359 protein-coding genes, 6 tRNA genes, 3 rRNA genes, 1 pseudogene and 1 riboswitch (1 of these 370 running past the window's edge) are annotated in these 461,373 nt (G+C 71.6%); of the genes and pseudogenes, 233 read left to right on the top strand and 136 right to left on the bottom strand.

Going from position 1 to position 461,373, the window contains the following annotated elements:
• The 8 genes from gltX to OG776_RS14705 all read left to right on the top strand — a co-directional run.
• A protein-coding gene (gltX, locus tag OG776_RS14740) for a glutamate--tRNA ligase (protein WP_329321027.1) crosses the window boundary here: on the top strand, positions 1 to 543 show its end. 930 nt of this gene lie to the left of the window's left edge; the window shows 543 of its 1,473 coding nt (coding positions 931-1,473); its start codon lies off the left edge, out of view; the stop codon is at positions 541 to 543.
• A gap of 225 nt (positions 544 to 768) precedes the next feature.
• Positions 769 to 2,973: a FlgD immunoglobulin-like domain containing protein gene (locus tag OG776_RS14735; protein ID WP_148010635.1), complete on the top strand. Its 2,205-nt coding sequence runs from the start codon at positions 769 to 771 to the stop codon at positions 2,971 to 2,973.
• 36 nt (positions 2,974 to 3,009) lie between these two features.
• Positions 3,010 to 3,741, top strand: a complete 732-nt coding sequence (locus OG776_RS14730) for an HAD family hydrolase (RefSeq protein ID WP_148010636.1) — start codon at positions 3,010 to 3,012, stop codon at positions 3,739 to 3,741.
• A 90-nt stretch (positions 3,742 to 3,831) separates the two neighbouring features.
• A tRNA-Gln gene (locus OG776_RS14725) sits at positions 3,832 to 3,903 on the top strand.
• A gap of 41 nt (positions 3,904 to 3,944) precedes the next feature.
• Positions 3,945 to 4,017 (top strand) — tRNA-Glu (locus OG776_RS14720).
• A gap of 62 nt (positions 4,018 to 4,079) precedes the next feature.
• A tRNA-Glu gene (locus OG776_RS14715) sits at positions 4,080 to 4,152 on the top strand.
• A 33-nt stretch (positions 4,153 to 4,185) separates the two neighbouring features.
• Positions 4,186 to 4,257 (top strand) — tRNA-Gln (locus OG776_RS14710).
• A 23-nt stretch (positions 4,258 to 4,280) separates the two neighbouring features.
• Positions 4,281 to 4,353, top strand: a tRNA-Glu gene (locus OG776_RS14705).
• 117 nt (positions 4,354 to 4,470) lie between these two features.
• Here the strand turns inward: OG776_RS14705 and OG776_RS14700 are convergent.
• Positions 4,471 to 5,115, bottom strand: a complete 645-nt coding sequence (locus tag OG776_RS14700; protein WP_148010637.1) for a MerR family transcriptional regulator — start codon at positions 5,113 to 5,115, stop codon at positions 4,471 to 4,473.
• A gap of 81 nt (positions 5,116 to 5,196) precedes the next feature.
• Here OG776_RS14700 and OG776_RS14695 point away from each other — a divergent pair, with 81 nt between their 5' ends.
• Complete coding sequence (locus OG776_RS14695) at positions 5,197 to 5,814, top strand: DUF4188 domain-containing protein (RefSeq protein WP_148010638.1); 618 nt, start codon at positions 5,197 to 5,199, stop codon at positions 5,812 to 5,814.
• A gap of 161 nt (positions 5,815 to 5,975) precedes the next feature.
• Here OG776_RS14695 and ndgR read toward each other — a convergent pair whose 3' ends face one another.
• A complete protein-coding gene (gene ndgR, locus OG776_RS14690) occupies positions 5,976 to 6,692 on the bottom strand; it encodes an IclR family transcriptional regulator NdgR (protein ID WP_148010639.1) in 717 nt (238 codons plus the stop codon).
• A 190-nt stretch (positions 6,693 to 6,882) separates the two neighbouring features.
• On the opposite strand from ndgR, the gene leuC reads away from it, so the two are divergent.
• From leuC to OG776_RS14670, 4 genes are all read left to right on the top strand, one after another.
• Positions 6,883 to 8,310, top strand: coding sequence for a 3-isopropylmalate dehydratase large subunit (leuC, locus tag OG776_RS14685; RefSeq protein ID WP_148010640.1), 1,428 nt, complete (start codon positions 6,883 to 6,885; stop codon positions 8,308 to 8,310).
• 3 nt (positions 8,311 to 8,313) lie between these two features.
• Entirely contained in the window at positions 8,314 to 8,907 is a 594-nt protein-coding gene (gene leuD / locus OG776_RS14680) for a 3-isopropylmalate dehydratase small subunit (protein ID WP_148010641.1), read from the top strand.
• A gap of 289 nt (positions 8,908 to 9,196) precedes the next feature.
• Positions 9,197 to 9,427, top strand: a complete 231-nt coding sequence (locus OG776_RS14675; protein ID WP_148010642.1) for a hypothetical protein — start codon at positions 9,197 to 9,199, stop codon at positions 9,425 to 9,427.
• Between the two features lie 138 nt (positions 9,428 to 9,565).
• On the top strand, positions 9,566 to 10,201 hold the full coding sequence (locus OG776_RS14670) for an HU family DNA-binding protein (RefSeq protein ID WP_148010643.1): 636 nt from the start codon (positions 9,566 to 9,568) through the stop codon (positions 10,199 to 10,201).
• A 92-nt stretch (positions 10,202 to 10,293) separates the two neighbouring features.
• Here OG776_RS14670 and OG776_RS14665 read toward each other — a convergent pair whose 3' ends face one another.
• Together OG776_RS14665 and cofC are read right to left on the bottom strand one after the other, a co-directional pair.
• Positions 10,294 to 10,497 (bottom strand): hypothetical protein, encoded by a 204-nt coding sequence (locus OG776_RS14665; RefSeq protein ID WP_148010644.1) that lies wholly within the window; start codon positions 10,495 to 10,497, stop codon positions 10,294 to 10,296.
• A gap of 921 nt (positions 10,498 to 11,418) precedes the next feature.
• Positions 11,419 to 12,066, bottom strand: a complete 648-nt coding sequence (gene cofC, locus OG776_RS14660) for a 2-phospho-L-lactate guanylyltransferase (protein ID WP_148010645.1) — start codon at positions 12,064 to 12,066, stop codon at positions 11,419 to 11,421.
• A 145-nt stretch (positions 12,067 to 12,211) separates the two neighbouring features.
• On the opposite strand from cofC, the gene OG776_RS14655 reads away from it, so the two are divergent.
• The 3 genes from OG776_RS14655 (at position 12,212) to OG776_RS14645 (ending at position 15,370) form a co-directional block, all read left to right on the top strand.
• A complete protein-coding gene (locus tag OG776_RS14655) occupies positions 12,212 to 13,048 on the top strand; it encodes a lysophospholipid acyltransferase family protein (RefSeq protein ID WP_148010646.1) in 837 nt (278 codons plus the stop codon).
• Positions 13,045 to 14,055 carry an NAD(P)H-dependent glycerol-3-phosphate dehydrogenase gene (locus OG776_RS14650; RefSeq protein ID WP_148010647.1) on the top strand — a complete coding sequence of 337 codons (1,011 nt, stop codon included), beginning with the start codon at positions 13,045 to 13,047 and terminating at the stop codon, positions 14,053 to 14,055. The genes OG776_RS14655 and OG776_RS14650 overlap by 4 nt, the downstream gene beginning before the upstream one ends.
• 157 nt (positions 14,056 to 14,212) lie before the next feature.
• Positions 14,213 to 15,370, top strand: coding sequence for a D-alanine--D-alanine ligase family protein (locus tag OG776_RS14645; RefSeq protein WP_148010648.1), 1,158 nt, complete (start codon positions 14,213 to 14,215; stop codon positions 15,368 to 15,370).
• 142 nt (positions 15,371 to 15,512) lie between these two features.
• Here the strand turns inward: OG776_RS14645 and OG776_RS14640 are convergent, their stop codons facing one another.
• Positions 15,513 to 16,007 carry a DUF3515 domain-containing protein gene (locus OG776_RS14640; RefSeq protein ID WP_148010649.1) on the bottom strand — a complete coding sequence of 165 codons (495 nt, stop codon included), beginning with the start codon at positions 16,005 to 16,007 and terminating at the stop codon, positions 15,513 to 15,515.
• Positions 16,008 to 16,027: 20 nt separating this feature from the next.
• Positions 16,028 to 16,261 carry an Lrp/AsnC family transcriptional regulator gene (locus OG776_RS14635; protein ID WP_003997603.1) on the bottom strand — a complete coding sequence of 78 codons (234 nt, stop codon included), beginning with the start codon at positions 16,259 to 16,261 and terminating at the stop codon, positions 16,028 to 16,030.
• Between the two features lie 206 nt (positions 16,262 to 16,467).
• Here OG776_RS14635 and OG776_RS14630 point away from each other — a divergent pair, with 206 nt between their 5' ends.
• The gene (locus OG776_RS14630; protein ID WP_148010650.1) at positions 16,468 to 17,433 is read left to right on the top strand and encodes a thiamine-phosphate kinase; all 966 of its coding nucleotides are present in this window, start codon (positions 16,468 to 16,470) and stop codon (positions 17,431 to 17,433) included.
• Positions 17,434 to 17,580: 147 nt separating this feature from the next.
• Here the strand turns inward: OG776_RS14630 and rpmB are convergent, their stop codons facing one another.
• The gene (gene rpmB, locus OG776_RS14625; protein WP_003993230.1) at positions 17,581 to 17,766 is read right to left on the bottom strand and encodes a 50S ribosomal protein L28; all 186 of its coding nucleotides are present in this window, start codon (positions 17,764 to 17,766) and stop codon (positions 17,581 to 17,583) included.
• Between the two features lie 261 nt (positions 17,767 to 18,027).
• Here rpmB and OG776_RS14620 point away from each other — a divergent pair, with 261 nt between their 5' ends.
• Complete coding sequence (locus OG776_RS14620) at positions 18,028 to 19,815, top strand: DAK2 domain-containing protein (RefSeq protein WP_329321016.1); 1,788 nt, start codon at positions 18,028 to 18,030, stop codon at positions 19,813 to 19,815.
• A gap of 157 nt (positions 19,816 to 19,972) precedes the next feature.
• On the opposite strand, the gene OG776_RS14615 is transcribed toward OG776_RS14620, so the two are convergent.
• Positions 19,973 to 22,972: a tetratricopeptide repeat protein gene (locus OG776_RS14615; RefSeq protein WP_329321014.1), complete on the bottom strand. Its 3,000-nt coding sequence runs from the start codon at positions 22,970 to 22,972 to the stop codon at positions 19,973 to 19,975.
• The gene (locus tag OG776_RS14610) at positions 22,969 to 24,807 is read right to left on the bottom strand and encodes an HSP90 family protein (RefSeq protein ID WP_148010652.1); all 1,839 of its coding nucleotides are present in this window, start codon (positions 24,805 to 24,807) and stop codon (positions 22,969 to 22,971) included. Before OG776_RS14610 ends, OG776_RS14615 begins: the two co-directional genes overlap by 4 nt.
• A 166-nt stretch (positions 24,808 to 24,973) precedes the next feature.
• Between OG776_RS14610 and recG the strand changes: the two genes are divergently transcribed.
• The 8 genes from recG to mutM all read left to right on the top strand — a co-directional run bounded on the left by recG (position 24,974) and on the right by mutM (position 32,479).
• On the top strand, positions 24,974 to 27,196 hold the full coding sequence (gene recG, locus OG776_RS14605; protein ID WP_148010653.1) for an ATP-dependent DNA helicase RecG: 2,223 nt from the start codon (positions 24,974 to 24,976) through the stop codon (positions 27,194 to 27,196).
• 94 nt (positions 27,197 to 27,290) lie between these two features.
• A complete protein-coding gene (gene rsmD / locus OG776_RS14600) occupies positions 27,291 to 27,917 on the top strand; it encodes a 16S rRNA (guanine(966)-N(2))-methyltransferase RsmD (protein WP_261994680.1) in 627 nt (208 codons plus the stop codon).
• A gap of 26 nt (positions 27,918 to 27,943) precedes the next feature.
• Complete coding sequence (gene coaD / locus OG776_RS14595; protein WP_187285742.1) at positions 27,944 to 28,423, top strand: pantetheine-phosphate adenylyltransferase; 480 nt, start codon at positions 27,944 to 27,946, stop codon at positions 28,421 to 28,423.
• 99 nt (positions 28,424 to 28,522) lie between these two features.
• Positions 28,523 to 29,599, top strand: a complete 1,077-nt coding sequence (locus OG776_RS14590) for an ATP synthase F0 subunit B (protein WP_148010656.1) — start codon at positions 28,523 to 28,525, stop codon at positions 29,597 to 29,599.
• Between the two features lie 133 nt (positions 29,600 to 29,732).
• The gene (locus OG776_RS14585) at positions 29,733 to 30,380 is read left to right on the top strand and encodes a YceD family protein (protein ID WP_148010657.1); all 648 of its coding nucleotides are present in this window, start codon (positions 29,733 to 29,735) and stop codon (positions 30,378 to 30,380) included.
• A gap of 2 nt (positions 30,381 to 30,382) precedes the next feature.
• Positions 30,383 to 30,556, top strand: coding sequence for a 50S ribosomal protein L32 (gene rpmF, locus OG776_RS14580; RefSeq protein WP_006139588.1), 174 nt, complete (start codon positions 30,383 to 30,385; stop codon positions 30,554 to 30,556).
• 18 nt (positions 30,557 to 30,574) lie between these two features.
• On the top strand, positions 30,575 to 31,432 hold the full coding sequence (gene rnc, locus OG776_RS14575) for a ribonuclease III (RefSeq protein WP_148010658.1): 858 nt from the start codon (positions 30,575 to 30,577) through the stop codon (positions 31,430 to 31,432).
• Positions 31,433 to 31,618: 186 nt separating this feature from the next.
• Complete coding sequence (mutM, locus tag OG776_RS14570) at positions 31,619 to 32,479, top strand: bifunctional DNA-formamidopyrimidine glycosylase/DNA-(apurinic or apyrimidinic site) lyase (protein WP_148010659.1); 861 nt, start codon at positions 31,619 to 31,621, stop codon at positions 32,477 to 32,479.
• 138 nt (positions 32,480 to 32,617) lie between these two features.
• Here the strand turns inward: mutM and OG776_RS14565 are convergent, their stop codons facing one another.
• Positions 32,618 to 33,025: a winged helix-turn-helix transcriptional regulator gene (locus tag OG776_RS14565; RefSeq protein WP_148010660.1), complete on the bottom strand. Its 408-nt coding sequence runs from the start codon at positions 33,023 to 33,025 to the stop codon at positions 32,618 to 32,620.
• Positions 33,026 to 33,383: 358 nt separating this feature from the next.
• Between OG776_RS14565 and OG776_RS14560 the strand changes: the two genes are divergently transcribed.
• Positions 33,384 to 33,572, top strand: coding sequence for a hypothetical protein (locus OG776_RS14560; protein ID WP_329321008.1), 189 nt, complete (start codon positions 33,384 to 33,386; stop codon positions 33,570 to 33,572).
• A 193-nt stretch (positions 33,573 to 33,765) separates the two neighbouring features.
• Here OG776_RS14560 and OG776_RS14555 read toward each other — a convergent pair whose 3' ends face one another.
• Positions 33,766 to 34,740, bottom strand: coding sequence for a CAP domain-containing protein (locus tag OG776_RS14555; protein ID WP_329321006.1), 975 nt, complete (start codon positions 34,738 to 34,740; stop codon positions 33,766 to 33,768).
• Positions 34,741 to 34,882: 142 nt separating this feature from the next.
• Here OG776_RS14555 and OG776_RS14550 point away from each other — a divergent pair, with 142 nt between their 5' ends.
• The 4 genes from OG776_RS14550 to OG776_RS14535 all read left to right on the top strand — a co-directional run bounded on the left by OG776_RS14550 (position 34,883) and on the right by OG776_RS14535 (position 41,300).
• Positions 34,883 to 35,164: an acylphosphatase gene (locus tag OG776_RS14550; protein ID WP_148010663.1), complete on the top strand. Its 282-nt coding sequence runs from the start codon at positions 34,883 to 34,885 to the stop codon at positions 35,162 to 35,164.
• 380 nt (positions 35,165 to 35,544) lie between these two features.
• Positions 35,545 to 35,748: a hypothetical protein gene (locus tag OG776_RS14545; RefSeq protein WP_107021972.1), complete on the top strand. Its 204-nt coding sequence runs from the start codon at positions 35,545 to 35,547 to the stop codon at positions 35,746 to 35,748.
• A gap of 207 nt (positions 35,749 to 35,955) precedes the next feature.
• Positions 35,956 to 39,585, top strand: coding sequence for a chromosome segregation protein SMC (gene smc / locus OG776_RS14540; RefSeq protein ID WP_329321003.1), 3,630 nt, complete (start codon positions 35,956 to 35,958; stop codon positions 39,583 to 39,585).
• A 296-nt stretch (positions 39,586 to 39,881) separates the two neighbouring features.
• Positions 39,882 to 41,300, top strand: a complete 1,419-nt coding sequence (locus OG776_RS14535) for a sugar porter family MFS transporter (protein ID WP_148010665.1) — start codon at positions 39,882 to 39,884, stop codon at positions 41,298 to 41,300.
• An 84-nt stretch (positions 41,301 to 41,384) separates the two neighbouring features.
• Here the strand turns inward: OG776_RS14535 and OG776_RS14530 are convergent, their stop codons facing one another.
• Positions 41,385 to 42,365 (bottom strand): LLM class flavin-dependent oxidoreductase, encoded by a 981-nt coding sequence (locus OG776_RS14530; protein WP_148010666.1) that lies wholly within the window; start codon positions 42,363 to 42,365, stop codon positions 41,385 to 41,387.
• 313 nt (positions 42,366 to 42,678) lie between these two features.
• On the opposite strand from OG776_RS14530, the gene ftsY reads away from it, so the two are divergent.
• On the top strand, positions 42,679 to 43,890 hold the full coding sequence (gene ftsY, locus OG776_RS14525; RefSeq protein WP_148010667.1) for a signal recognition particle-docking protein FtsY: 1,212 nt from the start codon (positions 42,679 to 42,681) through the stop codon (positions 43,888 to 43,890).
• 112 nt (positions 43,891 to 44,002) lie between these two features.
• Here ftsY and OG776_RS14520 read toward each other — a convergent pair whose 3' ends face one another.
• The gene (locus OG776_RS14520; protein WP_148010668.1) at positions 44,003 to 44,665 is read right to left on the bottom strand and encodes a bifunctional DNA primase/polymerase; all 663 of its coding nucleotides are present in this window, start codon (positions 44,663 to 44,665) and stop codon (positions 44,003 to 44,005) included.
• A gap of 477 nt (positions 44,666 to 45,142) precedes the next feature.
• Between OG776_RS14520 and nsdA the strand changes: the two genes are divergently transcribed.
• From nsdA to ftsH, 6 genes are all read left to right on the top strand, one after another.
• Positions 45,143 to 46,618 carry a transcriptional repressor NsdA gene (nsdA, locus tag OG776_RS14515; RefSeq protein ID WP_148010669.1) on the top strand — a complete coding sequence of 492 codons (1,476 nt, stop codon included), beginning with the start codon at positions 45,143 to 45,145 and terminating at the stop codon, positions 46,616 to 46,618.
• 337 nt (positions 46,619 to 46,955) lie between these two features.
• Positions 46,956 to 48,293 carry an ammonium transporter gene (locus OG776_RS14510; RefSeq protein ID WP_148010670.1) on the top strand — a complete coding sequence of 446 codons (1,338 nt, stop codon included), beginning with the start codon at positions 46,956 to 46,958 and terminating at the stop codon, positions 48,291 to 48,293.
• Positions 48,290 to 48,628 (top strand): P-II family nitrogen regulator, encoded by a 339-nt coding sequence (locus OG776_RS14505; protein WP_007493361.1) that lies wholly within the window; start codon positions 48,290 to 48,292, stop codon positions 48,626 to 48,628. Before OG776_RS14510 ends, OG776_RS14505 begins: the two co-directional genes overlap by 4 nt.
• Positions 48,629 to 48,655: 27 nt before the next feature.
• Positions 48,656 to 51,148: a [protein-PII] uridylyltransferase gene (locus OG776_RS14500; protein ID WP_148010671.1), complete on the top strand. Its 2,493-nt coding sequence runs from the start codon at positions 48,656 to 48,658 to the stop codon at positions 51,146 to 51,148.
• A gap of 117 nt (positions 51,149 to 51,265) precedes the next feature.
• Positions 51,266 to 52,819, top strand: coding sequence for a signal recognition particle protein (gene ffh / locus OG776_RS14495; RefSeq protein ID WP_148010672.1), 1,554 nt, complete (start codon positions 51,266 to 51,268; stop codon positions 52,817 to 52,819).
• A gap of 141 nt (positions 52,820 to 52,960) precedes the next feature.
• A complete protein-coding gene (gene ftsH / locus OG776_RS14490; protein WP_329320997.1) occupies positions 52,961 to 54,895 on the top strand; it encodes an ATP-dependent zinc metalloprotease FtsH in 1,935 nt (644 codons plus the stop codon).
• A gap of 101 nt (positions 54,896 to 54,996) precedes the next feature.
• On the opposite strand, the gene OG776_RS14485 is transcribed toward ftsH, so the two are convergent.
• Positions 54,997 to 55,851 (bottom strand): SAM-dependent methyltransferase, encoded by an 855-nt coding sequence (locus OG776_RS14485; protein ID WP_148010674.1) that lies wholly within the window; start codon positions 55,849 to 55,851, stop codon positions 54,997 to 54,999.
• A gap of 199 nt (positions 55,852 to 56,050) precedes the next feature.
• On the opposite strand from OG776_RS14485, the gene proS reads away from it, so the two are divergent.
• From proS to OG776_RS14395, 18 genes are all read left to right on the top strand, one after another.
• Positions 56,051 to 57,466, top strand: coding sequence for a proline--tRNA ligase (gene proS / locus OG776_RS14480; protein ID WP_329320994.1), 1,416 nt, complete (start codon positions 56,051 to 56,053; stop codon positions 57,464 to 57,466).
• Between the two features lie 251 nt (positions 57,467 to 57,717).
• Positions 57,718 to 58,314 carry a hypothetical protein gene (locus OG776_RS14475; protein WP_148010676.1) on the top strand — a complete coding sequence of 199 codons (597 nt, stop codon included), beginning with the start codon at positions 57,718 to 57,720 and terminating at the stop codon, positions 58,312 to 58,314.
• A 283-nt stretch (positions 58,315 to 58,597) separates the two neighbouring features.
• Positions 58,598 to 59,017, top strand: coding sequence for a 30S ribosomal protein S16 (rpsP, locus tag OG776_RS14470; RefSeq protein WP_148010677.1), 420 nt, complete (start codon positions 58,598 to 58,600; stop codon positions 59,015 to 59,017).
• A gap of 2 nt (positions 59,018 to 59,019) precedes the next feature.
• A complete protein-coding gene (locus OG776_RS14465) occupies positions 59,020 to 59,259 on the top strand; it encodes an RNA-binding protein (RefSeq protein WP_005479813.1) in 240 nt (79 codons plus the stop codon).
• A 106-nt stretch (positions 59,260 to 59,365) separates the two neighbouring features.
• Positions 59,366 to 59,944 carry a ribosome maturation factor RimM gene (rimM, locus tag OG776_RS14460; RefSeq protein ID WP_148010678.1) on the top strand — a complete coding sequence of 193 codons (579 nt, stop codon included), beginning with the start codon at positions 59,366 to 59,368 and terminating at the stop codon, positions 59,942 to 59,944.
• Entirely contained in the window at positions 59,944 to 60,765 is an 822-nt protein-coding gene (gene trmD, locus OG776_RS14455) for a tRNA (guanosine(37)-N1)-methyltransferase TrmD (RefSeq protein ID WP_148010679.1), read from the top strand. Before rimM ends, trmD begins: the two co-directional genes overlap by 1 nt.
• 132 nt (positions 60,766 to 60,897) lie before the next feature.
• Positions 60,898 to 61,248: a 50S ribosomal protein L19 gene (gene rplS / locus OG776_RS14450; protein ID WP_148010680.1), complete on the top strand. Its 351-nt coding sequence runs from the start codon at positions 60,898 to 60,900 to the stop codon at positions 61,246 to 61,248.
• 45 nt (positions 61,249 to 61,293) lie between these two features.
• Positions 61,294 to 62,010, top strand: a complete 717-nt coding sequence (gene lepB, locus OG776_RS14445) for a signal peptidase I (RefSeq protein ID WP_148010681.1) — start codon at positions 61,294 to 61,296, stop codon at positions 62,008 to 62,010.
• The gene (lepB, locus tag OG776_RS14440; RefSeq protein ID WP_148010682.1) at positions 62,003 to 63,085 is read left to right on the top strand and encodes a signal peptidase I; all 1,083 of its coding nucleotides are present in this window, start codon (positions 62,003 to 62,005) and stop codon (positions 63,083 to 63,085) included. The genes lepB (OG776_RS14445) and lepB (OG776_RS14440) overlap by 8 nt, the downstream gene beginning before the upstream one ends.
• Complete coding sequence (gene lepB / locus OG776_RS14435) at positions 62,970 to 63,914, top strand: signal peptidase I (RefSeq protein ID WP_148010683.1); 945 nt, start codon at positions 62,970 to 62,972, stop codon at positions 63,912 to 63,914. Before lepB (OG776_RS14440) ends, lepB (OG776_RS14435) begins: the two co-directional genes overlap by 116 nt.
• A gap of 81 nt (positions 63,915 to 63,995) precedes the next feature.
• The gene (lepB, locus tag OG776_RS14430) at positions 63,996 to 64,742 is read left to right on the top strand and encodes a signal peptidase I (RefSeq protein ID WP_148010684.1); all 747 of its coding nucleotides are present in this window, start codon (positions 63,996 to 63,998) and stop codon (positions 64,740 to 64,742) included.
• A 163-nt stretch (positions 64,743 to 64,905) separates the two neighbouring features.
• Positions 64,906 to 65,382: an NUDIX hydrolase gene (locus OG776_RS14425; RefSeq protein WP_148011068.1), complete on the top strand. Its 477-nt coding sequence runs from the start codon at positions 64,906 to 64,908 to the stop codon at positions 65,380 to 65,382.
• Positions 65,383 to 65,437: 55 nt separating this feature from the next.
• On the top strand, positions 65,438 to 65,746 hold the full coding sequence (locus tag OG776_RS14420) for a DUF2469 domain-containing protein (protein ID WP_003965949.1): 309 nt from the start codon (positions 65,438 to 65,440) through the stop codon (positions 65,744 to 65,746).
• Positions 65,747 to 65,909: 163 nt separating this feature from the next.
• A complete protein-coding gene (locus OG776_RS14415) occupies positions 65,910 to 66,281 on the top strand; it encodes a YraN family protein (RefSeq protein ID WP_148010685.1) in 372 nt (123 codons plus the stop codon).
• Positions 66,281 to 67,897, top strand: a complete 1,617-nt coding sequence (locus tag OG776_RS14410; protein WP_148010686.1) for a YifB family Mg chelatase-like AAA ATPase — start codon at positions 66,281 to 66,283, stop codon at positions 67,895 to 67,897. Before OG776_RS14415 ends, OG776_RS14410 begins: the two co-directional genes overlap by 1 nt.
• Positions 67,898 to 67,980: 83 nt before the next feature.
• Complete coding sequence (gene dprA, locus OG776_RS14405) at positions 67,981 to 69,123, top strand: DNA-processing protein DprA (RefSeq protein ID WP_148010687.1); 1,143 nt, start codon at positions 67,981 to 67,983, stop codon at positions 69,121 to 69,123.
• Between the two features lie 271 nt (positions 69,124 to 69,394).
• The gene (gene whiG / locus OG776_RS14400) at positions 69,395 to 70,237 is read left to right on the top strand and encodes an RNA polymerase sigma factor WhiG (protein WP_148010688.1); all 843 of its coding nucleotides are present in this window, start codon (positions 69,395 to 69,397) and stop codon (positions 70,235 to 70,237) included.
• A 134-nt stretch (positions 70,238 to 70,371) separates the two neighbouring features.
• Positions 70,372 to 70,929, top strand: coding sequence for a TetR/AcrR family transcriptional regulator (locus tag OG776_RS14395; protein WP_329323705.1), 558 nt, complete (start codon positions 70,372 to 70,374; stop codon positions 70,927 to 70,929).
• A gap of 426 nt (positions 70,930 to 71,355) precedes the next feature.
• Here the strand turns inward: OG776_RS14395 and OG776_RS14390 are convergent, their stop codons facing one another.
• Positions 71,356 to 72,078 carry a murein hydrolase activator EnvC family protein gene (locus OG776_RS14390; protein WP_329320984.1) on the bottom strand — a complete coding sequence of 241 codons (723 nt, stop codon included), beginning with the start codon at positions 72,076 to 72,078 and terminating at the stop codon, positions 71,356 to 71,358.
• Positions 72,079 to 72,349: 271 nt separating this feature from the next.
• Between OG776_RS14390 and rpsB the strand changes: the two genes are divergently transcribed.
• The 9 genes from rpsB (at position 72,350) to OG776_RS14345 (ending at position 82,434) form a co-directional block, all read left to right on the top strand.
• Complete coding sequence (rpsB, locus tag OG776_RS14385; protein ID WP_148010690.1) at positions 72,350 to 73,255, top strand: 30S ribosomal protein S2; 906 nt, start codon at positions 72,350 to 72,352, stop codon at positions 73,253 to 73,255.
• Between the two features lie 95 nt (positions 73,256 to 73,350).
• Entirely contained in the window at positions 73,351 to 74,187 is an 837-nt protein-coding gene (gene tsf, locus OG776_RS14380) for a translation elongation factor Ts (protein WP_148010691.1), read from the top strand.
• Positions 74,188 to 74,366: 179 nt separating this feature from the next.
• Positions 74,367 to 75,137, top strand: a complete 771-nt coding sequence (gene pyrH / locus OG776_RS14375) for a UMP kinase (RefSeq protein ID WP_148010692.1) — start codon at positions 74,367 to 74,369, stop codon at positions 75,135 to 75,137.
• Between the two features lie 137 nt (positions 75,138 to 75,274).
• Positions 75,275 to 75,832 (top strand): ribosome recycling factor, encoded by a 558-nt coding sequence (frr, locus tag OG776_RS14370; RefSeq protein ID WP_148010693.1) that lies wholly within the window; start codon positions 75,275 to 75,277, stop codon positions 75,830 to 75,832.
• Complete coding sequence (locus OG776_RS14365; protein ID WP_329320980.1) at positions 75,832 to 76,962, top strand: phosphatidate cytidylyltransferase; 1,131 nt, start codon at positions 75,832 to 75,834, stop codon at positions 76,960 to 76,962. Before frr ends, OG776_RS14365 begins: the two co-directional genes overlap by 1 nt.
• 294 nt (positions 76,963 to 77,256) lie before the next feature.
• Positions 77,257 to 78,363: a 23S rRNA (adenine(2503)-C(2))-methyltransferase RlmN gene (rlmN, locus tag OG776_RS14360; protein WP_148010695.1), complete on the top strand. Its 1,107-nt coding sequence runs from the start codon at positions 77,257 to 77,259 to the stop codon at positions 78,361 to 78,363.
• Between the two features lie 233 nt (positions 78,364 to 78,596).
• Entirely contained in the window at positions 78,597 to 79,691 is a 1,095-nt protein-coding gene (locus tag OG776_RS14355) for a thiamine ABC transporter substrate-binding protein (RefSeq protein WP_187285708.1), read from the top strand.
• Positions 79,667 to 81,346 carry an ABC transporter permease gene (locus OG776_RS14350; protein WP_187285709.1) on the top strand — a complete coding sequence of 560 codons (1,680 nt, stop codon included), beginning with the start codon at positions 79,667 to 79,669 and terminating at the stop codon, positions 81,344 to 81,346. Before OG776_RS14355 ends, OG776_RS14350 begins: the two co-directional genes overlap by 25 nt.
• Entirely contained in the window at positions 81,346 to 82,434 is a 1,089-nt protein-coding gene (locus OG776_RS14345; RefSeq protein ID WP_329320977.1) for an ABC transporter ATP-binding protein, read from the top strand. The genes OG776_RS14350 and OG776_RS14345 overlap by 1 nt, the downstream gene beginning before the upstream one ends.
• Before the next feature lie 143 nt (positions 82,435 to 82,577).
• Here the strand turns inward: OG776_RS14345 and OG776_RS14340 are convergent, their stop codons facing one another.
• The 7 genes from OG776_RS14340 to OG776_RS14310 form a co-directional block, all read right to left on the bottom strand.
• Positions 82,578 to 83,261, bottom strand: coding sequence for an LAETG motif-containing sortase-dependent surface protein (locus OG776_RS14340; RefSeq protein WP_148010698.1), 684 nt, complete (start codon positions 83,259 to 83,261; stop codon positions 82,578 to 82,580).
• A 149-nt stretch (positions 83,262 to 83,410) separates the two neighbouring features.
• Positions 83,411 to 84,526 (bottom strand): LOG family protein, encoded by a 1,116-nt coding sequence (locus OG776_RS14335; RefSeq protein ID WP_148010699.1) that lies wholly within the window; start codon positions 84,524 to 84,526, stop codon positions 83,411 to 83,413.
• 302 nt (positions 84,527 to 84,828) lie between these two features.
• Complete coding sequence (locus OG776_RS14330; RefSeq protein WP_148010700.1) at positions 84,829 to 85,236, bottom strand: VOC family protein; 408 nt, start codon at positions 85,234 to 85,236, stop codon at positions 84,829 to 84,831.
• Positions 85,237 to 85,369: 133 nt separating this feature from the next.
• Positions 85,370 to 86,641: a hypothetical protein gene (locus OG776_RS14325; protein WP_148010701.1), complete on the bottom strand. Its 1,272-nt coding sequence runs from the start codon at positions 86,639 to 86,641 to the stop codon at positions 85,370 to 85,372.
• The gene (locus tag OG776_RS14320) at positions 86,623 to 87,360 is read right to left on the bottom strand and encodes an ABC transporter ATP-binding protein (protein WP_329320972.1); all 738 of its coding nucleotides are present in this window, start codon (positions 87,358 to 87,360) and stop codon (positions 86,623 to 86,625) included. The genes OG776_RS14325 and OG776_RS14320 overlap by 19 nt, the downstream gene beginning before the upstream one ends.
• 186 nt (positions 87,361 to 87,546) lie before the next feature.
• A complete protein-coding gene (locus tag OG776_RS14315; RefSeq protein ID WP_329320970.1) occupies positions 87,547 to 88,926 on the bottom strand; it encodes an aspartate aminotransferase family protein in 1,380 nt (459 codons plus the stop codon).
• Complete coding sequence (locus tag OG776_RS14310) at positions 88,911 to 89,429, bottom strand: Lrp/AsnC family transcriptional regulator (protein ID WP_148010704.1); 519 nt, start codon at positions 89,427 to 89,429, stop codon at positions 88,911 to 88,913. The genes OG776_RS14315 and OG776_RS14310 overlap by 16 nt, the downstream gene beginning before the upstream one ends.
• A 165-nt stretch (positions 89,430 to 89,594) precedes the next feature.
• On the opposite strand from OG776_RS14310, the gene OG776_RS14305 reads away from it, so the two are divergent.
• The 6 genes from OG776_RS14305 to OG776_RS14280 all read left to right on the top strand — a co-directional run bounded on the left by OG776_RS14305 (position 89,595) and on the right by OG776_RS14280 (position 95,002).
• Positions 89,595 to 91,034 carry a gamma-aminobutyraldehyde dehydrogenase gene (locus tag OG776_RS14305; protein ID WP_329320967.1) on the top strand — a complete coding sequence of 480 codons (1,440 nt, stop codon included), beginning with the start codon at positions 89,595 to 89,597 and terminating at the stop codon, positions 91,032 to 91,034.
• A 508-nt stretch (positions 91,035 to 91,542) separates the two neighbouring features.
• Complete coding sequence (locus OG776_RS14300; RefSeq protein WP_148010706.1) at positions 91,543 to 92,733, top strand: polyamine ABC transporter substrate-binding protein; 1,191 nt, start codon at positions 91,543 to 91,545, stop codon at positions 92,731 to 92,733.
• 179 nt (positions 92,734 to 92,912) lie between these two features.
• Positions 92,913 to 93,281: a Tat pathway signal sequence domain protein gene (locus OG776_RS14295; RefSeq protein WP_148010707.1), complete on the top strand. Its 369-nt coding sequence runs from the start codon at positions 92,913 to 92,915 to the stop codon at positions 93,279 to 93,281.
• On the top strand, positions 93,278 to 93,904 hold the full coding sequence (locus tag OG776_RS14290) for a class F sortase (protein WP_148010708.1): 627 nt from the start codon (positions 93,278 to 93,280) through the stop codon (positions 93,902 to 93,904). The genes OG776_RS14295 and OG776_RS14290 overlap by 4 nt, the downstream gene beginning before the upstream one ends.
• A 134-nt stretch (positions 93,905 to 94,038) precedes the next feature.
• A complete protein-coding gene (locus OG776_RS14285; RefSeq protein WP_148010709.1) occupies positions 94,039 to 94,530 on the top strand; it encodes an RNA polymerase sigma factor in 492 nt (163 codons plus the stop codon).
• A complete protein-coding gene (locus tag OG776_RS14280) occupies positions 94,514 to 95,002 on the top strand; it encodes a hypothetical protein (RefSeq protein WP_148010710.1) in 489 nt (162 codons plus the stop codon). The genes OG776_RS14285 and OG776_RS14280 overlap by 17 nt, the downstream gene beginning before the upstream one ends.
• 34 nt (positions 95,003 to 95,036) lie before the next feature.
• Here the strand turns inward: OG776_RS14280 and OG776_RS14275 are convergent, their stop codons facing one another.
• Both OG776_RS14275 and OG776_RS14270 read right to left on the bottom strand, forming a co-directional pair.
• Positions 95,037 to 95,735: a glycerophosphodiester phosphodiesterase gene (locus tag OG776_RS14275; RefSeq protein WP_148010711.1), complete on the bottom strand. Its 699-nt coding sequence runs from the start codon at positions 95,733 to 95,735 to the stop codon at positions 95,037 to 95,039.
• A gap of 130 nt (positions 95,736 to 95,865) precedes the next feature.
• Positions 95,866 to 96,996 (bottom strand): adenosine deaminase, encoded by a 1,131-nt coding sequence (locus OG776_RS14270; protein WP_410093211.1) that lies wholly within the window; start codon positions 96,994 to 96,996, stop codon positions 95,866 to 95,868.
• A gap of 70 nt (positions 96,997 to 97,066) precedes the next feature.
• Between OG776_RS14270 and OG776_RS14265 the strand changes: the two genes are divergently transcribed.
• A complete protein-coding gene (locus tag OG776_RS14265) occupies positions 97,067 to 98,161 on the top strand; it encodes a DUF4190 domain-containing protein (protein ID WP_329320962.1) in 1,095 nt (364 codons plus the stop codon).
• Between the two features lie 141 nt (positions 98,162 to 98,302).
• On the opposite strand, the gene OG776_RS14260 is transcribed toward OG776_RS14265, so the two are convergent.
• Complete coding sequence (locus OG776_RS14260; RefSeq protein ID WP_187285711.1) at positions 98,303 to 98,866, bottom strand: NADAR family protein; 564 nt, start codon at positions 98,864 to 98,866, stop codon at positions 98,303 to 98,305.
• A gap of 207 nt (positions 98,867 to 99,073) precedes the next feature.
• Between OG776_RS14260 and OG776_RS14255 the strand changes: the two genes are divergently transcribed.
• From OG776_RS14255 to OG776_RS14220, 8 genes are all read left to right on the top strand, one after another.
• Complete coding sequence (locus OG776_RS14255) at positions 99,074 to 100,594, top strand: gamma-aminobutyraldehyde dehydrogenase (RefSeq protein ID WP_329320960.1); 1,521 nt, start codon at positions 99,074 to 99,076, stop codon at positions 100,592 to 100,594.
• Positions 100,595 to 100,647: 53 nt separating this feature from the next.
• Positions 100,648 to 101,895 carry an ABC transporter substrate-binding protein gene (locus OG776_RS14250; protein ID WP_148010716.1) on the top strand — a complete coding sequence of 416 codons (1,248 nt, stop codon included), beginning with the start codon at positions 100,648 to 100,650 and terminating at the stop codon, positions 101,893 to 101,895.
• Positions 101,896 to 101,900: 5 nt separating this feature from the next.
• The gene (locus OG776_RS14245) at positions 101,901 to 103,058 is read left to right on the top strand and encodes an ABC transporter ATP-binding protein (protein ID WP_329320957.1); all 1,158 of its coding nucleotides are present in this window, start codon (positions 101,901 to 101,903) and stop codon (positions 103,056 to 103,058) included.
• Positions 103,058 to 103,981, top strand: coding sequence for an ABC transporter permease (locus tag OG776_RS14240; protein WP_148010718.1), 924 nt, complete (start codon positions 103,058 to 103,060; stop codon positions 103,979 to 103,981). Before OG776_RS14245 ends, OG776_RS14240 begins: the two co-directional genes overlap by 1 nt.
• Positions 103,982 to 104,782, top strand: a complete 801-nt coding sequence (locus tag OG776_RS14235; RefSeq protein ID WP_148010719.1) for an ABC transporter permease — start codon at positions 103,982 to 103,984, stop codon at positions 104,780 to 104,782. It begins immediately after the preceding gene.
• Positions 104,783 to 104,811: 29 nt separating this feature from the next.
• On the top strand, positions 104,812 to 106,230 hold the full coding sequence (locus OG776_RS14230; protein ID WP_148010720.1) for an NAD(P)/FAD-dependent oxidoreductase: 1,419 nt from the start codon (positions 104,812 to 104,814) through the stop codon (positions 106,228 to 106,230).
• A 183-nt stretch (positions 106,231 to 106,413) separates the two neighbouring features.
• A complete protein-coding gene (locus OG776_RS14225; protein WP_148010721.1) occupies positions 106,414 to 106,866 on the top strand; it encodes a hypothetical protein in 453 nt (150 codons plus the stop codon).
• Between the two features lie 126 nt (positions 106,867 to 106,992).
• Positions 106,993 to 108,822 carry a chitinase gene (locus tag OG776_RS14220; RefSeq protein WP_148010722.1) on the top strand — a complete coding sequence of 610 codons (1,830 nt, stop codon included), beginning with the start codon at positions 106,993 to 106,995 and terminating at the stop codon, positions 108,820 to 108,822.
• On the opposite strand, the gene OG776_RS14215 is transcribed toward OG776_RS14220, so the two are convergent.
• Positions 108,761 to 109,624, bottom strand: a complete 864-nt coding sequence (locus OG776_RS14215; protein ID WP_261994655.1) for a phosphatase PAP2 family protein — start codon at positions 109,622 to 109,624, stop codon at positions 108,761 to 108,763. The two genes, OG776_RS14220 and OG776_RS14215, sit on opposite strands and share 62 nt — an antisense overlap.
• Positions 109,625 to 109,825: 201 nt before the next feature.
• A complete protein-coding gene (gene gabT, locus OG776_RS14210; RefSeq protein WP_148010724.1) occupies positions 109,826 to 111,160 on the bottom strand; it encodes a 4-aminobutyrate--2-oxoglutarate transaminase in 1,335 nt (444 codons plus the stop codon).
• 476 nt (positions 111,161 to 111,636) lie between these two features.
• On the opposite strand from gabT, the gene OG776_RS14205 reads away from it, so the two are divergent.
• From OG776_RS14205 to OG776_RS14190, 4 genes are all read left to right on the top strand, one after another.
• Positions 111,637 to 113,763, top strand: coding sequence for an ATP-binding protein (locus OG776_RS14205; RefSeq protein ID WP_148010725.1), 2,127 nt, complete (start codon positions 111,637 to 111,639; stop codon positions 113,761 to 113,763).
• Positions 113,764 to 113,905: 142 nt separating this feature from the next.
• Positions 113,906 to 115,564 carry a PucR family transcriptional regulator gene (locus OG776_RS14200; protein ID WP_148010726.1) on the top strand — a complete coding sequence of 553 codons (1,659 nt, stop codon included), beginning with the start codon at positions 113,906 to 113,908 and terminating at the stop codon, positions 115,562 to 115,564.
• Between the two features lie 381 nt (positions 115,565 to 115,945).
• Positions 115,946 to 117,391: an aldehyde dehydrogenase family protein gene (locus tag OG776_RS14195; protein ID WP_329320951.1), complete on the top strand. Its 1,446-nt coding sequence runs from the start codon at positions 115,946 to 115,948 to the stop codon at positions 117,389 to 117,391.
• Between the two features lie 225 nt (positions 117,392 to 117,616).
• Complete coding sequence (locus OG776_RS14190; protein ID WP_148010728.1) at positions 117,617 to 118,096, top strand: general stress protein; 480 nt, start codon at positions 117,617 to 117,619, stop codon at positions 118,094 to 118,096.
• Between the two features lie 56 nt (positions 118,097 to 118,152).
• Here the strand turns inward: OG776_RS14190 and OG776_RS14185 are convergent, their stop codons facing one another.
• Positions 118,153 to 118,635, bottom strand: coding sequence for a hypothetical protein (locus tag OG776_RS14185; RefSeq protein ID WP_148010729.1), 483 nt, complete (start codon positions 118,633 to 118,635; stop codon positions 118,153 to 118,155).
• 230 nt (positions 118,636 to 118,865) lie between these two features.
• The gene (locus OG776_RS14180) at positions 118,866 to 119,879 is read right to left on the bottom strand and encodes a LacI family DNA-binding transcriptional regulator (protein ID WP_329320947.1); all 1,014 of its coding nucleotides are present in this window, start codon (positions 119,877 to 119,879) and stop codon (positions 118,866 to 118,868) included.
• A 501-nt stretch (positions 119,880 to 120,380) separates the two neighbouring features.
• On the opposite strand from OG776_RS14180, the gene OG776_RS14175 reads away from it, so the two are divergent.
• On the top strand, positions 120,381 to 122,321 hold the full coding sequence (locus tag OG776_RS14175) for an acyl-CoA dehydrogenase family protein (protein WP_382658742.1): 1,941 nt from the start codon (positions 120,381 to 120,383) through the stop codon (positions 122,319 to 122,321).
• A 125-nt stretch (positions 122,322 to 122,446) separates the two neighbouring features.
• Here OG776_RS14175 and OG776_RS14170 read toward each other — a convergent pair whose 3' ends face one another.
• Complete coding sequence (locus OG776_RS14170; protein WP_148010749.1) at positions 122,447 to 122,899, bottom strand: lamin tail domain-containing protein; 453 nt, start codon at positions 122,897 to 122,899, stop codon at positions 122,447 to 122,449.
• Positions 122,900 to 123,089: 190 nt separating this feature from the next.
• Here OG776_RS14170 and dxr point away from each other — a divergent pair, with 190 nt between their 5' ends.
• The 6 genes from dxr (at position 123,090) to OG776_RS14140 (ending at position 130,631) form a co-directional block, all read left to right on the top strand.
• Positions 123,090 to 124,346 (top strand): 1-deoxy-D-xylulose-5-phosphate reductoisomerase, encoded by a 1,257-nt coding sequence (dxr, locus tag OG776_RS14165; RefSeq protein ID WP_329320944.1) that lies wholly within the window; start codon positions 123,090 to 123,092, stop codon positions 124,344 to 124,346.
• Positions 124,343 to 125,647, top strand: coding sequence for a M50 family metallopeptidase (locus OG776_RS14160; protein ID WP_148010751.1), 1,305 nt, complete (start codon positions 124,343 to 124,345; stop codon positions 125,645 to 125,647). Before dxr ends, OG776_RS14160 begins: the two co-directional genes overlap by 4 nt.
• A 162-nt stretch (positions 125,648 to 125,809) precedes the next feature.
• Entirely contained in the window at positions 125,810 to 126,967 is a 1,158-nt protein-coding gene (ispG, locus tag OG776_RS14155; protein WP_148010752.1) for a flavodoxin-dependent (E)-4-hydroxy-3-methylbut-2-enyl-diphosphate synthase, read from the top strand.
• A gap of 382 nt (positions 126,968 to 127,349) precedes the next feature.
• Positions 127,350 to 128,198, top strand: coding sequence for a GNAT family N-acetyltransferase (locus OG776_RS14150; protein WP_148010753.1), 849 nt, complete (start codon positions 127,350 to 127,352; stop codon positions 128,196 to 128,198).
• A 79-nt stretch (positions 128,199 to 128,277) separates the two neighbouring features.
• Complete coding sequence (locus OG776_RS14145; RefSeq protein WP_148010754.1) at positions 128,278 to 128,847, top strand: GNAT family N-acetyltransferase; 570 nt, start codon at positions 128,278 to 128,280, stop codon at positions 128,845 to 128,847.
• Positions 128,848 to 128,939: 92 nt separating this feature from the next.
• Positions 128,940 to 130,631: a proline--tRNA ligase gene (locus OG776_RS14140; RefSeq protein ID WP_148010755.1), complete on the top strand. Its 1,692-nt coding sequence runs from the start codon at positions 128,940 to 128,942 to the stop codon at positions 130,629 to 130,631.
• Positions 130,632 to 130,757: 126 nt separating this feature from the next.
• Here the strand turns inward: OG776_RS14140 and OG776_RS14135 are convergent, their stop codons facing one another.
• The 3 genes from OG776_RS14135 to OG776_RS14125 all read right to left on the bottom strand — a co-directional run bounded on the left by OG776_RS14135 (position 130,758) and on the right by OG776_RS14125 (position 132,914).
• Positions 130,758 to 131,705, bottom strand: coding sequence for an aminoglycoside phosphotransferase family protein (locus OG776_RS14135; RefSeq protein WP_148010756.1), 948 nt, complete (start codon positions 131,703 to 131,705; stop codon positions 130,758 to 130,760).
• Positions 131,706 to 131,745: 40 nt separating this feature from the next.
• Positions 131,746 to 132,186: a ferritin-like domain-containing protein gene (locus OG776_RS14130; RefSeq protein ID WP_261994682.1), complete on the bottom strand. Its 441-nt coding sequence runs from the start codon at positions 132,184 to 132,186 to the stop codon at positions 131,746 to 131,748.
• A gap of 86 nt (positions 132,187 to 132,272) precedes the next feature.
• Positions 132,273 to 132,914, bottom strand: coding sequence for a hypothetical protein (locus OG776_RS14125; RefSeq protein ID WP_329320939.1), 642 nt, complete (start codon positions 132,912 to 132,914; stop codon positions 132,273 to 132,275).
• A gap of 197 nt (positions 132,915 to 133,111) precedes the next feature.
• On the opposite strand from OG776_RS14125, the gene rimP reads away from it, so the two are divergent.
• From rimP to OG776_RS14080, 9 genes are all read left to right on the top strand, one after another.
• A complete protein-coding gene (gene rimP / locus OG776_RS14120; protein ID WP_148010759.1) occupies positions 133,112 to 133,654 on the top strand; it encodes a ribosome maturation factor RimP in 543 nt (180 codons plus the stop codon).
• 2 nt (positions 133,655 to 133,656) lie between these two features.
• Entirely contained in the window at positions 133,657 to 134,679 is a 1,023-nt protein-coding gene (nusA, locus tag OG776_RS14115) for a transcription termination factor NusA (protein ID WP_148010760.1), read from the top strand.
• Between the two features lie 102 nt (positions 134,680 to 134,781).
• The gene (locus OG776_RS14110) at positions 134,782 to 135,060 is read left to right on the top strand and encodes a YlxR family protein (protein WP_148010761.1); all 279 of its coding nucleotides are present in this window, start codon (positions 134,782 to 134,784) and stop codon (positions 135,058 to 135,060) included.
• Between the two features lie 147 nt (positions 135,061 to 135,207).
• Positions 135,208 to 138,330, top strand: coding sequence for a translation initiation factor IF-2 (gene infB / locus OG776_RS14105; protein ID WP_148010762.1), 3,123 nt, complete (start codon positions 135,208 to 135,210; stop codon positions 138,328 to 138,330).
• A gap of 287 nt (positions 138,331 to 138,617) precedes the next feature.
• The gene (locus OG776_RS14100; RefSeq protein ID WP_148010763.1) at positions 138,618 to 138,911 is read left to right on the top strand and encodes a DUF503 domain-containing protein; all 294 of its coding nucleotides are present in this window, start codon (positions 138,618 to 138,620) and stop codon (positions 138,909 to 138,911) included.
• Positions 138,912 to 138,944: 33 nt separating this feature from the next.
• The gene (gene rbfA, locus OG776_RS14095) at positions 138,945 to 139,394 is read left to right on the top strand and encodes a 30S ribosome-binding factor RbfA (RefSeq protein ID WP_148010764.1); all 450 of its coding nucleotides are present in this window, start codon (positions 138,945 to 138,947) and stop codon (positions 139,392 to 139,394) included.
• Complete coding sequence (truB, locus tag OG776_RS14090) at positions 139,391 to 140,296, top strand: tRNA pseudouridine(55) synthase TruB (protein WP_148010765.1); 906 nt, start codon at positions 139,391 to 139,393, stop codon at positions 140,294 to 140,296. The genes rbfA and truB overlap by 4 nt, the downstream gene beginning before the upstream one ends.
• A 244-nt stretch (positions 140,297 to 140,540) precedes the next feature.
• Positions 140,541 to 144,437, top strand: coding sequence for a trypsin-like peptidase domain-containing protein (locus OG776_RS14085; RefSeq protein ID WP_329320932.1), 3,897 nt, complete (start codon positions 140,541 to 140,543; stop codon positions 144,435 to 144,437).
• A gap of 133 nt (positions 144,438 to 144,570) precedes the next feature.
• A complete protein-coding gene (locus OG776_RS14080) occupies positions 144,571 to 145,524 on the top strand; it encodes a bifunctional riboflavin kinase/FAD synthetase (protein WP_148010766.1) in 954 nt (317 codons plus the stop codon).
• A gap of 314 nt (positions 145,525 to 145,838) precedes the next feature.
• Here the strand turns inward: OG776_RS14080 and OG776_RS14075 are convergent, their stop codons facing one another.
• The 8 genes from OG776_RS14075 to eccE all read right to left on the bottom strand — a co-directional run bounded on the left by OG776_RS14075 (position 145,839) and on the right by eccE (position 158,355).
• Positions 145,839 to 146,879, bottom strand: a complete 1,041-nt coding sequence (locus tag OG776_RS14075) for an ABC transporter ATP-binding protein (RefSeq protein WP_261994658.1) — start codon at positions 146,877 to 146,879, stop codon at positions 145,839 to 145,841.
• A complete protein-coding gene (locus OG776_RS14070; RefSeq protein WP_148010767.1) occupies positions 146,876 to 147,886 on the bottom strand; it encodes an ABC transporter ATP-binding protein in 1,011 nt (336 codons plus the stop codon). The genes OG776_RS14075 and OG776_RS14070 overlap by 4 nt, the downstream gene beginning before the upstream one ends.
• Before the next feature lie 8 nt (positions 147,887 to 147,894).
• Complete coding sequence (locus OG776_RS14065) at positions 147,895 to 148,833, bottom strand: ABC transporter permease (protein ID WP_148010768.1); 939 nt, start codon at positions 148,831 to 148,833, stop codon at positions 147,895 to 147,897.
• Positions 148,834 to 148,856: 23 nt separating this feature from the next.
• Positions 148,857 to 149,924 (bottom strand): ABC transporter permease, encoded by a 1,068-nt coding sequence (locus OG776_RS14060; RefSeq protein WP_187285714.1) that lies wholly within the window; start codon positions 149,922 to 149,924, stop codon positions 148,857 to 148,859.
• 54 nt (positions 149,925 to 149,978) lie between these two features.
• A complete protein-coding gene (locus OG776_RS14055; RefSeq protein ID WP_329320927.1) occupies positions 149,979 to 151,823 on the bottom strand; it encodes an ABC transporter substrate-binding protein in 1,845 nt (614 codons plus the stop codon).
• 328 nt (positions 151,824 to 152,151) lie between these two features.
• Positions 152,152 to 155,781 (bottom strand): SCO5717 family growth-regulating ATPase, encoded by a 3,630-nt coding sequence (locus OG776_RS14050; protein ID WP_329320925.1) that lies wholly within the window; start codon positions 155,779 to 155,781, stop codon positions 152,152 to 152,154.
• Between the two features lie 412 nt (positions 155,782 to 156,193).
• Entirely contained in the window at positions 156,194 to 157,018 is an 825-nt protein-coding gene (locus tag OG776_RS14045; protein WP_148010770.1) for a hypothetical protein, read from the bottom strand.
• Positions 157,018 to 158,355 carry a type VII secretion protein EccE gene (eccE, locus tag OG776_RS14040; RefSeq protein ID WP_148010771.1) on the bottom strand — a complete coding sequence of 446 codons (1,338 nt, stop codon included), beginning with the start codon at positions 158,353 to 158,355 and terminating at the stop codon, positions 157,018 to 157,020. The genes OG776_RS14045 and eccE overlap by 1 nt, the downstream gene beginning before the upstream one ends.
• 195 nt (positions 158,356 to 158,550) lie before the next feature.
• On the opposite strand from eccE, the gene eccB reads away from it, so the two are divergent.
• From eccB to OG776_RS14005, 7 genes are all read left to right on the top strand, one after another.
• A complete protein-coding gene (gene eccB / locus OG776_RS14035) occupies positions 158,551 to 160,077 on the top strand; it encodes a type VII secretion protein EccB (RefSeq protein ID WP_329320922.1) in 1,527 nt (508 codons plus the stop codon).
• Between the two features lie 17 nt (positions 160,078 to 160,094).
• Positions 160,095 to 161,354, top strand: a complete 1,260-nt coding sequence (gene mycP, locus OG776_RS14030) for a type VII secretion-associated serine protease mycosin (protein ID WP_148010773.1) — start codon at positions 160,095 to 160,097, stop codon at positions 161,352 to 161,354.
• Positions 161,355 to 161,604: 250 nt separating this feature from the next.
• Complete coding sequence (locus tag OG776_RS14025; protein ID WP_329320920.1) at positions 161,605 to 162,063, top strand: hypothetical protein; 459 nt, start codon at positions 161,605 to 161,607, stop codon at positions 162,061 to 162,063.
• On the top strand, positions 162,063 to 163,814 hold the full coding sequence (locus tag OG776_RS14020; RefSeq protein ID WP_329326423.1) for a hypothetical protein: 1,752 nt from the start codon (positions 162,063 to 162,065) through the stop codon (positions 163,812 to 163,814). Before OG776_RS14025 ends, OG776_RS14020 begins: the two co-directional genes overlap by 1 nt.
• A gap of 111 nt (positions 163,815 to 163,925) precedes the next feature.
• Positions 163,926 to 165,113, top strand: coding sequence for a S8 family serine peptidase (locus OG776_RS14015; protein WP_261994659.1), 1,188 nt, complete (start codon positions 163,926 to 163,928; stop codon positions 165,111 to 165,113).
• A 77-nt stretch (positions 165,114 to 165,190) separates the two neighbouring features.
• Complete coding sequence (locus OG776_RS14010) at positions 165,191 to 165,529, top strand: WXG100 family type VII secretion target (RefSeq protein ID WP_148010777.1); 339 nt, start codon at positions 165,191 to 165,193, stop codon at positions 165,527 to 165,529.
• Between the two features lie 68 nt (positions 165,530 to 165,597).
• Positions 165,598 to 165,900: a WXG100 family type VII secretion target gene (locus OG776_RS14005; RefSeq protein ID WP_148010778.1), complete on the top strand. Its 303-nt coding sequence runs from the start codon at positions 165,598 to 165,600 to the stop codon at positions 165,898 to 165,900.
• 158 nt (positions 165,901 to 166,058) lie between these two features.
• On the opposite strand, the gene eccCa is transcribed toward OG776_RS14005, so the two are convergent.
• Complete coding sequence (eccCa, locus tag OG776_RS14000) at positions 166,059 to 170,024, bottom strand: type VII secretion protein EccCa (RefSeq protein WP_329320917.1); 3,966 nt, start codon at positions 170,022 to 170,024, stop codon at positions 166,059 to 166,061.
• Positions 170,025 to 170,351: 327 nt separating this feature from the next.
• On the opposite strand from eccCa, the gene eccD reads away from it, so the two are divergent.
• Positions 170,352 to 171,866 carry a type VII secretion integral membrane protein EccD gene (gene eccD / locus OG776_RS13995; RefSeq protein WP_148010779.1) on the top strand — a complete coding sequence of 505 codons (1,515 nt, stop codon included), beginning with the start codon at positions 170,352 to 170,354 and terminating at the stop codon, positions 171,864 to 171,866.
• Positions 171,867 to 172,008: 142 nt separating this feature from the next.
• Here eccD and OG776_RS13990 read toward each other — a convergent pair whose 3' ends face one another.
• A complete protein-coding gene (locus OG776_RS13990; RefSeq protein ID WP_329320915.1) occupies positions 172,009 to 172,329 on the bottom strand; it encodes a DUF397 domain-containing protein in 321 nt (106 codons plus the stop codon).
• A gap of 263 nt (positions 172,330 to 172,592) precedes the next feature.
• Here OG776_RS13990 and rpsO point away from each other — a divergent pair, with 263 nt between their 5' ends.
• From rpsO to OG776_RS13965, 5 genes are all read left to right on the top strand, one after another.
• Positions 172,593 to 172,883, top strand: coding sequence for a 30S ribosomal protein S15 (gene rpsO / locus OG776_RS13985; protein ID WP_148010781.1), 291 nt, complete (start codon positions 172,593 to 172,595; stop codon positions 172,881 to 172,883).
• A gap of 366 nt (positions 172,884 to 173,249) precedes the next feature.
• Positions 173,250 to 175,466 (top strand): polyribonucleotide nucleotidyltransferase, encoded by a 2,217-nt coding sequence (locus OG776_RS13980; RefSeq protein WP_148010782.1) that lies wholly within the window; start codon positions 173,250 to 173,252, stop codon positions 175,464 to 175,466.
• Positions 175,463 to 176,842 (top strand): M16 family metallopeptidase, encoded by a 1,380-nt coding sequence (locus OG776_RS13975; RefSeq protein WP_148010783.1) that lies wholly within the window; start codon positions 175,463 to 175,465, stop codon positions 176,840 to 176,842. The genes OG776_RS13980 and OG776_RS13975 overlap by 4 nt, the downstream gene beginning before the upstream one ends.
• A 26-nt stretch (positions 176,843 to 176,868) precedes the next feature.
• Positions 176,869 to 177,621 (top strand): 4-hydroxy-tetrahydrodipicolinate reductase, encoded by a 753-nt coding sequence (dapB, locus tag OG776_RS13970; RefSeq protein WP_148010784.1) that lies wholly within the window; start codon positions 176,869 to 176,871, stop codon positions 177,619 to 177,621.
• 90 nt (positions 177,622 to 177,711) lie between these two features.
• The gene (locus tag OG776_RS13965; protein ID WP_329320911.1) at positions 177,712 to 178,167 is read left to right on the top strand and encodes a hypothetical protein; all 456 of its coding nucleotides are present in this window, start codon (positions 177,712 to 177,714) and stop codon (positions 178,165 to 178,167) included.
• Between the two features lie 94 nt (positions 178,168 to 178,261).
• Here the strand turns inward: OG776_RS13965 and OG776_RS13960 are convergent, their stop codons facing one another.
• Complete coding sequence (locus tag OG776_RS13960; RefSeq protein WP_148010786.1) at positions 178,262 to 178,819, bottom strand: hypothetical protein; 558 nt, start codon at positions 178,817 to 178,819, stop codon at positions 178,262 to 178,264.
• Positions 178,820 to 178,908: 89 nt separating this feature from the next.
• On the bottom strand, positions 178,909 to 179,148 hold the full coding sequence (locus tag OG776_RS13955) for a hypothetical protein (protein ID WP_148010787.1): 240 nt from the start codon (positions 179,146 to 179,148) through the stop codon (positions 178,909 to 178,911).
• A gap of 177 nt (positions 179,149 to 179,325) precedes the next feature.
• Between OG776_RS13955 and thyX the strand changes: the two genes are divergently transcribed.
• The 8 genes from thyX to OG776_RS13915 all read left to right on the top strand — a co-directional run bounded on the left by thyX (position 179,326) and on the right by OG776_RS13915 (position 189,638).
• A complete protein-coding gene (thyX, locus tag OG776_RS13950) occupies positions 179,326 to 180,066 on the top strand; it encodes an FAD-dependent thymidylate synthase (RefSeq protein WP_148010788.1) in 741 nt (246 codons plus the stop codon).
• 210 nt (positions 180,067 to 180,276) lie between these two features.
• Positions 180,277 to 181,176 (top strand): 4-hydroxy-tetrahydrodipicolinate synthase, encoded by a 900-nt coding sequence (gene dapA, locus OG776_RS13945; RefSeq protein WP_148010789.1) that lies wholly within the window; start codon positions 180,277 to 180,279, stop codon positions 181,174 to 181,176.
• 137 nt (positions 181,177 to 181,313) lie between these two features.
• On the top strand, positions 181,314 to 182,999 hold the full coding sequence (locus OG776_RS13940; RefSeq protein ID WP_148010790.1) for a ribonuclease J: 1,686 nt from the start codon (positions 181,314 to 181,316) through the stop codon (positions 182,997 to 182,999).
• Between the two features lie 513 nt (positions 183,000 to 183,512).
• A 16S ribosomal RNA gene (locus tag OG776_RS13935) occupies positions 183,513 to 185,038 on the top strand.
• 313 nt (positions 185,039 to 185,351) lie between these two features.
• Positions 185,352 to 188,472 (top strand): 23S ribosomal RNA (locus OG776_RS13930).
• An 88-nt stretch (positions 188,473 to 188,560) separates the two neighbouring features.
• A 5S ribosomal RNA gene (gene rrf / locus OG776_RS13925) occupies positions 188,561 to 188,677 on the top strand.
• Together the 16S, 23S and 5S rRNA genes form the textbook arrangement of a ribosomal RNA operon.
• A 114-nt stretch (positions 188,678 to 188,791) precedes the next feature.
• Entirely contained in the window at positions 188,792 to 189,454 is a 663-nt protein-coding gene (locus OG776_RS13920; protein ID WP_329323704.1) for a DegT/DnrJ/EryC1/StrS family aminotransferase, read from the top strand.
• Positions 189,455 to 189,562: 108 nt separating this feature from the next.
• Positions 189,563 to 189,638: transfer RNA gene (locus OG776_RS13915), tRNA-Thr, on the top strand.
• A gap of 57 nt (positions 189,639 to 189,695) precedes the next feature.
• Here the strand turns inward: OG776_RS13915 and OG776_RS13910 are convergent.
• On the bottom strand, positions 189,696 to 192,443 hold the full coding sequence (locus OG776_RS13910) for a SpoIIE family protein phosphatase (protein WP_329320904.1): 2,748 nt from the start codon (positions 192,441 to 192,443) through the stop codon (positions 189,696 to 189,698).
• Positions 192,444 to 192,806: 363 nt separating this feature from the next.
• Between OG776_RS13910 and OG776_RS13905 the strand changes: the two genes are divergently transcribed.
• The 10 genes from OG776_RS13905 to OG776_RS13860 all read left to right on the top strand — a co-directional run bounded on the left by OG776_RS13905 (position 192,807) and on the right by OG776_RS13860 (position 207,746).
• Positions 192,807 to 198,308, top strand: a complete 5,502-nt coding sequence (locus OG776_RS13905; RefSeq protein ID WP_329320902.1) for a HAMP domain-containing protein — start codon at positions 192,807 to 192,809, stop codon at positions 198,306 to 198,308.
• Between the two features lie 299 nt (positions 198,309 to 198,607).
• On the top strand, positions 198,608 to 199,291 hold the full coding sequence (locus tag OG776_RS13900) for a response regulator (RefSeq protein ID WP_148010792.1): 684 nt from the start codon (positions 198,608 to 198,610) through the stop codon (positions 199,289 to 199,291).
• Between the two features lie 214 nt (positions 199,292 to 199,505).
• Positions 199,506 to 202,241, top strand: a complete 2,736-nt coding sequence (locus tag OG776_RS13895) for a DNA translocase FtsK (protein ID WP_261994660.1) — start codon at positions 199,506 to 199,508, stop codon at positions 202,239 to 202,241.
• A 287-nt stretch (positions 202,242 to 202,528) separates the two neighbouring features.
• Positions 202,529 to 203,383, top strand: a complete 855-nt coding sequence (locus tag OG776_RS13890) for a helix-turn-helix domain-containing protein (RefSeq protein WP_148010794.1) — start codon at positions 202,529 to 202,531, stop codon at positions 203,381 to 203,383.
• A 91-nt stretch (positions 203,384 to 203,474) separates the two neighbouring features.
• Positions 203,475 to 204,950 carry a 30S ribosomal protein S12 methylthiotransferase RimO gene (gene rimO / locus OG776_RS13885; RefSeq protein WP_148010795.1) on the top strand — a complete coding sequence of 492 codons (1,476 nt, stop codon included), beginning with the start codon at positions 203,475 to 203,477 and terminating at the stop codon, positions 204,948 to 204,950.
• The gene (gene pgsA, locus OG776_RS13880; RefSeq protein ID WP_148010796.1) at positions 204,947 to 205,660 is read left to right on the top strand and encodes a CDP-diacylglycerol--glycerol-3-phosphate 3-phosphatidyltransferase; all 714 of its coding nucleotides are present in this window, start codon (positions 204,947 to 204,949) and stop codon (positions 205,658 to 205,660) included. Before rimO ends, pgsA begins: the two co-directional genes overlap by 4 nt.
• The gene (locus OG776_RS13875; RefSeq protein WP_148010797.1) at positions 205,657 to 206,202 is read left to right on the top strand and encodes a CinA family protein; all 546 of its coding nucleotides are present in this window, start codon (positions 205,657 to 205,659) and stop codon (positions 206,200 to 206,202) included. The genes pgsA and OG776_RS13875 overlap by 4 nt, the downstream gene beginning before the upstream one ends.
• Positions 206,203 to 206,311: 109 nt before the next feature.
• The gene (locus OG776_RS13870; RefSeq protein ID WP_148010798.1) at positions 206,312 to 206,689 is read left to right on the top strand and encodes a helix-turn-helix domain-containing protein; all 378 of its coding nucleotides are present in this window, start codon (positions 206,312 to 206,314) and stop codon (positions 206,687 to 206,689) included.
• Positions 206,690 to 206,877: 188 nt separating this feature from the next.
• Complete coding sequence (locus OG776_RS13865; RefSeq protein WP_148010799.1) at positions 206,878 to 207,348, top strand: Dps family protein; 471 nt, start codon at positions 206,878 to 206,880, stop codon at positions 207,346 to 207,348.
• A 113-nt stretch (positions 207,349 to 207,461) separates the two neighbouring features.
• Positions 207,462 to 207,746 (top strand): hypothetical protein, encoded by a 285-nt coding sequence (locus tag OG776_RS13860; protein ID WP_148010800.1) that lies wholly within the window; start codon positions 207,462 to 207,464, stop codon positions 207,744 to 207,746.
• Here the strand turns inward: OG776_RS13860 and OG776_RS13855 are convergent.
• The 3 genes and pseudogenes from OG776_RS13855 to OG776_RS13845 all read right to left on the bottom strand — a co-directional run bounded on the left by OG776_RS13855 (position 207,694) and on the right by OG776_RS13845 (position 214,686).
• Positions 207,694 to 208,455 carry an SDR family NAD(P)-dependent oxidoreductase gene (locus OG776_RS13855; RefSeq protein WP_148010801.1) on the bottom strand — a complete coding sequence of 254 codons (762 nt, stop codon included), beginning with the start codon at positions 208,453 to 208,455 and terminating at the stop codon, positions 207,694 to 207,696. The genes OG776_RS13860 and OG776_RS13855 overlap by 53 nt on opposite strands.
• Before the next feature lie 191 nt (positions 208,456 to 208,646).
• Positions 208,647 to 209,468 (bottom strand): annotated as a pseudogene (locus OG776_RS13850) (Fpg/Nei family DNA glycosylase); the annotation flags it as partial.
• A 190-nt stretch (positions 209,469 to 209,658) separates the two neighbouring features.
• The gene (locus tag OG776_RS13845; protein WP_329320897.1) at positions 209,659 to 214,686 is read right to left on the bottom strand and encodes an ATP-dependent helicase; all 5,028 of its coding nucleotides are present in this window, start codon (positions 214,684 to 214,686) and stop codon (positions 209,659 to 209,661) included.
• 177 nt (positions 214,687 to 214,863) lie between these two features.
• Between OG776_RS13845 and OG776_RS13840 the strand changes: the two genes are divergently transcribed.
• Genes OG776_RS13840 through OG776_RS13830 form a run of 3 tightly spaced genes read left to right on the top strand, consistent with a single transcriptional unit; the run spans position 214,864 to position 216,811 of the window.
• On the top strand, positions 214,864 to 215,862 hold the full coding sequence (locus tag OG776_RS13840) for an AraC family transcriptional regulator (protein WP_329320895.1): 999 nt from the start codon (positions 214,864 to 214,866) through the stop codon (positions 215,860 to 215,862).
• Positions 215,814 to 216,506 carry an AzlC family ABC transporter permease gene (locus tag OG776_RS13835; RefSeq protein ID WP_261994683.1) on the top strand — a complete coding sequence of 231 codons (693 nt, stop codon included), beginning with the start codon at positions 215,814 to 215,816 and terminating at the stop codon, positions 216,504 to 216,506. Before OG776_RS13840 ends, OG776_RS13835 begins: the two co-directional genes overlap by 49 nt.
• Positions 216,503 to 216,811 (top strand): AzlD domain-containing protein, encoded by a 309-nt coding sequence (locus OG776_RS13830; RefSeq protein WP_148010803.1) that lies wholly within the window; start codon positions 216,503 to 216,505, stop codon positions 216,809 to 216,811. Before OG776_RS13835 ends, OG776_RS13830 begins: the two co-directional genes overlap by 4 nt.
• A gap of 286 nt (positions 216,812 to 217,097) precedes the next feature.
• Here the strand turns inward: OG776_RS13830 and OG776_RS13825 are convergent, their stop codons facing one another.
• The gene (locus OG776_RS13825) at positions 217,098 to 218,051 is read right to left on the bottom strand and encodes a hypothetical protein (RefSeq protein WP_148010804.1); all 954 of its coding nucleotides are present in this window, start codon (positions 218,049 to 218,051) and stop codon (positions 217,098 to 217,100) included.
• 80 nt (positions 218,052 to 218,131) lie between these two features.
• Between OG776_RS13825 and OG776_RS13820 the strand changes: the two genes are divergently transcribed.
• Both OG776_RS13820 and OG776_RS13815 read left to right on the top strand, forming a co-directional pair.
• Entirely contained in the window at positions 218,132 to 218,326 is a 195-nt protein-coding gene (locus tag OG776_RS13820) for a DUF3046 domain-containing protein (RefSeq protein ID WP_148010805.1), read from the top strand.
• A 93-nt stretch (positions 218,327 to 218,419) separates the two neighbouring features.
• Entirely contained in the window at positions 218,420 to 219,634 is a 1,215-nt protein-coding gene (locus OG776_RS13815) for an AI-2E family transporter (protein WP_329320891.1), read from the top strand.
• Between the two features lie 131 nt (positions 219,635 to 219,765).
• Here the strand turns inward: OG776_RS13815 and OG776_RS13810 are convergent, their stop codons facing one another.
• Positions 219,766 to 220,635, bottom strand: a complete 870-nt coding sequence (locus OG776_RS13810; RefSeq protein ID WP_329320889.1) for a hypothetical protein — start codon at positions 220,633 to 220,635, stop codon at positions 219,766 to 219,768.
• Between the two features lie 342 nt (positions 220,636 to 220,977).
• On the opposite strand from OG776_RS13810, the gene recA reads away from it, so the two are divergent.
• Positions 220,978 to 222,102 (top strand): recombinase RecA, encoded by a 1,125-nt coding sequence (gene recA, locus OG776_RS13805; RefSeq protein WP_148010808.1) that lies wholly within the window; start codon positions 220,978 to 220,980, stop codon positions 222,100 to 222,102.
• Between the two features lie 3 nt (positions 222,103 to 222,105).
• Entirely contained in the window at positions 222,106 to 223,041 is a 936-nt protein-coding gene (gene recX, locus OG776_RS13800) for a recombination regulator RecX (protein WP_329320886.1), read from the top strand.
• A 428-nt stretch (positions 223,042 to 223,469) separates the two neighbouring features.
• Here the strand turns inward: recX and OG776_RS13795 are convergent, their stop codons facing one another.
• The 8 genes from OG776_RS13795 to OG776_RS13760 form a co-directional block, all read right to left on the bottom strand.
• A complete protein-coding gene (locus tag OG776_RS13795) occupies positions 223,470 to 223,880 on the bottom strand; it encodes a rhodanese-like domain-containing protein (protein ID WP_329320884.1) in 411 nt (136 codons plus the stop codon).
• Positions 223,877 to 224,404, bottom strand: coding sequence for a cysteine dioxygenase (locus tag OG776_RS13790; protein ID WP_329320882.1), 528 nt, complete (start codon positions 224,402 to 224,404; stop codon positions 223,877 to 223,879). Before OG776_RS13790 ends, OG776_RS13795 begins: the two co-directional genes overlap by 4 nt.
• Before the next feature lie 72 nt (positions 224,405 to 224,476).
• Positions 224,477 to 224,548: a putative leader peptide gene (locus tag OG776_RS13785; RefSeq protein WP_318658241.1), complete on the bottom strand. Its 72-nt coding sequence runs from the start codon at positions 224,546 to 224,548 to the stop codon at positions 224,477 to 224,479.
• Positions 224,549 to 224,924: 376 nt separating this feature from the next.
• Positions 224,925 to 226,607, bottom strand: a complete 1,683-nt coding sequence (locus OG776_RS13780) for an FAD-dependent monooxygenase (RefSeq protein WP_148010812.1) — start codon at positions 226,605 to 226,607, stop codon at positions 224,925 to 224,927.
• Between the two features lie 376 nt (positions 226,608 to 226,983).
• A complete protein-coding gene (locus OG776_RS13775; RefSeq protein ID WP_148010813.1) occupies positions 226,984 to 227,928 on the bottom strand; it encodes an amino acid ABC transporter permease in 945 nt (314 codons plus the stop codon).
• The gene (locus OG776_RS13770; protein ID WP_148010814.1) at positions 227,925 to 228,572 is read right to left on the bottom strand and encodes an amino acid ABC transporter permease; all 648 of its coding nucleotides are present in this window, start codon (positions 228,570 to 228,572) and stop codon (positions 227,925 to 227,927) included. The genes OG776_RS13775 and OG776_RS13770 overlap by 4 nt, the downstream gene beginning before the upstream one ends.
• 167 nt (positions 228,573 to 228,739) lie before the next feature.
• Positions 228,740 to 229,657: a glutamate ABC transporter substrate-binding protein gene (locus OG776_RS13765; protein ID WP_148010815.1), complete on the bottom strand. Its 918-nt coding sequence runs from the start codon at positions 229,655 to 229,657 to the stop codon at positions 228,740 to 228,742.
• A gap of 85 nt (positions 229,658 to 229,742) precedes the next feature.
• Positions 229,743 to 230,519 (bottom strand): amino acid ABC transporter ATP-binding protein, encoded by a 777-nt coding sequence (locus tag OG776_RS13760; protein ID WP_148010816.1) that lies wholly within the window; start codon positions 230,517 to 230,519, stop codon positions 229,743 to 229,745.
• 424 nt (positions 230,520 to 230,943) lie between these two features.
• Here OG776_RS13760 and OG776_RS13755 point away from each other — a divergent pair, with 424 nt between their 5' ends.
• A complete protein-coding gene (locus OG776_RS13755) occupies positions 230,944 to 231,630 on the top strand; it encodes a response regulator transcription factor (RefSeq protein ID WP_148010817.1) in 687 nt (228 codons plus the stop codon).
• A gap of 8 nt (positions 231,631 to 231,638) precedes the next feature.
• Positions 231,639 to 233,045, top strand: a complete 1,407-nt coding sequence (locus OG776_RS13750) for a sensor histidine kinase (protein WP_148010818.1) — start codon at positions 231,639 to 231,641, stop codon at positions 233,043 to 233,045.
• A 61-nt stretch (positions 233,046 to 233,106) separates the two neighbouring features.
• Here OG776_RS13750 and OG776_RS13745 read toward each other — a convergent pair whose 3' ends face one another.
• Positions 233,107 to 234,105: a TAXI family TRAP transporter solute-binding subunit gene (locus OG776_RS13745; RefSeq protein ID WP_148010819.1), complete on the bottom strand. Its 999-nt coding sequence runs from the start codon at positions 234,103 to 234,105 to the stop codon at positions 233,107 to 233,109.
• A gap of 235 nt (positions 234,106 to 234,340) precedes the next feature.
• On the opposite strand from OG776_RS13745, the gene OG776_RS13740 reads away from it, so the two are divergent.
• Positions 234,341 to 234,745, top strand: coding sequence for a MazG nucleotide pyrophosphohydrolase domain-containing protein (locus tag OG776_RS13740; RefSeq protein ID WP_148011078.1), 405 nt, complete (start codon positions 234,341 to 234,343; stop codon positions 234,743 to 234,745).
• A 312-nt stretch (positions 234,746 to 235,057) separates the two neighbouring features.
• Here OG776_RS13740 and OG776_RS13735 read toward each other — a convergent pair whose 3' ends face one another.
• Entirely contained in the window at positions 235,058 to 236,335 is a 1,278-nt protein-coding gene (locus OG776_RS13735) for a cation:proton antiporter (RefSeq protein WP_329320875.1), read from the bottom strand.
• A 4-nt stretch (positions 236,336 to 236,339) separates the two neighbouring features.
• Positions 236,340 to 236,825 carry a cation:proton antiporter regulatory subunit gene (locus tag OG776_RS13730; RefSeq protein ID WP_148010820.1) on the bottom strand — a complete coding sequence of 162 codons (486 nt, stop codon included), beginning with the start codon at positions 236,823 to 236,825 and terminating at the stop codon, positions 236,340 to 236,342.
• Between the two features lie 460 nt (positions 236,826 to 237,285).
• On the opposite strand from OG776_RS13730, the gene OG776_RS13725 reads away from it, so the two are divergent.
• The 3 genes from OG776_RS13725 to OG776_RS13715 all read left to right on the top strand — a co-directional run bounded on the left by OG776_RS13725 (position 237,286) and on the right by OG776_RS13715 (position 239,544).
• The gene (locus tag OG776_RS13725; protein WP_148011079.1) at positions 237,286 to 238,377 is read left to right on the top strand and encodes a HAMP domain-containing sensor histidine kinase; all 1,092 of its coding nucleotides are present in this window, start codon (positions 237,286 to 237,288) and stop codon (positions 238,375 to 238,377) included.
• On the top strand, positions 238,374 to 239,042 hold the full coding sequence (locus OG776_RS13720; RefSeq protein WP_329326419.1) for a response regulator transcription factor: 669 nt from the start codon (positions 238,374 to 238,376) through the stop codon (positions 239,040 to 239,042). The genes OG776_RS13725 and OG776_RS13720 overlap by 4 nt, the downstream gene beginning before the upstream one ends.
• 76 nt (positions 239,043 to 239,118) lie before the next feature.
• Complete coding sequence (locus OG776_RS13715; RefSeq protein ID WP_329320872.1) at positions 239,119 to 239,544, top strand: DUF6234 family protein; 426 nt, start codon at positions 239,119 to 239,121, stop codon at positions 239,542 to 239,544.
• 88 nt (positions 239,545 to 239,632) lie between these two features.
• Here OG776_RS13715 and OG776_RS13710 read toward each other — a convergent pair whose 3' ends face one another.
• Together OG776_RS13710 and OG776_RS13705 are read right to left on the bottom strand one after the other, a co-directional pair.
• Positions 239,633 to 240,658, bottom strand: a complete 1,026-nt coding sequence (locus OG776_RS13710; RefSeq protein ID WP_329320870.1) for an MBL fold metallo-hydrolase — start codon at positions 240,656 to 240,658, stop codon at positions 239,633 to 239,635.
• Positions 240,659 to 240,741: 83 nt separating this feature from the next.
• A complete protein-coding gene (locus tag OG776_RS13705) occupies positions 240,742 to 241,701 on the bottom strand; it encodes a serine hydrolase (protein WP_329320868.1) in 960 nt (319 codons plus the stop codon).
• A gap of 35 nt (positions 241,702 to 241,736) precedes the next feature.
• Between OG776_RS13705 and OG776_RS13700 the strand changes: the two genes are divergently transcribed.
• From OG776_RS13700 to OG776_RS13690, 3 genes are all read left to right on the top strand, one after another.
• Positions 241,737 to 242,705, top strand: a complete 969-nt coding sequence (locus OG776_RS13700) for a LysR family transcriptional regulator (protein ID WP_261994663.1) — start codon at positions 241,737 to 241,739, stop codon at positions 242,703 to 242,705.
• A gap of 84 nt (positions 242,706 to 242,789) precedes the next feature.
• The gene (miaB, locus tag OG776_RS13695) at positions 242,790 to 244,316 is read left to right on the top strand and encodes a tRNA (N6-isopentenyl adenosine(37)-C2)-methylthiotransferase MiaB (RefSeq protein WP_187285715.1); all 1,527 of its coding nucleotides are present in this window, start codon (positions 242,790 to 242,792) and stop codon (positions 244,314 to 244,316) included.
• Positions 244,317 to 244,350: 34 nt separating this feature from the next.
• Positions 244,351 to 245,070, top strand: coding sequence for a class III extradiol dioxygenase subunit B-like domain-containing protein (locus OG776_RS13690; RefSeq protein WP_329320865.1), 720 nt, complete (start codon positions 244,351 to 244,353; stop codon positions 245,068 to 245,070).
• 144 nt (positions 245,071 to 245,214) lie between these two features.
• Here the strand turns inward: OG776_RS13690 and OG776_RS13685 are convergent, their stop codons facing one another.
• On the bottom strand, positions 245,215 to 245,475 hold the full coding sequence (locus OG776_RS13685; protein WP_148010826.1) for an antitoxin: 261 nt from the start codon (positions 245,473 to 245,475) through the stop codon (positions 245,215 to 245,217).
• A 24-nt stretch (positions 245,476 to 245,499) separates the two neighbouring features.
• Positions 245,500 to 245,952, bottom strand: coding sequence for a hypothetical protein (locus OG776_RS13680; RefSeq protein WP_329320863.1), 453 nt, complete (start codon positions 245,950 to 245,952; stop codon positions 245,500 to 245,502).
• A 182-nt stretch (positions 245,953 to 246,134) separates the two neighbouring features.
• On the opposite strand from OG776_RS13680, the gene miaA reads away from it, so the two are divergent.
• The 6 genes from miaA to hflX all read left to right on the top strand — a co-directional run bounded on the left by miaA (position 246,135) and on the right by hflX (position 254,592).
• Positions 246,135 to 247,073 carry a tRNA (adenosine(37)-N6)-dimethylallyltransferase MiaA gene (gene miaA, locus OG776_RS13675; protein ID WP_148010828.1) on the top strand — a complete coding sequence of 313 codons (939 nt, stop codon included), beginning with the start codon at positions 246,135 to 246,137 and terminating at the stop codon, positions 247,071 to 247,073.
• Between the two features lie 108 nt (positions 247,074 to 247,181).
• Positions 247,182 to 247,757 (top strand): hypothetical protein, encoded by a 576-nt coding sequence (locus OG776_RS13670; RefSeq protein WP_148011082.1) that lies wholly within the window; start codon positions 247,182 to 247,184, stop codon positions 247,755 to 247,757.
• 102 nt (positions 247,758 to 247,859) lie between these two features.
• On the top strand, positions 247,860 to 248,732 hold the full coding sequence (gene dapF, locus OG776_RS13665) for a diaminopimelate epimerase (RefSeq protein WP_148010829.1): 873 nt from the start codon (positions 247,860 to 247,862) through the stop codon (positions 248,730 to 248,732).
• Between the two features lie 362 nt (positions 248,733 to 249,094).
• Positions 249,095 to 251,272, top strand: a complete 2,178-nt coding sequence (locus OG776_RS13660; RefSeq protein WP_329320860.1) for a RelA/SpoT family protein — start codon at positions 249,095 to 249,097, stop codon at positions 251,270 to 251,272.
• Positions 251,273 to 251,339: 67 nt separating this feature from the next.
• Positions 251,340 to 252,908 (top strand): M1 family metallopeptidase, encoded by a 1,569-nt coding sequence (locus OG776_RS13655; protein WP_329320858.1) that lies wholly within the window; start codon positions 251,340 to 251,342, stop codon positions 252,906 to 252,908.
• Between the two features lie 190 nt (positions 252,909 to 253,098).
• Complete coding sequence (hflX, locus tag OG776_RS13650; protein WP_148010830.1) at positions 253,099 to 254,592, top strand: GTPase HflX; 1,494 nt, start codon at positions 253,099 to 253,101, stop codon at positions 254,590 to 254,592.
• A gap of 162 nt (positions 254,593 to 254,754) precedes the next feature.
• Here the strand turns inward: hflX and OG776_RS13645 are convergent, their stop codons facing one another.
• On the bottom strand, positions 254,755 to 255,984 hold the full coding sequence (locus OG776_RS13645) for a trypsin-like serine peptidase (protein ID WP_148010831.1): 1,230 nt from the start codon (positions 255,982 to 255,984) through the stop codon (positions 254,755 to 254,757).
• Positions 255,985 to 256,293: 309 nt separating this feature from the next.
• Between OG776_RS13645 and OG776_RS13640 the strand changes: the two genes are divergently transcribed.
• From OG776_RS13640 to OG776_RS13620, 5 genes are all read left to right on the top strand, one after another.
• Positions 256,294 to 257,706 carry a diaminobutyrate--2-oxoglutarate transaminase family protein gene (locus tag OG776_RS13640; protein ID WP_148010832.1) on the top strand — a complete coding sequence of 471 codons (1,413 nt, stop codon included), beginning with the start codon at positions 256,294 to 256,296 and terminating at the stop codon, positions 257,704 to 257,706.
• Positions 257,707 to 257,970: 264 nt separating this feature from the next.
• Complete coding sequence (locus OG776_RS13635; protein ID WP_443077266.1) at positions 257,971 to 259,965, top strand: IucA/IucC family protein; 1,995 nt, start codon at positions 257,971 to 257,973, stop codon at positions 259,963 to 259,965.
• 39 nt (positions 259,966 to 260,004) lie between these two features.
• Complete coding sequence (locus OG776_RS13630; protein WP_329320855.1) at positions 260,005 to 260,919, top strand: GNAT family N-acetyltransferase; 915 nt, start codon at positions 260,005 to 260,007, stop codon at positions 260,917 to 260,919.
• 57 nt (positions 260,920 to 260,976) lie between these two features.
• Entirely contained in the window at positions 260,977 to 262,974 is a 1,998-nt protein-coding gene (locus OG776_RS13625; protein ID WP_329320853.1) for an IucA/IucC family protein, read from the top strand.
• Between the two features lie 112 nt (positions 262,975 to 263,086).
• Entirely contained in the window at positions 263,087 to 265,099 is a 2,013-nt protein-coding gene (locus tag OG776_RS13620; RefSeq protein WP_148010835.1) for an ATP-dependent DNA helicase, read from the top strand.
• 579 nt (positions 265,100 to 265,678) lie between these two features.
• Here OG776_RS13620 and lexA read toward each other — a convergent pair.
• Positions 265,679 to 266,455 carry a transcriptional repressor LexA gene (lexA, locus tag OG776_RS13615; RefSeq protein ID WP_054229877.1) on the bottom strand — a complete coding sequence of 259 codons (777 nt, stop codon included), beginning with the start codon at positions 266,453 to 266,455 and terminating at the stop codon, positions 265,679 to 265,681.
• Between the two features lie 541 nt (positions 266,456 to 266,996).
• Between lexA and nrdR the strand changes: the two genes are divergently transcribed.
• On the top strand, positions 266,997 to 267,575 hold the full coding sequence (nrdR, locus tag OG776_RS13610) for a transcriptional regulator NrdR (protein WP_148010836.1): 579 nt from the start codon (positions 266,997 to 266,999) through the stop codon (positions 267,573 to 267,575).
• A gap of 149 nt (positions 267,576 to 267,724) precedes the next feature.
• Positions 267,725 to 270,634, top strand: a complete 2,910-nt coding sequence (locus tag OG776_RS13605; protein WP_148010837.1) for a vitamin B12-dependent ribonucleotide reductase — start codon at positions 267,725 to 267,727, stop codon at positions 270,632 to 270,634.
• 135 nt (positions 270,635 to 270,769) lie between these two features.
• Here the strand turns inward: OG776_RS13605 and OG776_RS13600 are convergent, their stop codons facing one another.
• Positions 270,770 to 271,303 carry a TerD family protein gene (locus tag OG776_RS13600; protein ID WP_148010838.1) on the bottom strand — a complete coding sequence of 178 codons (534 nt, stop codon included), beginning with the start codon at positions 271,301 to 271,303 and terminating at the stop codon, positions 270,770 to 270,772.
• A gap of 199 nt (positions 271,304 to 271,502) precedes the next feature.
• On the opposite strand from OG776_RS13600, the gene OG776_RS13595 reads away from it, so the two are divergent.
• The 3 genes from OG776_RS13595 to OG776_RS13585 all read left to right on the top strand — a co-directional run bounded on the left by OG776_RS13595 (position 271,503) and on the right by OG776_RS13585 (position 273,792).
• A complete protein-coding gene (locus OG776_RS13595; RefSeq protein WP_329320849.1) occupies positions 271,503 to 272,108 on the top strand; it encodes a YdbC family protein in 606 nt (201 codons plus the stop codon).
• A 105-nt stretch (positions 272,109 to 272,213) separates the two neighbouring features.
• On the top strand, positions 272,214 to 272,897 hold the full coding sequence (locus OG776_RS13590) for a histidine phosphatase family protein (protein WP_148010839.1): 684 nt from the start codon (positions 272,214 to 272,216) through the stop codon (positions 272,895 to 272,897).
• Entirely contained in the window at positions 272,887 to 273,792 is a 906-nt protein-coding gene (locus OG776_RS13585; protein ID WP_329320847.1) for an ADP-ribosylglycohydrolase family protein, read from the top strand. Before OG776_RS13590 ends, OG776_RS13585 begins: the two co-directional genes overlap by 11 nt.
• Positions 273,793 to 274,179: 387 nt before the next feature.
• On the opposite strand, the gene OG776_RS13580 is transcribed toward OG776_RS13585, so the two are convergent.
• On the bottom strand, positions 274,180 to 275,730 hold the full coding sequence (locus tag OG776_RS13580) for an MFS transporter (protein ID WP_148010841.1): 1,551 nt from the start codon (positions 275,728 to 275,730) through the stop codon (positions 274,180 to 274,182).
• Positions 275,731 to 275,969: 239 nt separating this feature from the next.
• Between OG776_RS13580 and OG776_RS13575 the strand changes: the two genes are divergently transcribed.
• The 3 genes from OG776_RS13575 (at position 275,970) to OG776_RS13565 (ending at position 278,069) form a co-directional block, all read left to right on the top strand.
• A complete protein-coding gene (locus tag OG776_RS13575; protein ID WP_148010842.1) occupies positions 275,970 to 276,593 on the top strand; it encodes a TetR/AcrR family transcriptional regulator in 624 nt (207 codons plus the stop codon).
• An 82-nt stretch (positions 276,594 to 276,675) separates the two neighbouring features.
• Positions 276,676 to 277,377, top strand: a complete 702-nt coding sequence (locus tag OG776_RS13570) for a ribonuclease HII (protein ID WP_148010843.1) — start codon at positions 276,676 to 276,678, stop codon at positions 277,375 to 277,377.
• Between the two features lie 68 nt (positions 277,378 to 277,445).
• The gene (locus OG776_RS13565; RefSeq protein ID WP_148010844.1) at positions 277,446 to 278,069 is read left to right on the top strand and encodes a hypothetical protein; all 624 of its coding nucleotides are present in this window, start codon (positions 277,446 to 277,448) and stop codon (positions 278,067 to 278,069) included.
• A gap of 850 nt (positions 278,070 to 278,919) precedes the next feature.
• Here OG776_RS13565 and OG776_RS13560 read toward each other — a convergent pair.
• Together OG776_RS13560 and OG776_RS13555 are read right to left on the bottom strand one after the other, a co-directional pair.
• Positions 278,920 to 279,555: a hypothetical protein gene (locus tag OG776_RS13560; RefSeq protein WP_329320843.1), complete on the bottom strand. Its 636-nt coding sequence runs from the start codon at positions 279,553 to 279,555 to the stop codon at positions 278,920 to 278,922.
• Positions 279,556 to 279,778: 223 nt separating this feature from the next.
• Positions 279,779 to 281,959, bottom strand: a complete 2,181-nt coding sequence (locus OG776_RS13555; RefSeq protein WP_329320841.1) for a RecQ family ATP-dependent DNA helicase — start codon at positions 281,957 to 281,959, stop codon at positions 279,779 to 279,781.
• A 133-nt stretch (positions 281,960 to 282,092) separates the two neighbouring features.
• On the opposite strand from OG776_RS13555, the gene OG776_RS13550 reads away from it, so the two are divergent.
• From OG776_RS13550 to OG776_RS13520, 7 genes are all read left to right on the top strand, one after another.
• On the top strand, positions 282,093 to 283,784 hold the full coding sequence (locus tag OG776_RS13550) for a DUF4192 domain-containing protein (RefSeq protein ID WP_329320839.1): 1,692 nt from the start codon (positions 282,093 to 282,095) through the stop codon (positions 283,782 to 283,784).
• Positions 283,785 to 284,131: 347 nt separating this feature from the next.
• Positions 284,132 to 286,267, top strand: coding sequence for a glycogen debranching N-terminal domain-containing protein (locus OG776_RS13545; protein ID WP_329320837.1), 2,136 nt, complete (start codon positions 284,132 to 284,134; stop codon positions 286,265 to 286,267).
• A 131-nt stretch (positions 286,268 to 286,398) separates the two neighbouring features.
• Entirely contained in the window at positions 286,399 to 287,157 is a 759-nt protein-coding gene (locus tag OG776_RS13540; protein ID WP_148010848.1) for an NUDIX hydrolase, read from the top strand.
• Positions 287,158 to 287,263: 106 nt separating this feature from the next.
• Positions 287,264 to 289,024, top strand: coding sequence for an ABC transporter ATP-binding protein (locus OG776_RS13535; protein WP_329320835.1), 1,761 nt, complete (start codon positions 287,264 to 287,266; stop codon positions 289,022 to 289,024).
• A 162-nt stretch (positions 289,025 to 289,186) separates the two neighbouring features.
• The gene (locus OG776_RS13530) at positions 289,187 to 290,074 is read left to right on the top strand and encodes a FadR/GntR family transcriptional regulator (RefSeq protein ID WP_148010850.1); all 888 of its coding nucleotides are present in this window, start codon (positions 289,187 to 289,189) and stop codon (positions 290,072 to 290,074) included.
• A 429-nt stretch (positions 290,075 to 290,503) separates the two neighbouring features.
• Positions 290,504 to 292,039, top strand: coding sequence for an RNA polymerase sigma factor (locus OG776_RS13525; RefSeq protein WP_148010851.1), 1,536 nt, complete (start codon positions 290,504 to 290,506; stop codon positions 292,037 to 292,039).
• Positions 292,040 to 292,171: 132 nt separating this feature from the next.
• Positions 292,172 to 292,990, top strand: a complete 819-nt coding sequence (locus OG776_RS13520) for a serine protease (RefSeq protein WP_329320832.1) — start codon at positions 292,172 to 292,174, stop codon at positions 292,988 to 292,990.
• 448 nt (positions 292,991 to 293,438) lie between these two features.
• Here OG776_RS13520 and OG776_RS13515 read toward each other — a convergent pair whose 3' ends face one another.
• Entirely contained in the window at positions 293,439 to 293,669 is a 231-nt protein-coding gene (locus tag OG776_RS13515) for a DUF7455 domain-containing protein (protein ID WP_148010852.1), read from the bottom strand.
• Between the two features lie 441 nt (positions 293,670 to 294,110).
• Between OG776_RS13515 and OG776_RS13510 the strand changes: the two genes are divergently transcribed.
• The 6 genes from OG776_RS13510 to OG776_RS13485 all read left to right on the top strand — a co-directional run bounded on the left by OG776_RS13510 (position 294,111) and on the right by OG776_RS13485 (position 301,179).
• Positions 294,111 to 296,234 carry a DNA gyrase/topoisomerase IV subunit B gene (locus tag OG776_RS13510; protein WP_148010853.1) on the top strand — a complete coding sequence of 708 codons (2,124 nt, stop codon included), beginning with the start codon at positions 294,111 to 294,113 and terminating at the stop codon, positions 296,232 to 296,234.
• A gap of 410 nt (positions 296,235 to 296,644) precedes the next feature.
• On the top strand, positions 296,645 to 297,169 hold the full coding sequence (locus tag OG776_RS13505) for a DUF1453 family protein (RefSeq protein WP_148010871.1): 525 nt from the start codon (positions 296,645 to 296,647) through the stop codon (positions 297,167 to 297,169).
• Positions 297,166 to 298,317: a sensor histidine kinase gene (locus tag OG776_RS13500; protein WP_329320828.1), complete on the top strand. Its 1,152-nt coding sequence runs from the start codon at positions 297,166 to 297,168 to the stop codon at positions 298,315 to 298,317. The genes OG776_RS13505 and OG776_RS13500 overlap by 4 nt, the downstream gene beginning before the upstream one ends.
• Positions 298,314 to 298,997 (top strand): response regulator transcription factor, encoded by a 684-nt coding sequence (locus tag OG776_RS13495; protein ID WP_329320825.1) that lies wholly within the window; start codon positions 298,314 to 298,316, stop codon positions 298,995 to 298,997. Before OG776_RS13500 ends, OG776_RS13495 begins: the two co-directional genes overlap by 4 nt.
• Before the next feature lie 104 nt (positions 298,998 to 299,101).
• A complete protein-coding gene (locus OG776_RS13490; RefSeq protein WP_148010874.1) occupies positions 299,102 to 299,590 on the top strand; it encodes a DUF485 domain-containing protein in 489 nt (162 codons plus the stop codon).
• Positions 299,587 to 301,179: a solute symporter family protein gene (locus tag OG776_RS13485; protein ID WP_222723802.1), complete on the top strand. Its 1,593-nt coding sequence runs from the start codon at positions 299,587 to 299,589 to the stop codon at positions 301,177 to 301,179. The genes OG776_RS13490 and OG776_RS13485 overlap by 4 nt, the downstream gene beginning before the upstream one ends.
• 118 nt (positions 301,180 to 301,297) lie before the next feature.
• Here OG776_RS13485 and OG776_RS13480 read toward each other — a convergent pair whose 3' ends face one another.
• On the bottom strand, positions 301,298 to 301,990 hold the full coding sequence (locus OG776_RS13480) for a response regulator (protein ID WP_329320822.1): 693 nt from the start codon (positions 301,988 to 301,990) through the stop codon (positions 301,298 to 301,300).
• 161 nt (positions 301,991 to 302,151) lie between these two features.
• On the opposite strand from OG776_RS13480, the gene OG776_RS13475 reads away from it, so the two are divergent.
• From OG776_RS13475 to OG776_RS13465, 3 genes are all read left to right on the top strand, one after another.
• Positions 302,152 to 302,967, top strand: a complete 816-nt coding sequence (locus tag OG776_RS13475) for an ABC transporter ATP-binding protein (protein ID WP_148010877.1) — start codon at positions 302,152 to 302,154, stop codon at positions 302,965 to 302,967.
• Positions 302,957 to 303,832 (top strand): ABC transporter permease, encoded by an 876-nt coding sequence (locus OG776_RS13470; RefSeq protein ID WP_187285718.1) that lies wholly within the window; start codon positions 302,957 to 302,959, stop codon positions 303,830 to 303,832. The genes OG776_RS13475 and OG776_RS13470 overlap by 11 nt, the downstream gene beginning before the upstream one ends.
• A 161-nt stretch (positions 303,833 to 303,993) precedes the next feature.
• Positions 303,994 to 305,055, top strand: a complete 1,062-nt coding sequence (locus OG776_RS13465) for an ABC transporter substrate-binding protein (RefSeq protein WP_148010878.1) — start codon at positions 303,994 to 303,996, stop codon at positions 305,053 to 305,055.
• A gap of 48 nt (positions 305,056 to 305,103) precedes the next feature.
• On the opposite strand, the gene OG776_RS13460 is transcribed toward OG776_RS13465, so the two are convergent.
• The 4 genes from OG776_RS13460 to OG776_RS13445 form a co-directional block, all read right to left on the bottom strand.
• Positions 305,104 to 305,781, bottom strand: a complete 678-nt coding sequence (locus tag OG776_RS13460; RefSeq protein WP_148010879.1) for a response regulator — start codon at positions 305,779 to 305,781, stop codon at positions 305,104 to 305,106.
• Positions 305,778 to 307,466: an ATP-binding protein gene (locus tag OG776_RS13455; RefSeq protein ID WP_148010880.1), complete on the bottom strand. Its 1,689-nt coding sequence runs from the start codon at positions 307,464 to 307,466 to the stop codon at positions 305,778 to 305,780. The genes OG776_RS13460 and OG776_RS13455 overlap by 4 nt, the downstream gene beginning before the upstream one ends.
• 302 nt (positions 307,467 to 307,768) lie before the next feature.
• Positions 307,769 to 308,713 carry a sucrase ferredoxin gene (locus tag OG776_RS13450; protein ID WP_148010881.1) on the bottom strand — a complete coding sequence of 315 codons (945 nt, stop codon included), beginning with the start codon at positions 308,711 to 308,713 and terminating at the stop codon, positions 307,769 to 307,771.
• A gap of 112 nt (positions 308,714 to 308,825) precedes the next feature.
• Complete coding sequence (locus OG776_RS13445; protein ID WP_329320816.1) at positions 308,826 to 310,094, bottom strand: citrate synthase family protein; 1,269 nt, start codon at positions 310,092 to 310,094, stop codon at positions 308,826 to 308,828.
• A 65-nt stretch (positions 310,095 to 310,159) separates the two neighbouring features.
• Between OG776_RS13445 and OG776_RS13440 the strand changes: the two genes are divergently transcribed.
• Positions 310,160 to 311,428, top strand: coding sequence for a citrate synthase (locus tag OG776_RS13440; protein ID WP_187285719.1), 1,269 nt, complete (start codon positions 310,160 to 310,162; stop codon positions 311,426 to 311,428).
• A 124-nt stretch (positions 311,429 to 311,552) separates the two neighbouring features.
• Here OG776_RS13440 and OG776_RS13435 read toward each other — a convergent pair whose 3' ends face one another.
• Both OG776_RS13435 and OG776_RS13430 read right to left on the bottom strand, forming a co-directional pair.
• Positions 311,553 to 311,789 (bottom strand): hypothetical protein, encoded by a 237-nt coding sequence (locus OG776_RS13435; protein WP_148010883.1) that lies wholly within the window; start codon positions 311,787 to 311,789, stop codon positions 311,553 to 311,555.
• Between the two features lie 360 nt (positions 311,790 to 312,149).
• The gene (locus OG776_RS13430) at positions 312,150 to 312,656 is read right to left on the bottom strand and encodes a DUF6082 family protein (protein ID WP_148010884.1); all 507 of its coding nucleotides are present in this window, start codon (positions 312,654 to 312,656) and stop codon (positions 312,150 to 312,152) included.
• Between the two features lie 397 nt (positions 312,657 to 313,053).
• On the opposite strand from OG776_RS13430, the gene OG776_RS13425 reads away from it, so the two are divergent.
• Positions 313,054 to 314,133 (top strand): CobW family GTP-binding protein, encoded by a 1,080-nt coding sequence (locus OG776_RS13425; RefSeq protein WP_148011089.1) that lies wholly within the window; start codon positions 313,054 to 313,056, stop codon positions 314,131 to 314,133.
• A 7-nt stretch (positions 314,134 to 314,140) separates the two neighbouring features.
• Here OG776_RS13425 and OG776_RS13420 read toward each other — a convergent pair whose 3' ends face one another.
• Positions 314,141 to 316,600 (bottom strand): DNA gyrase/topoisomerase IV subunit A, encoded by a 2,460-nt coding sequence (locus OG776_RS13420; protein ID WP_329320813.1) that lies wholly within the window; start codon positions 316,598 to 316,600, stop codon positions 314,141 to 314,143.
• A gap of 280 nt (positions 316,601 to 316,880) precedes the next feature.
• On the opposite strand from OG776_RS13420, the gene OG776_RS13415 reads away from it, so the two are divergent.
• The 4 genes from OG776_RS13415 (at position 316,881) to OG776_RS13400 (ending at position 321,778) form a co-directional block, all read left to right on the top strand.
• Positions 316,881 to 318,242, top strand: a complete 1,362-nt coding sequence (locus OG776_RS13415; protein ID WP_148010886.1) for a M16 family metallopeptidase — start codon at positions 316,881 to 316,883, stop codon at positions 318,240 to 318,242.
• On the top strand, positions 318,239 to 319,627 hold the full coding sequence (locus OG776_RS13410; protein ID WP_148010887.1) for a M16 family metallopeptidase: 1,389 nt from the start codon (positions 318,239 to 318,241) through the stop codon (positions 319,625 to 319,627). The genes OG776_RS13415 and OG776_RS13410 overlap by 4 nt, the downstream gene beginning before the upstream one ends.
• Before the next feature lie 235 nt (positions 319,628 to 319,862).
• Positions 319,863 to 320,024: riboswitch (cyclic di-AMP (ydaO/yuaA leader) on the top strand.
• A 13-nt stretch (positions 320,025 to 320,037) separates the two neighbouring features.
• A complete protein-coding gene (locus OG776_RS13405) occupies positions 320,038 to 320,802 on the top strand; it encodes a M23 family metallopeptidase (RefSeq protein WP_148010888.1) in 765 nt (254 codons plus the stop codon).
• Between the two features lie 280 nt (positions 320,803 to 321,082).
• Positions 321,083 to 321,778, top strand: coding sequence for a GntR family transcriptional regulator (locus OG776_RS13400; RefSeq protein WP_148010889.1), 696 nt, complete (start codon positions 321,083 to 321,085; stop codon positions 321,776 to 321,778).
• A gap of 181 nt (positions 321,779 to 321,959) precedes the next feature.
• On the opposite strand, the gene OG776_RS13395 is transcribed toward OG776_RS13400, so the two are convergent.
• A complete protein-coding gene (locus OG776_RS13395) occupies positions 321,960 to 322,241 on the bottom strand; it encodes an HPr family phosphocarrier protein (protein ID WP_148010890.1) in 282 nt (93 codons plus the stop codon).
• Positions 322,242 to 322,419: 178 nt separating this feature from the next.
• Here OG776_RS13395 and OG776_RS13390 point away from each other — a divergent pair, with 178 nt between their 5' ends.
• The 4 genes from OG776_RS13390 (at position 322,420) to OG776_RS13375 (ending at position 327,834) form a co-directional block, all read left to right on the top strand.
• Positions 322,420 to 325,254 carry a bifunctional acetate--CoA ligase family protein/GNAT family N-acetyltransferase gene (locus tag OG776_RS13390; RefSeq protein ID WP_329320808.1) on the top strand — a complete coding sequence of 945 codons (2,835 nt, stop codon included), beginning with the start codon at positions 322,420 to 322,422 and terminating at the stop codon, positions 325,252 to 325,254.
• A 111-nt stretch (positions 325,255 to 325,365) separates the two neighbouring features.
• Entirely contained in the window at positions 325,366 to 325,953 is a 588-nt protein-coding gene (locus tag OG776_RS13385) for a DUF5998 family protein (RefSeq protein ID WP_148010892.1), read from the top strand.
• Positions 325,953 to 327,140 (top strand): alkaline phosphatase family protein, encoded by a 1,188-nt coding sequence (locus OG776_RS13380; protein WP_148010893.1) that lies wholly within the window; start codon positions 325,953 to 325,955, stop codon positions 327,138 to 327,140. Before OG776_RS13385 ends, OG776_RS13380 begins: the two co-directional genes overlap by 1 nt.
• A gap of 46 nt (positions 327,141 to 327,186) precedes the next feature.
• Positions 327,187 to 327,834: a thymidine kinase gene (locus tag OG776_RS13375; RefSeq protein WP_148010894.1), complete on the top strand. Its 648-nt coding sequence runs from the start codon at positions 327,187 to 327,189 to the stop codon at positions 327,832 to 327,834.
• Positions 327,835 to 328,095: 261 nt separating this feature from the next.
• Here the strand turns inward: OG776_RS13375 and OG776_RS13370 are convergent, their stop codons facing one another.
• Positions 328,096 to 328,911 carry a VOC family protein gene (locus OG776_RS13370; RefSeq protein WP_148010895.1) on the bottom strand — a complete coding sequence of 272 codons (816 nt, stop codon included), beginning with the start codon at positions 328,909 to 328,911 and terminating at the stop codon, positions 328,096 to 328,098.
• 324 nt (positions 328,912 to 329,235) lie between these two features.
• On the opposite strand from OG776_RS13370, the gene OG776_RS13365 reads away from it, so the two are divergent.
• Positions 329,236 to 330,087 carry a sulfurtransferase gene (locus OG776_RS13365; protein ID WP_148010896.1) on the top strand — a complete coding sequence of 284 codons (852 nt, stop codon included), beginning with the start codon at positions 329,236 to 329,238 and terminating at the stop codon, positions 330,085 to 330,087.
• 128 nt (positions 330,088 to 330,215) lie between these two features.
• On the opposite strand, the gene sepH is transcribed toward OG776_RS13365, so the two are convergent.
• The gene (sepH, locus tag OG776_RS13360) at positions 330,216 to 331,298 is read right to left on the bottom strand and encodes a septation protein SepH (RefSeq protein WP_148010897.1); all 1,083 of its coding nucleotides are present in this window, start codon (positions 331,296 to 331,298) and stop codon (positions 330,216 to 330,218) included.
• A 438-nt stretch (positions 331,299 to 331,736) separates the two neighbouring features.
• On the opposite strand from sepH, the gene OG776_RS13355 reads away from it, so the two are divergent.
• The gene (locus OG776_RS13355) at positions 331,737 to 332,564 is read left to right on the top strand and encodes a hypothetical protein (protein ID WP_148010898.1); all 828 of its coding nucleotides are present in this window, start codon (positions 331,737 to 331,739) and stop codon (positions 332,562 to 332,564) included.
• On the opposite strand, the gene OG776_RS13350 is transcribed toward OG776_RS13355, so the two are convergent.
• Together OG776_RS13350 and OG776_RS13345 are read right to left on the bottom strand one after the other, a co-directional pair.
• Positions 332,488 to 333,807, bottom strand: coding sequence for a D-arabinono-1,4-lactone oxidase (locus OG776_RS13350; RefSeq protein WP_148010899.1), 1,320 nt, complete (start codon positions 333,805 to 333,807; stop codon positions 332,488 to 332,490). The two genes, OG776_RS13355 and OG776_RS13350, sit on opposite strands and share 77 nt — an antisense overlap.
• The gene (locus OG776_RS13345) at positions 333,767 to 335,005 is read right to left on the bottom strand and encodes an MFS transporter (RefSeq protein ID WP_329320804.1); all 1,239 of its coding nucleotides are present in this window, start codon (positions 335,003 to 335,005) and stop codon (positions 333,767 to 333,769) included. Before OG776_RS13345 ends, OG776_RS13350 begins: the two co-directional genes overlap by 41 nt.
• 176 nt (positions 335,006 to 335,181) lie before the next feature.
• Between OG776_RS13345 and OG776_RS13340 the strand changes: the two genes are divergently transcribed.
• Positions 335,182 to 336,309, top strand: a complete 1,128-nt coding sequence (locus OG776_RS13340; protein WP_329320800.1) for a ferrochelatase — start codon at positions 335,182 to 335,184, stop codon at positions 336,307 to 336,309.
• Positions 336,310 to 336,390: 81 nt separating this feature from the next.
• Positions 336,391 to 337,221 (top strand): inositol monophosphatase family protein, encoded by an 831-nt coding sequence (locus OG776_RS13335; protein ID WP_329320794.1) that lies wholly within the window; start codon positions 336,391 to 336,393, stop codon positions 337,219 to 337,221.
• 83 nt (positions 337,222 to 337,304) lie between these two features.
• Here the strand turns inward: OG776_RS13335 and OG776_RS13330 are convergent, their stop codons facing one another.
• Positions 337,305 to 337,478, bottom strand: coding sequence for a hypothetical protein (locus tag OG776_RS13330; RefSeq protein WP_168530603.1), 174 nt, complete (start codon positions 337,476 to 337,478; stop codon positions 337,305 to 337,307).
• A 415-nt stretch (positions 337,479 to 337,893) separates the two neighbouring features.
• On the opposite strand from OG776_RS13330, the gene OG776_RS13325 reads away from it, so the two are divergent.
• The 4 genes from OG776_RS13325 to OG776_RS13310 all read left to right on the top strand — a co-directional run bounded on the left by OG776_RS13325 (position 337,894) and on the right by OG776_RS13310 (position 341,461).
• Entirely contained in the window at positions 337,894 to 338,547 is a 654-nt protein-coding gene (locus tag OG776_RS13325; protein ID WP_148010903.1) for a response regulator transcription factor, read from the top strand.
• Positions 338,548 to 338,553: 6 nt separating this feature from the next.
• A complete protein-coding gene (locus OG776_RS13320) occupies positions 338,554 to 339,786 on the top strand; it encodes a sensor histidine kinase (protein ID WP_148010904.1) in 1,233 nt (410 codons plus the stop codon).
• Positions 339,787 to 340,179: 393 nt separating this feature from the next.
• Entirely contained in the window at positions 340,180 to 340,476 is a 297-nt protein-coding gene (locus OG776_RS13315; protein ID WP_003997302.1) for a DUF4193 domain-containing protein, read from the top strand.
• Between the two features lie 13 nt (positions 340,477 to 340,489).
• The gene (locus tag OG776_RS13310) at positions 340,490 to 341,461 is read left to right on the top strand and encodes a hypothetical protein (RefSeq protein ID WP_329320791.1); all 972 of its coding nucleotides are present in this window, start codon (positions 340,490 to 340,492) and stop codon (positions 341,459 to 341,461) included.
• Positions 341,462 to 341,618: 157 nt separating this feature from the next.
• Here the strand turns inward: OG776_RS13310 and OG776_RS13305 are convergent, their stop codons facing one another.
• Positions 341,619 to 342,080 (bottom strand): DUF3093 domain-containing protein, encoded by a 462-nt coding sequence (locus OG776_RS13305; RefSeq protein ID WP_148010906.1) that lies wholly within the window; start codon positions 342,078 to 342,080, stop codon positions 341,619 to 341,621.
• A gap of 58 nt (positions 342,081 to 342,138) precedes the next feature.
• Here OG776_RS13305 and OG776_RS13300 point away from each other — a divergent pair, with 58 nt between their 5' ends.
• The 10 genes from OG776_RS13300 (at position 342,139) to OG776_RS13255 (ending at position 351,593) form a co-directional block, all read left to right on the top strand.
• The gene (locus tag OG776_RS13300) at positions 342,139 to 342,723 is read left to right on the top strand and encodes a PaaI family thioesterase (protein ID WP_148010907.1); all 585 of its coding nucleotides are present in this window, start codon (positions 342,139 to 342,141) and stop codon (positions 342,721 to 342,723) included.
• Entirely contained in the window at positions 342,720 to 343,235 is a 516-nt protein-coding gene (gene dut / locus OG776_RS13295) for a dUTP diphosphatase (RefSeq protein WP_148010908.1), read from the top strand. Before OG776_RS13300 ends, dut begins: the two co-directional genes overlap by 4 nt.
• 1 nt (position 343,236) lies before the next feature.
• Positions 343,237 to 343,998 (top strand): DUF3710 domain-containing protein, encoded by a 762-nt coding sequence (locus tag OG776_RS13290; RefSeq protein WP_148010909.1) that lies wholly within the window; start codon positions 343,237 to 343,239, stop codon positions 343,996 to 343,998.
• A 244-nt stretch (positions 343,999 to 344,242) separates the two neighbouring features.
• Positions 344,243 to 345,457: an alginate lyase family protein gene (locus OG776_RS13285; RefSeq protein ID WP_148010910.1), complete on the top strand. Its 1,215-nt coding sequence runs from the start codon at positions 344,243 to 344,245 to the stop codon at positions 345,455 to 345,457.
• A 74-nt stretch (positions 345,458 to 345,531) separates the two neighbouring features.
• Positions 345,532 to 346,224: an ABC transporter ATP-binding protein gene (locus tag OG776_RS13280; RefSeq protein WP_329320786.1), complete on the top strand. Its 693-nt coding sequence runs from the start codon at positions 345,532 to 345,534 to the stop codon at positions 346,222 to 346,224.
• 125 nt (positions 346,225 to 346,349) lie between these two features.
• Positions 346,350 to 348,893, top strand: coding sequence for a sensor histidine kinase (locus OG776_RS13275; RefSeq protein WP_148010912.1), 2,544 nt, complete (start codon positions 346,350 to 346,352; stop codon positions 348,891 to 348,893).
• Positions 348,890 to 349,573, top strand: a complete 684-nt coding sequence (locus tag OG776_RS13270; protein WP_148010913.1) for a response regulator — start codon at positions 348,890 to 348,892, stop codon at positions 349,571 to 349,573. The genes OG776_RS13275 and OG776_RS13270 overlap by 4 nt, the downstream gene beginning before the upstream one ends.
• A gap of 63 nt (positions 349,574 to 349,636) precedes the next feature.
• Positions 349,637 to 350,035, top strand: a complete 399-nt coding sequence (locus OG776_RS13265; protein WP_148010914.1) for an OB-fold nucleic acid binding domain-containing protein — start codon at positions 349,637 to 349,639, stop codon at positions 350,033 to 350,035.
• A 3-nt stretch (positions 350,036 to 350,038) separates the two neighbouring features.
• Positions 350,039 to 350,794 (top strand): DUF3159 domain-containing protein, encoded by a 756-nt coding sequence (locus OG776_RS13260; RefSeq protein ID WP_148010915.1) that lies wholly within the window; start codon positions 350,039 to 350,041, stop codon positions 350,792 to 350,794.
• A 202-nt stretch (positions 350,795 to 350,996) separates the two neighbouring features.
• A complete protein-coding gene (locus OG776_RS13255) occupies positions 350,997 to 351,593 on the top strand; it encodes a GNAT family N-acetyltransferase (RefSeq protein WP_148010916.1) in 597 nt (198 codons plus the stop codon).
• Between the two features lie 84 nt (positions 351,594 to 351,677).
• Here OG776_RS13255 and OG776_RS13250 read toward each other — a convergent pair whose 3' ends face one another.
• From OG776_RS13250 to OG776_RS13240, 3 genes are all read right to left on the bottom strand, one after another.
• A complete protein-coding gene (locus tag OG776_RS13250; protein ID WP_148010917.1) occupies positions 351,678 to 352,355 on the bottom strand; it encodes a potassium channel family protein in 678 nt (225 codons plus the stop codon).
• Positions 352,355 to 353,026 (bottom strand): potassium channel family protein, encoded by a 672-nt coding sequence (locus OG776_RS13245; RefSeq protein ID WP_148010918.1) that lies wholly within the window; start codon positions 353,024 to 353,026, stop codon positions 352,355 to 352,357. The genes OG776_RS13250 and OG776_RS13245 overlap by 1 nt, the downstream gene beginning before the upstream one ends.
• A 221-nt stretch (positions 353,027 to 353,247) precedes the next feature.
• Complete coding sequence (locus tag OG776_RS13240; RefSeq protein WP_329320782.1) at positions 353,248 to 353,505, bottom strand: hypothetical protein; 258 nt, start codon at positions 353,503 to 353,505, stop codon at positions 353,248 to 353,250.
• Between the two features lie 656 nt (positions 353,506 to 354,161).
• On the opposite strand from OG776_RS13240, the gene OG776_RS13235 reads away from it, so the two are divergent.
• A complete protein-coding gene (locus tag OG776_RS13235) occupies positions 354,162 to 356,213 on the top strand; it encodes an APC family permease (protein WP_148010919.1) in 2,052 nt (683 codons plus the stop codon).
• A gap of 139 nt (positions 356,214 to 356,352) precedes the next feature.
• Positions 356,353 to 357,681, top strand: coding sequence for a class I SAM-dependent RNA methyltransferase (locus tag OG776_RS13230; protein WP_329320779.1), 1,329 nt, complete (start codon positions 356,353 to 356,355; stop codon positions 357,679 to 357,681).
• A gap of 523 nt (positions 357,682 to 358,204) precedes the next feature.
• On the opposite strand, the gene OG776_RS13225 is transcribed toward OG776_RS13230, so the two are convergent.
• From OG776_RS13225 to OG776_RS13205, 5 genes are all read right to left on the bottom strand, one after another.
• Positions 358,205 to 360,637, bottom strand: coding sequence for an ATP-binding protein (locus OG776_RS13225; protein WP_187285720.1), 2,433 nt, complete (start codon positions 360,635 to 360,637; stop codon positions 358,205 to 358,207).
• A complete protein-coding gene (locus tag OG776_RS13220) occupies positions 360,634 to 363,915 on the bottom strand; it encodes a hypothetical protein (protein ID WP_329320776.1) in 3,282 nt (1,093 codons plus the stop codon). The genes OG776_RS13225 and OG776_RS13220 overlap by 4 nt, the downstream gene beginning before the upstream one ends.
• 2 nt (positions 363,916 to 363,917) lie before the next feature.
• On the bottom strand, positions 363,918 to 367,448 hold the full coding sequence (locus tag OG776_RS13215; RefSeq protein ID WP_148010922.1) for an AAA domain-containing protein: 3,531 nt from the start codon (positions 367,446 to 367,448) through the stop codon (positions 363,918 to 363,920).
• A 106-nt stretch (positions 367,449 to 367,554) separates the two neighbouring features.
• Positions 367,555 to 371,625 carry an AAA family ATPase gene (locus OG776_RS13210; RefSeq protein ID WP_329320774.1) on the bottom strand — a complete coding sequence of 1,357 codons (4,071 nt, stop codon included), beginning with the start codon at positions 371,623 to 371,625 and terminating at the stop codon, positions 367,555 to 367,557.
• Between the two features lie 3 nt (positions 371,626 to 371,628).
• On the bottom strand, positions 371,629 to 373,038 hold the full coding sequence (locus tag OG776_RS13205; protein ID WP_329320772.1) for an esterase/lipase family protein: 1,410 nt from the start codon (positions 373,036 to 373,038) through the stop codon (positions 371,629 to 371,631).
• A gap of 782 nt (positions 373,039 to 373,820) precedes the next feature.
• Between OG776_RS13205 and OG776_RS13200 the strand changes: the two genes are divergently transcribed.
• Positions 373,821 to 374,525 (top strand): phosphatase PAP2 family protein, encoded by a 705-nt coding sequence (locus OG776_RS13200; protein ID WP_329320770.1) that lies wholly within the window; start codon positions 373,821 to 373,823, stop codon positions 374,523 to 374,525.
• 323 nt (positions 374,526 to 374,848) lie between these two features.
• Here the strand turns inward: OG776_RS13200 and OG776_RS13195 are convergent, their stop codons facing one another.
• From OG776_RS13195 to OG776_RS13055, 29 genes are all read right to left on the bottom strand, one after another.
• The gene (locus OG776_RS13195) at positions 374,849 to 376,183 is read right to left on the bottom strand and encodes a glutamate-1-semialdehyde 2,1-aminomutase (RefSeq protein ID WP_329320769.1); all 1,335 of its coding nucleotides are present in this window, start codon (positions 376,181 to 376,183) and stop codon (positions 374,849 to 374,851) included.
• 7 nt (positions 376,184 to 376,190) lie between these two features.
• Positions 376,191 to 376,742: a dTDP-4-dehydrorhamnose 3,5-epimerase family protein gene (locus OG776_RS13190; protein WP_148010927.1), complete on the bottom strand. Its 552-nt coding sequence runs from the start codon at positions 376,740 to 376,742 to the stop codon at positions 376,191 to 376,193.
• Positions 376,739 to 377,980, bottom strand: a complete 1,242-nt coding sequence (locus OG776_RS13185) for a polysaccharide pyruvyl transferase family protein (RefSeq protein ID WP_148010928.1) — start codon at positions 377,978 to 377,980, stop codon at positions 376,739 to 376,741. The genes OG776_RS13190 and OG776_RS13185 overlap by 4 nt, the downstream gene beginning before the upstream one ends.
• On the bottom strand, positions 377,977 to 378,924 hold the full coding sequence (locus OG776_RS13180; RefSeq protein ID WP_148010929.1) for a glycosyltransferase family 2 protein: 948 nt from the start codon (positions 378,922 to 378,924) through the stop codon (positions 377,977 to 377,979). The genes OG776_RS13185 and OG776_RS13180 overlap by 4 nt, the downstream gene beginning before the upstream one ends.
• Positions 378,921 to 380,216, bottom strand: coding sequence for a hypothetical protein (locus OG776_RS13175; protein WP_148010930.1), 1,296 nt, complete (start codon positions 380,214 to 380,216; stop codon positions 378,921 to 378,923). The genes OG776_RS13180 and OG776_RS13175 overlap by 4 nt, the downstream gene beginning before the upstream one ends.
• Before the next feature lie 5 nt (positions 380,217 to 380,221).
• Positions 380,222 to 381,496, bottom strand: coding sequence for a DUF4910 domain-containing protein (locus tag OG776_RS13170; protein ID WP_148010931.1), 1,275 nt, complete (start codon positions 381,494 to 381,496; stop codon positions 380,222 to 380,224).
• The gene (locus OG776_RS13165; protein ID WP_148010932.1) at positions 381,493 to 382,518 is read right to left on the bottom strand and encodes an NAD-dependent epimerase/dehydratase family protein; all 1,026 of its coding nucleotides are present in this window, start codon (positions 382,516 to 382,518) and stop codon (positions 381,493 to 381,495) included. Before OG776_RS13165 ends, OG776_RS13170 begins: the two co-directional genes overlap by 4 nt.
• A gap of 3 nt (positions 382,519 to 382,521) precedes the next feature.
• Positions 382,522 to 383,166 carry a PIG-L deacetylase family protein gene (locus OG776_RS13160; RefSeq protein ID WP_148010933.1) on the bottom strand — a complete coding sequence of 215 codons (645 nt, stop codon included), beginning with the start codon at positions 383,164 to 383,166 and terminating at the stop codon, positions 382,522 to 382,524.
• Positions 383,163 to 383,966 (bottom strand): glucose-1-phosphate cytidylyltransferase, encoded by an 804-nt coding sequence (locus OG776_RS13155; protein ID WP_148010934.1) that lies wholly within the window; start codon positions 383,964 to 383,966, stop codon positions 383,163 to 383,165. Before OG776_RS13155 ends, OG776_RS13160 begins: the two co-directional genes overlap by 4 nt.
• Positions 383,963 to 385,198: a class I SAM-dependent methyltransferase gene (locus tag OG776_RS13150; protein ID WP_148010935.1), complete on the bottom strand. Its 1,236-nt coding sequence runs from the start codon at positions 385,196 to 385,198 to the stop codon at positions 383,963 to 383,965. Before OG776_RS13150 ends, OG776_RS13155 begins: the two co-directional genes overlap by 4 nt.
• Positions 385,199 to 386,470, bottom strand: coding sequence for a glycosyltransferase (locus OG776_RS13145; protein WP_148010936.1), 1,272 nt, complete (start codon positions 386,468 to 386,470; stop codon positions 385,199 to 385,201).
• Between the two features lie 2 nt (positions 386,471 to 386,472).
• Positions 386,473 to 387,705: an O-antigen ligase domain-containing protein gene (locus OG776_RS13140; protein WP_148010937.1), complete on the bottom strand. Its 1,233-nt coding sequence runs from the start codon at positions 387,703 to 387,705 to the stop codon at positions 386,473 to 386,475.
• 1 nt (position 387,706) lies between these two features.
• The gene (locus OG776_RS13135) at positions 387,707 to 389,224 is read right to left on the bottom strand and encodes a right-handed parallel beta-helix repeat-containing protein (protein ID WP_148010938.1); all 1,518 of its coding nucleotides are present in this window, start codon (positions 389,222 to 389,224) and stop codon (positions 387,707 to 387,709) included.
• Between the two features lie 9 nt (positions 389,225 to 389,233).
• Complete coding sequence (locus OG776_RS13130) at positions 389,234 to 391,192, bottom strand: heparinase II/III family protein (protein WP_148010939.1); 1,959 nt, start codon at positions 391,190 to 391,192, stop codon at positions 389,234 to 389,236.
• Complete coding sequence (locus OG776_RS13125) at positions 391,189 to 393,378, bottom strand: bi-domain-containing oxidoreductase (protein WP_187285723.1); 2,190 nt, start codon at positions 393,376 to 393,378, stop codon at positions 391,189 to 391,191. The genes OG776_RS13130 and OG776_RS13125 overlap by 4 nt, the downstream gene beginning before the upstream one ends.
• A 29-nt stretch (positions 393,379 to 393,407) precedes the next feature.
• Positions 393,408 to 395,342: an asparagine synthase (glutamine-hydrolyzing) gene (asnB, locus tag OG776_RS13120; protein ID WP_329320757.1), complete on the bottom strand. Its 1,935-nt coding sequence runs from the start codon at positions 395,340 to 395,342 to the stop codon at positions 393,408 to 393,410.
• Between the two features lie 2 nt (positions 395,343 to 395,344).
• Complete coding sequence (locus OG776_RS13115; protein WP_148010941.1) at positions 395,345 to 396,865, bottom strand: Wzz/FepE/Etk N-terminal domain-containing protein; 1,521 nt, start codon at positions 396,863 to 396,865, stop codon at positions 395,345 to 395,347.
• Entirely contained in the window at positions 396,862 to 398,229 is a 1,368-nt protein-coding gene (locus tag OG776_RS13110) for a Wzz/FepE/Etk N-terminal domain-containing protein (RefSeq protein ID WP_329320755.1), read from the bottom strand. The genes OG776_RS13115 and OG776_RS13110 overlap by 4 nt, the downstream gene beginning before the upstream one ends.
• Positions 398,219 to 399,490 carry a glycosyltransferase family 4 protein gene (locus OG776_RS13105; protein WP_148010943.1) on the bottom strand — a complete coding sequence of 424 codons (1,272 nt, stop codon included), beginning with the start codon at positions 399,488 to 399,490 and terminating at the stop codon, positions 398,219 to 398,221. Before OG776_RS13105 ends, OG776_RS13110 begins: the two co-directional genes overlap by 11 nt.
• Positions 399,480 to 400,799: a nucleotide sugar dehydrogenase gene (locus OG776_RS13100; RefSeq protein ID WP_148010944.1), complete on the bottom strand. Its 1,320-nt coding sequence runs from the start codon at positions 400,797 to 400,799 to the stop codon at positions 399,480 to 399,482. The genes OG776_RS13105 and OG776_RS13100 overlap by 11 nt, the downstream gene beginning before the upstream one ends.
• Positions 400,800 to 400,872: 73 nt before the next feature.
• Positions 400,873 to 402,348 carry a sugar transferase gene (locus OG776_RS13095; RefSeq protein ID WP_329320751.1) on the bottom strand — a complete coding sequence of 492 codons (1,476 nt, stop codon included), beginning with the start codon at positions 402,346 to 402,348 and terminating at the stop codon, positions 400,873 to 400,875.
• A gap of 826 nt (positions 402,349 to 403,174) precedes the next feature.
• A complete protein-coding gene (locus OG776_RS13090; RefSeq protein ID WP_187286088.1) occupies positions 403,175 to 403,324 on the bottom strand; it encodes a hypothetical protein in 150 nt (49 codons plus the stop codon).
• A gap of 276 nt (positions 403,325 to 403,600) precedes the next feature.
• Positions 403,601 to 404,371, bottom strand: coding sequence for a hypothetical protein (locus OG776_RS13085; RefSeq protein ID WP_329320748.1), 771 nt, complete (start codon positions 404,369 to 404,371; stop codon positions 403,601 to 403,603).
• A gap of 1 nt (position 404,372) precedes the next feature.
• On the bottom strand, positions 404,373 to 409,154 hold the full coding sequence (locus OG776_RS13080; protein WP_329320747.1) for a putative T7SS-secreted protein: 4,782 nt from the start codon (positions 409,152 to 409,154) through the stop codon (positions 404,373 to 404,375).
• Between the two features lie 2 nt (positions 409,155 to 409,156).
• Positions 409,157 to 409,813 (bottom strand): hypothetical protein, encoded by a 657-nt coding sequence (locus OG776_RS13075; protein WP_148013278.1) that lies wholly within the window; start codon positions 409,811 to 409,813, stop codon positions 409,157 to 409,159.
• Complete coding sequence (locus OG776_RS13070) at positions 409,810 to 410,223, bottom strand: hypothetical protein (RefSeq protein WP_261994949.1); 414 nt, start codon at positions 410,221 to 410,223, stop codon at positions 409,810 to 409,812. Before OG776_RS13070 ends, OG776_RS13075 begins: the two co-directional genes overlap by 4 nt.
• A gap of 331 nt (positions 410,224 to 410,554) precedes the next feature.
• Entirely contained in the window at positions 410,555 to 412,261 is a 1,707-nt protein-coding gene (locus tag OG776_RS13065) for a hypothetical protein (protein ID WP_148013277.1), read from the bottom strand.
• Positions 412,262 to 412,364: 103 nt separating this feature from the next.
• Entirely contained in the window at positions 412,365 to 412,784 is a 420-nt protein-coding gene (locus tag OG776_RS13060) for a TOBE domain-containing protein (protein WP_148013276.1), read from the bottom strand.
• Between the two features lie 224 nt (positions 412,785 to 413,008).
• Positions 413,009 to 417,337, bottom strand: coding sequence for a bifunctional nitrate reductase/sulfite reductase flavoprotein subunit alpha (locus OG776_RS13055; RefSeq protein ID WP_329320744.1), 4,329 nt, complete (start codon positions 417,335 to 417,337; stop codon positions 413,009 to 413,011).
• Positions 417,338 to 417,585: 248 nt separating this feature from the next.
• On the opposite strand from OG776_RS13055, the gene OG776_RS13050 reads away from it, so the two are divergent.
• The 4 genes from OG776_RS13050 (at position 417,586) to OG776_RS13035 (ending at position 420,510) form a co-directional block, all read left to right on the top strand.
• A complete protein-coding gene (locus OG776_RS13050) occupies positions 417,586 to 417,975 on the top strand; it encodes a cell division protein SepF (RefSeq protein WP_148013274.1) in 390 nt (129 codons plus the stop codon).
• Positions 417,976 to 418,067: 92 nt separating this feature from the next.
• Positions 418,068 to 419,306, top strand: a complete 1,239-nt coding sequence (locus OG776_RS13045) for an ATP-binding protein (protein WP_329320742.1) — start codon at positions 418,068 to 418,070, stop codon at positions 419,304 to 419,306.
• Positions 419,307 to 419,482: 176 nt separating this feature from the next.
• A complete protein-coding gene (locus OG776_RS13040) occupies positions 419,483 to 419,794 on the top strand; it encodes a nucleotide pyrophosphohydrolase (protein WP_329323703.1) in 312 nt (103 codons plus the stop codon).
• 239 nt (positions 419,795 to 420,033) lie between these two features.
• Entirely contained in the window at positions 420,034 to 420,510 is a 477-nt protein-coding gene (locus OG776_RS13035) for a DUF6099 family protein (protein ID WP_329323702.1), read from the top strand.
• Positions 420,511 to 420,660: 150 nt separating this feature from the next.
• On the opposite strand, the gene OG776_RS13030 is transcribed toward OG776_RS13035, so the two are convergent.
• Positions 420,661 to 421,584, bottom strand: a complete 924-nt coding sequence (locus OG776_RS13030) for an LLM class F420-dependent oxidoreductase (protein WP_329320740.1) — start codon at positions 421,582 to 421,584, stop codon at positions 420,661 to 420,663.
• Between the two features lie 354 nt (positions 421,585 to 421,938).
• On the opposite strand from OG776_RS13030, the gene OG776_RS13025 reads away from it, so the two are divergent.
• Both OG776_RS13025 and OG776_RS13020 read left to right on the top strand, forming a co-directional pair.
• A complete protein-coding gene (locus OG776_RS13025; protein ID WP_187285962.1) occupies positions 421,939 to 423,414 on the top strand; it encodes a 3' terminal RNA ribose 2'-O-methyltransferase Hen1 in 1,476 nt (491 codons plus the stop codon).
• Complete coding sequence (locus tag OG776_RS13020; protein ID WP_148013270.1) at positions 423,411 to 425,960, top strand: polynucleotide kinase-phosphatase; 2,550 nt, start codon at positions 423,411 to 423,413, stop codon at positions 425,958 to 425,960. The genes OG776_RS13025 and OG776_RS13020 overlap by 4 nt, the downstream gene beginning before the upstream one ends.
• Positions 425,961 to 426,191: 231 nt before the next feature.
• On the opposite strand, the gene OG776_RS13015 is transcribed toward OG776_RS13020, so the two are convergent.
• Together OG776_RS13015 and OG776_RS13010 are read right to left on the bottom strand one after the other, a co-directional pair.
• The gene (locus tag OG776_RS13015; RefSeq protein WP_329320736.1) at positions 426,192 to 427,085 is read right to left on the bottom strand and encodes a hypothetical protein; all 894 of its coding nucleotides are present in this window, start codon (positions 427,083 to 427,085) and stop codon (positions 426,192 to 426,194) included.
• Positions 427,082 to 428,125, bottom strand: coding sequence for an SPFH domain-containing protein (locus OG776_RS13010; protein WP_329320734.1), 1,044 nt, complete (start codon positions 428,123 to 428,125; stop codon positions 427,082 to 427,084). The genes OG776_RS13015 and OG776_RS13010 overlap by 4 nt, the downstream gene beginning before the upstream one ends.
• Positions 428,126 to 428,289: 164 nt before the next feature.
• On the opposite strand from OG776_RS13010, the gene OG776_RS13005 reads away from it, so the two are divergent.
• The 3 genes from OG776_RS13005 to OG776_RS12995 all read left to right on the top strand — a co-directional run bounded on the left by OG776_RS13005 (position 428,290) and on the right by OG776_RS12995 (position 432,463).
• A complete protein-coding gene (locus OG776_RS13005; RefSeq protein ID WP_148013268.1) occupies positions 428,290 to 429,513 on the top strand; it encodes an arginine deiminase in 1,224 nt (407 codons plus the stop codon).
• A 245-nt stretch (positions 429,514 to 429,758) separates the two neighbouring features.
• A complete protein-coding gene (gene argF / locus OG776_RS13000; protein ID WP_148013267.1) occupies positions 429,759 to 430,766 on the top strand; it encodes an ornithine carbamoyltransferase in 1,008 nt (335 codons plus the stop codon).
• 134 nt (positions 430,767 to 430,900) lie between these two features.
• Positions 430,901 to 432,463: an amino acid permease gene (locus OG776_RS12995; protein ID WP_329320731.1), complete on the top strand. Its 1,563-nt coding sequence runs from the start codon at positions 430,901 to 430,903 to the stop codon at positions 432,461 to 432,463.
• Here the strand turns inward: OG776_RS12995 and OG776_RS12990 are convergent.
• Entirely contained in the window at positions 432,460 to 432,912 is a 453-nt protein-coding gene (locus OG776_RS12990; RefSeq protein WP_148013265.1) for an ATP-binding protein, read from the bottom strand. The genes OG776_RS12995 and OG776_RS12990 overlap by 4 nt on opposite strands.
• 350 nt (positions 432,913 to 433,262) lie before the next feature.
• Here OG776_RS12990 and OG776_RS12985 point away from each other — a divergent pair, with 350 nt between their 5' ends.
• On the top strand, positions 433,263 to 434,090 hold the full coding sequence (locus OG776_RS12985; protein ID WP_148013264.1) for an enoyl-CoA hydratase family protein: 828 nt from the start codon (positions 433,263 to 433,265) through the stop codon (positions 434,088 to 434,090).
• A gap of 289 nt (positions 434,091 to 434,379) precedes the next feature.
• The gene (locus OG776_RS12980) at positions 434,380 to 436,647 is read left to right on the top strand and encodes a bifunctional salicylyl-CoA 5-hydroxylase/oxidoreductase (protein WP_329323701.1); all 2,268 of its coding nucleotides are present in this window, start codon (positions 434,380 to 434,382) and stop codon (positions 436,645 to 436,647) included.
• A gap of 31 nt (positions 436,648 to 436,678) precedes the next feature.
• On the opposite strand, the gene OG776_RS12975 is transcribed toward OG776_RS12980, so the two are convergent.
• Both OG776_RS12975 and OG776_RS12970 read right to left on the bottom strand, forming a co-directional pair.
• A complete protein-coding gene (locus OG776_RS12975) occupies positions 436,679 to 437,497 on the bottom strand; it encodes a PaaX family transcriptional regulator (protein WP_148013263.1) in 819 nt (272 codons plus the stop codon).
• Between the two features lie 15 nt (positions 437,498 to 437,512).
• Positions 437,513 to 439,213, bottom strand: coding sequence for an AMP-binding protein (locus OG776_RS12970; RefSeq protein ID WP_329320728.1), 1,701 nt, complete (start codon positions 439,211 to 439,213; stop codon positions 437,513 to 437,515).
• Positions 439,214 to 439,466: 253 nt separating this feature from the next.
• Between OG776_RS12970 and OG776_RS12965 the strand changes: the two genes are divergently transcribed.
• Positions 439,467 to 440,675 (top strand): acyl-CoA dehydrogenase family protein, encoded by a 1,209-nt coding sequence (locus OG776_RS12965; protein WP_148013261.1) that lies wholly within the window; start codon positions 439,467 to 439,469, stop codon positions 440,673 to 440,675.
• Complete coding sequence (locus OG776_RS12960) at positions 440,672 to 441,070, top strand: RidA family protein (protein ID WP_148013260.1); 399 nt, start codon at positions 440,672 to 440,674, stop codon at positions 441,068 to 441,070. Before OG776_RS12965 ends, OG776_RS12960 begins: the two co-directional genes overlap by 4 nt.
• 29 nt (positions 441,071 to 441,099) lie before the next feature.
• On the opposite strand, the gene OG776_RS12955 is transcribed toward OG776_RS12960, so the two are convergent.
• On the bottom strand, positions 441,100 to 441,291 hold the full coding sequence (locus OG776_RS12955; protein ID WP_148013259.1) for a DUF5999 family protein: 192 nt from the start codon (positions 441,289 to 441,291) through the stop codon (positions 441,100 to 441,102).
• 243 nt (positions 441,292 to 441,534) lie between these two features.
• Here OG776_RS12955 and OG776_RS12950 point away from each other — a divergent pair, with 243 nt between their 5' ends.
• Complete coding sequence (locus tag OG776_RS12950; RefSeq protein ID WP_148013258.1) at positions 441,535 to 441,978, top strand: DUF6299 family protein; 444 nt, start codon at positions 441,535 to 441,537, stop codon at positions 441,976 to 441,978.
• Between the two features lie 82 nt (positions 441,979 to 442,060).
• On the opposite strand, the gene OG776_RS12945 is transcribed toward OG776_RS12950, so the two are convergent.
• From OG776_RS12945 to OG776_RS12935, 3 genes are all read right to left on the bottom strand, one after another.
• A complete protein-coding gene (locus OG776_RS12945) occupies positions 442,061 to 443,590 on the bottom strand; it encodes a helix-turn-helix domain-containing protein (protein ID WP_148013257.1) in 1,530 nt (509 codons plus the stop codon).
• A 240-nt stretch (positions 443,591 to 443,830) separates the two neighbouring features.
• On the bottom strand, positions 443,831 to 444,028 hold the full coding sequence (locus tag OG776_RS12940) for a DUF4236 domain-containing protein (RefSeq protein ID WP_148013256.1): 198 nt from the start codon (positions 444,026 to 444,028) through the stop codon (positions 443,831 to 443,833).
• A gap of 144 nt (positions 444,029 to 444,172) precedes the next feature.
• A complete protein-coding gene (locus OG776_RS12935; protein ID WP_148013255.1) occupies positions 444,173 to 445,009 on the bottom strand; it encodes a helix-turn-helix transcriptional regulator in 837 nt (278 codons plus the stop codon).
• A gap of 102 nt (positions 445,010 to 445,111) precedes the next feature.
• On the opposite strand from OG776_RS12935, the gene OG776_RS12930 reads away from it, so the two are divergent.
• The 3 genes from OG776_RS12930 (at position 445,112) to OG776_RS12920 (ending at position 453,273) form a co-directional block, all read left to right on the top strand.
• The gene (locus OG776_RS12930) at positions 445,112 to 445,819 is read left to right on the top strand and encodes an SDR family oxidoreductase (RefSeq protein WP_148013254.1); all 708 of its coding nucleotides are present in this window, start codon (positions 445,112 to 445,114) and stop codon (positions 445,817 to 445,819) included.
• 518 nt (positions 445,820 to 446,337) lie between these two features.
• Positions 446,338 to 449,052, top strand: coding sequence for an aconitate hydratase AcnA (acnA, locus tag OG776_RS12925; protein ID WP_329326416.1), 2,715 nt, complete (start codon positions 446,338 to 446,340; stop codon positions 449,050 to 449,052).
• A gap of 948 nt (positions 449,053 to 450,000) precedes the next feature.
• Positions 450,001 to 453,273: a GH92 family glycosyl hydrolase gene (locus OG776_RS12920; protein ID WP_329320723.1), complete on the top strand. Its 3,273-nt coding sequence runs from the start codon at positions 450,001 to 450,003 to the stop codon at positions 453,271 to 453,273.
• A 114-nt stretch (positions 453,274 to 453,387) separates the two neighbouring features.
• On the opposite strand, the gene OG776_RS12915 is transcribed toward OG776_RS12920, so the two are convergent.
• Entirely contained in the window at positions 453,388 to 457,149 is a 3,762-nt protein-coding gene (locus OG776_RS12915; RefSeq protein WP_261994948.1) for a GH92 family glycosyl hydrolase, read from the bottom strand.
• Between the two features lie 673 nt (positions 457,150 to 457,822).
• Here OG776_RS12915 and ngcE point away from each other — a divergent pair.
• From ngcE to OG776_RS12900, 3 genes are read left to right on the top strand one after another with little or no spacing between them, the layout of a single operon-like run.
• Positions 457,823 to 459,277, top strand: a complete 1,455-nt coding sequence (gene ngcE / locus OG776_RS12910; RefSeq protein WP_148013251.1) for an N-acetylglucosamine/diacetylchitobiose ABC transporter substrate-binding protein — start codon at positions 457,823 to 457,825, stop codon at positions 459,275 to 459,277.
• Positions 459,278 to 459,311: 34 nt separating this feature from the next.
• Positions 459,312 to 460,244, top strand: coding sequence for a carbohydrate ABC transporter permease (locus tag OG776_RS12905; RefSeq protein WP_148013250.1), 933 nt, complete (start codon positions 459,312 to 459,314; stop codon positions 460,242 to 460,244).
• Positions 460,245 to 460,261: 17 nt separating this feature from the next.
• Positions 460,262 to 461,200, top strand: coding sequence for a carbohydrate ABC transporter permease (locus OG776_RS12900; RefSeq protein ID WP_148013249.1), 939 nt, complete (start codon positions 460,262 to 460,264; stop codon positions 461,198 to 461,200).
• Positions 461,201 to 461,373: the final 173 nt, after the last annotated feature.

The following is a 461,373-nucleotide window of genomic DNA, read 5'->3' as shown; positions in this document are numbered from 1 at the left end:
AACCCGAACCCGGCCCGCTTCGACCTCAAGAAGGCCGAGGCGATCAACGCCGACCACATCCGGCTGCTCGACGTGAAGGACTTCACGGAACGCTGCGCCCCCTGGCTGAAGGCCCCCTTCGCCCCCTGGGCGCCGGAGGACTTCGACGACGCGAAGTGGCAGGCGATCGCCCCGCACGCGCAGTCCCGCCTGAAGGTCCTCTCCGAGATCACGGACAACGTGGACTTCCTGTTCCTCCCGGAGCCGGCCCACGACGAGGCCTCCTGGGCGAAGGCGATGAAGGAGGGCTCGGACGCGCTCCTGCGGACGGCCCGCGAGAAGCTGGACGCCGCCGACTGGTTCTCCCCGGACTCCCTCAAGGAGGCCGTCCTGGCCGCCGGCGAGGAGCACGGCCTCAAGCTCGGCAAGGCCCAGGCCCCGGTCCGGGTCGCCGTCACCGGCCGCACGATCGGCCTGCCCCTTTTCGAGTCCCTGCAGATCCTGGGCAGGGAGAAGGCGCTGGCGCGGGTCGACGCCGCGTTGGCGAGGCTCACGGCGTCGTAGCGCCCCGCCGCGCGCGCCGCGGCGGACCCACAGCACGGTGACAGCGGGGCGGTGTCCGGTTCGGACACCGCCCCGCCGCTGTACACCCAGCGGTCACCGGAAGTTCACCCCTCCCGTCAACTCCCGCTCTCCAAAGCCCCTTTGGATGTTCGGGCAGGCGTGGACGCGTCTGCCCACCATGTTCCAGGGGAGACGAACGTGACCCGTTCACGAAGACTTGTCGGGATGGCTCTCGGCGGAGCCGTGGCCCTGACCTGCGCGGTGCAGACGGTGCCCGCCCAGGCCGCGCCCGCCGCCGACACCCCGGTCGCCACGGTCCAGCTGAACCGGGCCACGCCCCCCGAGGTGCTCTTCGGCTGGGCGGGCGCCTCCGGCTTCCGCTACACGCTCCCCGACACCGGATCGCCGGCTTCGCTCCGGGCGGACTACCCGGATTACACACCGCCCGCGCACGCCGGCCCGGACGACCTGGCCACCGGCACCGACGTGGTCACCACCACGGGCGTCGGCACCGTCACCCAGAAGCACCAGTCCACCGGGGTGACCGTCACGCTCACCGTGCCACAGGGGCAGACCTACAAGGCCGCCGTCGGCTGGAGCGTGGTCACCCAGGACGCGGACGGCGCCCTGCACGTCCTGCGCGCGGCCGGCGACGGCACCACCACCGACCTCCCGGTCACCGGCCTTCCGGCCGGGGCGACGCCGGACGGCGTGTTCCGCACCGGCGGCTCGGTGCGCAGGCTCGCCGTCGGCTACACCGTCGACGGCGCCGACACGCTCGGACTGCTCGACCTCGCCGACGGCACCTTCCGCTCGTACATCACCGGCGCCCTCACCACCGCGCCGATCAGGTTCGACGACCGGTGGCTGGTCGCGGCGAACAAGGTGGCCCGGGTGGACGCGGCACCGGGCACCGACCCCGTACCGGTCCCCACCTACGGCGACTACAAGATCCAGGGCGTCGTCGGCGACCAGCTGATGCTCGCCAACCCGTCCGTGGTGTTCAGCCCCGACACCTACCGGCTGGTGGGCATCTCCCTCGCCGACGGCACACGGACCACGGTCATCGACCGCTCCAGCGGCAGCTACACCCCCACCCTCGACGGCGGCCTGCTCGCCACGGCGGGCCCGTCCAGCGCCGACTGGCACGTCTACCGGGTCACGCCCACCGAGACCGGCGCCACCGCCGCGCCGGTGCTCGACGTCGGGGCCGACCGGGCGACGGTCGGCGGCATGATGCTCTCCGGCGGCGAGCTCCTGATGTACGGCAACACCACCGGCCAGGGCGGCTACGACGCCGTCCACGGCGTCCAGCTCGACGCCGCGGGCCGGCCGGCCGGACCCCAGACCTACCGCGCCTCGATGCTGAACCTCTCGCCGTGCCTGGCCGGAGACGTGGCCTGCCCCCAGTTCGAGGCACTCGGTGACGGCGGATTCGCGTACCTGTCCACCGACGCGGACGGCAAGGAGTCCGTCCACGTCACGGGACGCGATCCGAACTCGTTCGCGACCGAGGCCACCGGCGCCTCCGGCGGACGCATCGGCACGGGCACCGGCCGCTACGTCCTCTACAACGGCGGAACACCGGGCGTGCAGAAGGTCGCCGACTTCCCCCGCGGCGCCGACGGCGGGACCGCGCTCGACCGCACCCGCACCGCCGCCGCCGTCTGGGGCCAGCGCCTGTGGACACCGGGCAGCTCCCTGGGCAGCGTCGTCGCCTACGACCTGAAGTCCAGGAAGAACGTGGCCACCGTCGCCACCGGCGCCCCCTGCACGCCCAGCGAGATCCAGGCCGTCGACGCCTGGCTGTACTGGAGCTGCGGCGCGTCCGGACCCGCGGGTGTCTACGACCGCGCCACCAGCCGCGCCATCAGCGTGCCGGCGGGCCAGGCCCGGCTCGCCGACGGCTACCTGCTCCGCGAGAACCGCACCACGCACGAACTGCTGCTCACCGACTTCCACGCCGGGTCGGCGATCACCCGCACGGTGGCCGTCCTGCCCACGGCCGACCGGGACACGGGCGGCAACACCGGCCGCTGGACCGCCGACCGCTTCGGCGGCAACGTCGCGTACCAGACCGACCGCGGCGAGGTGGCGATCGTCACCGCGGGTGTCCCCACCTCGCCGCTCGCCCAGATGGAGGCGCAGACCGACGCCGCGCCCGGCCCGACCGTCGCCGAGCCGTGGCGGCCGGTGTGGCAGCTGAGCAAGCCCTCGGCCTGGACCCTGCAGCTGACGAGCACCACCGGCACGGTCGTCCGCACCCTCACCGGTTCCTCCACCGCCGCCGCGGTGCGCGCCTCCTGGGACGGCGCGACCACGGCCGGGGGAAGGGCGCCCCGGGGGTCGTACACCTGGAAGCTGACCGCCGTGCCCCGTGACCACCAGGGGCCCGACCTCCTGCTGACCGGCACGACCACCGTCGACTGACGGACGGCCCGGCGCGCCCGGGGCTACTGTCGGACCATGACCGTGCAGGCCGTGGTGTGGGACGTCGACGACACGCTCTTCGACTACACGAGCGCGGACCGGGCCGGAATGCGCGCGCACCTTGCGGCCGAGGGCCTGCTCGGCGACACGACCGTCGAGCAGGCCCTCGCTCGCTGGCGCGAGATCACCGACGCGCAGTGGGCGCGGTTCTCGGCGGGCGAGACGGACTGGCAGGGCCAGCGCCGGGACCGGGTGCGGGTGTTCCTGGGGGAGCCGCTCGGCGATGCCGAGGCCGACGCCTGGTTCGACCGCTACGTCACCCACTACGAGTCCGCCTGGTCCCTCTTCCCCGACGTGCTGCCCGTCCTCGACGGGCTCGTGGCCAGCCACCGGCACGCGGTCCTGTCGAACTCCAGCCTTCTCGTGCAGGACCGCAAGCTGCGTGTCCTCGGTGTGCACGACCGCTTCGAGGCGATCCTGTGCGCCGCCGAACTCGGCGTCGCCAAGCCCGCCGCGGCCGCCTTCCACGCGGCCTGCGAGGCCCTGGGCCTGGCACCGCACCGGGTGGCCTACGTCGGTGACCACCCGGAGATCGACGGACGGGGCGCCGCCGAGGCGGGCCTGCTCTCGATCTGGGTCGACCGTGACGGCACTCACACCGCCACCGGGGGCCCGCCGACGGGTCCGCACCGGATCGCGTCGCTGGCCGAACTCCCCGCGGTCCTCGGCGCCGATACCCGTTTTGGAGCGCCGTCCACCTTCGGGTAATGTTCTTCCTGCGCCGCCGAGAGCGGGCCGAAAGGCCAGGGATCGGAGGCGCAAGCTAAAACAAGATCCCCACAGGGGATTGAGTTTCAGTGGCCTATGGTGTAATTGGCAGCACGACGGTTTCTGGTTCCGTTAGTCTAGGTTCGAGTCCTGGTAGGCCAGCTCGCAGAGCTTATCTGCACCGCGGAGATCGATTCCGCAAAGCCCCCGTTGTGTAGCGGCCTAGCACGCTGCCCTCTCACGGCAGTAGCGCCGGTTCGAATCCGGTCGGGGGTACAGATCCTTCCCAGGGAGGCAGTCCGGGTCGCACCCGCTGCCTCTCATGCAGGATCGCTAGGGCCCCCGTTGTGTAGCGGCCTAGCACGCTGCCCTCTCACGGCAGTAGCGCCGGTTCGAATCCGGTCGGGGGTACTGGTCTCAGCCATCTAATGGTCTAGACCACTATGGGCTATGGTGTAATTGGCAACACTACGGTTTCTGGTACCGTCATTCTAGGTTCGAGTCCTGGTAGCCCAGCGCGGATCTGCGCAAGATCCAAGGCCCCCGTTGTGTAGCGGCCTAGCACGCCGCCCTCTCAAGGCGGTAGCGCCGGTTCGAATCCGGTCGGGGGTACAAGAGTTCTGCGGGCCTCCACTTCGGTGGGGGCCCGTAGGCGTTCCCGGGCGCCCGCGTCTCTCGCCCCGTTTCCCGTCTCGCCGCACCGTGGTTGCGCGCGCCCGCACGCACCGCTCACTCGATGCCGTACCGCCGCGCCGACTCCTCCTCCTGCGCCAGCCGGTGCAGCGCCCGCAGCACCGGCTCGAAGAGCACGGCCGAGGCGACCGCGGTCTCCACCCGCTCGGCGTCGGACGCGTGCGTCTCCAGATGGTCCAGGTCCCGCATGGCCACCTGGTGCATCAACTCCGCGTACGGTGCCAGGAGTTCGGCGTTCCAGGAATAGCCGAGCCGGATCAGCGCCGCCACCGCCGCCACCAGCGAACGGTGCACGGGGGAGAGCGGGGCGAGCTCCCGGGCGGTCTCCCAGCCCAGATCCGCGAGGAGTTGGTCCACCGCGCGGCGCGCCGACCCGACGGCCGGGTCCTGTTCGTCCGGTTCGGGCTCCTGCGGCAGCGCCCACAGAGCCGCCCCCAGCCGGATCGTCCGGCCCAGGGACTCGTCGTCGACGTGCCCGAGGATCTCCCTCGCCGTGGCCACCGGCACCCGGCCCACCTGGATCAGGGCCCGCACCAGCCGCAGCCGGCGCAGATGGCTCTCTGCGTAGTCCGCCGTCGTCGCGTTGACCTGACGGCCGGGGGCCAACAGCCCTTCCCGCAGGTAGTACTTGATCGTCGCGGTGGACACCCCGCTCCGCTCGCTCAACTCCGCCAGCCGCATCTCTTGCGCCCCTCCTTGGGTAGCGCGACTATCCAAGCATGGCGCCCGGGGGCGGCGCCGCTCGCCGACGGAGGGGACGAGATGTCCGGCACCCGCGTGACCGCAGGACGCACCACCGCAGCCGCCGAGGGAGATGTCGTCGTGCTGCTGATCGGCATGCGCGTCAACCACTTCTACGCGGTGCACCAGTGGGTGCCGGTGTTCCTCGCCATGCTGCGCATGCTGCGGGAACTGGAGAAGCAGCCGGGCCGTGGCCTGCTCGGCCGCGTCCTGCTGACGGCGTCCCCGCGTACGTACTACGTCGTCCAGTACTGGGAGTCCAAGGAGAAGCTCTACGCGTACGCCTCCTCGCCCGACATGTTCCATCACCGGGCGTGGGCGATCATCAACCGTAAGGAGCGGGCGGGCCGGCTCCGGCGGCATGTGGGGCTCTGGCACGAGACGTACGTCGTGCCGGAGGGGTCCTACGAGTCGATCTACGCGGACATGCCGGCGTTCGGGCTGGCCGCGGCGCACGGGTCGCTGCCGGTGGAGAAGCGGGGGCGGCGCGGGGCGGACCGGTTCGCCTACCGGGGGACCGCGCCGGCTTCGGAGGCGGAGCCGGTGGCGGCGCCCATGGGAGCGCCGGGTGCACCGGATGCGCCGAGCGCGGGTTCCGGGGTGGAGGCGGAGGTGGAGGCCGGGGGCGGTGCGGGTTGATGGGCCCGCGCGGGTCAGTCCGCGGCCGGGTGCGCGCGACTCCTCGCGCCCCTGCGGGCGTCCCTGCGGGCGTGAGTGGGATGTCGGTGGTGCGGGTTCCGGGGGTGAGCCTGCCGCGGCGTTGAGGCCGGCTCGTTCCCCCACGTGACCCGGGGTGCGGCTCAGCCCGCGCGGCGCAGGGCCTCCGAGAGGCGGCCGGCGGCGTCGATGACCGCCTGGGCGTGCATGCGGCCCGGGTGCCGGGTCAGGCGCTCGATCGGCCCGGAGACCGAGACGGCGGCCACCACGCGGTTCGACGGCCCCCGCACCGGCGCGGAGACGGAGGCGACACCCGGCTCGCGCTCACCGATCGACTGGGCCCAGCCGCGGCGCCGTACGCCCGACAGCGCCGTCGCCGTGAAGCGGGCGCCCTGCAGACCCCGGTGCAGCCGCTCCGGCTCCTCCCAGGCCATCAGGATCTGCGCCGAGGACCCGGCCTTCATGGTGAGCGTGGACCCGACCGGGACCGTGTCCCGCAGACCGGACAGACGCTCGGCCGCGGCGACACAGATGCGCATGTCGCCCTGGCGGCGGTAGAGCTGGGCGCTCTCGCCCGTGATGTCCCGCAGATGCGTGAGCACCGGGCCCGCCGTGGCGAGCAGCCGGTCCTCGCCGGCGGCCGCGGCCAGCTCGGAGAGGCGGGGGCCGAGGATGAAACGCCCCTGCATGTCACGCGCCACCATGCGGTGGTGTTCCAGGGCCACGGCGAGACGATGTGCCGTGGGCCGTGCCAGTCCGGTCGCCGCGACCAGGCCCGCGAGGGTGGCCGGACCGGACTCCAGAGCGCTCAGGACAAGGGCTGCCTTGTCCAGTACGCCGACGCCGCTACTGTTGTCCATGAAACGATACTCGCGTCTCACTCTGTGAAACGCAAGTTCAATTTCCGGTGGAACGCGCCACCCTGGTAGACACAGCGGCCCGCGGACCGACGGGCCTGGCGGACGACGTCCGGACGAGGGGTACGAACGTCTGCCGCCCCGGAAATCTCTAGTTGGGCCGGCGCCACACAGGCCGGCCGGAGGGAAAGCGATGGGTAGGACACTCGCGGAGAAGGTCTGGGACGACCATGTCGTCCGGCGCGCCGAGGGCGAGCCCGACCTCCTCTACATCGATCTGCACCTGCTGCACGAGGTGACCAGCCCCCAGGCCTTCGACGGTCTCCGTCAGGCGGGGCGCCCGGTGCGGCGTCTCGACCTCACCATCGCCACCGAGGATCACAACACCCCGACCCTCGACATCGACAAGCCCATCGCGGACCCGGTCTCCCGGGCCCAGCTGGAGACACTGCGCAAGAACTGCGCCGAGTTCGGTGTACGGCTGCACTCCCTGGGCGACGTCGAGCAGGGCGTCGTCCACGTGGTGGGACCGCAGCTGGGCCTGACCCAGCCGGGCACCACCGTGGTCTGCGGCGACTCGCACACCTCCACGCACGGAGCCTTCGGCGCCCTGGCGTTCGGCATCGGCACCTCGCAGGTCGAGCACGTGCTGGCCACCCAGACGCTGCCGCTGGCCCGCCCCAGGACCATGGCCATCACGGTCGACGGCGAGCTGCCCGACGGCGTCACCGCGAAGGACCTGATCCTGGCGATCATCGCCAGGATCGGCACCGGCGGCGGCCAGGGCTACATCCTGGAATACCGCGGCTCCGCCATCGAGAAACTCTCGATGGAGGCCCGGATGACCATCTGCAACATGTCGATCGAGGCCGGCGCCCGCGCGGGCATGATCGCCCCCGACGAGACGACCTTCGCCTACCTCAAGGGACGCGCCCACGCACCCGAGGGCGAGGACTGGGACGCGGCGGTCGCGTACTGGAAGACGCTGCGGACGGACGAGGACGCGGTCTTCGACGCCGAGGTCGTCATCGACGGCCCCTCGCTGGCCCCGTTCGTCACCTGGGGCACCAACCCCGGCCAGGGCGCGCCGCTTTCGGCGGCCGTCCCCGATCCGGCTTCGTACGAAGACGCTTCGGAGCGCCTGGCCGCCGAAAAGGCCCTGGAATACATGGGGTTGACCGCCGGACAGCCGCTGCGCGACATCGAGGTCGACACCGTCTTCGTAGGTTCGTGCACCAACGGCCGCATCGAGGACCTGCGGGCCGCGGCCGCGATCGTCGAGGGCCGCAAAGTCGCCGAGGGCGTACGGATGCTGGTGGTCCCCGGCTCCGCGCGGGTCGGCCTCCAGGCCGTCTCCGAGGGCCTGGACGTGGTCTTCAAGGAGGCCGGCGCGGAATGGCGGCACGCGGGCTGCTCGATGTGTCTGGGCATGAACCCCGACCAGCTGGCCCCCGGTGAGCGCTCCGCGTCCACCTCCAACCGCAACTTCGAGGGCAGGCAGGGCAAGGGCGGTCGTACGCACCTGGTCTCCCCGCAGGTCGCCGCCGCCACCGCCGTGCTGGGCCATCTGGCCTCCCCGGCCGACCTGTCCGACGCCCGTACGCCCGCTGGAGTCCGATAAGCCATGGAAGCATTCACCACGCACACCGGCCGGGCCGTCCCGCTGCGCCGCAGCAACGTCGACACCGACCAGATCATCCCCGCCCACTGGCTCAAGAAGGTGACCAGGGACGGTTTCGAGGACGGGCTGTTCGAGGCCTGGCGCAAGGACTCGTCCTTCATCCTCAACCAGCCCGAGCGCAAGGGCGCCACGGTCCTGGTCGCCGGCCCCGACTTCGGTACCGGCTCCTCGCGCGAGCACGCCGTCTGGGCGCTGCAGAACTACGGGTTCAAGGCCGTCGTCTCGTCCCGCTTCGCCGACATCTTCCGGGGCAACTCGCTCAAGAACGGCCTGCTCACGGTGGTTCTGGAGCAGAAGACCGTGGACGCGCTGCAGGAACTCACCGAGCGGGACCCGCAGGCCGAGATCACGGTCGACCTGGAGGCCCGCGAGGTGCGCGCCGAGGGCATCACCGCGGCCTTCGAACTCGACGAGAACGCCCGCTGGCGGCTGCTGAACGGCCTGGACGACATCTCCATCACCCTCCAGAACGAGGGCGACATCGCGGAGTACGAGGTCAAGCGGCCGTCGTACAAGCCGAAGACGCTCCAGGTCTGACCTCCGCCGCGCGGCGCGCCCCGTCGCGCGGCCCTCGCACAGCTGATTTCAGCCACCGCAACACCCCTCTGTACCCCCAATCGTGGACGGTTGGGGGTACAGCTGTGTCTGCCCTCCGAAGCCCTCCGTGCGACCCCTTGAGAGGCTCCAACTACCCGATTTGTAAAGGGAATTGCCTGGGTAGGCGCATCTTGTGCCGGCGGCCCCCGGAGGCGCCCAGGACCCCCTCGGGGCGCGGCAGTTACCCCCTGGGCAGGCGACAACTCGCCCCAGATGGCACAATCTGTGCATGGAACACGACGGCCAACTCGAGCTCTATACGGCAGTCGCGGGCCAACTCAAGGAAGCGCACACAAGAGTGCGTGCACTGCAAGTCCCGGAGGGCGTACGGATGGCGCTGACCCGGAAGCTGCTGGTCATTACGGCCGTGGCCAAGCACGATCTCGCCGATGCGGCAAGGCGGCTGGAGCGGTTCACCACCGACCTCGACGAGGGCCGATTCCTCGAAGGGGAACGCTGAGGAACTCCGCTGCAGCCCGAGTTCGTTGCGGCACAAGGGTGATTAGCCCGTTTCGTGTTTGATTTGCGGTATATATCTGCCTAACGTGCGAAAAAGCTTGAACGCATTCGTTCGGGCAATGTCTCCGAAGGGGAAGACGTGAACAAGGCGCAGCTCGTAGAAGCGATTGCCGACAAGGTCGGCGGGCGTCAGCAGGCCGCCGACGCGGTCGACGCCGTACTGGACGCCATCGTCCGTGCAGTTGTCGGCGGGGACCGGGTCTCGGTCACCGGCTTCGGTTCCTTCGAGAAGGTCGACCGTCCGGCTCGTTACGCCCGCAACCCGCAGACGGGTGAGCGCGTTCGGGTCAAGAAGACCTCTGTGCCGCGCTTCCGCGCCGGTCAGGGCTTCAAGGACCTGGTGAGCGGCTCGAAGAAGCTCCCGAAGAACGACGTGGCGGTCAAGAAGGCCCCGAAGGGCAGCCTCTCGGGCGGCGCCTCGGCCACCGTCAAGAAGGCCGCGGCCAAGAAGGCCACCACCGCCAAGAAGGCGACGGCCAAGAAGACCACCGCGGCCGTGAAGAAGACCGCCGCGAAGAAGACCACCACCGCCGCGGCGAAGAAGACGACGGCGAAGAAGGCCACCGCCAAGAAGACCACGGCGACGGCGAAGAAGGTCGCGGCGAAGAAGACGACGGCGAAGAAGGCCACCGCCAAGAAGGCCCCGGCCAAGAAGGCCCCCGCCAAGAAGTCGACGGCTCGCAAGACGACCGCCAAGAAGGCCACCGCCCGCTGAGAAGCAGGGGCGCAGGGCAACACACGCGCCGGGCCGGGCTCCCACGGGGAGCCCGGCCCGCGGCGTGTCCGGGTCCGGTCAGGCGGGCCCGGTCAGAAGGTCTGGAGCGTCACGAGGGTGATCCGCCGTGCGGCGCCGTCGCCCTCGGTCTCGATGCGTACGCGCTGCCCGGGGCGCAGCAGCCGCAGCCCGCCGGCGTCGAACGCCGCCCCGTCGAAGGGCACGGGGGTGCCGTCGTCGAGCAGCACCTGCCCGCTACGGGTCTCGGGGTCGTACGTGTACGCGGTCGCCTGCATGCCGAGAGCTTATCGAGCAGTTGTCCCACCGCGGGCGCGTACCGGGGGACTGGAAGGGGGCGCGGCAGCGGGGAGCCGGGGTCACGCCGACGGAGGGGGGCCGTGGGCCCGCACGGTGCCGAAGGGCCGTGGACGCGTCCGCGCTTGCGGGCCGCGCGGACCGGAACCGCGGTCCCCGCGCGGTGGGGCGAGGGCTTGGCGGCGGGTGTGGCCGGTCGCCCGGGGTCTTGGCGCGCGGGGCCCCGGGGTTCCGCGCTCGGGCCCGGTCGGGTGCCACGGGTCCGTGGCCGGTGGCGGACTGTTCGAGGGGTGGTCGCCGAACCGGGTGCCAAGTGCCGGGGTGTGATGGGCGGACGGCCTTGCGGCCGTGGCGTTGGTCGTGGTCGCGGTGATGCGGCGGAGCCGGGGACGGGGACGGTCGGCGGGAGCCGTCGCGCGTTCCGGGTGAGGACTCCGCGCGGCCGGTGGCGGAGTCTCGGAGATCCGTCCGGGGACGGTGCGTGGTGGTGTGTGCCGGCCCGGGAGGTCGTACCGGGGCGCGGCGCTCAGGGAGTCCGGGGCCCGGACGCGGTCGTCGCGCGGTGGGCCCCACCGGCGCGGTGTCGGTGCGTGCACCGCGAACCGGGTACCGGGAGCCTGCGGGTCGGCGTCGGAGCGCCTCCCCGGCTCGTACGGTGCGGCCCCCCCGTCCCGTACCGGCCTCGTGTCAGGCCGCTCGCGGGGGCCGGCCTCCCCGGCCACTCGTGCACCGGCACGGCCCCGAGGGGCGACCCCGGGAGCCCGTGAGCCGGATCCACGGGCCGGACCCGGGGACGGGCCCGCCGGCCGAGGCCGGGGAGCCGCGGGCCGGCCGGTGCGGTCGGCGTCGCGGGCCGGTCCGGAGGCGGCGCGCGGCGTCGCGGTACCGGGTCGTCCCGGGATTCAGGTGCCGGGCTGTCCCGGGATGAGGAGCCCCGCCGCCACCGCGGCCGTCCGCGGGCCCACGCCCAGGGCGAGTGCCGCGCGCAGGTCGTCCCCGGTGTCGACGTCCTGGCGCACGGATTCCACCGCCGAGAGGTGGAGTTCCACCGCTCCCGAGGCGCGATGCCGGGCGCGGGAATCCGTACCGAAAGCGGGGCGCAATTCACGGCCCGGCGAGGCGGCGAGCAGCGTGGTCCCGATTGCCGCCGCGTCGGCGAGAAAAGCGCGCGGGAATTCCGCCGCGGCGTCGAGTACCCGGCCCAATTCCAGGGGGCGCAGTGCGGGCAGATCGGCGTTCAGGGCGGCCACCGCGCATGCGGGGCGGTGGGCGCGCACGACGGCCGCCGCGTGCGCCAGCGCGGCGTTCAGGCCGCCGCCGGGCTCGTCCGGGACGATCCGTGCCCCGAGCGCGGCCAGTTCCCGCCCGGCCAGTACGTCGTCCGTGACGACCGCCACATCACGGACCGCCGCGCAGGCCAGCGCGGCGGCCACGGTGTCCTGCGCGAACGCGAGGGCGAGTCCCGGGCGCACTCCGTCGGCGGCGGTGTCCGAGAGCCTGCTCTTGGCCCGCGCAAGGGGTTTGAGAGGTACCACCAACGTCCAACGCACGGGCGCTCCGTTCCTGCCTTGTCGCGCCCATTGTGACCCGGTGGCCCTGGCGGTCCGGACGTCGGGGCGTACGGTGTTCTCGACAGACTGGCGGCCTGGGGCGACACTTGTGCGGCCCCCCAGGCCCAAAGAGGAAGGTGCCCGCGTGCCCCGCCGCAGAATCGGCTTCTGGTACCGCTTCGCAGCGGTTCTCTGCAAACCGCCGCTCGTGGTTCTGATCAAGCGGGACTGGCGTGGGATGGAGAACATTCCGGCCGAGGGCGGATTTATCACCGCGGTGAACCACAATTCGCATGTGGACCCGTTCGCGTATGCCCACTATCAGTACAACACCGGGCGCGTTCCGCGATTCCTGGCGAAGGCCGGGCTTTTCCGCAAGGGGTTCGTGGGGGCCGCGATGCGCGGCACCGGGCAGATCCCCGTCTACCGCGAGAGCACCGACGCGCTGAGCGCCTTCCGGGCCGCGATCGACGCCGTGGAGCGCGGCGAGTGCGTCGCGTTCTACCCCGAGGGCACCCTCACGCGCGACCCCGACGGCTGGCCGATGACCGGCAAGACCGGCGCCGCGCGGGTCGCCCTGCAGACCCGGTGCCCGGTGATCCCGGTCGCCCAGTGGGGCGCCAACGAACTGCTCCCGCCGTACGCCAAGAAGCCCCACCTCCTTCCGCGCAAGACCCACCACGTGCTCGCGGGACCCCCGGTGGACCTCTCGCGCTTCTACGGCAAGGAGATGAGCCCGGACCTCCTCAAAGAGGCCACCGAGGTCATCATGGCCGCCGTGACCCGGCTGCTGGAGGAGATCCGCGGCGAGAAGGCGCCCGAGACGCCCTACGACCCCCGTCAGGTGCGGATCGAGCAGCGCCGGCGGACCGCGGCCCAGGAGAAGGCCCAGGCGCAGGTACGGGCGGACGCCCAGGCCCCGGCCGACACCGCGGGGGCGGCGCCGGTGCGGACGGAGCGCGAAGAGGGGCAGGGCACGTGAGCAAGCCCGTCAAGGCGGCCGTCTTCGGGTCCGGGTCGTGGGGCACGGCCTTCGGCATGGTGCTCGCCGACGCGGGGTGCGAGGTCACCCTCTGGGGGCGCCGCGCGGAACTCGCCGAAGCGGTCAACTCCACGCACATGAACCCGGACTACCTGCCGGGCGTCGAGCTCCCCGGGAATCTGCGGGCCACCACCGACGCCGCCGAGGCCGCGCGCGACGCCGACTTCACCGTGCTCGCGGTGCCCTCCCAGACCCTGCGCGCCAACCTCGCCGACTGGGTCTCGCTGCTGGAGCCGGACACCGTGCTCGTCTCCCTCATGAAGGGCGTCGAACTCGGCTCCGCCATGCGGATGAGCGAAGTGATCGAGGACGTCGCCAAGGTCGGCCCGGACCGTGTCGCCGTCGTCACGGGGCCCAACCTCGCGCGGGAGATCGCCGCCCGGATGCCGGCCGCCGCCGTGGTCGCCTGCACCTCCGAAGCGGTCGCCCAGCGCCTCCAGGCCGCCTGCCACACCCCGTACTTCCGGCCCTACACCAACACCGACGTGGTGGGCTGCGAGCTCGGCGGCGCGGTCAAGAACGTCATCGGTCTCGCCGTCGGCATCGCGGACGGGATGGGCCTCGGCGACAACGCCAAGGGATCGCTCATCACCCGCGGGCTCGCCGAGACCACCCGGCTCGGCCTCGTCATGGGCGCCGACCCGCTGACCTTCGCCGGGCTGGCGGGCCTCGGCGACCTCGTCGCCACCTGCTCGTCGCCCCTCTCGCGCAACCACACCTTCGGCACCAACCTGGGCAGGGGGATGACCCTGCAGGAGACCATCGCCGTCACCAGGCAGACCGCCGAGGGCGTCAAGTCCTGCGAGTCCGTGCTGGATCTGGCCCGCCGGCACGGCGTCGACATGCCCATCACGGAGACGGTCGTCGGCATCGTCCACGAGGGCAAGCCGCCGGTCGTCGCGCTCAAGGAACTGATGTCGCGCAGCGCGAAGGCCGAGCGCCGCTGAGCCGCCGCGGCGCCGCCGCGCCACCGGCCGGACGGCGCTTCGCGACGGCTCCCGCGGCGCCCGGTGCCAACGCTGTGCGACCACTCGCGCGACGCTGAGCAACGGCCGCCGCGGGGCGCTGACTCAGCCCGCTACCACCGGGTACTCTCAACGCGATATGAGCACCGAGAACCTCCCCCAGAGCCCTGAGCAGCCGCCTCGCAAGCCGCGCGTGGCCGTCGTCTTCGGCGGCCGCAGCTCCGAACACGGGATCTCCGTGGTCACGGCCGGCGCCGTCCTGCGCGCCATCGACCGGACGAAGTACGACGTCCTTCCGATCGGCATCACCCTGGACGGCCGTTGGGCGCTCACCGCCGACGAGCCGGAGCGGATGGCCATCGTCGACCGGCAGCAGCCGAGCGTGGACCTCCTCGCGGAGTCGGACGAGGGCGGCGTGATCCTGCCCGTCGACCCCTCCAACCGCGAAGTCGTCTACAGCGAGCCCGGATCGGTCCCCAAGGCCCTGGGCGAGGTCGACGTCGTCTTCCCCGTGCTGCACGGCCCCTACGGCGAGGACGGCACCCTCCAGGGCCTCCTGGAGCTCTCCGGGGTCCCGTACGTCGGTTCGGGCGTGCTCGCCTCGGCCGTCGGCCAGGACAAGGAGTACATGAAGCGGGTGTTCACCTCCTTCGGGCTGAAGGTGGGCCCGTACACGGTGATCCGTCCCCGGGAGTGGGAGCTCGACCCGGCCGGTGCCCGCAAGCGGGTCGCCGAGTTCGCGGGTGAGCACGGCTGGCCGCTGTTCATCAAGCCCGCCCGCGCCGGTTCCTCGTTCGGCATCACCAAGGTCGACTCCTTCGAGGGCCTCGACGAGGCGTTCGAGGAGGCCCGGCGCCACGACCCGAAGATCATCGTGGAGGCGCTGCTGCGCGGCCGCGAGATCGAGTGCGGGGTCCTGGAGTTCGAGGACGGCCCGCGCGCCAGCGTGCCGGCCGAGATCCCTCCGGTGCAGTCCCACGACTTCTACGACTTCGAGGCGAAGTACATCGACTCGGCCCCGGGCATCGTGCCCGCGCCGCTCACCGAGGAGCAGACCGCCGAGGTGCGGCGCCTGGCGGTCGAGGCGTTCGACGCGGCGTCCTGCGAAGGCCTCGTCCGCGCGGACTTCTTCCTCACCGAGGACGGCGAGTTCGTGATCAACGAGATCAACACCATGCCGGGCTTCACGCCGATCTCCATGTACCCGCGGATGTGGGAGGAGACCGGGGTCGACTACCCGGAGCTGGTCGACCTCCTGGTGCAGGCGGCGCTGCGGCGTTCCACCGGCCTGCGCTGATCTCCCGGGCCGGGACCGGGGGACCGGACGGCACGCCCGCGGTCCTGGCGGCCCGGACCCGCCGGTCCGGCAGGTCCCGTCCGGGCCGCTCGCACGGCCTCCGCCGGTCCCCGTGTCCGCACCCCTGTCCCACCCGCGTGTCTCAGTCGGCGATTCCTTCGGGGATCGCCTTCTTGACGGAGGCCGCCAGATCCACGAGCGCGGCCGAACCGTCCCGCCGGGCCCACTTCGCCGGCACGGTGACCTCGACGTACGCCCGGCGCAGGCTGCTCGTGAAGCGGTACGCGCCGTCGCCCTGCTTCTCGATCAGCCAGCCGACGCCGTTCACCTCGCCGCTGAGCGCGTCCCCGTCGTCCATCTTCGAGGGCCGTCGGACACCACAGCGCAGTATGATCGCCGGGCTTCCCCAGCCCGCGGTCAGCGCGGACCGGGGCTCGGGATCGTTCCGGTCGAGGCCGTCCACCTTCTTCGGCAGCGCCTCGTCCAGGTTCCGGCACAGCGCGGAGACCTTCGCGTCCGCACCGGGAACCACGGCCGAGGCGCCGTCGTCTGCTGAGGAGCAGCCCGTGACGGAGATCAGCAGGGCGAGAACGGGCAGCCCGAGAAGAGTGGTGTGCCGGTGACGGGAAGAGTTCACCGGCCAAGGGTAGACGGGGGCTAGAGGTGCACCACCGGGCAGGTCAGAGTGCGGGTGATGCCATCCACTTGCTGGACTTTCGCGACCACCATGCGGCCGAGATCGTCCACGGTGTCGGCCTGGGCCCGCACGATCACGTCGTACGGTCCTGTCACGTCCTCGGCCTGGATCACCCCCGGGATCTTGCTGATCGTCTCGGCGACGGTCGACGCTTTGCCGACCTCCGTCTGGATCAGGATGTACGCCTGTACCACGGAACCTCCAGGGCGGCCACGAGGATCATGTGGGGAAAAGGAACGCCACGGTATCGCGTCGCCGCTCGCCACGGGGAGACCCGCGGTGACCGGGGCTTGCGCGCCGGGGTGCGCGGACTGCACAAGTTGACGGTCAACTCGACCGTACCGAGGACAGAGACGGCTCGCGACCGGGCACCGGTGGCGGCAGAGGGAGCAGTACGACGATGAAGGGCACCGTGGGCGAGTTGGGGGAGTTCGGGCTCATCAAGGAGCTCACCTCGCGTCTCACCACCACCCCGGCGGTCCGGGTCGGCCCCGGCGACGACGCCGCGGTGGTGGCCGCGCCCGACCGCAGGGTCGTGGCGAGCACCGACATCCTCCTGGAGGGACGGCACTTCCGCCGGGACTGGTCGACGGCCTACGACGTGGGGCGCAAGGCGGCCGCGCAGAACCTCGCGGACATCGCCGCGATGGGTGCCGTACCGACCGCGCTGCTGCTCGGTCTCGTCGTCCCGGCCGAACTGCCGGCCACCTGGCCGTCCGAGCTGATGGACGGGCTGCGGGACGAGTGCCAGGTCGCCGGGGCGGCCGTGGTCGGCGGCGACGTCGTACGGGGCGACACCATCACCGTCGCGATCACCGCGCTCGGCGATCTCCGCAACCACGAGCCGGTGACCCGGGGCGGCGCACGACCCGGTGACGTGATCGCCGTGACGGGCTGGCTGGGCTGGTCGGCGGCCGGTCACGCGGTGCTCTCCCGCGGTTTCCGTTCGCCGCGGGCCTTCGTCGAGGCGCACCGGCGCCCCGAACCGCCGTACCACGCGGGCCCCGCGGCCGCCGGGCTCGGCGCGACGGCGATGTGCGACGTGAGCGACGGGCTGATCGCCGACCTGGGGCACATCGCCGAGGCCAGCAAGGTCAGGATCGACATCCGCTCGGGCGCCATCGACATCCCGTCGCAGATGAACGACATCGGCCAGGCCGTCGGCGTCGACCCCATCCAGTGGGTGCTCACCGGTGGCGAGGACCACGCGATCGTCGCGGCCTTCCCGCCGGACGTGAAGCTGCCCGCGCGCTGGAAGGTGATCGGCGAGGTCCTCAACCCCTCCGCGCTGCCGCAGGTCACGGTGGACGGCGCACCCTGGACCAGCAAGGGCGGCTGGGACCACTTCGGCGACATCGAGTCCTGAGACGGCCGGGACCGCTGCGGTGCGCGCCGGGGGCGTGCGCCGCTCCGCCCCGTGACGGGTCCGGGCGCGGACGGCAAAAAACCCGCCCACCGTGAGGTGGACGGGTTCAGTGCAAGCGAACCAGCAGTGGCCGCGCGCTGGCGGTTGTCAGCGCGAAACCTTGCCGGCCTTGATGCACGAGGTGCAAGCGTTCACGCGCTTCGGCGTCCCGCCCACCACGGTACGAACACGCTGGATGTTGGGGTTCCAGCGGCGGGACGTACGGCGGTGCGAGTGCGAGATGTTGTTGCCGAAGCCCGGCCCCTTGCCGCAGACGTCGCAGTTGGCAGCCACGGGTCACTCCAAAGACTTCAGATGCACTTACGGTGGATCCCGGCATGCCGGGATCAAGATCTAGGATCTGAGTGGCGGTGCCAGGGGGAAGACCCGATCGGAATCGGGCAACTGGAGCAGCATACAACGACTGCGTCCGGAGAACGAAACTACCATGACCCGCCCGAGGGCCCGCCCCGGCCGTCCACCGGACCCACTACCGTCAGTAACCCGCTCTGGGTCTACGCTGCGTCCCACGTCCAGCAGCTCAAGGAGGCGCAGGTGCCGCAGGTGCCGCAGACATTGGATGCTCTCGCGGTGCGCACCTGGTGCGGCCTCGCGCTGGAGGCCCTGGGGCGGGCCCGCGAGGAGATCGACGCCATCAATGTCTACCCGGTGGCCGACGGCGACACCGGGACGAACCTCTATCTGACGGTGGAGTCGGCGACGGCGGCGGTGGAGGCGGTCTTCGCGGGCCACGCCACGGTGACCGCCGCGGACGGCGGCCGGGCGGACGCGGGGGACGGGCGGCCCACGCTCGCCGACGCCGTGCGGGCGATGGCGCACGGGGCGCTGATCGGGGCCCGCGGCAACTCCGGCACGATCCTCGCGCAGCTGCTGCGTGGAATGGCCCTGGTGCTGGCCGCGGACGCGCGGGGCGCGCACACCGACGCGGAGGGCCTCCGGCTCGCCCTGCGCCAGGCCGCCGACTCCGCGCGCGACGCCGTCGCGCACCCGGTCGAGGGCACGGTCCTCACGGTCGCCGCGGCCGCCGCCCGAGCGGCCGAAGGCGCCGAGGGGGACTGCGGCACGGTCGCCCGCGCGGCCTACGAGGGAGCCCGGACGGCCCTCGTCGCGACCCCCCGCCAGCTCGCCGTACTGGCCCGGGCCGGTGTCGTCGACGCGGGCGGGCGGGGCCTGGTGGCGGTGCTGGCGGCCCTCGTGGAGACGTTCACGGGGGAGTCCCCGCGGACCGGATGGGCACTCGGGGAGCCACACACGCGGGTGGCCGTGGCCGCCGGTCCGGTGACCGAGGCCGCCGCCACCGGTGCCGGCCGCGCCCCCGGGGACGGAGCCGGTGCCGGGACCCCCTACGGCGACGAAGCCGGCCCCGGCTGCGCGGAGGACCGGCCGGACGACGGCGGGCCCGCCTTCGAGGTCATCTACCTGCTGGACGCGGAGGACGCGGCCGTGACGCGGTTGCGGGAGCGGCTCGACCGCCTCGGGGACTCGCTCGTGGTCGTCGGCGGGGACGGGCTGTGGAACGTCCACGTCCATGTGGACGACGCGGGCGCCGCGGTGGAGGCGGGCGTGGAGGCCGGGCGGCCCCACCGCATCCGGATCACGCACTTCGGGCTCGGCGACGCGCACACCGCCGGTGCGGCGGGGCTGCCGCCCCGGGAGCCTGCGCAGCGGGCCGTCGTCGCGGTGGTGCCCGGCGAGGGACTGGCCGGGCTGTACGCCGAGGCCGGTGCGACCACCGTGCTCGCGCGGCCCGGTGAGCCGCCCGCCAGCGGGGAACTCGTGGACGCCGTCCGGCGGGCCCACGCGCGCGAGGTGGTACTGCTGCCCAACGACGCCGACCTGCGGCACACCGCGGCCGCCGCGGCCGAGCAGGCCCGTACGGACGGGGTCCGGGTCGCGCTGATCCCGACCCGCTCCGCGGTCCAGGGCATCGCCGCGCTGGCCGTGCACGAGCCGGGCAGGCGCTTCGACGAGGACGTCGTCGCCATGACCTCGGCGGCCGGTGCCACCCGCTACGCCGAGGTCGCCGTCGCCGAGCGGCAGTCCTGGACCATGGCGGGCATCTGCCAGGCCGGGGACGTGCTCGGTCTCATCGAGGGGGACGTGGCCGTGATCGGGGTGGACGTCGCCGCGACGGCCGAGGCCGTCATCGACCGGATGCTCGCCGCGGGGGGCGAGATGGTGACGCTGGTCCTGGGCGACGAGGCGCCCGGCGAGATCGCCGGGCGCCTCGAATCGCGGGTCAGGGAGACGTACTTGGCGGTCGACACGGTGGTGTACCGAGGGGGGCGGCAGGGGGCGCTGCTGCTGATCGGGGTGGAGTAGCGCGGCGCGTCCGTGCCCCGGGGGTTCTCGCCCCCGCCACCCCTACCCGTCCCGTACCTGGGGGCTCCGCCCCCGGACCCCCGTCCGGCCTGGACGGCCTCGTCACTCAGGCGCCGGACGGGCCGCGTACGCCGGGGCGGCGCGTGAGGACGAGCCCTCAGTCCTCCGCCCGCTCCTCCACCACCCGCAGCAGGTTCTCCGCCTCGGCCCGCCGCGCTCCCACGACCTCGTCCCCCTCCGCCGCCCCGGCGTACGCGGAAAGAACCCCCCGCGCCCGCTCCACCGCGGCACCGGGCCGCCGCAGATCAGCCTCCAGCCACCCCGCTCCGAGCTCGGCCCCGGTCCGCGCGTGGAGCGCCTCGCCGCCCAGGGACGCGAACACCGACACGGCGCTCGTGAGCCGGTCCAACGCCTGCTCGAAACGCTCCCGCGCGACGTCCTCCTCCGTGCCGTCGGTGACGGACCGCGCGACGAGGTCGCCGAACTGCCGGTGGGTGTGGCCGAGTTCCGAGACCAGCCGGAGCGCTGCCCGCGGGTCCTGTTCGTCCGCCGCGGAGACGGCCCCCACCCCCTCCTCGCACTCCCGCACCGCCGTCGCCATCAGCTCCCGCGCGCCGTCCAGCCCCGCTTCCGTCCGCAGCGCGACCCAGGCCCGGGCGCGCAGCGACCGGACCAGCGCGTGCGTGTTGCCGAGCTCCCGCCACAGGTCGCCGGCCCGCGCGTAGGCCCGCTCCGCCTCGGCGGGCAGCCCGGCGCGGCCGAGCGCCTCGGCGGCGAGATGGGCGAGCATCGCGTGGTCGCGCTGCTCGGGCCAGTGCCGGGCGACGTCCGCGGCCCGCAGCCAGTGTTCGGCCGCGGCCCGGTGTTCGCCCAGCTCGGTGAGGCAGTCGCCGAGCCACCACCGGGTCTGCACGAGCGCGCCGTCGCCGTGCATGTCGGCGGTGAGATCGGGCAGCGCCGACTCCAGGATCTCCGCGGCCTCGGCCCAACGCTCCTGCCGGAGCAGGAACCCGCCCAGCTGGTGGCGCGCCCAGGCGCCGAGCGTCGGCCCCTGACCCGCCTCGTCGGCCCAGTGCGCGGCCTCCAGGGCGTGGTCCGCGGCGGCCGCGACCTGCTCGGTCCCGCCGAGGATCTCGGCGAGCTGGAGGTGCAGCTGCGCCTGGCCCATCGGTTCCAGGCGGGACCCGCCGTGCTCCAGCGCGGCCCGCGCCGCCCGCTCGGCACCCTCCACGTCGTCCAGGTGCCGGGCGATCCCGGCGAGCCGGGACTCGTACTCCACGGCGAACCACGGCAGCCCGGCCGCCACGAACGCCTCGGCCGCCCGCCCGAGCAGCTCGGCGGCCGTCGCGGCGTCCCCGGAGTGCGCCGCGAGCTCGCCGAGCATCGCCTGTGCCTCCGCGGCCCGCGAGGCCATTCGTACGTCCGCGGCATGCGGCTCGGCGAACGCCAGCAACTCCCGTACCGCGGACTCGGCGGCCCCGGCCCGGTCGGCCGCCCCGGACCCGTCCGGTTCGCCGTCCTCCTGCACCCGGTGCACCAGGATCCGGGCCCGTCCCACCAGCACGGACGCCGTCTGCGACACCCCCGTCCCGCCGTCCGCGAACAGTGCGAGCGCCCGCTCGCGCAACCCCGTGACGGTCGCCAGCGCCTCCTCGGCCCCGCCGACGAGGGCGAGGACGTAGGCGGCCCGGGCCCGGGCGGCGAGCGCCTCACCGGGGTCGCCCGCCGCGTCGTACAGGTCCGCGGCCTCGTGGAAGAGAGCGATGCCCTCGGGCCCGCGCTCCATCGCCGCGTGGTCGGCGATCTCCGCACGGTCACGGATCTCCAGCTCCCGGCCCTCGGCGGCCCGCGAGACCGCCGCCCAGGCCGCAACGGCGTCCGGGCTGCGGGACTGCGACAGCCGACGCGCCTCGGCGAGCAGCGCGGGCAGGCCGGACCCGGCAGTGGGTTGCGAGCCCTCGCCCGCCGCCGGACCCGTCCCGTCCGCTGCCGTCCCGGGACGCGGCGGCGCGTCCGCTGCCGCCGTCTTCGGCGCCTGCCGTGCCGAGCGCACGCCGAGCGGCAGCCGGTCCACCAGCGGACGCCGGTCCATGCGCGCCCGGGCCCGCTCGCTGACGTACGACGTGCCGTTGCGCGCGTCGAAGCGCGCCGCGAGGGAAAGGGCCTCCACACGCGCGTGGACGGCGAGTTCGTCCGCGGTCCAGGTGCGCCCGGCCGGTCCGGGCACCGTCCGTCCGCCGAGGCCGAGCCCGGTCAGGCGGTCCATCACCAGCGCGGTGACGGCCAGGTAGTCGAGCTTGCTGCGCGGGTCGCCCGAGTCGGTGAAGTAGGCGGGCCGCTCGGCGAGCAGCTCCAGGGCGCGGGCCTCGTTCCCCGACAGCGCGCAGAACTCCACGTGGTCCGCGTAGGCCGCGCGCATGCTCTCCATGGGACGCACCAGACGCAGCCCCCGGAGATGATGGGCGCGGGCCTCCTCCGGGCGGCCCAGACGCAGCAGCGGGACAAGGGAGGAGGCCAGCACGGTGTGCGGCTCGTGGGCGCAGCTGTGCTCGCCCTCCAGGACCGGGCGCCACAGTTCCAGCGCCTCCGTGTCGGCGTCGCGCTCGGCGCGCCACCAGCCCTGGCTGTGCAGTTCGCACGCGTGGCAGTCGGCCATGCTGTCCCGGTCGGCGGCGAGCCAGGCGGCATACGCCCGCTCCGCGCGCTCCAGATCCCCCAGGTGCGCGGCGACGCTGAACTCGGCCCCGCGCACGGCACGTTCGGAGTGACCGGCGAGCCGGTAGCGGTACTCCATCTCGCCGAGCCACTTCTCTATGGAGGCGAGCGGGATGTGCGGCTGGTCGAGCATGCCGGCCGACATCCACTTGAAGACCCAGTGCAGCGAGTGGATCTCGTACTCGTCGAAGTCCTCGGGGTGTTCGTCCCACAGGCGCAGCAGGCGCGCGAAGGGGACGAACATCTTGTCCTTCTCGGAGCTGTAGTTGTAGACCTTCAGCTGGTGTCCGAGCGCCTCGATCACGGCGAGCGGGATGTCCAGCTTCTCCGCCTCGGCGAGCAGCTGCTCCGCGCGCGCGTTGCGGGCGGGTCCCTCCGGCTGCTCGTAGTTGTCCCCCATCGCCTGGCGCAGGGTGTCGAAGTCCATCGCCGGGCCGCTCATCGGCGGTCGTCCTCTCCGGGGTCGGTGTGGGTGGCCCATTCCAGAAGGCCGATGAACGCGCGGTTGAGGAGCGCCGAGTCGGCGGGCCGCAGCGGGCGCTGTGCCATCAGGAGGGCCTGACCGTAGAGGGACTCCGTGGCGGTGCCGATCAGCTCGGGGTCGTCGAGCGAGCTGATCCGCCGGATCAGCGGGTTGAGATGGTTGAGCACCAGACGCGCGCGCGGGGCGCTGCCGCGCAGCGAACCCAGAATGCCCGCCCACAGGTCGTCGGCCTGCTCCTCGGCCTCCGCGCGGGCCTGCTCGTGGCGGGCGGCCCGGTCGTCCAGGTGCAGGGCCGGGACCGAGAGCGGATGGAACGCGCGCAGCGACACGTCGCAGCCCAGCGGGTCGAGCCGGGCCCGCGCTGCCGCCAGGAAGCCCGACAGGGCCAGTTCCTCGGCCGGGTCCACGGCGTCCAGGTGCGCGGTCACGGTGTCGGCGTCCAGCTCCGCGACCACCGAGCCCGGACGGACCGAGGGCAGCGCCTCCACCAGCTCGCTGTCGTAGGTGTAGCCGCCGTTGACGACGCCGATGCCCTGCGCGGAGGCGATGGGCGCGACCTGGCGGTACTCCTCCACCGTGCGCGTGAAGTGCACCACCGGGTGGCGCTGCGCGAACTCCTCCAGGGACAGGCGTCCGTCGGTCGTCTCGAAGGGCAGCCACGGCAGCATCGTCCGCAGCATTCCCTTGTCGTGCCGGGCCAGTGACTTCACGCCCAGGTGGTGGACGGAGAGGAAGGCCGCCAGCCGCTCCGGGTCGCCCGCGGCGAGTCCCGTCAGCCACGACCGGATGCGCTCGCCGAGGGCCTCGCGCACCGCCGCCAGGGTCTCGTCCTCGTAGAGCGACTCGCGCGACGCGGTGGGCCGCAGGCTGTCGGTGTCCAGGACGCAGCGCACGAAGAACGCCCAGTCGGGCAGCAGCTGTTCGGCCCGCTCGGTCAGCAGCATGCCCTTGAGGTGCACCCGGTGGCTCGCCCGCTGCGCGGGGCTGACCGCGGTCGGCAGGACGTACGCGACGCCCCGCACCCCGGCGAGCGGCACGTTCAGCTCGACCGAGTCCAGCGGGGTGAAGCCGAACAGCTCACGGCAGTGCCGGGCCAGGGCCACCCTGCGGGTGGCGGGGCTCGGGTACGGGCGGTCCCAGGGCGCGGGAAGGTCCGCGATCGCCTCGTCGCCGACGCGCACGTCGTAGGGCAGCAGGGCGCCGAAGTCGCGGGCCAGGGACCGCACCCGCTCCTCGGTGAGCCACTCGCCGGCTCCGGCGCGCGCCACCAGGTGCACGGTGGTGCCCGGTTCGGGACGGGCCTCGTGCGGCAGCGTGCGCACGGTGTACGAACCGTCGTCGGTCGCCGTCCACTCCACGGGCGCCGCGTCGGGCGTCCGGGCGCTGCGGCTGACGACCCGGATGCGCTCGGCGACCACGAAGCAGGCCAGCAGGCCGATGCCGAACTGCCCCAGGAAGTCGGAGCGGGCCGCCTGGATGCCGTCGTCCCGCTTGGAGCTGCGGCCGATCGTCGCGAGGAGGCTGTGCACGTCGGACTCGGTGAGCCCGACGCCGGAGTCCTCCACCCGCAGGGTGCCGTCCGCCGCGTGCAGCCGCACGGTGGCGGGCGCGTCCGGCTGCTCGGCACGCCGGGCGGTGATCGCGTCCACCGCGTTCTGCAGCAGTTCGCGCAGATAGACCTTGGGGCTCGAGTACAGGTGATGGGAGAGCAGGTCCACCAGACCACGCAGGTCGACCTGGAACGAATGGGGTGCCGGGGATGCCGGGGAGGGCTGTGAGGTCTGGGAGTCCATCGTCGCTGCGCCGAGGGTGGGGGGACGGGCGACGGCGCGGGGTCGGGCGGTCCCGGCGGACGGTGACCGCGAAGAGATCCGGAGCGCGTCATCCTAGGCCCGGAACGAGCCGTCTGACCAGCGGATTTCGAGGACGTATACGGCATTGTCGGTGCGGTGGTGTGCAATGGATCTCGTGCCCGCGCTCGATGAACCACTGAAGAAGGTGCTCGGTCCCCCCACCGCGAAGGTGATGGCCGAGCACCTCGGCCTGCACACCGTCGGTGATCTCCTGCACCACTATCCGCGCAGATACGAGGAGCGCGGTCAGCTCACCCATCTCGCCGACCTGCCCATGGACGAGCACGTGACGGTGGTCGCCCAGGTCGCCGACGCGCGCCTGCTCACCTTCGCCTCGTCCAAGGCGCCCCGCGGCAAGGGCCAGCGGCTGGAGGTGACCATCACGGACGGCAGCGGACGCCTCCAGCTGGTCTTCTTCGGCAACGGCGTGCACAAACCCCACAAGGACCTGCTGCCCGGCACCCGCGCCATGTTCTCGGGCAAGGTCTCCGTCTTCAACCACCGCCTCCAGCTGGCCCATCCGGCGTACGAACCGCTGCGCGGCGACGGCGCCGACGACACGGCCGCCGCCGAGAGCGTCGACTCCTGGGCGGGCGCGCTCATCCCGATCTACCCGGCCACCGCCAAGCTGGAGTCCTGGAAGATCGCCAAGGCCGTGCAGACGGTGCTGCCCAGCGCCCAGGAGGCCGTCGACCCGCTGCCGGACGCCCTGCGCGAGGGCCGGGGCCTGGTCTCCCTGCCCGAGGCCCTGCTGAAGATCCACCGCCCGCACACCAAGGCCGACATCGGCGACGCGCGGGCCCGCCTCAAGTGGGACGAGGCCTTCGTCCTCCAGGTGGCGCTCGCCCGCCGCCGGCACGCCGACGCCCAACTCCCCGCGGCGGCCCGCAGACCCCGGCCGGACGGCCTGCTCACCGCCTTCGACGCCAAGCTGCCCTTCACCCTCACCGAGGGCCAGCAGAAGGTCTCCAAGGAGATCTTCGACGACCTGGCGACCGAGCACCCGATGCACCGGCTGCTCCAGGGAGAAGTCGGTTCCGGCAAGACGATGGTGGCCCTGCGCGCCATGCTCGCCACCGTCGACGCGGGCGGGCAGGCCGTGATGCTCGCGCCCACCGAGGTGCTCGCGCAGCAGCACCACCGGTCGGTCACCGAGATGATGGGGGAGCTGGCCGAGGGCGGCACGCTGGGCGCCGCCGAGCACTCCACCAAGGTCGTGCTGCTCACCGGCTCCATGGGGGCGGCGGGGCGCCGGCAGGCACTGCTCGACCTGGTCACCGGCGAGGCCGGCATCGTCATCGGCACGCACGCCCTGATCGAGGACAAGGTGCAGTTCCACGACCTGGGCCTGGTCGTGGTCGACGAGCAGCACCGCTTCGGCGTCGAGCAGCGCGACGCCCTGCGCGGCAAGGGCAAGCAGCCGCCGCACCTCCTGGTGATGACCGCCACGCCCATTCCCCGGACGGTCGCGATGACCGTCTTCGGCGACCTGGAGACCTCCGTCCTCGACCAGCTCCCCGCCGGGCGCTCGCCGATCGCCAGCCATGTCGTCCCCGCCGCGGACAAGCCGCACTTCCTCGCCCGCGCCTGGGAGCGCGTGCGCGAGGAGGTGGAGAACGGCCATCAGGCGTACGTGGTCTGCCCCCGCATCGGGGACGAGGAGGACGACCCGAAGAAGGGCAGGAAGAAGTCCCCCGAGGACGAGGCCGAGAAGCGCCCGCCGCTCGCCGTCCTCGACGTCGCCCAGCAGCTCGTCAAGGGCCCCCTCCAGGGACTCCGGGTCGAGGTCCTGCACGGCAGGATGCCGCCCGACGACAAGGACGCCGTGATGCGCCGCTTCACCGCGGGCGAGGCCGACGTGCTGGTCGCCACGACCGTCATCGAGGTCGGCGTGAACGTGCCGAACGCCACAGCGATGGTGATCATGGACGCCGACCGCTTCGGCGTCTCCCAGCTCCACCAGCTGCGCGGCCGGGTGGGCCGCGGCTCCGCCGCCGGACTCTGCCTGCTGGTCAGCGAGATGCCCGAGGCGAGCCCGGCCCGCCGGCGGCTGGACGCGGTGGCGTCCACCCTCGACGGCTTCGAGCTCTCCCGCATCGACCTCGAACAGCGCCGTGAGGGCGACGTCCTGGGCCAGGCCCAGTCCGGCGTCCGTTCCTCGCTGCGCATGCTCGCCGTCATCGAGGACGAGGAGATCATCGCGGAGGCCCGTGAGGAGGCCGCCGAGGTCGTCGCCGCCGACCCGGAGCTCACCGGCCTCCCGGGCCTGCGCACCGCCCTGGAGGCACTCCTGGACGAGGAGCGCGAGCAGTACCTCGACAAGGGCTGACCGGGCCCGCCGAGCGTGGGGGAGCCGCGGACACGGTCCGGTGGGCTCCCCGGACGCGAGGCGGGGAGGCGCGATCCGGGTACCGGCTGAGAGACTGACGGCAGCCGACACACCACCAGCGCAAAGGACCCTCATGACCCGCGTGATCGCCGGCCGGGCCGGCGGACGCCGTCTGGCCGTCCCGCCGGGCACCGGCACCCGGCCCACCTCCGACCGGGCGCGTGAGGGCCTCTTCTCCACCTGGCAGTCCCTGCTCGGCGGCCCGCTGGAGGGCGAGCGCGTGCTCGACCTGTACGCGGGCTCCGGCGCCGTGGGCCTGGAGGCGCTGAGCCGCGGCGCCGGACACGCGCTACTCGTCGAGGCCGACGCCAGGGCCGCCCGCGTCATCCGGGAGAACGTGAAGTCGCTGGGCCTGCCCGGCGCCGAAGTCAGGTCCGGCAAAGCGGAACAGATCGTTCAGGCGCCGGCCTCCGCGGAACCGTACGACCTGGTCTTCCTCGACCCGCCCTACGCGGTGTCCGACGACGATCTTCGCGAGATCCTGCTCACACTCCGGACGCAGGGCTGGCTCGCGGGCGAAGCGCTCGTCACCGTGGAGCGCAGCACCAGAGGCGGCGAATTCGGATGGCCGGACGGCTTTGACGCACTCCGGGCCCGTCGTTACGGCGAGGGGACCTTTTGGTACGGTCGCGCCGCCTCTACGTGCGAAGACGCACGATGACCGGACCGGAGAGCGAGGGACCACAGTTGCGCCGCGCCGTCTGTCCGGGGTCATTCGACCCCATCACCAATGGACACCTCGACATCATCGCCCGCGCTTCCAGGCTCTACGACGTCGTGCACGTCGTGGTGATGATCAACCAGTCGAAGCAGGGCATGTTCACCGTCGACGAGCGGATCGAGCTGATCCGCGAGGTCACCGCCGAGTTCGGCAACGTCCAGGTCGAGGCCTACCACGGCCTGCTCGTCGACTTCTGCAAGCAGCGGGACATCCCCGCCATCGTCAAGGGACTTCGCGCGGTCAGCGACTTCGACTACGAACTGCAGATGGCCCAGATGAACAACGGCCTCTCGGGCGTGGAGACGCTGTTCATCCCGACCAGCCCCACCTACAGCTTCCTCTCCTCCTCGCTGGTCAAGGAGGTCGCGAACTGGGGCGGCGACATCTCCCACCTGGTGCCGCCCGTCGTCCTGGAGGCCCTGAAGGGCCGGCTCGGCCAGGAGTGAGGGGCTGACAGCCCGTCACCCGGTGTCGGGCGGGGCGGGAGTGGTCGTACAGTCGACTCGTCCGTCTCCATCACAGCTGTAGAGAGTGGCGAGCACACGGTGGACGTGCAGAAGAAGCTCGATGAGATCGTCTCGGCGGTCGGCAGCGCCCGCTCCATGCCCATGTCGGCCTCGTGCGTGGTCAACCGCGCCGAGCTGCTCTCGATGCTCGAAGAGGTGCGCCAGGCCCTGCCGGGCTCCCTCGCCCAGGCCGAGGAGCTCATCGGCGGCCGCGAGCAGATGGTCGAGCAGGCCCGCATGGAGGCCGAGCGGATCATCGAGACCGCGCACGCCGAGCGCGGCTCCCTGATCTCCGACACCGAGGTCGCCCGCCGTTCCCAGAACGAGGCGGACCGCATCCTCGCCGAGGCCCGTCAGGAGGCCGAGGAGGTCCGCGCCGAGGCCGACGACTACGTCGACTCCAAGCTCGCCAACTTCGAGGTCGTCCTGACCAAGACCCTCGGCTCCGTCGGCCGGGGCCGCGAGAAGCTCCTGGGCACCGGACCCGGCACCGACGAGCAGGGCTACGAGGACGAGGACGCCCCCGAGCGCAGCCACGACCCCGAGACGCTGCGCCGCAACGCCGACGAGTACGTCGACGTGAAGCTGGGCGCCTTCGAGGCCGTCCTCGCCAAGACCCTGGAGGCCGTGGGCCGCGGCCGGCAGAAGCTGCACGGCCGGATCGCCAGTGACGACCTGGGCGACCTGGCCTCCTTCGCCGAGGACGGCACCCCCGCCCAGCACACCAGCGACGCCGACTACCTGGCCGGTCTCGCCGAGCTCGCGGACGTCCCCGAGCGGGCCGTCCAGGCCGCCCCCGAGGTCCCGGCCCAGCCCTCCTACGCCCAGCAGCAGGACGCCTACGCGTACCAGCAGCAGCAGGCGGACCCCTACGCCTACCAGCAGCAGTACGCCCAGCAGGACGCGTACGGCTACCAGCAGGCCGACCCGTACGCCGCCTACCCGCAGCACGGCTACGACCAGCAGGCGGCCTACGACCAGGGCGGTCAGCAGGGCTATCCGCAGCAGCAGCCGCACGCGCTGGACCCGCAGGCGAACGCCCTCGACGAGACCAGCCTCTTCGACACCACCATGATCAGCGCCGAGCAGCTGCGGGCGTACGAACAGGGGCGCTGAGACCGGATTGGGCCGAGAGCGAAAGGTCCAGTATCCTGGCTCTTCGGTCGCGTGTACGTCCGCGATCACCGCTGCCCGGGAACACCAGGGGCGGCACCCCTCGAGATTCTGAAGATCGAAAGCAGGAACGGCCCTGAACACCCACCTCGACCACCGCAACCCTCTCGTGTTCGACACACACGAGCTGGGGCGGCGTCCTGGTGCGTTGCAGCGCCTTACCCGCACGATCGACGCTCCCTCGGATCTCGGGATCCAGGGCGTCATCGGAGTGCCGGAAGGCGCCCCGGTGGAGCTCGAACTCAGGCTCGAGTCCGTCATGGAAGGTGTGCTCGTCACAGGCACCGCCCGTGCACAGGCCGAGGGGGAGTGCGTAAGGTGTCTGGAGCCGCTCGAGCAGTCGCTCGCCGCGGACTTCCAGGAGATGTTCTCGTACCCTGACGCCGACGACCGGGGCCGCGCCAAAGCGGAGCCGGCCGACGACGCCGAGGAAGACGAGGACACGCTCTTCATCGAGGACGGCCTGTTCGACCTCGAACCCGTGCTGCGTGATGCGGTGGTGCTCGCACTGCCGATGCAGCCGGTGTGCCAGGACGACTGCCCCGGCCTGTGCTCCGAATGCGGAGTCCGGCTCGCGGACGACCCGGACCACCACCACGACGCCGTCGACATCCGTTGGGCGGCACTGCAGGGACTCGCTGGTTCATCCGGAGACGGCGAGAAGGACGAGTTGAGCGGCGGCGCGCTTCCATCAGCGCACGCCGACGAGAAGCAGGAGAAGTAGCCGTGGCTGTTCCGAAGCGGAAGATGTCGCGCAGCAACACGCGCCACCGCCGGTCGCAGTGGAAGGCTGCGGTCCCCACCCTGGTTGCGTGCGAGCGCTGCCACGAGCCCAAGCTGCAGCACATCGCGTGCCCGGCTTGCGGCACCTACAACAAGCGCCAGGTCCTCGAGGTCTGAGCGGCCGTGAGAGGTCTGATGTCTGACGCCAAGGCGGAACCAAACGCCAAGAAAAAGGCGGAGAACACAGCCTCGTCCCACACGCTTCTGGAAGGGCGGCTCGGGTACAAGCTCGAGTCCGCCCTTCTGGTGCGTGCGCTGACCCACCGTTCCTACGCGTACGAGAACGGCGGTCTGCCGACCAATGAGCGGCTGGAGTTCCTCGGGGACTCCGTGCTCGGCCTCGTGGTCACGGACACGCTGTACCGCACCCACCCCGATCTGCCCGAAGGCCAGCTGGCCAAGTTGCGGGCCGCGGTGGTCAACTCGCGCGCGCTGGCGGAAGTGGGCCGCGGCCTCGAACTCGGCTCCTTCATCCGGCTCGGCCGGGGCGAGGAAGGCACGGGAGGCCGGGACAAGGCATCCATCCTCGCCGACACCCTTGAAGCGGTGATCGGCGCGGTCTATCTCGACCAGGGTCTGGACGCGGCGGGTGAGCTCGTCCACCGGCTCTTCGACCCGCTGATCGAGAAGTCCTCGAACCTGGGCGCCGGCCTGGACTGGAAGACCAGTCTCCAGGAGCTCACCGCGACCGAGGGGCTCGGCGTGCCCGAGTACCTGGTCTCGGAGACGGGCCCGGACCACGAGAAGACCTTTACTGCTGCCGCCCGCGTCGGAGGCGTCTCGTACGGCACCGGCACCGGCCGCAGCAAGAAGGAGGCGGAGCAGCAGGCCGCGGAGTCCGCGTGGCGTGCGATCCGGTCCGCCGCGGACGAACGCGCGAAGTCGGCCCAGGCCGCCGAGCAGGTGGCCCAGGCCGCTCAGCAGGCCGCCCAGGCGGCCGAGGAGGCGACCGAAGCCCCCTCGGCTCCGACCAGCGACCCGGCCACGGCCTGATTCCTTCGCTCGAACGCCGCCCGCGCCCGCGGCGACCGCGACCCGCCCACAGGCGGCCGCGGCGCTTCCCCGGGCAACGGCGGCACCCGTAGTGACACCAGCGGAACCGCAGGCCCCGAACCCCGTCGCAGCGTCCGCGCCGCGGCGGGGTTCGGGCATCCCCGCGACCCACCCCGAAGGAGTGCCGTGCCCGAGTTGCCCGAGGTCGAAGTGGTGCGGCGCGGCCTGGAGCGCTGGGTCAGCGGGCGGACCGTCGCCTCGGCCGAGGTTCGCCACCCACGGGCCGTACGGCGTCACCAGGCCGGCGCGGAAGGCTTCGCCGCGGCACTCGCGGGGCAGCGCGTCGGACCGGCGATGCGCCGTGGCAAGTATCTGTGGCTCCCGCTGGACGACTCCCCGTTCTCCGTGCTCGCGCATCTCGGCATGAGCGGTCAGCTCCTGGTGCAGCCGGAGGACGCCGCCGACGAGAAGCACCTGCGCATCCGCGTCCGCTTCGACGACGACCAGGGCACCGAACTGCGCTTCGTCGACCAGCGCACCTTCGGAGGACTCTCCCTGCACGAGACCACCCCGGACGGGCTGCCGGACGTCATCGCCCACATCGCCCGAGACCCGCTCGACCCCCTGTTCGACGACGCCGCGTTCCACACGGCCCTGCGGGCCCGCCGCACGACGATCAAGCGCGCGCTGCTGGACCAGTCACTGATCAGCGGCGTCGGCAACATCTACGCGGACGAGGCGCTCTGGCGCTCCCGGCTCCACTACGAACGCCCGGTGGGAAGCTTCACCCGGCCCCGTACCGCCGAACTCCTCGGCCACATCCGCGACGTCATGAACGAGGCCCTCGCCGTCGGCGGCACCAGCTTCGACAGCCTGTACGTCAACGTCAACGGCGAGTCCGGCTACTTCGACCGCTCGCTCGACGCCTACGGGCGGGAGGACGAGCCCTGCCGCCGGTGCGGTACGCCGATGCGCCGGCGCCCCTGGATGAACCGGTCCAGCTACTTCTGTCCCCGCTGTCAGCGACCGCCCCGGGTCACCGGCTGACGTCCACGCACGGCCGGTCGTCCCCCGTGAGACGGCCACCCGGCAGCGGGCCCCCGACGGTCCGTCCGTGCTTCAGCGGCCACCTCGGCTGTCCTGCCTCGGTCTCGGGCGTCATGCCTGGGTGTCACGCCTCGGGCGTCACGCCTCGTGCGCGACGTCGTACTGTTCGCGCGCCTCCAGGACGTCGTCCATGCGCCCCTCCAGGAAGTGGATGAGGGTGAGCAGACGCTCCGCGACCTCCCGGCCGAGCGGGGTGAGGGTGTAGTCCACGCGCGGCGGGTTCGTCGGCCGGGCGTCACGGTGCACCAGACCGTCGCGCTCCAGCGCGTGCAGTGTCTGGGAGAGCATCTTCTCGCTGACGCCGTCCACCCGGCGCCGCAGTTCGTTGAAGCGGATCGTGCCGCAGTGCAGCGCTCCCAGCGTGAGCGCCCCCCAGCGTCCGGTCACGTGCTCCAGCGTGCCCCGGGACGGGCAGCCGCGCGCGAACACGTTGTACGGGAAGTCCGGAGACTGGCCGCTCTCGGCGGTCGGCACGGCGGTATCCATGCGCTCACCATACTCCGCGACAGCGCTAACCAGCAGGTCGCACTAACTGGTAGTTAGCGAATGCTTCTCTCGCCGGAGCCCGTCCCGCCCTTGCCGGCTGTTGTCACCCCTCGTCCTCGGCCGGACTTTTTCCGTGGACCGGCGATTCCTGAGGGCGCGACCGGGCGGCGGCCCCGTGGGGCACAGCCCAGTGGGGCGTGCCCGACGAGTCGAGTCGCGTCACGGCGATGACAGCCGCACCGGCACCGGCACCCGTCAGCGATATCACCCGAACGACTCAGCACGGGGTGCCACCCACATGGGTGAAGGTCAGGCTGACTGGAGCCCCCATCGAGGCATTCCGTAAAAGGGGAACCACATGCGCATTCGACGAATCCTCGCCGCCATCGTCGCCACGGCAGCCTTCGCCGGACTCGGCCTCACCAGCGCCGTCACCGCCTCCGCCGCCAGCCTCACCCCGGGTGAGTGCGAGCAGGGCGGCGGCACGGTCAACTGGGCGAACAACACCTGCGGCGGCGGAACGTTCGACGGACAGATGGTCGACTGAACGCCCCTGGGCGACGGAACACCCCTGGGCGACAGGCGCCCCGCAGCCGCGCGCTGCGGGGCGCTCCCGTGCGAGCGCACCCGGCAGCAGCCGCGGGAACCGTTCCGTGACCGTGCCGAACCGCCGGGCACGCAACCTGGGGAACGCCCTGATCCCGTGCCGGAGCGGACGCGCTCCTTGCCGGCCGCTGTCCTCAGTAGCCGAAGTCCTGCGTCCACCAAGGACCGCCGGCACCGAGGTGCACGCCGACGCCCAGGGTCTTGAAGTCGCAGTTCAGTATGTTGGCGCGGTGGCCCTCGCTGTTCATCCAGGCGTCCATGACCGCTGCCGCGTCCGCCTGGCCGCGGGCTATGTTCTCGCCGCCGAGCGCGGTGATGCCGGCCTTCGCCGCACGGTCCCACGGGCTGAGCCCGCTCGGGTCGGTGTGGTCGAAGAAGTCCCGCAGGGCCATGTCGTCGCTGAAGGTCCGGGCGAGGTCCGCCAAGGCGTTGTCCGCGGTGACCGGGGTGCAGCCGACCTTGGCCCGCTCCTCGTTGACGAGCTTGAGGACCTCGGCCTCCGCGGCCGCCTCGGCCGACACCGTCACCGGGGCGGTGGCAGCCGGTGCCTCGGGCCTCGCGACCTCGGAGGGCTGGGTCGAGGGCTCCGCGGGCCGGGCGGTCGTGTCCGGCTCGGTGGGGACCGCCTCCTGGGAGGGCGTCGCGGCCGGCGCGGCCGGTGCCGCCGCGGTGGGAGGTGCCGAGGGAGAGGAGGCGCGGTCGGCGTCGCGGCTCGTCGACTGGCCGTCGCGGCTCTCCGCGCTGCCCGAGGTGCCGCCCTGCTGGGTCTCCTGGCTTGACGGCGAACCGACGGCCTGCACCTGGTCGGAGTTGTTGCCCCCACCGCCGAGCGCGTATTCCTTCGCGCCCGGCACCACTCCGGCCGCGACGGCGGCGGTGCCGAGGGCCACGGCGGCGGAGACGCCCAGCAGGCCCGTACGGACCGGTGTGGCCGCCTTCCTCTTGCGGTGCGAGCGCGCGGCGGCCGTGCTCGGAAGGTCGGCGATGGCGGCGTAGCCGTACAGGTTCTCCGGCCCGTAGCTTTCCGTGAGGGGCCCGTGCGTATCGGTGACCCCGGTGGCGCGGCTTGTGGCGGCGCGGCCGGCGGCGGAGCGTCGGTGGCGTCCCATCTCCTGGCCTTCCTCGATCTTTCGGTCAGCGTCCCTCACTCGAAAGAGTGAGTTTCATATGAGACTCATTGGACGGGGACGGTACCGCATGGCGGGAGGGGAGGAAGTGCCCGGAGAGACTTTGTCCGGTTAGCGTGCACGCATGAACGAGGTTGTACGACTGGTCGTCTGGGTACGCGGGCGGGTACAGGGTGTGGGTTTCCGCTGGTTCACGCGGGCCAGGGCGCTGGAGATCGGCGAGCTGAGTGGTTTTGCTCTCAATCTCGACGACGGACGGGTCCAGGTGGTCGCGGAGGGCCCCAGATCCGCGTGCGAAGGGCTGCTGGACTGGCTCCAGGGGGACGACACACCCGGGCGGGTGGACGGAGTCACTGAGATCTGGGACACGCCCCGGGGGATCTACGAGGACTTCGCGATCCGGTGACGGTGACGGGCGCGAGGGCCCCGGAAGGAGTCGTGGCGCATGCCTCCGGCACCCTCCGGCAGCGGAAACCGCCTGGTGGTTGCCAAGAACGGCTTGTCGTGGCAGGCTCCCGGGTAAGGATGATCTCCACACCCCCAGGGCCCCGCAGGAGTCGCAGCGCAGCCGCCCCAGAGCCGCGCGACAGCGGGTTGTCCCCCGATACGGGGTGTGATCGTGTTGACCGTCAAACTTTTTGGTGAGACGCTGAAAGCCCCGCGCACCTTAGCTGTTTGGCATGTGGAACCGCAGCAAGATTTAAGCAAGTGTCAAGCATCGCGGGTGCGATTCCCTCACGACCCACACCGCTTCGGTCGGTCACTCAGTGTGGAGGACCATCCATCATGGCAAAGGCGCTTCTCGGTTACGTCGGCGGTTCCGACCCGCGACTCATTGCCGAGATGCGACGGCTCCAGCAGCGCGTCCAGGACCTCGAATCCGAGCTCGGACGGATTCAGGCCGAGAACGACGCGCTCGCGGCTGCCGCTTCTCACGACTCGCTTCTCGAGAGCATCGACGTACCCCAGGCGGAGCCTGCGCTCACCTGATCACTGCACCGCACCACGACAGCAGTGGTTGGGCAGCCCCTATCAACCACTAAGTTGTCAGATTTGCAAGGGACGCCTCTTCGGCGTCCCTTCTTCTTTCCCCCGCTCGTACCTCACGCTCTTGTACGTCTGGTGTGCCCTGCGCGTTCACGGGTGAAACCGCGGGTTCATGGAGTGAGACCGGCCCGAAAGGTAGAGTCCGGCGGCGTGCACCTCAAGGCCCTGACCCTGCGCGGGTTCAAATCGTTCGCCTCGGCGACCACGCTGCGCTTCGAGCCGGGCATCACCTGCGTCGTGGGCCCCAACGGCTCGGGCAAGTCCAACGTCGTGGACGCCCTGAGCTGGGTGATGGGCGAGCAGGGGGCCAAGTCGCTGCGCGGCGGGAAGATGGAGGACGTCATCTTCGCCGGCACCACCGGCCGCCCGCCGCTGGGCCGCGCCGAGGTGTCGCTGACCATCGACAACTCCGACGGGGCACTGCCCATCGAGTACGCCGAGGTCACCATCACGCGGATCATGTTCCGCAACGGCGGCAGCGAGTACCAGATCAACGGCGACACCTGCCGGCTCCTCGACATCCAGGAACTCCTGTCCGACTCCGGCATCGGCCGCGAGATGCACGTGATCGTCGGGCAGGGGCAGCTCGACTCCGTCCTGCACGCCGATCCGATGGGACGCCGCGCGTTCATCGAGGAGGCGGCCGGCGTCCTCAAGCACCGCAAGCGCAAGGAGAAGGCGCTGCGGAAACTGGACGCGATGCGGGCGAACCTCGCCCGGGTCCAGGACCTGACCGACGAACTCCGGCGCCAGCTCAAGCCGCTCGGCCGACAGGCCGCCGTCGCCCGCCGCGCCGCCGTCATCCAGGCGGACCTGCGCGACGCCCGGCTCCGCCTCCTCGCCGACGACCTGGTACGCCTCCGGCAGGCGCTCCAGACGGAGATCGCCGACGAGGCCGCGCTCAAGGAACGCAAGGACACGGCCGAGGCCGAGCTGAAGAAGGCGCTCCAGCGCGAAGCGCTGCTGGAGGAGGAGGTGCGCCGCCTCACGCCCCGTCTGCAGCGCGCGCAGCAGACCTGGTACGAGCTGTCGCAGCTGGCGGAGCGGGTGCGCGGCACGATCTCGCTGGCCGACGCACGGGTGAAGAGCGCGACCTCGGCGCCCCCGGAGGAGCGGCGCGGACGCGATCCCGAGGACATGGAGCGCGAGGCCGCGCGTATCCGGGAGCAGGAGGCCGAGCTCGAAGCGGCTCTGGAGGCGGCCGAGCACGCCCTGGAGGACACGGTCGCCCACCGGGCCGAGCTGGAGCGCGAACTCGCCGTCGAGGAACGCCGTCTCAAGGACGTGGCCCGGGCCATCGCCGACCGCCGTGAGGGCCTCGCCCGGCTCAACGGCCAGGTGAACGCGGCTCGTTCGCGGGCCGCCTCCGCCCAGTCCGAGATCGACCGGCTCGCTGCCGCGCGCGACGAGGCGCGGGAGCGGGCGGTCACGGCGCAGGAGGAGTACGAGCAGCTGAAGGCCGAGGTCGACGGCCTCGACGCCGGTGACGCCGAACTGGCGGAGCGGCACGAGGAGGCCAGGCGGGAACTTGCCGAGGCCGAGTCCGCCCTGACCGAGGCCCGCGAGGCGGCCACGGCGGCCGAGCGCCGGCGCGCCGCGACCCAGGCCCGCCACGAGGCCCTCGCGCTCGGTCTGCGCCGCAAGGACGGTACGGGCGCGCTGCTGACGGCTAAGGACCGGCTCACCGGGCTTCTCGGCCCCGCCGCCGAGCTGTTGTCCGTCAGTCCCGGTCACGAGGTGGCCCTCGCGGCCGCCTTCGGTACGGCGGCGGACGCCCTCGCGGTGACCACACCGGCCGCGGCGGCCGAGGCGATCCGGCTGCTGCGCAAACAGGACGCGGGGCGGGCGGCGCTGCTGCTGGCGGGGGCCCCGGAGGAGACGTCGGCACCGCGGACCGGCCCTCTCCCCGGCAGCCGGGAGCAGGGCGCAGGCCGGGCCGACGACGAGCACACCGGGACCCGGTCGGCGCACCCCGACGATCCGCCGTACGCCGCGGACCTGGTCCGGGGACCCGCCGAACTCATGCCGGCCGTACGACGGCTGCTGCGCGGGATCGTCGTGGTCGGCACCCTGGAGGACGCCGAGGACCTGGTGTACGCGCGGCCGGGGCTGACCGCGGTCACCGCTGAGGGGGACCTGCTGGGGGCGCACTTCGCGCACGGCGGCTCCGCCGGGGCGCCCAGCCTGCTGGAGGTGCAGGCGTCCGTCGACGAGGCGGCGGCCGAGCTGGAGGAGCTGGCCGTGCGCTGCGACGATCTCGGTGAGGCGCAGCGGCGGGCCGTCGAGCGGCGCCGGGAGCGGGCCGCTCTGGTCGAGGAACTGGGGGAGCGGCGGCGGGCCGCCGAGCGTCAGAAGTCCTCCGTGGCCCAGCAGTTGGGGCGGCTGGCCGGGCAGGCGCGCGGCGCCGCGGGGGAGGCCGAACGGAGCACCGCGGCCACCGCGCGGGCGCAGGAGGCGCTGGACCGGGCGGTGGAGGAGGCGGAGGTGCTGGCCGAGCGGCTGGCCGTCGCCGAGGAGATGCCCGTGGAGGAGGAGCCCGACACCGCCGTACGGGACCGGCTCGCCGCCGACGGGGCCAACGCGCGGCAGACCGAGATGGAGGCGCGGCTCCAGGTACGTACGCACGAGGAACGGGTGAAGGGGCTCGCGGGGCGGGCCGACGGGCTCGACCGGGCCGCGCGCGCGGAGCGCGAGGCACGCGCGCGTGCGGAGCAGCGGCGGGCCCGGCTGCGGCACGAGGCGGCGGTCGCCGAGGCCGTCGCCTCCGGCGCGCGGCAGCTCCTCGCGCACGTCGAGGTGTCGCTGGGCCGGGCCGAGGAGGAGCGGGGGGCGGCCGAGAGCGCCAGGACCCACCGGGAGCAGGCGCTCGGGGCGGTCCGGAGTGAGGGGCGCGACCTCAAGGCGGAGCTGGACAAGCTCACGGACTCGGTGCACCGCGGCGAGGTGCTCGGCGCCGAGAAGCGGATGCGGATGGAGCAGCTGGAGACGAAGGCGCTGGAGGAGCTCGGCGTCGAACCGGCGGGGCTGGTCGCGGAGTACGGTCCTGACCAGCTCGTACCGCCCTCGCTGCCCGCCGAGGGCGAGGAACTGCCCGAGGACCCGGAGCATCCGCGCAACCAGCCCCGGCAGTTCCACCGGGCGGAGCAGGAGCGGCGGCTCAAGTCGGCCGAGCGGGCCTACCAGCAGCTGGGGAAGGTCAACCCGCTCGCGCTGGAGGAGTTCGCCGCCCTGGAGGAGCGTCACAAGTTCCTCAGCGAGCAGCTGGAGGACCTGAAGAAGACGCGCGCCGATCTGCTCCAGGTGGTGAAGGAGGTCGACGAACGGGTCGAGCAGGTCTTCACCGAGGCGTACCGGGACACCGCACGGGAGTTCGAAGGTGTCTTCAGTCGCCTCTTCCCCGGCGGTGACGGGCGGCTGATCCTCACCGACCCCGACAACATGCTCACCACGGGCGTGGACGTCGAGGCCAGGCCCCCGGGCAAGAAGGTGAAGCGGCTGTCCCTGCTCTCCGGCGGGGAGAGGTCCCTCACGGCCGTGGCGCTCCTGGTGTCGATCTTCAAGGCGCGGCCCAGCCCGTTCTATGTGATGGACGAGGTCGAGGCGGCGCTCGACGACACCAACCTGCAGCGGCTGATCCGGATCATGCAGGAGCTCCAGGAGGCCTCGCAGCTGATCGTGATCACGCACCAGAAGCGCACGATGGAGGTCGCCGACGCGCTCTACGGCGTCTCCATGCAGGGCGACGGTGTTTCGAAGGTCATCAGCCAGCGGCTCCGCTAGTCCGCGCCCCTCCCGGCCGGCGGCTTCGGCGGAGCGACCGGCGTGCCCCCCGGTTCTCGGGGTAGGCGGATCACGTCAGCCCCAAGCCTTCAAGACTTGAACACGATGGCCTCAGGGGAGTGGGGAAAAGTCACAGCGGTCCGATTATTAACTTCGATACTTGAAGGCATAGTCTCTCCAGCGTTGCTTTTACCTTCAGGTGATGGGTGACGTGAACGTATGCGCCACTGAAGCCACCACCGAAGGGCTTGCCCCCACACCCCCGGCAGCGAGGCCGGTGGCCCGAGGAGTTACACGTGACCAGCACTGCGCAGGCACCACAATCAGGAGCCGGGACGGCTCACCCCGAACATCTCGGGCACGTCATCTTCATCGCGGCGGCGGCCGCGATGGGCGGCTTCCTCTTCGGTTACGACAGCGCCGTGATCAACGGCGCCGTCGAAGCGATCCGCGGCCGCTACGACATCGGCTCCGCCGCCCTGGCGCAGGTCATCGCCATCGCGCTGATCGGCTGCGCCATCGGCGCGGCGACCGCCGGCCGGATAGCCGACCGCATCGGCCGTATCCGCTGCATGCAGATCTCCGCCGTCCTCTTCACGGTCAGCGCCGTCGGTTCCGCGCTCCCGTTCGCGCTGTGGGACCTCGCCCTGTGGCGCATCATCGGCGGGTTCGCCATCGGCATGGCCTCCGTCATCGGCCCCGCCTACATCGCCGAGGTCTCCCCGGCCGCCTACCGCGGCCGGCTCGGATCCTTCCAGCAGGCCGCGATCGTCATCGGTATCGCCGTCTCGCAGCTGGTCAACTGGGGCATCCTGAACGCCGCGGGCGGCGACCAGCGCGGCAAGCTCCTGGGCCTCGAGGCCTGGCAGGTCATGCTCGGCGTCATGGTGATCCCGGCCGTCCTGTACGGTCTGCTCTCCTTCGCGATCCCCGAGTCGCCGCGCTTCCTGATCTCCGTGGGCCGGCGCGACCGTGCCCGCGCGGTGCTCGCCGAGGTCGAGGGCGACCGGACCGACCTGAACGCCCGCGTCGCCGAGATCGAGCACGCCATGAAGAGCGAGCACAAGTCGAGCTTCAAGGACCTGCTCGGCGGCGGCTTCTTCTTCAAGCCGATCGTCTGGGTCGGCATCGGTCTCTCGGTCTTCCAGCAGTTCGTCGGCATCAACGTCGCGTTCTACTACTCCTCGACGCTGTGGCAGTCGGTCGGTGTCGACCCCTCGCAGTCGTTCTTCTACTCGTTCACCACGTCGATCATCAACATCATCGGCACCGTGATCGCGATGATCTTCGTGGACCGGGTCGGCCGCAAGCCGCTCGCGCTGATCGGCTCCGTGGGCATGGTGATCGGGCTCGGCCTGGAGGCGTGGGCCTTCTCCTACGACCTGGTGGGCGGCAAGCTGCCCGCCACACAGGGCTGGGTCGCCCTGATCGCCGCGCACGTCTTCGTCCTCTTCTTCGCCCTCTCCTGGGGTGTCGTGGTCTGGGTCTTCCTCGGCGAGATGTTCCCGAACCGGATCCGTGCCGCCGCCCTCGGTGTCGCCGCCTCCGCGCAGTGGATCGCCAACTGGGCCATCACCGCGAGCTTCCCGTCGCTGGCCGACTGGAACCTCTCCGCGACCTACGTGATCTACACGGTCTTCGCCGCGCTCTCCATCCCCTTCGTGCTCAAGTACGTGAAGGAGACGAAGGGCAAGGCCCTGGAGGAGATGGGCTAGCCCCGCGCTCCCCCCGACTCGGGGAGAAGGGCCAAGTCCCCGCTGCCCCTCTCCTCGTACCCGTGAAAGACGTACTGCCCCGGTTCAGGCCTCCAGGCCCGTGAGCCGGGGCAGTACGTCTTCGCAGAACAGGCGGAGGCTGCGCCAGCCCTCCTCGACGGGCATTCCGCCGGACAGCGGATGGAGCACCAGGTTGTCGAGGCCCTGGGCGGCGCACGCTTCGGGCGTCAGGACGCGGTACACCCCCTCGGCGCGCAGTTCCTCCACCGTGGTGGCCGCCGACCTCACCGCCGACGTGATGTCGCCGGACTGCCAGGAGGCGTACGTCCGTGCCTCGTGCAGGAAGTGCCTGCCGTACGCCGCCCATGTCCGGTCCGGGTCCTCGGAGACGTGCAGCAGCGGGGTCTCGGCGGCGGGCATCATGGTCCAGCCCTCGGTGCCGTACTCGGTCAGCCGCTCCTTGTAGTAGGCCTCCAGGCCGGGAAGGTGCGCGCTCGGGAAGAACGGCAGCCCGAGCCGGGCGGCGCGCCGGGCGGCGGCCCGCGAGGACCCGCCCACCAGCAGCAGCGGATGCGGATCGGAGAACGGGCGCGGGGTGACCCGTACCCTCCGGCCCCGGTAGGTGAACTCCTCGCCGGTCCACGCCTTCAGCACCGTCTCCAGCACCTCGTCCTGGAGCCGGCCGCGCCGCTTCCAGTCGACGTCGAACTGGGCGTACTCCTCCGGCCGATAGCCGATGCCCGCCACCGTCACCAGCCGTCCGCCGCTCAGCAGGTCGAGCACGGCGACGTCCTCGGCGAGCCGCAGCGGGTCGTACAGCGGGCCGATGACCGCCGAGACGGTGACCGCGAGATGCCGGGTCGCTCCGAAGACCGCGCCCGCGAAGGTGAACGGCGAGGGCAGCCAGTTGTTCGCGACGCCGTGGTGCTCCTCGGTCTGCACGGTGGTCACGCCGTGGCCGTCGGCGTAGGCGGACATCTCGAGCGCGGCCCGGTAGCGGGCGCTCAGCGACGCGGGGGTCGCGTCCGGGTCGACGAGGTTGAAGCGCACGACCGTCACAGGCATGGGGAGCCCCCCTTCGTGTGTGGAGGGGGACGTTAGCTGACGGATCGTCAGACATCCATAGACGCGCGTTCCCCGGCGGGTTCCGCGTCGGACCACCCGGGGGTTTCGGCAGGACGGCGTGGAGGACGAAGGGGGGCGCCGTCGGCAGCGGGGCGGTGCCGTCGCAGGGCCCGGTGATACTCGTCACCGATCACCACCGATCAGGTAAATGCTTCTGCCTCCCTTCCCGTGTTTCTCGTGCGGGGGGCACGGAACCCCTTCCCGGCAGGGGAATCTCCCTCCCCGGGGAGGGATGGCCGATACTGGGGGCGTTATGGAAACCGTCATCCTTGCTGTAGTCATCGCCGTGGTCGTGATCGGCGCACTCGGCGGGCTCGTCATCGGCAGTCGCCGCAAGAAGCCGCTGCCCCCGGCGCCCCCCACCACGCCCGACATCACCGCCCCTCCGGCCGAGCCGCACCTCGGCGACGAGGCCGAGACCCCGCGCGACGAAGCGCGCCGGACCATAGAGGAGGTGGACCTTCCGGACGGCTCGTCGCCGTCCGGTGTCGCCGTCGAGGAACCCGCGCCGGTCGTCGAGGCGCCCGCGATCGAGATCCCGGAGCCCACCGCCGGCCGCCTGGTGCGGCTGCGCAGCCGGCTCTCCCGCTCGCAGAACGCGCTCGGCAAGGGGCTGCTCACGCTCCTGTCGCGCGAGCACCTCGACGAGGACACCTGGGAGGAGATCGAGGACACGCTCCTGACAGCGGACGTCGGGGTGCAGCCCACCCAGGACCTGGTCGAGCGGCTGCGTGAGCGGGTGCGGGTGCTCGGCACCCGCACGCCCGACGAACTGCGCTCGCTGCTGCGCGAGGAGCTCCTGCAGATCCTCGTGCCCGAGTTCGACCGGACGGTCAAGACCGACTCGAACCTGGACACCCCGGGCATCGTGATGGTCGTCGGTGTCAACGGCACCGGCAAGACCACCACCACCGGCAAGCTCGCCCGCGTGCTCGTCGCCGACGGCAAGAACGTGGTGCTCGGCGCCGCGGACACCTTCCGTGCCGCCGCCGCCGACCAGCTGCAGACCTGGGGCGAACGCGTCGGCGCCCGCACCGTGCGCGGTCCCGAGGGCGGCGACCCCGCCTCGATCGCCTTCGACGCCGTCAAGGAGGGCATCGAGGAGGGCGCGGACGTCGTCCTCATCGACACCGCCGGGCGTCTGCACACCAAGACCGGCCTCATGGACGAGCTCGGCAAGGTCAAGCGGGTCGTCGAGAAGCACGCGCCGCTCGACGAGGTGCTGCTCGTCCTGGACGCCACGACCGGCCAGAACGGTCTCATCCAGGCGAGGGTCTTCGCCGAGGTCGTCGACATCACCGGCATCGTGCTGACCAAGCTGGACGGTACGGCCAAGGGCGGCATCGTGATCGCGGTCCAGCGCGAGCTGGGCGTGCCGGTCAAGCTGGTGGGCCTGGGCGAGGGAGCGGACGATCTGGCGCCCTTCGAGCCCGGGGCGTTCGTGGACGCGCTCATCGGTGAGTGATCCCGGCTTAGACGCGCACAAGCGCCCGTTCCCCGACGCGAGGGGAACGGGCGCTTCGTCGTACCGGGGCGGGGCGGGGCGGCGCGGGGCGGGACAGGGGAGGGCGGCGGCGTCAGGCGCGTGACCGGTGTGCCACGTAGGCCAGCGTCCCCAGCAGCAGCCGGGCCTGCGGCGGCCCGGTCGCCGAGTCCAGCGCGGGGGAGCGCAGCCAGCGGACCTGGCCGAGGCACGCGCGGTCGGAGGGCGGGGCCGTCACGAACGTGCCGGGGCCCAGGCCGTGCAGGTCGAGGGACGCGTCGTCCCAGCCCATCCGGTAGAGCAGCTCGGGAAGCTCGGCCGCCGCACCGGGGGCGACGAAGAAGTGGGCACGGCCGTCCGGGGTGGCGGTCACGGGGCCGGTGGGCAGCCCCATCCGCTCCAGCCGGACCAGTGCGCGCCGCCCGGCGGGCTCGGCGACCTCCAGCACGTCGAAGGCGCGCCCGACCGGCAGCATCATCGCGGCACCCGGGAACTCGGACCAGGCCTCGGACACCTCGTCGAGCGTCGCGCCCGCCCGGATCACCGGCGCGAAGTCGAGCGGATGCGCCCCCGGCGCGGGGCAGCCGGACCGCCCGCAGGAACACACCCCCGCCGCGGCCCGGGCGCCGGGAACCACGTCCCAGCCCCACAGTCCGGTGAACTCGGCCACCGCGGTGCACTCCGAAGAGCGCCCGCGGCGGCGGGAGCCGGGCCGGATCTCGCGAATCCCCCGGCTGCTGCCGATCGTGAAGCCCATGCCCCCTCCAACGGGTCCGACGCACCCGCGGTTACGACCCGGATGCGATCCATCACTCCCTGTGCCCGCGCGTGTGCCCGTGCCCTCGTCCGTGCCCAAGTCCCCGGACGCCGTCCGGCCCCGGCGGCGCATGGGAGCGCTCCGAGGGGTGCGTTCCGTCGCGTGCGCCCCCGCATGCACCGCTGCGCCCATTTCCGGCTGTCCTATGTCAAGTGAATCGCGTACTGGCGATCCGGAGTTCATTCGAAGGGGTGGCGAAAGGTGGCGTTTCACGGATCGCCATGGCTGGACGGGTGATCGTAGGATTACTTTGTGTGCACGAGTCCTGAGGACACATGCACTCGTGGGTATGCCGGGGGCAACTCGGGTTCCCGTTCGAAGGGTGAGAACCACCGGACGTGCGGCCGTATTTACCGGCATTCTGATAGGGCTTGGCGCACGCAGCGTACAAGTGGTCTCAGGGATGGGGGCGTTCCAGTGGGCGGCAACGGCGGAAGCGGTGTGAACGCTGACAAGCGCCCGAATGAGCTGTTGGGCTCGTGGTTCGTGCGCAGTGGCTGGTCGAAGGGCGAGCTGGCGCGTCAAGTGAACCGCAGGGCCCGTCAACTGGGGGCCAGTCACATCTCCACGGACACTTCACGTGTGCGCCGCTGGCTGGACGGGGAGAACCCGCGGGAGCCGATCCCGCGGATCCTGTCCGAGCTGTTCTCGGAGCGGTTCGGCTGTGTCGTCGCCGTCGAGGACCTCGGGCTGCGCGCCGCGCACCAGTCACCTTCCGTGTCGGGCGTCGACCTGCCCTGGACCGGCCCGCAGACCGTGGCTCTGATCAGCGAGTACTCGCGCAGCGACCTGATGCTCGCGCGCCGCGGCTTCCTGGGCAGCTCGCTGGCCCTGTCGGCCGGGCCGTCCCTCATCGAACCGATGCAGCGCTGGCTCGTGCCGACCCCCACGCCGCCCCCCGAGGAGCCCGAGCATCCGGCCGCCGCCCGCCGCGCCGGCCGGCTCTCCGCGCCGGAGCTGGAGCTCCTGGAGTCCACCACCGTGATGTTCCGCCAGTGGGACGCCCAGTGCGGCGGCGGTCTGCGGCGCAAGGCGGTCGTCGGCCAGCTGCACGAGGTGACCGACCTGCTCCAGGAGCCCCAGCCCGCGGTGACCAGCAGGCGTCTGTTCAAGGTCGCCGCCGAGCTGGCCGAGCTGGCGGGCTGGATGAGCTACGACGTGGGTCTCCAGCCCACCGCCCAGAAGTACTTCGTGCTCGCCCTGCACGCCTCCAAGGAGGCCGGTGACAAGCCGCTGGGCTCGTACATCCTCTCCAGCATGAGCCGCCAGATGATCCACCTCGGCCGGCCCGACGACGCGCTGGAGCTGATCCATCTCGCACAGTACGGGAGCCGGGACTGCGCGAGCCCGCGCACCCAGTCCATGCTGTATGCGATGGAGGCCCGCGCCTACGCCAACATGGGACAGCCGGGGAAGTGCAAGCGCGCCGTCCGGATGGCCGAGGACAGCTTCGAGGACGTCCACGACTGGGACGACCCCGATCCCGACTGGATCCGCTTCTTCTCGCGGGCCGAGCTGCACGGCGAGAACTCGCACTCCTACCGCGACCTCGCCTACGTCGCGGGCCGCAGTCCCGCCTACGCCTCACTGGCCGAACCCCTGATGCAGAAGGCCGTCGACCTCTTCGCCAAGGACACCGAGCACCAGCGCTCGTACGCGCTCAACCTCATCGGCATGGCCACCGTGCACCTGCTGCGGCGCGAGCCCGAACAGAGTGCGGTACTGGCCAAGGACGCGATGGCGGTCGCCAGGAAAGTGCGCTCGGAGCGCGTGAGCACTCGTATCCGAAAGACGGTCGACACGGCCGTCCGCGACTTCGGTGAGCTCGCGGAGGTCGTGGACCTCGCCGAGCAGCTCGCCGTGGACCTGCCGGAGACCGCCGAGGCGGTCTGATCCCGGGCCGCGCAAGCGGTCCGGCCCCAGTACCCCGGCCACGGCCGGTCGTCCCGAACTGCCCGACTCGGCTCCCCCATGCCAGGTCATCGGACGACCGACCGTGGCCGGTTTCTTCGTATCCGGGGAAGGTTGCGCAACAATAACGATCGCTCCGCCCGGTATCGGGCAGTTCATCCACGCGTAACACACGAGACGCCTTCGTCACTGCGGCGAAACATCGAGGGGCGTCGACGGAAACCGCGCTGCGTCAATCTCATGGCGCATAACCGGCCCACCCCTCATGACCGCTCAGGCTTCGCCCGCACGGGGCCGTACCAACGACGAGGAGACGCCGATGGCACCAGCCATCACGCTAGCCGCAGAAGCTCCCAAGCTCTCGGCCGCCAACACCGGGTTCATGCTCATCTGTTCCGCCCTGGTGCTGATCATGACCCCCGGCCTGGCCTTCTTCTACGGAGGCATGGTCCGGGTCAAGAGCACCCTGAACATGCTGATGATGAGCTTCATCAGCATGGGGATCATCACGATCCTGTGGGTCCTGTACGGCTTCTCCCTCGCCTTCGGCACGGACAAGGGCTCCTTCATCGGGTGGACCTCGGACTGGGTCGGTCTCAGTGACATCGGACTGACGCAGCTGTGGCCCGGTTACACCATCCCGGTCTTCGTCTTCATGGTCTTCCAGCTGATGTTCGCCATCATCACGCCCGCCCTGATAAGCGGTGCGCTGGCGGACCGGGTGAAGTTCACGGCCTGGTCGCTGTTCATCACCCTGTGGGCCACGGTCGTGTACTTCCCGGTCGCCCACTGGGTGTGGGGCACCGGCGGCTGGGCGTTCGACCTCGGGGTGATCGACTTCGCCGGCGGTACGGCCGTCCACATCAACGCGGGTGCCGCGGCGCTCGGCGTGATCCTGGTCATCGGCAAGCGCGTCGGCTTCAAGAAGGACCCGATGCGTCCGCACAGCCTCCCGCTGGTCATGCTCGGCTCCGGTCTGCTGTGGTTCGGCTGGTTCGGCTTCAACGCCGGCTCGTGGCTCGGCAACGACGACGGCGTCGGCGCGCTGATGTTCGTCAACACCCAGGTCGCCACCGCCGCCGCCATGCTGGCCTGGCTCATCTACGAGAAGATCCGCCACGGCGCGTTCACCACGCTGGGCGCCGCCTCCGGCGCGGTCGCCGGCCTGGTCGCCATCACCCCCTCCGGCGGCGCGGTCTCCCCGCTCGGCGCGATCGCCGTCGGCGCCATCGCCGGTGTGGTCTGCGCCATGGCCGTCGGCCTGAAGTACAAGCTCGGCTACGACGACTCCCTCGACGTGGTCGGCGTGCACCTCGTCGGCGGTGTCATCGGCTCCCTGCTGATCGGCTTCTTCGCCAGCGGCAAGGGCCAGTCCACCGTCGAAGGACTCTTCTACGGCGGCGGCCTCACCCAGTTCTGGAAGCAGTGCGCCGGCGTCTTCGCCGTCCTCGGCTACTCCCTCGTCGTCTCCGCGATCCTCGCCTTCCTCATCGACAGGACGATGGGCATGCGGGTGACCGAGGACGAGGAGATCGCCGGCATCGACCAGGCCGAGCACGCCGAGACCGCATACGACTTCAGCGGAGCGGGCGGCGGCATCGTCGGCGGCTCTGTCTCCGCCCTCGCGGGCACGCAGAGCAAGAAGGTGGACGCATGAAGCTCATCACCGCCGTCGTGAAGCCCCACCGGCTCGACGAGATCAAGGAAGCCCTGCAGGCCTTCGGCGTGCACGGCCTGACGGTCACCGAGGCCAGCGGCTACGGCCGCCAGCGCGGACACACCGAGGTCTACCGTGGTGCCGAGTACACCGTCGACCTGGTCCCCAAGATCCGCATAGAGGTGCTGGTCGAGGACGACGACGCCGAGCAGCTGATCGATGTCGTCGTGAAAGCGGCCCGCACGGGCAAGATCGGTGACGGCAAGGTCTGGTCCCTCCCCGTCGAGACGGCCGTCAGGGTCCGGACCGGCGAGCGCGGCCCCGACGCGCTCTGAGCTGAAGAAACGAACAGGAGTCGCTGGGTGACGAGTGCGGACAGGCGTACGGAAGCAGAGGACTCGGGACCCAGCGGCTACGCGGCGGCCCGGCTGCGCCTCCTCCAGGAGGGGGCGCGGTCCGGGCCGCCGCGCCGTACCGCCCTCGCCGAACTGACGGACGAATGGCTGACCGGCCTCTTCGGCGCGGGCACCCAGGACGGCGGGGACGGCAGGGAAGCGGGCGCGCGCCGGGAGGGCGGCCCACGCGGTGTCTCGCTCGTCGCCGTCGGCGGCTACGGACGCGGTGAACTCTCCCCCCGCAGCGACCTCGACCTGCTCCTCCTGCACGACGGCAGCGACTCCGGTGCGGTCGCCGCGCTCGCCGACCGCATCTGGTACCCCGTCTGGGACCTCGGTCTCGCGCTCGACCACTCGGTCCGCACCCCCGGCGAGGCCCGCAAGACGGCCGGCGACGACCTCAAGGTGCAGCTGGGACTGCTCGACGCCCGGCACATCGCCGGCGACCTCGGCCTCACGGCCGGACTGCGCACGGCCGTCCTCGCCGACTGGCGCAACCAGGCACCCAAACGGCTCCCCGAGCTCCAGGAGCTCTGCGCCGAACGCGCCGAACGCCAGGGCGAACTGCAGTACCTGCTCGAACCGGACCTCAAGGAGGCCCGCGGCGGCCTCCGCGACGCCACCGCCCTGCGCGCCGTCGCCGCCTCCTGGCTCGCCGACGCACCCCGCGAGGGCCTCGCCGAGGCCCGGCGCCGCCTGCTCGACGTACGCGACGCACTGCACCTGACCACCGGACGCGCCACCGACCGGCTCGCGCTCCAGGAACAGGACCAGGTCGCCGGGGAACTGGGACTGCTGGACGCCGACACCCTCCTGCGCCAGGTCTACGAGGCCGCCCGGGTCGTCTCGTACGCCGGCGACGTCACGTGGCGCGAGGTCGGGCGGGTCCTCAAGGCACGCTCCGTACGGCCCCGGCTGCGCGCCATGCTGGGCGGCGGCCCCAAACCCACCGCTGAACGCTCACCCCTCGCCGAGGGCGTCGTCGAGATGGACGGCGAGGTGGTGCTCGCCCGCGCGGCCCGGCCCGACCGCGACCCGGTGCTCCCGCTGCGCGCCGCGGCCGCCGCGGCGGAGTCGGGACTCCCGCTCTCCCTGCACGCCGTCCGCCGCATGGCCGCCGGCACCCGCCCGCTGCCCACCCCCTGGCCGGCCGAGGCACGGGAACAGCTCGTCACCCTGCTCGGCTCCGGACGCCCCACCGTCGAGGTCTGGGAGGCACTGGAGGCCGAGGGCCTGATCACCCGGATGCTGCCCGACTGGGAGCGGGTCCGCTGCCGGCCGCAGCGCAACGCCGTCCACATCTGGACCGTCGACCGCCACCTCATCGAGACGGCCGTCCGCGCCTCCGCACTGACCCGCCGGGTGGGCCGCCCCGACCTCCTCCTCGTCGCCGCCCTGCTGCACGACATCGGCAAGGGCTGGCCCGGTGACCACTCCGTCGCGGGCGAGATCATCGCCCGCGACGTGGCCACCCGGATCGGCTTCGACCGCGCCGACGTGGCCGTGCTCGCCACCCTCGTACGCCACCACCTGCTGCTCGTCGACACCGCGACCCGGCGGGACCTGGAGGACCCGGCGACCGTCCGCGCCGTCGCCGACGCCGTCGGCTCGCAGGGCACCCTCGAACTGCTGCACGCGCTCACCGAGGCCGACGCCCTGGCCACCGGGCCCGCCGCCTGGTCCTCCTGGCGCGGCTCCCTCGTCACGGACCTGGTCAAACGCGTCGCCGCCGTCCTCGCGGGCGACGCCCCCGACGAGCCCGAGACCCTCGCTCCCACCGCCGAGCAGGAACGCCTCGCGATCGAGGCCTTCCGCACCGGCGGTCCGGTCCTCGCCCTGCGTGCCCAGACCGAGCCGCCCACCGAGGAGAAACCCGCCGACGACCCGGAACCCCTCGGCGTCGAACTGCTGATCGCCGTCCCCGACCAGCCCGGGGTCCTGCCCGCGGTGGCCGGCGTCCTCGCCATGCACCGGCTGACCGTCCGCACCGCCGAGCTGCGCGCGCTCGACCTGCCCGACGGCGTCCGGGGCTCGGTCCTGCTGCTCAACTGGCGGGTCGCCGCCGAGTACGGCTCCCTCCCGCAGGCCGCCCGGCTCCGCGCCGACCTCGTCCGCGCCCTGGACGGCTCCCTGGACATCGCCGGCCGGCTCGCCGAACGCGACGCCGCCTACCCGCGCCGCCGCGGCACCGTCGCGCCGCCGCCCCGGGTCACGGTCGCCCCGGCGGCCTCCCGGCACGCGACGGTCATCGAGGTCCGCGCGCACGACGCCCCCGGCCTGCTGCACCGCATCGGCCGCGCCCTGGAGGACGCGCGCGTACGGGTGCGCAGCATGCACGTCTCCACCCTCGGCGCCAACGCCGTGGACGCCTTCTACGTGACCGGCTCCGAGGGGGCACCCCTGCCGGGGGAGGAGGCGGCTTCCGTGGCCCGTGGGCTGGAGGAGATGCTGCGGGGATGACCGGGACCGAGGCCGCTGCCGGTCTCGTACGAACGCGGTGGAGACCCCACCGCACCCGGCCGGATACCCTGGAGGGCGATTCCCATCGCCCCCGACCCCTGAGGACAGACGAGCGCCGTGTTCGATACTCTCTCCGATCGCCTCTCAGCGACGTTCAAGAACCTGCGGGGCAAGGGCCGGCTGTCCGAAGCTGACATCGACGCCACCGCACGCGAGATCCGTATCGCGCTCCTCGAGGCCGACGTGGCCCTGCCGGTCGTGCGGACCTTCATCAAGAACGTCAAGGAACGTGCTCTCGGCGCCGAGGTCTCCAAGGCGCTGAACCCGGCCCAGCAGGTCCTGAAGATCGTGAACGAGGAACTCGTCACGATCCTCGGCGGCGAGACCCGCCGCCTGCGGTTCGCCAAGAACCCGCCCACCGTGCTCATGCTCGCCGGTCTGCAGGGTGCCGGTAAGACCACGCTCGCCGGAAAGCTCGGCAAGTGGCTCAAGGACCAGGGGCACTCCCCGCTCCTCGTCGCCGCCGACCTCCAGCGCCCGAACGCCGTGAACCAGCTCAGCGTCGTCGCCGAGCGCGCGGGTGTGGCGGTCTACGCGCCCGAGCCGGGCAACGGTGTCGGTGACCCGGTCAAGGTCGCCAAGGACTCCATGGAGTTCGCGAGGACCAAGGTCCACGACATCGTGATCGTGGACACCGCCGGCCGCCTCGGCATCGACCAGGAACTGATGCAGCAGGCCGCGGACATCCGTGACGCGGTCAGCCCCGACGAGATCCTCTTCGTCGTCGACGCGATGATCGGCCAGGACGCGGTCAACACCGCCGAGGCCTTCCGTGACGGCGTCGGCTTCGACGGCGTGGTGCTCTCCAAGCTCGACGGTGACGCCCGCGGTGGCGCCGCCCTGTCGATCGCGTCGGTCACCGGCAAGCCGATCATGTTCGCCTCGAACGGCGAGAAGCTCGACGACTTCGACGCCTTCCACCCGGACCGGATGGCTTCCCGCATCCTCGACATGGGTGACCTGCTCACCCTGATCGAGCAGGCGGAGAAGACGTTCAGCCAGGAAGAGGCCGAGAAGATGGCCTCCAAGCTGGCGTCCAAGAAGGGCCAGGACTTCACCCTGGACGACTTCCTGGCCCAGATGGAGCAGGTCAGGAAGATGGGCAGCATCAGCAAGCTGCTCGGCATGCTGCCCGGCATGGGCCAGATCAAGGACCAGATCAACAACCTCGACGAGCGCGACGTCGACCGCACGGCCGCCATCATCAAGTCGATGACCCCGGCCGAGCGCCAGGAGCCGACGATCATCAACGGCTCGCGCCGCGCCCGTATCGCCAAGGGTTCCGGCGTCGAGGTCAGCGCGGTCAAGGGTCTGGTCGAGCGCTTCTTCGAGGCCCGCAAGATGATGTCGCGCATGGCCCAGGGCGGCGGCATGCCGGGCATGCCCGGGATCCCCGGCATGGGCGGCGGCCCCGGCCGCACCAAGAAGAAGGTCAAGCAGGCCAAGGGCAAGCAGCGCTCCGGCAACCCGATGAAGCGCAGGCAGCAGGAGGAGGAGGCCGCGGCGCGCCGCGAGGCCGGCGGCCAGCCCGGCGGCGCCTTCGGGCTGCCGGCCGGCCAGCAGGGCCAGGACTTCGAGCTGCCGGACGAGTTCAAGAAGTTCATGGGCTGACCTCGCCGACCTCCCCGTCCCGTACGGCACCGGGGGCGCCCCTCACCACAGGGGCGCCCCCGGCGCCGTTCCCGCGGCCGGGGCGGCCCACCCCGGCTTCCTGCGCGTGCTGGCACGCATCACGTGGCGTAACGTCCTGATATGAGCAACCCCGTGCCGCCGCGCAAGGACCCTGACCAGCCGTGGCGTACCGAGGGCACGCCACCCGAGCCGAACCCGCCGCCCTCCGGACGACGGAAGATGCCCGGTGGCTGGATAGGCCTGGCGGTCGCCGCTCTGATCGTGTTCGTGATCGCCGTCCTGGCGCTCTCCTTCTTCAACCAGGGCAACGAGCCGACGATCTCGTACACGGAGTTCAGCAGGCAGATCGACGGGGGCAACGTCACCAAGATCTACTCCAAGGGCGACGCGATCCAGGGCGAACTCAGGACCGCCCGGGACAAGCCGGACGGCGGCGGGAAGTACACCAAGTTCAAGACACAGCGCCCGTCCTTCGCCGACGACAAGCTCTGGCAGAACCTGGAGAAGCGCGGCGTCACGGTCACCGCCTCGCCCGTGGTCCAGCAGCGCAGCCTGCTCTCCAACCTGCTGCTCTCCCTCGCCCCGATCCTGGTCCTGGTCGTGCTGTGGTTCTTCGTCGCGAAACGGCTGCGGCCGGGGATGGGCGGCCCGGGCGGCATGCTCGGCCGCAAGGCGCCCCCGAAACCCGTCGAACTGCAGCCCGGCGCCCAGCGCACGACCTTCGCGGACGTGGCGGGCATCGACGAGGTCGCGGGCGAGCTCAACGACGTGGTGGACTTCCTGAAGAACCCGGACGCCTACCGCAGGATGGGCGCCAAGATGCCGCGCGGCGTACTCCTCGCGGGCCCACCCGGCACCGGAAAGACCCTGCTCGCACGCGCCGTCGCGGGAGAGGCAGGGGTGCCGTTCTTCTCGGCCTCGGCATCGGAGTTCATCGAGATGATCGTCGGCGTGGGCGCCTCGCGCGTCCGGGAGCTCTTCGCCGAGGCCCGCAAGGTCGCCCCCTCGATCATCTTCATCGACGAGATCGACACCATCGGACGGGCCCGCGCCGGAGGCTCGGCGATGAGCGGCCACGACGAGCGTGAGCAGACTCTGAACCAGATCCTCACCGAGATGGACGGCTTCTCCGGCGCGGAGGGCGTCATCGTCATCGCCGCGACCAACCGCGCCGACATCCTGGACCCGGCGCTGACCCGGCCCGGCCGCTTCGACCGGGTCGTCAACGTCTCGCCCCCCGACCGCGGCGGCCGCGAGGCGATCCTGGAGATCCACACCCGCGAGATCCCGCTCTCCCCGGACGTGGACCTGGCCCAGGTGGCGCGGACCACCCCGGGCATGACGGGCGCGGATCTGGCCAATCTCGCCAACGAGGCCGCACTGCTCGCGGTCAAGCGGAAACAGGAGCGGGTGACCCGCACCGATCTCTCCGAAGCGCTGGAAAAGGTGCAGCTGGGCGCGGAACGCCCGCTCGTCATGCCCTACGAGGAGCGCCGCCGCACGGCCTACCACGAGAGCGGCCACGCCCTGCTCGGCATGTTGCGGCCGGGTGCCGACCCGGTCCGTAAGATCACCATCGTCCCGCGCGGGCGCGCGCTCGGCGTCACGCTCTCCACCCCTGACGCCGACCGCTACGCGTACACCGAGGAGTACCTGCGCGGCCGGATCATCGGCGCCCTGGGCGGCATGGCTGCCGAACACGTCGTCTACGGAGTCGTCACCACCGGCTCCGAGAACGACCTCGAACAGGTCACCAACATCGTCCGGGGCATGGTCGCCCGGTGGGGGATGACCGAACGCGTCGGCAGGCTCTCCGCCCTCCCGGGCGACGCCCAGCAGGCCTACGGTCTCGCCGCCGCACCGGCGACCCTCGACTCCATCGACCACGAGATGCGGCGCATCGTCGACGAGTGCTACGAGGAGGCCTGCCAGAACCTCCGCGACCACCGCGACCAGCTGGACGCCCTGGCGGAGGCGCTCCTCGCCAACGAGACGCTGGAGGAGGCGGACGCGTACCGGATCGCGGGCATCACCCGGATCCGGAAGGAGGACTGAGCCGCACGCGGACGGGGGAGGAGGACCCGACCCCGCACCCGCACCCGGACGCGGAAGCACGACCGACCCCGCCGCGCCCGGGCGGCGCCGGACCTCCCGGCCTACCTCGTCCGGGCGATCAGATACCGGAAGACGTTCGGCATCCACACCGTCCCGTCCCGCCGGCGGTGCGGGTGCAGCGCCTCGGTGAGTTCCTTGTCGACCTGGACCTCGTCCGTCGCGGCCACCGCCGCGTCCAGCAGCCCGGTCGACAGCAGCCCCCGTACCGCGCTCTCCACGTCCGCGTAGCCGAAGGGGCACGCGACCCGTCCCGAACCGTCGAGCCCGAGCCCGGCCCGCGCGGCGATCTCCTCCAGATCGTCCCGCCGGGCGGCCCGCCAGCCGCCGCCGCGCACCGGTTCGGCCAGTCTGCCGACCGCCCGCAGCACGGCGGACGTCGCGCAGCGCTCCGGCGGCCCCCACCCCACGAGCACCACGGCCGCGCCCCGCCGGGCGAGCGGAACGGCCTCCCGCAGGAGTTCGACGAGCCCGTCGGAGTCCCACGTCACCCCTCCGACCGGCTCGAACGCGGTCACCAGGTCGTACCCGGGCGCTTCGGTGCCCGCCAGGTCCGCGGGCGAACCCCACACGATCCGGGCGTCGCCGCGCGCGGGCGCGCCGTGCCCCTCGGGCAGCAGCCGTTCCCGCGCGAGCCGCACCCGTTCGGGTGAGGAGTCGTCGACCCCGGTCACCGCCGCGCCCCGCGCGGCCGCCGTCAGCAGGGCCAGCCCGGAACCGCAGCCGAGGCCGAGCAGCCGTGTCCCGCCGCCCACCTCCAGTCGCTCGTGGACGGCCTCGTGGAGCGGCACCAGCATCCGCTCCTGGATCTCGGCCCAGTCACGCGCGCGTACCCGCGGGTCCACCCGGGACGCAGGTCCCGCGTGCTGCAGGTGTTGCCGCACGAGCGTAGGTGTCATCGAAAGCGCCCCAATCCGCCGAGAGTTGATGCCGTGCCCCGTTCCCCCGACCCCCGCGCCGTGCGCGCGCACTTCCCCCGTATGTCAGATAACTCCCCACTCGTCGCGGCGTCCAGGGGTTGCGGCGCGCCGCTTGCGCGCCGTCCGCGCGCGGCACGAGAATTCACGTCCCGGCAACGTGTGCCCGTACCATCGCGCCATGGCTAAGGCACCTGTTCTCACGCCCCAGGCGGACGACTTCCCGCGCTGGTACCAGGACCTGATCAACAAGGCCGAGCTGGCCGACAACGGCCCGGTGCGCGGCACCATGATCATCCGCCCGTACGGATACGGGCTGTGGGAACGGATGCAGCAGGAGATGGACGCCCGCATCAAGGCGGCCGGAGCCCAGAACGCCTACTTCCCGCTCTTCATCCCGCAGTCGTACCTGACGAAGGAGGCCGAGCACGTCGAGGGCTTCGCCCCCGAGCTCGCGGTCGTCACGCACGGCGGCGGCAAGGAGCTGGAGGAGCCGGTCGTCGTCCGCCCCACCTCCGAGACGATCATCAACGCCTCGTTCTCCAAGTGGGTGCAGAGCTACCGCGACCTGCCGCTGCTGATCAACCAGTGGGCGAACGTGGTCCGTTGGGAGATGCGCCCGCGTGTGTTCCTGCGCACCACCGAGTTCCTGTGGCAGGAGGGCCACACCGCCCACGCCACCTACGAGGACGCCCGGGACTACGCCGCGTACATCCACAAGGAGGTGTACGAGGACTTCATGGTGAACGTCCTCGGCATCGACGTGCTGCTCGGCCGCAAGACCCCCCGCGAGCGGTTCGCCGGCGCCGTCAACACCCTCACCCTCGAAGGCATGATGGGCGACGGCAAGGCCCTCCAGATGGGCACCAGCCACGAACTCGGCCAGAACTTCGCGAGGGCCTTCAACACCCAGTACCTCTCCAGGGACGGCCGGCAGGAACTCGTCTGGCAGACCTCCTGGGGCTCCTCGACCCGCATGGTCGGTGGCCTGATCATGTCGCACGGCGACGACAGCGGACTGCGGGTCCCGCCACGCCTCGCCCCCGTCCAGGCCGTCGTCCTCGCGATCAAGGACGACGAGGCGGTTCTGGCCAAGGTCCGCGAGATCGGCGACCGGCTCTCCGCGGCCGGGGTACGCGTCCAGGTGGACGACCGCACCGACACCCCCTTCGGACGGCGCGCCGTCGACTGGGAGCTCAAGGGCGTCCCGGTGCGCATCGAGGTCGGACCCCGTGACCTGGAGAACGGCACCGCGATGCTGGCCCGCCGCATCCGCGGGGGCAAGGAGCCGGTCGCCCTCGACGCGCTGGCGGGACTGCTGCCCGGAGTCCTCGACGAGGACCAGGCGCTGCTCCTGGAGCAGTCGCGCGCCCGCCGCGCGTCCCGGACCTCGGACGTGTCGACGGTCGAGCAGGCCGTCGAGGCCGCCACGGCCGGCGGCTGGGCCCGCATCCCGTGGGCCGACCTCGGCGAAGAGGGCGAGGCCAGGCTCGCCGAGCACTCCGTGACCGTACGGTGTCTGATCGCCGAGGACGGGTCGGTGCCCGGCAGTGATGACGCACCCGGTAACGTCGCCGTCGTCGCGCGCGCCTACTGAGCCGCTCCCGAGGGCGGCCGAAACCCCTCTTGCGCACCTGATGACGACAGGTGCCCCGGCGTGCGGACAGCGTCTACGCGCCGGGGCGTACGCGTGGCTACGTACCGGCTTGGTGCGAGCTGTGAGGCTTCTCCGCAGATCAGCGCACCCGCCCTCGTCAGGACACATCAGCGGCAACTGACGGGTACGTGCAAATTATTTGGGATGCCCCGGAATAGGAACACACGGGGCCCCCGGCTCGTTGTCACGACGTGAGCACGACACCACCTGTTCTTGCCGCAGAGCTGGCAGGGGCGTGGGCCGACATTCAGCGGCACCACCCCGAGCTGCCCGATCTGGCCGCGCCCGAGTCCCTGATCGGAGAATCGTCGTCCGCCTGCGGGCACGAACTCTCCTTCGAACGCCTGTTGCACGAGGCAGTCCATGGCATCGCCGCCTCCCGCGGAGTCCGCGACACCTCACGCGCCGGCCGCTACCACAACCGCAGATTCCTCGCGATCGCCGAGGAGCTGGGCCTCGACCACCCCGAGGAACCGCATCCCAGCAGCGGGTTCTCGCTCGTCACCCTCAATCCCGAGGCCAAGCGCCGCTACCGCCCGACCATCGAACGGCTGCAGCGCGCCCTCAAGGCGCACACCGCCGCGACCGCCGCCGACACGGCCCGCTCGTTCCGGGGCCCCGCCGCCCGGCACGGTTCCTCCGGAGGAGGCGTCCGCGTCAAGGCGGTCTGCGACTGCGGCCGCAACGTACGGGTCGTCCCGTCCGTCCTGGCCCAGGCGCCCATCATGTGCGGGGGGTGCGGCAAACCCTTCCGGATCCCGGAGGTGGTCGGGGCGGCCGCGAGCTGAGAGGACGGCTGCTCGTGGCAGCCGTACTCGGCCGCACCGCCCGGTGAGCGCCGCGCGAACCGCCGGCGCCCGGGACCGGCGCCGGGCGCCGGTCAGCCATGGGCCCGCCCGTACGGCCGGTGAGGTGAACCTCCGGGGTGTGGCACAATGTCTAGCTGTACTCGACAGTCGCACAGGACCCCTCTCTCCTCCGGCTGACGCGTCCATCGGGCACTCGGGTACCGCAACCCCACGCGGCCGACCCGCCGTGCCCACCACGTCAAGACCAGGAGACACCACTTCCGTGGCAGTCAAGATCAAGCTGAAGCGTCTGGGCAAGATCCGTTCGCCTCACTACCGCATCGTCGTCGCCGACTCCCGTACCCGCCGTGACGGCCGGGCCATCGAGGAGATCGGCCTGTACCACCCGGTGCAGAACCCCTCGCGCATCGAGGTCGACACCGACCGCGCGCAGTACTGGCTGAGTGTCGGCGCCCAGCCGACCGAGCCCGTCCTCGCCATCCTGAAGCTGACGGGCGACTGGCAGAAGTTCAAGGGTCTGCCCGCCCCCGCTCCGCTGCTCGTCGCCGAGCCGAAGGCGTCGCGCCCGCTGTTCGACGCCCTGGGCGGCGACGACGAGGGCAAGGGTGAGGCCATCACCCAGAAGAAGAAGGCTGAGAAGAAGGACGAGGCCGCCGCCGAGTCCGCGTCGACCGAGGCCTGAGCATGCTCGAGGAGGCTCTCGAGCACCTCGTGAAGGGCATCGTCGACAACCCCGACGACGTGCAGGTCGCCTCCCGCGACCTGCGCCGCGGGCGCGTACTCGAGGTCCGGGTCCACCCCGACGACCTCGGCAAGGTGATCGGCCGCAACGGCCGCACCGCACGCGCTCTGCGCACGGTCGTCGGCGCCATCGGCGGCCGCGGTGTCCGCGTCGACCTCGTCGACGTGGACCACGTCCGCTGACGCAACAGGCAGCACCGGCTCGGGCCGGGGAGGGCCATCAGGCCCGCCCCGGCCCGTAGTCGTCTGCGTAGCAGTACCGCAGGCACACGACAGGAGATCAAGCACAGTGCAGCTGGTAGTCGCTCGCGTCGGCCGCGCCCACGGCATCAAGGGCGAGGTCACCGTCGAGGTACGCACCGACGAACCGGAGCTCAGGCTCGCCCCCGGCGCCGTCCTGGCCACCGACCCCGCCTCCACCGGCCCGCTGACCATCGAGACGGGCCGCGTGCACAGCGGCCGTCTGCTCCTGCGTTTCGAGGGCGTGCGCGACCGCAACGCCGCCGAGGCGCTGCGCAACACCCTGCTCATCGCCGAGGTCGACCCGGACGAGAAGCCCGAGGACCCCGACGAGTACTACGACCACCAGCTGATGGACCTCGACGTGGTCACCAAGGACGGCGACGAGGTCGGACGGATCACCGAGATCTCCCACCTGCCCTCACAGGACCTGTTCGTCGTCGAGCGGCCGGACGGCACCGAGGTCCTGATCCCCTTCGTCGAGGAGATCGTCGTCGACATCGACCTGGACGAGCAGCGGGCCGTCATCGACCCCCCGCCCGGCCTGATCGACGACCGCGCCGAGATCGCCTCCTCCCGGGACTCCGAAGGGGACTCCACGGCGGACTCGGCCGGGGAAGAGGCGTAATGCGGCTCGACGTCGTCACGATCTTCCCCGAGTACCTCGACCCCCTCGACGTCTCACTCGTCGGAAAGGCCCGCGCGCGCGGACAGCTCGACGTCCACGTCCACGACCTGAGGCAGTGGACGTACGACCGCCACAACACCGTCGACGACACCCCCTACGGCGGCGGCCCCGGCATGGTCATGAAGACCGACCCCTGGGGCGAGGCCCTCGACACCGTGCTGGCCGACGGCTACGAGGGCGGCGCGCACCGCCCCGCCCTCGTCGTCCCCACACCCAGCGGACGCCCCTTCACCCAGGCACTCGCCGTCGAACTCTCCGAACGCCCCTGGCTGGTCTTCACCCCCGCCCGCTACGAGGGCATCGACCGCCGCGTCATCGACGAGTACGCCACCCGCATGCCCGTCCACGAGGTGTCCATCGGCGACTACGTCCTCGCCGGCGGCGAAGCGGCCGTCCTCGTCGTCACCGAGGCCGTCGCACGCCTGCTGCCCGGCGTCCTGGGCAACGCCGAGTCCCACCGCGACGACTCCTTCGCCCCCGGCGCCATGGCCAACCTCCTCGAAGGCCCCGTCTACACCAAGCCCCCCGAGTGGCGCGGCCGGGAGATCCCCGACGTGCTCCTCAGCGGTCACCACGGCAAGATCGCCCGCTGGCGGCGCGACGAGGCCCTGCGCCGCACCGCGGCCAACCGCCCCGACCTCATCGAGCGCTGCGAGGCGTCCCTCTTCGACAAGAAGGACCGCGAGATGCTCTCGATCCTGGGATGGCAGCCGGATCCCGACGGCCGATTTTGGCGCAGGCCCCAGGCCGTGGAACAATAGGCCGCTGCTCTACGTCGTCCGGCGTGCGCCCCTGCCACAGGGGGACACGACGCCCGCCCCGACGCGGCAGCACTCTCCTGAAAACCCTTCTCCCGTCGATGACCTGTGGCATCGGCGAAGAAAGCAGATCCCATGTCTCACCTGCTCGACACCGTCGACAGCGCCTCGCTGCGCACCGACATCCCGGCCTTCCGCCCGGGTGACACCGTCAACGTCCACGTGCGCGTCATCGAGGGCAACCGCTCCCGTGTGCAGCAGTTCAAGGGTGTTGTCATCCGCCGCCAGGGCGCCGGTGTCCGCGAGACCTTCACGGTCCGCAAGGTCTCCTTCTCGGTCGGCGTCGAGCGCACCTTCCCGGTGCACACCCCGATCGTCGAGAAGATCGAGCTCGTCACCCGCGGTGACGTGCGTCGCGCGAAGCTCTACTACCTCCGTGACCTGCGCGGCAAGGCCGCGAAGATCAAGGAGAAGCGCGACAACTGAGCTCGCCCGGAGGCTCATACGGACGCCGGATAACATCTGGCTCCGATGAACACCGAAGCACGGCACACGGAGCGCGACCGCTCCTCCCACCCCGCCGGGTCCGAAGAGGACCCGGACACCCAGGGGCCGGAGGGACGGTCGCGTTCCGCGTTGCTGGACCGGCTCGCGGAATGGCTCCCCGGCGGACGGATCACCCTGACCGCCCTCGTCTGCCTGCTCTTCCTGATCGTCCTCAGCACCTTCGTGACGCAGCCGTTCGAGATTCCCAGCAGCTCGATGGAGCCCGGATTGAGGATCGGCGACCGCGTTCTCGTAAATAAGTTGGCGTACCGTTTCGGTGCCGAGCCGCAGCGGGGAGACATCGTCGTGTTCGACGGCACCGGCTACTTCGGGAACGCCGACTACGTGAAACGCGTCGTCGGTGTGGGGGGAGACCACGTGGTCTGCTGCGACAAGGAGGGGAGGCTCGAGGTGAACGGCCGTCCGGTCGACGAGTCGACGTTTCTGTATCCGGGGGACAGCCCGTCGGGGGTGCCCTTCGACGTCGTCGTGCCCGCCGGTCGCCTGTTCCTCCTCGGCGACCACCGCAGCGACTCCAGCGACTCCAGGGACCACCTGGGGTCCCCCGGGGGCGGCATGATCCCCGTCGGCGACGTCATCGGCCGGGCCGACTTGATCGTCTGGCCCTCGGACGACTGGACCCGGCTGAAGCGCCCCGGCGCCTACGCGCGCGTACCGGCCGCGGACGGTGCCCATGGGTAACCGCGGAAGGCCGCGCGGACTCCCCGAGAACGCGGCCGCCAACCTGCTCCCCACCGGGACACGGCGCGCCTCCGGCGGCGCGGTGCGCCCCGGCCGCGCCGAGCGCCGCAAACTCCAGCGCAAGGTGAAGCGACGACGCCGGCGCTCGGCCGTCAAGGAGATCCCGCTCCTCGTCGGCGTCGCCGTGCTCATAGCCCTCGTCCTCAAGACCTTCCTCGTCCAGGCCTTCGTCATCCCGTCGGGCTCCATGGAGAGCACGATCCAGATCGGCGACCGGGTGCTCGTGGACAAGTTCACGCCATGGTTCGGCTCCACACCGCAGCGCGGTGACGTCGTCGTCTTCAAGGACCCCGGTGACTGGCTCGAGGGCGAGAAGACCGCCAAGAAGAACGACCCCGTCGTCATCAAGCAGATCAAGGAGGGGCTGACCCAGATCGGTCTTCTGCCCTCCGACAACGACAAGGACCTGATCAAGCGGGTCGTCGCGGTCGGCGGCGACACCGTCAAGTGCTGCGACACCCAGGGGCGCGTCACGGTCAACGGCATGCCCCTCGACGAGCCGTACATCCACGCCGACAACAAGCCCTCGGACTTCCCCTTCGAGGAGACCGTCCCCAAGGGCCGCCTCTGGGTCATGGGCGACCACCGGGCCAACTCGGCCGACTCCAGGTACCACCGCAAGGAGAAGTACGGCGGTACCGTCTCCGAGAAGTCCGTCGTCGGCAGAGCCATGGTCATCGCCTGGCCCTTCGGGCACTGGAGTCGCCTGAAGGAGCCGGACACGTACGCGTCGGTGCCGAGCGGGTCGGCCACGGCCATGGGACCGTCGCATAGGGTGGCGTCCGCGGATCTCAATGGATTGATCCCGCTCCCGAGCCCTGCGGAACTCCCGCTCGTTATGGGAGTGGTGGGCCTGCGCCGGATCCGGGGCAGGCAGCGGCACGGAGTGAGGAGTGGATGTGGGGGATTTGGCGGTCGGCGCACGATCCGGACACGATGGCCCCGAGGAACAGCCGGAGCGAACCGACGGATCGGCCACCCCGGCCACGAACGAGGGCGTCGGTCCCGGGAGTGACTCCGGGGACGGCGGCGGTACGAAGGAGCACGGCGAGCAGGACGAGAAGCCCAAGAATCCGCGTTCCTTCTGGAAGGAACTGCCGCTCCTCATCGGTATCGCACTGGTCCTCGCGCTGCTGATCAAGACGTTCCTGGTGCAGGCGTTCTCGATCCCCTCGGACTCGATGCAGAACACCCTCCAGCAGGGCGACCGCGTACTGGTCGACAAGCTCACGCCGTGGTTCGGCTCGGAGCCCTCGCGCGGCGAGGTCGTCGTCTTCCACGACCCCGACAACTGGCTGGCGGGCGAGCCGACGCCCAACCCGAACGCCGTGCAGCAGGTCCTCAGCAAGATCGGCCTGATGCCCTCCGCGGACGAGAAGGACCTCATCAAGCGGGTCATCGGCGTCGCCGGCGACACCGTCGAGTGCCAGAACTCGGGCCCGCTGACGGTCAACGGCAAGGCCCTCAACGAGACGTACGTGTACGCCGGGAACACGCCGTGCAGCGTCGACGACCAGGGCGGCCAGTTCAAGGTGACGGTACCCCCGGGCAAAATCTGGGTCATGGGTGACCACCGCCAGAACTCGCTGGACTCCCGCTACCACCAGCAGGACAAGTACCAGGGCTTCGTGCCCGTGGGCAACGTCGTGGGCCGCGCCATCGTGATCGCCTGGCCGCCCACCCGCTGGAACACGCTGCCGATCCCCGACACCTTCGACCAGAACCTCAGCGCGGCCGCACCGGGCGCCCTGGGACTGGCCGGCGCGGTGCCGCTGGTGCTGTGGCGCAGGCGCCGCCTTACCCCCGGAAACCCCAGGGTTTCTGGGCGGGGTACCGCCGGGTAGGGTGCCGTCCCAGATCGCCGATCTTCCGCGGCCCGTACCCAGGACCGCGGGGTCGATTCTCCGAGTCGGGGGAGCACTGGGATGAGCAGGACGTCAGGACGTACGGACGAGGGCCGCGGACGGCTCGGCAGCGTGCTGTCGGGACTGGCCGTGGCCCTCGGCTGTGTGCTCTTCCTGGGCGGCTTCGCCTGGGGAGCGGTCGTCTACCAGCCGTACACCGTGCCGACCGAGTCGATGGTGCCGACCATCAAGGTGGGCGACCGCATCCTGGCGGAGCGGATAGACGGCAACGACGTCAAACGCGGCGACGTCATCGTCTTCAAGCAGAAGAGCTGGGGCGACATGCTGATCGTCAAGCGGGTCGTCGCGGTCGGCGGCGACACCGTCGCCTGCTGCACGAACGGCAAGCTGACGGTCAACGACAAGAAGATCGACGAACCGTATCTCCCCAAGGGCCAGGCCGCCGAGACGAACCGCATCCCGACCGTCGAGGTCCCCGAGGGACGCCTCTTCCTGCTCGGTGACGAGCGCACCGGCTCACTGGACTCGACCGCGCACCTCACCGAGGCCTTCAACGGCACGGTGTCGCGTGCCGCGGTGAAGGGCCGCGTCGACGCCGTCGCCTGGCCCATGAAGGGCATGCTCAAGCGCCCCACGGGCTTCGAGACGGTCGGCGGGATCTCGACGCCGGGTCCCCTGCGGCTCATCCTGACCGCCGTCGTCGCCGGTGCGGTCCTCGTCCTCGGCGGGGCGGCCTACGGCCCGGTCGCGGGGAGGCTGGGACGGCGGCGCGGGCAGCGGCGGACGGAGCCGGTCGGTGTCGGCTGAGCGGGCCGCGGACACCGTCCCCGGCACGGACCCGGGCGACGCGGACCCGGGCACCAGCAGGGGTGACGCGGACCCGGGCACCGGCCCCGGCCGCGCGGCCCCGGCCGACGACCCGGGCACGAAGACGGCCCCGCACCCGGCCGACGACTCGTACGACGGCGGACTGCGCAAGGTCGCCAGAGTGGTGCTCCTCGACCCGCAGGAGCGCATCCTGCTCCTGCACGGTCATGAGCCGGACGACCCCGCCGACGACTGGTGGTTCACCCCCGGCGGAGGACTGGAGGGCGACGAGACCCGCGAGGAGGCCGCGCTGCGGGAACTCGTGGAGGAGACCGGCATCACCGAGGTCGACCTCGGCCCGGTGCTGTGGCGGCGCAGATGCTCGTTCCCCTTCGCGGGACGCCGCTGGGACCAGGACGAATGGTATTTCCTGGCCCGTACGACGCAGACGGGGACCGTCGCCGCCGGGCTGACGGAGCTGGAACGGCGAAGTGTCGCCGGAGCGCGCTGGTGGACGTGCCAGGAACTGACCGAGGCACATGAGACGGTGTATCCGACCAGGCTCGCCGAGCTGCTGCGGAGGCTGCTCGACGAGGGTCCCCCGGCCAGGCCCGAGGTCCTCGACACCGAAATCGTCTAGAGGCTCGCGGGGCTGGCGCACAATAGGGGGACGCACGGCTGAAGGGGAACATGCCATGAGCGCCGAGGACCTCGAGAAGTACGAGACCGAGATGGAGCTGAAGCTCTATCGGGAGTACCGCGACGTCGTCGGTCTGTTCAAATACGTGATCGAGACCGAACGGCGCTTCTACCTCACCAACGACTACGAGATGCAGGTGCACTCGGTCCAGGGCGAGGTTTTCTTCGAGGTGTCCATGGCGGACGCCTGGGTGTGGGACATGTACCGGCCCGCGCGCTTCGTGAAACAGGTGCGGGTGCTCACATTCAAGGACGTGAACATCGAAGAGCTCAACAAGAGCGATCTGGAGCTGCCCGGCGGGTGAGAGCCCCGGTGAATCCGATGACCGCGTGAGTGCGCCAGGCGGCCGCCGACGGACGACGATCACCCGTGAGGGTGATGAAGTTGTCCCCAGTCGGCCGCCTGTCCACCAAGATCCAACAGCGGACGGGGACAGCCCCAGTGTTGGCGCCGGAGGTGGTGCCGACATGAAGACGTCCAAGGCACGCAACGCACTCGGCGCATACGGCGAGGACCTGGCCGCACGGCGGCTGACCGAGACCGGAATGACCGTCCTGGCGCGCAACTGGCGCTCCGGCCGGACCGGCGAGATCGACATCGTGGCCCGCGACGGCGACGCACTCGTCGTCTGCGAGGTCAAGACACGCAGGACAGGCTCGTACGAGCACCCCATGGCAGCCGTCACCCCCGCCAAGGCACAGCGCCTGCGCGGCCTGGCGGAGCGCTGGCTCCAGGAACACGGCGGAGCCCCACCCGGCGGCGTCCGCATCGACCTGGTCGGCGTCCTCCTCCCCGACCGCGGCGCACCCGTCGTCGAGCACGCGCGGGGGGTGGCCTGATGGCATTCGCGCGCACCTGCTCCGTCGCCCTGGTCGGCGTCGAGGGCGTGGTCGTGGAGGTCCAGGCGGACCTGGAGCCGGGCGTCGCCGCGTTCACCCTCGTCGGCCTCCCCGACAAGAGCCTCTCCGAGAGCAGGGACCGCGTCCGCGCGGCCGTCGTGAACTCCGGCGCCCTATGGCCCCAGAAGAAGCTCACCGTGGGCCTCAGCCCGGCCTCCGTACCCAAGGGCGGCAGCGGCTTCGACCTCGCCGTCGCCTGCGCCGTGCTCGGCGCCGCCGAGCGGATCGACCCCCGCGTGCTCTCCGACATCGTCATGATCGGCGAACTGGGACTCGACGGACGGGTCCGGCCCGTACGAGGAGTGCTGCCCGCCGTCCTCGCCGCCGCCGACGCGGGATACGAACAGGTCGTGGTCCCCGAATGCGCGGCGGCCGAGGCCGCACTGGTGCCGGGGATCTCCGTCCTCGGCGTACGCAGCCTCGCCCAGCTCATCGCCGTGCTCACCGACGAGCCCGTCCCCGAGGAGGACCCCGACGAAGCGGGCCGGCCCGGCCCGCTCATGGCAGGCCTGCGCATGCCCGGCACCGGCGCGGCCACCGGCATCCACGGCGCCCACCACGACCACGGCCACGACCTCGCCGACGTCGTCGGCCAGCGCTCCGCGCGCACCGCCGTGGAGATCGCCGCGGCAGGCGGCCACCACCTCTTCCTGGAAGGCCCACCAGGAGCGGGCAAGACCATGCTCGCCGAACGCCTGCCCGCCGTCCTGCCCCCACTCACCCGAGGCGAATCCCTGGAGGTCACGGCAGTCCACTCGGTCGCCGGCCTGCTCCCACCGGGCAAACCCCTCGTCGACACCGCCCCCTACTGCGCCCCCCACCACTCGGCGACCATGCAGGCACTCGTCGGCGGAGGCCAGGGAATCGCCCGGCCGGGCGCCGTCTCGCTCGCCCACCGTGGCGTCCTCTTCCTCGACGAAACCCCCGAATTCAGCGGCCAGGCCCTCGACGCACTGCGCCAGCCCCTGGAAGCGGGACATGTGGTCATCGCGCGCAGCGCCGGGGTGGTCCGCTTCCCCGCGCGGTTCCTCATGGTCCTCGCGGCGAACCCCTGCCCGTGCGGACGCTTCTCGCAGCGCGACGACCTGTGCGACTGCCCGCCCTCCGCGATCCGCCGCTACCAGGCCCGGCTCTCCGGCCCCCTCCTCGACCGGGTCGACCTGCGCGTCGAGGTGGACCGCGTCACCCGCTCCGAACTGACCGGACGCGGGGCACGCGGCGAATCCACGGAGACCGTCGCCGCCCGCGTACTGGCGGCCAGAGAGCGGGCCGCGACGCGACTGGCGGGCACCCCCTGGCGGACCAACAGCGAGGTCCCGGGGCGCGAACTGCGCAACCGGTGGCACGCGTCGCCGGGAGCACTGGACGACGCGGAGCGGAGCCTGGAGCGGGGCGTACTCAGCGCCCGCGGCCTCGACCGGGTGGTGCGGGTCGCCTGGACCGTCGCGGACCTCGTGGGACACGACCGCCCCGACGCGACCGATGTCGCCCTCGCACTGCAACTGCGCACCGGTGTGCCGCGCGGCGTACCGATGGCCATCGGCGCACTGTCGTGAAACGCGACGGCGCACACGGCGGGAGCGCGGGGAGCGCGGTCGGCACGGGCCGGGAGAGCGGTCCACACCGGCAGACCCCGGACATGGCGCCCGAGCGCAGGTACCGGGCCTTGCTCGCCCGTGTCGCCGAGCCGGGCGACGAGGTCTGCGGGCGCTGGATCCGTGAGGCCGGGGCGGAGCGGGCCGCCCGGTGGCTCCTCCACGGCACGGAGCGCCCGCGCGGGATGTCGGACCGGAGGTGGGCGGGACTACGGGCGCGGGCCGAGCGGGCCGACCCGGACCGGGACCTCGCGGCGGCCCGCGCCGCCGGAATCCGCTTCGTGTGCCCGGGGGACTCCGAGTGGCCCGCCCAGCTCGACGATCTCGGGGACGGCCGCCCCCTCGGACTCTGGGTCCGGGGCCGCCCCAGCCTGCGGATATGGGCACTGCGCTCCGTCGCACTCGTCGGAGCACGGGCCTGCACGGAGTACGGCGCCCACATGGCGGCCACCCTCGCCGCCGGACTGGCGGAGCGCGGCTGGGTCGTCGTGTCGGGCGGCGCCTACGGAGTGGACGGTGCCGCGCACCGGGGCGCCCTGGCGGCAGGCGGCGCCACCGTCGCCGTACTGGCCAGCGGAGTCGACCGGCCCTATCCCCGCGGACACACCGAGTTGATCACCAGGATCGCCGAACAGGGGCTGGTCGTGGGGGAGTTGCCGCCGGGAGAGCATCCCACGCCGAGCAGGTTCATCCTCCGCAACCGTGTCATCGCGGCACTCACCCGCGGAACCGTGGTCGTCGAGGCCGCCCATCGCAGCGGCGCGCTCGTCACGGCCCGCGCCGCGCTTCGGCTGGGCAGGTACGCGATGGGCGTGCCCGGCCCCGTCACCAGCGGGTTGTCGGCCGGCGTGCATGAACTGCTCCGCGGGGAGGCCGTGCTGGTCACCGACGCCGCGGAAGTCGCGGAGATGGTCGGCGACATGGGCGACCTCGCCCCGGACCGGCGAGGGCCCGTACTGCCCCGCGACCTGCTGGACCCGGGCGCCGGACGGGTGCTCGCCGCCCTCCCCGCACACGGGCCGGCGGAAGCGGAGGAGATCGCCCGCGGAGCGGGAACCACGACGGACGACGCGGTCGGGAGACTGTACGAACTCCGCTCACTCGGGTTCGTCGAACGACACGGCGACGGCTGGAAGTTGACACGCCAGGTGGTGATCCCGGTCGGCCATGATCGTCACGGGTGCTGACCGAGCGTGTTCGGCCGTCCGGGCGAACGTCGACACCCTTGGCAATACTCGCAGTTGGCGCCCACGGACGGTCACGGACGGCGACGGGGGCGACCGGGGCGAACCCTGAGCGGAACGTATCTGCGCACGGTCCGCCCGCCGCCCTTCGCGCACTGCGACACCCCAGTCACGCTACGCTCACGTGGGTTCCGACGCAGACACGCAACTCGGCATCAGCACGACACCTCCCCCAGGCACCCCCAGTTCACGGCAGAACGGCACAAGGCGACGAATGCCCCAGCACACCTCCGGGTCCGATCGGGCGGCGATCCCCCCAGCCGCCCGCGACGGCGGTAGCAGGCGGCCGCCCGCTCCCGCGACGCTCGACGAGCTGTGGCGGTCGTACAAGACGACGGGCGACGAGCGGCTCCGCGAGCAGCTGATCCTGCACTACTCGCCCCTGGTCAAGTACGTCGCCGGACGCGTCAGCGTGGGCCTCCCGGCCAATGTGGAGCAGGCCGACTTCGTCTCCTCAGGGGTGTTCGGACTGATCGACGCGATCGAGAAGTTCGACATCGAACGGGAGATCAAGTTCGAGACGTACGCGATCACCCGCATCCGCGGCGCGATGATCGACGAGCTGCGCGCACTCGACTGGATCCCGCGCTCGGTCAGACAGAAGGCGCGCAACGTGGAACGGGCGTACGCGACGCTCGAGGCCCGGCTGCGACGCACCCCGTCGGAGGGCGAGGTGGCCTCCGAGATGGGCATCGCCGTCGAGGACCTGCACGCCGTCTTCAGCCAGTTGTCCCTGGCCAACGTCGTGGCGCTGGAGGAGCTGCTGCACGTCGGCGGCGAGGGCGGCGACCGGCTCAGCCTGATGGACACGCTGGAGGACACCGCGGCCGACAACCCGGTCGAGGTCGCCGAGGACCGGGAGCTGCGCAGATTCCTCGCACGGGCGATCAACACACTGCCCGACCGGGAGAAGACCGTGGTCACGCTCTACTACTACGAGGGCCTCACGCTCGCCGAGATCGGGAACGTCCTGGGAGTCACCGAGAGCCGCGTCAGCCAGATCCACACCAAGTCGGTGCTGCAGCTGCGCGCGAAGCTGGCCGGTTTCGGACGCTGATCCAAGGGGTGGTGCGCCTGCTGAATCGTCCCTTCGTCACCGAGGGCGCGAATCCTCCAGGTGGTGGGAGTGGCTGCCGCCATCCGCGGTCCGTCCGTAAAGTGGAGGGCGTGCCAAGGATTCGAGCGGCCTCCGTGGCCGAGCACCGGTCGATGCAGCGAGCCGCCCTGCTGGACGCGGCCCGGTCCCTGCTGTCCGAGGGCGGGACGGAAGCGCTGACCTTCCCCGCCCTCGCCGAGCGGACGGGCCTGGCGCGGTCGTCCGTCTACGAGTACTTCCGTTCTCGCGCCGCCGTCGTCGAGGAACTCTGCGAGGTCGACTTCCCCGTGTGGGCGGCCGAGGTCGAGGCGGTGATGGCCGCGGCCGACGGGCCCGAGGGCAAGGTCGAGGCCTACGTCCGCCGACAGCTCACCCTGGTCGGGGACCGGCGGCACAGAGCCGTCGTGGCCATCTCCGCGAGCGAGCTCGACGCCGGCGCCCGCGAGAAGATCCGCGCCGCACACGGCGGACTCGTCACGATGATCGCGGAGGCGCTCCGCGACATGGGCCACACCGAACCGCGCCTGGCCGCGATGCTGCTCCAGGGCGTGGTCGACGCGGCCGTACGGCGGATCGAGCTGGGCGCGGCGGAGGATCCCGAGGCGATCACGGAGGCGGCGGTCACGATGGCCCTGCGGGGAGTCCGCGGCTGACCTTGAGGGGGGCTCCCCCCCGCCCTCTCCCCACCCCCGCCCTCCCACCCACGCCCGCTGCACGAACGCCCCGGCCACACTCGTGGCACCGGCCCGCGCCCCAGCCGCCCGTCGAGCCCCACCCACCCCGCGCCGGGGCCCGCCCACCTCGCGCCGGGCCCGCCCACCTCGCGCCGGGGCCCGCCCACCCGCGCGCACCTCGCCCGCCTGCGTGCCCGAGCCGGCCCCGTACGTCGGCGCCCGCCCCCTCCCCACCCGGCCCGGGGCCAAGAACCCACTGCTCACGGGTCCCGCCCCGACGGTCGTCCGCGGCCCGGCGTCGCCGCCTGCACATGGTCCCGGCCGCCGCTCGCAGCCTCTGCTTCCCGCCGCTTGCCTCCTCCTGCCCTTCGGCCCTCCGCCCCGCCCCGCCTGCCTCCGCGCCCCTCACCGCATCCGTGGTCCCGGACCGTGGTCGTCGCCCGTAGGCACGGGCAGGAGACGGGACGGTGCGACGTGGAGCAGCCATGCGGGCAGCAGGGAGAGCGGGTCGAGGTAGGTCCGGTCTCTCAGCAGGCCCCAGTGGAGGCAGCTCGCGGGGCAGTGGGAGCCGTCCGTCTCGAGCGTGCCCAGTACCTCGCCAGCGGTCACCTCGTCGCCCTTCTTCACCGTGGCCCTTACCGGGGTGAAGGTGATGCGCAGGGGTGGGGCGCCGGTGCCGGTCAGCTCGACGGCGACCGTTCCGCGGCCGGCGACCCGGCCGGCGAAGGAGACGCGGCCCGGGGCGACGGACCGGACGTGAGAGCCCGGTTCTGCCGCGAGGTCGACGCCCCGGTGGCCGCGGCCGTAGGGCGTCGGCGGCGGCTGCCAGGCCCGGAGGACAGCGGGCCTGGTGCCCACCGGCCAGAGCCGGGCGACCGCCGGGACGCTGGTGTCGCCGCCCGGCGGTTCCCCGGGTGCCGGAGGCGCCGGACCGTTCGGAGAGGACGGGGACGGGGGCCTCGAGGAGGCGCGCGGCACCGGCGCGGATGCCGGCACGGACGCCGACGCCGACGCCGTACGCATACCTTGCGCGTCGGACGTGGTGGAGGCGGTGGGAAGGGTCAGCGCGCCCATCGTGATTCCCGACAGCAACTGCAGCCACGTACGCACTTGTCGTTTCGCTCGCATGCGAGAACGGTCCCGCATCGGGCGGATCCTGGCCGGGGGCTGTGGACCACCGGCCGGTTGTGGACAGCGGCGTCACCCCGCACCTCGCGGGTCCCGTACACTTCTCGTGGCGATCCGGGTCACCGGGTCGACTTCGCACGCCCCGACACGCGGTTGTCAAAAGCCGGTGTCAGCGCCTCTCGGTCCCTCGTGGCAAGGCGCATCAGCGGGCGTCAGGCGCGAGTGCCGTCCGGCACACGCGGCACAACCGAGAACACCAAGGAGAACGGCCATGGCCGTCGTCACGATGCGGGAGCTGCTGGAAAGCGGCGTCCACTTCGGTCACCAGACCCGTCGTTGGAACCCGAAGATGAAGCGCTTCATCTTCACGGAGCGCAACGGCATCTACATCATCGACCTGCTCCAGTCGCTGTCGTACATCGACCGCGCCTACGAGTTCGTCAAGGAGACCGTCGCCCACGGCGGCACGGTCATGTTCGTCGGCACGAAGAAGCAGGCGCAGGAGGCCATCGCCGAGCAGGCCACCCGCGTCGGCATGCCCTACGTCAACCAGCGCTGGCTGGGCGGCATGCTCACCAACTTCTCGACCGTCTACAAGCGTCTGCAGCGCCTCAAGGAGCTCGAGCAGATCGACTTCGAGGACGTCGCCGCGTCCGGTCTCACCAAGAAGGAGCTTCTCGTGCTCTCGCGCGAGAAGGCCAAGCTGGAGAAGACCCTCGGTGGTATCCGCGAGATGCAGAAGGTGCCCAGCGCCGTCTGGATCGTGGACACCAAGAAGGAGCACATCGCGGTCGGTGAGGCCCGGAAGCTCAACATCCCGGTCGTCGCCATCCTCGACACCAACTGCGACCCCGACGAGGTCGACTACAAGATCCCGGGCAACGACGACGCGATCCGCTCCGTCACCCTGCTCACCCGCGTGATCGCCGACGCCGTCGCCGAGGGCCTCATCGCCCGCTCCGGTGCCGGCAAGGCCGAGGGTGACAAGGCCGCGGGCGAGCCGCTCGCCGCGTGGGAGCGCGACCTCCTCGAGGGCGAGAAGAAGGCCGACGAGGCCGAGGTCCAGACCTCCGCCGAGACGGAGAAGGTTGCCGACGCCGAGCAGGCCGAGGCTCCCGTCGCCGAGGCCGAGGCCGAGGCCGTCGAGGCGCCTGCCGCGGACGCCGAGCAGGCCTGACCCCTCACCCCTTCGGGTCACGGACGGCGGGGGCGCACCAAGCCCCCGCCGTCCGGCCCGTAGATCTTCAGACTTCGAGAGAGATTCCAGGAATCATGGCGAACTACACCGCCGCCGACGTCAAGAAGCTCCGTGAGCTCACCGGCGCAGGCATGATGGACTGCAAGAAGGCGCTCGACGAGGCCGACGGCAACGTCGACAAGGCCGTCGAGGAACTGCGCATCAAGGGCCAGAAGGGCGTCGCCAAGCGCGAGGGCCGCTCCGCCGAGAACGGCGCTGTGGTCTCCGTCATCGCCGGCGACAACACTTCCGGTGTCCTGGTCGAGCTGAAGTGCGAGACGGACTTCGTCGCCAAGGGCGAGAAGTTCCAGGCCGTCGCCGCGCAGATCGCCGACCACGTCACCAAGACCTCCCCGGCCGACCTCGAGGCCCTCCTGGGCTCCGAGATCGAGCCCGGCAAGACGGTTCAGGCGTTCGTCGACGAGGCCAACGCCAACCTGGGCGAGAAGATCGTCCTGGACCGCTTCGCCCAGTTCTCCGGCGTCTACGTGGCCTCGTACATGCACCGCACCATGCCCGACCTGCCCCCGCAGATCGGTGTCCTGGTCGAGCTGGACAAGGCCGACGCCGCCCTCGCCAAGGGTGTCGCGCAGCACATCGCCGCCTTCGCGCCGAAGTACCTCTCCCGCGAGGACGTCCCGGCCGAGGTCGTCGAGTCCGAGCGTCGCGTCGCCGAGGAGACGACCCGCGCCGAGGGCAAGCCCGAGGCCGCCCTCCCGAAGATCGTCGAGGGTCGCGTCAACGCCTTCTTCAAGGAGGCCACCCTGCTGGGCCAGCCCTACGCGCTGGACCAGAAGAAGTCCGTCCAGCAGGTCCTGGACGAGGCCGGTGTCGCCCTGAAGCGCTTCGCGCGCATCAAGGTCGGCATCTGAGTCCGTACAGCGATCGACGCGCGACCCCTATAGGGTCGACAGCAGTCGTCCGCGTACGCCGGCACGCGCGTGTGTGTGCCGGACGACAGCAGATCTGACGAGGAGGCCATTGCCGAGCATGGGAGCCAACACCCCACCGGCAATGGCCTTCTTCGTATGTGCACCATGAGGAGATCTCCATGACCAGCACCCAGGCCGACAAGGGCGAGCAGACCGACGACGGCAAAGGCGCCGGACGCTTCATGCTGAAGCTTTCCGGTGAGGCGTTCGCCGGTGGCGGCGGACTGGGCGTCGATCCCGACGTGGTGCACAAGATCGCCCGCGAGATCGCGGCCGTCGTGCGCGGGGGTGCCCAGATCGCCGTCGTCATCGGCGGCGGCAACTTCTTCCGCGGCGCCGAGCTCCAGCAGCGCGGCATGGACCGGGCACGCTCCGACTACATGGGCATGCTCGGCACCGTGATGAACTGCCTCGCCCTCCAGGACTTCCTGGAGAAGGAGGGCATCGACAGCCGCGTGCAGACCGCCATCACCATGGGGCAGGTCGCCGAGCCGTACATTCCGCTGCGCGCCGTACGGCACCTGGAGAAGGGCCGTGTGGTCATCTTCGGCGCCGGTATGGGTATGCCGTACTTCTCCACCGACACCACGGCCGCCCAGCGTGCCCTGGAGATCGACGCCGAGGCCCTGCTGATGGGCAAGAACGGTGTCGACGGGGTCTACGACTCCGACCCCAAGACCAACCCCGAGGCCGTCAAGTTCGACTCGCTCAGCTACGGCGAGGTCATCACCCGCGACCTCAAGGTCGCCGACATGACCGCGATCACGCTGTGCCGTGACAACAAGCTGCCGATCCTGGTCTTCGAGCTGCTGGCCGAGGGCAATATCGCGCGGGCCGTCAAGGGTGAGAAGATCGGCACACTCGTGGGTGACCCAAGCGGCCGGGCCTGACCCGGGACGGACCCTGACCGGGGGATGGACAATGTCCTGCCGGTCCGGAACCGTGCAGGAACAAGACGCGACGCAGCCGGCTGCCATCCCGACGAGGAACAGCTGCCGGGCCTACTCAAGACACGCAGGAGCAAGTGGTGATCGAAGAGACCCTCCTCGAGGCCGAGGAGAAGATGGAGAAGGCCGTCGTGGTCGCCAAGGAGGACTTCGCCGCGATCCGCACCGGCCGTGCGCACCCGGCGATGTTCAACAAGATCGTGGCCGACTACTACGGCGCGCTGACGCCGATCAACCAGCTGGCCTCGTTCGCGGTTCCCGAACCGCGCATGGCCGTGGTCACCCCGTTCGACAAGAGCGCGCTGCGCAACATCGAACAGGCGATCCGCGACTCCGACCTGGGTGTCAACCCGAGCAATGACGGCAGCATCATCCGCGTGGTGTTCCCGGAGCTGACCCAGGAGCGCCGCAAGGAGTTCATCAAGGTCGCCAAGACCAAGGGCGAGGACGCCAAGATCTCGATCCGCTCCGTGCGCCGCAAGGCGAAGGAGAGCATCGACAAGCTGATCAAGGACGGCGAGGTCGGCGAGGACGAGGGCCGCCGTGCTGAGAAGGAGCTCGACGACACCACCGCGAAGTACGTCGCCCAGGTGGACGAGCTCCTGAAGCACAAGGAAGCGGAGCTGCTCGAGGTCTGATGAACGACTCTTCCTGGGGGGCTCCGCCGCAAGCCGGGTACTGGGGACCCTCCGAGCAGGGGTCTGCCCAGGGGGCAGGCCCGGCGGGTCCCGCGTACGATGCGCAGGACGCGCAGCACACTCGCCCCATGCCCATCGTGCCCGAGGAACCCGCACACGGCGGAGACCAGGATGACGACCGGGGGGCCGCTCGGCTGAGCGGCCCCCCGGTCCGCGACGAGAGACCGTCGGCGGGGTCCTACGGGAACCCGTCGCAGAAGCCGCAGGAGCCCATGCCCAGCGCCGCCCCACAGCCCGCCGCCCCCGCGCCGAAGAAGAGCGCGGGCCGCGACCTGGGTGCCGCGATAGGAGTGGGCGTCGGGCTCGGTGCGGTGATCGTCGCGTCGCTGTTCATCGTCAAGGCCGTGTTCGTCGGGGTGGTGGCCGTCGCCGTGGTGGTGGGGCTGTGGGAGCTCACCTCGCGGCTCGAGGAACGCAAGGGCATCAAGGCGCCGCTCGTGCCCCTGGCGGTGGGCGGCGCGGCCATGGTCGTCGCCGGCTACGTACGGGGTGCCGAGGGCGCCTGGGTCGCGGTCGCGCTCACCGCGCTCGCGGTCCTGGTCTGGCGCATGACGGAGCCGCCCGAGGGTTACCTCAAGGACGTCACTGCGGGGGTCTTCGCGGCCTTCTACGTGCCGTTCCTGGCGACCTTCGTGGCGATGATGCTGACCGCGGACGACGGCCCGCGCCGCGTCCTGACGTTCCTGCTGCTGACGGTCGTCAGCGACACCGGCGCGTACGCGATCGGCTGGCGCTTCGGCAAGCACAAGCTCGCGCCCCGCATCAGCCCCGGCAAGACCCGGGAGGGCCTGGTCGGAGCGGTTCTCTTCGCGATGGTCGGGGGCGCGCTGTGCCTGCAGTTCCTGATCGAGGACGGCACGTGGTGGCAGGGCCTGATCATCGGCCTGGCGGTCGCCGCGACCGCCACGCTCGGTGACCTCGGCGAGTCCATGATCAAGCGGGACCTGGGCATCAAGGACATGGGCACGCTGCTGCCGGGGCACGGCGGCATCATGGACCGCCTGGACTCCCTGCTGCCGACGGCCCCCGTGGTCTGGCTGCTGCTGGTGATCTTCGTAGGTTCCGGCTGACCCGCACCGCCACCGGCAGGGGGTCCGTCGTCCACGGGACGGCGGGCCCCCTGCCGCATGTCCCCGCCGCGCACGCGTGTCCGGGCGGTCGGGGCACGGGTCCCCGGCATGAGGGGCGGGGCACGGGTCACGGGCCGCGGGTCGGCGCACGGGTTCCGGGCACGTCGGTCCGGGCACGTGAGCCCGGCGCGGTGGGGCAGCGGAGCGGCGGCTTCGGGTACGGGTTCCGCGTGACCGTCCCCACCCCACCACCGGCCCGGGGCGGTGGTGTTGATCTGCGACACTGGAACGGTTATGCCGAAGCCCGGAGAACTCACATTCGTCGCCCCCCGCGCAGCCAAGAAGCCGCCGCGGCACCTCGCCGACCTCACGCCCGCCGAGCGTAAAGAGGCCGTTGCCGCGATCGGGGAGAAGCCGTTTCGCGCCAAGCAGCTCTCTCAGCACTACTTCGCCCGGTTCGCGCACGACCCCGCGGAGTGGACGGACATCCCGGCCGCCGCGCGCGGCAAGCTCCAGGAAGCGCTGCTTCCCGAGCTGATGACCGTCGTCCGGCATCTGTCGACCGACCAGGACACCACCCGCAAGACCCTGTGGCGGCTCTTCGACGGCACGCTCGTCGAGTCCGTGCTGATGCGCTACCCGGACCGGGTGACCATGTGCATCAGCTCCCAGGCCGGATGCGGGATGAACTGCCCGTTCTGCGCCACCGGGCAGGCCGGACTGGACCGGAACCTGTCGACCGGCGAGATCGTGCACCAGATCGTGGACGGCATGCGGGCGCTGCGGGACGGCGAGATCCCCGGCGGACCGGCGCGGCTGAGCAACATCGTCTTCATGGGGATGGGCGAGCCGCTCGCCAACTACAAGCGCGTCGTGGGTGCCATCCGCGCGCTCACCGACCCTGAGCCGGACGGCGTCGGGCTCTCCCAGCGCGGCATCACCGTGTCGACGGTCGGGCTGGTCCCCGCCATCCACCGGTTCGCCGATGAGGGCTTCAAGTGCCGCCTCGCCATCTCCCTGCACGCCCCGGACGACGAGCTGCGCGACACCCTCGTCCCCGTGAACACGCGGTGGAAGGTGCGGGAGGTGCTCGACGCGGGCTGGGAGTACGCGGCGAGGTCGGGGCGCCGGCTCTCCATCGAGTACGCCCTCATCCGGGACATCAACGACCAGGCGTGGCGCGGTGACCGGCTCGGACGGCTGCTGAAGGGCAAGCCCGTGCACGTCAACCTCATCCCGCTGAACCCGACGCCGGGCTCGAAGTGGACCGCCTCGCGGCCCGAGGACGAGAAGGCGTTCGTCGAGGCGATCGCGGCGCACGGCGTGCCGGTCACCGTCCGGGACACCCGGGGCCAGGAGATCGACGGGGCGTGCGGCCAGCTCGCGGCCACCGAGCGGTAGTCTGACCCGGCACGTACATTTTCATATTCCGACATCTTCATATCCGACAGGGGAGCGCCACAGCGCTGAGAGTGCGGCAGCCGGACCACCGGTGGGCCGCAGACCCTCTGAACCTCGCCCAGGTCATTCTGGGTAGGAAGTTCGGGCATCACTCAAGCTGTTGCGCCCTGCTCGGGAACCGCCGGTTCCCGGGCAGGGCCGCGTCTCTTCCTGGTCATCCCAGGAGGAATTCAGTGAGCACCACGAAAGTGCGCCTCAAGAAGAGGACGGCCGCGGCCGTCGCCGTCGCCCTGGGCCTCGTCACGCTGTCCGCGTGCGGCTCGTCCGGCTCCGGGGACGAGGCGGACTCCCGGACCGTGACCCTCGTCAGCCACGACTCCTTCGCCTACTCCAAGAGCGTGCTGCGGGCCTTCGAGCGGGAGTCGGGCTACAAGGTCAGGATCCTCAAGGACGGCGACGCCGGCCAGGCCGTGAACAAGGCCGTCCTGACCAAGGACAACCCGCAGGGCGACGTCTTCTTCGGCGTCGACAACACGCTGCTCTCCCGCGCGCTCGACAACGGGCTGTTCCAGCCGTACGAGCCCGAGGACTCCGACCGGATCGACCCGCAGTACCGGGTCGACCAGGAGAAGCACCGGGTCACGCCCATCGACTCCGGCGACATCTGCGTCAACTACGACAAGGCCTACTTCAGCGAGCACAAGCTGGCCCCGCCGGCCTCCTTCGACGATCTGGTCAAGCCCGCCTACAAGGACCTCCTCGTCACCGAGAACGCCTCCACCTCCTCGCCCGGCCTCGGTTTCCTGCTCGGGACGGCCGCGAAGTACGGGGACGCCGGATGGCAGGACTACTGGAAGAAGCTCAAGGCCAACGGCGTGAAGGTGGTCGACGGCTGGGAGCAGGCCTACAACGACGAGTTCTCGGGGTCGGCCGGCGGCAGGAAGGCCAAGGCCGACCGCCCGCTGGTCGTCTCGTACGCCTCGTCCCCGCCCGCCGAGGTGGTCTACGCCGACCCCAGGCCGAAGACCGCGCCGACCGGGGTCGGGGACGGCACCTGCTTCCGCCAGGTCGAGTACGCGGGGCTGCTGAGCAACGCGAAGAACACCAAGGGCGGCAAGGCGCTGCTGGACTTCCTCATCAGCTCCCGGTTCCAGGAGGACATGCCGCTGAACATGTTCGTGTACCCGGTGCGGGAGGGCGCCAAGGTGCCGGAGGTGTTCACGAAGTTCGGCCCGCAGGCCGCGCACCCCGAGACCCTGGCCCCGGCCGACATCGCCAAGAACCGTGACCAGTGGGTCAAATCGTGGACCTCGCTCGTACTGAAGTAGCGGAGGCGGCCGCCAGGAGGCGGGGGAGCGCGCGGCGGCTGGGGCTCATGGCCCTGCCGGTCGCGTTCTTCGCCGTCTTCTTCGCCTACCCCGTCACGGCGATCGTGGCCCGCGGGCTCAGGATCGACGGGGTCTGGCGCTTCGGGCGGATCGGTGAGGTGCTCGGCCGGTCCGACATCCGGCACGTGCTGTGGTTCACCACGTGGCAGGCGCTCGCCTCGACCGCGCTCACCCTGCTGATCGCGCTCCCCGGCGCCTATGTCCTCGCGCGCTTCGACTTCCGGGGCAAGCAGGTGCTGCGCGCGGTGGTGACCGTCCCCTTCGTGCTGCCCACGGTCGTCGTCGGCACGGCGTTCCTGGCACTGATCGGCCGCGGCGGGCTCCTGGACGGCCTGTGGGGCGTCCGGCTCGACACCACCGTCTGGGCGATCCTGCTCGCGCACGTCTTCTTCAACTACGCGGTGGTCGTCCGCACGGTCGGCGGTCTCTGGTCGCAGCTCGACCCGCGTCAGGAGGAGGCCGCGCGGATGCTCGGCGCCTCCCGGTTCGCGGCCTGGCGCAGGGTGACGCTCCCGGCCCTCACCCCGGCCGTGGCCGCCGCGGCGCTCATGGTCTTCCTGTTCACCTTCACCTCCTTCGGGGTGGTGCAGATCCTCGGCGGACCGACCTTCTCCACCCTGGAGGTCGAGATCTACCGGCAGACCTCGGAGATCTTCGACCTCGCGACCGCGGCGGTGCTGACGATCATCCAGTTCGTCGCCGTCGGCGCGATCCTCGCCGTCCACGCCGGGACCGTGCGCCGCCGGGAGACGGCGCTGCGCCTGGTGGCCCCGGAGACGACCGCGCGCCGGCCGCGCGGGGCCGGACAGTGGGCGCTGCTCACCGGTGTGCTCGCGAGCGTCGCGGTCCTGCTCGTGCTGCCGCTCGGGGTCCTGGTGCAGCGCTCCCTGGACACTCCCGGCGGCTTCGGGTTCGGCTACTACCGGGCGCTGGCCTCCGACGACGGCGGCCTCTTCCTGGTCGCCCCGATCGAGGCGGTCGGCAACTCGCTGGAGTACGCGCTCGCGGCCACCGCGATCGCGGTGGCCGTCGGAGGTCTGGCGGCCGTCGCTCTCACCGGCCGCGCCGGCCGGCTCGTACGGGGCTTCGACGCGCTGCTGATGCTGCCGCTCGGCGTGTCCGCGGTGACCGTCGGGTTCGGGTTCCTGATCGCGCTGGACGAGCCGCCGCTCGACCTCAGGAGCAGCTGGATCCTGGTGCCGCTCGCGCAGGCGCTGGTGGGCGTCCCCTTCGTCGTACGTACCATGCTGCCCGTGCTGCGTGCCGTGGACGGACGGCTGCGGGAGGCGGCGTCGGTGCTCGGTGCCTCGCCGTGGCGGGTGTGGCGGGAGGTCGACCTGCCGATGGTGCGGCGGGCGCTGCTGATCGCGGCGGGGTTCGCCTTCGCGGTGTCGCTGGGGGAGTTCGGGGCCACGGTCTTCATCGCGCGCCCCGACAACCCGACGCTGCCGGTCGCGGTGGCGCGCCTGCTCGGGCGCGCCGGAGACCTCAACTACGGCCAGGCGATGGCCCTTTCGACGATCCTGATGGTGGTGTGCGCGGTGGCGCTGCTGCTGTTGGAGCGGATACGGACCGACCGGACAGGGGAGTTCTGATGGCGAAGCCCGGCACCGGCACGGCGGCCGGCACGACGGACGGGGGTCCCGGGGCATCGGTGCCGGGCGCCCTGCTCGGCGTCGAGGCGGCGACCGTGCGCTTCGGCGGCAGGCCCGTGCTGGACGCCGTCGGTCTGGAGGTCGCGGAGCGGGAGATCGTGTGCGTGCTCGGGCCGAGCGGCAGCGGCAAGTCCACACTGCTGCGGGTGGTGGCGGGGCTGCAGCCGCTCGACGCGGGCCGGGTGTTCCTGGACGGCCGTGACCAGGCGGGGGTGCCCGCGCACCGGCGCGGCGTCGGGCTGATGTTCCAGGACCACCAGCTCTTCCCGCAGCGGGACGTGGGCGGCAACGTCGCCTTCGGCCTCCGGATGCACGGCGCGTCCCGGGATCAACAGGCGCTGCGCGTGCGTGAGTTGCTGGATCTGGTAGGACTGCCCGGTGCCGCGTCCCGGGCCGTCGCCGCCCTGTCCGGGGGAGAGCAGCAGCGGGTCGCGCTGGCCCGTGCCCTCGCCCCGCGCCCCCGGCTGCTGATGCTCGACGAACCGCTCGGCCAGCTGGACCGCTCGCTGCGCGAACGACTGGTCATCGAACTCCGGGAACTCTTCGGCCGGTTGGGCACGACGGTGCTCGCCGTCACGCACGACCAGGGTGAGGCCTTCGCGCTGGCCGACCGGGTCGTGGTGATGCGCGACGGGCGGATCGCCCAGTCGGGTACGCCACTTGAGGTCTGGCAGCGTCCGGCGGACGAGTTCGTGGCGCGCTTCCTCGGTTTCGACAACGTCGTGGACGCGACGGTGACCGGCCGCGCGGCGGACACCCCGTGGGGGAAGCTCCCGGTGCCGGAGGGCTCCCCGCAGGGGCCCCGCACGCTGCTGGTGCGGCCCGCGGGCGTACGGCTGGTCGCGTCCGCGGACGGGCTGGCCTGCACCGTGACCGCACGTACCTTCCGGGGCACCCATGTCGCCGTGGGGCTTCGGCCGGAGGGCGCGCCGCGGCTGGAGGCGGCGTGCGCGCTGCGGGAGGCGCCCGCGACCGGCGACCGGGTCGCGGTGGCGTTCGACGCGGCCGAGGTCGTCGTGCTCGGCTAGGACCGCGGCCTCCACCGGCGGGCATGCGGCACCGCGAGCGTTGCGCTCCGGCGGGACGCGGCGGCCGGCTGGAGGCCGGGGCAGACGTGGCCCGTCCCCTCCAGGAGGGGCCGGGCCACACGGTGCTACAGGCGTGGTGCGGTTCAGCCGGCCTTCGAGGCGCCGCGGCGGCGCATGCCGAAGAAGACCGCTCCGCCGCCGACGACCACGAGAGCACCGGCGATGCCGGCGATCATCGGGGTGTTGGAGTTCGCACCGGTCTCGGCGAGGTTGGAGTCACCGACCGCGGGCGACGGGGCGTTGTCCCCCGGCGTCGCGGGCGCGGCGCTGCTCTCCGACTCCGACGGGGTCGCGGAAGCCGACTCCGAGGGGGCGGGGGAGGAGGAGCTCTCCGACGGCTTCGGCGTCGGAGAAGGCGACTCGTCGGACTTGCACGCCTTGGAGGGCGTGGTCAGCTGGGGCGAGATGTCCTTGTCGACGATCTTCCCGGCCGTGACGTGGACGCGGTACGTGGCGTTGGGCGCCCAGTCCTCGGAGAAGGTGACCTTGGCGCCCTCGCGGGTGCCCTTGACCGTCTCGGAGCCGACCTGGCGGGCGTCGGCGCCGTTGGTCTCGAGGAAGACGGAGACCGTGGCCTCGACACCGGAGGCGTCGGTGTCGGTCACGGTGATGATGCCCTTCCCGTTGTCGTCGCACGAGGCGACGGCCGAGAAGTCACGGATATTGCAAGCAAGTGCGTTGCCGGCGACACCGAGCGCGAGCGCGGCCGTGGCGGAGGCAACACCGAGGATGCGCACAGAACGTGCGGTACGGCGAGATATGGACACGATTGCCCTTCACAGATTGCGCAACTGCGGGGGGTTTGAGGGGTGTTCTGCTGTGGCAACAGGACTCCCTTAGGCCACACAGGTCTATAAGTGCCAGCTAAGGCCTGTCAATGCATATGCCCTGCCGTGCCGTCGGCTTTGCCATGTCGTTAACCACCGAGGCGTTTGAGAGCCTCCGGAGCGTCCTCGATCCGGTCCACCAGAGCGATCCGGTTCTCCATCGACCGGTCACGGGCGAGGGATTGGAGGAGCGGCCAGGTGGGGTGCCGTTCGGTCCAGTGCGCGCGGTCCACGAGCACCATCGGAGTGGGCTCCCCGCGCGACTCGTAGTAGTTCGGGGTCGCGTTGTCGAAGATCTCCTGTACGGTCCCGGCGGCGCCCGGCAGGAAGACGACGCCCGCGTTGGAACGGGCCAACAGCCCGTCCTCCCGCGTCGAGTTGGCGAAGTACTTGGCGATGTGCGCGGCGAACGGGTTCGGCGGCTCGTGACCGTAGAACCAGGTCGGTATGCCGACCGAGGGGCCGCCGTCGGGCCAGCGCTCCCGCACCGTGAACGCGGCGCGCGCCCAGTCGGTGACGGACGGGCTGAACGAGGGCGCCCCGGCGAGCAGCCGGAGCGCCTCGGTGAGCATCGTGTCGTCGAACGGGGCCGCGTACGCGCCGAGGTTGGCGGCCTCCATCGCGCCCGGGCCGCCGCCGGTGGCCACCATGATTCCGGAGCGCGCCAGTTCGCGGCCCAGGAGTGCCGCGCCCTCGTACGCGCGGGTGCCGCGCGCCATCGCGTGGCCGCCCATCACGCCCACCACCCGTGCGCCGAGGAGGAGTTCGTCGAGGGCGTCGGACACCGCGTCGTCGTGGATCGAGCGCAGCATCGACGCGAAGATGTCGCCGTCGGCCTTGGTGTGCTGGAACCAGGTGTAGGTGAGGGCGTCCGGTGTCGCCTCGTATCCGGCGTCGAGGGACGCGAAGAGCTCGTCGGGGGAGTGGAGCAGGCCCCGGTACGGGTCGAAGGGCAGTCCGGGGACGGGCGGGAAGACCAGCGCGCCCGCGGCTCTCACGGATGCCGCCGCACCGGGGTCCATCGGGCAGCCGAGGAACACGGCGCCCGAGGTGTCCACGGAGAGCAGTGCGTCCGTACGGTCCGTCAGATCTATCGACTGGACGCGGAACCGGGCGAGCGAGCCGCGCCCGGAGACCACCTCGTCGAACTCGGCGAGGGACTCGATCTCACGGTCGTGGCCGGTGTGGAGGGGAGTTGGCTGCACGCGGCCATGCTAGGCATGGGCCGGACGGGTGAACCGGGCGGGTCGCCGGCGGCCACGGGACCCGTGCCACGAGGGCCGCCCGGGAACCACACGCGGCGGCGGGCCGTGAGCCGCGGCCCCCGACGGCCGCCCGCCGGCCCGGCACGGAGCTCCTGGGCGACGAGGACGGTCGGCCCGGCCACGGGGTCCGCCCTCGGCCGCCGTCGCCCGACCCGGGGACCCGGTGCGCACGGGGCGGGCGCCGCCCGCGGGTCCGGGGCCATGACGGCCGTGGGCCGGCGACCCCGGGTGTCCGAGGACGCTCAGCCCTGGACGGCCGCCGGGTCCATCCACATGACCTCCCAGGTGTGGCCGTCCGGGTCGTCGAAGGAGCGGCCGTACATGTAGCCGTGGTCCTGGGCCTCCCGGGTGCCCGAGCCGCCCGCGGAGAGGGCCTTGTCGCACAGCTCGTCGACCTTCTCGCGGCTCTCGGCGCTCAGACACAGCAGCACCTCGCTGGTCCGGGCGGAGTCCGCGATCTCCTTCTTCGTGAAGTCCGCGTACCGCTGCTTGCTCAGCAGCATGGCGACGATCGTGTCGCTGATGACGACACAGGCGCAGTCCTCCGTCGAGAACTGCGGGTTGATCGTGTAGCCGAGCTCGGTGAAGAACTTCTTCGAGGCGTCGACGTCGTTCACGGCGAGGTTCACGAAGATCATCTGCTGGTACATGAGCGGTCTCTCCCGGTGGAGGTGGGGTCGTGTGCGGTACGGAGAGGTGGACCGTCCGTCCGCGCGGAACTCATCGGCCCGGCGAGGACGGATTCGTATCCCTGTTCAGCCGTCGCTGTTCAGCCGTCCCGGTTCAGCGGGCCAGCGGCATCGCCGCCAGTTCCGCGACCAGCCAGGTCAGCGGCCCGAACACGGCGAGCAGCGCGCCGGCGCGGAGCAGGGCCGCGCTGCGCAGCACCGAGGCGGGCGCCCCCAGCCGCAGCAGGGCCGCCGTGGTGTCGGCGCGGGCGTGCTTGGCCTCCAGCGCCGCCGTGAACAGCGTCGCGACGGCGCATCCGGCCACGAGCAGCGCACCGAGCGTGCTGAGCGGCCCGATCGAGGGCCGTGCTCCGGCGTACACGGTCGCCATGGCGTACGCGCCCGACGCCACCGCGCAGACCACTCCGAGCGGGCGCCCGATGCGGCGGGCCTCCTCCTGGAGGCCGCGTCCGGCGAGCAGGCGCAGCGCGCCGGGGCGCACGGCCTGCAGCAGCCATCCGCAGAGGTGGGTGACGGCGGGTCCGGCCAGGGCCAGTCCCACGGCGGTGAGGGCCCAGCCGGCGAGCACCCCGGCGGGGCTGCCCGCGAACCGGCTCGTCAGGTCGGAGCCGGGGGCCGCTCCGGAGCGGCTCGCGTACGACTCCACGGCCAGGCCCGCCGCGACGACGGCGGTGCCCCAGGGCAGTCCGCCGGGCGCGGGCAGCGGAGGGGCGAGCGGCTGGGGGTCCGGCGGGAGCTCCGGGCGGTCGGCGTCCGGACCGGCCGGGGCCGTCGCGGGAGCGGGGTCCGCGGGCGACCCGGCGGCGGGGAGCCGCGCGGCGGTGGCGCCGCGGCGGGCCGTGGCGCCCCGGACGGCGGTCCGCGGGCGCAGCGCGAGCGCGCCGGCGACGGACGAGGCGAGCGGCACCAGGAGGAGCAGGGTCAGGGCCGCGGGCAGCGGCAGCGGCTGGTCCGCGGCGAGGAAGCCGGTCGTGGCGCCGTCGAGGGGAGTGCCGGGCAGATCGCCGCGCAGGTGCAGGAAGACCAGCAGCGCGAGTGCCGAGCCCAGCGTGGTCGACAGGGCGGTGGTGACCGCCGAGACGGCCATCAGACGTCCGGGGCCGAGGCCGACCGCGGCGAGTCCGGGACGGGGCCGGGTCCCCGGGTCCGTACGGGCGACCGCCACCGCGAGGTGGACGCTGGCGGCGACGGGTGCGAGGCACCACAGGAGGCGCAGCGCCGCACCGGTCGGGGCGTCGGGATGCGCCATGGCGTATCCCAGCGCGCTCAGCAGCAGGAAGCCGGTGCCGGCCGAGGAGGCGGCGACCAGCAGCCTGCGCAGCTGGACGAGGGGATGGGCCCCGCGGGCTAGACGGAGAGCGAGCACGCGGCCCGGCCTTCCGTCTCGGTGACCGGGGGCAGGTGGACGGTGTTCACACGCCGTCCGTCGAGCAGGGTGACCGTGCGGTCGGCGAGCGCGGCGGTGTCCGCGTCGTGCGTGGCGAGGACGACGGTGATGCCGTGCGAGCGGGCGGCGGTGGTCAGGGTGCGCAGCACGTGGGCGCGGTCGGCGCGGTGCAGCGGGGCGGTCGGCTCGTCGGCGAAGAGGACCTGGGGGGCGGGCACCAGGGCGCGGGCGATGGCGACGCGCTGCCGTTCGGCCTGGAGCAGGGCGTGCGGCCGCTTGCGGGCGCAGTCGCCGATGTCGAGGCGTTCGAGCCATTCCAGGGCGGCGGTCTTCGCGGCCCGCCGGCCCGAGCCGCGCAGCATCAGGGGCAGCGCCGCGTTCTCCCAGGAGTTCAGCTCGGGCACGAGGACGGGCACGGGGTCGATCCAGCCGAAGCGGTCGCGGCGCAGGCGTTCGCGGGCCAGCTCGCCCATGGTGTGCACCGGCACGCTGTTGAACCAGACCTCGCCCTGCTGCGGCAGGAGCTGGCCGGACAGGCACTGGAGCAGGGTGGTCTTGCCGCTGGCGCGCGGGCCGCCGACGGCGAGGATCTCGCCCTCGCGGACGCCGAGCGAGACACCGCTGAGCGCGGGCGAACCGTTGTGGTTGACGTGCAGGGCGCGTGCCCAGAGCACGTCGTTGTCCGGCGGGGCCACCATCGCGTACACCTCGTTCAGATCTGATTTGCGCTGCCAATCCCCCGGACGGGGGAACGAAGGCAGGGCCGATCGGTCACTGGGCACGCTAGGGAGTCGGGGGCGGGTGGCCGGACAGCACGCGGCCCCGGGGCGCCCATTCTCACTCGAACGGGCGCCCCGGGGCCGTTGTGGATCAGCCGGGCGGAATCAGAGCTTCGTCCACGCCTCCGTCAGGACCTGACGGATGATCCCCTCGATCTCGTCGAAGGTCGACTGGTCGGAGATCAGCGGCGGCGACAGCTGGATGACCGGGTCACCGCGGTCGTCGGCGCGGCAGTAGAGGCCGTACTCGAAGAGCTTCTTGGAGACGAAGCCGTAGAGCACGCGCTCCGACTCCTCGTCCGTGAAGGTCTCCTTGGTGGCCTTGTCCTTCACCAGCTCGATGCCGTAGAAGAAGCCGTTGCCGCGGACGTCACCGACGATCGGCAGGTCGTGCAGCTTCTGCAGGGTCTGCAGGAAGTTGGCCTCGTTGTCGAGCACGTGCTGGTTGAGACCCTCGCGCTCGAACAGGTCGAGGTTGGCGACGCCCACCGCGGCCGACACGGGGTGGCCGCCGAAGGTGTAGCCGTGCAGGAAGGTGTTGTCGCCCTTGTAGAACGGCTCGGCGATCCGGTCGGAGACGATGCACGCGCCGATCGGGGAGTAGCCCGAGGTCATGCCCTTGGCGCAGGTGATCATGTCCGGTACGTAGCCGAACTTGTCGCAGGCGAACATCGTGCCGAGGCGGCCGAAGGCGCAGATGACCTCGTCCGACACCAGCAGGACGTCGTACTGGTCGCAGATCTCACGGACCCGCTGGAAGTAGCCGGGCGGCGGCGGGAAGCAGCCGCCGGCGTTCTGCACCGGCTCCAGGAAGACGGCCGCGACCGTCTCCGGGCCCTCGAAGAGGATCTGCTGCTCGATCTGGTCGGCGGCCCAGCGGCCGAAGGCCTCGGGGTCGTCGCCGAAGAGCGGGGCGCGGTAGATGTTGGTGTTCGGGACCTTGTGGGCGCCGGGGACCAGCGGCTCGAAGGGGGCCTTCAGCGCCGGCAGGCCGGTGATCGACAGGGCGCCCTGCGGGGTGCCGTGGTAGGCGACCGCGCGCGAGATGACCTTGTACTTGGTCGGCTTGCCCTGAAGCTTGAAGTACTGCTTGGCGAGCTTCCACGCGGTCTCGACGGCCTCGCCGCCGCCGGTGGTGAAGAAGACCTTGTTCAGGTCGCCGGGCGCGTAGTCGGCGAGGCGCTCGGCGAGCTCGACGGCCTTGGGGTGGGCGTAGGACCAGACGGGGAAGAAGGCCAGCTCCTGCGCCTGCTTGAACGCCGTCTCCGCGAGTTCGGTGCGGCCGTGGCCCGCCTGGACCACGAACAGACCCGCGAGACCGTCGAGGTAGCGCTTGCCCTTGTCGTCGTAGATGTAGGTGCCCTCACCACGGACGATGGTGGGAACGGGCGCGTTCTCGTACGAGGACATGCGGGTGAAGTGCATCCACAGGTGGTCGTACGCGGTTCGGCTGAGGTCCTTGCTCACGGCTATCGGGTTCCCCACATGTAGGTCTGTTTCTTGAGCTTCAGGTAGACGAAGCTCTCGGTGGAGCGCACGGCGGGCAGTGCCCGGATGCGTTTGTTGATGACGTCCAGCAGGTGGTCGTCGTCCTCGCAGACGACCTCGGCGAGGATGTCGAACGAGCCCGCGGTCATCACCACGTACTCGACCTCCGGCATGGCCGTCAGCGCCTCGGCCACCGGGTCGAGATCGCCCTCGACGTTGACGCCGACCATCGCCTGCCGGCGGAAGCCCACGGTGAGCGGGTCCGTGACGGCGACGATCTGCATCACGCCCTGGTCGAGCAGCTTCTGTACGCGCTGGCGCACGGCCGCCTCGGACAGGCCCACGGCCTTGCCTATCGCGGCGTACGGACGGCGTCCGTCCTGCTGGAGCTGCTCGATGATGGCGAGGGAGACGGAGTCCAGCTGGGGACTTCCGTTCCTGGACTCGCGGGTGGAGTCCCTGGGGTCTGCGCTTCGACTGGCCACGACCTCACTGTGCACGACGTCTCGACGGTTCCGCAAGGCTGTAGCGATGAAATTCGTTGTTTACGGGTATCTACTTTGCGGATTTCGCAGTGGAGGGGTCATCAGGGGTGTTGAAAACGTGGAGCCACGGATTAGGGTGGGTGTCTCAGCGATTGGACACCTGAACTTGGAGGGCCGGCAGTGAGCACCGAGCTGCGTCGTCTGCGCAATCACATCGACGGGGAGTTCCGGGACGCCGCCGACGGGCGGACCACCGAGATCGTCAACCCCGTGACCGGCGAGGCGTACGCGACCGCGCCGCTGTCCGGCGCGGCGGACGTGGACGCCGCGATGGCGGCCGCCGCCGCGGCCTTCCCGGCCTGGCGCGACCAGACCCCCGCCGAGCGTCAGAAGGCCCTCCTGAAGATCGCGGACGCGTTCGAGGAGCGGGCCGAGGAACTCATCGCGGCCGAGGTGGAGAACACCGGCAAGCCGATCGGTCTGACCCGGTCCGAGGAAATCCCGCCCATGGTCGACCAGATCCGCTTCTTCGCGGGCGCGGCGCGGATGCTCGAAGGCCGCTCGGCCGGCGAGTACATGGAGGGCATGACCTCCATCGTCCGCCGCGAGCCGGTCGGCGTCTGCGCGCAGGTCGCGCCGTGGAACTACCCGATGATGATGGCGGTGTGGAAGTTCGCGCCGGCGCTCGCCGCGGGCAACACGGTCGTCCTGAAGCCCTCGGACACCACCCCCGCCTCCACCGTCCTGATCGCCGACATCATCGGCGGCATCCTCCCCAAGGGCGTCTTCAACGTCATCTGCGGCGACCGTGACACCGGCCGCGCGATGGTCGAGCACCCGACCCCGGCGATGGCCTCCATCACCGGTTCGGTGCGCGCGGGCATGTCCGTCGCCGAGTCGGCGTCCAAGGACCTCAAGCGGGTCCACCTGGAGCTGGGCGGCAAGGCCCCGGTCGTGGTCTTCGCGGACACCGACATCGCCAAGGCCGTCGAGGACATCTCGGTCGCGGGCTTCTTCAACGCGGGCCAGGACTGCACGGCCGCCACCCGGGTCCTCGTCCAGGAGGGCATCCACGACGAGTTCGTGGCCGCGCTCGCCAAGGCCGCGGCCGAGACCAAGACCGGTCAGCCGGACGACGAGGACGTCCTCTACGGCCCGCTGAACAACCCCGACCAGCTCCGGCAGGTCAGCGGCTTCATCGAGCGGCTGCCCGCGCACGCGAAGGTGGAGGCGGGCGGCCACCGGGTCGGCGACAAGGGCTTCTTCTACGCCCCGACCGTCGTCTCGGGCCTGAAGCAGGACGACGAGATCATCCAGAACGAGGTCTTCGGGCCGGTCATCACCGTCCAGTCCTTCACCGACGAGGCCCAGGCCGTCGAGTGGGCCAACGGCGTGGACTACGCCCTCGCGTCCTCCGTCTGGACGAAGGACCACGGCCGGGCCATGCGGCTGTCCAAGGCCCTCGACTTCGGCTGTGTGTGGATCAACACCCACATCCCGCTGGTCGCCGAGATGCCCCACGGCGGCTTCAAGAAGTCCGGCTACGGCAAGGACCTCTCCGGCTACGGCTTCGAGGACTACACGCGGATCAAGCACGTGATGACCTCGCTGGACGCCTAGCCTCCGGCGGTGAGCGCGGGATCCCGGCGGTGCGCGCGGGGTCCCGGTGGTGAGTGCGCGGCCCCGGGCGGTGGTGATCTGTCCGGGGCCGCGGCATGCCCCGCCCCACCCCGCCCTGCCCTGCCCCACCTCTTCCTGGCCCCGCCTGCCCGGCCCGCGCCGCCCTCCCCGCCGGGGACGGCGGCGCGGCATACTGGACGGTATGCGTGGGCGGGTGGCGGAGCGGTACGAAGAGCTCGCCGGGACCGAGGCCGCGACCGAGGCCGAGACCGTGGCCGCCGCGCTGTGCGGGGAGCGCGGGGCGGCGCACCCGGCACCGTACGGCCCCGCCGCACCGGAACGCGCGGGAGGCGACGGCCGCGGAGCCGTCCGTCCCGGCCGGCGACGCGACGGCACCGCGCGGGCCGGCCGCCCGGGACGCCTTGATCGACAGGGTGTCGGTTCGGCGGGCCAGTGCTCGACGCAGCGTCCATTGTCCGGGCGCCGCCGGGGACGGGATGCTGCCCGCGTGCCCGTGATCCGGAAGACCTCGACCCTGTCCCGCCGGTCCCTGCTGCGCGCCCTGGGCGGGGGTGCCGCGCTCGGTGCCCTGGCGGGATGCGGGGTGCCCGCCGCGTACGTGTCGCCCGACGACCGCGCCGGAGCCGACCTCTCCGCCCGCGACAAGCGGCTGACCTGGGCGAACTGGCCGCTCTACATCGACACCGACGACAAGGACCACACGAAGCGGCCCACGCTGGACGCCTTCGGGAAGCGCACCGGGATCTCCGTCGACTACATCGAGGAGATCAACGACAACGACGAGTTCTTCGGCAAGATCAGCCCCTCCCTGATGAACCATCAGCGGACGGGCCGCGACCTGATCGTCGTCAGCGACTGGATGTGCGCGCGCTTCGTCCGCCTCGGCTGGGTCCAGCGGATGAACCGGGCCGAGCAGCCGAACGTCGCCAAGTACCTGGATCCGCTGCTGAGTTCACCGGCCTTCGACCCCGGTCGCAGGTCCACCGTGCCGTGGCAGTCCGGGATCACCGGCATCGCGTACGACCGTCGCAGGGTGGGCCGGGAGATCAGGCACGTCTCCGACCTGTGGGCCCGCGACCTGAAGGGACGGGTCACCCTGCTCTCCGGTCTGGACGAGGCGTTCGCGCTCCTGATGCAGGGCAACGGGGTCGACATCACCCGGTGGACCGCCGACGACTTCCACCGGATCTGCGACCAGGTCGAGAAGAACGTCCACAGCGGCCAGATCCGCCGCTTCACCGGCAACGACTACACCAAGGACCTGGTCAGCGGCGACGTCCTCGCCTGCCAGGCGTACTCGGGCGACGTGATCCAACTGCAGGCCGACAACCCGGACATCCGCTTCGTCGTCCCCGAGGAGGGCGCCGAACTGTGGTCCGACTCGCTGATGATCCCCGACCTGGCGGACCACAAGGCCAACGCGGAGAAGCTCGTCGACTACTACTACCGGCCGGAGGTGGCCGCCGAACTGGCCTCCTGGGTCAACTACGTCTGCCCGGTGCCGGCCGCCCAGGACGTCCTCGCCTCCTCCGGGGACAAGGACACCGCCGCTCTCGCCGAGAACCCGCTGATCTTCCCCGACTCCACCATGCGCGGGCGGCTCGCCATCGCCCGCGACATCACGTCCACCGAGCGCACGGAGTTCGCGAAGCGCTGGAACGCGATAGCGGGGCTGTGACCTCGCGGGACCGCGCACCCGTTCCCGCACCACGACGGCACCCGGAGGCCCCCGCGTCACCGCCCGGCGGCTTTGCCCGTTCTTTACAACCCCGTCCTCCGCTGTCTCGTCTCTCCGCTCGATCCACCACGCAGCCCCCCGGGTGACCGGGCGGGCGGTCCGAGGAAAGAGAGCGATTCATGCGCCGAACAGTCCTGAGCGCCGTGGCCCTGGCGTTCCTGGCCGTGCCCGTGGCCACGGTGTCCGCGTCCGCCGCCGACGCCACTCCCAGCGCCCGTCCCAGCGCCGTCACCGCCCCGGCCCCCAGCGCCGAGCCCAGCCGGGCGCCGGGCGGCGACACCCGGACCCCGCGTCCGGTGCCGAGCCGCCCCGCCACCCGGGGCCAGGTCTCCGTCGTGCCCAACGGCGCGCCCGACACCGGTGTGGCGTCGACGTCCACCGACTCCGGATCCCGGAACGCCCTGCTCGGCGGCGGCGCGGCCGCGGTGCTCGCCGGCGGCGGCGCGGCGGTCCTTCTCGTACGCCGCCGGCGGGCGACCGGCGCATGACCCCACCCTCCAGGCGCGCCGTCACCACGGCGGCGCTGGCCGCGCTGCTCGTGAGCTGCGACGGCCACTCCGGGGAGCGGGCCTCGACCACCCCGCGCCGCGAGACCGTGCCACCGTCCACGCCACCGCCGTCGGGGCACTCCGCGAACGCGGCGCGTGCCCTGCGGCGTTCGGTGCCGGTCAGGCTGCGGATCCCGGCCATCGGGGTCGACACCCCGCTCATCCGGCTGGGGCTGACCCCGGGCGGCGAGGTGGAGGTGCCCCCGGTCACGGCGCACGACCGGGCGGGCTGGTACCGGTTCTCGCCGACGCCGGGCCAGACGGGCCCCTCGGTGATCCTCGGTCACGTCACCGTCGGCGCCTACGGGGACGGGGTCTTCCGTCATCTCGCCCGGACGCGCCGGGGCGACCGTGTCGAGGCGCGCCTGGAGAACGGCACGACGGCGGTGTTCACGGTGGACTCCGTACGCACGGTCGCCAAGGCGGAGTTCCCGGCGGACGCGGTCTACGGGGACGTGGACCGTCCGGAGTTGCGGATCGTCACCTGCGGCGGCCCGCGCACCGGTGACGGCTACCTCGACAACGTGATCGTCTTCGCCACGCTGAGCCCGACCGGCGGCTGACCCGCGGGGACCGCACGGACCGCCGTGGTCCGTCCCCGCCGCCGCCCAGGATCCCGGGCCGCTGGACCGTGTGCCGACGGCCCGGGATCCTTCCCCAGGAGTGACCCACGAGTGACCCACGACCATGGAGAGCGTTGAAACGGTCCCGCGAGAAGGCCGCGTCCGAGCTGTTCGCCGCCCTCTATCCGCGCCTCGCCGGCTGGTGCCGCCGTCTGGTCGACGACGACGAGACGGCCCACGAGATCGCCTCGGAGGCGTTCACCCGGCTCTGGGCCCGCTGGACGTCGGTGGCCGAACCCCGTGGATTCCTCTACGTCACCGCCGCCAACCTCGTCCGGGACCACTGGCGCAAGCTCGAACGCGAACGCCGGGCCGTGCACCGCGCCGGCGTGGAGGCGGCGGTCCGGCCGCCGGCCGAACAGGCCGACCCCTCGGTACGGCTGCTCGTACAGTCGCTGCCCGAACGACTGCGCGTCCCGATCCTGTTGCACTACTACGCTGACATGCCGATCCGGGAGGTGTCCGTGCTGACCGGGCGCAAGGAAGGGACCATCAAGGCCGATCTCCACGCGGCCCGCGAACTGCTCCGCGCCCATCTGAGGAGAAGCCTTGATCACACGGCCTGACGACGGTCCGGACCCCGCGCCCGACGACCCGCTCGCCGTCATCCTGCGGCCCACGTCCGACTATCTCGGCCCGCCCGCCGGCCGGTACGAGGCGATCCGCCGCGGCGCGGCCCGCCGCAGACTGCTGCGCGCCGCGGCCGGTGCCGGCCTGACCTGTGCCGTCGCCGTTCTCGTCGCGCTGCCCTTCCGCATGGCGACACCCGACGCGCCCGGGTCGCCGACCGTCCCCCTCGCGCCGCCGCCCGCCGGCAGTCCGGCCCCCCGGGGCACCTCGTCCGCGGCGCCCGAGCCGCCCTCGTCACGGCGCTCCGTCACACCGCGCCCCGAGGGGCGGCCCCGGACGGTCACCCCCAGCACCCGGGCCGGCCGGGAACCGTCCACCACTCCGCGTCCGGCGTTCTCCTCACCGTCCGCCGTGCCGACGCCCGGCTCCGGCCGGACCGTCGGCGCCAGGGCCGGCACGCGGCCGTAGCCCGGTCCCGGGCGCGCCCGGGACCGAGGCCGGGTCAGCCCCGGTCGGCCCGCTCCTCGCGCAGCGCGCACAGCGTGTCGACCCGGTTCGTGGTGATCGAGTCGACGCCGAGGCCGAGGAGCCGGCGCATGGAACGCCGGGTGTCCGGGGTCCACACCGACAGCAGATGACCGCCGCGGTGGACCCGGGTGGCGAGGTCCCGGTCGACCAGGGTGAAGCGGTAGTTGAGCCAGCGCGGCCGTACCGCGTCGAGCAGGGCCGGGCGCGGCGGCGCGAGCGTCGTCCAGGTCAGGGCGATCTCCGCGGCCGGGTCGGCGGCGCGTACCGCGAGCATGGCCCGGGCGCCCGCGCAGTAGTACACCCGCTCCCCGGCCCCGCAGGACCGGACGACGTCGACGATCCGGCGGACGGACCCGAGGTCGGGGCCGCCCGGCAGGTCGACCATCACGCGGCTCTCCCCGGTCGCGGCGAGGGCCGCTTCGAGCGTCGGCACCCCGCCGTCGGTGAGGCCGCGCGCCTCGTCGGCGGAGAGCGCCCGCAGCGGCCGGTCCACCTCCCACAGCCGTTCGAGCGTCTCGTCGTGCAGCAGCACGGGGACACCGTCGCGGGTGAGGCGTACGTCGATCTCCACCGCGTCCGCGCCCCGGTGGAGCGCGGAACGCAGCGAGTCGATCGTGTTCTCACGGACGCGGTAGGGGTCGCCTCGGTGGGCGACGGCGGTCACGGTGCGCATGGGCTCATTGTGCAATGGGCCCATGCCGCCACGGGTCCGGGTGCGGTGGTTCAGCGGTGCGGTCGTCCCCCTGAGGCACGGGGCGCGGTGGGACCGCGGAGCGCGGTGGTCCGGTGGTGCGGGGAGCGGGTCAGGGCGCGAGCCACGTCGCCGTGTAGGCGTCGATCTCCCCGGCGATCCTGGACTTCCCGGCCGGGTCGAGGAAGGACGCCTCGACGGCGTTCTTGGCGAGCGCGGCGAGACCGCGTTCGTCGAGACCGAGGAGGCGGGCGGCGACCGCGTACTCGTTGTTGAGGTCGGTGCCGAACATCGGCGGGTCGTCGGAGTTGACGGTGACCAGGACCCCGGCCTCGACGAACTCCTTGACGGGGTGCTCGTCGAGCGTGCGGACCGCGCGGGTGGCGATGTTGGAGGTCGGGCAGACCTCCAGGGCGATGCGGTGCTCGGCCAGGTGCGCGAGCAGCTTCGGGTCCCGGGCGGAGCTCGTGCCGTGACCGATGCGCTCGGCCCGCAGCTCGTTGAGCGCGTCCCACACGGTCTCCGGCCCGGTCGTCTCACCGGCGTGCGGGACCGATCGCAGTCCGGCGGCGACCGCCCGGTCGAAGTACGGCTTGAACTGGGGCCGCGGTACGCCGATCTCGGGTCCGCCGAGCCCGAAGGAGACGAGTCCCTCGGGCCGTACCCGGTCCTCGGTCGCGAGCCGCACCGTCTCCTCGGCCGCCTCCAGACCCGCCTCGCCGGGAATGTCGAAGCACCAGCGCAGCACGACCCCGAACTCCGCCTCGGCGGCCTTGCGGGCGTCCTCGATCGCCTCCATGAAGGCGAGTTCGTCGATGCCGCGGCGGGTCGAGGAGTACGGGGTGATGGTCAGTTCGGCGTAGCGGACCTGCTGGCGGGCCATGTCCCGGGCGACCTCGTAGGTCAGCAGCCGGACGTCCTCGGGGGTGCGGACGAGGTCGACGACGGACAGGTACACGTCGATGAAGTGCGCGAAGTCCGTGAACGTGAAGTAGTCCGCGAGCGCCTCGGGGTCGGTCGGCACCCGGGAGTCGGGGTGCCGGGCGGCGAGGGCGGAGACGATGCGCGGCGAAGCGGATCCGACGTGGTGCACATGCAGTTCGGCCTTGGGCAGTCCCGCGATGAAGGCGTGCAGATCACGGGCGTCGCGGTGATCGGTCAAGGGGTCCCTCCCCGGGAACGGCGTCCCCGGACCGTGGCCGGGGGACGCGGGTGATCGGCTGATCGATGACTCGGGGATCATCGTAGGCGCCGGTCCGCGTGGTACGGGGCCGGGCCCGTAACATGACGGAACGCACGACAGAGGGGGACCCATGTCCGACGACGCGCAGGCGCCACAGGCCCCGCGGGACGCCACCGGGACACCCTGGGCGTCCCCGGACCACGGGTCCACGCCGTCTCAGCCGGCCGACGCGGTACCGACCGTCGACCCCGAGGACGCGATACCCGGCGCGGGCCCGGCGCCCGCCCGCCCCACCGAACCCGCGGTGCCCGGGTACGACGCGACGGACCCCCGGTCCGGGACCGCCGCCCCGGCCGACCGGCCCCCCGGGAACACGGCCGACCGACTGCCCGGCGACGCGGCCGACCGGGTGCCCGGCACCGCGGCCCCCGTGGCACCCGCGCTTCCCGCGGCATCCCTGGAGAAGCCGAACCCCTGGGCTCCGCCCGCGGACCCGGCCCCCGCCCGCTTCGACGGCGGCCCCGCGCGCCCCGCGGCCCCCCTGTCACCCGCGTCGCCCCCGGCCGCCGGTTCGCCGTCGGTGCACGACCAGCCGACGATGGCCGCGTTCCCCGGCACGGGCGGCGCGGCCGGTCCCGCCGGACCGTCCTGGGACAACCCCTTCGCGCCCCCCGCGGGCCACACGCCCTACCCGGCGACCGCCGGTGAGCCGGTCCCGCCACCGCCGATCGCTCCGGACGGCCCGGGCCAGGCCCCGTACGGATACGGCTACGGCCACCCGGCGGCGTACGGGCAGACCGGGGCCGGTCAGCCGGGTGCCCCCGGTCACCCCGGTACACCCGGATTCCCCGGCTATCCCGTCGCGGGCGGCTACCCCGGGGCCGGGTACGGCTGGCCCGCGCCGGTCCCGCAGCCCAGCAACGGCATGGGGACCGCCGGACTGGTGGTCGGCATCATCTCGGCCGTGGTCTTCTGCCTCTGGCCCATCGCCTTCGTGCTCGGCGTGCTCGGCGTGATCTTCGGTGCGGTGGGCCGCCGCAGGGCACGCCGGGGCGAGGCGACGAACCCGGGGCAGGCCCTGGCCGGGATCATCTGCGGAGCGGTCGGCATCGCGCTGAGCATCGCGATGGTGGTGCTCTTCTTCTTCGTGCCGGACGACGACAGCGGCGACTCCCCGTTCACCGGCGACGACGGCTACTCCACGTCGTTCGTGATCCCCGGCTGACCGCACCCGCCGTGCCGCGCGGTCCGTGCCGCGCCGTCGGGGTCGCGCGGTCCGTGCCGCGCCGTCCGTGCCGCCCGGCACCGTCCAAGTCGCACCGCACCCTGCTCACCGCACCCCGCTCACTGCACGGGGGCGGGTGCGTCAGCCGCCCGTCCCCGCGAGCCGTTCGCGCGCGGCCATCAGGGCGAAGCCCAGCAGGTTCGTCCCCCGCCAGCGCCGCGGGTCCGACGCCCGCTCGTCGTCGGCCGCGAGCCCGATGCCCCACACCCGGTCCATGGGGCTGGCCTCGACCAGCACCCGCTCGCCGGTGCCCAGCAGGAACGCGCGCAGTGCGGGATGCGCGGCGAACTTGTGGACGCTGCCCTCGACCACGACGGCGAACCGCTCCCGCTCCCACACCGGGTCGTCGAAACCGCGCACCTGGCGGCCGGCCTTCTTCGCGAGAGCGGGGTTCGGTGCCTCCAGCGCGCGCAGCTCGGCCGCCGCGTCGCCGAAGATCCGGGCCTTGGCGGCCATCATCCAGTGCTCGGCGGTCGCGTAGGAGACACCGTCGACCACGAACGGTGACGGCCACCACTGGCTGAGGCAGCTCGCGCCCACCCGGCCGTCCGGCTGCGGCCGGTGTCCCCAGAAGTGCAGATACTTGACGCGCGCCCCCGACTCGACCGCGCTGACCAGCGATTCCCGAGACTCGATCTTCCCCATGCACGCGAGTCTGGCATCCACCACTGACACTCCGTCCCCCCTTTTCCGTGGGAACTCGACACCTGGTCGACAGATTCCGTCGCGTAACCAAAAGGCAACAACGGAATCACTTGTTGGAGTCCCCTGGCTCTGTCAGGATCGGCACTCAAATCGAGCTGGAGCCACGCCGCCCCCGCGGCAACGGGGCGGACGGCGGAGGAGAGCGACATGCACAATCCGGGCCATCGCTTCCAGGCGCAGGACCGTTTCGCCGACGGCGCGCAGTACATCGCGGGCCGACTGGCCAAGGGGACCTCCGGCCGCAGGCACGCGGTCGTCGACCCCGCCACCGGCGACGAGGTCTACACGTACGAACTGGCGGGCACCGCCGACGTGGACGCGGCCGTGGCCGCCGCCCGCGCGGCGTTCCCCGGCTGGGCGGGCGCCACCCCCGGCGAACGGTCCGACGCCCTGCACCGCTTCGCCGCCGTACTGGCCGACCGCGCCGAGGAGTTCGCCCGGGCCGAGTCCCTCCAGTGCGGCAAGCCGCTGAAACTCACCCGGGAGTTCGACGTCCCCGGGACCATCGACAACACCGCGTTCTTCGCGGGCGCGGCCCGGCATCTCCAGGGGCAGTCGGCGGGCGAGTACTCCGGTGACCACACCTCCTACGTACGCCGTGAACCCATCGGCGTCGTCGGCTCCATCGCGCCCTGGAACTACCCTCTCCAGATGGCCGCCTGGAAGATCCTCCCGGCCGTCGCCGCGGGCAACACGATCGTCCTCAAGCCGGCCGAACTCACCCCGCTGACCTCGCTGCTGTTCGCCGAGGCGGCCACCGTGGCGGGGATCCCGGACGGCGTGATCAACATCGTCACGGGAGCCGGCCGGGACGCGGGGGAACACCTCGTCGGCCACCCCGACGTCGCCATGACCTCCTTCACCGGGTCCACCGCCGTCGGCAGGCGGGTCGCCGAGATCGCCACCGCGACCGTCAAGCGGCTCCACCTCGAACTGGGCGGCAAGGCCCCCTTCGTGGTCTTCGACGACGCGGACCTGGAGGCGGCCGTGCACGGCGCCGTCGCCGGGTCGCTCATCAACACCGGGCAGGACTGCACGGCCGCCACCCGCGCGTACGTGCAACGGCCCCTCTACGAGGAGTTCGTCCGCAGGACCGCCGACCTCATGGCGGGCGTCCGTCTCGGCGACCCGTTCGAGCCCGGCACCGACCTCGGCCCGCTGATCTCGTACGCGCAGCGCGACCGGGTGGCCGGCTTCGTGGAGCGGGCCCGCGGCTACGCACGCGTGGTCACCGGCGGAGAGATCCCGCAGGAGCTCAAGGCCGGCGCGTACTACCGGCCCACCCTCGTCGCGGACGCTCCTCAGGACAGCGAGATCGTGCAGGCCGAGATCTTCGGTCCCGTCCTGGTGGTGCTCCCCTTCGACGGCGACGACGAGGGGATCCGGCTCGCCAACGACACCCCGTACGGTCTCGCCGCCTCCGCGTGGACCCGGGACGTGTACCGGGCGGGCCGCGCGACCCGCGAGATCAAGGCGGGCTGTGTCTGGGTCAACGACCACATCCCGATCATCAGCGAGATGCCGCACGGGGGCTACAAGGCGTCCGGCTTCGGCAAAGACATGTCGGCGTACTCGTTCGAGGAGTACACCCAGATCAAGCACGTCATGTTCGACAACACCGCGGTGGCCAGGAAGGACTGGCACCGCACGATCTTCGGGGACCGCTAGCAGAACGGTCCGCCCCACCCGTGGCCGAGACCTCCCGAAAGGGCAGCACGCGCATGAAGCAGTTCGAGCCCGACCGCCTGACACCGGCCGAAGCGGCCGCCGTGCGGCGCAGCTTCCGCAACGGACGGGCCGCCATGACCCGCCGCTCCCTGCTGCGCGCCTCCGCGGGCGGCGCGCTCGCCGTGGGGGGACTCGGGGCGCTGAGCGCCTGCGGGATCCCCGCGGCCGGCAAGACACAGGGCGGAGTGTCCGCCGACGACCACTCGGCGAAGGAGAAGGTCGTCGACTTCTCCAACTGGCCCGAGTACATCGACACGGACGACAGCGGCAAACACCGGCCCACGCTCGAAGCCTTCACCAAACGGACCGGAATCCAGGTGAAGTACACCGAGGACATCAACGACAACGACGAGTTCTTCGGCAAGATCCAGCCGCAGCTCGCCGCGGGCCAGGCCACCGGCCGGGACCTCGTCGTGCTCACCGACTGGCTCGCCGCCCGCATGATCCGCCTGGGCTACGTCCAGAAGCTGGACGCGTCCAACCTGCCGCACGCCTACGCCAACCTCTCGGACCAGTTCCGCAGCCCCGACTGGGACCCGGGCCGGGCCTACTCGTACGTGTGGCAGGGCATCTCGACCGTCATCGCCTACAACAAGAAGGCGCTCGACGGCATCGAGGTGAAGTCGGTCTCCGACCTGCTCGACAACCCCAAGCTCAAGGGCCGGGTCGGCTTCCTGACCGAGATGCGCGACAGCGTCGGCATGACCATGCTCGACATGGGCAAGGACCCGGCGAAGTTCACGGACGACGACTACGACGCGGTCATCGCCCGCCTCCAGAAGGCCGTCGACCAGGGCCAGATCCGCCGCTTCACGGGCAACGACTACACCTCGGACCTCACCAAGGGCGACTTCGCCGCGTGCGTCGCCTGGGGCGGCGACATCGTCCAGCTCCAGGCGGACAACCCGGACGTCGGCTATGTCATCCCCGACGCCGGCTACATGACGTCGACCGACAACATGCTGATCCCGAACAAGGCGCGTCACAAGACGAACGCCGAGCGGCTCATCGACTACTACTACGAGCCCGAGGCGGCCGCCGAACTCGCCGCCTACGTCAACTACGTCAGCCCGGTCGCGGACGTGAAGCCCTACCTCGCCAAGATCGACAAGTCGGCGGCGAGCAACCCGCTGATCCTTCCCGACAAGGCCATGGCGGCCAAGTCCCACGCCTTCCGCTCACTGAGCTCGAAGGAAGAGACGGCCTACCAGCAGAAGTTCGCAAAGCTCACAGGGGCGTGACGACGATGAACACCACGGACACCGGCGGCGACGTCCGCCTCTCCGGTATCAGCAAGACCTACGACAACGGCTTCACCGCCGTGCAGCCGCTCGACCTGACCGTGCCCCAGGGCTCCTTCTTCGCCCTGCTCGGCGCCTCCGGCTGCGGCAAGACCACCACCCTGCGCATGATCGCGGGCCTGGAGGAACCCTCCTCCGGCACCGTGTTCCTCGGCGACCAGGAGGTCACCCGTCTGCCGCCGTACAAGCGGCCGGTGAACACCGTCTTCCAGTCCTACGCCCTCTTCCCGCACCTCGACATCTTCGAGAACGTCGCCTTCGGCCTGCGCCGGCGCGGCATCAAGTCGGTGAAGAAGCAGGTCGGGGACATGCTCGACCTCGTCCAGCTCGGTGAGCAGGCACGCAAGAAGCCGCACCAGCTCTCCGGCGGCCAGCAGCAGCGCGTCGCGGTGGCCCGCGCGCTGATCAACCACCCCAGGGTGCTGCTCCTCGACGAGCCCCTCGGCGCCCTCGACCTCAAGCTGCGCCGCCAGATGCAGCTGGAGCTCAAGCGCATCCAGACCGAGGTCGGCATCACGTTCGTCCATGTCACGCACGACCAGGAGGAGGCCATGACCATGGCCGACACGGTCGCCGTGATGAACGCGGGCCGTGTCGAGCAGCTCGGTTCCCCCGCCGACCTCTACGAGAACCCGAGCACCACCTTCGTCGCGAACTTCCTCGGCACCTCGAACCTCATCGAGGCCGAGGTCGACTCCCTGGGCGGCGGCGAGATCGTGCTGAGGGCGGGCGGCGGCAAGCTGGTGCTGCCCGAGGCCCGCTGCGCGGCGCCGACGGTGACCGGCGGCAAGGTCCTCCTCGGTGTCCGTCCCGAGAAGATCTCGCTCACCCACGCCGACGACGCCGGGGAGATCCCAGCCGGCCGCAACCGCATCACCGGCAAGATCGCCGACTCCAGTTTCATCGGCGTCTCCACGCAGTACGTCATCGACAGCGCGGTCTGTCCCGAGTTCGAGGTCTACGCCCAGAACATCGAACGCGATCCCCGGCTCGTCCCGGGCGCCGACGTCGTCCTGCACTGGAGCCCGGCCCACACGTTCGGGCTGGACGCGGCGCAGGACATCGACGCGGGTGTGGAGAGCGCCGAGGAGGAGGCCGCCTGATGGCCACCGTCACCGAGGCGCCGCCCCGCGCGCCCGAACCGGACAGCAAGCCGCCCCGCAGGCGCGGCCGTCTCGTCCCGTACTGGCTGCTCCTGCCCGGCATCCTGTGGCTGCTGGTCTTCTTCGCGCTGCCGATGGTCTACCAGGCCTCCACCTCCGTGCAGACGGGCTCCCTGGAGGAGGGCTTCAAGGTCACCTGGCACTTCCAGACGTACTGGAACGCGCTGTCCGACTACTGGCCGCAGTTCCTGCGCTCGGTGGCCTACGCCGGCGCCGCCACCGTCCTGTGCCTGCTGCTCGGCTACCCGCTGGCGTATCTGATCGCCTTCCGGGCCGGCCGGTGGCGCAACGTGGTGCTGGTGCTGGTCATCGCGCCGTTCTTCACCAGCTTCCTGATCCGCACGCTGGCCTGGAAGACCATCCTCGCGGACGGCGGGCCGGTCGTCGGCGCCCTCAACACCCTGCACGTCCTGGACGTCACCAACTGGCTGGGGTTCACCGCGGGCGACCGGGTGCTGGCCACCCCGCTCGCGGTGGTCTGCGGCCTGACGTACAACTTCCTGCCGTTCATGATCCTGCCGCTCTACACCTCGCTGGAGCGCATCGACGGACGGCTGCACGAGGCGGCGGGCGACCTGTACGCGAAGCCCTTCACCACCTTCCGCAAGGTCACCTTCCCGCTGTCGATGCCCGGCGTCGTCTCCGGCACCCTGCTCACCTTCATCCCGGCGAGCGGCGACTACGTCAACGCGGACCTGCTCGGCTCCACGGACACCCGCATGGTCGGCAACGTCATCCAGACGCAGTTCCTGCGGATCCTCGACTACCCGACGGCGGCCGCGCTCTCCTTCATCCTCATGGCCGCGATCCTCATCATGGTCACGCTCTACATCCGCAGGTCCGGGACGGAGGATCTGGTCTAAATGGCTTTCGTACGCTGGTTCAAGAGGAATCTCGTCGTCATCGCGGGACTGGTCACCCTCGGATATCTGCTGCTGCCGAACGTCGTCGTCACGGTGTTCTCCTTCAACAAACCGAAGGGGCGCTTCAATTACGAGTGGCAGCAGTTCTCCACGGACGCCTGGCGCGATCCGTGCGGGGTCGCCGACATGTGCGGCTCGCTCTCCCTCAGCCTCCAGATCGCCGTCTGGGCGACCCTCGGGGCCACCGTCCTCGGCACGATGATCGCCTTCGCGCTGGTCCGCTACCGGTTCCGGGCGCGCGGCGCGGTGAACTCGCTGATCTTCCTGCCGATGGCGATGCCCGAGGTCGTGATGGCCGCCTCGCTGCTGACGCTCTTCCTCAACCTGGGCGCCCAGCTGGGCTTCTGGACGATCCTGATCGCCCACATCATGTTCTGCCTCAGCTTCGTCGTGACGGCCGTCAAGGCGCGCGTGATGTCGATGGACCCGCGCCTGGAGCAGGCCGCCCAGGACCTGTACGCGGGGCCGGCGCAGACCTTCCTGCGGGTCACCCTGCCGATCGCCGCCCCCGGCATCGCCGCGGGCGCGCTGCTCGCCTTCGCGCTCTCCTTCGACGACTTCATCATCACCAATTTCAACGCGGGCTCGACCGTCACCTTCCCCATGTTCGTCTGGGGTTCGGCCCAGCGCGGAACACCCGTTCAGATCAACGTCATCGGTACGGCCATGTTCATCGTCGCCGTACTGTTCGTCCTGGTCGGAATGGTCATAGGCAATCGCCGCAACAGGCAGAAGGCATAAGCGCAAGCAATCCGTAGGGAGTTGAAATCATGGCCCCGAGCGCCATGACCCGCTGGACCACATCCCTTTCCGAGGCGCAGCCGGTCCCGTACTGGCTCGACGACCCCGGCAGGCCCCGTCCCGAGGCCGCCCTCACCGGTGCCGAGACCTGCGACCTGCTCGTCGTCGGCGGCGGCTACAGCGGGCTGTGGACCGCGCTGCTTGCCAAGGAACGCGACCCGGGGCGCGAGGTGGTGCTCCTGGAGGGCCGCGAGGTGGGCTGGGCCGCCTCCGGCCGCAACGGCGGATTCTGCGCCGCGTCGCTGACCCACGGCCTGGCCAACGGACTCACCCGCTGGCCGGACGAGATCGGGAAACTGGAGGAACTGGGCGCCCGCAATCTCGACGCCATCGAGGAGGCCGTCACCCGCTACGGCCTCGACTGCGACTTCGAGCGCACCGGCGAGATCGACGTCGCCACCGAGCCGCACCAGGCCGAGGAACTCCGCGCCTGGTACGAGGAACTGCACGGCCGGGGACTCACCGACGGCGTGGAGTTCCTGGACGCCACCGCGGTCCGGGAACAGGTGGACTCGCCGACCTTCCTCGCGGGTCTGTACGACCGCCGCGGCGTCGCCATGCTGCACCCCGCGAAGCTCGCCTGGGGCCTGAAGCGCGCCTGTCTGCGGCTCGGGGTGCGGGTGTACGAGCACACCCCCGCGCTCGGTCTGACGGCGCACGGCGCCGGCATGGCCGTACGCACCCCCTACGGTTCGGTCCGCGCCCGCCGGGTGGCCCTCGCCACCAACATCTTCCCGAACCTGGTCAGGCGGGTGCGGTCGTACACCGTCCCGGTCTACGACTACGCGCTGATGACCGAGCCGCTGACCGACGCCCAACTGGCCTCCGTCGGCTGGAAGAACCGCCAGGGGCTGGGGGACTCGGCCAACCAGTTCCACTACTTCCGGCTCTCGTCCGACAACCGGATCCTGTGGGGCGGCTACGACGCGATCTATCCGTACGGCGGCCGGGTGCGCGCCGAGTACGACGACCGCCCGGAGACCTACGCGAAGCTCGCCGGGCATTTCTTCACCTGCTTCCCGCAGTTGGAGGGCGTCCGCTTCACCCACGCCTGGGGCGGCGCGATCGACACCTGCTCGCGCTTCTCGGCCTTCTTCGGCACCGCGCACCGCGGCCGGGTCGCCTACGCGGCCGGGTACACGGGGCTCGGGGTGGGCGCGACCCGGTTCGGCGCCGAGGTGATGCTCGACCTGCTGGCGGGGGAGCGCACGGAACGCACCGAGCTGGAGATGGTCCGCAGGAAGCCGCTGCCGTTCCCGCCCGAGCCGTTCGCCTGGACCGGCATCGCGCTCACCAAGTGGTCGCTGGCGCGGGCGGACGCGCACGGCGGGCGGCGCAACCTGTGGCTGCGGACCATGGACCGGCTGGGTCTGGGCTTCGACAGCTGAGGCCGGGCCGGTGAGCGGCGGGGCGCTTCGGCGCACCGTTGATCCACAGGCGTGCGCCCAGCTCACCCACTGTGATCCGGTTCACCCCCACGGAGTGGCCGAACCCGCGTAATGCCCGGCCCGAACCTCCCTCTCCCCCCTGACGCGAACAGCGTCGACGCGAGGAGAGAGGGAGGTACCGCCATGACAGGGGCCAAGACGGCGGTCGAGTGGCTGGCATCCGTGGCGCCGGACCCGGAGGGCTGCCGCTGGGAATGGGAGCGCAATCCGGCGGGGGTCGCGCTGCTGCCGGCCGGGCGGCTCTGGGACGTGCTGATCCTGCCGGGCCGGCTCGGCTATCCCACGCTCGACGTGCTCACCCGGGTGATCGACCAGCCGGGTCCGGTGCTCGTCGACTTCGGCGACTCCCGGATGGGCTTCTTCGTGCCCCCGGGCACCGCGGCGCGCTGGCTGGGGACGGGGGTGCGTACGGCCGGACGCGGCACCTGGATCGTCGTCCCGTACCCGGGACGGCTGACCGGCGGGGTCCGCTGGCTGGTCCCGCCGGACGGCACCGGGACGCTCACCGATCCGGCGTTGCTGGAGCTGGCCATGCACGAGGCGGCGGCGGGACTCGCCAGGGGTGAGGACCGATAGCCGGGACGGGGACGGACCCGGCCGCCCACCGGAACGCCGATCGGCAGAGGTCTTGACAACAGGATTGGTCTGGACCAGGTTGGGCGCGCTCCACCCTCCTGAATTCCCCCATCCCTGGAGGCAGTTGTGGAACGCACCGCACACCGAGGCCCCGGCGGACCGCTCCCGCTCCGGCGCAGGCTGCTCGCCGTCTGCACAACCGTCGTGCTGGCCCTGTCCGGCCTCGCCGCACTCGCGCCGGCCGCCGGCGCCGCCGACGCGGACCTGGTCAGGAACGGCGGCTTCGAGACCGGCCTCGACGGCTGGACCTGTACGTCGGGCGCCGTCGTGACATCACCCGTGAGAACCGGCGGTTCTGCGCTGCGGGCGACCCCGGCCGGCAGCGACTACGCGCAGTGCTCGCAGACGCTGACCGTGAGACCCGACTCCGCGTACACCCTCGCCGGATACGTCCGGGGCAGCTACGTCTACCTCGGAGCGAGCGGCACCGGCACCACCGACGTCTCCACCTGGACCCAGTCCGCGCCCGACTGGCAGCGCCTGTCCACCACCTTCCGCACCGGCCCGTCGACCACCCGGGTCACGGTCTACACCCACGGCTGGTACGGCACCGGCGCCTACTACGCCGACGACCTGTCCCTCGTCGGTCCCGGCGTCGACGCGGGACAGCCGCCGGCCGCGCCCACCGGTCTGACGGCCGGCACCGTCTCCTCCTCGACGGTCGGTCTGTCCTGGTCCCCGGTGTCCGGCGCGACGGGCTACGCCGTGTACCGGGACGGGACCAAGGTCCAGACGGCCGGCGGGACATCGGCCACCGTGGGCGGCCTCACGCCCTCGACGGCGTACGCCTTCCAGGTCACCGCGACCAACGACGCGGGCGAGTCCGCGAAGTCGGCCACGGTGACGGCGACGACCTCCGCGGGCTCCGGCCCCTCGACCGGTCTTCCCGCGCACGCCCTCGTGGGCTACCTCCACGCGAGCTTCGCCAACGGCTCCGGGTACACCCGGATGGCCGACGTCCCCGACAGCTGGGACGTCATCGACCTGGCGTTCGGCGAACCGACCTCCACCACGTCCGGCGACATCCGCTTCACCCGCTGCCCGGTCACCGAATGCCCCACCGTCGAGAGCGACGCCGACTTCAAGGCGGCCATCAAGGCGAAGCAGGCCGCCGGCAAGAAGGTGCTGATATCGATCGGCGGCCAGAACGGCCAGGTCCAGCTGACCACCGCGGCCGCCCGGGACACCTTCGTCGCCTCGGTGTCGAAGATCATCGACACCTACGGTCTCGACGGACTCGACATCGACTTCGAGGGCCACTCGCTCTCGCTGGACGCCGGCGACACGAACTTCAAGAGCCCGACGACGCCGGTGATCGTGAACCTGATCTCCGCCCTGAAGACCCTGAAGGCGAAGTACGGCTCCCGGTTCGTCCTCACCATGGCCCCGGAGACCTTCTTCGTCCAGCTCGGCTACCAGTACTACGGCACGGGCAAGTGGGGCGGCCAGGACCCGCGCGCCGGCGCGTACCTCCCGGTGATCTACGCCCTGCGCGACGACCTCACGCTCCTGCACGTCCAGGACTACAACTCCGGCCCGATCATGGGCCTCGACAACCAGTACCACTCCATGGGCGGCGCCGACTTCCACATCGCCATGACCGACATGCTGCTCACCGGCTTCCCGGTCGCGGGGGACGCCGGCAACGTCTTCCCGCCGCTGCGCCCGGACCAGGTCGCCATCGGCATGCCGGCCTCGGTGAACGCGGGCAACGGCTACGTGTCACCGGCGGAGGCGGACAAGGCGCTGGACTGCCTGACGAAGCGGACGAACTGCGGCTCCTACGCGACCCACGGCACCTGGCCAGGACTGCGCGGCCTGATGACGTGGTCGGTCAACTGGGACCGGTTCGCGGGCTGGGAGTTCCAGCGGAACTTCGACGGCTACTTCGGCTGACGCTCCGGTCGACGAACAGGACCGACACCGTGAGCAGTGCCGCGCCCAGGCACCAGCTCGCCAGGACGTCCAGCGGCCAGTGGTATCCGCGCCGGACCAGCCCGAAGGCGACCGCCAGGTTCACGGCGACGCAGAGTCCCAGCAGCGCACGGCGGGCGAGGGTGCCGCGGAGCCGGGGGAGGAGGAGCAGCGTCGCGGAACCGTAGGCGACGACCGCCGTCGCGGTGTGACCCGAGGGGTAGAAGCCCGTGCCCGGGCCCATCACCGGTGGGCCCGGGCGGGCGACGAGTTCCTTCAGCGGCACGATCACCGCCGGTACGACCGCCATCAGCGCCGCCGCCACGGCCGGCGGCAGCCACCAGCGCTCCCGTTCGGCCGCACGCGCGGACAGGGCCGCGTACCCGATGACCACGGCCAGTACGGGGACCGCGACGGGGACGCCGCCCAGATCGGCGAGGAGCTCGGAGACCCGGCCGGGGTGGACCAGGGAGCGGCTGAGCCGTTCGTCCGCGCGGGCGAGGGGGCCGTGGGCCGCGACCTGCCAGGTGATCAGCGCGAAGAGGGCGACCGGGAGGGCGAGAAGGGCGAGCCGGCCGGAAAGGGCCGGGAGGAAGGTCGGCCGCCCCGGAACAGGGGGGGGAGTTCCGAGGCGGCCGTCCAGACCGGATCGTCGCGCGCCCCGGGGGGTTTGGGGCGGGCGACTGTCCGATCGGTGAGGAGATCCGGAGCTGGAAGCTCCGGGTGTGTGCGCGAGGGCACGACCAGGGTGAAGCTGGGGAGGCCCCGACCCTGTGTCGCCCACAGTCCCCTGTGGGCGGGGTGTTTCTCTCATCTGGGTAGAACCTACGGCAGGGGATGCGGCACCGACAGTCGCAAACGCCTCCTGTCATCCACCTCGCACACCTTCTTCACACGCTCTGCGCCCGGCCGTACCCGCAGCGGGACGAAGCGGAATCCGCCGAGGGCGGGCCGGCCGGGTTCCGGTGCGGGTGCGGTGAGGACGTCAGATGCGGGAGAAGGCCTGCTCGATGATGTCGAGGCCCTCGTTGAGGAGGTCCTCGCCGATGACCAGCGGAGGCAGGAAGCGGAGGACGTTGCCGTAGGTGCCACAGGTCAGGACCAGCAGGCCCTCCTGGTGGCAGGCCCTGGCGAGCGCGGCGGTCGCCTCCGGGTTCGGCTCCTTGGTCGCGCGGTCCTTCACCAGCTCGATGGCGATCATGGCGCCACGGCCCCGGACGTCGCCGATGACGTCGAACTTCTCGGCCATGGCGGACAGCCGGGTCTTCATGACCGACTCGATGTTCTTCGCCTTGGCGTTGAGGTCGAGCTCCTTCATGGTCTCGATCGCGCCGAGCGCGCCCGCGCAGGCCACCGGGTTGCCGCCGTAGGTGCCGCCGAGGCCGCCGGAGTGCGCGGCGTCCATGATCTCCGCGCGGCCCGTCACGGCGGCCAGCGGCAGACCGCCGGCGATGCCCTTGGCGGTGGTGATCAGGTCCGGGACGATCCCCTCGTCCTCGCACGCGAACCACTGACCCGTGCGGCAGAACCCGGACTGGATCTCGTCGGCGACGAACACGATCCCGTTGTCCTTGGCGTACTGGCTGATCGCGGGCAGGAAGCCCTTGGCGGGCTCGATGAAGCCGCCCTCGCCGAGCACCGGCTCGATGATGATCGCGGCCACGTTGTCGGCCCCGATCTGCTTGTTGATCATGTCGATGGCCTGTGCGGACGCCTCGGCACCGGCGTTCTCCGGGCCGGTCAGCCAGCGGTAGCCGTAGGCCACCGGCACCCGGTAGACCTCGGGCGCGAACGGGCCGAAGCCGTGCTTGTACGGCATGTTCTTGGCCGTCAGCGCCATCGTGAGGTTCGTCCGGCCGTGGTAGCCGTGGTCGAAGACGACGACCGCCTGGCGCTTGGTGTACGCGCGGGCGATCTTGACGGCGTTCTCGACGGCCTCGGCGCCCGAGTTGAACAGCGCGGACTTCTTGGCGTGGTCACCCGGCGTCAGCTCGGCCAGCGCCTCGGCGACGGCGACGTAGCCCTCGTACGGCGTGACCATGAAACAGGTGTGGGTGAAGTCCTGGAGCTGGGCGGAGGCCCGGCGTACGACGGCCTCGGCGCTCGCGCCGACCGAGGTCACGGCGATGCCCGAGCCGAAGTCGATCAGGCGGTTGCCGTCGACGTCCTCGATGATGCCGCCGCCGGCGCGCGTGGTGAAGACCGGGAGCACCGAGCCCACGCCGGCCGCGACCGCGGCCGTACGGCGGGCCTGCAGCTCCTGCGACTTCGGGCCGGGGATGGCGGTGACGACGCGGCGCTCCTGCGGAAGTGCGGTCATGAGGGGCTCCCTGATGGATCTTGCGAACCGGACGGTCCCCGGCGGACGGGGCGCCGGGCAGGTGTTTTCGGACGCTTGACTTCTTTATCCGCAGGCTAGGGCCGGCTCCGGAGGGTGGGCATGCTCCATGTGGGCGTTGTCGGAACGCCCGCTTGTCCGCGGTGGACATAGAGGGAGGGCAGCCGGGTGAGGACCTGTACACCGTGGACAGGGGCACCGCGGTCGGGTCGGGGACACCGTGCCCGGACGCGCCGGGCCGCACGCGCCGGGCCGGACATGCCGTGGTCGAACGCGCCGACGGGAGACCCCGTGCGCGGGCGCGCGCCGGGGGACCGGTGGTCCGCGCCGCCGGCCCCCGTGTCCGGAACCGTGGAATCGACCGGCGAGGGCAGCCCCGTAAACGGTGAACTCGCCCCGCAGGGGCACTAGATTGACTCGCGGACGAAGCAGGGAGCGGCTGGTCAGGGGGCAGGGCGATGGACAGCGACGGGACCCAGGACGCGCGGGGCACGCATGCCCGGCCGGTGCCGCGTCCGGCGGGACCGGCGGACGCGGCGGCGACACCGCCCCGTCCGACCCGGGCACCGGGCGTACCGCCGATGCCGGACGGCTCCGCCTTCCTGGCCTGGCTGCGCGCCCCGCGGCCGGAGGCCGCCCCCGGGGTGTGGCGGTTCGGCTACCGGCCCCGGCCCGAGCAGGAGCCGGAACGGATCCCGGCCCGCCAGCTGCTCAGCGGCGCGGTGATCGCCTTCCTGGTGGGCTGGCTTGTCTGGTCGCTGCTGTGGAACGGCTACCTCGGCGGCTGGTGGGTCCTGCCGCTCGAACTGTTCACCCCGGACTCCTGGCGCCACAGCGACGACCGCGTCGGCAACGCCTTCCTCTGGTACGGCTACTACACGCTGATCGCCCTCGCGATCATGATCGTCGTCGGCCGCCTCGGCCGCTGGGGCGAGGTCTGGCGGCGCTACGGGCTGCCCGCGTGGCAGCGGGCCGCGCCCGTCCACGAGCGCCCGCCCACGCCCGAGGAGGACCCCGCCCAGTGGAACCACCTCCGCGCCGCCGGGGCCACCGACGCCGCCGACCGGCTCGCCGCCGAGGCCGGCCGCGGGCTGATGCGCGACGTCGACCACGCCCGGATCGCCCGCGCCTGGCAGGGCGTGCGCAGCGGACGCCACAGCCTCGCCACGTTCACCGCGGCCGTGCTCACGGACGGCGCCGCCGCCTGCCTGCACCCCTCCGGCGACCGCGACCTGCCCGGCCGCCTCGCGCGCCACGACCTGGTGACCGGACAGGTACGGCTCGGCGCGACCGCCGACGACCCGCGCAACCCCTACGCCTACCGCGACACCGGGCTCGCCCTCGGCCCCGACCTGCTGGGTACCTCCCTGCTCGCGGTGGGCCCGGCCGGGTCCGGCAAGACCGCCAGCGTCGTCTGGCCGCTCGCCGAGTCGCTCTGCCTGCACGCCCTCGCCGGGCGCGCCGCCGTCGTGGTGGTGGGCGCCGCGGGCGCCGGGCTCGGCCCCGTCGACGCGTACGACGTCGTCGTCCGGATCGGGAACCCCGAGTCCGTGTACGACCTCGACCTGTACGGCGGGACCACCGACCCCGACGAAGCCGCCGCGGTACTCGCCGAGGCGCTGGTCGGTGACCTCGCCGACCCGCACCCCGGGGGCGACAGCCGCCGCCCGACCACCGTGCTCGCCCAGCTGCTCGGCCCCTACCGCGCCGTCCACGGACGCTTCCCCTCCGTGGCCGAGCTGCGACAGCTCCTCGACGGGACGCCCGGACCGCTCGGCGCGCTGCGCAAGGCGCTCCAGGACGGCGGACAGGAGTCGCTGCTGCGGGAACTCGACGCCCGGGAGCGCCAGATGGGACACCCCGGCGACGTCGGTGGCGTACTAGCGGACCGGGTCGCGCTCCTCGACCGGCCCGCCTTCGCCGGGTTCTTCGACACCTCGGGACAGTCGCGGCCCTTCTCCCTGCGGGCACTCGACCACCCGGTGCGGGTACGGATCGACCTGCCCGCGCGCGGGCACGCCGACGCCTCGCGGATCCTCGCCCGGCTCGTGCTCGCCCAGTTCACCGCGAGCGTCGCCGTACGGGAGGACCGCTCGCTCTTCGCCTGTCTCGTCCTGGACGACGCGACGGGCCTGATCACGCCCGAGGCCGTGCGGGGCATCCAGCGGCTGCGGTCGGGCAACGCCGGGGCCGTGCTGACGCTGCGCACCCTCGACGACGTACCGCGTCCGCTGCGCGGCCCCCTGCTCGGCTCCATCGGGTGCCGGATGGCGCTGTCCGGGCTCACCCCCTGGGACGGGCAGGACTTCGCCGAGGTGTGGGGCAAGGAGTGGATCGAGGCGCGGGACGTCACCGACCGGCAGATCATCGCGGAGACCCCGGCCGGGAAGGCGGTGCACATGCTCCGGCGGGTGATCACCGGGCACGCCCCGACCGCGCGCGCCGTGACCGTCCGGCAGGTCGAACGGGAACGGTGGTCCGCCTCCGAGCTGGCGCACGGGGTACCGCCGGGGCACGCCGTCCTGTCGCTCACCACCGTGCGCGGGGAGCACGCGCCGCCCCTCCTGGTGGATCTCCGCGGCTGACCGGGAGGTCCGGACGTCAGGTCACCGGCCGACCGTACGGTGAGGCAGAATCGACAGAGGTCGTTCATACGTTGCGGCCAAAAGATCCAAAAGATCACACCGCCCGCGGCCGTCGAAGATCCTGTGAAGACCTGAAGGTCCCATGCCACCCACGCTCGCCTCGCTCGTCCACCACTCCGCGCTCAAGCTGACCGTGCGGGCGGGCGAGGACCGGCTGGACGTGCCCGTCCGCTGGGCCCATGTCAGCGAGCTCGCCGACCCCGTGCCGTACATGGAGGGCGGGGAGCTGCTGCTCATCACCGCGCTCACCCTGGACGCGGAGGACCCGGACGTCATGCGGCGCTACGTGAAGCGCCTCGCCGGAGCCGGGGTGGTGGGCCTGGGCTTCGCCGTCGGGGTCAACTACGAGGAGATCCCCGAGGCGCTCGTCGACGCGGCCGTGGAGGAGGGGCTGCCGCTGCTGGAGGTGCCCCGCCGCACGCCGTTCCTGGCGATCAGCAAGGCCGTCTCGGCCGCGATCGCCGCCGACCAGTACCGGGCCGTGACCGCGGGCTTCGCCGCACAGCGCGAACTGACCAAGCAGGCGCTGAGCGACGGCCCGCAGGGGCTCCTGGCCGCGCTCGCCGGACAGGTCGACGGCTGGGCCGCGCTCTACGACGCCTCGGGTGCCGTCGTCGCCGCCGCGCCCGAGTGGGCCGGACGCCGGGCCGCGCGGCTCACCCCGGACGTGGAACGGCTGCGCGAGCGGCCCGCGCCCGCGAGTTCGGTGGTGGGCGGCGAGGACCGCGTCGAACTGCACTCGCTCGGGACCGGCCGCCGGCCCCGAGCGGCGCTCGCCGTCGGCACGGCCGCCGCCCTCGGCACCGCCGAGCGGTACGCCGTGCACTCCGCGATCGCCCTGCTCACCCTCACCACCGAACGGTCGCGCCCGCTGCACGCGGCGGAGCAGCGGATCGGCGCGGCCGTGCTGCGCATGCTGCTCGCCGGCCAGCCCGAGCACGCCCGGACCGTGGCGGGGGACCTGTACGGGGACCTGCTCGACGCGCCGTTCCGGCTCATCCTCGCCGAGTCGGCGTCCGCCTCGGCGGCCCGGGCACACGCGGACGGACACGCCCGGGTCGCCGCGCCGAAGCAGTCCAGGAGCCAGGTCGCGGTGCCGGACACGAACGGCGACCCGCTCGGCGGACTCGCCGAGATCGTCGAGTCCGCCGCCGCCCGCTCCGGCGAGTCCGTGCTCGTCGTGCCCGACGGCGAGCGACTGGTCGTGCTCGCCGTCGACGGAGGCGCGGCGGTCGCCGCGTGCGGGGAGTACGCCCTCGCGCTGGACACCGCGCGGACGGCGGCCCCGGAGCAGTCGCCGGGCGAGGAGGACGAACCGGTCATCGGCCTGTCCGCCCCGGCCGGGCCGATCGCCGCGGCCGCCGCCTACAAACAGGCCGAACAGGCACTGTCCGTCGCCCGGCGCCGGGGGCGCTCGCTGGTCGAGCACGAGGAACTGGCCGCCGGGTCGGTACTGCCGCTGCTCGCGGACGACGCGGTGCGGGCGTTCGCCGACGGGCTGCTGCGGGCGCTGTACGAGCACGACGCGACCGGGCGGGGCGACCTGGTGGCCTCCCTGCGGGCGTGGCTGTCGCGGCACGGGCAGTGGGACGCGGCGGCCGCGGATCTCGGTGTGCACCGGCATACGCTGCGTTATCGCATGCGGCGGGTCGAGGAGATCCTCGGGAGGTCGCTCGACGATCCCGATGTCCGGATGGAACTCTGGCTGGCGCTGAAGACGACGGCGACGGCCACGGAATAGGGGTCCTCGCCTCCGGCTCAGCCCCCTGGCCAGGGGCTCCGCCCCCGGACCCCCGTGTCGGCCTGGACGGCCTCGTCCTCAAGCGCCGGACGGGCTGGAGATGCGGGCGCGCACCATCAGCCCGTCCGGCGTTTGAGGACGAGCCCTTCGGGCGAAGGCGGGGGTCCAGGGGGCGCAGCGCCCCTGGCGGGGTCTGGGGCGGAGCCCCAGGGACAGGATGGGTCGGGTAGGGGCGGCGGGGGCGACCCCGGGGACCAGGACACGGCGGCGCACCCACGGAGGCGACTGCTACGCCCCGGACAAATACCCCCGCCCCGCCCCGGCCCTACCGTGGACCACGCAACCCCGCACTCCTCGACCTCGGAAGGGCCGGAACCCGACATGACTTCCACCCACGCCTTCTGGCTCGCCGGCCGCCAGGCCACCGGCGAGACCGCTTTCGACGTGACCTCACCGTGGGACGGCCACGTCGTCGCCCAGGTCAGCGTCCCGACCGAGGCCCAGGTCGAGGAGGCCGTGGCCGCCGCGTACGCCGTGCGCGACGAGTTCGCCGCCACCCCCGCCCACGTCCGCGCCGCCGCCCTCGACCACGTGAGCCGCCGCCTCGTCGAGCGCACCGAGGAGATCGCGCGGCTGATCTCCGCCGAGAACGGCAAGCCGGTCAAGTGGGCCCGCGGCGAGGTCGGCCGCGCGGTCTCCGTCTTCCGGTTCGCCGCGGAGGAAGCCCGCAGGTTCAACGGCGGCGAGGCCCAGCGCCTGGACACCGACCTCGGCGGCCAGGGCCGTCTCGCCCTGACCCGCCGCTTCCCCAAGGGCGTCGTCCTCGGCATCGCGCCGTTCAACTTCCCCCTCAACCTGTGCGCCCACAAGATCGCCCCGGCCATCGCCGCCGGCGCGCCGATCATCCTCAAGCCCGCTCCCGCGACGCCGCTGTCGGGCCTGATCATCGGTGACCTGCTGGCCGAGACGGACCTGCCGGCCGGTTCCTGGTCGATCCTGCCGGTCTCCAACGACCGCATGCCCGCCCTCGTCCAGGACGAGCGCCTGCCCGTGATCTCCTTCACCGGCTCCGAGAAGGTCGGCTACGCGATCATGGACTCGGTGCCCCGCAAGCACTGCACCCTGGAACTGGGCGGCAACGGCGCGGCGGTCGTGCTCGCCGACTGGGCGAGCGACCAGGACCTGGACCGGGCCGCGACCCGGATCGCCACCTTCTCGAACTACCAGGGCGGCCAGTCCTGCATCTCCGTGCAGCGGGTGATCGCGGACGCCTCCGTCTACGACCGGCTCCTGCCGCGCATCGTCGCCGCGGTCGAGGCCCAGGTGACCGGTGACCCGTCGGACGACAGGACCGACGTCGGCCCGCTCGTCAGCGAGGACGCGGCCAAGCGCGTCGAGACCTGGGTCGACGAGGCGGTCGCGGCGGGTGCCTCGCTCCTCACCGGCGGCAAGCGCGACGGTGCCTCGTACGCCCCGACGGTCCTCGCCGACGTGCCGGACGACGTCACCGTCTCCTGCGAGGAGGTCTTCGGCCCCGTCCTCACGGTGCGCAAGGTGGACGGCGAGGCAGCCGCCTTCGCCGCCGTCAACGACTCCAAGTACGGCCTGCAGGCGGGTGTGTTCACCCACGACCTGCAGAGTGCGTTCCGCGCGCACCGGGCGCTGGAGGTCGGCGGCGTGATCATCGGCGACGTGCCGTCCTACCGCGCCGACCAGATGCCCTACGGCGGGGTGAAGCAGTCCGGCGTCGGACGCGAGGGCGTCAAGTTCGCGATGGACGACTACACCTACGAGCGCGTCCTCGTGCTGACGGGTCTCGCCCTCTGAGCGTGCCCGAACGGGTCACCGGCGGCCGGAGTCCACTGGGCGGGGACTCCGGCCGCCGTCGTGTCCGGCACCGTCGTGTCGGCACCGCCGTGTCCGGCACCGTCGCGTGCCCGGCCGCCGTGGGGCACGCCGGCCCGGCACGCCCGGCCGGCGCGTTCCGCCTTGCGAGGGACACCGCCTCGCCGCAGGCTGTTCGACGGGGACGGTGAGCAAGGGAGCCCTCTGATGACCCAGCAACCCCTGACAGCGCCGCTCGACCGGCCGGTGGTCGGCTCGTATCCGACCTACGAGGGCGCGCAGCGCGCGGTCGACTTCCTCTCCGACAGCAAGTTCCCGGTGGAGCACACCGCGATCATCGGCTCCGATCTGCGGATGGTGGAGACGGTGCTGGGCCGGCTCACCCGTGGGCGGGCCGCCCTGGCCGGCGCGGGTTCGGGCGCCTGGTTCGGGCTGCTGGTCGGCCTGCTCCTGTCGCTGTTCGCGGCGGGCAACCATCACGTCCTGGTGCTGATGATCAGCGGCCTGTTCTACGGAGCGATCTTCGGCGCGCTCTTCGGCTTCGCCGGCCACGCGTTCACCGGGGGCCGCCGCGACTTCGCGTCCCGCAGCCAGATCGTCGCCGCCCGCTACGACGTGGTCGCCGAGGCGGAGGTGGCCGAGGAGGCGAAGAACCTGCTCATCAAACTCGGTTGGCGCGAACACTGAGAACGCCGGGAACACTGAGAACCCAGGAACGCCGGGAACGCCGGGAAGTCCGTCCGTCACGCGGTGGCGCGCCTTCTGGTCCGGCGTTCCGTGTCGAGGGCGGCCGCGCCGGTGATCGCCACGGCGGTCACCGCGAGGCAGAAGAAGGCCGGGTTGACGTACCGGGGGACGTCTCCGGTGGCGTACCGGCCACCGTCCCCCGTCTCGCAGACGAACCGCACGGGCAGATAGCTCACCGTGTATCCGGTGATGCCGGGGTCCCTCGCCCACTCCTGCCAGCCGGGCGTACGGCACGGCCGGATCGGCGCTGAGTCGGTGCCGCCGTCCTCGGCCGCCAGAACCGCACCGGCGACATGGAGCAGCCCCCACACGTACACGGCGATCGCGGCGGCACCGGCCAGCGCCGCCGGCCCGCGCAGCCGTCCTCCGCCGTCGGCGCGGACCACGTCCCGGCGCCCGAGCCGGCGCAGGCCGTACCCGGCGAGGGCGACGCAGGCGACCAGCCCGCCGGGAACCAGCAGCAGGAGCAGAAGAGCCATGCGCCGACCTCAACAGGACGGCATCGGCCCCGCTGTGGCGGAGGCCACAGTTCCGGGCAACGGAAGCGTCACAAGGCGTAAGGGGCGGCGAGGACCACGAGGACCGAACGAGGGCGAACGACGGCCGACGACGACGAACAACGCACGACGGCGGACGAGCGGCAGATGGCGCGCGACGGACCGGGGCCCGGGGACCGTGAACCGAGGGGCGGGGACGGGCGGACGGAGCGTCAGGCCGCCCCGGGGGCCGGTCCCGTGCTCGCGCGGATCGTCAACTCCGGTGCGATGAGCGCGACTTCGTCGTCGTCGCGGCCCTCCAGTTTGGCGATCACCTGCTCGACCGCACGTCGGCCCATCTCCTGCGCGGGGATGGCGACCGACGTCAGCCGCACGGAGGCCTGGGTGGCGACCTGGTCCGGGCAGACCGCGATCACCGACACGTCCTCGGGGACGGCCCGGCGCTGCCGGCGCAGCAGGGCGAGCAGCGGCTCGACCGCGGACTCGTTCTGCACGACGAAGCCCGTGGTGGCGGGGCGTTCGTCGAAGACGCGGGCCAGGGTCAGGGACATCGCGTCGAAGCCGCCCTCGCACGGGCGGTGCAGCAACCGCAGGCCCAACTCCCGGGCCCGGGACCGGAGTCCGTCGAGCGTGCGCTCGGCGAAACCGGTGTGCCGTTCGTAGACGGCGGGGGCCTCGCCGATGACGGCGATGTCCCGGTGGCCCAGCATCGCCAGATGCTCGGCGCACAGCGCGCCCGTCGCCCCGAAGTCGAGATCGACGCAGGTCAGCCCCGAGGTGTCGGCGGGCAGCCCGATCAGGACGGAGGGCCGGTCCGTGCGGCGCAGCAACGGCAGCCGCTCGTCGTCGAGTTCGACGTCCATCAGGATCATCGCGTCGGCCAGCCCGCTGCCGGTGACCCGGCGTACGGCGTCGGGTCCTTCCTCGCCGGTGAGCAGCAGCACGTCGTACCCGAAGGTGCGGGCGTGGGTCGCCACCGCGATGGCGATCTCCATCATCACGGGTACGTACATGTCGGTACGGAGTGGAACCATCAGAGCGATGATGTTGGACCGGCTGCTCGCCAGGGCGCGGGCGCCCGCGTTCGGGTGGTAGCCGAGCTCCTGGATGCTCCGCTCGACCCGCTGCCGGGTGTCGGCGGAGATGGACCGCTTACCGCTGAGGACATAGCTCACCGTGCTCGCCGAGACTCCGGCGTGACGGGCGACCTCGGCAAGGGTGACCATCCGGCTCTCCAGGCTGGGTGAAGCGCTTCGACAGTGCGCGTGTCACGGATCGAGGCGGGTGAGGGCTGTTCGACAGTAGTCCGGTGAAGAGAGTGTGTCCACAGGCTTCCCGGTAAGTCGAAGCGCTTCGATCGTCCCGCCCTGCGCCTCTGCCGCCCACGGAGCAGCTTCCGGCCGCGCCCCTGGGCGGCATCCCGGACGGCGCCCGGGCCGCGTCCGGACGGCACCCGAGCGGCACCGCGCGGCACCCGAACGGCCCTCGCGGGGACCTCCGGTGTGACGCGGGGTGCGGCGGCGCCGACCGCGCGGGCGCAAGCTGGAACATGTCAGGCGCCACCGGCCGAAAGGCCGCGCGCGCGGCGGCGTCGGCCGGTCCCCGGACGGTCCGGAGGCGGCCCGAACGCTGCGAGAGGACTGGTGAGGTCGCCCGCAATCGGGTACGAACGATCGAGTAGCACCGGTCAGTAACGAAGACCCCCAGTGATCCCTATTCGCGGCGAGGTGAGCTTCTTGTCCGCAACACCCCACCGGCCCACAGTCACCGAACGTGAGGCCCGTCAGGTCGCCGAGGCGGCGCGGGAGCAGGACTGGCGCAAGCCCAGCTTCGCCAAGGAACTGTTCCTCGGGCGCTTCCGGCTCGACCTGATCCACCCGCACCCCCTGCCGCCCGACGAGGCGGTCCAGCGTGGTGAGGAATTCCTCGCCAAGCTGCGCGACTTCTGCGAGACGAAGATCGACTCCGCCCGGATCGAGCGCGAGGCACGGATCCCCGACGAGGTCGTCGACGGGCTCAAGGAGCTCGGCGCCCTCGGCATGAAGATCGACACCAAGTACGGCGGCCTCGGCCTCACCCAGGTGTACTACAACAAGGCGCTCGCCCTGGTCGGCTCCGCGAGCCCGGCGATCGGCGCACTGCTCTCCGCGCACCAGTCGATCGGCGTCCCCCAGCCGCTGAAGATCTTCGGGACCAAGGAGCAGAAGGACACCTTCCTGCCCCGCTGCGCCCGTACCGACATCTCCGCCTTCCTGCTCACCGAGCCGGACGTCGGTTCGGACCCGGCGCGGCTGGCCACGACCGCCGTGCCGGACGGCGACGACTACGTCCTCGACGGCGTGAAGCTCTGGACGACCAACGGTGTCGTCGCCGATCTGCTGGTGGTCATGGCGCGGGTGCCGAAGTCGGAGGGGCACAAGGGCGGCATCACGGCGTTCGTGGTGGAGGCCGGTTCCGACGGCATCACCGTCGAGCACCGCAACGCGTTCATGGGCCTGCGCGGCCTGGAGAACGGTGTCACCCGCTTCCACCAGGTGCGCGTCCCCGCCGCGAACCGGATCGGCCCCGAGGGCGCGGGTCTGAAGATCGCGCTGACCACCCTCAACACCGGCCGGCTCTCGCTCCCCGCCATGTGCGTCGGGGCGGGCAAGTGGTGCCTCAAGATCGCCCGCGAGTGGTCCGCCGCGCGCGAGCAGTGGGGCAAGCCGGTGGCCTTCCACGAGGCGGTCGGAGCGAAGATCTCCTTCATCGCGGCGACCACGTTCGCACTGGAGGCGGTCGTCGACCTGTCCTCCCAGATGGCCGACGAGGACCGCAACGACATCCGTATCGAGGCCGCCCTCGCCAAGCTGTACGGCTCCGAGATGGCCTGCCTGATGGCGGACGAACTGGTCCAGATCCGCGGCGGCCGCGGCTTCGAGACCGCCGCGTCCCTCAAGGCCCGCGGCGAACGGGCGGTCCCGGCCGAGCAGATCCTGCGGGACCTGCGCATCAACCGCATCTTCGAGGGCTCGACGGAGATCATGCACCTGCTGATCGCCCGCGAGGCCGTGGACGCCCACCTCTCGGTGGCCGGCGACCTCATCGACCCCGACAAGTCCCTCTCGGACAAGGCGAAGGCGGGCGCCAACGCCGGTGTCTTCTACGCGAAGTGGCTCCCGAAACTGGTCGCGGGCCCCGGCCAGCTGCCCCGCTCGTACGGCGAGTTCCAGCACGGCATCGACCTCTCGCCGCACCTGCGCTACGTCGAGCGCAGCGCCCGCAAACTGGCCCGCTCCACCTTCTACGCCATGTCCCGCTGGCAGGGACGGATGGAGACCAAGCAGGGCTTCCTGGGCCGGATCGTGGACATCGGCGCCGAGCTCTTCGCGATGAGCGCCGCCTGTGTGCGCGCCGAACTCCTGCGCACCGAGGGGGAGCACGGCCGTGAGGCCTACCAGCTCGCCGACGCGTTCTGCAGGCAGTCCCGCATCCGCGTCGACGAACTCTTCGGGCGGCTGTGGACCAACACCGACGAGCTCGACCGCAGGGTCGTGAAGAACGTGATGTCGGGCACGTACACCTGGCTGGAGGAAGGGGTCGTCGACCCGTCGGGCGACGGCCCGTGGATCGCCGACGCGACGCCCGGTCCCGCCCAGCGGGAGAACGTGCGCCGGCCCATCCGCTGACCGCGGTCCCGGCAAGCAGGGGCGTGGCCGACGCCGTCGAGCGCGTCGGCCACGCCCCGCGGTCCGTCCGGCCGCCGGGTCCGGGCACTCCCGGTCCGGCCCGCGCGGCGGGGGCCGGTCCGGGATCAGCAGTACTTGTCGCTGGGATCCCTGGTCGTCCACGAGCACGAGTCGACCTTCGAGCCGCTCGCCTTCGTCAGCGTGGCCGTGTCACTCGTGTTGTTCCACACGTAGGCGCGGCGGTGCTGGAACTTGTCCGTCGTGGTGTCCGTACCGCTTCCGGTGTGCACCTTCATGGTCCGGCCCGCGCCGATTCTGACGTTCGGGAAGGTGTACCGGTGGTTCGACACGTCCTTCAGGATCCAGCCCTTGAGCGAGACCGCCGCCGAACTGGTGTTCTTGATCTGCACCCACTCGCCGTTGAGGCTCGTGTTGGAGCGGTTGTCGGAGCCCGGGCTGTCGAACCAGACGTGATGGATGGTCACACCGCCGGCGGCCTGAGCCGGAGTGCTGAGAAGGAAAGCGCCCGTCAGTGCGACGGCGCCCGCGAGCGCGGGCAGGGCGGCGCGAGTCCGCATGAGAAACCCCCCAGGGTGTCGTTCCCCGGCCGGTCGTCCACCGGCCAGTGATGAAGTGTTATCACGTGATCTTCACGCGAGATTCACAAAGGGTGATTTCGTGCCGTCCGGTGCACGGGGGTGATACAGGAGCCGGACCGGAAGAGGGAGCCCTGTCCTGCGCGGCCCGCGTTGCGGCCACAATGGGGGGATGAGCGACAGTCCAGCCCCCCTCGCTGATCCGCATCTCGTCTTCGACCCCGTGGACGGAGTCAGGGATGTCGTGATCCTCGGCTCCACCGGGTCGATCGGGACCCAGGCCATCGATCTCGTGCTGCGCAACCCCGACCGCTTCCGCGTCACCGGGCTCTCCGCCGCAGGCGGCAGGGTCGGACTGCTCGCCGAGCAGGCCCACCGGCTGCGGGTGCGGACGGTCGCCGTCGCGCGCGAGGACGTCGTCCCCGCACTGCGGGAGGCCCTGGCCGCCCAGTACTCCGCCGGTGAGCCGCTCCCCGAGATCCTCGCGGGAGCCGACGCCGCCACCCACCTCGCCGGATCCGACGGTCACACCGTCCTCAACGGCATCACCGGCTCCATCGGCCTCGCCCCCACCCTCGCCGCCCTGGAGGCGGGCCGCACCCTCGCGCTCGCCAACAAGGAGTCGCTCATCGTCGGCGGCCCGCTGGTGAAGGCGCTGGCCAAGCCGGGACAGATCATCCCCGTCGACTCCGAGCACGCGGCGCTGTTCCAGGCGCTGGCGGCCGGCACCCGCGCCGACGTCCGCAAACTCGTCGTGACCGCCTCCGGGGGACCCTTCCGGGGCCGTACCAAGGCGGAACTGGCGAACGTCACACCGGCCGACGCGCTCGCCCACCCCACCTGGGCCATGGGGCCGGTCATCACCATCAACTCCGCGACCCTGGTCAACAAGGGACTGGAAGTCATCGAGGCGCACCTCCTCTACGACATTCCCTTCGATCGCATTGAGGTGGTCGTGCACCCGCAGTCGTATGTCCACTCGATGGTCGAGTACACGGACGGATCGACACTGGCCCAGGCGACGCCCCCCGACATGCGGGGGCCGATCGCCATCGGTCTCGGCTGGCCGGAGCGCGTCCCCGACGCGGCCCCGGCCTGCGACTGGACCAAGGCGTCGAGCTGGGAGTTCTTCCCGCTCGACGACGAGGCGTTCCCCTCGGTCGGACTCGCCCGGCACGTGGGCCGGCTCGCGGGCACGGCTCCGGCGGTGTTCAATGCCGCGAACGAGGAGTGCGTCGACGCGTTCCTGAACGGCACCCTGCCGTTCAATGGGATCATGGAGACCGTCACACAGGTGGTCGAGGAACACGGAACACCCCGATCGGGAACTTCCCTGACCGTGGCGGACGTCCTCGAAGCGGAGACCTGGGCGCGCGCCCGGGCCCGGGAACTGACGGCACAGACGACAACCGCGGAGGCTCGTGCATGACGACCCTGATGATGATCCTCGGCATAGTCGTCTTCGCGGTCGGCCTGCTCATCTCGATCGCCTGGCACGAGCTGGGACATCTGTCGACGGCCAAGCTCTTCGGCATCCGCGTGCCGCAGTACATGGTCGGCTTCGGTCCGACCATCTGGTCGCGGAAGAAGGGCGAGACCGAGTACGGGGTGAAGGCGGTCCCGCTCGGTGGCTACATCCGCATGATCGGGATGTTCCCGCCGGGTCCCGACGGCCGGATCGAGGCACGCTCGACCTCTCCCTTCCGGGGCATGATCGAGGACGCCAGGTCCGCCGCCTTCGAAGAGCTGAAGCCCGGTGACGAGACCCGCCTCTTCTATACGCGCAAGCCCTGGAAGCGCGTGATCGTGATGTTCGCGGGCCCGTTCATGAACCTGGTCCTGGCCGTCGCGATCTTCCTCGGCGTGATGATGACGTTCGGCGTCCAGACCCAGACCACCACGGTCGGCAAGGTCTCGGACTGTGTCATCCAGCAGAGCGAGAACCGCTCCAAGTGCGCGTCCGGTGACGAGGCCGCGCCCGCCAAGGCCGCCGGACTCCGGGGCGGCGACAAGATCGTCGCGTTCGACGGCCGCGCGGTCGACGACTGGGCCGCCCTGCAGTCCGACATCCGCTCCAACCCCGGCAAGGACGTCACGATCGTCGTCGACCGCAAGGGCGAGCGGGTCGAGCTGAAGGCCCACCTGATCAAGAACCAGGTCAGCAAGACCGACGGCAACGGCGGCTACGTCGAGGGCAAGTACGTGTACGCCGGCTTCCTCGGCTTCACGCCGGCCTCCGGCATCGTCCAGCAGTCGTTCGGACAGTCCGTGGACCGCATGGGCGACATGATGCAGAACGGCGTCGAGTCGCTGGTCTCGCTTCCCGGCAAGATCCCCGACCTGTGGAACGCGGCCTTCGGCGACGGCCCGCGCAAGGCCGACTCCCCGATGGGCGTGGTCGGCGCGGCCCGGATCGGCGGGGACGTCTTCACCCTCGACATCCCGGCCTCCCAGCAGGTCGCGATGATGCTGCTGCTGGTCGCGGGCTTCAATCTGTCCCTCTTCCTGTTCAACATGCTCCCGCTGCTCCCGCTCGACGGCGGGCACATCGCGGGCGCACTGTGGGAGTCCCTGCGACGCGGCACGGCGAGGGTGCTCAAGCGGCCCGATCCGGGTCCGTTCGACGTCGCGAAGCTGATGCCGGTGGCCTACGTGGTGGCCGGGATCTTCGTCTGCTTCACGCTTCTCGTGCTGGTCGCGGACGTGGTCAACCCGGTGAAAATCTCCTAGTAGGGCTCCGTTCACGGTGGCCGGGCACCCTGGGTGCCCGGCCACCATTCGTTGGGTGGGTTTAGGGGCGTGATGTGCTCTCGCGCGCGCCGGTGCCGTAATCTCGGAGCCTGGAGCCCACGATTCCGGGACCTTGATCCACAACTTGGGGTTGCACAGCAGATGACTGCGATTTCTCTCGGCATGCCGTCCGTTCCGACCAAGCTCGCCGAGCGCCGGAAGAGCCGGCAGATCCAGGTCGGAACCGTGGCCGTGGGCGGAGACGCACCCGTCTCGGTGCAGTCGATGACGACCACGCGGACCTCGGACATCGGCGCCACGCTCCAGCAGATCGCCGAGCTGACCGCGTCCGGCTGCCAGATCGTGCGGGTCGCCTGTCCCACCCAGGACGACGCCGACGCGCTCGCCACGATCGCCAAGAAGTCGCAGATCCCAGTGATCGCTGACATCCACTTCCAGCCGAAGTACGTCTTCGCCGCGATCGACGCCGGCTGCGCGGCCGTCCGCGTCAACCCCGGCAACATCAAGCAGTTCGACGACCAGGTCAAGGAGATCGCGCGGGCCGCGAAGGACACCGGCACCCCGATCCGGATCGGCGTCAACGCGGGCTCGCTCGACCGGCGCCTGCTCCAGAAGTACGGCAAGGCGACGCCGGAGGCGCTCGTCGAGTCGGCGCTGTGGGAAGCCTCCCTCTTCGAGGAGCACGACTTCCGCGACATCAAGATCTCGGTCAAGCACAACGACCCGGTCGTCATGGTCAACGCCTACCGCCAGCTCGCCGCCGCCTGCGACTACCCCCTCCACCTCGGTGTGACGGAGGCGGGCCCGGCCTTCCAGGGCACCATCAAGTCGGCGGTCGCCTTCGGCGCGCTGCTCTCCGAGGGCATCGGCGACACGATCCGCGTCTCCCTCTCGGCCCCGCCCGTCGAGGAGATCAAGGTCGGCCTCCAGATCCTGGAGTCCCTCAACCTCAAGCAGCGCGGCCTGGAGATCGTCTCCTGCCCGTCCTGCGGCCGCGCCCAGGTCGACGTCTACAAGCTGGCCGAGGAAGTCACCGCCGGCCTCACCGGCATGGAGGTCCCGCTCCGCGTCGCCGTCATGGGCTGCGTGGTGAACGGCCCGGGCGAGGCCCGCGAGGCCGACCTCGGCGTCGCCTCCGGCAACGGCAAGGGGCAGATCTTCGTCAAGGGCGAGGTCATCAAGACCGTGCCCGAGTCGAAGATCGTCGAGACCCTCATCGAGGAAGCGATGAAGCTCGCCGAGCAGATGGAGGCCGACGGCGTCGCCTCCGGCGAGCCGTCGGTGGCCGTGGCGGGCTGACCGCCCCCTCCGGGCTCCGCCCGACTCTCTCCCTCGGGGCGGGGCGCAGCCCCGCCTTGAGGGGCGCGGGGAACGGCGCGCCCAGCCCCCATGAACCCGCACCGGACGGCTGTCGTCCGGCGGGTGCCGCGGCGCAGCCCGGCCCCCCCGAGGGGCGCGGGGAACGGCGCGCTCAGCCCTCACGAGCCCGCACCGGACGGCTGTCGTCCGGCAGGTGCCGCGGCGCAGCCCGGCCCCCCCCGAGGGGCGCGGGGAACGGCGCGCCCAGCCCCCACCAACCCGCACCCGAACCCCACAGACCGGCAGAGCCAACCGGCGGCAGCCCACAACGCCGCCAGGTACAGTGCGGAGATCAGTAGACCCCAGGGTGAGGCCTCCGTACGTGTTGACCCAGACCACCACCAGGGTCCTCGAACCGAGTGACCTGGACGCCGCACTCGCGGTGCTCGACCGCGAGCCGGTCGCGAACGCCTTCGTCGCATCCCGGGTGCAGATCGCCGGCCTCGACCCCTGGCGGCTCGGCGGCGAGATGTGGGGCTGGTACGAGGACGGCATGCTGGAGTCGCTCTGCTACGCCGGAGCGAACCTGGTCCCGATCTGCGCCACCCCCCGCGCCGTCCGCGGCTTCGCCGACCGCGCCCGCCGGGCCGGCCGCCGCTGCTCCTCGATCGTCGGCCCCGCCGAGGCCACCGCCCAGCTGTGGCGGCTGCTCGAACCGAGCTGGGGCCCCGCCCGGGAGGTCCGCGCCCACCAGCCCCTGATGGTCACCGACCGCCTGCCCGCCGACATCGCCCCGGACCCCTACCTCCGCCGCATCCGCAAGGACGAGATGGAGACGATCATGCCGGCGTGCGTGGCGATGTTCACCGAGGAGGTCGGCGTCTCCCCGCTCGCCGGCGACGGCGGTCTCCTCTATCAGGCACGGGTGGCCGAACTCGTCGGCACGGGACGCTCCTTCGCCCGCCTCGACCAGAACGGCAAGGTCGTCTTCAAGGCCGAGATCGGCGCCGCGACCCCCCAGGCCTGCCAGATCCAGGGCGTCTGGGTCGCCCCCGAGTACCGGGGCCAGGGACTCGCCGCCCCCGGCATGGCCGCCGTCCTGCGCTACGCCCTCGCGGACGTCGCCCCCCTCGTCAGCCTCTACGTCAACGACTTCAACACGGCCGCCCGCGCGACCTACCGGCGCGTGGGCTTCCGGGAGGTCGGTGCGTTCATGAGCGTCCTGTTCTAGCCACACCGCCGACCACACCCGCGGCCACCGGCACGAAGAGCCGTTCTGAGCCTCGCGACCGCCCTGTAGTCTCCCCGGCATGCTGCGCTTTCCCGGTCAGGGGCCCCGCACCCCCGACGACGTGGTCATCGGCCCGCTGGACCTCGCCGCGCGCGTCGACGAGGCGCTCGCCGTCCAGGCGCTCGCCTTCGGGCTGGGCGCGGACGAGATCGCCGTCCGCCGGCAGATCGTGCTCCGCCATCTCACCAGTCCGGGAGCCCGCGCGCTGGGCGCCACCACCGGCGACGGACGGCTCGTCGGATTCGTCTACGGCATGCCCAACGACCGCGGGCACTGGTGGTCCACCGTCGTCGAGCCCTATCTGCGGGCGCGGGGCAACGACGGCTGGCTCGACGACTCCTTCGTGATCACCGAGCTGCACGTCCACCCGCGCTACCAGAACCGCGGCGCGGGCCGCGCCCTGATCACCGGCATCACGGACGGCGCGGACGAACCCCGCTCGATCCTCTCGGCCATCGACACGGACAGCCCGGCCCGCGGCCTCTACCACTCGCTGGGCTACGAGGACCTCGCACGTCAGGTCCTCTTCCCGAGCGCGCCGAAACCGTACGCGGTGATGGGCGCGCCGCTGCCGCTGAGGCGCCCCTGACGGACGCGTCGGGGGCGAAACGGATTTCCGGGGACGGCGGCCCCCCGGCTAACCTCCTTGCCATCACCCTTACGCAGCAGGAGTCGAGAACCATGGCCCAGGTCCAGCGCATGTCCCGTTCGATGGTCAAGACACTGCGTGACGACCCGGCGGACGCCGAGACGCTCAGCCACAAGCTGCTCGTCCGCGCCGGCTACGTGCGCCGCAACTCCGCGGGCATCTGGACCTGGCTGCCGCTCGGCAAGAAGGTCCTCGACAACATCTCCCGGGTGGTGCGTGAGGAGATGGACGCCATCGGCGCGCAGGAGGTCCTGCTGCCGGCCCTGCTGCCCAAGGAGCCCTACGAGGCCTCGGCCCGCTGGGAGGAGTACGGCGACCTGCTGTTCCGCCTCAGGGACCGCAAGGGCGGCGAGTATTTGCTGGGCCCGACGCACGAGGAGATCTTCACCCTCCTCGTCAAGGACCAGGCGTCCTCGTACAAGGACCTGCCGGTCATGCTGTACCAGATCCAGACCAAGTACCGGGACGAGGCCCGCCCGCGCTCCGGAGTGCTGCGCGGCCGCGAGTTCCAGATGAAGGACTCGTACTCCTTCGACACCACGGACGAGGGACTCGCCGAGTCCTACGCGCTGCACCGCGCCGCGTACCAGAAGATCTTCGCCCGGCTCGGCCTCGACTACCGCATCGTGTCGGCGGTCTCGGGTGCCATGGGCGGCTCCGCCTCCGAGGAGTTCCTCGCTCCCGCCGCGGCCGGTGAGGACACCTTCGCGGACTGCCCGGCCTGCGACTACGCCGCCAACACGGAGGCGGTGACCTTCAAGGTCACGCCGGTCTCCGCGGAGCACGGCCCGGTCGAGGAGCTGGACACCCCCGACACCCCCACCATCGAGTCGCTCGCCGAGCACCTGGGCGTCCCCGCCTCCGCGACGCTGAAGAACCTGCTGGTCAAGGTCGACGGCGAGATCGTGGCCGTCGGCGTTCCCGGCGACCGCGAGGTGGACCTCGGCAAGCTGGGCGAGCACCTCGCCCCCGCCGTCGTCGAACTCGTCACGGCCGAGGACTTCGAGGGCCGCGACGACCTCGTACGGGGCTACGTCGGCCCGCAGGGACTGGAGAAGGTCCGCTACATCGCCGACCCGCGCGTCGCGCCCGGCACGGCCTGGATCACCGGTGCCAACAAGGCCGACACGCACGCGAAGAACGTCGTCGCGGGCCGGGACTTCGAGGTCGACGACTACCTCGACGTGGTCGTGGTCGAGGAGGGCGACCCCTGCCCGTCCTGCGGCACCGGCCTCAAGCTGGACCGTGCCATCGAGATCGGCCACATCTTCCAGCTCGGCCGCAAGTACGCCGACACCTTCCAGCTCGACGTGCTCGGCCAGCAGGGCAAGCCGGTCCGCGTGACCATGGGCTCGTACGGCATCGGCGTCTCGCGCGCGGTGGCGGCGCTCGCCGAGCAGTCGGCGGACGAGCAGGGCCTGTGCTGGCCGAAGGAGATCGCCCCCGCCGACGTGCACGTCGTCGCCGCGGGCAAGGCGCTCCAGACCGAGCTGGCCCTCGACGTCTCCGAGAAGCTGGGCGCCGCGGGCGTACGGGTCCTGGTGGACGACCGCGCCGGTGTCTCCCCGGGTGTGAAGTTCACGGACGCCGAGCTCATCGGCGTACCGCAGATCCTGGTAGCCGGGCGCCGCTCGGCCGAGGGCGTCCTGGAGCTCAAGGACCGCCGCACCGGCGAGCGCGAGGAACTGACCGTCGACGAGGCGATCGCCCGCCTGACGGTCTGACCGGAACGGACGGCGGGACGGCCGTGGCCCGGGCAGCACGCCCCGGGCCACGGCCGTCGCGCTGTCATCGGGACGGGCCGGACGGGCCGGACGGGCGGAGCGAACGGACCGCGGGACCGCCGCCGCTCAGAGCCAGCCGGCGAACTCCAGCAGCAGTTCGGCGTCCTGCGGACGGCCCACCCTCCGCGCCCGCACACCGGACTCGACGGCCCGGAACAGGGTCCAGCCGCGCAGCCGCTCCTGGTCCACCTCCAGCGACTCGGCGAGCCGCTTCACCCGCCGCCGGGTGATCGAGGCCCCCGAGGGCGAGGCGATCAGGTCCTCCACCCGGTCGCGGACCAGCCGCGCCAGATCGAAGGCGCACTCACCGACCACCGGGTCCGGGCCCACGGCCAGCCAGGGCATGCGCTCCCCGGCGAGCACCTTGCTCTGCCGGAAGGTGCCGTGCAGCAGCCGTTCCTCGGGCGGCCCGGCGATCAGCTCCGCGCGGGCCGCCAGCGCCGCGTCGACGAGCTCCACGACCTCGGCGTCGGTGTCCGCCGCGGCCCGCATCGCCTCGGCCTGCCGCCCGGTCCGCTCGGCCACCGTCTCGAAGGCGTGCACCTTCGCGTCGGGCGGTGCGACCCACAGCCGCCGCAGCGTACCGGCCGCCTCCAGCAGCGCCTTCGCCTCCGGCAGCGAACGCACCGACAGATCGGGCCGCAACCGCTCCAGCAGCAGCACTCCGTGGGCGTCGTCCCCCTCGTCGCCGGGAGGCAGCAGCCGCACCGCGCCCCGGCCGTCCCAGTGGGCGAGCGCGGCCCGCTCGCTCTCCGGCCGTGCCCGCTCCGGCGCCAGCTTCAGCACGGCGGGCGTCCCGTCGGCCTGCCGCACCAGCACGACGAGACTGCTGCGGCCGCCGGGCGCCTGCACCCGTTCCACGGTCAACTCGCGTAGACCGACGGCCTGTTCGACCGCAACGGCCAGCTCGTCCAGCCACTTGCCCGAGCCATCGTCCCCCTTGGTCCCGTCCGCTCCGCCCCGCTGGGCCTCACCGAGCGCCCGCACCAGGCGCTGCGGAGGTTCGAAAGCCATGCCGGAGTCCATGCGGGAGGGGTTCCTTCCGAGAGTCGCGTCAGGTGTGCGAGGGCGCCGCCGCGAACGAGGCGGACGTCCGCTCGGCGAGACCAGGGAAGGCTACGCTCTCCCCGCGCCAGCGCACTCCCCGCACCGCCGCCTCCCGCAGGGCCTCGGCGGCCGAGCGCCGCCGGTCGCCCGAAGCGGCGCGCACCAGGTCGGAGTAGCTCCCCGCCACCCGCTCCTCCAGCTCGGCGGCGAAGCGGACGGCGGCGCCGGAGTCGTCGACCGCGAAGGGCAGCGCGTACGCGGCGGCCGCAGGCGCGGGCTGTCCGCCCAGATCCCTTATGGCGCGGGCCAGTTCGTCGCGGCGCGCGCGGTGCGCGTCGTAGGCCGCGCGTGCCTCGCCGCGGCGCGATTCGCCGATCCTGCCACCGACGACGCCGTACCCGTACACCACGGCGTGCTCGGCGGCCAGGGCGGCCTGCAGGGCCGTCAGCTCCGCCGTCCCGGCCTTCCCGCCGGCCTTCCCGGTCGCACCGGGTCCCGGGGTCTCCCCGGCCGGTTCCGTCGCGTCCGTCGAGCTCACTTGGCCTCCTTCGTCAGCAGAAACGCGTGGGCCGCCCCGGCCGCCGCCACCGAGGCCAGCAGCCTCGCCAATTCGCCCGGTACGTCCAGCAGGGCTTTCGTACGCCGGTCCACCAGGGCGAGTTCGGCGCTCGCGAGGTCGGCGAGCGCGTCCTTCTCACGGACCGGTACGGCGGGCGAGCCACCCGCCGAAGCCGAGGCCGAGGCCGACGCCGAGGACCCGGAGGAGGCCGAAACGGCGGAAGAAGCGGAAGAAGTGGAAGTAGCGGAAGGAGAGGAGGCGGCGGACGCGGACGAGGAGGCCGCCGAGCGGGAGGCCGACGGCGGGCCCGAGGGGCGGCGCGCGCCGCCGCCGAACGCCTGCGCGTGCCGTACGACCTCGGTCCGCAGCGGCTCCAGACGCTCCGCCAGCGGCGGATGGGCGGCGATCACGGCGGCGTAGCGCGCCGCGAGCGTCTCGCTGTCGCGGGCCGCACGCGCGCGGGCGGCGTCCTCGGCCGAGGGGCTCCGGCCCGCGGCGGCCGGGGAGGACGGTCCAGGGGCGGAACAGCCCACAAGCACGGCGGCGCCCGCGGCCGACGCGAACAGGCTCCTTCGGCGCGGACCCGACGGGATGCGGGACGGCGGGGTGAACGACACGGCAGACGTCCTCGGAAGGCTCGTACGAACGGGAGGGCGGCGCGCCCGTGATCACGGTACCCGCGCCGGGACCCGGCACCCGCCAGCGGCTCTCCCGTGCCCGCCCCGATGGACGGCAACACCCCCTGCGACCGGATACCCTTTGACCAGAGACGCGACCAACCCACAACAGCACACGCGGCCGAGGAGTCACCCGGATGAGCACCACCCAGAGCGAGAGGCTGCGAGAACTTCTGGAACCGCTCGTCGGCTCCCAGGGACTGGACCTCGAGGAGATCGAGGTGGACTCGGTCGGACGCAAGCGGGTGCTGCGCGTGGTCGTCGACTCGGACGCCGGTGCGGACCTGGACCAGATCGCCGATGTGAGCCGCGCGCTCTCGGCGAAGCTCGACGAGAGCGACGCGATGGGCGAGGGCGAGTACACCCTCGAGGTCGGAACCCCCGGTGCCGAGCGTGAGCTCACCGAGCACCGTCACTACGTACGTGCCACGGACCGGCTGGTGAAGTTCCAGCTCGGAGACGGCGCCGAGCTCGTCGCCCGCATCCTGAAGGCCGACGACGACGCCCTCGACCTGGAGGTGCCGGGTGTGAAGGGGCGCAGGCCCACCACCCGTCGGCTCGCCCTCGCGGACATCGCCAAGGCCCGCGTCCAGGTCGAGTTCAACCGCAAGAGCGCGAACGACAAGACCGAAGAGACCGTAGAGGTCGAAGAGACCGAAGAGAACGCAGAGGAGGCGTAGCCGTGGACATCGACATGAGTGCCCTGCGGGGTTTGGTACGGGAGAAGGAGATCTCCTTCGACCTGCTGGTCGAGGCGATCGAGTCGGCCCTCCTCATCGCCTACCACCGCACCGAGGGAAGCCGCCGCCACGCGCGCGTGAAGCTCGACCGGGAGACCGGCCATGTGACCGTGTGGGCGAAGGAGGACCCCGAGGACCTGGAGGAGGGGCAGGAGATCCGCGAGTTCGACGACACCCCGTCGGACTTCGGCCGGATCGCCGCGACCACCGCCAAGCAGGTGATCCTGCAGCGTCTGCGGGACGCGGAGGACGACGCGACGCTCGGCGAGTACGCCGGGCGTGAGGGCGACATCGTGACGGGCGTGGTCCAGCAGGGACGCGACCCGAAGAACGTGCTGGTCGACATCGGCAAGCTGGAGGCCATCCTGCCCGTGCAGGAGCAGGTCCCCGGCGAGACCTACCAGCACGGCCTGCGGCTGCGCTCGTACGTCGTCCGGGTGGCGAAGGGCGTGCGCGGTCCGTCCGTGACCCTGTCGCGCACGCACCCCGCCCTGGTGAAGAAGCTTTTCGCGCTGGAGGTGCCGGAGATCGCCGACGGTTCCGTCGAGATCTCCGCCATCGCCCGCGAGGCCGGCCACCGCACGAAGATCGCCGTCCGTTCCACCCGTTCGGGCCTGAACGCCAAGGGTGCCTGCATCGGCCCCATGGGCGGCCGGGTGCGCAACGTGATGGCCGAGCTGAACGGCGAGAAGATCGATATCGTCGACTGGTCGGACGACCCGGCCGAGATGGTGGCGAACGCGCTGTCCCCGGCCCGGGTGTCCAAGGTCGAGGTCGTCGACCTCGCGGCCCGGTCGGCGCGGGTGACGGTCCCCGACTACCAGCTGTCGCTGGCGATCGGCAAGGAGGGCCAGAACGCCCGCCTCGCGGCCCGCCTCACCGGCTGGCGGATCGACATCCGTCCGGACACCGAGCAGTCCTCGGAGCAGCCCGCCGAGCGGCGCGGGGACCGGGACGGGGAATAGATCCAGACCGCGAGTGGCTTGGATCACGACAGTTATCTGCGCAGCAACTGTTCGAATCTTGCCCCAAAGGGGTGAGGTCGGTGCGGAGAGGTAGACTTAAGAGTGTCTGGCCGGACGCGAGCCCGCGCATGCCCTGAACGCACCTGTGTGGGGTGCCGGGAGCGAGCGGCCAGGACTGATCTGCTGCGGGTCGTGGCGATCGAGGGCGAATGCGTCCCCGATCATCGCGGTACGCTGCCCGGCCGGGGTGCGTACGTACACCCCGCCCTGGTCTGTCTGGACCTGGCGGTACGCCGCCGGGCGTTCCCACGGGCGCTGCGTGCCCCGGGAGCGCTCGACACGGCGGCGTTGCGCCTCCGCGTCGAGCAGGCAACACCGTAAGACGTGTCGTGCGGAACCCCCGTACGGCCCTGGTACCCCGCGAGTTGGAAGTAGGTCGAGATTGCGATGAGCACTCGATGAGCACGCGATGAGTACGCCCATGAAGTAGCGACGGTCCGGACGCAACCCGGACCTAAAAGGAGCGAAGTGGCTAAGGTCCGGGTATACGAACTCGCCAAGGAGTTCGGGGTTGAGAGCAAGGTCGTCATGGCCAAGCTCCAGGAGCTCGGTGAATTCGTCCGTTCGGCGTCGTCGACGATCGAGGCGCCCGTAGTACGCAAGCTGACCGACGCCCTCCAGCAGGGCAACGGCGGCGGCAAGCCCGCCGCACGCAAGGCTGCCCCGGCGAGGCCGGCAGCCCCCTCTCCCGCGCAGGCGGCCCGTCCGGCCGCCCCGCGGCCGCCGGCCCCGAAGCCGGCCGTCTCCGAGCGGCCCGCGGCCGCGCCGGTCACCCCGGCCGCGCCGGGTCCGCGTCCGACTCCGGGTCCCAAGCCCGCTCCGAGGCCCGCTCCGGCGGCCCCGGCGCCGGCCGCGCCCGAGTTCACCGCGCCCCCGTCGGCTCCCTCGGCTCCGGCCGCGGGTCCCCGTCCGGGTTCCGCCCCGCGTCCCGGTGGCCAGGCCCCGCGTCCGGGTGCCCGTCCCGCCGGTGGTCCCGGCCAGGGTGGCCAGGGCCGTGGCGACCGTCCCGAGCGCGGCGACCGTCAGGGCGCCCCGCGTCCCGGCGGCCAGTCCCCGCGTCCGGGCGCCCGTCCGGCCGGTCCCCGTCCGGGCAACAACCCCTTCACCTCCGGCGGCTCCACCGGCATGGCGCGCCCGCAGGCGCCCCGTCCCGGTGGTGCCCCGCGTCCCGGCGGCGCCGGTGCTCCCGGTGGTCCGCGTCCGCAGGGCGCGGGCGGCCAGGACCGTGGTCCCCGTCCCCAGGGCGGTCCCGGCGGCGCTCCGCGTCCGCAGGGCGGTCCGGGCGGTGCCCGTCCGACCCCCGGCGGCATGCCGCGTCCGCAGGCCCCGCGTCCCGGCGGTGCCCCCGGCGGCAACCGTCCGAACCCCGGCATGATGCCGCAGCGTCCGGCCGCGGGCCCGCGTCCCGGCGGCGGTGGCCCCGGTGGCCGCGGTCCCGGTGGCGGCGGTCGTCCCGGCGGTCCCGGTGGCGGCGGCGGTCGTCCGGGTGGCGGCGGCTTCGCCGGCCGTCCGGGTGGCGGCGGCGGTGGCGGTTTCGCCGGCCGTCCCGGTGGTCCCGGTGGCGGTGGCGGCGGTTTCGCCGGCCGTCCGGGTGGTCCCGGTGGTGGCGGCGGTGGCCGTCCCGGCTTCGGCGGTCGTCCGGGTGGTCCCGGTGGCCGTGGTGGCACGCAGGGTGCGTTCGGCCGTCCCGGCGGTCCGGCGCGTCGTGGTCGCAAGTCGAAGCGGCAGAGGCGCCAGGAGTACGAGGCCATGCAGGCCCCGTCGGTCGGCGGTGTGATGCTGCCTCGCGGCAACGGACAGTCCGTCCGCCTGTCGCGCGGTGCGTCCCTCACCGACTTCGCCGAGAAGATCGGCGCCAACCCGGCGTCCCTCGTCGGCGTGATGATGAACCTCGGCGAGATGGTCACGGCCACGCAGTCCGTCTCCGACGAGACGCTGAAGCTGCTCGCGGACGAGATGAACTTCGTCCTCGAGATCGTCAGCCCCGAGGAGGAGGACCGCGAGCTGCTCGAGTCCTTCGACATCGAGTTCGGTGAGGACGAGGGTGGCGAGGAGTTCCTCGTCGCGCGTCCGCCGGTCGTGACCGTCATGGGTCACGTCGACCACGGTAAGACCCGACTGCTCGACACCATCCGCAAGACGAACGTCGTCGCGGGCGAGGCCGGCGGTATCACGCAGCACATCGGCGCGTACCAGGTCACGACCGAGGTCAACGAAGAAGAGCGCAAGATCACCTTCATCGACACCCCGGGTCACGAGGCGTTCACCGCCATGCGTGCCCGTGGTGCGAAGTCGACCGACATCGCGATCCTCGTGGTGGCGGCCAACGACGGTGTGATGCCCCAGACGATCGAGGCGCTGAACCACGCCAAGGCGGCCGACGTGCCGATCGTGGTCGCGGTCAACAAGATCGACGTCGAGGGTGCCGACCCGACGAAGGTGCGCGGTCAGCTCACCGAGTTCGGTCTGGTGGCCGAGGAGTACGGCGGCGACACCATGTTCGTCGACATCTCCGCCAAGCAGGGTCTGAACATCGACCAGCTGCTGGAGGCCGTGGTCCTGACCGCGGACGCCTCGCTCGACCTGCGGGCCAACCCGGAGCAGGACGCGCAGGGTATTGCGATCGAGTCCCACCTCGACCGCGGCCGCGGCGCCGTCGCGACCGTCCTGGTCCAGCGAGGCACCCTGCGGGTCGGCGACACCATGGTGGTCGGCGACGCGTACGGCCGTGTCCGCGCGATGCTCGACGACAAGGGCGAGAACGTGGAAGAGGCGGGTCCCTCGACTCCGGTCCTCGTCCTCGGTCTCACCAACGTCCCGGGCGCCGGCGACAACTTCCTGGTCGTCGACGAGGACCGCACGGCGCGTCAGATCGCCGAGAAGCGCGCGGCGCGCGAGCGCAACGCCAACTTCGCCCGCCGGGGTGTCCGGTTCTCCCTGGAGAACCTGGACGAGGCCCTCAAGGCCGGTCTGGTGCAGGAACTCAACCTCATCATCAAGGGCGACGCGTCCGGTTCGGTGGAGGCTCTCGAGTCCTCGCTGCTCCAGCTCGACGTCGGCGACGAGGTCGACATCCGTGTCCTGCACCGCGGTGTGGGTGCGGTCACCGAGTCCGACATCAACCTGGCGACCGGCTCCGACGCCATCGTCATCGGCTTCAACGTCCGCGCTGCGGGCCGCGCGGCGCAGATGGCGGAGCGCGAGGGCGTCGACGTCCGGTACTACTCGGTGATCTACCAGGCCATCGAGGAGATCGAGGCGGCCCTCAAGGGCATGCTCAAGCCGGAGTACGAGGAGGTCGAGCTCGGCACGGCGGAGATCCGCGAGGTCTTCAAGTCGTCCAAGCTGGGCAACATCGCCGGTGTCCTGGTCCGCTCGGGCGAGGTCAAGCGCAACACCAAGGCGCGCCTCGTCCGCGACGGCAAGGTCATCGCGGAGAACCTCAACATCTCCGGGCTGCGTCGCTTCAAGGACGACGTCACCGAGATCCGCGAAGGCTTCGAGGGCGGTATCAACCTCGGAAACTTCAACGACATCAAGGTCGACGACGTCATCGCGACGTACGAGATGCGCGAGAAGCCGCGCTCGTAGGACTGCGGCCTGAGCTGGCCGGCGGTGAGAGATCACCGTCGGCCGGCTTGCCGTTTCCAGGATCACGCGGTTCCCCGCGCTCCTTCCGGGGCGCGGGGAGCCGCGCGACCGGCCCCACCGGCCCGCGGCCGGGGAACGGACCCGCGGGTCCGGGGCGGGGTCCCGGCAGGACGCGGGGGCGAAAAACCCCGGCGAGCATTCCACCCGTTCGTTGTACGGTTCAGATGTTCCTGCCACGTGCGATGGGCAGGCCGTCTATCCCGGACCGGCGGGACATCCGGTGACACATGTATGTGGGGACGCTGTCCTTCGATCTGCTTCTCGGCGATGTCCACTCGCTCAAGGAGAAGCGCTCTCTCGTCCGCCCGATCGTCGCCGAACTCCGGCGGAAGTACGCGGTCAGCGTGGCGGAGACGGACAACCAGGACCTTCACCGCCGGGCCGGGATCGGGCTCGCGGTGGTCTCCGGAGACACCGAGCACCTCACCGACGTACTGGACCGGTGCGAACGGTTCGTCGCCGCACGGCCGGAGGTGGAGCTGCTGTCGGTACGGCGCAGGCTCCACACAGACGAAGACTGACGGAACAAGCAAGGCGAAGAAGGAGACGGACCAGTGGCCGACAACGCGCGTGCCAAGAGGCTGGCGGACCTCATCCGAGAGGTCGTGGCCCAGAAGCTGCAGCGCGGGATCAAGGACCCGCGGCTCGGCACCCACGTCACCATCACGGACACCCGGGTCACCGGGGACCTCCGGGAGGCGACCGTCTTCTACACGGTGTACGGGGACGACGAGGAGCGCGCGGCCGCGGCCGCGGGCCTGGAGAGCGCCAAGGGCGTGCTCCGCTCCGCGGTCGGCGCGGCGGCGGGCGTGAAGTTCACCCCGACCCTGACCTTCGTCGCGGACGCCCTGCCGGACACCGCCAAGACCATCGAGGACCTGCTCGACAAGGCACGGGCCTCCGACGCCAAGGTGCGTGAGGTCTCGGCGGGAGCCGCCTTCGCCGGTGACGCGGACCCGTACCGGAAGCCGGGCGACGAGGACGAGGACGACGCCGCCGAATGACCCAGAAGCTCCGGACGCCCGACGGGCTTGTCATCGTGGACAAGCCGTCGGGCTTCACTTCGCACGACGTGGTCGCCAAGATGCGGGGCATCGCGAAGACCCGCCGCGTCGGCCACGCCGGCACCCTCGACCCCATGGCGACGGGCGTGCTCGTCCTCGGTGTCGAGAAGGCGACCAAGCTCCTCGGTCACCTCGCGCTCACCGAGAAGGAGTACCTCGGCACGATCCGGCTCGGCCAGAACACGCTGACGGACGACGCCGAGGGCGACCTCACCTCGTCCACCGACGCGTCCCGGGTGACCCGGGAGGCCGTGGACGCCGGGATCGCCAAGCTCACGGGCGCCATCATGCAGGTGCCGTCCAAGGTCAGCGCCATCAAGATCGACGGCGTGCGGTCCTACAAGCGGGCCCGCGAGGGCGAGGACTTCGAGATCCCGGCCCGTCCGGTGACGATCTCCTCGTTCACCGTGTACGACGTCCGGGACGCCGTGGCCGAGGACGGCACGCCCGTCCTGGACCTGGTCGTCTCCGTGGTCTGCTCGTCCGGGACGTACATCCGGGCGCTCGCCCGCGACCTGGGCGCGGACCTGGGCGTGGGCGGCCATCTCACGGCCCTGCGCCGCACCCGTGTCGGCCCGTACAAGCTGGACTGCGCGCGCACCCTCGACCAGCTCCAGGAGGAGCTGACCGTGATGCCGATCGCGGAGGCCGCCACGGCCGCGTTCCCGCGCTGGGACGTGGACGACCGGCGGGCGCGGCTGCTGCTCAACGGCGTGCGCCTGGAGATCCCGGAGGAGTACGCGGGGGCGGGCGCCGTGGCCGTCTTCGACCCGGCCGGGCAGTTCCTCGCGCTGGTGGAGGAGCAGAAGGGCAAGGCCAAGAGCCTCGCCGTGTTCGGCTGAGGCCCTACGGTCCTCGTCCGCCCGTGGAGCGGCGGTCACGGGGCTTCGCGCCCGCCGCTCCAGGGTCCCCCCTCGGTTCCCCCCTCCAAGGGTGTATCCATCCGCCCCGCCCTGTTCACCCCATCGGGCAGGCGCTCGGAGTGAACCGAGGGAGCGGAAGGGGGCGCGTTCACCTCGCGATCTGTCCCGCTGATCACCGCGCGCCTACCGTCGGAGGAACGGAGCGCTGCGGGGAGGTTCGGACATGCCGGGACGAGGCCCGCGGACCGGGGACGAGTGTCCCCCGGTCGCCGACGACCACGCGGCGGACGCGGGCGTGGTGCACATCCGCGACCTGGCCGGACGCCCGCGCGGCACCGGCTTCGTCGCCGATCACCACGGCACGGTGATCACCAGCCACGAGGCCGTGGACGGTCTGGCCCGCCTCGTGCTCAGCGCCCCGGGCGACCGCGGCTGCGTGGTGGAAGCCGACGCCGTCACCCCCCTGCCCGCCGCCGGTCTGGCGCTGGTCCGCACCGAGGGTCTCGACCTCGAACCGCTCCCCGTCACCGTGCGGGACAGGGTCGGGACCGGCGCGTACGTCCGGATCGCCGCGGGCGGCTGGCGCGAGGCGCGGGTCCTCGGCACCACCGCGGTGACCTACACGGCCACCGACCGTCTCCACCCGCTCGGCGAGGCGCTGGAACTCGCGATCGGCACGGCGGGCGCGGACGCGCTCCGGCTGGGCGGCGGAGCGGCCGGGGGCCCGGTGCTGGACCTGTCGACCGGGGCGGTGATCGGGGTCGTGGGCACCGCCCTGCACGGAGAGCGGCCGGCGGCCCGGTTCGCCGTACCCCTGCGCACCCCCGGCGTACGGGGACCGCTCGCCACGCTGCTGGACCGCAACGCCGCGACCGTGCCCGCGTACGGCGTCGATCTCAATCCGGCCGGGGTGCTGGAACTCACGGCGACCTCGGTCGGCTCGGACGGACCGGGCGCGGTGCCCCCGTCCGGCGCCGGCGAGGAATCGCCCACCGTCGTCGAACGGACCGCCGTGGTGCGGGAGTTCGAGGCCTTCGTGAGCGGATCGGCCGTCGTGCTCGGGCTGGTCGGCGCTCCCGGGAGCGGACGTACGACGGAACTCGCGGCCCTCGCCGCCCGCCGCACCGGCGGCCCCGCCCCGGCCCCCACGCTCTGGCTGCGGGGAGCCGACCTGCTCGACACGGACACCTCCGTCGCCGACGCGGCGGCACGGACCCTGGAGCGGGCGGGCCGGATCGTGGCGGCCTCGCGCGCGGGGGCGCCCGGAGACTCGGAGGTGCTGCCGCCCGGCGGGTACGGCGGTGAGCTGGGCGACATCGGCCCGGAGCGCCTCGCCTCGCTCGCGCGGGACGCCGGACGTCCGCTCCTGATCCTGCTCGACGGCCCCGAGGAGATGCCGCCGGCCCTCGCCCACCGGCTGTCCGGCTGGACCGCGGGGACCGCCGCGTGGCTGGGGGAGACCGGGGCGCGGCTCGTCGTCGCCTGCCGGCCCGAGTACTGGGAGCAGGCGGGCGCGTACGTCCCCGCGGAGCTCCTGCACCGGGCCGCCGGAGCCGTGCCGGAGCCGCCACTGCCGCCGTGCGTCCGGCTCGGTGATCTCACCGCGGAGGAGGCGGGCCGGATCGGGACGCGGGCCGGGATCCCGGAGGGCACGCTCGGGGCCGCCGACGCACGGCACCCGCTGACCCTGCGTCTGCTGGCCGAGGTGCGGGCCGCGCTGCCGGACGCCCCGGCCGTGCGGCTCGACCGGCACGAGGTCCTCGGCGCCCATCTGGACCTGATGTGCCTGCGCGTCGCGGTCCGGCTCGCGGCGGCCAACGGGCTGCGCGGCAACGCCGTGCGCCGCCTCGCCGCCCGGGTGTCCGGCCGGGTGCACGAGGCCGCGCGGCGCTGTCTGGGACCCGGGCAGGGCCAGCTGGACCGCGAGTCCTTCGAAGCCGTCTTCCCGTGGGGTCCCGCTCCGGGGCGGCGTTCCGACCGGACGGCCGGCTGGGCCTCCGCCGTCCTCACCGAAGGCCTCCTGGTCCCCGCGGGCGACGGGTACCGCTTCGCGCACGAGGAGCTCGCCGACTGGATCCAGGGCACCCACCTGGACCTGGACACGGCCCTGCACGCTTTGGTCCACCGGAGCCGTGAAACGGTCCCGGCCGACGGGCCCCGCGCGCAGGCGCAGGCCCCGCCCGGGACGGAGTCCGAGCGGGTACCCGCCCAGCGGAGGCCGTCGCCGTCCGGACCGGGACCGGCGACCGGGCGCGGGACGGTGGCCGGGCCGGGTGCTTCGCGCCGCCGCAGGTCCCGCGGCTCCCGGTCCGCCGTCCGCACCGGTGCGCCGCTGCTGCCCGTCCCCCGGCACCGCGTCGGACCGGTCGTCGAAGCCCTGCTCCTCCTGGCCCGTCAACAGGGCGTGGCGGCGTTGACCCCTCGACTCGAAGCACTGGTCCACGCCCTGGACGACCTGCTGCCGGACGATTCTGTCCCGCTGGAGGACCCCGCCTGGTGGGCCACGCGTCTCATCGGCGACGTCGTGCTGCGGCTGCCCGACACGACCCCGTGCACCGAGGTCCTCACGCTGCTCGCGGAGCACATCGTGCGCTGGCGGGCCGACGGCCGGGCTGTTCCGGCGGAGTTCGGGCCCGCCTTCTGGGAGGCGCTGCCGCTGCCGGGGACGGAGCGGTTGGGCCTGCTCAGGAGCCTGGTCGTCGCGGACACGGCGCCCTGCCGGACGGGCCCGTACGACCCGGCGCGGGACAGCACGTCCACTGCCACCGACGACGCGACGGCACCCGACGCCCCCGCGTCGCCCGACGGGGCGCGGCGCGGCACGATTCCGGGCGCGCCGGGTCCCCGCGAGACGGCGCCCTGTGAGGTCGCTCCGGCCGGCGGCCGGACCCCGGACGGCACCCGCGCCCCCCGCTACCTGGACGCCGTGGCCCGGCTCCTCGCCGCCGACCCCGCCGGTACGGCCGCCCACCTCGTCACCTGGTTCGACGACGACCGCCCGCTGCCCGCGACACCCGACGCGACCGTGGCCACCGCGGCGCAGGCACTGCTCTACGCACACCGGCGGCGCGCCCTTGACGATCTGGCCGAGGCCCTGGTGGACAGCGCGCACCACCGGGCCGACGAGCTGCTCGCCGCCCTCGCCGAGGAGGAACCGTCGGCGGTGTGCCGGGCCGTCGACCGGTGGGCCCACGACCCGCGCCCGGCCCGGCGGGTCGCGGCGGTGGCGTACGGCCTGCGCGCCGCACCGCACGTACGCACCGAGGCCGACCGCGCCCTGCTGCGCTACGCGGCACTCGCCCTGCTGGCCCGCCCCACCGACTGCACCCTGCACGGCGGAGCACTCGGCCTGCTCGTCCGGGACCCGCGGAGCCGGGCCGCGTATCTCCCGCGGGCGCTGGGGAGGTTCGCCGCGGGCGACCCCCAGCTGCCCGCCACCGCCCTGGTCCCCGCCCTCGCCACCCACCCCGCCCCGGTGATCGCCGCGTTCCGGGACCGGCTGCGGCAGCCCGGCGCGGACCCGGCCGAGGCGCTGCGCACACTCGCCGACGTGACCACCCCCGCGCTCGCCCACCGTGTCGCCGCGCTCGTCAGGGAGATGGTGGAGCTGCGCCCGGAAGCCGCCGCTCACCTGGCCGTCTACGTCGACCGTCGTCTCACGCACGGGCCCGCGGCCCGCACGGCACTCTTCCCGCTGGTCACAGGGGTACTGATCGGCTGCGCCGGCTCGGTGCGGGCCGCTCTCGCGACCGTACTGGCCGCCCCGGGCGGCCGCGCCTCCCACGAGCTGCGGCGTGAACTGCTGGATCTGCTGCTCGCGCACGAGCGCGACCCGGCCGTTCTCGGCGCCCTGCTGCGGGCCGCGGCGGAGGACCTGGCCCGCCGGGGTGAGGAACCCACCCGGGAGCTGGTGCACCGGACGGGCCGGCTGATGGTGCGCACCCCCGCCGGAGCCACCGGCTTCGACCGGGGCCTCGTCGAGCTGGCGCGCGGGGTGCCGGGATTCGCGGCCGCGGTGGCCCGCTGGCTCTCCGACGCCCCCGAGGAGTGGGCCGGTGTGGTCGGCCCGAGCACCCGCCGCATGGTCGGGAATCTGGCCGGGGTGCGGGTCCCCGCCTGAGTCAGGCCTTGGTCAGGTTCTCGTGCTCCGCGTCACAGCTCGATGCCGATGCGAACCGGGAGCACGCGGCATGGCACCCTTAGAGCTGCGAATGAGGCAATCACGGACACGGGTTCGACAAGGAGCGGTCACAGTGCAGCGCTGGCGTGGCTTGGAGGACATCCCCCAGGACTGGGGGCGCAGCGTCGTCACCATCGGTTCCTACGACGGGGTGCACCGCGGACACCAGCTGATCATCAGGCATGCGGTGGACCGGGCCCGGGAGCTGGGTGTTCCCTCCGTCGTCGTCACCTTCGACCCGCATCCGAGCGAGGTCGTCCGACCGGGCAGCCACCCGCCGCTGCTCGCCCCGCACCACCGTCGTGCCGAACTGATGGCCGAGCTGGGCGTGGACGCGCTGCTGATCCTCCCCTTCACCACCGAGTTCTCGAAGCTGTCGCCCGCCGACTTCGTGGTGAAGGTGCTGGTCGACAAGTTGCACGCGAAGGCCGTGGTGGAGGGCCCGAACTTCCGTTTCGGCCACAAGGCCGCGGGCAACGTCGACTTCCTGCGTGAGCAGGGCGAGACGTACGACTTCGAGGTCGAGGTGGTGGAGCTGTACGTGAGCGGGGCGGCCGGCGGTGGTGAGCCGTTCTCCTCGACCATGACCCGGCGGCTGGTCGCCGAGGGCGACGTGGAGGGCGCGCGGGAGATCCTGGGCCGTCCCCACCGCGTCGAGGGCATCGTGGTCCGCGGTGCCCAGCGCGGCCGCGAGCTCGGCTTCCCGACGGCCAACGTCGAGACGCTGCCGCACACCGCCATCCCCGCCGACGGCGTCTACGCCGGCTGGCTGCACGTGGGCGGCGAGGCGATGCCGGCGGCGATCTCCGTCGGTACGAACCCGCAGTTCGACGGGACCGAGCGGACGGTGGAGGCGTACGCCATCGACCGCGTCGGCCTCGACCTGTACGGCCTGCACGTCGCCGTCGACTTCCTCGCCTTCGTCCGCGGCCAGGCCCGGTTCGACTCGATCGAGGCGCTGCTGGAGGCCATCGCCGACGATGTGAAGCGGTCCCGGGAACTGATCGAGGCGCACGGGGCGCCGTAGCCGTCCGGCTCACAGCCGTGTGGCCGGCGCCTCCGGGCGCCGGCCACCGCTGTCTATCGGGCTCCACGGGCCGCGGCCCCGTGCAACGGGGTGTGGCCGTCGCTTCGTCCGCGGGCCGCCGCGGGCACCCGTGCGGCTCTCACCCGAGGCCCGGGGCTCGCGTCGCACCGGCGGGGCGAGGGGCCGCCTTCACCGTCGGGCCCGCCACCTCCCACCGGCAGGCCGGCGCTTCCCACCGACGGGCGTGTCCCGGCCGTGGGCGCCCGCCACTTCCTCGTCGGGCGCCCCTCACCTGCAGGGCGCCCGCCCCTCGCTCACGTACCGGCCCGCGCCTCCGCCCAGTGGCATGCCACCTGTGCCTCCGCGCCGCCGCCCAGTACCGGCAGGTCCCGGCCGCGGCAGGCGTCCGCGACTCCCGCGCGTTCGGCCTCCCCGCCCGCCAGGATCTGGCAGCGCGCATGGAAGCGGCAGCCCGAGGGGATGCGGGAGGGGTCCGGGGGTTCGCCGGTGAGGACGACCGGGGCGCCCGGGGCCTCCGGGAGGACGGACAACAGGGCCTGGGTGTACGGGTGCCGGGGTGCCGTCAGGACCTCGGCCACCTCCCCGGTCTCGACGATCCGGCCCAGGTACATCACCGCGACCCGGTCGGCGATGTTCCACGCCAGCCCGAGGTCGTGCGTGACCACCAGAGCGGACAGGCCGAGTTCGGCGCGCAGCCGCAGCAGCAGCGCGAGGATCTCGCCCCGTACCGACGCGTCGAGGGAGGCCACCGGCTCGTCGGCGACGATGAGTTCGGGCTCCAGGACCAGCGCGCCCGCGATCACGACGCGCTGACGCTGGCCCCCGGACAGTTCGTGCGGGTAGCGCAGGAAGAAACGCTCCGGAGGACGCAGACCGGCCCGTGACAGCGCCTCCGCGACGGCCGCCCGTTCGTCGCCCCCGTACCCGTGGATGCGCAGCCCCTCGGCCACCGCGTCGTACACGGTGTGCCGCGGGTTGAGCGAGCCGCTCGGATCCTGGAGCACCAGTTGGACCCGCTTGCGGTAGGCCTTCAGGGCCCGCGAGGAGTAGTCGAGCGGTCGGCCGTCGAAGGTGACGCGACCACCGGTGGGCGGGACGAGACCGAGCAGGGAACGGGCGAGCGTCGTCTTGCCGCAGCCGGACTCGCCGACCAGCGCGACGATCTCGCCGCGGCGGATGTCGAGGTCGACGCCGTCGACGGCCCGGGCACGAGCGGCGCCGTGCCGTCCGGGGAACGAGACGTGCAGCCCCTCGGCGCTGAGCAGCGGCGGCGCGGGCGCGGTCCCCTGTGCCGCGGCCGGGGCGGGGGACGACGGCGCGGGCGGGTTCGTCATGACGTGCTCCTGACTGACTCTGCCGCTCCCGCGGCCGTGTCCGTGTCCATGTGCACGCAGGCCGCCCACCGTCCCGTACCAGCGCCCCGCAGCTCCTGGTCCTGTTCGGCGCACACGTCCAGCGCCACCGGGCACCGGGGGTGGAACGTGCAGCCGGAGGGCAGCGCGGACGGGTCCGGGGGGTCGCCGGGCAGTCCGCGCGGCGCGAACCGCGAGGCGCTGTCCCCGATGCGCGGGAAGGCCGCGGACAGCGCCTTGCCGTAGGGATGCCGCGCGTGGTCGTACACCTGCCGGGCGGGCCCCTCCTCGACGACCCGGCCCGCGTACATCACCGCGAGCCGGTCGCAGGTGTCGGCCAGGACCGCGAGGTCGTGGCTGATCATGAGAAGGCCCAGCTCCTGTTCGCTCACGAGCTGTTCGATCAGGCGGAGGATCTGTGCCTGGATCATCACGTCGAGCGCCGTGGTCGGTTCGTCGGCGATGACGAGCCGGGGGTCGCAGGCCAGTGCCATGGCGATCATCACGCGCTGGCGCTGTCCGCCGGAGAGCTCGTGCGGGTAGGCGTCCGCGCGGGCGGCGGGCAGCCCGACCTGTTCCAGGAGTTCGCCGGTCTTCTGCCGGGCCCCCGCCGGGGTCGCCTTCCGGTGGAGCAGGATCGGCTCGGCGATCTGGTCGCCGATGCGGTGGACCGGGTTCAGCGAGTGCATCGCTCCCTGGAAGACGATGGAGGCGCCCGCCCAGCGGACCGCCCGCACCCGGCCCCATTTCATCGACAGCACGTCCTCGCCGTCGAGCAGGATCTCCCCGCTCGTGCGGGTGCCCGCGGGCAGCAGCCTCAGCATCGCGAGGGCCAGCGTGGACTTGCCGCAGCCCGACTCGCCCGCGACACCGAGCTTCTGCCCCGCGTCGAGGGAGAGGTTCACCCCGCGCACGGCGGCCGCCCCGCCCGCGTACGTCACCTCGAGGTTCCTGACCTCCAGCAGGGGCTGCCGGGCGGATGTGTTCATCGGAGTGCTCAACGGGTGGCCCCCAGCTTCGGGTTGAGGACGGATTCGACCGCGCGTCCGCACAGGGTGAACGCGAGCGCGACCACCGCGATCGCGATTCCCGGCGGTACCAGGTACCACCACTTCCCGGCGCTGACGGCGCCCGCCTCCCGGGCGTCTTGGAGCAGCCCGCCCCAGGACACGATCGTGGGATCGCCCAGACCGAGGAAGGCGAGCGTCGCCTCGGCGAGGATGGCCGAGGAGATGATCAGGGTCGTCTGCGCCAGTACCAGCGGCATCACATTGGGCAGCACGTGCCGCGACATGATGTGCCAGTGCCCGCCGCCGAGCGCCTTGGCCCGTTCGATGTAGGGCCGCGACTCGACCGCGAGGGTCTGCGCGCGGACCAGCCGGGCCGTCGTGGGCCAGGTGGTGACACCGATCGCCAGGATGATCGTGCCGATCGAGCGGGTCATCACGGTCGCCAGGGCGATCGCGAGGACCAGCGTCGGCATCACCAGGAACCAGTCGGTGATCCGCATCAGTACGGTCGCGTACCAGCCGCGGAAGTGACCCGCGGTGATCCCGATGACGGCGCCGATCGCGACCGAGAGTACGGCCGCGAGCAGTCCGACCAGCAGGGAGACCCGGGCGCCCCACACCACGAGGCCCAGCAGGTTGCGTCCGAACTGGTCCGTTCCCAGGGGGAATTGCGCGCTCGGGCTCTCCATCGGCCGGCCCGGCGCGTCGGTCACGCTCTGCACGTCGGAGCCGACGGTCAGCGGAGCCGTCAGGGCGATGAGGGCGAAGAGGACGAGCGCGGCGAGTCCGAGGACGCCCGCCCGGTGGGTGCGGTACTGCCGCCAGAAGCGGGCGGCGGAGGCGCGGCGGCGCTGCCTGGCGAGGGTGCGGGAACTCTTCGCGCCCGCGGTGACGGCCGGTTCGGCCGCCGTGGATTCGGTTGTCATCGGCCCGTCCGACTCGGTCGTGGTCATCGGCCCACCCGTGGGTCCAGCAGCGGATAGATCAGGTCGGCCAGTGTGTTCATCACGATCACGGCCGCCGCGAAGACGAAGAACAGCCCCTGGACCAGCGGCAGATCGGGCACGCTGAGCGCCTGGTAGAACAGGCCGCCGAGGCCCGGCCAGGAGAAGACGGTCTCGACGAGGATCACACCCGCGACCGTCCGGCCGAGGTTGATGAAGATCAGCGTGACCGTCGGCAGCAGTGCGTTGGGCACGGCATGGCGGCGCCGTACGAGATCGTCGCGCAGGCCCTTGGCCCGTGCCGTGGTCAGATAGTCGCTGCCCATCTCGTCCAGCAGCGCCGAGCGGGTGACCAGCAGGGTCTGCCCGTACTCGACGGCGACCAGGGTCACCACCGGCAGGACCAGGTGGTGGGCGACGTCGAGGACGTACGCGAAGCCCTCCTTGCCCCCCGACTCCATGCCGCCGGTCGGGAACAGGCCGGGGACCGGGCCCATGCCCACCGAGAGGACGATGATGAGCAGCAGTCCGAGCCAGAAGGACGGGATCGAGTACAGCGTCAGCGCGAGACCGGTGTTGAGGCGGTCGCTCGTCCCGCCGTTGCGCCAGGCGGAGCGGGTGCCGAGGAAGATACCGAGCGCGGTGTAGAGGACGAACGCGGTGACCGTCAGGAGCAGGGTGTTCGGCAGCGCCTCGGTGATCTTGTCGATGACGGGGGTCCGGAACTGGTACGAGGTACCCAGGTCGCCGGTGAGCGCCTTGCCGCAGTAGTCCGTGAACTGCTCCCAGAGCGGCAGGTCGAGCCCGAACTCCTTCCGGTAGTGCGCCAGTTGTTCGGCCGAGACCTGACGGCCGCCGGTCATGTACTTGACCGGGTCGCCGGGGATGAGCCGGAAGAGGAAGAAACTGGTGACGAGGACGGCGAGCAGCGAGACGGCCGCGCCGCCCAACTTGCCCGCCACATAGCGCAGATACGCGGTCGTGGTGCGCGCCCTTGGCCCGCGGACCGACGGCCCGGCGTCGGCCGGACCGTCGGTCGCCTCGACCAGCGAGGGTGTTGCCTCAGCGGTCATGAACTACTCATTCGCTCGTACGTCCATGGAGTGCCCCGGAGGGCGTGGAGCGCGCTATTCGCGGTCCTCGGCCGTGGTGCGGCGACGGATCGCGAAGAACGCCCCGGCGCCCACGAGGACGACCACGCCCGCGACGATGCCGATGATGACGCCCGTCGAGCCCGAACCGTCGGAGGACGCACCGGCGGAGCCCGCCGGAACCGCCGACCACCAGCTCCAGTAGCCGTCCTGGCCGTAGATGTTCCCGGCCGCCTTCGGCATCGTCTCGATCGACTTGATCTGGTCGGTGCGGTAGGCCTCCACGGCGTTCGGGTACGCCATGACGTTCATGTACCCGGTGTCGTACAGCCGCGACTCCATCTGCTTGACGATCTCCGCCCGCTTGGCGGTGTCGTACTCGGCGAGCTGCCGGCCGTACAGGTCGTCGAACTTCTTGTCGCAGATGAAGTTGTCCGTCGCGCCCGTGTCCTTGGGGGTGGCGGGCAGCGCCGCGCAGGTGTGGATCGACAGGACGAAGTCGGGATCCGGGTTGACGGACCAGCCGTCGAAGGCCAGGTCGTACTTGCCCGCGAGCCACGGATCCGTCACGTTGTCCAGGCAGTTCAGGGTGACCCCGATGCCCAGCTTGCCGAACCACTCCTTCACGTACTGTCCGACCGCCTTGTCGTTCGGGTCGGTGGCGTGGCACAGCAGCCGGTAGTTGATCGGCTTGCCGTTCTTCTCGGTGCGCTTGCCGTCACCGTTCTTCTTGTACCCTGCCTCGTCGAGGAGTTGGGCCGCCTTCGCCGGGTCGTAGCCGAGGTTCTGGCTCGCCGACGGCTTCCAGTAGTACGTGGAGAAGCGCGGCGGGATGTATCCGGCGCCCTCGACGGCGTGACCCTGGAAGACCTTGTCGACCAGGGCGCTCCGGTCGATCGCCATGAACAGCGCCTGGCGCACCCGCTGGTCGAGCAGGGACTTCGCCCCGTCGCCGAAGTGGTCCCCGTTCGCGGCCTGGGCGCCGGGGTTGGTGGCGAGGGCGTAGAAACGGCGGCCGGGCGCGTCGTTGACCTTGATGTTCGACTGGCCCTGGAGGGCCGCGGACTGCGCGGGTGTCAGACCGGAGACGAACGACACCTCGCCCTTCTGCAGGGCCGCGACGGCCGCGTCACCGTCCTTGTAGTACTTGAACACCAGCTCGTCGAACTTGGGCGCGCCCCGCCAGAAGGTCTTGTTGGGCTTCAGCCGCACATAGCTGTCCGGCTTGTAGTCCGTCAGGACGAACGGTCCGTTGCCGACGATCGGGAAGCTCTTGTCGTTGTTGAACTTGGAGAAGTCCCCGACCTTCTCCCAGATGTGCCGGGGCACGATCGGGACGTCGAGGGCGGCCATGGTGGCCTGCGGCTTCTTCAGCTCGATGACCAGCTTGGTCGGACTCGGGGCCGTGACCTTCTTGAAGTTCCCGACGAAACTGCCGTTCGCGGTGGCCGCGTTCGGGTCGGTCATCATCTTGGTGAAGGTCCACGCCGCGTCCTCGGCGGTGGCCTGCTTGCCGTCCGACCACTTGGAGTTCGAACGGATCGTGTAGGTCCAGGTGAGTTTGTCCGCGGACGGCGTCCACTTGGTCGCGAGACCCGGGATCGCGTGGTTGTCCGTCGGGTCGTAGTTGGTCAGGTACTCGTACATCAGCCGGTGGATGCTCGTACTGACCAGGCGCGACGCCAGGAACGGGCTGAGCGAGTCGACGCTCTGCGCGACCGCCACGGTGAGGACGTTCTTGCCCTCCTCCGCCCGGGCCTGCTGCGGGGCCGGGTTGAGCGGGCTCGCGAGACCCGCGGTGAGGGTGAGGGCGGCGGCGCCCGCGGCGGCGAGGAGCCTGAGACGCGGACGTCCTCCGGTGAGCTGATCTTGTCTGTTCATGGGTCGGTGACCTCGCGTCATCGCTCGCACGGGGATGGCTGGTTGAACTAATGGATCAGGAGGGAAGGGGGCGCCGGCGGGGGTTGATGTGTGTGTCTATCAGCGGCGGGAACCGCGAGTCAACGGCAGGTGGACCCCATCTGGCCTGCGGAAATAACGAGTTGGCGCGGATTGCTCGCTCATTGGTCCAGACCGGTGAAGCCCCGCTGGCCAGGGGATGACGCTCTCTTCGGCCCATGGACGCGCGAAGGCCCGCACCGTGGACGGACGGTGCGGGCCCTGGCGGGAAACGGCCCCTCGGGAGGGGCCGATCGGGTGATGTTCCCGGCTACTGCCGAGGAGGCGCGGGAGGGGGCGGAGGCGGGGTGTGGCCCTGGTGGGGCGGATGGACCTGACCGTCCTCGAACGGCCGGCCCGCGGCGGGCTGCCCCGGCTGTGGCTGTGGCTGCGATTCTGCCGGTGCCGGTGCCGGTGCCGGTGCCTGAGGGTGAGGCGGGGGCGGCGGATAGGCCTGACCCGGCTGCGCCTGCTGCGGCGGTTGCCCCTGCGGCGGCTGGTGCGGGCCCGGCTGCGGCGCGTAGGGAGCGCCCTGCGGGTACGGGGAGGCCTGGCCCGGCTGTCCGTACGGCGGCTGTCCGTACGAGGGCTGTCCGTACGGGGGCTGCCCTGGCACCGGGCTGCCGGGGACGGCCGGGCCGCCCGGCACGGGGACGTCCTGCGGCGGGTAGGAGTACTGCGGGCCGGTCGGCATCGGCGGCGCGGCCACCGGCGGCGGGTTGCCGTCGTTCGTCCACAGCCCGTGCGACTGCTGGTGGCGCACGATGTCCTCGGCGACCATCGCGGAGAGGTTGAAGTACGCCTCCCGCACCTTGGGCCGCATCATGTCGAGGTCGACCTCCGCACCCGCGGCCAGATGCTCGTCGAAGGGCACCACCACGACACCGCGGCAGCGCGTCTCGAAGTGGCTGACGATGTCCTCCACCTTGATCATCTTTCCGGTCTCGCGCACCCCGGAGATGACGGTGAGGGAGCGCGAGACGAGGTCCGCGTACCCGTGTGCCGACAGCCAGTCGAGCGTCGTACTCGCACTGCTCGCGCCGTCGACGGACGGCGTGGAGATGATGATGAGCTGGTCGGCGAGGTCCAGCACGCCGCGCATGGCGCTGTAGAGCAGACCCGTGCCCGAGTCGGTCAGGATGATCGGGTACTGCTTGCCCAGTACGTCTATCGCCCGCCGGTAGTCCTCGTCGTTGAAGGTCGTGGACACCGCCGGGTCGACATCGTTCGCGATGATCTCCAGCCCCGACGAGGCCTGCGACGTGAACCGCCGGATGTCCATGTACGAGTTGAGGTACGGGATCGCCTGCACGAGGTCGCGGATGGTGGCCCCGGTCTCCCGCCGGACCCGGCGCCCGAGCGTTCCGGCGTCCGGGTTGGCGTCGATCGCCAGGATCTTGTCCTGCCGCTCGGTGGCGAGCGTGGAGCCGAGCGCGGTGGTGGTCGTCGTCTTGCCGACACCGCCCTTGAGGCTGATGACCGCGATCCGGTAGCACGACAGCACCGGCGTCCGGATCAGCTCCAGCTTCCGCTGCCGCTCGGCTTCCTCTTTTTTGCCGCCCAGCTTGAACCGGGAGGAGCCGCCACCGGGACGTCCGCTCTTGGTCTTCTGCTTCTTGTTGTTGAGCAGCCGGTCGGAGGACAGCTCCACGGCGGCGGTGTACCCGAGCGGCGCGGCGGAGGGGTTGGTGGGCTGCCGCTGGTCGTGCCGTACGGGCTGCGGCCAGGCGGTCCCGCTGCGGGGATCGACGGGGGCCTGCTGGGCCGGCGGCTGCTGCGGCGGCAGCTGGTCCTGCGAGGGGTGCGGGGCCTCGGGCGGCAGGCCCGGCCGCGGCTGGTACTGCGCGGGGATGTGCGGCTGCGCCGGGTGCGGTTGCGGCCCGGGAAGGTGTGGCTGTGGCTGCGCGGGCGGCTGGGCGTGCGGCGGGAAGCCGTAGCCCGGCTGAGGGCCGGGCGCCTGCGGCGCGGCGGCGTCCGGCCCCGGCACCTGGGGCGCGGGCGGCTGGGGGGCCGGGGCGCCGGGCTGCGGGAAGCCGTACGCGGCCTGCGGGGCGGGCGGGCTCTGCTGCGGGAAGCCATAGGCGGCTTGCGGGGTGTCCGGGCCCTGCTGCGGGAAGCCGTAACCCGTGGGCGGGGCCGGGGGGTTGGGCGCCGCGGGAGCCGGGACACCGGGCTGCGGGAAGCCGTACGCGGCCTGGGGGGCGGGCGGTGCCGGTGGTCCCTGCTGCGGGAAGCCGTAACCGGCCCCTGGGGCAGAGGGATTGGGCGCCGCGGGCATCGGCGCCACGGGGCTCGCGGCCGGCGGCGCGGTCTGCGGATCCCAAGCCGTGGGTGCCGTGGGCGCCGCGTGTGCGGTGGGTGCCGAGGGCTGTGCGGCGGGCGGCTGGTGCGGCTGGGCCTGGACGTGCTGCGGCTCGACCCCGGGCTGCTGCGGCGGCGCGGGCGGCTGTACCGCGGCCGACGCGTGCTGCGGCGTCGCGGGCGGCTGAGCGGAGGGCTGTCCCAGCGCGACCGGCGGCTGCGCGAGCGGTGGCTGCTGCGGCGCCGGGTGTGTGGGCGGTGCCACCGGTCCGGGCGAGGGCCACTGCGCGGCGGGTGCCGGGGCGGCGGGCTGGTAGGCGGGCGGCAGCGGCGGCAGAGCGCCCTGTGCCACCGGCGGGGGAGTCCAGGCGGGCGCCGTTTCCGGCGCCTCCGCGGGCACGTCCGCGTCGGCGTGTGCCGAGGGCGGCGGAGTGCTGCTCTCAGGAGACGTGGTCGACGGCTCGGCACCCTCGGGCGTCGCGTCACCGTCCCCCGTGTCCGTGTGCGTGTCCTGGTCCCCGGAGTCCGGCGACGGCGTCTTCGGGGGTGCGACGGCGTCGAGCCGCCCGGCGTCCGTGGTGTCGTCGCGGGCCGTGGCATCGGCGTCGGGACGGGTGCCGGCGGGCGCGGTTCCCGCGGGGTCGGCCGTTCCCACCGGGGTCGGTGCCCCGTCCGCCTCGACGTCCGGGCCGTCCACGTCACCCGCGCGGTCCGGCCCGTCGGCCCGGGCGTCGGTCCCGGTCGGTTCCTGCGCGTGCCCGGGGTCGGGCTCCGAGGCGGAGGCATCCGCGTCGGAGCCCGTGGACACGGCGCTCCCGGCGTTCTCCGGCCCACTCGCTCCGACGTGCGTGCTCTCCGGTCGCGCGGGCGTTTCCTCGCCGCCCGCGGACGCACCGGAGGCCTCGGACGCACCGGCACCCTCGGCCGCACCGGCCTCCGGTACCGCCTCCGGACGTGACTCCGGTTCCGGCTCCGCGGTGGGCGTGCGGGCCGGTGGCACCGGAGCGCTCAATTCGAAGTCCCCGCCCGGCGCGTGACCGTCCTGCGGGCCGGCGCCGTCCTGCTCCCGCGCGGCGACGGCGCCCCCGTCACCAGATGCTCCGTCACTCGGGGTTCCATGACCGGCCGTGCCGTCGGCGGACGTTCCGGGCGCGGCCGGGGCGCCGGAAGCGGCGGCCTGCTCCGCGGCGGACCGATCCGCGAACTCGCGCTTGAGCGCGGCGGCGGAGATCCGCATGGTGGCGCCGCTCTCGATGTCGCCGGACGCGGCATCGGCGTGGCCGGCCGGTCCGGCCGGCGTCGACCAGGCGGCCGGCGGCATCGGCGCGGACGGCACCGGGGGAACCTGGGCCACCGGCGGGCCCGGCGGCGGAGGAGGTCCCTGCGGGTCCGGGGGAACCGGGGCGAAGAGCAGCCCGGGAACGGCCGGCGGGGGCGGCGGCGCCGGCGTCGAACCGGCCGCCGCGTTCTGCGTGTACCAGGCGGGCGGCGCGTAGTCGATGGTGAACTCGCCCGTCGCCTCGACGGCGGACTCCGCGTCGGACTGGTCATCGCCGGGTGTGGCCCAGCCCCCGCGGATCCCGTCCCGATCGCTGTTCACAGTTCCTCCTGGTGGGTCGAGCACCCTCGATACCGCGCTGGGGCGACCGTTCTCTTCATCTGCATCTCTTGGCCGGACGCCGTCCGACGCCGTCCGGCGCGCCGGATCGTCCCCGCGGGACGCGGGCGGCCCACCGACGGTCCGGCCGACGGCGAGGTGTCGCGTCCGGCCCCAGCCTAATCACCACGGGCGCCACGACGGCAGGCCTGTCCACCCCTCCGCACAGGCCCACTTCGTCACACCCTGCCCGCGAGCGGCGCACACACGCGTCACCGGGCGAAACAAATCGGGCAATCCTGGTGAACAAGTCGGTTGCGAGGGAAGGGGATCGACCGGAGACGCCCGGGTCCGGACCGGAAGTGCGGTTACGCGGAGCAGGGTTGAGCCGGGGCGGCGCCGGGGCCGCGACCGGTCAGTCCATTCTTCGCGGCGTACCGAACAACCCGGTCTCCGCGTCCGTGGGCTGCGTCATCACATACTGCCGGTCGCGGTCGGCGCACCACAGCGTGACGCCGTCGGCGAGAGTCGGGAGCGAGTCCACGTCGCCCCCGGGAAGCGCCAGCGCACGCCCGATCTCCGCGGCCTCGTCAGGCGAGACCCGCTGCACACCGACGAGCCGTGCCTGCCGCAGCAGCCGCGGAGCCACCGGACTGAGATACGGCAGCAGCGTCAGGATCGACTGCCAGGGGCCGGCCACCACCCGCCCGCGCGGGGGTCGCATTCCACAGTCGCGCACCACCAGAACCGGGTTGCCGGCCGACGCACCCTGCGGCGGAACGCGGCCCACGTCGTGCACGCTCATGCCGTTCTGCCCGCCGCCCATGGCGTGCACCATCTGCATCCAGGCCTGCGCGCGCCCCGTCTCGACGGCGACGCGTGCCCCGGTGGCCGCCGCCCGCAGCGCCAGCACCTGCGCGGTCCACAGGCCGCCGATCAGGACGACGTCGTACGGCGTGGGCCGGTTGAGCCCGAGCACCGCGGGCTGCCCCCCGGCGTCCACGCCGATGACGACCCCGTCGTCCCCGATGGGCAGGGCCAGCGAGTCCACCTGTTCCCCGGACAGCACATGCCGTCCGTGCCGAGGGCCGATCAGGCCGAAGCCGCTGCGCAGCAGCCCGCGCGGACGTTCCGCGGCCGGCTCTCCCGAGGCGTCGGAAGAGCCCGGCGGACGGGCCCCGGGAGCCCCCGAGGCCCCGTACGTCCCGGCCGCGGCGGCTCCGGACGAGGTCGTCGACATCAGCGAACACCTCCGAGCGGCAGCGTGGCGAGCACACCCGGAAGCTGCTCGCGGTCGAGTCGGTTGAGTCCCGCACCGGCCCGCCGGGCGGCGTCCTCCAACGAGCGCCGCGCCGCGACCAGTTCGTCGTCACCGCGCCCGGTGACCCGCAGGTGCCCGCACAGCGACACGTCCTGACGCTCCCCGCGCCGCAGGGTGAGACTGAAGGTGGTGGCCAGCGCGGGCACGGCCGTGAGCAGAGCGACGAGTTGCGGCAGGGACGGCCCGTCCGAGCCACCCAACTGGGGCCAGCGGCGCACCCAGTACGTCGTGTGCCTGCGGTTGTCGCAGCGCCAACTGCGGCTGGACTCCTCCGTCCGCCGCGCCGGCACGTCCGTTCGTCCCGCCTCGGCCGTCACCAGCGGGTTCGCGCACGCCGAGGTCGCCACCGCCGCGATCAGCTCCTCCTCGTTGAGGAGCGTCGTACGGAATCCCGCTCCCGTGAGCCGGCTCGCGAGGTGGTCCGCCGCCCGTACGACGCACTTCTGCGCGCCGAGGAGACCGCCCCCGCGCGCGGCCACCGCCTCCGGGCACAGCTCGGGATCGAGCTTCAGGGCGATCCAGGTGATGCGCACCGCGGGCGCCCCGGTCTGCTCCTGCAACGGCGCGTAGTTGCTGACGGCCACGGACTGCCGGGGCAGATGCAGGGCGGGCGCGGGCTGCGTGTGCAGCACGATCTGCGCCGACTCCAGACGGATGCCGTCCACCTCGAGGGCGTCCCGCACCGGTCCCAGGGGCAGCGGCCGACGGCCCCGCTCGGCGCGCAGCGCGGTCGCGTCGGACTCCACCTGCAGGACGACGGTCACGAACGTGCCGTCCCCGATGACACCGACCGGGCGACGGTCGCGTGCGCCGTACGCGGAGGTGCGGAGGCTGGGGTCGCACTCCACGGCCGGGGCGAGACCGGGCTCCGTGCCGGGCCGGATCGGCGTACCGGCGGCACGGCGCCGCCGGGCGCGCAACGCCCTCGCGGTGGCGAGCCATTCGGGCAGCGAGCGGCCTCGGCGGCGGACCAGCGCGAGCAGGACGAGGACGAGGGCGAGCACCGCCGCGGGGACCAGGGCGAGGGGCGAGACGATCCATCCGACGAGCAGCGCGGCGGCGGCGATCTCCAGCAGGACGGCTCGTTGCAACCGGAACGATCCGGCCTGACCGGCGCGGACCCTGAGGTGCAACGCACCGGCGCGCGGCCTGGGTTGTCCGGACGGTCCGGGTGTCCCGGGCGGCTGCGGCCGGGACGCGGAGGAGCCCTGCTCCCGCGACCGGTCACGCGACCGGAACCGCGCTCCGGAAGCCATCACTTCATCCCCCCGATTCCCTCACAACTCAACTGAACGGCGCCGCCGCACAAGGCCCTTGAGGCGCCGATACCCTACCCGCACCACCGGTCCGCTCCCTCACCAGGCATAGTAGGGGGCCGGTCCGACAACGGAGGGCGGGGGACGGGACCCCCGAGCGCGGGCAGGGCGAGACACGGGGAGACACAGGCACACATGGCATCTCGGCGGGACCAGCTCAACGCCTACACCTTCGCGAAGCGCCGCATGCTCGCGTCCTTCGTCCAGTCGTCCCCGGACGGCTCCGAGGAGGGGGCGCCGCGCCCGTTGCGGGCCGTGCTGCCCGGCACCATCGTCGGGGTGGTCATCCTGGCCGCGTTCGGTGCGTGGGGGATGTTCAAGCCGACCGCCCCGCAGGGCTGGGACGCCGTCGGCGAGAAAGTCATCATCGCGAGCGACTCCACCACCCGCTACGTGGTGCTCAGGACGGACGGCAAGGTGCAGCTGCACCCCGTCCTCAACATGGCGTCCGCGAAACTCCTCCTCAAGACGGGCAAGGGCGAGGTCGTCACCGTCGACGAGTCGATCCTGGACACGGGCACCATCCCGCGCGGTGTCACGATCGGCATCCCCTACGCCCCCGACCGGCTGCCCGCGGCCTCGGAGGCGGGCTCCGCCAAGCGCTGGGCCGTCTGCGAACGCCCGAGCGCGGGCGGCGGGTCCATCCAGAAGGCCGCCTTCGTGCTCGCCTCCCGCGACACGGACAGGACCGAGGGCGCCGGACAGAAACTGCACGGCGGGGACCTGCTGTACGTCGTCGGACCGGACCGGACCCGCTACATCGTGGACGCGCACGGCACCTCGTACGAGGTGGACGGGAAGGACGAGTTCCTGCTGCGCACCCTCGTGGGATCCGGCCGCGAACCCCAACGGGTCACCCAGGAGTGGCTGGAGACCCTGCACCGCGGCGACCGCATCACCTTCCCGGAGGTCTCGGGACAGGTCGGTGCCGACGCCGGTGTCGGCGGGGGTCTGCCCGCCGCGGCGGACAAGGTCGGCATGCTGCTCAAGGCCCCGAACGGCGACCGGGACCAGTACTACGTCGTCGAACCGGGCAAGGTGGTGCCGGTCTCGGACTTCACCGAGAAGCTGCTGCTCAGCAGCCCCGCCCTGGGAGACCTCGCGCAGACCGACGCGCTCGACGTCAGGGTGTCCGACTTCACCCCGGAATCACGGGAGTTCTACGCCGACCACGACTGGCCGACCGAGTCCCCGTCGACCGTCAACGAGGCGGGCACCGGACAGGGCCGCCGCAACACCGTCTGCAACGTCCTGCGGAGCGTCGGCAAGGACCGCGGCACGACCACGCTCAGCACCTGGGCGGGCACCGACTTCCCGGCTCCCCTCCCGACCGGTTCCACCAGCGCGTACGTCACCCCCGGCTCCGGTCAGCTCTACCGCCAGTTCCAGGGCGAGGAGACCAGGGCGGGCGGCGTCTTCCTGGTGACCGACACCGGCCTGCGCTACGCGATGCAGTCCAACGACGACAGCGCCACCGACGACGCGGGCATCGGCACCACCGCGAAGGAACGCGAACAGCTGGAGCAGGAGGCCCAACTGGCCCAGGTCCGCCTGGGGTACTCCGGCGTCGACCCGGCCCCGATCCCCGTCGCGTGGTCGTCGTTCCTGTCCACGGGCCCTCGCCTGTCGACGTCGGCGGCCCGCCAGCCGCAGGGATCCTAGGGACGGAGGATCGTTCCATGCCGTACGCGCCCACCGTGAAGTCCCCGCGTGCCGCGGCCCTCGTCGCCGTCACGCTGATCGCCTGCACCGCCGCGCCCGGCCTGGCGCCCGCGGCGGCCGCCGACTCGTCCACCGACCAGTGCACGTTCCCCAACAAGATGTACGCGGGCCGCCCGTGGGCCCTGCAGCGCGTCCTCCTGGACGAACTGTGGAGCCGTTCCAAGGGCAAGGGCGTACGCGTGGCCGTCATCGACACGGGTGTGGACGTGCACAATCCTCAGCTCACCCACGCCGTGGACACGTCCGCGGGCGTCAACCTCCTGCCCAGGAAGCTGAAGGACGACAACGGGGATCCGATCCCGCGCGGCAAGGAGAACGGCACGACGGACACCGTCGGGCACGGCACGCGCGTGGCCGGCATCATCGCCGCCCGGCCCGCACCGAAGACCGGGTTCGTGGGCCTGGCACCCGAGGCGACGATCATCCCGATCGAACAGAACGACGCCGAGGGCCACGGCACGACGGGCACACTGGCGGACGCGATCCGTCACGCGATCAAGGCCGGGGCCGGCGTCATCAACATCTCCCAGGACACCGCCAACTCGGCGGTGCCGGACGCCGGTCTGGAACGGGCGGTCCGGGAGGCGCTGAGCGCGAGGATCGTGGTGGTCGCCTCCGCGGGCAACGACGGCCTGGGCGGCAACGTGAAGAAGACCTACCCGGCCTCGTACCCCGGCGTCCTGGCCGTCGCCGCCTCGGACCGCAACAACGAACGCGCCGCCTTCTCCCAGTCCGGCGACTTCGTCGGCGTCGCCGCACCGGGTGTGGACATGATCTCCACCGTCCCCAAGGGCGGCCACTGCTCCGACAACGGCACCAGCTTCTCGGCCCCGTACGTGGCCGGCGTCGCCGCCCTCGTCAAGGCCCGGCACCCGGACTGGACCGCGCGCGAGATCGTGGCGCAGATCGAACAGACCGCGGAACGCTCCGTGCCCGGCCACGACCGGCTGGTCGGCTGGGGCGTCGTCGACCCGGTCCGCGCCGTCACCGAGGACGACCACCCCCTGGAGTCACCCGACCCGCGGGACGGCCTGTCCAAGGCGGAGGCCCCCGTCCCCGCCGCCCTCCAGCTGGGCGAGACCGCGGACGAACGCAACACCCGGCTGGCCACGTACGTGGCGGTGGGCGCGGTGGTGCTGGTCGCGGGGCTGGCCGGGGGCGCGGTGGCGATACGGGACGCGCGCAGACGCGGGCATCGGATCGCGGGGACTGAGTAGAAGTACTCATGCCGTCCCGCCCGTTGCGCCCGTAGCCTCGCGTTGCGGGAGTGATCATCGGGGTGCGGCGGGCATGGTGAAGGAGGAGTGAGCCCTCGCACAGCAGTAGCAGAGCTGCTGCATAAGGCAGTTGGGGCTGTCACATGAATTGACTAGAGTGGTTGCGTTGCAGACAGGAACGCTCGGGGGACGCGGTATCCCCGGGCAGGCGACGACAACGGGGAGGGAAAGCATCGTGCTTCCTGCGGACATGGGTGGCAGTGGAGGCGCCGACCTGAGGCGTGGCATGGAGGCGCTGACGACCTTCAAGAAGCGTGTGGACGGCGTGCTCTCGAACTTCAAGGGCTCACCGGGCAGCGCGACGAAGGTCGGAGCCCACACCATCTCCCAGGCGTCGTTCTGCGGAAAGGGCGACTTCGGGGAGGCCAAGGGTCTGCACACGCAGTACGAGCGTGTCCACGAACGTCTCACCACGCTCTCCAAGTCCCTCGGGCTGCAGATCGAGGCGCTCCGCATCGCCGTGCACGGCGCGGACGTCGGCTTCGACAACCTCGAGGAGGAGCTCCGGCACCGCTTCTGGGAGATCCAGACGCAGGTCCGCCACGAGCAGGAGCAGGCGCAGCGCGAGAAGGCCGCGGCCGAGGCCGCGAAGCACGGCACGCCCGAGGAGAAGCGCTCCGACGACACCAAGTCCGAGGCCGGGTACTGATGGGTGACGAGAAGAACGAGCCGGACCACAAGGCCGACCTGGAGCACGTGAACCAGCAGGTCGGCGTCATCGACGCGACCAACGCGGTCTCCGAGATGCTGAACCACACCTTCCTGGGTGGCGGTGTCCGCTTCTTCGGCAAGACCGACTTCGAGGGCCACGAGCTCAACACCATGGTCGACATGGTCGAGTCCGCGAACCCGGAGCACCTGGAGACCGCGGGCAAGGCCCTGTGGGACGCCCGGGACGCGATCAACGACGCCGCAGAGGAACTGAGCGGCCACATCGGCCGGGTCGACTGGGACGGCGAGGCGGGCAGCGCGTTCCGCGTCTGGGGCGGCAACCTCGTCACCCACGCGCGTGACCTCGCCACGTTCGCGGAGGTCGCGGGCACGCAGATCACCGCGGCGGCCACGGGACTCGCGTCCGTACGCAAGTCCATGCCGCCGCGCGACGCCCGGCTGTCCCCCAAGACGGTCGCCGACATCCCGGCACCCAAGCGGGTCGAGGGCAATCACGAGTACACGGCGGCGGTGACGGCCGAGAACCACCGCCAAGAGGCGATCAACCAGATGAACCGGCTGTCGTCGTTCTACGCGGTCTCGGAGGAGACGCTGGCGGCCCAACAGCCACCGGTGTTCGAACCGATGCCGGGGGTGGGGGTGCCGAAGCCGGCCCAGTGGTCACCCGAGAGAAGTACGTCACACGGGGGAACGGAGCACGTCTCCCGGTCGGTCACGAACGAACAGGCGGCCCCCAAGCACCACGCGGTGGAGACCGTGGCGGCGCACACGCCCGTGCACGACGCACCGCCCGCCTCCCACCAAGTGGTCGACTCCGTCACTCACCCGGACGACGGGAAGGACGTGGGGACGGAGATCGACACCGCGGGGACACTCCCGCAGGAGGCCACGAAGCCTGTGGTCGGCATGCCGCCGTCGTCGGCCGGTCCCGGCGGCACCCCGGCGGGCACGGTGCCGCCTTTCGGGAGTGCGCCGGTTCCTCCGTTCGGCGGCCCGGTGGGCCGTGCGGCCGGACTCGGCGGAGCTCCGGTCGGCAGGACGCCCACCTCGCCGCAGGGCCGTGTGAGCACTCCGGGGGGCACCTCCGCAGGGGGCGCGGCACGCGGTCCGGTGGGCCCCGTGGGACGAGCCGCAGCGACCGGTCAGACAGGTGCCCGCGGGGTCACGCCGACCGCCAAGTCACCGATGGGGCGGAGCGTGACGGGCGGGATGCCGCGGTCCGCCGGCACCCTGGGGCGTACCGGCGGTGCCGGGCCGACGGGAGTGGGACGTACCGGTGGCGCCGGTCCCGCGGGCGCGGCACGGACCGGTGGAGTCGTCGGAGGGAGGCCCACCGCGAACGAGACACCGGGCAAGACCGGCCCCAGAGTGCCGCGCGGCACGGTCATCGGCGCCGAGGGCCAGACCGGATCCCGTACGACGGGCGAACGGCCCGGTCAGCGGGGGGTGATCGGTGCGCCGAGCTCTGCGACGGGTGGCGGCGGCCGACAGCAGGCCCGCCGGAGCACCGGCAATCCGGACGGGGTCGTCGGCGAGCCCAAGAGCCGTACCTCCGGCACCAGGAACAACGGATTCACCTCCGGCGGCGCCGGTCTGGCCCGGGGCGCGGCGGACAAACAGGGCTCCGACCGGGCACGGCGCAGGAACGGCTCACGCCGTGAGGAATCGACCGAGGACAAGAAGCGTCCGCGCGGTGACGAGCGGCGCGACGTGCCGCCGACCGACTGACCGACCGACCGGATACGAGCGAGGACACACACAGGCATGTTGTCAGGGATCAGCCGACGCGGTGCGTGGACAGGACCCTTCGCCGGGCGAAACGGCAGAAGGGTGTCCGCCGTGGGCTCGGCGCTCGGCGCTTTGACCGTTCTGTCGGCCGGACTGGCGCCGGGCGCGGCGGCCGACGACGTCCAGTCCCAGCAGTGGTACCTGACGGCGATGAAGGCCGACGAGATGTGGAAGGTGAGCACGGGCAAGGGGGTGAAGGTCGCCGTCATCGACTCGGGCGTCAACGCCGGGACCCCCTCCCTGAAGGGGCAGGTGCTCGCCGACGAGGTTCCGAAATCGGTCTCCTACCACGTCACCCAGGACTACGACGGTCACGGGACCAGCATGGCGGAACTGATCGCCGGTACGGGCGCCGGAGGTGGCCTGAAAGGCCTCGCACCCGGGGCGAAGATCGTCCCCTACCGGATCGCGTTCAAGGGTCTGAAGAGCCCGGCCGAGAAAAAGAACACCCCGAGCGCGGCAGAAGCGATCAGGGCTGCTGCCGACACCGACGCGAAGATCATCAGTATGTCGTTCGGTGGTCCGTACTTCGACCCCGACGACGAGGCGGCGATCAAGTACGCGCAGTCGAAGGGCAAGTTGATGTTCTCCAGCGTCGGCAACGAAGCGGAGACGAAGAACTCCATCGGCTATCCGGCCGGCTACCCGTTCGTCGTAGGAGTCGCCGCCGCGGACAAGACCGGAAAGGTCGGGAAGTTCTCGGAGCACGGCAACTACGTCGATCTCGCGGCCCCCGGCCTCGACGTGCCCACCTGGTGCGACGCGACGTTCAAGTCGTACTGCCCCGGCGTGGGAACGAGTATGTCCACCGCCATCACCTCCGCCTCCGCCGCCCTTGTCTGGTCCGCCCACCCCGACTGGACGGCCAACCAGGTCCTCGGGAGTCTCATAGACACCGCGGGACGCGACTGGCCGAAGAACGAGCCGAGCAACTACCTCGGATACGGCCTCATCCGGCCCCGCAAGGTGCTGGAGAACACCGGCATCGACCCCGGCCCGGCCAAGACCGACCCGCTCAGTTACGAGAACGGGACGGGCGTGACCGGCGCCTCTCCCTCCGCCGCCGCGTCAACCGCGTCACAGCCCCCGAAAACCACCACCGGCGACCGGACTTCGGCGGCAGGATCGAGCGCCGAGTCGTCCGGCGGCACCCCCTGGGGGCCGCTCGCCGGTGCCGCGGCCGTGCTGGTGGTCGCGGGCGGCGCCTTCGCGGTGATCCGTTCACGGCGCCGCGCATGACCACCTCGCACGTCCGGACCACTCGGTGACGTGCGCGCAAGGAAGACGAACCACAACCCACGAAAGGGAGTGCGGACATGGCCGACGGCCGCAAGTTCGACGACGACCGGGTACAGAAGCTCCAGACGAACGTCCTGGACCGGTACGAGTCCATCAAGAAGCAGCTCGCCGCCCTCCAGGGGACCATCGACATGATCGAGGCCAGCTGGACGGGCGTCGGCGCCAACGCCTTCAACAAGAAGCAGACCGAGATCAACGACAACATGGCGCAGATCGGCCGGATGCTCGACCGGTTCCTCGAGAACCTGCACCTCACCAAGTCGGACAAGATCAAGCTCGAGGACGAACTCCACTCGACGATCTCCAACATCCAGGTGGACCTCGGCGGCAAGACCTCGGCGCTCAACAGCTACTGACCGCACCGGACCGCACCGTCCCCCGGACCGCGAAGGTCCGTCCCCGATCGTCAAGGAGATGAGGAAACATGTCCGGCGTCCACTACCAGGACCTCGCCGTCAAGTACGGCACCCTGGACGCGCTCACCACGGAACTCGGCAACCAGGCCAAGAAGCTCGAGGAAGACCTCGGGGCGCTCAAGCAGGCCGTTCTCGACGCGGCGGAGGGCTGGGGCGGCGAGGCCTACGACGCGTTTCAGGCGCAGTCGAAGGAGTGGGACAACCACGCCACCGCCGTGCACCAGGCGCTGCTGTCCATCTCGCAGAAGGTCCACCAGGCCGGCGGTGACTACCGGGGCGGCGACCTCAAGGGAGCCAGCTACTTCCAGTAGGACCCGAGGGCACGGACGACCGGGGTGGGCACGCACGGGAGGTGCCCACCCCGTCGCGTACCCGCGCCGTGCCCGGGCCCGTACCCGTGCCCGGCAGGATGCCGGGCCGGGGCGAGCCGCCGCCGTGCCGGCTCACCCCGTCCCGCCCGCGCCGCGGGTCAGTACGTCCCCTCCGGTACCAGCCCCGTCTGCACCAACGGCTTCCCCCGCCGCCGTGACACGAACACGCCCCGCCCCGCGGGCATCGGCCGGGGCCGCACCCCGCCGAGGACGTCACCCTCGCCCGGATCACCGGCGAGCACCACACCCTGCGCGCCCAGCTCCTTCATCCGCTGCATGAAGGGCTCGTACGAGGCACGCCCCGCGCCCGCCGTGGAACGGGCGATGATGAACCGCACGCCCACGTCTCGCGCGAACGGCAGCAGTTCCGTCAGCCCGCTCAGCGGGTTGCCGCTGGACGTGGAGACGAGGTCGTAGTCGTCGATGACGACGTACACCGTCGGCCCCCGCCACCAGCTCCGCTCCCGCAGCTGCTGCGCGGTGACCTCCGCCGTGGGCGTGCGGCGCTGCATCAGGTCCACCAGCGCCGCCATGTGATGGTCCATCGCGTTGGACATGGGGATGTACTCGGCGAGGTGCGTGGCGGGCGTGACGTCCAGCAGCGAGCGCCGGTTGTCGACGACGAAGAACTTGCAGTCGTCGCCCGGATAGCGCTCGGTGAGTTGCTTGATCAGCAGCCGCAGCAGGTTCGACTTGCCGGACTCGCTCTCGCCGTAGACGAGGAAGAACGGGTCCTGCTCGAAGTCGACGTAGACGGGTTCGAGGTTGTCCTCGTCGAACGCGAAGGCGACGCCCCGGCGCGGGAAGCTGTTCCCCGTCGGCAGCTGCTCCGACGGCAACTCACGAGGCAGCAGCCGCACTTCGGGTGCGCCCGGCGCCTCCCAGTGCCGGGAGACCTCCGTCGCCAGCGCGGCCGTCGCGTCGGCGAGATCCGTGTCGGAGGTCAGACCGTCGATCCGCGGTACGGCCCCCATGAAGTGCAGCTTCTGCGGCGACTGGCCGCGTCCCGGCACCCCGGTCGGCACGTTCGCCGCCACCTTGCGGTCCAGCTCGGAGTCCATGGTGTCGCCGAGCCGCAGCTCCAGGCGGTTCATCAGGTGGTCCTTGAGGTTCGCCCGGACCTCCATCGACCGGGACGCGGTCAGCACCAGGTGGATGCCGTAGCCGAGTCCGCGCGCGGCGATGTCCAGGACGACGCCCTCCGCCGCCTCGTAGTCGCCACGGAAGTTCCCCCAGCCGTCGATGACCAGGAAGACGTCCCCCCACGGCTGGTCGGCCACGGAGATCCCGCCGCGCGCCCGCTTCGTGCGGAACTCCGCGATCGAGGAGATCCCGGAGGAGCGGAAGTACTCCTCGCGCCGGGTCATGACGCCGTACACCTCGGCGACCGTGCGCCGCACTTTCTCCGGGTCCAGGCGCGAGGCGACACCGCCGACGTGCGGGAGCCCGGCGACCGCGGCGAGACCGCCGCCGCCGAAGTCGAGGCCGTAGAACTGCACCTCGTGCGGGGTGTGGGTGAGGGCGAAGGAGGCGATCAGCGAGCGCAGCAGCGTCGACTTGCCCGACTGCGGGCCGCCGATGATCTGCATATGGCCGGCGGCGCCCGAGAAGTCCACCCACAGCGGGTCGCGGCGCTGCTCGTACGGCTTGTCGACGAGCCCGACGGGCACGACGAGCCGCCCCGCGCCCTCGTAGCCGGGCTGGGTGAGCCCGCGCCCCGGCACGGCCGCCAGCCCCGGCAGCAGGCCGTCCAGCGACGGCGGGCTGTCCAGCGGCGGCAGCCACACCTGGTGGGCGGCCGGGCCCTGCGCCTCCAGCCGGCGCACGATCACGTCGAGCACGGTGTCGGCGAGGGCGTCGTCCGTCTCCGCCGTCGCCGCCGGGCGCTGCTGGGGCACGGCCACGTACTGCACCGGCACCTCCGCCGCCGTGAACAGCACGGGCCGCCGGTCCACCGGCAGCGCCCCGCCGAGCGCGGCCTGCGCCGGACCCGTCCGGTACACCCCGGAGACGTACGCGGCCTTGAAGCGCACCATCTCGTCGGTGCCGAACTTCAGGAATCCGGAGCCGGGCACGTTGGGCAGCTCGTAGGCGTCGGGGACGCCCAGCGCCGCCCGGGACTCGGCGGCGGAGAACGTACGCAGGCCGACCCGGTACGACAGATAGGTCTCCAGACCGCGCAGCCGGCCCTCCTCCAGACGCTGCGAGGCCAGCAGCAGATGCACGCCGAGCGACCGGCCGATGCGGCCGATCTGCACGAACATCTCGATGAAGTCGGGCTTGGCGGTGAGCAGTTCGCTGAACTCGTCGATGACCAGGACGAGCGAGGGGATCGGCTGGAGGGCGGCGCCCGCGGCACGCGCCTTCTCGTAGTCGTGGATGTTCGCGTAGTTGCCCGCGTCGCGCAGCATCTCCTGGCGGCGGTTGAGCTCGCCGCGGATGGAGTCGCCCATGCGGTCGACCAGCGTCAGGTCGTCCGCCAGGTTGGTGATGACGGCCGCGACGTGCGGCATCTGCGCCATCCCCGCGAAGGTGGCACCGCCCTTGAAGTCCGCGAGGACGAAGTTCAGTGTCTCGGAGGAGTGCGTCACCGCGAGACCGAGCACCAGGGTGCGCAGCAGCTCCGACTTGCCGGAACCCGTCGCGCCCACGCACAGTCCGTGCGGCCCCATGCCCTCCTGCGCGGCCTCCTTGAGGTCCAGCATCACCGGCCGGCCGTCCTCGCCGACACCGATCGGCACCCGCAGCCGCTCGGCGAGCGAACGCGGCCGCCAGGTGCGCTTGGTGTCCACCGAGGCCGCGTCACCGAGGCTCAGCAGATCCGTGAACTCCAAGTTGGCGAGCAGCGGTTCGTCGTCGTCCCCGCCCGATGCCATGCGCAGCGGCGCCAGTTGCCGCGCCAGCGCCTCCGCGGACTCGTACGAGAGGACGTCCGGCGTTCCCTCGTAGACGAGACCGTGCCCCGACTCCAGGTGCAGCGCGTGCGGCTGCACGACGACGGAGAGGTCGCCGCGGGCTCCGGAGAGTTCACCGGGCACCACCTCGACGACCGTCACGCCCTGCAGGCCCTCCACGGTGGCCAGCACGGAGTCCGGCGGCAGCGACAGGCCGTCGAGCACGAAGACGATGTGGGGCTCGTCGGGCAGCGGGGTCGCGCCCGGGTGGAAGCGCGGGCGCCCGGTCAGCCGGGTCGCCAGCAGATCCTCCAGCTCCCTGGTGTCGGCGCCGATCAGCCGGCGGCTGCCCGCGCCGTCCACCGCGCCGGCCGCCTGCGCGTGCGGCAGCCACTTCGCCCACTCCCAGTGCGGCAGCTCCTCGCGCCCGGCCGCGACCACGATCAACAGGTCCTCGGGCGAGTGCAGCGAGGCCAGCGAACCGGTCAGGGCGCGCGCCGAGGCCCGTACGGAGCCCGGGTCACCGCTGATCGTCACGTGGTAGAAAGCCCGCAGCGAGACCGCCATCGGCAGGGCGTCCAGGACACTGTGGGTGGCCACGAAACGCTGCATGGCCCCCGCGGTCAGCGGCTCCAACTGCTCGACCGGCCCGGTGTCGGGGGAGACCAGCGGGGTCGCCAGCGACTGCGGGCCGAGACCGACGCGCACCTGGGCGAAGTCCTCGTCACCCGGTCGCCGTTCCCACACCCGGCTGCCCTCGGCGACCAGCGCCCACAGCTGCTCGGGGGAGGGGTGCTGGTAGTACTGGGCGTCGCGCTGCGCACGCGCCGTGTCCAGGGCGGCCCGCCGGGTCTGCGACAGATAGCCGAGGTAGTCGCGGCGAAGGTCCGCCAACTGCCCCTGGGAGCCGCGCCGGAAGCGCACCACCATCGCGATGGACATGGCGACCGTCGACGCGATCATCACCATGCCCATGATCTTCATGAACGGCTGCCCGTTGGTGAAGAAGAAGACCACCGAGCCGCCCATGCCGAGCGTCGGCAGCAGCTGCATGAGGACGCTCTCCTGGTGCCCGCGCGGAAGTTCCGGCGGTGGCTGCAGGACGACCTCGTCCGTGGGTACTTCGGACGGCAGCGCCCTGGGCGGGCGCTTGACGATGATTTGGCTCACTGCTCACCAATTCCCTTGCCGGCCCCAGGGTCTTCCGCCCGCCGCCCCGTGTCAGGCGGACGCAGGCCGCCGCGCGATCCTACTGACTTCCCGCCGAGGCCACAGGGGACGGGTGGGCGGTAAGGTGCCGGATGTTCGCGTGAGCACACGTGAACAGGGCTGGAGAATCACGGCATTTCGCGCGATGTGGAGGCGCGTGGGGCCCGGGGTCCGGTCATACGGGCCGCTTTCCGTCGCCCGGCCGCGCGGCCGGCCCGGTGTGCGGAGCAAAGAGACGCAGGACCTTCACACCGTAGACGCAGGACCATCACTGAGGGGGAGCAGCAGGTGAGCATGACGGCCTCCGCGACAACCACCGGAGCCGGCGGGCCGGGTCCCGGAGCCCCCCAGGGGGGCGGCACGGGCCTGGGCTTCTGCCGGGTCACCATCGTCGCGCCGGACAGCCGTATCGACGTGGCGCTGCCCGACGACATCCCCGTCGCCGACATCTACCCCGAGGTCCTGCGGCTCTCCCAGCAGAGCCCCGCGGAGGGCGCCCCGGTCGGCTACCACCTCGTACGCCGCGACGGAACCGTCCTCGACAGTTCCCGCTCCTTCGCCGCCCAGCGGATCCTCGACGGTGAGCTCCTGACCCTGCGCCCCTTCTCCGAGTCGCTGCCGCCCGCCGTCTTCGACGACGTCTCCGAGGCCGTCGCGTCCGCGGTGACCCGGGAACGCAGCCTGTGGAGCGGTGACCTGACGCGGGCCGCGGGGCTCGTCGGCGGCGCCGTCCTGCCGACCCTGCTCGCCTTCGTCACCTGGACCGCCGATCCCCGCCACGACATGCACAGCCTGCCCGGCATCCTCGCGGGCGTCACCGGCGTGCTCCTGGTCGTCCTCGCGGCGGTCCGCGCCCGGATCTACGACGACCGCGCCTCCGCGGTCGCCCTCGGGCTCGGCGCCCTGCCGAACGTGGGCGTCGCGGGCTCCGGCCTGCTCGCCGTCGCGCACGGCGAGGGCATCGGAAAGCTGCAGTTCCTGCTGGCCTGTGCCGCCGTACTGGTCGCCTCGGTGATCCTGACGCTGTGCTCGCCGCGCGGCGACGGCCCGTTCGTCGCCTTCGTGTTCGCCTCCGGCGTCGGCCTGGTCACCGAGTTCGTTGCACTGCTCGCGCACTGGACGCCCACCGAGACCGCCGCGCTCTGCGCCCCGGTCGCCGTGGGGGCCTTGGCCTTCCTGCCGGGCATGTCCATGCGCTTCGCCCGCATCCCGATCGGATTCGACCCCCCGAACGCCACCCCGCGCAGCGCGTACGGCGCCGAGCCCGCCCCGCCGGAGCCGGTCGACGCCGACCGCATCGAGGCACAGACCCGGCGCGGCCACGAACTCCTCGTCGGCCTGGTCGGCGGATGCGCGCTGCTCGCCGTCGGCGCCTCGGCGGTGCTCGGCTTCTCGGACGACCTCTGGGGCCGGCTGCTCGCCCTCGCCACCGGCGTCGCCCTCCTGATGCGCGCCCACCTGTTCCGCTACACCGCGCAGGTCGCCCCGGTCCTGGGCGCCGGCCTCGGCGCCCTCGTCCTGCTGGGTCTCGGCCTGGCACTCCATCCGCCGCACTCCCTGGTGCGCGACGCCCTCGCCGGGGACCGCGCGGACCTGGACATCCGTACGGTCTGGCTGGTCGCGGCGATCGCGGCGGCGACCGCGCTGGTCACGGCGCTCGGCCTGATCCTGCCGCGCGGAGGGCTCACCCCGTTCTGGGGCCGCTTCCTGGAGATCGCCGAGAGCTTCGTGCTGCTCACCCTGATCCCGCTGGCACTCGCGGTCTTCGACGTCTACGGCACGGCCCGTTCGATGACGGGCTGACGGGCTGACGGGCTGACGGGCTGACGGGCTGACGGCTGACGTGCCCGACCGGCCAGGGGACCGGCCCGGACCGTGACGGTGGGGGCGGCCGCCCGTCAGGCGACCGCCCCCACCGTCGTTCCGTCTGCTCCGGCCGCGCGGGCTACTCCGCCGTGGGACCGCCCTCGTGCGGCGACGGCTCCAGATCGAACTCGCCGTCCCGGGCCCCCAGCACGAAGGCCCGCCACTCCGCCTCCGTGTAGCGCAGGACCGTGTCCGGGTCGAGCGACGAACGCATGGCCACCGCGCCCGCGGGCAGGTACGCGATCTCGACCCGCTCCTCGTGCTCCTCCGTACCCGGCGCGCTCTGCCACTCGGCGCCCGAGATGTCGAGCGCGTAGAGCTCGTCCCTCTCCCGCTCCTTGCGCGCCCTGACGTCCTCGTCCCCGACGTCGACGCCCCTGTCCGCTGCTGCCTCGGCCATGTTCGGACGGCCCCTTCCCCACGTACGGTTGACCTCTGTCGTCACCCTAGTGGCCGGACCGGAGCCGTCCGCGGGGTTCGCGGACCCGGACGGACGCGTCCGGCCAGGCTGGTACCCTGTGTAACGGCCGTTTGTGTACGCACCCCCGGAGCGCCGCTCTGGAGGCCGCGCCCAGCGGATCCCCGCCTCCCGAGTAACGGAAGCCCCCCTGAGAATTCGACCAGGGGCACTCGGTGGCAGACATGAGACTACGAGGAGTACGCGTGCCGCTCGACGCCGCTACGAAGAAGCAGATCATCAGCGAGTTCGGTCAGAAGGAGGGCGACACCGGCTCTCCCGAGGTCCAGGTCGCCATGCTCTCGCGCCGGATCTCGGACCTGACCGAGCACCTCAAGACCCACAAGCACGACCACCACTCCCGCCGTGGTCTTCTGATCCTGGTCGGCCAGCGTCGCCGCCTGCTTCAGTACCTGGCCAAGAAGGACATCCAGCGCTTCCGTGCGCTGGTCGACCGCCTGGGCATCCGCCGTGGTGCGGCCGGCGGCGCCAAGTAAGACGCCGTGAAGGGAGCGGTTCCCACCTCTTGGGAGCCGCTCCTTTTGCTGTACGTGCCCTCTACGTGCGGAGTGTCACCCACGCTTTGTAGTGTGGTAGCACGAGGCAGTACCGACACGAAGAACACCGCACGCACGACACAGCGTGACGACGCCCCGCCCGCCGGGTAGGGACCGTCATGACTGACGAACGAGGAGAAGCGCACCTCGCCGCCGCCGGTCCTCGGTAGTGGCCCCCGGGAGATTGCGACCCCGGGTGCTTCGATCGAAGACCGGCCCGCACCAGAAGGAGCGCTTCTCCGCCACCGTCCCCCTGCCACACGGGCAGGACGGGACGAAAGACGAAAAGTATCGGAGAAAACGCTAGTGGAGAACGAGACCCACTACGCCGAGGCCGTGATCGACAACGGTTCCTTCGGCACCCGCACCATCCGCTTCGAGACGGGCCGCCTGGCCAAGCAGGCCGCCGGTTCCGCCGTGGCGTACCTGGACGACGACACCATGGTGCTGTCGGCCACCAGCGCTTCCAAGAAGCCCAAGGACCAGCTCGACTTCTTCCCCCTCACGGTGGACGTCGAGGAGCGGATGTACGCCGCCGGCAAGATCCCCGGCAGCTTCTTCCGCCGTGAGGGACGCCCCTCCGAGGACGCCGTCCTCACCTGCCGCCTGATCGACCGCCCGCTGCGCCCGTCCTTCAAGAAGGGCCTGCGCAACGAGATCCAGGTCGTCGCCACGATCATGGCGCTCAACCCCGACCACCTGTACGACGTCGTGGCGATCAACGCCGCCTCCGCGTCCACCCAGCTGGCCGGTCTGCCCTTCTCCGGCCCGGTCGGCGGCGTCCGCGTCGCGCTGATCAACGGCCAGTGGGTCGCGTTCCCGACGCACACCGAGCTCGAGGACGCCGTCTTCGACATGGTCGTCGCCGGTCGCGTCCTGGAGGACGGCGACGTCGCGATCATGATGGTCGAGGCCGAGGCCACCGACAAGACGATCCAGTTGGTCAAGGGCGGCGCCGAGGCGCCGACCGAGGAGGTCGTGGCCGCCGGCCTCGACGCCGCGAAGCCCTTCATCAAGGTCCTGTGCAAGGCGCAGTCGGACCTCGCCGCGAAGGCCGCCAAGCCGACCGCCGAGTTCCCGATCTTCCTCGACTACCAGGACGACGTCCTGGAGGCCCTCACCGCCGCGGTCAAGAGCGAGCTCGCCCAGGCGCTCACCATCGCCGGCAAGCAGGACCGCGAGGCCGAGCTGGACCGCGTCAAGGAGATCGCCGCCGAGAAGCTGCTCCCGCAGTTCGAGGGCCGCGAGAAGGAGATCTCCGCCGCGTACCGCGCCCTGACCAAGAAGCTGGTCCGCGAGCGCGTCATCAAGGACAAGGTCCGCATCGACGGCCGTGGCGTCACGGACATCCGTACGCTCGCCGCCGAGGTCGAGGCCATCCCGCGCGTGCACGGCTCCGCGCTGTTCGAGCGTGGCGAGACCCAGATCCTGGGCGTCACCACCCTCAACATGCTCCGTATGGAGCAGCAGCTGGACACCCTCTCCCCGGTGACCCGCAAGCGCTACATGCACAACTACAACTTCCCGCCGTACTCCGTCGGAGAGACCGGCCGCGTCGGCTCCCCGAAGCGCCGCGAGATCGGCCACGGCGCGCTCGCCGAGCGCGCGCTCGTGCCGGTCCTGCCGACCCGCGAGGAGTTCCCCTACGCGATCCGTCAGGTGTCCGAGGCCCTCGGCTCCAACGGCTCGACGTCCATGGGCTCGGTCTGCGCCTCCACCATGTCGCTGCTGAACGCGGGTGTGCCCCTCAAGGCCCCCGTCGCCGGTATCGCCATGGGTCTGATCTCCCAGGAGATCGACGGCCAGACGCACTACGTCGCCCTCACCGACATCCTCGGCGCGGAGGACGCCTTCGGCGACATGGACTTCAAGGTCGCCGGCACCAAGGAGTTCGTCACCGCCCTCCAGCTCGACACCAAGCTGGACGGCATCCCGGCCTCCGTGCTGGCCGCGGCCCTCAAGCAGGCCCGCGACGCCCGCCTCCACATCCTCGACGTGATGATGGAAGCGATCGACACGCCGGACGAGATGTCCCCGAACGCCCCGCGGATCATCACCGTCAAGATCCCCGTGGACAAGATCGGTGAGGTCATCGGCCCCAAGGGCAAGATGATCAACCAGATCCAGGAGGACACCGGCGCCGAGATCACGATCGAGGACGACGGCACCATCTACATCGGTGCCGCCGACGGCCCGGCCGCCGAGGCCGCCCGCGCCACGATCAACGGCATCGCCAACCCGACCATGCCGGAGGTCGGCGAGCGCTACCTGGGCACCGTCGTGAAGACGACGACCTTCGGCGCGTTCGTGTCGCTGCTGCCGGGCAAGGACGGTCTGCTGCACATCTCGCAGATCCGCAAGCTCGCCGGCGGCAAGCGTGTGGAGAACGTCGAGGACGTCCTCGGGGTGGGCCAGAAGGTCCAGGTCGAGATCGCCGAGATCGACTCCCGCGGCAAGCTCTCCCTCATCCCCGTGATCGAGGGCGAAGGCGACGACGACAAGAAGGACGACACCGACCAGTGACGTCTCGTAGCTCCACGACGACGGCCCGCACCTCTTCGGAGGCGCGGGCCGTCGCCCGTACCCAAACCCTCATCAAGGGCGAGAACGGCATTGGTACGGTCCGCAAGACCACCCTCCCCGGCGGCCTGCGCATCGTCACCGAGACGCTGCCCTCCGTCCGCTCGGCGACCTTCGGCATCTGGGCCCATGTCGGCTCCCGCGACGAGACGCCGGCTCTGAACGGCGCCACCCACTACCTGGAGCACCTGCTCTTCAAGGGCACGAGCCGCAGGTCCGCGCTGGACATCTCGTCCGCCATCGACGCGGTCGGCGGCGAGATGAACGCGTTCACGGCCAAGGAGTACACGTGCTACTACGCACGCGTGCTCGACACCGACCTCCCGCTCGCCATCGACGTGGTCTGCGACATGCTGACCGGCTCGCTGATCGAGCAGGCCGACGTGGACGCCGAGCGCGGTGTGATCCTCGAAGAGATCGCGATGACGGAGGACGACCCGGGCGACTGTGTGCACGACCTGTTCGCGCACACCATGCTCGGTGACACCCCCCTCGGCCGCCCGGTCCTCGGCACCGTCGACACGGTCAACGGCCTCGGCGCGGACCGCATCCGCCGCTTCTACAAGAAGCACTACGACCCGACCCACCTGGTCGTCGCCTGCGCGGGCAACGTCGACCACAACAAGGTCGTCCGCCAGGTCCGCGCCGCCTTCGAGAAGGCGGGCGCCCTGAGGGAGACCGCCGCCGAGCCGATCGCCCCGCGCGACGGCCGCCGGGCCATCCGCACCGCGGGACGCGTCGAACTGCTCGGCCGCAAGACCGAGCAGGCCCACGTCGTCCTCGGCATGCCGGGCCTCGCCCGCACCGACGAGCGCCGCTGGGCCCTGGGCGTCCTCAACACCGCCCTCGGCGGCGGCATGTCCTCCCGCCTGTTCCAGGAGGTCCGCGAGAAGCGCGGTCTGGCCTACAGCGTGTACTCGTACACCTCGGGCTTCGCCGACTGCGGCCTCTTCGGGGTGTACGCGGGCTGCCGGCCGAGCCAGGTCCACGACGTGCTCAAGATCTGCCGCGACGAACTCGACCACGTCGCCGAGCACGGACTGTCGGACGACGAGATCGGCCGCGCCATCGGCCAGCTCCAGGGCTCCACCGTCCTCGGCCTCGAGGACACCGGCGCGCTGATGAACCGTATCGGCAAGAGCGAGCTGTGCTGGGGCGAGCAGATGTCCGTCGACGACATGCTGGCCCGGATAGCGTCGGTCACCCCGGACGAGGTCCGTTCGATCGCCCACGACATCCTGGGACAGCGGCCCTCGCTGTCGGTCATCGGTCCGCTCAAGGACAAGCAGGCGTCCCGCCTGCACGAAGCGGTCGCGTAAATCCCGTCTCTGTTAGGAACGAAGCAATGAGCAAGCTGCGCGTGGCGGTCCTCGGTGCCAAGGGCCGGATCGGGGCCGAGGCGGTACGAGCCGTCGAGGCCGCCGAGGACATGGAGCTGGTGGCCGCGCTGGGCCGGGGCGACAGCCTGAAGACGCTCGTCGACACGGGCGCGCAGGTGGCGGTCGAGCTGACCACGCCGGACTCGGTGATGGCCAACCTCGACTTCTGCGTCCGCAACGGCATCCACGCGGTGGTCGGGACCACGGGCTGGACCGACGAACGCCTCGCACAGCTCACCACGTCACTGGCCGAGTCGCCGGAGACCGGGGTGCTCATCGCGCCGAACTTCTCCATCGGCGCCGTCCTGACCATGAAGTTCGCCGAGATCGCCGCGCCGTACTTCGAGTCCGTCGAGGTCGTCGAGCTGCACCACCCGAACAAGGTGGACGCGCCCAGCGGCACCGCCACGCGCACCGCCCAGCTCATCGCCGCGGCCCGGGAGCGGGCGGGCAGCGCCCCGCAGCCCGACGCCACGGCCACCGCGCTGGACGGCGCCCGCGGTGCGGACGTCGACGGCGTCCGGGTGCACTCGGTCCGGCTGCGCGGTCTCCTCGCGCACCAGGAGGTCCTGCTCGGCGGCGACGGCGAGACCCTCACCGTGCGCCACGACTCACTGCACCACAGCAGCTTCATGCCGGGCATCCTGCTCGGCGCCCGCCGCGTGGTGAGCACACCCGGCCTCACCTTCGGCCTGGAGCACTTCCTGGACCTCGGCTGAGCCGAGGGACGCGGGACCCACGGACTCGACGAACCCCGACGGCCCCGATAAAACCCGACGAATCCCGACGGACACGGACACCTGGCAGACATGCGCGCGAAGATCACCTACGCCGTCACGGCGGCCGTCCTGGTCGTCTATTTCGTCCTGGTCGGCAGCCGTGGGGTGCTGCTCATCCAGAACGGCACCCTGATCACCGTCACCTTCGGCATCGCGGTGCTGATCCTGCCGGTCATCGGTGTCTGGTTCCTCTGGAAGAACACCCAGTTCGTACGCAAGGCCAACCGGCTCGCCGCCGAGCTCGACGCGGAGGGCGGCCTGCCGGTCGACGAGCTGCGGCGCACCGAGGGCGGGCGCATCGACCGCGACTCGGCCGACGAGGTCTTCGCCAGGCGCAAGGCCGAGACCGAGGACGCGCCCGACGACTGGCGCAACTGGTTCCGCCTCGCGGTCGCCTACCACGACGCCCGGGACACCCCGCGCGCCCGCAAGGCGATGCAGAGGGCGATCGCCCTGCGCGAGGGCAGGTCTCCGGCGGAGGCCTGAGACACGTCGCCGCGGTTCCTCCTCGGCCACGGCACGGCGAAGGGGCCGGTCCGCCCGACGCGGACCGGCCCCTTCGCGCGTGGTCGGACGCGGCTCAGCCGATCCGGTACTCGTCGGCCCAGACCTCGACGGCGTCCGCCGCCCGGTCGAAGGCCTCCGTGCGTGCCAGGAAGTCGGAGTTGTGCGAGGTCAGCAGCGGGGGTACGGCGTCGGCGGCCCGGTCCCTGCGCACCAGGACGAGCGCCTGACCCTGCACGGTGCGCGGCAGCCCCAGCCAGCGCACCGGCTGCTGGACGGTGCGCACGGCGACGACCTGCTGCCAGGGCGCGGTACTGGTCGTGAGGAAGCCCACGCGCCGCAGCCCCCGGGCGCTCACCCAGACGCCCATCCGCAGCAGCCGCAGGGCGCTCAGGACGACGAGCACGGCGACGAGCAGACAGGCCACGGCCCCGGAACGGCTCCCGGCGAACGCGGTGATCACGGTGGCGACGAGGACATAGGCGGAGAGCAGCAGGATCAGCGCGGCCAGGCCCACCCGCCACGGCCCGGGCCGGTAGGGACGCCGCCATTGGTCGCGGTCGTCGAACGGCAGGGCGTGATCGTCCGCAGCCTCGTCAAAAGCACGGTCCGCCGTCAGGAAGGGCAGGGGCACGACTGATCCTCACTCAATCCACGCATGGGTGTGCCCGGTGAGGTTATCGAGCCGGGTCCCCGCCCACCACCCTCGGGGGTCCGGAAGTGTCAGCGGCCGTCCGAGGCCTCGGAGTGCTGTGTATGGGCCGGGGACGGGTCCTGCGACAGGGCGGGCATGCCGAGGATCAGGGCCCCGACGAGCCCGGCGGCGAGGGTGAGTCCGGTGAGCCAGCGCCCGGCTATCTGGCCGGCGGAGGCCCGCTCACGCGGTGGGGGAGTGACGTTGCTGCGGAAGGTGTCGGCTTCGGCGATGAAGGCGAAGGGTACGGGCTCGCGCCGACGGAACATGGGAACTGCGTCTCCTCTGGAGTATCGAAGGAATCTCCTTCACCGATACAGACGTACGAACGCCCTCCATGGTGCCCAGTTTCGCCGAATTCATTGCGGCAAGGACCGAACGCCCCGGTATCGACGCCCCGTAGAGTGGCGGCGTCAAGAGCTGTGATGGGAAGGACCCCCCGAACCGTGACCGAAACCCCCGCCGACGATCTCAAGATCGACCTCCGCAGCGACGTCTCCGTCGAGCTGGTCAAGCACTCCGCGGCCGACTCCGACGTGCTGTTCGCCGCCCGTGTCTCCACCGTCGGGGAGCAGTCCCTCGACGAGATGGACAAGGACCCGGAGCGCTCGAAGGGGTTGATCAACTACCTGATGAGGGACCGGCACGGCAGCCCCTTCGAGCACAACTCGATGACGTTCTTCATCAGCGCCCCGATCTTCGTCTTCCGCGAGTTCATGCGGCACCGCGTGGGCTGGTCGTACAACGAGGAGTCCGGCCGGTACCGCGAGCTCCAGCCGGTCTTCTACGTCCCGGACGCGTCGCGCAAGCTGGTGCAGCAGGGCCGCCCCGGGAAGTACGTGTTCGTCGAGGGCACCGAGGAGCAGCGCGATCTCGTCACGGGCGCCATGGAGGAGTCGTACCTCGCGTCGTACCGGACGTACCAGGAGATGCTCGCCGCCGGCGTCGCCCGTGAGGTGGCCCGCGCCGTCCTCCCGGTCGGCCTCTTCTCGTCGATGTACGCCACCTGCAACGCACGCTCCCTGATGCACTTCCTCGGTCTGCGCACCCAGCACGAGCTCGCCAAGGTCCCGTCCTTCCCGCAGCGGGAGATCGAGATGGTCGGCGAGAAGATGGAAGCCGAGTGGGCGAAGCTCATGCCGCTCACGTACGCGGCCTTCAACGCCAACGGTCGCGTGGCGCCGTAGGGCGCGCCTGTGCGCCTTCCGGCACAGATGTACGGATCAGCCGAGCGAGGTGTCCGTATTGCGGCATTTCGAGAAGTTCATCTAGCCTGATCAAACGGACCCGGCACTGCTTGAACCCCCGAGCAGGCAGTGCCGGGCTCCGCATTTGTCGTCCTTTGTCCTGTCCCCCGAGGGCAGACCCCGCCCTGAGCAGCGAGTAGCGTGTTACCCATGGCTCCGACCTCCACTTCGCAGACCCCCTTCGGACGGGTCCTCACCGCCATGGTCACGCCCTTCACGGCGGACGGCGCACTCGACCTCGACGGTGCCCAGCGGCTAGCCACCCACCTGGTGGACGCGGGCAACGACGGCCTGATCGTCAACGGCACCACCGGCGAGTCGCCGACCACCAGCGACGCGGAGAAATCGGATCTCGTACGAGCCGTGCTGGCGGCGGTCGGCGACCGCGCCCATGTCGTCGCGGGCGTCGGCACGAACGACACCCACCACAGCATCGAGCTCGCCCGGGCCGCGGAGAAGGCCGGCGCGCACGGCCTGCTGACCGTCACGCCGTACTACAACAAGCCCCCGCAGGAGGGCCTGTACCGGCACTTCTCGGCCATCGCCGACGCGACCGAACTGCCCGTGATGCTCTACGACATCCCGGGCCGCAGCGGCGTACCGATCAGCACCGAGACGATCGTCCGCCTGGCCGCGCACCCGCGCATCGTCGCGAACAAGGACGCCAAGGGAGACCTCGGCCGGGCCAGCTGGGCCATCGCCCGCTCCGGCCTCGCCTGGTACTCCGGCGACGACATGCTGAACCTGCCGCTGCTCTCGGTGGGCGCGGTCGGCTTCGTCTCCGTCGTCGGCCATGTGGTCACCCCGGAGCTGCGCGCCATGCTCGACGCCTACACCGCGGGCGACGTGCAGAAGGCCACCGAGATCCACCAGAAGCTGCTTCCGGTCTTCACCGGCATGTTCCGCACCCAGGGCGTCATGACGACGAAGGCCGCGCTCACCCTCCAGGGCCTGCCCGCGGGCCCGCTGCGCGCCCCGATGGTCGAACTGTCACCCGAGGAGACCGCCCAGCTCAAGATCGATCTTGCTGCCGGCGGGGTACAGCTCTAAGTACGGACTTCACAACTGAATACGCACGACGACGCAGGCCAGAGGCCTGCGCCCCACACAGACAACAGCTACTGCACGAACGTCATGCACGCCACGTGCCTTGCCAGGTACGTGGCGTGTGTGGTGAGGAGAGTCTTTTGAGTCATCCGCATCCTGAACTCGGCCCGCCGCCCAAGCTTCCCCGGGGGGGTCTGCGGGTCACCCCGCTCGGCGGCCTCGGTGAAATCGGCCGGAACATGACCGTCTTCGAATACGACGGCCGTCTGCTGATCGTCGACTGCGGAGTGCTCTTCCCCGAGGAGGAGCAGCCCGGAATCGACCTGATCCTGCCGGACTTCACGTCCATCAGGGACCGCCTCGACGACATCGAGGGCATCGTGCTCACGCACGGCCACGAGGACCACATCGGCGGCGTCCCGTTCCTCCTGCGTGAGAAGCCGGACATCCCCCTGATCGGCTCCAAGCTGACCCTCGCGCTCATCGAGGCGAAGCTGCAGGAGCACCGCATCCGCCCCTACACGCTCGAGGTCGCCGAGGGCCACCGTGAGCGCATCGGCCCCTTCGACTGCGAGTTCGTGGCGGTCAACCACTCCATCCCGGACGCCCTCGCGGTCGCCATCCGCACCCCCGCCGGCATGGCCGTGCACACGGGCGACTTCAAGATGGACCAGCTTCCGCTGGACGGCCGCCTCACGGACCTGCATGCGTTCGCGCGTCTGAGCGAGGAAGGCATCGACCTCCTCCTCTCGGACTCCACGAACGCCGAGGTCCCGGGCTTCGTCCCGCCCGAGCGCGACATCTCGAACGTGCTGCGCCAGGTCTTCGCCGGAGCCAGCAAGCGCATCATCGTGGCGAGCTTCGCCAGCCATGTGCACCGCATCCAGCAGATCCTGGACGCCGCCCACGAGTACGGCCGCCGGGTCGCCTTCGTGGGCCGTTCGATGGTCCGGAACATGGGCATCGCGCGCGATCTGGGCTATCTGAAGGTCCCGCCGGGCCTGGTCGTCGACGTGAAGACGCTGGACGACCTCCCGGACCACGAGATCGTCCTGGTCTGCACGGGCTCGCAGGGCGAGCCGATGGCCGCGCTGTCACGCATGGCCAACCGCGACCACCAGATCCGCATCGTCCAGGGCGACACGGTGATCCTGGCCTCGTCGCTCATCCCGGGCAACGAGAACGCGGTCTACCGCGTCATCAACGGGCTGACCCGCTGGGGCGCCAACGTCGTCCACAAGGGCAACGCGAAGGTGCACGTCTCCGGTCACGCCTCCGCGGGCGAGCTGCTGTACTTCTACAACATCTGCAAGCCGCGGAACCTGATGCCGGTGCACGGCGAATGGCGCCACCTGCGCGCCAACGCCGAACTGGGCGCGCTCACGGGAGTGCCGCACGACCGGATCGTCATCGCCGAGGACGGCGTCGTCGTCGACCTGGTCGGGGGCAAGGCCAAGATCTCCGGCAAGGTCCAGGCGGGATACGTGTACGTCGACGGCCTCTCGGTCGGCGGAGTCGGCGAGCCCGCGCTGAAGGACCGCAAGATCCTCGGTGACGAGGGCATCATCTCGGTCTTCGTGGTGATGGACTCCAGTACCGGCAAGATCACCGGTGGCCCGCACGTGCACGCCCGTGGTTCGGGCATCGAGGACTCCGCGTTCGCGGACGTGGTCCCGAGGGTCACGGAGGTCCTCGAGCGCTCGGCGCAGGACGGGGTGGTCGAGCCGCACCAGATGCAGCAGCTCATCCGCCGCACGCTGGGCAAGTGGGTCTCGGACAACTACCGCCGGCGCCCGATGATCCTCCCGGTCGTCGTCGAGGTCTGACCCTCCTTCACATGCGTCAACCCGGAGCGGGGCGCCTCGATTTGCATCGAGGCGCCCCGCTCCAGTACGTTTACGGCTCCGCCTGAACGGGAACCCGGCACAAACGTGTGCCTGGACCACCCCGAGGGGGCGGAAATTCCGACTCAGAATCTCTGATAAAGTCGGAGTCGCCGGAAAGGGAAACGCGAGAGCGGGAACCTGGAAAGCGCCGAGGAAATCGGATACGGAAACGGTCTGATAGAGTCGGAAACGCAAGACCGAAGGGAAGCGCCCGGAGGAAAGCCCGAGAGGGTGAGTACAAAGGAAGCGTCCGTTCCTTGAGAACTCAACAGCGTGCCAAAAATCAACGCCAGATATGTTGATACCCCGTCTCCGGCCGATCGGTCGGGGCGAGGTTCCTTTGAAAAAGTCCTGCCTTTCGGGGCAGGCGCACAGCGAGGACGCTGTGAACCGGGGGATTATTCCTCTTCCGGTTCCGCTCTCGTGTGTGTTTCGCCGGATTACCGGTAAGCATTCACGGAGAGTTTGATCCTGGCTCAGGACGAACGCTGGCGGCGTGCTTAACACATGCAAGTCGAACGATGAAGCCCTTCGGGGTGGATTAGTGGCGAACGGGTGAGTAACACGTGGGCAATCTGCCCTTCACTCTGGGACAAGCCCTGGAAACGGGGTCTAATACCGGATAATACCTGCCTGGGCATCTGGGTGGGTTGAAAGCTCCGGCGGTGAAGGATGAGCCCGCGGCCTATCAGCTTGTTGGTGAGGTAGTGGCTCACCAAGGCGACGACGGGTAGCCGGCCTGAGAGGGCGACCGGCCACACTGGGACTGAGACACGGCCCAGACTCCTACGGGAGGCAGCAGTGGGGAATATTGCACAATGGGCGAAAGCCTGATGCAGCGACGCCGCGTGAGGGATGACGGCCTTCGGGTTGTAAACCTCTTTCAGCAGGGAAGAAGCGAGAGTGACGGTACCTGCAGAAGAAGCGCCGGCTAACTACGTGCCAGCAGCCGCGGTAATACGTAGGGCGCAAGCGTTGTCCGGAATTATTGGGCGTAAAGAGCTCGTAGGCGGCTTGTCACGTCGGGTGTGAAAGACCGGGGCTTAACCCCGGTTCTGCATTCGATACGGGCTAGCTAGAGTGTGGTAGGGGAGATCGGAATTCCTGGTGTAGCGGTGAAATGCGCAGATATCAGGAGGAACACCGGTGGCGAAGGCGGATCTCTGGGCCATTACTGACGCTGAGGAGCGAAAGCGTGGGGAGCGAACAGGATTAGATACCCTGGTAGTCCACGCCGTAAACGGTGGGAACTAGGTGTTGGCGACATTCCACGTCGTCGGTGCCGCAGCTAACGCATTAAGTTCCCCGCCTGGGGAGTACGGCCGCAAGGCTAAAACTCAAAGGAATTGACGGGGGCCCGCACAAGCAGCGGAGCATGTGGCTTAATTCGACGCAACGCGAAGAACCTTACCAAGGCTTGACATACACCGGAAACGGCCAGAGATGGTCGCCCCCTTGTGGTCGGTGTACAGGTGGTGCATGGCTGTCGTCAGCTCGTGTCGTGAGATGTTGGGTTAAGTCCCGCAACGAGCGCAACCCTTGTTCTGTGTTGCCAGCATGCCCTTCGGGGTGATGGGGACTCACAGGAGACTGCCGGGGTCAACTCGGAGGAAGGTGGGGACGACGTCAAGTCATCATGCCCCTTATGTCTTGGGCTGCACACGTGCTACAATGGCAGGTACAAAGAGCTGCGAAGCCGTGAGGCGGAGCGAATCTCAAAAAGCCTGTCTCAGTTCGGATTGGGGTCTGCAACTCGACCCCATGAAGTCGGAGTTGCTAGTAATCGCAGATCAGCATTGCTGCGGTGAATACGTTCCCGGGCCTTGTACACACCGCCCGTCACGTCACGAAAGTCGGTAACACCCGAAGCCGGTGGCCCAACCCCTTGTGGGAGGGAGCTGTCGAAGGTGGGACTGGCGATTGGGACGAAGTCGTAACAAGGTAGCCGTACCGGAAGGTGCGGCTGGATCACCTCCTTTCTAAGGAGCACTTCTTACCGATCCCTTCGGGGTGAGGTCAGAGGCCAGTACATCAGCGAATGTCTGATGCTGGTTGCTCATGGGTGGAACGTTGATTATTCGGCACACTTGATCGTCTTCTCCTCCTAGTACTGGCCTTCGGGTCGTGGAACGGGTGAGGGAAGCGGGGAGTGTGCCGGGCACGTTGTTGGGTGTCTGAGGGTACGGCCGAAAGGCTGCCTTCAGTGCCGGCCCCAGTGAACTCCGGTTGTAGCCGGGGGTGATGGGTGGTTGGTCGTTGTTTGAGAACTGCACAGTGGACGCGAGCATCTGTGGCCAAGTTTTTAAGGGCGCACGGTGGATGCCTTGGCACCAGGAACCGATGAAGGACGTGGGAGGCCACGATAGTCCCCGGGGAGTCGTCAACCAGGCTTTGATCCGGGGGTTTCCGAATGGGGAAACCCGGCAGTCGTCATGGGCTGTCACCCATACCTGAACACATAGGGTATGTGGAGGGAACGCGGGGAAGTGAAACATCTCAGTACCCGCAGGAAGAGAAAACAACCGTGATTCCGGGAGTAGTGGCGAGCGAAACTGGATGAGGCCAAACCATATGCGTGTGAGACCCGGCAGGGGTTGCGTATGTGGGGTTGTGGGATTTCTCTTTCACGGTCTGCCGGCCGTGAGACGAGTCAGAAACCGTTGATGTAGGCGAAGGACATGCGAAAGGTCCGGCGTAGAGGGTAAGACCCCCGTAGTCGAAACATCAGCGGCTCGTTTGAGAAACACCCAAGTAGCACGGGGCCCGAGAAATCCCGTGTGAATCTGGCGGGACCACCCGCTAAGCCTAAATATTCCCTGGTGACCGATAGCGGATAGTACCGTGAGGGAATGGTGAAAAGTACCGCGGGAGCGGAGTGAAATAGTACCTGAAACCGTGTGCCTACAAGCCGTGGGAGCGTCGGATGGAAGCTTGCTTCCATCTCGTGACTGCGTGCCTTTTGAAGAATGAGCCTGCGAGTTTGCGGTGTGTTGCGAGGTTAACCCGTGTGGGGAAGCCGTAGCGAAAGCGAGTCCGAATAGGGCGATTTAGTAGCGCGCTCAAGACCCGAAGCGGAGTGATCTAGCCATGGGCAGGTTGAAGCGGCTGTAAGAGGTCGTGGAGGACCGAACCCACCAGGGTTGAAAACCTGGGGGATGACCTGTGGTTAGGGGTGAAAGGCCAATCAAACTCCGTGATAGCTGGTTCTCCCCGAAATGCATTTAGGTGCAGCGTCGTGTGTTTCTTGCCGGAGGTAGAGCACTGGATAGGCGATGGGCCCTACCGGGTTACTGACCTTAGCCAAACTCCGAATGCCGGTAAGTGAGAGCGCGGCAGTGAGACTGTGGGGGATAAGCTCCATGGTCGAGAGGGAAACAGCCCAGAGCATCGACTAAGGCCCCTAAGCGTACGCTAAGTGGGAAAGGATGTGGAGTCGCACAGACAACCAGGAGGTTGGCTTAGAAGCAGCCACCCTTGAAAGAGTGCGTAATAGCTCACTGGTCTAGTGATTCCGCGCCGACAATGTAGCGGGGCTCAAGCGTACCGCCGAAGTCGTGTCATTGCAGCAATAGGGCCAACGCCTGCTGTGATGGGTAGGGGAGCGTCGTGTGCCGGGTGAAGCCGCGCCGGAAGGCAGTGGTGGACGGTTCACGAGTGAGAATGCAGGCATGAGTAGCGATACACACGTGAGAAACGTGTGCGCCGATTGACTAAGGGTTCCTGGGTCAAGCTGATCTGCCCAGGGTAAGTCGGGACCTAAGGCGAGGCCGACAGGCGTAGTCGATGGATAACCGGTTGATATTCCGGTACCCGCTGTGAAGCGTCAAACATTGAACCAGGCGATGCTAAGTCCGTGAAGCCGCCCTGGAGCCTTCGGGCGAAGGGGAGTGGTGGAGCCGACGGACCAGACCTGTAGTAGGTGAGTGATGGGGTGACGCAGGAAGGTAGTCCATCCCGGGCGGTGGTTGTCCCGGGGTAAGGGTGTAGGCCGTGTGATAGGTAAATCCGTCACACATTGAGGCTGAGACCTGATGCCGAGCCGATTGTGGTGAAGTGGATGATCCTATGCTGTCGAGAAAAGCCTCTAGCGAGTTTCATGGCGGCCCGTACCCTAAACCGACTCAGGTGGTCAGGTAGAGAATACCGAGGCGTTCGGGTGAACTATGGTTAAGGAACTCGGCAAAATGCCCCCGTAACTTCGGGAGAAGGGGGGCCATCACCGGTGATGAGTCTTGCACTCTGAGCTGGGGGTGGCCGCAGAGACCAGCGAGAAGCGACTGTTTACTAAAAACACAGGTCCGTGCGAAGCCGTAAGGCGATGTATACGGACTGACGCCTGCCCGGTGCTGGAACGTTAAGGGGACCGGTTAGTCACTCTTCGGGGTGGCGAAGCTGAGAACTTAAGCGCCAGTAAACGGCGGTGGTAACTATAACCATCCTAAGGTAGCGAAATTCCTTGTCGGGTAAGTTCCGACCTGCACGAATGGCGTAACGACTTCTCGACTGTCTCAACCATAGGCCCGGTGAAATTGCACTACGAGTAAAGATGCTCGTTTCGCGCAGCAGGACGGAAAGACCCCGGGACCTTTACTACAGTTTGATATTGGTGTTCGGTTCGGCTTGTGTAGGATAGCTGGGAGACTTTGAAGCTCGCACGCCAGTGTGGGTGGAGTCGTCGTTGAAATACCAGTCTGGTCGTGCTGGATGTCTAACCTGGGTCCGTGATCCGGATCAGGGACAGTGTCTGATGGGTAGTTTAACTGGGGCGGTTGCCTCCTAAAGAGTAACGGAGGCGCCCAAAGGTTCCCTCAGCCTGGTTGGTAATCAGGTGTTGAGTGTAAGTGCACAAGGGAGCTTGACTGTGAGACCGACGGGTCGAGCAGGGACGAAAGTCGGGACTAGTGATCCGGCGGTGGCTTGTGGAAGCGCCGTCGCTCAACGGATAAAAGGTACCCCGGGGATAACAGGCTGATCTTCCCCAAGAGTCCATATCGACGGGATGGTTTGGCACCTCGATGTCGGCTCGTCGCATCCTGGGGCTGGAGTCGGTCCCAAGGGTTGGGCTGTTCGCCCATTAAAGCGGTACGCGAGCTGGGTTTAGAACGTCGTGAGACAGTTCGGTCCCTATCCGCTGTGCGCGTAGGAATATTGAGAAGGGCTGTCCCTAGTACGAGAGGACCGGGACGGACGAACCTCTGGTGTGCCAGTTGTCCTGCCAAGGGCATGGCTGGTTGGCTACGTTCGGGAGGGATAACCGCTGAAAGCATCTAAGCGGGAAGCCTGCTTCGAGATGAGTATTCCCACCCCTTTGAGGGGTTAAGGCTCCCAGTAGACGACTGGGTTGATAGGCCGGATCTGGAAGGCGGGTAACCGCTGGAGGTGACCGGTACTAATAGGCCGAGGGCTTGTCCTCAGTTGCTCGCGTCCACTGTGTTGGTTCTGAAACCACGAACAACCGTCGTAGCCGTTTTGGCTGTGGCTCCGGTTGTGTTTCATAGTGTTTCGGTGGTCATAGCGTGAGGGAAACGCCCGGTTACATTCCGAACCCGGAAGCTAAGCCTTACAGCGCCGATGGTACTGCAGGGGGGACCCTGTGGGAGAGTAGGACGCCGCCGAACAAATATTCAAAGAGCTGGTCCCCGAACTTCGGTTCAGGGACCAGCTCTTTTTTGTTGTGCGTCACTTTGCGTTCACTTTGCGCGACCAGCATCCGCGTCATGGGTACTGCTGCAATGCTCAGGGCCGCGGGCGTCGGAACCGGTGACGAGGTCATCGTGTCGGCGTTCGGCAACGTCGAGGTCACGGAGGCCGTGACCCAGGCCGGAGCGTCGGCCGTCTTCGCCGACATAGACCCGGCGACCTACTGCCTCGATGCCGGCGCCGTCCAGGAGGCCGTGACCCCACGGTCCGCGGCCGTCGTCGTCGTCCACCGCTTCGGACGGACCGCCGACATGGTGCGGCTGCGGGACCTCGGACAACGGCACGGACTCCTCGTCCTCGAACTCGGCGAGTGCGAGGCGCCGTACGAGGACGTCGCGCAGCGCCGGGAACGGGCCGCCTACCTCGACGGGCGGCTGAGCGGAGTACGTACACCGGCCGGCGGCGACGGACACACCTACCAGCAGTACGTGGTGCGGGTGCCCGGCAACGGGCGGCCCGACCGGGACGCCTTCGCGCGAGCCGTACGGGCCCGCGGAGTCGAGTGCCGGGTGCCCGTGAAGACACCGGTGCACCGCATGCCCGGATTCCGGCGGGACGTGTACCTCCCGGAGACCGAACGTGCCGCCGACGAGACACTCGCCCTGCCGGTGGACGCGTCCCTGACGAAGCGGGAGATGCAGCGCATCGTCTCCGCCTGCAACGCGCTGGGCGGGCTCCTGCAGCCGGCCTTCTGAATCCGGCGCGACTCCCGCACGGGCGCCAACAGGACTGGTTGGGAGCACGCTTCTGTTCGGGGTATGATCTATTACGTCGCCGAGGGGGAAACCCCGACAAGGCGACCGGCCCCCCTAGCTCAGTCGGCAGAGCGTCTCCATGGTAAGGAGAAGGTCAACGGTTCGATTCCGTTGGGGGGCTCCACGACAGAAAAGGCCTCGCCCTTCCGGGCGGGGCCTTTTCTGTGCGTGCCGAGGGGGCTCAGTCCACCTGCAGGCCCGGGACCCGCATCGCCAGGATCGCCATGTCGTCGGACGGGGCGTCGGAGGCGAAGCGTTCCACCGCGCGCATCACGCGGGCGGCCACCGCGCCCGCCGTCAGACCCGTACACGTGGTGAGGACGTCCGCGAGACCGTCGTCCCCCAACATGCGGGTGCCCTCACGGCGTTCGGTGACGCCGTCCGTCACGCACAGCAGCACGTCGCCCGGATCGAGGGTGACCGTCTGCTCGTACAGCTCCAGGTCCTCCATGACGCCGAGGAGCGGCTGCGGTTCGGCCGCGGCCTCCACCGTGCCGTCCTGACGCAGACGGAGCGGCAGCGGATGTCCGGCGCAGACCACCTTCAGGACGGCGCTGCCGTCCTCCTGCGGCCACAACTCGCCGTACAGCAGCGTCAGGAAGCGGCTGCGGGCGCCCTCGTCGAGGATCGCCGAGTTCAGCCGCTCCAGGACCGCCGGGCCGCCGAAACCCTCCCGGGCCAGCAGCCGCAGCGCGTGCCGGGCCAGGCCCGTGACCGCCGCCGCCTCCGGGCCCGTACCGCAGACGTCGCCGATGGCGAAGCCGTACGCGCCGTCGCGGATCGGGAACAGGTCGTAGAAGTCGCCGCCCACCTCGTTGCCCTCGCCGGCCGCGCGGTAGATGACCTCGACCTCGACGCCCTCCACATGAGGGAGTTCCGGGGGCAGGAGGCTGCGCTGCAGGGACTGGCTGATCGCCGTGCGCTCCGAGTACAGGCGGGCGTTGTCGAGGGCCAGGGCGGCCCTTCGGGAGAGATCCTCCGCCAGCTCCAGGATCTCCTGCCGGAAGTGCTCGTCGGACGGCTTGCCGAGCGTCAGCATCCCGATGACCCGGTTGCGGGCCACCAACGGCAGGACGACGGTCTCGCCGCCGACGGCCGCGGCCGTCGCCAGCGTCGTCCCGATGCCCGAACTCACCGGCGGGCGTTCGCCGAGACCCAGACTGCGCATCGAGGTGCGCAGCGCGGCCTGGTGGGCCGCCGCCGCGGGGGCCGGCCACACCCGGGCGCCCGGGGTGGGGACCGGGTCCGGCGGGGCGATCTTCGACAGCAGTGCCTTGAGGCCGTCGATGCGCTCCTCGTCCTCGTGCAGGACGTAGGAGAGAAACGGGTCCGAGGCCTGGTCGGCGATCGTGTAGACGGCACACCAGGTGGCCAGGGTGGGGACGGTCATCTGGGCCATCAGGGCCAGGGTCTGGTCGCGGTCGAGCGTGCCGGCGAGGAGGTCGGAGGCCTCCACGAGGAACGAGAGCGAGCCGCGGCGCAGACGCTCCAGCTCGCCCAGCCGGGCCGACTCCACCGCCAGCGCGATCCGGTCCGCGGCGAACTGCAGGCGCAGCGCCTCCTCGTTGGAGTATCTCGCGGGCGATTCGGCCGCGACTCCGAGGGAGCCGGTCAGGCGTCCCTCGACCTTCAGCGGGACCGTGACCACCGAGCGCATGCCGGTGCCGCCCAGCAGCGGGACGGCACCGGGGACGACCGTCAGGTCCTCGTGGACGGCCGGCATCCTGGCCGAGCCGTAGCGGCCGGGGCCGGCCTCGACGGGGACGCGGGCGAAGCGCTGGCGGGCGGAGGGCAGGCCCGTGGAGGCACGTACCTCCAACTCCGTCTCGTCGTCGGTGGCCAGGAGCAGGAAGGCGGAGTCGCCGTCGAGCATGTCGCGGGCGCGTTCCACCGTGCGCTGCAGGAGGCCGTCCAGGTCGTCGGGGGCCGGGGAGCCGATGAAGACCTCGAAGGGGTCGGTGGCCTGGCCCTCGGAGCTGGTCGTCGTGTCCGTGGCTGAGGCGCGCAACGGGGTCTGCAGCACGGCGCGTTCGTGGTCGCGCACGAGGAGGCAGACGGTCGACGGCTCGCCCTCGGTGTCGCGGACCCGGAGATGGGAGGCGTAGACGGCGATGACGCGGCCGCTGGCGCCGCGGATGCCGTAGCTGCCCTCCCAGCGCGAGAGCTGGAGGGCCTCGGCGATGCCGGTGCTGGTGCCCGGCGTGTGCGGCCAGGCCGCGAGGTCGGTCAGGGGCTTGCCGGTGACCTGCTCGGCGGCGTACCCGAAGAGGTCCTCCGCGTCCTCGTTCCACGCCGAGATGGCGGCGGTGCGGTCGATCTGGACGACCGCGACGCGCACCCGGCCGTCGGCGAGCGGGAGGAGCTCGGCGGGGAGGGAGGGGCCCGCGGTGCGGGTGCCCACCGGGCGCTCGGGGAGGTCGAGCTGGAACCAGACCTGCTTGTGGGTGGGGGAGTACTCGACACCCCAGTGACCGGCCAGTGCCGCGCAGAGCTGGAGTCCGCGGCCGCCCTCGCGGTCGGGGCTGCCCATGTTCACCGCGGACGCCTGGAGTGGAATCTCACGTTCTGGGTAGCGGTCCGCCACCTCGATGCGTACGCCCTCGTCGCTGCGCAGACACAGGACGTCGGCGGAGGTGCCCGCGTGCACGACGGCATTGGTGACCAGCTCGCTGGTCAGGACCACGGCGTCGTCGACGATGTCGGCGAAGCCCCAGCCCTGGAGTGTGTCGCGGACGAAGGAACGCGCGGTCGCGACCGATCGTCCCACGGGGTCGAAACTGGCGGCCGCGCGCGCGGTGATCACAGAACTCCTCGTCCGGTTGTCGGCGTGCAGCGGTGCCGGGCCGACCCGCTCCTGCCGGGGCGGCGCGGGGTCGTCTGTCGGCCGAGGATCCTGAGGCGGTCCCCCAGGATGCAGTCCGGTGGTCATGGTGCGGTGCCCCTCCGATGCCTGCCCGCTCGTTCTCGTGCCACCGTCCAGGCCGGACGGACCGGTGTGGCTGGACAGCCACACGCAAGGTTACTTACCTTCGCGGTCCATGCGGATGCCGGTCACCAGTGTTTCCGCCCGGAGGGGGCCTTGTTTCCCTCCGGAGGGTCCTGTGGCGGGGGTCCGGACCGTGTGCGGACGATGTGCGAAGCTGCCGAACTGTTATGGCCTGGTTCAGCAGGGGTGAAACACTGGGCAGGCTCCAGTGGGAGGGTCCCGGCAGGTTGAGGGCCTTCCGGTTCGCCGAGCAGCAGTACCCCAGTACGCCGAGCAGTGATGGTCGACCCTTGCGGGAGGGACACAGTGGAGTCTGGCGCAGCGACGCGGGGCACTAAGACGCGCGCAAAAGACGGACAGTCCCCGAGCAGTGGCCAGCGAGCGCCGCGCAACGGCACCACGGAAGTGGACACCGCGGCTCTGAACAGGCTGCTGGCCGCTCTGGTGTCGATGCGGGACGGCAATTTCCGCAAGCGCCTCACGGTCTCCGGCGACGGCGTGATGTCGGAGATCGCCGCGGTCTTCAACGAGGTGGCCGATCGCAACCTTCACCTGACGGGTGAGCTGTCGCGGGTGCGGCGGATGGTCGGGCGTGAGGGCAAGCTCACGGAGCGGCTGGAGACGGGTGCCTGCGAGGGCTCCTGGGGTGCGGCGATCGACGCGTCGAACGCGCTCGTCGACGATCTCGTACGGCCCGTCTCCGAGGTCGGCCGGGTGCTGTCCGCGGTTGCGGAGGGTGATCTGTCACCCCGGATGGAGTTGCGGGCGCAGGCGCCGGACGGGAACGGGCATCCGCTGCGCGGGGAGTTCCTCAAGGTCGGGCGCACGGTCAACAACCTGGTCGACCAGCTGTCGACGTTCACCGACGAGGTCACCCGGGTGGCCAGCGAGGTGGGCACCGAGGGCAAGCTGGGCGGGCAGGCCCGGGTGCGCGGTATGTCCGGTTCGTGGAAGGACCTCACGGACTCGGTCAACACCATGGCGTACCGGCTGACGGCGCAGGTGCGTGACATCGCCCTCGTCACGACGGCGGTCGCCAAGGGTGATCTGTCCCGGAAGGTCACGGTTCACGTGGCCGGTGAGATGCTCGAACTGAAGAACACCGTCAACACGATGGTGGACCAGCTCTCCTCGTTCTCCTCCGAGGTGACGCGGGTCGCCCGCGAGGTGGGCACCGAGGGTGAACTCGGTGGTCAGGCGCAGGTGCCCGGTGTGGCCGGCGTGTGGAAGGACCTCACCGATTCGGTGAACCTGATGGCCGGCAACCTCACGGCCCAGGTGCGCGGGATCGCGCAGGTGACGACGGCGGTCGCGAGCGGTGACCTGTCGCAGAAGGTGACCGTGTCGGCGCGCGGTGAGGTCGCCCAGCTCGCCGAGACGATCAACCAGATGACGGAGACGCTGCGGACGTTCGCGGACGAGGTCACGCGGGTGGCCAACGAGGTCGGCGGCGAGGGGCGGCTCGGCGGGCAGGCGAACGTGCCGGGCGCGGCGGGTACGTGGAAGGACCTGACGGACTCGGTCAACACGGTCTTCCGCAATCTGACGACCCAGGTGCGGGACATCGCCGCGGTGACCACGGCCGTGGCCAACGGTGACCTGTCGCAGAAGGTCAGCGTCGAGGTCGCCGGCGAGATGCTGGAGCTGAAGAACACCGTCAACACGATGGTGGACCAGCTGTCGTCGTTCGGTGACGAGGTCACGCGGGTGGCGCGGGAGATCGGTGTCGAGGGTGAGCTGGGCGGCCAGGCGCAGGTGCCGGGCGCGGCGGGTACGTGGAAGGACCTGACGGACTCGGTCAACACGGCCTTCAGGAACCTGACCGGTCAGGTCCGCAACATCGCGCAGGTGACGACGGCGGTCGCGAACGGCGATCTGTCGCAGAAGGTCACCGTCGACGTGTCCGGTGAGATGCTCCAGCTGAAGAACACCGTGAACACGATGGTGGACCAGCTGTCGTCGTTCGCGGACCAGGTGACGCGGATGGCCCGGGACGTGGGTACGGAGGGCCGGCTCGGCGGGCAGGCCCGGGTGGACGGCGTGTCCGGTACGTGGAAGGAACTGACCGACTCCGTCAACTTCATGGCGGGGAACCTCACTTCGCAGGTCCGGCAGATCGCGCAGGTCACCACGGCGGTGGCGCGGGGTGACCTGTCGCAGAAGATCGACGTGGACGCGCGCGGCGAGATCCTGGAGCTGAAGAACACCATCAACACGATGGTCGACCAGCTCTCCGCCTTCGCGGACCAGGTGACGCGGGTGGCGCGTGAGGTGGGTACGGAGGGCCGGCTCGGCGGGCAGGCGCAGGTGCCGGGTGTCGCGGGTGTGTGGCGCGACCTGACGGACTCCGTGAACGGCATGGCGGGGAACCTGACCGCGCAGGTCCGCAACATCGCGCAGGTCGCGACCGCGGTGGCGCGGGGTGACCTGTCGCAGAAGATCGACGTGGACGCGCGCGGCGAGATCCTGGAGCTGAAGAACACCCTCAACACGATGGTGGACCAGCTCTCGAACTTCGCCGAGCAGGTGACGCGGGTGGCGCGTGAGGTGGGTACGGAGGGCCGGCTCGGCGGCCAGGCCGAGGTGCAGGGTGTCTCGGGCACCTGGAAGGACCTCACGCAGTCCGTGAACTTCATGGCGAACAACCTGACCATCCAGGTGCGCAACATCGCCGAGGTGACCACCGCCGTCGCCATGGGCGACCTGTCCAAGAAGATCACCGTCGACGCCAAGGGCGAGATCCTCGAACTGGTCACCACCGTCAACACGATGGTCGATCAGCTGTCGTCGTTCGCCGAGCAGGTGACCCGGGTGGCCCGCGAGGTGGGCACCGAGGGGCAGCTGGGCGGTCAGGCGCGGGTGCCCGGGGTCACGGGCATCTGGAAGGACCTGAGCGACAACGTCAACCTGATGGCGTACAACCTCACGATGCAGGTGCGGAACATCTCGCAGGTGGCGGCGGCGGTGGCCAACGGTGACCTGACCCGGACGGTGACCATCGAGGCGCGCGGCGAGGTCGCGCAGCTCGCCGACACCTTCAACACCATGGTGAAGACGCTGAGTTCGTTCGCCGAGCAGGTCACGAAGGTGGCCCGTGAGGTGGGCACGGACGGGATCCTCGGCGGGCAGGCGCACGTGCCGGGAGTGGCCGGTACGTGGAAGGACCTCACCGAGTCCGTGAACGGGATGGCGTCCAACCTGACCGGCCAGGTGCGCAACATCGCGATGGTCACGACGGCCATCGCCAAGGGTGACCTGACCAAGAAGATCGACATCGACGCCCGGGGCGAGATCCTCGAACTGAAGACCACCATCAACACGATGGTCGACCAGCTGTCGTCCTTCGCGGAGGAGGTGACCCGGGTGGCCCGCGAGGTGGGCACCGAGGGGCAGTTGGGCGGTCAGGCGCGGGTCCGTGACGTCGACGGCACCTGGCGCGACCTCACCGAGTCGGTGAACGAGATGGCCGGGAACCTGACCCGCCAGGTGCGTGCCATCGCGCGGGTGGCGACCGCGGTGACCCGGGGCGATCTGAACCTGAAGATCGATGTGGACGCGTCGGGCGAGATCCAGGAACTCCAGGACTACATCAACAAGATGATCGCGAACCTGCGCGACACCACCATCGCCAACAAGGAGCAGGACTGGCTCAAGGGCAACCTGGCCCGTATCTCCGCGCTGATGCAGGGGCGCCGGGACCTCGACGACGTGGCCTCGCTGATCATGAGCGAGCTGACGCCGGTCGTCTCCGCGCAGCACGGCGCGTTCTTCCTGTCGATGCCGCTGGTCGACGGGAGGGACGCGAGTGCCGAGGACGAGGAGGCGTACGAGCTGCGGATGCTCGGGTCGTACGGCTACTCGATGGGCTCGATGCCGACGTCGTTCCGGCCGGGTGAGGCGCTCATCGGGACGGCCGCGCAGGAGAAGCGCACGATCCTGGTGGAGAACGCGCCGAGCGGCTATCTGAAGATCTCCTCCGGGCTCGGTGAGGCGCCGCCGGCGCAGGTCATCGTCCTGCCGGTGCTCTTCGAGGGGACCGTGCTCGGTGTCATCGAACTGGCCTCCTTCACGCCGTTCACGCAGATCCAGAAGGACTTCCTGAACCAGATCGCCGAGATGATCGCGACGAGCGTCAACACGATCTCCGTCAACACGAAGACGGAGGTGCTGCTCAAGCAGTCGCAGGAGCTGACCGAGCAACTGCGGGAGCGGTCGGCGGAACTGGAGAACCGGCAGAAGGCCCTTCAGGACTCCAACGCGGAACTGGAGGACAAGGCCGAGCTGTTGGCCCAGCAGAACCGCGACATCGAGGTGAAGAACACCGAGATCGAGGAGGCCCGCCAGGTCCTGGAGGAGCGTGCCGAACAACTCGCGGTCTCCATGCGCTACAAGAGCGAGTTCCTGGCGAACATGTCGCACGAGCTGCGCACGCCGCTCAACTCCCTGCTGATCCTGGCCAAGTTGCTCGCCGACAACGCGGAGTCGAACCTCACCCCCAAGCAGGTCGAGTTCGCCGAGACGATCCACGGCGCGGGTTCCGACCTGCTCCAGCTGATCAACGACATCCTGGACCTGTCGAAGGTCGAGGCCGGGAAGATGGACGTGTCGCCGACGCGTATCGCGCTGGTGCAGCTCGTCGACTACGTGGAGGCGACGTTCCGTCCGCTGACCGCGGAGAAGGGCCTCGACTTCTCGGTCCGGGTGTCGCCGGAGCTGCCCGCCACGCTGCACACCGACGAGCAGCGGCTCCTGCAGGTGCTGCGCAACCTGCTCTCCAACGCGGTGAAGTTCACCGATTCCGGGGCGGTCGAGCTGGTGATCCGGCCGGCCGGCGCCGATGTGCCGGTGGCCATCCGGGAGCAGTTGCTGGAGGCGGGTTCGCTGCGGGACGCGGACGCGGACCTGATCGCCTTCTCCGTGACCGACACCGGTATCGGGATCGCCGCGAGCAAGATGCGGGTGATCTTCGAGGCGTTCAAGCAGGCGGACGGTACGACGAGCAGGAAGTACGGCGGTACGGGTCTGGGGCTGTCCATCTCGCGGGAGATCGCGCGGCTGCTGGGCGGTGAGATCCACGCGCAGAGCGAGCCGGGACGCGGCTCGACGTTCACGCTGTACCTGCCGCTGCACCCGAGCGAACTGCCCCCGCAGGGCTACGGGCAGCTGGCGTCCGCGCTGGGGGCGGGGGAGCTGCTCGCATCCGAGGCGGAGCTGTCCGGGGCGGACATCGAGACGCCGGCCGAGGTGAAGTCGTACCAGGAGACCCAGAACGGGCCCGCGGCGCTCTTCAGGAGGCGCCGCAGGGCGCTGCCGGTGGCCGAGTCGCGCCCGGGGCTGACGGCGCAGCCGAACGGGTCGGGGCCGGTCCAGGAGCAGTGGCCGGTCGCCGCGCAGCAGGAGCCGGCCGGGCAGCCGCGCGGGGGCATCCGGTTCGAGGGCGAGAAGGTGCTGATCGTCGACGACGACATCCGCAACGTGTTCGCGCTGACCAGCGTCCTGGAGCAGCACGGTCTGTCGGTGCTGTACGCCGAGAACGGCCGTGAGGGGATCGAGGTCCTGGAGCAGCACGACGACGTGACGGTCGTCCTGATGGACATCATGATGCCCGAGATGGACGGTTACGCGACGACCACGGCGATTCGACGGATGCCGCAGTTCGCCGGACTGCCGATCATCGCGCTCACGGCGAAGGCGATGAAGGGCGACCGGGAGAAGGCCATCGAGTCCGGTGCGTCCGACTACGTCACCAAGCCGGTCGATCCCGATCACCTGCTCTCCGTGATGGAGCAGTGGATGCGGGGGGAGTGAGTGGGGTGCGGTCCGCTGTACGGTGGCCGCGTCCCGGACGTCGTGCCGTGCGCGCGGCGGCCGGGTATGGCACGGCCGACGTCGGGCATCGGCTGCGGGCGAAGCCGTGTAGAAGCGCGGGATTCGGGGAACCTTCTGGTCTCCCGCTACGTTTCTGCTACGTGCACAGTGACATCGCGGTGACAGGGTGTGGCGACAGGCGGGGTGCGGCTACCATGACCGGCACAAGGACGGACGGCGCAACGGAGCCGTCCCCTGGGGCGGCGCCCGGTGCACTGCCGGGACGAGGAGGGCGGGCCATGGTGCAGAAGGCCAAGATCCTCCTGGTCGATGACCGGCCGGAGAATCTGCTGGCGCTGGAGGCGATCCTCTCCGCGCTCGATCAGACACTGGTGCGGGCATCGTCCGGGGAGGAAGCGCTCAAAGCACTACTCACGGACGACTTCGCGGTCATTCTGCTGGACGTGCAGATGCCGGGTATGGACGGTTTCGAGACCGCCGCGCACATCAAGCGGCGAGAGCGGACCCGGGACATCCCGATCATCTTTCTCACCGCGATCAACCACGGTCCGCACCACACCTTCCGCGGGTACGCGGCGGGCGCGGTGGACTACATCTCCAAGCCGTTCGACCCGTGGGTGCTGCGCGCGAAGGTCTCGGTCTTCGTCGAGCTCTACATGAAGAACTGCCAACTGCGGGAGCAGGCCGCGCTGCTGCGGCTGCAGCTGGAGGGCGGCGGCAAGGCGCCGCTCGGCGCGGCCAAGGAGCCGGCCGGTCTCCTCGCCGAACTCTCGGCGCGCCTCGCGGCGGTCGAGGAGCAGGCGGAGGCGCTGTCCAAGCAGCTCGACGACGACTCGGCGGACGCGGCGGCGGTGGCGACCGCCGCTCATCTCGAACGCAAACTGACGGGCCTGCGGCGGGCGCTGGACGCCCTGGAGCCGGGCACGGGCAGCGGGGCGGCGTCGGTTCCCTCGCAGAGCTGACGTCCGGCCGGACACGCGACGCGTCGCGGACCGGTCCCGTCCGGCGGGGAGTGCCGGGCGACGAGCGCGCCGGACGGTGTTCTGCGGACGAGTGTCCCGGGGGAGTGGTGTGCGGTGATCCGGCGTCAGTTCCGCGCCGCGGCAAGGGCGACACGATCGGGTGAAGCTGTGGGCACACGTGTCCCTTCCCGTCTCCACCGGTAACCTCACACACATGGCCTCACGTCAGTCCGCAGCCAAGAAGCCGCCAGCGAAGAAGGCGGCCGCTCCGACGAAGGCTCCGGTGAAGAAGGCCCCCGCGAAAAAGGCGGTCGCCAAGAAGGCGGTCGCCAAGAAGGCCGCGGCGAAGAAGCCCGTACCCGCGCCGGCGCCCAGCCCGACCGCGGGCGTGTACAGGCTCGTACGCGCCGTGTGGCTCGGTCTCGCGCATGCCGTCGGAGCGATGTTCCGCGGCATAGGGCGGGGCGCGAAGGGGCTCGACCCGGCGCATCGCAAGGACGGCGTCGCGCTTCTGCTGCTCGGTCTCGCGCTGATCGTCGCGGCGGGCACCTGGTCGAACCTGCGCGGACCCGTCGGTGACCTCGTCGAGATGCTGGTGACCGGCGCCTTCGGCCGGCTCGACCTGCTCGTGCCGATACTCCTCGCCGCCATCGCGGTCCGCTTCATCCGGCACCCCGAGCAGCCCGAGGCCAACGGGCGCATCGTGATCGGTCTGTCCGCGCTCGTCATCGGCGTGCTCGGGCAGGTCCACATCGCCTGCGGGGCGCCCGCGCGCAGCGACGGCATGCAGGCGATAAGGGACGCCGGCGGCCTCATCGGCTGGGGCGCGTCCACCCCGCTGACCTACACCATGGGCGACGTCCTCGCCGTACCGCTCCTGGTCCTGCTCACGGTCTTCGGTCTGCTGGTCGTCACGGCGACGCCCGTCAACGCGATCCCGCAGCGGCTGCGACTGCTCGGGCAGCGGCTCGGCCTCGTCCAGGGCGACCCGGAGGAGGAGTTCGCCGGCGAGGACGACGAGCGCTACGACGAACAGTGGCGCGAGGCGCTCCCCGCGCGTTCCCGCAGACGTCCGGCCGGGCCCGACGGGTACGACCCCGACAGCGCCGAGGAGGAGGCGCTGACCCGGCGCCAGGGCCGTCCGCGGCGGGCGGGCGGCCGGCGCGACCCGAACCGTCCCATGGACGCCGTGGACGTCGCCGCCGCGGCCGCCGCCGCGCTCGACGGGGCCGTGATGCACGGCATGCCGCCCTCTCCGCTGGTCGCCGACCTCACCCAGGGCGTCACGGCGGAACGCGACGGGTACGAGGAGACGACCCCGGTTCCGGCCGCCCGTGCCAAGGCGGTCCCCGGAGCCAAGCGGCCCCGGCAGGAGACCCTGGCCGCCGACGGGGTCGTGCCCGACCTCACCAAGGCGGCGCCCGACGCGCCCCGCGACCTGCCCCCGCGCGCCGAGCAGCTCCAGCTCTCCGGCGACATCACCTACTCCCTGCCGTCCCTCGACCTCCTGGAGCGCGGCGGGCCGGGCAAGACCCGCAGCGCCGCCAACGACGCCGTGGTCGCCTCCCTCCAGAACGTGTTCATGGAGTTCAAGGTCGACGCCGCCGTCACCGGATTCACCCGCGGTCCGACGGTCACCCGCTACGAGGTCGAGCTGGGCCCGGCCGTGAAGGTCGAGCGGATCACCGCCCTCACCAAGAACATCGCGTACGCGGTCGCCAGCCCCGACGTGCGGATCATCAGCCCGATCCCCGGCAAGTCGGCGGTCGGCATCGAGATCCCGAACACCGACCGCGAGATGGTCAACCTCGGCGACGTGCTGCGTCTCGCCGACGCGGCCGAGGACGACCACCCGATGCTCGTCGCGCTCGGCAAGGACGTCGAGGGCGGCTACGTGATGGCCAACCTGGCGAAGATGCCGCACGTGCTCGTCGCCGGTGCCACCGGTTCCGGCAAGTCCTCGTGCATCAACTGCCTGATCACGTCCGTGATGGTCCGCGCGACCCCCGAGGACGTCCGGATGGTCCTCGTGGACCCCAAGCGGGTCGAGCTGACCGCGTACGAGGGCATCCCGCACCTGATCACGCCGATCATCACCAATCCGAAGCGGGCCGCCGAGGCGCTGCAGTGGGTGGTGCGGGAGATGGACCTGCGCTACGACGACCTCGCGGCGTTCGGCTACCGGCACATCGACGACTTCAACGAGGCCATCAGGAACGGCAAGGTGAAGCTGCCCGAGGGCAGTGAGCGCGAGCTGACGCCGTATCCGTACCTCCTGGTGATCGTCGACGAGCTCGCGGACCTGATGATGGTCGCGCCGCGCGACGTCGAGGACGCGATCGTCCGCATCACACAGCTCGCGCGCGCGGCCGGCATCCACCTGGTGCTCGCCACCCAGCGGCCGTCGGTCGACGTCGTCACCGGTCTGATCAAGGCGAACGTGCCGTCGCGGCTCGCCTTCGCCACCTCCTCGCTCGCCGACAGCCGCGTCATCCTCGACCAGCCGGGCGCCGAGAAGCTGATCGGCAAGGGCGACGGGCTCTTCCTGCCGATGGGCGCCAACAAGCCGACCCGTATGCAGGGCGCGTTCGTCACCGAGGACGAGGTCGCCGCCATCGTGCAGCACTGCAAGGACCAGATGGCGCCGGTCTTCAGGGACGACGTCACGGTCGGCACCAAACAGAAGAAGGAGATCGACGAGGACATCGGCGACGACCTCGACCTGCTGTGCGCGGCGGCCGAACTGGTCGTCACCTCGCAGTTCGGGTCCACCTCGATGCTCCAGCGCAAACTGCGGGTCGGTTTCGCCAAGGCGGGCCGGCTGATGGACCTCATGGAGTCGCGCGGCATCGTGGGGCCGAGTGAGGGATCCAAGGCGCGCGACGTGCTGGTGAAGGGCGACGAACTCGACGGCGTGCTCGCCGTGATGCGCGGGGAAGCCGGAACGTAGTCGGACGCGGACCGCGCGGCCCCGGGAAACCGGGACGCGTCGCTCACCGGACCAGGGGTACACGACATGTTGATATTCGAACGTGACTCAGCTGTGAGGAAGCGAAGGGCAACCGTTTCCCCACGGCGTACGTCAATCTGAGCAAGGGGACAGGTGCATGTCCCGCATCAGGATGACCGGCCGTTCTGATGGCGTACAAAGTCCTACCGCCCGGTTGCCCCACCCTTTCGCACCCCCCCTAAACTGAACCTCCAGCACAGGTGGCTACACGCTCGAAAGGCGCCCCCGTGTCCATCGGCAACTCCCCTGACGGCAACATCCCCGAAGACGAGCGCCCGTTCGAAGAGCACCATGAGGAAGGTCCCTCGGTCGGCCGTGCCCTGCAGCTGGCCCGCATCGAGGCCGGCCTGACCGTCGACGACGTGAGCAACGCGACCCGGGTCCGCATCGCCATCGTGCACGCGATCGAACAGGACGACTTCAGCCCCTGCGGCGGTGACGTCTACGCGCGCGGGCACATCCGGACCCTGGCCCGCGCCGTACAACTCGACCCGGTCCCTCTGCTGGCACGCTATGACGCCGAACACGGCGGGCGTCCCGCACCGACCCCGGCCGCCCCGCTCTTCGAGGCGGAACGTATCCGTCCGGAGCGGCGCGGGCCGAACTGGACCGCTGCCATGGTCGCGGCGATCGTCGCCGTGATCGGCTTCGTCGGGTTCACCGCGATCAAGGGCACCTCGGACGACGGCGCGAAGTCCAACGTCGCCGAGGGCTCCACCCCCACCACCAGCAAGTCGCCCGTCTCGGCGAGCCCCAAGATCAGCAAGCCCGCCGACCCGAAGCCGGACCCGTCCGACAGCGCCATCGCGGCCGCCCCGCAGGACAAGGTGACCGTGCAGGTCAGCGCCCCCGACGGGCGCAGCTGGATCTCCGCCAAGGACCACAACGGCCGGCTGCTCTTCGACGGACTGCTCAAAAAGGGTGAATCGCAGACCTTCCAGGACAAGCAGAAGATCGATCTCGTCCTCGGCGACGCGGGTGCGATCCAGTTGTACGTGAACGGCAAGAAGATCGACGACCAGTTCCAGTCGGGTCAGGTCGAGCGACTGACGTACACCAAGGGTGACCCCGTCGTCGGATAACGGGCTCAAGGAACAGGCGGGGACGGGGTTGGCCAAGATCGGCCAACCCCGTCGACGTGGGCCGTCAGTGAGACAAAGTAGTCTTGAGCCCATGCCTGAACGCCGTACCGTCGCACTCGTCACCCTTGGCTGCGCCCGTAACGAGGTGGACTCGGAGGAGCTCGCAGGCCGCTTGGAGGCGGACGGCTGGCAACTCGTGGAGGACGCCGAGCAAGCGGATGTCGCCGTCGTCAACACCTGCGGCTTCGTCGAAGCCGCCAAGAAGGACTCCGTCGACGCCCTCCTCGAAGCCAACGATCTCAAGAGCCATGGCAGAACCCAGGCCGTCGTGGCGGTGGGCTGCATGGCCGAGCGGTACGGCAAGGAGCTCGCGCAGGCCCTCCCCGAGGCCGACGGCGTGCTCGGCTTCGACGACTACGCGGACATCTCCGACCGCCTCCAGACCATCCTGAACGGCGGCATCCACGCCTCGCACACCCCCCGCGACCGGCGCAAGCTGCTGCCGATCAGCCCGGCCGAGCGCCAGAGCGCCGGCGAGGAGGTGGCCCTCCCCGGCCACGGCGCCCCCGCCGACCTGCCCGAGGGCGTGGCCCCGGTGTCCGGCCCCCGCGCTCCGCTGCGCCGCCGCCTCGGCGGCTCCCCGGTCGCCTCGGTCAAGCTGGCCTCCGGCTGCGACCGGCGCTGCTCCTTCTGCGCCATCCCCTCCTTCCGCGGCTCCTTCATCTCCCGGCGCCCCAGCGACGTGCTGAACGAGACCCGCTGGCTGGCCGAGCAGGGCGTCAAGGAGGTCATGCTGGTCTCCGAGAACAACACCTCGTACGGCAAGGACCTCGGGGACATCCGGCTGCTGGAGACGATGCTTCCCGAACTGGCCGAGATCGACGGGATCGAGCGGGTGCGGGTCAGCTATCTGCAGCCCGCCGAGATGCGCCCCGGGCTCATCGACGTCCTCACCTCGACACCGAACGTCGCGCCCTACTTCGACCTCTCCTTCCAGCACTCCGCGCCCGACGTGCTGCGCTCGATGCGCCGCTTCGGCGACACCGACCGCTTCCTGGAGCTGCTCGACACGATCCGCTCCAAGGCCCCGCAGGCGGGCGTGCGCTCGAACTTCATCGTGGGCTTCCCCGGCGAGAGCGAGGCCGACCTCGCGGAGCTGGAGCGGTTCCTCACCCACGCGCGTCTCGACGCGATCGGTGTCTTCGGGTACTCCGACGAGGAGGGCACGGAGGCGGCCACGTACGACAACAAGCTGGACGAGGACGTCGTCGCGGACCGTCTCGCGCGGGTGTCCCGCCTCGCCGAGGAACTGGTCGCGCAGCGCGCGGAGGAACGCGTCGGCGAGACCGTGCAGGTGCTGGTGGAGTCCCTCGGCGGGGAGGACGGCGCGTACGGCCGCGCCGCTCACCAGGCGCCCGAGACGGACGGACAGGTCCTGTTCACGAGCGGCGAGGGTCTGACCGTCGGCCGTATCGTCGAAGCCAAGGTGGTCGGCACGGAAGGTGTCGACCTGGTGGCCGAGCCGCTCCTGGGTTCGCTCCCCGGCACTGAGGAGGCGGGCAGATGACCGGAGTCCCGGCATCCGCGGCGGGCGGCTCCCCCAGCGCGAAAGGCACGGCGGGCGCTCCCGGCGTGCCGGGGGACTCCAAGCCGGCGCGGGGCGGGAAGCTGGGCGCTGCGGCCGTCAACCAGGCCAGCCTCTGGAACATCGCCAACATCCTGACCATGATCCGGCTCGTCCTGGTGCCGGGCTTCGTGGCGCTGATGCTGGCCGACGGCGGGTACGACCCCGTCTGGCGCGCCTGGGCCTGGGCCGCCTTCGCCGTCGCCATGATCACCGACATCTTCGACGGGCACCTGGCGCGCACGTACGACCTGGTCACGGACTTCGGGAAGATCGCCGACCCGATCGCCGACAAGGCGATCATGGGCTCGGCGCTGATCTGCCTGTCCTCGCTGGGTGATCTCCCCTGGTGGGTGACGTGCGTGATCCTCGGGCGCGAGCTCGGCGTCACCCTGCTGCGCTTCGTGGTCATCCGTTACGGCGTCATTCCGGCCAGTCGCGGCGGCAAGCTGAAGACCCTCGCGCAGGGCACGGCGGTCGGCATGTACGTCCTCGCGCTGACGGGCGGACTGGCCACCCTGAGGTTCTGGGTGATGGCCGTCGCTGTCGTCCTGACCGTCGTCACCGGGCTCGACTACGTGAGACAGGCCATGGTGCTGCGCAGGGACGGCATCGCCGCGAGGCGGGCGGCCGCCGCGGAGGCGGAGCGGTGAGTCCGGGCGCCGCCGAGGTGCTGCGACTACTCACGGTCAGGGGCGAGACGCTCGCCGTGGCCGAGTCGCTGACCGGCGGCCTGGTGGCGGCGGAGATCACCGCGACGCCCGGCGCCTCCCGCGCCTTCCGGGGCTCGGTGACCGCGTACGCCACCGAGCTCAAGCACCGGCTGCTGGGCGTCGACGCCACCCTGCTGGCCGAGCGTGGGGCGGTGGATCCGCAGGTCGCGGCGCAGATGGCGGCCGGAGTGCGCGAGGCCCTCGGCGCCGACTGGGGAATCGCGACCACCGGCGTCGCGGGCCCCGACCCCCAGGACGGACAACCCGTCGGCACGGTCTTCGTGGCCGTCGAGGGCCCCTCCGGCGCGACGTTTCCCGCCAACGGGAGCGGGAAAGTGATCCGGCTGCGGTTGAACGGTGACCGCGCGGAAATCCGTATGGAGAGTGTACGCAGCGTACTCGCACTGCTCCTGAGAGAGCTCGCGGGCGAACAGACCGGAAATGAGCGGGCACAGGATACGGAACAGAACGGGGGGACTTGATGTTTGCAGCCCTGAGTGAACACGACATCGCTCCCCGCACGGCCGCGGCGCGAGGCGGTACGGTGGGGCGTGAAGGATGCGGCTACGCGGTCCGAGGAGGGAGCCACCGATGATTCTGCTCCGTCGCCTGCTGGGTGACGTGCTGCGTCGGCAGCGCCAGCGCCAGGGCCGTACTCTGCGCGAAGTCTCCTCGTCCGCCCGAGTTTCACTCGGCTATCTCTCCGAGGTGGAGCGGGGGCAGAAGGAGGCATCCTCCGAGCTGCTCTCCGCCATCTGCGACGCGCTGGACGTACGGATGTCCGAGCTCATGCGGGAAGTGAGCGACGAGCTCGCCCTCGCCGAGCTGGCACAGTCTGCAGCGGCCACCGACCCGGTGCCCGCACCGGTGCGCCGTCCGATGCTCAATTCCGTGTCGGTCACCGGTGTGCCACCGGAACGGGTCACGATCAAGGCGCCAGCCGAGGCGGTCGACGTCGTCGCCGCCTGATGCTCACGAGTTCAGGCCCATGAGCTGAGCACGCTTGTACGAAGGCCCCGGCCGGGGTTGTTCCAGGGAGATCTGGAGCAGGTCCGGCCGGGGCCTTCGTTTTTTCCAAGTGACCCGAATTGTGGGTTTATGTCATGGTTAGGGGGTTGTGGCGTATCGAGCCGTGCCGGAAGAGTCGGAGGATTCGGATGTACGTCGTGAAGAGCCCGTTGTCGGACGCGGACCTGAAGACGGTGTCCGAGGCCCTGCAGGGAGCGCTGGTCGACCTGGTCGATCTCTCGCTGGTCGCGAAGCAGATCCACTGGAACGTCGTCGGGCCGCGCTTCCGGTCCGTCCACCTCCAGCTCGACGAGGTCGTGGACACCGCGCGGCTGCACTCCGACACCGTGGCCGAGCGCGCCTCGACGCTGGGGGTCCCGCCCGACGGGCGGGCGCGGACCGTGGCCGCCGACAGCGGCATCGGCGCGACCCCGGACGGCTGGGTCAAGGACACCGACGCCGTGGGGACCCTCGTCAACGCGCTGGGCGCCGTGATCACCCGGATGCGGGCCCGGGTGGAGTCCACCGCCGAGGCCGATCCGGTGAGCCAGGACATCTTCATTCAGATCACCGCCGACCTGGAGAAACACCACTGGATGTTCCAGGCTGAGAACGGCTGAGTGGAGGCGGGTGCGATCGGCTCCGTATGTGCCCGGGGTGCGCCTCTGTGCCGCCGGTGCGCCCTGCCGACGGGTGAGGGCGCGGGTCTAGCTTCGGGCTGGAGGTGAGCACCATGGCAGGGCGGATAGCGCGCTGGGGGGTGGCGCTGGTGCTCGGCGCGCTGTGGTGGTGGGGGGTGCTGCGGCTCGCGCTGGTACCCGACGCGGGTGCGCTGGAAGGGGCGGTCGTCGCCGGCGGCTGGGGGCTGAGTCTGCTGCCGGTGCACTGTGTGCCGAAGCCGGAGACCGCGCGGGCCCGCTCCGCCACGGGGGCGGAGCGGGAACGCGGGCGGTGGCGGCGCGCGCTCACCACGGCATCGCGACGCCGCCGTTCGGGCGCAGGATCTGACCCGTCGTGAACGCCGAGGCGTCGCAGGCCAGGTACAGCACGGCATGGGCGACGTCCTCGGCCTCGCCGACCCGGCCCAGGGGCGACAGCCGGGCCATGACCGCCTCGGTGTGGGCCTGGGCCTCCCCGTGGTGGTCGGTCATCGGCGTACGGGTCCAGCCGGGCGCGACCGCGTTGACGCGGATGCCGTGCGGGCCTATCTCGGTCGCCAGCGTCTTCGTCAGCTGCACGACCGCCGCCTTCGCGGCGCCGTAGCAGAGCAGTCCGCGCCCGCCGGTGTCCACGGCGCCCGACGCCATGGTGACGATGCTGCCGCGGATGCCCTGCTCGATCATGAGGAGGGCCGCTTCCCGGCAGGAGTGGAGCACCCCCTTGAAATTGACGCCGAGAACCCGGTCGAGGTCCTCGTCCCGGGTGTCCAGCACCTCGCTGCTGTGCATGATCCCGGCCACCGCCGCCATGACGTCGAGACGCGGGCAGGACCTGACGGCCTGACGGAGCCGTGCGCGGTCGGTGACGTCGAGGGTGTGGACGTGGGCCGCGCCGCCGCCGTCCTCGATGAGTGCGGCCGTCTCGTGGAGCCCCTCCGTGTTCAGGTCCGCGCAGTGGACGGTGGCTCCCGCCTCCGCGAGCAGGACGGCCGACGCGCGGCCGATGCCGCCGGCGGCGCCGGTGACGAATGCGGTGCGTCCGGTGAGGTCGTACGCCTTCACGGCCATGAGGGGACGGTACGAGTGTTTCTGACGGGTCGTCAATCGTTAGGGCGGGAGGTCCTTTTGGGGTGTGCGGAGGCGCCTGGTGGGTGGCGCGGCGTCGGTGCGGGTGCGGGTGCGGGTGCGGGTGCGGGTGCGGGGTCGGTGTCCGTGTCGGGTGTGGGGGTGGGCGTGGGCGTGTGTGCTGGGCCGGGGGGCGGGGCGGAGCCGGGTGGCGGTGAGGGGTCGGGCGTGGGGCCCGACTGGCAGGCCGGGCACCAGTACGTGGGGCGTTCGCGGGAGCCGTCGCCCTGCTCGGCGCGCCGGATCGGGGCGCCGCAGCGCAGACAGGGGCGGGGCGCGCGCCCGTACACGAAGAGGCGCTGGTCCTGACGGCCCGTGGTGATGCGGTCCGGGCGTTCGCGGTTCGCCTCCAGGAGCCTCTTGGCGAGGACCGGCAGCAGGGCGGAGCGGTTGTCGGGGAGTTGACCGACGGGGAGCCAGGGGGTGACCCCGAGGAAGAAACAGAGCTCGCTCTTGTAGACATTGCCGATCCCGGCGAGGTTGCGCTGGTCGAGCAGCGCCTCGCCGAGGGCACGGCCGGGGTCCGCCAGGAGGTTTGCCAGGGCCTTGCCGGGGTCCCAGTCGGGGCCGAGGAGGTCGGGGCCGAGATGGCCGACGGCCCGGTCCTCGTCGGTGGTGCGCAGCAGTTCCAGCACGGGCAGTCGGTAGCCGACGGCCGTAAGGTCGGCGGTGCCGAGGATGGCCCGGATCTGGTGGGCCGGGCCCCCGGTCCAGCGCCGGCCGGGCGCGTACACCTTCCAGGAGCCGTCCATCCGCAGATGCGAGTGGAGGGTCAGGCCGCCTTCGATCCGGGTCAGGAGGTGTTTGCCGCGCGGTGTGACGTCCAGGACGGCGCGGCCGGTGAGGTCGGCGGTGGCGAATCTGGGGACCCGTAGGTCGGAGCGGGTCAGCACCTTGCCGGCGAGGGCGATGTGCAGCCGTCTCGCGGCCTGCCAGACGGTGTCTCCTTCAGGCATGCGTTCCAGGGTGGCACGGGTGTGGGCGGGACGCTCGGGTGTGGGGGTGCTCGTTCGGGTGCGGGTCGGGTCGGGTGCGGGTCGGGTCTGGTGCTGGTGCCGGGGGACTGCGTGGGAGGGGGCGTGGGTCGCGGGGTGGGGTGTGGGGCGGTTGGGCGGTCGGGTGTGTGGTGGGGAGGGGCCGTGGTGGTCAGGCGCGCAGGCGCAGTCCGCGGGGGGTCGCGATGAAGCCCGCCCCTTCCAGCAGTGTGCCGATGGGGGAGGTCAGGGCGGAGGCGCCGTTCACGCGCTCCACCGTGACCGTGCCGAGGGAGCCCGCGCGGGCCGCGGCGGAGAGGGCCTCGGCCGCCGCACCGAGACGCGCGTCATCCGTGACCGTGCCCTCCGGGTCGGACGGCCAGGCCAGCAGCGTCTTGCCGCCGCGCTCCATGTAGAGCGTCAGCTCGCCCTCGACGAGCACGACCAGGGAGCCCGCCTTGCGTCCCGGCTTGTGTCCGGCGCCGGTGGGCGGCTCCGGCCAGGAGAGGGCAGCGCCGTACGCGTTCGCGGGGTCGGCGGCGGCCAGGACCACTGCCTGGACGGCTGGGCGCTGGTGCGGGCGGGCGTGGTGCGGCGAGAAGGGGGCACGGTCGGCCGCGGGGCGGGCGTGGAGCGTGGGGAAGACGCCGTCGGCGGAGAAGCCGTGGTCGTCGGAGCCGGCGGAACCCGGACCGTCCGGGAAGCCCGAGCCTGCGGGGAACCCGGGGAACTCGGGCAGCTCGGGCAGTTCGAAGAAGCCGGAGGCGTCGGGGGGGTCGGCGGAAGCCGCCGGGCCGGGGAGGCCGTCGGCGGGGGCGTGGGCGCTCGCACGGCCGCGGCCTCCGGTCGCGCCGGGAGCGCCGGAGGGACCAGGGCGGCCGCGGTCGCCGGGGAAGGGGGGCGTGGACGGTGGTCCGTCCGTGCTCCCGAAGGCGTCCGGGTCGGTCAGGGCCTCGCCGCGGTCGCGTGCGTTCGCCGCCGCGCGCAGCCGGTCGACCGCGCCGTCCATCGCGAACTGGGCGGCGCCGAGCCCCTCCACCACATAGCCGCGGCGCGCCTGACCACTGTCCTCGAAGGCGGACAGGATGCGGTACACGGCGGAGAAGCCGCCCTCGACGCCCTCGGCGGCGACGGCGCCCCGGGTCACCACACCGTGCCGGTCGAGCAGGGTGCGGGCCAGGGCGTGGGCGCGCACGGTGGCGTCGGCCTCACGGGCGGGCAGCAGTGACCAGCGGCCGGCCACGGTCGGGGGTCCGGTACGGGACTGGGGTCGGGCGCCGCCGGTCAGGGAGCCGTAACGGCCGCGCGGGACCGTGCGCTTGGCGCGGTGGGCCGTGGAGCCCGCGGTGCGGCCGGAGCCGAGCAGGGAGCGCATCGGGGCGAGCGTGTCGTTCGTGAGCCGTCCGGACCATGCCAGATCCCAGATGGTGTCGGCGAGTTGGGGATCGGTGGCGTCGGGGTGCGTGGTGGCGCGGACCTGGTCCGCGATCTGCCGGAAGAACAGGCCGTAGCCCCCGGAGAGCGCGTCCAGGACCGACTGGTGCAGCGCGGTCGTCTCCAGGGGGTGCGGGGAAGGAAGGAGCAGGGGGGCCGCGTCCGCGAGATACAGCGAGACCCAGCCGTCCTTGCCGGGCAGCGCCCCGGCGCCCGCCCAGACCACCTCACCGGCGGCGGTGAGCTCGTCGAGCATCGCGGGAGCGTATCCGGAGACCCGGGAGGGCAGTACCAGCCTCTCCAGGGCGGAGGCGGGGACCGAAGCGCCCTGCAACTGCTCCACGGCACGCACCAGTCCGTCGACGCCGCGCAGCCCGTGCCCGCCGCCGACGTGCTGCCACCGCGGAAGGAACTGCGCGAGCGCGGCGGGCGGTACGGGCTCCAGCTCATGGCGCAGGGCCGCGAGGGAGCGGCGGCGCAGTCGGCGCAGCACCGCGGCGTCGCACCACTCCTGCCCGATGCCCGCGGGGTGGAACTCGCCCTGCACGACCCGGCCGCCCGCGGCGAGGCGCTGCAGCGCCCCGTCCGTGACCGCCGTGCCGAGACCGAAGCGGGCGGCGGCCATGGTGGAGGTGAACGGGCCGTGTGTGCGGGCGAAGCGTGCGAGGAGGTCGCCCAGCGGATCCTTGACCGGCTCCGTGAAGGCCTCCGGGACGCCGACGGGCAGCGCGGTGCCCAGCGCGTCGCGCAGCCGGCCGGCGTCCTCGATCGCCGCCCAGTGGTCGGCGCCGGCGATCCGGACCCGGATGGCGCGGCGGGCCGCCGCCAGCTCCCCGGCCCATTCCGGCGCGGCACCCCGCTCGGCCAACTCGGCCTCGGTGAGCGGGCCCAGCAGGCGCAGCAGGTCCGCGACGCCCTCGGGGTCCTTGACGCGCCGGTCCTCGGTGAGCCACTGGAGCTCGCGCTCCAGCTCGGTCAGTACCTCGGCGTCGAGGAGCTCGCGCAGTTCGGCCTGGCCGAGCAGTTCCGCCAGCAGACGGGAGTCCAGCGACAGGGCGGCCGCCCGGCGCTCGGCGAGCGGCGAGTCGCCCTCGTACAGGAACTGGGCGACATAGCCGAACAGGAGGGAGCGGGCGAAGGGGGACGGCTCGGGTGTCGTGACTTCGACGAGCCGTACCCTGCGGGACTCGATGTCGCCCATCAGCTCGGTGAGGCCAGGGACGTCGAAAACGTCCTGGAGACACTCGCGGACCGCTTCCAGGACGATCGGGAAGGACCCGAACTCGCTCGCCACCTGCAGCAGTTGCGCCGCGCGCTGACGCTGCTGCCACAGCGGGGTGCGCTTTCCCGGGCTGCGGCGCGGCAGCAGCAGCGCGCGGGCGGCGCACTCGCGGAACCGGGCCGCGAACAGCGCGGAGCCGCCGACCTGGTCGGTGACGATCTGGTTGACCTCGCCCTTGTCGAAGGCGACGTCCGACGCGCCCACCGGCGCCTGTTCGGAGTCGTACGCCGTGCCCGCCCGGGCGGGTTCCTGGTCGAGCAGGTCCAGGCCCATCAGATCGGCGTCGGGCAGACGCAGCACGATGCCGTCGTCGGCGTGCATGACCTGGGCGTCCATGCCGTAGCGCTCGGAGAGCCGGGCGCCGAGCGCGAGGGCCCAGGGGGCGTGCACCTGTGCGCCGAAGGGCGAGTGCACGACCACCCGCCAGTCACCCAGCTCGTCGCGGAACCGCTCGACGACGATCGTGCGGTCGTCCGGGACGTGGCCGCACGCCTCGCGCTGTTCGGCGAGGTACGACAGCACGTTGTCAGCGGCCCAGGCGTCGAGTCCGGCGGCCACCAGCCGGAGCCGGGCGTCCTCCTCGGGCAGGGAGCCGACCTCGCGGAGGAACGCGCCGACCGCGCGGCCCAGTTCGAGCGGGCGGCCGAGCTGGTCGCCCTTCCAGAAGGGGAGCCTGCCCGGGACACCGGGGGCGGGCGAGACCAGGACCCGGTCGCGGGTGATGTCCTCGATGCGCCAGGAACTCGTGCCGAGGGTGAAGACGTCCCCGACACGGGACTCGTAGACCATCTCCTCGTCGAGCTCGCCGACCCGGCCGCCGCCCTTCTTGGGGTCGGCCCCCGCGAGGAACACGCCGAAGAGCCCCCGGTCGGGGATGGTGCCGCCGGAGGTGACGGCGAGGCGCTGCGCGCCGGGGCGGCCGGTGACCGTACCGGCGACGCGGTCCCACACCACGCGCGGGCGGAGCTCGGCGAAGGCGTCCGAGGGGTAGCGGCCGGCGAGCATGTCGAGCACGGCGGTGAACGCCGACTCGGGGAGCGAGGCGAAGGGGGCGGCGCGCCGGACGGTGGCGAGCAGGTCGTCGACCTGCCAGGTGTCGAGCGCGGTCATGGCCACGAGCTGCTGGGCGAGCACGTCCAGGGGGTTGGCGGGGACCCTGAGGGACTCGATGGAGCCGGTGCGCATCCGCTCGGTGACGACCGCCGCCTGGACGAGGTCGCCGCGGTACTTGGGGAAGACGACGCCGGTGGAGACCGCGCCGACCTGGTGGCCCGCGCGCCCCACGCGTTGGAGGCCGGAGGCGACGGAGGGCGGGGACTCGACCTGGATCACGAGGTCCACCGCGCCCATGTCGATGCCGAGCTCCAGGCTGGAGGTGGCGACCACGGCGGGCAGGCGGCCCGCCTTCAGGTCCTCCTCGACCAGGGCGCGCTGCTCCTTGGAGACGGAGCCGTGGTGGGCGCGGGCGATGACGGGAGGAGCACCCTGGGCCGCGCCGGAGCCGCCCATCAGCTCGGCCGGGGCGTGGGCCTCCTCCAGGGGCTCGCCGGTCGCCCGCTCGTACGCGATCTCGTTGAGCCGGTTGCAGAGGCGCTCCGCCAGGCGGCGGGAGTTGGCGAACACGATCGTGGAGCGGTGGGACTGGACGAGGTCGGTGATCCGCTCCTCCACGTGCGGCCAGATCGAGGGCTTCTCCGCGCCCTCCTTGCCGTCGGCCGCGGGGGAGCCGCCCAGCTCGCCCAGGTCCTCGACGGGGACGACCACCGACAGGTCGAACTCCTTGCCGGAGGGCGGCTGGACGATCTCCACCTTGCGGCGGGGGGAGAGATAGCGCGCCACCTCGTCGACCGGCCGGACCGTCGCGGAGAGGCCGATGCGGCGCGCGGGACGGGGCAGCAGCTCGTCGAGGCGCTCCAGGGTCAGCGCCAGATGGGCCCCGCGCTTCGTGCCGGCGACCGCGTGCACCTCGTCCAGGATCACCGTCTCGATGCCCGTCAGCGCGTCCCGGGTCGCCGACGTCAGCATCAGGAACAGCGACTCGGGCGTGGTGATCAGGATGTCCGGCGGGCGGGTGGCCAGCGAGCGGCGCTCGGCGGCCGGGGTGTCGCCGGAACGGATGCCCACCTTCACCTCGGGCTCGGGCAGCCCCAGGCGCACCGATTCCTGGCGGATGCCGGTCAGCGGGCTGCGCAGATTCCGCTCCACGTCGACCGCGAGGGCCTTGAGCGGTGACACGTACAGCACCCGGCAGCGCTTCCTGGGGTCGGCCGGTGGCGGCGTCGAGGCCAGCTGGTCGAGCGCGGCGAGGAAGGCCGCCAGGGTCTTGCCGGAGCCGGTCGGGGCGACCACCAGCACGTCCGAGCCCTCACCGATGGCCTTCCACGCCCCGGCCTGGGCCGCGGTGGGCGCGGAGAACGCCCCCGTGAACCAGCCGCGGGTCGCGGGGGAGAAGCCGTCGAGGGCTCGGTGTGCGGAGCTGACCATGCATCCATCCTGCACCCCGCCACTGACAATTGCCCTGACCTGCGCGGATACGACCGCCGAGGCAACCGGCGCAAGCGGTCTGAGGAGGTCGGGACGGCCGGGGGAGGCCGCGGGAGGTCGGGAGAGGGATGTGCCGCGTGGTCGGCGACCGGTCCCGGCGTCGCGGAGAATGAGGAGATGGCGGGTTCGGGACGGGAACGGGCACGGCACTGGCAGTACGCGGAACTGCCCGGTGTCGACCTGCTGCGCGCCCGCTTCGTCGAGAAGGTCTTCGTGCGGCACACCCACGAGAACTTCGTGATCGCCGCCATCGCCGACGGCGTCGAGGTCTTCCACCACGGCGGCGCCGACCAGTACGCGGGTCCGGGCACCCTCGCGCTGGTCAACCCCGACACCCCGCACACCGGCCGGGCCGGCGTCCCCGAGGGCTGGCGGTACGGAGCGGTGTACCCGTCTCCCGCGCTGATGGCGGAGATCGCCGCCGAGACCACCACGATCCGCGGCACCCCGGGATTCGTCCGCCCGGTGCTCGACGACCCGTACGCGGTGACTCTGGTCCACCAGGTGCTCCGGGCCGCCGACGACGGCAACGCGCTCGCCGCCGACACCCTGCTGAGGGTCGCCGTGACCCGGCTGCTCCGTCTGAACGGGGCCCCGCTGCCGCAGCGGGCCGTGCTCACCGCGGGGTCCCGCGTAGCCGCACGCGCGCGTGCCGTGCTGGAGGAGCGGATGGCCGAACCCCCGACCCTGGAACGGCTCGCCACCGACCTCGGCACCAGCCCGTTCGCCCTGCTGCGCGCCTTCCGCGACACCTACGGCATGCCACCGCACACCTGGCTCACCGACGCCCGGGTCCGCAGGGCCCGTCGGCTCCTGGACACCGGTGCCGCGCCCGCGGAGGCCGCCGTCGCCGTCGGTTTCACCGACCAGCCCCACCTGAACCGCCACTTCACCCGGATCGTGGGCGTGCCCCCGGGCGCCTACCGGCGCGAGCGCAAGAACGTACAAGACGCCGGGCCGGGACCGTACCTACCGTCCGGGGTGTGGCAGAACAGACAGCTCGCGCAGCGACACACACGAGAGAAGAAGACGGCGGAAGACCCGACGCCGCCGTCGTCCGGGACGCCCTGGGGGTCGGGATCGCCGTCGGACTGTCCGGTTTCGCCTTCGGGGTGACCTCGGCGGGCAGTGGACTCACGGTGCCGCAGACCTGTGCCCTCAGCCTCCTGGTGTTCACCGGCGCCTCCCAGTTCGCGCTCGTGGGCGCTCTCGCCAGCGGTGGCAATCCGCTCACGGCGGCAGCCGGCGCGTTCTTCCTCGGGGTCCGCAACGCCTTCTACGGGCTGCGTCTGTCGCAGTTGCTGGCCCTCCCGCGCGCGGTGCGTCCGTTCGCCGCCCAGTGGGTGATCGACGAGACGACAGCCGTGGCGCTGGCCCAGCCGACCCGTCGCCGCGTCCGGATCGGCTTCACCGTGACGGGACTCAGCCTCTACGTGCTCTGGAACCTGACCACGCTCCTGGGCGCCCTTGGGGCGGACGCCATCGGGGACACCGACGCGTGGGGGCTGGACGCCGCCGGGCCGGCCGTCTTCCTCGCGCTGCTCGCACCGATGCTGACGACCGCCACCGAGCGCGCGGTCGCCGGTGCCGCGGTGCTCCTGGGGCTCGGTCTGCTCTCCGTGCTGCCCGCGGGAGTACCGGTCCTGGTGGCCGCGCTGGCCGCGCCCGCCGCCCTCTACGTGGAGGGCCGCCGCCGTCGCCCGGCGGGGGCCGACGGCCTGGCGGGGACCGCCCACGACGCGTCTGGAGAGGACCGTTGAACATCTGGATCGCGATCGGCGTGACCGCCGTCGGCTGCTACGTCGTGAAGCTCACGGGGCTGCTGGTTCCGGCGGGCGTCCTGGAGCGTCCGCTCGTCAAGCGCCTCGCCGCCCTGCTGCCCGTCGCCCTGCTCGCGGCGCTCACGGCGCAGCAGACCTTCGCCGACGGACGCGTCCTGGTCCTGGACGCGAAGGCCGCCGGACTCGCCGCGGCAGCCGTGGCACTGCTCCTGAGGGCGCCCTTCCTGCTCGTGGTCGGTGCCGCGGTGGTCGTGACGGCGGGGGTGCGGGCGCTGACGGGCTGAGGGCGCGGGCGACGCGACCCGTCGACACGGGGACGCGGGGACGAGGCACGCGGTGACGGGGAGAAGGGGGAACCGACGTGCGGCGGGGGAGCGGCCGGCGGGGCCGTCCGGCCCGCGTCCGTCAGGAGACCCCGCCCGTGTTCCCGCGGCGCGCGGCCCTGGGGCGTGCCCTCCAGGGTCTGCGGACCGTTCCGGCGCCCTCCGAGGACGGCATCGACGACTCCAGGGCTCCCCGGACCGTGACAGCGCCCCCAGGACGCGCGGCATCGCGTCGGCGCCACGCGGGTCAGCCGATGGTCCGCCCGTGGGCCCGCAGGGTGCGCAGTGCCTCGATCGACACCATGGGACGGCACTCCAGGGCGGTGCCCGGTGCCCAGGTCCGCCAGCGGACCGGCCAGCCGCCGTCCTCCCGCTGGTCGCCCGCGAGGAAGTCGAGCGAGCGGGACATCTCCTCGTCGGTGAACCACGCGCGCGCGAGCGAGCCCGGCGTCCTCGCGTAGTCGTACGGGAAGTGGTGTTCGCCCGGCGCGTAGCCGGAGGCCACCGGGAACGCGTCGAGGCGATCCGGGTCGAGCACGGCGAGCCGGTGCTCGCGCACCAGCCGGCCGAGCCGGTCGGCGGCGGCCTCCGCGCGCGGGCGGTCGGGCGCGGAGTCCAGGAAGGCCACGGCCGCCTCGACCTCGTAGGGGTGGGACTTGTCCAGGGACTCCACCGCCTGCCAGCAGAAGTCGGTGGCCCGGAACAGCCACGCGTGCCAGACCTCGTTGCGGTGCAGCAGGCCCACCACGGGCCCGGTGGCGAGCAGTTCGCTCGGCGGGTCGTCGACGACCGGTACGAAGGGGGCGTGGGGATATCCGCGCTGACCGGGGGCGACCGCGGGCAGCGCGCCGTCCGCCGTCGAGACGGACGTCAGATAGCGGCACACACGGTCCACGCGCTGTCCGCCGCACCGCCCGATCGAGTCGAGCACGCGCAGGGCGTGCGCCGTGTGCAGAGGCTGGCTGACCGGGCCGCGCAGATCGGGTTCGAGCGCATGGCCGTATCCCTCGTCGTCGTTGCGGTAGGCGGCCAGCGCGGTCTCGACCGCGTCGGCGCCGCCCTCGTCGCCGTGCAGGAAGTGGTACACGAAGCGGCGCTGTTCCAGTACGCGCGCCGTGAGCCAGACGAAGTGCTCGGCGCGCGCGAGCGGGGTGTGCGCCGGGGGCGTCGGGGGGAGTGCGGATGCTCCGGATTCGGCCATGCCTCAGACCGTAGGGCGGAAAGCCGTCCCGGCAAGGGGTCCCGGGCGGGACCCACTCTCAGGGGCGCGATACTGGATTCATGCGGTTGACGGTCTTCTGGCAGCGGATGGCGGAGCACTTCGGTGCGGGGTACGCCGACACCTTCGCGCGCGATCATGTGATGACGGAGCTGGGCGGCCGGACGGTGCACGAGGCCCTGGACGCCGGGTGGGAGGCCAAGGACGTGTGGCGCGTGGTCTGCGCGACCATGAACGTTCCGTACGAGAACCGCTGACCGGACGGGAACTTCCGGGCGAAAGCCGCTGACCGGCGACGAAGTGTCCGGGGGCGGGCACCGATTGTCGGTGGCGTGGGCGAGACTTGCTCCGTGGCCCCGACAGACGAGACCGCGCAGGTCGACCAGCAGGCATCACCGTCCGGCACGACGCCGCCCGCGCCGCCCCCCGGTGGGGACGCCGTGGCGCAGGGCGCCCGCATGCCGCGCTGGCTGCCGCGCGCGATGGTGCTGGCGCTCACCCTCATCGCCGTCTTCCAGCTGGGCAGTTGGGCGTTCCACCAGCTGATAGGCCTGTTGATCAACATCCTCATCGCGTTCTTCCTGGCGCTCGCGATCGAGCCCGCGGTGAGCTGGATGGCCTCGTACGGCATGCGCCGGGGGATGGCGACCTTCCTCGTCTTCTTCGGCCTGCTGATCGTGACCGCCGGATTCGTCGCGCTGCTGGGCTCGATGCTCGCGGGCCAGATCATCAAGATGGTCGAGGGTTTCCCCGAGTACCTGGACTCGGTGATCAACTGGGTCAACTCGACCTTCCACACCGACCTGAGACGGGTGGACGTCCAGGACAGCCTGGTCCACTCCGACTGGCTGCGGAAGTACGTGCAGAACAGCGCGACCGGCGTCCTGGACGTGTCGGCGCAGGTGCTCGGGGGCCTCTTCAAGCTGCTGACGATCACGCTGTTCTCGTTCTACTTCGCGGCCGACGGGCCACGGCTGCGGCGCGCGCTGTGCTCCGTGCTGCCGCCCGCGCGGCAGGCCGAGGTGCTGCGGGCGTGGGAGATCGCGGTCGACAAGACCGGCGGCTATCTGTACTCGCGCGGCCTGATGGCGCTGATCTCCGGCATCGCGCACTACATCCTGCTGGAGTCCCTGGGCGTGCCCTACGCGCCCGTGCTCGCCGTCTGGGTCGGGCTGGTCTCGCAGTTCATCCCCACCATCGGCACCTACCTCGCGGGCGCCCTGCCGATGCTGATCGCGTTCACGGTCGATCCCTGGTACGCGCTGTGGGTGCTGGTCTTCGTCGTGATCTACCAGCAGTTCGAGAACTATGTGCTGCAGCCGAAGCTGACCTCCAAGACCGTCGACATCCACCCCGCGGTCGCCTTCGGCTCGGTCATCGCGGGCACCGCGCTGCTCGGCGCCGTCGGTGCCCTGATCGCCATTCCCGCGGTCGCCACGCTGCAGGCCTTCCTGGGCGCGTACGTGAAGCGGTACGACGTCACGGACGACCCCCGGGTGCACGGACGCCGGATCAGAAGACCCGGCTCGGTCCGCGCGCGGCTGCGCGGACTGCTCGGCAGATGACCCCGGCCGCGCATGACACCGCGCGGCAGATGCCCCCTCGCGGTGCATGCTCCCCCGTGACGCGTGCCCGCTCGTGACGCGTGAGGACCGTCGGCAGCGTCCCGCGGGCACCGCAGCGAAGAGAGCTCGGCTCACCAGGTGAGGACCGCCCAGGCCGCGGCGCCCAGGACGGCCGCCGTCCAGCAGCCCACCGCCGCGTACACGATCCGCAGCCGGGTCCGCTCGCTCCAGGCGGTGCGAGCCAGGGACCGGGCCAGCAGGGGCAGGACCAGCACCGCGTGCAGGCTCACGCCGTGCAGGGGCTTGAGCGGGGCCGTCGAGCGGTAGGCCGCCTGCTGGTGGCCGGTACGGGTGAGGACGACGCCGCGCGCGATCATCGCGGCGCCCGACAGCAGGGCGACGAGCAGGATCGCGAACCCGGAGCGCAGCGCGAGCGGCATCCCCGTGGGGCCCGTGGGCCGGGTCCGGAACGAGGCGACCGCGAAGACGGTGAGCAGCACCACCAGGACACCGCCGCCCACCGCGAGCGTCATCGACACCGCCGTGTCGAAGGGGGTCTCCATGTCGAGATGCGAGGGCACCCGCCGCCAGGCCTGCAGGGCGATCCCGCCGACCTCCACGACACAGTCCGCAGCGAACACGACGAGCAGCACGGTGCGCAGGCGGGCTCCGACGCGCAGGTACGACGTGACCCAGGTGAGCGCGATCAGCGTCAGTCCGAAGGAGAGGCCGAACGTCGCCGGCTTGCGCCAGGAGACCGGGCCGTCCCAGGGCCCGTCGTCCACGGCGAAGACGACCAGGTGCGCCAGGCCGGAGAGCGTCAGGACCGCGCCGGTCACGTGGCAGAGGCGCTCGGCGGGACGCGCCGCACGCCAGGCGGCACGGGCGCTCCTGTCCTCCCTGGGACCCGGGCGGGGTGCGGGGACGGCGGCCGGCGGGGTGGCGAAGGCGGGCGCGGGTGTTCCGCCGCGGTGTTCCGCGCGGTTCTGCGGATGGTCCATGGGCTCAGCTTCGACGGCGAGGGGCGCGGGGTCGTCGTACGGCCGAAGACTCCCGCCGTACGACGCGGAGAGTACGTGCGCGCGGCGCGGGGAGCCTCGCGGGGGCCGTTGTCGGACCGTGACCGTAGTCTCGGAGATGCCGCGTGGTGCGCTTGACATCAAAATCGAACATCCATTCTTATGGGATCTCCGGCGGGGCTCGTTGCGGGGATTCCGGCAGGGCTTTCGCGGAGATGTGCCCGAGTTATCCACAGGTCGGGCGGGCGTCGGGGCGCATTGTCAGTGGCAGGCGTTAGCGTCTTTGACGTGAAGCGATCGACTCAAGCAAATCGGGTGGAACCCATGGCAGGTACGGACCGCGAGAAGGCGCTCGACGCCGCGCTCGCACAGATTGAACGGCAATTCGGCAAGGGCGCGGTGATGCGTCTGGGCGAGCGCCCGAACGAGCCCATCGAGGTCATCCCCACCGGGTCGACCGCGCTCGACGTGGCCCTCGGCGTCGGCGGTCTCCCGCGCGGCCGGGTGGTGGAGGTGTACGGCCCGGAGTCCTCCGGCAAGACCACGCTGACGCTGCACGCGGTGGCGAACGCGCAGCGGGCCGGCGGCCAGGTGGCCTTCGTGGACGCCGAGCACGCCCTCGACCCCGAGTACGCGAAGAAGCTCGGCGTCGACATCGACAACCTGATCCTGTCCCAGCCGGACAACGGTGAGCAGGCTCTGGAGATCGTGGACATGCTCGTCCGCTCCGGCGCCCTCGACCTCATCGTCATCGACTCCGTCGCCGCGCTGGTGCCGCGCGCGGAGATCGAGGGCGAGATGGGTGACTCGCACGTGGGTCTGCAGGCCCGTCTGATGAGCCAGGCCCTGCGCAAGATCACCAGCGCGCTCAACCAGTCGAAGACCACCGCGATCTTCATCAACCAGCTCCGCGAGAAGATCGGCGTGATGTTCGGTTCGCCGGAGACCACGACGGGTGGCCGGGCGCTGAAGTTCTACGCCTCGGTGCGCCTCGACATCCGCCGCATCGAAACGCTGAAGGACGGCACGGACGCGGTCGGCAACCGCACCCGCGTCAAGGTCGTCAAGAACAAGGTCGCGCCCCCCTTCAAGCAGGCCGAGTTCGACATCCTCTACGGGCAGGGCATCAGCCGCGAGGGCGGTCTGATCGACATGGGCGTGGAGCACGGCTTCGTGCGCAAGGCCGGCGCCTGGTACACGTACGAGGGCGACCAGCTCGGCCAGGGCAAGGAGAACGCGCGCAACTTCCTGAAGGACAACCCCGACCTGGCGAACGAGATCGAGAAGAAGATCAAGGAGAAGCTGGGCGTCGGCGTACGGCCGGCCGAGCCCACCGCCGAGCCGGGCGCGGACGCGGCGGCCCCGGCCGTCTCGGACGAGGCCGCGAAGACGGTGCCGGCCCCCGCGGTCAAGGCCACCAAGTCCAAGGCCGCGGCGGCCAAGAGCTAGTCCATGACGCGACGAACCGACTGGGCCGAGTACGCGGACCCCGTGCCACCGGAGGGGCGGGGGCACGGGGGAGACGGTGATCCGGTCGGAGACGGTGGAAGAGCTCACGACGGGGGGTACGGCTCCGACGGGTTCCTCGACGGGTTCCTCGACGGGGATCCGGACGGACCGGACGGCGCGGGGCGTCGGCACCGGGGCTCCCGCGGGCGCGCGGGACTCGGAGACCCGGGCGGCCCGGAGGGCTACGGCGAAGGTCCGGCGGACCCGTACGGTTCGCCGGCCGACGGTGCCGGCCGTGGCGGCACCGGCCGGCGCGGCGGCGGAGGGCCGCGCGGTGCACGAGGGCGCCGGAGGAACGGCGGATTCGGTGAGCCGTCCGGCGACGCACAGGACGGAGGCACTCCCACCTCGTCGAGGGCCGAGCGGGGGGAGCCTTCAGGGGACCCGGCTGAGCGGGCGCGGGCGATCTGTCTGCGCCTGCTCACCGGGACCCCGCGCACGCGCAAACAGCTCGCGGACGCGCTGCGCAAGCGGGAGATCCCCGACGAGGTGGCGGACGAGGTCCTGTCACGCTTCGAGGAGGTCGGCCTGATCAACGACGGCGCCTTCGCGGAGGCCTGGGTGGAGTCCCGGCACCACGGCCGGGGTCTGGCCCGGCGGGCCCTCGCGCGCGAACTGCGGACCAAGGGCGTGGACTCGACGCTCATCGACGAGGCCGTCGGACAGCTCGACTCCGAGCAGGAGGAGACGACGGCGCGCGAACTCGTCGCCCGCAAGCTGCGCTCCACCCGTGGCCTCGACCGTGACAAGCGGCTGCGCCGTCTCGCGGGCATGCTCGCCCGGAAGGGGTACTCCGAGGGCATGGCCCTGCGGGTGGTCCGCCAGGCGCTGGAGGAAGAGGGCGAGGACACGGAGGGGCTCGGGGACGAGGGGTTCTGACCTGCGGCAGACCGCGGACACGGGGTTCTGGATCGGTGGGTGTTCCGGGCGCGGGACGCCGACTTCGAGGGGGTGTCTCCGACGGGGTGCCGAGTCCGAGGGGAAGTCTCCTAGGGGAGTGCCGACTCCGACGGGCGTCGACTTCGATGGAGCTCAGACTCCGACGGGCGTCGACTTTGGTGGAGCTCAGACTCCGACGGGCGTCGACTTTGGTGGAGCGCCGTTTCAGACGGGGCGCAAGGCGCCCGGTCGTGGGTGGCCGCGGTGCCAAGTACCGCACGGCGGGCGCCCGTTGTGGCAGAGGGGCCCCACCCCGGCAGGCCGGGAACGACCTGGACCGCCGGGATCGGGATCACGGGACCGGGATCATGGGACGGGGATCAGGGGGCCGCATCACGAAGAGCTGCCTCGCGGGGCTCGACGGGGGCTCAGGGGGACGGCGCGGTCACCGGCAGGCCGGCCGCTTTCCACGCCTGGAACCCTCCGACCAGATCGGTCGCCCGGTGCAGTCCCAGCTGACGCAGCGACACGGCCGCGAGGCTGGACGCGTACCCCTCGTTGCAGATCACCACGACCCGCAGATCGTGACCGGTGGCCTCGGGGACGCGGTGGCTGCCCTGGGGATCGAGCCGCCACTCGAGTTCGTTGCGTTCGACGACGAGCGCTCCGGGGATCAGCCCGTCCCGGTCGCGCAGGGCGGCGTACCGGATGTCGATGAGGAGGGCTTCGCCCGCCCGCGCGGCGACATGCGCCTCCCCGGCCTCCACCCGGTCGAGTCCCGCGCGGACCTCCTCCAGCAGCGCGTCGATGCCCACCGGGCCCTTGATGTGGTCGTTCACTGCCAGTCCTCCGGACGTTCGACCTGCTCGAGACGGAGAATCTGCCCGGTGCGGCTGTAGCGGCGGATCCGGGGCAGCGGTGGGTAGTAGGCGTGGACGGAGATCGCGTGCTCCTCGGTGGATTCGTTGAACACCTCGTGCACATGGTGGCGGCCGAAGGAACGGCCCTTGCCGGCGGGCAGCCGCCGCTCGCGGTCGACCCCCTCGGTCAGTTCGAGGGTCTTCCAGCCGTCCGTGGGCAGCCGGGCGGCGAGCGAGTACTCCCTGAGTTCGCCGGACGCGGCGACGAAGGCGCCGACCGAGTCGGCGTGGTCGTGCCAGCCGGTTCCGGTGCCGGGAGGCCAGCCGATGAGCCAGGCCTCGCTGCCACCCGGACCCTCCAGACGGACCCAGGTACGGCCTTCGGGGTCGAGCGGAAGTGAGGCGACCAGCTCGGTGTCGGCGGCGGCACGGCGCACGAAGTCGAGCAGGTCGGCCTGGGTGGGAACGTGTGGGGGCGCTGAGACAGAGGGGGAGACAGACACTTGTACCGTCCTGAGGGTTCGCGTGGGGCGCGCGGCAGCTCGGAGCGCGCGCGGGAAAGAGGGGGAGCGAATTCAGAAGGACGGCCGACACACGCAGCCCGCATAGCGGACGAGGTCCATATGGACCCTCCGCCACAGGCGCACACAGGTGTCGGTCACGATCCGGAGTAGACCATGGCGGTTCGGACCGGTCAACTCACCGTCACTATGTGGACCGGAGGGTCACCCCGGGTGGGCGGGCGGATTCCCCGCGCCCGGCACACCGGCGCACCGGTGTGCCGGGCGCGGGGAAGGACGGTCGGGGGACGCACGGCGTGCGGCGGTACGGAAGAGCCCGAGGTCCGGGCCGTGCGGACGGTGGGCACAGGCCTCGCACGTTCCCGCGCCCCGATGGAAGGGGCCGCCCCGGAAGGGGGCGGGAGGCGATCGCGCCGACGGGCCCGCGCCGTCTACACCTCGTCACTGCGTGCGATCTGTCACGTGTGCGGTGCGTCACGGTGCCGGGACGGGGCCCCGGCACTCAGCCCGTGCGCACCGCGTTCTCCGCTCTCGTCTCCCGCTCCGCTTCGGCCGTCGGTCCGGCGGAGCCGCCCAGGACCGCCTCGGCCGCCGCGTACAGATCGGCCGGGCGCACGCCGCTCAGCGCGGTGACCAGATGGCCGTCGGGGCGGACCAGCAGCACGCTGTGCGCGGCCGCGCCGGGGTAGCTCTCGGCCACCAGGAGCTCGGCGGGGTGGGGCAGCGCGGTCACGGCCGCCGCGAGCCGGGGCATGATCCCGGCCGTCACCCAGTGCTTGCGCTCCCACACCCCCGTACCCGGCGCGATCAGCACGACCAGCAGGACCCCGCGGCCGAGCCGGTCCCGTAGCGGTACGAAGGTGCCGTCCTCCGCGGTGACGCGCACGTCGACGACCGGCGCACCGGGTGCCGTGTCCACCGGGGTCTCCGACTCGGAGGGGCGAGGCGCGAGCGGCGAGCCGCCGTACGTCCCGGGCCTGCCCAGTGGGCCGCGTCCCAGGTGCCCGTCCGTGAGCATGACGTCGTGGCCGCGGGCCGATCCCGGCACGTACGAGCGCAGCCCGCCGCCGCCCCGCAGCAGCGGAAGTGCCTGGTCGGCGGCGCGCAGCCGGGCGGCGACGACGGCGCGCCGCTCGACCTGGTAGCTGTCGAGCAGCGTCTCGTGCGGGCCGTGGTGCCAGGCGACCGCCAGCTTCCAGGCGAGGTTGTCGGCGTCCCGCAGGCCCTCGTCGAGCCCCTGGGTGCCGAGGGCGCCGAGCAGGTGCGCGGCGTCCCCGGCGAGGAAGACCCGGCCCGACCGCCACCGGCGAGCGAGGCGGTGGTGGACGGTGTGGACACCGGTGTCGAGCAGCTCGTACGCGGGGGTGGAGCCGCCGCTCCAGCCCGCGAGGGTCTCCCGGATGCGTGTCACCAGCAGGTCCGGGGTGACCAGGTCCTTGCCGGGCGGCAACAGCCAGTCCAGACGCCACACGTCGTCGGCGAGGGGGCGGGCGGTCACCTCGCCGGCCGAGGGACCCGAGGTCCGCCACGGTGGCATCCGGTGCAGCAACGCCTCGCCCGGCCAGGGAAGTTCCGTCCGCAGCGCGGCGACCGCGTGCCGTTCGACGGCCGTGCGCCCGGGGAAGCGGATGTCCTGGAGCTTGCGGACGGTCGAGCGCGGGCCGTCGCAGCCGACCAGGTAACTGCCCCTCCACCAGGTCCCGTTGGAGCCACGGGTGTGCGCGGTGACACCCGAGGTCTCCTGCTCGACGGAGTCGAGGCGGCTGTCGGCGGCGAGCCTGATCAGCCGTTCGTGGGCGATGGCCTCGCGCAGGGCGGCCGTGAGGGTGTGCTGCGCGAGGTGCAGCGGCGGCGCGAGCACCTCGTCGTCGCCGGGTTCCCCGGCGCTGCCGGCGCCTCGGGGGCCGGCTGAATCCTGCGCGTCGAAACGGATCTCGCGCATCACCTGCTTGCGCCGCATCGACCGCCATCCGGCCCAACGGAAACCGGCGGCGGAGAGGGGGAGACCCGTCAGGCGTTCGACGAGCGCGGCGGTGTCCTCACGCAGCACCACCGTCCGCGCGAGCCGTTGTTCGTCCTTGCCCGGCCCCTCGTCGAGGACCACGGAGGGGACCTCCTGGCGGGCCAGCGCAAGGGCCAGCGTGAGGCCCACGGGCCCCGCGCCGACAATGATCACCGGGTCCACGGCGCGGCGCCCCCTGCCCGCAGCGGTGCCCTGAAGGACGTGGGTGAACAAGGGAACGGAGCAGGGTGCACGATCACAGAATGTATGCAACCCAGTGCCGGTGCTTGCGTCAAGTGACGAGGTCCGCCGCACGGCTGAGTGATGATCAGCTGTCACCGGCGGACGGGGGCGCGGGCGCCGCGCCCCGGGGGCCCGGTCGCCTCCGTCCGCCGGACATTACAGGCGGCGCGGACGGCGCGGACGGCGCGGACGGCGCGGACGGCGCGGACGGCGCGGACGGCGCGGGCGGTACGGACGGCGTGGACGATACGGGTGGCGCGGGCGGTACGGGTGGCGCGGGCGGCACACCGGTGTGCCGCCCGCCCGTGGTCCGCGGCTACTTCACCGGACGGTCCGCGTCCCCGTCGGCCTGTTCCGGGATGCGGTCGGCCGCGTCGAGGACCCCCGGCTGTTCGGCGGGCTCGGCGGCCGCCGCCACCGCGACCCCGGTCTTCGAGCGGCGGCCCCGCCGCTCGATCCACGTCGCGACCGAGGAGAGCGCGAGGCACATCGCGATGTAGATCGCGCCGACGACGATGGTGACGGCCGTGAACGGGTTCTCCCCGTTGACGATGATGTTGTTGGCCATCGTCCGGGTGGCGAACAGGAGTTCCGTGTACGTGATGACGTAGCCGAGCGAGGTGTCCTTGAGCGTGACCACCAGCTGACTGATCATCGTGGGCAGCATGGAACGGACCGCCTGCGGCAGCAGCAGCGTCGTCATCACCTGGTACTTGCGCAGGCCGAGCGCGTACGCGGCCTCCACCTGGCCCTTGGGTACCGCGTTGATGCCCGCGCGGAAGATCTCCGCCTGCACACTGCCGTTGTAGACGGTCAGGCCGATCACGAGACCCCAGAACGCGGTGTTGTCACCGACGGCGCCGAGGTCGTTCTTGTAGGTGAGGAAGAGCACCCACAGGGCGTAGATGGTGATGAGCAGCGGGACGGCCCGGAACAGTTCGATGAAGCCGGTCGCGAACCAGCGGACCGGCCGGCGCTCGGACAGGCGTGCCACGGCGAGGAGCAGCCCGAGGACCAGGGACAGCACCCCGGCCACGGCGAACACCTTCAACGTGGTGAGCACGCCGTCCCGGATGTTGGCGCGCACACCGGCGTTGTTGAAGATGTTCCAGACGTCGGGGTCCAGCTGGTTCTTGGCGTCGAGCCGGTACACGACGAAGGCGAGCAGGGCGGCCAGGGCCAGCGAACCGAGCACCGTGTAGAGGCGGTTGCGCAGCCGCGCCTTGGGGCCCGGCGCGTCGTACAGAACGCTCGAAGTCATCGCGCGACCCCCAGTCGCCGCTCCAGCAGCCGGAAGAGACCGCTGATCGAGAAGGTGATGACGAGGTAGCCCAGAGCCACCCACAGGAAGATCCAGGTGATGGTGAAGCCCTGGTCGCTCAGCATCTTCTGCACGCCGAACAGTTCGGTGACGCTGAACGCGCCCGCGATCGCCGAGTTCTTGGTCAGGGCGATGAAGATCGAGCTGAGCGGAGGGATCACGGTCCGCGTCGCCTGCGGCAGGACGATCAGCCGCAGGGTCTGCGAGAAGCTCATGCCGAGCGAGCGGGCGGCCTCCGCCTGGCCGAGCGGCACCGTGTTGATGCCCGAGCGGATGGCCTCGCAGACGAAGGCCGAGGTGTAGAAGCTCAGGGCCAGCAGCGCCTTCATCCACGGGCTCAGACCCGGTACGAAGACGACCGGGACGACGAACCACGCGACGAGGAAGAGGAGCGTCAGGGGGGTGTTGCGGAAGAGGGTGACCCAGGCCGTGCCGAACATCCGCAGCGGAGGCACGGGCGAGACGCGGAACCCGGCGATGATGACACCCAGCACCATCGCGAGGAGACCGCTGGCGAAGGTCAGCAGTACGGTGCCTATGAACCCCTCGCGGAAGTCCGCGAGATGGTCGAGCAAAACGTTCACGGGGAGGTCCTCGTGGCGGTGTACGGGCAGGGAAGGCCGCGTCCGGGGCGGTGCGCCGGACGGCGTCGCGGGCACGGACCGAGGGACCGCCGCACGCGCGCGGGGCACCGGGCCGGCGGACACCGGCCCGGTCGACGCCCGCGCGGCGTCGGCGGCTCAGCGGCGCGTCAGTAGCGCTCGACGGCCGGCGGCTCGGCGTACGGCGAGCCGGACAGACCGAGCGTCGCGTCGTACGCCTTCTTGTAGTCGCCGTTCTTCTCGTGCTTCTCCAAGGCGTCGTTGACCGCGTCGCGCAGGGCCTTGTCGTCCTTGTTCATGCCCACGCCGTACGGCTCCTCGGTGAACGGCTGCCCGATCACCTTGAGCTTGGCGGGGCGCTGCGCCGCGTAACCCTTGAGGATGGCGTCGTCGGTGGTGACGGCGTCGACCTCGTTGTTGAGGAGCTGCTGGACGCACTCGGAGTACTTCGACAGCTCGACGGTCTTGGCGCCGTACTTGGGCTTCTTGATCTCCTGGAGCGGAGTGGAGCCCTTGATGGAGCAGACGGTCTTGCCCTTGAGCGAGTCGGGGCCGGTGATGCCCTTCTCGTCCTTGCGCACGAGCAGGTCGGCGCCCGCCTTGAAGTACGGGCCCGCGAAGCCGACCTGCTTCTTGCGCTCGTCGTTGATCGTGTACGTACCCACGTACAGGTCGACCTCGCCCTTCGAGATGGTGGTCTCGCGGACGTTGGAGTCGACGGTCTTGAACTCGAGCTGCTCGGGCTTGAACCCGAGGTCCGCGGCGACCATCTTGGCGATCTCGACGTCGAAGCCGGACCGCTTGCCCGTGGTGTCCTCGAAGCCCAGGTAGGGCTGGTCGTTCTTGGCGCCGACGACGAGCTTGCCCGCCTGCTGCGCCTTCTTCAGCGTGGCGGAGTCGACCTTCACACCGCTCGCGACGGCGTACGTCGGCAGCTTGGGCGCGTTCGCCCCCGTGCTCTCGCCTGCGGGCTTGTCGCCGGCGTTGCCGGACTCGCCGCCACAGGCCGTCAGGGCGAGCGCGAGGGTGGCGAGGACCGCCGCGGAGGCGGAGGTGCGGAACTTCATGGTGGACATCCTTCGATTCGGCTGATTCGGCGTTGCGTGGTTCCGGCCGGTGGCGGGCACCGGCCGGGGCGGCGCTGCGTCGGTGTCAGTGGTGCAGGATCTTCGACAGGAAGTCCTTGGCGCGGTCGCTGCGCGGGCTGCTGAAGAACTGGTCGGGCGCGGCCTGTTCGACGATGCGGCCGTCCGCCATGAAGACCACGCGGTTCGCGGCCGAGCGCGCGAAGCCCATCTCGTGGGTGACCACGACCATGGTCATGCCGTCGCGTGCCAGTTGCTGCATGACCTCGAGCACCTCATTGATCATCTCGGGGTCGAGCGCCGAGGTGGGCTCGTCGAAGAGCATGACCTTGGGGTCCATCGCCAGCGCCCGCGCGATCGCGACGCGCTGCTGCTGGCCGCCCGAGAGCTGGGCCGGGTACTTGTCCGCCTGGGTGCCCACGCCCACCCGGTCGAGCAGCGCGCGGGCCTTCTCCTCGGCGGCCTTCTTGTCCGCCTTGCGGACCTTGATCTGTCCCAGCATCACGTTCTCGAGCACCGTCTTGTGCGCGAAGAGGTTGAAGGACTGGAAGACCATGCCCACGTCGGCGCGCAGCCGGGCGAGCGCCTTGCCCTCCTCGGGCAGCGGTCGGCCGTCGATCGTGATGTCGCCCGAATCGATCGTCTCCAGGCGGTTGACGGTGCGGCACAGGGTCGACTTCCCGGACCCGGAGGGCCCGATGACCACGACGACCTCGCCACGGGCGATCGTCAGGTCGATGTCCTGGAGCACGTGCAACGCGCCGAAGTGCTTGTTGACGCTCTTCAGGACGACCAGGTCCTCGGTCGCGGCCGCGGCATCCTTGGCCACCGATACTTCGGTCATCGCTCTGGGGCTCCGTCCTCCTCGGTTTCGGTGGACAGTAGTGAGCCCTCGCGACCAGCGTCATTACATCTGAGGGGAACTTGAGCATCACGATCCGATAGCAATCGGACACGTGTCGTAGCCGCACGCGAGCGCCCCGCGCGTGCCCGGCGCGCGGCAGGGTACCGGCTGGGTAACGGAAGCCCTCCGCAACCGGAACGCCCTTGACGCCGTCCTTGTCCATCGGCGTGACTTCCAGGGGGCACGGACATGTGCCCCGGTTGTACAGACCGAGACTGTTCGACGTTGTACAAGTCGGGGGCCGTACGTGGCGCTCCGGACCAGGACCGCGCGGACGGAAGACACGAACGAAAGAACCGTGCGAACGAAGCACCGTACGAACGACGGACCGGGGCGGACGACCGATGGACCGGAGGGGGCCGGAATGAGACTGCTGCTCGTCGAGGACGACAACCACGTCGCCGCCGCCCTGTCCGCGGTCCTGGCGCGGCACGGCTTCGAGGTCACCCACGCCCGCAGCGGCGAGGAGGCCCTGCGGGCGCTGGTCCCGGAGAGCGACGGGTTCGGTGTCGTCCTGCTCGACCTGGGCCTGCCCGACCAGGACGGCTACGAGGTCTGCGGCAAGATCCGCAAGCGCACCAGCACCCCGGTGATCATGGTCACGGCCCGCTCCGACGTGCGCTCCCGCATCCACGGCCTCAACCTCGGCGCCGACGACTACGTGGTGAAGCCGTACGACACCGGGGAACTGCTCGCCCGGATCCACGCCGTCAGCCGGCGCAGCGTCCCCGACGACACCGGGGCCCCCGGCGACGGCGCCCTGCGGCTCGGCCAGGTCCGCATCGAACTGCCCACCCGCCAGGTCAGCGTGGGCGGTTCGGTCGTCCAGCTGACCCGGAAGGAGTTCGACCTGCTGGCGCTGCTCGCCCAGCGGCCCGGCGTCGTCTTCCGCCGGGAGCAGATCATCAGCGAGGTCTGGCGCACCAGTTGGGAGGGGACCGGACGCACCCTGGAGGTGCACGTCGCGTCCCTGCGCTCCAAACTGCGGATGCCGGCGCTGATCGAGACCGTGCGCGGCGTGGGGTACCGCCTCGTCGCCCCCACGTCGTAGCGTGCACCGTGCGCACCCGCCTGCTCCCCCTGCTCATCGTCCTGATGGCCGCCGTGCTGCTCGCGCTCGGCATCCCGCTGGCCGGGAGCGTCGCGGGCGCCGAGCAGCAGCGCGTGGTCGTCGACCGCATCGACGACACGGCCCGCTTCGCCGCCCTCGCGCAGTTCGTCACCGACCAGCCGAACGGCCCCCGGGGAAACGCCGTCGACGAGCGCCGGCAGACCCTGATCAAGGAACTCGCCGCTTACTACGACGTGTACGGCATCCGCACCGGCGTCTTCTACCGCAACCACGCCGTCATGGCCAACGCGCCGGAGACCCTGTACCTGCCCGCGGAGGGCGAGGGCCGCGAGGCCTTCGACGAGGCACTCCTCGGCCGCCGCAGCCACGACCCGGAACAGGTCTGGCCCTGGCAGCGGCACCGGCTGGTCGTCGCCTCGCCGGTGATCCGGGACGGTGACGTCATCGCCGTCGTCGTCACCGACTCGCCCACCGGGCAGATGCGTTCGAAGATCCTGCACGGCTGGCTGATCATCGGCGCGGGCGAGATCGCCGCGATGCTCCTCGCCCTCGGCGCGGCCCTGCGGCTGACCGGCTGGGTGCTCCGGCCGGTCCGCGTCCTCGACGCGACCACCCACGACATCGCGACCGGACGCCTGAAGTCCCGGGTCGCGGCCGCCGGCGGTCCCCCCGAACTCCGGCGTCTGGCCCGGTCGTTCAACGAGATGGCGGACAACGTCGAGGACGTCCTGGAGCAGCAGCGGGCCTTCGTCGCCGACGCCTCGCACCAACTCCGCAACCCGCTCTCGGCGTTGCTGCTCCGCATCGAGCTGCTCGCCCTCGAACTGCCGGAAGGAAACGAGGAGATCGCGTCCGTCCGCACCGAGGGAAAGCGGCTCGCCGAGGTTCTGGACGACCTGCTCGACCTCGCGCTCGCCGAGCACGCCGAGGCCGACCTGCGGCTCACCGACGTCGGCGAGCTGACGGCCGAGCGCGTCGCCTCCTGGTCACCCCTCGCCGACAGCATGGGCGTACGGCTGACCGGGACCTGCCCGGCCACCACCGCGTGGGCCGACCCGGTCACGCTGTCCAGCGCCCTGGACGCGGTGATAGACAACGCCCTGAAGTTCACGCCGGAGGGGGAGAGCGTCGAGGTGGAGGTCCTCGCCGACGGCGAGGTCTCGAAGGTCGTCGTCACCGACCGCGGTCCTGGCCTGAGCGACGAGGAACTCGCCCGTATCGGCGACCGCTTCTGGCGCAGCGCAGGCCATCAGAACATCAAGGGGTCGGGACTCGGTCTGTCCATCTCGCGGGTCCTGCTCGCGGCCGGCGGCGGCTCCCTCTCGTACGCCCATCACGAACCGGGCGGGCTGAAGGTGACCGTGACGGTGCCGAGGTCCGAACCGGCGCCCTGATCCTCGCGTGCCCGGCGGCGCGATCCGCGGCGTGATCCGCGGCGCGTTCGGCTCGCCCGGACTAGGGCTTGACGGAGCGGTAGTAGCGCCGGGCGCCTTCGTGCAGGGGCAGCGGGTCCGTGTAGATCGCCGTGCGCAGGTCCACGAGCTGGGCCGCGTGCACCTGGGAACCGATGCGGTCGCGGCTGTTGATCACCGTACGGGTGAGTTCCTCCGTCAGCCGCGGGTCGGAGTCCTCCCGGGTGATCAGGTAGTTCGCCACGGCCAGTGTCTGCACGGAACCGCCCTGCTGCGCCGCGGGATAGGCGTCCGCGGGCATCACGGCGGCCCGGTAGTAGCGGGAGGCGCCCCCCTGCTCGTGCAGCTTCGCGACGAGGTCGCTGCCGATCGGCACCAGCCTGATGTCGAAGCCGCCAGAGAGCTTCTGTACGGCACTGGTCGGCAGACCGCCCGACCAGAAGAAGGCGTCGATCGTGTGGTGCCGGAGCAGGCCGGGCATGGTCCCGATCCCGTCGGGGAAGGCCGAGATGTCCTTCGCCGGATCGAGGCCGGCCGCCTGGAGCACGTGCTCCGCTATCAGCCGTACCCCGGAACCGGCCGGGCCCACGGCGACCTTCCTGCCCCGCAGGTCCGCCACCGACCGCACGGACGAGGCGCGCGGGACCACCAGGTGCACGTAGTCGTCGTACAGCCGTGCGCAGCCGCGCAGCCGGTCCGCGCCCGGCTTGTCCTCCAGCAGGTACGTCTCCACCGCGTCGGCCGCCGCGATGGTGAAGTCGGCCTGCCCGGTGGCCACCCGGCGCACGTTCTCCTGCGAGCCGTCGCTGTTCTTCAGACGGACGTCAAGGCGCGGCATGTCCTTGGCGATCGCGCTCTGCAGGAGCACGCCGTACTTCTGGTAGACCCCCGTCGGGGTGCCCGTGCTGAAGGTGATCGACCCGCCCGGCGACTCCTCGCCCAGCGGCAGCAGCCACCAGAGCAGCAGCCCGAGCACCACGAACGCGGCCGCCGAGCCGAACAGCGCGCGGCGCCTGCCGATGCGGGGGAGTGCCTGGAACATGCGCGCGATCCTGCCAGCCCGGGGACCCTCCTGGCCAGGGCGGGACGCCCGCGGTGGCGGTGCGATGGGTCGGTAGGGTCGGACGATGCAGTCCTCTTCGTCCGCACCGGTCCCTGACCCCGCCTCCATGCCTTCCGCGGCTTCCGCGGCTTCCGCGGCTTCCGCGGCCTCCGGGGAAGCCCCGGACCCGGAGACGCCCGCAGGTCCGGGTGGTTCCTCCGACGGCTCGCCCTCGGTGACTCCGTCGCCCGCCACCCTGGTCCGCGCGTTCCACCTCGCCTTCGGGCTCGACACCCGGAGCACTCCGGGGGAGGTCTCCCCGGCGCTCGCCGCCCACCGGGCCGAGCTGCTCGCCGAGGAGGCCGCCGAAGTGGCCGAGGTCTCGGTCACGGGTCCGCTGGACCGGCTGGCGCACGAGCTGGCCGACCTCGTGTACGTGGCGTACGGCACCGCGCTCGTCCACGGCATCGACCTCGACGAGGTGATCGCCGAGATCCACCGGTCCAACATGACGAAGCTGGGACCGGACGGCCGGGTCGCCCGCCGCGCCGACGGCAAGGTCCTCAAGGGCGAGCACTACCGCATGCCGGACGTGACGGCGGTGCTGCGCGGGCAGGGATGGCGCGGCGCGGGGGCGTGAGATCCCGGCCGGTGCCGGTGCCGGTGCCGGTGCCGGTGCCAGGGCCGGGTGCCGGGTGCTGTCGGACCGGGGCCGTCGTACCCGGTCCCGGACGCGGCTCCCACCGGGGCGAGGGACCGTGGTTCCGGTCTGGGCTCCCGCGGGGGTGAGGGTGGGGACCCCGCCCGGGTCCGGTCTCGGTTCCTGCCGGAGCGGGACCGTCCCGCGCGGATCGTGACGCGCTCCGTCCGGGGAGGGGCGGCTCCGACCGGGATGGGGCGGGTCCGGTCCGGGAGCCGCTCCATGAGGGGCGGCTCCCGGACCGGACACCACTCAGTCCGCGACGGTCGTCTGACGGCGTACGTCGTCCGGGCGCTCCACCTCCGCCCCCGGTGTCGTTCGCGCCTCCGCCCCGGCGAACCGGCCGGTGACGTCCGCGCGCCGGGGGCCGCCGCCGAACCGCGCGGTCAGGCGTGCCGCGAGCGGCTGGGTGTAGCGGGCGGTGAGCGGGCCGAGGACGACCAGGATCAGCACGTAGGCCGTGGCCAGCGGGCCGAGCGACGGCTCGATGCCGGCGGTGACCGCGAGCCCGGCGATCACGATCGAGAACTCGCCGCGCGCGACCAGTGCGCCCCCCGCCCGCCAGCGGCCCTTCACGGAGATGCCGGCCCGCCGCGCGGCCCAGTATCCGGTCGCGATCTTCGTCAGCGCCGTCACCACGGCCAGTGCCAGCGCGGGCAGCAGCACGGGCGGAATGCTCGCCGGGTCGGTGTGCAGCCCGAAGAAGACGAAGAAGATGGCCGCGAACAGGTCCCGCAGAGGGCTCAGCAGCGTGTGCGCCCCTTCCGCGACCTCCCCGGACAGGGCGATGCCCACCAGGAACGCCCCGACCGCCGCGGACACCTGGAGCTGCTGTGCGAGGCCCGCGACGAGGATCGTCAGCCCCAGGACGACCAGCAGCAGTTTCTCCGGATCGTCGCTGGAGACGAAGCGGGAGATGACCCGGCCGTAGCGGACGGCCACGAACAGGACGAGTCCCGCGGCCCCCAGCGCGATCGCCAGCGTCACGCTTCCGGCGGCCAGCCCCACCCCGGCCACCAGCGCGGTGACGATGGGCAGGTAGACCGCCATCGCCAGGTCCTCCAGGACCAGGATGCTCAGGATGACCGGGGTCTCCCGGTTGCCGACCCGCCCCAGGTCGCCCAGCACCTTGGCGATCACCCCGGACGACGAGATCCAGGTGACCCCCGCCAGGACCACTGCGGCCACCGGGCCCCAGCCCATCAGGAGTGCGGCGGCGGCACCCGGCAGCGCGTTGAGCGTGAAGTCGACCAGCCCCGACGGATAGTGGGCCTTGAGGTTCGAGACCAGATCGCTCGCCGTGTACTCCAGGCCGAGCATGAGCAGCAGCAGGATGACACCGATCTCGGCGCCGGTGGCGACGAACTCCTCGCTCGCGCCGAGCGGGAGCAGCCCGCCCTCGCCGAAGGCGAGACCGGCGAGCAGATAGAGCGGGATGGGCGAGAACCGCAGCCGGGCCGCGGCCCGGCCGAGCAGCCCGAGACAGAGGATGATGGCGCCGAACTCGATCAGCAGGACAGCAGAGTGCACGCGCTCACTCCCGTCCCAGGATCGTCGCGGCGCCGTCGACGCCCTCACGGGTCCCGACGACGATCAGGATGTCCCCGCCCGCCAGCCGGAAGTCCGGGGTGGGGGAGGGGATCGCCTCGGCCCGGCGCAGCACCGCCACGATCGAGGCGCCGGTCTCGGTGCGCATCCGGGTCTCGCCCAGCACCCGCCCGTTCCACCACGACGTCGCGGCGATCTCGATGCGCTCGGCGATCAGCCCCAGGTCGGTGGTGTACAGCAGGCTCGGGCTGTGCGGGGACGGCTTCAGGGCGTTGATCAGGGAGGCGGCCTCACCGCTCGACAGCCGCAGCGACTGCGCGCAGGAGTCCGGGTCGTCGGCCTGGTACACGCTGACCGTGCGTGCGCCGTCGCGGTGCGCCACCACGGACAGGTGGCGCTGTTCTCGGGTCACGAGGTCGTACTGCACCCCGATACCCGGCAGTGGCGTCGCCCGCAGGCGTGGAGCCGACATGATTCTCCCCTTGCTCGTCGCTGGTCTTCCTGATCCGGCCCGGACCGATCCGGACCGAGCCGGCCCGGCATCGCTGTCGGATGCGTCACAGCGGTCCGTGCTGCAGCCGTCCGCGCCGTGGCCGCTACGTCGTGGCCGTGCGCGTCGTGGCCCCGCACGTCGTGTCCGGCGGCGCCGCAGCTGTCCGCGGCGAAGCCGTCCGGCCGGGAGTGGGCACGCCGGATCCGCCGTGCGCGTCGGCACGGTACGGCCCGCGAAAAAGCCCACCCAAAACGGTCATGCTGCCATCTCGCCGTACCGTTGCGACATGGGTGCTGGCACGGATGGACAGGGCCGCCCGGCTGTTGCGAGGCTGTTGGGGGCGGTGGCACGGACGCCGGTCGGGGAGGACGGGACGCCCGCCGCGGGGCACGCGGAGGCGGCCGGGAAGAAGCCGACCGGAAGGGACGGACAGGGGAACGTGTCACTGTTCCGGCGGATCTTCCTGCTCAACGCCGCGGGCCTGACCGTGGCGACCGCGCTGCTGCTGGGGCCGGTCACCGTCTCGACGCCGATCCTCCCCGGCGAGGCGCTCGTCGTCGTGCTGGGACTCGCCCTGATGCTCGTCGTCAACGGGTTCGTCCTGCGGATCGGCCTCGCCCCGCTGCAACGGCTGGGCCGCGCCATGGCCGCCGCCGACCTCACCCACCCCGGAGCCCGGGCACCCGTCACGGGTCCGGCGGAGGTGGCCGAGCTGATCACGACGTACAACACCATGCTCGACCGGCTGGAGACCGAGCGCGCCACCAGTTCGGCCCGCGCGCTGTCCGCGCAGGAGGGCGAACGCCGACGCGTCTCGCAAGAGCTCCACGACGAGGTCGGCCAGACCCTGACCGCCGTCCTGCTGCAGCTCAAGCGGGTCGCCGACCGGGTGCCCGGGGAGCTGAGGGACGAGGTGGGCCAGACGCAGGAGGCCGTTCGCGGCAGCCTCGACGAGATCCGCCGCATCGCCCGCCGGCTGCGCCCGGGTGTGCTGGAGGAGCTCGGACTGCACAGCGCGCTGCGCTCCCTCACGGGTGAGTTCACCACCCACGGACTGTCCGTGGCCCATCACCTCGACGCCGATCTGCCGCCGCTGAACGAGGAGGCCGAACTCGTGGTCTACCGGGTGGCGCAGGAGGGGCTGACCAACACCGCCCGGCACGCGGGCGCCGACCGGGCCGAACTCCGGCTGCGGCGCGTCCCGGACGGCGTCGAACTCCTCGTACGGGACAACGGCAGGGGACCGGGCCGGGTGCGGGAGGGAGCGGGCATCACCGGAATGCGGGAGCGGGCGCTGCTGGTCGGCGCCGCGTTCTCGCTCGGGCCCGCACCCGGGCGGGGCACCGACGTGCGACTGCGTCTCACGACGGTGGGCGGGTCGCTGCGGCAGCTGCCGGCCGCCACGTCCACCGGCGCCGCGACCCCCACCGGCGCCGCGCCCCGCACCGGGCCGGCGACGGCCACCGCCGGGGCCGCGGCTCCCACCCCGGCCCCCACCGACACCCCCACCGTTTCCGAGGGAGACCGATGACGTCCGCACCCGCCGGGAGGCCCACGCAGGTCCTGCTCGCCGACGACCACACACTCGTCCGCCGCGGTGTGCGGCTCATCCTCGACGCCGAACCCGACCTGAGCGTGGTGGCGGAGGCCGGAGACGGCGCCGAGGCCGTCGCCCTGGCCCGCGAGACGGAGGTGGACCTCGCCGTCCTCGACGTCGCGATGCCCCGCATGACCGGTCTGCAGGCGGCCCGCGAACTCTCCCGGCGCCGGCCCGACCTGCGCATTCTCATCCTGACGATGTACGACAACGAGCAGTACTTCTTCGAGGCGCTCAAGGCCGGTGCCTGCGGGTACGTGCTGAAGTCGGTCGCCGACCGGGACCTGGTCGAGGCGTGCCGGGCCGCGATGCGCGACGAGCCGTTCATCTATCCCGGCGCCGAGACCGCGATCGTGCGCACCTACCTCGAACGGCTGCGCCGTGGTGAGGGGCTGCCCGCGCGGGCCGTCACCGACCGGGAGGAGGAGGTGCTCAAGCTGGTCGCCGAAGGGCACACGACGAAGGAGATCGGCGAGCTGCTGTTCATCAGCGCCAAGACCGTGGAGAGTCACCGGGCGAACCTCCTGCAGAAGCTCGGCATGCGCGATCGCCTGGAACTCACCCGGTACGCGATCCGCGCGGGGCTCATCGAGCCGTGACGGCCGGCGCCTACTCAGGCGCGACGTGGGTACTTCCGCTCAGGCTCCGGAGGCTCCGCGGCGCGAGGCTTGGCGCATGACGCGTTCCCCGGAGTCAGCGCGGCGGGCCGGCCCGTTCGCCGATGTCACCCTCGCCGTCGTCCTCCTCGTCCTGGACGCCGTCGCCGCGGTCGTCGCGCTCGTGTCCGGCCTGGACGCGGCCGGGTACGCGTTCTTCGACACGGGGGCCGGGCCGCAGAACGTCAGCGCCGTCAGGCCGGCCCTGTACGTCTCGGTCGTCGGCGCGTTCGTGCTGGTCTCGGCGGTCGTGGCGCGTCGCGGCGGGGCCGTCGTCACGACCTGGGTGCAGACACTCGCCGGGCTCGCCCTCGTGCTCGGCGCCGTGGCCGGTGTGAGCGCCCGGCACCACGGCGGCGGCGCGCTCCCGCCGGGCCCCGGCCACAGCGTCCCGGGGGCGCAGTGCCGGCCGGGCGGCGACAACAGCGAGTGCCTCGGTTCCTGACAGGGCGGCGGCGAGCGCCCCGATGCCCGGCCGGACGTCGGCGAGTGCCCCGTGTCCGGAAGGGCCCGGGGCGCCGTGCCGTCCCCGGTCAGCCCAGTGGCCGCATGTCGGCCCCGTACACCGTGCGGTAGTCCGGGACGACGATCCGGCTCGCCGGGGACGACCGCCGCACCCGGGCGACGAACCCGTCCAGGTCCATCGACGGGTCGCGGTGCGGGGGTTCGGTCAACGGCTCCTCGAAGTTGTCCCAGTGCACCGGCACCACGACCTCGGGCCCGTCCAGGGCCCGCAGCAGCCGGGGCACGTAGTCGTGGGTGGCGTTGCCGGCCGGCACCGCCACCATGGCGAGGTCGGGGCGCAGCCCCCGCGCCTGCCGTTCGCAGAAGTCGCTGGCGCCCATCAGGAACGCCGACGGGCCACCGTCGCCCGCCGTCACCAGGAAGGCGAGCGTGTCGCCCTCGGGCAGGTCCGAGATGGTCCGCGGGGGGTTCGCGGGCGGCGCGTGGAGCGTGCCGGGGGCGAAGTAGGAATGGTTCTTGTTGCGGCTGTGCAGACTCGCCACGACCTCGACGGTGAGTCCGCCGCCGAAGTCCAGTACCTCGCCGCCCTTCACCACGGAGATCCGCGCCGGGTCGACGCCGGACGCGACCAGCAGGTGGTACGTCGTCTCGGTGCCGAGGACGCGGGCCCCGGTGGTCCGGGCGATGTGCGGCACATCGGCGAGGTGGTCCCAGTGGGAGTGGCTGACCAGGACGAGTTCCGGACGTCCCACATGGGTCCGTACCAGGTCGGGATCGGTGCGCAGTTCCGTGGCGGCGTCGAAGGCGCCGTCGAACAGACCGGTCCTGAAGCGGGTGAGGTACGGGTCGAAGAGCACGGTCCGGCTGCCGATGTCGAGGCGCCATCCCGAGGTGCCGAACCAGCGCAGGGAGACGGGCACCGACGCCGCTGCCGGTCCGGGCGAGGGTGCCGCCAGGGGCGTGGCCGCCGGAGAGCCGGCCGCCGAGGCCGCCGCGGCGGGCAGGAGCGGTGCGGCCGTGCCGAGTGCGGCGCCTCGCAGCACCGTACGGCGGCCGAGCAGGGGGGAGTCCTGGGTGTTCACGTCGTCAGGCATGGCGTCAGGAGATCAGGGGCCGGCCGCCTCCGTCCAAGATCGCACCGCCGCCCGGCCGAGAGGCGATCGCATATGGGTCCTGGTCACAGCCCCGCGTTCCGCAGGAATTCGACGGCGATCCGGGCCGCCCTCCCGATCGCCGCGTCCACCTCCGGCCCGGTGACGGCGAGTCGGCGGGTCCGGGCGAAGACGGAGACCGCGTAGCACCGGCCGTCGGGGTAGCGGACGACGCCGGCCTCCATGTGCAGCCCCGGGAGCGTCCCGGTCTTGGCCGCGATCACCGTGTCGCCGGGGAACCCGGACGCCAGCCGGTGCCGGAACACCTGACGGGACATCAAGTCCCGCACCTGGGCGCATGCTTCCGGTAGGGCGGCCTCGTCGCGCCAGATGAGACGCAGGAGCCGGGTGGTCTCCCGGGCCGTGCCCGCGTTGGTCCGCAGGGGGTCCAGGACCGCCATCCGCCGCTTGCGGTCCTCCGGCAGGGCCGGGTACCGGACGGCGAACTCCCTTTCGTCACGCGCCCCGACGTCGGCGAGCATCGACTCCAGTACGTCCCGCGGACCCCCCACGACGCGGGTCCGCCCGAGCCCCAGTTCCTCGGCGAGCAGCCGTACGGTGTCCAGGCCGACCCGGTCGAGCAGCAGATCCGCCGCCGCGTTGTCGCTGACCGACATCGCGAAGAACGCCAGGTCCCGCAGCGACAGTTCGACGTCGTCCGCGCAGCCCGCCGTGCCCCAGCCGCCGAGCCGGTCGGCCGCCGTCACCCGTACCCGTTCCCGCGGATCGAGCTGTCCGGCCGCCACCTGCCGGGCGAACTCCAGGACCAGCAGCACCTTGAACACCGAGGCGAGCACGACCGGTTGATCGGCGCCGACCGCCACCTCGCGCACACCGCGCCCCGGGGGGACGGGCGTCGCGGGCGCGTCGGAGGCCGTCCGTCCGCCGGTTCCGGAGCCGGTCCGGCCGGCGCCGACCGGAGCCGCGTGCAGGAGGCCCTCGGCGCCCGCCGCCGCGAAAACCGCACGGATCTCTTCCTCGGCCATCGGCCGGCCCGCCCCCTCGCGTAAGGTCCGTGGTCGTGGATCTCTTGCGCCACCTGCGTCTGTTCGTCACCGTAGCCGAGGAACTGCACTTCAGCCGGGCCGCCGACCGGCTGGGCATGGCTCAGCCGCCGCTCAGCCAGGCGGTGCGCCGACTGGAGAGGGAACTCGGCGCCGAGCTGTTCGACCGCTCCCACCGCCGGGTCCGGCTGACCGCGGCCGGTTCCCTGTTGTGGGACGAGGCCCGTGAACTCCTCGCCCGGGAGGACCGGTTGAGGATGCTGGCCCGGCGCGCGGCGGACGGGGGCCTCGGCACCCTGCGCGCGGGTGTGCCGCCGGACACCGCGGCCGCCGTCCTGACCGCGCTGCTCGCGGCCTGCGCCGGCCGCGCCCCGGGGCTCTGCGTCGACCTCCGGGAGGCCACCACCGGGGAACAGGTCCGGCTGCTCGCCTCCGGCGGACTCGACGTCGGACTCCTGCACCGCCCCGCCGACACCACCGGACTGCTGCTCGGCCCGGAGGTCCTGGTGGACCTGGGTGTCGTGCTGCCCCGTACCTCGCCGCTGGCCGGACGCCCCGAGGTGGCGCTCGGCGAGCTGACGGGCCACGACCTGGTGCTCTTTCCGCGGGACCACGCTCCGGACCGCTACGACCAGGTCCTCGACGTCTGCCGTGCCGCGGGCTTCGTGCCGGGCCGCGTACGGCACGCCGCCAACTCCGAGTTCCTGCTCGCCCTGGTCACGGCCGGACACGGGGTCGCCTTCGACCAGGGGCCCGTCGCCCGCAAGGAGCCCCGGGTCGCCTGGCGGGCCCTGGCGGGGCGCCCCCTCGCCCAGCGGCTGAGCGGCGCGTGGCCCGCCGGACGCACCGCCCACCCGGCCGCCCGCACCTTCGCGGAGCTCGCCGCCGAGGTGCTCGCCGACCACCGGGCCGGTCCCCCGCCTGACGCGGGCGGGGACGGCCCCGGCACCGGACCGCCCCGCCCCTGGTCGGTCGTGTACGGCTGAGGGCTGTCCCGTGACCGGCGCCGGTCCGCGGCCGGGACTCCGGGGCCGGGACGACGTACTCCCGGCACCGCCTACCCTTGTCCCATGAGCAGCAGCGACCGGAGCCACGCGGTGGACGTTCAGGATTCGAAGACCTACGAGGTGCGCACCTACGGGTGCCAGATGAACGTCCACGACTCCGAACGGCTCTCCGGCCTCCTCGAGGACGCCGGTTACGTGCGGGCGCCCGAGGGGTCCGACGGCGACGCGGACGTCGTCGTCTTCAACACCTGCGCCGTCCGCGAGAACGCCGACAACCGGCTGTACGGCAACCTCGGACGCCTCGCCCCGATGAAGACCAAGCGCCCCGGGATGCAGATCGCGGTCGGCGGCTGTCTGGCGCAGAAGGACCGCGACACCATCGTGAAGAAGGCGCCCTGGGTGGACGTCGTCTTCGGAACGCACAACATCGGCAAACTCCCCGTCCTCCTGGAGCGCGCCCGCGTCCAGGAGGAGGCGCAGGTCGAGATCGCCGAGTCCCTGGAGGCGTTCCCCTCGACCCTGCCGACCCGCCGCGAGAGCGCGTACGCGGCCTGGGTGTCGATCTCCGTCGGCTGCAACAACACCTGCACCTTCTGCATCGTCCCGGCGCTGCGCGGCAAGGAGAAGGACCGCCGGACGGGCGACATCCTCGCCGAGATCGAGGCGCTGGTCGGCGAGGGCGTCTCCGAGATCACGCTGCTCGGGCAGAACGTCAACGCGTACGGCAGCGACATCGGCGACCGTGAGGCCTTCAGCAAGCTGCTGCGCGCCTGCGGACGGATCGAGGGTCTGGAGCGCGTCCGCTTCACCTCCCCGCACCCCCGCGACTTCACCGACGACGTGATCGCCGCCATGGCCGAGACACCGAACGTGATGCCGCAGCTCCACATGCCGATGCAGTCCGGCTCGGACACCGTCCTGAAGGCCATGCGCCGCTCGTACCGCCAGGAGCGCTTCCTCGGGATCATCGACAAGGTCCGGGCCGCCATCCCCGACGCGGCGATCACCACCGACATCATCGTGGGGTTCCCGGGCGAGACGGAGGAGGACTTCGAGCAGACCCTCCACGCCGTCCGCGAGGCCCGCTTCTCGGCGGCCTTCACCTTCCAGTACTCCAAGCGCCCCGGCACCCCGGCGGCCACCATGGAGGGGCAGATCCCGAAGGAGGTCGTCCAGGCGCGCTACGAGCGGCTCGTCGCCCTCCAGGAGGAGATCGCCTGGGACGAGAACAAGAAGCAGGTCGGCCGCGTCCTCGAGCTGATGGTCGCCGAGGGCGAGGGCCGCAAGGACGGCGCCACGCACCGGCTCTCCGGCCGCGCCCCCGACAACCGCCTGGTCCACTTCACCAAGCCCGACCAGGACGTGCGTCCCGGTGACGTCGTCACCGTCGAGATCACCTACGCCGCCCCGCACCATCTGCTGGCCGAGGGCGCCGTCCTCGACGTGCGCCGCACCCGCGCGGGCGACGCCTGGGAGAAGCGCAACGCGGCCCGGGCGGCGAAGCCGGCCGGCGTGATGCTGGGGCTGCCGGGGATCGGTGCCCCGCAGCCGCTGCCGGTCGCGGCGGGCAGCGGCTGCGGCTGCGACTGACCCCGCCGCGCGGCGAGGGGTTACGCTGCCGATCATGCTTGTAGCCGCCGCAGCCTGTCCCTGTCCGCCGCTGCTCGTGCCCGAGGTCGCCGCCGGCGCGGCGCCCGAACTGGCCGCCGCGCGGGACGCGTGCGCGGACGCGCTCGGCGTGCTCGCGGCCTCGCGCCCCGATCTGCTGGTCGTCGTGGGCCCGGCCGAGGAGGCCGCGCACGGTTCCTACCCGGAGGGGACACCGGGCTCGTTCCACGGGTTCGGGGTGGACCTCGGCGTACGCCTCGGCCAGGGCGGCGCGTCCGCGGCGTCCCCGGGGCGCGCGCTTCCGCCCTCGCTCTCCGTCGCCGCCTGGCTGCTGGAGCGCACGGACTGGTCCCACGCCCCCGTGGAGGGGCTGGCGGTGGCGGAGCCGCTGACGGGCGAGCGGTGCCGCGCCGCCGGGGCGCGGGCCGCCGGGCGGGCCGCGCGGGTGGCCCTCCTGGTGATGGGCGACGGCAGCGCGTGCCGGACGCTGAAGGCACCCGGCTACCTCGACGAGCGTTCGGCGGACTTCGACGCGGCGGTCGCGCGGGCGCTGGGGACGGCGGACGTGGCGGCGCTGCGGGCCCTGGACGCCGGGCTCGCGCGTGAGCTGAAGGCCTCCGGACGTGCCCCGTGGCAGGTCCTCGCGGGCGCGGCGGAGGACGCGGGGCTCGGGGGCGCCCTGCTGTACGAGGACGCGCCGTACGGGGTCGGGTACGTGGTGGCCGCCTGGTCGTAGCGCGCGGTCTCCGGACGCCGACCAGGGCGAGGACCAGGGCGGTGGACACGACCCCGTTGTGTCCCGGTGAGACGTCGGCGGCCCGGACACGGCGGACGGCCGGGAGCGCTGTGGGCTCCGCGGCCGTCCGTCGGTGTGTGCCGTTCAGAATGTCGGGGGCGGTGGGGGCGCGTCCGGCGGGGGCATGGTGCCGCCCTCCTTGTGCGCGAGTCGGTCCATGGCGCCCTTCGCCTTGCCCGTGCCCGTCTGGATCTTGTCGCTGTACTTGCCCTTGGTCTTCTCGTCGACGACCTTGGCGGCCTTGTCGATACCGTGGGTCACCTTGTCCCCGTGCTGCTGCGCGAGGTCCGAGACCTTGTCCTTGGCAGGCGCCAGCTTGGCTTTCAGATTGTCCAGGAGACTCATGGTCCACCTTCCCTCGCGGGACAGTTACTTGCGGGCGCTCTCACCGGCCCCGTTGTCGGCGGCCTTCTCGGCGGTCTGCTGCTGAGGGATCTCGACGTCGTCCGACGGCGTGGCTCCCGCGGCCACCGTCGCCGGGACCGCCGCCTCGGAGCTCTCGTCGTTCCCGTCCGCGTTCTCGCCCGCGGACGGGATCGCGGACGGTCCGTGAACGTCCGCCGCCTCCGCCGGCTCCGCCGATCCGGCCGGCTCCGCCGACCGCGTGGGCTTCACGGTGTCCGCGGACTCCGCCACACCACCCGACCCGGCCGCGGCGTCCGCGGTCGCCCCGGCCCCGGAGCCGGTCGCCGTGACATCGGTCCCGGAGTCGGAGTCGGTGCCGGCCTCGGTCACGGCCGTCAGGGTGCCGTCCGGCACCTCGGCGGCCGACGCCTCCTCCGCAGCTTTCGACCTCCTGAGAAGTCGTGCAAAAACGCCCATATCAACTCCATACGTTACTCGTGAGGGCGAAATTCCGCGTCACCCGGTGCGTCCCATTGCGTCGCGCGGGGCGCCGGTCCTCGGAAACCGGCGGCCGGAACCTCGCAACAGGCAACGACCCCGAACCGGTCGCGTCACGCCGCTCGTCGGAGGAGGGGCTCCGGGTTTGCGAGACTGGGGCGGTGAGCAGCGCACCCCCCGCCCCCCGAGTCATCGCCGTCGTCGGACCGACCGCGGCAGGAAAGTCCGATCTGGGCGTCTTCCTCGCCCGCCGTCTCGGAGGCGAGGTCGTCAACGCCGACTCCATGCAGCTGTACCGAGGGATGGACATCGGTACCGCCAAGCTGACGGCCGAGGAGCGGGCCGGGGTCCCGCACCACCTGCTGGACATCTGGGACGTGACCGTCACGGCCAGCGTCGCCGAGTACCAGCGGCTCGCCCGCGCCCGGATCGACGCCCTGCTCGCCGAGGGCCGCTGGCCGATCCTGGTGGGCGGCTCCGGACTCTATGTGCGCGGCGCCGTCGACAACCTGGAGTTCCCCGGCACCGACCCCGAGGTGCGCGCGCGTCTGGAGGAGGAACTGGAACTGCGCGGCTCGGGCGCGCTGCACGCGCGCCTGGCCACCACCGACCCCGAGGCCGCCCAGGCGATCCTGCCCAGCAACGGCCGCCGTATCGTGCGCGCGCTGGAGGTCATCGAGATCACCGGCAAGCCGTTCACGGCCAATCTCCCCGGCCACGACTCGGTGTACGACACCCTCCAGATCGGTGTCGACGTCGCACGGCCCGAACTCGACGAGCGGATCGCGCGCCGCGTCGACCGGATGTGGGAGGCCGGGCTCGTCGACGAGGTGCGGGAGCTGGAGGCGCGAGGATTGCGCGAGGGGCGCACGGCGGCGCGCGCGCTCGGGTACCAGCAGGTGCTCGCCGCGCTCGCCGGGGAGTGCACCGACAGCGAGGCGCGGGCCGAGACCGTACGCGCCACCAAACGCTTCGCGCGACGCCAGGATTCGTGGTTCCGGCGGGATCCCCGGGTGCACTGGCTCAGTGGTGCCGCGGCCGACCTCACGGAACTCCCACAGCTCGCGCTGACGTTGGTCGAACGACCGGTCACAGCCTGATCACGTCATGGCATCGGGACGCTCCGGCCGTCATCGGGGCCTCCGGTGCCGTGCCATCATCGAGCTTCGATCGACTATGTGGAGTCCGAGTTGGGAGGGCGCGTGGCGATGGAGGCCGGCCCTCGCAACACCGCACAGGACGCGGAGCAGGACACCGCGCACGAGCCGCTGGAACAGCCGTCGCCCCAGGGCGGCGACGTCGACCCCGGCGCTCTCGACGGTGACCCGCGGGCCCTCGACGAGCGGCCCGGCGCCGACGCCGATCCGCTGATCTCCGACGGACCCGAAGAGCCTTCGGGCGGTGTCACCGCCGACGGGCCGGGACCGGACGAGATGTCCCCGGGACCCGAGGTCGAGGTCGAGCTGCGTCCGCAGCGCCGACTGCGGATCTGGCAGCTCGCGCCGATCGTCGTCCTGGCCGCGACCGGCTCGCTGATGTTCGCCTTCCCGCTCGCCTTCGAGTTCGGCGACGGCGGGGCGGTGGTCGCCATGCTCGGTCTGCTGATCTGTCTGTGCGCCGCCGGCTGGGGCATGATGGCCGCCCGTCGCGTCGGCTACTCCCTGCCGGGCTTCCCGGCCCGCGGCTCCGGGCGTCGGCTGGACTGGCGCGTGGTGCTCGCCTACGTCGTGGTGGTCGCCGCGGTGGCGGTGCTCGCCGTGGGACGCGTGGCCCGACTGCGCTGAGCCCGGCCCCGCCGGTGCCCCGTCCACCGCGGCGGGCGGCCGCCGGAGCCGGCGTCCGCCGGGCGGGGGCACCGTGCCCGGCCGGCCCCGTACGATCGAGGGATGAGCACGCGGATCGCCTTCCTCAAGGGTCACGGGACCGAGAACGACTTCGTGATCGTCCCCGACCCGGAGAACGCCGTCGACCTGCCCCCGGCCGCCGTGGCCGCCCTGTGCGACCGCCGCGCGGGCATCGGCGGCGACGGTCTGCTGCACGTCGTGCGGTCCGCCGCGCACCCCGAGGCCGCGGCGATGGCCGCCGAGGCGGAATGGTTCATGGACTACCGCAACGGCGACGGCTCGGTCGCGGAGATGTGCGGCAACGGAGTCCGTGTGTTCGCGCACTACCTTCAGCGGGCCGGACATGTGGCGGAGGGGGACATCGCTGTCGCCACGCGAGCCGGTGTGAAGCGCGTGCACCTCGCCAAGAACGGGGACGTCACCGTCGGCATGGGCAGAGCGGTCCTCCCCGACGGGGACGTCACCGTGAGCGTCGGCGAGCACAGCTGGCCCGCGCGCAACGTGAACATGGGCAACCCGCACGCCGTCGCGTTCGTCGGCGACCTCGGCCAGGCCGGCAACCTGTTCTCGCCGCCGCCCGTCACCCCCGCCTCGGCCTACCCGGACGGGGTCAACGTCGAGTTCGTGGTCGACCGGGGCCCCCGCCACGTCGCCCTGCGCGTCCACGAGCGCGGTTCCGGAGAGACCCGCTCGTGCGGCACCGGCGCCTGCGCGGTCGCCGTCGCCACGGCCCGCCGCGACGGCGCCGACCCGGCCGTCACCGGGACCCCGGTGACGTACACCGTCGACGTGCCCGGCGGACGTCTGGTGATCACCGAGCACCCGGACGGCGGGATCGAGATGACCGGCCCGGCGGTGATCGTCGCCGAGGGCGACATCGACGCGGAGTGGCTGGCCGCCGCAGCCCGACGCTGAACGGACGCCGCGTCGCGGCGGTCGCGCACGGTACCGGAACGCCCCGCCGCCCGTCCGACGTACGGCCGCGGGAGCGGGTCCGCCGCGTCCGGCCACCGCACAAGTCCAGGTCCGACGCGGTGTCACGGCCGCCTGAGCGGTCCCGCGCCGCGACGCCCGGCCCCTCCCACGGCAGGGAAACGGCAAACCCCAGAACCTTCGCTCGAATGGGTGATCCGTTTCACGCTCGGCGAGAGGTGGTCAGCCGGGCGTGGTGGGCTCGGTAGCATCAAGCACCGGCCCGGACGGGGGATCTACGCCAACCCCTGAGCCGTGTACGCCATGGGCACCCCGTCCGCCGGTCTACGCAGCCGGAGGTGCCCATGAGTGCGGAGGCGACGAATCCCGCGACGCCAGGCCCTGCAACGCCCTCCCCCCAGCGCTCGGTTCCGCTGGAGCAGGGGGGATCGCCTGCGCGCAGGAAGGGCCGCCCGCGGATCGATCTGCGCCGCCTCGGCCGGGCCGCGCTGCTCGGCCCGACCGCCCGTGACCGGCTGCCCGACGCGATCGGCCACGTCGCCGAGGCGCACCGCGCCCACCACCCGGACGCGGACCTGGAACCCCTGCGCCGGGCCTGGCTGCTGGCGGAGTCCTCGCACCGCGGCCAGATGCGCAAGAGCGGAGAGCCGTACATCACGCACCCGCTCGCGGTGACCCTGATCCTCGCCGAACTCGGCGCGGAGACCACGACGTTGACCGCCTCCCTGCTCCACGACACCGTCGAGGACACGGAAGTGACACTCGATCAGGTGCGTGCCGAGTTCGGCGACGAGGTCTGCTATCTCGTCGACGGCGTCACCAAACTGGAGAAGGTCGACTACGGGGCCGCCGCCGAACCCGAGACCTTCCGCAAGATGCTCGTCGCGACCGGCAACGACGTCCGCGTGATGTCGATCAAACTCGCCGACCGGCTGCACAACATGCGGACCCTCGGCGTGATGCGCCCCGAGAAACAGGCCCGGATCGCCAAGGTGACCCGGGACGTCCTGATCCCGCTCGCCGAACGCCTCGGCGTCCAGGCGCTGAAGACCGAGCTGGAGGACCTCGTCTTCGCGATCCTGCACCCCGAGGAGTACGAGCACACCAGGGAACTGATCGTCGAGAACGCCTCGCGCGCCGGCGACCCGCTCGCCGAGATCGCCGAAGAGGTGCGCGGCGTCCTGCGCGAGGCCGGCATCCAGGCCGAAGTCCTCATCAGGCCACGCCACTTCGTCTCGGTGCACCGGGTGTCGCGCAAACGCGGGCCCATGCGCGGAGCGGACTTCGGACGGCTCCTGGTCCTCGTCAACGAGGACGCCGACTGCTACGGCGTCCTCGGCGAACTCCACACCTGTCTCACGCCCGTGGTGTCGGAATTCAAGGACTTCATCGCGGTCCCCAAGTTCAACCTGTACCAGTCGCTGCACACGGCCGTCGCGAGCGGCGACGGCCAGGTGGCCGAAGTCCTCATCCGCACCCACCAGATGCACAAGGTCGCCGAGGCCGGCGTCATCGCCCTCGGCAACCCCTACACCGCTCCGGCCGAGGAGCAGCCGGACGGGGACGGCGAGCGGGCGGCGGACGGCGAGCGGGTCGACCCCACCCGCCCCGGCTGGCTCTCCCGGCTCCTCGACTGGCAGCAGGGCGCGCCGGACCCGGACACGTTCTGGTCCACCTTGCGCGAGGACCTCGCCCAGGACCGTGAGATCACCGTCTTCCGGGCCGACGGCGGCTCGTTGGGGCTGCCCGAGGGCGCCAGCTGCGTGGACGCCGCGTACGCGCAGTACGGCGACGACGCGCACGCGTGCATCGGCGCCCGGGTCAACGGGCGCCTCGCGACGCTGAGCACGGTGCTGAAGGACGGCGACACCGTCCAGCTCCTCATGGGCCAGGACCCGGCCTCCGAACCCTCCAGGGAGTGGCTGGAGCACGCCCACACCCCGGCCGCCCGGATCGCCATCCAGCGCTGGCTGGCCGCGCACCCCTCGCCCCGCGACACCGGGCCCCCCGAGGCGCCCGCCGCGGCCCCCAGACCACCCGCCGACGCACCCGCGGCCCGCCCCGCCGCCGCCAACGCCGTCGTCGAACAACAAGGTGCCTCCGTACGTCTCGCCGGATGCTGCACGCCCGTCCCGCCCGACCGCGTGACCGGCTTCGCGGTGCGCGGGGGAGTGGTGACCGTGCACCGTGTCGAGTGCGCCGGAGTGGCGCGCATGAAGGGCGCGGGGCGGGCGGAGGTCGAGGTGAGCTGGGGCGAGTCCACCGAGTGCCGCGTCACCCTGGTCGCCGAGTCCTTCGGCCGCCCCCATCTCCTCGCCGACCTCACCGAAGCCATCGCCCTGGAGGGCGCCGCGATCGTCTCCGCGACTGTCGAACCCCCCAGCCAGCAGCGCGTACGGCACACCTACACCCTCCAACTCCCGGACGCGGCCCACCTCCCCGGGCTGATGCGGGCGATGCGGAACGTGCCGGGCGTGTACGACGTGAGCAGGGCGCAGCACGCCGCGGCCGCCGCGCAGTAGCACACGTTCGGGTGGGCCCGGAGCGCGCCGCCCACACGCGAGGAACCACCGCTGGTAGCGGTGGTCCATGCTGCTCACCCCCCGCCCCAGGACCGACCGCCCCAGCACGCCCGGCGCGCCCGGTGCCACACCCCCCGACCCCACCGCCGCCGGCACCGCGCTCCCCGGCACCCGGAGCCGCCGCGTCCGGGCGGCGCTGCTCGCCTCCGCCGTCTCCGTCTGCCTCGTCGCCGCGAGCGCCCCGTCCCCGGCGACACCCCTGGGCATCGGCGACCGCCTCTTCCCCCACCTGGGCAACCCGGGCTACGACGTCAAGTCGTACGACCTCTCCTTCACGTACACCGGCAAGAACACCGAACCGCTGGCGGCCGTCACCACGATCGACGCCGTGACCTCGCAACGCCTGGCCCGCGTCAATCTCGACTACGCGCGCGGCACCGTGGGATCGGTCGAGGTCAACGGATCACCCGCGGCGTTCACGAGCGCCGGGGACGATCTGGTGGTGACCCCGGAGCAGCCCGTGCCCGCGGGCGGCTGGATGCGGATCACCGTGCGGCACCGGAGCGACCCCAGAGTCCGCGGCGGCCAGGACGGCGGCTGGGTGCAGACCAAGGACGGCCTCGCCATGGCCAACCAGGCCGACGCGGGCCACCTCGTCTTCCCGTGCAACGACCACCCCTCCGACAAGGCCATGTTCACCATCCACGTCACCGCGCCCGACGGGTACACGGCGGTGGCCAACGGACTGCCGGCCGGGACGGTCCGTACCCCCGGGGCGACCACCTGGACCTACCGCTCGCAGCACCCCATGGCCACCGAACTGACCCAGGTCTCCATCGGCCGCTCTACGGTCCTGCACCGCGCCGGGCCGCACGGGCTGCCGGTGCGCGACGTGGTGCCCACCAAGGACCGCGCGCGGCTCGAACCGTGGCTGAAGAAGACCCCGGAGCAGATCGCCTGGATGGAGAGCAAGGTCGGCCCGTACCCCTTCGAGACGTACGGTCTGCTGATGGCGCAGGCGCGCACCGGCTTCGAGCTCGAGACGCAGACGCTCTCCCTCTTCGAGCGGGAGCTCTTCACCCAGCCCGCCTACCCCAAGTGGTACGTCGAGTCGATCATGGTGCACGAGCTGTCGCACCAGTGGTTCGGCGACAGCGTCACTCCGCGTGACTGGTCCGACGTGTGGCTCAACGAGGGACACGCCACCTGGTACGAGGCCTTGTACGCGCAGGAGAAGGGCAAGAAGCCCATGGCGGCCCGGATGAAGGCGGCCTACCGCGCGTCCGACGCCTGGCGGGCCGCCGGCGGGCCGCCCGCCGCACCGAAGGGCCCGAAGCCCGGCCAGAAGATCAGCCTCTTCCGGCCGAACGTCTACGACGGCGCCGCGCTCGCCCTGTACGCGCTGCGCCAGGAGATCGGACAGCCCGCCTTCGACCGCCTGGAGAGGACCTGGGTGGCCCTCCACCGCGACGGCACGGCCTCGACCGCGGACTTCGAGCGGCTCGCCTCCAGCATCGCCAACCGCGATCTGAGCGGGTTCTTCCGGGCGTGGCTGTACGGGCAGCGGACACCACCGATGCCGGGACACCCGGACTGGCGGAGCGACGCCCCGAAGGCCCACAAGGGCGCCCGGTAACTCGCATGACGAGACGGGCCGTGCCGTGCGACCATCTCCAGGTCGGCGGCGCGGCCCCGCGGAGGGCCGGTCCGGCGCGGTCCGGGAATCTCCCGGTGGCCCCGGACGTTGTTCCCACAGACGGGCGCGGTCCGTCGCCGAGCGGGCGTCGCCACCGACGCACCGGTGCTCCCATCGACGTAAGGATCCAATGACCTCCTCTTCTTCCCCTTCCCAGGACGCGCAGAGCCTCGCGCAGAACTACCCCGAAGGTCTTCGGGCCGATGCCCTGATGGAAGAGGACGTCGCCTGGAGCCACGAGATCGACGGAGAGCGGGACGGCGACCAGTTCGACCGCTCCGAGCGGGCGGCCCTGCGCCGCGTCGCCGGCCTCTCCACCGAGCTCGAGGACGTCACCGAGGTCGAGTACCGCCAGCTCCGCCTGGAGCGCGTCGTACTCGTCGGTGTCTGGACCTCGGGAACCATCCAGGACGCGGACAACTCGCTCGCCGAGCTGGCCGCCCTGGCGGAGACCGCGGGCGCGCTCGTGCTCGACGGTGTCGTCCAGCGCCGCGACAAGCCCGACGCGGCCACCTACATCGGATCCGGCAAGGCCAACGAGCTGCGGGACATCGTCCTGGAGTCCGGCGCCGACACCGTGATCTGCGACGGTGAGCTGAGCCCCGGCCAGCTGATCCACCTCGAGGACGTCGTCAAGGTCAAGGTCATCGACCGTACGGCCCTGATCCTCGACATCTTCGCCCAGCACGCCAAGTCCCGAGAGGGCAAGGCGCAGGTCGCGCTCGCGCAGATGCAGTACATGCTGCCGAGGCTGCGCGGCTGGGGCCAGTCGCTGTCCCGTCAGATGGGCGGCGGCAAGGGCGGCGGCCTCGCCACCCGAGGTCCCGGTGAGACCAAGATCGAGACGGACCGGCGCCGTATCCGCGAGAAGATGGCGAAGATGCGCCGGGAGATCGCGGAGATGAAGACCGGCCGCGAGATCAAGCGCCAGGAGCGACGCCGGAACAAGGTGCCTTCGGTCGCCATCGCCGGTTACACCAACGCCGGCAAGTCCTCCCTGCTCAACCGGCTGACCGGCGCGGGCGTCCTGGTGCAGAACGAACTGTTCGCCACCCTGGACCCGACCGTGCGCCGCGCCGAGACGCCCAGCGGGCGGATCTACACGCTCGCGGACACCGTCGGCTTCGTACGGCACCTGCCGCACCACCTGGTCGAGGCGTTCCGCTCCACGATGGAGGAGGTCGGCGACTCCGACCTGATCCTGCACGTGGTCGACGGATCGCACCCGGCGCCGGAGGAGCAGCTGGCCGCCGTGCGCGAGGTCATCCGTGACGTCGGCGCCACGGGCGTCCCCGAGGTCGTGGTGATCAACAAGGCGGACGCGGCCGACCCGCTGGTCCTCCAGCGGCTCATGCGGATCGAACCGCGCTCCATCGCGGTTTCGGCCCGCACCGGCCTGAACATCGACGAGCTGCTCGCGCTCATCGACAACGAGCTGCCGCGTCCCTCGGTCGAGATCGAGGCGCTCGTGCCGTACACGCACGGCAGGCTCGTCGCGCGCGCCCACTCCGAGGGCGAGGTGATCTCCGAGGAGCACACCCCGGAGGGCACGCTGCTCAAGGTACGGGTCCACGAGGAACTGGCGGCGGATCTCGCGCCGTACGTCCCGGCGCCCGCGCTGTAGACCCGGTTCCCGACCGGCGGGTGCCCGACCGAAGGGTTCCCGTCCCCGCACGTACGAAGGCCCGCCCCCGCACACAGGAGGCGGGCCTCCGTACGTCCGGCCTCCGGTTCGGCCGCGAGCGGTTCCCGCGGGCCGCCGCGCGGCCCGCTCACGCCCGTCGCGCTACCGCCCCGCGAACTTCTTGCTCACCGAGTCGTACACACCCTTGGCCACGTCGCCCAGGTGCGGGCCGGCCAGCCAGCCCGCGCTGACCGGGCCGATCGAGGTGTTGGACACCAGCGCGGGCTTGCCGTCCGAGCCGGCCGCCACCCAGCCGCCGCCCGAGGAGCCACCGGTCATGGTGCACCCGATGCGGTACATCGTCGGGTCCGCCTGGGCGACCGAGAGCCGTCCCGGCCGGTCCGTGCACTGGTACATCTTCTGGCCGTCGTACGGTGCCGCCGCCGGATAGCCCGTCGCCGTGATGCCGGCGACCTTCGGCACGGCCGGAGCGTCGAAGTCCACCGGGAGCGCGGCACCGACCGTCTCCTCCAGGGACGTGCCGTCGCCGCCCTTCTCGGGCGTCACGTGCAGCACCGCGTAGTCGTACGGCGCGCCCTGACCGCCCGTCGGCCCGCCGTGCTCGATCCACTGGTCCGAGGTCTGCGCCCAGTCGCTCCACCAGACACCGTACGGAGCGACCTCCGTCCGGTCGGCGTTCTGCAGCTCGGCGGAGGTCTTCCCGGCGCTGTTGTACGAGGGCACGAAGGCGATGTTGCGGTACCAGCCGCCCTTCTTGCCGGCGTGCACGCAGTGGCCCGCCGTCCACACGAGGTTCGACTTGCCCGGATGCGCCGGGTCCTCGACCACGGTCGCCGAGCAGACCATGGTGCCCTCGGGGGAGTCGAAGAACACCTTCCCCGCCACGGGAACGCTGTCGTGGTACGCGGGACGCACGGCCTTCGCCTCGACCGGGGCCGGGGTGGGGTCGGTGACCCCCTGGTCACCGGAGAGGTCGTTCTCGTCGACGCCCTTGTTCTTGTCCGGATCGTCGGCGTCGCGCATCCGGTCCGGGTTCCACAGCCCCTTGATGATGGGGTTGACGAAGTCGTTGGCCTCGCGCAGCCAGTCGTCCCTGTCCCAGTTCTTCCAGGCGCCGTTCTTCCACTTGTCGATGTCGATCCCGTGCTCTTTGAGCTTGTTCTTGATGTCGTCCGGGATCTTGATCTTGTCGTCGCCGTTCTGCGACGCGGGCGTGGCGGGCCGGTCGCTCGCCGTGCTGTCGCCCGAACCGCAGGCGGTGGCGGTCAGCGCCAGGGTCGCGGCCAGGCCGACCGCGGCCAGGACGGGGGAGGTCGTGCGGCGCGCGCTCCTCCCCCGTCGGGCGGTGAAGGGCGGGCGTATGGATCGCATGGTGTGACTCCCCCTGGGCGTAAGAGACTTGGTCGGGATCCGCCGAACCGGAACCCCTGGCACGGGACCCCGGGCGGCGGCCGGCCGGCCGGGACCGGCGACCGTTCGACATCGCTGAACGGCACCACACACTATGCGCTCGCTGTGGGGGACTTCCCACGGGACGGCAACGGTTCCGTCACGGCAAGGATCTTCGGGATCACCCGCTTCCCCACGCCTGTCCCGTCGTTGGTATGTACGGGGGGCCTGCACCGTGCGTTCAGTGCCTCCCGCCCAACTCGCCTCTGCACAGCGGGAGGACCTGAAGTCGTGGCGGTGACCGAGTCTGCGGTGGTGCCGGCGGGGCGCGAGCCCGAGGAGACACGGGAGGGTTCGCCGGGTGCCTCCGAGGGGGCGCGCGCGGCGCACGAGGGGATTCTGCGGCGCCAGTCCGCGCGTGAGTCGGCGGCTCGCACCTACGCGCGCGCCCTGCCGATCGTTCCCGTACGGGCACGAGGGCTGACCATCGAGGGCGCGGACGGCCGCCGCTACCTGGACTGTCTCTCCGGCGCGGGGACCCTGGCCCTCGGCCATAACCACCCGGTGGTCCTGGAGGCGATCAGAAAAGTCCTCGACTCCGGGGCACCGCTGCACGTCCTCGACCTCGCGACCCCCGTCAAGGACGCCTTCACCACCGAACTGTTCCGCACCCTGCCACCGGAGTTCGCCGCCCGGGCGCGGGTGCAGTTCTGCGGACCGGCCGGGACCGACGCCGTCGAGGCCGCGTTCAAACTGGTGCGCGCGGCCACCGGACGCACCGGGCTGCTCGCGTTCACCGGCGCCTACCACGGGATGACGGCGGGAGCGCTCGCTGCGTCGGGCGGCGCGGGCGAGGTCAGGGTCGCCCGGCTTCCGTACCCCCAGGACTACCGCTGCCCCTTCGGCGAGGGCGGCGAGCGGGGCGCCGAACTGTCCGCGCGCTGGACGGAGTCGGTGCTCGACGACACCAAGTCCGGGGTGCCGCTGCCCGCCGGGATGATCCTCGAACCCGTCCAGGGCGAGGGCGGGGTGATTCCCGCGCCGGACGCCTGGATGCGGCGGATGCGGGAGATCACGGCGGCCCGGTCCATCCCGCTGATCGCGGACGAGGTCCAGACGGGGGTGGGCCGTACCGGCACCTTCTGGGCGGTGGAGCACAGCGGGATCACCCCGGACGTGATGGTGCTGTCCAAGGCCATCGGCGGCAGCCTCCCGCTGGCGGTCGTCGTCTACCGCGACGACCTCGACGTCTGGCAGCCGGGCGCCCACGCCGGCACCTTCCGGGGCAACCAGCTCGCCATGGCCGCGGGCGCGGCGACCCTCGCGTACGTCCGCGAGAACCGGCTCGCGGAGCGCGCCGCGCGCCTGGGCACCCGCATGATCACCGAACTCCGCTCCCTCGCCCGGGAGTTCGACTTCATCGGTGACGTACGCGGCCGGGGTCTGATGATCGGCGTCGAACTGGTGGACCCCGAGAGGCCGTCGGGCGCCACCGCCGACGGACCCCGGGCCGCAGCTCCGGAACTGGCGGCCGCCGTGCAGCGCGCCTGCCTGCGCCGCGGCCTGATCGTAGAGCTCGGCGGCCGGCACGGCGCCGTCGTGCGGCTTCTGCCACCCCTGACGATCACCGACGAACAGACGGCCGCGGTACTCGACCGGCTGGCGGACGCGATGGGCTCGGTGGCGCGCGGGGGATCGGGCTGAGGCCCCGAGGGCGGCGCCGGTCCCGCGGGCCGGCGGCGCGGTGCCGGCCTCCTGGGCGACGGTGAGGCCGGAGACGGTGCCGGGGGCGCACCGGCCGGCCCGGCGGACCCTCAGCCCCGCACCCCCGGCCCCGCCCCGACGTCCCCCACAGCTCGGGTCGCCCCCACCCCGACCAGCCGGGAGCGCCGGGAAATCCGCGCTCCCCGTACCGCCCCACCCCGGCCCGTGGCCGCACGAGCCCGAACGACCCCCCGAGGAACCCTCTTGAACCCCACCCCCGCACCCGACGGCCGTTTCGCCACCCCCGACCGAGCGGAACCAGGCATGCACGCCCCGTTCGCCACGGACGCCGAATCGGTTCCCCGGCAGAAGGGCGGAGCCGCGGAGGCCGAACGGCTGCGCGGCGCCACCACCGACCTGCTGGACCACCCCGCCGCCCACGTCGCGGCCCAGGCGGCGGCGGTCGAGAACCTGCTGCGCTGCTGGGTACGGGAGAACGACCTCGCCGCGCCCGACGACGGCACCCTGCGCGTCGCCCTCCCGGCCAGCGGCACCTCGCTCCTGGTCCCGGTCCAGTACTGGTCCCCGACCGGCTGGCACCGCTTCGGGCTCCCGTATCTCGCCGACGCGCCCGACGGGGCACCGCCCGCCGACGCCGTCACCGTGGCGGCGCTGCTCGCGCGCCAGACGGCGTCGGACACCGGCACGACGCCGATGCCCGACCCGGCACCGGAGGGAGCCGCGGCGCCCCCGTCCCGTACCGCCGCCGCCCCCGTTACGGACCTGGTCGGTGACGGATCGGACCTGGTCGGACGCGTCGCCGACTCCGTACGCCGGACCGCGGTGTTCATCAGCGACCGCCGAGAGCGGCCCGCCGACACCCCCGACCTCTTTCTCGCGGCCGAGCAGGCACTCCTGCTGGGACACCCGCTGCACCCCACGCCGAAGAGCCGGGAGGAGCTCTCCGAGGCCGAGACGCCGCTCTACTCGCCCGAGTTGCGCGGGGCGTTCCCGCTGCACTGGATGGCGGTCGCTCCCTCGCTGCTCGCGTCCGACTCGGCGTGGACGGAGCGCGGCCGTCCCGTCTCCGCGGCGCAGCTCACCGAGCGGCTGGCCGGAAGCGGCCTGCCGCTGCCCGACGGGTACGCCGCCCTGCCCCTGCATCCCTGGCAGACGAGCGAGGTCCGGCACCGCCCCGCGACCGCCGCCCTGCTCGACACCGGACTGCTCCGGGACCTCGGCCCGCACGGCGCCCCCTGGCACCCCACGTCCTCCGTGCGCACCCTCTACCGCACCGGCGTCCCCGCCATGCTGAAGCTGTCGCTGGGCCTGCGCATCACCAACTCCCGCCGGGAGAACCTCCGCAAGGAGCTCCACCGGGGTGTGGAGGTCCACCGCCTGCTGCGCGGCGGACTGTCCAAGCAGTGGCAGGCCGCGCATCCGGGCTTCGACATCGTCCGTGACCCGGCCTGGCTCGCCGTCGACACCCCCGACGGCACCCCCCTGACCGGACTCGACGTGATGATCCGTCACAACCCCTTCGGCGCCACGGACGACGTCGCCTGCGTCGCCGGACTCGTCTCGCCGCGCCCGTACTTGAGGTCCGGCGCCCCCGCCTCCGCCGGGCAGCCGCCCGTCATGCGGTCCCGGCTCGCCGAGATCGTCACCCGGCTCGCGGGACGCGCGGGCCGCCCCCGTGGGGCCGTCGCCACCGAGTGGTTCCTGCGCTACCTGGAACAGGTCGTCCGCCCCGTGCTCTGGCTGGACGGCGAGGCCGGGATCGCGCTGGAGGCCCACCAGCAGAACACCCTGGTCCTGCTCGACCGGGACGGCTGGCCCGTCGGCGGACGCTACCGCGACAACCAGGGCTACTACTTCCGCGCGTCACGGCGCGCCGAACTCGACGCCAGGCTCCCCGGCATCGGCGTGCGCAGTGACACCTTCGTCGGCGACGAGGTCACCGACGAACGCTTCGCCTACTACCTCGCCATCAACAACGTGTTCGGTCTCATCGGCGCGTTCGGCTCCCAACGCCTCGCCGACGAACGGCTGTTGCTCGCCGCGTTCCGCCGCTTCCTCGTCACGGCGGCCGCGCGCCCGGGACGCCTGGACACGCCCCTGCCCTCCCGGCTGCTCGACTCGCCCGTGCTGCGGTGCAAGGCCAACCTGCTCACCCGACTGCACGGCCTCGACGAACTCGTCGGTCCCGTCGACACCCAGTCCGTCTACGTCACCGTCGCCAACCCCCTTCTTTCGTGAAGGACCCGACCCATCCCGTCTCCTGAGAGGAGCGTCGCCGTGCCTCCCACCGATGCGAGCACCGACGCCGGTACCGCCCCCGAGACCGATCCCGGCGCGGACCCCTGTCCCGGCCCGGGCACGGACAGCGATGACACGCTCGAACTGCGCCTGCCCGAGGAGCTGATGGCCCTGCTCGGCGGCGCCCCCGAACCGTCCGGCCCCGGTGGGCCGGACGGACCGACGGGGTCCGCCGAGCCGACGGGGTCCGCCGGGCGGACGGGGGCGAGCGGGTCGACTGGCGCGGCGGGGGCGACGCGGGTGGCCGGAGCGGTCGGGTCTGCCGGCCCCGTCGGGTCGGTCGGGTCGGTCGGGTCGGTCGGTCCGGTGGGCACGGCCGGAGGCGACCTGCTGGACGGCGTCGCCGAGTGGGGGCCGACCGACACGCCCGTGGGCACCTTCCAGCTGGTCCCGGTGCGGCTGGAACGCGACCTCCCCCTCGTCACCCGGTGGATGAACGACCCCGCCGTCGCCGCCTTCTGGGAACTGGCCGGAGCCGAGTCGGTCACGGAGGAGCACCTGAGGCGGCAGACCGACGGCGACGGACGCAGCGTGCCCTGCCTCGGGCTGCTGGAGGGCACCCCGATGAGCTACTGGGAGATCTACCGCGCGGACCTCGACCAGCTCGCCCGCCACTACCCGGCCCGCCCGCACGACACCGGAGTCCATCTGCTCATCGGAGGCGTCGCCCACCGCGGACACGGTCTCGGCTCGGCCCTGCTGAGAACCGTCGCCGATCTCGTCCTGGACAGACGTCCGGCCTGCGCACGGGTCGTGGCCGAACCCGACCTGCGCAACATCCCCTCCGTCTCCGCCTTCCTGAGCGGGGGCTTCCGGTTCTCCGCCGAGGTCGAACTGCCCGGCAAACGGGCAGCCCTCATGGTGCGCGACCGGGCCCTGCGCGACCTCCTGTAGATCCGTCACTCTCCGCACAGCACCCGTTCCGTCCCGGTTCCCCGTCGAGGAGTCCCCGTGCCGAATCCGCCCGCAAGCCCGGCCTCCGCAGAACTGTCCGTGCTGTACGACCCGCCCGAGCTGCGCGAGGACCGATGGGAGCGGGCCGGCCGCCGACTGCTCGCGAAGATGATCGGGGAGTTCGCGCACGAGGAGATCGTCCGGCCGGAGCAGGAACCCCCGCGGCCTTCGGAGCAGGAACCCCCGCGGCCCCCGGAGCAGGAACCCCCGCGGCCCCCGGAGCGGGGAGTCCCGCACGGCGAACCTCCCCGCGGTGACGGCGCGGTTCCCGACGGCACGGATCCCGACGGCACGCTCAGCGCAGGCACGCACCCCGGCGGTCCACCCACCGACGCCCTCCGTCCGTACACCCTGCGGCTCGACGCCGGCGACAGCCTCTCCTTCCGCGCCCGCCGTCTCTCCTACGACAGCTGGCGCGTCGACCCCGCCTCGCTCACCCTCACGGAGAAGGGGAAGGAGCCCTCTCCCTTCACCGATCCGCTGGGCTTCCTCACCCGGGCCCGCGGCACGCTGGAGCTCGACGGCGCGACGCTGGGGCATGCCCTGCGCGAGCTGAGCACGACGCTCGCCGCGGACGTACGCCTCGACCGTGACGCCCGTACGGCCGCCGAATTAGCCGACCTCGGGTACGCCGAGCTGGAGGGCCACCAGACGGGCCATCCCTGGATCGTGCTCAACAAGGGGCGTCTGGGCTTCTCCGCGCGGGACGCCGCCGCCTGGGCGCCCGAGGCCCGCCGGGCCACCCCTCTCCCCTGGATCGCGGTGCACACGACGCTGGCCACCTACCGGGGCGTCGGCGGCCTCGACACCGCCGAACAGCTCTACGCGCGCGAGCTGGCCCCCGCCACCCGCGAGGCCTTCGGCGAGATCCTCCGTGCCCGCGGGCTCGCACCGCAGGCGTACCTCTACCTGCCCGTGCACCCGTGGCAGTGGGACGACGTCGTCCTGCCGCTGTTCGCCTCGCACGTCGCCGCCGGGACGATCGTCCCCCTGCCCTCCGACGGCGATCTGCGGCTGCCCCAGCAGTCCATCCGTACCTTCCTCAACGTCTCCCGCCCGGACCGGTACACGGTGAAGCTTCCGCTGTCCGTCCTCAACACCCTGGTGTGGCGGGGCCTCCCCACGGAACGCACGCTCGCCGCCCCCGCCGTCACCGACTGGATGCGGACGCTGCGGGACTCCGACCCGTTCCTGCGCGACACCTGCGGGGTGATCCTGCTCGGCGAGGTCGCCTCGGTCACGGTCCACCACCCCGTGTACGACGGACTGCCCGAAGTGCCTTACCAGTACCGGGAGCTGCTCGGCGCGATCTGGCGCGAGCCGGTCTCGCGCCACCTCGCCCCCGGCGAGCGTGCCCGCACGCTCGCCGCACTCCTGCACACCGACCCGCAGGGCCGGGCCTTCACGGCGGAACTCGTCGCCCGCTCGGGCCTCGCACCCCGGGCCTGGCTGCGCCGGCTCTTCGCCGCGCTCCTGCCCCCGCTCCTGCACTTCCTCTACCGGTACGGCACGGTCTTCAGCCCCCACGGGGAGAACGCGATCGTGGTCTTCGACGACCGTGACATCCCGGTCCGACTCGCGGTGAAGGACTTCGTCGACGACGTCAACGTGAGCGAGGAACCGCTGCCCGAGCACTCCGCCATGCCGGACGAGGTGCGCGAGGTGCTCCTCACCGAGCCGCCCGCCTTCCTGACCCAGTTCATCCACTCCGGGCTCTTCGTAGGGGTCTTCCGCTACCTGGCGCCGCTCTGCGAGGAGCAACTGGGGGTTCCCGAGGCCGAGTTCTGGTCGCTCGTCCGGGCCGAGGTCCTCCGCCACCAGACCCGTTTCCCGGAGCTCAAGGAGCGTCACGAGACGTTCGACCTGCTCACCCCGCGGATCGAGCGGCTGTGCCTGAACCGCAACCGGCTGCATCTCGACGGTTACCGCGACCGCCCCGAGCGCCCGCACGCCGCCGTGCACGGCACCGTCCCGAACCCCCTCCACGCCTCGTGATCACCCGCACCGCGTCCGTCCCCCGGAACCGGCCCGTGACCGTCCGGACCGGGCCCGCGCGCCGGGCCGTGATCGCCCGGTTGTCGGTGGAGCCCCGTAGGCTGGCAGCGCTATGACAGAGCCCTCACTCCCCGAACTCCTGCACGCCGCCGTCACCGCCGTCGGCGGCACGGAGCGCCCTGGCCAGGTGACCATGGCCGAAGCCGTCGCGGGTGCCATCGACGACAGCTCCCACCTGCTGGTGCAGGCGGGCACCGGCACCGGAAAGTCGCTCGGCTACCTGGTGCCCGCGCTCGCCCACGGGGAGCGTGTCGTCGTGGCGACCGCCACCCTGGCGCTCCAGCGGCAGCTGGTGGAGCGCGATCTTCCGCGGACCGTCGACGCGCTGCATCCGCTGCTGCGCCGCCGCCCCGAGTTCGCCATGCTCAAGGGGCGGTCGAACTATCTGTGCCTGCACCGGCTCCACGAGGGTGTGCCGCAGGAGGAGGAAGAGGGCCTCTTCGACCAGTTCGAGGCCGCCGCCCCCACCAGCAAGCTGGGCCAGGACCTGCTGCGCCTGCGGGACTGGTCGGACGAGACCGAGACCGGTGACCGTGACGACCTCACGCCCGGCGTCTCCGACCGCGCCTGGAGCCAGGTGTCGGTGTCGTCCCGGGAGTGCTTGGGCGCGAGCAAGTGCGCCTACGGGGCGGAGTGCTTCGCGGAGATGGCCCGTGAGCGCGCCAAGCTCGCCGAGGTCGTCGTCACCAACCACGCGCTGCTCGCGATCGACGCCATCGAGGGCGCGCCGGTCCTCCCGCAGCACGAGGTGCTGATCGTCGACGAGGCCCATGAGCTGGTCTCCCGGGTCACCGGCGTCGCGACCGGCGAGCTCACCCCCGGCCAGGTCAACCGTGCCGTCCGGCGCGCCGCGAAACTCGTCAACGAGAAGGCGGCCGATCAGCTGCAGACCGCCGCCGAGGGCTTCGAGCGGCTGATGGAGCTGGCGCTTCCCGGGCGGCTGGAGGAGATCCCGGAGGACCTCGGATACGCGCTGATGGCACTGCGCGACGCGGCGCGCACGGTGATCTCGGCGATCGGTTCCACCCGTGACAAGTCCGTCCAGGACGAGGACGCCGTCCGCAAGCAGGCCCTCGCCGCGGTGGAGTCGGTCCACGACGTGGCGGAGCGGATCACCAACGGTTCCGAGTGGGACGTCGTCTGGTACGAGCGCCACGACCGTTTCGGCGCGTCCCTGCGGGTGGCCCCCATGTCGGTGTCCGGCCTCCTCAGGGAGAAGCTCTTCGCGGACCGGTCGGTCGTCCTGACCTCGGCCACCCTGAAGCTCGGCGGCGACTTCAACGGAGTGGGGGCGTCCCTCGGACTCGCCCCGGAGGGAACCGAGGGGGACGACCTCCCGCAGTGGAAGGGCGTCGACGTCGGCTCGCCCTTCGACTACCCCCGCCAGGGCATCCTGTACGTGGCCAAGCACCTGGCGCGCCCCGCGCGGGACGGCGACCGGGGGGACATGCTGGACGAGCTCACCGAGCTGATCCAGTCCGCCGGGGGCCGCACGCTGGGCCTGTTCTCCTCGATGCGGGCCGCCCAGCTCGCCGCCGAGGAGCTGCGTACGCGCATCCCCGAGTACCCCATCCTGCTGCAGGGCGAGGAGACGCTCGGCGAGCTGATCAAGAACTTCGCGGCCGACCCGAGGACCTGTCTGTTCGGCACGCTCTCGCTCTGGCAGGGCGTGGACGTGCCCGGCCCCAGCTGTCAGCTGGTCGTCATGGACAAGATCCCGTTCCCGCGTCCCGACGACCCGCTGATGAGCGCCCGCCAGAAGGCCGTCGAGGACAACGGCGGCAACGGCTTCATGGCCGTCGCCGCCACCCACGCGGCGCTGCTCATGGCGCAGGGCGCCGGCCGTCTCGTACGCGCCACGGGGGACCGTGGTGTCGTGGCGGTGCTCGACCAGCGCCTGGCCACGGCCCGCTACGGCAGCTATCTCAAGGCCTCGCTGCCCGACTTCTGGTACACGACGGACCGCAACCAGGTCCGGAGGTCGCTCGCGGCGATCGACGCGGCGGCACGGAAGACGGAGGACGCGCCGGTCGACCAGGAGCCGGAGGAAGCGACGGAGGCGTAGCGACCCGGGGGCGGTTCGCGGGCCCCCGGTGCGGCCGGACGCCGCGACCGCCGGGGGCTTGCACGGCAGACGGCCCCGAACCGGCCGGACCACGGACCGCTTGGCCCCGCCGGTGGTGCCGGACCAGGAGAGACGGCTGAGCGCCTGCGCGGCGGCCGGCGTCCGACCGGATCGGCCACGGACCTCTCGATCCGCCAGATGGCCTTGGACCGGGCGACGTCCGACCGGATCGACTCCCTACCGCCCGTACATGGTGTCGGGCGGAACCACTCCCGGGCACCTGAGGAGTGGACGGTGCTGGGCCGGACCGGCCACGGAGAACCTGGTCCGGCAGGTGGCGTCGGACCGGGACACCTGGGCAAGCGCCCGCGCTGCGGTCGGTGCTGGCCGGGACGTACCCCCGGGACGCCACGGACGCGGACGGTGCCGGGGTCGGATCCACCGCCGGAGGCCCGCGCCGCGGACGGTGCCGGACCGGATCGACCGCGGGAGGCAGGACGGGCAGGGCCCCGGAACCGGCGCAGTTGGTTCCGGGGCCCGGTCAGGGGCGGGCGGGGCGTGGCCGCCCTGCGCGCGCGTTCACACGCGCCGCAGTACGGCCACCACCTTGCCCAGGATGGTCGCCTCGTCACCGGGGATCGGCTGGTAGGCCGCGTTGTGCGGGAGCAGCCAGACATGGCCGTCCTCGCGCTTGAACCGCTTCACGGTCGCCTCGCCGTCCAGCATCGCGGCGACGATGTCGCCGTTCTCCGCGACGGGCTGGCGGCGGACCGTCACCCAGTCCCCGTCACAGATGGCGGCCTCGATCATCGAGTCACCGACGACCTTGAGGACGAACAGCTCACCGTCACCCACCAGCTGCCGGGGGAGCGGGAAGACGTCCTCCACGGACTCCTCGGCGAGGATCGGGCCACCGGCGGCGATGCGGCCGACGAGCGGCACGTACGACGCGGCCGGCTTGCCCGCCGTGTCCGTGGGCTGGGCCGAGGACTGGTCGGAGCCCCTGACCTCGTACGCGCGCGGGCGGTGCGGGTCGCGGCGCAGGAAGCCCTTGCGCTCCAGTGCCATCAGCTGGTGGGCGACCGACGAGGTGCTGGAGAGGCCTACCGCCTGTCCGATCTCCCGCATCGACGGCGGGTAGCCGCGCCGTTGCACGGAGTCCCTGATGACCTCGATCACCCGGCGTTGCCTGTCGGTGAGTCCCGAGCTGTCCGCGCGGATGCCTGGAGGTCGGCCCGGCAGGGAGCGCTTGGGCCCCTCATGGTTCGTGGCTTCGTTCATCGCATGCACCGGCTCGAGTCGGCCCTGGGAGCGGTCCTGGGCAGTGATGGTGGCGCTGTCTGCGGTGGTGGTCACGTCGGCCCCTCTCGATGGTCTCCCTGCTGGACAACGGTAGTTGCTTTCGAAAGGTTGCGCCAAACACACGTTCGAGTGAAAAAACGCGGATTGCCCCGCGTGATCATGAGGCTGGGTGTATGGCTGATGCCGCGCCCGTCGGACAAAAGGGCTCATTGCTGTACTCTTCACCGCCGAGGCGATGGCCGCGCCGACCGAGGTGGGCCGCGGCCCAGTCTGCCATCCGGCACCCCCGCCGCCCGGTACCGACCCCCCGTCCGCGCGCTGAACCGCATGGCGCCCACGCGGTGACCACGGTATCCCCGCGTGTCCGGGATCGGCAGGCCCGTGCGGCACATGCCTATACGTGCGCGACACGCGCGCCCTGGGCGAATTTACGGGTCGATCCCCACATCTAGTGGTTGGATTGCCGGAGTAGCCCAGAAGTTGTGGTCCCCCGGGTCTTCGGGCCCCCGGCCATCGCCTATGCTTGGGGCTGCTTCGAGAGGCCCGTGAGGTCTCGCGAGGTCTATGAGTCGTGCTGTGAAGGAGGGTTGGAGCCATGCACTGCCCCTTCTGCAGGCACCCCGACAGCCGCGTCGTCGACAGTCGTACGACCGATGACGGGACGTCGATCCGCAGGCGCCGCCAGTGCCCCGACTGCTCCCGTCGTTTCACGACCGTGGAGACGTGCTCGCTGATGGTGGTGAAGCGCTCCGGCGTCACCGAGCCCTTCAGCCGCACCAAGGTCATCAACGGCGTGCGCAAGGCGTGCCAGGGGCGGCCGGTCACCGAGGACGCGCTCGCCCAGCTCGGCCAGCGGGTCGAGGAGGCCGTGCGGGCCACCGGAAGCGCCGAACTGACCACCCACGACGTGGGGCTGGCCATACTCGGTCCGTTGCAGGAACTCGACCTCGTCGCCTATCTGCGGTTCGCGTCCGTCTATCGGGCGTTCGACTCGCTCGAGGACTTCGAGGCCGCCATCGTGGAACTCAGGGAGACGGGGCAGTGCCCCGCGCGCGGCGAGGCCGCGGACGGGGGAGGCGCGGGCGCCGCGGACGCGGAAGCGGAGCGCCCCGGGAACGACCGCGGGTCCGGAGGGACCGTCCAGGTCCCCGTGCCCGCCACCGCCGCCGACTGACGGCAGGGCCGGCCGGCCCTGCCGCTCGGCGGCGACCACAGACCTGCTGCGCAGGGCCGTAGCGACGGCCTGCGCGGCATCAGACACACAACGTGCCATGGGAAGAACGTGGCACTTCAGGGCGTTTTAGCCTGATACAGGGAGGCGGCATGACAGAGACGGCGAGTGGTCCGGCACGAGGTTCCCGCGCCAAGGGCACCAAGGCCAGCAAGGGACTGCGTATCGAGCGCATCCACACCACCCCCGGCGTGCACCCGTACGACGAGGTGGAGTGGGAACGCCGTGACGTCGTCATGACCAACTGGCGCGACGGCTCGGTCAACTTCGAGCAGCGTGGCGTCGAGTTCCCCGGCTTCTGGTCGGTGAACGCGGTCAACATCGTCACCAGCAAGTACTTCCGCGGAGCTGTGGGCACCCCGCAGCGCGAGGTGAGCCTCAAGCAGCTCATCGACCGCATCGTGAAGACGTACCGGAAGGCCGGCGAGGAGTACAAGTACTTCTCCTCGCCCGCGGACGCCGAGATCTTCGAGCACGAGCTGGCCTACGCGCTCCTGCACCAGATCTTCAGCTTCAACAGCCCCGTCTGGTTCAACGTCGGGACGCCGCAGCCCCAGCAGGTCTCCGCCTGCTTCATCCTGTCCGTCGACGACTCCATGGAGTCGATCCTCGACTGGTACAAGGAAGAGGGCATGATCTTCAAGGGCGGCTCCGGCGCCGGCCTGAACCTCTCCCGTATCCGCTCCTCCAAGGAGCTCCTCTCCTCGGGCGGCAACGCCTCCGGTCCCGTCTCCTTCATGCGCGGCGCCGACGCCTCCGCAGGAACGATCAAGTCGGGCGGCGCCACCCGTCGCGCGGCCAAGATGGTCATCCTGGACGTCGACCACCCCGACATCGAGGACTTCATCGAGACCAAGGTGAAGGAGGAGGAGAAGATCCGCGCCCTGCGCGACGCGGGCTTCGACATGGACCTGGGCGGCGACGACATCACGTCCGTCCAGTACCAGAACGCCAACAACTCGGTCCGCGTGAACGACACGTTCATGAAGGCCGTCGAGGCCGGCGGCATGTTCGGCCTCACCTCGCGCATGACCGGCGAGGTCATCGAGGAGGTCGACGCCAAGTCGCTCTTCCGCAAGATGGCCGAGGCGGCCTGGGCCTGCGCCGACCCGGGCATCCAGTACGACGACACGATCAACCAGTGGCACACCTGCCCGGAGTCCGGCCGCATCAACGGCTCGAACCCCTGCAGCGAGTACATGCACCTGGACAACACGTCCTGCAACCTCGCCTCGCTGAACCTGATGAAGTTCCTGAAGGACGACGGCAAGGGCCACCAGTCCTTCGAGGTCGAGCGCTTCGCCAAGGTCGTCGAGCTGGTCATCACCGCGATGGACATCTCCATCTGCTTCGCGGACTTCCCGACCCAGAAGATCGGCGAGAACACCCGCGCCTTCCGTCAGCTGGGCATCGGCTACGCCAACCTCGGCGCCCTGCTGATGGCGACCGGTCACGCGTACGACTCCGACGGCGGCCGTGCCCTCGCCGGCGCGATCACCTCGCTGATGACCGGCACCTCGTACCGCCGCTCCGCCGAGCTCGCCGCGGTCGTCGGCCCGTACGACGGCTACGCCCGCAACGCGCAGCCGCACCAGCGCGTCATGAAGCAGCACTCCGACGCCAACGCCGTGGCCGTCCGCACGGACGACCTGGACACGCCGATCTGGGCCGCCGCCACGGAGGCCTGGCAGGACGTGCTGCACCTCGGTGAGAAGAACGGCTTCCGCAACGCGCAGGCCTCGGTCATCGCCCCGACCGGCACCATCGGTCTCGCGATGTCCTGCGACACCACCGGCCTGGAGCCCGACCTCGCGCTGGTCAAGTTCAAGAAGCTGGTCGGCGGCGGCTCGATGCAGATCGTGAACGGCACCGTCCCGCAGGCCCTGCGCCGCCTGGGTTACCAGGAGGAGCAGATCGAGGCGATCGTCGCCCACATCGCCGAGAACGGCAATGTCGTCGACGCCCCGAGCCTCAAGCACGAGCACTACGAGGTCTTCGACTGCGCCATGGGCGAGCGCTCCATCTCCGCGATGGGCCACGTCCGGATGATGGCCGCGATCCAGCCCTGGATCTCCGGCGCGCTCTCCAAGACGGTCAACCTGCCGGAGACGGCGACCGTCGAGGACGTCGAAGAGGTCTACTTCGAGGCCTGGAAGATGGGCGTCAAGGCGCTCGCCATCTACCGCGACAACTGCAAGGTCGGCCAGCCCCTCTCCGCGAAGACCAAGGAGAAGGAGAAGGCCGCGACGGACGCCGTCACCGCCAAGGCCGAGGCGACCATCCGCGAGGCGGTCGAGAAGGTCGTCGAGTACCGCCCGGTCCGCAAGCGCCTCCCCAAGGGCCGTCCCGGCATCACCACCTCCTTCACGGTCGGCGGCGCCGAGGGCTACATGACCGCCAACTCCTACCCGGACGACGGTCTCGGCGAGGTCTTCCTGAAGATGTCGAAGCAGGGCTCCACCCTCGCGGGCATGATGGACGCCTTCTCGATCGCGGTCTCCGTGGGTCTGCAGTACGGCGTGCCCCTGGAGACGTACGTCTCGAAGTTCACCAACATGCGCTTCGAGCCGGCCGGTATGACGGACGACCCGGACGTGCGGATGGCGCAGTCGATCGTCGACTACATCTTCCGCCGCCTGGCGCTCGACTTCCTGCCGTTCGAGACGCGTTCCGCGCTCGGCATCCACTCGGCCGAGGAGCGTCAGCGTCACCTGGAGACGGGTTCCTACGAAGCGTCCATCGAGGACGTCGACATGGACGTCGAGGGTCTCGCCCAGTCCGCGCCCCGCGCGCAGGAACTGAAGGCCGTCGCCGCTCCGGTGGCCGAGGCCGAGGTGGCGGCGCCCGCCCCGAGGCAGGCCCACACCAGTGCCGAACTGGTGGAGATGCAGCTGGGCATCCAGGCGGACGCCCCGCTCTGCTTCTCCTGCGGTACGAAGATGCAGCGGGCCGGCTCCTGCTACATCTGCGAGGGCTGCGGTTCGACCAGCGGTTGCAGCTGATCCAGTCACGAACCGAAGGGCGGCGCGACCTGTGGTCGCGCCGCCCTTCGGCGTGTGGGGCCCTGCCCGGAGGGGCGGCCCCCTTGGAGCGGGCGACAGCCCGGAGCTGTCCGGTCGCCGCCCGGTGCGTGCGGTTCAGGAGTCGTGCCGACGGCCCATGATCGCGGGGAACGACGCCGGGTCCGTGTCGTAGCCGTGGATGCCCGGGTGGAAGGTCCACTCCCCGGAGTCGTCGCGGACGAACTCGCCGACCGTCGCGGCCGTCGCGCCCAGGACGTCCCCGAAGTCGTCCTCCGCCAGGACCGTGTACCCCTCCCGCATGCGCAGCCCGGGGTTGAGCACGCCGACGAACGCCTTGTGGCCGGAGCGCTGCTGGATGAGGACGCCGGCCACCACCCGCGTGTAGCGGCTGTTGAGGCGGTCCAGTTCCAGCGTCATGACCTCGTCCCAGCCGAAGCCCTTGCCGTCCTTGCTGTCCCGGTTCAGGTAGATCGTGCCGTCCGGGGAACGGCTGTCGAAGTGCACCACGTAGACGGGAGCCCCGTACGGATCGTCGGCGGTGTAGGTCGCCGCGATGATGTCGAGATCGGTCGCGGGCTCACCGACGGGACTGGGGTCCCATTTCACCGCGAGCTCGACCTTGCGGATCCCCTTGTTGAGACCGTTCATCCGAGTCTCCCCCTCCCCGTTGTTCGTTGTTCGTTGTTCGTTGTTCGGTGTGGGCTGTGGGTTGTTCGTCTGCCCGGGGTCCCAACTGGTGTTCGGTCAGGGCCGGTTGTCCATCGTGCCACGTGCGCGGGAGCGCTCGCGCGGGTGCACTCCGCCGGAGCGTGACCGACGCCACGCTCCGTGGCCTTACGATGGCGCGGTGCTGGTCAAGTGGATTCGCTGCACCGTGGTGGACCGCCGCGGTTTCGAACGAGGGCAGCGGAAGTGGGCGGGGCTTCTGGGCGAGCCGGGATTCCGGGGACAGGGCGGGGGCTGGAGCCGGGGGCGGCCCGGTGTGGCGCACCTCTTCACCTTCTGGGAGAGCCGTGCCTTCTACGATTCCTTCATGGCGCGCTCGCACGACCGGCTCGCCACCGCTCAGTCCGGGACCTTCAAGGACGCACAGGTCAAGCTTTTCGATCATCGGTTCGATGTGAAGACCGGTTTCGAACCGCGCTTCACCGACACGGATGTGCTGAGGGTGGCCCACTGCCGTGTCCACGAGGAGCGGGCCGAACACTTCGCGCTGATGCAGGAGAAGGTCTGGAACCCGGCGATGGCCGGATCGCCCGGCATGGTGCGGGGCCTGTTCGGCGAGGCGCCGGGGCACGAGTTCCTGATCCTGTCCATGTGGCTGTCGGCCGCCGAGCACGGCAAGTACCGCGCCGAGCGTGTCGAGCGGCTGACGCTGCGTGCCCAGACGGAGGCCGACGTCGCGGCCCTCGCGGGCGACATAGTCGCACTGGAGCCCACCTGGACGGTCTGAACCCGTGGTGACCACGGGTGCCCGATGTGGGGGACACGTGTGATCTGCGCCGTATGGAGCCCGTACGAGTGCTCGATCGGCCGTCACCCGAATTAGGGTCGTGGCATGGTAAGACCACGGCGCATCGTCCTTGTCCGGCACGGCGAGTCAGCGGGCAACGCGGACGACACCGTGTACGAACGCGAGCCCGACCACGCTCTGGCGCTCACCGAGAAGGGGTGGCAGCAGGCCGAGGAGACCGGAAAACGGCTGCGCGAGGTGCTGGGGCGGGAGCGCGTCAGCGTGTACGTGTCCCCGTACCGGCGTACGCACGAGACGCTCCGTGCCTTCCACCTCGACCCTGAGCTGATGCGTGTGCGCGAGGAGCCCAGGCTGCGCGAGCAGGACTGGGGCAACTGGCAGGACCGCGACGACGTACGCCTCCAGAAGTCCTACCGGGACGCGTACGGGCACTTCTTCTACCGCTTCGCCCAGGGCGAGTCCGGTGCCGACGTGTACGACCGGGTCGGCGGGTTCCTGGAGAGCCTGTACCGCAGCTTCGAGGCCCCCGACCACCCGCCGAACGTACTCCTGGTGACGCACGGGCTGGCCATGCGGCTGTTCTGCATGCGGTGGTTCCACTGGACGGTCGCCGAGTTCGAGGCGCTCTCGAACCCGGGGAACGCCGAGATGCGGATGCTCGTGCTCGGCGACGACGACAAGTACACGCTCGACCGGCCGTTCGAACGCTGGCGCGATCCGGAGCCGTACGGGGTCAGCGGGATAGAGTGGCAGGGCGATGACCGCTGACACCTCTCCCGACGCGCGCATGGGCCGTGCCCTGGCCAGCCTGCGGGGACTCGCGGTGGGGGACGCGCTGGGCTCCCAGTTCTTCGTGCCCGCCCACTATCCGCTGCTCAAGCGCCGTGACCTGCCGCCCGGCCCCTGGCAGTGGACGGACGACACCGAGATGGCCTCCTCCGTGGTGGCCGTCCTCGCCCGGCACCGCCGCGTCGACCAGGACGACCTCGCCCGCTCCTTCGCCGAGCACCACGACTTCGACCGCGGTTACGGACCCGCGGTCAACCGGCTGCTGCGACAGGTCCGCGAAGGCGGCGACTGGCGGCAGCTGGCCTCCGCGCTCTTCAAGGGCCAGGGCTCCTGGGGCAACGGCGCGGCCATGCGGATCGCCCCCCTGGGGGCCTGGTACGCGGACGACCCGGAGCAGGCGGTCCACCAGGCGGAGATCTCCGCGTACCCCACCCACCAGCACCGCGAGGCCGTCGTCGGCGCCATGGCCGTCGCCGCGGCCGCCGCCCTGGCGGCCGACCCGGCGGGCCCGCCGAGCCCCGAGGCGCTGCTCGACGGTGTCATCGCGCTCGTCCCGCGCAGCGCCGTGGGAGCGGGCCTCCGCCGGGCCCGGGACATGCTCGACTACGCGGACACCGCGACGGTCGCGGCCGTACTGGGATGCGGGCGGCGCACGACCGCGCACGACACGGTGCCGTTCGCGCTGTGGTCCGCCGCACGGGGCCTCGGAGACTACGAGGCGGCCTTCTGGGCGACGGCCCAGGTGGGTGGCGACATGGACACGACCTGCGCGATCGTCGGCGGCGTCGTGGCCTCCGGGACGACGGGCACGCCACCGGGGGAGTGGGTGACCCGGACGGAGAGCCTGCCGGGCTGGATGGCTGTCCCCGCGTAGGCGCTCCCGGGCGTGACCCTGCGCAGGTGTCCCGGGGCAGGGGCCCTGCGGAGACGCGGAGGTGTCGTTGCGCGGGCCTCTCCGCGTCGGCGTCTCCCGTGTGGGTGTAGACCTCCGGGTCCCGTTGTCGGTGTCGGTATCGGTGTCGCTATGACTCCATCGGCCGTGCCACTGGCCGTGCCGCCGACGGGCCGGCCCGCGTTCGGGGATGTGAGCCCCCGACGCCCGACGCCCGATGGCCGACACCTGACGCTCTCGATCCGGCCGGAGGAGAGGCCCTCCGACCGCGGTGATCGCTTCCGTACCGTCCGTGCCGGGCCCCGCCGAGGTCGGACCGTGCGCCACCGGTCCTCCCCGGGCCGGGCCCGGTCACCGCGGTCGTCGTGATCAGACTCCGGCGGCAGGCCCCGCGGTCCCCGCGAGGGCGTCCAGGTCGCTCTTGCGGACACGGATCACCACGGAGGCGGTGATCAGAGCCAGTACCGCCATCGCGACGGCCGGCACGAAGGCGACCGAGATGCCATGGGCGAGCACGTCGTGGCCCCAGGGAGCGGGCAGCTGATGGGTCTTGGCGAACTCCGCCTTCTGCTCCGGCGAGGAGCCGGCCATGAACTTCGGCACCTGCTTCGTCGCCTCGTCCCGGCTCGCGGTGCCGAAGACCGTGGTCAGGATGGAGAGACCGAGCGAACCTCCCACCTGCTGCGTGACGTTGAGCAGTCCGGACGCCGCGCCCGCCTCGCGCTGGGAGACGCCGGAGACCGCGGTGACGGTCAGGGTCACGAAGTTCAGGCCCATGCCGAAGGCGAAGAGCAGCATCGGGCCGAGGATCCCGCCGACATAGGTGCTGTCGGGGCTCATGAAGGTCAGCCAGCCGAGCCCGAGCGCGACGAGCGCGGAACCGCCCATCATGAAGGGCTTGGGGCCCAGCACCGGCAGGAACCGCTGCGACAGCGCCGCGCCGATGCCGATCGCCGCCGTCACCGGCAGGAAGGCCAGACCCGCCTGGATCGGGGAGTAACCCAGCACGTTCTGCACGAACAGAACGATGAAGAAGAACATCCCGAACATCGCCGCGGCCAGACTGAGCATGATCACGTACGTGCCCGAGCGGTTGCGGTCGGCGAACATCTTGAGCGGGGTGATCGGCTCCTTCGCCCGGGTCTCGGTGAAGGCGAAGGCCAGCAGCAGGACGACGGCCGCGGAGAACGACCCGATGGTGAGGCTGTCCCGCCAGCCCTTCTCGGCGGCGCGGATGAACCCGTACACCAGCGACGCCATACCGGCCGTCGAGGTCAGCGCACCCGCTATGTCGAACCGCCCGGGATGGCGCTCGGACTCGTTGATGTACATCGGCGCGAGGACGGCGATCAGCACTCCGATGGGCACGTTGACGAAGAGCACCCAGCGCCAGTCGAGCCATTCGGTGAGCATGCCGCCCGCGAGGAGCCCGATCGCGCCACCGCCCGCCGAGACGCCGGCGAACACGGCGAAGGCCCTGTTCCGCTCCGGACCCTCGGGGAAGGTCGTGGTGATGAGCGCCAGCGCGGTGGGTGACGCGATCGCGCCACCCATGCCCTGGAGGGCGCGCGCGGCCAGCAACTGCCAGGGCTCCTGGGCGAGTCCGCCGAGCAGCGAGGCGAGCGTGAAGAGCAGGATGCCGGTCATGAAGACCCGGCGACGGCCGAGGATGTCACCCGCCCTGCCGCCGAGAAGCAGCAGGCCACCGAAGGTGAGGGTGTACGCGCTGACCACCCAGGTCAGGTCGGTCGTGCTGAAGTTGAGCGCGTCTTGAATATGCGGGAGGGCGATGTTCACAATCGTCGCGTCGAGTACCACCATGAGTTGGCAGGCCGCGATGACGGCGAGCGCGAGGCCGGGATGTCCATCCCGGCGGGCCGCTCCTGGCTTCGATTCCTGAATCAGCTGAGAGGTTGTCACTATGGGTCCCCCACAAGTGCGTTAGTGAACGCCCGCGTTCACTGCCGCGTCAACGGTAGTGAGTCCCGGACAGTGAACGCAAGCGTTCACTGAAGCCGCTGTCGCGTGACATCACCCGGCGGCGCACAGTTGTACCGAGCCCACCGCCCGAACCCGCCCGGGAGGCCCTCCCCCAAGGGCCTCGCCACCGGCCCGACCCTCGTCCCCTCCCCGCCTCCTCGCTCAACGGAGACACTCAGATGGTTACTTCGCGTTGGACAGCCGCCCCCGCTCAGGCGGCCTCCCTGCGCCGACGCGGTGCTGTGCTCGAACGCGCGATCCTCGACGCCGCGCTGGAACAGCTCAGTACGGTCGGCTGGAGCGGTCTGACCATGGAAGGCGTCGCCGCGCGGGCCCAGACCGGGAAGGCGGCGGTCTACCGTCGCTGGCCCTCCAAGGAGGACCTGGTCGCGGACGCGCTGAAGGCCGGACTGCCCCGCCTGACCGAGGCCCCCGACCTGGGGAGCGTCCGGGAGGACCTGCTGGAGCTGTGCCGGCTGGTGCGGGAGGCGATGTACTCGCAACCTGGATTCGCTTTGCGATCGGTGCTTCACGAATGTGACGTGGCACAGGCCGAACGCTTCCACGGCGTGATCCTCGGCGGGGTCATCGAACCCACCACGCACCTGCTGCAGGACATCGTCCACCGTGGAATAGAGCGGGGAGAGGTGCGCTCGGACGCCGCGAACCCCTACGTCTTCGACGCCATTCCGGCGATGATGATGTACCGCTCCAAGGTGTGCGCCAGCGAATGGGGAGAGCGGGACCTGGAGGAGATGATCGACCAGCTGATGGTCCCGCTGCTGCGCCGCGACGGCGCCTGAACCGGCCCCGGGGCGGGGTCCTCGCCTCCGCGCGAAACCCCGGTGTCGGGAGGGGCCCGGGGCGGCGTAGGCTGAGGGCGCCATGCCGTACGAACCACCCACCCACACTGTCGAGCGCTCCCTCCGCGCCACGACCGGAGCGAAGACCGTCGCCGGTGTCGACGAGGTGGGCCGCGGCGCCTGGGCCGGCCCGGTCACCGTCTGTGCCGCGGTCACGGGCCTGCGCCGTCCCCCCGAAGGTCTCACCGACTCCAAGCTCCTCACCGTCAAGCGGCGGACCGCCCTGGCCGTGGAGTTGGAGAAGTGGGTGACGTCGTACGCCCTCGGGCACGCCTCTCCGGAGGAGATCGACGATCTGGGGATGACGGCGGCGCTGCGTCTCGCGGCGGTGCGTGCCCTGGAGGCCTTGCCGGTGCGGCCGGACGCGGTCATCCTCGATGGGAAGCACGACTACCTCGGGTCGCCGTGGCGGGTCCGCACGGTGATCAAGGGTGACCAGTCCTGCGTGGCCGTCGCGGCGGCCTCCGTGATCGCCAAGGTTCAGCGCGACAAAATGATGGCCGAACTGGGTGTCGGCCATGCAGACTTCGGTTTTGCGGCCAACGCCGGGTATCCGTCTCCCGTGCACAAGGCCGCGCTGGCGGAGCGGGGCCCCACCCCGTACCACCGGCTGACATGGGCGTATCTTGATGCGCTGCCCCAGTGGCGGCATCTCAAGAAGGCCCGCAGCTGGGCGGACGGAAGCGGTCCGGAGATCGAGGGGCAGCTCGGCTTCGATTTCTGACGGTTTCGCTCACACTCATGTGCCACCCGCCGACGCGTGCCGCACCGGCGTTTGATAAAAATCAGCTCATGCCTCTCATTCCCGAGGAGCCTCAGATTCACGAGAGTGCCCAGGGTCCCCGCGCTACTCCGGCCAGTGGCCGTACCGCGCCGACCCCTCGTCCCGTACCCGGTCCCCGTCCCGCGGCCCCGCCGCGTCCCGGACGTCCGGGACCTGTCCGGCCGATGCCGGCCCAACGCACCCCGCGCGAGCCGGCCGTGGCCGCGCCGGGGCCGTCCGTCCCGGCGGCCGCACCCGCTGCCGCCACCCCGCAGATCCAGCTGATCCCGGCCTCGGCCGAGGGTGCGCTGGACGCCGCCGAGGAAGCTGTCGATCTCCTGTTGGAGTCGGGCCGCGCCCCCGGTGAGGTGCTGGTGATCACCACCGGCCTGCCGCACCCGTGGGCGACGCACGAGCTCTCCTTCGGCGAGACCGCCTACTGGGCGCAGCACGACGCGGGCGACGACGTGTTCTACGCCGATGCCTCCGTCGCGGGCCGGGCCAGGTCCCGTCCCGTCGTCGTGGTCGCCGTCAACGGCGGTTCCGACGCTGTCGCCACCGCTCTGCCCTTGGCCCTCGGCCGGGCCGGCACCCTGCTGATCGTCTGCGGCGACCCGCAGACGATCAACTCGGTGCTGGGCGCCGGAGTCTGAACGGATCCCGGACGCCGCCCGAGGCCGTCCGGGATCCGCTCGGAGGCGTCGCCCCGACGCCCGCGGGGTGATCGTCTCGTGGCCCTGTCCACGAGGTGACCCTTCCGTGGCGTCGTCCGTCAGGTGATCGTCTCCGTGCGCCCACAGACGCTGCACAGGGGTGCCCGCAGGCACCGTCGGCGGTGCTCCGCCCGGGAACGCCGCGCGACGGGACCCACTCCGGCGCCGACACGGCGACGCGGGCTCACCTGTCGGCCATACCCGCCTCGGGTGTGCCGGTGTCCTCGCGCGTGGTGGCCCATGAGCGTGGTTGCCTCGCAGGTGGTGCCCGTGCAGGTGGTGCCCGTGCAGGCGGTGGCCTCGCACGTGGTGCCCATGCAGGCGGGTGTCCTGGCACGTGGTGCGCATGCAGGCGGGTGTCCTGGCACGTGGTGCCCCCGCATGTGGTGCGCTGCTGCGGGGCGCGTTCCCCATGGTGCGTTCCCGTGTTGGGTCTTCTCCGCTGGACGGGTTTCCTCCGAGCGCGCTGCTTCTCGGTGGCCGCCCGCCCAGGGCAGTGTCTGGCGGATGGCGGATGGCGGATGGCGGATGGCGGGTGGCGGGTGGCGGGTGGCGGGTGGCGGACGGCGGGGGGTGCGGGGTGCGGGTGCCCACACGTCCGGGTTGCGGGTTGCAGGTCGTCGGTGACGGGTCGCGGATGGCGGTGGCTGGTGCCGAGTCGTCGGGGCCGGGACCGGCGTCGGGCGGCCGGGGCCTGGTGCCCGGTGCGGGTCGGCGCCCAGGGCGGGGCAGCCGGCGCCGGAGGCCCGAAGGTTCGCGGGCGCCCCGGGGGATACCCGGGCGCCCGGAATCAGCGGGCGGCTGCCCGCCGCAACACCTCCGACGCGACGCCTCCGGTGCGCGGCAGCGGCGGCGGTGCCTCGGCCAGGGCGAAGGGCTCCGGCGGTGAGTCCGCATGCGGACGACGCCCGCCGCGGCCCTCGCCGAGAACCTGCCAGCCGTCGTGGGTCAGCGTGATGTACGCCCCGCAGCGCAGCCCGTGCAGCGTGCACGCGTCACGCAGGCCCCACATCCACGCCCCGTCCTCCTGCGTCCAACGCGCGTCGCCCTCACGGCAGTAGAGCAGCACCGCCGTACGCACCGGGGTGCGCCGCCGCAGGTCGTGCGGGATGACCCGGCGCAGCTGCGCGAGCAGGGCGTTGCGGAACATCCAGCCGTCGGCCGGGGCCGGCCGCCGGATGAAGGAGGCGCTCGCCCTCAGCCGCTCGTCCGCGTCGAGGACGGCCACGACCGCTGTCGCCGGTCTGGGCCGGTGCCGAGCATGCAGACCGCTGACGACCTCACGCGGATTGCGCAGCAGCGGAATGCCCGCTGCCGCCCATTCTGCGGGTTCGAGCATGCGGGCCAGTGAGTTGGCGGAAGCGGCGGACAGATCGGCAGACGTCGACGTGGATGCCGCCGAGGACGGAGCGAATCCGAAGGTCACGGTCCTCCCTTCGGCTACGCGCCCACACTGCGGGCGAGGTCGGACTTGGGGGAGCGCACGCCGCGGCAGAGCCCTACCGGACCACGGGCGAGCCGTGCGGGGAGCGGACTTCAATTCTTCCTGTCGAACTTGGTTGCGGCAACGAGCAATTGGGGCCACCGACCGAATTCTTGCTGTACGCCACATATATCCTTGCCCCGTGTTCCGGATGGCGACACATGGTTCACGCCTGTACGGCCAGGACCAGCGGCAACACCCCCTGCGCGCCCGAGCGGCGCAGCAGCCGCGCGGCCACCGCGAGCGTCCATCCGGTCTCCGTCGCGTCGTCCACGAGCAGCACCGGACCGCCCGCGGTCCGGAGCGCGTCGGCCAGCGCGGGTGGCACGGTCAGGGAGCCGTCGAGGGCCTTGAGGCGCTGGGCGCTGTTGCTTCGGGAGAGCTGCGGGGTCTCGCCCAGGTACTCCACGGACCCGAGCAGCGGCAGCCGGCCGATCTCCGCGATCCGCGCGCCCAGGGACTCGATCAGGCGCGGGCGCGTGCGCGAGGCCATGGTGACGACACCCACGGGCCGCGGCTGGGCGTCGGGCCGGCCCGACGCCCAGCCGCCCGGCCCCTTCGCCCAGTCGGCCAGCACGCCGACCACGGCCTTCGCCACGTCGTCCGGCACGGGCCCGTCCTGGGCCTGGCGGGCGAGCAGGGGGCGCAGCCGGTTGCCCCAGCCGATGTCCGAGAGGCGTCCCAGGGCCCGGCCCGGTGCGGCCTGTTCGCCCGCCGGGATACGGCCCTTCAGGTCGACGCCGACCGAGGGCAGGCCCGTCGGCCACATCTTGCGGGGTTCGACGTCGACGCCCGCGCGGTTCAGCTCGCCGTTGGCGGCGTCGAGTGCGGACGAGGACACGGAAGCCTGGAACCGGGCTCCCGCGCAGGTGTCGCAGCGCCCGCACGGAGCGGCCCGCTCGTCGTCCAGCTGTCTCCGCAGGAACTCCATCCGGCAGCCGGTCGTCGAGACGTAGTCGCGCATGGCCTGCTGCTCGGCGGCCCGCTGCTTGGCCACCCAGGCGTAGCGCTCGCCGTCGTACGTCCAGGGAACGCCCGTGGAGATCCAGCCGCCCTGCACCCGGCGTACCGCCCCGTCCACGTCGAGGACCTTGAGCATCGTCTCCAGGCGGGACCGGCGCAGCTCCACCAGGGGTTCGAGCGCGGGCAGCGAGAGCGGCCTGTCCGCGTGGGCCAGGACGTCCAGGGTGCGGCGCACCTGATCCTCCGGGGGGAAGGCGATCGACGCGAAGTACTGCCAGATCGCCTGGTCCTCCTTGCCCGGCAGCAGGAGCACTTCGGCGTGCTTCACGCCACGGCCCGCGCGCCCCACCTGCTGGTAGTAGGCGATGGGGGAGGAGGGGGAGCCCAGGTGCACCACGAATCCGAGGTCGGGCTTGTCGAAGCCCATGCCCAGCGCCGAGGTGGCGACCAGGGCCTTGACCCGGTTGGCGAGCAGGTCCTCCTCGGCCTGCTGGCGGTCCGCGTTCTCCGTCTTTCCGGTGTACGACGTCACCGTGTGCCCGGCCTGGCGGAGGAAAGCGGTGACCTCCTCGGCGGCGGCCACGGTGAGCGTGTAGATGATGCCGGAGCCCGGCAGGTCGTCCAGGTGCTCGGCGAGCCAGGCCATCCGGTGGGCCGCGTCCGGCAACTGCAGCACACCGAGGCTCAGGCTCTCCCGGTCCAGCGGTCCCCGCAGGACGAGCGCGTCCGTGCTCGCGCCGGTGCCCAGTTGCTCGGCCACGTCGGCGGTCACGCGCGCGTTGGCCGTGGCGGTGGTGGCCAGGACGGGAACGCCGGGCGGGAGATCGGCGAGCATCGTGCGCAGCCTGCGGTAGTCGGGACGGAAGTCGTGTCCCCAGTCGGAGATGCAGTGGGCCTCGTCGACCACGAGCAGACCGGTCGCCGCCGCCAGCTTGGGCAGCACCTGATCGCGGAAGTCCGGGTTGTTGAGCCGCTCGGGGCTGACCAGGAGCACGTCGACCTCGCTCGCGGCCACCTCGGCCTGGATGGTCTCCCACTCCTCCGTGTTGGACGAGTTGATGCTCCGGGCGTGGATGCCGGCGCGGGCCGCCGCCTCCACCTGGTTGCGCATGAGGGCGAGGAGCGGGGAGACGATCACGGTGGGACCGGCACCTCGCTCGCGCAGCAGGGCGGTCGCGACGAAGTACACCGCGGACTTTCCCCAGCCGGTGCGCTGTACGACGAGCGCTCTGCGCTTATCGGCCACCAGGGCCTCGATGGCGCGCCACTGGTCCTCGCGCAACCGGGCCTCGCCCGCCGGGGCGCCGACGAGGCGGGCGAGGACGGCATCGGCCGCGTCGCGCAGGTCGTCGTCGGACGTGGGTCGCGGGTCTTCGTTGGTCATGGCCCCATGCAACCCGATGGGTCGGACATTGCGCGAATGAGGGCGCCGCCCTGTGGACAACTCGTGTCGTGGTCATGGCATGGGTTATCCACAGGCCGCAGCGGGATTTCGCGATCCGCGGGATGGTCACGGCATGACGAATCACGACGAAGCGACCGGATCGTCCGGCGACAGCGACATCAGCGGGCGCCGTGTGCGCGGAGGAGACGACCTGCGTGCCGGACGCGACGACTGCGGTGCCCACGCAGGCCACGACGCGTACGGGGCTCCCGGCGCGAGCGGCGGACAGTGGGTACCGGGGTCCGGGCACGACGGACGCGAGCTGCCCGGCGGTCACCGGATCACCCTGCGGACACCGGCCGAGCTGGCGGACGCCCTGCCCTATCTGCTCGGGTACCGGCCGGAGGACAGCATCGTGCTGGCCGCCCTGCACGACGGGGAGAGGCGCGGCCGGTTCGGCGGCCGGGCGCGGCTCGGCATCCCGGCCCAGCCGGACGACTGGCCCTCGGTGGCCGAAGAGCTGGCGCAGGGGCTGGTCAGGGGAAGCGAGCGCAGAGGCGCACGGCCGGAGAGCATGGTCGCGTATCTCATCCAGGAGCCCGGGAGCGGTGAGTCGGGCCGGGACGTCATGGAGCGGCTGCGCCCCCTCGCCCAGTTGCTGCGGACGGCCTGCGGCCGTCTCGACGTCCCGGTGATCGAGGCGCTCTGCATCTCGGACGGCCGCTTCTGGTCGTACTGCTGTCCCGGTCGGGGATGCTGCCCGTCCGACGGTGCGGCGATGGGACTGCCCGGCACTTCCGTCCTGGCGGCCGCCGCGACCTACGCGGGCCTTCAGGTGCGTGGATCCCTCCGGGAGCTCACGGCGCGCCTCAGCCCCTGGGAGCGCGGTGCCGCGGTGGAGCAGGAGGCGGCGCTGGACGCCGCCAGCAGGGCGGTGATCACCAGGATTCTGGACGACGAGAGTCGCGCGGTCCTGTCCGAGGAGACCCTCGGGCAGGCGCGACTGCTCCTGAAGCGGTTCGCGGACGCGCCACCTGTCTCCGGCGTCCGGCCGGCCGACCTCCGTGACGACGGACTCCTGGAAGCGGGGGAGGCCGCCGCCGTGATCCTCGGCCTCCAGGACCGTACGACCCGCGACCGCGCCGCCGAGTGGATGGAGGGCGACGAGGCCGGACCGGCCCTGCGCCTCTGGCGTGCGCTGGCCCGCCGCTGCGTCGGCTCCTACGGCGAGCATGCCGCGGCCCCTCTCACCCTCGCCGGGTGGGTCGCCTGGTCGAGCGGTGACGAATTGGAGGCCCGGGAGGCTCTGGCCATGGCACTGGGCGCCGACCCCGACTACCTCTTCGCACGCCTCCTGCACCAGGCCTGCAACGAGGGACTGGACCCCGAGTCGATCCGCCGCTGTCTGCGGGCGGAGCGCACCGGCCGGCCGGGTGCGGAAGCGGATCGGCAGCGGCCCGCCGAGCGCATGGCACCGATCCAGACGGACGATCCCGCAGCGCAGTCAGCGCAGTCAGCGGAGTCAGCGGAGTCGGAGGAGCCGGAGGAATCGTCGGAATCCGAAGGACCGGCTGAGGGAATCACGGACGTCACGGCGCCGCCCCCAGGAGCGACTGTCCGTCGTCGGCGCAGGACGCGGCCGTCAGGGAACGGGGGGACGCGAGCGAGCCGGCGCTCTCTCGACGCGCGCGGTCTCCCCGCTCTCCGTCCCGCCGAGCACCCCTCGCCCACCGGGGAAGGGCCCGGACGCGCGTTCCGGCGCACGAGGGATCGGGCCCGCGCCCGCCGCGAGGACGGCCGTCAGGGCGCGGGGGACGAGTCATGAGGCGCTGGAGGGGACAAGGGGCGCGGGGAGGAGACATGACGCGGGCAGGGGACATGAGCGGCCGCTCCCAGCGAGTGCCTGGAGGCAGGGCGCACGCTTCCGCTCCCGCGCGGCGATTCCGCGGTCTGCTCCGCTCGCGCGTCGACCGCCCCGACGGGGAGGACATCCCTCGGCACCGCCATTCGGTCGGCTTCCGGCGTCGAGAGCGTGACCCCGAGCAGGGCCGTTCCGTTCACCTGTGTGGCGGTACCCGCGGCCGGACCGCGCCGCCGAAGACCCCCGACCCTCCGGAGTCCCCGACCCGGCGCCGAACGCGCCCGCAGCGCACCGAGCGCGGAGGAAGCCGCATGCCCATGCCCCACCCGCCCTCCGAACCGGTCGGCGACCTCCCGCCGCCCCGCGGCCCCGCGGAGCACCTCGACCGCCGCGGCGGTTCGGCGCCCCCGTTCGCAGGCATCGAGACGTCGCTGAGCCCCTTCGCGACCACGACTGGCGCTGCCGCGGCCCGTCCGGCGCCCGTCCCCGTTCCCCGGAGGTCCACGGATCTGCCACCCGTGCACACCGCGCTCGTCTGCGTCGCCCTGCCGGGACTGGCGATCTCCACGGAGCAGGGACAGCTGACCGGCCACGGACTGGACGGGTTCTACCGCGCGGGCCGACGGACGCTGTCCCGCTGCCAGGTGAAGGTGGCTGGCCGCGAACCCCTCCCCGTACAGGCCCGCATGATCGGCGCCGACCGGGCCCGCTTCGTGGGCACGGTGCGCGCCTCCGCCGACTCGGGCCCCGATCCGGACGTGATCGTGGAACGGACCAGGGGAGCGGAGGGCACGGAGCGGATCGTCCTGTACAGCGCCGCCTCCCGCGCGCTGCGCCTCTCGCTGGAGGTGGCCCTCGGCACGGACCTTGCGGAACTCGCCTCGGTCGCCTCGGGCTGGCCCGGGCCCGAACTGCCCGCCACCGTCAACGACTCGGGTCTCCGGTGGACCTGCGCCACGGGGGAGTCGGCCGTCACCGCCGACCCTCCGCCCGCGGACGCCCTGGCCTCCGCCGGACTGCTCCGCTGGCAACTGGAACTGCCGGCCGGCGGTTCCTGGACGGTGGAACTGCGGGTACGGACCGACCGCACGAAGAACCACCGGGCCGTCGGGCAGTCCGCGGCGAGCCCGCTCGCCCAGCCGCGCGCCGTGGGCGACGACCCCGGGATCCAGGCGCTCCTGCACACCGGCGCCGAGGATCTCCGGGCGCTGCTGCTGCGCGACCCGGCGCACCCGTCCGACACCTACCTCGCCGCGGGAGTGCCCTGGCGCTGCGGTCGCGCACCGGCCGAGGCCCTCGCCGCGGCCAGGATGACCCTGCCCCTCGGCACCCGCCTCGCCGCGGGCACCCTGCGGAGTCTCGCCCGCACCCAGATCGTGGGCAGCGGAGCGCGGTCCGGGCTGATTCCCGGACCACTGAGGGACGCGGGCCCGCATCTGCCGCCCGGATGCACGGCGACCGAAGCGACCTTGCTCTTCCCCGTCCTCCTCGCGGAGGCCCGGCGCTGGGGGCTGGCGGAGAAGGAGACCCGGGAACTGCTGCCCGCCGCCGAGCGGTGCCTCGCCTGGCTGCGGACCGCCGTGGGCGACGGCACCTACCTGGCCGACCCACGACCCGGCGGGCCGTTCCGTTGCGAGACGCAGGCCCACGCCCATCGGGCGGCCGTGCTGGGCGCCGAACTGCTCGACGAGACCGGCCGGCCCGGTGGCGAGGGACTGCGGCAGTGGGCCCAGCAGCTCCGTGCGGCGTTCCAGGAGGACTTCTGGGTCGAGGACGGCGGCGGAAGACCCGCGGTCGCCCGCGCGCCGGACGGGCGCCCGCTGCCCCAGCTCGGCGCCGGCACCGTCCACCTCCTCGACACGGGACTGCTCGGTTCCGGGGCCCTGGCCCCCGGCCTGCTCGACAAGACACGGACCGAACACCTCGCGCGGTTGCTCGGAGGCCCCGCCATGGACTCGGGCTGGGGGCTGCGCAGCCTCGGTGCCAGGGAGGCGGCGTACAACCCCTTCGGCCACCGCAGCGGCGCCGTACGGGTCCACGAGACCGCCGTCGCCGTCGCCGGGCTGTTCGCGGCCGGGCACGAGAAGGAGGCGAGCGCGCTGCTGCGGGGGCTGCTCGACGCCGCGCAGACCTTCGGACACCGGCTGCCGGAGATGTACGCGGGTGAGCAGCGCACCCAGGGCGGCGCCCCGGTCCCGCATCCCGCGGCCTGCCGGCCCACGGCCACGGCGGCGGCCGCCTCGGTACTGCTCGTCAGCTCCCTCGCCGGCATCCGCCCCGATGCCCCGGCCGGGACGGTGACCGTGCGTCCGGTCGGCAGCGCACCGCTCGGTGAGATCGGACTGACGGGACTGCGGATCGCGGGCGGACCCTTCTCGGTGCGCATCAGCAGACTCGGCCTCGCGATGGTCGAGGAGGCCGCCGACGGGCTGCAGTTGGGGATGTGAAAGCGCCGCGGGCGCCGTCCGGACCGCGGGCGGCGGCGCTCCCCGGAACCTGTGGCGAGGAGGAGTGGATCACGTCGGACGTGGTCGGCGAACGACGTGTTTATCGTCAGGGAGACGACTATGATCACGGCATGCCCTACGACCCGTCTGCCTTTCCGCCCTTCGCCGTGACCGTGGACCTGGTCGTGCTGACCGTGCGCCGCCACGCCCTGTGCGCGCTGGCGGTGCGCAGGGGCGAGCAGCCGTTCCAGGGCCGATGGGCGCTGCCGGGCGGGTTCGTACGGGCGGACGAGAACCTCGCGCAGGCGGCGGCGCGCGAGCTCACCGAGGAGACCGGGCTGCGCGCCCACGACCCGTCCGTTCCGGCCCAGGACAACGGCGCGCACCTGGAACAGCTGGCGACCTACGGCGACCCCGAACGCGACCCTCGCATGCGGGTCGTCAGCGTGGCCCATCTCGCCCTCGCCCCCGACCTGCCCGCGCCGAGAGCCGGCGGTGACGCCAAGAGCGCCCGCTGGGCGCCGGTGGAGGAGCTCCTCCAGCAGGGCGGCTACGGCCGTGACGGCGAGCAGGCGGCACCGCTCGCCTTCGACCACGCGACGATCCTCGCGGACGGTGTGGAACGCGCCCGGTCGAAGATCGAGTACTCGTCCCTGGCCACCGCCTTCTGCCCGACCGAGTTCACCGTCGGCGAGCTGCGCCGTGTCTACGAGGCGGTGTGGGGCGTCGCGCTCGACCCGCGCAACTTCCACCGCAAGGTGACGGGAACGCCGGGCTTCCTCGTGCCCACGGGAGGCACGACCACCCGTCAGGGAGGCCGCCCCGCCCAGCTGTTCCGCGCGGGCGGTGCCACCCTTCTCAATCCGCCGATGCTGCGCCCCGAGGTCTGACGGCGGTCCGGTCCGGGACGGTTCGTCACGCGACTGAGGGAGGGCCCGGCGAGGGCGGACCGCCTGATGCCCGAAAAAACGTAAATGTCGCGCTATCTTGCTGTGAGTGATCCAGGCCATCGGATTGACCAGCGCCCCGCGCAGGGACCTGCCGCCCGCCGTCGACGACGTGTCCTTCGAGGCGCGCGCGGGCCACGTCACAGCCCTGCTCGGAGCCCCGGGTGCGGGAAAGACGACGACGCTGAAGCTCATGCTCGAACTCCGGCCGGGCCGGGGGATCACCTACTTCCGAGGCCGGCCCCTGCACCGGATCGCCCACCCCGCGCGCGAGGTCGGCGTCCTTCTCGGCGATGTGCCCGGCCACCCCGCGCGCACGGTCCACGGCCAGCTCCGCATGCTGTGCGCCGCGGCCGGTGTGCCGGTACGGCGCGTCGACGACGTCCTCGAGATGGTCGGCCTCACAGGGGTGTGCGACGAGCGTCTGAGCACCCTCTCGCGCGGCCTGGACCGGCGCCTGGGCCTGGCCTGCGCGCTCCTGACCGATCCGCACACCCTCGTCCTCGACGACCCCGCGGCCGGACTCTCCACCCGCGAGGGCCGCTGGCTGCACGGCATCCTGCGCGCGCACGCGACCCAGGGCGGAACCGTCCTGTTCAGCACGGCCGACCCCAAGGAGGCGGCTCGGGCTGCCGACCGGGTCGTCACGCTGCGGGAGGGCCGCCTCGCCGCCGACCAGGAGGCCGCGGACTTCGCCCGCACCCGGCTGCGCCCCCGGGTCGCCGTCCGCAGCCCGCACGCCGTCCGCCTCGCCGCCCTGCTCGCCAAGGAGGCCCGGACCGGCCGGCAGTCGGTCGAGGTCGTGCGCGAGGACGGCAACCGGCTCTCGGTGTACGGCAGTACCTGCGCCGACGTCGGGGAGACCGCCTTCCGCCACGGCATCCTCGTTCACCAACTCGCCGATGAGATCGGGGACATGGGAACTCCCCGGGTCCCGTCGGCCGACGGTGACTCGCTCGGGAGTGACGATTCTTCCCGGACCGGGAGACCGGCCGCGGAGCGGAGGCCCGCCTCCTCGCCCCCCATCGCCGTCCGGCAGGCGTCGAACCCCCTGCGTCCCCTGCGCTACGAACTGCGCCGTGCCGCCGGTGTCGGTACCGGCTACGTCACGTCCGCCGCCGTGCTGCTCGTCTCCGCGCTGCTGTCCGTGTTCCTCGCCAGAGTCGGTCACACCCCGGCTGCGCGCCTGCTGGTCGCCTGGCCGCGGGAATGCCCTCTGCCGCCCGCGGCGCTCGGCGCGGGCCTGCTCGGCGCGATCTCCTTCGGCGAGGAATTCCGCTACCCCGCGCTGGCCGCGGACCGCGGGACCGTCCCGCGCCGGCTGGGGCTGCTGGCGGCCAAACTCCTCGTCTCCTCGGCCGTCGCCCTCCTGCTGGCCTTTCTCACCGTGGGCTGCGATCTCGAAATCCTCTATCTCGTCTACGGGCGGGAACTCACCGCAATTCCCGGCGACTGGCTTTCTCTGGGGGCGAGTTGGGCCGGACTGGTGGTGGGCTGCGCCTGGGCCGGGGTGCTGGCGGCCGGTCTCTTCCGGTCCACCACCGCCGGGCTGGCGGCGGTGCTCGCCGTTCCGGTCCTCGTCGTCCCGCTCGTACAAAAGGCCTTGTCGGGGCCATCCGTACGGACGGCGGCGGGCTTCCCGGAGCGGCTGCGCGAGCTCACGCTGGTGCAATGGCCGTTCGGGGGAGCGCGCTGTCTGACGGCCGTGGCCCGGCTGGTCGCCCAACCCGTCGGTGGTGCGCTGACGTTGTCGCTGACCGCGCTGCTCTGCGCATATCTGCTCACGACCCTGCGGAGCCGGGTCCGATGACGACCGTCCGAGCCCTTCCGATTCCCACGTGCGCACAACTCCTTGGGGAACGCGCATTTCTTTCCGATAAGGCGTCAATTGCGACAGGGTGAGCGATCACCCTTTCGTGTGCTTTTCACCAAAGACCTCAAGGGAGTTGGAGACGGCGCCGACAAATGATCCGTGAGTACCCTTGCGCACACCATGATGACCGCCGCCCGTTCGACAGACTCCGGCCTTGCCGGACCGGGCGAACTCGACCGCTACCCCTATAGCGACTCCCCCGGTACCGAGCGCCTCGGCGTCCCCGCGTGGGAGAACGCCGACCAGGAGCTCGGCCGCGTGGGCCGGCGTGCCGCGGGCAGCCGCGGACGCGGCCTGCACGGCCAGCTCGTCCAGCAGCTGGGCCAGATGATCGTCTCCGGTGACCTCGGCGCGGACCGTCCGCTCGTCCCCGAGGAGATCGGACAGAGGTTCGAAGTCTCGCGGACCGTCGTCCGTGAATCACTCCGTGTCCTGGAGGCGAAGGGGCTGGTCAGCGCCCGCCCCAACGTCGGCACGCGGGTGCGTCCCGTCAGCGACTGGAACCTTCTCGATCCGGACATCATCGAATGGCGCGCCTTCGGTCCGCAGCGTGACGACCAGCGTCGCGAGCTGAGCGAACTGCGCTGGACGATCGAACCCCTCGCCGCGCGCCTGGCCGCCGGGCACGGCCGGGAGGAGGTGCAGCAGCGCCTCGGCGACATGGTCGAGATCATGGGCCATGCCTTGGCGCAGGGTGACTCGCTCACCTTCTCGCGTGCCGACGCCGAGTTCCATTCCCTCCTGATCCAGGTCGCCGGCAACCGCATGCTGGAGCACCTTTCCGGGATCGTGTCGGCCGCGCTCCAGGTCTCCGGCGGGCCCGTCGCCGGCTGCGACCGGCCGACCGAGGCCTCCTTGGTGCACCACGGCCGCATCGTCGACGCGCTGGCGGCGGCGGACGGCACGGCGGCCGAGACCGCCATGCGCCAGCTGCTCACCGTGCACCCCGAGGTGGAGCGCGTGGTGCCCGCGCCGCGCGAGCACTGACCGTGCTCCGAGGGTGGGGCGGCCGGGGACGTGTCCCCTCGCGCGGCATCGCTCGGCCGGTGAACCCTCTCTCGCCGGACCCCCTCGGATCCTCCCCGGATCCGGTGGGGTCCGGTGATGCGATGAGGTGATGTACCCGTCGGTTTGAGGCGATGAGTCCATCAGCTGACCTCATCTGACCGTATCTGGCTGCTTTTGGGCTCTTACGGGGTGTGACTCGGGCCACGCAGATTGGGCGTAACGCTCTTCGGAACTGCGCGATGACCTAAGAGGTGACAGCCGAGGAAGGAATACGGACGCCGTTCACGGCGCTGTGCATCTTCCCGGCCCCGCCCGCGCCGTCGACCCATCCCCAAGTCGGCGGTCGTCGGTCCTTGTCCGTACCGGACGGGGCCGGAAGCCGTTTTCCAACGTTCCGAGAGGTTGTTCGTGTCGGCCAGCACATCCCGTACGCTCCCGCCGGAGATCGCCGAGTCCGTCTCTGTCATGGCGCTCATCGAGCGGGGAAAGGCTGAGGGGCAGATCGCCGGCGATGACGTGCGTCGGGCCTTCGAAGCTGACCAGATTCCGGCCACTCAGTGGAAGAACGTACTGCGCAGCCTCAACCAGATCCTCGAGGAAGAGGGTGTGACGCTGATGGTCAGTGCCGCGGAGCCAAAGCGCACCCGAAAGAGCGTCGCAGCGAAGAGTCCGGCCAAGCGCACCGCCACCAAGACGGTCGCGGCGAAGACGGTGACCACGAAGAAGGCCACCGCCACCGCAGCCCCGGCCGCACCTGCCGCCCAGGATCCGGCCGAGGACGCGTCCGAGGGCCGGGTCGCCGCCAAGAAGACGGTCGCCAAGAAGGCCGTCGCGAAGAAGACGGTCGCCAAGAAGACGGCGGCCAAGAAGACCACCGCCAAGAAGGACGACGTCGAGATGATCGACGACGAGGCGGTCGAGGAGACCCCGGGCAAGCCCGGTACCGAGGAGCCCACCGAGGACGGCGCCCAGGGCTTCGTGCTGTCCGACGAGGACGAGGACGACGCGCCCGCGCAGCAGGTCGCCGCCGCCGGTGCCACCGCGGACCCGGTCAAGGACTACCTGAAGCAGATCGGCAAGGTCCCCCTGCTCAACGCCGAGCAGGAGGTGGAGCTCGCCAAGCGCATCGAGGCCGGCCTCTTCGCCGAGGACAAGCTGGCCAACGCCGACAAGCTCGCCCCGAAGCTCAAGCGCGAGCTGGAGATCATCGCCGAGGACGGCCGCCGGGCGAAGAACCACCTCCTGGAGGCCAACCTCCGTCTGGTGGTCTCCCTGGCCAAGCGCTACACCGGCCGCGGCATGCTGTTCCTGGACCTCATCCAGGAGGGCAACCTCGGTCTGATCCGCGCGGTCGAGAAGTTCGACTACACCAAGGGCTACAAGTTCTCCACGTACGCCACCTGGTGGATCCGTCAGGCGATCACCCGCGCCATGGCCGACCAGGCCCGCACCATCCGTATCCCGGTGCACATGGTCGAGGTCATCAACAAGCTCGCGCGCGTGCAGCGCCAGATGCTCCAGGACCTGGGCCGCGAGCCCACCCCGGAGGAGCTGGCCAAGGAACTCGACATGACCCCGGAGAAGGTCATCGAGGTCCAGAAGTACGGCCGCGAGCCCATCTCGCTGCACACCCCCCTGGGTGAGGACGGCGACAGCGAGTTCGGTGACCTCATCGAGGACTCCGAGGCCGTCGTCCCCGCCGACGCGGTCAGCTTCACGCTCCTCCAGGAGCAGCTGCACTCCGTTCTCGACACCCTCTCCGAGCGCGAGGCGGGCGTCGTCTCGATGCGCTTCGGTCTCACCGACGGTCAGCCGAAGACCCTCGACGAGATCGGCAAGGTGTACGGCGTCACGCGAGAGCGGATCCGTCAGATCGAGTCCAAGACGATGTCGAAGCTGCGTCACCCGTCGCGCTCGCAGGTGCTGCGCGACTACCTCGACTAGGTCTCGGCCGCACGTCGACCAGGGCCCGACTCCCGCTGGGGAGCCGGGCCCTCGGCCTGTCCGCGGAGTGCGCGCCGTCACGCTGTGGATCACTCTGGGTGTTCCAGGACCATCCCAGAGTGAGGAGCGCAGATGCGCCGCCCCCTTGTCGCCGCGCTGGCCCTTGCGGCCGCCGCCGCCGTGATACCACTGGCGTCCCCCGCCCCCGCCGCGACCGGTGACGTCATCATCGGAGGCCAGCCCGTAGACATCGCGCAGAGTCCGTGGACCGTGGCGCTGTCCAGCCGTGACCGGTTCGGAGGTACGCGGGCCGGGCAGTTCTGCGGGGGTGCGGCGATCGCCCCGACGCTCGTACTGACCGCGGCCCACTGCCTGGGTCCGCTCGTGCTCGGGGGGCCGCCGCAGAAGGTCCGCGACCTGAGGATCATCGCGGGCCGGGAGGACCTGCTCTCCGACAAGGGCCAGGAGATCCCCGTCAGCAAGACCTGGGTGAATCCGGCCTACGACGCCGCCGCGAACGCCGGGGACTTCGCGGTACTCACCCTCGCCTCCCCGCTGCCCCAGAGCTCGGTCGTCCGGATGGCCGCCGCCGGGGACGCCGCCTACGCGCCCGGTACACGGGCGGCGGTCTACGGCTGGGGGGACACGTCGGGGGACGGCGACTACGCGCTGACCCTGCGGTCCGTGGGCGTGAACGTGCTGTCCGACGCCGTCTGCGAGCGAGCCTATCCGGGAAACGCCGACGGCACCTACAGGGCCGCCTCCATGCTGTGCGCGGGCGAGATCGAGGGCGGGCGGGACGCCTGCCAGGGTGACAGCGGAGGGCCGCTGGTCGCCGGGGGCCGACTGATCGGTCTCGTCTCGTGGGGCAGCGGCTGCGGGCAGCCCGGCAGTCCCGGCGTCTACACCCGGGTCTCCGAGGTCGCCAAGGTGCTCCGCTCGCGCCGTTGACCGCGCGCGGATCCGAGGTGCGGTCCGCACGGTCGCTGACCGCTCCGGTGGGAGTTCCTGGGTGACGGTGCGGCCTTCAGGGGCTCAGGGGCCGGGTCGGTTCCGGGAGCCGTGTACGCCTGCACACAGACCGCCGGCCCGCACATCGGTCCGAGTCCCTCCGGACGCTCTGTGGGCGCGGTGGGTGCTCTCAGGCGCGTCCGGGGTCCGGCGGTGTGCGCGGGTTCTCGGACGCCCGGGGCCGGTGTGGCTCGTGGAACCGTAACGGCTGAAACACCGGGACGGGGGCGAAACCGTAGATCTCGGGCGCTCGCCTTCGGAGGGTGGCGGCCAGTGGCACGGAGCGTGGCGGCGGGCGGTACGCATACGGGCGGCCACCCCCAGTAGCGGGGGCGGCCGCCCGTACACCCGGCCTCAGCCGGAGTTGGCTCGTCGTTGATGCGAAGTGTCAGTGCTCTTCGTCTTCGGACGTTGCAGGGACCGACGTCAGTCGCTCCGTCTCGTCCTGTATCTCAGCGGCGATCTTCTTGAGTTCCGGCTCGAACTTACGCCCGTGATGGGCGCAGAAGAGCAGCTCACCGCCGCTGAGGAGGACGACGCGCAGATATGCCTGGGCGCCGCAACGGTCGCAGCGGTCAGCGGCCGTCAGCGGGCTCGCGGGGGTCAGAACAGTAGTCACGTCGCCTCTTCTCTAGCTCGACGAGCTGTCGTACCAGGGTCAACATCCAACCAGGCCGAAAACGTTCCCGCTCGTGGCTTTTCCTCGAAAATTTCTCTCCGGGGCGGCTGTCTGCTGCCGGGTGGCGGCGAATGAGCCGTATTGCGTCTTCGCGTCGTACGGGTTCGCGCTGTCTGTCAGGGTCGGTCCTCCCGCCGGCTGGCTTGCCGGTTGTTCAAGAGGACGTGCCCGGAGCCTAAATGGTTCATGCCCCGAAGGGAACGTGATATGTACTTCACTCCATCGAGGGATCGAACACCCATGCGACCCTGGACTAGTCTGAGTTCATGCGAGGGTGGCGTTACAACGGCTCTACCAGGCCTCGGTACCCTCTCAGCGGTGACCCAAGCCGGCCCCTTACCCAAAAGGGCCCCATCTGAAATTCAGCGAGGAGCGAACCGCGTGACCGCCGACACGTCCGTGCCGTCCACAGCGATGCTGACCGGATCAGACCGGGACGGTTCCAACTACACCGCGCGGCACCTGCTCGTCCTCGAGGGGCTCGAAGCCGTCCGCAAGCGCCCGGGCATGTACATCGGGTCGACCGACAGCCGCGGTCTGATGCACTGCCTGTGGGAGATCATCGACAACTCCGTGGACGAGGCCCTGGGCGGGTACTGCGACCACATCGACGTGATCCTCCACGACGACGGCTCGGTGGAGGTGCGGGACAACGGGCGTGGCATCCCGGTCGACGTCGAGCCCAAGACCGGCCTCTCCGGCGTCGAGGTCGTGATGACCAAGCTGCACGCCGGCGGAAAGTTCGGCGGCGGCTCCTACGCGGCCTCCGGCGGTCTGCACGGCGTGGGCGCCTCCGTGGTGAACGCGCTCTCCGCGCGTCTGGACGTCGAGGTCGACCGCGGCGGCAACACGCACGCGGTCAGCTTCCGGCGCGGCACCCCCGGAGCGTTCAAGGCGGACGGTCCCGACGCCGCCTTCGACGCGACGAGCGGGCTGCGCAAGCTCAAGCGGATCCCGAAGACCCGCACCGGGACGCGCGTGCGCTACTGGGCCGACCGCCAGATCTTCCTCAAGGACGCCAAGCTCTCCCTGGACCACCTGCACCAGCGCGCCCGCCAGACCGCGTTCCTGGTCCCGGGCCTCACCATCGTCGTACGCGACGAGTACGGGCTCGGCGAGGGCGGCAGCAAGGGCGAGGAGTCCTTCCGCTTCGACGGCGGCATCAGTGAGTTCTGCGAGTACCTGGCCTCCGACAAGCCCGTCTGCGACGTGCTCCGCTTCTCCGGTCAGGGCAGCTTCAAGGAGACCGTCCCGGTCCTCGACGAGCACGGACAGATGACGCCGACCGAGGTCACCCGCGAGCTCGGCGTGGACGTGGCGCTGCGCTGGGGCACCGGCTACGACACGACCCTGCGGTCGTTCGTGAACATCATCGCCACCCCCAAGGGCGGCACCCATGTCGCCGGCTTCGAGCAGGCCGTCGCCAAGACGATGAACGAGGTGCTACGGGCGAAGAAGCTGCTGCGTGTGGCCGAGGACGACATCGTCAAGGACGACGCCCTGGAGGGCCTGACCGCCGTCGTCACCGTGCGCCTCGCCGAGCCGCAGTTCGAGGGTCAGACCAAGGAGGTCCTCGGGACCTCGGCGGCCCGTCGCATCGTGACGAACGTGGTCACCAAGGAACTCAAGGCGTTCCTGACCACCACCAAGCGGGACGCCGCGGCGCAGGCCCGGGTCGTGATGGAGAAGGCCGTCGCCGCCGCGCGCACCAGGATCGCCGCGCGCCAGCACAAGGACGCGCAGCGCCGGAAGACGGCCCTCGAGTCCTCGTCGCTGCCGGCCAAGCTCGCCGACTGCCGCAGCGACGACGTCGAGCGCAGCGAGCTGTTCATCGTCGAGGGCGACTCCGCGCTCGGTACGGCCAAGCTGGCGCGGAACTCGGAGTTCCAGGCGCTGCTGCCGATCCGGGGCAAGATCCTCAACGTTCAGAAGTCGTCCGTGACGGACATGCTCAAGAACGCCGAGTGCGGCGCGATCATCCAGGTCATAGGGGCCGGGTCCGGACGGACCTTCGACATCGACGCGGCGCGCTACGGGAAGATCATTCTCCTCGTCGACGCGGATGTCGACGGTGCGCACATCCGGATCCTGCTGCTCACGCTCTTCCAGCGGTACATGCGGCCGATGGTCGAGGCCGGTCGGGTGTTCGCGGCTGTTCCGCCGCTGCACCGCATCGAGCTCAGCCAGCCCAAGAAGGGGCAGGACAAGTACGTCTACACGTACTCGGACCGTGAGCTGCGGGAGACGCTGCTGGAGCTGCAGCGCAAGAACGTGCGGTACAAGGACTCGATCCAGCGGTACAAGGGTCTCGGTGAGATGGACGCCGATCAGCTGGCCGAGACGACGATGGATCCGCGGTACCGGACCCTGCGGCGGATCAACATCTCCGACCTGGATGCCTCCGAGCAGGTGTTCGATCTGCTGATGGGGAACGACGTCGCTCCGCGCAAGGAGTTCATCTCCAGGTCCGCGGCCACGCTGGACCGGTCGCGTATCGACGCGTAAGGGCTGCGCGGGCGGTGCGGGTGGTTTGTCTGCGCCGGGTGCGGGTGCGGGTGCGGGTGCGGGTGCGTCGTGCCCGAGGTGCCGGTGCGGGTGGTGGGGCGGGGGCGGGCCGGTACGTCGAGCCCGTCGCCGTTGGATCAGACGTGGGTTGCTCGGGGAGCCGCTGCTCGATCCGGGCGTGAGCGACGGGCTCGACGTACCGGCCCGCCCCCTCGTGTGCGTCGCCGGGTGCGGGGTTCGGTCCTGGTCGCGGGGGTGCGGGTCCACCCGTGGGTGGAGGAGTCGCGGGGTGGTGGTTCCACCCTGGATCCACCCGGGCTCCGATCTGGTGATCCCGGGATTTCCGTAGCGTCGGAGATGTCGGCAGCGGTCGCTGTCGGTGACGGTCCTCGCCGCTCATGGAGGTCTCGATGTCCGGGCTCGTCAACGCTTTGGTGATCGCCGCCGTTGTAGTTCTGGTCGTCGTCCGCCAGTTCCGTACGCGCAAGGTCGGCACGGACCGGCGCTGGTGGCTCGTCCCGGTCGTGCTCGCCGTGATCGCACTGCGTGAGCCGGGGCTCGTCGACTCCCATCACCGCACCGAGGCGGCTCTCCTCCTCGCCGCCGAGGTCGTCGTCGGACTGGGCGTCGGTGCAGCCTGGGCGTGGACGACGAGGCTGTGGACGGAGCCGGACGGCACGGTCTGGAGCAGGAGCACCAAAGCCGGTGCGGCCGTCTGGGGCGTGGGCATAGCCGTGCGGCTGGGGCTCTTCGGCATCGGCGCGCTGCTGGGCGTGCACCAGAACAGTTCCGCCCTGCTGCTCGCGCTCGCCGGCACCCTGCTGGTGCGCTCCGGACTCCTGCTGTGGCGGTCGCAGTCCCTGCGCCCGGCGGTCGGGCATGACGCGGCGTACGGTGGCGGCGTGCCCCAGGCCTTGTGGAAGGAGCGCGTGTGACCGAGCATTCCTGGACCCGTTGGCCGTCCCGCGAGGCGCTCTCCCGGGCCGGAGTGACCAGGGCGAGGCGCATGCTGGCCCTGGCCACGCGTCTCTTCGCCCTGGGTGTGCTCCTGTGGACGACCTTCGCGAACAGTGACCTGAGCGGATGGGGCACCGCCGCGGCGGTGCTGACGGTCATCCTCTGCGGGGCTGCCGCCTGGGGGTTCTGGCGGACCACACTCCAGCACCGGCTGCTGCCCTCCGTGGCGCTGCTCGCGCTGCTGCTCGCGATCGCGACGGTGGCGGCGAACACGGGATTCCGGATTCCGGCGCTCGTGCTGTGGTGCGCGTGCGGGATCAGCGCCGTCGAGAGACTGCCCATGGCGGCGGCACTGCCCCTCACCACGGTGGCGCTGAGCGCGTACGCGGCGGTCAACAACGACGTCTGGCTGACCACGGTGGCCACGGCCGGCGGGCTCGTCCTGGCGGGATACGTACTGCGCCTGGACGCCGAGGCGCGGGGCAGCGCGCAGCGCCTCCTCGCCCAGGAGCGCGCGGCGCGTGCGGCCGAGGCGGAGTCGGCGGCGCTCGCGGAGCGCGCCAGGATCGCGCGGGAGATCCACGACGTGCTGGCGCACAGCCTCTCGGCGCAGATGGTGCACCTGGAGGCGGCCCGGCTGCTGATCGAACGCGGCGCCGATCGGGAGACGATCCTCGAACGCGTCGTGGCCGCCCGCGGGATGGCGAGGGAGGGGCTGGCCGAGACCCGGCAGGCGCTCTCCGCGCTGCGGGGCGAGATGTCGCCGGTGGAGGAGTTCCTGGGTGAACTGGTCGCCACCTCCGACGGAGCCGACGTCACCGTCACGGGTGAACGCCAGGCGCTGCCGGCCGAGGCGTCGCAGGCGGTGCGCAGGGTGGCGCAGGAGGCTCTGACGAACGTCCGCAAGCACGCGCCGGGCGCCAAGGTCCACGTACGGCTGGAGTACGGCGAACACGAAGTGACGCTGGCCGTGCGGGACTCGGGCGGGGCTCCGGGCGAGCTCGGGGCCTCCGGCGCCGGGTACGGTCTGCTGGGCATGCGGGAGCGTGCCGAACTGCTGGGCGGCTCGTTGGAGGCCGGGCCGGACGAGGAGGGGTTCGTGGTCACGCTGAAGGTGCCCGTATGACGACGGGAGAGGCCGGGAAGGCGGCCCGGGTCGTGGTGGCGGACGACCAGACCGTGGTACGCGAGGGCATCGTGATGCTCCTGGGACTGCTGCCGGGGATCGAGGTCGTGGGATCGGCGGGGGACGGGGAGGAGGCCGTGGCGCTCGTCGCCGAACTCGCCCCGGACGTCGTGCTGATGGACCTGCGCATGCCTCGCTGCGACGGCGTCGAGGCGACCCGGCGCATCCGTACCGAGCATCCCGGGACCCAGGTCGTCGTGCTCACCACGTACGCGGACGACGAGTCGCTGTTCCCCGCGCTCAGGGCCGGAGCCCGCGGATACCTCACCAAGGACGCGGGCGGTGACGAGATCGTGCGCGCTGTGGAGAGTGTGCTGTCCGGCAACGCGGGACTCTCACCGAGCGTCCAACGGCGCCTGCTGGAAAGGCTGTCGCAGCCGGAGGCGCCGTCGCCCGCACCGGTGGAGCCGCCGGACGGACTCACCGCGCGCGAGACGGAGGTGCTGCTGCTCATCGCCGAGGGTCTCACCAACCAGGAGATCGCCCGCAAGCTGCACGTCTCCACGGCCACGGTGAAGACCCACATCAACAATCTCTTCGCCAAGACGGGCCTCAAGGACCGTGCCCAGGCGGTGCGTTACGCCTATGGGAAGGGTCTCGTCCGGCCACCGGTGAATTGAGTCACCTGATGGGGTGAAGCGGGTGGGTAGAAGAGTCCGGGATCTTCCCGATCTGTACATCCTTGGGTACGCGGCCGAAACGGGCCGCGGACAAGGAGAGTTCGGTGGAGAAGCACGACGGCCGCGACACGGGGGAGGTCCGGTTCGACGACCCCTGGTATGACGCGCTCGCCTCCGACTGGGGCGAGTTGGACGGTACGGGGGCGCCCGCGCCCGTCGTCCCGCACGCGCGCCAGGGGCAGACAGGCCGCACGGGCGGGGCGGCCGAGGTCTATCTGACGGTGCAGCGCAGCGCGGCCTTCCAGGAGGTGCGCGGCCGGTACCGGAGGTTCGTGGTGCCGGCCTTCGCCGTGTTCTTCACCTGGTACGTCGGCTATGTGGTGACGGCGACGGCCGCGCCCGGGTTCATGGCCCGGTCGGTCGCGGGCGCGGTGAACGTGGGCATGGTCGCGGGGCTCGGGCAGTTCCTCACCACCTTCGTGCTCACCTGGGCGTACGCGCGGCACGCGCGACTGCGCCGGGACCGAGCGGCTCTCGAACTGCGCTGGGACACGCAGGAGTTGACGCGCAACGTCACAGGGGCCGAGCGGTGACCGGCAACCATCAGACGTTGGCGCTGCTGCTGTTCAGTGTGTTCGTGGCGGTGACCCTGGCGATCACGACCTGGGTGAGTCGCAACCGGCACGGTTCGGCGGAGGAGTTCTACGCCGGAGGGCGACTGTTCTCATCAATGGAGAATGGTTTTGCCATTTCTGGTGATTATATTTCGGCGGCGTCCTTCCTCGGGGTCACCGGACTCATCGCGCTCTACGGTTACGACGGACTGCTGTACGTCGTGGGATTCTTCGTCGCCTGGCTCGTCGTCCTCTTCCTGGTCGCCGAACTGGTGCGCAACTGCGGGCGGTTCACGCTCGCCGACGTGGTCGCGGCGCGGATGAGCGAGCGGCCCGTGCGGATCGCGGCCGGTACGGCCTCGGTGACGGTGTCCGTCCTGTACCTGGTGGCGCAGATGGTGGGCGCCGGCAGTCTGGTCGCCCTGCTGCTGGGCGGCACGAGCGACGCGGCGCGGAACTGGACGGTCATCGGCGTCGGCGCGCTCATGGTGATCTATGTGTCGCTGGGCGGGATGCGGGCCACCACATGGATCCAGATCGTCAAGGCGGTCCTGCTGATGGGCGGAGCCGTCGCGCTGACCGTGCTCGTCCTGGTGCGTTTCCACGGCGACTTCAACCAGCTGCTGCTCTCGGCCGCCGGGCGCAGTGGGCACGGCGACGCGTTTCTCGTGCCCGGTCTGAAGTACGGCGGGGACTGGACGGCGCGTCTCGACTTCATCAGCCTGGGCCTGGCGCTGGTGCTCGGCACGGCCGGTCTGCCGCACATCCTCTCGCGCTTCTACACCGTGCCGACCGCGCGGGCCGCACGGCGCTCGGTGGTCTGGGCCATCGGGCTCATCGGGGGCTTCTACCTGATGACGATCGTGCTGGGCTTCGGAGCGGCGGCGATCGTCGGACCGAAGGCGGTGCGGGAGTCGAACGCGGCGGGGAACACGGCGGTTCCGCTGCTCGCGCTGGACCTGGGCGGCGGCCCCGACTCGACCGGCGGCACGGTGCTGTTCGCGGTGGTGGCGGCGGTCGCCTTCGCCACGATCCTCGCGGTCGTCGCCGGCATCACCCTGGCGTCCTCCGCGTCCGTGGCGCACGACCTGTACGCCTCGCTGCGACGCCGGCACGCGAAGGTGCGCAGCGAGGTCGCGGTGGCGCGCGCCGCGGCCGTGGGTATCGGGGTCGTCGCGATCGCGCTCGGACTGGTCGCCCGGGACCTGAACGTGGCGTTCCTGGTGGGTCTCGCCTTCGCCGTGGCGGCGTCCGCGAACCTTCCGGTGCTGATGTACTCCCTGTTCTGGCGGAATTTCACGACCCGTGGCGCGGTGTGGGCCGTATACGGAGGGCTGGTGCCCGCGTTGGCGCTCGTGCTGTTGTCGCCGGTGGTGTCGGGCAGCCCCGACTCCCTGTTCCCCGGCGTGGACTTCCAGTACTTCCCCCTGCAGAACCCCGGCCTGGTGTCGATCCCGCTCGGCTTCCTCGCGGGCTGGCTGGGCACGGTCACCTCCGCCGAGCCCCCGGACGAGGCCAAGCACGCGGAGACCGAGGTGCGGTCGCTGACGGGTGCCGGGGCGGTCTGACGGCTCGGGCACCCCGGGGGCGTACCCGACCACGGGAGTTCATGGCGGTCGGGAATCTCCCGCACGCCCCCAGCGGCGTGTGGGCCGCGCGGACGGAGCGGGCGGGACAGGGCAGGTCTCAGGGCGCCACCCACGCGTACCGGTGTTCCGGGCGTCCGGTGTCGCCGTACCTGAGCGACAGGCGCAGGCGTCCCGCCTGTTCGAGATGGCGCAGATAGCGCTGGGCGGTGGAGCGGCTGAGGCCGGTCTCGGCGGCCACCTCGTGGGCCGACAACGGCCGGCCGGAGCGGTGCAGCACACCGCAGATCAGGTCGGTCGTCGGCTCCGAGTGCCCCCGGGGCAGTCCGGGCGACAGCGGCGCGGGCGCGGTACGCAGGGCGCCGAAGATCCGGTCGACCTGGTCCTGCCCTGCCACACCGCGCCCGCCCACCCGGTCGACGGTGCGGCGCAGGGCGGCGTACGAGTCGAGGCGGGTGCGCAGCGCGGCGAAGGTGAACGGTTTGACCAGATAGTGCAGGGCGCCCAGCCGCATCGCGGCCCGCACGGTCATCACGTCGCTCGCCGCGGTGATCATGATGACGTCGCTGCCGTGTCCCTGTTCGCGCATGTGGTGGACGAGTTCGAGCCCCGTCCGGTCGGGCAGATAGTGGTCGAGCAGGACCAGGTCGACGGGCGCGCGCTCCACGGCGGTCAGGGCCTGGGCGGCGCTGTGCGCGCGGGCGGCCACCCGGAATCCGGGAACCTTCCCCACGTACTTCGCGTTGATCTCAGCGACGCGGAAGTCGTCGTCCACGACCAGGACGTCAATCATCGGGCCTCTTTCTCCCCAGGCCTGGCGAGCGTTGAGCCCGTGTTTCGGCTCCGCTGTTGTAGCGCGAGCAAAACGAGCACAACAGACTCTTGCAAGCAGAAGAATTCCTTGCGCCCAGAAGACTGACGCTGTGGCCCGCGCCACACCTACCGTCCGGACCCATGAGCGCAGACACCAGCCCCGCCATCGAGCTGCGGGGCGCCAGCAAGATCTTCAAGACCCCGTCAGGGGGTCTGCACACGGCGGTCAGGGAACTGGACCTGACCGTCGGACGTGGCGAGTTCGTGGCCGTCGTCGGTCCCACGGGCTGTGGGAAGTCGACCACGCTGACCCTGGTGAGCGGCCTGGAGGAGCCCACCGAGGGCGAGGTCCTGGTGGCGGGCGCGCCGGTCGAGGGGGTCGGCGACAAGGTCGGATTCGTCTTCCAGCAGGACGCCACCTTCCCGTGGCGTACGGTCCTGTCGAACGTCATGGCCGGCCCGCGCTTCCGCGGGGTCCCCAAGGCGGAGGCGAAGCAGCGGGCCCGCGAATGGCTGGCCAGGGTCGGACTCGCGGCCTTCGAGGACCGCTACCCGCACCAGCTCTCCGGCGGTCAGCGCAAGCGTGTCGCGCTCGCCGCGACCTTCGTCAACGACCCCGAGATCCTGCTGATGGACGAGCCGTTCTCGGCACTCGACGTGCAGACCAGGGCCCTGATGTCGGACGAACTTCTGGAGCTGTGGGAGGGCACGGGCGCCTCGGTCGTCTTCGTCACCCACGACCTGGAGGAGTCCATCGCGCTCGCCGACAAGGTCGTCGTGATGACGGCGGGCCCGGCCACCGTGAAGCAGATCTTCGACATCGACCTGCCGCGGCCGCGCAAGGTGGAAGCGGTACGGCTGGAGCCGCGGTTCATCGAGATCTACCGCGAGATCTGGGAGTCGCTCGGCGAAGAGGTCCGCATCACGCGCGAGAGGGGTGCGGCCGATGTCGCCTGACCTCATGCCCGAGACCGTCGCGGCCCCGGCCGACCACGCGTCGGCCAAGCCCGGACGCGCCCACTCACGGGCCCTGGCCGCCCGCAGACGACGGTTGATCGTCGCCGCCGCCCGCGCGGTGCTCCTGGTCGCCGTGCTCGGTCTGTGGGAGGTGTTCGCGCGGGCCGAGATCATCGATCCGTTCAACTTCTCGATGCCGTCGAAGATCTGGGACCAGATCTACACCTGGACGACCCACGGGACCGCGCTCGGTTCGCTCGGCGAACAGATCTGGTTCACGCTCCACGAAGCGCTGCTCGGCTGGATCATCGGTGTGGTGTCCGGTGTGGTCTTCGGGATCGCGCTGGGCCGGATCGCCTTCCTCGCCGATGTCCTTGGTCCATACATCAAGGTGCTCAACTCCATACCGAGGATCGTGCTGGCCCCGATCTTCGTGATCTGGTTCGGACTCGGTCCCGCCTCCAAGATCGCCTCCGCGGTGGTCCTGGTGTTCTTCCCGGTCTTCTTCAACGCGTTCCAGGGCGCCCGTGAGGTCGACCGCAATCTGGTCGCCAACGCCCGGATCCTCGGCGCCAGCGACCGCCGGGTGACGCTTCAGGTCGTCATCCCGTCCGCCACCTCGTGGATCTTCACCAGCCTTCATGTCAGCTTCGGCTTCGCGCTCATCGGCGCGATCGTCGGGGAGTACATCGGCGCCACCAAGGGCATCGGTCTGCTCGTCGCCCAGTCACAGGGCACCTTCAACGCGGCCGGTGTGTACGCCGCGATGGTCATCCTCGCCGTGGTCGCCCTGCTGGCCGAGGGACTGCTCACCTTCGCCGAGCGCCGCATCTTCCGCTGGAAGCCGTCGGACTCCGAGAGCTGACCGTTCCGGAGCGCGACGACGGCCGGTACCCCGACCGCCCGGTCGGTGCCATCCACCCGGCCGCGCGCGCCGCCCCTCCCCGGAGGCCGGCTGTTTCGCCGGCGCCTCCTCCACGACACCCGTCCCGCCCGCACCGCCTTCTCACAAGGACGTGACCCAACATGCGCAAGACCGCCAGATACTCCGCGCTGGCAGCAGCCGGTCTGCTCGCCCTCTCCTCCCTCACCGCCTGCGCCAACGACGCGGCCTCCTCCACCGCCGACAGCGGCAGCGACGCGGGGGGCGGCAAGGGGGAGCACGTCAAGATCATGGTGGGCGGCCTGGACAAGGTCATCTACATGCCGGCGATGCTCACCCAGCGGCTCGGCTACTTCGGCGAGCAGGGCCTCGACGTCGAACTCCTCAGCGAGCCGGCCGGTGTGCAGGCGGAGACCGCGCTCGTCTCCGGTCAGGTCCAGGGGGCCGTCGGCTTCTACGACCACACCCTCGACCTGCAGACCAAGGGCAAGTCCGTCGAGTCCGTCGTGCAGTTCTCGCACGCGCCCGGCGAGGTGGAGCTGGTCTCCTCCAAGCGCGCGGACGACATCACGTCGCCCAAGGACTTCAAGGGCAGGAAGCTCGGCATCACGGGACTCGGCTCCTCCACCGACTTCCTCACCAAGTACCTGGCGGTCAAGAACGGCGTGAAGGTCAGCGACTTCTCACCGGTCGCCGTCGGCGCCGGGCCGACCTTCATCTCCGCGCTCCAGAAGGGCGCGATCGACGGCGGCATGACGACGGACCCGACGGTCGCCACGGTCCTGCAGAAGGGCCTGGGCAAGGTGCTCATCGACATGCGCACACCGCAGGGTTCGACGGAGGCGTTCGGCGGCCCGTACCCCTCGTCCAGCCTCTACATGCAGACGGACTGGGTGAACGGTCACAAGGAGACGGTCCAGAAGCTGGCCAACGCCTTCGTGAAGACGCTCGCGTGGATGTCCACGCACAGCGCGTCCGAGATCGCCGCCAAGATGCCCGCCGACTACTCGCAGGGCGACAAGAAGCTCTACGCCACCGCCATCCAGAGCACCCTGCCGATGTTCACCAAGGACGGGGTGATGCCCGAGGGCGGACCCGAGACCGTCGAGAAGGTGCTCAAGGCGTTCAACCCCAACTTCAAGAACGTCAAGGTGGATCTGGGCAAGACCTTCACCACGGAGTTCGTGAAGAAGGCCACCGGCTGACCGGTCCGAGGCGCACGGCGCTGTGCCCCGGCCGCCTCCGTCCTGACCTCACACGCGGGTCGCCCAGACATAGCGATGCTCCGGGCGGCCCGCGTCGCCGTACCTGAGGGACAGGTGGGCCCGGCCGGCCCGCTCCAGGAGCTTCAGATAGCGCTGGGCGGTCTGCCGGCTCAGTCCGGTCCCCTCGGCGATCTCCTGGGCCGACAGCGGCTCCTCGGCGTCGAACAGGGCGCGGCGTACGAGCTCGGCCGTGGGGGAGTGCCCCTTCGGCAGGACCGGCTCGGCGGTCGCCGACAGGGCGCCGAAGATCCGGTCCACCTGGGCCTGTTCGGCCTCGCCGCCACCGTCGAGGGTGCGGCGCAGATCCGCGTACGCCTCCAGCTTGGCGCGCAGGCCCGCGAAGCCGAACGGCTTGACCAGGTACTGCAACGCGCCCAGTCGCAAGGCCGCCTGCACGGTCGAGATGTCACGGGCGGCGGTCACCATGATGACGTCGGCCGGGCGGCCGCGACGCCGCATCTCCCGGACGACCGTCAGCCCCGTCTCGTCGGGCAGGTGGTGGTCCAGGAGGACCAGGTCGAGGTGCGGCAGCGTCTCCATGAGGCACAGTGCCTCGGTGGCGCTGTGCGCCTCGCCCACGACGCGGAAGCCGGGCACCTTTCCGACGTAGGCGGCGTTGACCCGGGCGACCCGGGTGTCGTCGTCCACGACCAGCACCTCGATCATCGCGTCCTCTCTCCCGCGGCGGCGGGACCGGTGGGTTCCGGTTCCGGCGCCGGTTCCGGTTCCGATTCCGTGAACGTCCCGGTCAGCGCCTCCGGAAGCACGACCGTGAACTCCGCGCCCCCGCCGCTCGCCTCTGCCACCTCCGCGCTGCCGCCCTGCCGCTCGGCGAACCGGCTCACCAGGGAGAGACCGATCCCGCGTTTCCCGTGCGCGGGCGGCTCCTTGGTGGACCATCCGTCCGTGAAGATCAGCTCCCGCCGCTCCGCCGGGATGCCCGGTCCGGTGTCCCGTACCCGCAGCACGGCGGTGCGGCCCCGGGCCCGCAGATCGACCTCCACGCGCGCGTGGGGCGTACCGGCCACGGCGTCGAGCGCGTTGTCGACGAGGTTCCCGACGACGGTGACCAGTCCGCGCGGGTCGACCAGCCGGTCGGGCAGCAGGCTCCCGTCCGAGATCCACAAGGCCACTCCGCGCTCGGCCGCGACGGTCGCCTTGCCGACCAGCAGGGCCGCGAGCAGGGGATCGTGGACCTTCTCGGTGACCTGTTCCGCGGTGATCCGGTGGTCGCCGACCACCTCGCCGACGAACTCCACGGCGTCGTCGTACATCTCCAGTTCGAGCAGCCCCAGAAGGGTGTGCATCCGGTTGGCGTGCTCGTGGTCCTGGGCCCGCAGGGCGTCGATCAGCCCGTGGGTGGAGTCGAGTTCACGGCCGAGCTGCTCCAGCTCGGTGCGGTCGCGCAGGGTGGCCACGGCGCCTCCGTCGTCGGTCGGCATCCGGTTGGCGACCAGGACGCGCTGACCGCGCACGGTCAGCAGATCGGTGCCGGTGACCCGTCCGGCCAGCACATCGGTCGTCCGGCCCGGCCCGAGCACGTCGTCGAGCGGTTCGCCGATGGCCGCCGCGCCGAGTCCGAGCAGCCGCTGCGCCTCGTCGTTGAGGAGCCGTATCCGGCCGGTGCGGTCCAGGGCGACGACGCCCTCCCGGATGCCGTGGAGCATCGCCTCGCGCTCCGCGAGCAGCGCGGAGATGTCGGAGAAGGCCAGGTCACGGGTCTGCCGCTGGACCCGCCGGGAGAGCAGGTACGCGGCGAAGGCCCCCACGGCCAGCGCCCCGCCCGCGTAGGCGAAGAGACCCGGGATGGCGTGCATGAGCCGGCCGCGCACACTGTCGTACTCGATACCGACCGAGACCGCGCCGACGATGTGCCCGTGGACGTCGCGCAGCGGCACCTTGCCGCGCGCCGAGCGCCCCAGCGTGCCGCTGTCGATCTCCATGATGTCCTTGCCGGCCAGCGCCCGGCTGGGGTCGGTGGAGACGAATCCGCCGATCTGGGTGATGTCCTTGTGCGACCAGCGCACGCCGTGCGTGTTCATCACCACCACGTACTCGGCCCCGCTGGCCCGACGGATCCGCTCGGCCGCGGTCTGTACGGGACCGTTCACCGACGGGATCGACGTCTGCAGGTCCTCGGCGATGCTGGGCTGGGCCGCGGTGGCCTGCGCGATCGCGAGCGCGCGGCGCATGGCCTGGTCGTCGAGCTGGGCGCTCAGCGGCGCGAGGAAGAGGCCGGTCGCGAGGACGGCGACCCCGGCGGCGATCGCCACCTGCATCAGCAGGACCTGCGAGAAGACCCGCCGGGGCAGACCGAGGCGCAGTCGTCGTGCACGGGGAGCGGAACTCATACCGACGACCGTACGGGGGAGGGCGCTCCCTGCCGTAGGGGGGTGTGGCGTGAATCTCCCGGGGCTGTGGGTGCGGACGGCAGACGGCAGACGGCAGACGGGGGAGCCGGGGCGCGGCCGCGTGGGCCGTGACGGCCGTCGCGAGCGCGTCCTGCGCGGGACGCCGGGACGCCGGGGCGCCGGGACGACGGACACCGTGACGCCGGGACGCCCGCGACACCGGGATGCCGGCCGGTGGGCGGAGCCCGGGGCCGTGGTGGGCCCGCACCGGTGGGCCGGTGGGCGAGGGGCGAGCGGTGTGGTCAGCAGGCGATCGGGATCGGCGTCCGTGGCAGCTCCCGCACGGCCACCACGTCCATGCGGGCCGGGGAACCGAGCGCCGAGCCGCAGCTCTCCGGGCGTGGCGGCAGCGAGGCGCCCTGCGCGACGACGACCCGCCACATGCGGCCGTCGGTGTGGGAGACGGTCACCTCCCAGCGCGGTACCGCCCCCTGGATGCGCAGGACCTGGAAGGCGCCCGCCGCGTGCTCTCCGGTGGCCTTGCGCACGGCCAGTTCGGCCGCCTGTCCGGGGCGTTCCCAGGCGGAGCCGCCCCGGCAGCCGTCGGTGACGATGCGCCCCTCCCGGACACCCTGGAGGATCTCCTTCACGGAGTGGGCCGCGGCCCGTCCGTACGCGTAGCCGTACGGCAGGACGAGCAGGGTGGGCGAGAACCGGTGACCACCCAGGTGGGTGACCTCCCAGGCGCCCTTCACCCCTGAGGACGCGAGCTCGGCGGCGAGGGGCCGGCCCAGGAGGGCGCAGCAGCGGTCGCGCTTTCCGTTGGTGCAGACGAGCGCGAGCGGATCACCCCGGTGCGGGCGCCCTCGCAGCACGGTGTCGAAGGTCCGCGGATCACCCGCGCCGAGGGCGGTGAGGTCCAGGTCGAGCAACTGCTCGGGAGTGCGGGTCGTGGCGCTGTGCAGCCAGGCGTTCCCTGGAGTGGTGTGGGCCGCGTACACATGGCGCTCGGCGGGTGTGCCACTGTCCGCGTGCCGTCCGGGGCGCCGGATGAGCGCGATGCGCACGCCGGTGCCCGCGGCGGCCGCTTCGAGGGCACGCCCGATCGCGGGGTCCAGGTGGCTCGAAGTGAGCGCCTGGGCCCCCCAGGGGCCGGGCTGCTCGAGCAGCAGCCAGGTCCTCGCGGTGGCCGCGGTCCCCGCGAGGGGCTCGTCGAAGTCGCGGGACGCGGTGGTGCACCTACTCACAGAGGTGAGCCTAACCTGACTTCGACCAGGTCGACTTCCGCCCTAGGGCCAGGGTGGCCTCCGGCCGTCCGGACGGGGCGCACTCCGGGGCGCGTTCGGCGCGCGAAGGGGCTCAGGGGGCGCATTCGGGGAGCGGCTGTGGTGGACGCAGACCCACGTACCGGCCGCTGGGCCGCATCCGCAGCGGTGGTTCGCCGTACTCCTCCAGGGCGTGGGCGATCCACCCCGCCGTCCGGGCGACGGCGAAGAGCGTCTCGGCGGCGGAGGCGGACATGCCGGACGAGACCGTGAACACGGCCAGCGCAAGATCGACGTTGGCGTGCAGGGGGGTGTGACGGGCGGTGGTGGTCACGACGTCCCGCGCGGCGGCCAGGGCCGGAGCCGCGTCGGGCATCTCCTCCAGGAGCGCGAACAGGGTACGCGCGCGCGGGTCCTCGCCGGGGTAGAGCCGGTGGCCGAGACCGGGGACACGGCGTCCGGCGCGCAGTTCGTCGGCGACCACCGGTGCCGCGGTGCCGTGGTCCAGCACGTCGAGGAGCAGCCGGTGGGCCAGGCCGCCGGCCGCGCCGTGGAGAGGGCCTTCGAGGACGCCCAGGCCCGCGGAGACGGCGGCGTACGGGTGCGCCCGGGCCGACGCGGCGACCCGTACCGCGAGGGTCGAGGCGGCCAGGTCGTGGTCGGCGAGCAGGCCGAGTGCCGTGTCCAGTACGCGCAGTGACGCCTTGTCGGGAGTCCGTCCGGTGAGGCGCGGCCACAGGCGGTGGGCCAGCGGGCCCTCGTCGCGGTGGTCGTGCCGCTTCGCGGGAAGGGCGGCCACGAGAGTGGGGACGAGGGCGCGCGCCGAGCCGAGGACGGCGCTCTCCGACAGGTCGAAGCGCAGCGGGTCGACGGCCGAGGCGGCGATCGCGGCGACGCGCAGCCGGTCCGTCGGGCCGCTGTGCTCGGGCAGTGCCTCGACCGCCCGGCGGGCGGCGTCGACGGCCGGTCGCGGAGCGGTGAACGTGACGCCGGGGCACAGCCGTCCGGTCCACAGCCACTCCGCCACCTCCTCGTAGGAGTGGTCCGTGGCGAGCCGGGTCGCGTCGACGCCACGGTAGTAGTACCGGCCCTCATCGATCAGGGTGATGCGGGTACGTACGGACAGCTCGCCGACGTCCGCCGAACTTCCGCCGGAGTCACGCCTGTTGCGACGGGCGAGGGCCTCCACCTCGGCGGCGTCGAAGCTGCTGCCCCGGCCGCCGGGGTCGCGACGGCTGCTGAGCTGGCCGCGGCTCACGTAGGCGTACACGGTCTCCGCCTTCACGCCGAGCAGGTCGGCGGTCTCCCTGGTGCTGAGCCGCCGGCCCGCGAGCGCCGGCGTCCCCGGTTCCTGATCCGTCATGGACGACACCGTACCCATGGATAGACACATTGATCTAGTCAATATTGACAGCGATCGAGTCAAGCATGGACAGTCGAATCAAGTCCAGGGAGGAACGCATGTCGAACAACCGGGCCGCCACCGCCATCACTTCCACCGCCGACGTCAGCCCTGCCGTCGCTGCCGCCGCCGCCCCCGCCGCCGACCTGCCGCGCGGTCTCGCCGGCGTCGTCGTCACCGAGACCGCGCTGGGTGACGTCAGGGGACTGGAGGGCTTCTACCACTACCGCCAGTACTCGGCCGTCGAGCTCGCCCGCACCCGTGGCTTCGAGGACGTCTGGCATCTGCTGGTCCACGGCGAACTGCCGGACCCGGCGCGGTCCGCCGCCTTCGCCGCGCGGATCGCGCCGCTGCGCCGGCTCCCGCAGGAGGTACGGGCCGCGCTGCCCGCGATCGCGGCGGCGACCGGCTCCGCCGGACCGCTCGCCGGCCTGCGGAGCGCGCTGTCGCTGCTGGGGGCGGCGTCGGGATTCCGGCCGCTGTACGACATCGACGCGGACCGGCGCCGGGCGGACACGCTCGCCGCGTGCGCGGCCGTACCGACACTGCTCACCGCGCTGTACCGGCTCGGGAAGGGCCTGGAGCCGGTGGAGCCGCGCGAGGACCTCCCGTACGCCGCGAACTACCTGTACATGGTGATGGGTTCGGAGCCGGACGCGGTGCGGGCGCGGGCGGTCGAGCAGTACCTGATCTCCACCATCGACCACGGGTTCAACGCGTCGACGTTCACGGCCCGGGTGATCGCGTCGACGGGGGCGGACGTGGCGGCCTGCCTGGTGGGCGCCGTGGGCGCGCTGTCGGGGCCGCTGCACGGGGGCGCGCCGAGCCGTGCCCTGGACACCCTGGACGCGATCGGCACCGTCGAGCGCGTCGACCCGTGGATCCGTGCGCGGGTCCTCGCCGGGGAGCGCATCATGGGCTTCGGGCACGCCGTCTACCGCACCGAGGACCCGCGCTCCCGGATGCTCCGTGGCATCGCGCAGGAGTTCGGCGGCCCCCTGGCCGACTTCGCCGTCGAGGTCGAACACCGGGTGGAGGCGATCCTGGCCGAACTGAAGCCCGGACGCGCACTCCACACCAACGTGGAGTTCTACGCGGGTGTGGTCATGGAACTGTGCGGCCTGCCGCGCGAGATGTTCACCCCCACCTTCGCGGCGGCCCGGACCGTCGGCTGGAGCGCGAACATCCTGGAACAGGCGGAGGACTCGAAGATCATCCGCCCGGCGGCGCGGTATGTGGGACCGGTGGCGCCGGTACCGGTGCCACCGGCGGCGGAAGCGCGCGCGGCGCACTGACGGTCGGTGCGCGCCCGTGACACATGGAGGGCCCGGCATCGGGGTGATGCCGGGCCTGGCGTCGGGCCGAGGTGCGGGATCCCGACCGCGGATCAGCCGCGCTCAGGTCCCGACGGTGACGACGTCACACGTCGGGGATGTCCTTCTTCGCGCGGAGCAGCGTCTCGCGCGTGATGATGACGATCCGCTCGTAGTCGGCTCGTGCGGCGTCGGGCGGGAGCTCGGGGTCGAGTTCCTGGGTGGCCTCGGTCCCGATGACGGCGAACCGGCCGTCACTGAGCTCGAAGATGTCGGGGCACGATTGACCAGTGGCGCTGCCGCGCTCGCGTGGCGTTGCTCCGACACGTCGCACGATCTTCACGGATAGGTACCAACCTTGTGGCTCGAAGCGATGGGCGAGCTCCGAGCGGTGGGGTCCCCGGAGCATGAGGACTCCGAGCGGTGATGTTCCTCGGAGGACGACGTCTCCGAGCGCGGGGGTGGTTCGTCGGAGCGCCCGGAGACCGGGCAAGGACACCGGGCAGGCGACAATTTATCGGTTCCTGTTGCCCCTGGTGCGCAAAGCAACAACTAGCAGTCGAGTGACATGAGGCAAGTCCGCTTGACGGCGTACGGCATTGGGGTGATAGCGGCACATCAGGAACACCCGTACCGCGCGGAGACGTCGGTCCCGGCTCGGCCGGCGCACGCCACATCAGAGATTACCGGTCGGCGCCGGGAACTACTCGGGCCCGTCATCCGGTTCACCCACGACCCACCACTCGTCGGTGTCGGAGTCGTCCTGATCCTGGATCAGGCTGTCCATCATCCGGCCCAGTCCGGCCTCCTCCGAGGCCTCGGGCAGGCTCTTGCGATGATGTTCCGTGGCCTCCCAGTAGGCCCGGAAGATCTGGTTCTGGCACATGATGCGGAAGTGCCCGTGGAGTTCCGCGCGCGTCAGGGCCCCGATCCGGTGGAAGTACAGGGCGTTGATGTACAGGGCGTTCGCGAAGAGGTACTGACGCTGCTCCTCGTCGGTGATCTCCGTCTCGTACGTGTTGAGGACCGCGGCGAGAGCGGGATCGTCCATGGCCTTGCACAACAGGTCGAAGTGGAGCCGGTGCTGCTCGGTGAGGACGGCCCGCCTGCGCGGCCGTGTCCTCCGTGCCGTGACGGTACCGGCCGCGGCGGTGAGCCTGGCCCAGGCGTCCGAGCCGAACCTCCGTACCGCGGAGTTCCGTGTGGCCATGTCAACCCCCGAATCAGGCGACCGTTCCGCCGGTCGTCGGTTGTGGGGCGACAGGGAGCGGACCGGCGAGCGTGGGCGGCGCGCTTGCCGTCTCCCAGTCTTGCCGAGCGGCTCTGATCGGCGGGGAGGCGGAGAGGAGGCGCACGGAGGGAAGTGACGGTTGCGCGTACCGGCGCCATGCCCAACGTGTGCCCCGCGAGCGCCGCTAACAATCGTTCACTTCGGGGCGATTCCTCCCACTCGTATCCTGGGACGACAGCCATTCCCCGTACGAGCGCCGGTCCACGAGCCGTCATCGTCGGAGAGCCGGTTCACGAGCCGGCGCACGCGTCGGTGTGAAAGAGGTCGCCCGTTGAGCCAGCCCAGCCCCCAGCAGGTACCGTCCGCCGCCGACGGGCTGCCTCCGGCCGGTGACCGGCAGATTCCCGTCATCGTTCTCGCGGGTTTCCTCGGCTCCGGCAAGACCACCCTGCTCAACCACCTCCTGCACCACAGCGGAGGCAGCCGTATCGGCGCCGTCGTCAACGACTTCGGGGCGATCGAGATCGACGCGATGGCGGTGGCCGGAGCGCTCGGGGACTCCACCGTGTCGCTCGGGAACGGCTGCCTGTGCTGCGCGGTCGACGCCAGTGAACTCGACGGCTATCTGGAACGGCTCACCCGGCCCTCGACCGGTATCGACGTCGTCGTCATCGAGGCGAGCGGCCTCGCCGAGCCCCAGGAACTCGTGCGGATGGTGCTCGCCGGGGAGAATCCGAGGATCGTCTACGGCGGACTCGTCGAGGTCGTCGACGCGGTCGAGTTCGACCGCACGCGGGAGAGGCATCCCGAGATCGACCGGCATCTCGCCCTCGCCGACCTCGTCGTCGTCAACAAGACCGACCGCGCCGACGACGCCGAGCGGGTGCTGCGCACCGTACGGGAGCTGGTGGACCGCGCCGCGGTGGTGCCCGCCGCGCACGGCCGTGTCGACCCCGAGCTGCTCTTCGACCGCAGGCCGGACCGGGAGCGTGTCGGACAGCTCTCCTTCGACGACCTGCACACGCACGAGGAGACCGGCCCCGAGGACGGCCATGCCGGACATCTGCACGCGGCCTACGAATCCGTCTCCTTCACCTCCGAGGTCCCGCTCTCCCCACGGCGGTTGATGGAGTTCCTGGACAGCAGGCCGGAGGGCCTCTACCGCATCAAGGGCTACGTCGACTTCGGTGTCCACGACCGCCGCAACCGCTATGCCGTGCACGCCGTCGGACCGTTCCTGCGGTTCCGTCCGGAGCCCTGGCCCGCGGGCTCCGGGAGCGGAGGCCCGGGGGCGGCCGGCGGGCGCCGCACCCAGCTCGTACTGATCGGCTCAGGCGTCGACACCGCCGCCCTCGGCAAGGAACTGGCGGCATGCGAGGAGGACGCCCCGCACGCCGACGAACACAGCATGTGGGGCGTCCTGCGCTACGTACAGGAACGGAGTCCGGAGGGCTGATCCGGCGCTACACCGGACCCGCCACCACCGACACCGGCCTCGCCAGCGACACGCCCGAGCCGTCGCGGCGCGGGTCCATCTCCGGCAGCTCGGCCGGGGTGCCGTTCTTCTGCGCGGCCCGGGCCGGAGCCGCGCCCGCCCAGGCCAGCGACAGGCAGTCCTCGCCCTTCAGGAACCGCTGGCAGCGCACGCCACCCGTGGCGCGGCCCTTGCGCGGGTACTGGTCGAACGGGGTCACCTTGGCCGTGGTCTGGACGGAGTCGTCCAGCGTGCCGCGCGAGCCGGCCACGGTGAAGACCACCGCGTCCACCGCGGGGTCGACCGCGGTGAAGGAGATGACCTTCGCCCCGTCGGTCAGCTTGATGCCCGCCATCCCGCCCGCCGCCCTGCCCTGCGGGCGCACCTGGGAGGCCTGGTAGCGCAGCAACTGGGCGTCGTCGGCGACGAAGACCAGGTCCTCCTCGCCGGTGCGCAGCTCGACCGCGCCGACGATCCGGTCGCCGTCCCTGAGGGTGATGACCTCCAACTCCTCCTTGTTCAGGGGGTAGTCGGGGACCACACGCTTCACGACGCCCTGCTCGGTGCCGAGTGCCAGACCGGGCGACGACTCGTCGAGCGTCGTGAGACAGACGACCGTCTCGTCCGGCTCCAGGGACGGCAGGAACTCGGAGATCGGCGCGCCCCCGGAGAGGTTGGGCGCGGACGCGGTCTCCGGCAGCTGCGGAAGGTCGATCACGTTCAGCCGGAGCAGCCGGCCCGAGGAGATGACCACCCCGATCTCACCGCGGGCCGTCGCCTGCACCGCGGAGACGATCAGATCGTGCTTGGTGCGCTTGGTTTCCTGCGCGTCGGCGAAGGGATCGCCGTTCGCCGTGCGGGCGAGCAGGCCCGTCGAGGACAGCAGCACCCGGCACGGGTCGTCCGCCACCTGGAGCGGAACCGTCGCCGTGGAGGAACCGGCCGACTCCAGGAGCACCGTGCGCCGGTCGGTGCCGAACTTCTTGGCGACCGCGGCCAGTTCGGTGGAGACCAGCTTGCGCAGCTCGGAGTCCGACTCCAGGATCCCGGTCAGCTCGTCGATCTCGCCGTTGAGCCGGTCGCGCTCCGACTCCAGCTCGATGCGGTCGAACCGGGTGAGGCGGCGCAGCGGGGTGTCCAGGATGTACTGCGTCTGGACCTCGGAGAGCGAGAACCGCTCGATCAGGCGCTCCTTGGCCTGCGCCGAGTTCTCGCTGGACCGGATCAGACGGATGACCTCGTCGATGTCGATCAGCGCGACGAGGAGGCCCTCGACCAGGTGCAGCCGGTCGCGCTTCTTGCCCCGGCGGAACTCGCTGCGCCGGCGCACGACCTCGAAGCGGTGGTCGAGATAGACCTCCAGCAGCTCCTTGAGGCCCAGGGTGAGGGGCTGGCCGTCGACCAGGGCCACGTTGTTGATGCCGAAGGACTCCTCCATCGGCGTCAGCTTGTAGAGCTGCTCCAGGACCGCCTCCGGCACGAAGCCGTTCTTGATCTCGATGACCAGGCGGAGGCCGTGGGCGCGGTCGGTGAGGTCCTTCACGTCGGCGATGCCCTGCAGCTTCTTGGAGCCGACCAGGTCCTTGATCTTGGCGATCACCTTCTCCGGACCGACGGTGAAGGGCAGTTCGGTGACGACGAGACCCTTGCGGCGCGCCGTCACGTCCTCCACCGACACCGTGGCGCGGATCTTGAAGGTGCCGCGGCCCGACTCGTAGGCGTCCCTGATCCCGGAGAGGCCGACGATCCGGCCGCCGGTGGGCAGGTCCGGGCCCGGGACGTGCTTCATCAGCGTCTCGAGGTCGGCACCCGGGTAGCGGATGAGGTGCCGGGCGGCCGCGACGACCTCGCCGAGGTTGTGCGGCGGCATGTTGGTCGCCATGCCGACGGCGATTCCCGACGAGCCGTTGACCAGGAGGTTCGGGTACGCCGCGGGCAGGACGCCGGGCTCCTGCTCCTGGCCGTCGTAGTTCGGCGCGAAATCGACCGTGTCCTCGTCGATGGACTCGGTCATCAGCGACGTGGCGTCGGCCATCCGGCACTCGGTGTACCGCATGGCGGCCGGCGGGTCGTCGTTGCCGAGTGAGCCGAAGTTGCCGTGGCCGTCGACCAGCGGCAGGCGCATGGAGAACGGCTGGGCCAGCCGCACCAGGGCGTCGTAGATCGACGCGTCGCCGTGCGGGTGGAGCTTGCCCATCACCTCGCCGACGACACGCGCGCACTTCACATAGCCGCGGTCCGGGCGCAACCCCATCTCGTTCATCTGGTAGACGATGCGCCGATGCACGGGCTTGAGGCCGTCACGGGCGTCCGGCAGGGCTCGCGAGTAGATGACCGAGTACGCGTATTCGAGGAAGGAGCCCTGCATCTCGTCCACGACGTCGATGTCGAGGATCTTCTCCTCGTACGAGTCGTCGGGCGGCGGGGTCTTCGTGCTGCGGCGGGCCATCGCTGCTGCGGCTCCTTCACAGTCTCTGCCGGGGCATGAACGGGATCTGACGCGCACCATTGTGGACCGCCCCGCTGACAACGCGGACCGCGACCCGTCCGTAGGGGCCTCGCGGGGGCCCTTTCCGCCCGCTCCCGGGGCGCGGGAGCACGGCCCCGCGCCGCAGGTGAGTCTCGCTCTCGGCGTACGGGGCGCGGGAACTTCGCCACCCGTCGGCACGCTTGCATACAGTGGCAGGACCGACAGGAATTCTGCAGTTTCCGCGATCGAAGGGACGTACATGCCCATGGGTCACACGGCCACAGCTGAGACAGGCTCCGGCGGCCTGACAGCGACCGAGCACCGCCTGGCCAACGGCCTGCGCGTGGTGCTCTCCGAGGACCACCTGACCCCGGTCGCGGCGGTGTGCCTCTGGTACGACGTCGGCTCGCGCCACGAGGTCAAGGGCCGTACCGGACTCGCTCACCTCTTCGAGCACCTGATGTTCCAGGGATCGGGTCAGGTGAAGGGCAACGGCCACTTCGAGCTGGTGCAGGGCGCCGGCGGCTCCCTGAACGGGACCACCAGCTTCGAGCGCACCAACTACTTCGAGACGATGCCGGCCCACCAGCTGGAGCTCGCCCTCTGGCTGGAGGCGGACCGGATGGGCTCGCTGCTCGCCGCGCTCGACGACGAGTCCATGGAGAACCAGCGGGACGTCGTCAAGAACGAGCGCAGGCAGCGCTACGACAACGTGCCCTACGGCACCGCCTTCGAGAAGCTGACCGCGCTCGCGTACCCCGAGGGCCACCCGTACCACCACACCCCGATCGGATCGATGGCGGACCTGGACGCGGCGACCCTGGAGGACGCCCGCGCCTTCTTCCGCACCTACTACGCGCCCAACAACGCGGTGCTCTCGGTCGTCGGGGACATCGACCCCGAGCAGACGCTCGCCTGGATCGAGAAGTACTTCGGCTCCATCCCGGGGCACGACGGAAAGCCCGCCCCGCGTGACGGTTCGCTGCCCGAGACCATCGGTGAGCAGCTGCGCGAGGTCGTCGAGGAAGAGGTCCCGGCGCGCGCCCTGATGGCCGCCTACCGGCTCCCCGAGGACGGCACGCGCGCGTCCGACGCGGCCGACCTCGCCCTGACCGTCCTCGGCGGCGGCGAGTCGTCCCGGCTCTACAACCGGCTCGTACGCCGCGACCGCACCGCCGTCGCGGCCGGGTTCGGCCTGCTGCGGCTCGCCGGGGCGCCCTCCCTGGGCTGGCTGGACGTGAAGACCTCGGGCGACGTCGAGGTCCCGGTCATCGAGGCCGCCGTGGACGAGGAGCTCGCCCGGTTCGCCGAGGAGGGCCCCACGGCCGAGGAGATGGAGCGCGCCCAGGCCCAGTTGGAGCGCGAGTGGCTGGACCGGCTCGGCACGGTCGCGGGCCGCGCCGACGAACTGTGCCGGTACGCGGTCCTGTTCGGCGATCCGCTGCTCGCCCTGACGGCCGTCGGACGCATCCTCGACGTCACCGCCGAGGAGGTCCAGGAGGTCGCCAAGGCCCGCCTGCGCCCCGACAACCGCGCGGTGCTCGTCTACGAACCGCTCGCCGCCGAAGCAGACGAAGCCACCGACGCCGCTGACGAGACCGACGAGGAGGCGGCGAAGTGACCGAGCTCGCCACCATGGACTTCCACCCGCAGCCCCAGGCCGGCCGGCCCAAGCCCTGGGCCTTCCCCGCTCCCGAGCGCGGCACGCTGGACAACGGCCTGACGCTGCTGCACTGCGACCGCCCCGGCCAGCAGGTCGTCGCCGTCGAGGTGCTGCTCGCCGCGCCCCTGGACGCCGAGCCCGCCGGTCTCGACGGGATCGCCACGATCATGGCGCGCGCGTTCTCGGAGGGCACCGACAAGCTCTCCGCCGAGGAGTTCGCCGCCGAGCTGGAGCGGTGCGGCGCCACCCTCGACGCGCACGCGGACCACCCCGGTGTCCGCCTCTCCCTCGAAGTGCCCGTCTCGCGGCTCCCCAAGGCACTCGGTCTGCTCGCCGACGCCCTGCGGGCACCGGCGTTCGCCGAGAGCGAGATCGAGCGGCTGGTGCGCAACCGGCTCGACGAGATCCCGCACGAGAGCGCCAACCCGGCCCGCCGCGCGGCCAAGGAGCTCTCCAGGGAGCTGTTCCCGGCCGGCTCGCGGATGTCCCGTCCCCGGCAGGGCACGGAGGAGACCGTCCAGAAGATCGACGCGGCGGGTGTCCGCGCCTTCTACGACCGGCACGTGCGGCCGGCGACGTCCACCGCCGTCATCGTCGGCGACCTCACCGGCGTGGACCTCGACGGGCTGCTCGCCGAGACGCTCGGCGCCTGGACCGGTTCCACCGGCGAACCGCGCCCGGTGCCGCCGGTCACCGCCGACGACACCGGACGGGTGGTCATCGTGGACCGCCCCGGCGCGGTCCAGACGCAGTTGCTGATCGGCCGGGTCGGCTCGGACCGGCACGACCGGGTGTGGCCGGCCCAGGTGCTCGGCACGTACTGCCTCGGCGGCACCCTCACCTCGCGGCTGGACCGGGTGCTGCGCGAGGAGAAGGGCTACACCTACGGGGTGCGGGCGTTCGGCCAGGTGATGCGTTCCGCCCCGGACGGCACGGGCATCGCGATGCTCGCCATCAGCGGTTCCGTGGACACCCCGAACACCGGGCCGGCGCTGGACGACCTCTGGAAGGTGCTGCGCACCCTCGCCGCGGACGGTCTGACGGACGCCGAACGGGACGTCGCCGTGCAGAACCTCGTGGGTGTGGCGCCTCTCAAGTTCGAGACCGCCGCGGCCGTCGCGGGCACGCTCGCCGACCAGGTCGAGCAGTACCTGCCCGACGACTACCAGGCGACGCTGTATCAGCAGCTCGCCGCGACCGGCACGGTGGAGGCCACCGCGGCCGCGGTGAACGCCTTCCCGGTGGACCGTCTGGTCACCGTCCTGGTGGGCGACGCCGCGCAGATCGAGGAGCCCGTCAAGGACCTCGGCATCGGTGAAGTGACCGTCGTGGCCGCTGAGTAGCGGCGCGGCACGAGGCGCGGCGGACGACGCGACTCCAGGGGCCCGGGTGACCGAAGAGTCACCCGGGCCCCCTTTTGCCCCGACAACACCCTCCATTTGTCCGTATTGGCAGGGAGGTTGCCTTTACGCCCTGTGGCATGCACTACAAAAACCGTGTTCCGTTTGTCGATCGAAAGACGGCCCCCTTAGCGTCGGTCCGGCTGTTCGTCAGGCAGTGCGCCGCGTCCGCGGCACCGGACAGTCATCGCCGAGTCCCCGTACGGCGCGAGCCAGGGGAGCCGGGGACCCGTACGCAGTCCCTGGGGTGAATCGGGCCTCCTCCCCGTGAGGACTTCCGTAGGAGACCTTCCTGCTCCGAACCCGTCAGCTAACCCGGTAGGCGAGAGGGAAGGAAAGGACCGAGCCCCTACATGGCGTTCACCTGTGGCCCCGGGAAACACCGTCGGCCGAGCCGCGTGAAGCGCACCACCTCGAACGCCGTCGGCGTCGCGGCGCTCACCACCACCGGTGTCATCGGCACCCTGGCCGCTCCGGCCCTGGCCGCGGACAGCTCCGTCGAGCAGACCGGGCTGACCCAGGCCGTCACCATGGGCGACACCGTCGCCGTCCAGATCGACGCGCAGGCCGCCGCGCAGCAGCGGGCCGCCGACGAGGCCGCGGCCCGCCGGAAGGCCGAACAGGCCGCGCGCAAGCGGGCCGTCGAGGAGGCGAAGAAGGAGCGCGAGGCCAAGGAGCGCGCCGCCCGCGCCGCCGAGCGCAAGCGTCTCAACACCTTCGTCCTGCCGATCCCCGGCTCGTACGTCTCCACGGGCTACAAGGCCGGCGGCAGCCTCTGGTCCTCCGGCAGTCACACCGGTGTCGACTTCCACGCCGCGTCCGGCACCCCGGTTCACGCGGTCGGCGCGGGCACGGTGGTCACGGCGGGCTGGGGCGGCGCCTACGGCAACCAGATCGTCCTGCGGATGCACGACGGCACGTACACGATGTACGGCCACCTGTCGTCCATCGAGGTCTCCGTCGGCCAGACCGTCACGCCCGGCGGCCGGCTGGGCCTCTCCGGTGCCACCGGGAACACCACCGGCCCGCACCTCCACTTCGAGGCGCGCACCACGGCGGAGTACGGCTCCGACATCGACCCGGTCGCCTACCTCCGCTCGCACGGCGTGAACGTCTGACCCGTCGCGCCCGTACGGCCGACGCCCGGCGTCCGTGCGTCCGGCATGCCCCCGCTGTCCGTACCACCGGCGCGAGGCGTCCGTACGTTCACACGTCCGGTGTCCGTACGTCCGAAGCCCCGGCTCGCCCGAGCCGGGGCTTCGGCGTTTCGAACTGCTGTCTGTCCAAAAAATATCCATGATTCCGGCCCGCCGTCGGAAATTCCGGTCCGCTGCAATAGAGTCGCCGAAAGAGCGTCGATCGACCGCGTTTCGCGGGGATTAAGGCGGAGGTCCGGTCATGCGCATTCCCGCGCACTCGGTATGCACGGCGATCCGCGACGACATCGTCGCGGGTGTCTACGAGCGCGGCGGCCGGCTCACCGAGGAACTGCTCGCGCGCCGCTACGGCGTCTCGCGCGTCCCGGTGCGCGAGGCGCTGCGCACCCTGGAGGCCGAGGGGTTCGTCGTCACCCGCCGGCACGCGGGCGCGTGTGTGGCGGAGCCCACCGAGCAGGAGGCCGCGGACCTGCTGGAGATGCGCATGCTGCTGGAGCCGCTGGGCGCCTTCCGGGCCGCCCAGCGGCGCACCGAGGCCCACCTCAAGGTGCTGCGTGGCCTGGTCAGGCTGGGCCAGGAGCGCTCCAGGAAGGGCAACAGCGAGGATCTGCGCTCCCTGGGCGGCTGGTTCCACGAGACGCTCGCACAGGCCTCCGGGAGCCCCGCGCTCACCTCCACGCTGGCCCAGCTGCGGCACAAGATCGCCTGGATGTACACGGTCGAGGCGCCCGCCGACCCGGTGGAGTCCTGGGCCGAGCACGGCGGCATCGTGGACGCGGTGGCGCGCGGCGACGGCGAACGGGCCCGGGCCGTCACGGTGCTGCACACCGAGCGCGCCACGGCCGCGCACCGGCTCAGGTTCCCCGGCGGGGGAGAGCGCCCGGACCGTGTGAGGACTTCGCAACATCCCGTAAACATGACGGGCCTGCGTCATTAACACGGGGGCCGTATACAAAGAGAGGTAATTCGCGGGAGATTATTTCTGCTGCCCGGAATACGGAAAAGCGAAGGGCCCGCCCATTGATTTCGGGCGGGCCCTTCGCTCAGTGTGCGGGGTGTTTTCCTCCGGTGTGGAGGTCTTTTCCGCCGCACGGAGGAGGAATCCCGGGTGGGGTGCCTCAGACGGTCTCGGGGAGTTCCTCGAGACCCTCGGCGACCAGCTTGGCCAGCCGGTCGAGAGCGGCGTCCGCTCCCTCGGCCTCCGAGGCCAGGACGATCTCCTCGCCGCCCTGGGCGCCCAGGCCCAGGACCGCGAGCATGGAAGCCGCGTTGACGGGGTTGCCGTCCGCCTTGGCGATCGTCACGGGGATGCCGGAGGCCGTGGCCGCCCGGACGAAGATGGAGGCGGGACGGGCGTGGAGGCCCTCGGCCCAGCCGACGTTGACGCGGCGCTCAGCCATGTGATGCTGCCCTTCAGGGGTTCAGGGTTGTCTAGACCAGTGTTCCATAGAGTGAAGCGCGCCCGGAGCGGGTGTCCCACCCGTCCCGGACCCGGCTTCGGACCCCGGCCTGGATCCGAATCCGCTGCCCCTAGCCTGCCTCGCGCCGCTGTCGGACGCGAGCCGTACTCTGGGGCCCATGCAGACCTCGTCGGACCGGCACGAGTACCCCTCCCACTGGGAGGCCGACGTGGTGCTGCGCGACGGGGGAACGGCCCGCGTCAGGCCCATCACCGTCGACGACGCCGAGCGCCTGGTCAGTTTCTACGAGCAGGTCTCGGACGAGTCGAAGTACTACCGGTTCTTCGCGCCCTACCCGCGACTGTCCGCCAAGGACGTCCGCCGCTTCACGCACCACGACTTCGTGGACAGGGTGGGCCTCGCGGCGACCATCGGCGGCGAGTTCATCGCCACCGTCCGGTACGACCGCATCGGCCCCGGCGGCCTGCCGGCCTCCGCGCCCGCCGACGAGGCCGAGGTCGCCTTCCTCGTCCAGGACGCACACCAGGGCCGCGGTGTCGCCTCGGCCCTGCTCGAACACATCGCCGCGGTGGCCAGGGAGCGGGACATCCGCCGGTTCGCCGCCGAGGTGCTGCCCGCCAACACCAAGATGATCAAGGTGTTCACCGACGCCGGGTACCAGCAGAAGCGGCACTTCGAGGACGGTGTCGTACGCCTGGAGTTCGACCTCGAACCCACCGACCGCTCCCTCGCCGTCCAGCGCGCACGCGAGCAGCGCGCCGAGGCCCGGTCCGTGCAACGTCTGCTCGCACCCGGCTCGGTCGCCGTGATCGGCGCCGGACGCACGGCCGGCGGGGTGGGCCGCAGCGTCCTCGCCAACCTCCGCGCGGCCGGCTTCACGGGGCGGCTGTACGCGGTGAACAAGTCGCTCGGGGAGAAGGAGCTCGACGGGGTCCCCGCGCACCGCTCCGTCCGCGACATCGGCGAGCACGTCGACCTCGCGGTCGTCGCCGTGCCCGCGCCGTACGTCCCCGAGGTCGTCGCCGAGTGCGGCGAGCACGGCGTGCAGGGCCTCGTCGTCGTCTCGGCCGGCTACGCCGAGAGCGGTCCCGGGGGGCGCGAACGCCAGCGGGAACTGGTCCGCCAGGCCCGCACGTACGGCATGCGGATCATCGGCCCGAACACCTTCGGGATCATCAACACCGCCCCCGGCGTACGCCTCAACGCCTCCCTGGCACCGGAGATGCCCCGCCCCGGACGGATCGGCCTGTTCGCGCAGTCCGGGGCCATCGGCATCGCCCTGCTGTCCCGGCTGCACCGGCGCGGCGGCGGTGTCACCGGCGTGACCGGCGTGTCCACGTTCGTCTCCACCGGCAACCGCGCGGACGTGTCCGGCAACGACGTCCTCCAGTACTGGTACGACGACCCGGACACCGACGTCGCCCTGATGTACCTCGAATCCATCGGCAACCCGCGCAAGTTCACCCGGCTGGCGCGCCGGACGGCGGCGGCGAAGCCGCTGGTCGTGGTGCAGGGCGCACGGCACGCGGCGGCCCCGCAGGGGCACGCGGTCCGGGCCACTCGGCTGCCGCACGCCACCGTCTCCGCGCTGCTCCGGCAGGCCGGCGTGATCCGGGTCGACACGATCACCGAGCTGGTCGACGCGGGCCTCCTGCTGGCGCGCCAGCCGCTTCCGCCCGGCCCCCGGGTGGCGATCCTCGGGAACTCCGAGTCGCTGGGACTGCTGACCTTCGACGCCTGCCTCGCGGAGGGACTGCGGCCGCTGCCGCCGCTGGACCTGACCACGGAGGCCTCGGCGGAGGACTTCCACCGGGCACTGGCCCGCGCCCTGGCCGACGACAGGTGCGACGCCGTCGTGGTGACGGCCATCCCCGCGGTGGGGGAGACCTCCGTGGCGGACGCGGCCCTGGCCGGGGCGCTGCGCTCGGCCTCGGCATCGGCCCCGGCCAAGCCGGTGCTGGTGGCGCACGTGGAGCTCGGCGGACTCGCCGAGGCACTGTCGGCCGCCGCCAGCACGGCCCCGCAGACCGGCCCCGGCGGCCCCGCGGCCGCCGCCCCGCCCGGAGCGCACCCCGCACCCGTCGGACGGCGGGACCCGGACGGGCCCTCCGCCGACGCCCCCGACGAGACGCGCCTCATCCCCGCCTACCCCGCCGCCGAGCGTGCCGTCCGCGCGCTCGCCGAGGCCGTGAAGTACGCCCAGTGGCGACGGGAGGCGGCCGAGCCCGGCAAGGTGCCCGAGTACGAGGACGTCGACGAGAGGGGCGCCGCCGAACAGATCGACGCGCTCCTCTCCCGGGGCACCGGGCTGACCCTCGGCCCCGAGGACACCTGCGCGCTGCTCGGGCGGTACGGCGTCGACGTACGCCGGGCGCTGCCCGCGCCGACGCCCGACGAGGCCGCCGCGGCAGCGCGCACCCTCGGCTACCCCGTGGCCCTCAAGACCACCGCCCCGCACCTGCGCCACCGCGCCGACCTCGGCGGCGTCCGCCTGGACCTGGCGGACGAGGAGCAACTGCGCAGGGCGTACGGAGAGTTGACCGAGCTCTTCGGGACCCCGGAGGAGCTGCGGCCGGTCGTGCAGGCCATGGCACCGCGCGGGGTGGACACGGTCGTACGGGCCGTCATCGACCCCGCGGCGGGCGCGGTGCTGTCGTTCGGCCTGGCCGGAGCCGCCTCGGAGCTGCTGGGGGACACCGGGCACCGTCTGATCCCGGTCACCGACCGGGACGCGGCCTCGCTGGTCCGGTCGATCCGGACGGCCCCGCTCCTGTTCGGCTGGCGCGGCTCGGCCCCCGTCGACACCGCGGCCCTCGAAGAGGTGATGCTGCGGGTGTCGCGCCTGGTGGACGATCATCCGGAGGTCGTCGGGGTCTCCCTGGAGCCGGTGGTGGTCGCCCCGCGCGGGCTGACCGTGCTCGGCGCCACCGTCCGGCTGGCCCGCGCCCCCCTCCGTGACGACCTCGGCCCCCGGACGCTGCCCGTCGTCTGACCGGCGGCGCGGTGCCCCACCGGCGCCGTCCCGGGTCCGGTTCCGATCCGTCCACGACAGAGACCCACGAGCGGTGCCTCGCAGTCAGTGGGCCCCCGTAGGATGGACGTCATGGCCAAGACCAGTACGACGACCCAGGGGCTGCGAGCGGCGATCGAGCGCAGCGGCTACTACCCGGCCCTCGTGGCCGAGGCGGTGGAGGCCGCGATCGGCGGCGAGGCCATCCGGTCGTACCTGGTCCACCAGGAGACGACGTTCGACGCCAACGAGGTGCGCCGGCACGTCACCGTGCTCGTCCTGACCGGCAACCGCTTCATCGTCAGCCACACCGACGAGCAGAACGCGGACACGACCTCCCCCACGCCCTACGCCACCACGTCCACGGAGTCCGTGAAGCTCGGCCGGATCTCGTCCGTCGTGGTCAGCCGGGTCGTCGCCAACCCCGAGTCGTACGCGCCGGGCACGCTGCCCCGCGAGGTCGTGCTGACCATCGGCTGGGGCGCGGTCGCCCGTATCGACCTGGAGCCCGCGGCCTGCGGCGACCCCAACTGCGAGGCGGACCACGGCTACACCGGCAACTCGACGGCCGACGACCTGAGCCTGCGCGTCAGCGAGGCGGGGGACGGCCCGGAGACCGTCCGCCAGGCCCTCGCCTTCGCGCAGTCCCTCTCCGAGGCGACCGCGGACCCCACCCGCTGATGGCCCTCTCCACCTGGGATCACCCGGAACCCCTGGCCGTCGGCTCCGCGCCCGTCCCCGAGTACGGCACGGGCTCGCTCGCGGATCTGCTGCCCACGCTCGCCGCGGGCATGTCCGTACCCGGCATGACCGCCGCCATACCGGAACTGACCGGCGCCGACCGCGCCTGTGTCTTCCTGATCGACGGACTCGGCTGGGAGCAGCTGACGGCGCATCCCGACGAAGCCCCCTTCATGGCGTCGCTCCTCGCTTCGTCCCGGGGCGGCACCGGCCGGCCGATCACCGCCGGGTACCCGGCGACCACCGCGACCTCCCTCGCCTCCGTGGGCACGGGCCTGCCGCCCGGCGCGCACGGTCTGCCCGGGTACACCGTGCGCAATCCCGGGACCGGCGAGCTGATGAACCAGCTCCGCTGGACCCCGTGGACCTCGCCGCGCCCCTGGCAGCCGTACCCCACGGTCTTCGAGCTGGCCGACAGGGCCGGGGTGCACACCGCCCAGGTCTCGTCCCCCGCCTTCCAGAACACCCCGCTCACCAAGGTCGCGCTGAGCGGCGGCACCTTCCACGGCCGGCTGACCGGCGAGGACCGCGTGGACTTCGCGGCCGCGCAGCTCGCGGCCGGTGACCGCTCCCTGGTCTACACGTACTACGCCGAGGTGGACGGCAAGGGCCACCGGTTCGGTGTCGACTCGGACCCCTGGCGCGGCCAGCTGATGTACGTGGACCGGCTGGTCCAGCGCCTCGCCGAGCAACTGCCGCCCCGCTCCGCGCTGTACGTCACCGCGGACCACGGCATGATCGACATCCCGTTCGACGACCAGCACCGCATCGACTTCGACGAGGACTGGGAGCTGCGGGCCGGGGTCGCCCTGCTCGGCGGCGAGGGGCGGGCCCGGCACGTGTACGCGGTGCCGGGCGCCGAGGCGGACGTCCTGACCTGCTGGCGCGAGGTCCTCGGCGAGCAGTTCTGGGTGGCCTCGCGCGACGAGGCGATCGCGGCGGGCTGGTTCGGACCCCAGGTCGACGAACGGGTGTACGCCCGCATCGGCGATGTCGTCGCGGCGGCCCGGGACGACGTCCTGATCATCGCGACCGAGCGGGAGCCGAAGGAGTCCGCGATGGTCGGCAACCACGGTTCGATGACCCCGGCGGAACAGCACGTCCCGCTCCTGGAAGTACGTTCCTGACCCTCTCCCCGTCCGCCCCTCCTTGCCGAAAGGTGCTCAACTCCCCATGCCCGAGCTGGTGTTCTTCTCCGGAACGATGGACTGCGGGAAGTCGACGCTGGCTCTGCAGATCGAGCACAACCGTTCGGCCCGGGGCCTGCAGGGCATGATCTTCACGCGCGACGACCGCGCGGGCGAGGGCAAGCTCTCCTCGCGCCTGGGCCTGGTCACGGACGCGGTGGAGGTCGCCGACGACCAGGACCTGTACTCCTACCTCGTCGAACACCTCTCGCAGGGCGGCCGCGCGGACTACGTGATCGCCGACGAGGCCCAGTTCCTGGCTCCCGGACAGATCGACCAGCTGGCACGGGTGGTCGACGAACTGGACATCGACGTCTTCGCGTTCGGTATCACCACCGACTTCCGCTCCAAGCTCTTCCCCGGCTCGCAGCGGCTGGTGGAGCTGGCCGACCGGGTGGAGGTCCTCCAGGTCGAGGCCCTGTGCTGGTGCGGCGCACGCGCCACCCACAACGCCCGCACGATAGGCGGCGAAATGGTCGTCGAGGGCGCCCAGGTGGTCGTCGGTGACGTCAACCAGGCGGAGGACGTCGGCTACGAGGTCCTCTGCCGTCGCCACCACCGCCGCCGGATGACGGCGGCGACCGCCCGCGCGGGCGCCCTCTCCCCGGACGTGCTCCCGATCGCGTCCACCTGAGCGCGTCCGCGTGGGCGCGGTCGTGCGACGGCGTTCCCGCGACGGGGCCCGTCCGACCGTTTCCGAGGCGAGGCGTCGCGGCGCCTCGGTGCCTCGACCTGATCGGTCCACGCTGCCGGCGTGAGTGAATCGGCAGCCCGCTGCCCGCTGCCCGCCGCCGGAGGGTCGGCCGTCCGAGCGCCGGCCCTGGCGGAGCACCCGGTCGCCCGACGGCCGGGGCCCGGTCCGCCGTCCGGCCGGCCGGGCGCTCCGGCGGGTCCCTCAGCGGTCGGTGTGGATGAGCGAGAACACCGCGCCCTCCGGATCGGCCACCGTGGCCACCCGTCCGTAGGCCGAGTCGTGGGCGGCCCGGAGGACGTGCCCGCCGAGCTCGGTGACCTGGGCGGTGGCGGCGTCGACGTCCCTGACCTCGAAGTAGGTCAGCCAGTGCGGGCCGCGGTCACGGGGCAGGCCGTGGCCGACGCCGTGGATGCCCGCGACCGCGCGGCCGTCCGACTGGAGGGTCACGTAGTCGAAGTCGGCCGAGACGACGGGTTCCAGTTCGTGCCCGAAGACCCCCTGGTAGAACTTGACGACACTCTCGGTGTCGCGGGTCACCAACTCGATCCAGGCAGGCGTGCCGTGCACCCCGATGATGCCGGTGCCCACATGGGCCGCCGCCTGCCAGATCCCGAAGACCGCGCCGGTCGGGTCGAGACCGATCGCCAGCCGCCCGGCGTCGCCCGCGTCCAGCGGGCCCACCCCTACGGTTCCGCCGCAGTGCCGTACCGATTCGGCGGTCTGGTTCACGTCGTCCGAGGCGAAGTACGGTGTCCAGGCGATCGAGAGATGCTGGTCGGGCGGCATCTGTCCGATGCCCGCCACCTCGTGACCGTCCAGCAGCGCCCGGGCGGAGGGGCCGAGCTGCCGCGGGAGCTGCTGCGGGCCGGGTTCGAACTCCCAGCCGAACAGCTCTCCGTAGAACTCCTGGGTCGTGTCCATTGCGTGCACCATCAGGCTCACCCAGCAGGGAACGCCGGGCGCGTGCCGAGTGTGCGTTGTGCCGTTCAGGCCGGCCGGCCCCCGTGCCTCGGTCATCGTCACTCTCTTCTCGGCCCCTCGCGGTGGCCGTTCACCTTCCGCCTACCAACACGCGTACCGCAGCCGCCCGCGTACACGCCCCGTGTCGATGCTCGCACTACCCGTCACCCAGCGCGCCCTGGCCGCACCGTCATGTCGCGGTCCACTGCCGGAGGATGCCCGATGTGCCGTTTCCCGTCCGTTTCCGCACCATTGCCGGAGGGTGTCCATCAGCTGTACAGCACGTGCCCGATCCCGTACGCCTCGTGATCGGAGGTGTCCGGCCGAGCAGAGTAGCCGGAGCTGGACGCCGGGGCCACCCCGTGCGCGAGGATGGTGGCCATGAACGCCATCATCTCCGCCCCCGAACTCGCGAGCGATCTCGCGGGACCGAACCCGCCGGTCGTGCTGGACATCCGCTGGCAGCTCACGCCGGCCACGGCGAACGGCGCCGCGCCCTTCGACGGCCGGGCCGCCTACGAGGCGGGCCACATCCCCGGTGCGGTCTTCATCGATCTGGACACCGAATTGGCCGGAAAGGCGGGTGACGCGGGCCGTCATCCGTTGCCCGATCCCGAGGTCTTCGGCGCGGCGATGCGGGCCGCCGGCGTGTCGGACGACCGCGATGTCGTCGTGTACGACGGCGGTGCCGGGTGGGCGGCGGCGCGTGCCTGGTGGCTGCTGGGCTGGACGGGGCACCCCTCGGTGCGGGTGCTGGACGGCGGACTGGCCGCGTGGAGCGGGCCGTTGTCCACCGAGGTCCCCTCGCCCGCGGCCGGAAGCTTCGTCCCGGCGCCGGGAGCCCGTTCGCTGCTCGACGCGGACGGAGCCGCCGCACTCGCCCGTACGGGGCTGCTGCTCGACGCGAGGGCGGGTGAGCGCTACCGGGGCGAGGTCGAGCCGATCGACCCCGTCGGCGGTCACATCCCGGGCGCGGTGTCCGCGCCGACCACGGAGAACGTCACGGAGAGCGGGGAGTTCCGGCCCGCCGCCGAGCTGGCCGACCGCTTCAAGTCCCTGGGCGTGACGGACACTTCGGAGGTCGGCGTCTACTGCGGCTCGGGTGTCTCGGCGGCCCATCAGGTGCTGGCGCTCGCCGTCGCGGGCATTCCGGCCGCGCTGTACGTGGGTTCCTGGTCGGAGTGGTCCCGGGACGGGAGCCGCCCGGTCGCGGTGGGGCCCGACCCGCAGTGACGGCGACGGGGCCCGCACCGGTCCGGTGCGGGCCCCATCGCTCGTACGAGTGACCGGCCGGGTGGCCGGTGGCCGCGTTCCGGCCGCGTCCGGACGTCCGTCGCGCCGCTTCGAGCCGGCCGCTTCCCTCAGTCCTGCTTCTTGCGCCGGGTGCCGAAGACGATCTCGTCCCAGCTCGGTACCGCCGCTCTGCGGCCGGGGCGGACACCATCGGCCTCGGCCTGCCGGTCGGTCGCGCCGACCAGGCGGTCGCGGTGGCTGCCGACCGAGCGGGGCATCAGGACGTCCGCGTAGGCGGAGCCGGCTCCGGCCGAGGCGGCCGGAGCCGGGGGCTCCTCGGCCTCGGGTTCCGGCGCGGGTTCCTCCACGGGCGGCAGTTCGGTGGTGGAGGGCCGCTCCGGCACCACCATGTCGCCCCGGAAGCTGGGCACCGCCTCCAGAAGGCTGGTGAGCGAGTCGCGGTCGCCCGCGCTCTCCTCGGCCTGCTCGGCGGGCGGCAGGCTCGGCCGCTCCATCTGCCGGTCCAGCGCGCGGTCGAGCGGACGGTCCCGGGGCAGCCGTGCGATGCGCGGCACGAACGGGAAGCTCGGCTCGGGCGCCGCGAGGTCGTCGGACTCGCCGATCAGCGAACGCGCCTCGTCGTCGACGGCCTGGACGAGCCGCCGGGGCGGGTCGTACGTCCAGCTCGCCGAGTGCGGTTCGCCCGCGACCAGGTAGACCAGCAGGACTTCCCAGGTGCCGTCGTCGCGGCGCCACGAGTCCCACTGGACGGTGTCCTTCTCGGCGCCCCGGATCAGCAGCCGTTCCTGGACGGCCTCACCGAGCTGGGGTCCGGCGTTCTCGCCGGGGCGGCGGACGGGAGTCTTGCGGGCACGCTCGGCCATGAAGGCCCGCTCGGCGAGCACGGGGCCCTCGAAGCGGCGCACCCGGTCGACGGGGATCCCCGCGAGCTGGGCGACTTCCTCCGCGGAGGCACCCGCTCGTATACGCGCCTGGATGTCCCGGGGGCGGAGATGGCTCTCCACCTCGATCTCGATCTGGCCGAGGCGGGGACGGTCGCCGCGGACGGCGGCGCGCAGCCGCTCGTCGATCGGAAGCGTGTACTCCGTGCTGTCCGCAGCCTTCAGCACCAGCCGTGTGCCGTCGTTAGAGACGGCCACGACACGCAGTTCCGGCATGGGGACCTCCCGGGTGGTGCCTGCCGACGTCACGTGCGTCGCTGCTTCCGCTAGTCGAGTGTGGCCTGCCCGGGTGCAGCCTGCCACAACCTTGCCGAGTTGCCCGGCGTGTCGGGCACGGGCCCGGGCTCGCCGTTATGGCACGGTTACCTATTCGCAACGCTAAGTGACGAACTCCATCACCCTGTGCAACGAGCCCCCTCCCGGCGGTCCTGTCAGGCCCCGGACACCCTGGCGGGAGTCCGGACCCAGGGCTCGCAACAGTACTCCATTCGGGCCATGTGCGTGGATCGGCACGCCGCCCAACTTCTAGCGGGGGGTGGTAGTTGGCTGCCCGATGTGCGGTTTTCGTGACCATGAAACGTGGCGTAGTTCACGTATCCGGCAGAAACGGAACTAAAGGTTCCGTTCGGCCGTCCTTTCTGGTGCAGTAGGTCGCCCAAGCACGAGAAAGGCAGGAAAGATCCGGGTATGCGTGGAATACCGGGTGCGGAGGAAGATCCGAACGCAGCGGCGGGAGCCGGGAGGAAGCGGCTGGAGCTGAGCCTTCCGCAAGTGGCGGGCAGTGCGGTGGCCGCCGTGGTGGCCGCGAAGCTCGCCTCCTACTTCGGTGTCTACGGGACGATCCTGGGCGCGGGCCTGGTCAGCGTCGTCGCCACCTGCGGCGGCACCGTCTTCCAGCACTTCTTCAAGCGCACCGGTGAGCAGCTGCGGGACGTGACCGTCCAGGCGAAGCCGGCCGCCCGGCAGACGCCGGGGGAGTCCGTCCCGTCCGCGCCGGGGCGGTTCGTCCCCTCCCCGGCCGGGGAGTTCGGCGAGGGGACGGTCTACCGCGCCCGGGTCAGGAGCTGGAAGCGGCCGCTGGTCGCCGCGGCGCTCGTGTTCGGCGTCACCATGGCCGGCGTCACCACGTACGAACTGGTCGCCGGGCGGAGCTTCAGCGGGGACGGGAGGAGCACCACGGTCGGTGACGCCTTCAAGTCCGGCGGCTCCGGCGGCGGTTCACCCGACAGGGGCCCGGCCTCCACGACGGAGTCCGGCACTTCGGGGCCGACCCCCTCCACCGGCGCGTCCCGGCAGCCGTCGACGTCCGGCGCGGATGACGGCTCCGCTGCGACGAACGGTGAGGGCGGGGCGGCGAGTCCCACGCCGACGCCGAGTTCCGGCGCCGGCTCACCGACCCCGGAGGCGACCGGGGACGGGAGTCCGACGCCGGGCGGCGCTACGAGCCCAGCACCCGGCGCAGATAGTCGTTCGCGAAGCGCCGATCCGGGTCGAGGCGGTCCCGCAACGCCGTGAACTCGCCGAAGCGCGGGTACACCCCGGAGAAGTACCCGGCGTCCCGCGTGTGCACCTTGCCCCAGTGAGGGCGGCCCTCGTGCGCGGTGAAGATCCGCTCGGCCGCCGTGAAGTACGCCTGGTAGGGCGTCCCCCGGAACATGTGTACGGCGATGTAGGCGCTCTCCCTGCCGGACGCGGTGGACAGCGTGATGTCGTCCGCGGGAGCGGTGCGCACCTCGACGGGGAAGCTGACCCGCAGGGGGGAGCGGTCCACCATGGCCTTCAGTTCGCGCAGCGTGTCGACGAGGGCCTCCCGCGCGACCGCGTACTCCATCTCCACGAAGCGCACCCGGCGCGGAGAGGTGAAGACCTTGTAGGGGATGTCGGTGTACGTGCGCGCGGAGAGCGCCCGGCTGGAGACCTTCGCGATCGCCGGGATGGCGGCGGGCACGGCGCGGCCGAACAGATTCGCCACCTGGAAGACGCCGTTGGAGAGGAACTCGTCCTCGATCCAGCCGCCGAGACGCCCGACGGGCCTCTCGGGGCCGCCGCTGCGGTTGTTCCGCTTGGTGTTGCAGTTGCCGGTGTGGGGGAACCAGTAGAACTCGAAGTGCTCGTTCTCGGTGAACAGTTCGTCGAAGTCGGCGGTGACCCGGTCGAAGGTCATCGGCTCCTCGCGGGCCGTGAGCAGGAAGAGGGGCTCCACGGCGAAGGTGATCGCCGTGACGACGCCGAGAGCGCCCAGGCCGACCCGGGCGGCCGCGAAGACGTCGGGGTTCTCCTTCTCGGAGCAGGTCAGGACCGAGCCGTCCGCGGTGACCAGTTCGAGGCCCCTGATCTGGGCGGCGATCGAGGCCGAGTCCCGCCCGGTGCCGTGCGTCCCGGTGCTCGTCGCGCCCGACACCGTCTGCTCCATGATGTCGCCCATGTTCGTGAGGGACAGTCCCTCACGCGCGAGCGCCAGGTTCAGGCGCTTGAGCGGGGTGCCCGCCTCGACGGTGACGGTGCCCGCCTCGCGGTCCAGGGCGCGGATGCCGGTCAGCAGCTGAGGGCGGATCAGCACGCCGTCGGTCGCGGCGGCGGCGGTGAAGGAGTGCCCGGTGCCGACCGCCTTCACCTTCAGGCCCTCGTCCGCGGCCGCGCGTATCGCGGCGGAGAGTTCCTCGACCGAGGCGGGGGTGACCTCCCGTACGGGACGGGCGGTGACGTTCCCCGCCCAGTTACGCCACGTGCCGCTCTTCCCGCTCACTGTGGTGCTCATGGGTCCCCTCCCGCTGCGGAACCGGCCTGTTGAGCCGGCGATACCCGAGGAAACCGACCGCCACCGCGACGGCCCCGGACACGGCCGGAACCCCGTACCCGGCCTTCGCCCCGGCGGCGTCGATCACCCAGCCGGCCACGGAGGAGCCGAGCGCGACCCCGACCGCGAGTCCGGTGCTCACCCAGGTCATGCCCTCGGTCAGTTTCGCGCGTGGTACGTGCTGCTCGATGAGGGACATCGTCGTGATCATCGTGGGAGCGATGGACAGGCCCGCAACGAACAGCGCCACGGCCAGGAACGGCAAGTTTCCGACCAGTAGGAGGGGGATCATACTCACGGCCATCGCGCATATGCCCAGCAGCCACCGGGCTTCGGGCGCCCCCTTGAAGTGCAGCAGCCCGAACACGGCGCCCGCCAGGCACGAGCCGGCCGCGTACAGCGCAAGGACGACGCTCGCGGCGCCCTTGTGCCCCTGCTCCTCGGCGAAGGCCACGGTGACCACGTCGACGGCCCCGAAGATCGCCCCCGTCGCGACGAAGGTCGCCACCAGGACCTGGAGTCCGGCCGAGCGCATCGCCGAACCGCGGCTGTGCTGCTCACGCGGGTGCGGCACGGGTTCGGTGGCGCGCTGCGCCGTCAGCCAGAAGACGCCGGCGGCCAGGAAGCAGGCCGCGAGGAGCGGACCTGCCTCGGGGAACCACACCGTGGACAGACCGATCGAGAGGATGGGCCCGACGATGAAACAGACCTCGTCGACCACGGACTCGAAGGAGTACGCGGTGTGCAGCTGCGGGGTGTCCCGGTAGAGGGCGGCCCACCGGGCCCGGACCATCGCCCCGACGCTCGGCACACAGCCGATCCCGGCGGCGCAGAGGAACAGCACCCAGTCCTGCCACGCGAAGTGCGCGGCGAGCAGCAGCCCGGCGGCCGCAGCGAGCGCGAACAGGGTGACGGGGCGCATCACACGGCGCTGCCCATACCGGTCGACCATCCGGGAGACCTGGGGACCCAGCGCGGCCGCCGCCAGCGCCATGGTCGCCGACAGCGCGCCCGCGAGCCCGTAGCGCCCGGTGACCTGCGAGATCATCGTGACCACGCCGATGCCCATCATCGACAGCGGCATCCGCCCGAGGAAGCCCGCGGCGGAGAAGGCCCTGGAGCCTGGGGCGGCGAACAGGGCGCTGTACGGGCTGGGCACGGGGTGTCTCCGGTGGGCTCGGCCCGGCCACCCGGTCACCGCGGGCGTCCGAACTCCGGTAAGGCGTGAAGGTAGCCGATACAGCTTACGGGTTAGGTGACCCTAATGCACTCCCGGGGCTTGTCCGGCCCGTGGCCGTCGTCCGGCCGTCGGCGGCGGGTGGCAGGATCGGAGGCATGCCAGACGCGCTCGATGCCCACCCCTACGACGCCCTCCTCCTGCTCTCGTTCGGCGGCCCCGAAGGCCCGGACGACGTGGTTCCGTTCCTGGAGAACGTGACGCGCGGGCGAGGCATCCCCAAGGAACGACTCAAGGAAGTGGGTCGGCACTACTTCCTGTTCGGCGGGGTCAGCCCGATCAACGACCAGAACCGTGCGCTGCTCGACGCCCTCCGCAAGGACTTCGCGGAACACGGCCTGGACCTCCCCGTCTACTGGGGCAACCGCAACTGGGCGCCCTACCTGACCGACACCCTGCGGGAGATGGCCGCCGACGGCCGCCGCCGCGTCCTCGTCCTCGCCACCAGCGCCTACGCCTCGTACTCGGGCTGCCGTCAGTACCGCGAGAACCTCGCCGAGTCCCTGGCCGCGCTGGAGGCCGAGAGCCTGGAGCCGCCCCGGGTCGACAAGCTGCGGCACTACTTCAACCACCCGGGGTTCGTCCGCCCCATGGTCGACGGAGTCCTGAAGTCCCTCGCCGACCTGCCCGAGGACGTGCGGGAGGGGGCGCACCTCGCCTTCACGACCCACTCCATCCCGGACGCGGCGGCCGACACCTCGGGCCCCGTCGAGGACCACGGCGACGGCGGCGCCTACGTCGCCCAGCACCTGGAAGTGGCACGGCTGATCGCCGACGCGGTGCGCGAGGAGACCGGGACCGAGCACCCCTGGCGGCTCGTCTACCAGTCGCGCTCCGGGGCCGCGCACATCCCCTGGCTGGAGCCCGACATCTGCGACCACCTGGAGGAACTGCACGGCGCCGGGGCCCCGGCCGTCGTGATGGCCCCCATCGGGTTCGTCTCGGACCACATGGAGGTGCTGTACGACCTGGACACCGAGGCCACGGCCAAGGCGGCCGAGCTCGGGCTGCCGGTACGCCGCTCGGCGACCGTCGGCGCCGATCCCCGGTTCGCCGCGGCGGTCCGCGACCTCGTCCTGGAACGCGCGGCGACCGAGAGCGGCCGGCGCCCGGCCCCCTGCGTCCTCGGCACCCTCGGCCCGAGCCGGGACCTGTGCCCGGTGGGCTGCTGCCCCGCCCGGGCACCCAAGCCCGCCGCCGCGGGCGCCGACAGCCCGTACGCCTAGGCCCCGTCCGCCCGCACCCCCGGGCCCCGTCCGCCCGCACGCCCCGGGCCGGCCCGCCCTTCCCCGCCCCAGAGGAGCCCCGTGATCGAGCCCCTGCACACCGAACTGCTCCAGCTCGCGCACGACGCCGCCCGCCGTGCCGGCGAGCTGCTGCGCGACGGGCGCCCGGCCGACCTGACGGTCGCCGCCACCAAGTCCAGCCCGATCGACGTCGTCACCGAGATGGACATCGCGGCCGAGAAGCTGATCACCGACCTGATCGCCCAGCACCGCCCGCACGACGGCTTCCTCGGCGAGGAGGGGGCGAGCAGCGAGGGCACCACGGGCATCCGCTGGGTCGTGGACCCGCTCGACGGCACGGTGAACTACCTCTACGGACTGCCGACCTGGGCGGTCTCCATCGCGGCCGAACAGGACGGCGAGACCGTCGTCGGGGTCGTCGCGGCGCCGATGCGCGGCGAGACGTACCACGCCGTGCGGGGCCGGGGCGCCCGGGCCACCGGCGCCTGGGTCGGCGAGCGCCGGCTGACCTGCCGGCCCTCTCCGTCTCTGGACCAGGCCCTGGTCTCGACCGGCTTCAACTACGTGAGCGAGGTCAAGGCGCACCAGGCCGACGTCGCCCGGCGGCTGATCCCGCTGCTGCGCGACATCCGGCGCTCCGGCTCCGCGGCGGTCGACCTGTGCGACGTCGCGGCCGGCCGCCTCGACGGGTACTACGAGCGCGGCCTGCACCCCTGGGACCTCGCGGCGGGCGACCTGATCGCCCGTGAGGCGGGCGCCCTGACCGGTGGACGCCCCGGGGAGCGGCCCGCGCGCGAGCTGGCGGTGGCGGCCTCACCCGGCGTCTTCGAGCCCCTCCAGCGGCTCCTGGAGGAGTTCGGCGCCTGGCACGACGGACACCCGTCCGGGTGAGACGCGCGCCGTCCCCGCGACGGCGCACGAAGCGGGGCCCCGGTACTGGATCGACACCGGGGCCCCGCTCGCGTACGAACTGATCAGACGCGCGTCGCGCCGACCTCCACACCGTGCTCGGCGGCGAGGCGACGAAGGTCCTCGAGCTCGGCCTGCTCGACCTCCGCGAGGAAGTCGTCGCCTGTCTCGCGAGCCCGCGTCAGGTCGGACTCGGTCGCCTTTATGCGCTGCAGAAGTCCTGCGGTGAATGCGTCCATGCTGCGCCCCCTCGTCCTGGGTCGTGGGTCGGTGGCACGGGGGTGTGCCGTCGGGAAGGGGCGATCACGTCTCCAGAGGGTGCCCAGCGCTGCCCGGGCTGGGCGGCGACGGTGCCGGACACCCACGCCCGCTCTGCGGAAGCGGTTGGACGTACCACAAGGTGGCTTGCCACATGCAGAGCGTGATCGCGGGGTGTAAAGCCGTCCTCCCCCCGCTCTCTTCCGTGGAAACCTCAACCCGAAGAGAAAATCTCGCATTCCCGGGGCCGGGAACGGCCCCGGCGGACGCCCTCCCACCCGCCTTACAGCCGGTTTACGGCCGAAAAAGGCAGGATGGAGGTCATACCCGAGACGGACCCCCACCCGCGCGTGCCGAGAAGGCGCTGCGCGGGTGGACACAGGAAGGACAAGCGACGTGCGCGTACTCGTCGTCGAGGACGAGCAGCTGCTCGCCGATGCGGTGGCCACCGGACTGCGCCGGGAGGCCATGGCCGTCGACGTCGTGTACGACGGCGCGGCCGCCCTGGAGCGCATCGGCGTCAACGACTACGACGTGGTCGTCCTCGACCGCGACCTCCCGCTGGTGCACGGGGACGACGTCTGCCGCCGGATCGTCGAACTGGGCATGCCCACCCGGGTCCTGATGCTGACCGCCTCCGGAGACGTCAGCGACCGGGTGGAGGGCCTGGAGATCGGCGCCGACGACTACCTCCCCAAGCCGTTCGCCTTCAGCGAGCTGACGGCACGCGTGCGTGCCCTCGGCCGCCGTACGAGCGTGCCCCTGCCGCCCGTCCTGGAGCGCGCCGGCATCAAGCTCGACCCCAACCGCCGCGAGGTCTTCCGCGACGGCAAGGAGGTCCAGCTCGCGCCCAAGGAGTTCGCCGTCCTGGAGGTGCTGCTGCGCAGCGAGGGCGCCGTCGTCTCCGCCGAGCAGCTCCTGGAGAAGGCCTGGGACGAGAACACGGACCCCTTCACGAACGTCGTGCGGGTGACCGTGATGACCCTGCGCCGCAAACTCGCGGAGCCCCCGGTGATCGTCACCGTGCCCGGCTCCGGGTACCGGATCTGACCGGCGGTGGCCACGACCCCGGCGCCGTCGACGGCGCCCCCGAAGCCCACCTGGGACCCCCGGCGGACGGAGCCCCCGTTCCCCTGGCTGCGCCCGACCATCCGGATACGGCTCACGCTTCTCTACGGTGGCATGTTCCTGATCGCCGGCATCATGCTGCTGTCGATCATCTACCTGCTGGCCGCGCAGGCTCTGAACGTGGGCAGCGAGCTTCCGTTCCGGATCATCTCGGGCCAGGTCGGCAGCAGCACCTGCAACTTCCCGTCGGCGCCGTCCGCGAACGAGCTCAACACCGCGATGAACGCGTGCGCCAACCAGCAGCGCCAGCACGCCTTGGACGACCTGCTCAGCCGGTCCCTGCTCGCGCTGCTCGGCCTCGCGATCATCGCCTTCGCCTTCGGCTACGCGATGGCGGGCCGGGTGCTCTCCCCGCTCGGCCGGATCACCCGCACCGCCCGCGCGGTGGCCGGTTCGGACCTGTCCCGGCGGATCGAGCTGGACGGCCCGGACGACGAGCTGAAGGAGCTGGCCGACACCTTCGACGACATGCTGGAGCGGCTCCAGCGCGCCTTCACCGCCCAGCAGCGGTTCGTCGGCAACGCCTCGCACGAACTGCGCACCCCGCTCGCGATCAACCGCACGCTCCTGGAGGTCCACCTCTCCGACCCGGGGGCGCCGGTGGAACTGCAGCAGCTCGGCAAGACCCTGCTGGCCACGAACGAACGCAGCGAGCAGCTCGTCGAGGGCCTGCTGCTGCTCGCCCGCAGCGACAACCAGATCGTGGAGCGCAAGCCGGTCGACCTCGCCGAGGTCGCCTCGCAGGCCGTGGACCAGGTGCACGCCGAGGCCGAGGCCAAGGGGGTGCGGATCCGCGGGGAGCGCGCCGCGGCGGTCGTCCAGGGCAACGGCGTGCTGCTGGAGCGGATCGCGCTGAACCTCGTCCAGAACGCGGTGCGCTACAACGTGCCGGAGGGCGGCTGGGTCGAGGTCACGACCCTGGTCCAGCACGGTCACGCGGTCCTGCTGGTCTCGAACACGGGACCGGTGGTTCCCGCGTACGAGATCGACAATCTTTTCGAACCTTTCCGGCGGCTGCGCACGGAACGCACGGGCAGCGACAAGGGTGTGGGCCTCGGCCTGTCGATCGCCCGGTCGGTGGCCCGCGCCCACGGGGGTCACATCGCCGCGGAGCCGCGCGAGGGAGGAGGTCTCGTGATGCGAGTCACCCTTCCGATCTGAGACCATGACCCCCACACGCGACGATGTTCGCTTTGCGCGGAATTTTCTGGTCGCCCATCCGGGAGGCCCGTGTGTGATCGATCACAAGGGCGATATTCCGGCCATCTACTCTCCGTGGTCGCGCAAGCCGCCGGAAAGCCGGGAAAATCCGGGTTTTCGGGGGTCTTGATCACGGGAAGTACACGGTGGGACGCCTTTGAAGTGCGACCTTCAGACCGTGTACGGTCCGCATCGCCATCCAAGCCGATCACTCTTGAGGGGTCCGATTGGGTGTCGATTGAGTAACAGACCTTGATGTGAGGCAAAATCTCCGCCTCAGGTCGGGCACAAGTCCGGCCTCTCACGCGTTACGTGCGCTGGAGACACCGCAGACACCCAGAGGGGGAGAGCGACATGGCAACGGATTACGACACCCCACGCAAGACCGACGACGACGTCGACTCGGACAGCCTTGAAGAACTGAAGGCTCGCCGGAACGACAAGTCCACCTCGTCCGTCGACGTAGACGAGTTCGAGGCCGCAGAAGGCCTGGAGCTGCCCGGGGCCGACCTCTCGAACGAGGAGCTGGCCGTCCGGGTACTGCCCAAGCAGCAGGACGAGTTCACCTGCATGAGCTGCTTCCTGGTGCACCACCGCAGTCAGCTGGCCCGCGAGAAGAACGGTCAGCCGATCTGCCGCGACTGCGACTGAGGCAGGGTCGGCCGTGACTGGCTCGACCCCTCCTTGGAAGCGCCGCCTCCCTCGCAGGGCGGCGGACGAAGGGCCCACACAGGGCCCTGAAGGCGCGCGTGACGACGAGCGGGGCTCTTCCCGACCAGGATCAGCCTCGCTCGACCCGGCGCCCGCCACGGCGCCGACAGGCGCCTCCTCGCAGGCCGGTGGTCCCACACCGGCCGGCACCCCCGCACCGGGAGAGGACCTGGTGCCGACGGACGCCCCCGCGCCCGCCGCGAGCGGCCGTGCGGCGGCCGTTCGGGACGGGGTCAGAAAGGGCGTCCGCAAGAGCGGCAGCCTGGCCAAGGCCGGTCTGTCCCACCTCGCCGACCGGATCATCGACATCGCGCCCCGCGTCCCGGTACGGGACCTCGCGACCCTCCGCAGGCAGTTCCCCGGCCTCGGCGCCGAGGAGCTCGCCGACAAGCTCGTCGCGGGCGCGGCCAACGCGACCTCCACGGTGGGCGCCGGCATCGGCGCGGCCGCCATGCTGCCCGTACCGCCCGCGATGCCCACGGAACTCGCCGCCGAGATCACCGGGGTCGCCGCGATCGAGCTGAAGCTGGTCGCCGAGCTCCACGAGGTCTACGGACTGCGGCCGCCGGGCACTCTCGCGCAGCGCAGCACCGCCTACCTGAACTCCTGGTCCTCCGAGCGCGGGATCGACGTGACCAAGCCGTCGACCCTCAATGCCGCGCTGGGCGGCCAGATGAAGCGCGAGCTGCGGCAGCAGATCATGAAGCGCACGGTCCGTGACCTGCCGAACCTGATGCCCTTCATGGTGGGCGCCGCGGTCGGGGCGGTCATGAACCGCCGCGACACCAAACGCCTCGCGGGGCACATCCGCAAGGACCTCCGCAGGAACCAGGTGTCCTGGGACGCGTTGCCCGAGCTGCCGCCTCTGGAGGAACCGGCCGATCCGCTGCGGATGGGAGAGATCCCGAAGGAGCTCGGGCCCTGACCGGACCGGGCGCCGAGGGTCTACGCTCCGGGCCCCCCCACGGCCCACGGCCGGGACCTGTGCTCCGGCTACGGGACTGGTGTCGGGCCGGGCCCGGGGCGAGCACGGGGCTGAGGCCAGATCGGACCCAGGCCGGGTCCGGCGGTCGGGTGCGCCGCTAGGCTGCGGCCCGTGCCGTCTCCAGGGCCGCCCTGAGCCGCTCCGGCTCCCGCGTCGACAGGTACAGGTACGGGGTCGGGTCGGCCGGGTCGGTGACCTGCACCCGCAGGGCCGTCGGGATGTAGGACCGCAGCAGCATGAACGCGCGGGTGTCCGCCTTGTGCGTACGCCAGGCGCGCGCCTCGTCCTGGTCGAGGATCTCGGCGTCGCCCAGGGCTGCGACCGGGATCCTCGCCTCGCCCGCGATCAGCGAGTCGCCGACGACGCGGATGCGCACCGAGCCGTAGGAGCTGGCCACCACGGCCGAGACCGCGGTGCCGCCGACCAGCCCGCCCAGCAGGGGCAGCGTCCCGAAGGGGAGGAAGACCAGGGCCAGCGCGACCCCGACCAGGAAGCAGACCGCCCACCAGCTGCGGGGGGCGGTGAGGCGTTCTTCGTACGGGGAGGCGGAGAGCTGCATGGAGCCAAGCTTGGCACGGTGCGTACGCTCCGCCGACGCGCGGGTAAGGTCTGCGCCTGTGAGTGGTACTTCCGCGGCTCTGCAGCCTCCCCCCGACGCCGTCGCGCCGGTGCGGCACCCCGACGCGCCCGCCCCAGGCGAGCTCCTCGGCGCCCACTACGAACAGTGTTTCGGGTGCGGTGGGGAACAGCCGCACGGACTGCATCTGGCGGCCCGCGCGGGTGAGGGCGTGAGGATCACGGCGGAGTTCACCGTGCGGCCCGCCCACCAGGGCGCCCCCGGACTCGCGCACGGCGGCGTGCTGGCCACGGCGCTGGACGAGACGCTCGGCTCACTGAACTGGCTGCTGCGTGTCATCGCGGTCACCGGCCGGCTGGAGACCGACTTCGTGCGGCCCGTCCCCGTGGGCACCGTGCTGTATCTGGAGGCCGAGGTCACCGCGGTGGCCGGCCGTAAGATCTACTCGACCGCCACCGGCCGGATCGGCGGCCCCGAGGGGCCCGTGGCCGTCCGTGCGGATGCCCTCTTCATCGAGGTCAAGGTCGACCACTTCATCGACAACGGCCGCCCGGAGGAGATCCGGGCCGCCATGAGCGACCCGGACCAGAACCGCCGTGTCCGTGCCTTCGAGGTGAACCCGTGACCCGTGATCCCGTGGACGTGCTGATCCGGCGCGTAGACCCGGACGTCCCGCTTCCCGCATACGCGCACCCCGGTGACGCCGGTGCCGATCTGCGCACCACCGAGGAGCGTGAGCTGAAGCCGGGTGAACGTGCCGTGCTGCCGACCGGCGTGTCCATCGCGCTGCCGGAGGGGTACGCGGCCTTCGTGCACCCCCGCTCCGGGCTCGCCGCCCGCTGCGGTGTCGCCCTCGTGAATGCCCCGGGGACGGTTGATGCCGGGTACCGTGGGGAGATCAAGGTGATCGTGGTGAATCTCGACCCGTACGAGTCCGTGCGGTTCGAGCGCTTCGACCGGATTGCCCAACTGGTCGTCCAGCAGGTCGAGAAGGTCCGCTTCCACGAGGTGGCGGAGCTTCCCGGCTCGGCGCGGGCCGCAGGGGGCCTCGGGTCCACCGGCGGGCATGCCGCCGTGGGCGGCACAGCGGGTGGGAATCGATACGCTTCGGTCGTATCCGACCGGGAAGGACAGTGACGTGTTCGGACGTCGCAAGAAGGGCAGTGCCGCCGAGGACGCGGCGGGCGAGGCCGAGCAGGTCGTCGACGGAGTCGACACTGAGACGGACGAGGTGGAGCGGGAGCGCGTGAGGCTGGAGCCGGAGCCGCGACCCGACGGACCCTGGGACGACTCGGAGGTGCGGGACCCCGCCGAGGGCCGGGTGGACCTGGGTGGTCTCCTGGTCCCCGGAGTCGACGGCATGGAGCTGCGGGTCGAGGTCGCGGGCGACGCGATCGTCGCGGCCACCGTCGTCCTCAAGGACAGCGCCGTACAGCTGCAGGCCTTTGCCGCTCCCAAGCGCGAGGGCATCTGGGGCGAGGTGCGCGAGGAGATCGCCTCCGGCATCACCCAGCAGGGCGGTGTGATCGACGAGGTCGAGGGCCCGTTGGGCTGGGAGCTGCGGGCGCAGGTTCCGGTGCAGCTGCCGGACGGCACGGGCGGTTTCCAGGTCGTGCGGTTCGTCGGTGTGGACGGCCCCCGCTGGTTCCTGCGCGGAGTGATCTCCGGGCAGGGCGCGGTGCAGCCGCAAGCCGCGGGACTGCTGGAGCAGATCTTCAGGGACACGGTCGTCGTGCGCGGCGAGGGCCCCATGGCCCCCCGTGACCCGATCGTCCTGAAGCTGCCGGACGACGCTCAGATGGTGGCCGAGGGCGTCCAGCAGGAGGAGCAGTCGGGTTCCCGCTTCTCCGGTGGCATGGGGCAGCTGCAGCGCGGACCGGAGATCACCGAGGTCCGCTAGGCGTCAGACGCGTCGAGAACGTAGGGAAGGGCCGCACCCCGGCAGGGGTGCGGCCCTTCCCTACGTTCCTCCCGGGACCGGAGGGGCCGCCCCCTTGCGCCAAGTTCTCATCCATGAACGGCAGTTGAACTGCGCTTCTTTCTTCTCCTCTTGACGGAAGCCTGGTCCGTACCTATGGTCACCGGCCAGCGCGCGTGTTCAGTAACCAGTGTGTCGTTCACATACGAGAACGGATGTCCCCCACATGCTTGACGCCCCCGCACGCCCTCGCCGCCGGCCACGCACCGCCCTCCTCGCCGTCGCCGCGACGGCCGCCCTGGTCTCCGGCCTCCTCACCTGGCCCGCCGCCCACCGCGCCGACGCCGCTCCCGCCGTCTTCGCGCACCCCGGGGTCACCGTCTCCCAGGGACAGCTGGACTTCGCCCGCACGAAGGTCAACGCGGGAGCCCAGCCCTGGAAGGGCGCGTACGACCAGATGATGGCGAGCAAGTACGCCTCGCTGACCCGCACCGCCAAGCCCCGTGCCACCGTGGAGTGCGGCTCGTACTCCAACCCCAACTACGGCTGCACCGACGAGCGCGAGGACGCGATCGCCGCGTACACGGACGCCCTCGCCTGGTACATCACCCGCGACGACCGCTACGCGAAGAAGTCCATCGAGCTGATGGACGCCTGGTCGGCCGTCATCAAGGACCACACCAACAGCAACGCGCCCCTGCAGACCGGCTGGGCCGGCTCCTCCTGGCCCAAGGCCGCCGAGATCATCAAGTACACCTACACCGGCACCTGGGCCAACTCCGGACGCTTCGCGACCATGCTGCGCAACGTCTACCTGCCCGAGGTGATCAACGGCTCCAACTCCAACGGGAACTGGGAGCTGTCGATGATGGAGGCGGCCGTCGGCATCTCCGTCTTCCTCGAGGACAGGACCTCGTACGACAAGGCCATGGCGAAGTTCCGGACCAGGACCGCCGCGTACGTCTACCTCGCCTCCGACGGCGACCTGCCCAAGACGGTGCCGAGCCAGAACCTCGACACCAGGGCGAAGATCGTCAGCTACTGGCAGGGGCAGTCCACCTTCGTCACCGGCCTCACCCAGGAGACCTGCCGCGACTTCACCCACACCGGGTACGGCATCTCGGCCATCTCCCACATCGCCGAGACCAGCCGCATCCAGGGCGCCGACCTCTACGGCACCGACGTCGGCGAGCGGCTGCGCCAGGCGCTCGGCTTCCAGTCCAAGTACCAGCTGGGCGAGGCGGTGCCGAGCTCACTGTGCGGCGGCTCCCTCACCCTCGGGCTCGGACCGGTCACCGAGGTCGGCTACAACGCCCTGCACAACCGGCTGGGCATCGCCATGACCAACACCCAGCGGCTGACCGAACAGAACCGGCCGTCCGGCAGCAACAACCTCTTCGTCGCCTGGGAGACTCTGACCCACGGGGACAACCCCAGCTGACCCGCCCTCCCGTCCGGGCCCACCGCGCGCCCGGACCTCCGGCCGGGGCAGCGCCCGGCCGGTGCGGGAGAGGCATGAGCCAGGTCGCCACGGACACCGCGGTGCGCGTCGAGAACGTGCACCGCACGTACGGCAGCGGCGCCGCCGCCGTACACGCGCTGCGCGGGGTCTCCTTCGAGGTCCCGCGCGGCGAGCTCGTCGCCCTCCGGGGCCGCCCCGGAGCGGGCAGAAGCACGCTCCTCCACCTCGTCGGCGGCCTCGACGCCCCGGACGCCGGCCGGATCACCGTCGACGGGCTGGAGCCGGCCGCCCTGGACGAGGACGCCCTGCTGGAACTGCGCCGGGACCGGATCGGCCTCCTGCTCCCGTCCGCCGGCCTCGTCCCCGTCCTCACCGTCGCCGAGAACGTCGCCGCCCCGCTGCGGCTGCGCGGTGCCCCGGCGCGCGGGTCCGAGGGCCGCGTCGAACGGCTGCTCTCCCTCGTCGGCCTGGCCGGACACACCACCAGCAGGCCCGCGGACCTGTCCGCCGGGCAGCGGCGCAGCGCGGCCCTCGCCCGTGCCCTCGTCCACGGCCCCGCGCTCCTGATCGCCGACGAACCCGCCGGTCCGCCCGGCGCCGGGAACGGCCCCGCCTTCCTGGAACTCCTGCGCGCCGTCGTCCGCGCCGAACACCTGACAGCCCTGGTCGCCGCACGCGACGCGGACCCGGCGGGCCCCGCCGACCGGGTGCTGGAGCTGAACGACGGAAGACTCGCCGCGCACTGACCCCGACCTGCGCATCAGGGTTGCGTCAAAGACGGCCGCCCGCCGACGCACCGCCCCTTTTGTCGTCATTACGGGCCGTAAGGTCGACCCAGCGTACAGAGCGTTGACAGGAAGACAATGGGGCCATGGGACGCGGCAAGCTTCGGATCTACCTCGGCGCGGCACCGGGGGTCGGCAAGACGTACGCGATGCTGTCCGAGGCCCACCGGCGCCTGGAGCGCGGCACGGACTGCGTCGTCGCCTTCGTGGAGCACCACGGCCGGCCCCGCACCGAGGTGATGCTGCACGGTCTGGAGCAGGTCCCGCGCAAGGAGCTCGACTACCGGGGCTCCTCGTTCACCGAGATGGACGTGGACGCCGTACTGCTCCGCGCCCCCGCCGTCGCCCTGGTGGACGAACTCGCCCACACCAACGTCCCCGGCTCCCGCAACGCCAAGCGCTGGCAGGACGTGGCGGAACTGCTGGCGGCCGGGATCGACGTCGTCTCGACCGTCAACATCCAGCACCTGGAGTCACTCGGTGACGTCGTCGAGTCCATAACCGGCGTACGGCAGCGCGAGACTGTCCCCGACGAGGTCGTCCGCCGCGCGGACCAGATCGAACTGGTCGACATGTCGCCCCCGGCGCTGCGCCGCCGCATGGCGCACGGCAACATCTACAAGTCCGACAAGGTCGACGCGGCCCTGTCCAACTACTTCCGCCCCGGCAACCTCACCGCGCTGCGTGAGCTGGCCCTGCTCTGGGTGGCCGACCGCGTCGACGAGTACCTGACCGAGTACCGCAGCGAGCACCAGGTCTCCAGGATCTGGGGCTCGCGCGAACGGATCGTGGTGGGGCTGACCGGCGGACCCGAGGGACGCACCCTGATCCGCCGTGCCGCGCGGCTCGCCGAGAAGGGCGCGGGCGGCGAGGTCATGGCCGTCTACATCGCGCGCAGCGACGGACTCACGAACGCCTCGCCCAAGGAGCTGGCCGTCCAGCGCACCCTGGTCGAGGACCTCGGCGGCACCTTCCACCACGTCATCGGCGACGACATCCCCGTCTCGCTGCTGGACTTCGCGCGCGGGGTCAACGCCACCCAGATCGTGCTCGGCTCCTCCCGCCGCAAGACCTGGCAGTACGTCTTCGGACCCGGCGTCGGCACCACGGTCGCCCGGGAGTCCGGACCCGACCTGGACGTCCACATCGTCACCCATGACGAGGTCGCCAAGGGGCGCGGCCTGCCCGCGGCCCGGGGCGCGCGGCTCGGCCGCTCCCGGATCATCTGGGGCTGGCTGATCGGCCTCGGCGGCCCGGTGGTCCTCGCGCTGCTGCTCAACACGGTCGACCTCGGCCTCGCCAACGACATGCTGCTGTTCCTGACGGTGACGGTCGCCGCCGCCCTGCTCGGCGGACTCTTCCCGGCCCTCGCCTCGGCGGCCTTCGGCTCCCTGCTGCTGAACTACTTCTACACACCGCCGCTGCACCGCTTCACGATCTCCGACCCCAAGAACATCGTCGCCATCGTGATCTTCGTGGGCGTCGCCATCTCCGTGGCCTCCGTGGTGGACCTGGCCGCCCGCCGCACCCACCAGGCGGCCAGACTGCGCGCGGAGTCCGAGATCCTGTCCTTCCTCGCGGGCAGCGTCCTGCGCGGCGAGACCAGCCTGGAAGCCCTGCTGGAACGGGTCCGGGAGACCTTCGCGATGGAGTCGGTCGCCCTGCTGGAGCGGGCGGGCGACGTCGACCCGTGGACCTGCGCGGGCAGCGTCGGCCCGCGGTCGCCGCTGCGGCCCGAGGACGCGGACGTGGACATGCCGGTCGGCGACCACATGGCGCTCGCGCTCTCCGGACGCGTCCTGCCCGCCTCCGACCGCAGGGTGCTCGCCGCGTTCGCCGCCCAGGCGGCCGTCGTACTGGACCGCCAGCGCCTCCAGCACGAGGCCGACCAGGCGAAGGAGCTGGCCGAGGGCAACCGCATCCGCACCGCGCTGCTCGCCGCCGTCAGCCATGACCTGCGCACCCCGCTGGCCGCGATCAAGGCCGCCGTGTCCTCCCTGCGGTCCGACGACGTGGCCTGGTCGGAGGAGGACCGGGCGGAGCTCCAGGAGGCGATCGAGGAGGGCGCCGACCGTCTCGACCACCTGGTGGGCAACCTGCTCGACATGTCCCGCCTGCAGACCGGCACGGTCACCCCACTGATCCGTGAGATCGACCTCGACGAGGTGGTGCCGATGGCACTGGGCGGGGTCCCCGAGGACAGCGTCGACCTGGAGATCCCCGAGATCCTGCCGATGGTCGCCGTCGACGCGGGACTGCTGGAACGGGCGGTCGCCAACCTCGTCGAGAACGCCGTCAAGTACAGCCCCGCGGGCGAGCGGGTCCTCGTGGCCGCGAGCGCCATCGCCGACCGGGTGGAGGTACGCGTGGTCGACCGCGGCCCCGGCGTCCCCGACGAGGCCAAGGAGCGGATCTTCGCCCCCTTCCAGCGCTACGGCGACGCCCCGCGCGGAGCCGGGGTGGGCCTCGGGCTCGCCGTGGCCCGTGGCTTCGCCGAATCGATGGGCGGCACACTGAACGCCGAGGACACCCCCGGCGGCGGACTCACCATGGTGCTCACGGTCCGGGCGGTGGACCGCCGCCCCGAGCCGCTCACCTCACCGGCAGCAGCAGAAAGGCAGGTCTCATGACCCGGGTCCTCGTGGTCGACGACGAGCCGCAGATCACCCGAGCCCTCGTCATCAACCTGAAGGCACGCAAGTACGAGGTCGACGCGGCCCCCGACGGCGCCACCGCGCTCCAGCTCGCCGCCGCCCGCCATCCCGACGTCGTCGTGCTCGACCTCGGGCTGCCCGACATGGACGGCGTCGAGGTGATCAGGGGACTGCGCGGCTGGACCCGGGTCCCGATCCTGGTGCTCTCCGCCCGTCACTCCTCCGACGAGAAGGTGGAGGCGCTCGACGCGGGCGCCGACGACTACGTCACCAAACCCTTCGGCATGGACGAACTGCTGGCCCGGCTGCGCGCCGCCGTCCGCCGTGCCGAGCCCAACGGGTCCGGCGAGGACGACGTCGTCGTGGACACCGAGGACTTCACCGTCGACCTGGCGGCCAAGAAGGTCAACCGCGGCGGGCGCGACGTACGGCTGACCCCCACGGAGTGGCACCTCCTGGAGGTCCTGGTCCGCAACACCGGCCGTCTGGTCAGCCAGAAGCAGCTGCTCCAGGAGGTGTGGGGGCCGTCGTACGGCACGGAGACGAACTATCTGCGGGTCTACATGGCCCAGCTGCGCCGCAAGCTGGAGGCGGACCCCTCGCATCCCCGGCACTTCATCACGGAGCCGGGGATGGGCTACCGCTTCGAGAGATGAGCGGTGCTTGAGAGAGCGGCCTAGCGGGTACGACGCTCTCAGCGGCCCCGGTACGCTTTCGGTATGAGTGCTGTTCCTCGTTCCGAAAAGCCGGCGGGCCGGTTCCGGCGCATGATAGACCGGCTCTCCTCGTCCCAGGAGGACCTGGAGTCCGAGGAGCTGCGCGAGGAAGCCGAGACGACGGGGTGCACCCGTATCGGCGACTGCCACGACCGGCAGATCGTCACGGTTACTGGTACCTTGCGCACGGTCACCCTCCGGCCGCGCGCGGGAGTCCCGGCCCTGGAGGCCGAGCTGTTCGACGGCTCGGCGGCTCTGGACGTGGTCTGGCTCGGCCGGCGGTCCATCGTGGGGATCGAGCCGGGGCGCAAGATGATCGCTTCGGGCCGCATCTCGATGAGCCGGGGCCGTAGGGTGCTGTTCAACCCGAAGTACGAACTCAGACCGCTCGGACGGGAGTAGCCGGTGACGTCGCTCGACAAGCCGACCGAAGACCCCCAGCAGGACGCGAGGGCGGTGACGGAGGCCGCGCTCTTCGAGGCGTTCGGCGGTGTGCGGGGCATGGTCGAGACCGTGGTGCCCGGCCTGCTCTTCGTCACCATCTTCACGATCAACAAGGACCTCCACTGGTCGGCGATCGCCGCCCTCGGGGTGTCCCTGCTGCTCGTCGCCGTCCGCCTGGTCATGCGCGACACCGTCAAGCACGCCTTCAGCGGCGTCTTCGGCGTCGCCTTCGGCGTGGTCTTCGCGATGATGACGGGCAACGCGAAGGACTTCTATCTGCCGGGCATGATCTACACGCTCGGCCTGGCCGTCGCCTACATCGTCACGACCCTCGCGGGTGTGCCCCTGATCGGCCTGATCCTCGGCCCGGTCTTCAAGGAGAACCTCTCCTGGCGCACCCGCAACCCGGGCCGCAAGAAGGCGTACGCCAAGGCCAGCTGGGCCTGGGGCCTGATCCTGCTCGCCAAGTGCGCGGTCCTCTTCCCGCTCTACTGGTGGGCCGACACCGCGCAACTGGGCTGGGTCCTGGTCGCGTTGAAGATCCCGCCGTTCCTGCTGGCCGTCTGGCTCACCTGGGTGTTCCTCGCGAAGGCCCCGGCCCCCATCGACGTGTTCGCGGAGATGGAGGCGGAGGAGCAGGCCGAGAAGGAGCGCGAGGCCGCCCGCGCGCAGCAGGACACCGAGGCCACGGCCGGCCGTCACCGCCGCGACGGCTAGTCACCCGTACGAGTCGCGACAGCCAGTCACCCGTACGAGTGGGGGGCGCCCGGAGACCTCCGGGCGCCCCCCACTCGTCTCCGGGCGGCGCCCGTGGTCGTCTCCGGGAGCCCCCTGCTGTCCTCGTGCGCCCCGTCCTCGGGTCCCGCCGTCGGGGGAATCCGATGGCCGTGCGCCTCGGCGGGCGTCAGAATCGCCGCTCATGGAACCTGTCTCGCTCACCACCGAGCGTCTGCTGATCCGCCCGCACGACGCGCGGGACGAGGACGCGCTCCTCGCCGCCTGCCAGGACCCCGAGATCGGGCGGTGGACGGACTTCCCCGTGCCCTACGAACGCCGGCACGCGGCCTTCTACCTACGGGCGCTGGTACCGCGGGGCTGGCGCGACGACACGATGTACCACTTCGCGGTGGAGCGGCGGGGCGACGGCGACGGCATCCTGCTGGCGTCCGTCAACGTGCACCGGCAGGGCGACGTCTGGGGGGTCGGGTACTGGACGGTCGCGGAGCACCGGGGCCGGGGCTACGCGACCGAGGCGGTCGGCGCTCTGGCCCGCTGGGCGTTCACCGAGCTGGGCGTGCAGCGTCTGGAGTGGCGGGCGGAGGCGGGCAACCGGGGCTCGTGGGCGGTGGCCCGGAAGGCCGGCTTCGTCTGGGAGGGAGCCATGCGGGCCGCGCAGACGGGCCGGGGAGGGCTGCGGGACACCTGGATCGGGGCGCTGCTGCCCGGCGACCTGGGCCTGCCGTTCGCGCTGCCGTACCGTCCCGCGGCCGACGATCTCCAGATGTCCCAGGGGTGAGGCCGGTCCCGGCGACCGGTGGAAATCGGTGAAGCCCCCGCGGGGACCCCGCGGGGGCTTCACCGGTGGTGCAGGAGGACCGGGCTAGTTCGGCGCGTCCTCGCGGCGGACCGAGAGCAGGTCCTCCAACTGTTCCTCGCGCGCCTGGGCGGCCACGAAGAGGAGTTCGTCGCCCGCCTCCAGGGAGTCCTCCTGGGAGGGGGTGAGCACCCGGGTGCCCCGGATGATCGTGACCAGGGAGGTGTCCTGGGGCCACTCCACGTCACCCACCTGCGTGCCGGCGAGGGCCGACTCCGGCGGGAGGGTCAGTTCGACCAGGTTCGCGTCCCCGTGGCTGAAGCGCAGCAGGCGGACCAGGTCGCCGACGCTCACCGCCTCCTCCACGAGGGCGGACATGAGGCGCGGGGTGGAGACGGCGACGTCGACGCCCCAGGCCTCGTTGAACAGCCACTCGTTCTTCGGGTTGTTGACACGGGCGACGACGCGCGGAACGCCGTACTCCGTCTTGGCGAGCAGTGAGACGACCAGGTTGACCTTGTCGTCACCGGTGGCCGCGATGACCACGTTGCAGCGTTGCAGTGCCGCCTCGTCCAGGGAGGTGATCTCGCAGGCGTCGGCGAGCAGCCACTCCGCCTGCGGGACGCGCTCGACCGAGATGGCGGTCGGCGCCTTGTCGATCAGCAGGATCTCGTGGCCGTTCTCCAGGAGCTCGCCCGCGATCGAGCGGCCCACGGCGCCGGCACCGGCAATGGCGACCCTCATCAGTGACCGCTCTCCTCTTCGGGGCCCTCGGCGAACGACGCCTCGACCTTCTCGACGTCGTCCGTGCGCATCATCACGTGCACGAGGTCGCCCTCCTGCAGCACCGTCTGCGAGGTGGGCAGGATCGCCTCGCCGAGCCGGGTCAGGAACGCCACCCGCACGCCGGTCTCGTCCTGGAGGCGGCTGATCTTGTGGCCGACCCAGGAGGCGGAGGCGTGCACCTCGGCCAGCTGCACCCCACCGGTGGGATCGCGCCACAGCGGCTCGGCGCCGGACGGCAGCAGGCGGCGCAGCATCTGGTCGGCCGTCCAGCGGACGGTGGCGACGGTCGGGATGCCCAGGCGCTGGTAGACCTCGGCCCGGCGCGGGTCGTAGATGCGCGCCGCGACGTTCTCGATGCCGAACATCTCCCGGGCGACCCGGGCGGCGATGATGTTCGAGTTGTCCCCGCTGGACACGGCGGCGAAGGCGCCGGCCTCCTCGATGCCCGCCTCGCGCAGGGTGTCCTGGTCGAAGCCGACCCCGGTGACACGACGGCCGCCGAAACCGGAGCCGAGTCGTCGGAAGGCGGTGGGGTCCTGGTCGATCACCGCGACCGTGTGCCCCTGTTGCTCCAGGGTCTGGGCGAGAGCGGAACCCACTCTGCCGCAGCCCATGATGACGATGTGCACCTAGCCCAACCCCGCAGTCCTGGTCATCCCGCTGACCTGCGAAAACACCCTGCTCACTCTTTTCTCTCAGCCTGCCGGGCCATCTCGAGGCAACGGCATGCGGCGTTGCCGGGAACGAGCTTAAGGCGCAACCGCGGTCTTGCCCTCATCGATGCGTGGATCTCCTGCGCCGATCCCGCGCGGGGTCCCTCCGGCGTACGGCGCCCGGTCCGCCCGGCGTCCTACGCGCCGGGGTGCGACGGGCGGGGCGGCAGCCCGGGGGGCACCACCCAGGCCACGGGGGAGCGTGGCTGCCCCACGACGGCCCCGGACGCCGCCGCGGCCACCGGGGTCGCGCCGCCGGCCGAGGCGGCGGGGGAGGGGGCGAGGCCGGCCGGGGTGGGCGGAGCGGCCTGGGCGACTGGCAGGGCCGGGGCTGTCGGGGCGCCCTCGATCCGGTCGCCGGTCGTCTCGGCGGGAGTGATGTCGGGAGCGTCCATACCCCGGACAACGACCTGAACCGGCCAAGGGAACGGAGCCCCGGTCGCGCGCGAGGGCGCACGGGAGGGAAGGAGGGCGGGGAGGGGACGGGAGGCGAGGGGTGAGCGGCAGACGAGGGGGAGGGGGAGGGAGGGGGCGCTACGGAGAGGGGACCGCCGCGAGGGGACGGCGGAGGCAGGGGAGCGGAGGGGGCGCGGAGCGGGCGAGCGGAGGTGCGCGGGAGCTGAGGGAGCGCGGGAGCCGGGGCGCGGCGGAGGGTGCGCGGGAGCGGAGCGGGCCCGTGGGCCGGAGATCAGGGCCCGGTCATCTTTGGGAAAAGTTCAGGAAAAGAGACAAGAACCACAGGGTGAACGGAATCCGCCCCACCGGTCGCCGGGCTCAGCGCCGGCTGATGCTCCGCACGCTGACCAGGGTCAGGATTCCGAGGCCGACGAGTCCTGCGGCGGCGCCGATGAGCTGCGCGGTCGCGTGCATAGAACCTCCATAACGGGGCAAAAAGGGAACTTCGTCATATAGGCATGCGACCCTCGGATGTGCGGAATCCGCAACGGACCCCGTCCCCGTTTTCACTCGGAGAGCAGATGGCGAGGGGAACGTGAGGTGATGCGGGACGGCGGGTGGGCGACCCCCCGTTCGAACGCTTACGATCCTCTGCGTGTCCAAACTGACCGACGTGCCCAAACGGATCCTGATCGGGCGCGCACTGCGCAGTGATCGGCTCGGAGAGACGCTCCTGCCGAAGCGCATCGCACTCCCCGTCTTCGCTTCCGACCCGCTCTCCTCCGTGGCGTACGCGCCCGGCGAGGTGCTGCTGGTCCTTTCCATCGCGGGCGTGTCGGCCTACCACTTCAGCCCCTGGATCGCGGTCGCGGTCGTCGTGCTGATGTTCACGGTCGTGGCGTCGTACCGCCAGAACGTGCACGCGTACCCCAGCGGCGGCGGCGACTACGAGGTGGCCAACACCAACCTCGGCCCCCGGGCCGGCCTCACCGTCGCCAGCGCACTGCTCGTCGACTACGTCCTCACCGTCGCCGTGTCGATCACGTCGGGCATCGAGAACCTCGGCTCCGCCATCCCCTTCGTCGTCGAGCACAAGGTGCTGTGCGCCGTCGTCGTCATCGTGCTCCTCACGCTGATGAACCTGCGCGGGGTCAAGGAGTCCGGAAAGCTCTTCGCGATCCCGACGTACGTCTTCGTGGCGGGCGTCTTCATCATGATCGCGTGGGGCGCCTTCCGCGGGCTCGTCCTCAACGACACCATGCGGGCACCGACCGCCGACTACCACATCAAGGCCGAGCACCAGGGGCTCGCGGGCTTCGCGCTCGTCTTCCTGCTGCTGCGCGCCTTCTCCTCCGGGTGCGCCGCGCTGACCGGCGTCGAGGCCATCTCCAACGGCGTCCCCGCCTTCCGCAAACCGAAGTCGAAGAACGCGGCGTCCACCCTGGCCGCGATGGGCCTGCTCGCCGTCACCATGTTCTGCGGCATCATCGCGCTGGCCATGACGACCAAGGTCCGGATGGCCGAGAACCCGGCCACCGACCTGATCCACCACGGTGTCCCGATCGGCTCCGGCTACGTCCAGAACCCGGTGATCTCCCAGGTGGCCGAGGCCGTCTTCGGCAAGGGCAGCTTCCTGTTCATCGTGCTGGCGGCGGCCACCGCGCTGGTCCTGTTCCTCGCGGCGAACACCGCGTACAACGGCTTCCCGCTGCTCGGCTCGATCCTCGCCCAGGACCGCTACCTCCCGCGCCAGCTGCACACCCGCGGCGACCGCCTCGCCTTCTCCAACGGCATCGTGCTGCTCGCGGGCGCCGCGACCCTGCTCGTGGTCATCTACGGAGCGGACTCGACGCGGCTCATCCAGCTCTACATCGTCGGCGTCTTCGTCTCCTTCACGCTGAGCCAGACCGGCATGGTCCGGCACTGGAACCGCCACCTGCGCACCGAGCAGGACCCGGCCAAGCGCAGCCACATGATCCGCTCCCGGGCCATCAACACCTTCGGAGCCTTCTTCACCGGCCTGGTGCTGGTCGTCGTCCTGGTCACCAAGTTCACCCACGGCGCCTGGGTCGCCCTGCTCGGCATGGTGATCTTCTACGCGACGATGAGCGCGATCCGTAAGCACTACGACCGGGTCGCCGAGGAGATCGCCGCCCCCGAGGGCCCCTCCGACGACAGCGTGCGGCCCTCCCGGGTCCACTCCGTCGTCCTGATCTCCAAGATCCACCGGCCGACCCTGCGCGCCCTCGCCTACGCCAAGCTGATGCGCTCCGACACCCTCGAAGCGCTCAGCGTCAACGTCGACCCGGCCGAGACCAAGGCGCTGCGCGAGGAGTGGGAACGCCGCGGCATCACCGTGCCGCTGAAGGTCCTCGACTCCCCGTACCGCGAGATCACCCGGCCGGTCATCGAGTACGTGAAGGGACTGCGCCGGGAATCCCCGCGCGACGCCGTCTCCGTCATCATCCCCGAGTACGTGGTCGGTCACTGGTACGAGCATCTGCTGCACAACCAGAGCGCGCTGCGCCTCAAGGGCCGGCTGCTGTTCACGCCCGGCGTGATGGTGACCTCCGTGCCCTACCAGCTGGAGTCCTCCGAGGCCGCCAAGCAGCGGGCCCGCAGGCGCCAGGACTGGAACGCCCCGGGCGCGGTGCGCCGGGGTCCGGCGGAGGAGCGGCCGAAGGAGTCCACGACCCCCAAGGGCTGACGCTCTCGTGTCGAACGGCCGGGCACCGTCCACGTAGACTGGTGGGCTGTTGTCCGGCCGCTCCCGCCCACGGGCCCGGCCGGGACACCTGTTCGCATCCTCCCTCTCACCCCTCTTTCGCACCTGGAGTCACCCCGCCATGCAGGCAGAACCGAAGAAGTCGCTGGTGGGGGACGAGTACGAGGTGGAGATCGGCCCCGTCGCGCACGGCGGGCACTGCATCGCCCGTACGACCGAGGGCCAGGTCCTCTTCGTCCGGCACGCCCTGCCCGGTGAGCGCGTCGTCGCACGCGTGACGGAGGGCGAGGAGGGCGCGCGCTTCCTGCGGGCCGACGCCGTCGAGATCCTGGAGGCCTCGAAGGACCGCGTCGAGGCGCCCTGCCCGTACGCCGGCCCCGGCCGCTGCGGAGGCTGTGACTGGCAGCACGCCAAGCCGGGCGCGCAGCGCCGCCTCAAGGGCGAGGTCGTCGCCGAACAGCTGCAGCGTCTCGCGGGGCTCACCCCCGAGGAGGCCGGCTGGGACGGCACCGTGATGCCCGCCGAGGGCGACAAGCTGCCGGCCGGCGAGGTCCCGGCCTGGCGCACCCGCGTCCAGTACGCCGTCGACGCGGACGGCAACGCCGGACTGCGCCGCCACCGCTCGCACGAGGTCGAGCCCGTCGAGCACTGCATGATCGCGGCACCGGGCGTCAGCGAGCTGGGCATCGAGAACCGTGACTGGTCCGGCATGGAGTCCGTCGACGTGATCGCCGCGACCGGATCCCAGGACCGCATGGTCATCCTGGAGCCCCGGCCCGGAGCCCGCCTGCCCCTGGTCGAACTCGACCGGCCCGTCTCGGTCATGCGCGTCGAGGAGAAGGACGGCGGCATCCACCGCGTGCACGGCCGCGCGTTCGTGCGCGAGCGGGCCGACGGCCGTACCTACCGGGTGGGCAGCGGCGGTTTCTGGCAGGTCCACCCGATGGCCGCCGACACCCTCGTGAAGGCCGTCATGCAGGGTCTGCTGCCGCGCAAGGGCGACATGGCCCTCGACCTGTACTGCGGCGTCGGCCTCTTCGCCGGCGCCCTCGCCGACCGCCTGGGCGACAAGGGCGCGGTCCTCGGCATCGAGTCCGGCAAGCGCGCGGTCGAGGACGCCCGTCACAACCTCGCCGCCTTCGACCGCGTCCGCATCGAGCAGGGCAAGGTCGAGGCGGTCCTCCCGCGCACCGGCATCACCGAGGTCGACCTCATCGTCCTCGACCCGCCCCGAGCGGGCGCCGGCAAGAAGACGGTCGAGCAGCTGTCGGCCCTGGGCGCCCGCCGCATCGCCTACGTGGCCTGCGACCCGGCGGCCCTCGCCCGCGACCTGGCCTACTTCCGCGACGGCGGATACAAGGTGCGGACGCTGCGGGCGTTCGATCTGTTCCCGATGACGCATCACGTGGAGTGCGTGGCGATTCTGGAGCCGGTGGCCAAGGGGGCCTGACCTGCCGAGCCGCAGTCTCTCCGACTCGGCCGACGGCACCGGTGGACCGGCTACGGGTTCGTCGCGGACCAGGTGAAGCGCCTGGTTACAGGGACACCGCCTGCTCGGAACCCGTCGCATGCTTCGTCGGCTCAGCCGCTGCAGTGACCAGTTCCCCTCCGTGCGCGTCACTTCATGTCGATGGCGCCAGGGGGTAGTTGGCGGTTGCCGAGCCCGCGCTCGATGACCGAATCCGGACCGATTCCGGCACGCGCGGCCTGGGCAAGCGGTGGTTAGATGTTCGGCGTTCACCACGTTCGTGACCGGCGACCCCAACCCCCGTACGTCATCGAGCGGTTCTGGTGGGCTGAGGAACCATGCCGCGCACAGGGGCCATGATGGCTTGCAGTCCAGGTGTCGCCGACGACCGCAACCGCGGTGGAGGACCAAGAGCGCGGGGTTGCTCTCCGCGGCCGGCCGCCTGCTGTGGGACGACGAGATCTCCGGAACGATCTGGTGTGACAGCCGGGATGTGACAGAAGGTTCACCGCCCAGGTTCTCCGATGGCCACGGGGAGCAACAGCTGGAAATGCGCGCCCCGCAACACGGGGTGGGCCAGGGCGCGCGCTCGGACGCTGAGGTCGCCGTCGACTTTGCGAGCCAGCCGTCGCGCGATGTGCAGACCGTGGCCCCGGTCCGGGCCCCGGGTGGACTCGCCGTCGCGGAACACTCGGTACTCGGAGCCCTCCGGGTACGGCAGACCCTTCCCGCTGTCCTGGATGTCTACGACGAACTCCGTGCCCGCCGGGGTGACCGTCGCCCGGACGATTTGTTCGCCGTTGTCCTCCGCAGCCTCAGCCGCATTGGTGAGCACCTCGTACAGGATTACCCGGAGTCCGGCAGGGGAGATGGCCACCGGGGCGCTGTCCGGGCCGTGGACATCTAGTGTCACCTGCGGGTAGTGAGCGGTGAAGGACTCCCGCATCTCCAGAAGGGTCGCCGCGAGATCGCTGTCGCCGTCCACCGGGACTGCAGACGGAGGCTCACCCGTCATGGCGGCCAGGCCCCGGGACGCCGCCAGTAGTTCCTCGACGGGGGCGGCTGCGGTCGCGGCCAGTTCCTCGTACCTTCGCAGTTCCGGGCGCAGGAGATGCCGGTACAGCCGCCAGTCGCCGGGTCGGAGGACCTCACCGAGGCCGGCCCGAGACGATGCGCTCTCCTCCGCCAGTTGGAGGAGCGCCTTCTGCAGTCGGCGGTCGGCGTCGCCACCTAGGATGAGCAGGACTCCGCAGCGGTGAAAACGTACCTCGCCGCTGGTTGCTCCGACCACCAGCGGCAGCGCCGCCAACTGGGCCAGACCCTGCCGGATCTCTGGCTCGAGGTCGTCGTCGGGCATATCGCCACCGGCGACAGATGCCGCACACAGCAGAATCTCGTCGAGCGTGACCGGCTGCCCCGGAACGGCGGCGGAAAGGGCGGCCCAGAAGGCGACCCGGGCACCCGGAGAGTCGGCGATTGGGGTGAGGGCCGCACTTTCGAGGGTTCGGGCGAATGACGGATCCCGGGCCCAGTCCCGTACGACGCCGTAGGCATCGAGCTCCGACCGCACCGCAGCCTTGGGGAGCGCCAGGAACTCCAGAAACAGATGGAGCAGCGCCAAGTCAGGGCCAGCCTGGAACAGCAGGGCGTCGGCCGTCGTCAGATCGCCCAATCCGGCAAGATCGACGATCCAGCGCAGGACATGCCACCGTTCGCCGGGCTCGTTGCCGAGAAGGGCCTCTAGCGATGTGGCCGAACCTCCGGTGAAGACGTCGAGGGGCCACTGCCGCCCCAGCACCCTGAGTACTTGAATGGGTACCCGCGAGCTCAGGGTGACCAGCTCGACGAGGTGCCCCAGGTCGAGTACTGCGCAGGTGGTTCGCTCGGACGAGTCGGACGCCTGTAGTGAGTGGCCCACCGCGATATAGGGCTGGCGCAGGTCGAGGTCCGGGTACTCCTTCGCCTCCGGAGCGGCGACGAAGAGCTCCACACTTCCGGTGGGCCGGAACCGTGCTGTCTCCGCCGCGGCGAACACCCCCGTGATCGTCGTGAGATATCCGCCCTCGACGCGGTGCACCGCCGGTGCCGGACGGTCCTGCCCGCTCAGGAACCGGGTGAGCGCGCAAGCGAACTGGGCGGCTGTCGATTCGTTGTTGTTGCCGAGCGCGTCGAAGGCCTCCAACAACTCCTGACCCTGCTCGTCCACAGGTTTCCAGCGGACGTAACCCGTGGGCCTGAGGAGCGGGTTGAGATGCCACCGAAGAATCTCATGAGGAGTCTCTGCCGACCTTGCCCAGCCACGCAGCGGCGGTACGCCCTCCGGGCCTGGGCGTGAAATGGCGCCATCGGTGAGCATCAGTTCCACGGCGCGTAGATGACCGGTCTTCAGGAGCGCGGCGACAGTGCTCCCGAGGTCCGTCTCCCCGTCCTGTACGACCGATTTTTCGTACCGCTGCCGCAAACTGTCCCGCTTTTCGTCCAGGGCGCGCTCAAGCACTTGCTCTTCGACCAGCAGACGCTCCTCCACCCGCGACCACGATCGCGTACACAGCGCAGTGAGCGCGTCCTGCTCCGGTACGACGGCCACATCGGCTGCGCTAGCCCGGTCCACAAGACGCTGCACCCGTCCAAGAAGGCTTTGCAGACACTCGGCCCTGCGGCGACTCAGCCGCTTTCGCAGATCCTCGATCTGGGAGGTCTCCAGCGCACGGCACTCCGAGATCGCCTCCTCGGCGACCAGGAACTCACCGTCCGAGATCAGCCCCGCACAGGCCCGGTACTCGTCGTGATCCGCGGCGATGCCCTCCAAACCTGCGAGGGCCAGTTGCTCCAATGAGGCAAGCTGCCCATCGGAGAAAGCCAGCATTAGGCCCGGAAAACGGAACCGCCCTGGCCACTCGGCTAGGAGCCCGCGCAGGGGGTCGTCGGTGTCGGTCATCGGTGTTCGGTCCTCCTTCGGCGCTGCGACCGCTGCCACCGGGCAAGCGGGTCGAGCCGTTCCAGCAAGCCCAGCAGCGGTGATGCGTGAGGGCGGCCAAGGCCGTTGGCGTCGCTGAACAGTGCGTCCCATCTGTCTGCGATCAGTTCCGTCAGTTCCGCGCAGGCGGTCACTTCAGGGGCAGTCGTGACAGCGGGACCCGATCCGTTCGGCATCGGAGCAATGGACCGGGCCTGGCGAACGATCTCCTCGATGCTCTGGAGGAAGGTCCGCTGGTTGCCCCACTGGATCTCGGGCCGTCCACCGTCGGCCACGATCTGGTTCAGATGACGGCGGACATGAACGGGCAATGAGTCCTGCATTCGAGCGCAGTCCTCGGCACCGCCTCGCGCCGCGGCCCGAATCGCCGTCAGCATCCCGCCCCTTGAGAACAGCTCCCGGTGCAGGAACTTGCCGGAATCGAAGGTGAAGCGATGCAATTGCTCCATCCGCTCGATCCGCTCGACCAATTCCTCCCACTGCTCGGCCGTCTCGCTGATCTCCGTCATGCGAGCGAGCTCGGAGGCGAGCAGAGCGAGCGGTACGGGCCCGTTGCCCGCTTCTCGGTGACGCTCGGCGGCCGCGGCCAGTTCCCGCCACGAGGCCGGCAGCGCTTCTCCGAGGAGCGCGAGCGCGTCGAGGCCGCCGTCGGGAACACTCTGCAGCAGCGTCTCCGCGAGGCCGGCCGCCGCGCCCACCGCCCGAGCGTGCGGCTCGCCGTAGGACAGCTCCAGGGCCGCCTCGGACAGGATCGGGCCCAGAGGTCCGGTCTCGATGGCCGCGGCCGCCGTACAGGCCGCCGGGTGCAGGGTCCCTTCGGCGCCTCGGAGCAGACTGCCCAGTAAGGCCGCCTCGACGAACGCGCGTCGGTCCCAGGCGTCTGCGACGAGCCAGTTCGCCCAGTGGCACCAGTTCTCGTCCCGGCTCTCCCGCTCCTGGAGCAGTGCTGCTGCGATCACCGGCCGCATGTCCTCGGGGCGGACATTGTCCCGCCATGCCTTCAGGACGCCCCAGAGGTCGTCGACCTGACGGAGACGTTCCGCGACGAGCGCCGCGTACCGTGCGCTGCCTCGCTCGGCACCGGCGTCGACCAGGAGAGACAGGGCGACGGCGGTGGCCCCGCTGAGCCGGCCGCCCGGTTCAGCGCTGGCATCCGAAGTCTCCGCCTCAGTGCGAAGTCCGGCGGGGACGCCTAGTTCGGCAGCGATCGCCGTGGCAGCGGCTGCGCCCCGGACATGTACACCGACGTGGCTTGTGCGCTCCGAAGGGCGCAGCGTGCGCTGCCGATCGCGCAACGGCGACAGACTGCTGATGATCGCCTCGTCGTCCCAGACGGCGGCTCGGGCCCCGGCCCGCTCGTCCCGGACCTTCAGACCACGACCGATCAGCTCTTTCAGTTGCGGCTGAGTCACCGCCCTCTCCTGGCCTCGTCCGGCCGGTCGGATCAGCTGGACCGCGACTCCGTGGTCCAGTCGGTCGCCGAGCGCCGAGAGGAACCGCTCGTCGGCCGACTGCGCGTCGGATCTGTCGTCCGCCAGAACCAGCCGACGGGTCGCACGGCGCAGGGCCTGCTGGACGAGGTCCCGGGGCGCACCGTCCTCCAGGATCTCGACGATCGGGTCACCCTCGGTGGCGAGGCGCAGCGCCCCGGCCAGTACCGAGTGATGTTCCACCCAGCTCTTCATCCACAGGGTCCGGACTGCGGCATCGTGGTGGAGTGTCTCGATGTGTGCTTCTTCTTCGCCAGGGGGCGACACTGCGGTCACGGGTTCAGAGCGCCGTCGTTCCGGTACGGGCCCGAAGGAGTCGTCCTGGATGAGGATGCGCTGACCGAGCTGCCAGTACGGGAAGGACTTTCGGGCCCAGATCAGTAGATCCGTGACGCACTGCGGAGTTCCTGCCGGACCGTCCTGCGAGGTGCCTTCGACGAGAATGCCCACCTCCCCCCGGTTGTCCCTGGTGACGTCGATACCGATAGGGCTGTGGGTGCCGACGAAGGCGCGCAGGTTGTCCTGGACGACCACACACGCGGCGGTCCGGGCGCTGTGGTCGGTCAGGAGCACCCTGGAGGGGTGGTGGGCCTCCAGGTCGAAGAGGGCCGTCCTGACCCGGCTGGGCAGCATGTCACTGTCCCGTCTGCCCCATAGGAAGACCAGGTGCACCCCGCGTGCCAGGGCTTTGCGGAGGTCAGGCAGCAGCCCGCTGAGCGCCGCGTAGCTGATGTCGGGGGCGGAGAAGACCAGTTGAGTCCTGGCGGATTGGATGAGGTCTTTGACCGTCCACTCGTGACCGGCGGCACGGGCCACTACGACGACGGAGGCCTTCGCCCTAACCGTCTCGGCGATGCGTGCGGAGAGCTGACGAGAGAGATCTGCGAGGAACTTCTGCCGCACACCGCACTGTTCGGGCTCGACATCCGCCAGGGCGTGGACCGCCTCGCCCATGCGCTGGAGCAGGCTCTCGGCGCTCGCGGGAGCGACGAGCTGGACACCGGCGCGTCCGCGCAGCGCCCGGACGAACTCGTGGTCCGGCTGCTGCTCGGCGAGGTCGGCCAGGTGGCGGCGCATCCGCTCACGGGCGCGGGAGTTCCACCCCGGCTGGTCCCGCTCCAGGAGCTGGGCCGAGATCCGCCCCGTGTCGGTGTCCAGGGCCACCTGCGCCTGCGCGCTCAGCCAGCGCAGCTCACTGGCGGGACGCAGTACCGGGCTGCGGAAGCCGACATCGAGGACGTTCTTCCGGAATCCTCTGCTGCGGCGATCGTCACGGATGGCGGTCTGGACCGCCATCAGCAGTTCGTCAGCAGGCAGGTCGGTCTCGCTGAGGACCTGGTGCAGTGGTACTCGCAGGCTGCCCACGGAGGGCCTTCGGGTACCGTGATCGGCGGGGAAGACCCGGCCGGTGACCGGTTCGAAGAGGAATTGGCGGTGCTCCTGCTTGGTGGCGCTGTCCTGTAGTGAGCCTCCCGAGGCGATGACCTCACGGGCCCCATCGGTCAGTTCCAGAGTGCCGTCGTGGAAATCGACCATGATGTGGCCCTTGCGCCACAGGCTGTGCACCACGTCGAGGACGATACGGCGAGGCAGCACGAAGAGGTCGGCCTGTTCCTCGACGGTGCTGCGGCCGGCCGCGATGGCCTTCGCGACCAGGTCCTCCAGCGTGGTCAGCCCGCCCTCGGGGCCGAGCAGCAGGGAGAGGGTGACTAGCCTGCAGGGAATGGCGAGTTCGACGTCCTGAGTCATGCTCACTCCCAATCGGCCACGCGGACGACCTTGCCGAACCGCTGCACGGTGTCCGTCACCACGCGCCAGTCATGGCCGCCGTGTTCGGCGAAGTGCTCCAGGCTTCCGACCATGACAAGCAGTCGTCGGGCCCGGGACATCAGCACATTGATGACCTCTGCTTGGCCGACGTGTCCGACGCTCTTCAGAACATCGCCCCTCCTTGTCGATCTGACGAGCGAGACGACGACCCGGTGGGCCTCACGTCCCTGGAACGAGTGGACCGTGTGCACCCGATTGCGCAGCGACCCGCGCTGTTTGAGCAACGCCACCTGGGCCGCGTACGGGGTGAGGACGGCGAGGCTGCCAGGTTCGTCGTGCAACGCCGGGTCGGACGGAGCCGGGTGCATGTCGCTGACGAGCCGGTCCACCAGGTCGACCTCGCCGATGTTGGTCCAGTACCCCTCATCGGCGCAGCCTGGCTGGCCCGTGGTATCGAGCCACACCAGCGGGTGACCCTCCAGGAACCAGGGGGCCCGGACGCCGTGCGGTTCGTCCGCCCCAGCATGCGTGGTGAGGAAACTGTTCGGTAGCCCCAGGTCGGGATCCCTCTCGATGGGGACTTTCGGATAGAAGGCGCGGCCGGCCGGTTCGGCGATGGTCCGGTGCATCCGGAACTGCTTGTCCAGGCTGCCCAGCGGTGGGACCTGCCGACTCCGGGCGGGCCGCTCCCGTCTGGTGCGGAACAGCTGTCCGAAGAGGCTGAGCACCTCCAAGTAGCTGTCACGGGCGTCGTAGTGGCGCTTCACGTCGGGATCCGGGTGACTGTGCAGGCTGTGCAGGAAGGTTCTTACGTCGCTCTCCCGGTGGGGGCCGAGCTGCCGGTGGTCACCGATGAGGGTCCAGCGGACCCCGAGCACCAGAGGTGTCACGACTTCCGTCGGCCAGGCCTTGGCAGCCTCCTCCAGAAGTACCCAGTCGAACAGGTCCGAGGGGTCGCGGACGGTGTCGGTGATGGTGGCGGCCATGGAACAGGTGGCCAGGACGATGTTGGCGCCCGCTTTGATCCGGTCCGAGATCTCCACCTGGTCGGGCACGACCCGCTCGCGCCATTCCTGGGCGAGAGCCGCCTCGCTCGGAGTCACGTCCTTCAGAGCACCGGCGTGGCCGGGCCCGCCGCCCAGTGTCCGTTCGATGTTGCTGACAACCTGCCGAGTCAGCTCCTCGAGGGTGTGCCGGTGCAGCCGCGGGTCCACCTTGTCGATCCCGCCGACCTGTGGCATCTCCCGGAGCATCAGGATCTGTCCCTTGTCGATGCCGTCGCTGAGTTCCTCGGCCAGCCGGATGCCGAGGTTGTCAAGGGCGAAGTTCGACTGGGCGCTCACCAGGATGCGAGCACCCTTCTCCAAGCGGAGGTAGCGGCTGACGGCATGTGTGGCGACAGTGGTCTTTCCGGTGCCTGGTGGACCCTGCAGGGCGTAGAAGGGGTGCAGCGAGAGCATCTCCCGGATCACGCTGGGGGCGTTGCCCTCCAGACCGCTGTCGTCGACGTCGTTGTAGCGTCCGCGGCCGAGGTCGAAGGAGAGCGGTTCGCGCAGGGCCCGGATGAGGCCGGGCAGATTGCGCAGGGAGTGCCGGGCCCGGGCCTGACGGCCGAGCTGAATGTCGGATCCGGAGTCGGTGGAGGGCCGCAGCCAGCCCGACGGGGGGATCGCTCCGCCGCCGATCCGGCGTACCTCGACCGAGTACGGGTCGAGCCGCCGCACAACTTTGACTTGTATGCGGTCTCTGCCGAAATGCGGCCGGGCGGGCGTTCCCACCACGTCCAGCCTGATGAACTCCTCCTCTTCTGAGCCGAGATCAGCAACGAAGTCACCGAGATGCGGGCGGCGGACGGGATCCATGGAGTACGCGGTGAGCAGAGCGCTGCGGTGCTTGCGTTCGTCGTCGCGCTGCTGGTTGTACGTCAGGACCGCGGTGCTCTGGGGAGTGTCGTTCACCGGTGCACCTCCAGCTGCCGGCTCGGACCGGACGAACGGGTACTTCCGGGCGTTGAGTTCGACGGCCTGGTAGTCGATGAGGAAGTCGAGGGCCTTGAGGAACTCTTCGTCCTTGGGGTCCCTGCTCCGGACTCCGACCGACACGGAGTCGGTGAGCTGGGTCCATGAGGGGCGGCCGGCGCGGTGGTGAGACATGTCCTGTCCGGTCCGGTAGGCCACGAGCTCGATCCGGGACAGGCGGCGCCGCGGATGCGCGTTGACGAGCTCCTGGGCGTAGTCGCGGTCCTTGAGGTACTTGATGACCAGCATGTCGTCGCAGACCCGCTGGCGGTCGCGGTACGCCGGGTTCTCGATGAAATACGCGCAGAACCAGACCGCGCTCTCGCCGATCAGGATCCACTCCGCCTCCCGGAGCGTCTCCTCACGTGCGCCCGTCGCGTAGCCGAAGGCGCCATTCGGCGAGCGGACCAGCTCCGCCTGGCGGAGCTCCTTCTCGAAGAAGGCCTTCAACTCCTCGCGGCCCGCGGCGTCATCAGGGCTGCGGGAGATCCAGTTGCGCTGCTTGTAGATCGTCTCGACGGACTCGTCCGGCATGAAGGCGACGAGATGCGGGCGCTGGTTCTCGTTCTTGTCCTCCCAGACACCGCAGACGGCCTCCCAGCCTTGCTCGATGCGGCGGGCCGCGCCGTACGAGGTGATACGGGACTTGGGGGCCGGTTCCAGCATGCTGCGGATCACCCGGGCGAGCGCGTCGGGGAGTTTGGGCCGGTTGGCTAGATGGCTGCGCATCGCCCGGTGCAGTTTGTTCAGGGCCGCGCGCAGTCCGGTGTCGTCGGCGGCGGCGACGGCCGCGTACTCGGCGGGGACGCAGCTGTGGATCGGACCGCAGAACAGCTCGAAGCCGAGGACGCCGAGACCGAACACGTCCGTGGTGTCCCAGTCACGCCGGGACGAAGGTGCGCCCTCGAAGAGGGAGGCGTGGGTCTCGGGAGCCAGATAGGCGAGGTGACGGGCCAGCTCCACGTTCTCGGGAGGCGTGAGATAGAGCTGCCGGATGCTCTGCTGGGCCTCGTCGGCCTGTGTGGAACTGCCCATGGCACGCAGTAGATTTCCGATCAGCGTACTCATCTCGAAGCGTTCCAGGCTCAGCGCCAGGTGCTCGGCGGCGTCGCTGTGGGGTGGCGTACGGATGCGCAGTGCGCCGAGGGTCAGATTGCGGTGAAGGATCCCGGAGCCGTGCAGCTGGCTCAAGGCGTCGACGAGCACACTGAACTGCTCGAAAGCGGCGATCTGGTGCTCCTGGGCCCAAGACACGGCCCAGTCGATGTCGAGCGGGTCGCCGTTCTCCTTGGTCATCGTGAACGCGATGCTCTCGGTCGCGTCGAAGCTGCCGTCGGCGATCTCGGGGAGGGCGGGGTGGTTGAGCGCCTGGAGCCGCAACAGACTGCGGACCTCATGTTCCCAGAGCTCACCCGCGAATTCGTGGATGTCGGCGAAGAGCGACATCTCGAAGGTCTCGTACTCGTCCCCGGGTGTCTGCATACGAACCCGCATCAACCGGTCCTTCAGAACCACGACCGGTTCGTTGAGCCTCTCGTACGGTCCGTAAGAGGCCGTGGCCCTGCGGCAGAACAACCTGTCGATGAGTTCGGCGTACCTGTCAGTGTCCTGACCCGGTCCGGACATCACGGCCCCCTTCCGTTCGTCCTGTCAGCAACCAGGACTCCATGCGTACGACGAGTAGTCCCTCGTCGGTGCCGATGGCGATCCGGCCGTCGCCGAGCGCCATGAGGCTGTGGCACCGGATCTCCAGCGAGAGTGTGTGAAGCGGCGTCCGGGGTCCCGCGGGATCGGGGTCCCAGAAGCGCACGGTTCGGTCGTCACCGTCTCCGCAGGATGCGAGCAGCAGCCGTCCATCAGATGCGGTGAACTCGACGACGTCGGTGACCCAGTCCCGATGACCGGTGAGGGGACCGCCATAGGGGAGGCCGGTGGCCTCTACCGTGAGCTGGATCTTCTCGCTCCTGCGGTAGGTGGCGTGCAACGTTAGCCCACCTGGTCCGCGGACCCGTGTCGGGCCGTCCGATGATTCCACCGGGCGATGACCGCGGGGCATGGCCGCGGGCTCACCGGTGGTGGCGTCGAAGGCGGCGAGGCGGCCCGCTCGGTACTGGGCTAGCAGCAGGGGGGCGCCGTCCGGCCCGTCGGCGGTGGACAGCCGTTCGATCTGGTCCGATGACGGGTTGGCGGCGACGATGAGGCTGGCGGTTGCGGCCGACCGTAGGTCGCTCGGCCCGGGATCTGGCGGAAGATACGGGTTCCAGACGCTGACTGTGCCATCGTCCGCTGCGGACGCCAGCAGTGTGTCACCGGCCGGCCCCTCGAAGGCGGTGATGGCGAGACCTCGGGCGGAGTGGGCGTGCGCATCAGCTACGAGCGGGGTGCGGTCCGTGAGGTCCTCCGGCCGCCCGGTGAGCGCGTCCCATACGCGGACCGCGCCGCTCCGCGCGACGGCTGCCAGCAGCGTGCGACGGCCATCGGCCGCAGTGAGTACGGTAAGGGCGTATACGGCGGCGTCCGAACGGAATTCGGTGACCAACTCGCCGGAGACCGGTTCCCACACGCGTACCCTGCCGTCGTCCCACCCGCCGGCCAGTAGCGTCAACGCCTCGGTGTCGTCGGCTCGTCCGAAGGCCACCACCGCTCGCGCCGTCGCCGCAGCGCGTTGTACTAGCGTGCCCACCCGCCGCCCGGTGTACGCGTCCCAGACCCGTACACCGTCGCCGGCGGCGCTCGCCAGCAGGGTGCCGCCGGATGCATGGAAAGAGGTCAGGGCCGACACCGGTCCGCGGTCGTGGCTCCGGAACCAGAACTGGTTGACCTGTCCGGTCAGCGGGTCGAGGAATCGGATGCCGCCGCCCAAGTCTCCTACAGCGACCCGGGGGGTGGGCGAAAGGTCCGGGCCGGCGACGCCGGGCGGCAGCAGGAATCCGTGCAGCGTGTGCGGCGACATCCCGTTCGCTGCCTCCTGGACGAGCCGCGGCCGCCCGGAGGACACGTCCCAGATCCTGATGCGCTTGTCGTGGCCGCAGGTTGCCAGCAGGCCGGTGCCGGGAATCGAGGTCACCGTTGTCACCGGGCCCCGGGCGAACTGCTCGGCCGCCATGGCGGTGTATCCGTGCGCGGGGTCCCAGACGTGGAGGCCACCACCGTCGTCGACACCCGCGAGCAAGGTGCTCGCGTCCGGTCGCGCCACCGGTGTGAGGGAGCGGACCGGATATGGTCGGCGGGCCAGCGTCAGCCGCGGTGGCCGGGGCCGCAACCGGGCCCAGCACACTTGCCAGCCCGCGCCTCGGCCGGTCTCGGCCGGCTCCTCACGTACGGGCGCGATTCCGGCCGCGCGAGCCGTACCGAACTGCCGCAGTCCCACTCGGTCGCCCGGACCGCAGTGCCGCAGCAGATAGGCGGCGTCCAGTACACCGAGGACAGATGGCGGCAGCCCGCGCGCGCCGCCCACGGCGCGCAGCGCATCGGTAGCGACGGCTTCCACCGACAATCTGTCGAGCACGGTGGGGTGGTCGGCCAGTACGGTCCATCCGGGTATTCCGGCTGCTGCAGCGTGGCCGGACAGATAGCGGGCCAGATAGCAGTTGAGCGGTTGCCCGGGAGCCTCGTCCGCCAGGTGTACGAGTGCCTCCGTCACCCTGCGCCGGCGCTCGTCCAGGTCGCTTGTGGCGTACGTTGCCGTGAAGTGCTCCGCGAATGTGCGATGGGCGAGTCGATGGACGCTCTGGCCGTCCTCGCCGTCAAGCATGATGTACGGGGCCGCGGTCCTCAGGATCTCGTCGATGTCGTCCGAGGTAACCAGTTCTTGTCCGGTACCGCCGAGGGCTCCGGCCGCGGTAGCCCAGATTCTGCCTGCCCGGGGCAGCCCTCTGCCCTGCGCATGGGCGAGAGCTTCCAGCAACTGACCTGCCAGCGCGTGGTGCGTGCGGAGGCGGCGGACCGCGGTTGCGAACAGCGAGCGGTGATCGCCTCGAAGGAGTACGGCGAGTTCCCTGGCGCGGTGGGCGAGCAGGAGGCCGGGGTCGGCAAGGATCTCGTGCACGGCGAGCCCCGCGTACAGGAAGTCCCGGCCTCCGGTGTCGCCGGCTGCCTCACCCTCGACTTCATCCACGATCAGTGCGGAGGCGCGGCGGACGGCATCCGGGAACGTCCCCGGCTGACCGGGATAGGAGGCACGTGCCTGTTCCAGGCGCCTTGTGACGTAAGTGTCAAGGGCCTGCGCGTCACGGCGTAACCAATGCACGTCTACATGGTCCTCGTCCGAGCCGAGGGCGTCGAGGAGATCCTTGCCGGGACCCGGGGCGCGGTCGGCCGCGTCGTACGACGAAGGGCGGGCCCCGACGACCATCCGGATACCCGGGAGCCTACTGAGCTCGCGCAGCAGCCCGGCGAGCAACGACGGCTCCCGAGCCTCGTCGAGGGCGTCGAACAACAAGGTGTAGTGATGCCGGCCCTGCCCGGACCTCGAACGCAGCTCGGCGATCATGTCGTTGAATTCATCGACGGGGGGCCGGACGTCCGTGCTCGGCCGGGCGCCCAGCAATGCCGCGAGCCGGACGGTGACGTCATGGGCGGTGGCCCCGGTCAGATGGAGCGCAAGGTCGAAGGCGGGCAGCTCGGGGCAGGAGTCACCAGAGTCGGCTGCGAGACCGGCACTCGAGAGCAGCGGCAGCAGGTCACCGAGCCGTGCGTTCGCGTGCAGCAGCACATGACCGAGAAGAGCGGACTTGCCGCACCCGGCCCGCCCGGTAACCACGAGCAGACCCGAACGGTGTTCCGCAAGCCAGCCGGCGATCGCCGCGCGGTCCTGTGTTCGTCCGGCGAAACCCCAGGACAGCTCGCCGAATTCCGAGCCGAGCCCCTTGCGGGCGAAGTGGGCGCGGTTCTCCTCCGGAAGCGCGTCGACCGCCTCCCGTAACCGGTTGTGGACCTCCATCGAGGCGGTCACGGGGAAGGCCGTGCGGCGACGCAGCGGGGGCAGGCCGCCCAGATTGAGCGGGAATACGGAGAGCTGGCCGCTCTCGCCGAGACGTGCGCCCAGGTCATGGATGGGGATCGTCGTATCGTGATCGCTGTAGCCGTGGGTGAGGATGTGCTCCAGAACTCGCCGGAAGGTCCCCAGGTGTCCCGCACCTTCGTCGCGACCGGAGCCGATGAGGAGCAGGCCACGGGTCGCCGTCTCTTCACCGTGGGCCAACTCTGCGAGGGCCTTCCTGACGAACAGTCCGGCACCGCAGGCCTCGACGACGACAATGTCCCAGAGGTCTTCGGAGGAGCGCTGCCGACGTGCTTCGGCCACGTGGGTGGCGAAGACCGAGGGGTGGAGCTCGGCATCCTTCGTGTCCGGTTCCTGCCCCCTGACATACAGGGCGGCGTCTCTTCCGTTCGACCAGCCATGACCGACCCACAGCAGAAGCGAGTTGCGGAGTTCGTCAGGTGCGGCCCACGTCGTGAGCCGTGTGTGGACCCGGCCCAGATGGCGCTCCTCGGGTTTCACGTCCCAGGGGACGAGAGCGCCGCCGAACGACTTGAGGACCGCGGCGATCGCGTCGGCTTCCTCGTCGGCGGCGACCGTCTCCTGGCACAAGTACTTGCCGAGCGGCACGGTGTGGACATCGAAGCCCTGCACGCAGGACAGCAGGTTCGCCGGCTCGTCTTCGTGCACGGGTCAGTGCCCGATGTCCGGGTCCTCGGCCGCGGCCAGGATGAGCCGGGTCACTGCTTCGCCACCGCCGGACACCTTGATCCGGTACAGGCCGGGCTCCCGCAGTCTGCACCGGGCCCGCAGCACACCGGAGGCGTCGCGGCGTGGTGGCAGCTGCGGGCTCGCGACGACCCGGTCGGCGGCACTACTGTCCTGGACCACGCAGCTCATCCGGCGGGGGTCGTCATCGCCGGTCACGGTGAACTCGAACTCCTCGCCCGGGCTGACCAGGTCAGGGGCCTCAAGACCGGTCTCACCGTGGCCGAGCCGCTGCCCTAGGTCCTCCGGCCGGCGCAGCCCGGTCAGTAGCCCGCGCGTGAGGTCGATCGCCCCGCCGCAGGTTGCCAGGGCGCCGTGCCGCTGGGCGAGGGCGATTTCCTCGACGCCGCCCGCGTGCGCGGCGTAACGGTAGACGGTGCCGTCGCCTCCAAGGTCCTCCTTGAGGGGGCGGCCGATCCCGTCCCGCTGGATCTCGTCGTCGTCATGCCGCTTGAACATGTATGTCTGGGGCGTGGCCACCCCAGAGCGCAGCCGCAGGCTCTGCATGGTGTGCTGCGCGATCCCCACGGCCATGCGGTGGCCGGGGAGGGGTGAGTTTCCGAGAGCCCTGAGACGGTCCAGGGAGTACGCGGCGAGTTCGGCGTCGCCGCCGAGGTCCGCGACGTCGGCAGGGGACAGCGGCACCATGTCGTCGTCGGTTTCGACACAGCGGTAGGCGGGGAGCAGGTCGTGCAGTCCGGGGAGGGTGCGGGCGAGGTCGCGCAGTTGCCGGTGGGGCAACGGTACGGGTGCGCCACGGCCCGAGTTGAGGATCGCCGCGGCTTGCACCGCGCCGTGGAACGGGGTCCCGAGGGTGAGCGTGGCGCGTACCCGCTCGACCGCGCCGGGTATCCGAGTCAGCTCACGGACCAGCAGACCACCCATGGAATGGGCGACGAGGACCACTTCGGCCGACCTGCCTTCCGGCGCGTGGCGCCGGGCCTCCTCGTATGCGGGATGCGCGGTCCAGGCCGCCAGATGCCGGTCGACAGCCTCGGCCAGTCGGCGGGCGTTGAAGGCGACCGGGAGCCGCCAGTCGTACGGGAACTCACAGATCGCGGCAGGGTCGGCGACAGCGGGCCGGAGCCCACGGACCAGGTTGGTGTACGGCTCTGTCCCGCCCAGCAGCGGAGACCACGACGCGAACTTGAGCAGTCGCCGTGCGGTGACCCGGCCGACCTTCCCGGCCCGTTCGTCCTCCGTGACGGCCAGCGCCGCCATTCCGCTCCTGTGGTGCCAGCGTGCGGAGTACGTGAGTGCCTGCCGCATCCCCCACAGGACACGTCCTGTGTCGGCCTCGACGAGTTCGCTTCCCATGATTCCAGGGATGATCACCACGGCATCGTGGGTTGTCGCACTCCTGACAGCGGGAGGAGTTGCAGGGCCCAGGCGTTCCATGAACAGAAACATTACGGCGAAAGTCATCCGTACTGTGCGGAGTTCAGCGCTTTGTGTGGTGTGGGCTTCGGCGCTGCCGTCTCACCCTCCACTTGGTTCTGTGTGCAGGATCGGCGCCAGGTATTTCCTCAGGTCGATTCCGTCCCCCTGGGCGTTGCGCACGATCACCCGGGTACGGCGACGGAGTGGTCCACCCACGGGTGACGGACCGGGTGGGGTGTCGGGAAGCGGCTGTGCGGACCCATGGGCGAGGTCACAAGCCCGCACGATGGTGGCACGAGACCCCCCTACTCCTCCTGGTCAGGATCGTGCCCCGGGGCTGATCCATGGTTTCCCCATACGGCCGGTTCACTCCGGCCGGGGGTTCAACACGTCGGTTAGGGTGGCGAGTCGGGGGATCCCGGCCGTCTCGACCGGCGGTCGTGTGCGGGTTCCCGGGGGCGGGGCTGTGGCGGGTGGTCTCCCGTCGGTCCCGACAGCAGGGGGAGGTGCGTCGCATCCGCCGGATGGTCTGCGACAGTGCGCGGGCTTTCGCCCGTCCCGGTCACGAGCGGGACGTCCGGTTCGGCCGGCGCCCGGTGAGGGGACGCGGCGCGGGCGGCTTCGGTGACGGGGCGCCGGCCCGGCGGCAGGGGCGTGGCGACAGGTCACGGCCGGAGCCCCTGGCACGACCGGGGCCCGGACCGGGGTACCGCCCGCCGGCCGGGCGCGACGGCCGGGTGGGCGGCCGGCCGGAGCCCGCGCTGCTGCCCGCGGCGCTGCGAGTGCCGCTCGGGACGGTCGCGGTCCTCGCCGCCCTGGTGGTCGTCGCGCTCGGGATCCTGTTCGCCGGTGACAGCGGGCCCGCCGCGGTGGACGCGCGGATCCAGGCGGTGGCGGACGGTGCCGGGCCGCCCTGGCGGTATCTCGCGCTGGCCCTGGACTTCCTGGGGGAACCCGTGGGATCCGTGCTGGTGGTCGCCTCCGCGCTGATCGGCTGTCTGCTGCTCCGGCGTCCGCGCGCGGCGGTGTTCGTCCTGGCCGGGGCCGGCGTCACCGTGGTGACGACGACGGTGCTCAAGTTCCTGGTGGGGCGCACCATCCACGGCGCCGACAACCTGTCCTACCCGAGTGGGCACACCGCCTTCGCCACCACGCTCGCCGTCGTCGCGGCCCTGCTCGCGGCGGACCGGTCCGCCCTCGGCAGGGCGGCCGGTACGTCACTCGTGCTCGCCGCGGCCTCGGCCGCGGGCGGCGCCATGGGCTGGGCGGAGGTCGCCCTGGGCGCGCACTACCCGACCGACGCCCTCGGCGGCTGGTGCACCGCGCTGGCGGTGACACCGGCGCTCGCCCGGCTGGTCGACCGGACGGCCGACCGGATGACCGGTCGAGGAGCCGACCGGACGGACGACCGGATGGCCGACGCCGTGCGCCGGGGGCATTGATGACGGTCCGTCATGTCCGTCATGGCGATCGTTCGCCCAGGTGACGGAGTGCGGGCCTCCCGGTCGATCGGGGTCGACCGGGAGGACGATCGGACGGACGATCGGACGGACGGGCCGCATGCGGCGCAACCTCCGTTGACGCGCTTGCGCCCGGCGGCCGTGCCCGGCGCGGCGATGCGCTCTTCCACGCACCCTCGCGTCGGCCCGCGCGGAGCGGCGAGGTGCGGGCCGGCCGGGGCGCGTGCACGGCCCGCCGAACGGCTGCCGGGCCGCCGGTCGAGCGGCCGGGCCGTCAGAAGATGCCGACGGGCCGTCAGGTCAGCTCAGGCCAGGCGGCGGAAGACGGGCCTCACCGGGCGTCCGCCCAGCCACGGAGTGGGGTCGGCGGATTCCAGCGCCTTCCGGTAGACCGCGCACGCCTCGGCCACCACGTCGACCGTGTGGTCGATGTCGGCGTCGCTGAGCGCGCTGCTCACCACGAAGGACGGGGCCAGTACGCCGCCCGCGAGGAGCCGGCGCAGGAACAGGGTGCGGTACTCCTGCGACGGCTGCCGGTTCCCGTCGAGGGTGGCGAAGACCAGATTGCTGGCCCGGCCCCGGACGACGATGTGGTCCCCGACGCCCATGGTGGCCGCCGCGTCGCGGACACCGGCGGCCAGCCGCTCGCCGAGGGCGTGCAGCCGGGCGGTGACGCCCTCCTCGACGTAGGTGGTCTGCACGGCCATCGCGGCCGCCAGGGAGTGCGTCTCCGCGCCGTGCGTGGTGGACAGCAGGAACACCCGGTCGCCGGAGTGGCGCAGCCCGCCCCGCTCCATCAGGTCACGCCGCCCGGCCAGCGCCGAGACGGCGAACCCGTTGCCCAGCGCCTTGCCGAACGTGGAGAGGTCGGGGACGACGCCGTACAGACCCTGGGCGCCCGCCTCGGACCAGCGGAAGCCGGTGATCATCTCGTCGAAGATCAGTACGCAGCCGTGCCGGTCGGCCAGTTCGCGCAGGCCCGCGAGGTACCCGGGCGGCGGTTCGGCGTGGGTGGCGGGTTCCAGGATCAGGCAGGCGACCTCGTCCTGGTACCGGGTGAGCAGTTCCTCCGTGGCGGCCAGGTCCCCGTAGGGGAAGGACACGGTCAGCTCGTCGGTCTCCGCCGGGATGCCCGCGGACATCGGCGTGGTGCCGATGAACCAGTCGTCGACGGAGAAGAACGGATGGTCGGCGCAGAGGGCCACCCGCGGGCGGCCGGTCGCGGCGCGGGCGAGGCGTACCGCGGCGGTGGTGGCGTCGGAGCCGTTCTTCGCGAACTTCACCATCTCGGCGGTCGGCACCGTGGCCAGGAAGCGTTCCGCGGCGTCGACCTCGACGACGGACGGGCGGACGAAGTTGCTGCCGCGGTCGATCTCCCGCCGTACCGCCTCGACCACCCGGGGGTGGGCGTGGCCGAGGCTGACCGAGCGCAGCCCGGACCCGTACTCGACGTAGCGGTTGCCGTCGATGTCCCACACGTGCGCACCGTTGCCGTGGCTGATGACCGGGGCCAGGTTCTCGGGGTACTGGTCGTCACCCTTGGCGTAGGTGTGCGCGCCGCCGGGGACCATGGCGTGCAGCCGCTCGTTCGCGAGCCGTGAGCGGGGCAGCTGGAATTCTTCGGTGTGTTCGGTACGCACGCCGGCCTCAGCTCTCTTGTTGCTTCAGGACCTGCGCGAGGCTCGGCGCCCCCCGGTCCCGTTCGGACATCGAAGTGACCGGCAGCGGCCACGGAATGGCGAGCTCCGGGTCGTCGTGGGCGATCGTCACGTCCTCGGCCGGGTCGTGCGGGCGGTCGATCCTGTACGAGGTGTCCGCGGTCGCGGTCAGCGCCTGGAAGCCGTGCGCGCACCCCGCGGGGATGTACAGGGTCACCTGTGTCTCGCCGGACAGCTCGAAGAAGGCCCGGCCGAGGTAGGTGGGCGAGTCCGGGCGCAGGTCCACGACGACGTCGAAGATCCTCCCGGACGAGCAGCGCACCAGCTTGGCCTCACCGGCGCCGGAGCGCAGGTGCAGACCGCGCAGCACGCCCCGGACCGAGCGGGACAGGCTGTCCTGGACGAAGGCGTCCGGGTCGAGGCCCGCCGAGCGGACCACGTCGGCGTCGAACGTGCGGCAGAAGAAGCCGCGTTCGTCCGCGTAGGGCTTCGGCTCGAAGAGGTACGCGCCGGTGATCTCGGGGACTTCGGTGGCCTTCATGGAGCCTTCCGCGGGGTGTGGGCGTGGTCGGCCGCGGGGAACACGGCCGCGGTCAGGGAGTCGAACTGGTGCTGAAGCCGCCGGGCGGCCTCCACGTTCCGTTCGGCGAGGGTCCGCCGCAGCTCCGGGGAGCGCCTCTCCAGCGCCCGGAACTGCTCCAGCAGCCGGTCGGCGTCGACCTCACGGGCCGGGTGGCAGAACGCGCCGAGGCCCATCTCCGTCATGAGCGCGTCGCTCTTCGCCGCGTAGCTCAGGGCGAGCACCGGCGTCCCGGTCTTCAGTGCGCAGATCAGGTTGTGGTAGCGGATCGCCATCACGGCGTCGGCGGCCGCCATCTCCTTCATCAGGTCGGCCAGCGAGGCCGGCTCGGCCGCGGTGACCAGTGGCGACTCCACCGCGTCGAGGATCGCGGAGACCACCGGCCGGTCGCACTCGTCACCGGTGAGCAGCCGTACGGCCCTGCCCTCCTCGACCAGCGCGCGGACGAACCGGATCGTCGCGTCGAGGTAGCGCCCGTATATCTCCTCGGCCCGGGCGCGATCGTCGTTGCCGCCGTGGAAGTCCATGACGCCGACGCAGACCGTGCCCGCCGGGTCCGACGGGTCCGCGGGCGTGCTCGCCCGCTGGGCCGGCAGGGCGAACGCGAGGTCGGGGTAGACCTCGTCGCGCGCCGTGTCCACGCCCATCGTCCGCATCGCGTCGCGGGACTGCGTGTCCCGGTAGGACCGGTAGGCGGCCAGCCGCGCGGACCAGCGGACCAGGGCTCGGGTCGGCCGGTCGGCGATCGTCGCGGCGCCGACGCTGACCAGCGCCACCCGGGTGCGCAGCAGCCGGCCGCTCGCGCAGAGCAGGAACAGCGAGTACGGGAAGCCCCACGGCCGCAGCGGCAGGGTCGCCTCCAGGACGCCCATGCCCGGCACGATCACCACGTCGTGGCGGCGTACCCAGGCGGCGGTGCGGAAGACGTCGACGAGCTTGCCCAGGGCCTTCCCCGCGATCGCGTGCGCGCGTGACGCGGTCCGGTACTCCCCGCGATACCAGTGCATCCGTGTCGCGGGGATGCCGAACCGGGTCGTCACCGCCTCGGGGCCGCCGCACAGCGCGTCCACGACCGCCTCAGGGTGCGCGGCGCGGAGGTGGCCGAGCAGGGCTTCGAGCGATCCGTCGTTGCCGAGGTTGCCGGAGCCGAGCAGGCCGAACACCCCGACGCGCACCGGGGTTCCGTCCGCGGAGGTCATGCCCGCCTCCCCTCGCGGCCCGCGACGAGGGCGTCGACGGAGACCGTGAGCAGCGCCGGATCGACCGGGGCGCGGTCCTCGACCCGCTCGCCGGCGCCCGGCCGGACCCGGCTGGTCAGCCACGAGGCCAGGTGGCCGTAGCAGGCGCGGCGGTCGGCCGGGGAGAGCGGCGCCCGCCGGATCGCCGAGGCGAAGCCCCAGACGTACTCGGCGAGCAGCCGGGGCGTCGGGTGCAGCGGGCCGGCCCGGCGCGGGTCCAGGTTGACGCAGCGGGAGCGCTTGGACGGGTTCGCCCGCTCGGCGCGGGTCGGGTGGTCGCGGCGGAAGTACAGCAGCTCGGGCACCTGGTGGAAGGGGCCGTGGAGGGTGATCTCGGCGACGTACGTGCGGTCCGCGTGGTGGTAGCTGTCCATCGGCTTCACCCGGCGCAGCCTGTCGGTCCGGAACACCCCGTAGAAGTCGTCGCCGCCCGGCTCGAACAGCAGACTGCGGAAGCGCTCCGGCGCGTGCGGCGAGTCGGTGGCGAGCGTGTACTCGTAGGGGACCGTCACCCGGCCGTCCCCGTCGATGACCGCCTGGCCGGTGTGGGCGAGGATCATGTCCGGACGCTCGTCCAGCGCTTCCACACAGCGCCGCAGCAGGTCCCGGCCGTAGAGGTCGTCGTGCGAGGCCCACTTGAACAGCTCGCCGCGGGACTCGGCGAGCACATGGTTGTGGTTGGGCGTGGCGCCGATGTTGCGCGGCAGCCGGAGGTAGCGGATGCGCGCGTCCTTCGCGGCGTACTCGCGGCAGATCTCCTGGGTTCCGTCGGTCGAGGCGTTGTCGGAGATGATCAGTTCGAAGTCCTCGTACGTCTGGCCGAGCAGGGCGTCGAGCGACTCGGACAGGTACTCCTCACCGTTGTACACGGGCAGGCCGACGCTCAGCCTGGGTCGGTCGGTCATGAGGTCCTCACTTCGGGGATGGTTTCGCGGTGGCGCTCGCGCAGGGCGGACCGCAGCTGCAGCCACCACACGGCCGAGCCTCCGACGGTCGCGGCGGCGACGCCCCAGGCCGAGCCGGCCGTGCCGGCCACGACCGCCCCGCCGAGCCCGCCGCCGACGTAGCAGGCGGACGCGAACAGCTGACAGCGCAGGCTGCGCCGGGCCGCGCCGAGCGCGCGCAGTCCGGCCGCGGCGCCGGTGCCGAGGCCGGCTCCCGCGACGCTGAGGGTGATCTGCACGATGAGGTGCGAGGAGGAGGTCCAGACGTTGCCGAGCGCCAGCTCGCCGGTCCGGTCGGGTATCAGCAGCAGCGTCGAGCCCCACAGCAGCGCGCCTACGGCCTGCCCTGCGCCGAGGAGGAGACAGAACCTGCCCAGCCGGTGCGGGGCCTCCCGCAGTACCCGGGCCGCCTCCGGGACGGTGACCAGGGAGAGTCCCATCAGCACCGCCAGGAACGGCCCGAGCAGCAGCTCGGCGCCCCGCACCGCGCCCACCGCGCTCACCCCGACGATCGCGCCGAGCCCGTAGGCCCGCAGCTGGCTCGCGCCGCTCAGGCTGACGTTCTCGACCAGGTACCGGTAGCCGAGATCGCGCTGCTCGCGGAGCCATCCGCGTGCCTCGCCGAGCCGGGGCCGGATGCCGGACTGGAAATAGCCGTACGCGCCCGCGACCGTCGCGGACCCGCCCCAGGCGAGCACGAAGGCGGCCACGGTGTCCACATGGGCGGCCACCACCATGACCGGCACGAGGGCGACGCCCCACACGACGTCGTTGACGAACGCCTTCCGTCCGGCGCCGGCGGCGAAGAACGAGAACCGCCAGGCGTCCTGGAGCAGCAGCCCCGGCAGCATGACACCGAGGGCGGCGAACGCGGGCCCCACGCGGCCGCCGACGCCGAGCCCGGCCGCCAGGCACACGACGCCGAGGACGGTGCCGACGCCGAGCGCGGTGCCCGTGGACCGGGACACCGCCCCGCGCCAGGACGCGTCCGACACACCGCTGAAGCGGACCACGAGCGGATCGGTGGCCAGCCCGCGGGAGACGTTGAGCACCACGCCGTACGTCACCCAGGCGAGGCTGAACACGCCGAACGCGGTCACCCCCAGCGAGCGGGCCACGTAGATGCCCACCACGAAGTTGCTCACGCTGGACGCCGCCTGGTCGGCCAGTCCCCAGGACAGCCGGCCGACGAGGGCCCGCCGGCCGGATCCGGCCGGCGGCGCCGTCGTCGGGTTCTCCTCCTCCGTGCTCATCGGCGTCACGCCTTGATCAGCCCGGCGCCGCACAGGGCGTCGGCCGCGGCGGCGACGGTGTCGAACGGCAGCCCGGACCGCTCGGCGACGTCCAGCAGACCGTGCTCGCCGTCCGAGAGGCTGAGCACCCAGAGCATGGCCATCTGCGCCTGCTTCGCGTCGCTGCGGCCGCCGAGCGAGTCGTACAACCCGCGCCGCCCCAGCTGTGGTTCGCCGTAGGGGCTGAGGTTGAGGTACCGGCGGTTGCGGTCGAGGACCGCGAACGCCTCGCGGCAGACGTCGAGGGTGTCCGTCATCGCCTCCGGGGAGACGAAGCCGGGATTGTCGGCCGAGGTGTGGTACTCGGGGTAGCCGGCGTACGGGGTCCGGCTGAGCGAGCCCACACCGAGATCGAACCCGGGCGAGCAGTACTGCCGCTCGTCATAGCCGTACGGGGTGAACTCCTCGATCCGGTGCGGGCGTCCGGAGGCGGTCAGGACGTGCCGCAGCACCTGGTCGATCTCCGCGTCGCCGCGCCTGCTCCGCTTGTACGTCAGCCGGCCCCGGTCCCCGGCGCAGGCCAGGACGAGTCCGTGCTTGACCCGGTCCACCCGCTCCGCGTTGCGGGCCAGCCAGGTGATCGCGCCGATGGTGCCGGGCGCGAAGATGAACCGGTAGGTGTAGTGGGGCGTCTCCCGCGCGAGCGCGCGGGCCAGGAACGTCGCCACCGCGATGCCGGCGAGGTTGTCGTTGGCCAGCGACGGGTGGCAGACGTGGCAGGAGACGATCACCTCGTCGGGAACCCGGCCGGGGACCACGTGCTCGGCGTAGGTCAGGTGCCCGTCCGCGAGGGTGGAGTCGATACGGACCTCGTACTCGCCCTCGGGCAGCGCGTCCAGGGTCTCCTGCGCCAGACAGAAGCCCCACTCCGGTTTGTAGTAGCTGGTGCGGTAGGGCACCAAGCCCGGCTGGTCGGGCAGGGTGTGCAGGTGTGGGCGGAGGTCGGCCAGCGGCATGGTCGCCGACACCGGCACGCTGTAGCCGAGCACGTGCAGGCTGGACGCGGCGAAGTCGACGACCCGCCTGCCGGCGGAGTCGGCGACGTACGCGTCCCGGATGTTCCACTCCTGCGGCACCGTCCAGTCGAGGACCTCGGTCCCGGTCGGCACCTCGTGCACCTGCAGCGGGATGTACTCACCGACGATCTCCAGGGTGGCGCGCACCCCGTCGCCGGTGATGCTCCGGCAGAGCGGGTACAGCCGCTCCACCAGTGCGTGCATCTCCTCGCCGGGCGTGGTCATCGCTTCCACCGCAGGGTGTCGTCGACCGCGCCGGCGTCGGAGGCCGCGCGCAGCACGGCCAGCCGGGTGAAGCGGCGCTCGAAGTCCTCCTGGGTCAGCCCGTGTTCCCGGTAGGCGTCGGCGAGTTCGAGCGCGCCCCGCTTCACCGTCCACTCGCAGTCGAAGCCGGGCACGGCGGCGCGGAACCGGGAGAAGTCCACCCGGTACGAGCGCGGATCGGCGCCGTTCTCGCCGGTGATCACCACCTTGGAGCCGGTCACCGCCTCGGCGACCTGCTCGGCGATCTCGGCGACCGTGACGTTGTTGACCTCGCTGCCGATGTTGAACGCCAGGTCGTGCACGGCCTCGCGCGGCGCGGTCAGCGCGGCCGTGAAGGCCCGCGCGATGTCCGCGGCGTGCACCAGCGGGCGCCAGGGGGTGCCGTCGGAGAGCACGAGCACCTCACCGGAGAGCAGGGCGTGCCCCACCAGGTTGTTCAGCACGATGTCGGCGCGCAGCCTGGGCGAGAAACCGAAGGCGGTGGCGTTGCGCATGAACACCGGGGTGAAGTCGCCGTCGGCGAGCTCGTGCAGATCGTCCTCGACCCGCACCTTGGACTCCGCGTACGGGGTCACCGGGCGCAGCGGGGCGTCCTCGGAGACCAGCCCGTCGCCGCCGGCGGCGCCGTAGACCGAGCAGGTGGACGCGTACAGGAAGCGTCGCACCCCGGCGTCGCGGGCCAGCCGGGCCAGCCGTACGGACGCGTGGTGGTTGATGTCGTAGGTGAGTTCGGGTGCCAGCGATCCGAGCGGGTCGTTGGAGAGCGCGGCCAGGTGGATCACCGCGTCCACCCCGGCCAGGTGTTCGGCCGAGACGTCGCGCAGGTCCACCCGGTGCCCCGGGGGGTCGGCGGGCGACGGGCCCAGCACGCAGTCGGCGAAGAGGCCGGCGTCGAGACCGACGACCTCGTGTCCGGCGGCCGACAGTACCGGGGCCATCACGGTGCCCAGGTAGCCCTGGTGTCCGGTCAGCAGTACGCGCAAGGTTCATCCCCCCAGATTGAGCGTGAGTTTGGTGACGGCGAACGCCTCGGCGTAACGCGCGTTGCATTCGATACCGCGGATCCGGGCCAGCCCGAGGAAGGCCTCCCGGTCGTACCAGGGCCGGTGCCGCTGTGAGGGGTAGTGCTCCTCCAGCAGCCGCACCTTCTCCTCGGCGGTCTCCGGCGACAGCGGCTGGTAGGCCGGCGGACGGCCGAGGTCGCCGTCCCACTTGACGATCTCGTAGCCGAGCACGAGGTGGTCGCGGAACGCGGTGGTCATCAGCCGCGCCAGGCCGCGGTGGTCCTGGTGCGCGTCGTCGGTGCGGGGGGCCAGCACGAGATCCGGCTCCGTCCCGGCGCGCAGTTCCTCGACCGCGGCCTTGGCCTCGTCCCAGTGCGCGGGAAGCCGGCCGTCCGGCAGCTTGTGGACGGTCACCCGCAGGTCGGCACCCGGGCAGAAGGCGGCGAGCGCGGAGCGTTCCTCCTGCTCCCGCTCGCCGCCGCCGGAGAGCACCAGCGCGTCGACACGGACGCCCGGCCGCGCGCGGCACAGCGTCAGCAGCGTGCCGCCGGCGCCGATGGCGATGTCGTCGCAGTGCGCGCCCACCGCGACGACCCTCTCCAGGGACCCGGCCCCGAGCCGGATCACGCGGTCCTCGCCCCGGCGCCCGCGCCGTCCCGCTCCCACACGGCCCAGGGGCGGTCGCCCCGGGCGTAGGCGTCGTCGAGCGCGGCCCGTTCCTTCACGGTGTCGGTCGGCTTCCAGAAACCGCGGTGCTGGTGCGCCACCAGCCGTCCGCGCTTGGCCAGTTGGGCGCAGCCGTCGGCGACCAGGTCGCCGTTCTCCGGTATGTGGTCGAAGACCTCCTGGCGGAGCACGAAGTAGCCGCCGTTCTCCCACAGCGGCATGTCGCTCACCGCGGTGATGCCTCCCACCAGGCCGTCCTCGCCGAGGTCCACGCAGTGGAACGAGGACTGCGGCGGCACCACCATCATCGACGCGCCGGCGTCCCGCGCGGCGAACCGGTCGATCATCTCCGGCAGCGGAGCGTCGGTGAGCACGTCGGCGTAGTTGGCGAGGAACATCTCGTCGCCGTCCAGGTGGTGGCGCACCCGGCGCAGCCGCTCGCCGATCGGTGACTCGATGCCGGTCTGCGCGAACGTGATCGTCCAGTCGGCGATGTCGGTGGACAGCAACTCGGGCCGCCCGCCGCGCAGTACGAAGTCGTTGGACGTCGTCTCCTCGTAGTTGAGGAAGAAGTCCTTGATGTGGTGGGCCCCGTATCCGAGGCAGAGGATGAACTCCGTGTGCCCGAAGTGCGCGTAGTAGCGCATGACGTGCCAGATCAGGGGTCTCGGGCCGACCATCGCCATCGGCTTGGGCACGTCGTCGGAGGTTCCGTTGCGCATCCGCATCCCGTAACCGCCGCAGAACAGCACGACCTTCATGACGTCACCTCGACGATGCTCAGTTCCGGGATGGGAAAGACAAGACGGCCGCCCCACTCGTGCACGAAGGACAGCTGCTCGACCAGCTCGGTCCGCAGGTTCCAGGGGAGGACGAGGACGTAGTCGGGCCGGTCGGCGGCGATCCGCTCGGGCGGCAGGATCGGGATGCGGGTGCCCGGGGTGAACCTGCCGTGCTTGTACGGGTTGCGGTCGACCGTGTACGCCAGCAGGTCGGGGCGGATGCCGCAGTGGTTGAGCAGGGTGTTGCCCTTGCCGGGGGCGCCGTAGCCGACGACCGTCTCACCGCGCTCGGCCGCGTCGATGAGGAACCGCAGCAGGTCCCGGCGCACCTTCGCCACCCGGGCGGAGAACTCGGTGTACCCGGACAGTTCCCGCAGTCCGGCGGCCTTCTCCCGGTCCAGCACGTCGGCCACGCGGGCGGAGGGCTCGCCGGCCACCTCGGCGGGCCGGGCCCACAGCCGGATGGAGCCGCCGTGCGTGGGAAGCAACTCGACGTCCACGAGGGTGAGTCCACCGCTCGCCAGCGCCCGGATCGCCGACGCGACCGTGTAGTACTGGAAGTGCTCGTGGTAGATCGTGTCGTACTGGTTCTCCTCGATCAGGGTCAGCAGGTGCTGCACCTCGACGGAGACCCAGCCGTCGTCGGCGACCAGGGCGCGCAGCCCCTGGGTGAACCCGACCACGTCGGGGATGTGCGCGTACACGTTGTTGGCCACGACGAGGTCCGCCGGGCCGTGCTCGGCGCGGACGGCCGCGCCGGTGCCGGGGGACAGGAACTCCGTGAGCGTGGGCACACCGGCGTCCCGCGCCGTGGCGCCGACGTTCACCGACGGCTCGATGCCGAGGCAGCGGATCCCCCGGTCCACCACGTGCTTCAGCAGGTACCCGTCGTTGCTCGCGACCTCGACCACGAAGGCGTCGGAGCCGAGCCCCACCCGCTCGACGGCGTCGGCGACGAACGTGCGCGCGTGCTCCACCCAGGAGGTGGAGAAGGACGAGAAGTACGCGTACTCGCTGAACGTCTCCTCCGGCGTGATCAGCGGAGGGATCTGCGCCAGCCAGCAGTCGGTGCAGACCCGCAGGTGCAGCGGGTACGCGGGCTCCGGCTGGTCCAGTCGGTCCGCGGCGAGGAAGCTCTCGCACGGCGGGGTCGCCCCCAGGTCGACGACGCTCGCCAGCGCCGCCGAGCCGCAGAGTCGGCATCGTGTCATCTACTGCCCCCATCCCGCCCGCCGCGGGCGCACCCGTGACGAGCCAGTACTTTCATCCCCTACCGGCGGCGGGCCGTCCCCGTCGCCGGACCGACCCGCGATCGCGGTGCGGTACCCCTCCACCAGGCGTTCGAGGCCGACGGCCGGGCTGAATCCCAGCTCGTACCGGCGCCGGGCCGCCTGGCCCATCTCCTGGTTGCGGTCCCGCCCGGTCGTGATCCGGCGCAGGCAGGACGCGAGCGAGGCGGTCTCACCCGGGCGGTGCAGCAGCCCGGTCACCCCGTCCTCGACGAGTTCGACGAACGCGCCGTGACCGGCGGCGACGGTCGGGACCCCGGCCGCCATCGCCTCCACGACCACCAGGCCGAACGCCTCCAGCCACGTCGAGGGAGCCACCACGGCGACCGACCGCGCGATGGCCCGCCGGCACTCGGCCGTGTCGTAGAGGCCGACGTAGCGGACGTCGTCCCGGCCCGCCGCCCAGGCGGTCACCTCCGGCTCCAGCGGCCCCGTCCCGGCGATCACGAGCGGGACGCCGACCCCGCCGTCGGCGGCGAGTTCGTCCCACGCGGTCATGAGCAGCCGTACGCCCTTGGCCTCCGCGAGCCGGCCGAGATAGAGCACGTGCTCACCGGCGTCCGTCCGGCGCGTGCCCGGATCGGGCACGAAGTTGTGCTTCACCGCGAGCCGTTCGGCCGGCATCCCCGACCGCACCAGCACGTCGCGCTGGGCCGCGGAGATGCAGAAGAACCGTTCCACGCCGGACCACCACCGCCGCCGGTTGACGGACAGACTGACCGCGAGCGGCACCGTCGCCAGCCGGGAGTTGCGGTAGCAGCCGTGCCGGACGGCGGGCAGCGGCGTGGCCCCGACGCACTCGGTGCACGGCTTTCCGTCCCGCTGCAGGGTGCCGGGCGGGCAGACCTGGGTGTAGTTGTGCAGCGTGGCGACGGCGGGCACACCGGCGTCGGCGCAGGCGGCCAGCACCGCGGGCGACAGGAGCGGGAAGACGTTGTGGACGTGGACCACGTCCGGCCGTCCGGTGCGCAGCCTCGCGGCGAGCTCCGTGCGGACCCCCGGGTTCCACGGCACCAGCAGCGGTATCGCGGCCTTGCCCAGCAGGGACCGGTCGGCGATGTCGTCGCTGCGCCGCTCGAACACCTCGACCCGGTGACCGGCCTCGCGCAGCAGCGCCACCTCCTGGTCGACGACCTTGTTCTCCCCGCTCGGCTGCGCCGAGGCGTAGCGGTTGTGCACCACGAGGACGCGCATGCTCAGCCCACCTCCGTTCGTTGGGCCCAGCGCGGGACGCGCCGCCGGGGGATCCCGGGCGCCGGGAGGGGAGCCGCTTCGGCGGGTGCCGCCAGCAGCGAGGCGGCGACGGCCAGGTGCAGCAGGTACGGCGAGGCGTCGCCCAGCCCGGCCTCGGTGTACGACGCCATCGCGCAGTAGCTGATCAGGAAGATCGCGCAGGCCCTCGACAGCGACGGCGGACGCAGCAGGGCGACACCGCCCAGCACGACGACGATCGCCGCCACCAGGGCGACGCCGGTGATCCCCTGCTCGTAGTAGACGGCCAGCCAGCTGTTGTCGATCGGCAGCCCGCCGAACGACTTGTCGCCCAGGCCCGCGCCGAACACGTACTCCAAGGTCGTCCGGGGTGCCGCCAGCAGGGCTTCCCAGACCTTGGCCCGGCCGGTGAGGCTGCTGAAGTTCTCCTGGCTCTGCCCGCGCAGGAACCACGCCTGCAGCGCGGAGGCGAACCCCACCGCGGCCACCGCGGCGACCAGCACCGCCCAGGCGAAGAACCGCCGGGCGGCGGCGCTGGTCAGCATGAGCGAGCCGATCGCCAGCGCCAGCCCGATGAGCAGGCCGAGCGTGGCCGTGCGGGTGTGGGTCAGGGCGAGCAGGACGAGTGACGGGACGATGACCAGCGCCGCGCTGGTCCGGTCGGTCCGGCGGCCCAGGAGGAGCAGCACGGTGAGCCCGATGATCACCGCGGCGTACTGGCCGATCTGCGGCGGCGTCAGCGGCCACAACGCGCCGACCAGCCGTCCGCCGTAGAGGTCGGGCAGAGCGGCGCCGGGGGAGACGATCGCGCCCGCGGCCACCGACCCGAGCACCGCCAGGTACATCCGGATGTGGTGCCGGACGAACGTCAGGCTGCCGTCCCACCAGCGGCTGAGCAGCCACAGCGTGCCGACGAACAGGGCCAGTCGGGCGCACCGGAACAGCGCGCCGAACCCGGACTCCAGGTGCGCGCTGGAGATCACGCTCGACACCAGCAGCAGGGTGAGCAGGAACACGAAGGCGCTGGGCCGGATGCGCAGCCGGAGATTGACCAGGAGCGCCAGCGCGAACGCGGCGACCAGCGCGCCCATGGTGACCATCTGGATGAGGGAACGCGGCAGCGGAATGATGGTCTTCGCCCCGGTGGAGCCGAGGGTGTTGAGGATCAGCAGCCCCCAGACCGTCGCGACGGTCTTCGACGTGTGGTCGTTGCGCATCTCAGTCACCGTCCTGTGCGCGGAAGGTGCTGCCCGCGTCCTGCCCGTACGGCGCGCCCTGCCACTGGCCGGAGTCGAGGATCCGGCTCGGGTCGTGGGCGACGAACTTCCAGGGCCCGACGTAGACGTTGTCGTGCCAGCGGTTGTGCTGCTTGCCGGTGATCGCCTCGGCGACCCGCTCGCCCTGGTACGGCGACCAGTCCGGGTAGGTGCCGTAGTTGGCCAGCACGGCCATGCGGTCGCACTTGACCGTGCAGTCCACGGCGGACTTGTCCAGCGTGAAACGGTTGCCGTGGATGTCCACCCGCTGGGTCTTCCACCGGCAGTCGTCGTAGAGCGGCGTCTTCGCGATCGCCGGCTGCGCGCAGCGGTGGGTGTCCTTCACGAGCAGGGTGCAGTCCCCGGACGAGGTGTTGGCCGGGCTGTTGCAGAACCGGTCGGCGTTCTCCCACAGGGTGATCCCGGACCAGTTGTCCTCCAGCACGTTCCGGTAGATGTCGATCTTGTCGGTGCGGGCGGGGACCCGTGGTTCGCCGCCGGACTCCGACAGGTAGACGGTCGCGAACGGGAAGCTGTCGCCCCGGTCGGCGTACTTGCGGCCCTCGACCCAGTTGTTCCGCCGGAACATGTTCTTCCGGATGATCGCGTTGTAGCTGGTCTCGTAGATCAGCGCGGCACCGTCGTTGTCCTCGAGCACGTTGTCCTCGATGAGGAAGTCGTTGTTGTCGGTGTCCGCCCACAGCCCGGTACCCCGGTTGTCGTGCACCCAGTTGCCGCGTATGTCGGCGCCGTCGACCTCCCAGAACTTCACGCCCCCGGTGCAGCCGCAGCCCGGCTGACGCCGCTCCCAGTCGCCCGTGTTGTTGCCCACGATCTCGTTGCCCTCGACCACCAGGCCGCTGAGGCCGGTGTCCTTGTACGCGTTCATGCCGTACTGACCGTTGTCGCGCAGGCAGCTGTCGCGGACCTGCTGGCGGACGCCGGCCATCAGCCCGGCGCCGGAGTTGTCCTGGATCGTCGCGTGCTCGATCACCCATCCGTCGGCCGAGTCGTGGTTGACCACGCCCTCGTCGCGCGGCGCGACGAAGCCCTGCACGGTCAGATAGCGGATGGTGACGTCGCGGGCGCCGCCGCCGAACGCGTACCGATTGGTCTTGCGGCCGTCGAGCACCGCGCCCGGCGCACCGAGATAGGTGTCCCCCTTCTTGGGGATGACCTGGGCGAATCGGTCCGGATCCAGACGGTGTTTGCCCGGACGGAGCCAGAACGTGGTGTTCGGGGGGCTCCTCTTGGTCTTCGCGGCCAGGTCACCGGCGACCGAGGGGTCGACCGTCACCGCGCCCGCCGGCGCCTTCGCCGGCCCGGCCGCCGGCTCGGCGCACACCCGTGCCACGGACGTGGACGGCGCAGCGGTCGGCTTCGGCCGCGCGCCCGGCGTGCTGTCGCAGCCGGTCGCCGCCGACAGGGTCAGTGCCAGCAGTGCAGCCGGCAACGCCCGGTGCCGCCACTTGATCACCAAGCGTCCTCCCTAACCGTGGAACCTGAGTACGGTGGTGAACTCCGCCGTACCGTCGGCGAATCCGGTGCCGACCAGCGTGGTCGCGGGCTCCTTGCGCCCGAAGCCCGCGGAGTACCAGCCGAGCGGCGGATCGCTCTCGCCGCGATGTGCGCGCCAGCTCAGCCCGCCGGGCAGGTCGAGCGCCGCGGAGCGGTCCTCGCCGTCCCTGGTCCAGGTGAGCACCGCCCGGTTCCCCGTCAGCTCCACGCCGATCGCCGGGCCGAGGTGGAACGCCAGACGCGCGGCGCGGCCCGTGCCGCGCACCTCGTCGACGATCCTCAACTCCCGGCTCGCGGACGTCAGTTCCACCCGGCGACGGTGCACGGTGCGCTGATAGCCGTCGTGCTCGGCGCTCCAGCGGGCCACGTCGTCCCCGGAGGGGTCCGCGGCCAGCACCCGGCTGCGGGCCTGCCTGGTCCACAGGAACGGACCGCCGGAGACGGACTGGTCGGCGTCGTCCAGCTGCAGGGTGTTGTGGCCGAGCGTCGACCGGAAGTACCGCCGCCACGCGGGCTGCCCGTGGTAGCAGAACGTCCCCGGGTCGGCGAGCACGTCGACCCCGTCGTGCCGGACCTCCACGGACAGGGCGTCCGCGTGGGCGTGCGCGGCGATGGACAGGAAACCGTGCGGACCACCGTCGCAGCGGCACCAGATCTCCTCCGGACCCCGCAGGATCGTCATGCCCGCGTCGGCGAAGTGGGCCGGCCGGCTCGCCGGGCGGGAGACGGCCGGAGCCGCGCCGCTCCCCAGGTACGGCCGCACGAGCGCGGCCAGCAGCGGGGTGCGCACATCGGTACCGGTCACCTCGGGCCACCAGGCGAGCCGGCCGAACAGGGCGTCCCCGGTGGCCAGCAGCGAGGCCCAGCGGTCGGTGCCCGTGCCGTCCACGACCAGCCCGTGCCCGTCGTCCGCGTCCCCCTGACGCGGCGGCCGCAGCCGGTTGTCCACGACGGCCGCGAGCGCGTCGGTCATCCGCAGCAGCACCAGCCGGACCGACCCGGGGACCGGCACACCGGCGGCATCCGCCTCGGCCACCGCGGCCAGGCCGAGCTCCAGCACCAGACCGTGGTACTCGGTGGCCAGCTCGCGGTTGAGACCGGAGCCGAAGGTGTTCGCCCTCAACTGCCGCTCCAGCGACCGCAGGGCGTCGGTCCGCCAGCGCGCGGAGGACGGGAACCAGCCGAACGCGCAGGCCGCCGCGAACTGTCCGGCCGTCTCGGCGATGACGTGGTTGTTCGCCGAGGACCCCCTGCTGGGGAAGGCGGCCAGCCAGCGCTGGTGGTGCCAGATCTGGCGGAGCGCCACCGGGTTGTCCTCGAACAGCCCGGCCGCGCCCGGCCAGCCGTCGAGCAGCCGGCGGATCCACACCCAGGACAGCAGGCGGATGCCCAGCTCGATGCCGCTGGTCCAGTGCACGCCACGCAGCGGTGGGTTGGCCGCCCACCACGACCGCAGGTGCGCGGCCACCCGCTCGGCGTACCGCTCGTCCCCGGTGACCGCGTAGGCGGCGGCGAGCACGGTGAGGTACTGGTGCCGGGACGGCTCCCAGATCTGCTTGATGTCCCCGACCGCCTCCTCGTCCCGGTACGGCACGTCGAAGGCGTACACCTGCGGGGCACGGCGTCCGGTCCTCGGGTCGTACGACCAGTCCGGGTCGGCCAGGTCGTCGCGTCCCACCCCGAAGAACTCGGCGTGCCCGTCCATCAGCCGGTCCGCCTCGGCGGTCAGACGCTTCACGGCGTCCGACGGCACCTCGGCGAGCGTCCCCGCGGGCAGCGAGGCGGTGAACCGGGCGCCGGTCACGTCCGGGCAGTCGGGGGGCGCCGCACGCCACCGCCGTCTGCGCGCCGCGTCGCCCGCCCGGCCGCCGACCTCCCGCGGCCCCATCCGGGACAGCCGGCGCAGGTACCAGCCCGCGCTCATGGTCATCGAGCGCCCGCCAGCGTCACCGGCACGCCGCCGGCCAGACCGGCCCGTACCGCGAGGGTGGCCGCCGTGGTGGCGACCAGCGACTCCAGCGGCACCGGCATCGGGCCGCCGGTCCTGACGGCCTTGATGAACGCGGCAAGTTCCGCGGACTGGCCCTTGTCCCGGGCCTTGGGCAGCCGTGAACTGACCCAGCGCTTGCGGCCGTAGACCGAGGCACGGACGAAGTCGTCGAGCCGCAGCACCCTGCCGTCCGCGACCAGGTCCAGCGTCTCCTTCGGGAAGCCGGGCGCGCCGGTGGTGACGTAGCTGATGGTGGCGGTGGACCCGTCCGGGTAGTGCAGCACCACCTGGAGGTCCTCGTTGCCGGACGGGGCGGCCGCGTACACCGAGACCGGGTCGGCCTCCAGCAGCCAGCTCGCCGTGTCGATGAAGTGCCCGCCCTCACCGGCGAAGCGCGAGCCCTCGGTGCCCTGCTGGAGGTACCAGCTGCCCTGCTGCAGCCGGCCCGCGTTGACCAGGTAGCGCAGGCTCGCCGGACCGGTCCGGGCACCGAACCGGCTCTTCGCCTCCTGCAGCAGCGGGGCGAAGCGCCGGTTGAAACCCACCTGCAGCCGGTCGTTGCCGGACTCCTCGACCGCCGCGAGCACGCCGGCCAGCTCCTCCTCGGTGAGGGCCAGGGGCTTCTCCACGAACACGGTCTTGCCGGCGAGCAGCGCCCGGCGGGTCAGTTCGGCGTGCGAACTGTGCCGGGTGACGACGAACACCGCGTCGACGGACTTGTCGCCGAGCACGGCGTCGAGATCGGTGGTCGCCCCGGCGAAACCGAACTTCCGCTGCGCGTTGGCCGCGGACAGCGCCGTGGTGGTGACGACGGTCGACAGCTCGACGCCGTCGCGCTGCGCCAGGTGCGGCAGCAGCATCGACGTCGCGTAGTTCCCCGCGCCGACGAACGCCAGCCGCACCGGTGTCCCGGCGGACCGGGCCGGAGAGGGTGCCGCGCCGCCGCGTCGCACCGCGGGCACCGCCACCACCGGTGCCTCCGCCGGCTCCGCCTCCTCCTTCTGCCCGGGGTACCGGAACAGCACGGCCACGGCCTTCAGTTCGCCGTCCTTCAGTCGCCCGTAGGTCTCGACGGCGTCGTCGAAGTCGGCGACGTGGGAGACCAGGGGCTCCACGTCGACACGGTCGCGGGCGAGGAGATCGAGGAAGCACGCCAGGTTGCGGCGCTCGGTCCAGCGCACGTAACCGATCGGGTAGTCCCGCCCTTCGAGCTCGTACTCCGGGTCGTAGCGCCCGGGGCCGTAGCTGCGGGAGAACCGGACGTCGAGCTCCTTCTCGTAGTACGCGTTCCACGGCAGGTCGAGGCGGCACTTGCCGATGTCGACGACCCGGCCGCGGTCCCGGCAGAGCCGCGCGGCCAGCTCGACGGGCTGGTTGCTGCCACCGCCGGCGGCCAGGTACACCTGGTCCACGCCGTGACCGTCGGTGAGCTCGGCGACGGCGGCCTCCACGGCCGCGGACGCGGGATCGCCGCACGCCGCCGCGCCCAGGCGCTCGGCGAGTTCGCAGCGCGCCGGGTCGGGGTCGGCCCCCACGACGCGGACCCCCGCGGCGGTGAGGAGCTGCGCCACCAGCTGCCCGATCAGCCCGAGGCCGATGACCAGCGCCACCTCGCCGAGCTGCGGCGCGCCCTGGCGGACGCCCTGCATCGCGATCGACCCGACGGTGCCGAAGGCCGCGTGCCGCGGCGCGAGGCCGTCCGGTACCGGGGTGTAGAGGTTTCTCGGAACCCAGTTGAGTTCGGCGTGCAGCGCGTGCTCGTTGCCGGCGCAGGCCACGACGTCGCCGGCCTTCACGTCGTCGATCCCGGCGCCGACCTGCTCGACCACCCCGCACAGCGAGTAGCCCAGCGGCGTGTAGGAGTCCAGCTTGCCCATCACCTTGCGATATGTGGCGGGCACCCCGTTGGTGGCCACGCTCTGCATGACCTTGGCCACCTGATCCGGCCGGGAGCGGGCCTTGCCCAGCATCGACATGCCGGCCTCGGACACCTTCATGAGCTCGGTCCCGGTGGATATCAGCGAGTAGGCGGTGCGGACCAGCACACCGCCCGGCTTGCACCCCGGCACCGGCACGTCGAGCACCGCAAGCTCGCCGCTCTTGTAGTTCTGCACAACCTGTTTCACGCGAAGTCCCCTTGTTTCAGAACTGCCTTCTACGCCGCCGAGCGAGTGTGCTGGCCGGACCCGGAGGTCGCGTCGCGGTACCAGTACTCGAGGGTCAGCACATGCCAGAGGTGCTTGGAGAAGTCCCGCTGCCCGGCGGCGTCCTCGGCGACCATGCGCGCCAGCGCGTCGCGGCGCAGCAGCCCCGAACGGACGAGCACGCCGTCATTGACCACCTCGCGCACCAGCGGGGCCAGATCCCTGCTCATCCAGGCCCGCAGCGGGGCGCTGAACAGGCCCTTCGGCCGGTAGACGATCTCCCGCGGCAGGACCGAGGCGGCGGCCTCCTTGAGGACGGCCTTGCCCTGCCGTCCGACGATCTTGCGGTCACCGGGCACCGCGAAGGCCGCCCTGACCACCTCGACGTCCACGTACGGCACCCGCACCTCGGTGGAGGCGGCCATGCTCGACCGGTCCGTGTAGGCGAGGTTCAGGCCCGGCAGGAACATCCGGGCGTCACCCAGGCACATGCGGTTGACGAAGTCGTCGAGTTCGTTGTCCCGGTAGACGTCCGCGTGCTCGGTCAGCACGTCGTCGACCGTCCCGGCCAGGTCCGGATCGACCAGGGCGAGCAGCTCGGCCTGGTCGTACATGGTGTAGCTGCGCCGGAACGCGGTCTCCTCCGGCAGGTCGGCGAAGGACAGGAACCGCTTCGCGAAGCGCACCGACCGGTAACCCCGGCGGGCCGTCGCGACCGGCAGCCGGTCCACGACCCCGGACAGGCCGCGCCGCAGGGGACGCGGGACGCGCTGGTAGCGCAGCGCGAGCAGGTTGGCCAGGTGCTTGCGGTACCCGGCGAACAGCTCGTCGGCACCCATCCCCGAGAGCATCACCTTGACCCCGGCCTCCCGGGCGGCCGAGCAGATCAGGAACGTGTTGATCGCGGCCGGGTCGCCGATCGGCTCGTCCAGGGCGTACGTCATCTGCGGCAGCAGGTCGAGCACGTTCGGAGCGATCTCGATCTCGTGCAGGTCGACGCCGAACCGTTCGGCCACCTGCCGGGCGTAGCGCAGGTCGTCCGGCATCGCCTCGAACCTGGCGTCCTCGGCGCGGAACCCGATCGTGTAGGCGGAGATGCCGGGCTGGTGGCGGGCCGCGAGCGCGGTCAGGTAACTGGAGTCGAGACCGCCGGAGAGGAAGGTCGCCACGGGGACGTCGGAGAGCATGTGCCGCCGGGTCGACTCCTCCACGACGGCGGCCAGATCGGGCTGTTCGCCGCTGCGGATCCGCTCCTGGCCCTCGGCGGCGACGTCCTTCAGATGCCAGTAACGGCCGCGCTCCACCCGGCCGTCGGGCCGGCACCGCAGCCAGCTCCCCGGCGGCAGCTTCTCCGCCTCGCGGAACGCGCACCGCGAGTCCGGCACCCAGTAGTACAGCAGCGACGCGACCAGCGCCCCGTGGTCCACCTCCAGCGAACCGCCGGTCACGGCCGCCAGCGCCTTGAGCTCGGAGGCGAACACCAGGCCCTCGCCGCGCCGGAGCAGGAACAGCGGCTTGATGCCGAGCTGGTCACGGGCGAGCACCAGCTCCCCGGTGCGCTCGTCGAAGATCCCGAACGCGAACATGCCGCGCAGCCGGGGCAGACAGTCCGTGCCCCAGCGACGCCAGGCCTCCAGCACCACCTCGGTGTCGGAGGTACCGCGGAAGCGCACCCCGGCGGCGGCCAGTTCGGCACGCAGCTCGGGCGCGTTGTACAGCTCTCCGTTGTACGTCAGGACGAGGCCGTCCGAGGCCATCGGCTGGGCCCCGGTCTCGGACAGGTCGACGATGGCCAGCCGGCGGTGTCCGAGGTGCACCTCGCCGTCGCCGACGGGGTGGCTGTAGCGGCCCGCCCCGTCCGGACCGCGGTGGGCGAGGATGTCGGTGAGCCGGTCGGCCACGGCCTTGCCGTCCGGCCATCGGTAGGTCCCTGCGACGCCACACATGTCTACCGCGCCTCCTGGTCGCTCTCGGGGACGCGTGCCGCCCACATCGGCAGCCGCTCCGTCCGCCGCTGGCCCGCCACGTTCTGCCGGGCCGACCGCTCGTTGTGCCCGCGCAGCGCGGTGTGCAGCCCGTCCCACAGCGTGCCGTCGGTCCGGTCACGCCGGTCGGGGTCGATCAGCACCACTCCGATCACCGGGATGCGCTGGTCCGCGAGCTGCCGCGCCACCGTGTGCAGCCATGCGGCGCTTCCGTGCCCGGCACGCACGACGAGCACCGTCTGCGTGCCGAGGTACTGCAGGTCCGTCCACGCCGTGCCGGGCGCCACCGAGCCGACACCGAGCCGGCGTTCCTGCGGGGGCATGTCGGCGGCACGCTCGCCGCTGACCACGGCCGGGTCTCCCGGCCTCGGCCGCCGGCCGGCGAGCTGCCGTCCGGGCAGACCGTCGACGACGGCCACCGGTCCGTCCGCTGCCAGGGCCCGGGCGAGGTCCAGGGCGATCACGCTCGCGCCGCGCGCACAGCCCAGTTCGAGCAGCGACACCGGATCGGCGGATCCGCGCACGGTGCGGGCCAGGGACGTGGTGAGCCGTTCGCGTGCCGCCCGGACCCGTCGGCGCCCCCACAGCGGGGGCGTCCGGCGCGGCAGCTCCGCGATCACCGACGCGCCGAGGTTCGCCGCGATGTCCCGGCGCAGCACGGGGCGGTCCGCCACCACCGTGCCGACCGCGGCCGCCGCGAGCCCGAGGACGAGACCGAGGACCAGCCCGATCGCGGCGTCGGTGGCGGCCGTCTTCGGCAAGGAGTGCTTCACCGCGCGCGGCGCGTCCACGATCTGTGTGCCGGCGACCAGTTGAGGCGTGCCGACGCGTGCCTCCGCGGCACGCTGGGCGAAATCGGTGATCCGCGAGGTGAGTTCGGCCCGCCGGGCGAAGAGCGACTCCAGGTTCGCCGAGGTGCCCGGCCCGCTCTCCGGAGTGCCCTTCCCGATCGCCTTGTTGACCTGGGCGAGTTCGGTCTGCATGCGGTCCCGCTGGTCGAGCAGCGCCTTGGACTCGGCGTCCGCGGCCGCCTGGATCCGCTTCACATGGTCCGCGACGAACGCGTCGGCCAGCGCCTTGGCGCGGGACACCGCTTCCGCGTCGCTGTCGGCCGTCACCGTGATCTGCATCAGGTTGTTGGTCAGCCCGACGCCCGTGTAGTCCCGCATGAAGTCCTCGGGCTTCTCACGGGAGTCGAGGGACCGCAGGGCCTGGTCGGCGATCCGCGTGGTCTGCAGCAGCGCGACATCGGTACGGATCAGCGTTCCGGGATCGTTCGGCTGGTCCTCCTGGTGCGCGACCAGCACCTTGGCCACCGCGGTCGGCGGAGTCGGCATCAGGACCGCCACCGCCGCGCCGACGAGCAGCCCGAGCAGCGCCATCGAGCCCCAGAGGCGGCGCCGCCTGCGGACCGCCACCACCAGTGCGTGCAGGTCGAGCAGCGGGGCGGCCGCCGACGACTCCGAAGATGTACTCGTCGTCACCTTGAACCTCCCCTTGCGTCGTGACCGACCGCGAGCACCGGTGCGGCGGCCTCCGCGGGCGGCCCGGCGGGCCGTGTCGTACGGGCCCGGACCGGGCCGGCGAGGACGATGCCGACGACCTCGTGCTTGGCGTCCACACACGCCTCGGCGATGCCGGAGAGCTCGGCCGCGGTCCAGCTGCCCGCGCTGAGCACCACCAGCGCACCGGACTCGGTGCCGCGGTCCGGCACCATCGGGTCGGACACCGAGACCTCGACCACCCGCAGCAGCGGATCGCCCCCGGCCTCGGTGACGAGCAGCCCCGCGGCCCGGCGGGCGATGGTGTCGCCGTCCGGGACGACCACCAGCAGCCGCCGGGGGGAAGGCAGTTGGTCCCGGAGCCGGGCGCACACCCGCCGGTAGCGGAGCCGCGTCCCGGCCTCGTCGCCGGACGTCCGCGGGGTCGGGATGTCCCAGCGGACGTCGACGCCCAGCAGCCGGCGGAACCGGGCCCGTACGCCACGGCCTCCCGGCCGGTGCGCGCGCCGGTCACCGGGGACGTCGACGGTACCCAGCAGGGCCGAACCCAGCGCCGCGGCGATCTCCGCCTGGGTGCGCAGCCGGCGGCTCATCCGCGCGGCGGTGAGGTGGCCGATCACCGCGACCAGGAAGAACAGCAGCGCCCCGGCGACGATGAGCTGGACCCTGGTCGGCGGTGCCTCGCCGGTCGGCCGGGCCGCCGACCCCATGACCACCATGTTGGCCTTGTTGGCGGCCGGGTCGGCCTGGTCCAGCTTGTTGACGGCCTCCTGCAGCGAGGTGCGCAGCTTCTCGAGCTCGGTGCGCGTCTGCACGCTCTCCACCGTCTGCCCGGGATCGGCCGCGTCGGCCAGCTCGGTGATGCGGCGGCTGGTCTGCACCACCATCTGCTGCAGTTCCTCGAGCTGCGCCGCCGCTTCGGGGTCGGCGTTGTCGTCCACGATCCGCGCGGCGAAGGTGACGAACTGCTGGGCCACCTGGTCGGAGAGCTGCTGCGCGCGCTCCGGGGTCTCGGCGGTGCCGGAGATCTTGATGATGTTGCCGTCGGTGGCCTTGGCACTCACCTGGTCCCGCAGGTCGCTGCCGCTGACCCCGGCCCAGCCGAGCGTGGTGGCCGCGCGGTCGACCACCACCGAACTGGTGGCGATCTCGGCCTGGGTCAGCAGCTCGCGGTCCTCCCACGCCCCCGGCAGCAGCACGGACGCCGATGTCGTGTAGCGCGGCGGAAACAGCAGGGAGACGCCGTAGCCGACGAGAGCGCCCACCAGGGCGAGGACGGCCAGGAGCCGCCAGCGCCGCCGGACGATCCGCCCGATCGTGACCAGCCGTATGGTGTCATCGCTCATCGCCGCCACCTCCGTCCTGCCCGGTCGGGACGCCCGCCGGCCCGGGAGCCCGGTCCCGGCAGGCGGCGGCGTACGCGGCCAGCAGCGATCGCTGGGAGTTCCGCCAGGAGAGCGGCCCGCCGATCCGCTCCCGGCCGAGCTTGCCCATCCGGGCCCGCTGCTCCGGATCGTCCAGCAGCAGCGCGACGAGCTTCGCGAACTCGGACTCGTCGTCGGCCGGCGCGTAGAGGGCGGCATCCCCGGCGGAGACGCGCGCCTCCCGGAGGTCGAACGAGACGATCGGCCGGCCCATCACCATGTACTCCAGGACCTTGTTCATGGTCGACACGTCGTTGAGCGGATTGTGCGGGTCGGGCGAGAGGCACACGTCCGCGGTGGACAGGTAGCGGACCAGGTCGGCGTCCGGGATGCGGCCGGTGAACTCCACCTGCTCCGCGAGCCCGAGCCGCCGGGAGAGGTCCACCATCGCGTCGAAGGTGTCGCCGGCGCCGACGAACACCGCGTGCCAGTCGGTCCGTCCGACCTCGTCGCGCAGCTTGGCGAGGGACCGCAGGGCGTAGTCGACGCCGTCCTGCGGGCCCATGACGCCGAGGTAGCACAGCAGATGAGGCTTGCCGCGCTTCAGCTCCGGCTCGGGCGGTACGGGACGGAACCGGTCGGTGTCGGGCGCGCTGCGCACCACGAAGACGTCCTCCGGGCGCCGGTGGCCACGGCGCACCGCGACGTCCCGGTAGCTCTCGTTCGTGGCGAGCACGACGTCCGCGGCCCGGTAGGTCCGCCGCTCCAGCGCGCACACGGCGCGGTAGAGCAGGTCCTCGCCGCGGCCGAACCGGGAGAGGTACAGCTCGGGCACCAGGTCGTGCTGGTCGAAGACGAACCGGGCTCCGCGCCGCTTCAGCCACAGCGCGGGCAGGAACAGCAGATCGGGCGGGTTGCAGGCGTGGACCACGTCGACCGGCCCGACCTTCCGGGCCAGCCGGAGCGTGTGCCACAACGCCGTTCCGTACTCGCGCAGATAGCCGGCCGGTCCTCCGGTGGCGGCGCGCAACGGGTAGCGGTGGATCCGCACCCCGTCGATCTCCGCCTCCGGCTCGGTGTCCCGTTTGCTTCCCTGCGGGCAGATGACGTGCACCGTCCAGCCCGCGTCGCGCAGTGTCGTGCACTCCTGCCACACTCGTCGGTCGAACGGCACCGACAGGTTCTCCACCAGGATCAGCGCACGCCGGCCCGGCCGTCCGCCACTGGTCGTGTTACCAAGCAAGGCCCATGTACCCCGGTTCGGTCCGTCGCGCGTCGGCATCGGGAAGGTGGATGAGGTCGATGATCACCGGGCCGTCGCCGCCGCGGGGCAGCGCCGACAGCACGGCCGGATCCCTGGTCCCGGCCAGGCACACCTCGGAATGGTCGAGCACCTCGTCGACGGAGTCCGCGAGGAGCTGCGCCAGGTGCGGCAGCCGGGTCTCGATGTACTCGCGGTTCGCCCCGAGCAGCCGGGAGAGGCTCACGTTGGCGTCGTAGATCCGCAGGTCGTAGCCCTTGCCGAAGAGCCTCTCCGCCAGCTCCACGAGCGGGCTCTCGCGCAGGTCGTCCGTGCCGGGCTTGAAAGACAGCCCGAACAGCCCGATCCGGCGCTTGCCGGTGCGCTCGACCAGCTCCACCGCCCGCTGCAGATGGTCGGAGTTGGAGGGCAGCACATGGGAGAGGATGGGCACCGACACGTCGGCCCGCTGCGCCGCGTGGACCAGACTGCGCAGGTCCTTGGGCAGGCAGGAGCCGCCGAAGGCGAACCCGGGCCGCAGGTAGGCGGAGCTGATGTTCAGCTTGCGGTCGGCGAGGAACACGTCCATGACCTGGTGCGAGTCCACCCCGAGCGCCTGGCACACCGCGCCCAGCTCGTTGGCGAAGCCGATCTTGAGGCCGTGGAACGCGTTGTCCGCGTACTTGATCGCCTCGGCCGTCGGGACCGGCACCCGGAACACCTCGCCGGGCAGCCCCTCGTACAGCGACGCCACCGCGTCCCCGCTCGCCCGGTCGAGCTCGCCGATGACCGTCTTCGGCGGGTCGAAGAAGTCCCGCACGCTGGTGCCCTCGCGCAGGAACTCCGGGTTGACCGCGACCCCGACATCGACTCCGGCGGTGCCGCCGACGTACTTCTCCAGGATCGGCACCAGGAGGTTCAGGCAGGTGCCCGGCAGCATGGTGCTGCGGAACACCACGGTGTGCCGGCCGCCCCGCTCGGCCAGCGCGGCCCCGATCTGCTCGGTGACCCGCTCCAAGTAGGTGGTGCACAGGCTGCCGTTGGGCTCGGACGGCGTGCCCACGCAGACCAGCGACACCTCGCTGTCCATGATCGCCTCGCGGACGTCACCGGTGGCGCGCAGCGCTCCGGTCCGCACGACGTCGGCGATGAGCTCGCCGATACGTTCCTCCACCACCGGGGCCTTGCCGTCGTTGACCAGGTCCACCTTCACCTGGCTGACGTCCACCCCGACGACCTCGTGACCCATGCTGGCCAGGCACGCGGCCGACACGCAGCCCACGTAGCCGAGCCCGAAAACGCTGACTCTCATGACTCGTTCCTCCCCCCAGGCAGGCCTTTGCGGCCTGCGGTCCGCGCACCGGCCTGACGGCGGCGTCGGCACATCAGTAGGCCCCCTGCCCGTACAGCACCGCCCGCAGCGTCTTCCAGAGGATCACCGTGTCCAGGGCGAGCGACCAGTCCTCCACGTACCGCAGGTCCAGCCGCACCGCCTCCTCCCAGGACAGGTCGCTGCGTCCGCTGATCTGCCACAGCCCGGTGAGTCCGGGCTTGACCAGCAGCCGCCGCCGGATGTCCGGACCGTAGGCGGCGGACTCCTCCGGCAGCGGGGGCCGCGGACCGACGAGCGACATCGATCCGGCGAGCACGTTGAAGAGCTGCGGGAGCTCGTCGAGCGAGTACCGGCGCAGCACCGTCCCCACCCGGGTCACCCGCGGGTCGCGGCGGACCTTGAACAGCAGTCCGGCGCCCTCGTCGCGGGCGGCCAGCGCGGCCCGTGCCGCGTGCGCCCCGGCCACCATGGTCCGGAACTTGAGGATGGTGAACTCGCGGCCGTCCTTGCCGACTCTTCGCTGGCGGTAGAAGGCCCCGCCCCGGCTGTCGGCGAGCACGAGCAGTCCGACGAACACCATCAGCGGCGAGAACAGCAGCAACAGGATCGCCGCGCCCAGCCGGTCGACGACCTCCTTGACCGCCCGGCGTCCCCCGGTGAAGGTCGGCATGCTGACCCGCAGCAGCGGGATCCCGAGCACCGCGTCGATGTGCAGCCGCGGGCCGGCCACCTCCATCAGCACGGGGGCCACGACCATCTCGGCGTCGCTGCCCTCGAGGTTCCAGGCCAGCCGCTGCAGCCGGGCCGGCGACCAGTGCGGGTCCGGGGTGACCGCGACGACACGGTAGCCGTCGCGGCGGACGTGGTTCGCGACGTCCGTCAGCCGGCCGACCACCCGCACACCGTCGAGCTCGCCGTCGAGCCCGAGGCCGTCCGTCGTGCACACCGCGTCCACCCGCCAGCCCAGGTGCGGGAACTTGCGGGTCCGGTTGATCAGGTCGCGCACGGTGGCCGGGCTTCCGGCGGCGAGCACCGGTCGCAGACACCGGCCTTCCTTCCGCTGTCTGTGCAGCCACAGGCGCAGCAGGTACCGCGCGGTCATGGTGACGAGCGCGATCGCCGGGATCGCGACGAAGATCCAGAGCTTGATGTTGCGCGAGGTGAGGGCGATCCCGCCCAGCGCCAGGACGACGGTCGCCGCGAACAGCGAGCGTCCGAGCCGGCGGAACTCCTCGGCCCCCTGGCCGAGTACGGCCGGAGCCCACGCGCGGCCGATGGCGAGGGCCGCCAGCACCAGCAGTTCGGTGCCGAAGGCCAGGATCCCCCACTTCTCGTGCCAGTTGGCCGCGTCCCGGGCCCCGAAGAAGTTGCCGATCGCCGCCACCACGCACGCGGTGGCCACGGTGTCACTGGTGATCACGGCACGCCGGTACCGCTGTTCCCAGTCGATGGCTGTCTGGCTGACGGTCCCGTCCGTCAGACGCTCGCGCGCCGACGGAAACGGGCTGACCACTCCCCCTTGCCGCACAAGACCCCCCAGGTCCCCAGTGGTTCGGCGTGATCGCCGCACCCTGTACGTAGCCTCGGGAGGCCCCCGCCCCCCGTGCCGCGCTGTTCCTCCCCACAGGAGGCCCCCGCCTCCCGCGCTGTCGATCACGCCGTGAGGCCCCCGCCTCCCGAACTGTTCCTCCCCTCGGGAGGCCCCCGCCCTCCCGCACAGTTCTCCGGGAGGCCCCCAGCCTCCCGCGCATGACATTCCCGGCTTCCGTCAGAGCTGTTCGAACAACTCGTCCCGGCGGCGGCGGGTTCGTACGGCCCGCCGGAGCGGCGAGGCGTACGGGAACCCGTCGAAACCCCGGATGCCCCCGCATCCGAAGCCGCCTCTCGGCTCCAAGAACTGATCACCCCCACGTCCGGTGCAGTAGAGCCTTGCTACAGGCTTTCCATAGCGCCGGAACTAAAGATCATTGTTGATCGCCTCGTCTCCGAACAGCTGAAGCACGGTCAATCTAGACCATCAAGGCCGGTATGAAGAGAGGGTTGTGTGTAATTTGTGCTCAAGGTTTCCGGCCACGCCCGCCGAGCGGGTGATCTCCCGCGCGCGCGGTGGAGCCGCCGTGTGCCGCGGCGGCGCCCCCGGTCAGGGCGTGTCTTCCGGGCGGCGGTGACCGATGAGCTGCGGCAGGCGTTCCGCGGCGCCCGCTCCAGGAGCGCCGCCCCGGTGACCGCGCACCCCGACCGCCGGGACCCGGACACCTGAAGGACACTCAACTCCCGTCCGACGTACGGACATGGGCGACGCCGTGCGGCCAGGGGCGGGGCGGGGTCCCACTCCGCGAGCGGTGGCGCGGCCCCTACCAGTAGGTGCGCGTGATCCTGTCGGGCAGCCGGCCCCGCCGCTCCGTCTCCAGAAAGATCAGCGAGGCGATGATCAGGAAAACGTGACGGAGTTCCTGGTCCGGGGCGGGGTTCTCCACGGTCCCGGCACTCTTGTCGAGAAGCATCTCACCCAGGGGAATACCCTCCGGCGTGCAGGGTCTGGCGACCGATTCCGCCGGGTCGACCAGGATGTTTCCGGTGAGCCCTTCCGCGGTTTCCCAGGCGTGAACGGAACCCGTTTCAAGATCGGCGATCTTTCTGCACGCCCATGATGCCGTCACGGCCGTTCCGCCTGTTCATCGGTGCCACTCATTGAATAAACAATTCCGTTTATCGATCCGTCCGAAAATCGCCCTGCTATCGACCGGTGCCGGTGCCGGTGCCGAGGGCGCGGGCGGCCGTCATCCGCCGGCGTGGTCCTCGACCAGTTCGCCGATGAACGCGAGCAGGGCGTCGGCTCGGTGACGGTCCTCGCGCTGACCGCGCAGCCTCTCGTCGAGCCGCCGGAGCCCGGCCAGCGCGGCCGGGTCCCCGCGTCTCACCTCGTCGAGCAGCGGGGTGGTGATCACGTCCAGGCACGCGGTGAACAGGAGCCGTGTGGCCGGCGCGGGGGGACCCGGATCCGGGTCGGCGAACCCGGTCGTCAGATACCGGACGGGATCGGTGAGGCTCCAGCCGACGACGGTGCCGTGCTGGACGACGAGCGCCAGGCCGGGGGCGATGCCGACGCGGGCGTCCAGCGGTTCGTCCAGGACGTCGAGATCGCGCAGACACGTCAGCACGGCGTCGCCGGGGGCGCGGCAGAGCTCCGAGGCCACCTCCAGGCGGAAGTCCCGGGCGTCGTCCGCGCGCAGGCCGCCCGGACGGACGGGGGGTGCGGCGGGGAGACGGGCGGAGTCCTCGGGGTCGGCGGCCTCACCGGCGATCTGGAACTCGGCACCGACCAGCTCCCGCCGCTCCTTGTCGAACCGGAGCTCGTCGGGCGTGTCCCACAGCCAGGGCCCGCTGCCGAAGGTGTCGAGAAGGAACCGGCCGCGTTCCTCGACGTTCGCGTACCTCCCGACGCGCACCCGGAAGTCCCTGAAGTCGAAACGCGGGGCGAGGTGCAGGGGAGTGCCCGTCACCGTCGCGGTCCAGTCGTCGTCGATGGTGACGCTCATGGTGGATGCCACGTCATCTGACCCTCTCTGCGGGAGGCATATAGCCGTTCTTGGCCGGAATCCTGCCCTCCACCACGTCTTCGTGCGTGATCGGCGAACCGGGGTCGGTCCGCAGACCGCCCAGCGCCTCGGCTCCGGAGGGACCCTTGATCCCGGACGAACCGTATGCCGTGATGACGTTGCCCGCCCCGGTCCGGTCGGCGCGGACCACCACGATGTCCTCCCCCTTGCGGAAGATCAGGTTTCCGCTGCCCGCTGTCGAGTGGTACACCGCGTCCGGCTTCTTGAGGATGTCCATGACCATGTCCTCGGTGAACCCGTGGTCGTCCGCGTGGTAGTTGCCCGCCTTCTTGATCTTCCCGTCCCGTGCCCTCTCGATGACGTCGTCCATGGCCTTCAGGGCGTCGTCCCGCGCCTTCTGGGCCTTCTCCTCCTTCGTGTACTTGGGCATGAGGCCCAGCGGGTCGCACCCCGTGTGCGGATTGTCGACGTAGCCGAGCGGGTTCGGCGCGGGGCCGAGCCCGAGGGGGTCCGGAGAGGTGTAGCGGCCCGTCTCCGGGTCGTAGTGGCGGAAGCAGTTGTAGTGGAGCCCGGTCTCGGGGTCGTAGTACTGACCCGGGAAGCGGAGCGGGGTGTAGGCACCGCTGTCCCGGGCCCAGGCCGTGGCGCCCCAGAGCGTGCTGCGGGTGCGCCAGGCGATGTCGCCCGTCTCGTCGACGAGTTCGGTCGGTGTGCCGACGAGGTCCGTGGCGATGGCGAAGAACCGCCGGTCGATCTCCTCCTGCCGGGCGTCGGCCGTGAGGATGCGCTCGGTCTGGGCGAGCGGGACGACGTCGCGGTGGTCCCAGGTGAGGGCGACGGTGCCCGGGGCGTCCGGCCGGCTGGTGGTCTGCTCGCACAGGGTGAGGCCGTCCCAGGTGAAGCGGACCTCCTCCACCACGCTCTCGCCGTCGGCCGCCAGCCGCTGCTTCGCGGTGCGCCGGCCCAGCGGGTCGTAGCGGTACCTCCACCGGGTCCCGTCGGGGGTGATGACCGAGGTGAGGCGGTTCTCCGTGTCCCAGGTGTAGCGCCAGGTGTCGGGCCCGCGGGAGAGGCGGGTCTTCTGCCGCAGGATGACCCGGCCGAGCGCGTCGTGCTCGAAACGGACGCCTCCGGCACGGGTGATGCCGGTCCCGGAGTAGGCCCGTGGTCCGGTGGCCTCGCTGCCGGGATGGCTGTCCGGCCAGGACGCCGCGGTCTGGTTGCCGGTGTCGTCGTAGGCGTACCGCTCCGTCCAGCGCCGGGCGTGGACGGCGGTGACCCGGCCGAGCGGGTCGAGATCGAAGGTGCGGGTGCCCGACAGTCCGTCGGTGACGGACGTCGGGCGGCCGTCCGCGCGATAGGTGTAGGAACGGCTGTTGACGGCGCGCTCCCCGGCGCTGATGTGCTGCGCGCGGAGTCGCCCGGCCTCGTCCCAGTCGGAGGTGACGGTGAGCGCGCCGCCGAGCACGCGGGTGAGTTCGCGGCCCGCGGAGTCGTGGGTGAAGTCGATGTGCCGGCCGCCGGTGGTGAGCCGGCGGGTTCGTCCGTCGACGCCGTAGGAGTAGGTGGTGACGTGACCCGTCGGGGTGGTGCGGCGCCTGCGGCGGCCCAGCTCGTCGTAGGAGTGGACAAGCGGACGGCCGTCCACCAGCTCGACCTTGACCTGTCCGCGACGGTCGTACTGGTACCGGAGCTCGCCGTCCGGGCCCACCGCCTCCAGCAGCCGTCCCGCCCTGTCGTAGCCGTAGGTCGTCGTCCGGCCGTCGACGTCCTTGCGGATCACCTGGCCGAGCCGGTCGCGTACGAACGAGACGGTGCCGCCGAGCGCGTCGACCCGCTCGGCGAGCCGGCCCGCGGCGTCCGTGCGGTAGGTCAGGGTGCGTCCGTCGAAGTCGGTCTCGGACACGATGTCGCCGACCGCGTCGTACACGTAGTCCCAGGTGAGCCCCTGTGGTCCGGTGACGCGGGTGAGGCGCAGGTCGTTGTCGTGCGTGAACGTGTAACGGGTGCCGTCGGGCCGGGTGGTGGCGAGCGGCAGGTCGAAGTGGGTGTACTCGTAGCGGGAGACGCCACCGGACGCGTCGGTGTGGGTGAGGCAGTTGCCCTCGCCGTCCCAGGTCCATGACTGCGTGGCGCCGCCCGGGTCGGTGCGGCGCACGAGCCGTCCGTCCTCGTTCCACTCCAGAGCGGTGATCTCACCCGAGGGGCCGGTGACGCGGACCGGCCGGCCGAACCCGTCCCGCTCGGTGCGCTGGACCGAGCCGTCGGGCCCGGTCACCTCCACCGGCAGTCCCGCCGCGTCGCACCGCACCCGGGTCGTGGCCCCGACCGGGTCGGTGACCGAGACCGGACGGCCGGCGGCGTCGTGTACCCAGCGGGTGGTGAGGCCCGCCGGGTCGGTGACCGCGGTGCGGTTGCCGAACGCGTCGTACTCGTACGTCCGGCGGGAGCCGTCCGGTCCGACGGCCTCCACCGGCAGCCCGAACGGGCCCCGGACCAGGCGCTGTTCGCCGCCGTCGGGGTCGGTGACCGTGAGCAGCCGGCCGTCCTCGTCGTAGCCGAAGGAGGTGGTGGCGCCGAGCGGGTCGGTTCGGGAGCGCAGGTTGCCGCTCGGGTCGTAGCGGAACCGGGTCGTGCGGCCCAGCGCGTCCGTGGTGGCGAGGACGCGGCAGCCGGGGCCGATCAGATGCCGGGTGGTGCGGCCGTCGGCGGTGGTCAGCGCGGTCGTCCGGTGGCCGGTGGCGGGGTCCGGCCCGGTGTAGGACAGGGTGATCTGGACGTGCCCGGCCTCGCCGCCCTCGGCGACGACGCGGTGGGCGTCGTCGTAGACGTAGTCGTAGCGGTGCCCGTTGGAGTCGGTCCAGGCGATGACACGGCGGTGCTCGTCGTAGAGGAACGTGGTGACGGCGCCCGACGGCCTGGTGACGGTGGTGAGGTTGCCGTCCTCGTACCCGTAGCCCAGTACCGGGAGGTCCGCGCCGTTCTCGCCCGCGCCGGCCAGGGACAGCGCGGTGACCCGGCCGTCGGCGGTCGACAGCCGCACCTGGTGACCCGCCGAGTGGACGAGGGCCAGCGGCAGGCCGTCCTCGGTCCGGTCGACCGTGACGCTGTGGCCGAACCGGTCGGTGACACCGGACAGCCAGGCCGTGCCGTCGCCCCCCGGCTCGACCGCGGCCGGGGCGGCGAAGTGCCGGACCGGGCCGCCGTCGGGCTCGGCGAGGGTGTAGTCACCGTCCGCGTCCCGGGAGAGGAGCGTGCGGAACCTCTCCGTGGACGGCCGGGTCGGCCGGGTCGGCAGCCCGGGGACCGGGTGCGGGTACGGGACGAGCAGCCCGTCGGCGGTGACGTGGACGACACCGATCGCGTCGATCTCCAGGCGCTCGTCGACGGTGGACGGCCAGGCCGCCCCCAGGAAGCGGCCGGTCGCGCAGCCGGACTCGGTGCGGCGGGTGAGGACCAGCGGCAGGACGCCCGGTATCTCCAGGTCGGTCTGGGGCAGGAACATACGGCCCGAGGCGAGGTCCACCGGGTCGGTGCCGTCGGTGAGGCGCTCGCCGTCCGGCCGGTGGTGGGTCCCGTCCGGGGCGTCGTCGACCAGCCTGCGCAGCCGCGCGGCCTCGGCGGCGTCCTCGGCGGCACGCGCGCCCTTCACCGCCGCTCCACCGCCGTCGGTGGCCACGGTCAGCACGATGTCGGGGATCAGCCGGCCGAACCCCTCGGCCGGGTCCTTCATGAAGTCCTTGACCATCTGGGTGCCGGTGCCGACCGGGTCGTTCGCGGCCACGACCAGACCGGCGGCCAGACTGTTCAGCGACGTGGCGTACTCGGCCGGGTGCGTGAGGTTGTACGGGTCCATCGGGTCGATGCCGCGCACGAAGTTCAGCAGCCCCGCCGTCCCCTTGACGAGACCGCCGCCGACGTGGTCGCTCATGATCTGCAGCTCTTGGAGCCCGTCGCCCGCCTGCTGTGCGTACGACGGCTTCTCCGGAGCCAGGTCGCGGGCGGCGCGGATCGCCGAACGCGCCGTCTCCGCCGCCGAGTTCCGCTGCCTGCGCGCCTCGGTGAGGATGTCCTGCGCGTCCTTCATGAGCTTCTTGCCGGGGTCGTCGAACGTCGCCGCGGGCCTGGCCGGAAGCGAGGCCGGGTCACGCTTGTCCGCGGGCTGGGCGTTGTAGCGGTCGACGGCGCTGTTGTAGTCGTCGATCTTCTTGCGGTGGGCGTCGGCGGCGTCCTCGGAAGCCTTGACGCCCTCCTTCCACTTGTCGATCGCCGTCTGCGCCTGCCCCTGCGCCCAGGTGACCGTGCCGGCGAACGCGTCGAGCGCGCTGATCGCCTTCACACAGGCGTTGGCGGCGGAGTACCACCGGTGCGGCTGGGTGCCCACCGCGGTGCGCAGCGCCTCGGCCGTCTCCCCCTTGAGCCGGGACGAGTCGAGGCCGCGGAGCCCGTCGCCGGTCCCGTCGAAGGAGGACTCGAAGGCGCGGAGCTTCTCGGCGGTGGCGTTGAGCTTGCCCGGACTGCCGTAGATCAGCTTGGTCTTGTCCTCGGTCTGCCCGAGGTCCATCTCGTCGACCTCGGCGCCCATCCGGTCGGCGACCGAACGGGACTGCTCGCGCACCCAGTCGGCGCCGGACTCCCAGCCGACGTCGTCGAGCCGGTCGGCGGTCCAGTTGCCCGCGTCCTCGACCCGGTTCCCCGCCCACTCGACGCCGTCCTCGATCGCGTCCTCGACCGAGTCGGGCGTGATGTCACTGATGAAGTCGCCTATGCCCACGCTCAGTTCCCCCCGGACTCGCCCTGCGACGGCTCCTGCTGGGCGCGTTCGTCCGGCGACGGGCCGAAGGTGTCGTCCAGCGCCTGGTTCCACTGGTCGTCGGAGATGCCGAACGCGTGGTTGAGCAGCTCCGACTGACGGCCGCCCTGCCCCTCGGTGAGCACGGTGCGGCCGGTGTCCTTCCAGGTCTGTTCCATGTCCTGGCCGGCCTTGTCGAACGACTCGGCACTCCAGTCCGGATTCAGGTAGTCCGGGGTGAAGATGTCGCCCCAGTCCTGCTTGGCGATGTCCTCCTCGCTCGCGTGCGGGTTCCCGCCGAACAGGGAGTTGGCGCCCACCTTGAGGGAGCCCGCGATGTACTGGTCCTCCTCCCACACCGTGCCCGCCGCGAGCCCCAGACGGTTCGCGATCGCGGAGGCGTCCCGCACCAGGGCGCGCACCCCCCATTCCCAGCGCTCGCAGAAGTCCTCGAAGTCGACCGCGAGGCCGTGGTGCCCCGCCTCCATCCCGTTCATCGACAGTCCCGAGAAGCCCTTTCCCAGCACCGCGCCGGTGGGGCCGCCGAGTTCGCCGAGCTGGTCGATCGTCGCCCCCATGCCCTGGGTGAACTTGGTGACCGAGGCCTTGTCGAGACGCAGGTCCGCGTCGTCGCCGCTCATGCCCGAGCCTCCCTTCCGTTCGCGTCCGCTCCCGCGTCCCCGTCCGCGCCGACGGCGTCCTCACCCGCGTCCGGCGCGCCCGGACCCGCCTGCGCCGCAGGCGTACCGGCGTCGACGGCGGCCGTGTCCGGCACGATGCCGACGACCGGCGGGAAGAACATCGACCCGTCCTCGGTGGCGATGTCGACGGCGAGCCCGGCGGGCTCGCCGAGTGCGGGGACGATCTCGTCGACGATGCGCGCACCCAGCAACGCCGCGTAGTCCACGGGCTGTTCGCCGGACGCGTGGTGCAGGGCGAACCTGGCCAGTGCGGTCTCGTCGGTGAACCCGCAGATCCACCGCACCCCGCCCGAACGCACCGACCAGAGACCGCCGTCGGCCACCGGAACCAGAAGGACCGAGCGGCGCATCTCACCGACCAGGGCGCGTGGATCGTCGCCTCCCCGTCTCCGGTCGGCGATGCGCTCCGCCAGCTTCCCGTCCGGCTGCCGCACGGTTCCTCCCCGTTCCTGAGTGACTGATCGCGCGTCCTGGGTGACTGATCGCACCATAGAGCGGGACGCGTGGGAAGGAGGAGACGGTTCGCCTTCCGGGCAGGGCGCCGTGGTCGGATTCCGTGAAGGTCCGCCCGACGGCGGCCCGTGCGCGCCGGTCCGGCCGGGTTTCCGCGACGGCCCTTCCAGGCGGCTGTTCGTGGGGCCTCGCCGGACCCGGACCAGGACCAGACCCGGACCGGCGGCGCTAGCGGGGGCTCGTGGGTGTCAGCCGGATGTCCGTGCTGGACAGCGTCATGGGGGAGGCGGAGACGGCGCGCAGCCGGATCCGTACGCCGGAGCCGGGGAGGGTGAACCTGCCGTCGGGCGGCAGGATCTCGTAACGGGCCGAAGCGTGCCGTCCGAGGGTGGCCGGGCCGGAGGCGATGGACCAGTAGCGGCTCATGCCCTGGCCGGTGGTGAGGGTGAAGTGCGGACTGAGCGCGTGGTCACCGAGGTTGGTGACCCGCACGGTGAGCGCGGTCACGGCCTTCGTGGCCCGGCGCGCGCCGACGACTTCCATCCGCAGTGGTGGCGAGCCCGTCACCGCCAGCGTCGCCGCCGCGGCGGCGGGGGCCAGCAGGAGCACGGCCGCGACGATGCGCGCGCGTTGTCCGCGCGGCCCGCGCAGCGGCGCGGGCCGGGGCTGCCAGGCGGCCGCGAAGGCCTGCGGGGGCGCGGTGACGGCGGCGGCCAGCCACAGCGGCGTCATCATCAGGTAGTAGCCGTCCTGGGAGCGCGTCGCCACGTAGAACGCGCACCAGGGCAGCACCGTCGCCGCGGGCCCGAGCCGCCGTACGAAGAGGACGTAGAGGCCCAGCAGACCGGCGGCCAGGAGCAGACTGGCGTGCGAGTACCAGGCCAGCCGGCCGCTGCCGTCGGTGAAGTAGAGCGAGACGCCGACCAGGCCCTGGCCGTGGATGTTGGCCTTCTGGGTGAGCGGCAGCAGGATCCCGCCGAGCCAGGTGCGCGGCTCGCTCACGATGAAGTAGGCGTTGATCAGCAGCCAGGTGATGGCGGCCACGCCGGCGATCCTGCCCACGGCCAGCGCTGCCCCGCGCGGGCCCAGATCGGCCCGGCGCAGGGCGTGGACGCCGGCCAGCAGGAAGGGCGTGAGGAACCAAGGCAGTTGCTGGGAGGCGCAGGCCGCGCCCAGGCACGCCGCCCGCGCCCAGTCGGCCGGGCCGCCGTACCCCATGCGCGGCCAGCCCACCACCACCGGGACGAGCAGGGCGCAGGCGACGATCGCCGGGTAGCCGAGCCGGGCGTACGCGGGCAGCAGGCCGAGACCGAGACAGACCAGCGTGGCCGCCGAGCGCCACTGCACGGGCAGCATCCGCCACATCACGACCGTGGCCACGATCAGGGCCGCGGTGCTGACCAGGACGGCCGGGGCCGCTCCGTGCCCGACCCACAGCAGGGGCGCGGTGAGCAGCAGCGGCAACGGCGGGTACCCGTACGTGAAGTCGTAGCCGCCGGTCATCGTCGGGGTGAGGGCGATGCCGTGCTGGGCGAAGAGCCACGGCCACGGCTGGCCGTAGACCCGGTGACCGGCGACGAACTCGCGCGCGGCCTGCGCGGTGAGGACCGATTCGTCACTTCCCGAGTGGTACATGGCGTACCCGCACACGGCGAGCGCCACCGCCGTCACCAGGACGACGAGGTCGAGGCGGGCCAGGGTGCGGGAGCGGCGGGCGACCAGGGCGAGAACGCCGGTCACCAGGATCGAGGCGTAGCAGACCGAGATGACCGCGGCGACGGGAAGCCGGTGGCTCGCCGCCGCCGTCCACATCGGGCGGGTGCCGATGAAGAGGCTGATGTCGGCGAGCAGCGTCAGCACGCGGTGCCACTGAGCGGGCGCCTCTTCCGAAGGTGCCTCGGTGCGGGCCCGTAGGCGGATGGTGGACGGCCTCATGTCTGCCAGGTACACGGGTTGGGACGGTATGTCCCGCAGTTGAAGGGGGTGCGGGTGGACGTGAAGAGTCCGGTGTGAGGGCGGTAAGAAGCGCGTCGGAGGCTCATGCGTGGGAGAGGGAGACCTCGGTGGACTTGATGAGCGCCACGACCGGCGAGCCCGCGGCCAGGCCCAGTTCGGTGACCGCGTCCCTGGTGATCGCGGAGGTCAGCTCACCGCCCGCGACCGTGAGCCGGACGCGGGCCATCGCACCGCCGGTGGCGACATCGGTGACCGTGCCGGGGAGCTGGTTGCGGATGCTCACCCCGGCGACCGGACCGGTCGCCAGGGACACCTCCGTCGACTTGACGAGCGCGCGGACCAAGGAGCCCCGTGCGAGGCCCAGATCCTCGACGGCCTCCGTGGTGACGGCCGCCGTCAGGTCCTGGCCGCCGTCGAGACGGAGCCTGACCGTCGTCATCACCGCGCCGGAGGTGACGGAGGTGACGGTGCCGGGCAGCTGGTTGCGGATGCTCAGGCTCATGGGTGCGCCTCGATTGCGGTCCGGATGGTCGGTTTGCGCCAATTATGTGTGCCGCGCGCCGTACGGGACGGACGTCACGGGCCGTGTCTCCCGCGCGTCGCGGCCGGGTTCCCCGAATCCACCCGCGTGGTCAGGTCCGGGTACCGGCACACGGCTCCGCGTCCCAGCCTCGGGTCCGCGTCCCGGCCCCGGGTCCCGATGCGCCCTCCGCCGGGTTCGCGCCGTCAGTACACGTCCCGGACGTACCGCTTGTCCGCCGCGAGCTGTCTGACGTGGGCGGCGGCCTCCGCCTCGTCCAGGCCGCCGTGCGCCACGGCGATGTCCCGCAGCGCGCGGTCGACGTCCTTGGCCATCCGTGCCGCGTCCCCGCACACGTAGAGGCTGGCGCCGCCCTGGAGCCAGCGCCAGAGCTCGGGCCCGTGCTCGCGCATCCGGTCCTGCACGTAGACCTTGGCGCGCCGGTCCCGCGAGAACGCGGTGTCGAGGCGGCCGAGCGTGCCGTCTTCGAGCAGCGCGGTCAGCTCGCGTTCGTAGTAGAAGTCGGTGGCGCGGTGCCGCTCGCCGAAGAACAGCCAGTTCGGCGCCCGGTGACCGAGTGCCCGACGCTCCTCCAGGAAGCCGACGAACGGCGCCACCCCGGTGCCGGGGCCCACCATCACCATCGGGGTCGCGGGGTCGGCCGGTGGCCTGAAGTGCGGTGACCGCTGGACGAAGACCGGCACGCGCGCCCCCGGCCCGGCGTCGGCCAGGAAGGGGGAGCAGACCCCGCCGCGCGGCCGGCCGGCCGGGTTCTCGTAGCGCACGACGGAGACGGTCAGGGCGACCCGGTGCGGATCGACGAGCGGGCTGGACGAGATCGAGTACAGCCGGGGCCGCAGCCGGCCGAACACCCCGGCCCACTCGTGCGCGGGGGCGCGCACCGGATGCGCGGACACCACGTCCGCGGACTGCCTGCACCACGACCACCGTGCGAGCCCGTCCTTGTTGTCCGGCCGCAACAGCTTCCGCAACTCCCGCCCGTCCCGGTGACGTTCGCTCACGAAGCGCAACAGGGCCGGGGTGATCCGGGTGATGTCCAGATGCCGCAGGAGTGCTTCCTCGAAGGGAACCTCCCCGACGCCCTCGATCTCGACCGGAGTCGGCCCGTGCGCTCCGGTGAGTTCCAGCCATTCGGCCACGAGCCCGGGGGAGTTGACGGGCCGTACGCCGAGCGCGTCCCCCGCCTCGTACGTCAGCGGGCTCTCGCTCTCCCGGGTGTCGAAGGTGAACCGGCGGACCTCCTTGCCTGCGCCGGGCAGGCTCAGCAGCCGGTTGCCGGTGAGCCGGGCGGTACCGGCGGCCGGCCCGGACCGGGCCGCGCGGGATGCCTCCGGCGGCTCCGCGCCCGCGTCGGGCCGGGGCGGACGGGGAGGCGCCGCGTCCGCGCCGGGTCCGAGCGCCGCGTCCGCGCCGGGTCGGGGCGCCGCTCCGGCGCCGGTGCCGGGCGCTGCCGCCGTGCTGGGGTCAGAGGGTGCTGCCGCCGTGCCGAGCGCGGTGAGGACCCGTCGCAGCCAGCCGTCCGCGGCGGGTTCGTACTCCGGTTCGCAGTCCGTGCGTGGGGTCAGCCGCTCGGCGCCCAACTCGCGCAGCCGTGCGTCCAGTCGACGCCCGTGGCCGCAGAAGTCGCCGTACGAGGAGTCGCCGAGCGCCAGCACGGCATAACGCACTCCGTCCAGGCGGGGGGCCTCCCGGCCGGACAGCGTGTCCCACAGGCCGGATCCGTTGTCGGGCGCGTCCCCGTCCCCGAACGTGCTGGTGACGAAGAGCAGATCGGCGCCGTGGGCCAGCGAACCGGCGTCCGTCTCGTCCATGCCGACCAGCCGGGCCCGGTGCCCGTGCGTGCCGAGCCGTTCGGCGGCGGACGCGGCGCACTCCTCGGCGTTCCCGGTCTGCGAGGCCCACAGCACGAGGACCTCACGGCCGGCCGCGATCGATGCGGACCCGGATCCGGACCCGGACAAGGGCCCGGCTCCGGCTACGGATGCGGTCGTCGGAGCCGGAGCCGGAGCCGGGGGCGGCGGGGACGGGGGCGTGGTGCGGGAGTACATCCCGGCGAGCGCGCCGTTGACCCAGAGCGTGTGCCCGGGGGTGAGGGGAGCGTCCGGCGGGAGGACGGGGACGCCGGGAAGACCGGAGCCGAGCCCGGCCAGGAAGCCCGTGAGGTAGAGGCGTTCGGCGGAGGACAGGACGGGCGGCGGCGCGGGCTCCAGGCCGAGGCCGCGCGCGGACAGGTCCGCGGGGCCGCCGTCCGCGGGAGGGGCGGCGGGACGCGCGCGTGCGACGGCGTCCCCGTGCCCGGCCGTCCCGCCGGGCTCGTCCAGGGGGTGGCCCGGCCGTACGCCGGGGTCTCCCCGCTCCACTGCGGCCGCCACCCGTGTCAGCGACACCGCGCACACCTTGAACTCCGGCTGGAAGGACACCGGGTCCACCGCGTCGCCCGTCACGGCGTTGATGCTCAGGTACTCCCCGAACAGGTCGTTCCAGTGGAAGGGCGCGAACACACAGCCCGGCAGCACCCGTTCGGTCACCACCGCCGGGAGCACCGCCCGCCCGCGCCGGGAGGCGACCTCCACCGCGTCGCCCTCCGTGACGCCGAGGGACTCCGCGTCCCGCGGGTGCAGTTCCACGAACGGGCCGGGGTTGAGCCTGTTGAGCCGTGCCACCTTCCCCGTCTTGGTCAGCGTGTGCCACTGGTGGGGCAGCCGGCCGGTGTTGAGGACGAACGGGAAGTCGTCGTCGGGCATCTCGGCGGGCGGCAGATGCGGCCGTGCGTGGAACGCCGCACGCCCGCTCGCGGTGGGGAACGACAGTTCCGCCCCCCGCCCGTACCGGATCGGATTGCGCCGGGGTCCGTCCGCCCGGGCGACGGGCCACTGCACGGGCCCGCCCCGCAGCCGCTCGTACGACGCACCCCGAAGGTCCCACCCGGTCCTCGGGTTCCAGGCCCGCTTGATCTCCTCGAAGACCTGCTCGGCGCTCTCGTACGAGAACCCCTCCTCGTAGCCCATCGCGCGGGCGACGGCCGCGATGACGCGCCAGTCCGCCATCGCCTCGCCGGGCGGATCGACGGCCGGCCGGGCCAGCGTCAGGGTGCGTTCGCTGTTGACGAGGACGCCCTCCGCCTCCGTCCACAGCGCGCCCGGCAGGACGACATCGGCGTACGCGTTGGTCTCGGTCTCCTCGAACACGTCCTGGGTGACGACGAATTCGGCCGCCTCCAGGGCCTCGACGACCGTGCGGCGGTGGGCGACGGAGGCGACGGGGTTGGTGCAGATGATCCAGCAGGCCTTGATGTCGCCGTCGGCCATCCTCCGGAACATCTCGACGGTGCCCCGCCCCACCCCGTCCTCGCGGACGGTCCCGTCCGGCAGCCCCCACAACTCCTCGACGAAGGACCGGTCCTCGTCCACCAGCACCGACCGCTGTCCGGGCAGTCCCGGCCCCATGTACCCCATCTCGCGACCACCCATGGCGTTGGGCTGCCCGGTGAGGGAGAACGGCCCGCTGCCCGGACGGCAGATGGCGCCCGTCGCGAGATGCAGGTTGACCAGGGCGTTGGTGTTCCAGGTGCCGTGCGTCGACTGGTTGAGGCCCATCGTCCAGCAACTCGTCCACGCACCGGCCTCGCCGATCAGCCGCGCCGCCGTCCGGATGTCCTCCTCGGGGACACCGGTGATCCCCGCGACCACGGCGGGCGGATAGCCGGCGAGGAACGCGGGCATCGCCTCCCAGCCCTCGGTGTGCCGGGCGATGAACCCGGCGTCCGTGTGACCGTTCTCGTGCAGCAGGTGCAGCAGGCCGTTGAGGAGCGCGAGGTCGGTGCCCGGCCGGACGGGCAGGTACAGATCCGCCTTCTCCGCGGTCGCGGTGCGCCGCGGGTCGACGACGATCAGCCGGGCGCCCGCCTTGACGCGCTCCATGAGCCGCAGGAAGAGAACCGGGTGACAGTCCGCCATGTTCGAGCCGATGACGAGGAAGACGTCGGCGCGGTCGAGATCGTCGTACGACCCCGGGGGACCGTCGGCGCCGAGGGACAGTTTGTATCCGGCGCCCGCACTCGCCATGCACAGGCGGGAGTTCGACTCGATCTGGTTCGTCCGCACGAAGCCCTTGGCCAGTTTGTTCGCCAGGTACTGCGCCTCCAGGCTCATCTGCCCGGAGACGTAGAAGGCGACCGCGTCCGGCCCGTGTTCGTCGATGATCGCGCGCAGCCGTCCGGCGGTCTCGGCGAGCGCCGCGTCGACGGGCACGGGCTTCGCCTCCCCGCCGCGCTCCGTCCGCAGGAGCGCCGTGGTCAGCCGCCCGGGCGCGGCCAGCATGTCGGCGGTCGTCGCGCCCTTGGTGCACAGCCGGCCCGCGTTCGCGGGGTGCGCCTTGTCACCGGACGCCTTCAGGACCGTACGCCGTCCGTCGGGACCGGCGCCGACGTCGAGGACCAGACCACAGCCGACACCGCAGTACGAGCAGACGGTCCGTACCTGCTCGGTGGCGGCCTGTGGACCCTGTGCCGTCACGGACGGCCCCTCTCGTCTCTCGCCGGTGCGTGCCGCGGCCGAGCGTACGAATTGCCCGTTACGTCGATGTCACGGCCCTTGATCGCGAGGGGTTACGCGCGCTGCACAGCCGTGTGACGGGCCGTGTGAGGCCCCGGAAATGACGGTCGGAGGAGTGGCGGACCGTGTCGCTGTTCGGCCGAACGGGTGACCATGCGTAAGAATTGCCCGGTGCAGACATCGAGTGCGAGCCAGGACGGGGTGGGCCAGTGAGCAGCCACGACGTCACCGACGAGCAGTGGGAAGGGCTCGCCCAGGTCGTTCCGTTGCGGGGCCGGGACGCCTGGCCCTCGGCGGTGAGCCACCGGTCGATGCCCGAGGCCGAGACCGAGACGCGGCGCCGCTTCGTGGTCCTGCGGGTCAACGTGTTCGCGGACGCCCGCGACGTCGCCGAGACGCTGATGTCCGGCATCCCCGTCCTGCTCGACCTGACCGGCGCCGAGACCGAGGTCGCCAAGCGGGTCCTGGACTTCAGCACCGGCGTGGTCTTCGGGCTCGCCAGCGGGATGCACCGGGTCGACCGGAACGTGTTCCTGCTGACACCCCCCGGCACCGAGGTGCGGGGACTGATGGAGGGTGCGGGCGTGCCCGGCATCTGAGCCGGACGATCCGGAAGGCGCGGTTCCCTCGATCGTAGGAAGGTCGTCGGGGTGTAACGGTTCCCCTGGGGGCGGGGTCCTACCGTCCACATATGACCCTGTCATCTCTGGCGGCCCCCGCCCCGGCCGAATCGTCCGGCACCCAGGCCGAGTCGGCACCTGTCCAGGCCGGGCCGTACGGCGGCCCCGCCGCGCCGGCCCCTGAGCGGCCCGGCGTCACCGAGCTGCGGCTCGCGGCCTTCGCGGCACACCGGCGTGCCCGGTTCCCGCTCGGACCGCTCACCCTCTTCGCGGGACCCAGCGGCAGCGGCAAGTCCGCCGCCCTGCGCGCGTACGAGGCACTGGCGCGGCTGGGCGGCGGCGCCGAACTGGACGAGGTGTTCCCGGACCCGGTGGCCTGCGTGCCCGAGCGGGCCCGTCCCGACGCCCAGCGGCGCCGCGGGTTCCGCATCGGCTGCACGGTCGACGGCCCCCGGGGACCCGTGCGGCTCGACGTCGCCGTCCAGGCCGAGCCCGAACTGCGCATCGTCGGCGAACGGCTCTCCGCCGGTGGACTGACCCTGCTGGAGACGGCGCTGCGGGACCCGGGGCGCCCGGCGGTCCAGGCGGCCTGGCACACGGCGGGGTCCTCCGCGGTCACCCGGGCCCCGCTGCCCGACGACCGCCTCGGCACCGCGCTGCTGCCGCTGCGCCTCGCGGGCAGGACCGAGGGCGAGCGCCAAGTCCTCGCCGCCGCCGAGCAGATGGTCGTCGCCCTGCGGTCCGTGTACGCCTGCGACCCGAGCCCGCGGCGGATGCGGGACGCCACCCCGCTCGGCGCGGGCCGACTGCTCCGGGGCTGCGACAACCTCGCCGACGTCCTGTGGCGGACCCGCTCGGAGTGCGGCCACCGGTACGCGCACCTGGTCGCGGCGGTACGGGCCGGATGCGCCGGCCCGGTCGCGGACGTCCTGGCCGAGCCGCTCGGCGACGGCAGGGTCCGCGCGCTGCTCGACCGCGGCGACGGCGTCCGCAGCCATCTCGGGCTGCTCGGGGACGGCGAGTTGCGATACCTGGCGCTGGCGCTGGTGCTGCTCACCGGCCCCGGTGTGCTGGAGGTGGACCCGGTGGGCGAGGTCCCGGCCGCGCTGCAGACCCTGACCGTGCTGGCCGACGGTCTCGACCGCGGGCTGGACGTCCGGCAGGCCGGTGAACTGGTGCGGCTGGCGGCGCGGATGTGCGAGCGGGGACACATCCGGCTGGTGGGTGCGGTGAGTGACGCCGCGCGGGTGTGCGGGGCCGACGGGCTGGACGGCGTGGAGGGCGTCACGGTGGTAGACCTGACGCCGTGAGAGAGATCGGCGAGGACGAAGACGGCGGCGGGGGTCCCGGTGCGGGTGCCGGCGGGGGCGTGGATGCGGAGCCCGGGGACGGGGGTGGGGCCGGGACGGGTACCGGTGCCGCCGCCGGCACGGGCGTGGGTGCCGGTGGTGGTGCGGGGGCCGGCACCGGCGGACTGGACGTGCCGATGCTGCAGCGGCGGCTGGTGGAGTTCGCCGCCGCGCGCGACTGGCGGCCGTTCCACACCCCGAAGAACCTGGTCGCCGCGCTGAGCGTGGAGGCGTCCGAACTCATGGAGATCTTCCAGTGGTTGACCCCGGAGGAGTCGGCCCGGGTGATGGACGACGCGGACAGCGCGCACCGGGTCACCGACGAGGTCGCGGACGTCCTCGCCTATCTCCTGCAGCTGTGCGAGGTGCTCGGCATCGACGCGCTGGCGGCGCTCGACGCGAAGATCGACCGGAACGAGCGGAGGTTTCCGGTGCCCGGGGCGCCCTAGCGGGGCGGCCGCCGCCGGGGATCCGACGCGGGTGAGGCGCTTCCGAGGAACGCTCCCCGGGGAGACCGCCCCGACCGTTTGTCACTCTCCGGAGTCGTTGAGTTGTCTACATTCGATTCTCTGTCCACAGATTTCGGGCTTCCTCTGGCTTTTCGTCGCGCGAGAACTCACTCTGGGTAGTGGACAAGGGAGTTCGGGCGGACGTGCGACGAGTGCGTCGGGACAGACGGGGGCAGCGCATGGAAGCGGTGCGGCTCATCGTGGCGAGCAGACGTGCCCTGGCCGGGAGCGGGGACACGGACGAGGTGGTGGCGGAGGCGTGGCAGGCGCAGGCCCTCGCCCAGGCGATAGGCAGCCGCTTCGCGGTCTCGGGACCACCCGAACTGCGGGGCGAGGCGCTGGGGCTGACCGAGCTGGCGGGGCGGGGGTGCGGGGTGCTCGACGCGGCGCCGCGCGACCTCGCCGATCTGCGTGCCGCGCGGCTCACCGAGCTGGGTGACGCGCGGGAGGCCCTGCTGTGTCTCGGCGGGCTGCTCGCCGAGGTCGGGATCGCTCTCGTCGGTGTCGCCTGCGCGGCGGACGAACAGGGGACGTACTGGCAGTGCATGGAGGCGATCGACGCGGCGGACGAGTCCCGGGACCGGGTGCTGGAGATGCTGAGACGGCTGGCGGACCGGGACCGGGGGGTGGTGGAGCGGGGGTGGGCGACGGGGTAGGTTCTTCGCCCCCGCCGCCCGGCCGGGCCGCAACGATCCGGTGCCGGCCCGCATCTCCAGCCTGTCCGGCGCTTGGGGATGAGGCCGTTCAGGCCGAAGCGGGGGTCCGGGCGCGGCAGACCCCGGGCGGAGGGGCCGCCCCCAGGACCCTCACACCAGCTGCGGCATCACCGCGGACGCGATCAGCTCCAGGTGGTCCAGGTCGTCGAGGTCGAGCATCTGCACATACATCCGCTGCGAACCGACGCCCTGGAACTGGGCGATCCTCTCGACGACCTCCGCGGGCGAGCCCGCGAGACCGTTCGCCTTCAGCTCCTCGACGTCGCGTCCGATGGCGTCCGCCCGCCGCTTCACCTCCAGGTCGGTCCTGCCGACGCAGGCCACGAGCGCGTTGGAGTACACGAGGTCGTCCCCGCTGCGCCCCGCCTCCTCGGCCGCCGCCCGTACCCGCCGGAACTGCCGCTCGGTGTCCTCGAGGGAGGCGAAGGGGATGTTGAACTCGTCGGCGTACCGCGCCGCGAGGGCCGGTGTCCGCTTGGCGCCGTGGCCGCCGATCAGGACCGGCACCTTCGGCTGCGCCGGCTTCGGCAGCGCGGGGGAGTCCTTGAGCCGGTAGAACTCGCCCTCGTAGGTGAACCGTTCGCCCACCGGCGTGTTCCACAGGCCCGTGACGACGGCGAGTTGCTCCTCCAGCCGGCCGAACTTCTCCTTGGGGAACGGAATCCCGTACGCGTCGTGCTCGGCCTCGTACCAGCCGGAGCCGAGCCCGAGCTCCACCCGTCCGCCCGACATCTGGTCGACCTGCGCCACCTGGATGGCGAGGACGCCGGGAAGCCGGAAGGTACCGGCCGTCATCAGGGTGCCCAGGCGGATCCGCTCGGTCTCGCGCGCGAGACCGGCCAGCGTGATCCACGCGTCGGTGGGTCCGGGGAGCCCGTCGACGGACCCCATGTGCAGGTAGTGGTCGGAGCGGAAGAAAGCGCCGTAGTGGAGGTCTTCGGCGGCCTTGGCGACGCGGAGCAGCGTCTCGTAGGTCGCCCCTTGCTGCGGTTCGGTGAAGACTCGAAGATCCATGTATCCATCATGCACCGGTCACAACACCCGTCCCACCCGGAACCACCGCCCCGCCCGTCACCGACCGTGCCGATCCGGACACGAGGGGCCGTGACCGCCCGCCCCCGGTGCCCTCGCCCGTCCGGGGTGGGCCGCCACCAGCGAAAATTCCCGGCTCCGCCCAAGAGGTTCGCTGTACGTTGGGCAGGCGCGCCGGAGGTACGGCACGGCGCGTTCCTCCCCGCCGCGGTCCCCCGCCGTCCGGCACCGGACACCTGGGACGGACGCCGCCGGGGGAGCATGCCTCCCGGAGCGCGCGGTCGCGCTCGTACGGAAGTCCCACGGCCATCAGATGACGTTTCGAGGCAGACCACAGTGTTTCTGACGATCAGCACCACCGGCGAACCGGAGCGCCCCGCGACCGACCTCGGATTCCTGCTGCACAAGCATCCCGACAAGGCGCAGATGTTCTCCACCTCCTACGGCACGGCGCACGTCCTCTACCCCGAGGCGTCCGCCGAGCGGTGCACGGCCGCGCTGCTGCTGGAGGTCGACGCGGTGGCGCTGGTCCGGCGCGGCAAGGGCAAGGGCCGCGGCGGCGCGCCCGACGCCGCGCTCGCCCAGTACGTCAACGACCGGCCGTACGCGGCCTCGTCCCTGCTCGCCGTGGCCCTGAGCGCGGTGTTCTCCAGCGCGATGAGGGGCCAGTGCGCCGCGAGGCCGGACCTTCCCGCGCGTGCGCTGCCCCTGCGGATCGAAGTGCCCGCGCTTCCCGCGCGAGGTGGCGCCGACCTCGTGCGTCAGCTCTTCGAGCCGCTCGGCTGGACCGTCGACGCCGAGGCCGTGGCGCTGGACGCCCGCTTCCCCGAATGGGGCGCGTCGCGGTACGTCCGGCTCGTCCTGGAGTCGGACCGGCTGACGCTCGCCGAGGCCCTGCGCCACCTCTACGTCCTGCTCCCGGTGCTCGACGACGCCAAGCACTACTGGGTCTCCTCCGACGAGGTCGACAAGCTGCTGCGGGCGGGCGAGGGCTGGCTGGCGGACCACCCCGAGCAGAAGCTGATCACCAGCCGGTACCTCTCCCGGCGCTGGTCGCTGACGCGCGAGGCGATGGAGCGGCTGGAGCTGGTCCGGCTCGCCGAGAGCGACGACACCGTGGTCGAGGACATCGACAACGCGGTCGACGAGGAGACCGACACCGAGGAGAAGCCGGTACCGCTCGCCGTGCGGCGGCGGGACGCGATCCTCGCCGCGCTGGACGCGTGCGGCGCCGGACGCGTCCTCGACCTCGGGTGCGGGCAGGGCCAGTTGGTGCAGGCGCTGCTCAAGGACGCGCGGTTCACCGAGATCGTCGGCGTCGACGTGTCGATGCGCGCGCTCACCGTCGCGGCGCGCAGGCTCAAGCTGGACCGGATGGGCGACCGGCGGGCCGCCCGCGTACAGCTGCTGCAGGGCTCGCTCGCCTACACCGACAAGCGGCTCAAGGGCTACGACGCCGCCGTGCTCAGCGAGGTCGTCGAACACGTCGACCCACCACGGCTGTCGGCCCTGGAATACGCCGTGTTCGGCTCCGCACGGCCCCGGACCGTCCTGGTGACCACCCCGAACGTCGAGTACAACGTCCGCTGGGAGAGCCTCCCGGCCGGACACAGCCGGCACGGCGACCACCGCTTCGAATGGACCCGCGAGGAGTTCCGGAGCTGGGCCCGCGAAGTGGCCGAACGGCACGGCTACGAGGTGGGGTTCACCCCCGTGGGCCCCGACGACCCCGAGGTGGGGGCGCCCACCCAGATGGCCACCTTCTCCCTGAACACGACCACCCCGGACACGAAGGAGGGGAAGGCCGCATGAGCAGCGACGACATCACCCGGGGACGGGTCCTGCCCGTCACCGACCTCTCCCTCGTGGTCCTGGTCGGCGCGTCCGGTTCGGGCAAGTCGACCTTCGCTAGCAGGCACTTCAAGGCGACCGAGGTCATCTCCAGCGACTTCTGCCGAGGCCTCGTCGCCGACGACGAGAACGACCAGAGCGCCAGCGGCGACGCCTTCGACGTCCTCCACTACATCGCGGGCAAACGGCTCGCGGCGGGCCGGCGCACCGTGGTGGACGCGACGAACGTGCAGCAGGAGAGCCGCCGTCAGCTGATCGAGCTCGCCAGGCAGCACGACGTGCTGCCCATCGCGATCGTCCTCGACGTGCCCGAGGAGGTGTGCGCCGCGCGCAACGCGTCCCGGACCGACCGGGCCGACATGCCACGGCGGGTCATCCAGCGGCACATCCGCGAACTCCGGCGCTCCCTGCGGAGCCTGGAGCGCGAGGGCTTCCGGAAGGTCCACGTACTGCGCGGCGAGACGGAGGTCGAGGCCGCCGGGGTCAGCACCGAGCGGCGTTTCAACGACCTGACCCACCTGACCGGACCCTTCGACATCGTGGGCGACATCCACGGCTGCTCCGCCGAACTGGAGACCCTGCTCGACACGTTGGGCTATGTCGACGGCGTGCACCCGCGGGGCCGTACGGCCGTCTTCGTGGGCGACCTCGTCGACCGGGGACCGGACACCCCCGGGGTGCTGCGCCGCGTGATGTCCATGGTCGGGTCCGGCAACGCGCTGTGCGTGCCCGGCAACCACGAGAACAAGCTCGGCCGGTACCTCAAGGGCCGCCAGGTCCAGCACACCCACGGACTCGCCGAGACCGTGGCGCAGCTGGCCGGGGAGAGCGAGGAGTTCCGGGCGCGGGTACGGGAGTTCGTGGACGGTCTGGTCAGCCACTACGTCCTGGACGGCGGACGGCTGGTCGTCTGCCACGCCGGTCTGCCCGAGCGGTACCACGGCCGCACCTCCGGCCGGGTGCGTTCGCACGCGCTGTACGGCGACACGACCGGGGAGACGGACGAGTTCGGCCTGCCGGTGCGCTATCCGTGGGCCGAGGACTACCGCGGCCGCGCGGCCGTCGTCTACGGCCACACCCCGGTGCCGCAGGCCACCTGGCTGAACAACACCCTCTGCGTGGACACCGGTGCCGTCTTCGGCGGCAAGCTCACCGCGCTGCGCTGGCCGGAACGCGAACTCGTCGACGTACCCGCCGAGCGGGTCTGGTACGAGCCCGCCCGGCCGCTGGCGTCCGAGGCGCCCGGCGGACACGAGGGGCGCCCGCTCGACCTCGCGGACGTACAGGGCCGGCGCGCCGTGGAGACCCGGTACGCGGGGCGGGTCGCGGTGCGCGAGGAGAACGCGGCGGCGGCTCTGGAGGTCATGAGCCGTTTCGCGGTCGACCCGCGGCTGCTGCCGTACCTCCCCCCGACGATGGCGCCGACCGCGACGTCCCGGGTGGAGGGCTATCTGGAGCACCCCGAGGAGGCCTTCGCCCAGTACCGGGAGGACGGGGTGGCCCGGGTCGTGTGCGAGGAGAAGCACATGGGGTCGCGGGCGGTGGCGCTGGTCTGCCGCGACGCCGGGGTGGCGCGGGAGCGGTTCGGGGTGGCCGAGGGGCCCACCGGCGCGCTGTACACCCGTACCGGCAGGCCCTTCTTCGACGACACCGAGGTCACCGAGGAGATCCTCGGACGGCTGCGGGAGGCCGCGGCCGAGGCGGGGCTGTGGGAGGAGCTGGGGACCGACTGGCTGCTGCTCGACGCCGAGCTGATGCCGTGGTCGCTCAAGGCGTCCGGGCTGCTGCGGACGCAGTACGCGGCCGTCGGCGCCGCGTCCGGGGCGGTGTTCCCGGGGGCGCTGGCGGCGCTCGAAGGGGCGGCGGCGCGTGGCGTGGACGTGCGGGACCTGCTGGAGCGGCAGCGGGAACGGGCCGCCGACGCGGCGGCGTTCACCGACGCCTACCGGCGGTACTGCTGGACGACGGACGGCCTGGAGGGGGTGCGGCTCGCGCCCTTCCAGATCCTGGCGGCGCAGGGACGCAGCCTGGCCGGGCTCCCGCACGACACGCAGCTCGCGCTGATCGACAGGCTCGTCGAGCACGACGGGAGCGGGCTGCTGCGCACGACCCGGCGGCTGTTCGTGGACACCGGGGACGCGGAGTCCGTGCGGGCCGGTGTCGACTGGTGGCTGGAGATGACCGGGCGCGGCGGTGAGGGCATGGTCGTCAAGCCCGTCGAGGCGATCGTGCGGGACGCCAAGGGCCGGCTGGTGCAGCCCGGGGTGAAGTGCCGGGGCCGGGAGTACCTGCGGATCATCTACGGACCCGAGTACACCCGGCCGGAGAACCTGGCCCGGCTGCGGGGGCGGTTCCTCAACCACAAGCGGTCGTTGGCGATCCGGGAGTACGCGTTGGGGCTGGAGGCGCTGGAACGGCTGGGGGAGGGGGAGCCGTTGTGGCGGGTGCACGAGGCGGTGTTCGGCGTCCTGGCCCTCGAGTCCGAACCGGTGGATCCGCGGCTGTGACGGTGCCTCCGGCGGCCTCGGAACCCTTGTCGGCCTGAACGGCCTCGTCCTCAAACGCCGGACGGGCTGCTGGTGCTGGCCGGGGTCGGGTATGTCAGCCCGTCCGGCGTTTGAGGACGAGCCCTTCGGGCGATGCGCGGGTCCAGGGGGCGGCAGCCCCTTGGCGGGGGTCCGGGGGCGGAGCCCCCAGGTACAGGACGGGCCGGGTAGGGGCGGCGGGGGCGAGGACCCTCAGGTCAGGAGCCGCAGCCGCACCCCCGCCACCCCCACCCGCACCGTCTGCCCCCACACCAACTCCACCGCGTCCCCCTCCATCCCGTCCCCGAACGCGATCAGCCGGTCGGACTCGACGGTGAGCGACAGCCTGCCCTCCCCGCCCATCTCCCCGGCCACGAGCGACGTACCGGTGACCGGTGACGGCCAGGCCTCCCGGACGAACCAGATCAGCCGTTCGTCCGTGGGGCGGGGCAGCGGCAACTCGCCGCCCCGCCCCTGCCACACCGAGCGGAGCCACCCGCTCGCCCCCGTCCCGGTGCCCACCAGGACCCCGGACGAGGCCTGGGACTCGACGGCACCCCCGTACTCGTCGAGCCCCAGCCGATAGCGGGCCGTCTGATGGCCCGCGGCTCCCAGATAGATCTCGTTGAGTGCCAGCAGCCGCTGCGTGTCGTCCGCGACGGCCTCGACCATGGTCAGCTCGTCGGCCCGGCCCCTGTGCGCCGAGGCGAGCAGGGCGCCGGTGTCCCGGGGCCGATGCCGTACCAGTACTCCCGGATTCCGCCCGGGATCGGTGTCGATACCGATCACGGGCTGCCCGGACAGATACTTGGCGACGTTGGCGACCAGCCCGTCCTGCCCCACCACGACCACGACGTCCTCGGGACCGAACAGGAACCGGTCCAGGTCGCCCCGCTCGACCCGGGCCTGACGCCACGTCAGAGGCACCGCCGACGCGACCTCGGCCAGTGCCCGCCGGTGGCGGCGGCCGCGCTCGGCGACCTCCTCGATGTCCCGGCCGCGGGAGGTGAGGAAGAACGCGGCTTGTCCGTACGTCCCGTGCCGGGCCACCAACTCCTCGTACTCCGTGGTGCGATGGACGAGCACGACCCGTGGGGCGAGACTCACGCCGGCTCTCCCGGTGCCCCGCCGAGCCGGGCGAGCAGTCCGGTCAGGACGTCGGGCGACACCGTGACGCTGTCGATGCGCGGCAGGTTCTCCGCGAGGCGCGTGCCGGTCAGCGCGTGCAGCGTGGCGACGTCCACCTCCGAGTGGACCCGCAGCCAGGCGGCCTGGGCGACGGCACGGGCCTCGCCGACCTCCCGGGCGGCCTGCGCCTCGGCCTCGGCCAGCCGCACCACCCGGGTGCCCTCGGCGTCCGCCAGCCGTACCGTCCGTGCCGCCTCGGCGGTGGCCCGCACCGCGTCCGCGGCCGCGTGCTCCTCCGCCTCGCGCCGCGCGTTCGTGCCGCGCTGGTCGACCAACTGCTCCTCGCGCCGGGCCAGTTCGATCTGACTCGCCAGCTCGTTCTCGGCGATGGCCCGCTCCCGCTCGACCGCGACGGCCCGCCGTTCGTACGTCGCCCGGTCGGCCTCCTGCTGGATCTGCTCCCGGGCGGGGGTGCGCAGGGCCCGCTCCACCTCGGGTTCGGGGCGCAGCGCCACCACGCGTACGGCCACGACCTCGATGCCCGTGGAGGGAAGCCGGGGTTCGGCGGCCAGGCCGCCCGCGATCCGCTCGCGCACCGAGGCGACGCCGTCCACCAGGGCCGCCGACAGGGGCGTGCGGGCGAGCACGTCCAGGGCGTGCTGCTGGGCCGTCTCGGTCAGCAGCGTCCCCAGCTGTTCGAGGGGGGTGCCGCGCCAGGAGCCCGTGTCGGGGTCGATGGAGAAGTCCAGGCGTGCGGCCGCGACGCCGGGGTCGCTGATGCGGTAGGTGACGGTGGCCTGGACCGCTACGTCCTGGAAGTCCGACGTACGGGCGTGGAAGGTCATCGCCAACTCACGGTCTTCGACCGGCACTTCGGAGAGCGCGGCGGTCAGCGAGCGGTACCAGAAGCTGAGCCCGGGGCCGTCGTGGACGAGCCGGCCCGCCCGGTGGTGGCGGACGTGGGCGGTCGGCGCCCCGCGCAGATGGCGCCAGCCGAGACGCCGGGTGATGTCGGCCATGGGTACCCCCTCGCCGCCGGGCGTTCCCGGCGGCCCTTCGTTCCCTGTTGTCGTCAGTAAGACGATAATCGGGATTCCGGTTATCGTCAAGGGGACGAAATCAAGTGGGTCCGGGTCGGCCCGATCCGTGGGTGAACGGGCGTCCGGATGGTCAGGATGGAGACATGGGATTCCACGTCGACTCCGAGGCCGGGCGGCTGCGCCGCGTCATCCTGCACAGGCCTGATCTGGAGCTCAAAAGGCTCACCCCCAGCAACAAGGACGCGCTGCTCTTCGACGACGTGCTGTGGGTGCGCCGGGCCCGTGCGGAGCACGACGGGTTCGCCGACGTGCTCCGTGACCGCGGGGTCACCGTCCACCTTTTCGGCGACCTGCTCACCGAGGCGCTGGAGATCCCCGCGGCCAGATCGCTCGTCCTGGACCGGGTCTTCGACGAGAAGGAGTACGGACCGCTCGCGACCGACCACCTGCGGGCCTCCTTCGAGACGCTGCCCGCCGACGAACTGGCGGCCGCGCTCGTCGGCGGCATGACGAAGCGGGAGTTCCTGGACGCCCATCCGGAGCCCACGTCCGTGCGCTTCCATGTCATGGACCTGGACGACTTCCTGCTCGGTCCGCTGCCGAACCACCTGTTCACCCGGGACACCTCCGCCTGGATCTACGACGGCGTCTCCATCAACGCCATGCGGTGGCCGGCCCGGCAGCGCGAGACCGTGCACTTCGAGGCGATCTACCGGCACCACCCGCTCTTCCGGGACGAGACCTTCCACCTCTGGTCGGAGGGGCAGGCGGACTACCCGTCGACCATCGAGGGCGGCGACGTCCTGGTCATCGGCAACGGCGCGGTCCTCATCGGCATGAGCGAGCGGACCACCCCCCAGGCCGTGGAGATGCTCGCGCACAAGCTGTTCGCCGCGGGCTCGGCGCGCACCATCGTGGCGCTCGACATGCCCAAGCGGCGGGCCTTCATGCACCTCGACACGGTGATGACGATGGTGGACGCGGACACCTTCACGCAGTACGCGGGGCTCGGCATGCTGCGCTCGTACACCATCGAGCCGGGCGTGGGGGACAAGGAGCTGAAGGTCACCGACCATCCCCCGGAGCACATGCACCGCGCGATCGCCGCGGCGCTCGGGCTGACCGAGATCCGCGTCCTGACCGCCACGCAGGACGTGCACGCGGCCGAGCGGGAACAGTGGGACGACGGGTGCAACGTCCTCGCCGTCGAACCGGGTGTGGTGGTCGCCTACGAGCGCAACGCGACCACCAACACGCATCTGCGCAAGCAGGGCATCGAGGTCATAGAGATCCCGGGCAGTGAGCTCGGCCGCGGCCGCGGCGGCCCCCGCTGCATGAGCTGCCCGGTCGAACGGGCACCCGTATAGGCTCCCGGAACTCCGGCGCGCCCACCCTCCGGGAGGCGCGCCCCGTCCAGCCTCGCCGCCCGGGCCTGCGCGTCGGGGGGCCCGGACCTCCGTCCCCCCTGTCGGCGGGTGGCCCCTGGCCGGCGCGGTCCGTGGGGCGGGTCCAGCGGGGCGGCTACGTATAGAAATGCTGGACATCGTATAGAATTCCAAAAGTCCCCGTCCGAGACGCCCGTTTCCGTCCCGCAGCCCCCAGGAGCGCCCCCATGGCGACAGTCCCGACCGTCCTCGCCGGCCGCCACTTCCTCAAGGAGCTGGACTTCACCGGCGAGGAGTTCCGCGGTCTGATCGAGCTGGCCGCCGAGCTGAAGGCGGCCAAGAGGGCCGGGACCGAGACGCCGTACCTGCGTGGCAGGAACATCGCGCTGATCTTCGAGAAGACCTCCACCCGCACGCGCTGCGCCTTCGAGGTCGCCGCCGCCGACCAGGGCGCGTCGACGACCTATCTCGACCCCTCCGGTTCGCAGATAGGCCACAAGGAGTCGGTGAAGGACACCGCGCGCGTCCTCGGCCGGATGTTCGACGCGATCGAGTACCGGGGCGACAGTCAGGCCTCGGTCGAGGAACTGGCGGCGTACGCCGGCGTGCCCGTCTACAACGGTCTGACCGACGACTGGCACCCCACCCAGATGCTCGCGGACGTGCTCACGATGACCGAGCACTGCGCCAAGCCGCTCGGCGGGATCTCCTTCGCCTACCTCGGGGACGCCCGGTTCAACATGGGCAACTCCTACCTGGTCACCGGCGCCCTCCTCGGCATGGACGTCCGGATCGTCGCCCCGCGGGCCTACTGGCCGGCCGACGTGATCGTCGCGCGGGCCCGGGAACTCGCGGCGGCCAACGGCGGCCGCGTCACCCTCACCGAGGACGTGGCCGACGGCGTCCGGGGGGTCGACTTCGTCGCCACCGACGTCTGGGTCTCGATGGGCGAGCCCAAGGAGGTGTGGGACGAGCGCATCGGTGCCCTGTCCCCGTACGCCGTGACCATGGACGTGCTGCGGGCCACCGGCAATCCCGACGTGAGGTTCCTGCACTGCCTGCCGGCCTTCCACGACCTCGGCACCAAGGTCGGCCGCGAGATCCACGCCACCCACGGTCTCGACTCCCTCGAAGTGACCGACGAGGTGTTCGAGTCGGACCACTCGGTCGTCTTCGACGAGGCGGAGAACCGGCTGCACACCATCAAGGCGGTCCTGGTCGCGACCCTGGCCTGAGCCGGGCCGCCGCAGACCCTGTCCCGACCGGCGGTCCGGAGCCACCCCTTCCGCGACCGCCACGCGACATTCCCCGGCCCTCGGCCCCGCCCGAGCGGGGGGACACCCCACCGTCGCACCCCGTACCACCGGAAATGAGCACCACCCGCATGCCCGCTCCCCGCACCACCCGCGCGTTCGGAACCACCCCCACCCCGCACACGCCCCCCACCTCCCGCACGTCCACCGAGACCCCCGCCGCCCCGCGCGTCCCGGGCGCGCCCCCGGCCCCGGGTACTCCCCACGGCCGCCGCGCGCTCCGCGTGAAGTCGCCCGCGCTGCTCGTCGCCGAATCCGGCGCCGACCGCGAGGGCCACGGTCTCGAGCGCACCATGGGCCTCTTCCAGCTCATCTGCTTCGGTGTCGGCGCGATCGTCGGCACCGGGATCTTCGTCGGCCTCTCCGACTCCGTCGCGCAGGCCGGACCAGCCGTGGTCGTCTCGTTCGTCCTCGCCGCGGTCACCTGCGTCTTCACCGCGTTCTCGTTCGCCGAGCTCGCCGGCGCGATCCCGGTCTCCGGATCCTCGTACTCCTTCGCCTACGCGGGACTCGGCGAGGGCACGGCCTTCCTCGTCGGCTGGTGCCTGCTCCTGGAGTACGGCGTCTCCGTGTCGGCCGTCGCGGTCGGCTGGAGCCAGTACGTGAACGAGCTGCTGCACAGCCTCACCGGCGCGCAGCTCCCCGCGGCGCTCTCCGCGGGCCCGTCCGACGGCGGGGTCGTCAACCTCCCCGCGGTCGTCGTGATCGGGCTGGCCTCGGTGCTCCTGGTCCGCGGGGTGCGCGAGAGCGCCCGGGCGACCGCCGCCATGGCCCTGCTCAAACTCGTCGTGCTCGTCGCCTTCTGTGCGATCGGGTTCAGCGCCTTCAGGGACGGCAACCTCACCCCGTTCTCGCCTGCCGGACTCGGCGGCATCGGCGCGGGCACCACGGCCGCCTTCTTCTCGTACATCGGCTTCGACGCCATCACCACCGCCGGCGAGGAGGCCAAGAACCCCCGCCGTGACATCCCCGTCGCCATCCTGGTCTGCATCGGCCTGGTCACCCTGCTCTACTGCGCGGTCGCCCTCGCGGCGATCGGCGCGGTCGGCGGCGACGCGGTGGGCGGCCGTCCGGCCGCCCTGTCGTACGTCGTGAACGAGGTCACCGGCTCGACGGCCGGCGGCGCGGCCGTCGCGTTCGGCGCCGTCGTCGCCATCGCCTCGGTGGTGCTCGCGGTGATGTACGGGCAGACCCGCATCCTCATGTCCATGGCCCGGGACGGGCTCGTCCCACGCGTCTTCGAGAAGGTTTCGCCGAGGACGTCGACGCCGGTCGCCGGGACACTGATCGTCGCCCTCGTCTTCGCCGTCCCGGCCGCCTTCGCCTCCCTGGACGCGGTCGTCGACCTGACGACCATCGGCACACTCGCCACGATGGCCGCCGTCAACGTCGCGGTGATCGCGCTGCGCAGGCGGGAGCCCGGTCTCGCGCGGACCTTCCGGGTGCCGCTCCACCCCGTCCTGCCGCTCCTCGGCGTCGGCTTCTGCCTCTACCTGATGTACGAGACGGGCTGGACGACCTGGATCCAGTTCGCCGGGTTCCTGCTGGCCGGAGTCCTCGTGTACGTCCTGTACGGGCGCCGCCGCTCGCTGCTCGCCCGCCCCGCGGACACCGCCTAGGCGGGCCGCCGCTGCGCCGGCACCACGGGAAGCCTGAACCAGACCGCCTTGCCGGAGTCGGTCGGGCGGTGGCCGCAGGACGAGCTGAGGGTGCGGATCAGCAGCAGCCCGCGCCCGTGCTCCTGCCAGGGATCGGGCGGCTCGACCGGCCCGGGGACGGTGAGGTTGCCCGGAGGCGCCGGGTCGGGGTCGTGCACCTCGACCTGGCAGCCGGTCGGCATCAGTTCCACCACGAGCTCTATGGGACCGTCCCCCGCCGTGTGCTCCACGGCGTTGGCCACCAGCTCCGCGGTCAGCAGCTCCGCGGTGTCGCTGTCGGCCGCGTGCTCCAGCTCGGCCATCGCGGTACGGACCAGGGCACGGGCGACGGGCACGGCCGCGGCGGTGTGCGGCAGTGCGATGCGCCAGGAGGCGGGGGCGGGGGTGTCGTGCAAGGTGGGTCCGTTCATGGAGCAGGCTGTCCTGCTTTCAACTTTAGGAATGGTACGGCGCGGCCCGGCAGAGGCGCTCGGCGGGCGCTTCGCGGGACGTTCGGCAGGGTTCTCCCGGGTCGTTCGGCCGACAGGGGGTGCGTACCCGGGCCGACGGGTCCTCTCCCGTCCGGGCCCCCTGTCGTTACGGGCTCATCGAGGTTCCGTTACTCGGTGACGGGCATCCGGCCGAGCCGCGTCCGGAGCTCGCTCCGCGCCCGGGTTATCGCGCACTCGTGACGACAGTCACAGACTGGTGATAACTTCGTGAGGGAGCGCGGGCGGTCCCGCCGCGCAGACCGCCGCCCCGCCCGAGGAGGCCGTCCGTCATGAGTCCCTTCACCGGCTCAGCCGCCCGCACCTCCGCGTGGCGCCACCTGAGGTGCGAGTTCGCCGACGGGGTCGCCACGGTCACCCTGGCCCGGCCCGAGAAACTCAACGCCCTCACCTTCGGCGCCTACGCCGACCTGCGCGACCTGCTCGCCGAGCTCTCCCGGGAGCGGTCGGTGCGCGCCCTGGTGCTGGCGGGCGAGGGCCGCGGGTTCTGCTCGGGCGGTGACGTCGACGAGATCATCGGCGCCACCCTCTCCATGGACACCGCCCAGCTCCTCGACTTCAACCGGATGACCGGACAGGTCGTGCGCGCCGTACGGGAGTGCCCCTTCCCGGTCGTCGCCGCGGTGCACGGCGTGGCCGCGGGCGCCGGAGCCGTGCTCGCGCTGGCGGCCGACTTCCGGGTCGCCGACCCCAGCGCCCGCTTCGCCTTCCTCTTCACCCGCGTCGGACTCTCCGGAGGCGACATGGGCGCCGCCTATCTGCTGCCGCGCGTCGTCGGGCTCGGTCACGCGACCCGGCTGCTGATGCTCGGCGACCCCGTGCGGGCTCCCGAGGCCGAGCGGATCGGTCTGATCAGCGAGCTGACCGAGGAGGGGCACGCGGACGAGGCCGCGCGGGCACTCGCCCTCCGGCTGGCGGCCGGACCGGCCCTCGCGCACGCCCAGACCAAGGCGCTGCTCACCGCCGAACTGGACATGCCGCTCGCCGCCTCCGTCGAACTGGACGCGTCGACCCAGGCCCTGCTGATGAACGGTGAGGACTACGCCGAGTTCCACGCCGCCTTCACCGAGAAGCGCCCGCCGAAGTGGCGGGGGCGATAGCCGTGGCCAGGCCCCGCGACCCGGACCCCGCCGCCTTCACCGAGAAGCGCCCGCCGAAGTGGCGGGGGCGATAGCCGTGGCCACGCCCCGCGACCCGGACCCCGCCGGCACCACCGTGCCCCCGGCCGCCATCGCCGCACCGTCTTCACCGGCCGCCACCGCCGAGCCGTCTTCACCGGCCGCGACCGGCAGTCCGCCCACGACCGCGGGGCCCGCGGAGACCGCGGCGCCCGCCGTGGTGGCGGACGCGCCGCCCCCGTCCGCCGCGGCCGGGCGGCCCGGTGCCTCCCTGCGCGTAGCCGTCATCGGGGGCGGACCCGGCGGTCTGTACGCCGCCGCCCTGCTCAAACGGCTCGATCCCGGCCGTGAGATCACCGTGTGGGAGCGCAACGCCCCCGACGAGACCTTCGGCTTCGGTGTCGTCCTGTCCGACGAGACCCTCGGCGGCATCGAGCACGCCGATCCGGTGGTCCACGCGGCGCTCCAGCACGAGTTCGTGCGCTGGGACGACATCGACATCGTGCACCGGGGAGTCCACCACACCTCCGGCGGCCACGGCTTCGCGGCGCTCGGACGGCGCCGGCTGCTGGAGATCCTGCACGCACGGTGCCGCTCCCTCGGCGTCGACCTGCGCTTCCGGACCGAGGCCCCGCCGCCGGCCGAGCTGACCGCGGCCTACGACCTGGTCGTCGCCGCGGACGGGGTGCGCAGCGCGACCCGGGAGGCGTACGCGGACGCGTTCGGGCCGTCTGTCGAGGACCACCGGTGCCGCTACATCTGGCTGGCCGCCGACTTCGCCCTCGACGCCTTCCGCTTCGAGATCGCCGGCACCGAGCACGGCGTGATGCAACTGCACGGCTACCCCTACGCGGCCGACGCCTCCACCGTCATCGTCGAGATGCGCGAGGAGGTCTGGCGGGCCGCGGGATTCGCCGACCTGGACACACGGGAGTCCGTCGAACGGTGCGCCAAGATCTTCGCCGACACCCTCGGCGGACGACCGCTGCGGTCCGGCAACTCGGCGTGGACCACCTTCCGCACCGTCGTCAACGACCGCTGGTCGCACGGCAACCTGGTGCTCCTGGGCGACGCCGCGCACACCGCCCACTTCTCCATCGGCTCCGGCACCAAGCTCGCCGTCGAGGACGCGCTCGCGCTCGCCGCCTGCCTCCGGGAGCGGCCCTCGACCGGCGAGGCGCTCACCGCCTACGAGCAGGAGCGGCGCCCGGTCGTCGCCTCCACCCAGCGCGCGGCCCGCGCGAGCCTGGAATGGTTCGAGAACGTCGGCCGGTACGTCGGCCAGCGACCGCGCCAGTTCGCCTTCAACCTCCTCACCCGCAGCCGCCGGGTCACCCACGACAACCTGCGGCTGCGCGACGCCCGCTTCACGGCCGCGGTCGAGCGGGAGTTCGGCTGCCCACCCGGCACACCCCCGATGTTCACCCCCCTCCGGCTGCGCGGAGTGACCCTGCGCAACCGGGTGGTGGTCTCCCCGATGGACATGTACTCGGCCGTGGAAGGCGTCCCGGGCGACTTCCATCTCGTACACCTCGGGGCGCGGGCACTCGGCGGCGCCGGCCTGGTGATGACCGAGATGGTGTGCGTCAGCGCCGAGGGCCGGATCACGCCCGGCTGTGCGGGGCTCTACACACAGCGCCAGGCCGACGCCTGGCGGCGGATCGTCGGCTTCGTGCACGCCCAGGCGCCCGGCACCGCCGTCGGCGTGCAGCTCGGCCACTCCGGCCGCAAGGGCGCCACGAAGCTGATGTGGGAGGGCATCGACGAGCCGTTGGAGGAGGGCGCCTGGCCCCTCGTGGCCGCGTCCCCGATCCCGTACCGCCCGGACAGCCAGGCACCCCGCGAGCTCACCCGCGCCCAACTGACCGACATCCGGGAGCAGTTCGCCGCCGCTGCCTGGCGCGCCGCGCGCTGCGGCTTCGACCTGCTCGAACTCCACTGCGCCCACGGCTATCTGCTCTCCGGTTTCCTCTCACCGCTGACCAACCGGCGCACCGACGCCTACGGCGGCTCGCTGGAACGCAGACTGCGCTTCCCGCTGGAGGTCTTCGACGCCGTACGGGCGGTGTGGCCGGAGGAGCGGCCCATGACCGTCCGTATCTCCGCGACGGACTGGGCCGAGGGCGGCACCACCGGGGACGACGCCGTCGCCGTCGCGCGGGCCTTCGCCGCGCACGGCGCGGACGCGGTGGACGTGTCGACGGGCCAGGTGGTGGCGGAGGAGCGGCCCGAGTACGGGCGGTCGTACCAGACGCCGTACGCCGACCGGATCCGCCACGAGACCGGTCTGCCGGTGATCGCCGTCGGCGCGATCTCCTCCTGGGACGACGTCAACTCGCTGATCCTCGCGGGGCGTACGGACCTGTGCGCACTCGGCCGGCCGCACCTCTACGACCCGCACTGGACCCTGCACGCGGCGGCCGAGCAGGGGTACGAGGGTCCGGGAGTCGCCTGGCCGACGCCGTACCGGGCGGGCAGCAGACGTCCGCAGACCGGACGTCTCGACGCGCCCAGACCCCGTCTCTCGCTGGGGACTTGAGAACGGGACGGGGTACGCCCGGGCGTCCGGGCTATCCGGGCACCTCGGTGAAAGCCGCCCCCGCGTCCCGCAACCGCTCGTGCAGCGCCCGGAAGACGGCGGCCGACCGGGCGCCCGGCCAGTCGGCGGGCAGCAGCGCGACGGGAAGTCCGGGGTCGGCGTAGGGGAGGTGACGCCAGGTGTCCAGGGCGAGCAGATAGTCGCGGTAGGCCTCCTCGGGAGGGGTGTCCGCGCGCCGCTCCCAGGCACGCAGCACGGGCGCGTGCCGGTCGAGGAACGCCTCGTGCTCCGCGGCGATCGATCCCAGGTCCCACCAGCGCGCGACCGCGTCCGCCGTCGCCGCGAAGCCGAGGTGCTCGCCGCGGAACAGCTCCACGTACGGATCGAGCCGCAGCCGTGCGAGGGTGTGCCGCGTCTCCTCGTAGAGCCGGGCGGGGGCGAGCCACACCCCGGGCGCGGCCGTCCCGAAACCGAGGCCGGCCAGCCGCGAACGCAGCACGTGCCGCTTCTGGCGCTCCGACTCCGGCACCGAGAAGACGGCGAGCACCCAGCCGTCGTCCTCGGGCGGCGCCGTGGCGTACACCCGCCGGTCGCCGTCCTCGAGGAGCTGGCGCGCGTCCGGCGACAGCCCGTACCCCGCCGCTCCCGCCGGGGTGCGCGCCGGTTCGAGCAGCCCGCGCCGCTTGAGCCGGGAGACCGACGAGCGCACCGAGGGCGCGTCGACACCGACCGCGGCGAGGAGCCGGATCAGCTCGGCCACCGGCACCGGGCCGGACATGAAACGGCCGTACGCGCCGTAGAACGTGACGATGAGGGACCGGGGGGCGCGCTGCTCTGACACATTGATCACTCTAGTGCTCGAAGATCACTTGGAACCGCCTCCGGTGGACAACTCACCTCCGGTGGACGACTCGTCCCCGGTGGGCGAGCCGGCCCCGGGAGCCGTCTGCGCGGGGACGGCCGTACGCAACCGGAACCGCTGCAGCTTCCCGGTGGCCGTGCGCGGCAGCGCGTCGAGGAAGACGAACTCCCGGGGGCACTTGTACGGCGCGAGCTCCGACTTGAGGAACGCGCGCAGCGCCTCCGGGTCCCGCGGCGTGTCCGGCCGCAGCACCGCGTAGGCCACCACGACCTGGCCGCGCGCCTCGTCGGGGCGGCCCACGACGGCTGTCTCGACGACGTCCGGATGGCGCAGCAGCGCCTCCTCGACCTCCGGCCCCGCGATGTTGTACCCGGCGGAGACGATCATGTCGTCGGCGCGGGCGACATAACGGAAGTAGCCGTCGGTGCCGCGGACGTAGGTATCGCCCGTGATGTTCCAGCCGTCGCGCACGTACTCCCGCTGCCGCGGGTCGGCGAGATAGCGGCAGCCCACCGGGCCGCGGACGGCGAGCAGCCCGGGTTCGCCGTCCGGCACCGGGCTCCCGTCGGGGCCGATCACGCGCGCCTGCCAGCCGGGGACGGGCAGGCCCGTCGTGCCGGGTCTGATCCGCTCGTCGGCCGCGGAGATGAAGATGTGCAGCAGCTCGGTGGCGCCGATGCCGTTGATGATGCGCAGCCCGGTGCGTGCCTGCCAGTCCCGCCAGGTCGCCGCGGGCAGGTTCTCGCCCGCCGACACACAGCGCCGCAACGATGTCGTGTCGTACCCCTCCAGGTCCGCCAGCATCGCCCGGTAGGCGGTCGGCGCGGTGAACAACACGGAGACGCGGTGCTCCGCGATCGCGGGCAACAGCTGCCGGGGGCCCGCCTGTTCGAGCAGCAGGGAGCAGGCGCCCGCGCGCATCGGGAAGACGACGAGTCCGCCGAGTCCGAAGGTGAATCCCAGCGGGGGACTGCCGGTGAAGACGTCGTCCGCGTTCGGCCTCAGCACATGGCGGGAGAAGGTGTCCGCGATGGCCAGCACATCGCGGTGGAAGTGCACACAGCCCTTGGGGCGGCCGGTCGTGCCCGAGGTGAACGCGATCAGCGCGACGTCGTCGGCGGCCGTGTCCACGGCCGGGAAGGGCTCGTCGCAGGCGCCCGTGATCCGCAGCAACAGGTCGTCGGGGGCGTCACCGCCGTACGTCGTGATCCGCAGCCCGGGGATGTCCGCCCCGGCCAGGTCGTCGACCGACCGCACGTCGCACAGGGCGTGGGTCACCCGGGCGATCGTGCCCATCGTGGCCAGCTCGTACGGGCGTTGCTGGGCGAGCACGGTGACGGCGATCGCGCCGGCCTTGAGGACCGCCAGCCAGCACGCGGCCAGCCAGGGCGTGGTGGGCCCGCGCAGCATGACGCGGTTCCCGGGCACCACGCCCAGCTCGGTGGTCAGCACATGGGCGATGCGGTCGACCCGCGAGAGAAGCTGGCCGTACGTCCACAGGTCGCCGGACGGCGTGCGGAAGACCGGGCGCTGCGGATGTCCGCCGCCGAGGAGTTCGACGGCGCAGTTGAGCCGGTCCGGATAGCGCAACTCGGGCGTTTCGAGCAGGAGTCGGGGCCACTGTTCGGGGGGTGGGAGGTGGTCGCGGGCGAAGGTGTCGAGATGGGCCGAGGTCGTCGGCTCCAGGGTGTCGCCGGGGTCCATGGAGGTTCGCCCCCTTGTCGTGGTGGGCTCGCGGCTCTCGACTCGCGGCTCGTGGCGCGTGGTCGGTGGCACAGGGTGCGTGGCGCGGTGTGGGTGGCGCGGTGTGCGTGGCGCCCGCGGATCGCAGGCGGGTGTCGCACGCCGTGCCCGGTTCGTGGCTCGGCTCTCGGTTGCGCACAAGGAGCGTATCGTGTTGGTGACGACAGTCAACGTCCCGCGATAACCTGGTGCTCCCAGGGAGAGGGGACCGGCCGTGACCGTTTTCTCGCTCGACGCGGCGCAGCACGCCTGGTGCGCCGAGCTGCGTACGCTCGCCGCGGAGCGGCTCGCCCCACTGGCCGAGAAGGGTGAGCCGGGCCGCGTCAACCGGCCGCTCGTCGCCGAACTCGGCCGACTCGGCCTGCTCGCCCGGCTGTTCACCTCCGGTGCGCTCGACCTGTGCCTGATGCGGGAGTCCCTGGCGCACGTCTGCACGGAGGCCGAGACCGCGCTCGCCCTGCAGGGTCTCGGCGCGTATCCGGTGCACGCGTACGGCACCCCGGCGCAGCGCGCTGACTGGCTCCCGCGCGTCTCGGACGGCACCGCCGTGGCCGCCTTCGCGCTCAGTGAGCCGGCCGCGGGCTCCGACGCGGCGGCGCTGACCCTGCGCGCGGACCGGTCCGCCCCGCACCCCCACCCGGGCGGTCCGCCGGCCGGGAGCCCGTCCGGCGCGGCGGACACCGGGACGCTCGCCGAGGCCGACGGCGCCGGTCGCTGGCGGCTCACCGGGGAGAAGTGCTGGATCTCCAACGCGCCCGAGGCCGACTTCTACACCGTCTTCGCCCGCACCACCCCGGGCGCCGGCGCCCGGGGTGTCACCGCCTTCCTCGTCCCCGCCGACCGGCCCGGCCTCGACGGGGCCCCGCTCGACATGCTCTCGCCGCACCCGATCGGCACCCTCACCTTCGACGCCGTGCCGGTCACGGCCGACGACGTGCTCGGCGCGCCCGACCGCGGCTTCCGGGTCGCGATGGGCACCCTCAACCTGTTCCGCCCGAGCGTCGGCGCCTTCGCGGTCGGCATGGCGGCGGCGGCGCTGGAGGCGACCCTCGCGCACACGTCCCGGCGCGAGGCGTTCGGCGGGAAGCTGAAGGACCTGCAGACGGTGGCCCACCAGGTCGCCGAGATGGCGCTGCGCACCGAGGCGGCCCGGCTGATGGTGTACGCGGCCGCGGCGGCGTACGACGAGGGAGCCCCGGACGTGCCCCGGCGGGCGGCGATGGCGAAGCTGCTGGCGACCGAGACCGCCCAGTACGTGGTCGACGCGGCGGTCCAGCTGCACGGCGCCCGCGCACTGCGCCGCGGTCATCTCCTCGAACACCTCTACCGCGAGGTCCGCGCCCCGCGCGTCTACGAGGGGGCGAGCGAGGTCCAACGGGCCGTCATCGCCAAGGAGCTGTACGCCCGACAGGAGGAACAGTGAGCATCGAGCGGATCGATCCGGCCGGGCTCTCCCCGGCCACCGGCTTCTCGCACGCCGTCGTCGCCACCGGCACCCGCGTCGTCTTCCTGGCGGGCCAGACCGCGCTCGACACGGACGGGAAGGTGGTCGGCGAGACCCTCCCGGAGCAGTTCGAGCGGGCGCTGGCGAATCTGCTCGCGGCGCTGCGGGCCGCGGGGGGCACCCCGGCGGACCTCGCACGGGTAACGGTGTACGCCACCGACGTCGCGGACTACCGCGCCCACGCCGCCGAACTCGGGCGCCTCTGGCGGCGGTCGGCGGGGCGCGACTACCCCGCGATGGCCGTCGTCGGCGCCGTACGCCTGTGGGACGAACGCGCCCTGGTCGAACTCGACGGCTTCGCGGTGCTGGAGTGAACGCGGCGCCCGCGCGGTGCGGGTCGTGATCAGGCGGCGGCGAGCCGCTCGGCGAACACCCGGTGCGGAGCGATCACGCTGCCGTCGGGGAGCAGCTCGCCGCTGTCGTCGAAGACGATCGCGCCGTTGCACAGCAGGCTCCACCCCTGCTCGTGGTGGGCCGACACCACGTGCGGGAGCCTGGAGTCCGCGGACGGGCACAGAGTCTGGTGAGAACACATGGCGCACCTCCACGTCGGATGCGATGAGTGTCTGCGGCACGGTCGCCGCCTCGCATGGACAAGACCATCCTCCCGCGGCGAACTGATCGGAACCACGGGTCGAGAAGCGTGACAACACACGGACAACTCTCGGACGTTCCCATGACGCGTGGTGCGGACTCGCCACCAAAGGGGTGACGATCACCGCCGCGGGCACGCGGGGCCGGTACCTGTGGAGCCTTCCACGTTCCAGGAGGTACTTCCATGTCCTTGCGCCAGGTCATCGGTGCGGCAACCGGCGCCGTGTTCCTGCTGCTGGCCCCGTCGGCCGTCGCCGCGTCCGCCGCGGGCCTGTCGGACCCGTACGAGACGGTCACCGTCGACTCCACCGGTCACCTCGCGGCGGACGGCACCATCACGCTCTCCGGCACCTACCGGTGTCTCACGGGTGGCGGCCCGGTGCTCGTGTCCTCGTCGGTGTGGCAGGGCGACCCCCGGGTGCGTCAGGGCATCGGCGGCACCTCGGCCGTCTGCGACGGAACGGCACACCGCTGGGCCAACTCCGAGAAGCGCGAGCCCGGCACCCTCCGGCCGGGGGCCGCCCGGGTCGAGGCCACCCTGATGGAGCTGAGCCCCGGCGCGGGCGGTCTGCCGCTGCCGACGTTCCACGCGGTGCGGCAGCAGGACATCACGCTCGTGGAGGGCTGAGCCGGCCCACGGGACGGCGCACGACGGGGCCCGCCGGGCGACGCGAGGCCGGCCCCGGCGGGCCCCGGTGCCCTACGGCGGGTCAGATGTCCCGGAACGTCTCGATCTGCGCCCCGAGCGAGTTGAGGCGCTCGGCCAGGTCCTCGTAACCGCGGTTGATGACGTACACGTTGCGCAGCACGGACGTCCCGTCGGCCGCCATCATCGCGAGCAGCACGACCACGGCGGGCCGCAGCGCCGGCGGGCACATCATCTCCGCGGCGCGCCAGCGGGTCGGGCCCTCCACCAGGACCCGGTGCGGGTCGAGGAGCTGGAGCCGCCCGCCGAGGCGGTTGAGGTCCGTCAGGTAGATCGCCCGGTTGTCGTACACCCAGTCGTGGATCAGCGTCTTGCCCTGCGCGGAGGCCGCGATGGCCGCGAAGAACGGGACGTTGTCGATGTTCAGACCCGGGAAGGGCATCGGGTGGATCTTGTCGATCGGCGCCTCCAGCTTGGAGGGCCGGACCGTCAGGTCCACCAGCCGCGTCCGGCCGTTGTCGGCGAAGTACTCCGCCGTACGGTCGTGGTCGAGGCCCATCTCCTCCAGGACCGCGAGCTCGATCTCCAGGAACTCGATCGGCACCCGGCGCACGGTCAGCTCCGACTCGGTGACGACGGCGGCGGCCAGCAGGCTCATCGCCTCGACCGGGTCCTCCGAGGGCGAGTAGTCCACGTCCACGTCGATGGTGGGCACGCCGTGCACGGTGAGTGTCGTGGTGCCGATGCCCTCCACCCGTACGCCCAGCGCCTCCAGGAAGAAGCACAGGTCCTGGACCATGTAGTTGGAGGAGGCGTTGCGGATGACGGTCACGCCGTCGTGGCGGGCCGCGGCGAGCAGCGCGTTCTCGGTCACCGTGTCGCCGCGCTCGGTCAGGACGATCGGGCGGGCGGGGGAGACCGAACGGTCCACCCGGGCGTGGTACAGCCCTTCGGTGGCGGCGATGTCGAGACCGAAGCGGCGCAGCGCGATCATGTGCGGCTCGATGGTCCTGGTGCCGAGGTCGCAACCGCCCGCGTAGGGAAGCTTGAAGTGGTCCATGCGGTGCAGCAGCGGGCCGAGGAACATGATGATGGACCGCGTGCGACGGGCCGCCTCGGCGTCGATGGCCTCCATGTCCAGCTGGGCCGGGGGCACGATCTCCAGGTCGACCCCGTCGTTGATCCAGCGGGTGCGGACGCCGATCGAACCGAGCACCTCCAGCAGGCGGTAGACCTCCTCGATGCGGGCCACCCGGCGCAGCACCGTCCGGCCCTTGTTGAGGAGGGTCGCGCACAGCAGCGCGACACAGGCGTTCTTGCTGGTCTTCACGTCGATCGAGCCGGACAGCCGCCGTCCGCCGACCACGCGCAGGTGCATCGGGCCCGCGTACCCCAGGGACACGATCTCGCTGTCCAGGGCCTCGCCTATGCGGGCGATCATCTCAAGGCTGATGTTCTGATTGCCGCGCTCGATGCGGTTGACGGCGCTCTGGCTGGTGCCGAGAGCCTCGGCGAGCTGCGACTGCGTCCAGCCCCGGTGCTGACGGGCGTCACGGATGAGCTTGCCGATGCGTACGAGGTAGTCGTCTGCCATGGCGCGACCGTATATCTCATGTGAGATAAAGAGAAATGGAGTGCGCCCATTCGAGTGACGGTGGCCAGCGGGGCGGACGGGCAGGGGAGTTCGGGCGGACCGGAGCGCGCGGCGGGAGGACCGGCCTCTCCGGTCCTCCCCTGCGGCGCGTCGTCCGTCGTCACCGCCGCCGTCGTCACCTCGCCGCCGCGGCCGGCCCGCGCGTTCGCCGCCGGGCGGGAGAGGCGCGGACCGGTGGCGTCAGTGGTCCTTCCGGCGCGAGGTGCGGCGCCAGCCGAAGGGACCCGGCAGGTCCATCGACGTGGTCTTGCGTCCGGTGCTGCTGTGGGTCTGCCGCGGCCCGTGCCGTCCGCCGGTGGTGATCGACCACGAGTGCCGGTTGATGTTCAGGCGCACCCCGGGAAGGATGCGGAAGCTCTTGCGGAAGGTGATTGCCATCGAGGGCCCCCTGGGTCGGTTCGCGACGCCGGGCGCGTCCCGGCTCGGACACCGGGTACCCCGGAATCGGCCCTTGGCCGCCTGTGGATCCACGACACCCCGAAAACCCGCTCGCGGCCGAACCGCCGCGAGGGGCGCAGCCGTTCACGCCAGCGCCTGGGTGCCGAGCACCTCGAGCAGCGCGACGCGTTCGGCGTCCTGGGTGCCGGGCTCCGCCGTGTACACCATGATGCGCAGGTCGCTGCCGGCGACGCTGAGGATGTCGCAGTCCAGGGTGAGAGGGCCCAGCTGCGGATGGTCGACCGTCTTGCGCGAGGCCTCCTGGCGGCCCACCACCCCGGAGTCCCACAGCTCGGCGAACCGGGCGCTGTCCGCGCGCAGTTCGGTGATCAGCCGCCGCACCCGCCGGTCGGCGGGATAGCGGTTCGCGGTCGTCCGCAGGTCGCTCACGAGTGCCGTCTCCAGCGTCCGGCGGGACTCCGGCGTGTGGCGGACCCGGCTCGCCGGGCCGAGGAAGGCGCGCCACACCCCGTTGCGCTCCAGATCGCGCCACCCCGACGGGTCGCCCAGCAGCGCCGCGTACAGCGGGTTGGCCACCAGCAGTGTCCACGCCGCGTCGTAGGCCGCCACGGGGGTCCCGGTCAGCCGGTCCAGCAGTCGCTGCACGCTCGGTGTCAGATGGCCCGGCACCGTGCCGCGTCCCGGCGGGACCAGTCCGGCGGTGTGGAAGAGGTGTTCGCGCTCCAGGCCGGACAGCCGCAGCGCCCGGCCGAGCGCCTCGACGACCTGCTCCGACGGGTGGGCCGCCCGGCCCTGTTCGAGGCGGGTGACGTAGTCGACCGAGATCCCGGCCAGCAGGGCGAGTTCCTCGCGGCGCAGCCCGGCCGCCCTGCGCTGCCCGCCGGCGGGCAGTCCGGCGGCCTCCGGGGAGACCCGGTCGCGCCAGCGCCGTACCGTCCGCCCGAACTCCGTGCTCGCCATGCCTCCACTGTGCACCGCGCGGGGCGGCCCTGCCTGGTACCAGGAGTCCCAGGAAGACGGGACTCCTGGCCGGCCGGGGGCGTCCGCCCGCAGCCTGGAGCCATGACGACCACACTCATCACCGGAGCGAACAAGGGTCTCGGCTTCGAGACCGCCCGCCGCCTCGTCGCCGCGGGCCACACCGTCTACGTGGGCAGCCGTGACCCGGAGCGCGGACGCCGGGCGGCCGCGGAACTGGGTGCGCGCGCCCTGGTCCTCGACGTCACCGACGACGACTCCGTCGCCGCCGCGGCGAAGACCGTCGAGGCCGAGGGCGGTCTCGACGTACTGATCAACAACGCCGGCATCGAGGGGCGGACCCCGGACGGGGGCGTCGTCGGCGCCGCGGACCTGACCGCCGGCATGATGCGCTCGATCTTCGAGACGAACGTCTTCGGGGTCGTGCGGGTGACCCACGCGTTCCTGCCCCTGCTGCGCCGTTCCGCGGCGCCGGTCGTGGTGAACGTGAGCAGCGGCCTCGCCTCGCTGACCCGGGTCGGCGAGCCGGACACCCCCACCCACGCTTACCCGGGGGTCGCCTATCCGGCGTCGAAGACCGCGGTCAACATGATCACCGTGCAGTTCGCGAAGGCCTTCCCCGGGATCCGTGTCAACGCGGTGGAGCCGGGTTACACCGCGACGGACCTGAACGGGAACACGGGCACGCAGACGGTCCAGGAGGGTGCCGAGGTCATCGTCCGCGCCGCGCTGCTGGGCCCGGACGGCCCGACGGGCGGGTACTTCGACGTCGAGGGGCCCCTTCCCTGGTGACGGCACCTCCGGTGCGCCCCGGACCACCGGTGGCCGCGGATCCACATGACCGGGACGCCGCGCGCCGGAAGCTCCGCACACCTTCCCCCGGTCCCCGTAATTCCGCAGGGCCTCACGGGCCCGGTAAACCCCGTAAGGCGGCACGGGAGCCGTGGCGCCCCACGGACCCCGCAGGGCCGCCGGTTCGGCCCCGTACCGCCCTTCCCGTCGCCCTGTTCGTCGCCCCCCGCCGATTCCCCTGCCGGGGGGCGTCGGGGCTTCGGCGGCCGGCCACGGGCCCCGGCCGTGGCCGGCCCGGGCGGGGCGTGGCAGGGCGCGCGCCGACGTCACGGCAGGCCGGGCATGACCAGCCCGCCCCCATGTACTAGAGTTATCTCGACATCGAGATATCTGCCGAGGCGCACCGCAGCCGCCATCTCGGTAAGGCTTACCTAACTTAGTCTGACCTTAGCGGATCGGCCAAGAGATCGTGGCGGCAGGATGCGGTGGGAACGCGCACATCAATGAAGGAGACTGTCGTGTCGGCGAACAGCTTCGACGCCCGCAGCACGCTGCAGGTGGGCGACGAGTCGTACGAGATCTTCCGGCTGGACAAGGTGGAAGGCTCGGCTCGCCTTCCGTACAGCCTGAAGGTGCTGCTGGAGAACCTGCTCCGCACCGAGGACGGCGCGAACATCACCGCCGACCACATCCGGGCCCTCGGCGGCTGGGACTCCCAGGCGCAGCCCAGCCAGGAGATCCAGTTCACGCCGGCGCGCGTGATCATGCAGGACTTCACCGGCGTGCCCTGCGTCGTCGACCTCGCCACCATGCGTGAGGCCGTCAAGGAGCTCGGCGGCGACCCGGCGAAGATCAATCCGCTGGCCCCGGCCGAGCTGGTCATCGACCACTCCGTCATCGCCGACAAGTTCGGCACGAAGGACGCCTTCGGCCAGAACGTCGAGCTGGAGTACGGCCGCAACAAGGAGCGCTACCAGTTCCTGCGCTGGGGCCAGACCGCGTTCGACGAGTTCAAGGTCGTCCCGCCGGGCACCGGCATCGTCCACCAGGTCAACATCGAGCACCTGGCGCGCACGGTCATGGTCCGAGGCGGCCAGGCCTACCCGGACACCCTGGTCGGCACCGACTCGCACACCACCATGGTCAACGGCCTCGGCGTGCTGGGCTGGGGCGTCGGCGGCATCGAGGCCGAGGCCGCGATGCTCGGCCAGCCGGTCTCCATGCTCATTCCGCGCGTCGTCGGCTTCAAGCTCACCGGTGAGCTGACCCCCGGCACCACCGCCACCGACCTGGTCCTCACGATCACCGAGATGCTGCGCAAGCACGGCGTCGTCGGCAAGTTCGTCGAGTTCTACGGTGAGGGCGTCGCCGCCACCTCGCTGGCGAACCGCGCCACCATCGGCAACATGTCGCCGGAGTTCGGCTCCACGGCCGCGATCTTCCCGATCGACGGCGAGACCATCAAGTACCTCAAGCTGACCGGCCGTTCCGAGCAGCAGATCGCGCTCGTCGAGGCCTACGCCAAGGAGCAGGGCCTCTGGCTCGACCCGGCCGCGGAGCCCGACTTCTCCGAGAAGCTGGAGCTCGACCTCTCCACGGTCGTCCCCTCGATCGCCGGTCCGAAGCGCCCGCAGGACCGCATCGTCCTCGCGAACGCCGCCGAGCAGTTCAAGAGCGACGTGCGCAACTACGTCGCCGACGACGACGAGGCGGGCAAGGAGTCCTTCCCGGCCTCCGACTCCCCGGCCGCCTCCAACGGCGTGCCGTCCAACCCGGTCACGGTCACGGCCCCCGACGGCTCGACCTACGAGATCGACCACGGCGCGGTGACGGTCGCGGCCATCACCTCCTGCACCAACACCTCGAACCCGTACGTCATGGTCGCCGCCGCGCTCGTCGCGAAGAAGGCCGTGGAGAAGGGCCTGACCCGCAAGCCGTGGGTCAAGACCACCCTCGCCCCGGGCTCCAAGGTCGTCACCGACTACTTCGACAAGGCGGGGCTCACCCCCTACCTCGACAAGGTCGGCTTCAACCTCGTCGGCTACGGCTGCACCACCTGCATCGGCAACTCCGGCCCGCTGCCGGAGGAGGTCTCCAAGGCGGTCAACGACCACGACCTCGCGGTCACCTCGGTCCTCTCCGGCAACCGCAACTTCGAGGGCCGGATCAACCCCGACGTCAAGATGAACTACCTGGCCTCCCCGCCGCTGGTCGTCGCGTACGCCCTCGCGGGCTCCATGAAGGTGGACATCACCAAGGACGCGCTGGGCATCGACCAGGACGGCAAGCCGGTCTACCTGGCCGACATCTGGCCCTCCGAGGCCGAGGTCAACGACGTCGTGGCGAACGCCATCGGCGAGGACATGTTCAACAAGTCCTACCAGGACGTCTTCGCGGGCGACGCCCAGTGGCAGGCGCTGCCGATCCCGACCGGCAACACCTTCGAGTGGGACCCGCAGTCCACCTACGTCCGCAAGCCCCCGTACTTCGAGGGCATGGCGCACGAGCCGTCCCCGGTCTCCGACATCGCCGGTGCCCGGGTGCTGGCGAAGCTGGGCGACTCGGTCACCACCGACCACATCTCCCCGGCCGGTGCCATCAAGGCCGACACCCCGGCCGGCAAGTACCTCACCGAGCACGGTGTGGAGCGTCGTGACTTCAACTCCTACGGCTCGCGCCGGGGCAACCACGAGGTCATGATCCGCGGCACGTTCGCCAACATCCGCCTGCGCAACCAGATCGCGCCGGGCACCGAGGGCGGCTACACCCGCGACTTCACCGTCGAGGGCGCGCCCGTCGCGTTCATCTACGACGCCTCGCGCAACTACATCGAGCAGGGCGTCCCGCTGGTCATCCTGGCCGGCAAGGAGTACGGCTCCGGCTCGTCCCGCGACTGGGCCGCCAAGGGCACCGCGCTGCTCGGCGTCAAGGCCGTCATCGCCGAGTCCTACGAGCGCATCCACCGCTCGAACCTCATCGGCATGGGCGTCCTGCCCCTCCAGTTCCCGGAGGGCGCCACCGCCGAGTCCCTCGGCCTGACCGGCGAGGAGACCTTCTCCTTCACCGGCGTCGAGGAGCTGAACAACGGCACCACGCCGCGCACGGTGAAGATCACCACGGACAGCGGCGTCGAGTTCGACGCGGTCGTCCGCATCGACACCCCCGGCGAGGCGGACTACTACCGCAACGGCGGCATCATGCAGTACGTGCTGCGCAACCTGATCGCCAAGTAGCCCACACGGCAGGCGATTCGGCGGAACGCCCGGGCCGCACTCCTCGCGACGAGGGGTGCGGCCCTCCGCCGTTTCCGGCTGCCGCGGCGGAAGGCCGGGAGCGCCCTCACCGGCACGCCGGGCGGCGCCCCCGTCGACGCGGCAGCCGCCGCCCCCGGACGGCCGGAGCGGAGCCGCGCGGTACCGCGCGGCTCCCCGTAACGCCGGGGCGGCCGTCGGTGAGGACGTGCGGCCCTGTGCGAGCGCACGGCACGGTCGGGCAACGCGTGCGGCCCCGCGCGGGCGCACGGCGCCGTCGGGCAACGCCCCGGCCCGGCAGGAGGCCCGTGCGGGAGGTCGTGCGGCCCGCGGGCGGCAGAGGTGGGGCGGAGGTGGGGCGGAGGGGCGGAGGGGGAGACCGCGCGGCCGTCGTCCGGCACGGGCCGCGGGCCCTCGTGTCACACCCGCGTCCGGACGGGGACGCCCGTCCGTGCCGCCACCGACGCCGCTGCCCTACAAGGACGTTGTCCGCGCAGCCGCTCCGGGCGCCGCGTGCCCGCACCGCGTACGGGGCCCCGGGCCGGGGCGTTGATCCCTGCGGCACACCCGCCCGCCGGGCCCGCCGGTCCGCTCGGGGCGGACCGGGTGGCCGCTGTGGGACTCACCCGGTCCGCGAGCCCGGACCGGCGGGGGGAGTGCCGGCCCGGGATGGTGCGTGGCTTGTGACGACCTTGGCGTGCGACAACGTTGTCTGATGTACCTGTGGATGACTCTACCGCCCCAACGGACAACGATGTCAAGCCTGTTGACCCTCCGGAACGGGCGACGAGGCCGGCCCGGAGGGGTGAGAGCCGCGCGTGCCTGCCGCGTCGGACGCGCTCTTCCGTGGTACGCGTGGCGCACGCTACTGTCCCTGCGGCTTGTGCGACCCGTGGTGCGCGACCCGTCCGAAGGAGGAGGGGCCGCGTCATGCGTTTCCGTCCGTCATCCGTCCTGCTCGCCGTCGTCCTGGCGGCCGGCGGCATCACCCCCGCGGTGGCCGCCACCGCCCCACCGCCCGACCTCGTCGGGGACCCCACCGGCTACGTCGACCCGCTGATCGGCACCAAGAACGGCGGCAACGTCTTCCCCGGCGCCGTAGTGCCCTTCGGGATGCTCTCCTGGAGCCCGGAGAACACCCGCGGGGACGCCACCCGCACGGCCGCGCCCGGCGGCTACCAGTACGACGCCACCCGCGTCCGGGGCTTCAGCCTCACCCACATGTCCGGCACGGGCTGCGCGGGCGGCAGCGGAGACATCCCGTTCTTCCCGTACGCGGGCGAGGTCACCTCCTCGCCGGCGAGCGACACCAAGGACGCGGTGTACGCGAGCGACTTCGCGCACGCGGACGAGACCGCCGAGCCCGGCCACTACCGGGTCGGCCTCTCCTCCGGTGTCACCGCGGACCTCACGGCGACCGCCCGCACCGGCTCGGGCCGCTTCACCTTCCCGGCCGACAAGCCCGCCTCGCTGCTGATCCGCACCGCCAACTCCGAGGTGGGCTCCACGGCGTCGGACGTGCGCATCGACCCGGCGACCCGGACGGTCTCCGGCTCCGTCACCTCCGGGAACTTCTGCGGCTATCTCGACCCCGAGGGCCAACGCGACTACTACACGCTGTACTTCACCGCCCGTTTCGACCGGTCCTTCAAAACGACCGGCACCTGGCAGGACGACCGGCTGAGCCCGGGATCCACCCGGGCGAGCGGCGGCACCGGCGGTTTCTCCGACGGCGGGCGCCCGGCCGCGGGCAAGGGAGCCGGCGGATACGTCGAGTTCGCTCCCGGAACCGGCCCGGTGAACGTCAAGGTCGGCATCTCGTACGTCAGCCGGGCGGGGGCCGCGGCCAACCTCGCGGCCGAGAACCCGCCGTCCCGTTCCTTCGACGCGGTCCGGTCCGCCGCCCACCGGGCCTGGCGCGACCGGCTCGGCGCGATCCGGGTCGGCGGTGGCACCGACGCCGACCGCACCACCTTCTACACCGCGCTCTACCACGCCCTCCTGCATCCCAACGTCATCAGTGACGCCGACCGCAGATACCGGGGGAGCGACGCCAGGGTCCATGTCGTCGGCCGGGGCCACGGGGCGCAGTACGGCACCTTCTCCGGCTGGGACGTCTACCGCTCCCAGGTCCAGCTGCTCACCCTCCTCAGCCCGGACACCGGCTCCGACATCGCCCAGTCGCTGCTCGAACTGGCCCGGCAGAACGGCGGGGTCTGGGACCGCTGGCTGCACGGCGCGAGCGGTACCCACGTCATGAACGGCGACCCCTCGCCGGCCGCGCTCGCCGGCATCCGGGCCTTCGGCGGTACCGGCTTCGATCTGCGGGGCGCGCTGAAGTCGCTGGTGAAGGCGGCGACCGTGCCGACCGAAGGGGACCTGTCCTCGTCGGGCAAGCCGGTCCTGTCCGTGGGGCAGCGCCCCTCGCTCGACAAGTACCTCCGGCAGCACTACATGCCGTCCGTGTCCAACGCCTGGGGCGGCGCCGCCGAGACGCTGGAGATGTCCGGCGCGGACTTCGCGCTCTCCCAGCTCGCCACGGCGGCGGGGGAGAAGGAGACGGCCGCCCGGTTCGCCGAGCGCTCACAGTGGTGGCAGAACAACTTCGACCTCGCGGCCGACCGGGCCGGCGGCTACATCGCCAACCGCAAGGCGGACGGCAGCTGGGTCACCGGCTTCACCCCGGCCACCGGCAACGGCTTCGTGGAGGGCACGGCGGCCCAGTACACCTGGATGGTCCAGCACAACCCGGCCGGGCTCTTCGCGGCCATGGGAGGACGTGACAAGGCCCTCGACCGTCTCGACACCTTCTTCCACAACGCGGACGGCAGCTGGGCGTTCACGGGCAGCGGTGGCGACAAGTCGGAGCTGGACAACGAGCCGTCGATCAACGTCCCCTACCTCTACGACTACGCGGGCGCGCCCTACAAGGCACAGGAGACCGTGCGCGCGGCGATGAGCCGGCTGTGGACGACGCAGCCCGGCGGGATCCCCGGCAACGACGACCTCGGTGAGATGTCGTCCTGGTACGTCTTCTCCGCGCTCGGCATGTATCCCCAGGTGCCCTCCCGGGCCGAACTCGTCCTCTCCTCACCCCTGTTCAGCCGCGTCAGGATCGAGCGCCCGGGCCGCAACGACATCGAGATCCGGGCGGCGGGAGCGGCGGCGGACGCCCCGTACGTGCAGTCGCTGAAGGTCGACGGCCGGTCCAGCACGCGCCCCTGGCTGCCGGCGTCCTTCGTCCGCGACGGCGGCACCCTCGACTACACGCTCTCCGGCACCCCGAACCGCGGCTGGGGCGCCGACCCGGGCGCGTCTCCGCCGTCCTTCCGCGCCGGTGAGCAGCCCTACCAGATCGGCGTCGGGCCGACCGCCGCGACGCTCGCGCCCGGCGGCAGCACCCAGGTCGACATCCGCGCGCTGGCGCTGAACGGCGGCACGGGCCCCGAGGTCCGCTTCCACGTGGACACACCGGACGGCGTGACCGCGAACCCCGTGGACGGAACGGTGACCGACGGCGCCCGGTCGGTCACCCTCACCGCGGCCGACACGGCCCGGCAGGGCTTCTACGACGTCAAGGTCACCGTGACGTCCGGCGGCGGCTCCTACGAGCAGCCGGTGGCGCTGACCGTCGCGGCTCCCGGGTCGCTGCCGGCCGCGTACGACAACACGGGCGTCTCCGACGACACCGGGGACCACGACGAGGCCGACTACGACGGCGGCGGCTGGAGCTACTCGCGGCAGGCCCTCGCGGCCGCGGGGCTGACCCCGGGCGGCCAGGGCACCGTGGACGGGCTCGCCTTCACCTGGCCTGACTCGCCCGCCGGCCGGCCCGACAACGCCGCGGCGCACGGCCAGAGCATCGAACTCGCCCGTCCGGCGGCCCGGTTGTCCTTCATCGGCAGCGCGGTCAACGGAAACCAGCGGGCCACGGCGACCGTCACCTACACCGACGGCAGCACCGGCCAGGTCGACCTCTCCTTCACCGACTGGACGGTCGGCGGCGGGGGCGGCACCGTCCAGTACGGCAACGAGACCGTCGCCAGGGCCACCTACCGCAACGTCGCGGGCGCGGACAAGGACCCCGTCGCCACCTACGTCTTCGCGACGAAGCCCTTCGCCGCTCCGGCCGGCAAGACCGTACGGAGCGTGAGACTGCCCGACAACGCGGATCTGCATGTCTTCACCCTCGCGGTGGACTGAGCGCACGAGGAAGGCGGCCGCCGGGCAGCAGCCCGGCGGCCGCCGGTGTCCGGGCCCGAAACGGCGGAGCGGGCGCGGAGGGTGATCTCCGCGCCCGCTCTGTGAGCCGTCGGGTCAGGCCAGCAGCTCCACCTCCGCGAGCGTCGCCGAGCCGTCGAGGACCAGCCGGTAGTGCGTGTACGAGCCCGGATGCGCCACCGAGAACGCCCGGGTCTGCTTGTCCCACGCGAAGGACTCGCCGGAACGCCGGTCGAGGTCCTTCCACTTGGTGCCGTCGGACGAGCCCTGCAGGACCCAGCCGGCCGGCGCCTTCGTGTGGTCCCCCGACGACGTCAGCGTGTACTGGACGCCCTTGGCGGAGGCCGCCGTCGGCAGGTCCACCGTCGTGACGGTGGCGTCCGTCGCCGAGGTGTTGTCGAAGAGCGCGCCCTCACCCTTCAGGACGTCCGCCCGAGGCGTGGGCACCTTGTCGTCCTTCGTGATCGAGACGGGCGCCGCGTTCTTGCCGCTGCCCCACGAGGACGGCCTGGACCCCATGTCGAACTCCAGCACACCGCCACGGGAGATGAGCGAGTGCGGGAGCGAGGTGGAGTTCCACTTCTTGCCGTTGAACCGCACGCCCTGCACGTAGACGTTCTTCGCGCTGTTCCTGGGCGCCTTGACGACCAGGTCCCGGCCGTTCTCCAGGTGGACCGTCGCCTTGGTGAACAGCGGGGAGCCGATGGCGTACTCACCACTGCCCATCACCAGCGGGTAGAAGCCGAGCGAGGAGAAGAGGTACCAGGCCGACTGCTCGCCGTTGTCCTCGTCGCCGTGGTAGCCCTGCCCGATCCCACTGCCCGTGTAGAGCCGCGAGAGGACCTCGCGGACGTCCTTCTGGGTCTTCCACGGCTGGCCGGCCGCGTCGTACATGTAGGTGACGTGGTGGGCCACCTGGTTGGAGTGCCCGTACATGCCCATCCGTACGTCGCGGGCCTCGGTCATCTCGTGGATGACCCCGCCGTAGGAGCCGACGACGTCCTGCGAGGCCGTCTCGGGGGTGGCGAAGTACGTGTCGAGCTTCTGGCCCAGCGCGTCCTGGCCGCCGTACAGGTTGGCCAGGCCCCGCGAGTCCTGGGGCGCGGTGAACGCGTAGCCCCAGCCGTTCGTCTCGGTGTAGTCGTAACCCCACACGCGCGGGTCGTACTTCGCCGAGTCGACACGCCAGTCGCCCTGCGCGTCACGGCCCTGGAAGAACCCGGCCTGCTTGTCGAAGAGGTTCACGTAGTCCTGGGCGCGGTTGAGGAAGTACGCGGACTCCTCCTTGTAGCGCTTCTTGCCGGTCTTCTTGTAGAGGGCCTCGCCCATCCGGGCGATGCCGTAGTCGTTGACGTAGCCCTCCATGGCCCACGAGAAGCCCTCGCCCGTCGAGGTCGACGTGTAGCCGAGGAAGGGGGAGGTCGTCATGCCCTTGCGGCCGACACCGGAGGCCGGCGGGACGACCGTCGCGTTCTTCACCGCGGCGTCGTAGGCCGCTGCCGCGTCGAAGTGGACGCCCTTCACGTACGCGTCCGCGAACGCCACGTCGGAGGAGGTGCCGGTCATCAGGTCCGCGTAGCCGGGCGAGGACCAGCGTGAGGTCCAGCCGCCGTCCTTGTACTGCTGCACGAACCCGTCCACCATCTCGCCCGCTTGACCGGGTGTCAGGAGCGAGTACGCGGGCCAGGTCGTCCGGTAGGTGTCCCAGAAGCCGTTGTTGACGTACACCTTGCCGTCGACGATCTTCGCGCCGGTGTGGGTCGGGGTGTCCTGGCCCGGCATCGCGGAGAACGGCGACGCGTACTGGTACTTCGAACCGACCTTCTCGAAGCCGGAGTTGGGGTACAGGTACAGCCGGTACATGCTGGAGTACAGCGTCGTGAGCTGGTCGGGGGTCGCGCCCTCGACCTCGACCTTGCCCAGCAGCTTGTCCCACTGCTTCTGGGCCCGTGCCTTGACGGTGCCGAAGGAGGTGCCCTCGGGGATCTCCTGGCGCAGGTTGTCCTTGGCCTGGTCGACGCTGATGAGCGAGGTGGCCAGGCGCAGGGTCACCGTGTGGTCGGCCCGGGGCGTGAACTTCAGATAGCCCTTGACCCCGGACGAGGAGCCGTCCGTCACGGGCGAGTCGAAGGTGCCGTAGACGAAGAGCCGGGTGGCGCCCGTCGACAGCCCCGACTTCACGTCGGAGTAGCCGGTGACGATCCCGTTCTCCTTGTCGAGGGTCAGCCCCGCCTGCTCGGTCACGTTGTCGAACAGCACGCTCGCGTCCGCGCCCGGGTAGGTGAAGCGCAGAGCCGCGGCGTGGTCCGTCGGGGCCATCTCCGCCTTGAGCCCGTTCTCGAAGGTCACCCCGTAGTAGTACGGGCGCGCGGTCTCGTTCTCGTGCCTGAAGGCCAGCGCGCGGGCGGTGCGCGAGGTGTCCGGGGTGCCGGACGCGGTCGAGGGCATCACCTGGAAGGTCTGCCGGTCGCCCATCCACGGGCTCGGCTCATGGCTGGCACTGAACGCCTGGATGGTCGGCAGGTTGTCCGCGTTGTTCGCACGTGCGTAGTCGTACAGCCAGCTCAGCGAACCGGCGTTGGTCACCGGGGTCCAGAAGTTGAAGCCGTGCGGCACGGCCGTCGCCGGGAAGTTGTTGCCGCGCGAGAACCCGCCGCTGGAGTTGGTGCCACGGGTGGTGAGCGCGTAGTCCGCCAGGTGGGCCTTGGGCTTCTCGGGCGCGACGGTCCTCAGCGCGACGTCGTCCAGCCAGCCGCGGAACTTGGCCGGTCCCTTCGGGGAGTCGTACGCGAGCAGGATCCGGTCGACCGTCTTCCCGGCGGCGACGGATCCTATCCGCGAGGTGACGTCGTTCCACTGGTTGACGTAGAGGATCTTTGCCGCGCCCTGCCCCTGCGGGGTGAGCGCGAACCCGTGCTGGTCGACCGCGTCCAGACCGCTGAGATACGTGCCGTCCGTGAACGCCAGGTCCACCGACACGTTCGTGGCGTCGTAGTCCCGGTCACCGTCCGCCATGGAGGGGAAGACCCGGTACGCCAGTTCGGTGTCGCGCCCGACGGCCACGTTCACGTCGAAGATCTTGTTGTACGAGTACGCCCGGCCGTCGGCCTGGTGCGAACCCGCGTACCGCAGGGCCCGCTTGCCGGTGAAGCCGGCGCCCGCCTTCGCGGTGGGGGAGCCGCTCGGCCCGCGGTCCACGAGCGAGAGCATGTCCTTGGGGGTCGGGTCGTCGGAACCGCCCGTGGAGAACTGGACGTCGGCGAGCTGGAGGATGTCCGCGCCGCTGTTCTTCGTGATGTCGAGCCGGAAGTGCTGGTACTCGACGGGACTCGCGATGTCGTACGTCTTCGTCTGGAACCGCTGGGCGAACGACTCGCCGGAGCGGGTGTCCAGGGTCTTCCAGTCCTTGCCGTCCGTGGAGCCCTGCAGGGTCCAGGCGCTGGGGTCGCGCTCGGCGAAGTCGTTGGCCGACGTCAGGGCGTAGGTGACCACCTTGACGGGCGCGTCGAGGTCGAACTCCACCCAGCCGGTGGGCTCGAAGGCCAGCCACTTGCTGCTCGACTCACCGTCGACGAGGTTCTCCTTGACCTCGCCGGAACCCGAGTTCTCGGCGCTCGCCCGCACGTCCGTGACGTGGTCGGTGACGTTGCCGGGGATGCCCGTGCTGTATCCGCCGTCGACGCCGGACGACCGCTTTTTACCGTCGAGTCCGGTGTCCACGGTATTGATCCAGTCCGGCGCGGGATCACCCGATTCGAATGAGGAGGCGAACTGCCGGTCGGCGGTGACCGCTTGGGCCGGAAGAGCGATCGCGGAGCCCTGCGAGGCCACGATCAGGGAAAGCGCTGCCACCCCCATTGTCATCGAGGAACTCCATCTCGGCCGGGCCGAGGAACTCCGTCTGTATCGAGCTCCGTGCTGCATCCGCGAGGACCCTCCCTGCTGTTTCGGCGCGTTCACCTCCGGGCACTCCAGCCGGAATGGGGAGTGCGTCCGCGCCGGCCCTCCGGACCCGCGCGCACTCGTTCTCCCGATACCTGCGTGCTCCTTCGGCTCACCCGCTCGCGCGTGGACAACGTTGTCAATTCTGCTGCGCAAGGACCAGTAGGGAGTCAAGTCGGCGACGGTGTCAAGGGTGTTGGATGTGGCGCCTGGGGACAATGTCGCACAGGAAGGTGCGCATTACTCCCATGGCGGGAGATTGACACCGTGTCGATCTTCTGCCGGGGAGGGGTCGGTCGCCCCATATTTCCGGGAGGTCTCAACTCGGAAAAGACCCACGGGCAAACCTGCATTCGATCTTGCTCCGTTGGCGGGAAGTGGACTATACCTGTCGGCATCCGCCCAGTCGTTCGACGGCCGCGGACAGGCATGTACCAGGGGGAATCGGGCGTCGGCGGCCGTTTACAAGGGCAGAGATCGTCGCGTTGACCCACTGAATCCCTCATGCACGACCCCAGCTTGACCTAACTGCGGTGCCGGGGAGGATCCGGTTCACCGCCTGAGTCCTGGAGAAGGCGAGGACTTGAGCATGGGATCCACTTCCGCCGAGAACAGCAGCCCCGAGGGTGTCGGCCGGCGCGATCTGATCAAGCGGTCGGCCGCACTCGGTCTGATCTCCGTACCCACGATGAGCTTCCTGTCCGCGTGTGCGAGTGGCGGGAGCGACGACAACGGCTCCGGCAACAAGGACAAGGGCAAGGGCAAGACCAGCAAGACCAACCCCTTCGGTGTGGAAAAGGGCGGAAAGCTCGACGTCGTCGTCTTCAAGGGCGGTTACGGCGACGACTACGCCAAGGCCTGGGAAGCGGCCTTCGACAAGAAGTGGGGCACCACCAGCGCCCACACCGGCACCCAGGAGATCACCGGCAAGCTGCAGCCGCGCTTCAACGGCGGCAACCCGCCGGACATCGTCGACGACTCGGGCGCCCAGCAGATCAAGCTGGATGTGCTCTTCAAGAACGGCAACCTGCTCGACCTGGCCGCCGTCCTCGACGCGCCGTCGATCGACGACCCGTCGAAGAAGGTCCGCGACACCCTGATCCCGGGCACGCTCGACCCGGGCCTGCAGGGCGGCAAGGTCGTGGCCCTCAACTACATCTACACGGTGTGGGGCCTGTGGTACTCGGGCAAGCTCTTCAAGGAGAAGGGCTGGGACGTCCCGAAGACGTGGGACGACTTCCTCGCCATCTGCAAGGACGCCAAGTCGCAGGGCATCGGCGGTCTCGCCCACCAGGGCAAGTACCCGTACTACATCAACGTCGCCATCATGGACCTGATCGCCAAGCAGGGCGGTCTGGACGCCATGAAGGCGATCGACAACCTCGACCCCAAGGCGTTCGTCGGCAGCGACGCGGCGGCGGCGGCCATCGACGCGATCTACGAGGTCGTCGAGAAGGGCTACCTGATGCCGGGCACCAACGCCCTGACGCACACGGAGTCCCAGACCCGCTGGAACCAGTACAAGGCCGCGTTCATCACCTGTGGTTCCTGGCTGGAGAACGAGCAGCTGAAGCAGACCCCCACCGACTTCGACATGAAGTTCATGCCGATGCCCAGCCTGTCGGGGGACAAGCTGCCCTTCGAGGCGATCCGGGCCGGCTCGGGCGAGCCCTTCATCATCCCCGCGAAGGCCGGAAACCTCGCCGGAGCCCAGGAGTTCATGCGCTCCATGCTCTCCAAGGAGTGGTCGACGCTCTTCGCGCAGAAGGCCAACTCGCTCACCATCGTCAAGGACGGCGTCAACGCCGGCGTGACGCTGCGCCCGGGAACGCAGTCGACCGTCGAGGCCTCGAAGGCGGCGGGTGACAACACCTTCAACTATCTCTACCCCAACTGGTACAGCGAGATGGACGTCTCCATCCAGAACGCGTCCAACGAGCTGATGGCCAAGCGAATTCAGCCGAAGGAATGGCTGAAGCGCGCCCAGGCGGCCGTCGACAAGGCCGCCAAGGACCCGGCGTCCAAGAAGAACCACCGCGACTGATCACGCTCACCCGGAACACCAGGGGCAGGATGCCATGCGAAAAGGGCAGTACCGGTTCGTCGCGGGGTTCCTCCTCGCACCTTTGGCGCTGTATCTGATCTTCGTGATCTGGCCTTACATACAGACCATCGGTTACTCCTTCACCGACTGGAAGGGCCAGTCGCAGACGTTCAGTTTCGTCGGCCTGGACAATTACAAGGCGTTGTTCCAGGACGACGTGTTCATGGGCGCCATCTGGCACAACATCCTGTTCCTGGTGTTCATCCCGGTGATCACCATTCTGCTCGCCCTCTTCTTCGCGTTCATGGTGAACGCGGGAGGCCGCGGCCGTGCCGGCGGTGTGCAGGGCGTGGCGGGATCCGGGTTCTACAAGATCGTCTATTTCTTTCCGCAGGTGCTGTCGCTGGCCATCGTCGCGGTGCTCTTCGGAGCGCTCTACCGCAGTGACAGCGGCGGCCTGCTCAACGGAATCCTGATCAAGCTCGGTCTGGAGAACGGCAACAATCCGATCGAGTGGATGAACGAGCCCGACCTGGTGATCTGGTGCCTGATGGCGGTCGTCGTCTGGCACGGCGTCGGTTTCTATCTGGTGCTGTTCTCCGCGGCCATGCAGTCCATCCCGCGGGACATCTACGAGGCCGCGCTGCTCGACGGCGCGAGCCGCACGCACACGTTCTTCCGGGTCACCCTGCCGCTGCTGTGGGACACCGTGCAGACCGCCTGGGTCTATCTGGGAATCATCGCCATGGACATGTTCGTCCTGGTCTCGACGATGACCCAGGGCACCGGGTACGGCGGCGGACCCGACCACCACAGCGAGGTCATGGCGAACGTCATGATGCGCAACTTCCTCTACTACGGGAAGAGCGGCTACGCCTGTGCCATGGGCGTCATCATGCTCCTCCTCACCCTGATCCTGTCCGTCGTCACGCTGCGCGCCACCCGCCGCGAGCGCATCGAGTTCTGAGCGGGAGACAGACGACTATGAGCGCACCCATCACCGAGCCGACGAAGGTCGGCGGCGCCGGCGTACCGCCGCAGCGGACGGTCGGGAAGACTCCGGCGCGCCCGGGCGACCGGCGCAGCGAGGGCATGACCCTGAACGTCTTCTCGCACGGGTTCCTCGTCCTGTGGGCCGTGCTGATCATCCTGCCGCTGCTGTGGCTGGTCCTGAGCTCCTTCAAGACCGACGCGCAGATCGGCGGTTCGGCCCTCAGCTGGCCCTCGCACTGGGACTTCGACGTCTTCCGTCGGGCCTGGAACAAGGGCATCGGCGACTACTTCGCGAACACCCTGATCGTGCTGGTGTTCTCGGTCCCGCTGACCATGCTCCTGGGCTCCATGGCGGCGTACGTCCTGGCCCGCTACGAGTTCCCGGGCAACCGGATCGTGTACTACTTCTTCGTCGGCGGGGCCATGTTCCCCGTCTTCCTGGCCCTGGTGCCGCTGTTCTTCATGGTCAAGCGCCTCGACATGTTGAACACGTACCAGGGGCTGATCCTGGTGTACGTCGCCTACTCGATGCCGTTCACCGTCTTCTTCATGCACTCGTTCTTCCGCACCCTGCCCACGGCGGTCTTCGAGGCGGCGGTGCTGGACGGGGCGTCGCACTCCCGGGCGTTCTTCCAGGTCATGCTGCCGATGGCCAAGCCCGGTCTGCTGAGCGTCGGCATCTTCAACGTGCTGGGCCAGTGGAACCAGTACATCCTGCCGTCCGTGCTGATGCAGCCGCAGACCAGTGCCGATCCGGAGCGATATGTCCTGACCCAGGGGCTCATCCAGCTCCAGCAGCAGCAGGGGTACGCGACCGACCTGCCCGTGCTCTTCGCGGGCGTGACCATCGCGATGGTTCCCATGCTGATCGTGTACCTGTCCTTCCAGCGGCAGGTGCAGGCAGGTCTCACCTCGGCGACGCTCAAGTAACGATCCGTGCCTCGCGCGACACCCGCCACCCCCGGACCGGGGGTGGCGGGTGTGTGTCGGGGCGGTAACGGAAACGGAACGGGGGTTGTCGTCCCGGATTTCCCTCAAGGACTTGACTGCGGTAACCCGTTCAGCGGAGCTTGGAGTTCACAACTTGTAAGTGAGCCGGGTTC

The sequence above is a fragment of the Streptomyces sp. NBC_01689 genome (assembly GCF_036250675.1).
GTDB lineage: Bacteria > Actinomycetota > Actinomycetes > Streptomycetales > Streptomycetaceae > Streptomyces.
The sequence above is the reverse complement of the archived record's forward strand: the minus strand, read 5'-3'. Positions and strand labels throughout refer to the sequence as shown.

Coding starts and splice junctions, on each gene's coding strand:
- OG776_RS13550 (WP_329320839.1), top strand. CDS start 282,093: ATGACGAATCACGACGAAGCGACCGGATCGTCCGGCGACAGCGACATC.
- dapA (WP_148010789.1), top strand. CDS start 180,277: ATGGCTCCGACCTCCACTTCGCAGACCCCCTTCGGACGGGTCCTCACC.
- OG776_RS13555 (WP_329320841.1), bottom strand. CDS start 281,959: ATGACCAACGAAGACCCGCGACCCACGTCCGACGACGACCTGCGCGAC.
- OG776_RS14290 (WP_148010708.1), top strand. CDS start 93,278: ATGACCCCACCCTCCAGGCGCGCCGTCACCACGGCGGCGCTGGCCGCG.
- OG776_RS14550 (WP_148010663.1), top strand. CDS start 34,883: ATGAACGAGGTTGTACGACTGGTCGTCTGGGTACGCGGGCGGGTACAG.
- OG776_RS13380 (WP_148010893.1), top strand. CDS start 325,953: ATGGCCCTCTCCACCTGGGATCACCCGGAACCCCTGGCCGTCGGCTCC.
- OG776_RS13340 (WP_329320800.1), top strand. CDS start 335,182: ATGCCAGACGCGCTCGATGCCCACCCCTACGACGCCCTCCTCCTGCTC.
- OG776_RS14615 (WP_329321014.1), bottom strand. CDS start 22,972: ATGAGCGGCCCGGCGATGGACTTCGACACCCTGCGCCAGGCGATGGGG.
- OG776_RS14270 (WP_410093211.1), bottom strand. CDS start 96,996: ATGATCCCCGAGTCATCGATCAGCCGATCACCCGCGTCCCCCGGCCAC.
- OG776_RS13350 (WP_148010899.1), bottom strand. CDS start 333,807: ATGAGCACCACAGTGAGCGGGAAGAGCGGCACGTGGCGTAACTGGGCG.
- OG776_RS13870 (WP_148010798.1), top strand. CDS start 206,312: ATGATTCTGCTCCGTCGCCTGCTGGGTGACGTGCTGCGTCGGCAGCGC.
- OG776_RS13810 (WP_329320889.1), bottom strand. CDS start 220,635: ATGGACCATCCGCAGAACCGCGCGGAACACCGCGGCGGAACACCCGCG.
- OG776_RS14010 (WP_148010777.1), top strand. CDS start 165,191: ATGGCCGACGGCCGCAAGTTCGACGACGACCGGGTACAGAAGCTCCAG.
- OG776_RS14225 (WP_148010721.1), top strand. CDS start 106,414: ATGACAGGGGCCAAGACGGCGGTCGAGTGGCTGGCATCCGTGGCGCCG.
- OG776_RS13955 (WP_148010787.1), bottom strand. CDS start 179,148: ATGTTCCGTCGGCGCGAGCCCGTACCCTTCGCCTTCATCGCCGAAGCC.
- OG776_RS13585 (WP_329320847.1), top strand. CDS start 272,887: ATGACCGCTGACACCTCTCCCGACGCGCGCATGGGCCGTGCCCTGGCC.
- OG776_RS14420 (WP_003965949.1), top strand. CDS start 65,438: ATGAGCGCCGAGGACCTCGAGAAGTACGAGACCGAGATGGAGCTGAAG.
- OG776_RS13230 (WP_329320779.1), top strand. CDS start 356,353: ATGCAGGCAGAACCGAAGAAGTCGCTGGTGGGGGACGAGTACGAGGTG.
- OG776_RS14330 (WP_148010700.1), bottom strand. CDS start 85,236: ATGTACCAGCAGATGATCTTCGTGAACCTCGCCGTGAACGACGTCGAC.
- OG776_RS13775 (WP_148010813.1), bottom strand. CDS start 227,928: ATGACTTCGAGCGTTCTGTACGACGCGCCGGGCCCCAAGGCGCGGCTG.
- OG776_RS13845 (WP_329320897.1), bottom strand. CDS start 214,686: ATGGTCAGCTCCGCACACCGAGCCCTCGACGGCTTCTCCCCCGCGACC.
- OG776_RS13170 (WP_148010931.1), bottom strand. CDS start 381,496: ATGACCACGCCCGGCGAGGAGATGCACGCACTGGTGGAGCGGCTGTAC.
- OG776_RS13460 (WP_148010879.1), bottom strand. CDS start 305,781: ATGATCGAGGTGCTGGTCGTGGACGACGACACCCGGGTCGCCCGGGTC.
- OG776_RS12920 (WP_329320723.1), top strand. CDS start 450,001: ATGCGTTTCCGTCCGTCATCCGTCCTGCTCGCCGTCGTCCTGGCGGCC.
- OG776_RS14695 (WP_148010638.1), top strand. CDS start 5,197: ATGTCCGGCACCCGCGTGACCGCAGGACGCACCACCGCAGCCGCCGAG.
- OG776_RS14205 (WP_148010725.1), top strand. CDS start 111,637: ATGGACAGCGACGGGACCCAGGACGCGCGGGGCACGCATGCCCGGCCG.
- OG776_RS13690 (WP_329320865.1), top strand. CDS start 244,351: ATGCTTGTAGCCGCCGCAGCCTGTCCCTGTCCGCCGCTGCTCGTGCCC.
- OG776_RS14565 (WP_148010660.1), bottom strand. CDS start 33,025: ATGGATACCGCCGTGCCGACCGCCGAGAGCGGCCAGTCTCCGGACTTC.
- OG776_RS13390 (WP_329320808.1), top strand. CDS start 322,420: ATGCAGACCTCGTCGGACCGGCACGAGTACCCCTCCCACTGGGAGGCC.
- OG776_RS14230 (WP_148010720.1), top strand. CDS start 104,812: ATGGCCCCGAGCGCCATGACCCGCTGGACCACATCCCTTTCCGAGGCG.
- OG776_RS13745 (WP_148010819.1), bottom strand. CDS start 234,105: ATGTTCCAGGCACTCCCCCGCATCGGCAGGCGCCGCGCGCTGTTCGGC.
- ispG (WP_148010752.1), top strand. CDS start 125,810: ATGACTGCGATTTCTCTCGGCATGCCGTCCGTTCCGACCAAGCTCGCC.
- OG776_RS14185 (WP_148010729.1), bottom strand. CDS start 118,635: ATGGCTCTTCTGCTCCTGCTGCTGGTTCCCGGCGGGCTGGTCGCCTGC.
- OG776_RS13370 (WP_148010895.1), bottom strand. CDS start 328,911: ATGACCGAGGCACGGGGGCCGGCCGGCCTGAACGGCACAACGCACACT.
- OG776_RS14140 (WP_148010755.1), top strand. CDS start 128,940: ATGGCCCAGGTCCAGCGCATGTCCCGTTCGATGGTCAAGACACTGCGT.
- OG776_RS13655 (WP_329320858.1), top strand. CDS start 251,340: ATGCTGCTCACCCCCCGCCCCAGGACCGACCGCCCCAGCACGCCCGGC.
- OG776_RS13100 (WP_148010944.1), bottom strand. CDS start 400,799: ATGAGAGTCAGCGTTTTCGGGCTCGGCTACGTGGGCTGCGTGTCGGCC.
- OG776_RS14320 (WP_329320972.1), bottom strand. CDS start 87,360: ATGGTGGCCCCGCCGGACAACGACGTGCTCTGGGCACGCGCCCTGCAC.
- leuD (WP_148010641.1), top strand. CDS start 8,314: ATGGAAGCATTCACCACGCACACCGGCCGGGCCGTCCCGCTGCGCCGC.
- OG776_RS13020 (WP_148013270.1), top strand. CDS start 423,411: ATGAGCAGCGACGACATCACCCGGGGACGGGTCCTGCCCGTCACCGAC.
- OG776_RS13865 (WP_148010799.1), top strand. CDS start 206,878: ATGTACGTCGTGAAGAGCCCGTTGTCGGACGCGGACCTGAAGACGGTG.
- OG776_RS14250 (WP_148010716.1), top strand. CDS start 100,648: ATGAAGCAGTTCGAGCCCGACCGCCTGACACCGGCCGAAGCGGCCGCC.
- OG776_RS13730 (WP_148010820.1), bottom strand. CDS start 236,825: ATGTCGGCTCCACGCCTGCGGGCGACGCCACTGCCGGGTATCGGGGTG.
- OG776_RS13440 (WP_187285719.1), top strand. CDS start 310,160: ATGGACAGTCGAATCAAGTCCAGGGAGGAACGCATGTCGAACAACCGG.
- OG776_RS13190 (WP_148010927.1), bottom strand. CDS start 376,742: ATGAAGGCCACCGAAGTCCCCGAGATCACCGGCGCGTACCTCTTCGAG.
- OG776_RS12985 (WP_148013264.1), top strand. CDS start 433,263: ATGAGTCCCTTCACCGGCTCAGCCGCCCGCACCTCCGCGTGGCGCCAC.
- dapB (WP_148010784.1), top strand. CDS start 176,869: ATGAGCAAGCTGCGCGTGGCGGTCCTCGGTGCCAAGGGCCGGATCGGG.
- OG776_RS14345 (WP_329320977.1), top strand. CDS start 81,346: ATGGCGAAGCCCGGCACCGGCACGGCGGCCGGCACGACGGACGGGGGT.
- OG776_RS13130 (WP_148010939.1), bottom strand. CDS start 391,192: ATGACCATGAGCGCGGGCTGGTACCTGCGCCGGCTGTCCCGGATGGGG.
- OG776_RS12995 (WP_329320731.1), top strand. CDS start 430,901: ATGAGCACCACCCGCATGCCCGCTCCCCGCACCACCCGCGCGTTCGGA.
- OG776_RS13040 (WP_329323703.1), top strand. CDS start 419,483: ATGCTGCAGCGGCGGCTGGTGGAGTTCGCCGCCGCGCGCGACTGGCGG.
- OG776_RS14055 (WP_329320927.1), bottom strand. CDS start 151,823: ATGAACAGACAAGATCAGCTCACCGGAGGACGTCCGCGTCTCAGGCTC.
- pyrH (WP_148010692.1), top strand. CDS start 74,367: ATGACCAGCACCCAGGCCGACAAGGGCGAGCAGACCGACGACGGCAAA.
- OG776_RS13330 (WP_168530603.1), bottom strand. CDS start 337,478: ATGGACGCATTCACCGCAGGACTTCTGCAGCGCATAAAGGCGACCGAG.
- OG776_RS14170 (WP_148010749.1), bottom strand. CDS start 122,899: ATGCGGACTCGCGCCGCCCTGCCCGCGCTCGCGGGCGCCGTCGCACTG.
- OG776_RS14735 (WP_148010635.1), top strand. CDS start 769: ATGGCTCTCGGCGGAGCCGTGGCCCTGACCTGCGCGGTGCAGACGGTG.
- OG776_RS13590 (WP_148010839.1), top strand. CDS start 272,214: ATGGTAAGACCACGGCGCATCGTCCTTGTCCGGCACGGCGAGTCAGCG.
- OG776_RS13375 (WP_148010894.1), top strand. CDS start 327,187: ATGCCCGAGCTGGTGTTCTTCTCCGGAACGATGGACTGCGGGAAGTCG.
- OG776_RS12935 (WP_148013255.1), bottom strand. CDS start 445,009: ATGGCGAGCACGGAGTTCGGGCGGACGGTACGGCGCTGGCGCGACCGG.
- OG776_RS13110 (WP_329320755.1), bottom strand. CDS start 398,229: ATGAGCGATGACACCATACGGCTGGTCACGATCGGGCGGATCGTCCGG.
- OG776_RS12915 (WP_261994948.1), bottom strand. CDS start 457,149: ATGGGGGTGGCAGCGCTTTCCCTGATCGTGGCCTCGCAGGGCTCCGCG.
- pgsA (WP_148010796.1), top strand. CDS start 204,947: ATGACCGGAGTCCCGGCATCCGCGGCGGGCGGCTCCCCCAGCGCGAAA.
- rnc (WP_148010658.1), top strand. CDS start 30,575: ATGTCTGACGCCAAGGCGGAACCAAACGCCAAGAAAAAGGCGGAGAAC.
- OG776_RS12955 (WP_148013259.1), bottom strand. CDS start 441,291: ATGTGTTCTCACCAGACTCTGTGCCCGTCCGCGGACTCCAGGCTCCCG.
- OG776_RS13175 (WP_148010930.1), bottom strand. CDS start 380,216: ATGAGCACGGAGGAGGAGAACCCGACGACGGCGCCGCCGGCCGGATCC.
- hflX (WP_148010830.1), top strand. CDS start 253,099: ATGACCTCCTCTTCTTCCCCTTCCCAGGACGCGCAGAGCCTCGCGCAG.
- OG776_RS13760 (WP_148010816.1), bottom strand. CDS start 230,519: ATGACCGAAGTATCGGTGGCCAAGGATGCCGCGGCCGCGACCGAGGAC.
- OG776_RS14085 (WP_329320932.1), top strand. CDS start 140,541: ATGCCGGGACGAGGCCCGCGGACCGGGGACGAGTGTCCCCCGGTCGCC.
- OG776_RS13755 (WP_148010817.1), top strand. CDS start 230,944: ATGAGACTGCTGCTCGTCGAGGACGACAACCACGTCGCCGCCGCCCTG.
- OG776_RS13265 (WP_148010914.1), top strand. CDS start 349,637: ATGAGTGCTGTTCCTCGTTCCGAAAAGCCGGCGGGCCGGTTCCGGCGC.
- OG776_RS13570 (WP_148010843.1), top strand. CDS start 276,676: ATGCCGTACGAACCACCCACCCACACTGTCGAGCGCTCCCTCCGCGCC.
- OG776_RS13385 (WP_148010892.1), top strand. CDS start 325,366: ATGGCCAAGACCAGTACGACGACCCAGGGGCTGCGAGCGGCGATCGAG.
- asnB (WP_329320757.1), bottom strand. CDS start 395,342: ATGTGTGGCGTCGCAGGGACCTACCGATGGCCGGACGGCAAGGCCGTG.
- OG776_RS13505 (WP_148010871.1), top strand. CDS start 296,645: ATGTCCGGGCTCGTCAACGCTTTGGTGATCGCCGCCGTTGTAGTTCTG.
- OG776_RS14255 (WP_329320960.1), top strand. CDS start 99,074: ATGCACAATCCGGGCCATCGCTTCCAGGCGCAGGACCGTTTCGCCGAC.
- OG776_RS14510 (WP_148010670.1), top strand. CDS start 46,956: ATGGCACCAGCCATCACGCTAGCCGCAGAAGCTCCCAAGCTCTCGGCC.
- OG776_RS13065 (WP_148013277.1), bottom strand. CDS start 412,261: ATGAGGCCGTCCACCATCCGCCTACGGGCCCGCACCGAGGCACCTTCG.
- OG776_RS13475 (WP_148010877.1), top strand. CDS start 302,152: ATGAGCGCAGACACCAGCCCCGCCATCGAGCTGCGGGGCGCCAGCAAG.
- OG776_RS14555 (WP_329321006.1), bottom strand. CDS start 34,740: ATGGGACGCCACCGACGCTCCGCCGCCGGCCGCGCCGCCACAAGCCGC.
- OG776_RS13645 (WP_148010831.1), bottom strand. CDS start 255,984: ATGCGATCCATACGCCCGCCCTTCACCGCCCGACGGGGGAGGAGCGCG.
- OG776_RS13445 (WP_329320816.1), bottom strand. CDS start 310,094: ATGACGGATCAGGAACCGGGGACGCCGGCGCTCGCGGGCCGGCGGCTC.
- OG776_RS13225 (WP_187285720.1), bottom strand. CDS start 360,637: ATGACCGACACCGACGACCCCCTGCGCGGGCTCCTAGCCGAGTGGCCA.
- OG776_RS13670 (WP_148011082.1), top strand. CDS start 247,182: ATGGAGGCCGGCCCTCGCAACACCGCACAGGACGCGGAGCAGGACACC.
- OG776_RS14275 (WP_148010711.1), bottom strand. CDS start 95,735: ATGCGCACCGTGACCGCCGTCGCCCACCGAGGCGACCCCTACCGCGTC.
- OG776_RS13240 (WP_329320782.1), bottom strand. CDS start 353,505: ATGGACGCTCCCGACATCACTCCCGCCGAGACGACCGGCGACCGGATC.
- rimP (WP_148010759.1), top strand. CDS start 133,112: ATGAGCACCACCCAGAGCGAGAGGCTGCGAGAACTTCTGGAACCGCTC.
- OG776_RS13710 (WP_329320870.1), bottom strand. CDS start 240,658: ATGCCTGACGACGTGAACACCCAGGACTCCCCCCTGCTCGGCCGCCGT.
- OG776_RS13045 (WP_329320742.1), top strand. CDS start 418,068: ATGACCCTGTCATCTCTGGCGGCCCCCGCCCCGGCCGAATCGTCCGGC.
- OG776_RS12930 (WP_148013254.1), top strand. CDS start 445,112: ATGACGACCACACTCATCACCGGAGCGAACAAGGGTCTCGGCTTCGAG.
- OG776_RS14005 (WP_148010778.1), top strand. CDS start 165,598: ATGTCCGGCGTCCACTACCAGGACCTCGCCGTCAAGTACGGCACCCTG.
- OG776_RS13035 (WP_329323702.1), top strand. CDS start 420,034: ATGGAAGCGGTGCGGCTCATCGTGGCGAGCAGACGTGCCCTGGCCGGG.
- OG776_RS14240 (WP_148010718.1), top strand. CDS start 103,058: ATGGCCACCGTCACCGAGGCGCCGCCCCGCGCGCCCGAACCGGACAGC.
- OG776_RS14730 (WP_148010636.1), top strand. CDS start 3,010: ATGACCGTGCAGGCCGTGGTGTGGGACGTCGACGACACGCTCTTCGAC.
- whiG (WP_148010688.1), top strand. CDS start 69,395: ATGCCCCAGCACACCTCCGGGTCCGATCGGGCGGCGATCCCCCCAGCC.
- OG776_RS13765 (WP_148010815.1), bottom strand. CDS start 229,657: ATGAAGTTCCGCACCTCCGCCTCCGCGGCGGTCCTCGCCACCCTCGCG.
- rimO (WP_148010795.1), top strand. CDS start 203,475: ATGCCTGAACGCCGTACCGTCGCACTCGTCACCCTTGGCTGCGCCCGT.
- OG776_RS13305 (WP_148010906.1), bottom strand. CDS start 342,080: ATGCAGCTCTCCGCCTCCCCGTACGAAGAACGCCTCACCGCCCCCCGC.
- OG776_RS13355 (WP_148010898.1), top strand. CDS start 331,737: ATGCGTGGAATACCGGGTGCGGAGGAAGATCCGAACGCAGCGGCGGGA.
- recG (WP_148010653.1), top strand. CDS start 24,974: ATGGATCTCGTGCCCGCGCTCGATGAACCACTGAAGAAGGTGCTCGGT.
- OG776_RS14665 (WP_148010644.1), bottom strand. CDS start 10,497: ATGCAGGCGACCGCGTACACGTACGACCCCGAGACCCGTAGCGGGCAG.
- ngcE (WP_148013251.1), top strand. CDS start 457,823: ATGGGATCCACTTCCGCCGAGAACAGCAGCCCCGAGGGTGTCGGCCGG.
- OG776_RS13145 (WP_148010936.1), bottom strand. CDS start 386,470: ATGCGCGTCCTCGTGGTGCACAACCGCTACGCCTCGGCGCAGCCGAGC.
- OG776_RS14610 (WP_148010652.1), bottom strand. CDS start 24,807: ATGGACTCCCAGACCTCACAGCCCTCCCCGGCATCCCCGGCACCCCAT.
- OG776_RS13395 (WP_148010890.1), bottom strand. CDS start 322,241: ATGGCTGAGCGCCGCGTCAACGTCGGCTGGGCCGAGGGCCTCCACGCC.
- dprA (WP_148010687.1), top strand. CDS start 67,981: ATGGCGCCCGAGCGCAGGTACCGGGCCTTGCTCGCCCGTGTCGCCGAG.
- OG776_RS13220 (WP_329320776.1), bottom strand. CDS start 363,915: ATGACTCAGGACGTCGAACTCGCCATTCCCTGCAGGCTAGTCACCCTC.
- OG776_RS13965 (WP_329320911.1), top strand. CDS start 177,712: ATGCGCGCGAAGATCACCTACGCCGTCACGGCGGCCGTCCTGGTCGTC.
- OG776_RS12950 (WP_148013258.1), top strand. CDS start 441,535: ATGTCCTTGCGCCAGGTCATCGGTGCGGCAACCGGCGCCGTGTTCCTG.
- leuC (WP_148010640.1), top strand. CDS start 6,883: ATGGGTAGGACACTCGCGGAGAAGGTCTGGGACGACCATGTCGTCCGG.
- OG776_RS14245 (WP_329320957.1), top strand. CDS start 101,901: ATGAACACCACGGACACCGGCGGCGACGTCCGCCTCTCCGGTATCAGC.
- OG776_RS13090 (WP_187286088.1), bottom strand. CDS start 403,324: ATGCTTCTCGACAAGAGTGCCGGGACCGTGGAGAACCCCGCCCCGGAC.
- OG776_RS13900 (WP_148010792.1), top strand. CDS start 198,608: ATGGTGCAGAAGGCCAAGATCCTCCTGGTCGATGACCGGCCGGAGAAT.
- dapF (WP_148010829.1), top strand. CDS start 247,860: ATGAGCACGCGGATCGCCTTCCTCAAGGGTCACGGGACCGAGAACGAC.
- rpsB (WP_148010690.1), top strand. CDS start 72,350: ATGGCCGTCGTCACGATGCGGGAGCTGCTGGAAAGCGGCGTCCACTTC.
- OG776_RS13400 (WP_148010889.1), top strand. CDS start 321,083: ATGCGCATTCCCGCGCACTCGGTATGCACGGCGATCCGCGACGACATC.
- OG776_RS13070 (WP_261994949.1), bottom strand. CDS start 410,223: ATGCGCCGCTCGGTCCTTCTGGTTCCGGTGGCCGACGGCGGTCTCTGG.
- OG776_RS13255 (WP_148010916.1), top strand. CDS start 350,997: ATGGAACCTGTCTCGCTCACCACCGAGCGTCTGCTGATCCGCCCGCAC.
- OG776_RS14390 (WP_329320984.1), bottom strand. CDS start 72,078: ATGCGAGCGAAACGACAAGTGCGTACGTGGCTGCAGTTGCTGTCGGGA.
- OG776_RS14645 (WP_148010648.1), top strand. CDS start 14,213: ATGAGCACCGAGAACCTCCCCCAGAGCCCTGAGCAGCCGCCTCGCAAG.
- OG776_RS13315 (WP_003997302.1), top strand. CDS start 340,180: ATGGCAACGGATTACGACACCCCACGCAAGACCGACGACGACGTCGAC.
- OG776_RS13455 (WP_148010880.1), bottom strand. CDS start 307,466: ATGAGTTCCGCTCCCCGTGCACGACGACTGCGCCTCGGTCTGCCCCGG.
- OG776_RS13825 (WP_148010804.1), bottom strand. CDS start 218,051: ATGGCCGAATCCGGAGCATCCGCACTCCCCCCGACGCCCCCGGCGCAC.
- OG776_RS13600 (WP_148010838.1), bottom strand. CDS start 271,303: ATGAACGGTCTCAACAAGGGGATCCGCAAGGTCGAGCTCGCGGTGAAA.
- OG776_RS14410 (WP_148010686.1), top strand. CDS start 66,281: ATGGCATTCGCGCGCACCTGCTCCGTCGCCCTGGTCGGCGTCGAGGGC.
- OG776_RS13910 (WP_329320904.1), bottom strand. CDS start 192,443: ATGACCACCGGACTGCATCCTGGGGGACCGCCTCAGGATCCTCGGCCG.
- OG776_RS13520 (WP_329320832.1), top strand. CDS start 292,172: ATGCGCCGCCCCCTTGTCGCCGCGCTGGCCCTTGCGGCCGCCGCCGCC.
- OG776_RS14100 (WP_148010763.1), top strand. CDS start 138,618: ATGTATGTGGGGACGCTGTCCTTCGATCTGCTTCTCGGCGATGTCCAC.
- OG776_RS14465 (WP_005479813.1), top strand. CDS start 59,020: ATGCTCGAGGAGGCTCTCGAGCACCTCGTGAAGGGCATCGTCGACAAC.
- OG776_RS12990 (WP_148013265.1), bottom strand. CDS start 432,912: ATGAACGGACCCACCTTGCACGACACCCCCGCCCCCGCCTCCTGGCGC.
- proS (WP_329320994.1), top strand. CDS start 56,051: ATGGCTAAGGCACCTGTTCTCACGCCCCAGGCGGACGACTTCCCGCGC.
- OG776_RS14545 (WP_107021972.1), top strand. CDS start 35,545: ATGGCAAAGGCGCTTCTCGGTTACGTCGGCGGTTCCGACCCGCGACTC.
- OG776_RS13150 (WP_148010935.1), bottom strand. CDS start 385,198: ATGACACGATGCCGACTCTGCGGCTCGGCGGCGCTGGCGAGCGTCGTC.
- OG776_RS14235 (WP_148010719.1), top strand. CDS start 103,982: ATGGCTTTCGTACGCTGGTTCAAGAGGAATCTCGTCGTCATCGCGGGA.
- OG776_RS13250 (WP_148010917.1), bottom strand. CDS start 352,355: ATGAGGGTCGCCATTGCCGGTGCCGGCGCCGTGGGCCGCTCGATCGCG.
- truB (WP_148010765.1), top strand. CDS start 139,391: ATGACCCAGAAGCTCCGGACGCCCGACGGGCTTGTCATCGTGGACAAG.
- miaB (WP_187285715.1), top strand. CDS start 242,790: ATGAGCAGCAGCGACCGGAGCCACGCGGTGGACGTTCAGGATTCGAAG.
- OG776_RS14060 (WP_187285714.1), bottom strand. CDS start 149,924: ATGACCGCTGAGGCAACACCCTCGCTGGTCGAGGCGACCGACGGTCCG.
- OG776_RS13275 (WP_148010912.1), top strand. CDS start 346,350: ATGGGACGCGGCAAGCTTCGGATCTACCTCGGCGCGGCACCGGGGGTC.
- OG776_RS13185 (WP_148010928.1), bottom strand. CDS start 377,980: ATGACCTCCGCGGACGGAACCCCGGTGCGCGTCGGGGTGTTCGGCCTG.
- OG776_RS14260 (WP_187285711.1), bottom strand. CDS start 98,866: ATGGGGAAGATCGAGTCTCGGGAATCGCTGGTCAGCGCGGTCGAGTCG.
- OG776_RS14160 (WP_148010751.1), top strand. CDS start 124,343: ATGACGACCCTGATGATGATCCTCGGCATAGTCGTCTTCGCGGTCGGC.
- OG776_RS14505 (WP_007493361.1), top strand. CDS start 48,290: ATGAAGCTCATCACCGCCGTCGTGAAGCCCCACCGGCTCGACGAGATC.
- ftsY (WP_148010667.1), top strand. CDS start 42,679: ATGGAAACCGTCATCCTTGCTGTAGTCATCGCCGTGGTCGTGATCGGC.
- OG776_RS14065 (WP_148010768.1), bottom strand. CDS start 148,833: ATGACAACCGAATCCACGGCGGCCGAACCGGCCGTCACCGCGGGCGCG.
- OG776_RS13855 (WP_148010801.1), bottom strand. CDS start 208,455: ATGGCCGTGAAGGCGTACGACCTCACCGGACGCACCGCATTCGTCACC.
- trmD (WP_148010679.1), top strand. CDS start 59,944: ATGCGGCTCGACGTCGTCACGATCTTCCCCGAGTACCTCGACCCCCTC.
- OG776_RS12970 (WP_329320728.1), bottom strand. CDS start 439,213: ATGGACCCCGGCGACACCCTGGAGCCGACGACCTCGGCCCATCTCGAC.
- OG776_RS13215 (WP_148010922.1), bottom strand. CDS start 367,448: ATGCGGGTTCGTATGCAGACACCCGGGGACGAGTACGAGACCTTCGAG.
- OG776_RS13010 (WP_329320734.1), bottom strand. CDS start 428,125: ATGGCCGACATCACCCGGCGTCTCGGCTGGCGCCATCTGCGCGGGGCG.
- OG776_RS14675 (WP_148010642.1), top strand. CDS start 9,197: ATGGAACACGACGGCCAACTCGAGCTCTATACGGCAGTCGCGGGCCAA.
- OG776_RS13705 (WP_329320868.1), bottom strand. CDS start 241,701: ATGGCCGAGGAAGAGATCCGTGCGGTTTTCGCGGCGGCGGGCGCCGAG.
- OG776_RS14180 (WP_329320947.1), bottom strand. CDS start 119,879: ATGGTCACCCTTGCCGAGGTCGCCCGTCACGCCGGAGTCTCGGCGAGC.
- OG776_RS14365 (WP_329320980.1), top strand. CDS start 75,832: ATGAACGACTCTTCCTGGGGGGCTCCGCCGCAAGCCGGGTACTGGGGA.
- OG776_RS14045 (WP_148010770.1), bottom strand. CDS start 157,018: ATGTCGACGACCTCGTCCGGAGCCGCCGCGGCCGGGACGTACGGGGCC.
- OG776_RS13415 (WP_148010886.1), top strand. CDS start 316,881: ATGCCCATGGGTCACACGGCCACAGCTGAGACAGGCTCCGGCGGCCTG.
- ndgR (WP_148010639.1), bottom strand. CDS start 6,692: ATGGACAACAGTAGCGGCGTCGGCGTACTGGACAAGGCAGCCCTTGTC.
- OG776_RS13605 (WP_148010837.1), top strand. CDS start 267,725: ATGACAGAGACGGCGAGTGGTCCGGCACGAGGTTCCCGCGCCAAGGGC.
- OG776_RS13895 (WP_261994660.1), top strand. CDS start 199,506: ATGGCCTCACGTCAGTCCGCAGCCAAGAAGCCGCCAGCGAAGAAGGCG.
- OG776_RS13575 (WP_148010842.1), top strand. CDS start 275,970: ATGGTTACTTCGCGTTGGACAGCCGCCCCCGCTCAGGCGGCCTCCCTG.
- OG776_RS13060 (WP_148013276.1), bottom strand. CDS start 412,784: ATGAGCCTGAGCATCCGCAACCAGCTGCCCGGCACCGTCACCTCCGTC.
- OG776_RS14265 (WP_329320962.1), top strand. CDS start 97,067: ATGTCCGACGACGCGCAGGCGCCACAGGCCCCGCGGGACGCCACCGGG.
- dxr (WP_329320944.1), top strand. CDS start 123,090: ATGAGCGACAGTCCAGCCCCCCTCGCTGATCCGCATCTCGTCTTCGAC.
- OG776_RS13075 (WP_148013278.1), bottom strand. CDS start 409,813: ATGAGCGGCGACGACGCGGACCTGCGTCTCGACAAGGCCTCGGTCACC.
- OG776_RS13920 (WP_329323704.1), top strand. CDS start 188,792: ATGCTCAGGGCCGCGGGCGTCGGAACCGGTGACGAGGTCATCGTGTCG.
- OG776_RS14195 (WP_329320951.1), top strand. CDS start 115,946: ATGACTTCCACCCACGCCTTCTGGCTCGCCGGCCGCCAGGCCACCGGC.
- OG776_RS14145 (WP_148010754.1), top strand. CDS start 128,278: ATGCTGCGCTTTCCCGGTCAGGGGCCCCGCACCCCCGACGACGTGGTC.
- OG776_RS14530 (WP_148010666.1), bottom strand. CDS start 42,365: ATGCCTGTGACGGTCGTGCGCTTCAACCTCGTCGACCCGGACGCGACC.
- tsf (WP_148010691.1), top strand. CDS start 73,351: ATGGCGAACTACACCGCCGCCGACGTCAAGAAGCTCCGTGAGCTCACC.
- OG776_RS13430 (WP_148010884.1), bottom strand. CDS start 312,656: ATGGCCACACGGAACTCCGCGGTACGGAGGTTCGGCTCGGACGCCTGG.
- OG776_RS13405 (WP_148010888.1), top strand. CDS start 320,038: ATGGCGTTCACCTGTGGCCCCGGGAAACACCGTCGGCCGAGCCGCGTG.
- OG776_RS12940 (WP_148013256.1), bottom strand. CDS start 444,028: ATGGCAATCACCTTCCGCAAGAGCTTCCGCATCCTTCCCGGGGTGCGC.
- OG776_RS13565 (WP_148010844.1), top strand. CDS start 277,446: ATGCCTCTCATTCCCGAGGAGCCTCAGATTCACGAGAGTGCCCAGGGT.
- OG776_RS13470 (WP_187285718.1), top strand. CDS start 302,957: ATGTCGCCTGACCTCATGCCCGAGACCGTCGCGGCCCCGGCCGACCAC.
- rlmN (WP_148010695.1), top strand. CDS start 77,257: ATGCCGAAGCCCGGAGAACTCACATTCGTCGCCCCCCGCGCAGCCAAG.
- OG776_RS13480 (WP_329320822.1), bottom strand. CDS start 301,990: ATGATTGACGTCCTGGTCGTGGACGACGACTTCCGCGTCGCTGAGATC.
- OG776_RS14630 (WP_148010650.1), top strand. CDS start 16,468: ATGAAGGGCACCGTGGGCGAGTTGGGGGAGTTCGGGCTCATCAAGGAG.
- OG776_RS14485 (WP_148010674.1), bottom strand. CDS start 55,851: ATGACACCTACGCTCGTGCGGCAACACCTGCAGCACGCGGGACCTGCG.
- eccB (WP_329320922.1), top strand. CDS start 158,551: ATGGCATCTCGGCGGGACCAGCTCAACGCCTACACCTTCGCGAAGCGC.
- OG776_RS14200 (WP_148010726.1), top strand. CDS start 113,906: ATGCCACCCACGCTCGCCTCGCTCGTCCACCACTCCGCGCTCAAGCTG.
- OG776_RS13420 (WP_329320813.1), bottom strand. CDS start 316,600: ATGGCCCGCCGCAGCACGAAGACCCCGCCGCCCGACGACTCGTACGAG.
- OG776_RS12945 (WP_148013257.1), bottom strand. CDS start 443,590: ATGGCAGACGACTACCTCGTACGCATCGGCAAGCTCATCCGTGACGCC.
- OG776_RS13545 (WP_329320837.1), top strand. CDS start 284,132: ATGCCCATGCCCCACCCGCCCTCCGAACCGGTCGGCGACCTCCCGCCG.
- OG776_RS14520 (WP_148010668.1), bottom strand. CDS start 44,665: ATGGGCTTCACGATCGGCAGCAGCCGGGGGATTCGCGAGATCCGGCCC.
- gabT (WP_148010724.1), bottom strand. CDS start 111,160: ATGACCGCACTTCCGCAGGAGCGCCGCGTCGTCACCGCCATCCCCGGC.
- OG776_RS13155 (WP_148010934.1), bottom strand. CDS start 383,966: ATGAAGGTCGTGCTGTTCTGCGGCGGTTACGGGATGCGGATGCGCAAC.
- OG776_RS13685 (WP_148010826.1), bottom strand. CDS start 245,475: ATGAGTCTCCTGGACAATCTGAAAGCCAAGCTGGCGCCTGCCAAGGAC.
- eccE (WP_148010771.1), bottom strand. CDS start 158,355: ATGGCTTCCGGAGCGCGGTTCCGGTCGCGTGACCGGTCGCGGGAGCAG.
- OG776_RS14700 (WP_148010637.1), bottom strand. CDS start 5,115: ATGCGGCTGGCGGAGTTGAGCGAGCGGAGCGGGGTGTCCACCGCGACG.
- OG776_RS13270 (WP_148010913.1), top strand. CDS start 348,890: ATGACCCGGGTCCTCGTGGTCGACGACGAGCCGCAGATCACCCGAGCC.
- recA (WP_148010808.1), top strand. CDS start 220,978: ATGGCAGGTACGGACCGCGAGAAGGCGCTCGACGCCGCGCTCGCACAG.
- recX (WP_329320886.1), top strand. CDS start 222,106: ATGACGCGACGAACCGACTGGGCCGAGTACGCGGACCCCGTGCCACCG.
- OG776_RS14560 (WP_329321008.1), top strand. CDS start 33,384: ATGCGCATTCGACGAATCCTCGCCGCCATCGTCGCCACGGCAGCCTTC.
- ftsH (WP_329320997.1), top strand. CDS start 52,961: ATGAGCAACCCCGTGCCGCCGCGCAAGGACCCTGACCAGCCGTGGCGT.
- OG776_RS13990 (WP_329320915.1), bottom strand. CDS start 172,329: ATGGCCGAGGCAGCAGCGGACAGGGGCGTCGACGTCGGGGACGAGGAC.
- OG776_RS13820 (WP_148010805.1), top strand. CDS start 218,132: ATGCGGTTGACGGTCTTCTGGCAGCGGATGGCGGAGCACTTCGGTGCG.
- OG776_RS13285 (WP_148010910.1), top strand. CDS start 344,243: ATGCTTGACGCCCCCGCACGCCCTCGCCGCCGGCCACGCACCGCCCTC.
- OG776_RS14070 (WP_148010767.1), bottom strand. CDS start 147,886: ATGAACACATCCGCCCGGCAGCCCCTGCTGGAGGTCAGGAACCTCGAG.
- OG776_RS14415 (WP_148010685.1), top strand. CDS start 65,910: ATGAAGACGTCCAAGGCACGCAACGCACTCGGCGCATACGGCGAGGAC.
- OG776_RS13280 (WP_329320786.1), top strand. CDS start 345,532: ATGAGCCAGGTCGCCACGGACACCGCGGTGCGCGTCGAGAACGTGCAC.
- rplS (WP_148010680.1), top strand. CDS start 60,898: ATGTCTCACCTGCTCGACACCGTCGACAGCGCCTCGCTGCGCACCGAC.
- OG776_RS13495 (WP_329320825.1), top strand. CDS start 298,314: ATGACGACGGGAGAGGCCGGGAAGGCGGCCCGGGTCGTGGTGGCGGAC.
- mycP (WP_148010773.1), top strand. CDS start 160,095: ATGCCGTACGCGCCCACCGTGAAGTCCCCGCGTGCCGCGGCCCTCGTC.
- OG776_RS13005 (WP_148013268.1), top strand. CDS start 428,290: ATGGGATTCCACGTCGACTCCGAGGCCGGGCGGCTGCGCCGCGTCATC.
- OG776_RS13680 (WP_329320863.1), bottom strand. CDS start 245,952: ATGGGCGTTTTTGCACGACTTCTCAGGAGGTCGAAAGCTGCGGAGGAG.
- OG776_RS14190 (WP_148010728.1), top strand. CDS start 117,617: ATGACCCAGCAACCCCTGACAGCGCCGCTCGACCGGCCGGTGGTCGGC.
- OG776_RS14075 (WP_261994658.1), bottom strand. CDS start 146,879: ATGACGAACCCGCCCGCGCCGTCGTCCCCCGCCCCGGCCGCGGCACAG.
- lepB (WP_148010681.1), top strand. CDS start 61,294: ATGAACACCGAAGCACGGCACACGGAGCGCGACCGCTCCTCCCACCCC.
- OG776_RS13840 (WP_329320895.1), top strand. CDS start 214,864: ATGGCGGGTTCGGGACGGGAACGGGCACGGCACTGGCAGTACGCGGAA.
- OG776_RS12905 (WP_148013250.1), top strand. CDS start 459,312: ATGCGAAAAGGGCAGTACCGGTTCGTCGCGGGGTTCCTCCTCGCACCT.
- OG776_RS14295 (WP_148010707.1), top strand. CDS start 92,913: ATGCGCCGAACAGTCCTGAGCGCCGTGGCCCTGGCGTTCCTGGCCGTG.
- OG776_RS13465 (WP_148010878.1), top strand. CDS start 303,994: ATGCGCAAGACCGCCAGATACTCCGCGCTGGCAGCAGCCGGTCTGCTC.
- OG776_RS13540 (WP_148010848.1), top strand. CDS start 286,399: ATGCCCTACGACCCGTCTGCCTTTCCGCCCTTCGCCGTGACCGTGGAC.
- OG776_RS13030 (WP_329320740.1), bottom strand. CDS start 421,584: ATGGATCTTCGAGTCTTCACCGAACCGCAGCAAGGGGCGACCTACGAG.
- lepB (WP_148010682.1), top strand. CDS start 62,003: ATGGGTAACCGCGGAAGGCCGCGCGGACTCCCCGAGAACGCGGCCGCC.
- OG776_RS13180 (WP_148010929.1), bottom strand. CDS start 378,924: ATGACCGACCGACCCAGGCTGAGCGTCGGCCTGCCCGTGTACAACGGT.
- OG776_RS14025 (WP_329320920.1), top strand. CDS start 161,605: ATGGGTGGCAGTGGAGGCGCCGACCTGAGGCGTGGCATGGAGGCGCTG.
- OG776_RS13140 (WP_148010937.1), bottom strand. CDS start 387,705: ATGCGCAACGACCACACGTCGAAGACCGTCGCGACGGTCTGGGGGCTG.
- argF (WP_148013267.1), top strand. CDS start 429,759: ATGGCGACAGTCCCGACCGTCCTCGCCGGCCGCCACTTCCTCAAGGAG.
- OG776_RS13620 (WP_148010835.1), top strand. CDS start 263,087: ATGACAGAGCCCTCACTCCCCGAACTCCTGCACGCCGCCGTCACCGCC.
- OG776_RS13715 (WP_329320872.1), top strand. CDS start 239,119: ATGACGCGTTCCCCGGAGTCAGCGCGGCGGGCCGGCCCGTTCGCCGAT.
- OG776_RS14020 (WP_329326423.1), top strand. CDS start 162,063: ATGGGTGACGAGAAGAACGAGCCGGACCACAAGGCCGACCTGGAGCAC.
- OG776_RS13660 (WP_329320860.1), top strand. CDS start 249,095: ATGAGTGCGGAGGCGACGAATCCCGCGACGCCAGGCCCTGCAACGCCC.
- lepB (WP_148010684.1), top strand. CDS start 63,996: ATGAGCAGGACGTCAGGACGTACGGACGAGGGCCGCGGACGGCTCGGC.
- OG776_RS13860 (WP_148010800.1), top strand. CDS start 207,462: ATGGCAGGGCGGATAGCGCGCTGGGGGGTGGCGCTGGTGCTCGGCGCG.
- OG776_RS14135 (WP_148010756.1), bottom strand. CDS start 131,705: ATGGCTTTCGAACCTCCGCAGCGCCTGGTGCGGGCGCTCGGTGAGGCC.
- OG776_RS12900 (WP_148013249.1), top strand. CDS start 460,262: ATGAGCGCACCCATCACCGAGCCGACGAAGGTCGGCGGCGCCGGCGTA.
- OG776_RS13720 (WP_329326419.1), top strand. CDS start 238,374: ATGACGTCCGCACCCGCCGGGAGGCCCACGCAGGTCCTGCTCGCCGAC.
- nrdR (WP_148010836.1), top strand. CDS start 266,997: ATGCACTGCCCCTTCTGCAGGCACCCCGACAGCCGCGTCGTCGACAGT.
- OG776_RS13365 (WP_148010896.1), top strand. CDS start 329,236: ATGAACGCCATCATCTCCGCCCCCGAACTCGCGAGCGATCTCGCGGGA.